Consider the following 461,373-nt stretch of genomic DNA (forward strand, 5'->3'; position numbering starts at 1 on the left):
TGGCGGTCGGTGACGTGGTGAACGCCCCGCTGTCCGTGAATCCGAAGCTTTTGCCGCTCACCACGTCGGTATAGACGCCGCCGGTGCTCGGGATCGTCGATTTCGGCGTCGTCGCCCAGTCGCGCTGGCCGGCGCGGATCATGTCGCGCTGGGTATAGTCGAGCGCGACTACGATATGACCGCCGTCACGCAGCCCGGTGCCGACCATGACCGAACCGCCATATTGCGCGCCGCCATGCTCCGACAGGCGTGCCGCCGTGGAACCACGCACGCCCTCGAAATCGTCGTTGAGGATGAAGTTGACGACACCCGCGACCGCATCGGCGCCGTAAACGGCGGCCGCACCGCCGGTCAGCACGTCGACCCGCTTGATGAGCGAGGCGGGGATCGCGTTGACGTCGATCGAGTTGCGGAAGCCGAACGGGGTGCCGCGCGTGCCGTCGATCAGCACCAGCGTGCGGCTCTGGCCGAAATTGCGGAGTTCGAGCACCTGCGCGCCGAACGCGTCGCTGCCCTGCGAACCCTGGCGCACACCGCCGGAAAGCTGGGGAAGCTTGGTCGAGAAGTCCTCTACGGTCAGTGCCGCCTGCAGCTTGATCTGGTCTTCCGACGTGGAGGCGATCGGGCTGCTGGAGGTGTTGCCCGGAATCGTGATGCGGGTGCCGGTGACGACGATGTCGTCGCCCGTCGCAGTGGCGCCGTCATTCTCCGACGGCGGTGCCGACTGGGCAAACGCGGGCGCACTGGCGAGTGCGAATGCGAGCGCAGCCACGCCCACGGCATTCCTACTGAACTTAACCATCGGCCTTCCCTTCATCTTCTTGGACTTCCCTGAATCCAGCCGCCGTACGACTTACCTCAGCGCGACCCGAAGGATTCGGCGGCATCTTGCTGGACTGTCCATTCTGACCATAGCCGTCACAAAATGTAAATACCGGTATCTTATTGGTCTTGTAACAACCAAGAACCGTTGCGCGGGCGCCACAGCGTCCCGCCGGTCAGGGGCTGCGGCACGCCCGTAGTGCCGGGATAGGTCAGCGGCAGCCCCCGTAGCGACCGCGCGGCGAGGAAGGCCATCGCCTCGGCCTCGACGAAGTCGCTCCGCAGGCCGAAGTCATCGGCGCTCCGGCATTCGCCCAGCCGATCGCGCAGCGCCTGCATCAGCACCGGGTTGTGACATCCGCCGCCACATATCACCCAGAGCCGGGGCGCCTCCGGCAGGCCCGCCGCCGCCAGCGCCACCGAATCCGCCGTGAACGCCGTCAGCGTGGCCGCGGCATCCTCCAGCGAGCAGGCGTCGGCCCAATCCAGCGGAAAATCGTAGCGATCCAGCGAGCGCGGGCCTTCTCCGCGGAAATGCGCATGCGAAAGCAGGTGCGCCAGCACCGCCGCGTCCGCGCGGCCCGCCGCCGCGAAGCGCCCGCCATCGTCGTAGCGGCCAGCCCCGCGCGACTGCACGACCTGGTCGATCAGTCCATTTGCGGGGCCGGTATCGAAGGCGATCAGCGCGCCATCCGAGCCGATGAAGGTCAGGTTCGCGACCCCGCCAAGGTTCAGGAACGCCACTGGAGCGCCCAACCCCAGTTTCGACGCGAGGGCCGCGTGATAGGCGGGAACCAGCGGTGCGCCCTGGCCACCCGCCGCCAGATCGTCCTGCCGCATGCCGGCGACGACCGCGATGCCCAGCGCATCCGCGAGCGCCTGCGCATCGCCGACCTGCACCGACAGTCGCTGTTCGGGCCGATGCAACACCGTCTGTCCATGGAAGCCGATAAGTTCCGGTCGCCGCCCGGCCTGGGCGATGACCGCTTCCGCCGCGCGGAGGTGCGCGGCGTGGACCACTGCTTCGACGGCGCCGAACGATGGACGCGCCGGACCGCGCCCGTTCCAGGCCAGGGCGGCGTCGACGCCGGCCTCGATCACCGCGCGCTCCGAATCGGTGAAGGGCGACAGGAAGCTCGGGCCGAATGCCTCGATCCGCGCGCCGTCCGTCTCGACGAGCGCCGCGTCGACGCCGTCCAGCGACGTCCCGCTCATATATCCAAGCACCAGCATCCGAACCGCCTCCGCCGAGAGGATGCCGAGTTGAGGGCGTGGCATCCTGAATTGAACGCGGCGACGGGTATCACCGGCGCGTGGTTTTACAATACCAATGTAATGCCTATTGTGCAAAAGCTGGCGGATTGGTATCGGTGTCCATCATGACATCCACATTATGCAAGGGCGCCACACAGATGGCGCAGGAGGCGCGCGAGGCGCCTGCGCGCGCGGCTGAACAGCTCCGGCGCAATGCCGGCCTGATGCGCGAGGTGGGGCGCCGCATGCGCGCGCTGTCGCCGCCGTTCGCCGCCACCCTCGCACGCGGCAGTTCGGACCAGGCCGCGGCTTTCGCCAAGTTCCTGTTCGAAATGCACGCGGGCATCCCCACGCTCAGCCACGCGCCTTCGGTCGGATCGCTGTATCACGCCACCTCGCCGCGATTTGACGGCGTGCCGATGATCGCGATCTCGCAGTCCGGCCGCAGCCCGGACCTCATCGCCGCCGCCGAGGATGCGAAGGGGAAGGGCGCGGTAGTGATCGCGCTGGTCAACGACACCGCCTCGCCATTGGCCGAGCTGGCCGAGATCGTCATCCCCGTCCATGCCGGCCCGGAAACCAGCGTAGCGGCGACCAAGAGCTTTGTGTGCACCCTCGTCGCACTGACTCATCTGGTCGCCGAATGGAGCCAGGACGCCGGACTGCTCGCCGCGCTGGAGCGCACCGGCGCGGTGCTCGAAGCGGCGGCGCAGGCCGATTGGACCGGCGCGGTGCCGCTGCTGCGCGACGCGAGCCACATGCTCGTGCTCGGGCGGGGCCCGACATTGCCGATCGCGGGCGAGGCTGCGCTCAAGCTCAAGGAAACCTCCAGCCTTCACGCCGAAGCCTTTTCCAGCGCCGAGGTCGCGCATGGGCCGATGACGCTGGTGGGGCACGGGGACCCGGTGCTGGTACTCGCTCCGCTTGACGCGGCCCGCACCGGCCTGCGCGAACGACTTGAGGACTTTGCCGCGCGCGGCGCGCAGGTGATCGGCGCCGGGCTGCCCGAGGACCTGGCGCCCGCCGCGATGGTGCTTCCCTTCGACGCCTCGGTGCACCCGGTGCTGGGCGCGATCGCCCAGATCCAGAGCTTCTACGCGCTGGCCGAGGCGCTCTCGCTGGCGCGCGGGCGCGATCCGGATAGCCCGCCGCACCTCAACAAGGTAACGCGTACATTATGATGTCCAGCCCTTGCGGACTGACCGCCCTCACCGGCGCCAGCATCGTCTTCGCGAACGAAGTGGCCCATGACAGGGCGCTGGTGCTGGACGGCGCGCGCATCGTGGGCACCGCCGCGCCAGGCGAGCTGCCCGAGGGCTGCACGGTGCGCGACCTCGTCGGCGGCTGGTTGCTGCCGGGCTTCATCGACACACAGGTAAACGGCGGCGGCGACGTGCTGTTCAACGACATGCCGAATGTCGAGGGCATCCGCGCGATTGCCGAGGCGCACCGTCGCTATGGCACCACCGGCCTGTTGCCCACCCTCATCAGCGATTATGCCCCCGTGGTCGAGGCCGCCATCGCGGCAGGCGAGGCGGCGCTGACGGAGGGCGTGCCCGGCGTGCTGGGCATTCATATCGAGGGACCGCACCTCAATCCCGTCAAGAAGGGCATCCACGACGCGGGTCGCTTCAGCACCCTCGACGCGAAGATGATCGCCACGCTGGCGGCGCCGACAAAGGGCCGCCGCATCGTCACCCTCGCTCCCGAACTGGCGCCCCAGGGCGCTGTGCGTGCGATGGCCGAGGCGGGGGTTCTGGTCTGCGCTGGCCATTCGCTGGCCGATTACGACCAGACCCGCGAGGCGCTGGCCGAGGGGCTTTGCGGTTTCACGCACCTGTTCAACGCGATGACGCCGTTGCAGAGCCGCGAGCCCGGCATGGTCGGCGCCGCGCTGGAGGATCGCGCCAGCCTCTTCGGGCTGATCGTGGACGGGCTGCACGTGCATCCCGCGACGCTGCGCGTGGCGCTCCTGGCGCGCGGAATCGAGGGCGCGATGCTGGTGACCGATGCGATGCCCCCGGTCGGCGGGCACCGCGACCGCTTCACCCTGATGGGGCAGGAGATTGTCGTCGCCAACGGCACCTGTCGCGGGCCGGACGGCACGCTTGCCGGGTCGGCGCTGACGATGGCCCAGGCCCTGCGCAACGCGATGGACATGCTGGGCCTCGATATCGTCGCGGCATCGCGCATGGCGAGCGGCAACCCCGCGCGCTTCCTGCGGCTGGAGCAGGAAACCGGCTCGATCGCGCCCGGTTTGCGCGCCGACCTCGTCCATCTCGACGCGGCGTATCACGTCACCGCCACCTGGATCGGCGGCGACCACGCGGAGCACCGCGAATGACGCCCGAACGACTCCCCGAACTGGGCCTTGTCGAAGGCCGTTTCGGGCGCATCTGGGACGAGGCGGAGCGCGGCTATGTCGTGAAGACGCTCGCCAGAGCGGGCTATGGGTTCTACCATTATGGCCCCAAGGCGGACCGCGCGCTGCGGCGGGAATGGCGCACCGCGCACACGCTGCAGCAGAGTGAGATGCTGGCGCGCCTCTCCGCAGAGGTTCGGGCCAGCGGCATGCGTTTCGGCATCGCGCTGACCCCTGTGGGATCGACGCACCCCTTTGACGATGCCGCCCGCGCCGACCTTGCCCGCCGTGTGGCGGACCTCGACGCGATCGGGATCGACGATCTGTGCGTGCTGTTCGACGATCTTCGCGGCGATATGCCCGAACTCGCCGCACGGCAGGCCGATGTGGTGAATTTCTGTGCGCAGGCGACGCGGGCGACGCGGGTCTATGCGTGCCCGACCTATTATTCCGACGACCCGGTGCTCGATCTCGTCTTCGCGCAGCGTCCGGCGGCGTATCTGGGCGAGCTGGGGCGGCGGCTGGATGGCCAGGTGCAGGTCTATTGGACCGGCGAGGAAGTCTGTTCGAAGGCGATCGACGCCGCGCATCTCGAACGCGTCGCCGGCGAACTCGGGCGCCGGGTGTGCCTGTGGGATAACTGGCCGGTAAACGACGGCGCGCGCATGTCGCGCTTCCTGCACCTCCGCGCGTTTACCGGACGCAGCGCCAGGGCGGCGCAGCATCTCACCGGCCATGCGGTGAACCCCGCGATCCAGGCGCATCTGGGCTGTATCCCTGCGCTGACGCTGCCGATGGTCTATCGGTTGGGGGACGGCTATGCCTATGGCGCGGCTTTCGCCGAGGCGGCACGGACGGTGCTCGGCTCGGAATTCGCGACGGCGCTGCAGCAGGATATCGCCGCATTTCAGGACGTGGGACTGGACCGCCTTGGCGTCCGGGCCGACCGGCTGCGAAGCCGCTACGCCCCGATCGACCACCCCGCGGCGCGCGAGATCCTGCGCTGGCTGGATGGCGACGACCTGATGACCGACGACGAGGTGCAGACGCAGTGACGGCGCTTCCTGCCGCCTTGCGCGCCATGCTGCCCGATCACCGCGCCGGCGCTCGCTACCGGACGCGCGGGAGAACCCCCGCATGACCTACTATCTCGGCATCGACGCAGGCGGCAGCAACTGCCGCGCGCGGCTCATCAATGCGGCGGGCGAGGTTATCGGCGAGGGGCGGTCCGGCACCGCCAATGCCCGCATCGGCATCGAGGCGCTGTACGAGACGCTGAAGGAGACCGCTGACCAGGCAGTGGCGCAGGCGGGCCTGAGCGTGGCGCAGCGCGCGACCATCCGCGCCGGCATGGGCATTGCCGGGATCACCCGCCCCGGCGTGTGCGAGGCGCTGGCGGATCTCGACTTCGGCTTCGCCGGCGCGAACTACGCCACAGACGCCCAGATCGCGAACCTCGGCGCGCACGGGGGGCAGGACGGCGCGATCCTCATCATCGGCACCGGCAGCGCCGCGCAGTTGCGCGTGGACGGCCGCGACTTCGCCATCGGCGGCTATGGCTTCCCGATCTCCGACGAGGGCAGCGGCGCGGCGCTCGGGCTGTCGGCGATGCGCCACGCGCTGCGGGCACTTGACGGCCGCAGCCACAACAGCCCGCTCAGTGCCGCCGTCACCGAGCGCTTCGGCCACGATACCGCGCAGGTCATCGCCTGGATGGACCAGGCGACCCCGCGCGACTACGGGACGTTCGCGCCACTCGTGATGCGCTATGCCGAGTCAGGCGACGCCATTGCGCGCTCGATCGTCGAGAACGCCGCCGAGCATATCGAGCGCTTCATCGAGACGATCTTCGAGCGCGGCGCGGCCCGCTGTGCGCTCGTCGGCGGCCTTGCGCCGCGCATGCGCCCGTGGCTGCGCAACCGCACGGTGGAACGGCTGAGCGAGGCGATGGGCGATTCGCTCGAAGGCGCGATCAGGCTGGCCGGCCACGTGCCCCACGACGTCTGAAAACACCTGCGGCGTCCTGAACGGTGCGCGGCGTGGACGGCACGGACTCGGCATCTGCCCGACGGAGATATATTGCTAATATAGCAGTATATAGAGCCTAAATAATCACAGAATGCGCAAATTCGGCCTGTATCGCGGGAGTTTCATTGCTATAAAATGCACATAATGGGTGCAAGGGGAGAGGTGTAATGCCGCGTCTGAACGGTTCCTCACGCAGAGATATGCTGAAGATCACTGCAATTCTGTCGGGCGCCGCGGCCATGCCGCAGGCGCAGGCGCAGGAATCGATTGCGACCGATTTCCGGCGGTACGCGGCAGACATGCGCGAGCCGGATCTTGTCGTCGGGCTCTGGCCGGAGGGCCGAATGCCGGGCGGACCTGTGCCGGACATCCGCGAGACCATCGACGATCAGACCGACAACTCCGGGTTGCGCTATCGCGTCGCCGAGCATGTGACCCGCCCCACTCTCGCCTATTTCGCGCCCGCCAACCCCACCGGCGCTTCGGTGCTGATCCTTCCCGGGGGCGGCTATTCCCGCGTCGGCATCGACCGCGAGGGTTATGAGACCGCCCGCTGGTTCAATGCGCAGGGAGTCGCGGCGTTCATATTGCGGTACCGCCTGCCAGCGGATCGTTGGGGCGGCGGCGCGCTGGTAGCCCTCCAGGATGCGCAGCGGGCGATGCGCCTGATCCGTGCAGGCGGCAAATGGAGCGTCGATCCGAAACGGGTCACCGTGTTGGGAGGATCGGCGGGCGGGCACCTCGCGATCAGCCTTTGCGTCAAGGTCTATGAGCGCACCTATCCCGTGATCGACGCCGTCGATCGGCTGCTTGCCCGGCCCGATGGCGCGATCCTGCTCTATCCCGTGGTGTCGATGGGGGCAGGGGACAGCGCGGCCGTGACCGGATCGAAGCTGGCGCTGCTCGGCGCAAATCCGACGCCGGGCGAAATCGCCGCATGGTCGTTCGACCAGCGCGTGCCCGGGATCACCCCGCCGATCTTTCTGGCGCATGCGGTACACGATCGGGTGGTCCCCGTTGCCCATGCGCTCGCGCTGTTCGGTGCCGTGCGCGGATCGGGTGGGGAGATCGACATGCACCTGTTCGAGGACGGGGCGCACGGCCTTGGGCTGCGCGGCGATCCGGCCTGGCCCATGTCGGACTGGCCAAACCTCGCCCGCCGCTGGCAGGTGCGAAACGGTCTCGCCTAGGCGGGCCGGAGCGTCGAGCGCGGCTGGCTGCGGAGCGCGCCCCAGGCGATCAGCATCGCGAGCGGATGCAGGCATCCCATCAGCAGGAATATCTGCCCATAATTGCCCGTCTGCGCGATTTGGCCGACGAGCTGGGTGGAGAAGATTCCGCCCAGTCCGCTGCCCGCCGCGACGATGCCGAACACCGTCGCGACGACGCGGGTGGGGTAGAGATCGACCACCAGCGTGCTGAGGTTGATCTGGAAGATCAGATGCGCGAACGCCACCAGTGCCGCCAGCGCAAAGGTGATCTCGATCGCAGGCGCGGTGGAGATGAGCATGCCGGCGGGCGCCAGCACCGCAGCGACGATCAGGCCCGCCAGGCGGCTGTTGGGCGGGGTCATGCCGCGTTTGACGAGCTGGCCTGAAAATATTCCGCCAAAGATGCTGCCAAAGTCGGCCGCCAGATAGACGATCCAGGCCGTGGCCGCGATTGCGCCGAGGCTCAGCCCGCGCTGATCGGCCAGATATTTGGGGAACCAGAACAGGTAGAAATACCAGACCGGGTCCGCGAGCATTCTCGAAAGCGCGAATCCCCAGAGCGGTCGTTCGCGCAGGATTGCGCGCCACGGCGTCGGTTCGGCCCGGCTGTCGGCCTTCTCCTTGCGGCGCGGATAGAGGGCGAGCCAGGCGATCAGCCATAGGAAGCCCATCGCGCCGGTCACCATGAACGCCGAGCGCCAGCCATAGCTGAGCGCCAGCCACCCGATCAGCGGCGGGGCGATCGTCGCGCCGACCATCGCACCGGCGGTATAGATGCCGAAGGCGAGCCCCCGTTCGCGCGCCGGGAAATGCTCGGAGATTGCCTTGGGGCCGACAGTGTAATTCCCCGCCTCGCCCAGCCCGAGCATCGCGCGGGCAATCCCAAGTCCCGCGGCGCTGCGTACCAGGCCGGTGGCCATATTGGCGAGCGACCACCAGCCGACGAACAGTGCCAGCGCCATTCGCGTGCCCAACCTGTCGGTCAGCCAGCCCGCGAGCAGATAGGCAATCGTGTAGGCGATCAGGAACAGTTGGACGACATGCGCGTAACCGACGTCGTCCATGCCCAGATCGCGCTGGACCATCGGCGCGAGGATCGACAGCGTCTGCCGGTCGACATAGTTGAGCACGGTCGATGCGAACAGCAGCGCCAGAATCGCCCAGCGCAAAGGGCTCGGCGAGCGAGGCTCGCCGATGGACACGACCGGGTCGGACATTTCAGCCTCCTATTTCGGGCGCAGCCTCGCGCAATGCGGCAACCAGCGGCTCTGTCGCCGCCTCGGGAATCCAGCCGGACAGTGCGATTCCGGCGTGCGCGGGATCGCCGGTCGACACCGCGATGACGTGATGGTCGCGTTCGTCGGCGACGTGGACGCGCGCATATCCCAGCCGTCGCACCTCGGCGAGCTTGGCGAGCAGTTGTTCGATCCCTTCGGGGAACATCGGAATTTCCCGGTCGCGATAGACATCGCGCACTTCGTCGTCGTCGAGTTCAGAGAGCAGGACGACGCCGATTCCGCTGGTGGTGGCGGGAAGCAGGCCGATGCGGCCCAGTCCGCGTGAGGCTTCGATCCCCGGCGGGGCGTGGAACAGATAGCTCACACTGTCTCCCCACAGCACGCCCAAGGCGACCGTGTGGCCGAAACGGCGCAGCCCCTCGAGCACCGGCAGCGCGCGCCGGATCAGCCCCGATGCGAAGAGGCTCTGCGCAGCGAGCACGTGCATGCCCGCGCCGGCGGTATATTTCCGGTTCGCCGTCTGGCGGGCGATGCCGAGATAGGCGAGCGTCTTGAGCAGCCGGTTGATCTTGGTCGGATCGGCATCGAGCCGCCGCGCCAGTTCACGGCAGCCGACCGGCTCCGGTGAGGTTGCCAGCGCCTGGAGCGTGGCGATCCCGTCGATAAGGCTCTGGTTGGGCTGGGCATTGGGTTTAGCGCGCATGGCGCCATCCTATGCACCCGCGCGTGCAGGCCGCCAATCCGCTCACGTCACCAACTCCGCATGGTCCCAGAACCGGGCATTGGGCGCAACGCCCAATCCCGGCGCCGACGGCAGGACATAGCCGCCCTCGCCATGCGCCATGTCGGTGTCGAGCAGCGCCAGATTCCGCTCGAACACCGAATGCTGCCACTCGTGCTTCCACAAGCCGGGGAGGGTCGCCGAGGCCTGGAGGCTGGCGGCAAGGAAGATGCCGGTGCCTATCGTTGCATGCGGCGCCACCGCAACGTGTTTGAGGGCCGCAAGGCGCGCGATCCGGAGGAACTGGGTAATGCCGGTATGGCCCATTTCAGGCTGGATATAGGCCAGCGGCCCCGCAGCGAGGCGGTTGATCGCCTCATATTCGGTGTACCATTCCTCGCCCGCCGCGACCGGTACGGGGCTGGTTGCGGCAAGATGGGCAAGGCCGGCTACGTCTTCGGGCTTGACCGGCGCCTCGACGAAGCCGGGGCGGTAGGGGGCGAGTGCCGCGATAAGTTCGGCTGCCTCGGCGGGGGAGAACTTCCAATGCAGGTCGATCAGGATCTCGGTCGCATCGCCCAGCGCGTCGCGAAGCGCGGCCATCTCGGCGACGATTCCCTCATGGCTGACCACCGCCGCGAATTTGAACGCATCGATCCCGCGCGCCTGCCACTCCTTCGCCAGCGCCACCCGCGCCGCGAGCGTCGCCGCCGGCAATCCGGAGAGGTAGCTCGGGATGATCGCATGCGCCGTCTCCCCGATCAGGTCGCGCACTGGCTTGCCCTCGGCTTTGCCCTTCAAGTCCCACAGCGCAATGTCGATCGCAGCGATCGCATCGACATGGAAGCCGCTCCAGGCCCCGCGCACGCGCATCAACCCGTAGAGCAGGTCCCAGGTCGCCCCGATATCGGTCACCGCCTCGCCGATTAGTACGGGGGCGAGCAGGTCGTTGACGATCTCGCATGTCGCGCGGGGCGCGCAGAGGCCATAGGTTTCGCCCCAGCCGACACTGCCATCCTCCGCGGTGACGCGCACCGCGATCGAGCGGTCGGTGGTCGGATAGAGGGTGCCGTTGCCCGTGCGCACGATATAGCCCCGCGCGTTCACGCGTTCGCCTTTTGCCAGCGGTCCCAGATAGGGTGTTTCGCGCGGAACGGTGACGATGAAGGTGTCGATGGCGGCGATGCGCATGATCAGGCGAGCGCTCCCTGTGGCGCTTCGAGCGGAAGCAAGTCCGCCAGCCGTGCGAGCAACGCGTCCAGTTCGATCCGGTCGTAGCGATCCAGCTCCGGTCCCGGCGCGCGGACATAGGCGCTGTCGATCAACCCGCGGCGCTGGAGCACGGCCTTGGTCAGTCGCCAGCGGAAAATCGCCTGCATGTTGAGAAGGGGGAGAGTGCGTTCGAACAGATCGCGTGCCCTGCCTTCCTCGCCGGCCGCGTGCTCGGCAAGCATATTCACGTGCAGTTCGGTGATTTCGCAGGCCGGCATCGTGCCGCGCGCGCCGCGGGTCAACTCGTCCAGTACGAAGCGCGCACCGGCGCCGCCGAAAACCGCCTCCAGCGAATCGCCCGCCAGTTCGGTGAGGCGCGTGATTCGCTGGCCCGAGGGTGGGGCCTCTTCCTTGACGTATTTGATCCCGGGCTCATGGTGCGCCAGTTCGGCAACCTGCTCGAGCGGCATACCTATGCCCATCGGGGCTGGGGCGTTCTGCAGCATGATCGCGATCCCCGAACCCTCGTGCGCCGCTCTGAAGAAGCGCGCCATCGCGGCCAGGTCGCCGGCAAATGCTTTGGGTGTCAGGATCATCGCGGCGACCGCGCCGGCACGGGTGCCTGCTTCGGCATAGGCGATTGCTTCGTTCGTGTCTCCGGTGCTGCCGCCGACGACGAACGGCACGCGCCCGCCCAGCCATTCGCCGACTCGCGCGGTGAGATGGAGTCGCTCTTCGACGCTCAGCATGTCGTATTCGCTGGCGAGCCCGGGGAACACCACGCCCTGGGCCCCGCTCGCGACGATATAGTCGAGAACCCGGCGCGTGGCGGCTTCGTCCACGGCGCCCGACTGCGTGAAGATTGTCGGTAGGATCGGCATCACGCCGTGCAGTTGGGTCATGGCCCCTCCGGATTAGCATTGTTGCTATATATGTCATACTCTTTGCAGCGGCCTCCGTTGTCAACCGCCGATATCGGGGAAAAATGGCGGAATGACCGTAAAATTGGGTATTGCGAGACTAAAAACGTTGCTTTAGTAGCCACAATACGAACCATAAGGGCGCAAAGCCCGGGTTCGCCAACCGTCGAGTTGCCAAGGGGAGAGGGTATGAAGAATCGCATCGCCCAATATTTGCTGATGTCCACCGCGCTCGCGTCGGCTGGCCTGCTTGCCGCACCCGCTGCGGCGCAGGCCGACTCGGCCATGCCTGCAGCGCAGGAGAGTGATCCCGCGCAGGACCAGCAGGACGACACCGCCATCGTCGTAACCGGCATTCGCCAGAGCCTGGGGGCCGCGCGCGACATCAAGCGTAACGCGGTCCAGTTCGTCGACGCGATCGTCGCCGACGACATCGGCAAGCTGCCCGACCGCAACGTCGCCGAGTCGCTGGCCCGTGTCTCGGGCATCCAGGTCGATCGCGGCATCGCGGAGGGCACCAGCGTTTCGGTGCGGGGCCTTCGACAGAACGTCTATCTGTTCAATGGTCGCGAGATCGTCGACGCAACCGGGCGCGGCGGCGTGGGCCTCGATCAGCTCGGCAGTTCGACCTATGGCATCCTGTCGCTGGTTCCGTCCGAACTGATCGCGCGCCTCGAAGTGACCAAGCTGGCGGGCGCCAACGACATTGCCGGGGCCCTGGGGGGCATCGTCGACATCGAGACGCGCAGGCCATTGGACGGTCCGAGCAGCATCGCCGCGCGCGCCGGAGCCAGTTACGACACGCTGACCGAGAAGCCGAGCTACGAGGTGTTCGGCCTGGTCTCGCAGAAGTTCGCCAACGACACGCTGGGCGTGCTGGCCTCGGGCTCCTATGGTCGCCGCCGCCTGTCGCAGCAGGGGCTGGACACGTTTTCGGGCTATACGCGGTTCACCTCGGGCGGCACGACGCGTTTCGGCCATTCGGACGTCCGTCCAGAAGAGATCTCCGAGACGCGCACCAAGTTCGGCCTGGATGGCGTGATCCAGTGGAAGCCGGCGCCGGGCGTCGAGATCACGCTCGACAGCTTCTATTCCAAGCTGATCTCGGACCGGGAGCGCTACTGGATTTCGTTCAACCCGCAGACCGGCCTGACCAACGCGACCTATTCGCCCAACAATGTGCTGCTTTCGGGTACGTCCACGGCGCCGGTCCTGACCAATAGCGAGTTCGCCTATACAAAGGCCGACACCTGGTCGTCGGCGCTCAACGGCAAGTTCGACGTGACCGACCGGATCAGGGCGAGCGCCGAACTCTCGTACAATCGCTCGACCTCGAGCTATGATCAGAACTATCTCCGTCTCCAGCCGGTGGCCGGGATCACGCCCAGCACGAGCTTTGATTTCACCAAGGGCGAGCTTGGCGCTTATTCGATCAGCGGCATCGACCTGACAGACCCTTCGCAGCTCCGATTGACGATCCTGTTCGATAATCTCTATCGGGCAAAGACCGAGGCGACCGCTGCGCGCACCGACTGGAGCGCCGCACTGGGCGACGGTTTTCTCGACGCGCTGAACGTCGGCGTGCGCTATCAGAGCCTGGATACGCATGTTACGCCGTCGCTGGCCGATATTCGGCCCGCTGGCGGGATCACCGCTTCCAGCCTCTCGCAATATCTGACACTTTATTCGAACCAGGATTTCGCCAAGGGCGATTTCGGAGGGCTGCCCCGCAGCTTCCTGGCTGCGAACGACAGCATCGCTGGCGGATGCGGCGTCTGGACCACGGTCGCGGCGGTCTCTCAGGCGGCTGCCTGCCTCGATCCGACCAGCACCGCCACTGCGCTCGCGGGCACCTATCGGATCAAGGAGAAGTTCACCGAGGGCTATGCCAAGCTCGACTTCAAGGTGGAGGGATCGCTCGATCTCGCCGGCAACATCGGCATACGTTATCTGCATCGCGACATGACGTCGATCGGCAACCTGATCGGTGCCACCGGTGGGGTCACGCCCGCCACCTTCCTGCGCAGCGACGACGAATGGCTGCCCTCGGCCACGGTCAAGATGAACGTTATGGAGGGCCTTATCTTCCGTCTGGGTGCGGCCAAGGTCGTTGCCTTCCCCAACACGGCCGACCTCAACAACGGCGTGACGCTCAACAACACAGCGGTGTTCGTGAACGGCGTGCAGACCACGCCAGGCACCGGCAGCGGCGGCGCGCCGAACCTGAATCCGTTCAAGGCCAACCAGTTCGACGCATCGGTCGAATATTATTTCGGGCGCCAGGCGCTGTTCTCGGTAGGCGCCTTCTACAAGGACGTCTCGACCTTCATCGTTGCGAAGCAGAGTGCCGAGACATTCAACAACGTCAGCTACCTGATCAACCGTAAAATCAACGGCGACGGCGCCAAGGTGAAGGGTGTCGAGGCGCTGCTCCAATTGCCATTCTACTTCCTGCCGGGCGCTCTCGACGGGCTCGGTATCGTCGCCACCTATTCGTACATCGACTCCACGACGCCGATTCGCGACGCGGTGGGCCGGGTGCTCGCCTTTCCCGGCCTGTCGAAGAACAACGCAAATCTGGTCGGCTATTACGAGAAGGGCCCGGTGTCCTTCCGGCTGGCCTATAACTGGCGCGACGACTATCTGGTCAGCCTCTCGGGCGCGAACACCGGCATCTACAATGATGCCTATACCGATCTGTCGGCAACCTTCCGCTATGATCTCTCGCAGAACCTGTCGCTCAATCTCGAGGCGAACAACCTCCTGAACGAACACCAGCGCACCTATGACGGCACCGCCGAGGCGCTGCGGACGAACCTGTTCTTCGGGCGCATGTACAAGGCCAGCGTCAGCGTCAAATTCTGACGCCGGCTAGTGGTCCGATTCTGACATTCGGTACCGTGTGACGCTAGGTCGCGCTCGAATGTCAGAATCTCTTCGGACCACTAGAAGCATTTGATTCTAGTGGATTTTACGATTTTGACATTTGCAGACCCATCCCATCCGCCAGGGGATGCAAATGTCAAAATCAATCCACTAGCAGGCAAGGGGAGCAAGAATGAGCGATAGCGAACTGGCCGGGCGCACCGCACTGGTGAGCGGCGCGGCAAGCGGGATCGGCGCGGCTATCGCCCGGCGGTTCCGCGCCGCCGGGGCACGCGTCTGCGGGCTGGATCTCGCGCCGGCGCAAGGGGTGGACGTGGCGCGCGTCGCCGATCTCCGCTCGGATGGAGATGTCGAGAGCGCCTTGGCGCGGCTGGGGGAGGTGGATATCCTCGTCCATGCCGCCGCCCTCTCCCTCCATGGCGGAACGATCGACACCGCACCCGCGGACTGGGCCGACATCTATGACGTGAACGTGGTCGGCGCAGTGCGGCTGATGCGTGGGGTGGTGCCCGGGATGCGCGCACGCGGCGGCGGATCGATCCTGCTGCTTTCCTCGATCAACGCGCAGTTCGCGGCCCCGACGCTTGCCGCCTATGCTGCGTCCAAGTCGGCAGTCGAGAGCCTGACGCGCACCGCCGCGCTCGAGTTCGCGCCTTATGCGATCCGGGTCAATGCGATCGCCCCGGCGTCGGTCGATACGCCGCTGTTGCGCGAGTCATTCGATCGCACCGGCGACCCGGAAGCGGCGCGGGCGGCGAATATCCTGCGCCATCCGCTTGGCCGTCTGGGCATGCCCGAGGATGTGGCGGAACTCGCGCTATTCCTCGCCTCGGATCGGGCGAGTTGGATCACGGGGGCAATCCACCCGCTGGATGGAGGTGCGCATGTCACACGCCGCTGATGCCGAGATCGTCGGCGTGAATTGGGGAAGCTCGAACTTCCGCGCCTGGCGCATCGCGGGCGACGGCAGCATGGTGGACGAAATCGCCGCGGCAACGGGTGTCGCCGCACTCAGCCGCGACGGCATGGTCGAAACGATCGCCATGCTCGCCGCGCGCTGGCCCGATCACGGGCCGATCTATGCCTCGGGTATGATCGGGTCGAACATCGGCTGGGTCGAGGCGCCCTATGCGATTGCCCCTGCCGGCGTCGCGGACCTGGCCCGCGCGGCGATCCCGGTGGAAATCGCGGGGAGGCGGGTGCGCATCGTTCCCGGCATCGCCTGTCGCCGCGCCTTTGACGACGCACCGGATATTCTGCGCGGCGAGGAGATCGAACTCCTCGGGCTGATGGAACGGGCGCCGGGGGACGGAATCGCGGCGTTGCCCGGCACCCACACCAAATGGGTGCGGCATGAGGCCGGGTGTGTGGGCGAATTCCTCACTGCCATGTCGGGCGAGATATTCGATCGCCTGACCGCCCAGGGCCTGCTCGCCTCGATCGTCGAGGGCGATGCCGCCGAGGGGCCGGCGTTCCAGGACGGCGTTGCGCGCGGGCGTGCCGGCGGTCTTGGCCTGTCGAGCCTGTTGTTCGGCGCCCGTGCCCGCGTGATCCGGGGCGATCTGACGCGTGCCGACGCGGCATCCTATATTCGCGGGCTGCTGATCGGTGCCGAGATCGCCGATGCTCTGACCGCTTTCCCTGAGATGCGGGAGCGAGTGGTGCCGCTGATCGGCAATGGTCCGCTCTCGCGCCTCTACGCCGCCGCGCTCGGGGCCGTCGGCATAGAGGCTATGCTGGTCGAATCGCGCCTCGCCTGCCTGCTCGGTTTCCGCGCGCTGCACCGGGCGAGCCTCGAATGAGTGGCGGCTCGCGCCTGAACGTCGCGCTGGCAGCGATGCCGGTCGTGGCGATCCTGCGCGGATTGCGTGCTGACGAAGCCGTGGCGGTGGTCGGCGCGCTGTACGATGCGGGCATCCGCGTGGCCGAGGTGCCGCTCAACTCGCCGGACCCGTTCAGGACGATTGGGTTGCTCTGCCGCGCATTCGGCGACGCCATGGTCGTCGGGGCGGGGACGGTCACCGCGATCGGGCAGGTCGGCCGCCTCGCGGAATGCGGCGCCGCCCTGTGTGTCTCGCCCAATACGGATGCTGCCGTAATCGGAGAAGCGTTGCGGCTGGGCATGATTCCCCTGCCGGGCTGTGCGACCCCGACCGAGGCCTTTTCAGCGCTCGCCGCCGGAGCGAGACATTTGAAATACTTCCCCGCCGGGGGGCATGAAGGCGACATCGCCGCGTTACGCGCCGTGCTGCCCGACGGCATTGCGGTGTTGGCGGTCGGCGGCGTGAGGCTTTCGAACATCGCGGCGCTGCGGGCCGCCGGGTGCGCCGGGTTCGGCATCGGCGCCGATCTGTACGTGCCGCGGCGCACGGCGGAAGAGGTCGGCGCCTGTGCCCGCGCGCTTGTCCACGCCGCCCGCCATATCCCATGCGCGCGCCTGCTCGCCAATCCGGGGGCGATCATCGGCGAGTCTCCGGTGCTACTGAACGATACACTGGTGTGGACCGACCCAGTTCGCAGCCGACTCTATCGCTTCGCTGGAGGGCGGGTCGCCGAGGCGCCCGTGGATGCCCCGATCTTCGGGCTCGCCGCGCTGGACGACACGCGCATCGCGGGCACGCTGGAAAGCGCGTTCTGCACGCTGGATGGCGGCAGCGGGCCGGCGGCGGCCATTGGAACCGGCTGCCGCTTCAACGACCTGGCCATCGATCCGGCCGGCGGCCTGTGGGGCGGGACGATGCACAAGGCAATCCTCGCCGGTCGGGGTGCGATCTTTCATGCACCCGCTCCCGATGCGCCGCCGCGCCGCGTGGCACAGGGGCTGGGCGTGCCCAACGGGATGGCGTTTTCCGAGGACGGTCGCACGCTGTTCGTCGTCGACACGCTCGCACGGACGCTGGTCGCCTATCCCGCGGATGTCCCCGCCGGCAGTCTCGGCGAGCCGGTGATCCTCAGCGACTTCATGAACGTAGCGGGCAAGCCGGACGGCATGACCCGGGCGTCCGATGGCCGCTTCTTCGTGGCGATGTGGGGCGGCGGCTGCGTCGCCGAACTGGCTCCCGATGGCGCGCTGCTCCGCACGATCTCGGTTCCCGCGCCCAATCCCAGCAGCGTCGCGCTGGACGGCGACACGCTCTACGTCACGAGCTCGCGCATGCGGCTGGCGCCCGCCCAGCTCGGCAGCTTCCCGGCAAGCGGCGGACTCTTCGCGATTGATCTGACGGGCGGGTGAGCTCGACCTGCGCGCAGCACCCGCAATCCTGGAGTCGCCGAGGGCGGCGACCATCCTCATCCCCGAGTCCAGCGCGACCGCAGCCGATGGTGCCGTCGTCCACCGGTGTACGGATCCGGAGTGCTAGCGTCTGATGACGCGGGATTGAGCGCGATCCGATCTATCGGCCGAAGCGCTTGGTGAGCACCAGGCCGATCGTGCGCGGATTTGGCGGATTATTGTAGGGATCGTAACCCAGCACTGCGTCGACGATAGTGGGCGGGCGCTGGTCGAAGACGTTGGCGACCACCAGTTGTACCTCGCTGTTGGCGAGCCAGGACGACGATGTCAGCCGGCCCAGATCGAAGCCAAGAAACAGCGAGGCAGTTGTGTATGCGCTGATCTTCCGGGGCGCCCTGCCAGCACGGTTATCGGTGAAGCCATCGACATAGTTGACGACGGTGCCGCCGGAAAAGCCGCCGCGCCCCCAGATGAAGGTGCCGTTGAGCCGGAGGTCGGCGGCCTGCGCATAGCCGTCGAGACGCGATATGGCGGTCCCGCCCGCAGCCTTGAGGCTGAGGTCGAGGATATATTGGCCGGTGAGGTGAACGCTCGCATCGCCGCCCAGCAGGTTGGTCCGATATGCGAGATCGAGATCGATGCCGTCGGTGGTTTCCACCGCGAAATTCTGCGACCGGATGTCCGCGATTGCCTGGACCTGCGACAGCAGCGCCTCCGGGATTTCGCTGGCGCTGCTGTAGATCGCGTCCACGCCGCCGTTTACGAACGGGATGTCCGAGGTGAACCAGCGGAACACCGTGGGATTGTTGACGATGCTGTCGATCTGGGCGCGGGTTGGATTGCGGGTGTTGAAGACCTGAAGGTCGGGGGACGACACGCTATCGTCCTGCGACGGCGTGACGACCCGGTCGGAAATCTTGATCCGGTAATATCCAGCCTTGATCGAGAGGCCGGGGATGAAGGTCGGCGTGAGATCGACGCCGAGGGTGAAGGTATCGGCCTTTTGCGTCTTCAGATCAGGGTTCGAGCCAGCCCGGAACATCACCAGCGCGTTGCCGGCGGGAAGCGCGGGATTCTGATCGGCCGGGTCCAGGAAGGCATAGGGGTAATTCCAGAACGAGACCTGTTCGGCGATGCCGATCGTGTCGCGAAACCGTGGCACCAGGAAGGAGCGGGCATAGGTGCCGCGCAGCGCGATCGATCGGTCGACCTGCCAGCGCAGCCCGACTTTGGGGGCAAGCGCGTCGTCGAAGCCGAGATCCTCATAACGGGCGGCCGCGGACAAAGTGAGCGATCGCACCAGCGGCACGCCCTGCTCAGGTCCGACGATCGGCACGCTGACTTCGCCGAACGCCGACTTCGCCTTGCGCGTCCCCCCGTTGCGGTTGAAGAAAATCTTCGCATCGGTGCGGAGCGTCTCGACGCGATATTGGAGGCCGCCGGCGACCAGCACCGGCCCTGCGGGAAGTGTCGCAACTTCGGTCTGGCCGCTCAGTTCGGCGACGAACAGCGTGTTGCGATATTCATATTTCGTGCTGGTCGGGCTGTACGGCGGCACGCCGCTGAACAGGCTGCTGTTGGTGCGGTTTTGGCCATAGTCGATGTTCAGATCGATCGAGGTCGCCCCGTTCCCCTGCCAATGGGTATTGCCATTGATCGAATAGCCTGTGGTGCGCGTCTTGTAGAGCCGATTGTACCGCGGGAAATCCGGGTAGTTCCGAATGGCATTTCGGTCGCGCTGAAACCGCGACGCATCGATCGACACGCTGAAGTCTCCGGCCTCCTGGCGCACACCGCCGTAGAAGCCGCTAATCTCTTCGTCGGGAAGCTGGGTGATCTGCAGCTTCGTGTTGCTGGCGACGATCGGATCTTCGATGAATGCGGATCGCTTCTGGTACATCGCCATGCCGTAGACGCTGCCGGTCGCCCAGCTATGCCCGGCAAGCGCGCTGGCTTCCCAGTTCTTCGACCCCGTCGCGGTCGTGGTCGCGCCGCGCACGCGCAGTTCGAGACCGTTTTTCGGCTTGCGGGTGACGATATTGACCACCCCTGCCACTGCGTCGGCACCGTAGGTGGCGGATGCGCCATCGGAAATGATGTCGATCCGCTCGATCAGCGCAGAGGGAATGACGGATACGGTCGGCGATTCGACCATCCCGACCGATGCCATGCGGCGACCGTTCAGCAGCGTCAGCGTGGCGTCCGAGGCAAGGCCGCGCAGGGCAAAGCTGGCGAACCCGTCATATTGATTGTTGGTCGTGCCGCTGCCGAGTGTGCTCCCGATGCTCGACGCCGAGCTGCCGAAATCGCTGAGATCGCCAGTGAAGTTCTGCGGGATCGACAGCATATACTCCGATACCGAGCCGGCGCCCGATCGGACGATGTCGCCCTGGCCATAGGAAAAGACCGGGCTGGCGACGAATTCTCGTGGAAGCCCACGAATCAGCGAGCCGGTGACTACGATATCGTTTGCTGGCGGGGCCGGGGTCGCCCCGGTGGCGCTCTCCTCGACCTTCGTATCGCTCTGTTCGGTTTGCGCCGCGGGCGGCGCTTCCTGCGCCGCGGCGGGAGCGACGGACGCGAAAATGGCGATGTACCCAATGTTAGAAAATCGCAAGACAACCCCCAATTATTATAAGATGATATACCATGTCCTTGGCCGGCGGCTGGTTTGGCCAGCCAGCGTGCGGTCAGCCGGGTCGGCGACGCTGGTCCGGAATCGCCTTAAGCGCGGACCGCGCCAGAGCAGACGCGCGCGATACCGACCGGCCCGAGACCGGGCCGGCCCAGATAAATGTCCGATTCAAGATTCCCCCCTTGAAAAATCGCGATATAATATATCGTCTCTCTTATGCCCGGATTGTGCGCTGCGCAATGCGTTTGAGCGTTGCAATGATGACAAATGTTAACGCGGACCCGGTCCGCACCTCGGACGCTGCCACAGCCCTGCCTTTCCGGCGGCTCGGCGTTCTCGCGCGCGACCTGCAGGTATCGATTCTCGCTGCCGGACTGTTGATGACGCGCGTACGGTGTTTGGCGTGCTCAAGAAATGCAACGACGCCCAATCCTTTATTCGAAGTTGCCGCGCGGGCGTCACAAAGATGAAACGATTGGGTGCGACGCAGCATCACACTCTAATTGGTAGTCGATGCGATGGTGCCTGGGGGGCGGGCCAATGCCGGTTTCGTAACGACTTCGCTCGTCGTGATGGCATTTCTACCTTTCGTGATCGTCCCGCCCGCTTCGGCCCAGGATGGGGCTGCGCGGCCAAGTCTGTCGCAACCTGCAAAGCCTCTGGCGGAAGCGCTCCGGAAATTTGCGCAGGACAGCGGCTATGACGCCGTCTTCCAGGAAACGCTGGTCGAGGGCCGGCGGTCGGCGCCGGTGCACGATGCGCGGAACGCCCATGATGCCTTGAACCAGATGCTGGCGGGTTCGGGGCTTGTGCCGCGGTTCACCCGGCCAAACGCCTTCATCCTCGAAGTCGCGGGCGCCACGGCACCGGCTGCGCTGGCGCTGGAGCGGATCGAAGTCGTCGCTCCGGCTGTGCGCGAACGCGAGGCCGCCTATCGCTGGTATGGCGAGAAATTGCTGGAAGCCAGCCTCGCAACGCTGCGGCGCTCGCCCGAAATGGGCATGCGCGCCTATGATTTCACCATCTATGTCTATCTCTCCGAACGCGGCACGATCATCGATCTGGAGGCGGGGGATGTCTCCGGTCAGAGCGACGTGCTGCAGAGCGCCGCGCAGATGCTGAAGGGCCTCGCGGTGGGGATCGTGCCGCCAGCGGATATGCCCCAGCCCGTTGGCTTGCGGATCAGCGCACAGTGAGTTTCCCCGGCTTCGGCGATCACACTGCACTGTCCGGCGCGCACTATCTCAACGCACCCGACCAGGCGCGCATCCGTGCTGTGTCCCTTTCGATCGTCATGACCCTCTATCTGGCGGCGTTCCTGCTGTTTTTCGGGGGCTGGTTTGATCGTGTCGGCGACGTCGACGGCGCGCCGGCGGGGGCCGGACATATTAACAGCTTCCTCCTCGCTCCGGCGCCGCCGATTGCGGCCCTGCCGGCCAGCGGCGGATCGGGGACTGCGCCCGCGTCGCGAGGCGACACTGAGCGTGCCGTCAAGGAACAGCCGCAGGGTGCCGGGCCGGGCAAGATCGCCTATGGCGGCGATGCCGCGTTGACCCAAGCCCTGGCCGATGCATTGGCCGACGATCCGCTCTCGGGTGGCGGTTCGCCCGGCTATGACGCCGCGCTGCGCCGGCACCTTGCGCGATTTGCCCAGCCGCCGCGTGCGAGCGCAGGGCGGCGTCGCGGCATCGTGGTGATCCGCTTCCGGATCGATCGCGACGGCCGCGTCGTCGATGCGCGCGTGCTGAAATCGCAGGGCTCCCCCTTGGACGAGGCGGCGCTGGCGACGCTTTGGCGGGCAGAGCCCCTGCCCGGGGTGCCCGCCGGATTGCCGGCGCCGCTGGAGGTCGATGTGCCGATCGATTTCAAGGCAAGCGGGTGACGCGGCCGTTCCCGCGAATTCCGGCCTGAAGTCCGATGGATTCGACCTTCCTGCTCCACCGCTTCCTCCAACTGTATCCCGATTTTCGAGAGCGGCTGCGCCGACGCCTGGGTTCCAGCGATCTCGCGGATGAAGCGCTCAACGAAGTATATCTGAAGCTTCGCCACACCGATAAGACCTATTCGGTCAGGAATATCGGCGCCTATCTGTTCCGCCTCACGCTGAATACGGCATCCGATCAGCGCCGCGCGGCTGCTCGGCTGGCGGGCGCCGACGAGATCGAGGCGGCGATGGAATTGGCCGATCCGGCACCCGATCCATTGCGGACCATTGATTCGAAGGACATGCTTGCGATGCTCGCAGAGGCAGTCGAGACCCTCTCCGAACGCCGACGATCGATTTTGATCGCAGTGCGCCTCGAAGGGCGGTCATGCCGGGAAATTGCGCAGGAGATGGGGCTCAATAAACGGACAGTGGAACTTGAATTGCGGCACGCGCTGGATCACTGCGCCGAACGGCTTGCAAAGTCGCACCGATCGAATTTCGCAAATGATCCTGCCCGAACGTCATATCATTAAAGGATGCAGGCACCCCGCATGAAGTCGGACGAATACATGGTTGACGGGCGACTGGTGCCGCAAGCGCAAGCACGCGCTTGGCTGGTGCGTCTCAGGTCGGGCGACGCGACCCGGGGCGACCTTCAGGCGCTGGGCCGCTGGCGTGCGTCGAGTGCAGACCATGAAAAATCCTATCAGGCCGAACTGCGCATGTGGAATGCGCTGGGTCCGGCGCTGGCCGGGGGGGACGCCGTGTTTCCGCGCCCGGCACCTGGTCGCGTGTCGCGCCGTTGGATATTGGGCGGCGCGACCGGCCTGGCCGCGAGCGCGGTGGTGGCGGTCGCCCTGGTCGGCGGCAATCCCGCACCGGCGGGGGCTACGGTGTTCGAGACGAACAAGGGCGAGCGCAGGCGGGTGCGCCTGGCCGCGGGTCTCGATATGGAGATCAACACCGATTCACGCCTGTACTTCTGGCCGGAGGCGACGCCGCGACTGACGCTGGATCGTGGCGAGGCAATGATTTCGGTCGCTTATCGCGAGGGCCGCCAGTTCGTGGCGCGCGCCAACAGCGTGGAGATCACGACGCGCCAGGCGCGCTTCGTCCTGCGCGACGACAATGGCGTTACTCGAATCGCCTGCCTGGACGGCGATCTCTCCGTCCAGTCCGATGGCGCCGCCTATGCGCTGGGCAAGAATATGTCGCTGGTCCTGGGCGAAGGAGCTGCCCACCCGGTCGAGACTGTCGCGAGCGACAGCCAAGTGGCGTGGCAGCGCGGACTGTACCTGTTCCGGGATCGCCCGGCGGGCGAAGTGGTGGCGGAGATCAATCGCTATCGACCGGGCCATGTTTACTTGCCCGAGCATCGCAGCGGGGTTCGTATTACCGGGGTGATTCATCTCGATCGCGTCGATCTGGCGGTCGATCACATCGCCCGGTCGCTCGGCATGAAGGCGGTGCGATTGCCGGGTGGTGTAGTGTTCCTCCGCAATTGAAGGCCGCGTGCGCGCCCGGACCGCGATCACGAAATTAATTTTCGCATTTCCGCCCCTCCATTCGTCCTTGGGATAAGGGGGACGCGGGATGGCGCAGGTGCGCGATAGTGCAGCATGTTTGAACACCACTGCGCTCGCGGCGGCGCCGTTCGCGGCAAACCTGTCGCGTGCGCAGAGCCGCAGACAGGCATTCGAGCTTCTGGCCGCGGAAGTGCGCCGCATGGGGTTCGAAAATCTGTGCCTGAGCATCGAGAATGCCGGCCCGTTCGGGATCGAGCGGTGCGCACGCTGGTCGACGCTGGACAGCGACCGCCAGGCCTGCCTGGATGCGATCGGGTTTGACGGGCATGATCCCATCCGCCGCTTTGCGCGCAAGACAAGCGATCCGTTCCTCTGGTCGCGCGGCGACTGGCCCGGGGAGCGCAGCGCGACCGCACGCGAGATCATGGCGGGGCTGCACAAGGTTTCGATCGGGGCAGGGATGAGCGTCGCGATCTGGGGGCGGGCCGGAAGAGTCGCGATCGCGGATGCGTTCGGCCCGGAGGATTGGGTGCGCACCCTGTCGTCCGATACCGCCGACCTGTTTTTCCTGGCGTGCGCCCAAACGGTCCGTCTGGTCGATCGCTACACCGATGCGCCGGACATGCCGGCGCTGACGCGACGAGAGATCGAGATCCTCGAGCTTGCCGCGCAGGGGCTCAGTTCGCGGTTGATCGCGATACGGCTGGAGATTGTGGAGCCGACGGTGAAATTTCACTTCAAGGGCATTCGCGCGAAGTTGAATGCCGGCAGCAAGGCCGAGGCCGTTGCCCGCTTTGCGTCGCTGGGGCCAGCCCTGGACGTCGCTGGCGCACATCTCGGTGGCGGCCATGTTCCGCAAGAATCCAGGCTATAAGATAGCAATACTAGCCACGGTGTAAGTATGTACTGTGTAGAAATTTACCGTCGATCTTCGGATCGGCGGGAATTTTGCGTGAACAACTCATATCGACAATATTATCCGAACCTATTCCATTGGGATAGTATTTATCGCGTCACACACCCTCCCTATCGGACCTTTCGACGGTCGGCATGAACGACAAACTGATTCGATAACCTTCGGGGGCGGGCAATCGTGATATTACGATTACAAGAAGACTTGGTGCGCAAATCTCGGGCGCGCATCGCCGCACGGTTTCTCTGTGCGGCGAGCATCGCGGCGACCTGTATCGCCGGCCCGGTTCAGGCCCAGCAGGCAGACGCACCTGCTGGCGCGGCGACGGGTGAAGAATCCGAACTCCATTTCGACGTGATGGAATATGTCGTGCGCGGCAACAGCGTGTTGGCCGCCGCGGACATCCAGACCGTCCTCACGCCGTTCGCAGGCTATCGCAAGACCGTAGCTGAAGTAGAGGCTGCGCGCGCGGCGCTGGAGAAAACCTATCGCGACCGCGGCTATGCCACCGTCGTGGTCGAAGTGCCGCAGCAGGCAGTCAGTTCGGGCATCATCGACCTGATCGTGACCGAGGGACGGGTCGGCCAGGTGCGCGTGACCGGCGCCGATTATGTCCTTCCCAGCGAAGTGCGCGGGAGCCTGCCGAGCCTGCGCAAGGGCAATGTGCCCAATGTCCCGGTGCTCCAACAGGAACTGTCCGCCGCCAATGCGCGGACGACGCGGACCATCACGCCGGAATTCAAGGCCGGCCTCGCGCCCGGAACCGTCGATGTCGATCTGGCGGTCAACGACAAGCGCCCCTGGGGCGCGGGCGCCGAGATGAACGACCAGTATAACCGATCGACCGAGCGCCTGCGCGCGAACGTCTCGGCGCATTACGACAATCTCTGGCAGGCGGCCCATAGCGCCAACATCTTCTTTCAGACCGCGCCGCAGGATCTGAACCAGGTCCAGGTCATTTCGGGCTCCTATTATGCCCCCCTGGGCTACGGACGGACCAGCCTGCTGGGCTATGTCGTCCATTCGAATACCGACGTCGCGACGGTAGGCGGGCTGGCGGTCCTGGGCAACGGCCTGACGGTGGGCGGCAGGCTGATGCGCACGCTCGGCAATTCGCCGCCGGGCGTGGTCCAGTCGCTGCTGATTGGAGTCGACTATAAGGATTATCTCGACCAGATCGGGCTCACCGATCCCGAAACCGGCGACCTGCTGACCTTTGATACGCCGGTCAAATATCTGCCCTTCACGGCCCAGTATCGCTGGCTGGGCGGCAATGCCAAGTCGAACGGCGAATTCAGCGTCGGTACGACGTTCGCGTTCGACGGCGTCGTCGGCAAGCAGCGCGAGTTCGGCCTGGTTCCCGATAACCCGCTGACGCCCGGCATCAACGAGCAGAGCGTCGGCAAGCGCGCAGGCGCCGAGGCGAGCTTCATCTACCTCTATGGTAGTGGCGCCTATAACCGGCAATTGCCGGGCGGCTTCGATCTCAAGGCGGCGTTCGACTGGCAGCTTGCCCCGCGCCCGCTGATTTCGAACGAGCAGTTCGTGCTGGGCGGGGTGGGCAGCGTCCGCGGGTATCGCGAAGCCGAGGCGCTGGGCGACAGCGGCGCGCGGCTTTCGCTGGAGCTTGGCTACCACATCCCGATCGGCAAGCCCGGCTCGGCGACCGCCCGGAACATCGACTGGCGCGTCGCCGCCTTTGTCGAGGGCGGCCATTCCTGGAACGAAGATCCGCTTCCCGAAGAACAATCGAAGTTCTCGCTGGTCAGTACGGGCCTGACGACGCGGTTCGATCTCTACCAATATCTCTATGGCCAGTTCGACCTTGCCTACCAGTTCGACGCCGATCCGACGAAATCGGGTCAGGACGTGACCGACGACGTCGGTGGCATGCGCGCGCACTTCAAAGTCGGCATCAAATACTGAGGGTTGCTATGAAAGCTTATTTATTTCGAGGCCTTGCTGCCTCCTTACTGGCCTTGGGAAGCCTGGTCGCGATGCCGGCCAATGCGCAGGACGCGGACTGGCTCGACGACAGCCTTGCGGTTCGCAAGGAGATTGCCGTGAAGCCCGGCGCGGGCGGGGCCGGCCTTGACGCAAAGGTCGCGACATTTCCGTTCGCGTTGCGGCTTTCCACGCAGACGCTGGCGTTCGAGGATGTGAAGCCTGACGGCGCGGACCTGCGGGTTGCGGGACCGGACGGCAAGCGCGTCGATCATTATGTCGAGAATTTCGACCCAAAGGCCGGGCTGGCGACAGTCTGGGTCAAGGGCGTCAATTTCGATCCGGCATCGACGCAGAATTATCATCTTTACTACAAGGGCGACGCTGCCTCGACTGCGAATTCGTCCGCCGTTTTCGACGCCTCTGAAGTCCTGGCGCTCGATTTCAGCGGGACCGGGCCGATCAAGGACCGGACCCGCAACAACAACCAGGCAAGCTCGGTTCCGACCGCGGCAGGCTTTGCCGGCCAGTCCGCGACCTTCAGCGGGGCCGAGATCTTGCGGGTCGCAACCTCGTCGAGCCTTGAGATCGCCGGGCGGCCCTTCACGCTGATGCTCTGGGTAAAGCCGCGCGGGCCCTCGACGGGCGTGCTCGTCGATCGCTCGGGGTCGTTCTCGATCGGATTGAGCGGGCTCAACCCGGTGGCGACGGTCGGCGGCGTCCAGCTTGCGTCCGGCATCGCGCTGGCCGCGGACACGTGGAGCCATGTTGCGCTGGTCGCGCGCGCCGACGGCAAGGTAGAGCTCTATGTCAACGGCAAGCTTGCGGGTACGGCACAGGCGGCGCTGCCGGCGCAGTCGGGCGACATCGTCATCGGCCAGGGCTTTTCCGGCCAGATCGACAATGTCCGCTTCGCCGCGGTCGACCGCACCCCCGGATATATCAACGCCGTCGCGCAATCGGACAATGGCAAGGGACTGGTGACGTTCGGCGCCGAGCAGGAGCGCAGCGGGAAGTTCGAAATCGGATATTTCGTCACGGTCATCAAGAGCGTCACGCTCGAAGGCTGGATCGTGATTGCGATGTGCGCCGTGCTGCTGGTGCTCGCGCTTGCCGTGATGGTCCAGAAATTCGGGCTGCTCGGCAAGATCGAGAAGCAGAATCGGGCGTTCGAAAAGGCCTATGCGGGCGCGGCGGAAATCGATGGGGCCACGCTGGAAAGCGATGCGAAGCGCAACGATGCCTCTACGCTGTCGCAAATCTATCGGGCAGGGCTGCTGGAAATATCGCACCGTTCGAAAAACGGGCCGGCGCGCTTCACGTCCTCCGGCATCGAGGCGCTGAAGGCGCGGATCGACGCGGTCAGTTCCAACCAGGCGTTCGAACTCTCCGACAAGCTCGTCGTTCTGACGTTGTCGATCGCTGGCGGGCCGTTCCTCGGGCTGCTCGGCACGGTGATCGGCGTGATGATCACGTTCGCGGCGATCGCGGCCGAAGGGAATGTCAACGTCAACGCGATTGCACCGGGTGTTGCTGCGGCCTTGCTGGCGACTGCCGCCGGCCTCGCCGTCGCGATCCCTGCACTGTTCGGGTACAATCTGATCGTCACCCGCATCAAGCGCATCAACGCCGCCAATCGATCCTTCGCCGACACGCTGGTCGCGCGGATCGCCGAACAATTCGGCGCGTGAGGGCAGTACGATGGCAAAAGTCCAAGACGAAGACGCGATCTACGACGAGATCAACGTCGTACCGATGCTGGATCTCGCTTATGTGCTGATCGTCATCTTCATCCTGATGGCGACGGCGCAGGTGTCGGGGATCGAACTCGATCTGCCCCAGGCATCCAACCGCAAGACGCTCGAGGCTTCGCAGACGCAGGCGATCAGCATCGCTTCGTCGGGCGACATCTATCTCAACGGCGCGCCGACGTCGGTGCCCGAACTCGACGCCGAGATGCGCCGCAAATTCGCCGAGGACCCCGAGGTTCCCGTGGTGATCCGCGGCGACACGCAGGCGGCCTATGGCAAGGTCGTCGAGATTCTCGACGTCCTGAAGGGGGTGGGGATCACCAAGATCGGCCTGCCCGCCGAAAAGCCGGCGGCTTGAGCGATCATGGCAGCTCAGCGTGCCTTTATAACGGCCCCAGCCTGGGGCCGGGTCGCCCCGGTCGCGATCGGGCTGCTCCTGGCGCTCGCGGGCTGGTGGCTGCTCGGTCTCGACAAGGTCGAAGACCGGGTGCGGGATGAACAGGTCGAGATGTTCGACCTCGCCGTTCCGCCGCCACCCCCGCCACCGCCACCCGAGCCAATGGAGCAGCCCGAAGTAACCCCCGAGACCGTCGCCGCGGAAGCGCAGGCGATCCAGCCCGATCCGCTTTCGCCCCCGCAGCCGGCAAGCGTAAATCCGCCCGCCGGCGACCTTTCGAGCCTGATGCAGGACCCCACGGGCGACAGCGGCGCTTTTGTCGGCGGGGCGCGGGGGCAGGGCGGAACGGGCAAGGGGCCGGTTATCGGCGGCGTCGGCAAGGGCAATTCCAGCGGCGCGTCCCGCGCCTATGCCGAACTCGTCCAGCGCGCGCTGATGCGACATCTGCGCAAGCGGGCCAGCCTCGCCACCGCGCAGTTCCAGTTCCGGGTGCGGGTGCGGGTGTCGGCATCGGGGCAGCTCGAGATACTCGGCCTGTCCAACGTCCGCCCCGCCGCGCTCGAAGGCGAATTGCTGCAAACGCTGCGAAGCCTCTCGCGGGTCGAGACGCCGCCACCGGCGGGCGTGCCCAACCAGATCACCGTTGAACTCAATCAGGCCTGAACAGGGCCGAAGACGAACCTCCAGGGAGCACGATAATGCGAAGCCCGAAATGCATGACGACGTTGTTTTCAACCGCGGGCGGCGCCGCCATCCTGCTGGCGCTGTCTGGCGGCGCGCAGGCGCAGACGCGCGCTACCGATCCCTCCACGCTCGATATTCTCGACGTGCTGGTGGAAAAGGGCGTCCTGAACCGTGCCGATGCGGATGCGGTGCTGGCCGAAGCGCGCAAGCGCAGCGAGGCCGATGCGGGCACGGTTCGCGTGCCCTATGTGCCCGAAGCCGTGCGGGCGCAGGTTCGCGAGGAAGTGAAGCGCGACGTGATCGCCACCGCCAAGAGCGAGGGCTGGGCACAGCCCGGGGCGATTCCCGCCTGGCTGGATCGGTTCACCCTCTCGGGCGACATGCGCGTCCGCGGTGAGCGCCAGGCCTTTGGCGGAAGCAACACGCCGTTGCTGCTCGACGTCAATGCGATCAATGCCGATGGCAGCTACAGCACCGATGACGTGCTGCCGTTGCGCTCCACGACGAAGGACCGGTATCGCGGCCGTATCCGCGCGCGCCTGGCGGTCGACGCCAGGATCTCGGACGGGATCGATGCCGGGGTGCGCTTCACGACCGGAAATCCGAACGACCCGACGCAGAACAACCAGACGCTGACGGGCAATTTCGGCAAGTTCGTCGTCGGGCTGGACCGCGCCTATATCCGCGCCCGCCCCTTCGCGAAGGATGGCACATTCGCGAATACCAACCTGATCCTCGGCAAGTTCGACAATCCGTTCTTCTCGACCGAGCTGCTGTTCGATCGCGATCTGCAGTTCGAAGGCGTGGCCGGGACGCTCAGCGCCCGTCTGGGCGATGGAAACGGTGCGCCCGAAGTCTTCCTGACCGGGGGCGCGTTCCCGCTGGAAGAGTGGGACGTCACCAGCGACGACAAATTCCTCTTCGCCGGCCAGGTCGGCGCCTCGGGCAGCCCGATTGACGGGTTCCGGCTCAAGACCGCCGTGTCGCTCTATGAATATACCAACGTCCAGGGCCAGTATAACACGCTGGGCACCCGCGATAACGAACACACTGCGGTGCAGCAGATCCAGTTCGGCAATTCGGTCTTCAATCTTCGCCGTGACGGTGGTTTCGTCAACACGGTCAAGTTCGGGCTGGCGTCCAAATTCCGGGTGGGTGCGGTAACGGCGCGCGCCGAGTTCGACGTCACGCCGTCGCTGGTCGCTGCGATCGATATCGAGGCGGCGAAAAACTTCGCCTTCGACCGCGCCGCGATCGACGCTCGGGACGTGCCTGCGTCCAGCGGCGACAAGGCCTGGTATGCCAATGTCAGCATCGGCCATCCGGTGATCTCGGCCAAGAACTCGTGGCAACTGGCCGCGGGCTATCGCCGGCTTGAAGGGGATTCCACCTTCGATCTGTTCACCGACTCAGACTTTGGTTTTGGCGGCACCGATCAAGAGGGCTTCGTGGTCGTCGGCTCCTGGGCCGTCGCGCGCAATCTCTGGCTGACCGGTTCGTGGTTCTCGGCCCGGACGATCAACCTTGCCGATCCGACGACCGGGACGCTCGCGCCGCCGATCGATTCGGACACCTTCATGTTCGACCTCAACGTCAAATTCTAAAGGACGCGAAACATGAAACGATCCTTGATCATCGGCAGCGGCGCCGCCGTGCTTCTGCTGTGCTCGACGCAGGCACAGGCACAGGCACAGGCGCAGACGGCGGGTGCCGGCGGCCTGGCGCCCGAGCAGGCGCAACAACTCATCGCCACGCTTACCCAGCGCAACGCGCAGTTGCGCGAGCTGGCGGCGCGCATCCGCGAGATGGAAGCGCAGGTCGCCGCCGGCCGCGAGGCAGTGAAGGAGCGGGAGAACGCCCGCAAGGCGCTCGTGATCGCTGCGCAGAAGAACCGCGAATTGGTCGAAATCGCCGAGGCTATTCTCGACGATTACCAGAAGATGGACCTGGGCAAGCGCGTCGCCGCGCGCGAACCGCTGACGCAGCTCTACCGCGTCAGGCTGGAGAACAAGCTCCAGGCGTTTCACGACGAGATCGCGGCGCAGGGCTTTTATCCGCAGCGCGAGCTGGATGCGCTTCAGGCCCCCGCTGCCGCGCCGGTTGCTCCGCCGGCCCAGTAACCTGGTCCTTTTCGACCCCTTGAGGGGCGGCGGCTGTCCATTTCGCCGCCCCTCGGGGCCGACGCCAGTCAATGCGTTTCCAACCTTTTGATCTCGAGGAGATCACCATGTCCTATCGTCGTCGCCCCAACGTCCTTTTGTCCCAACCGCTGCGCCTTGGCGTTTCGCGCCTGAGCCGGGCCGCGCTGGCCACCTCGGTCAGCATGGCGTCCTTGCTGGCACTGGCGGCGAGCCCGGCTGCCGCGCAGCAGGCGGGCACGCTTCCCGGCGCGCAGGTGCTTCAGGGAGGACGCTGGACGGGGGCGAAGCTCCCGACCGTTGCGCAGGGCAATAACGGGCTGGTGATGACGATCGAGCAGGAGCAGAAAAAGGCACTGCTCGACTGGTCGCGCTTCGACGTCGCCAAGAACGAAGAAGTGGTCTTCAAGCAGCAGGCGACCGACTGGATCGCGCTGAACCGGATCTTCGACGTAAAGCCGAGCGAGATCGCGGGCAAGATCACCGCCAATGGCCAGGTGTGGTTGCAGAACACCAACGGCATCATCTTTCGCAATGGCGCCCAGATCAACGCGCACACCATTTTGGCCACTGCGCTGCCGATCACCGAGGAACAGCTCGACAAGGGGCTGTTGTCGGGCGAGGGGATAATCCGCGGCACCCGCGCGGACACTCTCTTTTCCGACCTCTACCCGGTGCCGACGATCGCCGTCGCGCCGCGCCCGGTCGAAGGGCTGGACCCGACTTCGTGGCTGAATCCGACGGCGCGCCCTGTCGGCGGGGAGAACCCCACCGTCCTCGATCTGATCGCGCGCGCCGCGATCCGCCAGGCGGTTCTGCGCGACCAGAATTATCAGGGCGTGGATGGCGATTATCTCAAAGGTTATACGCTGGGGCTGTTGAACTATTACGATGCCGCCCAGGGCAAGACCGTTTATTATGTCGACTATAACTATGTCTCGAACGGCCTTGGCGATGTCATCGAATCGATCGTTTCGCAGATCGATGTGTCCAAGCTTGGCGATTACAACTACGACAACTTCAAGGACCCGCAGCTCTTCTTCAACGGCATCAGCTACCAGAACAAGCCGGCGACGTCCGCGCTGATCCCGCAGGCGCTGCGCGACGAAGTGGCCGCGCAGATCAAGGCGCAGTTCATCGACGTATATGCGGCGCGCGTCGCCACCGCGCAGCAGACCTACAACAACTATATCGCCAATTCGCGCGTGATCGTCGAGAAGGGCGCCACGCTGCGCGCCGTGTCCTCCGACCCCGCAAGCCCCGGCAAGATCATGTTGTTCGGGCCCAATGTCAGCAACGCCGGACGGCTTGAGGCGCATGACGGGCAGGTGCTGATCGCCGCCGGCGAACAGATCAAGCTGAGCGCCGGGCAGAACTACACCAATTCGGTGCGCGGCGGCCTGACGGCGAACGTTTCGGCGGTCGGCGTGTCCGACAGCCGCGGCTCGATCCCCGGCCTGCCCTATAGTTCGGCGCTGGCCGCGGTGTGGGACGACCTCTATCTGGAGCGCGCCGACGAGGTCGGCATGTACGCGACCAACACCGGCGAAATCGTGGCAGATCGCGGGTCGGTCTCGATGATCGGCGCCAATGTCGAGCAGAAGGGCTCGATCCTGGTCACCAACGGCGTGCGCCAGCGTAGCGGCTCGATCCTGCTCCAGGCCAGCCACGGCCCGCGCAACCGCTTTGGCGGCGCGCTCACGCTGGGCGAAAACAGCATCACCCGGATCACCCCCGATCTTTCGTCGCTGACCGGGCTGGCCGCCGACACGTTCGCGCCGGGCAAGATCCTGCTGGCGGGCAAGGACATCCTGCTCGATCGCAATTCCGAACTGACTTCGCGCAGCGGCGAGATCACGATTCACGCCAATGCCTATGGTTCGGGCGCGAGCGGCGGTACCAGCCCGGACGCGCCCGACGATACGTGGTCCGATAACGGTGAAGACGAAGGCAGCTTCACGATGCGCGCGGGGGCGCGGATCGACGTATCGGGCCTGCGCGATGTCGAGCGCAGCGTTGCGGACAATGTGTTCGCCGTGGAAGTGCGTTCCAACGAAGTCTCGGGGTCGCCCAAGCAGCGCGACGGCATCCTGGTCGGCGAGACGGTCTATGTCGATCGCCGCGTCGGTGCGGGGATCGTCGACTGGACCGGCGCGCTGAGCGGCGAGCAGCGAACGGCATCGCAAATGTCCACCAAGGGCGGCAAGGTGCAGATCCGCGCGACCGAATATGCGGTGGTGGACGATGGCGCGACGATCGACGTATCGGGCGGAAGCACCAAATATCTTGAAGGTCAGGTCAAGACGACCCGGCTGGAAGACAGTTCCGGGCGCTTTCACGACATTTCGACTGCCGACGGAAACATCAAATATGTTGGCCTCACCGAAACGACGCGGATCGAGCAGGGCTATGTCGAAGGGTCGGATGCCGGATCGGTAGAATTGCTGGCGGCCAGCGCACGGCTGTTCGGCAAGCTCAAGGGCGATGTTGTCGTCGGCGAGCGCCAGCAACTTGCGGCGATCGGGCTTATCAAGGCGCCGCGGATGCCCGTCGGTGCGGTAGGCGCGACGCTGGTGACCACCGCGGCCCTGCCCAAGGCGGGCTCGGCGGTGCTGCATCGCGGCGGTCCGGAATATGGCGCCTGGGCATCGCGCCACTCCATCATCATGCGCGATGAGAACGCCTTTACGGGCGATATCTGGGTGGAACTGACCGACGAGGATGCCAAGGATTACTGGGAAAAGCAGACGCTGCGGCTCGACCCGGGGCTGATCGGGCAGGACTGGTCGACCTATGAAGGCGAGCAGGGCGAAGCGATCCAGTTCATCGAGGATGATTTCTTCAGCGGCATGGGGGAGGTGTCGCTAAGCTTCGGCAGCGGTCATCAGTCGGAGACGATCCATTCCGGCGCGTCCATCCGTCTCCAGCCCGGCGGCGGATTCACGATGGCGGGGGAAGGCGGCAAGCTTACCGTCGGCAACAATGTCAGCGTGATCGCGCCGTCGGGCACCATCGCCTTCGGCGGCGGTGACGGCACCGTCATCGGCCGCGGCGTGCTGCTCTCGGTCGCGGCGCCCTGGGTCAATGATGCCGACGCGCCGGCGGGCACTTCGCTCGGCTATGTCGACGGCGGCAGCATCTCGCTGCTCAACGCCGAGCTGACGGGCCCGGTGACGCTCGATGCCGGCGGCGGCGGTTGGTACAAGCGGCTTTCGCCCCCGACCGCGAGCGGACCCGGCGAATTCCAGCTCGTCGCCGGCAAGGGCGGCGGCATCGCGCTGGGCGGTTCCGCAATGTCGCTGACTGCGCTGCTCGACCTTGCCGACATCGATCTCGGCGGTCTTGGCGGCGGTGGCAGCCTGAACCTTGTTGCGGGCGGTGACGTCATGATCGGGGTGGCCGGCGGCACGGGTGCCGAGGGCGTCGAATATCTCAGCGACACGCTGTTCGACGATATTGGCGCTGGCAGCCTGACGCTGACCGCGGGTTCGATCGACATCGCCCAGGGCGCGAAGCTGGCGTTTCAGACGGGGGTCATGAGCTTCGACGGCAGCCCGATCGGGATCGCCACCGGCGCCGATCTGGACGCGGTGACGCTCTCGCGTCAGCGCACCGGCGGGGCATTGGCGCTTCTGGCCGGGCGCATATCGGTCGCGCAGGGCGCATTGGTCCAGGTCAACGCCACGGGCAGCGTGTCGCTGACCGGCGGGGAGATCGATGTCGCCGGGACGATCCGCGCCCAGGGCGGCGCGATCTCGCTGCGGGCGGGCGAAGGTGCCGGGACCGTCCACCTCGCGAGCACCGCGGTGCTCGATGCCACCGGCCTGGTCCAGACCACCAAGGTGCCCGGCGGCGCCGATGGTCGTGGCTTCTGGTATGACGGGCGCATCGTCGCCGGCGGCAGCGTCGTGATCGACGCCAGCAATGCCGCGATCGACAGCGGCGCGCTGATCGACGTTTCGGGCACAAAGGGCCTGCTGACGGTCAATCAGCCCGGCCGCTACACCGTGGTCCGGGTAAACGAGGTGATCGGCAGCGATGCGGGTTCGATCACGCTCGATCTGACGGGCGGCAATGTTCTGGGGACGCTGCGCGGCAATGCCGGGACGATCTATAATTATGCGGGCACGCTCCATGTCACCGGGGGGCGCGACGGCACCCTGCTCGGCTCGCCGGGCATCTACGACGTCGAAAGCATCCTCCAGAACCTGCAATGGTCCGTCGCCGAGCCGACGCCCGAAAACCCGCTGAGCCTGGTCGATTTCTATCGGTCCAATTCCTATTGGCAGCAGGAACTCGGTTTCGGCCCCAATGCGATCGAGGATCTCCAGTTCACCAGCATGGCGGAGTTCCAGGACTTCATGCGTGCGGCGCTCGCGCCGTTGACGCTGACTCGTCCTGAGGATGTCCAGGGCGCGCTGTATCTCGATCCCACCCTGACGGTGTCGCCGGCGCTTCCCGCTGCCGGGGGCGGCAAGTTCGCGGTTCCGGACGGCTATACGCCGGTCGACGCCGCGGAATTCCAGAATTCGATCGAATTCGTGTTGCGCGCCATGGCCTATGGCCCGAATCCGGACAGCCTGTCGCGCGGCAGCAGCCTGCATATCGGCGCTACCCCGCTGAAGGACATGAAGGGCTTCGATACCGTCTCGATCGCCGGCAACATCAAGTCCGAACATGCCGTCGAACTCGCCAGCCAGCGCGTCCTGAACCTCACGGGCGTCATCAGCGGCGCCAGCGACATGCGCTTCACCAGCCGCAACATCAATCTCGGCGGGGTGCTCCAGCAAGGCCAGGTCCTCGACGCGGCAAAGACGGGCACGCTGACCATCTCTGGCGAGACGGTGGAGTTCCAGTCCAAGTTCAACGTCGGCGGGTTCGAGAAGGTCGTCATCGAGGCGCGCGGCGACATGCGCGGCGGCTATGGCCTGAACCAGCAGGTCGTCGCCGATACCGGCCCGTCGACCCCGGGCGTGCTCACCACCGGCGCGCTCGTGCTGCGCGCCGGCCAGATCTATCCGACCACCGACGGCAAGCTCGAATTCGCATCGTCCCAGAGCATCCGCATCGAGCGGGCGGGCGCCAGCATCGCGCCTTTGTCCGCGGGCGGCCTGATGACCTTCACTGCGCCGCTGATCGAGCAGGCCGGCACGCTTCGCGCGCCGTTCGGCGAGATTCGCCTCAACGCCACGCGCGTCGCGCAGACCGACGCGGATGGCTTCCCGATCTACGACGACAATGGCGAACCATTGTTCACCCCGGGCCGAGTGGAACTCCAGTCGGGCAGCATTACCTCGACCGCTGCCGATGGCCGCACCATCCTGTACGGCACCACCTTTGACGGCCAGTCCTGGTACCGTCCGCAGCGCGCGGAAGGCGATGTCGAGCTTGCGACCCCGCCCGAGAAGCGCGTGTCGCTGACCGGCGATCTGATCGATGTCCAGTCGGGCGCCGTGATCGACGTTTCGGGCAGCGGCGACGTGCTCGGCCTGGAATTCGTCGCGGGTCCGCTCGGCCAGTCCAACGTGCTCGAAGGGCAGGGCGTCTACGCGATCGTGCCGACCTATGGCACCGGCGTGATCGCGCCGATCGATCCGCTCTACAATCCCGGCCAGGGCGTTGCCGCGCCCGGCCAGGGCGTCAGCCAGGACCCCAATGCCACCGGCCTGTCGATCGGCGATGCCGTCTGGCTCGCCGCGTTCGACGGCCACCAGGCGGGCTGGTACACGCTGTTGCCGGCGGAATATGCGCTGACCCCCGGCGGCTATCGCATCACGCTGGCCGAAGGCCTGGTCCCGGCCACAGCGACCGCACAGCAGGTGGGCGACGACAGCTTCGCGGTGCTCGGTCGCCGTGGCGTGCTGGGCACGACGATCGCCGATCAGGTCCAGTCGACCTACCGCGTCGAGCGTGGCACCGACGTCCGCAACCGCTCGGAATATTTCGAGACCTATGGCAACAGCTTCTTCTCGAGCGCGCGCTTCCTCGAGGGGCTGCTCCGTTCGGGCAATCCCTATAATGCCGATCCGCGGCTCCCCACCGATGGCGGCTTCCTGACGCTCGCCGCCAACACGTCGCTGACGCTGGACGGGACGATCCTCGCGGCCGGGCAGGGCGGCGTTCAGGGCACGCGCGGCGGCGTGGTCGACATCACGTCGGACAATATCGTCATTGCCGCGCCGGGCACCGATGTCAGCGATCTGCCGGGCTATCTCGTACTCGACCCGAACAAGCTGTCGAACATTGCCGAGAGCCTGTTGATCGGCGGCATCCGTCGCCAGGGCGCGGCCGGGCTGGAGATCGTCACGGGCCAGTTGACGCGCGAAGACCCCGGCGAAATCCGCTCGCCCGAAAAGAGCGTCGGTGCCGAGAATGTCGTCATTCGCACCAATGCGCAAAATGCGCTGACCGGCACCGAATTGCTGTTCGCCGCCAACCAGACGGTGCGCGTCGAAAGCGGCGCGGTGGTGCGCGCCACGGGTAACGGCACCGATGCGGCAAATCTCGCCATCGCGCCGAGCATACCGGTGTACGTCACGCCGTGGAATCAATCGGACATCACGCCCGCCGAGGATCGCGGGGGCGCGTTCCTGCGGGTTTCGAACCTTGGCGACATCACCGTCTCGCGCACCAACGTCATCAGCGACGCGGGCGACATGATCGTCGAAGCGGGCGCGATCCTCGAGGCCACCGATTCGATCCTTCTCGACGCGACCCAGAACACGCTGGTCGGCGACGGGGCCACGATCAAGGCGGGTGCGATCACCGCCGCGTCGGGTCTGATCAGCTTCGGCGCAGTGCCCGAAGGCACCGAAGGGCTGCTGGTCTCGGGCGGTACGCTGGCGGGCCTTGGCCAGGCGAGCAAGTTGACGCTCAAAAGCTATTCGACCTTCGATTTCTATGGCGACGTGGCGCTGAACCTTACCGGCGCCGTGGTGCTGGATGGTGCGGCGCTGGTCGATCGCGGCGACGCGCCCGGCACGGCCAGCATCACCGCCGGCACGCTTGAACTGCGCAACAGCGATGCCGCTGCGCAGGATGCCATCGGCAGCGGCGGCACGCTGGCGCTGAAGGCGCGCAACGTCGTGCTGGGCGAAGGCGATTTCGCGATCGCTTATGGTGCAACGACGATCGATGCCGCGGAACGGCTGATCTTCGCCGGCCAGGGCGACAATCTCCTCGACGGTCCGCTGACGGTGCGCGCAGCGCAGATCACCGGCGACAGCGGCGCTGGCCATGAAGTGCGCGTGGATGGCGCGATCCAGCTGCTCGGCAACGGCGCGACCGCCGCCCTGCCGGCGTTCGTCACCGCCGGTGCGTTGCTCGATTTCATCGGCGACAGCGTCGAAATCGGCGGCACGATCCAGGCTGGCTCGGGCACGGTCCGCGCCACCGCCACCGACGGCGATGTCCGCCTGCTGACCGGGGCGAAGATCGATGTTGCCGGTGCTGACGTGTCGTTCTTCGAAGTGCAGGGCTTCTTGCCGGGCGGCGGGGTGCAACTGACCTCGATCCTTGGCGATGTGTTGGTCGATAGCGGCGCATCGGTGAACATCTCGGGCGGCCAGGCCGGCGGCGATGCCGGTTCGCTGGTGCTTTCGGCGGGTCGCGGCAGCGCGACGCTGGCGGGGGCGCTGGAGGCGAAGGTGGCCAGCGGCTATCGCGGCGGCAGCTTTGCCCTGACCACGTCGACACTGGCGGATTTCGGCAGCCTGAATGCCCTGCTCAACAGCTCGGGCTTCTCCCGCAGCCGCGATTTCGCGATCCTCGACGGCGATGTGACGCTGACCGGGGTGACGCGAGTCGATGCCCTGCGCATCGTCACCGGCACCGGCGACATCCGCGTCGCCAGCGACGCGCGGATCGGCAGCGACAGCGCCAAGGGCGGATCGATCCTGCTGGCGTCGGGCGGCAATCTGGTCATCGCCGATGGCGCGGCGTTCGACGTCAACGCCAAGGGGACCAATTTGCGTGGCGGGTCGGTCGATCTCCAGGTCGCGACCGGGGGCAGCATCGATGTTGGCGCGGCGGCGATCAACGTCGCCGGGACCGGCACCGGCGTGGCGGGTGAAGTCCGCCTGCGCGCGCCGCAGATGGGCGGCGATGTCGGGGTCAGCCGCTGGTCGGCAACGGTCACCGGCGGCGACACCCAGCTCGAGGCGTTCCGCGTCTATGACCTGGCCGATGCCGACGGCAATGCCGCCAACGGCCATCTCGCCGAAATCGATACGGCGCTGCAGACCAGCGTGATCGGCGATGCTTCGGCGTTCATGACCGCCAATGCGGCCAATATCCGGACCCGGCTCAACCAGACGGGCAATGCGTCCTTCGTGATCGTGCCGGGCATCGAACTGCGCTCGGCAGGCGATCTCGACCTGGTCCATAACTGGAACCTCAACGCAGCGCGCTTCGAGGGGCGGGCCGGCGTGCTGACGCTTCGCGCCGGCGGCGATCTGCTGATCAACGCCAATCTGTCGGACGGCTTCATCAGCGCGACGCCCACCACGGATGCCATTGCACCGCCGGCGGGCTATGAACTGGGCCAGCCCTTGCCCGCCGCCCCGGCGGACGATCTCACCAACGATCGGTCGTGGAGCTTCAACCTCGTCGCGGGCGCCGATTTCGGGCAGACCAATGTCCTGTCGACGCTGGCCGGCAGCGACGGCAATATCGAGATCGGCGGCATCGTCCGCACCGGCACCGGCGACATCAATGTCGCGGCGAGCGGCGACCTCAATTACGAAGACGCATCCTATATCCGGTATCAGGGCTCCTGGACCGCGAGCGCGCCGGCGGCACGGATCACCGTCCCCGCAGGCACGCCGATATTCGACGGCACGGTGCTCAAGCCGACCACCTATGCAGTCAAGACCCCCGACAAGATCCTTCAGAACCCGGTATTCCCGGCGGGAACCGTCATCCCCGTGGGCACCATCCTGCCGGCGGGAACCCGGATGCCGGACGGCAGGGTCGTCAACTATACGCAGAGCCTCTCGACTCCGATCACCCTGACTGCGGACTGGAGCGTCCCCGGTCGCGTTACGGTCCCGCAGGCGCCGGGGCGCAACACCATCTATCCCGAGCTTCCTGCCGGCACCGTGCTGCGCAGGGGTACGAAGCTGCCCGCCGGAACGGTGTTGCCCGATGGCACCACGCTGTCCGCCGACACCGTGCTGGCGGCGGACCTGGAACTGATCGCCGATACCAGCTTCCCCGGCGAGGTGGTCATTTCCGGCAAGACCCTGCTTGGCAGCGAGCTGGTATGGGAGATGGCGTCCAACCGGAGCACGGACCCGACCGCGTCGGTCGATCGGGCCATACCGGTCTCGATCCCCGGCCTGGGCGATGTCGTCGTGAACGTCGTCGTCGGGGGAACCGGCAGCTCCGCCATCACGCTGGCCGACGGACGCTTACTCGGATCCGGATTGGTCGAGATGGTCAATGGCGCGATCTATACGGCGGGCGTGGAAGCCGCGCCGGTGGACGGCTTCACGCCGCCGGCGCTGGCTGGTTATGTGAACACCAACACCACCGGCTATGTCCTCAATCCGCTTTATGCAGAAAAGGGCGGCGACGTTTCGGTCAATGTCGGCGGATCGATCAACGGCGCCGGCATGCTGATCGAGAATTTCCGCTGGCTTGCGGATAATGGCGGGACCGCGGCGACGACGCTCTATGGGTACAGCTATTCAGGCAAGGACCCGGACGCGCCGTTCAACAACGTCGTCCAGCCGAACCAGAATAATTTCGTCGGCCAGACCTCGCTGTCGCTGCTTGTCGATCGCTTCGTGCAGGGCATCGGCGCGCTTGGCGGCGGCGACGTCAGCATCGTCAGCGGCGGCGATGTCGACAATCTGCTCGTCGCGCTGCCGACCACGGTGCGCGTGTCGGGTGGCAGGTTTGCGGGCGACGCCAAGGAGGTCCATTATTCGGGTGGCGGCGATCTGGTGATGGATGTCGGCCGCAATCTGCTCGGCGGCATCGTGATGGTGTCCAAGGGCACCGGGACGATCGACGTGGCTGGCAGCGTGACCGGCACCGCCGAGCGGACGAGTTCCTATCTCGTCCGGCCTGCCAACCGGAACCTCGCCAACCTGACTCTGGTCGTCGATGACGGCAGCATCGCGCTTCAAGCCGGCGGCGACGTCGTCCTGCGCGGGATCACCTCGAGCCTGGGCGTGGCCCAGGAACAGCCGCGCTGGCTGGGCTATACCGAGAATACATCGGCGCGGATCACCTCGCTGGGTGGCGACATCACGATCCTGGGCCAGGAATATCAATATGGCGTTGATATCCTGCCGAGCAAAACGGCCTTTATCGCGACGGCCGGATCGGTGAATTTCGGTCGGTCGGACCAGCATATGGCGCGGACGATCGTCGATATGTGGGCCGACACCCGGCTCGACATCCTGGCCCAGCAGAACGTGAATTTCTGGGGAACCGGGGGCGATTATACGGGCGCCGATCTGACCATCGGCTGGGCAGATTCCGAATGGGTGGCGCGCGCCATCAATCCCGGCGGGGGCAATCTGCAGCCCTTGTTCACTTCGACGATCACGCTGGACCCTGTCAGCGGCAAATGGACGTTCAAACAGGCCGGGCCGGGCTTCGGCATCGACGGCGCGAACGTGCACAGCGGATCGTCCAGCTACAGCCGCATCTACGCTGCGCAGGGCGACATTATCGGTCGCAGCGCCGCCTCTTATGACCTGAACGCGCAGCGCGCGCATGGCGGGGCCTTCACCTTTGGCCATGAGACCCGGGTCAAGGCCGGCGGCGATGTCCGCCTGGGCGAGATGATCTTCCTCACCCATGACGGTTCGGACGTGCCGGTGATCGAGGCGGGCGGCGCGATCTATCTGCCCAATGCGACGCTGTACGGTCCGGGCCGTTTGTGGGTCCAGGCCGGGGACGAGATCTTCATGGGCCGCACCGCCGGGGAGGGCATTCGCGCCCGCGAGGCGATCAGCTCGGTCGCGACCGCCGCGCCGCTCAACGGGGGCAGCATCACGATGCTGGCCGGTATCGATCAGGCACCCGAATATGAGGCCTTTTTCGATTATTATCTCGATCCGGAGAGCATCGCCGAAGCACCGGCCTGGCTGCGCCAATATTATGTCAAGGACGAGCGCGGCCTGGCGGTTTCCACCGATGTCGTGCTCAAGGACGGCACCACCCGCGCGACGGTCTATGCGATCGAGCTGATCAACTATATGCGCGGGCTGAACGGCGACGCGCTGATCCCGACCACCGTGGCGGACGAGACGAGCGGCAGCCGCGACGTGACGCGGGGCAAGCTGGCCGCGGCGATCGACCCGGCGGAATATGCCGCCGCGCTGGCTGCGTTCGAGGCGCTCGATCCGGTGCTCAAACAGCCGCTCGCGGTGCGCATCCTCAATGCCGAGCTCAAGACCGCGGGCCGCGAGGCAGTGGGGCGCTCGGACGAGACCGATGGCCGCTTCGAACGCCAGGGCGATCCGACGCGCGGCTATGATGCACTGGGCCGCCTGTTCCCGGGTGCCCAGCGCAAGCCGGGCGAGGCACTGGCCGCGGGCGAGCATAGCTGGACCGGCGACATCAACATGATCGTCAGCCAGGTGCGCGCCGAAAGCGGCGGCGGCATCGATCTGGTGGCGCCCGGCGGTTCGGTGCAGCTTGCCAGCCTGTCGGTGGCGAACACCAATCCCGGCGAGGCGGGCATCGTCACCCAGCGCGGCGGATCGGTCAACGCGATCGTCAAGGGCGACTATATCGTCAACCAAAGCCGCACGATGACCGCCGACGATGGCGACATCATGATCTGGTCTTCGTTCGGCAACATCGATGCCGGGCGCGGGCGCAAATCGTCGCTCTCGGTGCCGCCGGTGGCGTTCCCGATCGACGCTTTCGGCCAGACCCGCGTCCAGCTATCGGGCCTGCCCAACGGCGCCGGTATCGCGACGCTGGATCAGGTCGACGGCAAACAGGGCGGCGATGTCGACCTCTATGCCTTTAACGGCATCGTCAACGCCGGCGATGCGGGCATCCGCGCCTCGCGCGATCTGTTCGTCGGAGCGATCGAAATCCGCGGGCTCGACAACATCACGGTGGGCGGCCTGACCAATATCGACCTGACCACCGACGAAGGGTCGGTCGGCGCGCTCAACCTCGAGAATTTCGCACAATCGGCGGAAGACAACGCGCTCGACCGGGCATTCGACATGGCGACCGTGGTCGAGAAGTTGCGGACGGTGCGTCAGACTATCCTGACCGGTTCGGTGGTCAGCTTCGGAACCGAAGGCTGTGAGGATAGCGATACCGATGGCTGCCGGCGGAATCGCTGAGCGACCAAGGACAAGGCGCGGTCCGAGCCGGGCCGCGCCATCATGCTTTCGCCGCCAGCCGACCCGGGCGGCGAGCGGGCGGGGTTTTTTACTCCCTTTTCTTCCCCGCCCGCGAACTTCCCTGATTGAAGGATCAGACCGTGTCCAACGCCCTGCCATTGCCGCTCTTCTATCGCGCGCCCCAGGCGCTATCGCTCGAACGCCACCGGGATTGGCGCCTGAGAATGGGCGATTATCGCTTCGCGGCCCGGACTCCCTATGTCCCGATGGTCATCGGGGAATTCGTTGCCGCAGCGCGCCACTATCCGATCCTGTTCGCCGATGCCGAATTGCCTTCGCCGGTGGCGCTGCTCGGGCTCGGCGAGGATAATCTGTTCGTGACCGACGGCGCCTGGACCGAGGGGATGCACGTCCCTGCCTATGTCCGGCGCTATCCGTTCGGCTTCGTCGCGACGGGCGACACCGAGCAGTTCGCGCTGATCGCCGACACCGCGTCGGAACGGTTTGCGGATTCGGGTGACGAGGGCGTCGCCCTGTTCGAGGACGGCAAGCCCAGCGCGCTGACGCACCAGGCGCTCGAATTCTGCGAATTCTATCGCCGCGACGCCGCCGCGACTGCGGCATTCTGCAAGGCGTTGAAGGCAAGCGATCTGCTCGTGTCGCGTCGCGCCGACGTCACGCTGCCGGACGGTCGCAAGCTCGGCATCGACGGGTTTCTGGTCGTCGACCCCGCCCGGTTCGCGGCACTCGACGATGCGACGATAGTCGCGTGGCACAAGAGCGGCTGGCTGGCGCTGGTTCATAGCCACCTCGCCTCGCTCGACCATTTCAATACGCTGCTGGCCCGCCAGAGCGCGCGTACCGAGTCTGCGGACTCGTCACAAAGCAGCGCTAATTTGCCCGTCGAACACCCTGTCCATTGCTGAATGAAAGCCTTGCCATGATCCTTCGTACCATTCTGAGTGCCGCCGCCTTGCTGTCGACCAGCGCTTCTGCCTTCGCCCAGACTGCCCCGGCAACGGCGCCCGCGGCGCCCACGCTGGGCGGACCGGTCGTCCCCGGCGTGTGCCTGTTGTCTCGCGAGGCGATCTTCGCCAATGCCCTGATCGGCAAGGCGGCGACGGCCCGCCTCAAAAAGATGGCCGACGACGCCCAGGCCCAGATCGCCGCCGAGCGCGCGCCGCTGGAAGCCGAAGCCAAAGCGCTCCAGGCCGAAGCCGCCAAGCTCACTCCCGACCAGCGCCGCACCCGCGAACAGGCGCTGTCGGCACGGCTCCAGCCGCTCCAGGCCAAGGCGCAGAAGCATTCGAGCGAGATCGAGGCCGCGCGCACCCGGGAAATGCAGCAGATCGCCGACCTTGCCCAGCCGGTGATTGCCGCGGCGTACCAGCAGAAAAAGTGCGGGCTGCTGTTCGATCGGGGATCGGCGCTCGGCGGCAACTTCGCCAACGACCTTACCGCCGATGTCGTGCGCGCGCTCGACGCGAAGAGCGGTAAGAGCGCGGGCTGACCGCCGATCGCCTGGGCCGTTGCTTCGGCCAGCATCGCTGCTGCGGGCTCTTAAAGCGGCACCCGACCGCATAGTGCCTCGATAATGTCACGACATCTCAGATTGATGAAGGAAACTTGAAAAATATGTGTCTTGATCGATGCGGGTTGGGCGCCCGCATTCGTCCTTGTTGGATCGCTACGCTGACACTGGCCTGAGAGCCCGGCGGATGCGGTCGACAGGGGGACATTATAGTGCGTCGGACGTTCCGGGGGGAATTCATCACGACTGGCATGGCGCTGGCGATCGCCGCCGCGGCCTGGGCGGCTTCGCCTCTTGCCGTGGCGCAATCGGTGCCGGGTTCGACCGGGCAATCGGTCGCACCGACACCGCTGCCGATCTCGGCGATCTCGCGCTACGAGCAGATGACCGCGGCCACGATTTCGCCGGACGGCAAGCATCTCGCCGCACTGGTCGCGACCGACAAGTATAAATGGCCCGTCATCGCGATCTACGCGACCGATGACCTGTCAAAGCCTCCGGTGTGGATACCGTCCGAAACGCTGCGGATCGTCGGGGTCGGCTTCTACGGAAACGATCGGATCAGCTTCGTCGTCGAGGCGCCGGTCATCAATCCGTCGGGCCGTCCGACCATCACCCGCAAGCTCGCGTTCAGCGACCTCGACGGCAAGAATGTTATCGATGGATCGGGCGCCGCCGGATCGCGCAACAAGGGCGCGCGCGAAAATCAGGAGCGCTATGGCGGGATGGGGTCGAAGACCTTCGTCCGCGATCTCTACAATCCCGATCTGGTCCTGATCGAACGTTCGGGCGACGCACAGAGCATCGTCGAGCTCAATCTGAAGACCAAGGAATCGCGACTTGTCGCAGAGGCCGGCGCCCGTTCGGTCTTCCTCGCAGGCGGTGTCGATCTCGCCACCGGCGAACCGCGGATCAAGCTCCAGCTCGATCTGCAGGGCGATAGCCTCCATGCCCGCATGTACATTCGCGACGCGAAGACGCGCGCCTGGGTGCGGCACGACCCGCTGAGCTATGCCTTCAAGGACCGGCACAGGATCGAAGTCGCCGGCTATGGCAGCAGTCCGAACGAGCTCCTCGTGCTCACCAACCGCGGGCGCGACAATGTCGCGGTCTATTCCTATGACATCGCCAACCAGAAGATGTCGGCCGAGCCGCTATACCAGGCGGCGGGGTTCGATGTCGCAGGGGTGAGTTTCCGCCTCGATCGCGAAAAGAAAGTGACCGAGGTCTCCGGGATCGCGGTCGAAGGGCCGGCGACGACGCAGGTGATCTTCGATCCGGCCTGGGCGGAGGCGCAGCAAAAGATTCGCGCGCGTTTCCCCGGCAAGAATGTGACGCTGGAGCTCAATCGGGAGAGCCGGACGATGGCCGTGGTGCGGGTCGACGCGCCCGATCTGCCGCCCGAATATTATTTCTACCGCAACGGTGCTCTGGCGTTGCTCGGCAAGCAGCGCCCGTGGATCGATCCCGCCACGCTCGGCCATGCCGAATTCATCACCTACACGGCGCGCGACGGGCTCCGCATCCCCGCCTTCGTGACCTATCCGGCCGGATGGACGCCCGCAAAGGGCCCGGTCCCGCTGGTGGTGATGCCGCATGGCGGCCCGTGGGCGCGTGACGAACTGAGTTGGGACCCGGCGGGCTGGGTACAGTTCCTGGCGACGCGCGGCGTTGCAGTGATCCAGCCGCAATATCGCGGCTCCGATGGCTGGGGGCATCGCCTGTGGACCGCGGGCGACCGCGAATGGGGCCAGAAGATGCAGGACGACAAGGACGACGGCGCCGCCTATCTGGTGGCCAAGGGCGTCGCCGATCCCAAGCGCATGGCGATTTTCGGCTATTCCTATGGCGGGTTCGCAGCGATCGCCGCGAGCGTGCGGCCGAATAGCCCGTATCGCTGCGCGATCGCCGGCGCGGGCGTGGCCAGCATCGAGCGTATCGGTAATTTGTGGGGCGCCGGCCCGATCCAGCAGGAAGTGCAGGGCTGGACCGTGCGCGGCATGGATCCGATGAAAAACGTCGCCAAGGCGAACATACCGATCATGCTTTACCACGGTGACCATGATCGCCAGGCTGATACCGAGCATTCTCGCATGTTCTACCGCGCGATGAAGTCGGCCGGAAAGAAAGTAGAGTACCACGAAATACCGGGGATGTGGCACACATTACCTTGGCATACGGAGTGGCACGAACAAACGCTGACGCTGATTGAGAAGTATCTCAAGAGCGATAACTGCAAAATACTTTAATTTAGCTGATCAGATGCGCGTGGCCGGGGCCGCCGCTTCTGCGCCAACGCGCGCGCCAAAAGTTCAGGGGGACACATTGACGAGCTATATCCGGAATCCGCGCAGCGCCATGCTCCCGTTTCTGATGGGAACAGCCGCGCTCGCGCTCTGTTCGGCGGGCATTGCCCAGGCACAGGACGCGACCGAGAAGGCGCCCGAACCCGTGGCAGACGCGACCGTGCCCGAGGCGCAGGCGGGCGGCGCTGCCGATCAGGGTGCGATCGTGGTCACGGGATCGCGTATCAAGAACACGATCTATACCTCGACGTCGCCGGTAACCGTGATCGATACCGCAAGGGCCGCGGAATCGGGCAGGGTCACTGCCGCAGAGATCCTGCAAAGCACGCCGATCGCCGCCAGCGCGGGGCAGGTCAACAATACCTATACCGGCTATCTCGTCGGCGGTGGCGCGGGGATCAACACGGTGTCGCTGCGCGGATTGGGCGACCAGCGCTCGCTGGTGCTGCTGAACGGCCGCCGCCTGCCGCCTTCGGGTGTCGGCGGGTCGGTCGGCCCGGTCGATCTGAGCGTGATCCCGGCCACGATCGTCCAGCGCTATGAAGTGCTGAAGGACGGGGCATCCTCGGTCTACGGATCGGATGCCGTCGCGGGTGTGATCAACGCGATCACGCGCTCGAACGTGGAGGGTCTCGACCTCAGTGCGCTCGGCACGATCACTCACGGGGGCGGGGCGGGGGCCTATTCGCTCAATGGCGCATGGGGGCGCTCTTTCTCGCAGGGGCGCGTCTCGATCGCCGCGGACTATTACAACCAGGGCCGGCTGACGATGGCGCAGCGCGCGAACTTCGCCTGCCCGGAGCATCGCTACTATAAGCCCGACGGATCGCGCGCCGACCTGATCGATCCCGTGACCAACAGCTACAAATGCTATTTGAACACGTCGGCCGAAGGCTCGGTCTATGCCTATTACCCGATCGAGGCGACCGGCGTGCCGCGGCTGTTCGACGTCTACGCCATCCGCCCGGGCGCGGTGAACCAGAATGTGTCGGGCTTCGCGCCGGTCGGGGGGCTCGCGCAGCTCAGCTATGCCGATTCCCGGCAGCTTCGCCAGACGGTGTTCTCGCCGATGCAGCGCGGCAGCGTTTTCGTACAGGGTGAATATCGGCCCGAATGGATCGATGTCGAACTGTACACCGAACTCCTATATTCCAAGCGCAAGTCCGAACAGGTCGGCTTCTCGGTCTTTCGCCCCTTCTATGCACGGAAATCCACGATCAATCCGCTGCGCGACGCGATCGTGCCGGGGCTGGAGCAGTATGGCGAAGTGGGCCTGATCGCCCGGCCGCAGGTGCTGTACGAACTGACCAGCGAGCAGGATATCGATGTGTATCGTGGCGTGCTGGGCGGGCGCGGCAGCCTGTTCGGCTGGTCCTATGACGCCTATGCCTCGCACTCGCTCAGCAAGGGCCGCTATTCCTCCGATGCGATCTACAATGATCGCGTCGCCTATGGCACGGGCACGAACCAGAGCGATTTCAGTCCGCTCGCGGGGGGCGTGTGCGGCACGGGTGCGCCGGCGGGATGCGTACCGCTCGACCTGTTTTCGCGCGACGTGCTGGAGGACGGCAAGTTCACGCAGCAGATGCGCGATTATTACTTCACGCGCGACGAAGGGCGGACCTCCTATTCGCAGACCATCGCCGAATTCTCCGCGACCGGCGACCTGTTCAAGCTGCCCCACGGCCCGCTGAGCGCCGCTGTCGGCGCAACGGTCCGGCATGACGCGATCGACGATCGTCCGGGTACGCTTTCGACCGACCATAATATCTGGGGCCGCGCCACCGCCGGGCGGACCAAGGGCGACGACACGGTGTTCGAAGTCTATGGCGAGTTCGACGCACCGCTGATCCGCAACGTGCCGCTGATCGAGGATCTGAAGCTCAATGTCTCGGGCCGCTTCAGCCATTATCAGAGCGTGGGCAGCGCCGGGACGTACAAGGTCGGGCTCAACTGGGCGGTGAACAACACCATCCGCTTGCGCGGCACCTATGGCACGTCGTTCCGCGCCCCGACGCTGTACGAACAATATCTCAACGACCAGCGCGGCTTCCTGGAACAGGCGGATGTCGATCCCTGTGTCGGCTTCGACCAGACCGACAGCAGCGGCAATTTCCTGCTTACCAACGACCTTATCCGCCAGAACTGCGCTGCCGCGGGGCTTCCGGCCGCCTTTGTCGGTGGTTTGAACCGCGTGACGATCCAGATGAACGGCGGCGGAGACCAGCTCAAGGCGGAGCGATCGACGGCAAGCACCGTGGGGCTGGCGCTCACCCCGCCCCGCTCGGGGCTCCAGATCGCAGTCGATTACTGGCGGATCGAGATCACGGACCAGATCAGCAATGTGGGCGCGGGCGCAGTCAACGCCTGCTATAATGCCGACGATTTCCCGACGAGCGGCTATTGCAGCCTGTTCCAGCGCGATCCGGTCGATTTCGGTGTCCAGACGATCGATACCCGTTTCGTCAACATCCCGACCGAGCGTTCGTCCGGCATCGATTTTACCGGCGACTATGAGCATGAGTTCAACAGCGGAACCTTGTCCGCAAATCTGCTGGCCTCGTACATTCTGGAGCACAAGATCCAGCCGTTTGCGGGCAACGAGGTGCAGGAATATGTCGGGATGCTCGGCTATCCCCGACTGGTCGGCAATTTCAACACGCGGTTCCATCGCCGAAACTGGCTCGTCGCCTACACGCTCAACTTCACCGGGGCATCGAGCAATATCGGGCGATATGGCGAGACCGGACAGCTGAATGGCGGCTATGCGAACGGCGCGACCTATGAAGCATCGGTCGATGCCTTCGTCACGCACGACCTGTTCTTTTCCTACAGCGCCAAGACCTGGCAGGTCCTGTTCGGCGTGCGCAACCTGACCGGCCAGAAGGCGCCGATCGTCGGGGAGGGGATCAGCTACTCGCGCCTCGGCAACTACCCGTGGAGCAGCCAATATTCCGACGGCTATGTGGGCCGCCGATACATGATGCGCGTGTCGAAGGTGTTTTGATCGTGGGGGTCAAGCACTTGATTGTACCGGGAAACATCTGGGGCGGGGCAGGGATGGACAGGATATTCGACCGAGGACTGGGGGTCTGCATATTGGGAGCGGCCTCGGTCGGATTGATGGCTGCGGCGTCCGGTCAGGCGCGGGCGCAGGACGAGCCGCCGGCACAATCGGCGCCGCAGCCAGAAACACCACCCGAACGGCTGGTCGACGTCTATCGCTATCGCGTGCTGGGCAACAGCACGCTGCCGCGCACGGAGATGGAGCGCGCGGTACTTCCTTATCTGGGGCCGAAGCGCACGATCTCGGACATCGAGGCGGCACGCGCTGCGCTGGAAAAGGCCTATCGCGACCGTGGCTTCGAAACCGTCGCGGTGGAAATCCCGCAGCAGGACGTGCGCGGCGGCGTGGTCGCGTTCCAGGTGGTCGAACTCAGCATCGGGCAGGTCCGGGTGGTCGGGGCGCGGCATTTCTCGCCCCAGGATCTGAGAGACCGGCTGCCGGAGCTGAAGGAAGGCACCGTCCCCAATTATGGCGAGGTGTCGCGGCAGCTTGCCCTGGCCAATCGCTCGGCCCTGCGCTCGATCACGCCGACCCTGCGTCGCGGGGCGGCGCCCGACACGGTGGACGTCGACCTCAATGTCGAGGAAAGCTCGCCGTTCAGCGGGACGATCGAGCTTAACGACCGGACCAGCAGCAGGACCCGCCGGCTGCGCGTCGCAGGATCGCTCAGCTACAATAATCTGTTCCAGCGCGAGCACAGCCTCAACCTTCAGGGGCAGTTCTCGCCCGAGGCGCCTTCCGAATCCTGGGTGGCGTCGGCGTCCTATGTCGTGCCGGTGCTCGGCACGCCCTTGTCCTTCGTCGCCTATGGCGTGCATTCGGACAGCGACGTGACGGCCGTCGGCGGGATCGGCGTGATCGGCACCGGCGACATTGCCGGGCTGCGCGCGCTCTACAGTTTCGCGAGCGGCGATCCGGCCAGCGCGTGGCAGCACCAGCTCACGCTCGGCCTCGACTATAAGAACTTCACCGAAAATCTGGTGGTCGGATCGGATTCGGCCAACACCCCGATCGATTATGTCCCGCTGACTGCGCAATATGCGTTGGCGCGGCACCAGCCCGAATATGATTTCGACATGAGCCTGACGCTCACCGCCGGCTTGCGCGGACTGGACGCAACCGAGCGCGAATTCCGCCTCAAGCGCTACAATGCCAGCGCCAATTGGCTGACGCTCAGGGCCGAGGCCGGCTATCTTCACCGGCTGAGGGGCGATTGGCGCGTCGGCACGCGCTTTGCCGGGCAATTTGCGGGCAGGCCGCTGATCGCCAACGAGCAATTTTCGATCGGCGGCCTCGAATCGGTTCGCGGCTATTATGAAAGCCATGAGCTCGGCGACGACGGCGCATCCGTCCAGTTCCAGGTAGACACGCCCAACATCGCGCCTGCCAAATGGATGGATCAGCTTCGCCTGTTCGCGTTCACCGACGCGGGTCTCGTCCGCATCTATGACCCGCTGAGCGATCAGAACGCCTCGACCGGCCTGGTCAGCGTCGGCGCCGGGCTGACGCTCCGCGCATTCGGGCGAGTCAACCTATCCACTCTGCTGGCCGCGCCGCTGCTGCGACCGGGAAGCACGGTCACGGACGCCGCGGATTCGGTTCGCGCACAGGTTCGGCTGTGGACGCAGTTCTAAAGCAGCGACGAGGGGGAATGAACAAGATGAAACGTGGTTTGATGGCTGTCTTGATGCTGGCTCTGGCGGTTCCCGTGCCGGCACTGGCCTGGTGGAGCCAGGATTGGCAGTATCGCCGCAAGGTGACGTTGGACGCATCCGCCGTCGCCGGGCTGAAGGAGACGTTGCACCGGGTGCCGGTGCTCGTCCGCCTGCACGGCGGAACGGTCGACTTCACGCAGTTCAAACCCGACGGCAGCGACATCCGCTTCGTCGCGGCGGACGACAAGACGCCGCTGAACTTTCACGTCGAACGCTTCGATCCGGCGGCCGAAATCGCGCTGATCTGGGTCGATGTGCCCGAACTGGTGGCCGGCAAGCCCCGCGAGATCTGGATGTATTATGGCGGCAACGGCACCGCCGCCAACAACGCCTCCGCCTCGTTCGACGGCGAGCAGGCGCTGGTCCTTCACTTCGGCGAAGCGAATGGCATCCCGGCAGACCTGACTGCCAATCGCAACAAGGTGTCGGTCGCCGGGGTCGCCCCGGTTGTCGACGGCGTGGTTGCAGGCGGGCTCGCGCTGAAGCCGGGCAGTCAGATCCACATCGATCCGAGCCAGTCGCTCAGCATCCAGCCAGGCGGACAGATGACCTGGTCGGCCTGGCTCAAGTCCGATCTAGAAGCCGGAGCGGCGGATACCGTGATCTACACCAAATTCGGCAGCGGCGACGAAGCGTCGCCGGATCGGTTGACGCTCGGCACCCGCGGCGGCCTGCCCTACATTCGCGTCGGCGCCGCCGAGGCCGCGGCCCGGACTCCGCTTACCCCGGGCACCTGGGCGCATCTGGCGATCACTGCCGATGACAAGCAGGTGATCCTCTATGTCAACGGCAGCGAAATGGCGCGGCTGACGGGCGGCCTTCCGGCGCTTGGAGGGGCCGAGGTGATCGGCGGCTATGGCGAGACTCCGGGCTTTGCCGGGACCGTCGACGAGGTCGGGCGGGCCAATACGGCGCGCTCCGCTTCTTTCCTCGCGGTGCAGGCGCAGTCCCAGGGGCCGTTGTCGCGCTTTTCCACCGTGGCCGCGACGGCGGAGCAGCGGGGAACCGAGTCGGTCGGCTATGCCCGCATTCTGGTAGGCGCGCTGACTCCCGACGCATGGCTGATCATTGCGCTGCTTGCGCTGATGGCCGGCGTCTCCTGGGTCGTGATGGCGTCCAAGGCGCAGTTGATCAGCCGGACTTTGGCGGCGAACCGGAAATTTCTGAAGGCACTCCGCCAGGCGGTCATCGCGCCGGACGGTGCAAAGGCGCTGGCCGAACTGCCGCTTGGCAAGGATGTGCCGGCATCGACGCTGGGGCGCATCTTCACCGCCGCTCAGGAAGAACTCGGCCTGCGCCTCGGCGAAGCGCGCCGGCTTGGCAACGGCGGGCTGCTGGTGCCCGAAGCGGTGGCGATGGTGCGGGCGATGCTCGACGCGACCCGCGTCGAAGAGGAGCAGCGCCTGTCCAGGCGGATGGTGCTGTTGACCATCGCGATCTCCGGCGGGCCGTTCCTGGGGCTGCTGGGCACCGTTATCGGCGTGATGATCACCTTTGCGGGGGTCGCCGCTGCGGGAGAGGTCAACATCACTGCGATCGCGCCAGGCATTGCCGCGGCGCTGGTGGCGACGGTGGCGGGGCTCGCCGTCGCGATCCCGGCGCTGTTCGGGTATAATTATCTCAACAGTCGCCTGGACGAAGTCGCCGATTCCCACGACGTCTTTGCCGAGGAGTTGGAAAAGCGCATCGCAGACAGCTACCGCCCCGGCGGTTCGCTGACCTCGCCGGCCCGATAGGAGGCCGCGATGAAGCGCAGGAATCGGCGGCCCAAGCCGTATGACGACATCAACATCACGCCGATGGTGGACCTCACCTTCGTTCTGCTGGTGATTTTCATCCTGATGACGACGATGTCGGTCCAGGGGATCAAGGTCGCGCTGCCCAAGGCCAGCTCGTCGGTGAGCCTGGAAAAGCCCTCGACGCGCGCGGTGACGATCGATGGCGCGGGGCAGATCTATCTCGACGCTTCGCCCGTCACGATTCCCGAGCTCGAATCGGCGCTGCGCACACTGCGCGCGACCGATGGCGAGTTCCCGGTCGTGGTGCGGGGCGACCGCGTCGCGCAATATGGGCGGCTGATGGAAGTGATGGACGTGTGCGGACGTCTCGGCATCTCGCAGATCGGCCTGGTCAGCGAAAAGCCGAGGACGTGACGATGACACGCGCCGCATCCAGCCGCGTCTTCTGCGGTCCCTGCCTGATCGTGATGATTGCGTTGGCGCCTTCCGCCTGGGTCGTGCTCCTGGGCGCGTGGGCGCTCGTCACCGGCTCTGCCGATGGCGACCCATGCGCCGCGGACCATAGGCGCGGCGGGCAGGTCGGCTCCGCGGAATCGGCGCGGGACGCGCAGATCCGCCGATCCGACGAGGCGCGCCGTTGGGCGTGGACATGCAATTGAGCGGCACCGTCCCTCCCTGCGTCGGCGCGACGCGATGATGCGGTCCGTCCCTGCGCGTCTGCGCGAACATGGCGCCCCGATCGCCGTCGCGGTCCTGACACTCTGCGCCGCCGTGTCGCTGGCGATCCTGTTGTGGCCGCGCCCGGTGCCGGCGCCGAGGACGGACCGTGTGGTTCAGATCGTCCAGGTCGAGCCGCAACCGGCGCCCGAGCGTCCCGAACCGGAGCCGGAACCCGAAGAGGTGAAAGAGGAACCGGTCGTCAAGCCGGACCCTGTCGTCCCGGTGGAACTGAACAAGACGGTTGCGGAAAAGCCCAGCGCCACGCCGGCCACGGTGCCCGATCAACTGCCGCCGTCCCAGAGCACGCAGCAGGGCGGGCTCAACCGTTTGGCGGATGCCGGATCGGACAGCTTCCGCCTGAGCGCCGGGCAGGGCGGGGGGCTGTTCGGACGTGGTGGCGCCGGCGGTGGCGGTGGGGACTGGGAAGCGGCAATCGCGCTGCACATCACCCGCGCGCTTCAGCGCGACCAGCGGACGCGCGCGGCGCGCGGCAGTCTGGCGGTGTCGGTGGCGATCGAAGCGGACGGGCACTTCGGCTCCGCCCGGCTGCGTTCGAGCACCGGCGACGCATCGCTGGATGCCGCGATCCGCGATGTCCTGAACAGACTCTCGCCCATGAACCGGCCCCGGCCGGCGGGCGTCGGCGCCGCGACTAACATGACGATCGATCTGAAACGCAAATAGTTGATCCGAGATCATTAGGGGGTCCAGAAACGTGAACATCTTCAAGCTTTTAATTGGAACGAGCCTCACTGCGCTGGTCCTGACGAGCGCGACGCCCGCGTCCGCCCAGGCGGTCGACGACATCGGCTTCGACTTGCTGCAACTGCTCGTCGATGAAGGGCTGATCTCCCGCGAAAAGGCCCAGGGCCTGCTGGAGCGCGCGCGGGCAAGCGCCGAACTGCGCCAGAAGCGCGAAGTCGCGGCGAACCAGCCTGCGGTCGACATCGCCTATGTGCCCCAGGTCGTCCGCGAGGAGATCAAGGCCGAGGCGAAGGCCGAGATGCTCAAGGAGGCGCGCGAAGGCGGTCTGCTGGCGCCCGATGCGCTTCCGGCATGGGTGAAGGCGGTCAAGCTCTCAGGCGATTTCCGCGTGCGTTTCCAGAGCGAACGGTTCGACCCCGACAATTTCCCGTTCTTCCCCGATGTCGCCGCGATCAACGCTGCCGGTGGAGTCGCCGACGCGGCCGGATTCCCGTTGCTCAACTCGACGGTGAACCGCAAGCGGGCGCAGTTCCGCGGACGCTTCAACGTCGAGGCCACCGTCAGTCCCAATGTGGCGGTAGGGTTCGGCCTGGCGGGCGGGCAGGTGCCCGGCGCGGTGTCGACGGGATCGCTGCTGGGCGACTTCTATGATCCCAAGGGCGTGTGGATCGACAATATCTATGCGCGCTTCACCCCGGCCAAGGGCGTGGACCTGACTGTCGGGCGGATGCCCAATCCCTTCTATTCCACCGACATGGTCTGGGACCCCGACATCCGGCCCGAGGGTGCGGTTTTGTCCGGTCGCTATCAATTCAACAATGGCATTGGCGCCTTCGCAACCGCTGGCGTGCTGCCGCTCCAGGAGCGCGAACGGTTCGCGGACAGCTATCTCTATGCCGGTCAGATCGGGGTCGAAGCGCCGTTGACCGACGGCATCTCGGCAAAGCTGGCGGCCGCTTATTATTATTACGACAATCTCCAGAGCATGAAGAACCCAGCCGATGGTTCGCGCCTCAACGACTGGAGCGCCCCCGCAATCGTCGCAAGGGGCAATTCGGTGTTCAACATGCGCACCGACGGCACCACGACGCTGGCCGGGCTCGCCGCCAACTACGAACTGGTCGCGGGTACGGGGCGCATCCGCTATTCGACCGGGGAGATCGGGGTTGGCCTGACGGGCGAGGTCGTGAAGAATCTCGGCCTCGACACTGCCCAGGTCGCCCGCCTGCGCGGCGAACCCGGCGTGACGCCGGGCAGCCTCGGCTGGCAGGTGCGCCTGGACGCAGGCTATTCGAGCATCACCCGGCCGGGCCAGTGGCGCGCGGCGGCGGCGTATAAGCGGATCGAGACCGATGCCGTGCTCGACCTGTTCACCGATGGCGAGTTCGGCCTGGGGGGCACCGACGTCAAGGGATATGTGCTCGAGGCCGAGTATGGGATCTTTACTAACACTGGGATCGAGCTGCGCTATCTGAGCTCGGATTCGATCAACCGGCCCCCGCTCGCGATCGACGTGCTCCAGATCAACCTGAACACCCGGTTCTGAGGAGGGCGCGATGATCAAGCTTTTCCTGCTTTCCGCCGCGCTTGCCGCGGCAGCCACTCCGGCGACCGCGCAGACCGTATCCGGAACTCCGGCGGTGGTCAGCGACAAGGCGCGGATCACCGAACTCGAGGCGCAGCTTCGCCGCCAGACGCTGATTGCGGAGAATGCCCGCAAGGAGGTCGAAATCGTCCGCGCGAATGCCAGGCTCAAGGACGAGCTGATCCTGCTCGCCCGGCAACGCAACGCCGAACTCTATGCGATCGCCACCGAGATACTCGATCGTGGGATGCATCCGCGATCGGTGGAGCCGTTCCTGCAGACCCGTCGCGTGAAAATGGAAAATCTGAAGCAGGCGTTTGAGGATCGTCTCAACGCTGCTCGCATCTTCGAAACCACGCAGCCTCCCAGCGTTCAGCTTCGGATGGACAGCGAGCTCAAGGCCAAGCGCGCGGCCGATGCAGCCGCACCCCGCAACTGAACTCTCAATCTAAAGGTCCATGCCGATGACCCGTTTCCAGCCCGCCCGCATTCGTGTTTCCGGTATCGCTCGCCTGCGTGGCCTGTTGGGCAGCGCCAGCGTCGCCGCGATCGCGATTACCCTGCCCTTGACCGCCGCAAAGGCGCAGACCCAGCCGTTCGGCTCGATGGTGCGGATGCAGACGGGCACGGTGATCGGGACCAACGGCCAGGTCTCGCAATGGACGGGGGCATCGGCCCCGGTGGTCGGTACGGACGCGGACGGTCGCCCGCTGATGACCATCCAGCAGAACCAGGCCAAGGCGTTGCTGGACTGGGAGCAGTTCCGCCTCCAGACCAACGAGGTGCTGGAATTCCGCCAGCAATCCGCGGACTGGATCGCAGTCAATCGAGTGCATGGGCAGCAGGCGTCGGAGATCCTTGGCGAGATCCGGGCGCCCGGCAAGGTGTTCGTCTTTGACGATAACGGCGTGCTGGTGGGCAACGGCGCGAAGATCAACGTCCGCCAGCTCGTGACGGGCAAGGGCTTTTCCGACGTACTCGTCGACGGCAAGACGACCACGCTCGTCCAGTCCCGGTCCAAGGCGATCCTCGACTGGAGCAACATGAGCCTCCAGGCCGGCGAAGTGCTCAAATATCGGCAGGAGGCTAAGGATTGGGTCGCGCTCAACCGCTCGCATGCGGCAGGCGTCACGACGATCGACGGCAACGTCAGCGCCGATGGCCATGTCTATCTGGTCGCGCCCAAGGGGCTCGCGGTCAACGGCAACGTCAGCGCGCAGCAGGTGGTGCTGTCGTCGCTCGACATCAGCAATGACCAGTTCGAACAGAACGGACTCGTGTCCTCCTATTCGACACGGCTGCTCCCGACCTTCACGAACAGCGTGGTTACCGTCGGGGACTATGACTATTCGGCAGTGCAAGAGTCGATCCTCAACATCGGCGGCACCTGGGCGGAGGCAAGCGACCCCAACGATCCGCTCAAATATAATGTGACGATCGGCAAGAATGCGCGGATCACGACGGGCGCCGGCGGCAAGATCATGCTGTTCGGTCCGCGCGTGGTGAACAAAGGCATATTGAGCGTTTCCGACGAGGGTCAGGTGATCCTGGTCGGCGGCGAGAATATCTTCCTGACCAACGCGCTCGGCAATGGCATGCTTTCGGCCTATAGCGCGCCCTATTCGCCGCTGGCGACGTCGCGGGAGGGGATTCAGTATCTCGTTTCCGATTTCGTCGAGAATGCGGAATGGGCAGTCTTTCTGTCTAAATTGCTCGGTCGCACCGTCGAAGCCGGCGACTCGCTTGGCTATGAAGATTGGACGCTGCTGACCGGGAGCAAGTCCATCAACGGGCTATATGCGCCCGGCGGGCTGATCGCCGAGTATCTTTCGAACAAGCAATATGAGCGCGCGCATGCGATCGGCTATACCGCGCGCAACGAAGGCATCATCTATGCCGCGGGCGGCGGCAATGTGGGGTTCCACGGCCTGAACCTGGAACAGATGGGCTCGATCGAGATGACCTCGACTGCCAAGTTCCGGGGCAGCATCGAGTTTCTGGGCACCGTGCAGGAATATGGCGATTATGCCGACGCCAATGATCTGCGCGGGATTCCCCTCGCCGGGAATGGGACGGTCACCTTCGGCGTAAACAGCCTGACCCAGATCGTGCCCGATCTCGATTCCAAGGATACGATCGCGGTGTCGTCCGGCGCCCAGTCGGTCGGATCGATGACGATCCGCGCGGGCAAAGTCGATATGCAGCAGGATTCGCTGATCAACATGCCGGCGGGCACGATCAACGCCGTGCTGGATGCCACCTGGCATGTCTTCGGCAATCGCGGGAATGGCGGCAATCGCGGCAACGAGGACGGCACGCGCTTCTTCATGGATGCAGGTGCGACGATCGACCTGTCCGGATGGAAGCAGTCGGTGCTCGACATGGGCTATCATCAGGTAACGGGTCGCCTGTTCGCCGCCGAACTCGCCGATTCCCCGGTCCAGCGCGACGGCGCGCTCTATCGCAAGGAAATTTCGGTCGATCGCCGCTTCGGCACCGATTTGGCCAACTGGCAGAATTTCGACAATCTGAGCCTGGGCACGCTGGCGCAGTTCCTGGTCGATGGCGGCACGTTCACGCTCGACGTCGGCGACGACTTCATCATGAAGCCGGGCTCGGTCATCGACGTGTCGGGGGGGATCACCACCTATTCGGCGGGCTATGTCACCACGACATTGCTCCGCCGGCTTGACGGCACGGTGATCGACATCCGCGCAGCCGATCCCGACGAGCTTTATATGGGCCTCGCCAACGAATGGGTTCAGTACGACACCAAATGGGGCAAGCAGCAATCCTATTACATCCCGCTGCTGTCCAGCTACCGGGGCCAGTATGAGACGAGCTACGTCGAAGGCGGCAAGGGCGGCCTGATCGAAGTCCTGGCGCCCGACGCGCTGCTCCAGGGCACGGTCAAGGGCGAGACGGTCGCCGGCCGCTATCAGCGCGGCAACATCCCGGCCGGCGGCGTATTCGCGCTCAATTATATCGACAACGAGAAGGTCACTACCAACGAGAAGGAATATATCAGCAACCTGGTGCTGATCACCGACAGCCTGCCCGGCCTGACGGCAAGCTTCGGATTGCAGACCAGGCTCAGCGATGTCTTTGGTGATGTTTTCGGGGATGAGTTCGATCCCGAGACCGACGCACCCGCCACCGATACTCCGCGCTCGGACAATGCCACCGTTGCGAGCGTCGGCTTCCTCAACAATTCCACGATGGGGAGCTATGCGTTCTACCAGCGCGGTGCGACTTCGTCGGGCGTCCCGCTCAACGGCTTCGCCGCCTATGTCGGCTCCGACGTCCAGATCGACCTTCAGAACGGCGCGAGCTTCACCATCGGTGCGGAGCAGCGGCTGGGCTTTGACGGCAGCATTCGCACAGAAGGCGGCAACGTGTCGCTTTCCGGCATGGCGCTTGCCTTCTCGAACACCAGCCGGATCGATACCCGTGGCTCCTGGTATAGCGATTACGAACTGAGCGATGCGGTGCCGCTCGTCGGCCAGCCGCGGTTCGATGGCGGCACGGTGTCGCTCACCGCGGGCGCGGATGCCGAATGGGCCGGTCTGCCTGGGATGGGCATGAGCCTTCCCAAGGGCATGGTCATCGACACGAGCGGCGGCGGCTGGGTGAATCGCGACGGCATCCTGACGCCTGGCATCGCCGGTGACTTGTTCGTCAGCACGTCGTTCCCCTATCCCGGCGACCCGGTCGATCTTTCGGCGGTGTACGATGCGCGCGCCTTTGGCCTGGCCGGAAACGGCGCACTGGTTCTGCGCTTCAGCGATCCCGTCTACATCGGCAATGCCACTGCGACACCGGTCGAAGGCGAACGTTCGGCCGTCATTCTCAACCCTGAACTCTTCGAAAACAGCGGCTTTTCAACGATCGGAATCCTCGCCCCCGGCGTAGCGCTGCTCGATGGCGAGACGATCAATGCGTCGACCGCCAGCCTGGTGCTGCGCGATGCCACGTTGGTGAACGGCCTTCCGGCCGCCTATGCCGCCACGACGGGCACCGACATTTACGACATCGCAGACGTGCGCACCCTGTCGATCGAGCAGCGCCCGCTCGACACGCTTTCCGGAATGAACATCGCCTTTGTTTCCGGGGACTATCTCAACTATATCGGCAAAGGCAGTTCGATCACGACCCAGCTTGGCGGCAAGATCGAACTGGTCGGCAATAGCTATGTCTTCGGCGCGCTGACCGCGCCTGCGGGCCAGATATGGCTCGGCGGCGCATCGAGGGCCGGCTCCTACAGATTCAATGGCGTCGGTCGCGACGGTGTCATCTGGATTCCGCAGGCTTCCGAGCTGACCTACACCGTCTATGTTGGGCCAAACGGAAAGCTGCTGGCGCCCGGCGCCTCGCTGGTCCTGTCGCAGGGCGTCGACGCGAATGGAGCGCCGACGCGCGACGGCGCGGTCTTCGACGGCGGGCTGATCTCGATCATCGCCGACCAGATTTTGCTGGATCGCGGGTCGTTGCTCAGTGTGGAGGGCGTTGCCGACCAGTTTGATCGACCGGCGTCGGCAACGCCAGGCCAGCTTGTGCCAACCATGGTCGCATCGAACGGCGGCACGGTGATGCTCCAGGGCCTGGAAATGAATATCGACAGCGCCACCTATCGGGCCGCGGCGGGCGGGGCCGGGGCGGTCGGCGGCACATTCAACCTGGCCTGGCGTCCGCGCTATGGCGCGACGGAAGCGGTCGATCCGACCCAGATGGTCGATACGCTGGAGAGCTATTTCACCGCCGGCTATTTCTTCGACGTCGACGGCCAGCAGGTCAGCAGTCTCTATGGCGCCGACCTCAGCAGGATCGACTGGGCAAATGTGCTTGGCGCCAGCTTCGATTTCGCGCCGGGCTTCACGCTGGAGGATCGCGCCGCCCTGGTCGGCATGTTCACCGACTATAGCGCCGCCGCTGCGGGGGCGCCGCCGATGCTGGTGATCGGCGATGCGATCGACCTGAACGGCGTCGTGCCACCCACCGCGGAGTTCTCTCCGGGCCTGGCCCGGGTGTTCGAGACGCTGTTCGGTTATACGCTGCCGACGCTGAATACGGCGGAGCCTGCCGTCACCGTTCTTTCTACGCAGCGGATGGACAATGCAGGATTTTCCAGCCTTGGCATCGACGCCTCGGCGGGAATCGTTTTCAACGGTGACGTCACGTTGGGCGGAAAGCGCGCCGATGGCAGCTATGTGTTCGACACCGTGCGCCTCAACGCGCTGAGTTTCATGGGCACTGCCGGGTCCCACGTCACGATCGAAGCCGGCTACCTCCAACTCATGACCGCCGCCGGCATCGATTCCGCGCTGTACAAGCAGAATATCGCCTCGGCGGGCGTGAGCCCGGTAATGGCCAACACGACGATCACCGCAAAGGCCGGTACGCTGCTCGGCGTGTCGTCTGCGGACTTTTACGGCTTCTCCACGGTGGATCTCGTCAGCGCCGGCGACATTCGTTTCAGCGGCGTCTACGATGGCGTCAGCAATCCAACGGGGCTGCTGCAAGCCACGGGCCTGCTGCGTTTCACCGCGGACCAGGTTTATGCCGGTTCCGGGCGCATCTTCTCGGTTTCGTCGGATACGGGGATTGAAATTCGCCCGCAGAATGATGGCGGTCCGATCAATGCCAGCCCGTATGAGGCTGCGGCGGAACTCAGCTTGAATGCGCCGCATATCCTCCAATCGGGCATTCTTCGCTCGCCGCTCGGCATCCTGAACCTCAATGCCTATCAGAACGGCACCGAGGGATCGGGCACGGTCACTTTTGCGGCGGGCAGCATCACTTCGGTTTCGGGCGAGGGGCGGCTGATCCCCTATGGCTATACGTCCAACGGCGATACGTGGATCAATCCGTTTACCGGCACGGAGATGAAGACGCTGCCGTCGAAGGCAGTCAACATCAACGCCAACCTCGTCGATTTGCGCGAGGGATCAAAGGTCGACATCACCGGCGGCGGCGACATGGTGGCGCGGGAGTTCATCCAGGGGACCGGCGGCACCTATGACTGGCTGCGCGGGTATCGCGATGCCAATAATAGCTGGATTGGAGACGGATCGGGCATTTACGCGGTGATGCCGGGCTATGAAGGCGACATTGCGCCGCTCAGCTTTGGCGGCTCGTCTATCCCCATCGGCGCGAAAGTCTATTTGCCGGGCGGCAGCGGGCTCGCGGCGGGCTATTATGTGCTGTTACCGGCGGAATATGCCCTGCTTCCGGGCGCCTATCGGGTTACGCTGAACCATCGCGAGCAGGATACGGTCGCAATGGCCGCCGGCGAGGTGCGCAACCTTAGCGACGCTTCGTCGATCCAGGCCGGATATCAGGTGAGCGGGATCACCGGCCAGTCGACGTCCGGCACGCTGCCGTTCCTGGTGATGTCGGGAACGACGTTGCGCGCACGCAGCACCTATATCGAGACGTCCGCGAACGGCTATTTCTCGTCCGAGGCCTATCTGAAGAAGGCCGAGCGCATCAACCGCGAGCTGCTGGACCTGCCTCGCCGACCGCTTGACGGGGGAAGCCTGTCGCTGACGGTCGCAAGCGAATTGCGCCTGGATGGATCGCTGCTGTCGGGCGCGGCCAAGGGGGGGCGCGACGGCCTGTTCGACATTTCCTCGTCGCATATCGTCGTCGCGGGAAGCCATACCGATCTCAGCCAATATGCGGGGTATCTGGCGCTCGACAGCGATCAGCTTTCCAGCTTCGGTGCCGAAAGCATCCTGATCGGCGGCACGCGATCGCAAACCGAAAACGTGCTCCAGCTCACCGTCGGCGCAACCGATCTGGTGATCGACAATGCCGGGTCGACGCTGAAGGCGCCGGACATCATCCTGGCCGCATCGGGGCGGCTCGACGTGCTGGGCGGTGCTTCGGTCGAGGCTGCGGGCACCATAACGGGCGCGGTCGGCGACATCCATGTCTCGCAGCTCTACGCCACTGCCTATGATGACGACGGCACCCCCGATTATATCGCGGATGACGCAACCTATCACGGCGCACTCGACGCCGGCGCGCTGGTCCATCTCTCGGTCGCGCGACAAGTGGACATCGTCCGCGATCAGGCGGCGGTGGATGCCTATGCGCAGCTCATGCGCGATCCCGAAGCACTGGCCGCGGCCAATGCCGGTCGCGCGAAGTTGGGGCTCGCACCGCTTGTCGCCTATGCGGGATTGCTCACGATCAACGAAGGGAGCAGCCTGATCGGCGGGCATGCGCTGGCGCTCGATGCCACGGACAATGCCATCGCCGTGCCGGGGGCGACGCTTCGGGCCAGCCAGATCAGCGCCTCGTCGTCGCTGATCAGCATCGGCGCGGTGCCGCAGGGTACCGGCGGGCTGGTGTTCGACGCGTCCTCGCTGCTGGCGCTGGGCAATGCCCAGGAACTGACGCTGAAGAGCTATTCTTCGATCGACATTCACGGTTCGGTCAATGTCCGCGCCGCCGATGCGCTGCGTCTCGACACGCGCGAACTGCGCCTTTTGGGCGATGCCGATCAGGCCGCGACCATTCGCGCCAATAGTTTGACGCTGGCCAACAGCCAGCAAAGCGCTGCGGTCGCAGTGGCGGGCGAGGGAACGCTGACGCTGTCCGGCGCCACGGTCCGGCTGGAGGGTGGGGACAAGGCACTGAGCGGGATTGATCGTCTGGTGATCAATGCCGACCAGCGGTTGATCGGCTCCGGCACGGGCACGCTGCACGTGCCGGGCAGTGTCGCGATCTCTGCGGGGGCAGTGACTGCGGAAAGCGGCCAGCGGCTCGCGATTGACGCGACCGGCGACATCGCCGTGGCATTCAACGGCGCCACCGCGCTTCCGGTCTTTGATGGGGTCGGCGGGGCGGTTACGCTCGCCGGCTCGACCATCGATTTCGATGGCCAGATTCGCATGATCGGCGGTCAGGTGAACCTGACCGCGAGCGACGGCGATCTGCGGCTGCGCGAAAATGCGCGGATCGATGTCACCAGCGGCGTGGCGACATTCTACGACGTGTCGGTGGGCGTTGCGGCGGGCACCGTGAACCTGACTGCGGCACGGGGCGACATCGCGCTGGGCCAGGGCAGCGTCATCGACGTGTCGGGCGCTGGCACCGGCGGCGATGCCGGTACGCTGAACCTTTCCGCCGGGCTGGGGGACGTTCGGTTCGACGGCATCGTCAAGGGTCAGGCGGGCAAGGATGCGCTGGGCGGGACGTTCTCGCTGTTGACCGGCCAGATCGACGATTTCGGCGCGTTCGACGCAAAGATTGCGGCGGCAGGTTTCGATCTTTCGCGGCGCTATGAATTCAATGCCGGCGATGTCGTGATCAATTCGGTGGTGCGCGCGCAGAATTTCACTCTCCTTGCCAATGCGGGCACGGTGACGCTGACCGGCGCGATCGAGACGACCGGCGCCAATGGCGGGCGGGTCCAGCTTGCGGCGGCGGGCGCCGTCACGCTTGCCGGGTCCGGTCGGATCGCGGCCGGCGCAAAGGCGACAGGCGGATCGGGTGGCACTGTCGTCCTGGAAACCGCCGGCGCGAATGGCGGGGTCATCTCGATCGCAGCAGGTGCGGTCATCGATGTCAGCGGCGAAGGCGAGGGCGGACGGACGGTCCGCCTGCGCGCGCCGCAACTGGGCAGTGGCGACGTTGCGATCGGCACCATTGCGGGCAGCTTCACCGGCGCGCGCTCGGTGACTGCCGAGGCCTATCGCGTCTATGATAATGTCTCGACGATCGACCGCGCGCTGATCGATCGGGTATCGGCCGATGCCACGACCTTCTTTGGCGCAAACGGCACCGCGATCCAGGCGCGCCTCGGATCGCAGGTTTCGCTGATCGCCGGGATCGAGCTGCGCAATGCGGGCGACATGCAGCTTGCTACCGATTGGGACCTGTCGGGCCTGCGCTTCAACGGTGCAGCGGGTGCGCTGACGCTGCGCGCCGCCGGCGACCTGCGGATCGATGCCAATCTGAGCGACGGCTTCGTCGGGACCCAGCTTTTGAGCGGCGATAGCTGGTCGTTCAACCTGACCGCCGGCGCCAACATCGCCAGCCCGAATTCGATGGCGGTGCTGCCCACCGATCTGCTCGCCGCCGGGAAGGGATCGCTGATCATCGGCGGTAAGGCGGATACGATCGAATATTATTACGATCCGGCCTATGGGAACGAGAATCGGCTGTACATCCGGAACTCGGCCGGCGGTTTCGCGCGCGATACATCGGCTCAACCCAGCAACTTTTTGCTTGGCTTCATCGAGCTTCAGCGCGACGCGGCGACGGGCAAATATATCGATCCGACCACCGGCGCGCTGATCGAGAAGGACCCGGTGACGGGCGATTACACCGATACTGCGGTATACGGGCGGCGTCCGCTGGCGTGGATTCATTTCGCATCCGGTGGTGCATTTGCCCGGCAGGCGCAGGACGGTTCGATCATTTCGTACTTCGGCGCCGGCATCGACCAGAACGACGTCGCCACCATCCGCCCATTCGCGCAATGGAACAATGCCACCGGCTATTCGGTGCGGACCGGGACCGGCGCGATCGGCCTTTCGGCGGCGCGCGACCTTGTGCTCGAACAGCGCCCATCGGTGGTCTACACGGCGGGCCGCGCGGCGGACGCACTGCCGGGCTTTTATGCGCCGCCAAAGGCCGTCTATGGCACGCAGGGGGGCGACATCCGCGTAGAGGTGGGCCGCGATATCGTCGCCGATCCGCGGACACCGCAATTGCCCAGCGGGTATCTGCGCCAGAGCGTGTCGATGAACGGCGATCTCGGCACCTTCGATGCGGGCACCGATCGCGCGTTCCAGCAATCGACCTGGTGGATCGATCATTCTGCGTTTGAAGGCGGGCTCGGCGCGTTGGGCGGGGGCAATATCGACATCGCGGCGCGCGGCGACGTGCGTAATCTGGGTGTCGCCATTCCGACCAGTGGACGCGTTACCGGCGGCACCTTTGCCGGCGATCCGCTGGAATTGCACACGCTCGGCGGCGGCAATCTGACGCTGCTGGCGGGTGGCGATGTCGCGGGCGGCGCTTTCTATGTCGGTGACGGGCTCGGCACGATCATTGCGGGCGGCGCACTCACTTCGGGATCGCAGGTGCATGAATATACCTACAGCTGCCGAGAGCTGAACGCCAATATCGGCACCTGTAACATGCACTATGACCCGATCGGTCGCGACCTCACCTACGATCTGTACCCGATGCTGTTCACCAGTTCGGGGCAGTTGACCATTCGCGCGGCGGGCGACCTCAACATCGAAGGCGTCTTCGATCCGCTGCTTTTGGGGAGCCTGGCGCAGCTCAACGACGGGACTGTTACCCGACAGGGGCGCCAGGACATGATCTCGTACACGGCAGAGGCTTCGCTTTCGCTGTTCTCGTCGGGTGGCGACGTGACGATGTGGAACAACGACCTCAACGTCCTGATCGCCCATCTTCAGTCGGTGCCGGATCAACTCCAATATCTATCCTCGGATGTCGCCATTCTGGGAAGCGTCGAGGCGAGCGACTTGCAGCCGTCGATCGGATGGCTGCTGCGTCCGTCGACGATCAGCGCTATCGCCGCTGCCGGCGATGTCAGCATCCTCGGCGGCATCGTCATGATGCCTTCGCCTACCGGCAACCTGGATCTGCTGGCCGGCGACAACATAGTCCTGGGCTATGAGACCGAGGCACGGGCCGAGGCGCCGCGTACCGGCGTCGGCAACCACCCGCTGAACTACCGGACCACGTCCTACACGGAACCGGGCATCCTCATGAGCCAGGCGGACATCGCGTTGCTGCCCACGCCCGACAATATCGCACCCACGCGAACCCGCACGCTGATCCGCGAGAATTTCTTGTACGCGGGTCACGGAAATATCTCGCCGGCCGGCACCTATTTCACCGAGGATAACCTGCCCGACCTGCACGTCGGCGATGTGCGACCGGCGCGCATTTATGCTGCGCGGGGCGATATCGTGTCGGACAATCTGGCGATCCTGACCTTGCCCAAGTCAGCCTGGGTGCAGGCGAATGGCAGCATCTATTTCCCGTCGTTCAGCTTCCAGCACAATCAGGCGACCGACCTCAGCCTGCTCCGGGCCGGTGACGGAATTTACTTCAGCCACGTTTTGCGGCGGGACGTGCGCTATCTGCGCGCCTTCGTGGATTATGGCTATGTGAATGTGTTTGGCCCGGGCCGGCTGGAAGTGGAGGCGGGGGGCGACATCTACCTCCCCGACAACAGTCTGGGGATCACCACCGACCGCATTCAACTCTATCCGGTCAACACGGCTGTCCCGGCCTTCACTCCGACGGCGCCCTGGCACCCAGACGAGAACGCCGCCGACATCGCGATCAGCGCCGGGTTCAACCAGGCGCCGTCCTACGCGGCGTTCGAAGCGGCCTATCTCGATCCGCTCAAGGCGGACGGCATGGCCGAGTATGTGATCGACGAAGCCAGCGGCAAATCGCTCTATCTGTTCGATCGCGACTATCCGCGCGCGCAGGGCGCTACGGGCGAGTTTGCGGTGCCCGAGCCGCGGGAGGGGCTGGTGAATTACGTGCGCCGTCTCCAGGGGCTCGCGCCGCTGGAAACGCGGGAGGCTGAGCAGGGCTATCTCGATACCGCCTGGGCTTACTGGCAGACGCTGTCGACCGACTACAAGACGCCCTTCTATCGCAGCATCCTGTTCATGGAGACCCGGTCGAGCGGTCGCGAAGCGAACGATCCCAAGAGCGATCGCTACGGTTCGGCACAGCGCGGCTATGATGCCATCGCCACGCTCTTCCCCGGTGCCCAGAAAGCAGCGGACGAAGCGCTGGCGGAAGGCGAATCGCGCTGGAACGGGGATTTCGAAACCTATGCCAGCCGCGTCGTCAGCTTTGGCGGCGGCAAGGTCGAACTGGTCATCCCGGGGGGCAAGGTCGATCTGGCCAATGTCGCCGCGGCCAACGACCAGACCGGTCAGCCGTCGCTCGAGCAGCCGCGCGGCGATGCCATGCGCGCGGGGATCATCACCGCGGACGGCGGTGAAGTGAACATCCTTGCCCATAACAGCGTGATCCTGAACAACTCGCGCCTGCTGACCACCAAGGGTGGCAATGTGATGATCTGGTCGTCGTTCGGCGACATCGCCGCGGGCCGCGGCGCGAAGACGTCGATCAGCCCGCAATATTACGACTATCTGCTCGATAAATGGGCGGCGATGGAGCGCGAGCCCGCCGGGCTTCCCACCGGCGCGGGTATCGGCACGCTGGCGACCCAGCCGGGTACGCCCCCGGCCGACGTCGATCTGGTCGCGCCGCTGGGCATCGTCGATGCGGGAGACGCCGGCATCCGCGTCTCGGGCAATTTCAACGTCTTCGCATTGCAGGTGCTGGGCCTCGACAATATCGAAGTCGCCGGGATCGCAACCGGCCTGCCGATACCGCCCGCCGCACCGCCGACCTCGCTCGACACCGGTGAACTGGCCGCCAAGGCGGACTTCGCCGACAAGGCACTCGACGATGCGATCGACCGCGTACGGGCCAATAATGCAGTGCTGTCGCCTTCGCTGATCCAGGTTCGTGTCACCGGCTTCGAAATCGATGGCTGCGACGGCTGCGCCGATGACGGCAAGGATCTCGCACCCGGCGCCGCTGCCGCACCGCAGGGCCCGGCACTAGGCCAGCAGCCCCAGTCGCGCCCGATCACTTTCGACCGGCGCGAAGTCGATTTCAACATTCCGTCGCAGCCTCTGGACGACGCGATCCGTGCCATCGCCAAGGCGTCGGGCTTCAACATCCTGTTCGAAGCGACCGAAGTGGTGATCAGGACCGCGCCGCCGATGCAGGGTCGCATGACACCCGAGGATGCACTGCGCCGTCTCCTCGCGGATCAGGGCCTGCGCGTGACTCGTACCGGGCCGCGGACGATCGTTCTGAGCAAGTCCGATCACTGACGCGATCCGGAATCTCTATCCCAAGAAGCGCTTTCACGGAGACTTTTCATGGCCACTTCTCCCGACCGCGGCGCACTGCCGCTCTTCTTCCGCAAGCCGGTCGCATTGTCCTCGGAGCGCCACGCGCATTGGCGTGTGCGGCAGGGCGATGTCGGTTTCGCCGCCGGGTCCGCCGCCGTGCCGATCGTTGTGGGCGAGTTCGCCGCGGCAGCGCGCGACTATCCCATCCTCTTTGCCGATGGCACGGCGGCGCCGGTCGCACTGCTCGGCTTGGAAGCACGCAACCTGTTCATTGCCGATGGCGCATGGGACCCGGCGTCCTATGTCCCGGCCTATGTTCGGCGCTATCCCTTCACGACGGTCGTCGATCCGCAGGGCAATCACGCCTTGGTCGTTGATGCCGAAAGCGACCGGATCGTCGCCGATTCCGACATCAGCGAAGGCGAGGCGCTGTTCGCCGAAGGAAAGCCCGCGGTGCCGCTCAACAACGTCATCGCCTTTTGCCAGCGCTTCCATATCGACGCCGAGGCGACCGAGGCATTCGCCGCCGCGCTGCTGGCAAGCGACATCCTGGTCGAGCGGCGAGCGGACATCACGCTGGCCGCGGGCCAGTCATTGCGCATCGAGGGCTTTCGCATCGTCGATGAAGCCCGGTTTCGGGCCCTGGAGGCAGATAAGGTTCTGGACTGGCACCAGAAAGGCTGGCTAGGATTGGTTAGTTTCCATTTAGCGTCGCTTGCACGGTTCGAATCGCTGGTGTCGCGCCACAGTGCTTTGCCTGCCTGATAGGCCAGGAAGCAGATGTGACGGCGATTCAAAGCACCCGGAGAGGAGGTACGAAGTTCTGGGGGGGCGATGGCGTCCCCGGAAGGGATAGGACTCAATTACCCGCAATGAGCGCCTCGATAAAATCGACAATCCAGCGACTTAAGCTTGTGCTTTACCAACGGGGTGTATCGCCGCAGGACGTCGAAGATATCATCCAGGAGGCATATCAGCGTCTGGAGAAGTATCAGCAGACGCATGAAGTCCGGCACATCGAGGGATTTCTGGTGCGGACCGCGGCAAATATCGTTATCGATCGCAGCAGGGTTCGCAAATGGGAAAAGCTGGCCGACGACCCAGACGCGCTGATCATCGCGGACGACGCGCCCCGACCTGACGAGGTCTATGCGTCGCGCAAGCGGTTCGAGCGGCTGAGCGAGGGGTTGGCGATGCTGGACCCCTTGACGCAGCAGTTTATCCGGCAGAACCGGATCGAAGGTATAACGATGGCGCGCATTGCCGAGCAAAACGGCCTGACCGTGAGCGCGATCGAGAAGCGGATGGCGAAGGGCCTGAAGTTTCTCATGGGATGGATGGACGGGTGGTAATGGCGGGACGAATCCTCTTTCCGTTCGCCCGCGGCGATAGGCTAAGAGCCGAGGCCGCGCAGCTTGTCGTCCAGGGCGACGATGCCAAGCTCGACGAGTGGCTGTCGGCAGACGTGGAGCGAGCGACTGCGTATCTCGAAGGCGCGTTCCTTTGGAACGATCTCAAGGGCGTTCCGGCGGCAACTGCGCCCAGCGTCCCGGCGTTCTCGGCCAATCGCCGGTATTTTGTCGCAGCGGCTGCGGCTGCGGCCGTCGTCGTCGCAGCCATCGGCTTGCCGCTGGTCAGCGGCACCGGTGAAATCGTCCACCGCACGGCGGTCGGCGAACAGCGCGTCGTCACGCTGGCCGACGGCAGCCGGGCAACGCTCAACACCGACACTGTGCTCGAAGTGGCGTATACCGCCGAGCGGCGCGGCATGCGGCTGGTGCGCGGCGAGGCCTTGTTCGAGGTCGCGCACGACCCCAACTATCCTTTCCTGGTCGAAGCCGGCGGCGGAACCGTGCGCGCGCTGGGCACCGCGTTCGTCGTTCGCAGCGAGCGTGACCGGCTCGAAGTGACGTTGATCACCGGTCGAGTCGAAGTGTCGCGGCAAACCGGCGCCGCGCGGCGCGTTGTCGAGCTTTCGCCGGGCGAGCGGTATAGCAGCGATGGTGATGCCGGTCCGGTGAAGCTGGACAAGCCTCGAGTCGAGGCGGTGATCGCCTGGCGCAACGGCCAGCTGATTTTCGACGAAACCCCGCTCGCCGAAGCCGTGGCCGAGGCCAACCGATATGAAATCCAGCCCATTGAATTGCGGGTCACCGGGGACCCCGCCACGCTGAGCGGCGTGTTCCGCACCGGCGAGAACCACAATTTCGCGCGCAGCGTCGCGACGATGTACGGTCTTCAGATCGATGAAGCACCCTCAGGCATTGTGATCAGCGGCCGGATCAACACGCGCTAGCAGGCTGTTGAAGAAGTCCATTTCCGCTGGAAGCTCAATGCGGAGAGGCACCAGGTCGAATGCTTCTTCAACAAACTCAAACGCTTCCGGCGCATCGCCCTACGATGCGAGAAAACCGTCACTGCCTTCATGGGCGTCGTACGTCTCGCATGCGCCATGATCTGGATGACAGCACCTGGGATATTGTACTCGCGGCCTGAGCGCCTGTCAGCCCGGGCGACCTCCTCCGCCTTTCGGCTCACTAAGCATGCCGAGAATCGGGGCGAGGGTGACTAGGGCGAGGGCAGCCACCAAGATGCAAACGATCTCGTCGGCGATCGCAAGGCGAAACGCCATCCACAAAAGCAGGAACGTGCCTGCCCAAACGGCAACGATGCCGAAACCACCAGCGATCGTGGATCGGACCGGGGGTAACGGGGCGGCTTTGTCCGCGTGTCTGGCCATCTGTGGTTCCTTTCAATCCTGATCGGATCCCAGGAAATATCCGGCGAATGCGGGCTGCTGCTATTCTACGGCAGGACGGCATAGCTATGCGGTGGTATAAATGATCGAGGCGCTGCGACGCATCTCCAGCCGGCGCCGGCACGATCGTGCCGCCGCTGAACATACCTCGGTATATCTTTCAACTTCGCTGGAAATGCGTGACGTTGGCCGCATGGAAGACGATGCCATCGTTCACGTGATTGATGACGATCCGTCGATGCGTCGTTCGGTCGAAAGCTTGCTGCGATCCGTCGATATCGTCGCCCGAACCTATGAATCGGCGCGCGCCTTTCTGGCCAGCGAGCAGCCTGACCTTCCTGGCTGCCTGTTGCTCGACGTCCGGCTCCCCGGGCTCAGCGGCCTGGACTTTCAGTCGCAACTCGAACGCCTTGGCATTGGATTGCCGGTGATCATGATGACCGCGCATGGCGACATACCGATGACCGTGCAGGCGATGAAGGCAGGCGCAACCGACTTCCTGCCGAAGCCGTTCCGGGATCAGGATCTTATCGACGCGGTCGCCGTGGCGATCGAGAGGGATCGGGTGCGCCGTATCGATGATCAGGAACTGGCGCTGGTCCGGGAACGCTATGCGTTGCTATCCGATCGCGAGAAGCAGGTGATGGCGTTCGTGACCAATGGCCGGCTGAACAAGCAGGTTGCCTTCGATCTGGGCCTGAGCGAGATCACGATCAAGATTCACCGCGCATCCGGGATGCGCAAGATGGGCGCCAGGACCTTGCCCGATCTCGTCAAGATGGCGCAACTGCTGAAGCTCTAGCAGTGCCGGTCGCCTATTGCCCGGTCGTTGGCAGGGTGAAGCGGAAGCATGCGCCGACCGCGCCGTTAGACGCATTGATAAACCCGCCATGCGCCTCGATGATCGACCGGCAGATCGCCAGGCCCATCCCCATGCCCTGCGGCCTGGTGGTGAAGAACCCCGTGAACAGATGATCCAGATTGTCGGGCGCGATGCCGGGGCCGGTGTCGCTGACCGATACCGCCAGCGTGTCCCCGTCGAGAGAGGTCGATACCGTAATGAGCCGCTTGTCGCGGTCGGTCGTGGACATGGCCTGGGCCGCGTTGAGCGCGAGGTTGACGATGACCTGCTGGAGCTGAATGCGGTCCCCGACGATTGCGGGCAAGCCGGAAGCGAGGCGGGTGGCAATCTTCACGGCGTGCGTTGCAGCTTCGTGCCGCACGATCACCAGCGCTTCTTCGACGACGTCATTGAGGTCGAGAGCGACATAGGCCGGGTCGCGCTTCATCGCCATGCCGCGGATGCGCGCGATGATGTCGCTCGCGCGTTGCGCGTCCTCGATGACCTGCTCCGACAAGGTTTTGAGCTCATCCATGTCGGGCGTCTCGCGCTTCAGCCAGCGCAGGCTGGCCTGCGCATAGGCAGCGATCGCCGCCAGGGGCTGATTGACTTCATGCGCGATCGACGCGGCCAACTCGCCCAGCGTGGACACCCGCGCCGCATGGCTGAAATCGGCCTGGACGCGTTGCAGTCGCTGTTCGGCACGCTTGCGGTCGCCAATGTCGAGGGTGCTGACCACGCTGATCGCCTGATCACCGACCTGTGTGGGATAGGCGACCGAGAAGGCGATGTCGGCGGTGCCGCGATTCGGCGTCTCCATCAGCCCTTCTTCGGCATAGCCGCCATCCCCCCGCCAGCGCGCGAGCAGCGAATTTCGGAAGATCTCGGGATGGTTGCGCCAAAAATCGGCGGTGGTACGACCCGTGAGTTCCTGGGGGTCCTGCACCCCGGCCAGCTTGGCGGCGGCCGCGTTCGCCTCGACGATCGTGACCTGCTCCATGCACCGCACCAGAAGGTCCGGGTTCGCATCGAAGTGCGCGCCAAGATCCTCCACCCCCTGATGCTTCAATGCCGTCAGCAGGTCGGTCATGCCACTGGGATCGAGCCGCCAGAGTGCTACGGGGATCTGCTGGAAGAGTTCACGATACCGACCCTCGCTCAGGCGGAGCGCCTGGCTGGTCCGCGTGCGTTCGCTCAGGTCGACGAACCCGACGATGTTGATGCCGCGCGCGACCAGTTCGGCTGGGTAGGCGATGGTGTACAGCACATCGACCACGTCGCCCTGGAGATTGACGACCTGGGTTTCCTCCGAGAACGCCTTGGCGCCGCGCAGCCTGGCCATGGTCGAGCGCAGGACCGTGTCGGGGCGAAGCGTCCAGAACGGCTCGATGGTTCGGGGAATCACCGCTTCGCCCTGCATTCCGAAGAGCCGTAGCGCTTCGGGGTTGCACGCATCGACCTGCACATGCCGCAGGAGTTGTTCGATCAGCGCGGGCTGTGCCTCAAGATGGGCGGCGAGCGCATCGTTTTCCAACCCGAACCCCTCCAGCCAAAGCTGGAGGTCGCGCATGTCGAGCTGGACGAGCGCGACGGGCATGTGGTCGAATAGATTGCGGAAGCGCGCCTCGCTTGCCTCCAGCGCCTTGAAAGCGTCGACGCGATCGCTGATGTCGAGCGCTGCGACCAGGTTTACACTCTGATCGGCGAAGGCATCCGGGAAGCCTACGGTTACCAAGGCATCGAATTCGGTGCCGTTTGCGCGAAGCAGGCGCGCCTCGGACTGCACATATTTGCTGCCGCGCATGCGTTGGTCGCTGATACGAATGGTGGCTTCATCGGTGGCCCAGAAGCGGCTCAGCGGCCCGATTGCCTGCTCCTTGGTTTCCAGCCCGAACAGTCGCAGTGTGGCTTGGTTTACCTCGATAACGTTCAGCAGGTCTCCCGCGCTGAAATCGGGATTGGCGGCGGCATAGGGCAACAGGCTGGTTTCGCCGGCATCGCGGAGTGCCTGCAGCTTGGCCTTCATGGCGCTGCCGTCCATGCGCCAGACGGCCATGGGCATGAATTCGAAGAGGTTGCGATAGCGCTCTTCGCTTTCGCGCAACTCGCGCTCCATCGCCTTGCGATCCGAAATGTCGATCACGCCGACAAGGACCGTGCCGCGCGCCTTGTGATTCGAGGGCCAGCAGACCGTGAACAGCGCGTCCAGAAGCGAGCCGTCCCAGCGCTGCAATCGCACTTCGGTCATGAAGCGGTCGCGTCGCTCTGCGGCGGCGATCAGGGCTTCGGCGTAGACCGGACGGCTTTCCTGCGGCCATTCCCAGCCGAGCGGAAGTTCCAGAATCGCCTCGCGCGACGGTGCGCGGAAAACCTCTATCGTCGTGTCGTTGACGTCGACGATCCTGGTGGCGGCGATGCACTCGTCGACAAAGCCTGGATGCGCAGCGAAATAGGCGCGGAGGTCGGTGACGCCGGACCCGAAAAGCGCGCCAATCTTCTTGCGAACCTCCGAGAAATCCATCTCCCAGAAGGACGCCGCCATGGCGTGAAACAGATTATTGTAGCGGTGCGCGGTTATCTCGTTTTCGAGGCGTGCCTTCTCCTCGGCAGTCTTGTCGATCCCGCGTTCAAGGATGTCCAGTGTCGCGCCGGTCGCGTCGCGGCGCAGCAGCCAGCGGACATCGATGCACAGCTCGCGACCGTCGGCGGCGGTGCGAAACACTTCGCCCGACCAACTGCCATTGGCCTCCAATTCCCGCTCGATCGCGGCCAGCCCGAAAGGATGCCGCGTGTTCAGGTGCGCATTCAAAGGCTGACCGATCGCTTCCGCCGAGGCGAGGCCATAGAGCGATTGCGAAGCCTGGTTCCACAGCACGATTCGGCCGGATGCGTCGCGGACGACGACGCTCTCCGGCGCAAAGTCGGCAAGCGCACCGATCAGGCTATCGTTCACGCGCGCCAATCCAGTTTGCTGCTCGGTCGCCGCCTTTACCCCCAAGGTCGAAAGTGCGCGCTGTTCGCGTGGCGCGCCGTTCGGGGACAATGCGGGCTGCACTGTCCATGGTCATCCTGCACGATGGTATTAGCGCGAAACGTACGGGCAAGATTGCGACACTTTACAAGGGTCTCGGTCAACCGAAATCGCAGATCGATCGCCCGGCCAACAGTGTCGTGGACTCGCCATACCAAAGCATGATGGAGCGATCCCGGCGAAGACGTGCGCCGCCCGCCGGGTGGGCGCAGGACGGTGTCTCCGATTATCCAGGAGATGCGGTATGACTTCGACCATCCTGTTCGTTCACGGCGCGTGGCTAACGCCGAGTTGCTGGACGCCCTGGCGGGCCCATTTCGAGGCGCTAGGGTACAACACCGTCGCGCCGACCTGGCCCCATATGGACCGGCCGATCGCGGAGCTGCGGCGATCGCCCCGCCCGGAACTCGCGAAGCTGGGCGTCGGCGCTATCGTCGATGGCTATGCGGCCGCCATCGCGCAACTGGACGAACCGCCCGTCATCGTCGGGCACAGTTTCGGCGGTCTGGTGACGCAAATGCTGATCGGTCGGGGGCTGGGCGTGGCGGGCGTGGCGATCGACCCGGCGCCGCCCCGCGGCGTACTGCCCGGGTTGCGATCGGTGGTGAGCGCGCTGCCGGTGCTGACGGCGTTCAATGGCTGGAATCGCATTCTAACCATGTCCGAGAAGGGCTTTCGCGCCGACTTCGCCAATGCGGCGCCTGCAGACTTGCAACGCAGCGCGTTCGAGCGCGAGATCGTGCCGTGCCCCGGGCGTCCTTACTTCCAGGCGGCGATCGGCATTGGCAACGGCGTTCCGTTCGATACGATCACGCAGCCGATGCTGTTCGTCTCGGGCGGTCGGGATCGCACCGCGGATCCCGCGATGGTGCGGCGTATCCAGCGGCGCTACCAGAAGGCGGGCGTGAAGGCCGAACTCGCGCTGTACCCGGATCATTCCCATTTCCTGATCGCGGAGCCTGGTTGGGAGCGTATCGCTAAAGCGGTTGCGGCCTGGCTGGAGCACAACCGCTTAGGGATCGCGAAGCCGGGATCGGACAGGGTCGCGGCCTGACGATCTGCCGTTCTATTATACCAAGGTATGGCGCGATTGAGGGCGAGGCGTGATGCCTCTAGTGAGAGCCTGGCCCGATGCTCCCCCCACCTGCGTCAGTGGGTTGTCTGCGTATTAGGCGCGGCAGCGGAAGTCCTGGCAGTGCGGCCAGCGACGGGGCTGCCGCGCTTGCTGGAGTCAATGCGTGCCCAATGATCCGCTGATCTCCGTGATAGATGATGATGGCTCGTTACGCCGGGCGCTCGTCGCGCTGTTGCGCTCGCTTGGATACGAAGCCAGCGGCCATGCCTCGGCCGAGGAGTTTCTGGCCACCGGTGAGATTGATCGTTCGGCGTGTGTCATCACCGATATCCAGATGCCCGGGATGAGCGGTATCGATCTCAAGATTGCGCTCGATGAACGGGACACCCGCGTCCCCGTGATAATGATCACGGCGCGATCCGAAGAGGCCCTTCTCGCGCGCGCTGCGGCCAGCGGCGCTGCCTGTGTTTTGCAAAAGCCCTTCCCGGCCGACAGCTTCGTCGAGAGCCTGGAGCGCGTGTTGCTCGCTCAGCCATAGAGCGCGGCGCGCCGAGCGAGGAGGGGCCGTCGAAGTTCAGCCACCCTAACAGGGTGGCGAAGCCGATCGAAGCCGGGGCAGTGCCGATCCGCCGGGAGAAGCGCATCCTCCCGGCGGCAGTCGAGCTTAGCTGTTGCTGATGAAGGTGGCGATGATGTCCGCCGCCATTTCGGGATATTGATGCTGGGGGCCATGTCCGCTCTCCGGGAACGTCACGACGAAGAGCGTCGGCCAGAGATCGTTGAGCGCGTACCAATTCTCGACCGGGAAGATGATGTCGTGATCCCCGCACAAAGCGAGCACCGGGATGTCGGTGCCCCGGAAGAATGCGCCGAGCGCGCCGTCGGGGTCCGGGAAAGGGGTGGTCGGATCGCTCGATTCACCGACCGACTTCATGAAAACCTCGGAAGGGGTGATGCGGTCCGTCACGTCGCTGCGCGCGGCGATCCGCGTCAGCGATGCATCGGCAAGCGCCCGGCTCTTCGCCGAGCCCGGTTCGAAGAAGAGGGTATATTCGTCCTGGGTCGAATAATCGGGCTTGCCGGCGGTTTCGAAGAACAGCGGTTCGAACGGCTTCACCATCAACCCCGGCGGCATCGTCCCGATCGCCAGCACGTGGCTGACCTTGTCGGGGTGGGATGCCGCGTAGGTCTGCGCGGCAAAACCGCCCAGCGACCAGCCCCCGATGACGATCTTCTCGAAGCCGAGGGCCTCGACCAGATCGTTGACGTCCTTCGCCATGGCGGGCTTGGCGTAGCTCGGGGTGCCGGTGGAGAGACCGAGCCCCGAATAGTCGAATATGGTCACGGTGAAATTCTCGGCCAGCTTGTCGAGGAAAAGCGGGTCCCACATGTCCATCGTCGCGCGCAGCCGGACGCAGAGGACCATGTTCGGGCCCGAGCCGAAGGTGCGATAGGCGAGGGTCCGGCCATCGACATCGACCGTCTGATTGGGCGCGGTCAGCGCCGTCTTCTCAAGAACGTCAAGCATCAGAATACTCCTTCAGGCGGCGAGCGGCGCGGTCGCGGGGATCGCGGCGAGCAGCTCGTTGGTGGTGAGGATCGCGTGGGCGAAGGTCGGTCCGTTGATCTCGTGCGCGCAGTGCATCGCCGCATGGCTGGCAGCGGCGGTCGCATCGCGGACCAGGGTGACGTGGTAGCCCAGTTCGACGGCGTATTTGCCGGTGCTCTCCAGGCAGGTGTTGGCGATCAGACCGACCAGGATGACATGCGTCAGGCCCTTTTGCTTGAGCAGCGTATCGAGATTGGTATTGGCAAAGCCACTGCTGCCCCAATGCTCGGTGGCGATCAGGTCGCCTTCCTGCGGAGCGAATTCGGGGTACCATTCGCCGCCCCAGTCTCCCTGCGCGAAGATCTGGCGGTCATAGCCGCCCAGCATATAGGAATTGGGGTGATCCCAGCCATCGAGCTCGCCGGGCTTCCAGCGATGGTGCGGCACGATCACGATCTGGATGCCGGCGCCGCGGATGCCCGATACGACCCTGCGGAGATTGTCGTGCAGCCCGGTCTCGTTCGCCACCGCGGCGACCATCGGCCAGAGCTTTCCGTTTTCGGCGAGGAAGTCGTTGTAGGGATCGACGAACAGCAACGCCGTGCGGGCGGGATCATAGGTGGGTGCAGTGCTCATGGCGGTCTCCCTGTCAGTCATGTGCTGACGAGGATGCGTAACCCGACCCGACGGGCCAATCGTGCCCGCGCATGCGGCATGTATACCAATGAATAAGCCCGCCCGCCTGCGGGTGTGATGGCTGCGTGGCGCGCGCTGGTCGATAACGATGCGGCACCGGCCTTGCCCCCGGTCCGGTGCAAGCCGCCGCGGTCTCCCCCGACCTGCGGCGCACCAGAGCGGGCCGGCTCCGTCCCGGCTGGCCCGCTCTCCCCTTTTGAGGAGAGCAGGCGATGTTGCTGGAAAGCACCCGCAGTACCGGAGCCTTGCGGCCTGCGCTGGACGGCTGGCGGCCGATCGCGTTCTATCCGGAGGCGCAGGACCGTACGGGTTCTCGCGACGGCCTGATCACGGCCTTCGATCCCGATTTCCCGCAAACCGCAACGCGAACTCGCTTCACGGCGCTCGAACGAGCCGCGGTGCGATTGGGCGCCCGCGATACCCCAGCTTCGTTGCGGCCACATTCGCGCTGGCAGCGGGTCAAGTTTCTGGTCTTTGGCTTCACTCCCGCCACCACATTGTCCAACCCGCGGCTGGAGGCGATGCGCCGTCTGGTCATTGAACTGCGCCATTCCTGCGGTCGCGGCCTCGCGCCGATCCGTGCACGCGCTGTCGAGGCGGGCATCAGTGAACCGCAGATTGGCGCGTTGATGCGTCGTTTCGCGCGGCGCCGGCGCCAGTGGTGGCAGACGCGATGAGCGCGCCAGCGACCTTCGCGGAATATCGCTTCGGACCAAGCGAGCGACCGCTCCTCCCCGGCTCGCCTCATGCGCCGGTGCATCATCCGGTTTGCAGGGCGGCCTATGTAGCGGTCGCGCTGCTGGCGGACAGCGGCGTTCACGCCATCGGCATCAGCCGGCAAGCCAGAAGTACGCGGCGCTGATGGCGCCGATGGCGCCCAGCATCAGGCCCTTGTGGCGCGGCTTCCAATAGTCGGCCCGGTGCAGCATCAGCGCCGCGTAAACCAGCAGGACCACGCCTAGCATCGGTCGGGCCAGTTCGTCGCCCGCGAGCAGGCGCAGCGGGAAATAGCCAGCGGCGGCGAAGGCCGCCCAGAACACCGGCATGCCCAGATAGGCCAGCTTCGCGGAGCCGCCCGCGGCGGGAATCTCGATATTGCCGATGCCGTTGAAGACCGACAGGCGGATCAGGCCGGCGGCGATGAAGACCGCGAGGATCGCCAGCGCCCATGGGGTGTCGAAACCGCTGGCGTAGAACCAGGCGGCGGGCGTGATCAGGTAGATGAACACGTCGACGAAGCTGTCGAGATAGCGCCCGAAGTCCCGCGCCAGGCCGAAGCGGCGGGCCAGCACGCCGTCGAAGGCGTCGCAGAACACGGCGAGGAACAGCAGGCCCAGGGCCAGAGCAAGCTGGTGCCGGGCAGTGGCGAGCAGCGCGCCCAGGGCCAGCAACAGGCCGCCCAGGGTGACGGCGTCCACCCAGTTTAGGCGGACGATGACGCGGCCAGGCGCTGGCGGCGGCGACAGGTGGTTCATAGTGGCACCGCCCGTAGCTTGCAGAGGTACAGCAGGTAGTTGACCGCCAGGTGCAGCGCAGTGAAGGCCACCACTCCGGTCATCACGAAGGCAAAATCCATGCGGCTGAAGGGATAGAGCAGCAGCAGGCAGCCGAGGACGGAATCGGCCTGGTCCAGCAGGATGTGGGGCAGGGCCCCGGCCTGGCCCGGGCGGATGTCGCGCCGACGCTTGAGGAAGCTGTTGGGCAATTCGAACAGGCTGTAGCCCAGACCGTAGAGCAGGCCGTAAAACGGCGCCCCATGGGTGCTGAAGTCCAGAACATTATAGGGGGCCAGCCCGGGGGCCAGGGCCATCAGGCCGGCAAGCGCATAGCATCCCAGGATGCTGAACAGGATCATGGCGACCAGGCCGCGCCAGGTCTTGTTGTCGCCGAAGATGCGGGCGCCTCGCCAGCAGCGCCCACCGTCCAGCGGACGCGCCAGCCAGGGGCACAGGTCCAGGCGCACCACGGCCATGTGCAGGCAGCCGGCGATCACGGCGGGCAGCGCGCACAAAGCGAGGGCGGGCCACAAGGATGGCTGCGAGATCAGGGGTGCCATAAGGTTTCTCCCATCCGGATGCGGGGGGCGTCCGCGTCGTCGTGTCGGGCTGTCCGCAGGCCGGGGGTGGCGAAGATGACGATGACGGTGGAGCCCATCTCGAAGCAGCCCAGCTCCGCCCCCTTGGCCACCGCCACGGGCGGATCGAACTCTTGCACCGGCCCGGCGGCGTCGCGGTGGTCCGTCAGCAGGACGCCCAGCGCGGCGTCCAGTTCGATGCGCGCCCGGCCGATCACCGTGGCGCCCACGGCGATCAGGTACAGCGGACCGTGGTGGCTGTCGGCGCGCAGCACCAGGCGCTCATTCCGGCAATAGACGCGGTCCGTGGCGGCGATCGCGTCGCGGTTAGTGGCCAGCAGGTCGCCGGGCAGGCGACGCGCGGAATGGATGCGCAGGTCGCATGGCGCATGGAAGCGATGATAATCCGCTGGCGAAAGGTAGATCGTTGCATAGTGCCCGTCCGGCCAGCCCACGGCCTCGCCCAACAGGCTGTCCAGGGCGTAGGTGCGCCCCTTCACCTGCAGCATCAGGCCCTGATCCAGCCGGCCCATGGCGCTGAGATAGCCGTCCGCCGGGGCGACGATGCCGGCGGCCACCGGGCGGGCACCCGGCTTCAGCGCCCGGGTAAAAAAGGCGTTGAAGGTGATGAGCGGGCCGTCGATGTCGAAAACGAAGTCATCGGGCCGAATGGCGAAGCTGCGGCAATAGGCGCGGATGATCCGCCGCAACAGCCATTGCGGCAGCCGGCGACTGTCCGCCAGCCGCCCGAACCACCGCGCCACGCTGCGCTGGTCGGCGAAGCGCTGGAACCAGGGCCGGGTGACCAGATGATTGATGGCGCCGATCATGCGGCGGCCTCGCTCGCCGGAAACGCGGCCGCTTCGGCCAGCCGCTCCACCGTGCCGGCACCGCCGTCCAGCCGCAGACGGGCACCGTCGCGCAGCCAGCTGGTCGCCCCCTTGACGCCGACGACGGTGGGGATGCCCAGCTCGCGCCCGATGATGGCGGTGTGCGACAGCAGCGACCCCTTTTCCGCGATGATGCCGCTGGCCTGGGTGATCAGGAATATCCAGCCCGGATCCGTCATGCGGGTTACCAGGATCTGGCCGTTGACGCGCTGGCTGAGTTCCGGGGCGTCCAGCACCAGGGTCGTAGCCTCCACCACCCCGCGCGACACGCCCAGGCCCAGGCGCAGGACGCCGTCCTCCGCCTGCTCGCCGCCGCCGGCCGCGGCGTAATGGCGCAGATCGGGCTCCTGCCCTGGCGGGAAGATCAGGCGATCGGGCATGTCGCAATAGGCGCGCTGTGCCGCCGCCTCGCGCCGACGCTCCTTCACTAACGCGCGGCGGTCGCTGTGGTCGCCACCGTGGGCGAAGGCGCGCAACTCGTCCAGACGCAGCGTGAACACATCCTCCGCCTGGTCCAGCAATCCCTGCGCCCGCATGCGGCTGCCCAGCGCGTGGAACATCTCCTTCACTGCACCGAAGGCGCGGGCGCGGTTGATCCGCATGGCCTCGCGGTCGCGCACCGCCTGGCGTGCCCCGGCCAGCAGCAACCCGACGATCCGGCGGCGCACGGGGCGATGGCGCAGCGCCCCGGCCAGACGCTGTTCCGCAGCGCTGCGGATTGCGCGCTGGCGCTCGCGCATCGTGTCGGCGTCGTGCGGGCTGGCCAGTTGGTTCTGGACCATGCTGGCCAGCAGATCCGGCCGCATGCGCAGGGTGGGGCGCTCCAGCTTCAGCTCCTCCAGCGTGCGGTCGCCGAATTCCCGCAGATACGCGCTCCAGGCCTGGCGGAAATCATCCGGCACCGCAGCGTCGCCGTCGGCGAGGCGGGCCGCGACCTCCGCCGCGGGCCGCGCGAACAGCTCCTGGAGGACCGTGTCCGCCTCGATGCGCCGCTTCAAGGCCAGCAGGGCGAGGAAAGGTTCCTCGGACGGCAGTCCCTCGATGCCGCACAGCAGGTCGTTGCCCAGCCCGTCGCCGCAGCCGGGCAGGCGACCCAGTTCGCGGCGCAGCAGTTCGTTGAGCTTCATCGTGAAATAGTCGTTGACGATAGTGGGCGCCCAGGCAGCGAACAGGGCAGCCGCCCGGCTCTCGAAAAAGCGCCAGATGGTTGCCGTCTCCTGCCCGTCGATGCCGTCGACAAAGGCGCGCAGGCCGTGCAGCTCGCTCTGGAAGGCGGCTGCCAGGCGGCGGTTGTTGCGCCGGTACCCCAGGGCCAGGCGAGTCAGGCGCCCGAGCGCGCGCACTCGTGCCCCCATTCCCGGCCGCGTGATGGGCCAGGGCAGGCTGGCCAGCCCGAGGAAGTCCTGCCACCCGCGTTGGCTGGCGACGCTGATCAAAACCTTCGACGTGACGCGCCGGGCATTGTCCAGCCGATAGTAGATGCGGCCATTGAGGTGCGCCAGCAGGTGTTCGAATACGGACGCGTTGGCCGCGATCCAGCCGGCGGGGATTCCGAAGGCCCGCGCCGCGCCGGCGAAGACGTGGCGGTACGCCAGGCGCGCGAAGTCGAAGCCCAGCGGCAGCGTCACGCCGGGGTAGGATTCGACGATGTTGGCATTATCCAGAATGACCCAGTCGCGCGCGCCCCCCATGTCCAGGCTGGTGATGGGGCGGGCCTGCAGCAGAAACAGCGCGCCGGCCCCGTCGAACGCGAACTCCAGATCCTGCGGGCAGCCCTGGCGGCGTTCCAGGTCCAGGGCCAGGTCGGCCAGTTGGCGCAACTCGTCATCGCTCAGCACCGCGGCGGCGCGCTGGTCCGCCTGCACCGCGCTGGCGCGCAGTCCCCAGGCACGGTCTGGATCGGGCTCCAGCCGGGTGTCCTTCATCGCCACGGCGCGATGGATGTGACGGCTGTCGCGGGCGATGAAATAATGATCGCTATCGGCCCGGTCGGCGACCACGCCCTCGCCCAGCCCATAGGCGGCGGCCACGACGATCTCGTTGAGGTTGCCGCCGGCGGCCATGCTGAACACCACCCCGGCGCGCGCCGCCGGCACCATCTGCTGCACCACCACGGCGATGCCCTCGCTGCCCGCCGGCAGCCCCCGGTGGTGGCGGTAATGGAGCGTGCGCGCGCCAAGCAGCGACGCGACGCAGGCGCGCATGCGATCCAGCAGGTCGGCCTCGCCGACATGCAGATAGGTGTCGAGCTGCCCGGCGAAGCTGTCCTTGCCGCCGTCCTCGGCGAGGGCGGAACTGCGCACCGCGCAGCGGTAGCCGGCGCCGAACAGCGCCCGGCAGCGGGCCAGTGTGTCCGCCGCCATCGCCGCATCCACCGGGTGGGCCAGGATCCAGCCGCTGATTTCGATCGCGGCATACTGGCACTGCGCCGGGTCGTCCCGATCGGTCGCCGCCAGGCGGGCATCGATGCGGCTGCGCAAGGGGTGCAGCCAGGCGGCTACTGCGTCCGCTGGCAGTATCAGGAAGGGTGGCACAGGCATGCCCCAGTCGACCAGTCTCAGCAGCGAGCTGCCTTTGCCACCGCATTCGGGGGCCTTGGCGCGCAGCGCTTCGCGGTCCTCGAGGCGCCAGGTCATCTACAGGCTCCAGCCGAACAGAATGACGGCGCGTTGGGTGAACAGCTGCAGCAGGAACAGGGCGAATATCGATCCTGCGACGGCCTCGGTGGCCGCACGGATGCGGTTGTTGGCGGCGTCTGGCCGAAGGATGAAGCGGACGCAGACGGCGACATGGCCCAGCGCGGCCAGCCCGATGGCCCAGAACGTCCAGGACGCGAAGCCCAGAATCACCACCAGGCGCATCAGCAGCCCGGCCGTCAGCGCCATGAAGACCAGGGGGAACAGCGCGGCGCGGCGCGGCCCCAGCAGGCTGGAATAGGTTATATAGGCGGTTTCCTGTTCCGGCGCGCGGATCTTGCGCGAAGTTTCCCAGGCGCCGACCGGGAAGAAGAAGGCGAACAGCGGCAGTACCCATTGGCTGTCCAGCGCCTGGGGTGGCCCGCCGTTCAGGGCATGCCAGGCGACGGCGATGACATAGGCATTGACGAACAGGCCCAGCGGCTGGTGAGTGACGAGGGCCAGCAGCAGGCTGTTGCGGTGGAGCCGTTCCAGGAAGAACCATTTGAAGGTCAGCAACGCATAGGCGTGCATGGCCAGATAGGGCCACAGCAGCCAGCCCTCGCGCAGGTTGAGCACCAGGCCCAGCGCCACGGTCCCGACGCACAACGCGACCAGATCGCCGGCGCGGACCGCGCCCCGCGGGAAGGGGCGGTGGGGGAATAGGACGCGGTCCAGTTCCCTGTCCTTGAACTCGTCATAGACCCGCATGGTCAGGCTCATGCCGAAATAGGAGAGGAACCCCACCACCGCTGCCGGGCCGAAGGCCAACGTCGCCGCCCCGGCCTGCGCCTGCAGGCAGCCATACAGGCCCAGGAACGACACCAGCAGCAGCGGCAGGTGCTTTTCGAGCGGGAACATCTCTCGCAGATAGATCCACAGCCGGTGGGGCATGGAATTTGTCGGCAAGTGGACGGGGTCGGCGCTGGGCATCGGCGTCTCCGGTCTGATCAGGACAGCGTGCGTTCGTAGAGGGTGTATTCGCGCCGTGTGCCGGCCCAGGGGCGCGTGAAGGCGATGTTGGGCGAACCGTCGCGCATCAGGGCGACGACGATGCTGCGGTAGCGGGGCTGGCCGAGGATGCGCAGGGTTCCGTGGTGATAGACCGCATGGCCCAGGGAAAGAGGCCGGTCGAGGCGGCGGCGGCCGAGCACCGCCGCCTGCTTCAGCTCGCGATAGGGAATGCCGATCTGGTAGGCCGTGGCCACCGGCCGCCGCGCGCGTGGCGCAGGAAACGCAGGCGGTCCAGCCAGACGCCCAGGCCGCTGCTATGGCCTCGCATGGCCCGCAACGCCGCGCTCAAATCCTTCAGCACGATGCTGAAGCCGACGCGGGCGCCGCTCGGATCCAGGACGAAGCAGCTTGCGGCCCGGTCCACCGCCAACGGCAGCCGGGCATAATGGTCGCGGAAACGCTCCCAGGGCAGGGCCACGAAGCCCGGCATCCCGCCGTAGCTGGCGTTGATCAGGCTCCAGACGTGGTGCAGCGCCTCTTCGGTGGTGCAGTTGTTGTAATCCTCGAAGCGGTATCCCAGCGCCTGGGCGTCGGCATAGTCGCTCGCGGTAGCGGCCAGCGCGGCGGCGGCATGTGCCCGGTCGATGTCATGGCTTTCCCAGCGATGCAGCGGGATAAAACCCAGCGCGTCGAAATGGCTGCCATAATAAGCCGGGTTGCGCGGTTCCCCGATGAAGGGCGGTGCATCGAAGCCCCCGGTCTGGCAGCGATAGCCGTGGAAGATCGAGAAATCGACCGGCGCCAGCACCCGGGACGCGCCGCGCCCGGCCAGCCACCCGACGCCCGCGTCGATCAGCAGGTGGGCGACGCCCGGATCGTCCTCGGCCTCGTACAGCCCCAGGCATGCCTCGCCCTCGGTCTCTTCGGCGGGGCCCATCGCGGCCATGCGCCCCACCACCGGCCCGTCGGCACCATCGCGCACCAGCCAGGCGGCCACGGCACGATCCGCCAGCCATGGGTTGCTGGCCGGGTCCAGCAGCGCCATCTCCTGCGCGATTGGGCGCGGCAGGTGGCGGGGGTTGCGCGCGTTCACGGCGCTGCCGAAGGCGGCGAAGGCCGTGCGCGCCGCGATGTCGCCAAGGTCGACGCGTTTCAGCACGGGGGTCATGCCGCCGCCTCTGTCATATCGACGTCCACCGGGGCGGGGGCTAGGGGGGTGATCATGCCGGTGCCGCCGTCGAGGCGCACGCGCATGCCGGTGCGCAGGTGCTGGCGGGCGCCCTTGACTGCCAGCACGGCGGGAATGCCATATTCCCGCGCCACCACGGCCCCATGCGACAGCACCCCGCCAGTCTCGGTGACAAGCCCGGCGATGCGGGCGAACAATGGCGTCCAGGCCGGGTCGGTATAGGCCGTTACCAATATCTCGCCATCGCGGACCTGGCCCGCCTGCTCGATACTGTCCAGCACGCGCAAGGGCGCCTCCACCACGCCCGGGGAACAGACGATGCCGCGCAGGCCATGCGGGTCTGCCACTCCAGCGGGGGCGATGGCGGCGTGGGGCATGATCTCGTTGGGGCGGGGGTAGCTGCGGAAGCTTTGGTGATAGTCGCGGTTGCAGCGAAGCTGCGCCAGCAGGCTGGCAACACTGTCCTCCTCACGCGCCGCCACCGCCCGGGCCAGGGCGATCACCTCCGGGAAGGCGAGGTGCATGACCGCGTCTGGCGCGTCGGCCAGGCCGGCAGCATGCAGGCGCCGGCCCAGCGCCAGCGCGGTGATGCGGACCAGCCGGTACATGCGCGTCGACCGCTCGCGCATCTGCTCGCGCAAGGCCAGCATGGCGCGGTGGATGGCAAGATCGCGACGTAGATCGGTTTCGGTCACGTCGCCCAGGGCCTCGCGGTAGCGGGCCAGGCTACGCGCTTCCTGCCGTTCGGGCGCCTCGTCATCGTCGCGGGCCAGCAGCAGCAGCAGGTTCTCGAATGCCGGCAGCGGATCTTCGTCCCAGCACGGCACCAGCAGGTCGAGTTCGCGCAGGCTGCGGTGGCGGTGGACATGGATGAAGGGGCGCAGTTCCTCCGCGCCCGGATAGGCCTCGCCGGCCAGATGGCGGCGGCATAGGTCCTCGGCGCCCAGTCTCCGCAAGGCCGCGGCGTCGTCCGCGCGGGCGCGCAGGCGCCGGCTGATCCGCCACAGGTCGCGGAACGGCGCCAGGTGGGGCACATCGGTCAGGCCCCCGGCCAGGACCAGATAGTCGTGCTCCGCCCGCCCGCGCGCCTGCCGGCGGCGGTTGCGCTTGCCCAGCGTCTCGCGAAACAGCGTCGCCATGTTGGCGCTGTCGTATATCGTGGTGAAATAGCGTGCCTCGCACGCATAGTGGTGGCGGGCCAGAACCGCCTCGACGTGGATGGCCAGCGCGCTGTCATCCAGGGCGTCGGGATCGACCGTTTCCAGGCGGGCCAGCAGCGTGTCCAGCTCGGCGAGGGTCGCGCCGGCCGTCTTCAGCCGGCGCCGGACCGAACGACGGATGCCGAACAGGGTGCGCAGGCCCGCCAGCAGCGTGCGGGGAGTCACGGAAGTGCGGACGCCGTCGCCCGGATAGGTGGGGGCGATGCCCAGATCGGCATCGAATTCGCGTTCCACGAAGCCCGGGATGCGCCGCAAGCCGTCCTTGACGGCGCTCAGGTTCCAATAGGGAAAGCCACAGCGGAGCAATGTCCAGGGGCGAGGCCTGGACCGGTCGAGCAGGCCGACGCTGTCGAGATAGGCCGACATGCTGGTCTCGAGCACCAGCTTGTACAGCGACCAGATCAGGGCGCAGGGGACGTGCGCCGCGACGCCGCCATCCTTCAGGTCGGCGTTGGTCCATTGGTCGACCACGTCATGGTGGATGGCGGCGATGGCGCGGCTTTGCAGGACGTGGAATTTGCCCCGATACCAGGCCCATTCGATGTCCTGGGGGCGACCGTAAAGCTTCTGGATGGCGAGCGCCAGGACACCCAGCGCGCGGACCTGGTCGTCCGTCAGGGGGGCGTCACCGGCGGTTCCCTCGCGGCTCAGCCGGTCTGCCATCCAGTCATAGCGCCAGGCGATGGGGTCGCTCTCCCCCTGTACCAGCGCGTCGCCAAGGCCGGGCACGGCCTCGATCAGCATCTCGGTGTCGTGGCCGCGCACCGGGTCGACCGTGAACACTACGCCGGCGCATTCCGCCGGCACCATGCCCTGGACAAGGCAGGCCGGCTGCAGGTCGGCCACCGACAGGCCGCGACGCAGGCAATAGTCGCGCACCCGCGGGGCGAATGCAGAGGCCCAGCAGGTCCGCACCGCGCGGCGCAGGTCGTCCACCCCCCGCACGTTCAGCACCGTCTCGTAGAGGCCGGCGAACGAACTGCCGTCCAGATCCTCCAGCGTCGCGGAGGACCGCACCGCCAGCGCCTCGAAGCCGCGGGAGAGCAGGGCCTCGTGCACGCAATCCAGCGCGGCCACGAGGGTGTCGGGCAGCGGCATGGCCAATATTGCCGCCCGCAAGGCCTCCCCGCCATCGTCGTCGCGATCGGCGACGAAGTCCGCCACCCGACCGGCCAGGTCGCCGCCGGCGGCCTGCACCGCCGCCCGAAAGGTCCAGGTGGGCAGAGCGTAGGCCGCGGGAACGGCGAAACCCGCGCGGGCGAGTTCGGCCAGATGGCGCGTCTTTCCACCCACTGCCGCCGTCTGCGCGGGACCGATTTCGTCGAGGGGCAGGGCGAGCGGCTTGTGCATGGCGCGTCCGATGGCGTTTCAGAAGATACGGGTCTGCTTGTGGTGGCCCACGCGGAAGCCGTGCTTTTCGCCCAGCGCCCCCATGGCATCGACGTCGCAGGGCTGGATGTTCCCGTAGGAACAGCTGGCGTGCCCCTCCTCCAGGCCCAGCAGGATGGTTTCGGACAGGCAGGCATAGGCCATGCCGTCGGCCAGGCGCATGCCCCTGACCGGCATCACCTCGGCGTTGGGCAGGGCAACCTCACCCCCCAGCAGCACGGTGATTCCGCGGTCGTTGTCGAACAGGTCGTCGCGGCAGTTCATCGGGACGGAGATGTCGCAGACGATGGCGCCCGGCTTGCAGTGCTCCGGCCCCAGAAAAGGCTCCGCCGCGTTGGTTGCCACCACCAGGAGGTCGCAGTCGCCGAGCGCGTCCAGCGCGTCCACCACCTGCAGTGCGGGTGGCGATCCAAGGTCCCGCCAATGCTGGTGAAAGCGCGGCCAGGGGCGGGCCGGGGCGCCGTCACCGGCGGCCCCTGCCGCCGCCGCGACCGCGCGTTCGAAGCCGCTGCGTGGCGTGCCCCCGTCTGCCAGTTCGCTCAGCGTATGGCGCAGCACGGAATCGGCAGCGCGCTCCGCCTTGCGCACGCCGCGCGCATGGTCGCCGCCGTACAGCAACAGCCGGCCGGCATGCCGCGTGAAGCATTGGGCATAGGCGCTGCAGATGTTGCCGCCGGCACCGATGATCCCGATGGTCAGGTCGCGCGTGTCCCAGCCGCGCTCGCGCGCCATGGCCAGTACCGCCTGCACCCCGACGTAAACGGTGTAGCTATTGCCGGTGGTGATGATGGTCGCGTCGTCGGGCACGCTCTGGCCATTCTTCGTCAGGATCGAGGTGTACTGGCCCAGTCCGACCACGGCGCAGCCGAATTCGTTGCGCAGGGTGGCGACGCCGCGATGGCACAGGGCCTGCAGACGGCTTTCGTCCTGGTTCAGCAGCGCGCGGCGGATCATGCCCGAGGTCACGGGAATACCAGCGAACACCACGCTGGCCTGCCCCCCGTGCGACGCAGTGATCGTGCGCCGGCCCAGCACGATCGGCTCGGTCACCGGCAGCATGCGCTCCAGCAGATCTTCCAGCGTGTCGGTGTCCAGCAGCGCCAGCGACGGGTCGGCCACGCGCAGGTGCGCGGCGTCGATGTAGTGGGTCAGGAAACCGACGCGGCGCATCCCCGCGGCCGGCGGCTCCAGCGCGATCTCGCCCTGGCGGAAGTCGCCCAGAGGGCGCAGGCCGCGCGTGTCCTCGGGCAGGGCGAATTCGATGAGCTTGTAGATATCCTCGTTGTCCACGATGCGGCACAACTGGTCGAAGGCCGCAAGGACGCGCTCGATCTCCGTGGCCTTGATATAGGCGGAGGGCTGGATGCGGATGACGGTCGAGGCGGCCAGTGCCGGTGCAACGCGGATGCCGTGCTCGTGCAGGAGATGGCCGGCCAGTACGTAGCCCATATATCCGCTGCGGGCGAGCAGCTGCAGGCCATAGCTCTGGCGCAGCTTCATGTCGGCGAAGGCGATGCCCAGCATCAGGCCCTCGCCCCGCACGTCGCGGATCACCTGAGGATAGCGCGTGCGCAGGGCTTCGAAGCCGGCCCTCAACTGGCCGCCCCGCGCCTGCACGGCGTCACCCAGCTGGCGCGCGATCACCAGCGCTTTCCGGGCGATGCCACAGGACGGGTCGTCCTCCACGTTGGTGGAGGTGTGCAGCAGGCCGAAGCGCGGCAGATAGTGTTCCCGCGTGACGGCACAGGCGGCGATCTTGGCCAGGCCCCCGCCCAGCGATTTGCCCAGCAGATAATAGTCGCCGACCAGTCCCATGCGGCTGGACGCCAGCAGCGCCCCGGTGCGGTAGAAGCCGGTCTGGATTTCATCCACCACCACCGGCACGCCGGCGGCGCGGACCGCCGCCACCAGTGCCATGGCGGCTTCGGGCGGGACAGGGATGACGCCGGCCTCGCCCTGGATGGGTTCGAGGAACAGCGCGGCATAGGCGTTGAAGGTTTCGTGCTGGCAGGTGACCCGGCCATCGACGACGGTGCCGGGCAGGATCAGGGTGTACGCGCCGGCGGCGACCAGGGCGTGCGCCGCCGCTGGATCGGCACTGAGGCGCTGCCAGTCGAAGAAATTGGTCTCGGTGCCGCCGCGCAGGAAGGGGTCGCGGAACAGCGGCTTGTGGGTCAGCGCCAGCGCGCCCATGGTCTTGCCGTGGAAGGCGCCCTGCGCCGCCAGGAAACGGGGGGCGGCGGCGACGACGGCCCTTGCGTTGCTTGCCCGCACGGCGGCGGCGAAGGCGTCGAAACTGGTATGGGCGTGGCCGTCCAGGATCAGTTCGAGGGTTCCGCCCAGCCGTTTGGCCGCCGCCTCGGCAGCGCGGATGCGGGCCAGCCGGCGTTCCACCTGTTCGGCAAAGGCGTCCAGCCGCGCCAGCTGGGCCATGCGCGCGTGCTTGGCGGCGGCCTCCACCGCCTCCGCGCCGGAATTGCCCAGGGTTATCACGAAGTGGCGGCCGGTGGCGGCGTGCAGTTCGGCATCCAGGTCGCGGCACAGCAGCCCGGCTTCGCCCCGGATGGACATCTGCGCGTGAGTCGGCATTTCCTGCCGCAGCTGGGAAATCGCCAGGCGGCGCAGCTCCGGATGGTTGTGCCCGAGGATCAGCGAGCCGTAGCCGCCCGCGATATCCAGCACCTCAACCTCGTCGCCCGCTTCATCGCGGTAGCAGAGATAGTCGTCATGGGCCCGGACGTAGGGCTTATCCAGGCTGAGGATGCGCAGCAGCTCGGCCGTTTGGGGGCGGGCAAATTCGGCATAGCCCTGCAAGGCGGCGGCATCGTGGTCGCGAATGTCCGCGATCTCGGCATGCCGCCGGCTCAAATCCGCCGAGGCGGCGATGTCGGCGGACAGCGCGGGCGAAAGCGCCCCGAGGGAATCGTCGTCGAGGGTATCCACGGGGCGTCCACCTCCCTTCTGTCGCGGAAAGGCGTTGGCCGTCATCGGCCGTCCCGCCATTGCTTCAGCAGCCACAGGTAACAGCCGACCAGGGCGATCCCGACCGGCCAGGCCACCGGCACGCCGACCCAGACCGGCAGCGAGCCGGCGCTCAGCAGCACGCTCAGGCCGACAGTGACGATAGCCACGGAGAGTATCCGCACATGGCGGTCGTTGAGGTGCTGGTCGCGGGCGGAGGCGCGGGTTTCGACGTTGAAGACATAGCGCCCGGCGAACAGCTCGCCCAGCAGATGCTCCAGTCGCTCGGGCGCGCGTTTCAGCAACTCGGCGAGGCTGCCGGCGATGCCCTGCACTTCCTGCGGGCTGAGCGGCGCCAGCAGTTCGCGCATCTGCAGGGCGGGGAAGAAATCGGCACCGACCCGACGCAGGTCGGTGCGCGCGCCCAGCATCCCGGTCACGGTCTCGGCGGTCAGCAGCGCGCGGTATAGCGCCAGCGAGTCCGTGGAAACGCGCATGTGCGCGCTGCGGGCGGCGCGAACGATCTGCATCAGCCAGATGTGAGTCTCGCCGCCGCCGGAACCGTCCTCGCTGGCCGCAGGCGCGCGGCGCCTGGCGGTCCATACGCTGGTGGCGGCGTAGAATTCGCGCTTGAAGACTTCGGGGCGCGAGGCGTCGGTGCTTTCCAGCAGCGCGCCCGCCGCCTGATACAGCGCATCGGCATCGTCGCGGACAATGGCACCGAAATAGCGCAGCAGCCGCTGGCGCATGGTGGCTTCAAGGTCGCGGCACAGCCCGAAGTCGATCATGCCCAGGCGACCGTCGGGAAGCAGCATGAGGTTGCCGGGGTGAAGATCGACGGCGAAGAAGCGATGGTCGAAGATCTGGGTCAGGCAGGTGTCGAGCAACCGATAGGCCAGGCGTTCGCGCTCATAGCCCAGTTCCTGCAGGCAGGCGGTGCGCTGCGGGTCGCCGCTTTGTTCGGCGCGGATGATGCGGCTGAGCGCGATACCGTCCAGGAACTCGCAGGTCAGCACGCCCTCGCCGCTCAGCTCCGGATAGGGTTCGGGGATATGGATGCCGTCGGCGCCGACATGGTTGGCGTGCATCCGGGTGAGGTTGTCCAGCTCCCGCTTGAAATCGAGTTCCTGGCGCAGCCAGAGGGCCATTTCCTCCACCGCCTCGCGCGGGGAAGCGATCAGTTGGGCACCGGCGCGTTCCAGCAATGCCGCAAGCCGCGCCGCGCGGCGCAGGTCGCGTTCCACGCGTTCGGCAATGCCGCGCCGACGGATTTTCACGACCACCTCGCGCCCGTCGTGCAGGCGGGCGCGGTGCGCCTGGGCGATCGATCCGCTGCCCACGGGCTGGGGGCGGACATGCGCGAATAGCAGGTCCGGATCCTGGCCCAGCCCCTCCGCCAGCAATGCCCGCGCCTCGTCCCACGGCATGGGGTGGGTGTCGTCCAGCAACCCCAGCAGCGCAGCGCCATATTCCGCCGGGATCAGGTCCGGGCGCAGGGCAAGGAACTGTCCGAGCTTCATGAAGATCGGGCCCAGCCGCTCCAGGCGGGCGCGGAAGGCCTCCGGCGTGCCGATCAGGCTGCGTTCGACGCTGTTCAGGGCGCGTGCCTCGGCCAGGCCCATCATGTCAGGCGGCCCCCGGCAGAGGCTTCAGAAGCCAGAAGACACCGCCCAGCAGGACCAGCAGCAGGACCAGGTGGTACGCGGCCCGATCGCGCTGACGCCGGCTCTGATCGGACCATAGCCGGCGCACGCGCCGGTCCCGCACCGTGGCGCCGCTGGCCAGCCTGGTGGCGATGCGGCGGCGGGCGGTGGAGCGTGCCGGGTCGATCACGGCGTCCGGCGCGCCATAGAGGGCCGGCAGACGCGCCGTGTCCTTCCCCTGCGACCGGAAGAACAGCGCCATCTCCGCGAACAGATCGACATGGGCGCCAAGCTTCAGCGCGCTGGCGTCCAGCATGTACAGCGCGCGCCAGTACAGCAGGGTGCTGCTGCCGCCGCGCAGGCCGTGGCGTCGGGCGGCGTCGATGATCTCGCCGCTGTGGTTGCCCAGGTGGCGCGCCTTGAGGGAGGAGCTGGGGTCCATCGACGCGCGATACCAGGCGCGCAGCCGGTCCTTGGTCTCGCGCTCGAAGGCGCGCCAGTCGGTCCTGTCGGTGGCGGCGACATATTGTTGGCGCACGCAATCATAGCAGCCATCGACGTCGCCGATGCTGATGCGCTGTATCTGGCGCGCCAGGACGCAGCGCTGACGGGGGTGCAGCGCACCGAAGATGCCGAAATCGACAAAGGTCACCTGGTTGTCCAGACCGACGATGACATTGCCCGGATGCGGGTCGCCGTGGAAAAAACCGCGGGAAAACAGCTGGTGCAGCACGGACTGCACCAGGTTATGGCTGAAAAGGGAGAGGTCCAGGCTCGGGAAGGTCCGGCGAAGTTCGGCCTCCGCCTCCGGGCCATCCCCCAGTTGCTCCATCCGCGCCAGTACCTTGCCCAGGGTGGGGCCTTCGATGAATTCGCTGGTCAGGACGCGCCGGCTGGTCAGGTCCCAATGAATGCGCGGGAAGCGTTCCCAGGGGCCGGCCTCGCGGCGCAGGCGTTCCGCGACATGCCCTTCCTGGGTGAAGTCGAGCTCGCCCCGCGTCCACTGCGCGAACTCCTCCACGGTTTCGCGCACGGAGAACACCGACGACAGTCCCAGACGGTCCAGCATGCCGCCATAGGCCGCCAGCAGGCGCATGTCGGCCTCGAAGATCGGCCCGATGCCCGGACGCTGCACCTTGACGGCCACCTTCTCACCGGCGCGCGTCCAGGCGACGTGAACCTGGGCTACCGAAGCCGACGCGATGGGCACCGGATCCAGCCGATCGTAGAGATGTTCGGGTGCGGCCCCCAGCTCCGCCGCGATCACCGCGTGAATGTCGGCGAAAGGGACGGGTTCCACCGCCTCGAACAGGCGCGCCAGTTCCTGGCACAGGGCCGGCGGCAAGATGTCGAAACGCATGGCCATGAACTGGCCGAACTTGAGATAGGTCAGGCCGAGATCCTCGATCGCCCGGCGGATAGCGGGATAGAGCCGGGCGCTGGTCGGTCGCGGCAGCACGGGCGCCAGCCGATGCAGCAGCACCCAAGCCAGGCGCGCGGCCCTGCGCAGGGTGCGCGGCAAGGTTGGGCCAGGGCGCGGTTGAGCCATGGTCTGCATGATGTGCGTCGATCCCAAAGGGCAAATCGGGTACGCAAACAGACGCTCCGGGCCGTCGCGCTACCGCCGCCATCCTGGCGGGGTATGGACGGAAGGAAGACGCGCGGGTCCGGTGCCGCGACCTGGACCCGGGACCGGGAGATCAGGACTTGGCAGCGGTTCGATGGGCTTTGGTGAACCGTTCGGCCATGCGGCCGGGCACCTCCGTCGCGCGGCCCAGCGCCCGCAGATAGCCTTTGTAGATGTCGGGGAGCACGCGGTTCAGGGTCTTTCCCAGATCGTCCTGGTTGGTGCGGCCGTTGGCGGTGGCCTCGTCGTTCAGCTTGACCAGAATGTCGGCTCCCGACTGTAGCAGTTCGGCGCTGGCGGCGTTGACGCCCTGCACGATCCTGTACAACTCATCGAGGGCCGTGTTGTTGGTGTCGTTGGCGACGGAGTTGATCTCGTCCCGCATATCCTCAGCCGTCTGAGTTGCGGACCCCGAAGTTGCGCTTGACCTGGCGCTCAACTCTTCGCGCAGACGCGTAACTTCTGCCTGTAGTTCATCGGTCGTTTGGGCTTTTGGTGTCGCCATGGCGCCATGCTCCTAAATTCGACGGGAACGAACAATTGCTGATATGTTTCAAAGTATCGAAGAACAAAAATATGTAAAGTGACAAAAATGTGAATTCAGTACATTTATTGTTATCGATATTGGCGGATATTTCTATCCATTATGGACTAAAATAAGGTGTTTTGAACACGGCGAATTTCGAAATGACTTGTTGTCACCTAAAGGTCGGTTGCAACGCTGAGGTTGGAACTGGTCGATCACTTCCAGGAGATGGTGGTGGCCAAAGTCGATCTATCGGTATGAATAACGATCAGAGCGTGGCCTTCACCAGCAGGGCAAGGCCGTAGAGGCCGATAAAGGACGTAAAGGCGCGGTCGTAGCCGCGATTGTCGAGCCCGTCGAAGACGCGCCGCCCTACCAGCCAGTGGACACAGAAAGCCACGCCGGCGGCCAGCAGGCTGTGCCAGGATAGCATCGTCGGCTGGAAGGCCGCCAGCACGCCGAGTTGGACGATGCCGAACGCCAGATAATAGTTGGCGACGATGCCACGCACCGCCTTTTTCCCCGACGCGACGGTGGCGGCGTAGAGGGACAACAGGCTGCCGCCCATGTTGGTGAAGCCGTGCAGGGCGCCCATGGCGACGAGATAGCCACGCTCCGATCGCCCGATGGTGGCCTGCACCCGGTCGCGCAGCGGCGGGCTGAGGCGCAATAGAGCGGCGGCGCACATGGCGAGGCCGATGGGCAGATCAAGACGGAAGCGCAATTGCAGGTACAGGGACAGTGCCAGCACCGGCACCAGGATACCGATGCACCACAAGGGCTTAAGCCCGCGCCAAGTCGTGCGCACCTGGCCCGGCGCCTCCATAACCTGGAGCAGCGAAATGGTGGCAGAGGCCGGCAGCAGCCACCCCAGGGTCGCGCCGAACGTCAGCCCGAGCAGCAAAAGCGTCGGCGTCCCAAACACCAGCAGCCCCATGCCGAACACCGACTGCACCACGGCCAGCGCCGCGATCAGGCTGACCGCCAAGATCGGATTTTCCATCCCCGCTTGCCCTCCGAACGCTTGGATCGCAAAATCTAGCGCTCCTCCCCGGGGTATTACGAGTTGGATTGCAGCCTATTTGGTGGATGTTTGCGAGATGGGCACGACGAAATCTCGTTCGCAGCAGGAGACGTACAGAGATCGCCTGGGGAAGTTTTTCATGCGTTTCGGACGCGGCCTACGCCAACGGCACGGCCCTCTGGTAGACCCCCGGCGCCGAAAAGCCGGGCTCCTGCACGCGGGAGGCGCACCGCACTGCCCCAGGAGCGGGCATCGTCCGCCTGCGCTTGGCCGCAGTCGGGGAACCTAAAGCCGCAGCATGATTTGGCAATGCTGGGCCTCCGATCACGGGGGGACTTAGCGCGCTTTGCGCAATGGGCTGGGAAACGAGCCAGAAGGGAGCATCGACATGACGGACGATCAACAGCGACTGCGCGAGCGTGCTTATGCGCTTTGGGAAGCGCAAGGCCGCCCGGACGGCATGGCGCATGCGCATTGGGATCAGGCGAGCCAGGAGATTGCGCGGGAGGATGAGGGCAGGGGCGCAGCGCATGTGCAAACCCGGGCGGTGAAACGGACGAAGCCCAAGGCTGCGGCTCCTTCTCAAAGCGCGACGCCGGACGGATCGACACCAACGGCGGGCAAAGCGAGCGGACGCAAGAAAAGCGCGTTGGCTTCGCCCACCAAGAAGGGCGGACGCGTTACGAACGGATGATGCGCTTCACGCCTTGATCAGCATGGGAGTAACGCGCTCGGACGTCGGGGCGTGATCCGGACCCATAAGCTCCTCCAAAAAAGAATCGCGCCAGGCGTCGAGATCGTCGCGGACGAGGCCGGCGTGGAGCGCGCGCCATCGTGCCACGCGTTCGGTACGCGGCATTTCCAGCCCTCGGCGGATCGCATCGGCAACGTCTTCGCGGCTGTAGGGATTGACCAGCAACGCCTCGCGCATCTGGCTCGCCGCACCGGCGAACCGCGAGAGGATGAGAACGCCGGGGTCGGTGGGGTCCTGGGCGGCGATATATTCCTTGGCGACCAGGTTCATGCCATCGCGCAGGGGAGTGACCAGCGCGACCTGCGCGGCGCGATAGACGCCCGCGAGCACATCGCGCGCCATCGATTGGGCGCGGTAGCGCAGTGGACTCCAGTCGAGAGTGCCGACTTCGCCGTTGATACGCCCCGCCTCGGCGAGCAATTGCTCGTGCAGGTCACGATAATCGTCGACATCGGTGCGGCTGGGTTGGCCGACCTGCAGCAGGAACAGCCGCTCGCGCCATTCGGGGCTGTCGAGCAGGAATTGGCCGTACGCCGCGAACTTCTGCAGCAGGCCCTTGGTATAATCGATCCGATCGACGCCCAGCAGGATCCTTTGTTCGCCGGCGGATTCGCGCATCGCAGCGACGCTTTGCCTGGCCTCGGGTGAGGCAACCAACGCCTGCATCTCGGCCATGTCGAGCCCGATTGGAAAGGCGCGCGCGGTGACGGTCTTGTTGAACGCGCGCACCGTCCCGCCGTCCTGATCGACGCGACCTTCGAGCGCAAATCCTACATAATTCTGGAACGCCCGCAGCCAGTCTTCCGTCTGGAAGCCGATCAGATCATAATCGAACATCGACTGGACGAGGTCGCGGTGCCGCGGCAGCGTCGACAGGATTTCCGCCGCCGGCCAAGGGATGTGGAGGAAGAAGCCGATCTTGTTCCGCACGCCGCGTTCGCGCAGCGCGCGGGCCAGGGGGATCAGATGATAATCATGCACCCACAGCACGTCGTCTTCGCGCAGCAAGGGCGCGAGCGCGGCGGCGAAGCAATCGTTGACGCTTGCATAGGATGTCGTGAAGTCACGCTCATAGGCCGTCAGGTCCATCCGATGATGGCATAGCGGCCAAAGCGTGCGGTTGGCGAAGCCGTTATAATATTGATCGACGGAGTGCTGCTCAAGATCAAGCAACGCGGTCTGGACATTGCCGTGCGTCTCCACCCTTGCCTTGGGCTCGAAGCGTTCGGTTGTCTTCCCGCTCCAGCCGAACCATAGGCCGCCATGTTCGCGCAGCGCGGATGCCATCGCCATCGCGAGCCCGCCCTTGGAAGCCTGTCCGCTGCCGTCAACGTCCGCAACTCTGTTTGAAACTACCACCAGGCGTCGCATGATCCATTCCTCGCTTCGATAGAAGAACGGTTGCGGCCAAAAAAAGAGCCCGGCGCGGGGAAACAAATCGCGCGGATATTTCGCCCGAACTTTTCCCGCTCTGGCGGAACGAGGGCGCCGGCAGGCTGTTGTCAGGGGTAACAATAGTCGGAGCCCATCTTGTCCATTGCCGCCACTGCCGTCTCGATCGTCACCCTCGATCGGCCCGAAATGAGCGCGCCCGTGCGGGAAAAGGCGCTGCGCGACGCCGCCGCGGCTGGCTTCGGGCATCTGCTCTATCGGCATCGGGGGCCGGTGTTCCGCGATGATCCGGGCGCAGCCGATGAAGTGGCTGCAGGGTGCGCGGAGGCGGGCCTTGCGCTGATCGTCGAAGTGGATGTCGCGCGCTTCCCCCTCGAACACGCGCTCGTCGCGTCGCATCCCGCCTTGTTCACGATCCGCCGCACGGGAAGCCCGGATGCGCCGATCGATCCGCGCAAGACGAGCCCGGCGCAGGGCGAGGCGCGCGCACGGCTCCGCCAGCGCGAGGCAGGCGACGCACTGTTTCCCGCGATCGAATCCGCATTGACCACGTGGATCGATGCCGGTGCGAAGGGATTTCGCTTCGTCGAGCTTTCGCGCCTCCCGCCGGCTTTTCTCGAGCGGCTCGTGTCGGCGCTGCGTCGGCGCGACCCCGATCTGATGTTGCTTGCGGGACCGCCGGGCCTGTCGCGCAGCGAGGCTGCGGCGGCGGCGGGGGCCGGGTTCGATCATATCGGTTCTTCCTTCGGCTGGTGGGATTATCGCGCGAGCTGGCTGGTGGAAGAAGCCGAGGCGCTTCGCCCGGTCGCATCGCTGGTGGCGGAGGTGCGCCCCGAGCAGATTCGCAGCGACAATCCGGCCGCGACCAAGCGCGCGCTGCTGGCCGCCGCCGGATCGGCATGCGGGCTGATCGTGCCGCTCGAGATCGTCGCGGCGAACCCGCAGGCAGCGGTCGAGGCAGTGACCATGGCGAAGCGCGCCTGCGGCTATGGCGGCGAGATGCGCCGGCTGTCGGGCAGTGCCGCGCCGGTGACCGTGTTGCTGCGCGCCGATCGCGGCGACGTACGGATTTCGCAAAGCGCGCTGTTGACGCTGATCAACACCACCGACGAGCCCCAGCCGATGCCCGATCCGGCGGCGCTTCTGGAAAGTGCCGGCGCCGCGTTCGTCTTCGACGGTCCGGAATCGCCGCTCAAGCCCTATGAAGTGCGCGCGATCGAGGGCCGGTGCGCCGAGCCGATCCTGCTGCCGCACCCCGGCGTGACCGCGGTCGCGGATTGGCCCCGGCTGGTGGTCGAATCGATCACGCCGAACGTCGTGGGCGGAGACTTCGCCGTGAAGCGCGTCGTCGGCGAACGGATTACCGTGGGCGCCAAGGTTTATGCCGACGGGCATGAGCAGCTCGCAGTCGAATTGCTGTGGCGCACCGGCGATCAGGAGGCGTGGCGGGCGGTGCGAATGGAGCAATTGCCCAACGACAGCTGGCGCGCTGCGTTCGCGCTTGGCCGAATGGGGCAGTATGAATTTTGCGTCGAGGGCTGGCTCGATAGGTTCGGCGGGTTCCGGCGCGATTTCCGCAAGAAGCTCGATGCCGGCGTCGCGCAGTCGGTGGATTTTGCCGAGGGGCGCGTGCTGGTCGAACGGGCGCAGGGAAGGGCGACGGGGAAGCTGAAGACCGCGCTTGGCAAGGCTGCGATGCGGCTGGCAGGCGACAATGACGCCGACGCGCTGCTGTCGACCGAGCTGGCAGAACTGATGGACCGCGCCGACGAACGCCCGCATCGGCTGCGCTCGGCGGTCCAGCGCGTCGATGCCGAGCGGCTGCAGGCGCGCTTTTCGAGCTGGTACGAACTTTTCCCGCGCTCGCAGACAAAGGACAAGGCGCGCCACGGCACCTTCATCGACGTGATCGAGCGGCTGCCGGCGATCCGCGAGATGGGGTTCGACACGCTCTATTTCCCGCCGATCCACCCGATCGGCACCGCCAACCGCAAGGGGCCCAACAATACGCTGACCCCCGCCCCGGGCGATCCCGGCAGCCCCTATGCGATCGGCAGCGAAGCGGGTGGCCACACCGCGCTCCATCCCGAACTCGGCAGCTTCGACGATTTTGCCGCGCTGATCGCGGCGGCGCATGCGCATGGTCTGGAGATCGCGCTCGACTTCGCGATCCAATGTTCGCCCGATCACCCCTGGCTCAAGGCGCATCCGGGCTGGTTCGACTGGCGGCCCGACGGCTCGATCAAATATGCCGAGAATCCGCCGAAGAAATATCAGGACATCGTCAATGTCGATTTCTACGCGGCGGAGGCGATCCCCGATCTGTGGCTGGCGTTGCGCGACGCAGTGCTGTTCTGGATCGACCGCGGGGTAAAGACCTTCCGCGTCGACAATCCGCACACCAAGCCGCTGCCGTTCTGGGAGTGGATGATCGCCGACGTGCGGGCGCGGCATCCCGACGCGATCTTCCTTGCAGAGGCGTTCACGCGCCCGGCGATGATGTACCGGCTCGCAAAGGTCGGGTTCTCGCAGAGCTACACCTATTTCACCTGGCGCGACGAGAAGGCCGAACTCACCGACTACATCACCGAATTGACGACCGAGGCGCCGAAGGAATTCTATCGGCCGCACTTCTTCGTCAACACCCCCGACATCAATCCGATCTTCCTCCAGACCTCCGGCCGCCCGGGCTTTCGCATCCGCGCGGTGCTGGCGGCGACGCTGTCGGGGCTGTTCGGGGTCTATTCGGGGTTCGAGCTGTGCGAAGCGGCGGCGATGCCCGGCAAGGAGGAATATCTCGACTCGGAGAAGTACGAGATTCGGCTGCGTGACTGGAACATGCCGGGCAATATCGTCGCCGACATCACGCTGCTCAATCGCCTGCGCCGCGCGCATCCGGCGCTCCAGACGCATCTCAATACCCGCTTCCTCGTCGCGCACGACGATGCCGTGCTGTATTATGCCAAGCCGTCGCCCGACGGGACCGACATGATCCTGGTGATGGTGAGCCTCGATCCGCACCAGCCGCGCGCGTGCGACTTCGAAGTGCCGCTGTGGGAATTCGGGATCGGCGACGATGGCAGCATCGGCGTCGAGGATCTCGCCTCGGGCGACCGCTTCCGCTGGCACGGCAAGATCCAGCACATCCGCCTCGATCCCCAGGACAGCCCTTACCGAATTTGGCGCATCGCGCCCGGAGCAGACGCATGAACGCCCCCGCGACGATCACCCATATCCCTGACACGGCGCAGGCCGATCCGCTCTGGTACAAGGATGCGGTCATCTATCAGCTGCACGTCAAGTCCTTCTTCGATGCCAATGACGATGGGATCGGCGACTTTGCCGGCCTGATGCAAAAGCTCGATTATATCGCCGAGTTGGGCGTGACCGCGATCTGGCTGCTTCCTTTCTACCCCAGTCCTCGCCGCGACGACGGCTATGACATCGCCGAATATCGCGACGTCAGCGCCGATTATGGTTCGATGGACGACGTTCGCGCGCTGATCGACGCGGCGCATGCGCGCGGCATCCGCGTGATCACCGAGCTGGTGATCAACCACACTTCGGACCAGCACCCCTGGTTCCAGGCGGCGCGCAACGCCCCGGCGGGGTCGCCCGAGCGCGATTTCTATGTCTGGTCCGACGACGACAAGCTCTATTCGGGCACGCGGATCATCTTTTGCGATACCGAGAAATCCAACTGGACCTGGGACGAGGAAGCCGGCGCCTATTTCTGGCATCGCTTCTACAGCCACCAGCCCGATCTCAATTTCGACAATCCCCGCGTGCTCGCCGAAGTGCTGTCGGTGATGCATTTCTGGCTCGATGCCGGGATTGACGGGCTGCGGCTCGACGCCATTCCCTATCTGATCGAGCGCGACGGCACCTCGAACGAGAATCTCGGCGAGACCCACGACGTGCTGAAGGCGATCCGCGCCGATCTGGACATTCATTACCCCGACCGGATGCTGCTGGCCGAGGCCAATATGTGGCCCGAGGATACCCAGCAATATTTCGGCGGGACGCCCGAAGGGGTCAGCGACGAATGCCACATGGCGTTCCATTTCCCGCTGATGCCGCGGATGTACATGGCGGTGGCGCAAGAGGATCGCTTCCCGATCACCGACATCATGCGCCAGACCCCCGCGATCCCCACCGACGCGCAATGGGCGATCTTCCTGCGCAACCATGACGAGCTGACGCTCGAAATGGTCACCGATGCCGAGCGCGATTACTTGTGGGACACTTATGCCGCCGACAAGCGCGCGCGGATCAACCTGGGCATCCGTCGCCGCCTCGCGCCGCTGATGGAGCGCGACCGCCGCCGGATCGAGCTGATGCAGGCGCTGCTCCTGACCATGCCGGGCACGCCGGTGCTCTATTATGGCGACGAGATCGGCATGGGGGACAATGTGTTCCTGGGCGATCGCGACGGCGTGCGCACGCCCATGCAATGGTCGATCGATCGCAACGGCGGCTTTTCGCGCGCCGATCCGCCCGCGCTGGCGCTGCCGCCGATCATGGACCCGCTGTACGGTTATCAGGCGGTCAACGTCGAAGCGCAGCAGCGCGATCGCCATTCGATGCTCAACTGGCTCAAGCGGATGCTCGCGGTCCGCCGCGAGTTCCGCGCTTTCGGCCGCGGCGAGTTGCGCTTCCTGCGGCCGGCCAACCGCAAGGTGCTTGCCTATCTGCGCGAGCATGACGGCGAGACCATATTGTGCGTCGCCAATCTCGGTCGCACCGCGCAGGCCGTCGAGCTCGACCTCCATGACTATGAGGGGCGCACCCCGGTCGAACTGTCGGGCGGCACGTCCTTCCCCCGGCTGGGCCAGCTTCCCTATCTGCTCACCCTGCCACCCTATGGCTTCCTGTGGTTCCGGCTGTCTGAGAATGAAGCGGCGCCCGACTGGTCGACCGGCGCGCCGGGCGTCGAGATCGAACGCCACACCTTCGTGCTGCGTCCCGACCTCGCCGACGTCAGCCGCGGTGCGAATGCGCAACTGCTCGAGGACATGCTGCCGGCCTATGTCGCCCAGCGCCGCTGGTTCGGCGCTAAGGACGAGACGGTTCGCCACGTGCGGATCGTGCGCTCGATCGCGATGCCGGGCGTAGAGGATCTGACGCTTACTCAGATCGAAGTTGGCACCGATCGCGGCACCGCCCTCTACAACCTGCCGCTCGGCATCGCCTGGGAGGGCGAGGTCCAGGGGCCTTTCGCCACTAATCTGGCGCTCGCCCGGGTGCGGCGCGGCCGGCATGTCGGGCTGTTGACCGACGGCTTCGCGGTGCCGGGCTTCCGCGCCTCTGTACTCGGCGCGCTGGCGGCGGGCGAGACTGTGGAACTCGACGGCGGCACGCTTCGCTTCGTGGGGACGCCGGCGCTCGATATAGGCCCTGATGCCGCGCCCGAATGGCTGTCGGCCGAGCAGTCGAACAGCTCGATCGCCTTGGGCGAGCGCGCCGTCCTGAAACTGCTGCGCAAGGTTCAGGCCGGGGTGCATCCCGATGCCGAGATGGTCGGCTATCTCACGCGACACGGCTTCGCCAACACGCCCGAGATATTGGGCGAAGTCTGGCTCGACGATGAGAAGGGCTCGAGCCTGCTGATGCTCGTCCAGCGCTTCGTCTACAACCAGGGCGACGGCTGGGCCTGGACGCTGGCGATGCTCGAGCGCATGGCGACCGACGCCGAATGGAGTATCTCCAACTACGAGAATTTCGCGCAGAAATTCGGCGAGCGCTTGGCCGAGGCGCATGCCATCCTGGGCCAGCCGAGCGACGATCCGGCGTTCGCGCCCGAAACGCTCGATCTGGCGGCTGCGGACGGGGTGTCCGGGCGGATCGAAGGACAATTTGACAAGGCGCTGGGCCTGCTTCGCGCGACCGACTGGGCGAGCGAGACGGCGCGCGATGATGCGGCGTTTCTCGTCGGCCAGCGCGACGCGATCATGGCAAGGATCAAGGCGGTCGCGCGGCGCGCCGAGGGGCGTATGCGCTCGCGTATCCATGGCGACCTGCATCTCGGCCAGGTGCTGGTGACCGGCAGCGACGTGATGCTGATCGACTTCGAAGGCGAGCCCGCCAAGTCGCTCGATGCGCGCCGCAGCAAGGACCTGCCCCAGCGCGACGTCGCCGGCGTGCTTCGCTCGTTCGACTATGCCGCGGCGGTGGCCGAACGCAATCTGCCGGGAAGGGCGACAAGCGACGAACAGCGTGGCCTCGATCGGTACGCGCGCTTCCGCGACGCCGCCGCCGCCGCATTCTTGCGCGGTTATCGCGGAGAAGAAGAAGCCGGCGACGCCGATCCGCTTCTCGATCTCTTCCTGCTCGAAAAGGCGGCGTATGAAGTGGCCTATGAGGCTGCCAATCGCCCCGATTGGATCGAGGTGCCACTGGGGGGCCTGGCGCGTGTAGCCCGGCACATGATCGCGGGAAGCGCGGCATGAGCGCGACGCAGGACATGCACATCGCCGCCGCGGCATTGCTCGAGGGCCGTCTCGACGATCCCTTTGCGTGGCTGGGCCTGCACGGCGATGGAACCGAGCGGGTCGTCCGCACCTTCCAGCCCGGCGCCGAAGGGGTGACCCTGCTGGGCGCAAACGGGAACGAGATCGCGCAAATGGACGAGCAGGCGCCGGGGATTTTCGTCGGGGCGGCACCGGAGGGGGCAGGCTATCGGTTTCGCATCGCCTGGCCCGGGGGCGAAACCCAGGAGACCGAGGATCCGTACAGCTTCGGTCCGGTGATCGGCGATCTCGACCTGCATCTGTTCAGCGAGGGGCGGCACTGGAATCTGGCCCGTGCGATGGGTGCGCAGCCGCGGACGATCGAAGGCATCGAGGGCGTAGCCTTCTCGGTATGGGCACCGAATGCGCGCCGCGTCTCGGTGGTCGGCGATTTCAACAATTGGGACGGTCGCCGGCATCCGATGCGGCTGCGCCACGATGCCGGCGTCTGGGAATTGTTCGTGCCGCGCGTCGGACCCGGGACGCATTACAAGTTCGAGGTCGCAGGCGCCGACGGAAGCGTGATCCAGAAGGCCGATCCGCTCGCACGCCAGACCGAAAAGCCGCCGGCGACGGCATCGATCGTCTCCGCCGCGCCCGATTTCGCGTGGACCGACGAAGACTGGATGGAGGAGCGCGCCGCGCGTCATGCGCCGACCGCGCCGATTTCGATCTACGAAGTCCATGCCAGCTCGTGGCTGCGGCCCGAAGGCGATCCCAACGGCCATTTCGGCTGGCGCGCGCTGGCCGATCGGCTGATCCCCTATGTCTCGGAAATGGGCTTCACCCATGTCGAGCTGCTGCCCATCATGGAGCATCCCTTTGGCGGCTCCTGGGGCTATCAGCCGCTGTCGCAGTTCGCCCCCTCGGCACGCTACGGCTCGCCCGAGGGCTTCGCCGCCTTCGTCGATGCCTGCCATCGCGAAGGCATCGGCGTGATCCTCGATTGGGTGCCCGCGCATTTCCCCACCGATGCGCACGGCCTTGCCCGCTTCGACGGCACCCCGCTGTACGAACATGCCGATCCGCGCGAGGGGTTTCACCAGGATTGGAACACGCTGATCTACAATCTCGGGCGGCGCGAAGTGGCGGGTTTCCTGCTCGCCTCCGCGATGTGGTGGCTCGAAACCTTCCATATCGACGGCCTGCGCGTCGATGCCGTCGCGTCGATGCTCTACCGCGATTACAGCCGCAACGCCGGCGAATGGGTGCCCAATGTCCATGGCGGGCGCGAGAATCTCGAATCGGTCGAGTTCCTCAAGCGGATGAACAGCATCATCGCCGATCGCTGCCCCGGCGCGATCACGCTGGCCGAGGAATCGACTGCATGGCCCGGCGTGTCGGCGCCCGTTGCCCAGGGCGGGCTCGGCTTCAATTACAAATGGAACATGGGCTGGATGCACGACACGCTCCAGTATGTGGAGCGCGATCCGCTGTACCGCAGCTGGCACCATGACGAGCTCACCTTCGGGCTGGTCTATGCCTTTTCGGAACGCTTCGTGCTGCCGATCAGCCATGACGAAGTCGTCCATGGCAAGGGCTCGCTGATCGGCAAGATGCCGGGGGATCGCTGGCGCAAGTTCGCCAATCTGCGCGCCTATCTCAGCCTGATGTGGACGCATCCGGGCAAGAAGCTGCTCTTCATGGGGTGCGAGCTGGCGCAGGAGGCCGAGTGGAACCACGACACCCAGATCGGCTGGGAACTGCTCGATCGCCCCGAGCACGCCGCGATCCAGCGGCTCGTGCGCGATCTCAATCGCCTCTATGCGTCCGAACCCGCGCTCCACGCCCGCGATGCCGATCCCTCCGGGTTCGACTGGATCGTCGGCGGCGATGCCCAGAACAGCGCGTTCGTCTTCGCCCGCTACGCGCCCGATGCGCCGCCGGTGGTGGTGCTGCTCAACATGAGCGCCAATCCGCTGCACGGCTATGAGATCGGCCTGCCGCGCGCCGGCACGTGGCAAGAGATCCTCAACAGCGACGCCGACATCTACGGCGGCGCCAACATCGGCAATGGCGGACGGGTGCACGCATCGCCCGCGCCCGCTTATGGCCAGCCTGCCTCGGCGCGCGTGACGCTCCCGCCGCTCGCCGCCGTCCTCCTCCGCCACGAAGGAACCAACCACCTGTGACGCCACTTCCCGACCGGCTTGCGCCGGGTAGCCCCTATCCGCTCGGATCGACGTTCGACGGATTGGGCGTGAATTTCGCGGTCTTCTCGGCGCACGCGGAAACGATGGAGCTGTGCATCTTCGAACCGACCGGGCGGCGCGAGATCCGACGCTACGAACTGCCCGAGGTCACCGACGAGGTCTTCCACGGCTATCTGCCGGAGGCGCGGCCGGGATTGCTCTACGGCTTCCGCGCGCACGGCCCCTATCGGCCGGAGGAGGGGCATCGCTTCAATCCCAACAAGCTGCTGCTCGATCCCTATGCCAAGAAGATCCACGGCCAGGTGCGCTGGACCGACGCGCTCCACAGCTATCGCGTCGGGTCGCGCCGCGGCGACCTGAGCTTCGATCGCCGCGACAGCGCGCCCGCCATGCCCAAGGCGGTGGTCACCACCGGCGCCTTTGACTGGCGCGGCGATCGCCGGCCCAACACGCCCTGGTCCGAAACCGTGATCTATGAGGCGCACCCCAAGGGGCTGACCCAGCTTCTCGAAGAGGCGCCGGTCAACGAACGCGGCACCTTCGCCGCGCTCTCGCACCCCAAGGTAATCGCGCACCTCCAGCGCATCGGCGTCACCGCGCTGGAGCTGTTGCCGGTCCATGCCTTCGTCCAGGACCGCCGGCTCCAGGAAATGGGGCTCGCCAATTACTGGGGCTATAACACGCTGGCTTTCTTTGCGCCGGAGGGGCGCTACCTTGCCTATGGCTCGGGCGAGGAAATCCGCATCGCTGTTCGCCGCCTCCACGCCGCCGGGATCGAAGTGATCCTCGACGTGGTCTATAACCACACCGCCGAAGGCAGCGAACTCGGCCCCACCTTCAACTTCCGCGGTCTCGACAACCGCACCTACTACCGCGCCGTCGAAGACAATCCGCGCTACTGCGTGAACGACACCGGCACCGGCAACACCCTTGATCTCAGCCACCCGCGCGTGCTGCAGATGGTAGCGGATTCGCTGCGTCACTGGGCGGAAAGCTATCATATCGACGGTTTCCGCTTCGATCTCGGCGTGACGCTCGGCCGCGACGGCAACAACGGCTTCGATCCGCGCTCGGGCTTCTTCGACGTGTTGCGGCAGGATCCGGTGCTCAACCAACTCAAGCTGATCTCCGAGCCCTGGGACATCGGTCCCGGCGGCTATCAGCTCGGCCATCATCCCCCCGGCTTCGCCGAATGGAACGACAAGTTCCGCGATTCCACGCGGCGCAACTGGCGCGGCGACGACGGTCAGCGCCCCGAATTCGCCTCGCGGATCGCCGGCTCGGCCGATCTGTTCGATCGCCGCGCGCGGCGGCCCTGGGCCAGCGTGAACTTCATCACCGCGCACGACGGCCAGCCGCTCGCCGACGTAGTCAGCTATGAAGGCAAGCACAACGAAGCCAATGGCGAGGACAATCGCGACGGGCACAGCGACAACAACAGCTGCAACTGGGGCGCGGAGGGGCCGACCGACGATCCCAAGATCCAGGAAATCCGCGATCGCGTCGCCCGTTCGATGCTGGCCACGCTGCTGCTGTCGCTCGGCACGCCTATGCTGCTCGGCGGCGACGAGTTTGGCCGCACGCAGCACGGCAACAACAATGCCTATGCCCAGGACAACGCGCTCAGCTGGTTCGACTGGAGCCAGATCGAAAGCGATCGCGGCCATGCGCTCAGCGACTTCGTCCGCCGCCTCACCGCAATCCGGCGCTATTACCCGCTCGTCCGCGCGGGTCATTTCCTCCACGGCGAGGTCGAGGTCGAGCCGGGCCTGCTTGACATCGACTGGTTCGACGAGCGCGGCGAGCATTTGAGCGACGCGGATTGGGAGAACGCCCAGGGCAAGGCGCTGGTGATGCGGCGCGTGCGGCGCTGCGAGGACGGCCGCATCGAAGCGGTGACGATGATGATGAATGCGTCGCACGAGCCGTTGGTGTTCCGCTTCCCGCCGCCGGGTTTCGCCCGCAGGCTCGTGATCGACAGCGCCGATCCCCAGGCGCCCGAGCGCGATGTTGGCGACGAGATCGAAGTCAAGGACCGGGCCGTCGTGCTCGTCGTCGGCACCGAGGCGCGGGCGTGACGCGCTGGGGGCCCCGGCTGCTCGGCGACGGCTGCGTGCGCTTCCGGCTGTGGGCGCCCGGCACCGACGCCGTCTCGGTGGAGCTTGCCGGGGCGGAACCGCTCGCGATGACGCCGCAGGACGACGGCTGGTTCGCAGTCGATGCGCCGGCTGCGCCGGGCGCGCGCTATCGCTTCGTGCTCCCCGACGGCATGACCGTGCCCGACCCCGCGTCGCGCGCGCAGGCGGGGGGCGTCCACGGCTGGAGCCTGCTGGTCGACTCCGAATCCTATCGCTGGCGCACCGACTGGCGCGGGCGGCCCTGGCACGAAACCGTGCTGATCGAAGTCCATGCCGGCGTGCTCGGCGGCTTTCGCGGGGTGCGCGATCGGCTGCCGGCGCTCGCCGAGCTGGGGGTCACCGCGGTCGAGCTGATGCCGGTCGGCGCGTTCGGCGGGACGCGCAATTGGGGCTATGACGGGGTGCTGCCGTTCGCGCCGGCGGAAAGCTATGGCACCCCCGACGACCTCAAGGCGCTGGTCGACGGTGCCCATGCGCTGGGGATGATGATCTTCCTCGACGTGGTCTATAATCACTTCGGTCCCGACGGAAACTATCTCGGCGCCTATGCCGGCGACTTCTTCGACGCCGAAGTCGATACGCCCTGGGGCGGCGCAGTGGCGGTCGCCCGGCCGGCCGTCGCGGCTTTCTTCATCGAGAATGCCCGGATGTGGATCGAGGAATATCGCTTCGACGGGCTGCGCTTCGATGCGGTCCACGCGATCGGCGACGATCGCTTCCTCGACGCGCTTGCCGCCGAGCTGCGCGCGGCGGTGCCCGACCGACGTGTTCATCTCGTCCTCGAAAATGAGGGGAACGATGCGGATCGGCTCGCGCCGGACCGTTTCGATGCGCAATGGAATGACGATTTCCACAATGTTCTGCACGTCCTGCTGACCGGCGAGACCGCGGCATATTATTCGGGGTTTGCTGAAGATCCGACCGAGAAGCTCGCACGCTGCCTTGGCGAAGGGTTCATCTATCAGGGCGAGACCCCGCCCGGCGCCGAGCACGCGCGCGGGAAGGCGAGTGGGCACCTCCCGGCGACCGCCTTCGTGGCCTTTCTCCAAAACCATGACCAGATCGGCAATCGAGCGATGGGCGAGCGGCTCACTTCGCTCGCCGATCACGACAAGTTGCGCGCGGCGACGGCGCTCCTGCTGTTGTGCCCGCAAATCCCACTGCTGTTCATGGGCGACGAGGACGGCAGCGAAAGCCCCTTCCTGTTCTTCACCGACTTCCACGACGAACTAGCCGATGCGGTGCGCGAGGGGCGCCGCCGCGAATTTTCAAACTTCTCCGCCTTTGCCGACCCCGCAGCGCGCGAAACCATCCCCGATCCCAACGCCCGCGAGACATTCGATCACTCACGCCCCGAACCGGGGCCGGCAGCAGGCGAATGGCGAACATTCTATCGGGAACTGCTTGCGCTGCGGCACGCGCACATCATCCCGCGGTTGAAGGGCGCGCGACCGCTCGGCGCTCGCGTGATCGGCACGGGGGCAGTGGAGGCGCGCTGGAAGATGGCCGACGGCGCGACGCTGGCGATCGCGCTGAACCTCGGCGATGGTCCGGTCGCCTTTCCCGCCGGGACGGGACAAACCCTCTTCGCGCTCGGTGCACCCGGCGCTCCGGCAAGCATCGTCGTGGAACGCATCCCATGAGCGCGCTGCACGATCTCGCCGCCGCCGTCGGCCTGCCGCGCGACTGGGAAGATGCCGCCGGCACCGCGCAACAGGTTAGCGACGCGGTGCTCGCCACGGTGCTTGCCCGGCTCGACTTTCCGGCGGCCAGCAGCGCCGAGATCGCCGAAAGCCGTGATCGCCTGGCGCAGGAGAGCGATGGCGCCCTTGTCACCGCTGATGTCGGGCGCCCGATCCGCCTGCCGGACAGCATTGCAGCTGCCGCCCGCGGCGAGTTGCTGCTCGAAGACGGCACGCGCCGCACGGTTTCGATCACTTCTTCCCTCGCCGGGCCGATGCTCGCGCCGATCGACCAGCCGGGCTACCACCGCCTCGACCTGGGCGCGCGCGTGATCGAACTCGCGGTCGCGCCCGCGCGATGCTTCGGCATCGCCGACGCGGTCGGACCGCGCCGCATCTGGGGTCCGGCGGTGCAGATCCCCGGGCTCCGCGACGATCGCGGCACGGCGTTCGGGGATTTCGGGACTCTCGCCGACAGCGCGCGTGCCTTTGCAGCCGGTGGCGCAGATGCGGTCGCGATCAGCCCGGTGCATGCGCTGTTCCCCGCCGATCCGGGACGATTCAGCCCCTATGCGCCCTCGAGCCGTGAATTTCTGAACGTGCTTCTCGGCGATCCGGCGCTGGCGGGCGTGGCGGCGGGCGCGGAGGCCTCGCCCGATCTGATCGACTGGGAGCACGCCATCCCGCAGCGGATACAGCTGCTGCGTCGCGCTTACGCGATGCGAAGCGACTCGGTCCGCGAACAAGTTGCGGCCTATCGCGCCGTGGCGGGCGATGCGCTCGAGCGCCATGCGCGGTTCGACGCGCTGCACGCGCATTTCCGCGCGGAGACCGGCGCCCACGGATGGCAGGGCTGGCCCACCGCCTATCAGAATCCCGATTCCGCCGAAGTGGCACGCTTTGCAGGCGAGCAGGCCGACGAGGTCGATTTTCATGTCTTTCTCCAATGGCTCGCCCGGCACAGCCTGGAGGCGGCGCAACGCAGCGCGGTCGATGCCGGGATGGGGATCGGCCTGATCGCGGATCTGGCGGTGGGGATGGACGCCGGCGGCAGTCATGGCTGGAGTCGCCGCGACGAACTGCTCGCGGGGCTTTCGATCGGCGCACCGCCCGATCTGCTCGGTCCGAGCGGGCAGAATTGGGGCATCACCGGCTTCTCGCCGCATGCCCTGCGCCGCACCGGCTTCGCGCCTTTTATCGCGACGCTGCGCGCTGCGCTCGAGAGCGCCGGCGGCATCCGCATCGATCATGCGCTCGGGCTTCGCCGGCTTTGGGTCGTGCCGGAGGGCGCGACGTCCGCCGAAGGGGCCTATCTGACGATGCCGATGCAGGATCTTTTCCGCCTCCTCGCGCTCGAATCGCATCGCGCGCGCGCGGTCGTGATCGGCGAGGATCTGGGCACAGTGCCCGAAGGATTCCGCCCGGCGATGGACGCTCGCGGCATATTGGGCATGCGGGTCCTGTGGTTCGAACGCGATGCCGCGGGGAGCTTCCTGCCTGCCCGCGACTGGTCCGCCGACGCAGTGGCGATGACCGGCACGCACGACCTCTCCACGATCGCGGGTTGGTGGACCGAACGCGATATCGACTGGAACTGGCAGATCGAGCGCGCCGCGCCGACCGCCGATGAAGCGGACGACCGCGCGCACCGAACCGAAGAGCGCGCGGCGCTATGGCGGGCATGCACCGCTGCCGGCACCGCCGAGGGTTCCCCGCCTGCGATCGATAATCCCGCGCCGGCCGTCGATGCCGCGGTGGCGTTTGTCGGCGCTACGCCCTGCACGCTCGCGCTGGTGCCGATGGAGGACATTGTCGGGCTGGTGGAGCAGCCCAATCTGCCCGGCACGGTCGACGAGCATCCCAATTGGCGCCGCCGCATGCCCGATACGACCGAGGCGCTGCTGGCGCGCACGCCCGTCGCGCGCCGGATCGAGCGGCTCAATACCGAAAGAAGCCAATGACCCCTCGCGCCACCTACCGCTTCCAGTTCCACAAGGGTTTCACCTTCGCCGCCGCAGAGGCATTGGTGCCCTATCTCGATCGGCTCGGGATCAGCCACGTCTATGCCTCGCCCATCACAACGGCGCGTAGCGGCTCGATGCATGGCTATGACGTCGCCGACCCGACCCGGATCAACCCCGAACTCGGCGGCGAGCCGGCGTTCCGCAGCCTCGTCGCCGCGCTCCGGGCGCGCGGCATGGGAATCATCATCGACATCGTGCCCAATCACATGGGCGTGGCAGGCGGTGAAAATGGCTGGTGGAACGACGTCCTCGCGAAGGGCAGGGCGAGCCGCTACGCGCATTTCTTCGATATCGACTGGCGCGAGAAGCTCATGCTGCCGGTTCTCGGCGACACGCTGCCCGAAGTGCTGGCCGCGGGCGACCTGGCGCTGCGCGAGGAGGATGGCCGCTTCATACTGGTCGCCTATGGCGAACATCGCTTCCCGATCCGCGACGAGGATCAGGCCGGGCTGAGTGCCGGCGCGGACGCCGATACGATCGTCGCGCTGCTCGATCGCCAGCACTACCGGCTCGCCTCGTGGCGCACCGCCGACGCCGATCTCAACTGGCGCCGTTTCTTCACGATCAACGATCTGGCCGGGCTGCGCGCAGAGGACCCCGCGGTGTTCGAGGCGAGCCATGCGCTGTTCTTCCGCCTCTATGGCGAAGGACTGATCGACGGGCTGCGCGTCGACCATGTCGACGGCTTGACCGACCCGGCCGGCTATTGCCGCCGCCTGCGCGCGCGGCTCGACGGCATCGCACGGCCCGAGGCTGCGCCGCCGGGGCCCGCTTATCTGGTCGTCGAAAAGATACTCGGCCCCGGCGAGCCGCGGGCGCAGGACTGGGGCGTCGCCGGCACGAGCGGCTATGACTTCATGGAGCAGGTCTCGGCGGTGCTGCACGATCCGGCGGGCGTGCCGCCGCTCACCGAGCTATGGACGCGGATCAGCGGGCGCAGCGGCGATTTCGCCGACGAGGAGCTTGTCGCGCGGCAGGAGATGCTCGCCACGGCGTTCCGCGGCCAGCTCGATCGCTGCGTCGAAGCTTTCGCCGCGCTCGCAACGTCTGCGAACGACACCGGAGATTGCACACCGCAAGCGCTTCGCGATGCGATCGAGCGGATGCTGTGGGTGTTCCCGGTCTATCGCACCTATGGGACCGGCGGCGGCGCCCCCGCGCGTGATGCCGCGATCCGCGCCACGGTGCGCGAGCGCGTCCGCCCGTTCCTCCGGACGGGCGAGGCTGCCGTTGTCGATGCGGTGCTGTCCTGGCTTGCCGGCGAAGGACCGGGCGATGCGGCGCTCGCCGCGGAGGCAGTGCGGCGCTTCCAGCAGCTCTCGTCGCCGATCGCAGCCAAGGCGGTCGAGGACACCGCTTTCTATCGCTATGGCCGCTTGCTCTCGCGCAACGATGTCGGGTTCGATCCTGCGCACCTCGCCTCGTCCGTCGCCACGTTCCATGCCCAGCAGACCGCGCGCGCGGACCATTTCCCGCACGCGATGCTCGCCACCGCCACGCACGACCATAAGCGTGGCGAAGATGTGCGGGCGCGGCTGGCGGTGCTCAGCGCGCTCCCTGGGGCCTGGGCGGAGCGCGTGGCGCAATGGGAAAGCATGGCGGCGCCATTCGCCGAAGGGACCGATCCCGCCGACCGCTACATGCTGTACCAGACGCTGTTCGGCGCATGGCCCGCGGGGCTCTCCGCGCACGATGGCGGTGGCCTGTCGCGCTTTGCCGAGCGGGTAAAGGCGTGGCAGGAGAAATCGCTGCGCGAGGCGCGGCTGCGCTCGTCGTGGGAAAGGCCCGACGAGGCAACAGAGGGGCGACTGAAGCGGCTGATCGATGCCCTGCTCGATCCGGCTCGATCCGGCGCGTTTCTGGCCGACCTTTCGGGCTTCGTCGCGTGGACGGCGCCCGCCGCGCTCGCCAATTCGCTGGCGCAAACGGCGTTGCATCTCGCCGTCCCGGGAATGCCCGATCTCTATCAGGGTTGCGAACTCGCCGACTTGAGCCTGGTGGACCCCGACAATCGCACGCCGGTCGATTATGCGGTGCGCGAGCGGCTGGTTGCAGCAAGCGCCGACGCCCAGCCGGCCAAGCTCGCGCTGATCCGGCAATTGCTGGACATGCGCCGCAGCGCACCGGCGCTGTTTTCCGATGGTGCCTATCGGCCGCTACACTGCCGCGGCGCGCGATCGGGGAATGTCATCGCATTCGAGCGAAGCCATGCCGGCGTGACGCTGACCTGCGCGGTTGCAATCCGTTGCGCCGCAGCCCTGGTGGGCGGTCCACGCCCGACGCCCGAGGCTGACTGGTGGGCAGACACGGAAATCTGTGCAGACGGCGGCAGCGTCCGTGCCGCCGAGCTATTTCGCGATGCTGCCGTTTACGTGCGGCTCGCTTGAGTGAAGGCGCGCTTGAGGCCGAGCGGTCCGCACGAACGGATTTCGACCCGCTGTTCGAGGACAGTGGCCAGTTTGCGATCGGCGGGCTGGAGGTGGAGGTGCTCCACGTCCCCGGCCACACGCCCGCCTACGTTGCCTACCGGATCGGCGATATGCGAAACTGTATCGGTCGCGCTGATGCGCGAATGCGCGGCCGATTGACGCTCAATGGCCGCAGCACCAGCGAGAATGCCAGCATTGCCGCTCTGGCGCAGCGACTGACGCGCGACGCCCACTGGGAAGCGACTGCGCTAACCGTCTGCGAGCATGTCCACGGTCTCCTCAAGGCGCAGACCGTCGTGTTTAGGGAAGTCGCCGGCACGCTGGCACCCGCCGCCGCAGACGGCGCCACGAGCAGGTAGAGCCCGTCGCTATCGCTCAGCTTGTACGCCTTGTCGCGACTCTCGGCCACTTTGATCGCCACGACCGACAACGCCATGATGGTATCTCCATCCAAGCGACCGGCGTGGTGCCATCAGAAATACCATCAGATTGCTGGTATGGAGTGGTATTTCACCGATCCGACTGGGATGCTTATACCACAAAAAAACCGCAGAAAACAGCCACTTATGGCACATTCTCGGACGCCCTGGGATGGCGTTTTGGTGACCCCTACGAGAATCGAACTCGTGCTTACGCCGTGAGAGGGCGTCGTCCTAACCGCTAGACGAAGGGGCCATGCGTGGTTGAAGGCGCGCACTTAAGGGCGCTTGCGCTGGCCGTCAAGCCGCGATGGACGATAGCCCAAGCCATTTGCGCGCCGCAGGCCATCCCCGCAGCACGAAGCCCTCGACGAGCAACGCGAGAATTAGGGTCAAGCCGAACAACGGCATCGCCACCGCAAGCGTCGCGATGGTCCCCAGCAGCAGCGCTCCGGCCCGCGGCGCGGAGCGGGCGGGTGGGGCGCCGAGCACCCCGCTGGGGCGTCTGCGCCACCACATCACCGCGCCGGACACCGACAGCGTCGCAAGCAGCAGTGCAGTCAGCGTGCCGAGTAGCTGATTGACGAGCCCGAACAGCGCGCCTTCGTGGAGCGCGATGCCATAGCCGACGACGCGATCGACCCAGTGGCGCTGGGCGAAGTCGCGGCGGGAGGTGACTGCGCCGCTGTCGCCGTCGATCGTCAGGCTGGCGGCGAGCGGGCGGTTGGCGGGTTGCGCCAGCACCGACCAGGGTGCGCCCGGCGCGGCGGGGGGCAGGATCATCACGGGTGCGGCGAGCCCCAGCGGGTAGGTGCGCGCGACCACCCGGTCGATCGCCGGGCCGCTCGGTACGGGTGGCGGCATCGACGCCATGCCGCCGTGCCCGGCATGTTCGTCGAGCACGACCTTTTTGCCGCCAATCGTCCAGTCGGGCGGGCCGTCGAGCGTGCCGGTGACCTTGCGCACCTCCAGGAAATAGCTGCCCCAGAACTTCGCCCAGGGCAGCCCGGTCGAAATCAGCACGAGTGCCGCCGCCGCGACCCAGATGCCGCTTACGGCATGAAGATCGCGCCAGAACACCCGCTTGCCCCGCCGCCGCCGCGGATAGAGCGTGCCCGCCAGTCCCGCGCCGCCGCGCGGCCACCACAGGAAAAGGCCGGTGAGCAGCATCACCACCGCCCAGCAAGCGGCGATCTCGACCAGATAGCTGCCCGGCGCTCCCGCGAGCAATGTGCCGTGGAGCAGGAACACCGTGCGCATCAGCCGGCTATCCTCGCGCTCGATGTGGAGCACGCGCAGCCGATACGGATCGACATAGACCCGCCGGTCGACGCCCGCCGAGGTGACGGTAATGCGCGTCGACTGGCTGGCATCCTCCGGCAACTGGAAGCGCCGCAGCGTCGATCCGGGCACTGCCGCCACCGCCGCCGCGACCTGTGCCGCAGCGGAGGCGCGGGGGCCGTCCGCTGCGAGCCCGTCATAGGGGCGCTCGATCAGCGCTTCGATCTGCGGCTTCCACAAATAGAGGGTCCCGGTGGTCGCGAGCCACAGGATGAACGGCATGCAGAGCAGCCCGGCATAGAAATGCCAGCGCCATACCGTGTTGTACCACCGGGCGCCCATCAGAACGCGGCCCGAACGCCCGCGAACACGCTGCGGCGCTCGACGGGGTAGAAGATCGCGCTGGCGGGGGTGTATTTCACCACCGCCGATATGTCGCCGACCGCCTTGTTGCCGGTCAGGTTGCGCGCATCGGCAAAGACGGTGAAGCGCTCGTCGAGCTTTGCCTGCGCGCTCAGCCCGAGCAGGACATAGCCGTCGGGTCGGAAGCTGTTGCTGTAGTCCACCCATGCCCCCTGCGGCACATATTCGAGGTTGGGGGAGAGGCGCAGCGCCTCGCTGCCAATCTGGAGTTCGGTGCGGAACATATGTTCGGGGATCACCGGCAGGCGGTTGTCGCCGAACTGGGCATCGTCGCGGAAGCGGAAGTCGCTCCACTGATAGACCTGGCGCAGCTTCGCCCATTGCGCGAGTGCCAAATCGAGCCCCAGTTCGACGCCCTGATGCCGGGTCTTGCCCGCGTTGAAGGTCGATGCGGGGATGCTGAACGACACGGTATATTGTAGCAATTCGCCCTTCAGCTCGGCGCGATAGGCGCTGAGATCGAAGTGCAGCGGGCCAAGCGTGCCGCGCGTGCCGATCTCCGCCGTCCAGGCGCGCTGCGCGTCGAGGGGGACGAAGCTCGCGACCTGCGCCAGCTCGATAAAGCCGGGAAGTTCATGGCTGCGGCTGAAATTGGCGTAGAACTGCACGTTCTTCGCGGGTTCGTACAGCACGCCCAGCTTGGGCGAGAGCTGGTCGAAGGTCTCGCGCCCGCTGACCACCGCCGGATAGCTTTGGTCCTGTCGCCGCAGCCCTGCGGTGTAAATGCCGCCTGCGATCAGCGTGAGGCCCTCTACCGGTTTCACGCGACCCTCCGCATAGGCGTCGATCGTGCGGGCGACCTGATGCGCGCGGAACGTCGGCGCGCCGCGATTGCCGTCGACATTGACGAAGCGCTTCGAATCGACGTCGCCGAACCGCGCGGTCACGCCCGCTGTGAACCCCAGCACGCCGAAATCCTGGTCGAGCCGGGCATAGCTGCCCCAGTCGGTCGAGTTCTGGTCGACCGCCTGATAGATCGGATGGTAAAGCTTCTTGGCGTTGAGGAACACGCCGACATCGAGCCCGCCATTGCCCAGTTCGAAGCTGGTGCGGTTTTGGACGCGGATCGAATCGATGTTGCGCTGCTGGTTGCCGACGCGGTTGCCGGTTTCGGGCTTGGTGGTGGCGACGGCATAGGTTAGCGCGCCCGACAAATCCTGCGCGATCGACTGGGCGCTGGCGTAGAAGCGCGTCTCGATGCTGTCGGTCAGCCGGATGCCGGCATTGCCGTTGAAGCGGAACGCCTTGCGCTCGCCATGGTCGCGGCCGCCGTTGGAGGTGTCGCCCGCGACCGCCAGGAACAGGTCGCCGCGTTCATCGGCATAGCCCATGCTGGCCAGCGCGCGCACCGTTTCGAAGCTGCCGCCGTCGATGCGCAGCCGCACGCCGTTCGCGGAGCGGCCCGTGGGGGTGACGCCGTTGATCGCGCCGCCCAGCGTCGACGCGCCGAAACGCAGCGCGTTGGCACCGCGGAACACCTCGATATGCTGAAGGACGCTGGGGTCGAGTTCCTGGAAGTCGCCATTGTCGTCGGCGAGGTTGATCGGCACCCCGTCCTGCAACAGCGTCAGCCCGCGCATGTGATAGCCCCGGCTGATCCCGGAGCCCCGGATCGAGATGCGGACTTCCTGCCCGAAACGCGGCTGGAGATAGACGCCGGGGGAGAAGGCGAGCGCGTCGCGCAGCGATACCGCTGCCTTGTCGGCATAGTCATCGGCGGCGACGACATTGGCCCCGCCGGGGGTCTCGTTGACCTTCTGGATGGCCTGCTCGACGAGTTGGCGCGCGGTTACGACGATTTCGTCGCGGTCCTCGACCGGGGCCTGCTGGGCGAAAGCGGGAAGGGCGGCGAACAGGAAGGGCGCGCTATACAGCGCGCGGACGAACGGATTCATTTGGGAGTAGTTCCTCGGCAAGACAAACGAACGGCGCGCGCGGAGGCGCGCCAGTGGCGTCAGGCGAGGAGCGGGGGCCAGTGGAAAGCGGGGCGGGGCGGCGAGGCCGCGACCGGGGACGGCGGTGAGACGCGGCAATGCGGCGACGCGATCGGGCGCAGGCGGCGGTGCGAGTTCGGCTGCCGCGACGCCGGTGACGGGCTGGGCAGCGGCGGCGAAGGCGCAGGGTTGGTGATCGGATGCGGGCGCTGGATCGGGCGCTTGCTCCTTGCCCACCGCCTTGGACAGCAAAGCCGCCGCGCGGAGCTGTACCGCGCTGCCGCTGCTGTCGCTGCACCAGTTGAACGCGATCCCGCCGGCATTCGCGACCGGCATCCACCCGGCGGGGACGAGGATGCGCAGGAGCAGCGCACACGCGACGAGCATCAGCGCGACGCGCTGCATGGCCCTGCCGCTGGTGTGAACGCCCCGAATCATCGCCGCGCCTGTCTCACCCTTTTTGGCGCCCGGCAAGACGACAAAACGCCTCAACCGGCGACGGGCAACCGCAGCGCACCATCGGCTTCATAGTGTAGCCCGCTATAGGCGATCACTGCGTCGAGCGGCAGCGGGCCATGGATATGCGGGAAAAGCTGTCCCCCGCGCGAGGGCTCCCACCGCACCGTATCGCCCAGCGCGTCGAGATCGACCGCGGCAAGCCACAGGTCGTTCTGGCCCGCGAAATGCTTGTCCAGCGTTTCCTGAAGCTGGGCTGCGGTGGACAAATGGATATAGCCATCGGCCAGATCCACGGGTGCGCCCCCGAACACCGCATCCGCCTCCAGCGCCGCCATCTGGTCGGCGGTGAGGATCTTGTACGCGGTGTTCGGGGTGTCGCTCACTGGCCGTCCTCCGGCCCTTCGGCCAGGTCGTCCTGCGTGTCCGCATCGGGAGTCGGCGCGGCGGCGGTCGGGCCATCGGCCAGATTGACCTCGGCCTCTTCCTCGCTCTCCTCGATCCGCGCCGCGGAGACGACGAACTCGCCCGATGCAACGCGGAAGATCGTCACGCCCTGGGTATTGCGGCCCGCGACGCGGATGTCGCCGACGGTGGTGCGGATCAGCTTGGCCTGGTTGGTCACCAGCATCAGCTCCTGCCCGCGGCTTGCGGGGAAGCTCGCGACGACCGCGCCGTTGCGGTCCGAGGTCACGATGTTGGTGATGCCCTGACCGCCGCGATTGGTCTGGCGATATTCGAACGCGGAGGTGCGCTTGCCATAGCCATTGGCCGTCACGGTGAGGATGAACTCCTCCGCCGCTTCGAATTCCGCCATGCGCTCGGGCTCGAGCGTCACTTCGCGCTCGCCTTCCTTCCACGGCGCGGCCTTCAGATAGGCTTCGCGCTCGGCAGGCGTTGCGTCGAAGCCGCGCAGCACCGACATCGAGATGACCTCGTCGCCCTCGGCCAGCCGCGCGCCGCGCACGCCGGTCGAATCGCGGCTCTGGAACTCGCGGACGTCGGTGCCGGCGAAGCGGATCGCCTTGCCCTGCTTGGTCGCGAGCAGCACGTCGTCGCCTTCGCTCAGCAGCGACACGCCGATCAGCCGGTCCTCCGACCCCTCCTCGAACCGCATCGCGATCTTGCCCGAGCTGCGGATATTGGCAAACGCATCCATCGAGTTGCGGCGCACCGAACCCTTGGCCGTCGCGAACATCACGTGCAGATTGCCCCAGCTTTCCTCATCCTCGGGCAGCGGCAGCACGGTCGAGATCGTCTCGCCATTCGCCAGCGGCAACAGGTTGATCATCGGCCGCCCGCGCGTGGCGGGGCCACCCTCTGGCAGGCGCCAGACCTTCATCCGATAGACCTTGCCCTCGGTCGAGAAGAACAGCACCGGGGTATGCGTCGACGTGACGAAGAGGTGCGTGACCGCATCCTCTTCCTTGGTCGCCATGCCCGCGCGGCCCTTGCCGCCGCGCTTCTGCGCGCGGAACGTGTCGAGCGGCGTGCGCTTGATATAGCCTTCCATGGTCACGGTGACGACCATGTCCTCGCGCTCGATCAGGTCCTCGTCCTCGATCCCGTCGGCGGCGGCGGCGATTTCGGTGCGGCGCGGCGTCGCATAGGCGGCGCGGACCGTAGTGAGTTCCTCGCGCAGCACTTCGTACAGCTTGGCGCGATTGCCGAGGATTTCGAGCAGTTCGGCGATCGTCTCGGCGAGCTTGGCCAGTTCCTCGCCGATCTCGTCGCGGCCCAGCGCGGTGAGGCGGTGGAGGCGCAGGTCGAGGATCGCGCGGACCTGGAGGTCCGAAAGCCGATAGGTGTCGCCGGTGACTTCGGTGTCGATCGCTTCGACCAGCCGGATATAGGGCGCGATCTCGGCGATCGGCCATTCGCGCGTCAGCAACCGGTCGCGCGCGACCGCGGGGCTGGGCGACGAGCGGATGATCTTCACAACTTCGTCGAGGTTGGTCACCGCGATGACCAGGCCGAGCAAGATGTGCGCCCGGTCGCGCGCCTTCGCCAGCTCGAATTTCGAGCGCCGCGTGATGACCTCTTCGCGGAACTTGACGAACGCCTCGATGATGTCGCGTAGGTTGAGCAGTTCGGGGCGACCGCCGCGGATCGCGAGCATGTTCGCCGGGAAGCTCGATTGCGCCGGCGTGTTCCGCCAGAGCTGGTTGAGCACCACTTCTGGGGTCGCGTCGCGCTTCAGGTCGATGACGATGCGCACGCCTTCGCGGCTCGATTCGTCGCGAATGTCGCTGACGCCCTCGATCCGCTTTTCCTTGGCGGCCTCGGCGATCTTCTCGACGAGTGCGTTCTTGCCCTGCTGGTACGGGATTTCGGTGAGCACGATCGAACGGCGCTCGCCGCGCTGCTCGGTGATGTAGCGGCTGCGGACCATGATCGATCCGCGCCCGGTCTGGTACGCCGAGCGGCAGCCCGAGCGACCGAGGATGATCGCGCCGGTCGGGAAGTCGGGGCCGGGGACGATCTCCATCAGCTCTTCGAGCGTGACAGCGCCGTTGTCGATATACGCCAGGCAAGCGTCGATCACTTCGCCCAAATTGTGCGGCGGAATGTTGGTCGCCATGCCGACCGCGATGCCGCCGGCGCCGTTGACCAGCAGATTGGGGAAGCGCGCGGGCAGGACGGTGGGCTCGCTTTCGGAGCCGTCATAATTGTCCTGGAAGTCGACCGTGTCCTTGTCGATATCGTCGAGCAGCGCCGATGCGACGCGCGCCAGGCGCGCTTCGGTATAGCGCATCGCGGCGGGCGGATCGGGGTCCATCGAACCGAAGTTCCCCTGACCGTCGATCAGCGGCACGCGCATCGCCCAATCCTGGGCCATGCGCGCCATCGCGTCATAGATCGAGCTGTCGCCGTGCGGATGGTATTTACCCATCACGTCACCGACGAGGCGGGCCGATTTGCGATAGGCGCGACCGGCGACATAGCCGCCTTCCTGCGCGGCATAGAGGATGCGGCGATGGACCGGCTTCAAGCCATCGCGAACGTCAGGGAGCGCGCGCGCCACGATCACGCTCATCGCGTAATCGAGGTACGAGGTCTTCATCTCGTCGACGATCGAGACGGGCGTAATGTCGGATCGGTCCGCGAGGACGGTCTCGTCGGTCAAAGGTTCATGTTTCCAGAATTGTTACGAGTGGGAGACTGCTCTAGCGACCCCGATAGCACCTGCCAACCCCGCGCGCCCGCGCGTGCGTGGGCGCGCGTGCGAGGACAAACAGAGCCGCGATGCCAAAGCCCCGTCGCGCCGCAGGCTGTGGCGAGGGCGATCGCGGCATGGGTCCGCCGCGGGCGCTCAGCATCGAATTATTTCTCCCCCGTTTTGCCGTAGCTTTAGCCCGCCGCATCCGGCAAATGCCAGCGGCTTGCGCACGCAACCAAATCGGGCCCGAACCATTCAAACGGCGTTCATTTGGCGGTTGGCATGCGCTCGACGATACGTCCGCTTGTATGGCACGAGAGGGCCAATTAGAGGGGCGACCGATCCGTCCGCCGTTCCCACGAGGAGAGTAGTACATGACGTTCGTTTCGAAGCTCGCGATGGCCGCCGTGCTGACGCTGGGGACCGGCGCGCTGAGCACGGTGCCCGCCAGCGCGCAGAAAGCCGATAAAAAGGCTGCCAACGCGACCCCCGAGTTGAAGGTGAGCGAGGAGTTCCGCAAGGCTGCCGCCGCTGCCGAGACTGCGATCAAGGCGAAGGACGTCGCGACTGCCGAGCCGCAGATCGTCGCCGCGGAGGCCGCATCCAAGAATGACGACGAGCGCTATTATGCGGCGTGGCTCCGGTTGCAGCTCGAACTGCAGCGCAAGGACGAAGCCGGCCAGATGAAGGCGCTCCAGGCGCTGTGGACCAATCCCAAGACCCCGGCCGATCGCGCGCCGCTCTATGGCTCGGTGTATAACTTCATGGCCGGTTCGCGCGCAGCGGCCGACAAGAAGCATGCCGAAGCGATCGCGTTCCTGCTCAAGGCCCGCGAACTGGGTTCGAAGGAAGCCGATCTTCCGGTGATGCTCGCCAATTCCTATTCGGCAAGCGGCAACCAGCCCGCGGCGATCGCCGAAGTCGAGACGGCGATCGCGCAGAGCAAGGCAGCCGGTCGCAAGCCTCCGGTCGATTGGTACAAGTTCGCGATCCCGCGGGTGAACCAGTCCGGCGATCGCGCCAAGATGGCCGATTGGCTGACGCGCTTCATCCAGGAATATCCGACCGTGCCGAACTGGCGCTGGGCGATCCAGGTGTTCCGCCAGGGCACGCCGGCGGGTGGCAGCGAGAAGGTCGAGAAGCTCGACCTGTATCGCCTGATGCGCGCGACCAACGCGCTGGCCGATCGCGGCGACTATGCGGACTATGCGTTCCAGGCGCAGCAGTCCGGGCTTCCCTGGGAAGCCGTGGCGGCGATCGACGAGGGTCGCAAGAGCGGCAAGATTCCGGCGGGCGACGCCGATACCGGGCGCACCTACACTGCGTCGCAGGCCGCAGTGAAGGCCGAAGGGTCGCTCGACACGCTCGCCAAGCAGGCGGCGGCGGCCAAGACCGGCGCGCCCGCGTCGCAGACGGCGGACGCGTTCCTCGCGGCGGGCAATTATGCCCGCGCGCTTGAACTCTACGACCTGTCGCTGACCAAGGGCGGCGTCAATGCGGACGAAGTCAATCTGCATCGCGGCATCGCGCTCCACGCGCTGACCCGCAAGGACGAGGCGCGCACGGCGTTCCAGCAGGTCAAGAGCGGCCCCTATTCGAACCTGTCGCTGCTGTGGCTGGCTTCGATCGACTTCCCGCCGCTCGCTTGAGCCGGCGGTCGATCCTGAACGACTATGGGGAGGGGCGGTCCCGCGGGGCCGCCCCTTCTCACATCTCCGGAACGGGCACGCCAGGAAGCGCCTTCGACGTGCGAATCGTCAGCGACGTCTTGACGTGCTCGACATTCGGCGCGGTGGTCAGCTTCGTCGTCAGGATCTGCTGGAAGCTCTGGAGGTCGGGGGCGACGATCTTGAGGATGAAGTCGATCTCGCCGTTGAGCATATGGCATTCGCGCACTTCCGGAATCGTCGCGACCAGCGCCTCGAACGCGCGCAGGTCGCTTTCGGCCTGGCTCTTGAGGCTGACCATCGCAAAGACCGTCAGGTTATACCCCAGCGCGCCCGGATCGAGCGCGGCGTGATAGCCGTTGATCGCCCCCTGCAGTTCCAGCGCGCGCACGCGCCGCAGGCAGGGCGGTGCCGTCAATCCCACGCGTTCCGCCAGTTCGACATTGGTCATCCGGCCATTGTCCTGGAGGAGCCCCAGGATTCGCACGTCGATGTCGTCGAAGCGCATTTTTTCCATATCTCCGCGTTGCGTTCGTTGCTTGGACCCCCGCGTAACTATAAGATTATTACATCGCAACGCAATTGTCCCACATTGCGACGTATCGAAATGAACGGTTCCCTGACCATGACCCCGCGCGTTAAGAAATCCTTGCGGCGCAGCTTCCTGTGCCGGTTGGACGGGTAGGCAGCGTTTGCGTTTCGACGACACTCTGGAGACGGTTCTCGCTGCCGATATGGACACGCCCTATGGCGTCCAGTCGCTGTGGCGGCAGCTCGTCGACCTGATCGGTCGCCGCCGCGTCGCCCCCGACGCACGCGCCATGGCGAAGCTCCAGGCGATTCGCGATCAGGTTCCGGCGCCGATTCGCGCCGCGAGCGCCCGCGCGCTCGAATTCGCGCAGCCGCCGGCGCCGCTCGTTCGGCTGTTCGCGCTCGACACGCTGGCGATTGCGATTCCGGTGCTGCGGAGCGCGGTGCTGACCTCGTCCGAATGGATCCACCTGCTTCCCGAATTGTCGCCGCCGGCGCGCACCGTGTTGCGCAACCGCCGCGACCTGGGCCCGGTGGTGAAGCGCGCGCTCGAAAGCTTCGGCAAATATGATTTCGTGCTCCCCGACGCGACGGGGGGCGAGGCGGAGCAACGCGTCGAGGCGCCGGTCGCGAGCGACCTGGCAGAGGCCGTGCAGTCCGAACCGGTCGCTGCGTCGGCGCCCCTGGCCGATGTTGCGGAGGATGGCGCGGACGTCCCCGAGCCGGAAGTCGTTGCGCACGAACAACCGCTGGAAACTCCGGCGCCCGCGGTGCAGGCTCCCGAAAACGAGCCCGAGATGTTGCCGGTCGCAGACGAGGAGCCCGGGGTGCCGCCGGACGCCGTATTGGCCGATGCGAGCGCCGCTAGCGAGCCGGAGGCCGATGCCGTAGCGGTCGCCCCCGACGAGGATTATTCCTTCGTCGCGCTCGCAACGGGCGTCCCCACGCCGCTGCCGGCCAAGGTGCCGGCGGAGGACGAAATCATGGCCGCCCCGGTCCAATCCGGGACAGTCGGGGCAGAGGCCGTTGGCGAGCCCGTTGCGGAGGGTCCGGTCGAGCCGCAGACCGAACCCATGAGCGAGTTCGAGACCCTTGTCGCCCAGACGCCGGCCGAGGCTGCCGAGGATGCCGAATTAGACGTCGGACCCCTGCAGTTCGATTCGATGCCCGAAGCCAATGCAGAGGGCACGTTCGAGATTGCCGAGGTCGTGGCGCGGATCGACGCGTTCTGGCGCCACCGCGAAGAGAAGGGGCCGCCGCCGCCCCGTCCGCCGCGCGCCGGCGATGCCTTCCGGTTCGAAACCGATGCGAAGGGGGTGATCCGCTGGGTCGAGGGCGTGAGCCGCGCGCCAGTCGTCGGGCTCAGCCTCGACGTCCAGGGGCCACCTGCCGGCTCGCGCGTCGATGGCGCCGCAACCGGCGCATTCCGACGCCGTGCCGCGTTCGCCACGGCGCGGCTGGTGATCGAAGGCGAGTCGGACGCCTCGGGCGACTGGCTGATTTCGGGCGTACCGGCATTCGATCCCGCAAATGGTCGCTTCACCGGCTATCGCGGCACGGCGCGGCGCCCGCGCGTCGATGAGCGTGCCGAGCCGCTGCGCGCGGCGCCCGACGAATCCTCCGCCGATTCGCTGCGCCAGCTCGTCCACGAACTGCGCACCCCGACCAATGCGATCGCCGGCTTTGCCGAGATGATCGAGACGCAGATGCTGGGGCCGGTATCCGATCCCTATCGCGAGCGCGCCAACGTGATCCGCGCCCAGGCGCGCGACTTGCTCGGCGCGATCGACGACCTCGATCTCGCGGCGCGGATCGACAGCGCGGCGCTTTCGCTGGTGCCCGGCCTGCTGACGCTCCGGCCGCTGCTCGCGGGGATCGCCGACGACCTCGCGCCGCTCAGCGAGATTCGCGGCTCGGTGATCGCGCTGCCGATCGACGATCTCGCGGTGATCGGCGATCGCCGTGCCGTCGAGCGGCTGCTCGCCCGGCTGCTGGCGACGCTGGTGTCGGCAAGCGGGGCCGGCGAGCGGATCGGCATCCATGTCGCGCCGGAGGCGGACGACATCGTCGCGATCACGATCGACCGGCCCAAGGCGCTGGCCGATTATCCGGGCGATTCGGTGCTCGGGATCGACGACGAGCATGAGGATGCGACGTTGCTGGGCACCGGCTTTGCCTTGCGGCTGGCGCGCAACCTGGCACGCGAACTGGGCGGGAGCCTGGCGATCGCCGCCGACAGCTTGACTTTGCGCCTTCCCGCCGCCGTAAACAGGGCCATGGGACAGGCCAATCTGAGCTGAGGCATGGAAGCGGGGGCGCCTTCCGTATCCGGTGGCGGCTTTCGCGTGCCGGCGCCGGAGCCCGGCTCTGCGGTGGCGTGGCCCGATGCGTTTGGCACCCGGTTCGCGGTGTTCGTCGACACCGAGGAGGAGTTCGACTGGACCGCGCCGTTCAGTCGCGATGCCCATGATACGCGGCATATCGCGGCGCTCCCCGCGGCGCATGCCCGGTTCGCGGCACTGGGCATTCCGCTGACCTATATGGTCGATTTCCCGATTGCGGCGTGCCCGCGCGCGGGCGAGATTTTTCGCGGCCTGCTCGCCGATGGCCGGTCGGCGGTGGGGACCCAGCTCCACCCCTGGGTGAACCCGCCCTTCGAAGAGCCGCTGTCGCGCACCAACAGCTTCGGCGGCAATCTCCCGCCCGCGCTGGAACGCGCCAAGCTTGAGGCGCTGACCGCCGCGATCGAGCGCGCGACGGGGCGGCGGCCGATCGCCTATCGCGCCGGGCGCTATGGCATCGGACCGCACACTGTCACGACGCTGGCGGCGCTGGGCTATCGCATCGAAAGCTCGATGCGCTCGGGCTATCGCTATGCCGAGGAGGGCGGGCCCGATTTCTCCGCGGTCCCGAACCACGCATTCCGCGTCGGCGGGCTGGTCGAGCTGCCCCTGACCACGGTCTATACCGGGCGGCTCCGGCGGGGTGGGGCGGGGCTGTACCACCGGCTGGCGAAGCTGCCGCGCGGCCCGGGCATCGCGTCGCGGCTGGGGCTGTTGTCGCGCGTGGCGCTCACCCCGGAGGACATGCCGCTCGCCGACGCGCTGGAGGCGGTACGCGTTGCAGTGGGCGAGGGTGTGCGGCTGCTCAATTTCGGCTTTCACTCGCCATCGCTGGAACCGGGCCATACCCCCTATGTCCGCGATGCTGCGGATCTTGCGGATTTTTATCGCTGGTGGGACGCCGTCGCGGGGCTGCTCGCGCGGTTGGGGGTTGCCAGCGCGACGCTCGCCGAAATCGTCGAGGCAGCCGACGCGACTTGCAGCACCGGCCCAACCTCCGCTAGTGGCGGCGTTGCTGGGGGCCTGTAGCTCAACTGGTTAGAGCTGCCCGCTCATAACGGGTAGGTTGCGGGTTCAAGTCCTGCCGGGCCCACCAGCGCCGTCGCTTCAAGCCTTGTGCCCGCGGCATCAAGCCTCTAAGCGCGCAACTGTCGGGGAGTGGCGCAGTCCGGTAGCGCGCCTGCTTTGGGAGCAGGATGTCGCAGGTTCGAATCCTGTCTCCCCGACCATAAGGTTCCAGAACGTCCGGCAATGCCTCTCGGCGGCGCATGTGCTCTGACGAATTCGACGAGCGTTCAGGGCAAGATTTGGAACGGCTTTCGCGGTATTCCGAAGTGACGCGCCGGTCGCGTCAACGCGCGGTCACGTGGTTGATGGGCAATCCCGCCACGATCTTGCTCACGTGCTAACCGCAGCGGAGTGGGCGTAGGGCCCGCGCGCGGCACTCGATCCACGCAGTTTCTCGCCGATGCCGCATAGCATCGCAATCGGCACCACGAACAAGGTGAGGCTGACCAGCGTGGAAACTGAAAGATCGGGCCTGTTGCTCATGCTGCCGAGCCAGAGGGCGGCTAGATAACCCGAGACGCCCAGACCGACCTTCGTCGTCGCGGTGAGTAGCCCATAATGCAGTGCCGCGCTGCTCAGCCGCTGCGTACCCGCGGTCTGCCCCAGCAATTGCGAGAAAGCGGACCAGATCAACAGCACGACGCCGCTGATACCAGCCCCGAACAGGGCAAAGGCCAGCGCGATCGCGAGCGTGCCCTGCGCCATCGCCGCCGGCATTGCGAGCATTACGAGCGCGCACATGCCATAGCCGATCGCCAGCGCCGTGCTGATGCCGATACCCCGCGCGATTGCGGACCAGATCGGAATCGCCCCCAGGCGTGCGACTGCGAGGATCAGCGGCACCGCGAGCAGGATGGCGGCGCCTGCCCGGTCGAGGTGGAGGATTGCCTTGCCGACCGCGGCGAGCGCGCCAACCCCGATCATGTGGATCAGGCAGAACAACAGCACGGGTGTGGCGATCCGCGGCCGCGGGCCTTCTGAAGGCGTCGGCAGCACCTCGGTCGCCGTCGCGAGCAGCGCAGGGAGCGGCAACAGCAGCAACCCCGCGACGAGGCCCAGCGCCGCGAGCGCGGCGGACGACAGCGCGCCGCTTCCCGCCATCAGCAGCGGTATTGCGGCAAGCGCGACGACCAGCCCCGCTCCCGCACTCGCCAGCGTGCGCAGCCGCATGATGCGCAGATGCCCATGGATTTCGGCGAATCGCGTGGTGACTGCATTATGCGGGACGTCGAACAGCGCGAACGCGGTGCGGAACAGCACCAGCAACAGCCCGGCGGTCACCGTCGCGCCGCGCGGTGCCAGCGGCAGCGCGACAAAGCTCGCGCACGCAACCATCGCCGCGACGCTGCCGATCGGCCCAACATGGCGGCGCAGCGTCTGCGACCGCGCCAGTGCCAGCCCCCAGATCGCATCGAGTCCGGCATTCCAGATCGACCCGGCGAGGAAAAGCATTCCCGCCTCCGCTGCGGGGAGCTTGAGCACCACGATCATGGTGTAGAGTGCGAAAGCGTCGCCCGCGGTCCATAACAGGCTCTTGCCGAAATGCGTTGCCGCAAAAGCCGGGAGCGCGGGACGATCGGCGCGAGTCATGCGCGCCTCTTAGGTGCCGGCTGTGACTGTTTCAGGTCGGCCCCCGGCGCACTGGACGGATCGCGTCGCGCAGCTATCAACGGCGTTGCATGTCCAGACGATCCCCTTTGTTCGCCGCGCCCGAAGGCGACGCCAACACGCTGATTCTCGACGCCGCGCGGGATGTCGTGGCCGAGCGCGGGCTGAGCCAGCTCAGCCTGCGCGGAGTGGCCGAGCGCGCCGGCGTATCGGTAGGATCGATCAGCTACCGCATCGGCGATCGGGCCGCGCTGGTCACGGCGATCGCCCGGCGCGAAGGGGAGCGCGCCGAGGCGCATTGCCGCGCATGGGAACTGCGGATCGGGGCCGTGGCCGCAGGCGATCGGGATTGCCTGGCGGATGTCGTCGCCGCATGGCTCCGGCACGGGGCGGGGGAGGGGCGGCGGTCCGCAGTGGTGCAGGCCGAACTGGTCTCTGCGGGATACCGCGACGGCGCGCTGCTCCCGGCGGTGCGTGCCATCACCGCACGGCACACCGCGATGTGGCGACAGATCGTGGCGGATTGGGCGGAGCCGGAGCGGCTGGCCCGGCGCATCGCAAGCTATTGCGTGGACGAACGCCCCTTCTCTATCCTGCTGCAGGATAGCGTCGACTATGCACTGCTGCGCGCCTCGACGGTGCGGGGGCTGCTGCGCACCCCCGATGCGATGGCGGCGCAGGCGCATTCGGATTGGCATATGCGGGTGGTCACGTTGCTGGAGGCGTTGGCCCGGGCTGCTTTCGACGCCGGCGACCCGCCGCGCGGAGCCAAGGCGGCGATCGCCGAGCGGATTGCCGACCTGATCATGGCGAATGGGTTGGAATTGTTGTCGCACCGCATGATCGCGCAGGCGATCGGGATGCCCCTGTCCAGCGTCGCGCATCATTTCCCTACCCAACGCGACATCCTGATCGGTGGAGTAGAGGCGCTGTACCTGCGCCTGCAGGCAGAGGTCCGCGACCCGCAGCGCGAGGCGCCAGGCGTGCGGACGGCGGGTTCCGCGGTGGTCGCACTGGGGCACGAGATGGCGCTGGGGGCGCTGCGCGAGCCCGCGTTCCTGCCCTTTGCGGTCGATATGCGGCGGCGGCGGGCGGAGAATGTCTACGCGATGATGGGCCCCATGCTGGGCTGCGGCGAGGTCATTGATCGTGCCCTTACCCAGGGCTGTGTCATGGCGCTGATCGGCATGCGGTTGGGCGGGCTGACCCTTGATTGGCACGGGTCCGACTTGCAGGCGCTCCTGCAGACCATTTGAGGGCGCCGCACGTTCGTTTTTATTTACGGATATGTGACTAAGAAAATTCCCGTACATGTGTCTTAATCCGGTAACGTCACGCGCCTAGTCGCTCCCCGAACCGTTGTTCTGGGGAAATGCAATGCCACGTTTTGAATCGCTTTCGCCGCTCCGCGCCGTTGCGGTGCTGCTGCTTACCGGCGCGGCGGCGCTGCCGTTGTCGGCCCATGCACAGGTGGCTGAGGAGCCCGTTGCGACGACGACCGAGAACGGCCTGGAGGAAATCGTCGTCACGGCGCAGCGGCGGCGGGAACGTGCGCAGGAAGTGCCGCTGTCGATCCAGAGCGTCAGCGGCGATGCGATCACGCAATCGGGCTATACCGATTTCACCGACATCCAGTATCTGGTCCCCGGCGTGCAATATGATCCGACGCAGGGCGCCGCGTTCCAGATCCGCGGCGTCGGCAGCACGTCATTCGACTTTTCGAACGCCAAGTCGGTCAGCGTCGTCGTCGACGATGTGGTGATGGACGGGCAGCGCGCGAACGGGCTGATCGGCATGGTCGATCTGGCGCGCGCCGATGTGCTGAAGGGGCCGCAGGGGACGCTGTTCGGCAAGAATGCGACGTCGGGGGTGATCGCGGTGAGCACCAACCGCCCGGTGCTCGGCGCCACCACGCTGCGCGCCAGCGGCAGCTATGGCGAGCATAACGAACGCATCCTCAACGCCACCGTCAACGTGCCGCTGGGCACGATCGCGGCGCTGCGCGTCTCGGGCTTCGATCAGGCGCAGGACGGGTTCGGGCGCAACGTTACGCTCGATCGTCTGGTCGGCTCGACGCACGAATATGGCGGCCGTGCCCGCCTGCTGATCGAGCCGTCGGACAGCCTGAGCATGCTCGTCTCGGCGGACTATGCCCATCACTGGGACAGCAGCGTCCGCACCCCGGTTTCGGGCCAGCCTGCCGCCGTCACGACGATGCTCAACCAGCTTGGCGTCTATCCCGGGCCGGAAAGCGCGGACACCGCCGATGGCAGCTTCGGCCAGATCGTCACCGAAGAATGGGGCGCGTCGTTCAACCTGACGGCCCGGCTGGGCGACCATGAGCTGAAGTCGATCACCGCGCTGCGCTTCACCGGCTATGACAATTCCACGCCGGTCAACCTGCTTCCGCTCGATCGTTACGCCTATATCCCGTTCAACCAGGGTGAGCTGGACACCGACAAGGTCAGCCAGGAGTTCCACCTTGCCTCGGCCACGGGCGGCTTCGTCGAATATGTCGTCGGTGCGTTCTACAATCGCCTGCACGCGCGCCAGACGCAGCTGCAATGGGCGACGCTCGGTGCACCGCTCTATGGCGCCGGCGGCACGCCGATCGCGACGCTCTATGCGCTGACCGGGGCGATCGGCGTCAATGCCAATGCCTCGCTGTTCGACTCGGTGAACGAAACCGCGGCGGCGTTCGGACAGGCCAAGTTCAACGTCACCCCGCGGCTGAGCCTGACGCTGGGCGGGCGCTACACCCATGACTGGAACTCCCAGCGGCTGACATTCATCACCATCGATCCGGTGCCGGTCGCGGGCTATCAGCCCAATTTCGTCGGCACCAGCGCGGCGCCGGCTTTCCCCTATGGCAAGGTGACGGGCGGAAACTTCTCGTACCGCGTCTCGCCCGAATGGCGGATCAGCGACACTGCGATGGTCTATTTCACCTATTCGACCGGGTATAAGCCGGCGGGGGTCGCGTTCGTCGGCAACAAATATAATCCCTATCGCGCCGAAACGGTCGAGGCGCTGGAATTCGGGATCAAGTCCGAATGGCTCGATCGCCGGCTGCGGGTGAACCTGAACGCGTTCCGTTCGGATTTCACCGATTTCCAGACGACGATCCTGACCACCATTCCCGACGGTGCGGGTGGCCAGCTCCAGACGACCGCGATCGGCAATGCCGGCGGCCTGCGGTCGCAGGGCGTCGAGGGCGAAGTGGCGGTTGCGCCGGTGCGCGGCGTCTCGCTGACCGGCAACTTCACCTACACCGACGGTGTGTTTACCGACTATGTCTACAACAAGACCACCGACTATACCGGCACGCGGCTGACCAACTCGCCCGATTGGTCGGCGAGCGTCGCGGCCGATATCAGCCATGATTTCGCCTCCGGCTTCGGCGCGCGCGTGCATGCCGATTATGCGTGGCGCGCGGATTACTGGACCGTGGTGGGCCAGCCCGCCTATTCGCGCGTCCCCAGCTATGGCATCGCCAATGCGCGACTGACCTTCACCCTGCCGCGCCAGGACCTGGAGTTCGGCGTCTATGCCCGCAATCTGTTCGACACCTATTATTCGACCGGCTGGCAGGTCTATGGTGCGATGGGGCTATTGCACTATACCTCGCCCAGTGCGCGCCGCACCGCCGGCGGCTTCGTCAACGTGCGGTTCTAAGGGCGGAGGCGAGACCATGGCTTTGCACAAGCGCATCCTGTGCGGCCTGGCGCTGGTGGTACTGGCATTTGCCGGCACCGCCACCGCCGGGCGTGACGGCCCCGCGCCGCGCACGCCCGAAGCGGCGGACCTGCCCGGCAGCCTGCCGATCAACCAGATCCAGGTGCTCGGCACGCACAACAGCTATTCGCTGCCGATCGACCCGCAGCTCCGCGCGCTGCTCCGCCCGATCTTTGCCGGCTTCGACAAGATGATCGAGGCAATGCCCGATCCGCAGAAGGCGCTGTTCCGCGAGGAGCACCCCAACGCGATCTCGATCGAAGAGGGGCTGAACTATACGCATGACGCCCTCACCGCCCAGCTCGATCTGGGGCTGCGCAGCCTGGAGCTGGACCTCAACCCCGATCCGCAGGGCGGCCAGTATCTCGATCCCGCCGGCTACCGCGCGCTGCGGGCGCAGGGAAAGGGCGGGCTTCTGCCCATCGATTCCGCCGCGCTCGCCAAGCCGGGGTTCAAGGTCCATCACATCACCGATGCCGACTTTCGCAGCCATTGCCCGCTGTTCACCGACTGTCTGCGCGAGATCCGCGCCTGGTCTGATCGGAACCCCGGCCATGTGCCGCTGTTCATCCTGATCGAGGCCAAGAGCCAGTCGCTGCCGTTGTTCCGCGACTCGAAACCGGCGCTGCCCTTCACGCCCGAACGCTTTGACGAGATCGATCGCGAAATCCTCTCCGTGTTCCCCCGCGAGCGGCTGGTGACGCCCGATGACGTGCGCGGGACGCATCCCACGCTCAATGCTGCGGTACGGGCGGGCGGCTGGCCCACGCTGGCGCAGGCGCGGGGCAAGGTCCTGTTCCTGATGATCACGGCCAATGGTCCGCAGGGGGCGGCGGGCTATCTGGCCGGCCACCCCTCGCTCCAGGGTCGCGTGGCGTTTCTGCGCGCGCAGCCGGGGGAGGATCACGCCGCCTTCCTGATGTATGACAATGCACTGACCCGCACGCGCGAAATTCGCGACGCCGTGGCCCAGGGCTATCTGGTGCGCACGCGCTCCGACATCGAAACCTTTGAGGCAAAGGTGAATGATCACCGTCGCGCGGACGCGGCATTCGCCAGCGGCGCGCAGATCGTCTCGACCGATTTTGAGAAGCCCGGCAACGCGTATGGCACCCCCTATGTCGTCACCTTGCCCGGCGGCGGCGCCGCCCGGCGCAACCCGGTGGCGCGACGGTAAGCGCGCGGTCGACCGAATGGCCCGATTGCGCTCTATGGAGCAGAGCCTGCGCCGAGACAGAGCAGGGTGATGGGCGTTTCAGCTTTTCGACTTTGCCGCCGATGCGCGAGGCGCTGGACCGCCGCCGACCAGCGCACCCTGCGCGGCGCGCAGGCCCAGCAGGCGTTCGGAGCTGTCGGCGGTGAGTTCGCCCCAGGCGAAAGCCGAACGCGTGCCCCGAACCTCGGTCCAGATATGATCCGCGACGCGCAGCAGTTCGTCGACGCTGGGATCGCGTCCCTCGGCGATGCAGGCGATGACCTCGGGCGCGATGGTCGCAGGACAGGGTTTCACGGCTCTCTCCCCTTTCGACCGGAGGTAGGCGCTCCGGTCTCCGATGAAAGGTCCGCCCCGCCGCGAATGCGATGAACTGCGTGCCGAGCGCGCCTCCGCGCGACGAAGCGTTCGCACTGCGCAAGCACGTGCCGGGCTTGGGTCTCGGCCAAGTTTAGCATCTCTCCGACAGGCGATCATCTTCAGACACCGTTGTCTCATTTTCTCTGGACACCGATGTCTGATCCTGCCTAGACATCGGTGTCTCGATGAGCCGGAAACCCGGACGCGAGTCGATAACGGGCAAAAAAGGGGAGGATTATGAGGGATTCCGCACGCGCGATTCGTGTTGGCGCAAGCGTCGCCGCGATCACGATCGCATTGCTGATGGGCGGCCAGGCGATGGCGCAGAGCAACGCTGCCGGTACGGCCGCACAGGATATACAGACGGACGCGCCGCTGCCCGAAACGCAGGAGGCGCCGTCGGAGGGCGATACCGCGGATAACGACGCGATCGTCGTGACCGGCTCCAATATCGCAGGCGTCAAGCAGGTCGGTAGCCAGGCCGTCACCGTCGGGCGCGAAGAGATTCTGGCCAGCGGCAAGAACTCGGTCGCCGATGTGCTGCGCACGCTGCCGCAGGTGCAGAATGTGAGCGGTTCGTTCGATTCGTCCAGCAACGGCGCGAGCGGCAATGCCCAGACCGGGGGCAACACCACCCGCGGCACCGCGATCAACCTGCGCGGCGTGGGGCAGGGCGGCACGCTGACGCTGGTCGACGGCCACCGCATCACCCCTTCGGGCACGGCGAGTGCGTTTACCGAGGCCAATCAGGTGCCGATCGCGGCGGTCGAGCGGATCGAAGTCATCCTCGACGGCGCCTCGGCAGTCTATGGATCGGATGCGATCGCGGGCGTCATCAATTATGTGCTGCGCAAGAACTTCAACGGCGTCGAGCTGAGCGGGCGCTATACCAGTGCCGAGAACGGCAACGACGAATATGCGCTAAGCGGCGTCGGCGGGCTGAGCTGGACCGCGGGGATGGGCGCAGGCAACATCATCGCGACGTTCGAATATTCGCACCGCGATCCGTTTCGGCGCTACAACAACGCCCGCCTGCGCGAAGATCAGCGCGAATATGGCGGCAACGACAATCGGCTGACCACCGGCGGCACCGCCACCGTGCCGCTGAACGGCAACATCGTCGTTCCCACGGTCGATCCCACCAATCCGTTCGGCGCGGCGCCTGTGAACAGCGCGTTCACGCTGGGCGGCACCAACACCTATTACGCGCTGCCGCTGAATCCCACCGGGCGCATCCTGGGCGTGGCCGATCTGCAGGAGGTGCGCAGCGGATCGTGCGCGGGGGCCGCGACGGCGACCTGCGCCAGCTATCCCAATGTCGTCGATCGCGCGCTGTACGAGGATTATCTCAGCCGCCAGACGCGCAAGCAGGCCGCGATCATCCTGAACCAGGATGTCGGCCCGATCAGCTTCTACGACGAATTCTTCTGGGGCCGCACCGATCAGTTCACGCGCACGTACAACGGCAGCAACGGCGTTTCCAACCCGACGCTGACGATCGATCCGACCAGCCAATATTATGCGCCGCTGGCCAGCCTGCCCAATCTGTTCCGGTTCAGCACCACCAACTTCACCTATGGCTATCAGCCGATCACGGTGCAGTACAATCTCGCCAGCCGGCTGCCGGGCGTCGCGATAGGCAACGAGAATTTCGACGAGACGTTCAACAACACGTTCGGCGCGCGCGCCAATCTGTTCGGGGACGTAAAGGGCGAGATCTATTATAATTTCGGCCAGAACCACACTTGTGGCGTCTGCTATCTCGGCAACTTCGTCTCGTTCGAAGCCAATGATCTCGCCGGCCTCGCCGCGACCAGCGCGATCCAGCAGCTCGTCAACCTGCCGTCGAGCAACGCGCTGGCGCTCAACCCGCTCTCCACTGCGCCGCTCACCCAGGCGCAGCTCGATTATGTGCTGGGCAGCAACAAGCAATATTCGCAGAACTGGAGCCACGACGTCGTCGCGAAAATCGACGGCACGCTGATCGACTGGGCGCCCGGGCGGTGGAAGTTCGCAGTCGGCGGCGAATATTATTCGGGTATCCAGAAGCTGCAGAACGGCGCCAACCGTCCGCCCGACCAGGGCAGCGTGACGACCTGGGACGCCAATGCCCGCACCACCCGCAAGCAATATGCGGCGTTCGGCGAGCTGTACATGCCGCTCATCAATGCCGAGATGGGCATTCCGCTGGTCCGCGACTTCACGGTGAGCACGGCTGCACGCTACGATCACTATTCGGACTTTGGCGACACCAAGAACAGCAAGGTCAGCGCAACCTGGGAGCTGGTCGAGGGGCTCAAGCTGCGCGGGTCGTGGGGCACGTCGTTCCGGGCACCGGGGCTGCCCGAGCTGAATTCGGGCGCCTTCTCGTTCGCACTCGGCGGCAACATCGCCGCCGATCCGGCGGTCAACGCGGCGCTGGGCGGCACGCGCCAGCCCAATGGCTCGATCAACGTCATCAATATCATCGGCGGCAATCCGAACCTGAAGGCCGAAACCGGCACCAACTGGCAGTTCGGCGCCGATTTCACCCCAAGCTTTGCGCCGGGGCTGCGGCTGTCGGGCACCTATTACAACCTCAGTTATGCCAACAAGCTGGGCACGGCGGGCGTGCCGTTCACGATCAACGCCTTCGTCCCCGGCGCGCTGGCGAACCTGACCCAGCTCAATCGCTACAGCGCCTATGTGATCCCGCTCAACAATGTCCGGACCGCTTCGGGCTGCACCTCGATCGATCCGAAGGCGCAGCAATATTCGGGTTTTCTCTACACTGCGATCGCCGGGTTCAACCCGCGCGACCTCTGCGCCGCCGATCTCATCATCGACGGCCGCAGCATCAGCGCGGCCAAGACGTTGCAGGAAGGCGTCGACGCCTCGGTCAACTATACCCGGATGACCGATATCGGCACCTTCTCCGCCAATGTCTCGGTCTCGCACATCCTGAAGAATGCCGAGGCGACGGTGGCGGGATCGCCGCTGGTCAGCCGGCTGGATACCGTGGGCGACCCGATCAGTTGGCGCGGACGCAGCAGCCTGACCTATAATCGCGGGGCGTTCACGACCTCGCTGTTCGGCAATTATGTGGGCAGCTATACCAACGACTTGCCGATCACGCTCAGCGGGGCATCCGCGCCGCTGCCGCAATCGCGCGTGCCCTCCTGGACCACGTTCGATCTCAACCTGACCTTTGCCTATCCGCGTGGCGAAGAGCGGTGGAGTTTCATGCGCGGCGTGCGGCTGAGTTTTGCAGTGACCAACGTGTTCGGCAGCGAGCCGCCGATCGTGTTGTCCACGGCGAACGGGAACTCGTCGATCGATCTGTACGCGCACAATGCCTATGGGCGGTCGATGCAATTCTCGTTGACCAAGGCGTTCTGACGGCGGCGCACCAAGGGGAGGGCCCCTTCCCGGTGCGGGGAGGGGCCTGGATGTTCGAAGGAGAGAATGGCGTGAACAGATTCGGGAAAATCGGCGCGATGGCGCTGGCGCTGGCGCTGCCGATGGCGGCGGGCGCGCAGCAGGCGCCGGCGGGGCAGGGGGCGGGGCCGGCGGCATCGTGCCGCGGCCAGGGGTTCTTTGCCGGGCCCGCGCGCTACCAGTCGGTCGAGCAACTGCCCGACGGGCGCGTCACCTTCCGCGTCTGCGCGCCGGACGCGCGCGAAGTGAAGGTCGTCAGCACCGATATCGCCGACGTCATCCCGATGGGCTTCCCTCCCGGATCGCCCGTGGGGCTGGCGATGACGCGCGACGCGACCGGGCTGTGGAGCGCCACCACCGCCGTTCCCGTGGCCGCCGACACCTATCGCTTCAATTTCCAGGTCGATGGCGCGCGCGTGCCCAATCCGATGGGGACGACCTGGTCCGAGGAGCGCGTCGGGATCAACTCCACTTTCGAGACGACCGGCCCGGAGGGCGCGTTCCAGACCTATCGCAAGGACGTGCCCCATGGCGCCGTCAGCACAGTCGAATATTGGTCGGAGACGCTGGGCGCCAAGCGCCGCGCGCATGTCTATACGCCGCCGGGCTATATGAACGGCACCACCCGATATCCGGTGCTCTATCTCGTCCACGGCGCCGGCGACAGCGACGACAGCTGGACCAGCGTCGGCCATGCCCACTACATCCTCGACAACCTGATCGCCGCGGGCAAGGCGAAGCCGATGATCGTGGTCATGCCGTTCGGGCATACGCCGGACCGGCCCGGCGCGGACATGCTGAACAACAATGATTTCGGCAACGACCTGCTCAAGGACCTGATGCCGACGATCGAAAAGGACTTCCGCACGATCAATGCCCCCGCTTCGCGCGCGATGGCGGGGCTGTCGATGGGCGGGGCGCACACGATCCGCAACGGGCTGACCCATTCGGATCTGTTCCGCTATATCGGCATCTTCTCGATGGGGCTGGGCTTTGGCCAGGATGCCGAGAAGCAGCTTGCCGAGTATCAGGCCGCCAACGATGCGGCGCTGAAGCGCGGCGCGAAAGAATTCCGGCTCGTCTATTACGCGATGGGCAAGGACGATTTCCTCCACGCGACCGTCGCGCCCACGCGCGGCATCCTGAACAAATACGGGATCGCGCATGTCTATAACGAGAGCGCGGGCGGCCACACCTGGATCAACTGGCGCCGCTATCTCGCCGATTTCGCGCCGCGCCTGTTCCAATGATCCTCGCACCCCAAGGGACCATCCCGATGACACGCATGCCCATCGTCCTTGCCGCCACCGCGCTTGCGCTGCTCGCGCCGGTCGCCGCGGCGCAGGAGGTGAAGACCGACACCGGATCGCTCGCCGGCACCACCGAGCAGGGCGTGGCAAGCTGGAAAGGCATTCCCTTTGCGGCGGCGCCGATCGGCCCGCTGCGCTGGCGCGCGCCGCAGCCTGCCGCGAAGTGGAGCGGCGTTCGCGCCGCGCGGGATTATGGCAATGATTGCATGCAGGTGCCGTTCCCCAGCGATGCCGCGCCGCTGGGCACGCCGCCTGCCGAGGATTGCCTCTACGCCAATGTCTGGAAGCCCACAGGCGCCACGGGCAAGCTTCCGGTGATCTTCTGGATCTATGGCGGCGGCTTCGTCAACGGCGGCGCCTCGCCCCCCACTTATTCGGGCGCGGAGATGGCCAAAAAGGGCGTGGTCTTCGTCAGCGCGAATTACCGGGTGGGCCGTTTCGGCACCTTCGCGCACCCCCAATTGACGCGCGAGGACCCCGACAAGGGGCTGCTCGGCAATTACGGCTTCCTCGATCAGATCGCGGCGCTGCACTGGGTACAGCGCAACATCGCGGCGTTCGGCGGCGATCCCGACAATGTGACGATCATCGGCGAAAGCGCGGGCGGCATGTCGGTCCACACGCTGGTCACCTCGCCGCTCGCCAAGGGGCTGTTCCACCGCGCGGTCGCGATGTCGGGCGGCAATGCCGACACCTCGACGAGCGCGAAGCTGGCGGATGTCGAGCGCATCTATCTCGACTTCGCCGCGTCGAAGGGCATCGCCGCGGACGATCCGCAGGCGCTGGCGAAGCTGCGCGCGCTGTCTGCCGAGGACGTGACCGACGGGCTGAGCATGATGCAGATGTTCCAGCCAAAGCCCGGCCCCAAGACGTTCAGCGGCCCCTTTGTCGATGGCCGGATCGAAGTCGATCAGGGCACCGCCTATGGCTCGGGAGCGTTTGCGCGCGTGCCGATGCTGATCGGAGCGACCAGCGCCGACATGGGCGGCAAGTCGGGCTTCATGATCGCGGGCGCGCGCAGCGCCTCGGCCAGGATCGCGCAACAGGGGGTGCCGGTGTGGCACTATCGCTTCTCCTATGTCGCGGATTCGGTCGGTCAGCCGGGCGCACAGCACGCGACCGACATCCCGTTCTTCTTCGACACGCAGGTCGCGAAATATGGCGACAAGACCAGCGCGCGCGACAACCAGGTCGGCAAGACGGTCAGCGCCTATATCGTCAACTTCGCAAGGACCGGCGATCCCAACGGCGCCGGGCTGCACGCATGGCCGCGTTATGATCCCGCCGCCGACGTGCTGATGGACTTCAGCGCACAGGGCACGCCGGTCGTCGGCAGGGACCCCTGGGGTGCGGAGATCGACGAGGGGCAGAAGCGCCTCGCCGCCGCCACCGCATCGGGCCGCTACAACAGCCTGACGACGCCGCTGGGCACGATGCTCGACGATCCGGCGGCGAAGGCGGTGCTCCAGCGGCATATCCCGCAGGTGATCGCGAGCGAACGGATCGCGATGGCGCGCGGCGTCACGCTCACGGCGCTTCAGTCCTACATGCCCCAGCTGCTGACCGACGCCTTGCTCAAGACGATCGACGGCGATCTGGCGAGCGTGCCCGTAAAGCCCTGAATCCCGCGAAGACCCCTCCTGGGCTGGGCTCGCGCCCGGCTCCCTTTTCTCTCGGAGTAGCTATGAAATCCCTCTCCCTCGTGACTGCCCTTTTGCTCGCTGGCGGGTCGGTGCTCGTCGCGCCCGCGCTGATCGCGCAGGAGCGCCCGGCGCCCGTTTCGGAAAAGCCCTGGGCGGACAAGACCCTGACGCCCGATCGCCGCGCCGAGCTGTTGCTGGCGGCGATGACGTTGGAGGAGAAGGTGGCGCTGCTCCACGGCCCGATGGCGATCCCGTTCGGGCCCCAGCGTCCGATGCCGAAGGGCGCGGTGGGATCGGCCGGCTATATTGCGGGCAACGAGCGACTGGGCATCCCCGCGCTGCAGGAAAGCGATGCCAGCCTGGGCGTGACCAATCCCGGGCTGGTGCGCGGCGCGGCGGACATGTCGACGGCGCTGCCCGCCAGCCTGTTGCTGGCCGCGACCTTCGATCCGGAGATCGCCCGCGCGGGCGGGGTGCTCGTCGGCACCGAGGCGCGCGCCAAGGGGATGAACGTCCAGCTTGCGGGCGGCGCCAATCTGCTGCGCGATCCGCGCGGCGGGCGCAATTTCGAGTATGCCGGCGAAGACCCGTTGCTCGCGGGCACGATCGCAGGCGCGGCGATCCGCGGCATTCAGTCGACCGGCATGGTCTCGACGATGAAGCATTTCTCGATCAACGGTCAGGAGCATAAGCGCATGACCGCGGATTCGGTGATCGGCGAGGCCAATCATCGCGAAAGCGACCTGCTCGCCTTCCAGATCGCGCTGGAGGCGGGCGATCCCGGATCGGTGATGTGCGCGTACAACCTCGTCAACGGCGTCTATGCCTGCGAGAACGACCCGCTGCTCAACCGCACGCTGAAGCGCGACTGGGGCTATAAGGGCTGGGTGATGTCCGATTGGGGCGCCGTGCATTCGCTGGGCGCGCTCACCGCGGGGCTCGACCAGCAATCGGGCGAGCAGCTCGACAAGCAGGTGTTCTTCGACAAGCCGCTGAAAGACGCCGTCGCCGCCGGGTCGATCCCCGAGGCGCGCGTCACCGATGCCGCCCGGCGCATCCTGCGCGCGATGTTCGCCAACGGCCTGTTCGACACGCCCCCCGCAAAGGCCGAAATCGATTTCCCCGCGCACGCCCGGATCGTCCAGAACCAGGCGGAGCAGGGCATCGTGCTGCTCAAGAACGACAGCGGCGTGCTGCCGCTGGCGCGCGGCGCGAAGAAAATCGCGGTGATCGGCCAGCATGTCGAGGCAGGCGTGCCCTCGGGCAGCGGATCGTCGCAAGTCACCAACCCGTGGCGCGCGAGCCCGATGACGCAGGTGCGCAGCGTCCCGATCGGGGGCGAGGGGATGATGGCGTCGTGGTCCAACGTCGTCTTCCACCCCTCATCGCCGCTCGCCGCGATCCGTGCGCGGTTCCGCAGCCCGGGGGCAGCGGACGCTTCACCGTTCGCGGGGCCCGCGCCGTCGCCGGTGGTGTTCAACAACGGCATCTATCCTGAATCCGCCGCCGCCGATGCCAAGGGCGCCGATGTTGCGATCGTGTTCGTCTATCAACCCTCGGGCGAGGGCGATGACGTGCCGAACCTCACGCTGCCCTTCGGCCAGGACGCGCTGGTCGAGGCAGTGGCCGCGGCCAATCCCAACACCATCGTCGTGCTCCAGACCGGCAATGCCGTGGCGTTGCCCTGGGCGGACAAGGTGAAGGGGATCGTCCAGGCCTGGTATTCGGGCGGCATGGGCGGCGAGGCGATCGCGCGGGTGTTGTTCGGCGAAGTCAATCCGTCGGGCAGGCTGCCGCTGACCTGGCCCGTCGACGAAAGCCAGCTGCCGCGCCCGGCCATCCCCGGCTGGGGCGAGCCCGCCGATGCCCGGGTGCAGGTGAACTACGATATCGAGGGTTCGGACATCGGCTATCGCTGGTTCGCGCGCGAGAACAAGGTGCCGCGCTATTGGTTCGGCCATGGGCTGAGCTACACCAGCTTCGCCCGATCGGGCCTGACGCTGAAGGGCGGCCAGACGGTGACCGCCAGCGTCGACGTCGCCAATACCGGCAAGGTCGCGGGCAGCGACGTGGTCCAGCTCTATCTGGTCGAAAAGCCCGGCGGTCCGGCGCGCCGGCTGCTGGGCTATCAGAAGGTCGCGTTGCAGCCCGGCGAGACCAAGCGGGTGACATTGAACGTCGATCCGCGGCTCCTCGCCGAATATGACGAGAAGGCGCATGGCTGGCGCATCGATGCGGGCGAGTATCGGATCGGCGTCGGCGCGGATGCCGGCGCGGTCGAGGGCGTGACCGCAGTGCGGCTCGCCGCGCGGCGCATCAAGCCCTGATCGCGGGGCGGGGGCGGGGGCGCTGCGGCACCCGATTGCCCCCGCCGCCGGGTCCCGGCGTCGCGGGACGATCGGGAAAGAGTTTGACGCAATAATAGGGTGGCTGCGCCGATTGCGTCGCGGTAGTTTGTTGCGCATGTGGTAGCGTTACCAATGGCGGTAGCTGCATGCGCAACAGGGTGACGGACGTCCATGACGAAGCGCGGCGGGTCGCTTACCATCTACGATATTGCCCGATCCGCGAATGTCTCTCCAAAGACGGTGTCGCGGGTCATTAATCGCAATCCGCAGGTCGGTGCGGAACTGCGCGCTCGAGTCGACAAGGCGATTGCCGAGCTGGGCTATGAGCCCAATCACGCCGCACGCACGCTGAAGGGGCCGCGCGGCTATACGCTGGCGATGCTGGCCGACCCCGCTCTGATCGCGCTGCCGCTCGACGACGAATGGTTCCTGATCCCCTATATCGGCACGCTGGAGGCAGTGGCGCTGCGGACGGCGCAGCAATATGGCTATCGCTTCCTCGCCGAGGGCATCCATCGCGATGCCGAGGGGATTGCGGCGGACATCGCGCGGCTCCAGCGGCGCCAGATCGACGGTGTCGTCGTGCTCCCGCCGCATTGCGACGATCCGCTGCTGCTCGACGCGCTCGCGGCGGCGCAGCTGCCATTCGTGCGCATGGCACCGGGCACCGATTTCGATCGCGGCGCGACGATCTCGATCGACGAGCGCAGCGCGGCACGCGAGGCGACCGAGCATCTGATCGGGCTGGGGCACCGCCGCATCGCGATGATCGCGGGCCCCGAAGCGCATGCGGCGGCGGCGCAGCGGATCGACGGCTTTCGCGATGCGATGGCGACGCTGCCCGATGGCTGGACCCCGCCTGTCGCGCGCGGGAATTTCATACCCGAATCGGCCTATCGCATCGCGACCGAATGGCTGCAGGGCGCCGAGCGGCCCAGCGCGATCTTCGCCGCCAACGACGGCATGGCGGCGGGGGTGATCGCCGCGGCGATCGACCTCGGGCTGCGCCTGCCGCGCGACTTGTCGGTGGTGGGGTTCGACGATGTCGACGGCGCCAAGTTCACCTGGCCGCCGCTCACCACCGTTCGCCAGCCCTTTGGGATGATGGCGCGGCATTCGATCGAATTGCTGACCGGGCTGGTCGACGGCACTGTGGGGGCCGACGCCCACATCCAGCTCTCCTGCCGGCTCGTCATCCGCCGTTCGACCGCCGCGCCGGGGGGCGAGCCGCCGGTCGGCTGAGCCGGGCGGGCAGCGGCTATGGTTTCTACTGGACCGCAGGCTCCAAGGGGCGCGGTCATGATCGCCGGGATTACGCATTTGCGGGCGGGGTTGTAGGAAGGACCCGACCTCGCGTCGCGGATCGCTGTCAGGACATGCCATGATCACGTCATTTGCGGACTTGCTCCACCCCCATGATCCCGCCGCGCTGCGCGCCGCCGCCGCGAGCGGAACGCGGTTGCTGCTCCGCACCGATCGCGCCCGTCAGTTTGCCGGGCTCATGCCGTGGGAGCGTTTCAACGACCTCGTCACGGCGGACAGGGTGCTCGCCGGGGACATCGAATTCGCGCGCAACAACGCCATCCTCCCTGCCGAAATGACCATCCTGCGCCCCAAGCGGCAAAAGCCGCCGACGCGGATGCGGGCGGCGGCGCTGCATCACTATGCGCAACAGGGCGTGAGCACGGTGATCAACGGTGTCGAGCGGTTCGACTCCGAGACCCGGAGACTGAATGCGATTTTCGAGCGGGCCTTTCGCGCGCCGGTCAAGACCAACCTCTATGCCAGCTTCGGTCGGGACAGCGCGTTCAAGCCGCATTGGGATGGCCACAATGTGCTGGTCCTGCATCTCCATGGCCGCAAGCACTGGCGTAGTTGGGGGCAGCCATGGCGCGCGCCGCTGTCGCATGCGACGTGCAAGGTGCCGGACGTGCTGGGCGAGCCCGAATGGGAAGCCGTGCTGGAGCCCGGGGACATCCTCTATCTGCCGCGCGGCGAGGTCCATGCCGCGGCGCTCGCGCCCGGCGAGGACGCGATGCACCTGACGATCGGGATCGCGACGCCCGGTTTCGAAGCGCTTACGGCGGCGCTGGCGGAGGCGTGCCAGGCGGAGGAGATCGGGCGCCAGGACCTGCCGATCCTGGCCGACGCCGCGCAGAAACAGGCGTGGCTGACCGCCGCCAAGCAGCTGTTGCATCGCGCCGTCGACGCGTTGGACCTCGATGCCGTGCTCACGCTGCTGGATCAGCGCGTGGAACCGCTACAGGCCGGGTTCCTGGGTGTCGACCGGCGCGTCCATCCCGATACGCGCGTGGTTCCGACGCTGCGCCGCCCGCTGGGGCAGGCGGGGGCGCACGGCGAACCCGGCCGCACCGTCCAGGCGGGGACGCAGAGCTGGACGCTGGAAGGCATCGAATGCCATATTCTGGCGCTGGTGATGGCGGACGCCGGCCACACGGTCGCGAGCCTATCCGCCGCGCTGCCCGAGATCGACGCGACAAGCGTCAGAGACGGCGTGATCACATTGGCCCGCAAAGGGCTGGTTACTGTCCGAAATTAAGTCCCGGACGAAGCCAAAGGAATGCGATCAGGAGCCCGTCTTCATGACGGGAGTGCCCTCCATCCCCGAGTTTCCGCCGCCATGGGTGACCGCGGAAATATCTGCATCCTCGATCACCGGAGGATGCCACGGCTTGCGCAGGTTGCCGCCAGTAAGCTCTGGGGCGGAAGCGCTTGGTAAATCACCGCTCATCATTTGAAATTCCCGGCTCAGCTATGGCACTATGTAGATAAGGATAAGCCTAACCCGGCCGTTTGGCAATACAAGTGCATCGTGTCTGTCGCCCGATTTGACGCGGACTCGCCCGCTTGGACAAAATGCTTGTGTTTCCCACGTGCTGCTTTCAAATCGCGCCATGTCCGCGCGTCCCTCGTCGCCTTACCGTTATCGCTTGTCCGGGCTGTCGGTGGCGTCCGAATTCGCGCTCCCGATGCGGTTGGCGGACGATCCGGCAAAGGCCGCGCCGCCCGACGTCACCATCCATCTCGGCGAGGTCGCGGAGAGCCTTGCGACCCCCGCGCACCGCGGGGCCAATTGGACCGCCGACGACCGCAGCTTCCTGCTCAACCTGCCCCAGATCGGCCGCTTCCTCGCCGAAGACGGTCGCAAGATCACGGTGTGCCCGGCGCCGGAGACTCCGCTCGACGATATTCTCGTGTTCGTCACGGGCACGGCCTTTGCGGCGATCCTCTATCAGCGGGGCGCGATGCTGCTCCACGGCTCCGCGGTCGTCCGGGAAGGCCGCGCCTTCGTGTTCTGCGGCGCAAGCGGTGCCGGAAAGTCGACGCTTGCCGGCGCGCTGGTGCGCGACGGCGCGACCTTGCTGGCCGATGACGTCTGCGCGATCGAGCAGCCTCCGCACGGCGGGCCGCTGGTGCACGCGGACGGGCGCGCGCTGCGCCTCTATCCCGACAGCATCGCGACGATCGGGCTGGGCGACGGCGTCGGCGCGCGCGTGCGGCGCCGGATCGAGAAATTTCATGTGAGGGTGGGGGACGCATCGGACGCGCCCGTCGCCGCGCCGCTGGCCGCAATCTACATGCTCGCCCACGCCAATGCCGCCGCCCCCGCCGGCATCACGCCGTTTCCCTTGCTGGACGCGGCGCAGGCGCTGCTCCACCAGACCTATCGCCGGCGGCTGGCACTCGCCTATTCGGACCGGGCGCAGCCGGCCAGACGGGCGGCGGCGCTGCTCGGCCATGTCCCCGTGTTTCGCCTGCACCGCGCCTTTGAGTTCGGTCGCCTCGACGAAGGCGTGGCGATGCTCAACGCGCACTGGGCCGGGTTGCGCTGAGGAGGCGGGGCGGTGACCGACATCCCTCCCGGGCTCGTCTGGCTCGCCTCCTATCCGAAATCGGGCAATACCTGGATGCGCGTCCTGCTCGCGAACCTCCTGTCCGGCGCCGACCGCCCCGCCGACATCAACAACCTGTCCGAGCCCGAGACGCTCGTGAGCCGGTGGCGCTTCGCCGACGATATGCTGGTCGATCCGGACATGCTCGACCGCGACGAGTTGGACGCATTGCGCCCGCTGCACTGCGATTTCGTGGCGCAGGACCGGCGCCAGGCGTTTTTCTGCAAGACGCATGATCGCTTCTGGCGGCACGCGGGCGAGCCCACGCTCGGCACCGCGGCTCGGCGCGCGCTGTACATCGTCCGCGATCCCCGCGACGTCGCGGTATCGCTCAGCCACCATGCCAGCCTCTCGATCGACGCGGCAATCGCGCAGATGATCGATCCCCGGGCGCATTCGGCGGGCTCGCTTCTGCTGCCCTATGTCGTCGGCGACTGGGGGGCGCACGTCGCCGGATGGTCTTTGCAGCGCGTGGTCCCGACGAAGGTCGTGCGGTACGAGGCGATGCACGGCGATACGCCCGCTACGCTGCGCGGCATCATCGACTTTCTGGGCGGGCACGCCAGCGACGCCGATATTCGCCGCGCGGTCGACCATTCCCGGTTCGAAGAACTTCAGCGCCAGGAAGCCCGCAAGGGGTTCCGCGAAAGCCGCCCGGGGCAGGCGCGCTTCTTTCGCTCGGGCCGCGTCGGCGGCTGGCGCGACGTGCTGACCCGCGCCCAGGCCGGCGTGCTCGAACGGCATTTCGCCGCGGTAATGGCAGATCACGGCTATCGGATCGACGCGTGACTCGGCCTGCGAGGGGCCTTGGTCAGCCGAGAAAGCCCTGGTTGATCCGGCTCGCCGCCTTCAGCAATTCGGGGACGAGCTGCTGCTCCATGTCCTTCACGGTGAAGCGCACCGACGGGCAACAGGCATTCAGCGCGGCGATCACGCGCTGCCGCGCGTCGCGGATCGGCACCGATAGCGATCGCACGCCCAGCTCCAGTTCCTCGTCGACCAGCGAATAGCCGCAGCGCCGCGTCTCCAGGATCGCCTCGCGCAATTTCGCCTTCGACGTCACCGTGCGGGCCGTGTGATGCGTGAGGTCGACTCGGTCGAGATAGCGCTCCAGCGCCTCGTCGCTCTCCCCCGCGAGCAGCACCCGCCCGGTCGATGCCGCATAAGCGGGCAGGCGATTGCCGATATTGATGCTGACCGCCATCACGCGATCGGGAGTCGACCGCGCCAGATAGGTGACGTCGTCGCCGGTCAGCACCGCGGTGAAGATCGATTCCTGCGTGCGCTGGGTCAGCTCGTTCATGATCGGCTGGACCACGTCGAGGATTCCGACCGACGACAGCGCCGAATAGCCGAGCTGGAGGACCTTGGGCCGCAGCGAGAAGAGCCGGTCGTTCTTCTCGGCATAGCCCTCGCGGACCAGCGTCAGCAGCAGCCGCCGGGTCGTCGCGCGCGACATGTTCACCGACTTGGCGACTTCGCTCAGCGTCATGCGCGGCGTGAAGCGGGTGAAGGCGCAGATCACGTCGAGACCCCGGGCCAGCGACGCCACGTAATCGCGGTCGCTGTCGTCCGGTTCGTGCCCGTCGCTTTCGACCCCATCGCGTTCAATAGGCGCCAGATCTTCCAGAATGTCGGAATCGTCCACTTTTCAGTCCTCTTCGCCGCGAAGGGCGCGTCTCTATCTGCTCGGGGGATCGGCTAAATTTTGAACCTTCTCCATAAACCGCCCGGACATGTTCGCCAGGCGAACGCCCCGACGACTCGGTTCAGCCCGCCAGTGTACGCAATTATCCTCGGAAATCCGCTGAAATCGGTGAATGTCGTAGATTCCCGGAGGTTCGCGCAGTTCACTGGCAAAACATTTGTGCGCTATGCGCTCAAACCCTATTGACAGACGGCGTAACCAAAATCACACATTTGTTCACGGTCAGACCCGAAAAGGGGCGCCGGAACAGGGGAAACGGACATGCGAAAGATATTCGCGGTCGGTGTCGCGATGGCGACGCTGACGCTGGGCACGCACGCGCTTCATGCGGAGGAATTCCGAGTCGAACTGGCCGCGCCGGTTTCGGCGACGACCTATGAAGGCCGGCTGATCCTGATCCTGACCCGGGACGACAAGACCGAGCCCCGGTTCCAGGTCGGCCCCGCGTTCGACGCGCCGCAGATTTTCGGGCTGCAGGTCGAAAAATTCGGCAAGGGCCAGTTCCGCGTGATCGGCGCGACCGTCCCCGGATATCCCGGCCGCACGCTGGCCGACATCCCGGCGGGCACCTACACGGTGCAGGCCGTTCTCCACAAATATGACAGTTTTACCCTGGGCAACGGCAAGACCGTAAAGCTCCCCGCCGCGCGCGGCGCAGGGCAGAATTGGCGCAAAGAACCCGGCAACATCATCAGCAAGCCGGTCAAGGTCGATTTCGACCCCAAGCGGGCAGGGGCGATCACGATCGCGCTCACCGATATCCTGCCCCCGGTGGTCGAGCCCAAGGACAGCGAGTTCATCCGCCACTTCAAGTTCAAGTCGGAGCGGCTGTCCAAATTCTGGGGCCGCGACGTCTTCCTCAACGGCCATGTCCTCGTCCCGAAGGATTTCGACAAGCATCCCGAGGCGAAATATCCGCTGGCGATCTTCCACGGGCATTTCCCCGACGATTTCGGCGGCTTCCGCACCACGCCGCCCGATCCGAACGTCAAATGCGTCCAGAGCGAACGCTTCCGCAACGAGCCTTGCTATGCCCGCACCGAGCAGCAGGAAGCCTATGACTTCTACAAGAAATGGACGTCGCCCGATTTCCCCCGGATGCTGATCGTCGAGATCGACCATAGCAATCCCTATTATGACGACAGCTATGCGGTGAACTCGGCCAATCTTGGGCCGTATGGCGACGCCATCACCTATGATTTCATCCCCGCGCTCGAGAAGAAGTTCCGCGGGTTGGGGCAGGGTTGGTCGCGCTTCCTCTACGGCGGATCGACCGGCGGCTGGGAAGCGCTGGCGGTGCAGGTCTTCTATCCGGACGACTATAACGGCGCGTTCGCGGCCTGCCCGGACCCGATCGACTTCCGCCAGACGATGGTCACCAACCTCTATGAGGACAAGAACGCCTATTGGCGCGAAGGCCCGTTCGGGCGCGTCGCCAAGCCCGGCAAGCGCGATTATCTCGGCCATGTCTCCTACACTGCCGAGGACGAGAATCGCTGGGAAGCGGTGCTCGGCGACAAGACGCGCTCGGGCGGCCAATGGGATATCTGGGAGGCGGTCTATTCGCCGATGGGCGCGGACGGCTATCCGCAGCGGATCTGGGACAAGGCGACCGGCGTCATCGACAAGAAGGTCGCCGACTATTGGCGCGAGAATTACGATCTTCGCTACATCATGGAACGTGACTGGAAGACTTTGGGGCCAAAGCTCCAGGGAAAGATCCATATCTATGTCGGCGACATGGACAATTTCTACCTGAACAACGCCGTCTACCTGATGGAGGATTTCCTCAAAAAGGCGACGCCGGCCTATCAGGGCGAGCTCACCTATGGCGACCGCGACGAGCATTGCTGGAACGGCGATCCCAGCGTGCCCAATTCGGTCGGGCGGCTGCGCTACAACAGCATGTACGTGCCCAAGATCCTCAAGCGGATCGAGGCGGCGGCCCCGCCGGGCGCCGACCTGACGAGCTGGCGCTACCGCTGATCGCGGCCCGGGCCGCCCAATCACCAAGACATAAACCAAAAACGGGGAAATATATCATGATCCAACGCAACGGAATTCGCGCGACTTTGCTCGGCTCGGTCTTCGCGCTCGGCACGCTTTCGGCGCTGCCCGCGATGGCGCAGGTCGCCGAAGACGCGCCGGTAAGCGAGGAAGGCGAAGCCATCGTCGTCACCGGCTCGCGCATCAGCTCGGCCAATGTCGTCAGCGTCAGCCCGATTACGACGATCTCGTCCGAAGAGTTCGCCCAGCGCGGCACGGTGCGCACCGAGGATCTGGTGAACCAGTTGCCACAGGTGTTCGCGGCGCAGGGGGCCGCCAATTCGAACGAAGCGACCGGCACGGCACAGGTCGATCTTCGTGGGCTCACGCCGTCGCGCACGCTGGTCCTCGTGAACGGTCGGCGGCTGCCCTATGGCTCGCCCAAGAACATCCCGTCGGATCTCAACCAGGTGCCGACGCCGCTGATCCAGTCGGTCGAAGTGCTCACCGGCGGCGCATCCGCGGTCTATGGCTCGGACGCGATCGCCGGCGTGGTCAATTTCAAGCTGATGGACAATTTCAACGGCTTCCGCATGACGGGCAGCGTCGGCGGCTATCAGCACAATAACGATCGCGGCGAACTGCGCGACTTGCTGGACAGCCGGAACGCGGCGGTCCCGGGTGCCTATCCCAAGCCCGACGGCAGCGTGTGGAACGGCTTCACGACCGAGATTTCGGCGGTCGCGGGCGGCAATCTTGCCGATGGTCGCGGCAACGTCACGGCCTATGCCACCTATCGCAAGGTCAATGCGATCCTCCAGGCCGATTATGATTACAGCGCGTGCGCGCTGGGCACCACCGGCACCGGCGGCAACACCTATTCGTGCAGCGGATCGGGCACCAATGCCCCCGCCAACCTGACCAATGCGGGCGGTATCGCCGGGCTGCCGACCTCGTTCCGCGTATCGGACGGCCAGTTCGTCGCGGGCACCCAGACCTATAATTTCGCGCCCTATAACTATTACCAGCGCCCCGATGAGCGCTATTCGTTCGGCGCGACGGCGCATTACGAAGTGAACGACCATTTCAAGCCGTATCTCGAACTGGCGTTCATGGATGATCGCTCGGTGGCGCAGATCGCGCCGGGCGTGAACAGCGCCGGCATCAACATCAATGCCAACGGCATCAACGGGATCAATTGCGACAACCCGTTCCTGAGCACGCAGCAGGCCAATTTCCTGTGCACCAGCCGCGGCCTGTCGACCGCCAGCACCTATGACGCGCAGGGCAATTATGCCGGCCCGGCTTCGGTCGCAGAGGGCGTGCTGGTCGCGCGCCGCAACGTCGAAGGCGGCAACCGCCAGGACGACATCCAGCACCAGACCTATCGCGTCGTCGCGGGGACCAAGGGTTCGGTTTTCGGCCCGTTCAACTATGATTTGTACGGCATCTATTCGAAGGTCAGCTATCGCAGCCGCTTCTCGGGCGACTCCAATCGCCAGCGCACGGCCAATGCGTTCAACGCGGTGCGCAACTCGACCGGCCAGATCGTCTGCGCGATCAATGCCGATGCCAATCCGAACAACAACGACGCCAATTGCGCGCCGCTCGACTATTTCGGCGCCTCGGCCAGCCAGGCTGCGACGGACTATGTCGCCGAAGTGAAGAGCATCACCGGCGACACCAGCCTGATCAACATCGTCGGCGTGATCGAGGGCAATCTGGGCACCTATGGCATCCAGTCGCCCTTTGCGGACAATGGCATCGGCATCGCCTTCGGCCTCGAATATCGCAAGAACAGCGTCGATTACCAGCCGGACGAAATCTATCAGGCTTCCGCCAGCCCCGAGCTGCCGATCAGCGGTTCGACCGCGGCGAAGGAGTTTTTCGGCGAGCTGATCGTGCCGCTGGTCGAAAGCCGCCCGTTCTTCGACACGCTCTCGTTCGAAGGCGCCTATCGCTATTCGGACTATGACACCGGCTTCAAGACCGACACCTACAAGCTGGGGCTGAACTGGGCGCCGGTGCGCGACGTGCGCTTCCGCGGTTCGTACCAGCGCGCGGTGCGTGCGCCGAACGTGATCGAGCTGTTCTCGAGCCAGACGCTGTTCGAAGTCGAGCTGACCGAGAATGCCGATGGGTCCTACGATCCCTGCTCGGGCGCGACCCCGATCGCGACCTTCGCGCAATGCGCACGCACGGGCGTGACGGCGGCGCAATATGGGAATATCGTCGACAATCCGGCGGGCCAGTTCAACTCGCTGATCGGTGGTAACCCGGACCTCCAGCCGGAGACGGCGAAGACGCTGTCGCTCGGCGCGGTGTTCGAGCCGAGCTTCGTCCGCGGGCTGACCATCTCGGTCGATTATTTCGACATCAAGGTCGAGAACCTCGTCGGCAGCGTCAACCCGAACCTCTCGCTGGCGAACTGCCTGTCGAGCGGGGATGCGTATTTCTGCAACCAGATCCAACGCAGCCCGGCGGGGTCGCTGTGGCAGGGCGAGGCGGGGTATTTCCGCCGCTTCAACGTCAACACCGGCTCGCTCCAGACCAAGGGCGTCGACGTCGCCGTCGATTACCGGATGAACCTCGACGATCTCGGCATCGGCGGCGGGCGGCTGAGCTTCAACCTCGCGGGCACCTATCTCGACTCGTACAAGACGGTGCCGCTGCCCAATTCGCCGAGCGCCGACGTGTATGAATGCGCGGGGCTCTATGCCGGGCTGTGCGGGCGTCCGCGTCCCGAATGGCGCCACAAGCTGACGACGATCTGGGCGCCGAGCAGCGCGTTCAACGTGGCGCTCGGCTGGCGCTTCGTGTCGTCGGTCAAGATCGCGCAGACGAGCGATCAGCCCGCGCTCACCGGCAGCTATGCCGCGCTCAACGAGCAACTCAACGCGCGCAGCTATTTCGATCTGTCGACGGCGCTCACCGTGCGCAAGGACTTCACGCTCCGCCTGGGCGTGAACAACATCCTCGACAAGGACCCCCCCCTCACCACGACTTCGGCGATCGAGGATGGCGGCAACGGCAACACCTACCCGCAATTCTATGACGCGACCGGCCGCTATCTCTTCCTGAGCGCGTCGATCGGCTTCTGATTGGTACCAGCCCCGGGGACGCACTATCGTCCCCGGGGATTTTTCGTTTTCGAGAGGGTGTTTGCATGAATCACGGATTTGCTCGGCGCGTCGCGGCGCTGGTGCTGGTGTCTGTCGGCGGAGCGGCTCTGCCTGCCGCGGCGCAGAAGGCGGCGGCGGTGACCGACACAGATCGCGCCATGGCCCGGGCAATCCTGGAGGAAGCCATTGCCACGCCGACCGCCAAGGGGCGGGGGCAGGTGCCGGTGCTGGCGGAGAAATTCGCCAAGCGCCTGCGCGAAGCGGGCTTTCGCGACGAGGATATCCAGATGCTGCCCGTCGAGATCGACGGCGAGAAGACCGTGGGGCTGGTGGTGCGCTATGCCGGCCGCAACCCGGCGGCGAAGCCCATCGCGTTCCTCGGCCATATGGACGTGGTCGACGCGCTCAAGGAGAATTGGGCGACCGATCCCTATGTGCCGACCGAGAAGGACGGCTATATCTATGGCCGCGGCTCGACCGACAACAAGGCGGGGGTCACCGCGCTGGTCGCCACGTTCATCCGGCTGAAGAAAGCGGGCTTCGTGCCCGAGCGCGATCTGCTCCTCGCCTTTTCGGGAGACGAGGAGACCGGCATGCTGACCACGCGCAAGCTGATCGAGCATCCCTGGGTGGCGCGCGCCGAATATGCGCTCAATTCGGATGCCGGCGGCGGTTCGGTGACCGCCGACGGCAAATATGATTTCAATATCCAGGCAGCGGAAAAGACCAACGCCAGCTTCGCGATCTCGGCGAGCAACCCGGGCGGCCACAGCTCGGTGCCGCGCCCCGAGAACGCGATCTACGAACTCGCCGACGCGATCAAGAAGGTCCAGTCGGTGCGCTTCCCGGTCGAGTTCAACGAGATCACGCGCATCATGGTCACCGACCTCGCGGCGGAGAAGGGCGGGGCGCTCGGCGCTGCGCTGACGACGCTGCTGGCCAACCCGACCGACGCCGCGGCGCGCGCCGAGGTGGAGAAATATCCGCAATATTCGAACCTGCTCCAAACCACCTGTGTCGGCACGATGCTCCAGGCGGGCAACGCCCCCAACGCGCTGCCACAGAATGCGACGCTCACCGTCAATTGCCGCATCTTCCCCGGCACCCCGGTCGCGGCGGTGCAGGCGAAGCTGGTCGAGGCGATTGGCAACGACAAGATCCGCTTCGCGCTGATCGGCGAGGCGGTCGAGAGCCCGGTATCGCCGGTGAACCCCGCGCTGTTCGCGACGCTGCAACGGTCGGTACGCAAGGTCTATCCCGGGGTCGAGCTCAAGCCGAGCATGTCGTCGGGCGGCACCGATGGGCGCGAGTTCCGCAAGCGCGGCATCCCCACCTATGGCGCCGGTGCGTTGCCGCTGCGGATGCCCGAGGACAGCCGTGCGCACGGCACCGACGAGCGCGTGCCGATCGCCGCCTATCTGCGTCAGCTCGATTATTGGGATGCGCTGCTGCGCGACCTGGGGAGCCGCGCGAAGTGAGCCTCGGCCGTCGCGGAGTGCTGGGGCTCGCCGCTGCGGGCACTGCGCTCGGGGCGGCACCGCGCGCGTTGGCCAAGCCGCAATCCCCGGCGATCGCCACCGCCCTGCCGATCACGCGCGCCGAGCGCGAGGCGCGGCTGGCGCGGGTTCAGGCCGAGCTGCGACGCCGCAACCTCTCTGCATTGCTCGTCGAGGCGGGATCGTCGCTCGTTTATTTTACCGGAGTCGACTGGTGGCGCAGCGAACGCACCACCGCCGCGGTGATCCCCGCGGAAGGCCCGGTGCTGATCGTCACGCCCTTCTTCGAAGAACCGTCGATCCGCGAGATGCTCGACGTCCCCGGCGACGTGCGGGTGTGGCAGGAGGATGAAAGTCCGTTCGCGCTGATCGCGGACTGGCTCAAGGCGAAGAAGCTGGCCGGCGGCACGCTGGCGATCGAGGAGACTGCGCGCTTCTTCATCGTCGACGGCATCCGCGCGCTGCTGCCCGATCTGCGCACCGTGTCGGGGGCGGACGTGGTCAACGCGCTGCGGCTGATCAAGAGCCCCGCCGAAATTGCGCTGGTGCAGCGTGCGAACGATATCCTCAACGCGGCGTACCGCGCGACGCACCCGCAGGTGCAGCGCGGCATGACCGCGACCGAGATCAACGCGATCATGACCGCCGAGATCGCACGGCTGGGCGGCCAGCGCGGATCGAGCAGTGCCCAGATCGGTCCCGGCAGCGCGCTGCCGCATGGTTCGAAGGAGCGGCTGAAGCTGAGCGAGGGCTTGATCGTGCTGATGGACTGCGTCTGCACGATCGAGGGCTATCACGCCGACATTTCGCGCACCTTCGTCCACGGCGCGCCCTCGGCGGAGCAGCGCAAGGCCTTTAGCGATGCCCGGCGCGGGCAGGACATCGCGATGCAGGCGGCGCGGATCGGCGCGGCTGCGGGCAGCGTCGACGATGCGGTGCGCGGCTATTACGAAAAGCTCGGTTACGGCCCGCGCTACCGGCTGCCCGGGCTGTCGCATCGCACGGGACATGGCATAGGGCTCGACGTCCATGAGCCGGTCAATCTCGTCCATGGCGAGGCCACGCCGCTGGCCGCGGGCATGTGCTTCTCGAACGAGCCGGGCCTCTATTTCCCCGGCAGCTTCGGCGTCCGCGTCGAGGATTGCTTCTACATGACCGATCGCGGCCCGCGCTATTTCACGCAGCCGCCCCCCTCGCTCGACCAGCCCTTTGGCTAGGCTCCACGAAAGGACACGTATGTCTCCCCTCAAGGCCCTGACCATGGGCAGCGCCGCCGCGCTCGCCCTGCCGATCCCGCATGCCTCGGCGGCGCCGTGCACGCCGACCCAGAGCGAGGCGTCGATGTCGCCCGCCATGCCCGCGATTCTGCCGCTGCGCGAGCAGGCGGTGCTGCGCGACCGGTGGCTGCAACAGCGGTTCGAAACCGTCCTGCCCGCGCTGATGCGCGAGAACGGGATCGACATGTGGATCCTCGTCGCCCGCGAATATCTCGAAGACCCGGTGATGACGACGATGCTCAACGCCACCAATTTGCGCGCGCGGCGCCGCACGATCCTGATCTTCTTCGATCCGGGTCAGGGCAAGCCGATCGAGCGGCTGGTGGTGAGCAAGCACGGCATGGGCGACCTGTACGAACCCGTATGGGACATGGACAAACAGCCCGACCAATGGGCGCGCGTCCGCGAACTCGTTGCCGCGCGCAATCCCAGGAAGATCGCGCTCAACACGTCGTCGCTGACGGCGTTCGCGGACGGCATCACCCACAGCCAATATACCGACCTGATGGCTGCGCTGACGCCGGCGATGCGCGAACGGATCGTGCCCGGCTATCCGCTGGCGATCGGCTGGCTCGAGACGCGTACGCCGCAGGAAATGGTGCGTTATGCCGAGGCGGTGCGCGCGGCGCATGCGATCATCGGCGAGGGCTTTTCGGCGAAGGTCGTCAAGCCCGGCGTGACCACCAACGAGGATCTGGTGTGGTGGTATCGCCAACGCGTCAACGACCTGGGCTTCGGTTCGTGGTTCCATCCCTCGGTAGAGGTCACGCGCAAAGGCACGCCGGGCGTACTGCGCGAACAGGCCGGCGTGATCCAGAAGGGCGACATGCTGCGCGTCGATTTCGGGATCGTCTATCTGGGCTTCAACACCGATACCCAGCATGTCGCCTATGTGCTGCGCGACGGCGAGAGCGATGCCCCGGCGGGGCTGAGGGCCGGGCTGCTCGACAGCAACTGTGTTCAGGATGCGGTGACGTCCGAATTCCGCGTCGGCGTGACGGGCAACGAAGTGCTCAACCGCGCCCGCGGCAAGGCGATCGCGCAGGGGCTGAAGCCGACCATCTATTCGCACCCGATCGGCTATCACGGTCACGCCGCGGGCAGCAGTATCGGCCTGTCGGAGGAGCAGAAGTTCGTTCCCACCGGCGAATATAAGCTGCGCCCGAACATCGCCTGGTCGATCGAACTCAAGGCGACCCGCACGGTGCCCGAATGGGGCAATCAGGAAGTCGACTTCAAGAGCGAGGAAGACGCGTTCTTCGACGGCCAGACCGTGCGCTACATCGACGGTCGCCAGACCAGGTTCCACCTGATCGGCGCGGAATAAGCCGGCTGCCGCTCCCGCGCGCTGGCGGGAGCGGAAATCGTAGACGCATTCGGGCAAGCATATATTCCGTCATCCCAGCGCAGGCTGGGACCCATTCTCCACTCCGTTGGGTCAAGAAGCGTAGGCGGAGCACCGAATGGATCCTGACTTTCGTCAGGATGACGGCGTGTTGTTCATATGCGATTGCGCTCCCGCGCGCTGGCGGGAGCGGCAGTCGCGATCAGGGCCTGGGCACCAGGATGAAGCTCTCCTGCCCGCCATCGAGGAAGCGGAAGCTGCCATCGGGTGACAGGAAGCCGTCTTCCTCATGCATGAACCGCACCTTCTGGCCGCCCCATTCGGGCACCTTCGCTTCGGCGTTGAGTTCGATCGACCAGGCGGTGTTGGGGTCGATGCGATACTCGCCGCGTCCCGGCGCGGGCTTCTGGCTCTCCCACGCGCCGATCCAGGTTCCCGCGCCATGGCCGTGATAGCCGATCGGGTGCGAATAGATCGTGCCCTCGATCCCCTCGCGCTCGATCTGCCGGCGCGCGGTGGCGAGGACTTCGTTGCCGGTGCTGCCGGGTTTGAGTGCGGCGATGGTGGCGGCACGGACGCGGTTCATCGCCGCCATCCCGTCGCGCAGCCCCTTGGGCGCCTGTATCTCGCCAGGCTTGAGCACATAGGCGAGCCGCTGGATATCGGTGTTCAGCCCCAGATAGGTGATGCCGAAATCGACGTGGAGCATGTCGCCGGGCATGATGATCGCGTCGCCGCGATGCCCCATTTCCTGCACGCTGAACTTGCCTCCATCGGCGCGCTGGATCGCGACGCTGGGCTGGAACCAGGTGTCGAGCTTCAACTCGGCGATGCGATTGCGGAAGTACCAGACGACATCGTCCGACGTGGTAACCCCCGGCGTGATCACCAGTTCGGAAAATCCCTCTTCGATGATCGCGTGCGATATGCGCGAGATTATGGGGTAGGTCGCCATCTCGTTGGGGATGCGCGTCTCCAGCCAGCCCAGCCCCAGCCGCTCATGTGCCACCAGCCGCTTCGACAGGTCCGGGCCCAGCGCGCGCACGATCGCCTCATAATGCGTCGAGCTGAGCCCGTCGGCGAGCGGGAAGCCCTCGGACCTGTTGAGCGCAATGGTCGACGGATTGCGCGCCGCGATGATCTTGGCGAGTTCGGCCCATTGATCGGGCTGTTCGTCGGGGTTCCAAGCCGGGGCGAAATCCCCGACCGGATAGCGCGCCAGCGCCAGCTTCTCGATCGGCTTGCCCGCGCCCGGATCGAAGAACACCAGGATCGTGCGGCGCCGCGCGTGCAGCCAGGTGGCGGGCAGCATCGTCTCGACGATCGGGTCCTCGTTATATTCGCCGGCGACAAGGACCCACATCTGCACCTTGTCGCGCCGCATCAGCATCGGCAGCACTGTCTCGAACCGCTGCTTGAGCCAGCGATCCTCGGTCTCGGCCCGGCGTTCCAGCGGCAGGATGGCGGGCATCTGCAGCACCGCGGAGCGCGCAGGAACGTCCTGTTCCGTCGGCGCGAGCGCCGCCGCGGTAACTGCCAGCATCAACGAAAACATACTATCCCCCAGATTGTTCGCATACCGTACATATGTTCGCAGGATGGTATGCCGCGCAGCCGGGCAAAGGCAATCCCTGTTTAGGTGGCCGCGCGCAATCTCCCGACGCCCTTGTTCGATCCGGCATCACCATCGATGCGGGGAGGAGGCGGCCTTTAGTCACCAAGTGGATTGTGGTGGCGGCGCTGTTGGTCGCTGACCGGAGCACCATCGGCCGCGCGATATCCCTTGCGCAGTGAAGTTCGTGCTTGGAGAGCTTATAGCTGGCTTCCGCTCTGTAGGCAGTCGGAGTCGGCCATGCGAATATCACTTAATATCGAGTTGAGTAGTTTATTGTTTGCCCGTGCCGTATTTTTTACGATGTATTGCAGTCGAATCGGACGTATCCGGATCGGCGCAGGTTGTGCGTATAAAAGATGCGAAGCTGAGATAGACAGGTGAAGTCGAAGGGGTGGGTGGACGATGGCGGGTTCTCTGCGAGCAATCATATTGCCTGTGCTTGAATCGGTATCATCCACGCGCATCCGAGATGAACTGATACGGTGCTTTTCAGAAAACTCCCGATATTTCCGTACGATCGAAGATGGATTTATCACCCTGACCGGCCAACGGCAGGATCCCGAGGCGCTGTCCAGCTTCTTCCATAGCTGGTCGCAGACCAACAACAGCGCGGCTACGGTTGCGGGGATCGGGAATCGATTGACGCTCCTGCTCCATCGCGGGCAGCCAGTCGGCGACGAGGGCGCGTTGCTGCGCGCGCTCACCAGCCTCGACCGGATCATCGATGAGGACCTCGCGGTCACGCATCGGGTGCTCCACGCGGACATGTTCTATCGCATGGCGACCGACATCGTCGGCGACGATCGCTGGTTGTCGCGGCGTTACCTGCATCCGGCGGCGAAGGCGTTCAAGGACTGGAAGGACCATAATTCGCTGCGAGACCGCGACCCCGTCATCGCGCTGCTCACCACCTTGACGCACGAAATCTACACGCATGGCGAGGTCGAGTTCATCCTCCCGCTGTTCCGGCGCTGGCTGGCCGAAGACTATGGTTTTTCCGACGCATCGATCCGCCAGACCCTCGGCTGGATCAGCGTCCATACCGGGCCGACCGAGAAGAACCATTTCTTCCACGCGCTGAGCGCGCTGGAGCATTTCGCCGATGCCATGGACGTCGCCATCGCAGACTATGCGCTCGACGAGATTGTGGGGCAGTATCTCGAGAAAAAGGCGGCCGTGCTCGAGCATATCTGTCTGCAGGACGCGGTCGAGGTCGAGGCGGTGCATTGAGCGACACAGGCGGCGATGCGCCCTTGCTGCGCATCGCCGAGCGCCGCTTCGCCGACGACCAGCGCGCGGCGCTGGCGGCGCGGATGGGCGCTCCGCCGATCATCGACAGCAAACAGCTCGCGGCGATGCCGGTGCTGGTCACCCCCGACTATCTGGCGCGGCTCACGCGGCTGAACCAGCTGCTCGACAGGGCGTTGCGCGCGATCGTCGCGCAATATTTCGACGATCCGCGCATCCGCTCGGTCTATGCCTTGCCCGACCCGATCGAAGCGATCCTGCGGCTGGCGCACGGACAGCCCTATCGCGTCGGCTGGCACCGCCCCGACTTCGTTCACGACAGCAATGGCCAGCCACGGGTCTGCGAGATCGGCGCACGCTATCCGCTCAACGGGTGGATGGTGAGCGAACGTGCAGCCGAGGCACTCGCGCCGCACGCGGCTGCCGCAGGGCTGGGCGACGTGACCGGGCATGGTTTTGTCGACGCGCTGTGCGCGCCCTATAGCCCCGGCGATACCGTGGCGATGCTCCATGCGGGCGAGGCGGGAACCGAAATCTTCCTTCTCGCCGAGATGCTTGGCGAACGCGGCATCGACTTCCTGTCGGTCTCGCCGACCGCGCTCGAACGGGTGGGCGGCACGTTGCGCGCGGGCGGGCGGACGATCGACCATGTCATCCTCGAGATGGACCGAAGCGAGTTGCCGTCGATCCCCGGCGCGGTGCTGCGGCACCTGATCGCCACCGGGCGTTATTTCAACGATGTCCGCACGCTGATCCTGGTCCATGACAAGCGCGTACTCGCGGTGCTGTGGGACGATGCGATCCGCCGGAGCCTTTTGCCGGCGGACGAGGCGGAGGAACTGCGCGGCTTCCTGATCCCCTCCTGGACGATCGGCTGTGCCGATGGCTGCAAAGCATTGCTCGCGCGCGACGAGGACATGATCGCCAAGCGCAGCAGCGGCGGGCGCGGAATCGACGCGCTGGTGCGCCGCGAGTGCGGGGAGGCGGCGTGGCGCGCGCGCGTGGAGCGCGACTGGTCCCGGGACATGTACCAGCAGTATCTGGCGCAGCGAAACTACGGCGCGCCCGGCGATGCCCGCGCGACGCATCTGGTCGGGTTGCAGCTGTGCCGCGACGCGACGAGCTATGGCCCCGGCATCTTCCGCGGTTCCAGCGCGTCGGTGATCAACCTCCACGGCGATCGCGGCCTGATCTACGTACCCCTGGTCGCGCGATGACCAGCCTTGCGGTCGTGATCCCGCTGTTCGACAAACGGGCGTTCGTCGCGGAAACCATCGCCTCGCTTGCGGGACAGGAGGTCCCGCCCGACGCGCTGATCCTCGTCGACGACGCGAGCATCGATGGCAGCGCGGAGGTCGCGGAGCAGGCGCTTGCCCACCATGCCGCCGCGCTCGCGGGTACGCGCGTCGAGTGGGTGCGGCGGGCGGAGAATGGTGGCCCGGGGGCGGCGCGCAACAGCGGCATCGAACGCGCCGACTGCGAGCTTCTCCTCTGCCTCGACGCCGACGACAGGCTGCGCCCCGATGCACTGCGCTACATGCGCGACATCATGGACCGTCATGCGCTCGCAATGGCGGTGATCGGCTATGCGAGCGACCCCGCTGGCGAAGTGTTTCCGGAGCTTGCCCTGCTCGCCGCCGAGCTTGCGCCGATCGAGGAGGGGCTGTTCGGTCTCGCCGACCCGCTGCGCGCGGTCGCACACCCCGAATTCATGATGGGCCGCGCCAGCAACGTCGTCGTGCGGCGCCGCTGGATAGGCGCGCACCGCTATGAACGCGCCCGTCTCAACGAGGGCGTCGATTTCTGGTATCGCGTTCTGAAGGACGTCGTTGCCGCCGATGCGCCGGTGGGGTTGGTCGCGGAGCCCCTGATCCGTTTTCGCGTCTCCCCCGACAGCCTGTCGCACCGCCGCTGCGGCGACTGGCGCGCGTTAGAGGTCCCGCCGACCGTACTGCGCTATCGCACCAGCGCCGACCGCCGCGACCGGCGGATGGCGGCAATGCTCCTCGCGCGCTGGCACGACCACGCGCTGGGCATCTTGCCCGAGGACCAGCGGGCGCCGTTCCTGGCGCAGTATCGCGACTTGTTCGAGACGCCCGACGCATGACCGGCCCCGGCGATGCGGCGCTGCTGCGCGACGGTTTCGCCCGCGCACGCGCGCATCGTTTCTACCGCGACCATTTCGCCGGGATCGACGACTATGGCGCCGCGCCGCCGGTCGACAAGGCGGTGCTGAAGCCGCACCTCGACGGTTTCGCGCCCGGCGCCGAACCGCGCGGCGTCTATCTGGTCCGTTCGGGCGGGAGCACGCAGACCCCGCTCGTGTTTCCGGTCGACATCGACGAAAACCATGCCCAGCGCCATGCGCTCGCCACCGCGTTGATGGCCGGCGGGATGTTCGATGCGGCGACGGTCGCGCTCAACCTGTTCGGCTATGCCGACATGTACCGGACCGCGGCGATCATCGACGACCTGCTCGAACGCTGTAGCGCGACCTCGCTGCCGATGAGCGCGCATGCCCGGTACGAGGATGTCGTGGCGACGGCGCGGCGGTTCGCGCCGACGCATCTGCTCGCCACACCCTCGAAGCTTCAGCTGTTCGCAGAATTTCTCCGCACCGGCGGCGTGCGCCTGGATATTCCCCAGTTGCTCTATGCGGGCGAACCGCTCCCCGCGAGCGCCGCGGAAGCCTTTGCCGAAAGCTTCGGCACCCGGCGATTCTGGTCGCTCTACGGCGGCGCGGAGACCGGCATCTGGGCATGGTCCGACGCGAGCCGCCAGCCCGGGCTGTTCCGCATCCTGCCGCAGATCGTCGTCGAAGTGATGGCGCCCGACCCCGACGGGTTCGGCGAGCTCGCCGTCACCAACGGCTATCGCAAGCGCTTTCCCGTGTTCCGCTACCTCGTCGGCGATGTCGGCCGGCTGGTCGAGCGCGACGGCGTGCGCCTGCTCGAACTGCTCGGGCGTAACGCGCGCTCGTTCCTGCTTGCCGAGCAGCATTTCGAGGTCGCGCTGTTTGCACCCCTCGCAGCAGGGGCAGAGGCATTCCAGATTGAGTTGCGGCGCGGGGAGCAGGGCTGGGACCGCCTCGCGCTTCTGCTGGTCGATCCGGGCGGGAAATGCGCAGTCGATGCTGCGGCGGCGGGACTTGCCCGGCTATTGCACGAGGCGCCACGCGTCGGCATCGACGTGCGGCGCGTCACGATGGCGGCGCTGCACCACGACCCGGTTACGGCGAAGAGGCCGGTGATCGCCGATTTCCGGCGCTGATCATTGGCCGGCGTGGCGCGGAGGTCGGCGGCCTAAAGGCTAGAGGGCTCAAAAATTGCACCTACAGAATTGATATTGAACGGTAGTTATGAGAGCGATGTGATCTATACCACTAAAAATACCATCGCGTGTCCTCGTTATATTGACGGCGCTTTGGATAATAGTGCGAGTCACATTTGCGGCATGAAGCGATCTGGTCGAAGGAGGGCCGGCGCCCTTGCCAATAGGGCGGCCCATGATCGTCGGACCATATACAGACTACTTGTTCTATCGCATCGATAGCCCATTGCCCGGCATACATAACTTCGATATTCCAATAGTGTTATTGGCGCGACTCAGAGCCTTGGGCTGGAGTTTTCTCTGATTGGCGAAGTGGATTGCCTGATGTCGGCACCAAGTCTTCCAAATCCGTGGACATTGAACCAGAATATATCGCCGCTGAGTATCGCGACTGCGATGTCGGGGGGCGTATCGGTCGAACTGGTCGGCGATCCTGCGAATCCCGTGACGACCCAGATGGGCGTGACGATGCGCATGGCGAACATGCCGGACTTCTCGCTGGACGATATCTTCCGGCTGATGCGCAGACGCATCCGCATGCCGGTCAACCTCCATTTCGGGCTCTCGATATTTCCGTTCAACCTGTACGGCGTCGATGTCGTGCAATTCTCGATTTGCGGTGAGCCTCAGGTGATCCTCGACGACTATGTGCCCAACGCCTATGAACGCTGCGCCGTCGAGTGCGAGCCCTGCGAGACATGAGCGAGGCCGCAGCCGAGCCGGCCGAGGCGCTGGACGCGTTGCGGCGTCCCATGGCGGTCCATGACGACGTCATCCGGCTGCGCGGGCGGCCCGGCGACCTTGCCGGCGTGCTGTCGGTCACGCGCGCGCCGGAGCCGATCGGGCAGTTCCGCGCTGCCACTCGGAACTTCCACGAGACGCGCGTGGGCTATCTCCATCGGCTGAACCACGCGCAGATGCTTACTTCCTCGGCCCCGGTCGATCAGGACGTGCCGCGGCATCTGGTGTTTTCGAACCGCCTCGCCCCCGGATCCAGCGGCAAGGTGCCCGTGCGCTTCTCGCTTCCCGATACGACGCCGCCGGGTAGGTACCGCGCGGTCTTCGACGTCGCAGGAGAGCCGCGCGAGGCCGAGATCGAAGTGCTCCCGGACGAACGCGCTGAGATTCGCCCCGGCTCGATCACGATCGCGGGCGTACCCGGAGATATCGTCACTCAGGAATTGCTGCTGGTCAACCATGGCAATGTGCCGATCGTGATCGACGTGCTGGGGATGCTGGTCCTCCAGGAGGAGAACCAGACGTGCCTGGGGTTGCAGGAAGCGATGGCCATGGTGCAGGGCATGGAGGGGACCGAAGGAGCCCACCGCGTTTTCCTCGACACGCTGGCAAGCAGCATCGCCGCGCGGCGCACCGATTTCGCGCGCGTCCGCGCCGAAAGCGGACCGGTGATCCTGGCCGCCGGCGACGCCGAGATGGTGCCGGTGGCGTTCCACTTGCCGACCAACATGCGGGGAGGAAGGCGCTACGACGCCGAACTGCAATTCGGCGCCGCATCGCTCCAGGTCCGGATTCTCGCGCTTGGAACAGGCGCGAAAAGGCAGGGGCGGCGCGGCGGCATACTGACTGACTGACGATCCACAGGGAGGCGCAGTGTGACTACGACCTATTATGCCTCGTACGACAGCCGTCCCTCGGCCGCAGCGCTCACGCGCGGCGCGAAGGACCTGTTCGCGCAGGTCCAGACGGTGGCGCGCGCGGTGGGCGAGATCGCGACGATCGCGAGCGCCGCGCAGGGCGCGGCGCTGCGGCGCACGATGCGCGCGAGCGGGCTGGAGGGCCTGCCGATGCCGTCGCTCGCGCGCGCGCGCGGATGCCGACTGCCCGCATGCGACTGCAAATCCTCCGATCTCGGCGAAATTCGCAAGGTGATCGACAGCGCCCGCGATGTCCGTATCGTCTTCAAGCTGCGCAACACCACCAGCCAGCGGCGGATCTTCGCGCTGAACCCGAAGCCGATGACGGGCGACGACGGCAGCAATGGTGGCCGGATCCTGCTCGTTCCCGACAGGGTCGACCTCGAACCGGGGGAGACCAAGGTGATCGAGGCGGTGATCGACGCGAGCGACCACCAGTCCGGAGTCGAATATGGCGCCGCCGTGACCATCGCTTCGGAAACATGCGACGCCATGCGGCTGCGGCTCACCGTGCTTGTCGAGCGCGAGATCGATCATGCCCCCACGCTCGATCTGCACTGCTGCTGCCATCCGCGCCCGCGGCCGCTGCACTGGTATCATCACTATTACTGCGATCCGCGCGAGACAAAGGGCGCGCGGGAACTCCGTGCCGACACGGCGGACGTCGAAGCGGGGGGCGAACAGGTGTTCAAGACCGACCAGGACGAGACCGGATGATCGGACTCCAGAGCATCGGCGCAGTACTTTCCGACCCGGATCTGAGGAAGCAGCTAACCGATCTGGCCTCGCGCAAGATCAAGGCCGATCTCAAGACGCTCGAGGCCCATGCCGAACTCTCGCGGCGGCTTGCCGACAATCGGCAGGGCCAGCGGTTGGCCGAGGGCGGTGCGCTCAAGCAGATCGTCCGCGAGCATCTCGAATATTATTCGACGTTGGTCGATCTGAGCTACAGCTTCCACGAGCGCTTTCTGAACGTGTTGCGGGATTTGTCCGAGCGCCCCGAGTTCGCCGGGACGGGGGACAGTCTGACGCTCAACCTCACCGCCGCCCCGGGCTCGACCGTGCGCGCGCCGTTCAAGGTCACGAACAACCGCGCCGACACCATAGCGGTCACCTGCCGCGTCTCGCCCTTCATCAGCGAGGACGGAAGCCAGCTCATCGGAAGCCCCGTTGCCTTCGAGCCGCCCGGCGCCGAGATCGCGCCGGGTACGGAGCAGCTGTTCGAGGCGATCATCGCAGTCGGGCCCGATTTCCGGATCGGCCGCACCTATCTCGCCACGCTTTCGGCCGAGGGGCTCGACGCGATGCAGATTGTCACGCGGCTGACGATCGCGGAGCCGCGCCCCATGCAGTCCGCGGAGGTCGACGCCCCACCGGCGACGCCGGCTGCCCAACCCGCGGCGGCGCCCAAGCGCGCGGCAGCAAAGGCGGGCGGCAAGCAAGCGGTGCGGAGATCCGGCGCATGACCGCAGCGGTTTCGCGGATCGATGTCGAAACCGAATCCGCGCAGCCGTCCCTCGACGCCAACGGCGACGTGCTCGCATTTCTCGTGGCGCTGGCGGAGCGGCAGCGTGGTGTGCCGGAGGCGCTGTTGGGCAGGATGCTGGGTGGCCTGATCGCCGAAGGGCGCCGCTTCGCCGCCACCCCGGGCGGCGCGCGCTGGCGGGCGCTGATCGCTCGCAGCGAGCTCGGTTCCAAGGGCTGGATGCTTTGGAACCTGCTCGAAATCGACAGCCTGGTGTCCGCAGCGCCCGAAGACGGCGACACGCCGGCCGCGTTGCTGGAGGCGGTGCTGCGCACCCTGCATGCTGCCCAGCTCGAGGAAATCGCGCGCGGTATCAGCGCTTCGTCGCTCGAAGCCTGGATCGCCGATGCCTGACCCCCGCAACCTGCTCGAGGACGAGCTATACGACGATCGCAATCCATTCGTCGATCTGCTGCTCGGGCTGATCAGCCTTTCGGAGCGGACGCTTTCGACCGTGACCGAGTTGGCGCCGCCGCTTCCGCCCGCGGAGCCCGGTGAGAATCCGGCGGCTCCGCAGGCATCGATCCTGCGCTAGGCAATGCGGCCGCTTGTAGAGGCGCTCCAGGTCGCCGATCGGCCGCATATTCCCGGACGAGGGGACCCCAGGCTTCCAGACTATAAGGAATGGTGGCATTTCAACGTGATCGAAGACGCGAGCGGCGCCGACGTCATCGTCAATCTCAGCCTGGGCGGCGATCTGTTCACGCCCGACAAGGGGCAGGCGAACCTGATTTTGCTCGTCCACGAACGCGGTCGGGGCTGGAGCGGGGGCCTGAAGCTGTTCGACGGCGTCGCCGCGTGCGTCGACCCGCGCAGAGTCGATATCGCACTGGGATCCTCGGCGTTGCGCTGCGCGGATCGCGGCTACGCGCTCGCGCTGGCCGATACTGGCGGAACGGTCGCGGTCGATCTGTTGCTCGAGCCGCTCGCCGAACCCTTCATGGTGTGGAAGGACACGCCGATCGGCGAGGGACACGTCAACTGGCTGATCGTTCCGAACCTCGCCGCATCGGGCGAGATCCGCGTCGGGGGGCGCAGGATCGCGGTTTCGGGCGCACGGGCCTATCACGATCACAATTGGGGACGCTGGCGCTGGGGAGACAATTTCGGCTGGGACTGGGGATTCTGCGCGGCGGCGGCGGATATCGGGGGAGAGCCGCTCAGCCTCGTCTACGACAAGACCGTCGATCGGGCCCGCAGCGGCGTGATGGAGCATAGCCTCGCGCTGTGGCGCGGCCCCCGGCTCGCGAAACTCTTCAGCCGCCGCATGGTCACCGCGGGCCGATCGGATCGCTTCGCCGGCGAGGTGCGGCGGATCCCCGGGGTGTCGGCGCTGATCGACCAGTCGCGTGTCACCAGCGTTCCGCAGCAGCTGCGCTTCGCGGCGCGCGACGGCGTGGACTGGATTGACGCCCGCTACGAGCCGGACGCGGCGATCCAAATCGCGATTCCCCGCGAGACGGGGTTCGGGCTGGTCGAGCTCAACGAAACCATGGGCTGGCTCACGGCGGCCGGAAGCCTTGGCGGCGAGCCGCTCACCTTCCGCCGACGCGCCTGTTTCGAGTTCGTGCGCTGATGGCCGGTTCCTGCGCGGCGCAGACCTTGGCCCAGGCCTTCGACATCCTCGAACGCGACGAGCCTGCGGCGTTCGCCGCGATGGCGCTGCAGCTGGCAGGGCTGATCGTGTCCTGCACGGTGGATGGAGAACGGTTTTTCGTTTCGGGCGCCGGACGCCCGCAGGTTTCCGGCGCAGCGGGGGCGGCGGTTACGGTGTGGGTGGAATCCAACCGACGGGCGATCATTCGGCTGATCGACGGCGACATCGACGTGCTCGGCGCGGTCCGCGCGCGCCAGCTCCGCCTGACCGCCGACATCGCCTTGATGGTACGCATTTCGCGCGCGCAGCGGGCCTTTGCCGAGGGCGCCGCGCGCGCGCGCCGCATCCGGCCGCTACTAGAAGCACTCCGCGACGCCAGCTAGAGCGGGCGCGTGATCATGTAGTCGATCATCTCGTCGATGAAGCGCCGGTGCGGGCTTGGCGGAATCCAGCCGAAGCGCTCGTCCCATGCGCGCCGCGCCGAAGCCGTCAGCCGCTGCGCGATCTGCCGCGCATAGTCGATCGAGCCAGCCCGCCCGATCGCCTCGACGACAAAGCCGATGTCCTCCACAGTCTTCTCGACGCGCGGCTTGGCGTAAATGGCCTCGAGTCGAGCGCGTGTCGACGGATCCGCGTGCGCCATCGCATGGATGATCATCAGCGTGCGCTTTCCTTCCTCCAGGTCGCCGTTGGTCTCCTTTCCGTAGAGCGCCTCGTCCCCCACCAGGTTCAGCACATCGTCCTGGATCTGGAAGGCGGCGCCGATGCGGAAGCCGAACGGGATGAAGGCGCCGAGCCGATCGGGCGGCGCATCTGCGATCAGTGCGCCGAGCCGCATCGGCGCGATGCAGGTATACCAGGTCGTCTTCTTGTAGGTCATCAGCAGATAGTCGCGCGCACCCGCGGGTGCCTTCCTGCCCGCCACCCAATCGAGCTCGATCGACTGACCCTCGGTCGATTCGCGCGCCATCCGGCTGATCTCCTCGATCACGGTGAGCGCGCGTTCGAGGCCGAGATGGCCGGTGTTGGCAAGCAGCGTGCCGAGCGCGAGCATGTTGAGCGCATCGCCGACGTTGGTGGCGAGCGCGATACCGTGCTGGGCATGAAGCGTGGGCTGGCCGCGCCGCGAATGCGAGCAATCGGCGATATCGTCGTGGACCAAGAAAGCGTTGTGGAACATCTCGAGCGCGGTCGCGGTCTCGAACGCGTCCTCTAGCGTGCCGCCGCAGGCCTGGCACAGCGCCAGGCATAAGGCGGGGCGAAAGCACTTGCCCTCCCGCATGGGATAGTCGAGCATCGGCTGGTAAAGTGTCTCGGCGTAGCGGCCCCGGCTGGGGATATGCTCCCGCATGCGCTGCAGGACGAGCGCCCGATACTCGGCAAGCGTGTCGAGAAACAAGTTGCCCGGACCGGACTCCATGCCGCTAGCGGGCCTCCGCCGCGGCGGCGGCCTCGATGTCGCGCGCGGCGACGAGTCGATCGAGCGCACGCTGCATCTGCGCCTGCACATGTTCGTGACAGAGTTCGAGCATGGCGGGATCGCGCGCGGAAGCCGGCGAGAATCCGTCGAGGCTGATCGGCGGGCAAAAGGCGATGTCGATCCGCGCCGGGAAGGGCAGGCTGTGACGGACCCCATAGGCAAGCCCATGGGGCCAGGAATAGGTCAGCGGCAGGCGATCGATACCCAGCCGATCGAGCCCAAGCGCGTCGGCGAGGCCGCGTCCGTCGTCGAGCACGATCAGCGTCTCGTGCCCCCCCAGGCAGACGACCGGCACCACCGGCACATGGTGGCGGATGGCGAGCCTGAGATAGGCGCTGCGGCCGTGCAGCGCGACGATATTGCGATCGGCGTAGCTGCGATACGCCTCGTCGCCGGCCCCGGGATAGATTAGCAGCGACGCACCCGATGCAAGCGCGCGCTGCGCCATCCGCGGCGTGGCGGCGATGCCGCCAACGCGGGTCAGGTGCTTTGCCAGCGGCTCGAAGCCGAACATCGCCTCATCTATCAGCGCATAGACCGGCCGCTCGGGGCCGCATTGCGACCAGAAGACATAGGTGGTCATCGCCGTATCGGGAGTCGAGAGGCCTCCGCTGTGATTGCCGATGAAGATGGCCGGCCCGCGCGGGATGTTCTCCAGCCCGGAGACGCGCGTGCGGAAATAATAGCGGAAGAAGAATTCGGCGACGGGCATCCAGCCCCGGATATAGGCGAGGTCGCGCCCGCCCAGGCTGCGCCCGTCATATTCGGCGCCGTCTTCCACTAATGCCGTTGCGTGGGCGCAGCGTCGGCGCTTGCGCGGCTGCCTGGCGTCTTGACAGGATCGCGGTGGACCTTGGTGACCAGCGGGCATTTCGCATCGACCGTGCGAACCACGCCCGCGCAAAATCCCGTGGGGTGCGCCATCAACACGGTGAGGCCCGTTCTACCACCAATGTCCCCGCAGATATATCCGAGGCGCGCAATTTCCTGACAATGAACGCCGGGGAGTATTTGATCCAGTTATCGCCGCTCCACACGACAGGGTCAACACGAAGTTCCGCTCGGATCGATCACTCGGTGAAAGGTTGCCGCGCTCGTCGAGAGATATTTTACTGTGCTTGTACGTGAATAATTACTATGGAACCCTAAGTCGATGAAGTGTTTAGAATAATGCCGAATACAAGCGCGGAAGCTGTGTCATCGCGTTACCAGAAGTCCTGTACTTATTGGCGAATCCGCCGAATCGGCGGCGTTTGTGACCCACGGAAATCGCAAGGGGGATCAACGCACCGTCATCTGTGGGGCATGCCCCCTCAGATGACGATTCCCAGAATGGCGGCACAACAGCATCGGGGATTAGCTTAACTTCGCCGCCAACCTGTCCAGACATCCGGGGCCACTCACTCCACCCCATTGGGCCGGACCGCCGTCAGTAAGACACGCCGAGGGTAAGCGTCGCGATCCGGGGATTGCCGGTCACGACGAAATAGGTGCCGCTGGAGCTGGAGGCGTAGCGTTTGTCGAAGATGTTGTTTACGTTCAGGCGCGCCGAGAAGGGGCCGGTACGGTAGGTGACGTTGCCGTTGACCACGGTGTAGGCGGGGAGGAAATAGGTGTTGGGCACCGCCCCCGCCTGTTTCGAGAAATGGCTTCCCCCGAGGCTGAACGCCAGCCCGCGCAAATTGCCGTCGCGCAGTTCGTATCGTGACCACAGCCCGGCTTGGTGCCGGGGCACGCCCAGCACCCAGTCGCCGACGGGCAGGGTGTTGTCCGCCACCACCTTGGCTTCGGTAAGGGCATAGTTGGCGATGACCTGCCACCCCGGCATGACTTCGAACTGGCCGTCGAATTCAAAGCCCTTGCTGCGCTGCTTCCCCGTCACCGCATAACGCCCCGGCGCGGTCGGGATCGCTGTCGCGACATTGCTCCGCGTCAGTTCATAGATCGCGACGGTGGCGGTCAGGCGGCGGCCCCCAGGTGCGAACTTCAGCCCCGCCTCATATTGCGTCCCGCGCTCGGGATCGATCTGGTTGCCGTCGATGTCGAGCAGGCCGGCCTGCGGCGCAAACGACCGGGCGAAGCTGCCGTACAGGTTCAGCCCGTTCGCGATCGCGAAGCTGGCGCCGATATTGGGCGTGAACGCGTCCTGCGTATCATCGCCCAGGTCGACGGTCTCGTAGCGGCCGCCCACGCGCACGTTCAGCCTGCCCAGCTTGATATCGTCCTGGGCATAGAAGCCGAAGGCGTCGGATCGCGAGGTCGAATGCGTTATGCTGGTTCGGGCCTGATACTGGAACACGCTGTAATCGGGATTGTAGAGGTCCAGTTGCACCGTCGGCGAAAAGCCCAGCCTGCTTTCGCTCTTGGCGCGTCGCCCGTTATATTCGGCGCCCAACAGGAGCCGGTGGACCAGCGGCCCGGTGTCGGCGGTGATCTCGAGCCCGCTATCCACGCCGTATATCTGCCGGTCTTCGTAATAATCCTGGGAATATTCGGTCTGCAGCCCCGTGGCGGGATCATAGACCAACGGCTGTTGCAGGTTGGTCCAGGCAAGATCGAGATCGGTGATCCGCGCCCGCTGGTACAGCGAGACGGCGTCGCTGAACCGGTGCGCGATCTCATATCCTCCGGTCGTGACCGTCTGGTCGATCTGCCCCATATTCTTGGGGTCGCCGATATAGCGGTGCCGGTCATAATAGCCGAGCGGCCCGGCATAGACGAGGCCCTCGGCCGGCTGCCCCGGTATCAGTTCGCTCCAGTCCTTCGACACCGATGCCAGCAGCGTGATCTTCGTCCGGTCGCTCGGCTCGAAGGTGAGCGAGGGCGCGACATAGAGACGTTCGGTGCCAGGGTTGAAATCGATGAAACTCTTGTCGTCGCGATAATTCACGACGAGCCGGGCATAGAGGTTCCCCGCCGCATTGAGCGTGCCGCCGCCGTCAATCAGTCCGTTGGTCGAACTGAAGCTGCCATAGCTGCCCTCGATCGTGACGAACGCGTCCTTGCGCGGCTTCTTGGAGACGAGGTTGACCAGGCCGCCGGCGGACCCCCGGCCATACATGCCCGAGGAAGGCCCCTTGACCACCTCGACCTGCTCGATCCCGGCAAGCTCGGCGTTGATCGCCAGGCCGCGCGGCAGGCCGTCGACATAGGTATAGCTGCTCGCGTCGAAGCCGCGGATGCGGTAGAAGTCATAGGCGCGCGCGACCCCGCCGGGGGAAACGCCCGACACGTTGCGCAGCGCATCGTCGAGCAGGCTGATGCCCTGGTCCTTCAACAGCGTCGTCGACAGGACCTGGATATTCTGCGGCGTTTCCAGCAGCGGGACGCTGCTCTTCCCCGCGGTCTGTGCCCGTGCGCCCGTCACAACGATATCATTTGTCGGCGGCGTTTCCTCTTCCTGTGCCAACGCCGGCGAAATACATAGTGTCGCGTACAATAATGTCGTGGTTTTGAGCCATGCGCCCTTGCTGATAGCCATTGTCGATGCCCCTTGAAGATTCCTCACCAGGTCGCCTTGAGACCGGCATCGTCATCAGATGGTCACATCCGCCTTCGTTCTTTGCCGATCGGTCCTGCGAATTGGCGAGTCCGCGCCGCCCCGCGCGACGACCGGCGCAACCGCATTTCTCAGCTAACCGGGCGCTTTGATCGGTTAAGACGGCCCCCTTGGCCAGCGGCGTATCTGTGCGCCGTACAGCGAAGACGCGCGGAAAGGGACCCTATCATCGCACGGCATCAGGCGGACACGCTTTTTCGGAATGTAGAACTGGTCGACGGCACCGGGGAGGCCGGGTTTCAAGGCGATCTGGCGGTTCGCGGCGATCGCATCGCCGCGATCGGCGCGCTTTCGTCCTGGTACGGTATCCGCGAGATCGACGGCACGGGCCTGACGCTCAGCCCCGGCTTTATCGATGCGCATACCCATGACGATCGCGCGGTCGTCGGCGAGCCCGCGGACATGCTGTGCAAGGTATCGCAGGGCGTCACCACCGTCATCGTGGGCAATTGCGGGGTCAGCCTGGCGCCGCTGGTCTGCACCGAACGCCCGATGGCGCCGCTCGACCTGCTGGGCGATGCGCAGTGGTGGACGCATGCCAGCTTCGCCTCCTACGCCGATCGCCTGACGTCGGCCCCGCCGCCCGTCAACGTCCTGGCGTTCGTCGGCCATATGAGCCTGCGCGCGGCGGTGATGGGCCGCGACGCGGTGCAGCCCGCGTCGGAGAGCGAGGTCGCCCGCATGCGCGACCTGCTCGCCCGGTCGCTGGCGGAGGGTGCGGCGGGATTTTCGACCGGGCTCGCCTATCCGGCATCCCGCCAGGCGACGACCGAGGAAGTCATCGCGATCGGCCAGCCGCTCGCCGCCGCCAACGGGCTGTACGTCACGCATCTTCGCGACGAGGGCGGCAAGGTCGTGGAATCGATCGAGGAAGCGCTGGCGATCGGGCGCGCGATCGGGTGCCCGGTCGTGGTCAGCCACCTTAAATGCACGCTGCACGAGAATTTCGGCCGGTCGGTCGAAACGCTGGCATGCATCGACGCGGCGGTCGACCGGCAGCCGGTGGATTTCGACGTCTATCCCTATGCTGCGTCGTCGACGGCCCTGCTGGTGGAGCTGCTGCGCGATGACCTGCCGGTGCAGGTGACATGGTCGCTTGCCGAACCCGCGATGGCGGGGCGCATGCTGGCCGATATCGCGCGCGAATGGGGCGTGGACCAGCGCATCGCGGCCGGGCGCCTGCTGCCTGCCGGCGCCGTCTATTATTCGATGGACGAGCAGGACGTGCGCCGCATCCTGGCCCATCCGCGATCGATGATCGGCAGCGACGGGTTGCCGCACGACGTGCGCCCGCACCCCCGGCTCTGGGGCACGTTCCCCCGCGTGCTGGGCCATTACGCCCGCGACGCCGGGCTGTTCACGCTTGAGGCGGCGGTCGCGAAAATGACCGGGTTGCCCGCGCAGGTCTTTGGCCTGGTCGACCGGGGGGTGTTGCGAGTGGGAGCGTTCGCCGACCTCGCGCTGTTCGATCGGGCGCGGATCATCGATCGCGCCACCTTCGCCGACCCGATCCGCAAGGCGGACGGAGTCGTCGAAGTGTGGGTCAACGGGCACAGCACCTATGCGGGGGAGCAGGACGGCGTGCACGCATCGGCAGGGCGGCTGCTGCGCCGCGACCGCGATCAGGCCTCGCGCGCATAGCGTTCTGAGCGCGCGACATCGGCGATCAGCGTCCGTGACGCCCGCCAATAGGCGAACATCGCGCACATGCTGGCCGCCACTCCGGCCAGCAGCGCATAGCGCAGCGAATCCTTGCCGAAGACCGGCGCCAGCGCGTCGCTCAGCAGCCCGATGACCTGTGGCCCCAGGCCAAGGCCGATCAGGTTGCCCAGGAACAATTGCACCGCGGCGGCGCGCGCGCGCATCCGGGGCGGGGCGAGCATCTGGATCGTGGTGATGCACGGCCCGATATAGACTGCGCTGACCGACAGCGGGACGATCGCGGCGAGGACGGCAGTGGTGATGTCGGGCGCGAGCAGGAAACCCGGCCAGAAGGGCAGCGCCACCACGCCCCCCCAGGCGGGGACCCACATATACCATCGCGCATCGCGCCGGCTGAGGCGGTCGATAAGCACCCCGGACCCGAAGGTGCAGATACCGCCGCCAATGCCCAGGATGATCGCGAAGACCATCCCCACCTGCTGCGGATCGAGCCCGTGCGACCGCATCAGGAAGGCGGGGACGAAGGTGGCGACGCCATAGCCCGAAAAGGCACTGAACCCGCTGCCAATGACGAGCCATCGATAGGATTTCTGATCGCGCAGGAAGCGGAGGCATTCGGCCATCGACGGCGCGGGCGTCGCATTGCCCACGCTTCGCTGCGGTTCCCGCCCGCGCAGGAAGAAATAGGGGGCGAGCAACAGGCCAGGCATCCCGAGCACGAAAAAGGTCGTCCGCCAGCCGAAGCGGTGCGCCAGCCATCCCCCGAACAGAAAGGCGATCATCGTCCCGACATTGACGCCGACTGCGTACAGCGCCTGCGCGCGGCCACGGGCATGGGGGGGGTAAAGGTCGCTGATGATCGATTGCGATGCCGGTCCGGTGCCCGCCTCGCCGACGCCGGTCAGCATCCGCGCGCCGAGCAACTGCCAGAAGTGCGTCACCAGCCCGCAGGCTGCGGTCGCGGCGCTGAAACAGACCAGCGCCAGCCCGATGATGTGCGTCCGCGTCCGGCGATCGGCCAGAATCGCGATGGGAACGCCCATCGTGGCATAGAAGAGCGCGAAGGCGGGACCCGCCAGGAGCCCGAGCATCGCGTCGCTGAGCCCGAACTCCGCCTTGATCGGCTCCAGCAGGATGGCGAGGATCTGCCGGTCGACATAGTTTACCGCATAGGTTGCGCTGAGCATGAACAGAAGCACCGCACGCTGGCGCGGTCTTCCGGCGATGCCGGCCAAAGGACTCATGTCACTATCCTTGATGGTTCCTGGCGCTGATGCCAATTTTTGGGAATGGCCGCAGAATAGGGCGGCGGCGCCCGCCATCCGCACGGGAATGGGCGGCGGCTTGTCCCAAAAGGCCTGACCCCGCGGCGGCGCTGCCCCAAATCGCACAGCGCGCGCATCGCATCGCAAAGAGCGGCCGGGGAAATCCCGCCATTGGAGGTGCCCTCATCGTCATCGAAGGACGCCTCCTATGCAAAGCCCGTATCTGATCTTTCTCGGTGACGCCAATCTGACGGGCATGGACAAGATGGGTGCGGGCATCCGGCAATGGCGGGGCGAATTGTGCCTTGCCCAGCACCGGCTTCCCGGTTGCGCATTCGACCTGGACCTGCCGGAAATGGCGCCGGCCCAGGCGCAGGCCGCCGGGTGCAGGACGATGATCGTCGGCGTGGTGAATGTCGGCGGCTTCATCCCCGAAAACTGGATCGCCACCATTGTCGATGCGCTGGAATCGGGGCTGGACGTCGCGGCGGGCATGCATACGCGCCTGATCGACATTCCCGCGATCGCCGAGGCCGCCGCGCGGACCGGGCGGAGCGTTCATGACGTGCGTGCGCCGACCCGCAGTTTCGCGCCGGGCACCGGTCGCAAACGTTCGGGGAAGCGGGTGCTGACCATGGGCACGGATTGCGCGGTGGGCAAGAAATACACCGCGCTCGCGATCGAGCGCGAGCTGCGCGCGCGCGGCGTGGACGCCGATTTCCGGGCAACGGGCCAGACCGGTCTTCTGATCGCGGGGCGGGGCGTGGTGATCGACGCCGTCATCGCCGATTTCGTGTCGGGCGCCGCGGAGTGGCTTTCGCCCGATGCCGATCCCGCGCATTGGGACGTGATCGAAGGGCAGGGCTCGCTTGCGCACCCCGCTTATGCCGCGGTCACGCTGGGGCTCGCCCATGGCAGCCAGCCCGACGCCATCGTCCTGTGTCACGAGCCGGGCCGCGCGAAGATGCTGGGGCTCGACTATCCGGTGCCGACCGTTTCGGCGCTTGCCGAAATGGCGCTGCAGGCGACGCGCCTCACCAATCCCGCCGCGCAGGTGGTGGGCGTCAGCATCAACGGCAGCAACCTGGACCGGGGAAGCATCGACGCGGTGATCGCCGGGATCGAGGCGGAAACGGGCCTGCCGTGCTGCGACCCGCTGTTGCACGGGCCGGGCAGGATCGTCGACAGGCTGCTGGGCTGAGACCGGGCGCGTCCGGGTTTCAGCGGCGCGTGGCGGCGGTGCGGCGGCGCTTCACGACGCGCCCGGCCTGCGCCGCGTTGCGGACGGCGATCGGCGATGCGGCGAACGACGCCTTGAACGCGCGGGTGAAGCTCGCGGGGTGCTCATAGCCGCTCTCCATCGCGATCTCGATCATCGACATGGTCGAATCGACGACGAGATCGAAGGCCAGTTCCATGCGGAACTTGTCCCGGACGTTGCACACCGTATCGCCGTACAGGTGCCGGAATCCCTGTTGCAGGCGGCGGCGCGAAAGGCCGACCTGCGCGGCGAGATGATCCACGCGGATCGGGTGCTGGGGCGTCGCCCGGACGACCTGCAGCGCGCGTTCCAGCTTGCGCAGGTCCAGCGCGGACAGGCGTTCTCCCAGCGTCGCATTGCCCGGATCGGACATGGCGCTGAGCACATGGCAGCTCAGTTCGATCGCCTTGGCGCGCAGGAATGCGGTTCGTGCCGTCCCCTCGAACGGGCATTCGAGCACGTCATGCGCCGCAAGCGCCACCGAGGGATGCGAGACGGGGATGTGGCGGGCGGCTAAATCCGTCGTTCCCGCGAAGAAGCCCTGCAACTCGGGCGACAGTTCCGAAGGGTCGATGCCCAAAGCGTCGCGAAACCGGTCGGCCTCGATAACGATGGTGATCCAGCGCAGATGCTTGCCCGGCTCATAGACGGTCTCGACCGTGGAGCCTTCGCGCAGCCCGTAGAGCGTGCAATAGCCGCGCCGCATCGGCTCGCCCAGGCCCGTCTCGCGCGCGTCGGCGAACGGGATGACGCCGCTCACCACGAGCGACATCACCAGATGGCCGGTCATGTTGTGGCGCCGGGGGGTCGGGATCGCCGCGACCATGTCCGTCACGACCAGGCTGAGCCCCGAGCCCAGCTCGTAAAACTCCCAGCCGCCGCGCGCGATATTGATGTCATAGTCATAGCGGAAGCCGAGCGTGCCGACGGGCTTGAGCCACCCGTCCTCCTCGCCCGTCCTGCTTCCAGGCTCTTCGTGCAGCCGGCGCGACATGCGCTTTATGTCGTGGATGCTGCGTTCGGCGGGTACGCGCGACAGGAGTTTATGGCCGTTCATGCTCATGTTCCCCACGGACTGCGCCCCTGGTCGACTGCGGGAAGGTTCCCCGGATCGCAGCGTGCCGGCAGCCTCAAGCGTCGCAGCCTATCCCCGGAACGCGCCGGGGCGTTAGCGCAAAAGGCACGCGGCTTAGCGAATCCGGTCGCCGGGCGTGCGCCTATGCGGCGCCGCGGCCCCAAATCGTGTCGGGGCAGAAGATATACCCGTCGGCATAACGCACCGCCGGCGACCGATCGCTCGCCAGGAAGGTCGGCCCGTCAAGGTCGACATAGTCGCACCGCTGGCCGAGCACGAAGCCGGGCGCCTGCGACCAGGACGTCCCCGTCATGTTGCCGACCATGACCTGGAACCCCAGCTTTCGAGCGTCGGCCTCCATGCGCAATGCGTGGGTCAGCCCGCCGCACTTATCGAGCTTGATGTTGACGATGTCGAACAGCCCGACCAGCGGCGCGAGGTCGTCGATGTCCTGGACGCTTTCGTCCGCGGCCAGCGGTATCCGGCGGTCGATGCCGCGCATGTCCTGCTCGCGCCCGATCGCCAGCGGCTGTTCGATCAGCGCGATCCCGACCTCGTGGAACACCGGCAGGATGTCGACGAAGCCCGCGCGGTCGAACCCGCGATTGGCGTCGACCGCCAGCCACGCATCGGGTCGCGCGGCGCGCACGGCACGCACGCGATCGGCATCGACGCCGTCCCCGGCGAGCTTGAGCTTGATCGCCGGGGCGTGCGTCATCGCGCGCGCCGACGCCGCCATCGCATCCGGCGCGTCGATGCCGATCGTGAATACCGTCTTCAGCGGGCGAACCGAGGAGAGCCCCGCGAGTTGCCAAACGCTTTTGCCGGATTGCGCGGCCTCCAACTCCCATAATGCGCAGTCGAGCGCGTTGCGCGCACCCCCCGCCGGCAGGAGCGTCTGCACCGCTTCGCGGTCGAGCCGGTCGGCGTGCGCGCGCACCTGTTCGAGCTGGGCGACGATCCGGTCGGCGGTGTCGTTGGTGTAATAGACGCCGCATGCCTCGCCCCGGCCGCGGTGGGTGCCCTCGGTGACTTCGACCGTGACGATCTGGGCATCGACAAAGCTCTTTCCGGCGATGTGGAACGGCGCGCGCATCGGCCAGCGCTCAAGGGCTATTTCGATCTGCATATACGCTTCCTGTCGGTAACCATGGTCGCAGCGAACGACGAAAGCGGCGGCACGGCTTCGCCGGTCAGGTCCGGGGCTTAGCCGTTCGGCAGCGCGCATTTGCGCGGGTCGGCACGCGCGCGTCCGGCCCGATCGTTCACCCCGAGTATCGCATCGGCGACCAGGTCGGGATCGTCGACCGGCACGACATGCCCGCTTCTTGCTGCATGGATCAGCGTGCCGCCCGTTGTCGCTGCCAGCGCGGCATGCCCGTCGCGCCAGCGTTGCAGCAGCGGGTCGGTGATCGCCATGTCGCGCGGACCGCGGGTGATGACCGCGACGGGGATGCCGCAGGGCGGGGGATTGCGCATCAGCGTCTTCATCGTCCTGACATAGCCCTCCGCCAGCCGCGGATCGGAAAACTGGTTGGTGCCCGCCCGGATCGCGTCGGAGATCGCGTTTCGGAACAGCGTCGCCCCCGCCACGCCGCCCAGCCCCGAAACGGTGACTGCCTCGACATAGACCATCCCGGCCACTTCGCGCGGGTAGAGATTGGCGTAGAGCTGGATCAGGAAGCCGCCATAGCTGTGCCCGACCAGCACCATCTCCCTGGCCAGGCCCAGTTGGCGCAGCGCATCGTGCAGCCGGGACACCTCCTGCCGGACGTCGTAGCGCGTGCGCAGCGGCGCGCTGCGCCCCATGCCGGCCCGGTCATAGGCGATGATCGTCGCGTTGGTCCTGCTCCGAAGGCGGCGCATCACCTCGGTCCATTCGGTCGAGGAGAGCGTGGCGCCGGCCTCCAGCAGGATGACCCGGTCGGGATTGGACCCGCGCGACAGTTCGAAATGCATAAGGTGGCCCTGGACCAGCACGTCCCTGTGCTCGCTGCCCGGCGGGTCCTTGGCTGCAGCCGCCGCCTGTCCCGCCATGCCGCAGCCCAGCAGGATCGCCCAGGCCATTCCCCTGATCCATGCGAAATAGTGCGTCCGAGCCCTGGTCATGCTGCCCCCTGTGTCGGCGACGATACGATCGTTCGCGCGCCGGATTTGGCGGCGACGGGCCGGCGCTTAGCATGCCGGGTCCCGCCGGTGCATCGCGCGGCTAAGTCCCGTGGCGGATTTGGCAAGAGCGCGCGCCCCCGCCTCGATACTCCGCCCGATCGGAATGGATGATCGACGGGGCCGATATGCTGGATGCTGGAACGGGTTTGAACGCGGCGGATGCGTTTGCGATCGGGCGGCTTGATGCCCATGATCAGGCGGCGCTGGTCAAAACGGGCGAACTGACCCCGGCGGACCTGGTCGACGCCGCGATCCTGCGGATCGAGCATCTCGATGCCGCGCTGAACGTCATGACCTTCAAGGATTACGATCGTGCCCGTGCCCGTGCGCGCGCAACCGATATGCGCGGGGCGATGGCCGGGGTGCCCTGGCTGCTGAAGGACGGGCTGGACTATCCCGGCATGCCCAATCGAAGCGGCTCGCGTTCGAAGCGGGACGCTGCGCCGGGGACGATCGAATTCCCCTTCACAAGGGCGTTTGACGATGCCGGGCTGATCCCGCTGGGCAAGACCAACGCCCCCGAATTCGGACTTTTGCCGACGACCGAGCCCTTGCTCTATGGCGCGGCCCGCAATCCCTGGTCGCTCGATCGCTCGCCGGGCGGTTCGTCCGGTGGCGCCGCCGCGGCAGTCGCGTCGGGGATGGTGCCCGTCGCGCATGCGGCGGACGGCGGCGGCTCGATCCGCATTCCGGCGAGCTGCTGCGGACTGGTCGGGCTGAAGCCGGGGCGGGGGGCGAATGTGCGGGCGCGCGACCCGCATGTCCTGGAGGACCTGCTCGCCTGCGACGTCCTGCTGTCGCGCAGCGTGCGCGACGTGTCCTGGGCCTATGCCACCGCCGCAGGAGGCATCGACATGCCGGTCGCGCCGGTCGCGCGCCGGCTGCGCGTGGCGGTGATCGCGGACACTCTCGACGGCGCGGCGCCGTCGCCGCAGGTTGCTGCGGTGCTCCGCCAGGCGGCCGATCTCTGCGCGTCGCTGGGGCATGATGTCGTCGCGGCGCCACTGCCCGCGGACGGGCCGGGCGTTGCCGCCTGTTTCCGGACGCTGTGGCGCTATCTGGCCCGCGATGCGGTGGCGCATGTCGTCAGCCGGATGGGCGAGGCGGCGGCCGAGGCGGCGCTCGAGCCCTGGACCCGCGACCTGGCACGGCATGGCGAAACGCTGGGCACCGCCGATCTCGAAGGCGCGCTGGGCCAGATCTGCGCGGCGTCCGACGCCTTTGCCCGCTTCTTCACGCAATACGACATCGTCCTCTCTCCCGTCCTGCGCCATCCCGCGCTGGCAATCGGCGATCTGGCGCCGGACCGCTCGTTCGAGCACATCATGGAGCGGATGTTCGACTATGTTTCCTATACGCCGCTCCAGAACCTGACGGGCCTGCCCGCCCTTTCGCTGCCGCTCTATCTCGGTGCCGATGGGGTTCCGATCGGGAGCATGTTCACGGCGGCGCGCGGTCAGGAGGCCCTTCTGCTCGAACTCGCATTCGAGCTGGAGGCGGCGCTGCCGTGGAAGCATCGCTGGCCGGCCCATTCCATCGGCACGGAGGTTCCCCGGTGAGCGTCGCGAATGACCGGAGGCAGGTCGAGGAGCGCAACGGGGCGCATTTCGACCCCGCGATGATGGTCGAGGCGGCGAAGCACACGCGCGCGGCGATCCATGCGATCGCCGCCGCCATCCATCCCGGCATGGTCGAGGAGGACGCGGTGGCCATGGCGCGCCGCATGCTCAAGGCGCGCGAGATGCTGCGCGGCTGGCACGGCATCCATGTGCGGTTTGGGCCGAACACGATGAAGAATTTCGGCGAACGATCGGATCCGGGCGTGTTGCTGCGCGAGGACGACATCTTTTTCATCGACATCGGGCCGGTCTGGCGCGGGTATGAAGGCGATGGCGGGGATACGTTCGTGGTGGGGAACGACCCCGACATGGCCCGCGCGGCCCGGGACGTGCGCGCGGTGTTCGACGCCACCAGCGCGGCATGGCGGGAGGAGGGGCTGACCGGCGCCGCGCTGTATCGCCGCGCGGCGCTGGAGGCGGAGGCGCGGGGCTGGCAGCTCAACCTGGACATGTCGGGCCATCGCCTGTCGGACTTTCCGCACGCCGTGAAATTCGACGGACCGCTGCGCGATATCGACTATACGCCATCGTCCGGCCTGTGGGTTCTGGAAATCCAGATTCGGCACCCCGAACGGCGATTCAGTGCGTTTTACGAGTCCCTGCTCGTGTGACCCGCCTTCAGCCTACGTCCCGCGCCTCTTCCGCCAGCCAGGTGCAGAATGCCGATAGCGCGGGATGCTTCTCCCACCCGTTGCGGCGGCGGATTATTGCGCGTTTCCCACCGCGAGCGCGCAGTCGCCCATGCTGGAGCGGCTGGCGATTGCAGGGATGGATTGAGCGTGATGGCCGGGTGGCCAAAGGTGAGGCGCGCAGCATCGACCTTTCCATCACAACACTTTTCGCCAAGGGCCGGTGATCGCCAGCGTCTTGGCAGGACTATAGGCGTTGACATAGAGGGTGCCGCCATCGGGCGAGAAGCAGGCGCCGGCAAGCTCGGTCTGCGCGGTGAGGGCGCCCAGCACATAGGTGGCACCCGCCGGCGTCACGCCGATCAGGCGGTTGGCGACGACCTCGGTATATTGGTCCTCGCAGACGACCAGATGGCCGGTCGGGGCGACGGTCAGATTATCGCCGAAGTCGAGCATCGCCTTGCCGTGCGATTCGACGAAGAGCTGGAGGCGGTCGGTTGCGCGCCCGCCGTCCGGCTTGCCCGGTCGCAGCCGCATGATCTGACCCAGCTTCGCCGCGCCGCCCGAGGTGCAGCAGAAGAACAGCTCGCCATCGCCCCAATGGATGCCTTCGCCCCGCGCGAAGCGCAGCGCGCCGGCGCGATGGCCGCGCAGGCGCAGATCGTCGTCGGGCGCGTCGGTGCCGTCGAGATCGACCCAGCGGACGGCCAGCCATTCGCCTTCGGCCACGTCGGCGCCCGTCCAGTTGCGGCTGTCGGTGCGCGCGGGATCGGGCAGCGCCAGGGCCTGGAGCCGTCCGCCCGCAGCGAGTTGCCCGCGCCGTTCGGGCAGATAGCGATAGAGCAGGCCATCGTCGCGATCTTCGGTCAGATAGACGATGCCGGTGCGCGGATCGACCGCCGCCGCTTCATGATTGAACCGCCCCATCGCGCGGAGGGGCTGCGGATCGACGAGGCCGCGCGCGGCGGCGGGGACTTCAAAGACCCAGCCATGATCCTGGCCGACGCCCTTGCCTGCGCGCGTGACATCCTCTTCGCAGGTCAGCCAGCTTCCCCATGGCGTGATGCCACCTGCGCAATTGCGGATCGTCCCGGCGAGGCTCAGATGCTGCGACAGGACGCGACCGCTCGCATCGTCGAGGACGATAGTCGTCGTGCCGCCGGGCAGTGCGCGACCGTCGGGCAACCGGTCGAAAGCGGCAATGTCAGCCTTGGCCCCGCGCAGCGCGCCGTCCGCGATCCGGCTTACCGGCAGTTCGTGGTTGCGCACCAGCGCGTGACGGCCGCCGGGCAGGGCGAGGCAGCCCATGCCGTCGGCGCGGTCGGGTACGACATGGCCGTCGCTCATCGCGTCGCCGAATTGAGAGACGACGCGGTAGGAAAAGCCGGCGGGCAGATCGAGCAGACCCGCCGGGTCGGGCACAATGGGGCCGTAGCCGGGGGCTGCGCCACCCGCTGCGATCAGCGCGCCAGTCCGCCGGGCGCAACCCGCCACCGCCAGCCCGCCCAGCGCCGCCGCCATGCCGATCCCGAAGCGGCGGCGGTTCATTGGCGTTCCGTTGGTCGTCGCAGATAAGTCGATCGTCATTTCAGTCCCCGGTTGCGAAGGAGGGCATCGGCGGTAGGCATGCATTGAGCGTCGCCCGGCTCGACCATATCGCGGGCTGCGACAATCGTCATGCGCCTGCCTGGTTCGGCGCCAGGGCTGGCGCACCTTCGTTGAGCAGTCCCTCCACGAAGCCCGCGAGGCCGTAGCGCTGGATGCCGCTCGTCAACAGCATCAGCGTTTCCCGCAGCTCTTCGGCGCTAATATCGCGAGTGATGAAGACCAGCCGGGTGCGCCGATCCTCGGAAGGCCAGGCGTCGAGCAGCACCGGCGGGTGGAATATATGTTGCACCCCGTGAATGACGACGGGCTTCGGTTGGCCGGCGAGATTGACGATCCCCTTCACGCGCAGGATGTCCGGGCCCTTGAACAGAGTGAGAATGTCGAGCCAGCGCTCGAACCCGTCGGCGTCGAGCGGTTCGTCGAAGGTCAGGCAGGTCGCGTGGATATGGTCATCGTGCCGGTTCACGTCATGATGGTGTGGATGGGTGTGACCATGGTCATGCCCGTGCCCGTGCCCATGCCCGCCTTGATAAGCCTCGGCCTGAAGCCAGCGCCGGACGTCGTTGGTCTTCGACGCGGGGTCATAAAGACCGGCATCGAAGAGCGAGGCCGGGTCGACCGCACCCTGCAGGACCGGAAGGGTCGGCGCGGCGGGATTGATCGCGCGCAGCCGCCGCTCGATCGCGGCCCGCTCCTCCGGGGCAGCGAGATCGGTCTTGGTAAGCAGGATGCGGTCCGCCATCGCCGCCTGCTTGATCGCTTCCTCCTGCGCATCGAGCGTCGCCATGCCCGTGGCGGCATCGACCGTCGCGATCACACCGTCGAGCCGGTAGAGCGTGGCCAGATGCGCGTCGGTCATCAGCGTGTGCAGGATCGGCGCGGGATCGGCGAGGCCGGTGGTTTCGATCACCACCCGGTCGAACCAGCATGTCCCGTCGCGCGCGAAACGCCAGGGCGCGTCGCGCAAGGTCCGCAGCAGGTCGCCGCGGATCGTGCAGCACAGACAGCCGCCCATCATTTCCACGACCAGATCGTCGGTCGATCGGGCAATGAGGTCATGGTCGAGGCTGATCGCGCCGAATTCGTTGATGACGACCAGCGCGCGCCGCATCTCGGGCGCATGGACCAGATGGTTGAGCAGGGTGGTCTTGCCGCTGCCAAGGAACCCGGTGAGCACCGATACCGGGATCAGCGATTGCGGCCCGGCGAACACTTTGCTCATGCTGCGGCTCCGGTTGCCCGGTCCTGATGGAACCATGCGCGCACGCGGCCCAGAGGTTCTTCGTCACAGGTCTGGAGAAAGCGCGGGGTCATAGCGCATGCTCTCCCGCAGACGACCCCGCATGGCGCAGGGCGCGCCAATTGACGGCATGGCCGACCCTGTCTTCTTGCAGTTACAGCCATCTGAACTCCGTTGGGCTCTGGACAGGGGCTATCCGAGCATCTATCGCGAGATGATATACCATAACGTTTGAGTCAAGGAGCCTTTATGCTGGCTGAAGATCGCCGCCTCCCTGTGACCGTGCTCTCGGGCTTTCTGGGCGCGGGTAAGACCACCACGCTCAATCACATCCTTGCCAACCGCGAGGGGCGGCGCGTTGCGGTCATCGTCAACGACATGTCGGAAGTGAATATCGATGCAGACCTCGTTCGCGGCGGCGATGCGGCGCTGGCGCGTAGCGAGGAGAGCCTGGTCGAGATGACCAATGGCTGCATCTGCTGCACGCTGCGCGACGATTTGCTGAAAGAGGTGCGCGCGCTGGCGGAGGCGGGCCGGTTCGACAGTCTGGTGATCGAAAGCACCGGCATTTCCGAGCCGCTGCCGGTCGCGACGACCTTTTCCTTCCGCGACGAAGCGGGCAATTGCCTCGGCGACGTCGCGCGACTGGATACGATGGTGACGGTCGTCGACGCGGTCAATCTGCTCGCCGACTATTCGAGCCAGGATTTCCTCGCCGATCGCGGCGAGAGCCTGGGCGAGGACGATAGGCGCAGCCTGGTCGGGCTGCTGGTCGAACAGATCGAATTCGCCGATGTCGTCCTCATCAACAAGGCGAGCGCGGTGTCGCCCGAGCACCTCGCGATCGTCAAGAAGCTGGTCGCCTCGCTCAACGCCGACGCGCGGATCATTCCCTGCGATCAGGGCAGGGCGCCGCTTGCGGCGATGCTCGATACCGGGCTTTTCGACGAGGAGAAGGCCGCGCAGCATCCGCTCTGGGCGAAGGAGCTCTATGGCTATGCCAGCCATCAGCCCGAGACGGAGGAATATGGCATTGAGAGCTTCGTCTATCGGGCGCGGGCACCGTTTGATCCCGCCAAGCTCTACGCCTTCCTGACCGATGGCGGGCTCGACCATGTCGTGCGCGCCAAGGGGCATTTCTGGCTGGCGACACGGCCGGACTGGGTGGGGGAACTGGCCGTCGCCGGGGCGCAGACGATGACGTCGCGGATGGGGCGCTGGTGGGGGTCTATCCCGAAGCGCGATTGGCCCAACGACGACCGGTTCGAACGCTTCGTGGCGCAGCATTGGGACTCGGTCTGGGGCGATCGCCGGCAGGAACTGGTGTTCATCGGCATCGGCATGGACGAGGCGCATATCCGCCATCGTCTCGACGCCTGTCTGTTGCCGGTAAAGGCGCTGACGCCCGAGAGGTGGATGGGCCTGCGCGATCCCTTCCCGCGCTGGGAGCCGGAACTGGAGGCGGCGGAATGACCGTGGCTGCGATCGTGCGCGACGACAGTGTTGTTACGAGCGAAAGCCCCGAAATACTGCGCCGAATCGTCGAGCCCGACGTGCATCTTGCCGTGTGGGCGCGCCCGCTGCCGCACGCATTGACGGACTTGCAGGCGATCGATTGGGACACCATCGACGATATCGATGCGATCGTTGCGGTCGATGCGCTGACGGTCGACGTTCCGGCGCTTGTCGCAGCGGCCGGATATGCCGAGGCAGCGGGCGCGGCTCTCACCGAGGAACTGGTAGCGCTCTGCACGGACTTCGGCGCGATCATGGGCTGCACGCTATTGAAACTGCGGCTCGAAGTCGTGGAGACCGACGCCTGCCGCCGCTTTCACACCGACAATGTGACCGCCCGGCTCCTGATGCCGCTGGTCGGTCCGGGTACCCAGTGGATCCATGCCGGTGCCGACGAAGATATCCGGGCGCTACGGGCCGGGGAGGTGGGGGTGTTCAAGGGGCGGCTATGGGCGGAGAAACCGATGATCCTGCACCGCTCCCCACCCATCGCGGCAACCGGGGAGACTCGCTTGCTGTTCGCGCTCAATCCGTGGGTCAGGGGCGAAAACGGGTGATGTCGACCGTGCGATGCGCAGCGATACCGGGCGGGCGTGCGATAGCGCGTCTGGCGCCCGCCAACTCAGCGCGCCAGGGAGAACATGGACATAGGCCGCGCGCGAATTGTTTCGCCGGTGGAGCGGAGCGGCGCCGCTCACGCACCGCTCAGCTCGCGGGCGAGGTCCAGAAAGGCCCTGAACGCGGCGGAAGGGTTTCGGCGCCCGGGATAATAGAGGCACAGGCTGCCGAAGGGCGGCGTCCAGTCCTCCAGCACACGGATCAGGCGACCGGCCTCGATGTCTTCGCGCACATCCTGATCCATGAAGAAGCCGAGGCCCAGGCCCTCGATCACGGCCATGCGGGCAATGCTCGCCTCATCGAGGGTGACGGGGCCGCGAACATCGACCTGCGCCGTCTCCTCGCCCCTGCGAAACTGCCATCGGTAGAGCGCGCCATCGGGCAGGCGCACGCGGATACAGGGGTGCTGCAACAGGTCGGCGGGGTTGTTCGGACGATCCCGCGCCTCGAAATAAGCGGGGGCGCCGACGACCGCGAATCGCTGCGGGTGGCGTAGCGAAAGCGCGACCATGTCGCTGGGCACGAGATCGAACTCCCGCACCCCCAGGTCGAAGCCGTCGGCGACGATGTCGACCAGCCGCGCCTCGGTGACGATATCGACATGCACCTGCGGATAGCGGCGGACGAATTCGACGACCAGCGGCGCCATGATCGCGCGCGCGGCGGTGGGGAATGCGTTGATCCGGATCGTGCCCGAGGGCACCGACTGTTGCGACCGGGCGTTCTCCATCGCGTCGTCGATATCCTGCAGGGCAGGGCTTACCTGCGCCACGAATTGCCGTCCGGCCTCGGTGAGCGATACGCTCCGCGTGGTGCGGTTGAACAGACGGACGCCGAGATTGGCTTCGAGCCTGCCGACGGCGTTGCTCAGCGCGGTCGTCGACATCCCCAGATCGAGCGCGGCGGCGCGGAACGAGCCGCGCTTTGCGATGGCGACGACCGCCGCGAGTTCCTTCAACCCCTCACGATACATGACGCTGTTTGTCAGGGCTTTGGCGTGCAGATCAACCCCTCGACGGCTTCGTCCAGTTTGCGGCGCGGATTATCCCGCCCTGCGTGACGTCTCGTCCACTTCTGTCCCGCTTATCGCAACGCCGGGCGGCGGCTATTTCCCACGGGCACGAACCCCCAGCGGAAAGGAAGCGCACATGATCTTGCCTGCACCCCTCCAGAGCTATTTCAATGCCAATGCGACGCTGGACCTCGAGGCGATGGTCGCGCCGTTCGCGGCGGCGGCAATCGCACGCGACGAAAGCCAGACGCATGCAGGCAAAGACGCGATCCGCGCCTGGATCCAGCAGTCGACGATTGCCGTCTCGGCGATCGCAACGCCGCAGGCGATCCTGTCGCACGGGGCGACCCACAAGGTGACGGCCGAGGTTTCGGGCGCGTTCCCCGGCAGCCCGGTCACGCTCACATTCCGCTTCGTCCTCGACGGCGACAGCATCACCGATCTGGAGATCAAATGATGGCTAGGATCGACCCCGAGGAGTTTCGCGGCAAGCGCGTGGTCCTCACCGCCGGAACCAAGGGCGCGGGCGCCGCGACCTTTCAACGCTTTGCCGCCGGTGGTGCGCGCGTCATCACCACCGCGCGCTCGGGGCCGCCCGACTTCATGGCAGCCGAAGCGTTTGTGGCAGCCGATCTGAGCACGGCGGAGGGCGCGTCGAGCTTTGCCGCCGCCGCGATCGATCGGCTCGGCGGCGTCGATATCCTGGTGCATGTCGTCGGCGGCTCGTCTTCGCCCGGGGGTGGCTTTGCGGCGCTCGAGGATCGGCATTGGCAGCAGGAACTCGACATCAACCTGATGAGCGCAGTGCGGCTCGATCGTCTCCTGATCCCGCACATGCTGGCCGGCGGATCGGGCGTGGTGGTGCATACCGGATCGATCCAGCGCAAGCTGCCGCTGCCCGACTCCACCACGGCCTATGCCGCGGCAAAGGCGGCATTGGTAACCTATAGCAAGGCGCTGTCGAAAGAGGTCGGGCCAAAGGGTGTGCGGGTCAACGTCGTTTCCCCCGGCTGGATCTACACCAGTGCGTCGGACGCGCTGGTAAAGCGGATCGCGGCGGCAGCGAGGATAGGGCGCGGCAGAGCATCGTCGATGCGCTGGGCGGCATCCCGCTGGGTCGCGCGGCGCAGCCTGAGGAAGTGGCCGAGCTTATCGTCTTTCTGGCATCGGACCGCGCCGCGGCGATCCATGGCGCCGAATTCACCATCGACGGGGGCACGGTGCCAACGGTGTAGGGTGCTGGCCAGACAAGCGGGCGCGCGCGTCAGGGGCCGAACCTATACCTGGGGATAGCGTGACGGGGATTTCGGGCTGTATCTACGCCCGTCCTCCTCCACCTATTGGGCTGTAACCCACACTCCCGCCACGATTGTTCGCCGGAGCGGCCCTCGTCAGATTCCACACGTCCCGAGGCCGCCGGTCTCCCAAGGAGTGTAGAGATGTCGAGCGTAACGGATCAGGCGGAGTTTCAGGAAAGGGCCAATGCCAACCAGGCGCGTCTGGCGGCTGCGTTGAAGCCCACTTATGACGTCATCGTCTGCGGCGCCGGCGCATCCGGCTCGGTCGTCGCCGCACGTCTGGCGGAAAATCCCGACGTCCAGGTCCTGCTGATTGAGGCCGGCGGCAGCGACGACGTCGAGGCCGTGCTCGATCCTGGGCAATGGCCGGTCAACCTCGCCAGCGAGCGGGTCTGGCCGTTTCAGGCGATCACCAACCCCCATCTGAACGGGCGCGCAATCCCCATGCCGATGGGCAAGGTGCTGGGCGGCGGATCGAGCGTCAACGTGATGCTATGGGCGCGCGGCCATCGCAGCGACTGGGATTTCTTCGCCGCCGAGGCCGGCGATGATGAATGGGGGTATGAGAATGTCCTCGGCATCTATCGCCGGATCGAAAACTGGCAGGGTGCGCCGAATACCCAGTATCGCGGCGATTCCGGCCCGGTCTGGGTCGAGCCGGCCTCTGATCCCAGCCCGGTCGCGCAGGCGATGCTGGGCGCCGCCGCGGAGCTTGGCATCCCGACCTTCGACAGCCCCAATGGACGCATGATGGAAGGGCCCGGCGGGGCCGCGATCACCGACCTGCTCATTCGCGACGGCCGCCGCCATTCGCTGTTCCGTGCCTATGTGCAACCGATCCTGGGCAAACCCAATCTGACGGTGCTGACCGACACAATGGTGCGACGGGTGATCCTGGACGGCAAACGCGCGACGGGGGTGGAGTTCGAACGGGGTGGCGAACGCCTGACGATCGGTGCGCGAATGGAAGTGGTGCTTTCGCTGGGCGCGATTCAGACTCCGAAGCTATTGATGCACTCTGGAATTGGCGACCAGGCCGAACTCAACCGCGTCGGGATTCCTGTCGTGCAGCACCTGCCGGGGGTGGGGCAGAATTTTCAGGACCATGTGTCGTTCGGCTGCACCTGGGAATATAACGAACCGATCGCGCCCCGGAACGGAGGAAGCGAAGCATCGCTATATTGGAAGAGCCGGCCCGATCTGGATGCTCCGGACATCCTGTTCTGCCAGGTCGAGTTTCCGGTTCCGAGCGAGCGTACCGCCGCGCTGGGCGTGCCGGAGCATGGCTGGACGATGTTCGCCGGTCTGGCGCAGCCGAAGAGCCGAGGCCGACTGCTGCTGCGTGATTCCGACGCTCTGGCGCCCCTGGAGATCGACGCGAACATGCTGTCCGACCCCGAGGACGTGCGCGCCGCCGCGCGCTGTGTCGAGTTGTGCCGCGAGCTGGGCAATGCGCAGGCGTTTCGACCTTTCGTGAAACGCGAAGCGATGCCCGGCGACCTCAAGGGGGAAGCGATGGCCGACTATATCCGAGATGCGGCGGTGACTTATTGGCATCAGACCTGCACGGCGAAGATGGGGCGCGATGCCATGTCCGTCGTCGATGGTTCGCTCAGAGTTTATGGTGTCGAGGGTCTGCGCATCGTAGACGGCTCGATCATGCCGCGTGTCACGACGGGTAACACGCAGGCACCGTGCGCGGTCATCGGCGAACGTGCTGCGGAAATGATCCGCGCGACCCACCGATTTTGAGGTCCGACCCATCGATCGTCCTTCCGCTTCGGGTTCAATGGATGGGAACTCCGGCATCGGCGGACAGACTCCGTACTTCAGAGAAGGAAACCGTCATGAAGTTTCGAAACGCCGTTCTCGCCGCTGTAGCGACGGTTGCAGTCAGCCTTCCGAATGTCGCGCAGGCGCAGACCGTCACGAATATCGTGCTCGTCCACGGCGCCTTCGCGGACGGATCGGGGTGGAAAGGGGTGTATGACGAGCTCACGTCTCGCGGCTACCGCGTCAGCATCGTGCAGAACCCGCTGACCTCGTTCGAGGACGACGTGGCGGCAACCAACCGGGTGCTCGCGCGACAGGACGGCCCGACAATTCTCGTCGGGCACAGCTATGGCGGCAGTGTCATTACCCAGGCCGGCGGCAACGAGAAGGTGGTCGGCCTTGTCTATGTGGCCGCCTTTGCGCCCGACGTCGGCAAATCCACGCTCGACCAATATGCCGAGGTCGCGCCCCCGCCCAATTTCCTGCCCGAGGAAACCGCCGACGGTTTCGCGACGCTCAGCAAGGAGAAATTCAAGGCAGGCTTCGCGGGCGACACCAGCGACGCGGTCGCGGCTTTCCTGCGCGATAGCCAGGTGCCGGTGGCGATGGCGGCGCTTGGCGCCAGGGTCACGGTTGCAGCGTGGAAGACCAAGCCCAGCTGGGCGGTGGTGGCGACCGAGGATGGAGCGATCGACCCAAAATTGTTGCGCAGCACGGCGCGTCGCATCGGCGCCATCGCCACCGAAGTGCGGGGAAGCCATGTCGTGTTCCTCACCCAGCCCAAGGCAGTGGCGGACGTCATCGAACAGGCGGCAAAGGGCGCACGGAGCGCGAAGGCGCCCGCACGCAACTGAATAGCACCGGAAGGCCCTGTCCGGCGATCGGTCGGGCAGGGCAATCGCTGGCGCGGCGCGATTTTGGAGTTCGTGATGTTCGGCAGACCCATTCTTTCGGCGATCCCCGTACTTATCGCCGGTGCTTTCAGTGCGCAGGCACAGGAAATCCAACGTCACGAGCGGCACGCCACGCTCCCGATCGTGGCAGCGGTCACAGTGCCGGCAACGGCTGAAACCCTGTATCTCAGCGGCGAAGTGGCGTCGCTGCCCAGCGGAGCCGCGCACGCCGACACGCCGCAAGCATATGGCGATACCGAGGCCCAGACCATGATCGTGCTCCGCAAGATCGAGCAGACGCTTGCCCGCCACGGCTATGGTCTCGGCGATGTGGTGAAGCTGCCCGTGTTCCTCGTCGGCGTGCCTGAACGGCAGGGCCGGCTTGATATGGCGGGGTTCACGCGCGGCTATCTCCGCTTCTTCGGGACGGCAGAACAGCCCAATCTGGTAGCTCGAACGACGGTGCAGGTCGCTGCATTGGGCAATCCGGGTTACCTGGTCGAGATCGAGGCGGTCGCGGCCAAGAGCCGCCGCAACGGGGAGCGCTCGCCCCCTAATTAGGCGAGGCCGCGCCGCTCAGGATACCGCGGCGCATCGCGGTAGTCACCGCGAGGGTGCGATCCGATACGCCCAGCTTGGCAAAGATGTTCTTGAGGTGCGTCTTGATCGTGTCCTCCGCCACGCCGAGTTCCCACGCGACTTCCTTGTTGGCGAGACCCTCGGCTACGAGCGCCAGCACCGCCTGCTCGCGCGCGCTCAGCGACTCGTCACCGGCATGGAGCGCGATTTGCTGGGCGATCGCCGCCGGGACGTGCCGGCGCCCGGCATGGATGACCCGGATCGTGTCGAGCAATTCCCGACGCAGCGTGGTCTTGAGCAGGAAGCCCGCCGCGCCCGCGCGCAGCGCCTCCGCCGCCTGGGCATCGCCGTCATAGGTGGTAAGCACCAGGATACGCGCGCGTGGATAGTCCTCGCGGATCGCGCGGATTGCGGCCACCCCGCCCATTCCGGGCATCTGCAGATCCATCAGCGTCACATCCGGACGCAGCGCGGCATAGCGGCGGACGGCATCGGCACCATCACTCGCTTCGCCGACGAGGAGCATGTCTGGCTGGCTCTCCAGCAACACTGCCACGCCATCTCGCAATATCGGATGATCATCGGCGATCATAATCCGGATCGGCTTCGTCGCCACCATTCTCCCAGTCCCATTCGATGCGATCGGCGCGGACGCGCCCGCGCCATAATGCGTGGCGCCGCAACCATCGTACACCCCCGAACGGGTGAGTGTTTGAAAGCAGGTTCGGGGGTTTGACAGGGGGGCGCCAGGCACCATGAATCGGCATGGATTCAGACCCTTCGTCCTTTCCCCCCGGGCGCGCCGGCCAAGGACTGCTTATTCTGCGGGGCGTCGTCGCTCTGCTCCTGCTGCTTTGCACTGCCAGCGGGGGCAATGGCGCGACGGTGCATGGCATTGCCATTGGCGCCGCGGCGCTGATCGTGGTCGGGTTTTGCACCCGGTGTTCGGCTTGGGCCGCGCTGGCGCTGATTATTGCGTCGGCCGAGTGGACACCGGGTCCTTTGCTGGTGGCCAGCCTGGCCCTCGCCTTGGCTTTGACCGGCCCCGGATCGCTGTCGCTGGACGCCCGGCTATACGGGCGGCGCACTATCCGACTGCTCCCGCGCGATCGGGACGATGCATGAGGGCAGGCATGGCGTCGCGTCACGATCACGCCGCCGCGATCGAAACAACGGCGATGCACGAGATGCTGGCCGATCGTCCGCCGCGCGTATATCCCGTTCGGCGTCGGTCATTCGAGGGTTGGAGCGGGATGCGTTCGTACGCGCGGATGGCGATGCTGGCGATCGTCGCATGGGCGTCGCTGACCGCTGCCGCGCCGAGCTTGCCCGTGATGCCTGGATATAAGCGCACCAGCTTCACCGTTGAGGAAGGCGCCCCGAGCAGCGTCACTTCGATCGCCCAGACGACCGATGGCTTCCTGTGGATCGGGACCGCCCAGGGCCTGTGGCGCTTCGACGGGGTCCGTTTCGAGCGGATGCCGGCGCTGGAGAAGACCGGCGGCTCGGGCGTACGCACGCTGCTCGACACCCGACGGGGCGAGCTGTGGATCGGTTATGGCTTTGGCGGCCTCGCCCGCAGCAGAGGCGGCCGTGTGCTTCCTGCCTCTCCGGGCGAGGCGCCCAGGCGCTGGACCGACAGCCTGTCTGAAGCGCCCGACGGCGCAATCTGGGCGGTGAGTTCGGGCTCCCTGTATCGCCATGCCGGCGAACGCTGGATCAGGCGCACCTATCCCGAACTTGGGCAGCCGATCCAGGCGCTTGCCGCGCGCGACGGCTCGGTCTGGGCTTGCCTTCGCAACGACGACACACACCGCCTGATACGCATTGATCCGGTCACCTTTGCGCCGACGCTTGTCGCCCAGCTGGACGAGGTCTGCGCGCTTAGCCGCGATAGCGGGGCCGGCGTCCTGGTCGGGGATCGGAAGCAAATCCGCCGGTTCGAGGCGGGCCGTCCTACGGGCCGCACGGTCGCGCTTCTCCCAGAGGGCCTGCCGGATCCTGCAATCGGCGTCGGGCGGAATGGCGATGCTTGGGTGGCAAGCCTTTCACGCCGGATCTTCAAATTTACCTTGCCCGGCAGCGCCCCGAGAGCCGCAAGTGAGGCGGCGGTTTTCGAGAGTGCGCCCGGCGATGCCCATTATGCCACTGCGCCGTTCCAGGACCGCGAGGGCAATTGGTGGGTAGGCACCGATCGCGGGATCGACCGCTTCCACCCGGTGGACGTGGTCCATAACAGCGCGGTCGACACGCAATTGCGGGCAGTCGGTCCTACAGAGTCGCGAGCGTACCAGGTCTTTGCCGATGGGCGCAAAACCATATTCCTGCGGGTCGATCGCCGCTTTTTCCGAATCGCTGGCGATGGCAAGGCTGTGCCGCTGGCGACCGCAAGCCTGGGTCCGGACGATATCGCCTGCGCGGCGCGGGACGCGGGGTTGTGGGTCCGCACGGCGCCCGATGGGGTGCGTCTTTTCGGCGGCGAGCGCCCCCGAAGCGTTCGGATACCGCCGGCAGACCGACCGCTCGCAACCTCGTCGCGGTGTTTCGAGGATCGCGACGGGCGGCTGTGGCTGGGGATGCCGTCGCACGGCCTTATTCGATACGATCGGAACGATCGAAACCCGCAGGCGATGGCGTTCGACGATCGTCCGAATGCCTTTCCCTATATGGTGGCGCAGGGCCGCAACGGCGTGATCACCTATATTGGCTATGGCTATACCGCGGCGTTCGACGGACGCCGGTTCCGCACGCTGATCGGGTATGAGCGCAACCCGTTCACCTTTATCGGCGCGATCCTGCAGCGTCCCGACGGATTGCTGATTGGCGGCGAAAGCGGGCTGGGCATTCTGCGCGACGGTCGTATCCGGATGGTGCCGGCGGGGGAGAACGGCGTCTTCGGCGACGTATCGGGGCTGGTGCAGAACGCGGCGGGCGAGACCTGGCTGCAATCGCAGGCCGGGCTGGTGCGGGTGCCCTCCGCCGACTTGTCCGCGCGGATCGAGGGGCGGTCGGGCGCGTTCAAACCGCGCATCTTCGACCAGGATGACGGAGTGATCGGCCTTAGCAGCGTCCGCGGTTTCACCGATCTGGTCGAGGCCGTCGATGGACGCCTGTGGTTCGCCAACCGGACCGGCATCTATTCGCTCGACCCACGCCGCATCGCGCGCAACGCGCTGCCGCCGCCGGTCCTGATACGGGCAATCGCGGTGGACGGCAGACCCATAACCCCGGCGCCGTCGCTGGACTTGCCCGCCGGCACCCGCAGCCTCCAGATCGATTTCACCGCGACCAGCCTCGGCGTGCCGCGGCGCGTATCGTTCCGCTACCGCCTGGCCGGGGTCGATGCCGGCTGGGTCGATCCGGGGGCTCGGCGGCAGGCAATCTATACCGGGCTTGGCCCCGGCCGCTATCGCTTTCAGGTTATCGCCAGCAACGATGACGGCGTCTGGAACCCGACGGGCGCAATCCTGGAGATCGTCATCCCGCCGACCTTCATCGAATCGCGCCGGTTCATTCTGCTGTGCGTGGTCGCTGCGCTCGCGATCGGCTGGCTGGTCTATGCGCTGCGCATTCGCCGCCTGAACCAGCGTTTCGACGCGCTGCTGCGCGAACGGCTCAACGAACGTGAACGGATCGCGCGCGATCTGCACGACACCTTGTTGCAGGGTCTTCAGGGGCTCATGCTGCGCTTTCAAGCGGTGGCCAATCGGTTGCCGGCCGATAACACGCTGCGCGGCGCGGTCGACGATGCACTCGATCGCGCCGAGGCCGTGATCGTGGAAGGCCGCAACAAGGTGCGCGATCTGCGCAGCGAGACCAGCGACCTCCCGCTGGAGCGCCGGATAAGCGAGATGCTTGAAGCCGCGGCGCAGGACAGCGCCGTGCGAACCACGCTCACGGTTGAGGGAACCACCCGACCGCTCTCCCGCCGCGCGGCGGGAGAGGCGTCTGCGATCGCCGCGGAGGCGCTGCGCAATGCCCATCGCCACGCTGCGGCACAGCATGTCGAAGTGGTCGTTACCTATGGCCTCGCCGCGCTGACCCTGACAATTCGCGACGATGGTCGCGGCATCGATCCGGACGAAGTGGCTGCGAAGCGACGCGACGGGCATTTTGGTCTTATCGGCATGGAAGAGCGCGCGGTGCGCGCCGGCGGGACGCTGCGCATCTCCACGCGCCGCGGACGGGGCACCGAGATCGTGCTGACGATACCTGCTCTGGCCGCATATGGGCGGGGGCGCACCGCCCGCACGGTTGCCACGCACGAAGCGGACTGAAATCCTAAGCCACGGGCAGATGCGCGGCGATCTCCCTCCAGGCGCTGATCAATTCCCCGATCGTGGTCACCGCCATCTTGCGCATCACATTGCCGCGATGAAGCTTGACCGTGACTTCGCTGATCGAAAGATCATAGGCTACCTGCTTGTTGAGCCTGCCCTGCGCGACCAACTCCATTACCTCGCGCTCGCGCGGCGTCAGCGATGCGTGGCGCTCGAGCAGGCGATCGGTGATGCGCATTTCGGCGCGGCGCGTGCGGTCGCGGGCGATCCCGACCGATACCGCGTCGAGCAGAGTCTGATCCCGCACCGGCTTGGTGAGAAAATCGACCGCCCCGGCCTTCATAGCATCCACCGACATCGGAATGTCGCCATATCCGGTAAGAAATATGATCGGCTTGGCATCGCGCTCCGTCAGCAGCCGATGCTGGAGTTCGAGACCGCTGCCTCCCGGCATCCGGACGTCGAGGATCAAACAACCCGGCCGGTCCTCGCGGTCTGCCGCCAGCAACTCGCGCGGCGAGGCATAGCTGACCGCGTCGATCCCGACCGATTCGAGTAGTTCCTGAAGCGCGGCGCGCACCGCGCCGTCGTCGTCGACGATCAGCACCAGCGGTTGCGGATGGGGCATGGCGGCTTCCTTCATGCGGGGAGGGGGAGCGAGAACAGCATGCGCGTACCCTGCGGCGCCGCTGGCTCGGCCTGGAGGTCGCCGCCATGGGCACGCGCGATCGAGCGGCAGATCGCCAGGCCCATGCCCATGCCCTGCGCCTTGGTGGTGACGAAGGGCTCGAAGGCAGCGTCGGCGTCGTCGAAGCCACTGCCGAAATCGCGGACCTCGAGGCACATATGCGTGTCGGTGCGGCGCGTCGCGAGCTCCAGGCGGCGGACCGCGCTTTCCTCCATGGCCTCCGCGCCGTTGCGCATCAGATTGACCAGCAGCTGCTGGATCTGGACCCGATCGACGGCAAGGGGCGGGAGGTCGGGATCCAGCGACATCGACACCTCCACCCCATGCGCACGCATCTCATCGTCGAGCAGCGCGTGCGCTTCGGCGACGATATGGTTGAGCTGGCCGGGTATACGCTGCTCGCCGGTCTGGCAGAACAGCGCGCGAATCCGATCGACCACCTGCGCGCCGGCAAAGCCGTCGCGGACGATACGGGCGATGATCTGGCGCGCCCGGTCGAGATTGGGCGGGTCTGCCGCCAGCCAGCGCTGGCACGCCTGGGCATTGGTGACGACCGCGGCGAGCGGCTGGCTGACCTCGTGCGCGATCGACGCCGAAAGCGCTGACAGGTTAGCCGCCTGCGAGGCACGCGCCAGCCGCTCGCGCGCGGTGCGTAGCGCCTCGCGATCACGAAGTTCGTCCTCGATGTCGCGTGATACGCCGTACCAGCGAACGATCCGCCCCACATCGTCGCAGAGCGGCTCAGCCTTGCCCTCCACCCAGCGATAGCTGCCATCCGCGCAACGATGGCGATAGCGCATCGCGAAGGGCGCGCCGGTGGCGAACGCATTGCCCAGCGCCGCGCCCACCGCAACTGCGTCCTCGGGATGCACGGTCTGCGCGACTGCCGCTGCAAGCCGCGACCGGTCGGGGTCGTCGAGATCGGCCAGTTCGATCCCGGCCCATTCGGACAGCCGGCGATTGATGAACACGGGCTCACCGGTGGCGGTGGTGCTCCAGATCAGCACCGGCACCGTGTCCGCCAGCCGAACGAGCTCGTGCTCGCGCTCGCGCAATATGGTCTCGAGGCGCTTGAATTCGTCGATATCGATGATCGTGCCATACCAGTCGGTGATCGCGCCGCTGGCATCGCGCACCGGAACGCCGTCGCATTGGCACCAGCGATAGGATCCGTCGGCGCCACGCATGCGCTGCTGCGAGAAATAGGGCTTTCCCGTGCGCAGGCTCTCGGCCCAGGCGCCCAGCGCAGCGACGGCGTCGTCGGGGTGCACCGCATCGACATAGTTGAAGCTGCCATCGGCATTGACGCGATGGTCCTCGATCCGCGCGCCCTGCCATTCGAGGAAGCGCGGATCGAGATGCAGGAAGTTGCCTGCAAAATCGGCGCGCCAGGCGAAGGCGGGCAGGTGCTCGGCGGAAGCGCGGGTGATGGGGCGTCCGGTTAGCATGTTCCGTCGCGATCAGCCCGCCATGCGGGGCCGCAGCGGTCTACTATCGGATCCATAATTTCCCTTCCTCCCATCGCTCGACAGCGCACATCATCGCACGCACTGCACAGCGCGACATACCGCACTCCGCTAGTTTGCGATCCCCCGTTCGGGGGATGCCAACGGCGATCCGCACGGCATCAGGCGCGGGAACGGGCGGGCCCGTCTGACGTGCCTCCCGCTTTTCCTCCAGTTGACGCCGGAGTCCTGCCCCGGAGAAGGGACGGACAGAGGAAGCGGGAGCGGTTTTCGGAAGAGCAGAGTATCCGCACCCGGAAGGGGGCTGAGGCTGGCGCGGCGGTGACCGATCCGTGCCGTCGGCACGGGATGTCGAGCGCGACCTATTGCGCGTGGAAGGCCAAGTTCGGCGCCATCGAGGTGTCCGACGCGAAGGGGCTGCGCGCGCTCTAGGAGGAGAACGCTCGGTCGCGCCCTGTCCGCGAGGATGCGATCCTCACGGGATGCGTCCCGCCGGCGCGCGGGGCTCGCCCATCGCGAACACCGCCTCGATCGGGCGCGTCTCCGGCAGGATATAGACGATGCCGACCGTTCCCTTGAAAAGGGGCATGATGACGCTGTCGTAGAATCGCGCGGGGACGTTGATGCAGCCATAGCTGATCCGATTGTCGAGCGGCGTCGGCGATGCGAGGCGGGCGTGGCGCCGATCCGATGGCTTCCCCGCAATGACGCGATGCATCGACAGCGCGGCGTCATAGTCGATCCAGAGAAGATCCTGTTTGAGATCGTGGCCAAGCGCCGCTTCGAACCGGCCCGCCGGCGTGGTGCGCTCTGCCGGCTTTATCGTCGCCAGCGCGCGCGCACCGATTCCCGCCACCTCGTCATCCGCGCGCGCCAGACCCAGCAGTGCGGGCGCGGCGCCCCGGATCTTGGCCTGCGCATCGAAGACGAACACCATTGCGCCGGCCTTGTCGATGATCACGAACGGCAGCCCGCGATGGTCCCCCGACGCGGCTACCCAGTTCGCCAGCCGCTGTGTGTCGTTCGACGCGACTTGCCCGGAAAACTCGACCTGTGCCCGTGGGGCGGCCTGCGTCTCGGGCGGCCACGGTTGCGCGACCGCAGGTTGGACGCAGGTAAGCGCTGCCATCCAACCCCATCGCAGACCGCAAAGCGCCCGCATTTTGGCCGTCACGGACCCCATCGCTCAGTTCCGTGAGGGTTTGCGCGGATAGACCGGAACAGGCGGCGGCGTGGGCACCGGCGGCGGTGCCGGCGGCGTCTCGTACAGGGGTGGGGTGACCGGAGGCGGCGGGGGCGGCGGGATCACGGTCAATGGCGGACCCGGGGGCGGGGGGACGACAATCACGAGACCAGGCGGCGGCGACGGGAATTCTTCAACCGGCGGCAGCCCGGTGAGAGGCTGCGGCGGCGTGGGTGGCGGGGGTATCGGCGTCGGGGTCGGTGTTGGGGTCGGAGTTGGAGTTGGGGTCGGAGTTGGGGTCGGGGTTGGGGTCGGAGTTGGGGTCGGGGTTGGGGTCGGAGTTGGGGTCGGGGTTGGGGTCGGAGTTGGGGTCGGGGTTGGGGTCGGAGTTGGGGTCGGGGTTGGGGTCGGAGTTGGGGTCGGGGTTGGGGTTGGAGTTGGCGTCGGAGTTGGGGTTGGGGTCGGAGTTGGGGTTGGGGTCGGAGTTGGGGTTGGGGTCGGAGTTGGAGTTGGGGTTGGGGTCGGAGTTGGGGTTGGAGTTGGGGTTGGGGTCGGCGTCGGGGTCGGGGTCGGCGTTGGAGTTGGAGTTGGGGTTGGGGTCGGCGTCGGGGTCGGGGTCGGCGTTGGGGTCGGAGTTGGGGTCGGCGTCGGCGTCGGCGTCGGGGTTGGCGTCGGAGTAGGGACCGCAGTGATGTTGCCCGTCGTCCTCGCGCCGGGCGTGCAGCAGGAGTCGGCGAGCGCGTATTGCTCGGCATTGGCACCAGCAAGCGTATATCCGGAATAGGTGATCCCCACGCCTTCGCCGACAGTCGATGTGTCGAACTCCGCACTGGCCGAAGGACCCGCCACCAGGGTAACGCCAGCCGGAAGACCGGACTCCGCCGTGGTGTTGAACCCGGACAGGATGGCGGTGTTCGTGCCGTCGAAAACCTTGTCGCCCTTGGGGAAGAGCAGCATCTTCTGCGTCACGGTCGCGCCCTCGGTCAGCACGAAATGGGTCGAGAAGTCGGTCGGGGCCGCATAGGAGGGCGGATTGTAATAGATGTTGACCGGCGCGACCGTGACGGTCGTCGGCGGTGCGGCCGCGGCGAACAGGATCGTTCCGCCGGCGGTTCCCGGTCCGCTGCCGTCGGCGCCGGCGATCAGCGTCAATCCGACCGGCAGGCCAAGGCTTTGCGCGGGGATGACCGTGCCGCGGGTCAGCGTGATCGCCGCGGCGATTTCGACGTCATGGCCTGCGCACAGCCGGATATTGCCGTCGGTGGTGGTGATGGGGTGAAAGACGCGGATCGTCTGCCCGGCGTTCAGCGAGATGCTGCCATTGACCGTGGTCAGCGGCGCGTTGACGATGACGTCGCGACCGCAGCAGGCCAGGATGTTGCCGTTGGTGGCGCTGATCGGCGCATTGATCAGGAGATCGCGAAAGGCATTCATCGTCAGCGTGGTCGGCGTCCCGGATGCGGTCCAGGCGATCGCGTCGTTGATGATGATGTCGCCATTGCCGGCGGTGGTGTCGCCCGCCGCCGGAATCGTGCTGATCACGACGTTGTTGGTCACCAACTGCACCGACAGCGTCGCGCCCGAGATGTTGCCGCCCGCACCGACGATGAAGTCCGCAGGATCGATCAGCCAGGTGCCGGTCGTGCCGAGTGTGGCAGCGGTGGTGATCCGGGCATCCGCCGCGACGGTCACGGTTGCCGCCGACGTTTCAATGAAGCCGCCGTCGCCGCCCCCGGGGGCGCTGGCGTCCAGCGTGCCGTCGACCGTCACCGTACCGCTCTGCATGTCGCCGAGCAGCACGATCCTGCCCTCCCGCGTACCCAGCGTGCGCGCCTCGATGATCCCGCTGTTGTTGACCACCGTGCCGAGCAGGTCGCCGGCCGCCTGCGCGGTCAGTGTCACTTGCCCGCCATCGGCCTGGAGCAGACCGCCATTCTGGACGAGCGCTTTGACCGCGCCCTTGTCGATCGTCACGTTGAGCAGTCCGTCGCCCGCCACGTCGAGTGTGATCGCCTCGCCCGCTGCGAGTGCGACGGTGCCCAGCGTGGCGCGGATCACGCCGCGGTTGTCGACGCGCGCGCCGAGCAAAGCGACATAGCCGCCATCGGCGGTGATCGTGCCCTCGTTCCGCACCACGCCGCCGCTTCCGGAAAAGGCATAATTTCCCGCCATGAAATCGGCGTCCGAAATATCGAGCGTCGACGCGACAAGACCGCCGACATTGACGCTGGCACCCTTGCCGAACACCACGCCATTGGGGTTGACCAGGAACACCTTGCCGTTCGCGCTGAGCGACCCGAGGATGCTCGACACATCGGGACCGAGCACGCGATTGAGCGCCACCGCGCTGCTATTGGGCTGGACGAACACGACCTTGCCGGTCTCGCCGATCGAGAAGTTCTGCCAGTTGAGCGCCGCGCTCTGGCTGGTCTGTTGCACAGTCACGGTGTCGGCGCCCGTCGTGACCGTGGCGGCGCCCGCGACGACCTCTCCGCCCGTGGGGAGGACCGGGGCCTGCTGGGCCCTGGCCGGCGCCATAAGCGCGATCGGCGTGACGAGTCCGATCGTCGCCAGGCCGGCGAGTCTTACGAGGGCGCTCGATCCGAAGAGAGCGCGCCTGGAGCGGCCGATGCTGTTCATGCTGTTATCCTTCACGCGGAATCGGAGACGATTGCCCCCGGGCACTGTCGTTGGTGGTCAGAACTGCTTCACGACCTGAAACCAGAAGCGTCCGTCCTTGTCGGGAGCGGAAGTGGCGGGGCCGGTGCCCAGTTTTCGCGCGTAGCTGGTGCGGATCAGCAGGCCCTGCGGTCCGGCCCAGTTGATGCCGGCACCATAGCCGCTGCGGCGCGCATGGTTCGATCCGGTGAACCAGGGGTCCTGCGCGTAGCGTACCTCGCCGGTGTCGATGAAGGCGGCCAGCTCGAACTGGCCGGGCAGCCGGTTCGAGTCTCCGCCAAGCTGGAGGCGTGCCTCGATCGTCGCGATATAGCCGGAATCGCCAAAGGCCTCGCCCTCGGGATAGGCGCGGACGCCGTAAGCGCCGCCCAGTTCCATCTTTTCCGAGCTGTCGAGATTGTCGAAGGCGATTTGCGCGCGCGCCGCTGCATAGAGCGAAAACGGGCCGACGACCGATTGCAGACGCGCGACGCTGGATTGCAGCTTGTTGAACGTGCCCGCGCTGCGGGCCGTGCTCGCATCGATCGCGCGTTCGGGCGCGCTGCGAATATCGAGGGTGCCGATCGTCCAGCCGAGCGAATAGACCGTCGATCCGCCACCGGCCCAATCGTCGCGCCAGTCACCAGCCAGGCCCAGCGTGACTTCGCCGATGTGCTTGTTGGAATCGGTCGACACGACCCTTATCCGGTCGCGCAGCACTTTATAATCGATAGCGGCCAGTGCGTAGAGGTTCGCGCGTCGCGATCGGATGACGGGATAACGACCATAAGCGCTGACGATGTCGGCGGTGCCGGTGCCGTCGAGCGCTTCGAATTCCCGGCCGAGCGAATAGCGCAGATGGGCATAGGACACCCCCAGCGTCAAATTGCCGACCGGCGCCTGGTAGAAAGCGCGACCATAGGCCAGTCCGGCATCGGATGCGAGCAGGCGGACGCCGAGCTGATCGCCGATCCCGAACGGATTATTGAGGTTGATCGATCCGCCGAAGCGATAGATGCCGGTGTAGCGGCTCCCGCCATTGTCGGCCTCTACCGTGCCGCTGATGAGCGGTCCCGGCGTGACATCGACGATCAGGTCGGACGTTCCGGCCGCCGTCCCGGGGCTCAGCGTCGCGCGTGTACGAATTCCGGGGATGTCGGAAAGCAGCAGCAGCCGCCGTTCGAGCGGAGCATTGGTGACCAGCGCGCCGGGCGAAAGGCCGCGCAGCACGGCATTCGGGACGCGATCGGCGATCCGGGCCTCGTTGCGCAGCTGGATCGACCCGTAGCGCCCTTCGATGATTTCGATCGTGACGGCACCGTCCTGCACGTCCTGCGCCGGCAGATAGGCCTGCGCCAGGATGAAGCCGCGCCGATGATAATAATCGGCGATCCGCGCCGCGAACCCACGAAGTTCGGGCAAGGTGAGGTCGGTCCCGGCCGCGAACCCGGTCGCGCCGCGCAGGTCTGTCTCGGCAAAGGCGGTGTTGCCGGTGATGTGGAGCGCGGTGACGCGAACCGACTGACCTGCCGGCGCGGAATCGGGCTGGGCCGCTAGCTTCCCGACGTCAAGGATGGGGGGCGATTTGGGCGGCGCCGGCGGCTGGGGGAGCTGCTGGAGTTGGGTCCCTGCGCTCGGTCGCTGCTGGGCATGCGCAACCATCGGCAGGAACACTGCCAGCGCAAGATATCGGGACTTTAGCATGATCATTTCGCCAGCTGACAGATACGCAGCCGTGAACCGCTCCACGCAGCAGGGAAGCAGTCACGTAACCAGAATTTCGGCTTAGAAACTCGCCAAATAATTCGAAAAACTGCGCGTATAACGGGAGTATACGAAAAATTTTTTCCATCAGGCGGGAGTGGAACCCTTTAATATTGCAAAGGTTCCAGAACAAAAGTTATCTTATGATTTCACAAAATTATAACGACTGGAAACGAGTATATTACCTGCATAGTCTTGAATAATTGAGAAAATGTCGGTGTAAACTCGCGTATTTCCAGATTTAATTTCAGAGACTCTTAAAATAGAATAATATGCTATTTATTCAAAATAACTGTCTATATTCAAAATGATAATGCAATATGTGGGGATAATGCGCCGCGTAAAACTACCTAGGTAAAAGTGGCGCAGATTGACGAAGATCTAGGCGTTATTTTTGTCTCTACGGTGGTGTCGGGTTCGCATAATTTATGCGCGCCGGGTCCTTCAACTCTGTCAGGGTGCGCCGGCGCCCGGACCCTGCGTGGCATCGCGCGCTGGGCGCATCGCTCGCGATACGCGGGCCCGTAAGGCCCAGGGCTGGCCTAACAAGGGAGAGATCGATGGAATTGTCATGCTTCCTGTATCCGGGCTGGGAACCTCGAATCCGCCCCGCCGTCGCGCAGCGCGGCTGGATGGACGACGCGCCGGAATCCTTCCCGTATCGCTGCCTCCCGCTGGGCATCGCCAACAGCCATGGCTGGGAAATCCTGAGCCCTTGCGGGTTTGAAGCGGTCTGGAACGGTGGCAATGCCGCGGATGACGTCGTGCTGTGCGTCGATGACGGCGCGCGGCCCGACAAGGTGCCCGTCGCGCTGTTCGGCCAGGGGATCGTCACCCTCCACATCGAAGGTCTGTTCCGGACCGCGCCGGGCTGGAACCTGTATGTGTCGGGGCCGCCGAACGTCTTCAAGGATGGCGCCGCGCCCTTGACCGCGATCATCGAGACCGATTGGTCGCCCTATAGCTTCACGATGAACTGGCGGCTGACGCGCCCGCATCAGCGGGTACGGTTTGAGGAGAACGAGCCGATCGCGCATGTTTTCCCGGTGCAGCGCGGGCTGGTCGAGAGCGTCATGCCATCGTTCGTCGCGATCGAAGACGACCCCGAACTCAAGGCGAGGTTCGAGCAATGGTCGACGGCGCGCGACGCATTTCACGCCGAGGTGCTGGCGAACCCACCCCAGCGACCCGCCGATCGGTGGCAGAAATTCTATTTTCGCGGGCACAATCCCGACGGTATTTGTCCGATCACAGACCATGGGACCAAGCTTCAGCCCCGCGCCTTCGCGCATCCCGAACTTACCGGGGGGGCGGTGGAGGCGATGCGTCCGCCGGTGCGCGAAAGTCCGCCTCCCGCCGCGGCGGCGGGTTCCGAAACAGAGGGTCCGTGCGCCAAATATGCGTGGCTGCTCGATACGCTTGAGCAACAACGCGCGCTATCCGCCGCGGCAAGCGGGATCGCCCGTCGTGCAAATCTGACCGGCGAGAATTTTCTCGACGCTTATTATGCGCCCGGACGGCCTGTCGTGATTTCCGGTGAAATCGAGGATTGGCCGGCGCGGCGGCTATGGAGCGCGGCATATTTGCGCAACCAGATCGGCGATGCACCGATCGAGTATCAAGGCGGGCGGTCGGCGAGCGGCGATTTCGAGCGCTATAAGGACGATCACAAGCGGCAGATGCCGTTCGGCCGCTTCATCGAGGCGATCGAGGCGGATCCGGGCAACGATGCCTATATCACTGCCTACAACTCGGCGAGCAACGCCGCTGCCCTATCCCCGCTGCATGCCGATATCGGCCGGCTGGACAAGTTTCTGGCGGAGAGCGTCGAGAATCCAGGCGGCATGCTGTGGATCGGCCCGCAAGGAACCTTCACGGCGCTCCATCACGATCTGACCAATAACCTGTTGGTCCAGGTGCTGGGACGCAAGCGCGTCATCCTCGCCGCCGCGACGGAGATTCCCAAACTTTACAACGACACCCACGTTTTCAGCAGGGTTCGGGACGTGACCGATCCCAACCTTGATCTTGTCGAGTTCGCCAGTTTGCGCGGCGTGCGCTTTCACGACGTGACGCTGATGCCGGGCGACGCACTGTTCATTCCCATTGGCTGGTGGCACCAGGTGCAATCGCTCGATTTTTCGGTATCCATCACCTTCACCAACTTTCATTGGCGCAATGATTTCTACAAGGACTATCCGGCGGAATCCTGAAGGCGTTCGCCGTGCTGCACTGAACCTTAGAGGCCGTTTGGAAATGCGCTGAGGCGCATTTCGCGGCACCGGCTCGCTACTTGTTTTGCGGCTTTCGGTCAGAGCGGACGCTCCGCTTTGCATGGACAGGTCGTCGATTGACCGAGCTAATGCCTGCTCCTGAGCAACATTGCCTACCAGGCGCACCGGGGACGCCGCCTCAAAGGGGCGGGACGACATAGTCGTGTGTTCCGATTTGGCGATGCAGCTTGAGCGCGCCATCGCCCTGGCGCTGCCACAGCCGGATGCCGCCGCCCTTGACGATGCCCGACTGGCCGCCCGCGGTCCAATCGACGCGGAATTTTGGATATTCGATCAGCCATGCACCGTGATTTTCGAACGCCAGGGTCCACACCCGCACGTCGCGGAAGGTCGCGCCGCTTCCTGCTGCGGTATAGGCGGTCAGATAGGGGCGGATCTCGGCCATGCCGCGTTTGGGCGTATCGGCGAAGGGCATGAAGATGGCGTCGTCGGTGTAATCCACGAGCTTTGCCTCGACATCCTTGGTCCGCACCGCCTCGGCGTCGCGGTCGTTTCGCGCTCGCAGAAATTCGCTAAGTGCCCGGTCGGCCACGGCTGGCGGGATAGCCGACGACTCCGGTATCGCAGTGTAGAAGCCCGCGGGGTCGGCCAGCGGGCGGAAATAGCCCCAAATGTCGGCCTTGAGCCTGAGGCTGCCGTCCCGCTCGACGCCCCAGACATAAGCGTATTTTCCCCGCTCCTCGTCGGCGCGGTCGGACCAGCGGATCGTGAAGGTTCCGATCTCGACCAATGTGTCGCCCAGGTCGAAGACTTCGCTTGCGACGGGCACATAATCGGTCACCTGCCGCCGTTCGCGCATGGCGCGGTGATAGGCGGCAATCTGGCGGGTGCCCTGCAGCACCGGCTGATATTCGGGCATGCTCAACGCGTCGGCGCGGTAGAGGCGGGCACGCGCATCGGCATCGTTGGAGAGCATCGTCTCGCGCAGCTTTGCATGTGCGGCGTTGATGCGTTCGCCAGGCGTTACGGGCGGCTCGAACAGCAGGGTTCGCGCGAAGAACGGGAGAAGATCGGTGTAGAAGCGACCCTGTTCGCCCCAATGCCGGTCGCGAAAGCCGCCGCCATGCTCCTCGGCTTCGTGCGGTACGCCATATTCGGCGAGGAGATTGGAGAAGGCCTGCGCGCCATAGACGTGATCGACCAGCGTGTCCTGACGCCCCCAGTCGAACTTGAGGCCCCGCAGCGATTTGAGATTGTCGGCATAAGCGGGGAGCAAGGCCGTGAGCGCGAACCCCTGTTGAAAGCGCGCCATTTTGTCGCTGTCGACCACGATGCGCCCGTCCACGCGCCGCGCCGGTGGATCGAAGAACAGCGGCGGCCGGTTCGGGTTGGGCGCGAAGGCCTGATAGATCGACGTGAAGATCAGCGAGAAGCCGTCGTCCTTCAGATCATCGAGCGACGTCGCGCGCGCCATGCGCTCGAAGTTCGGGCGGCTGTGCGTCGGCTGGATATTGGGGCCGGTCGCCACCGGCTGCATGCCATAGACCGCCCCGAACACTTCCGGATGGCGCATGCCGAAGCGGATCGCGCCATACGCCCCCGGGCCGTCCCCCGCGATCCCGCGCGAATCCCGGGTGGCGAGCGTGCGGTAGGTGGCATCCACGTGCGGCACCAGCTCGCGCACCATGAAGTCTTCCCAATTGCCCGTCGCGGGCGAGTTCACGTACCACGCGCTGCCCGCGGGGGTCGTGAAGTCGGCGGTCACGACGATGACGTCGCCGATCAAACCCTGCGCGATAGCCTTGTCCAGCAACGTCTTGGCACCGTGGCTGGCGAACGGCTCGCGCTGATCCTCGAAGAAATAGTTGAGGAAATAGACGACCGGGAAACGCTTGCCCGGCTCGGCGTAGCGCGGCGGCAGGTAGATCGTGATATTGCGTACCGGCGAGATGCCGATCTTGCTGCCGGCGAAGCTCGCGGACCGGATCTGCCCGGTCTCCAGCCTGCCTTGTGCCTGTGCTGGCGCGCCGAGCATGATGGCGAGCAACATCGCCATCAGCCTGTAACCCCATTTCATCGGCCAGCCCTCCCTCATGGTGCAGGGGAGAGAGGCCCGCCCCGCGGTGCGAGGCAACGGCGTTTCGCCGGGCGGGACCGGCGCGTCGCCGAACGGGATCAGCGCGCGAGGAACAGGCCGATCGGCTTGCGATATCGCCGGCTGAACCGCAGTTCCGCACCGCACGTCAGCCGCACCATGCCGTCGCCGTGCGTGCCGGGGACAATCTCGGCGAGCCGATCAAGCCGGACGATGACCGAGCGATGGATGCGCGCGAATTCCGTACCGGGCAGCCGCGCCCCCAGCGACGCCAGCGATTCATCGAGCAGCATCGCGCGTCCCCGGCTATGGACCTCGGCATAGTCGCCCGCTGCACCGATCCAGTCGATCTCATCCAGCCGGATCAGCCGGGCGGTGCCGTTGCCCCGCACCACCAGCCGGGGCTGCGCGCCGAGCAGGCGGCGATGCTGATCGCCCGTGCCGATCTGCCGCCGCACCCGCTCGATCACGCGGGCAAAGCGCTGGTCGTCGAACGGCTTGAGCAAATAGTCGAGCGCCTCCGCCTCGAACGCGCGCACCGCATAGGCATCGAACGCCGTCACGAACACGACCAGCGGCATCGCATCCACGCCGATGGCGTCGATCACGCCGAAGCCGTCCATCGCGGGCATCTGGACGTCGAGGAATAGCAGATCGGGTCGCAACGTGCCGATTGCAGCCACCGCTTCCGCCCCGTGCCCCGCCTCGCCGACCAGTTCGAAATCGCCGAACCCGGCCAGCGACTGGCGCACAGCGCGGCGTGCCAGCGGCTCGTCATCGACGATCAGTGTCCGGATCATCGCGGCACCAGTATGGTGACGCGAAACCCTTCGCCCGGCGCGGTGTCGATCGCAAGCGACTGGCGCTCGCCGTAGAGCTGGCGCAACCGCAGCCGTGCGTTGCCGAGCCCGACACCTTCACGGATCGCAGCCGCGCCAATGCCGTCGTCGGCGACGCTGATGCCCAGCATGTCGCCGACCGGCATCGCCTCGATCGTCAGCGTGCCGCCCGCGACGGAGGGTGCGATCCCGTGGCGCACCGCATTCTCCACCAACGGCTGGAGCAGCAGCGCGGGCACCTGGACGGTCAGCATTTCGGGCGCGATGGCGCGGACGATCCGCAGCCGCTCGCCCAACCGCGCTTCCTCGATCGCCAGATAGGTGTCGGTAAAGTCGAGCTCGTCGGCGAGCGCGCTCTGCTGCGACCTGCGCTGGTCGATCGACAGCCGCAGCAGATCGCCCAGCCGCGCGATCAACCGCTGGGCCACGATCGGATCGTCGGGCACCAGCGCAGAAATGGCGTTGAGCGTGTTGAACAGGAAGTGCGGCTGCACCTGCGCGCGCAGTGCCGCGGTTTCCGCTTCTGCGAGCTGCGCCTCCAACCGCGCCTCCGCGACTTCGCGATCGCGCATCGTCCGATAGGCACGCGCGCCGAGCACGATCGCGACAAGGATCGCGTAGATCATCAGATGGACATGGATGCTGGTCGCCAGCTTCGTGATGAGCAGCGCACTGCTCCACGGCGCCCAGGGCGCGCGGAAATAGAGCATCGCGTTTATCGCGCTGTAGAGCGCCGCGTGCAGTACCGCGAAGACCAGCCCGAAGGCCAGATGGATGGCAAGCAGCCTGCCCAGCCGCCGTTCGTCGGCGAACGCGCGCGCCACCGCCACGACACCGGGCGTCAGTGCTGCCCAGGCCGAATACCAGATCAGCCCATTGACCAATGCCTGCCCCAGCGCGAGCCTGGGGCCACCCGCGAAACCCGCAGCATAGGTCTGGAACGCCGTCACCACCGCGACCGCCAGCCACACGGCCCAGATGCCCAGAGTGCGTAGGACGCCTTTCCGATGCGCTGCGGTCATGGCCAATCATGCACAATCGCCCGACATTGAACAGTCGTGTGGTTATGTACGGCAAGTCCTGCAAATTGCGGCCGGGCACGCTGGCTAGGCGGCTTGTCGTAGATCAGCTTTCGTCATCAGCGACGGCGGCTGCGCACCGGCAGATGCCCAATTTGCATTGGAGCTGTGCCGGTTTCAGATTTGTCCTTCGCGGAACCTCTCCTACAACCCGTTCAAACTAAAAAAAACCGGGAGAGGGAATCTTGACCATGCGGAGCACGCGCGCGCCTGGACGGCGCCACGGCATAGTATTGCTTTCGTCGGCGGCCGTCGTCGGATTGGCGACGATGCCGGCCATGGCGCAGGAGCGGAGCGCCGCCGCGACGCAGCAGGCGGCTGATCCCGGACCCGATCTCGACCAGGGCCAGATCGAGGACATCATCGTCACGGCGCGGCGGCGTGCGGAAAGCGCGCAGGATACGCCGCTGTCGATCAGCGCGATCTCCAGCGATCAGCTTCAGCAGCTCAACATCGTTCGTATCGAAGGCATTACCCAGCTCGCCCCCAGCCTGCGCGTCACCCAGGCGAGCGGCAGCGGCAATGCGCCCGCAATCTATATCCGCGGCATCGGCACGCTATCGACGGCGCTCTATGTCGAGCCTGCAGTCGGGATCTATGTCGATGGCGTGTACACGCCGCGTCCCAGCGGCAATACCTTCGACCTTCCCGACATCTCCAGTGTCGAGGTGCTGCGCGGGCCGCAGGGCACGTTGTTCGGTCGCAATACGACGGGCGGCGCGATCCTGCTGTCGACGCGCAACCCGACGCCCGAATTCGGGATGAAGGCGGATTTCTCCTATGGTTCGTATAATGAGCTTATCGCTTCGTCGGTCGTTCAGCTTGGCCGCCTGGGCAACTCGCCGTTCATGGCGAAGGTGTCGGCCCAGGTCCATTCGCGCGACGGCTGGGTGGAAGCGCCGGGCTATTCTCCGGCGAAATGGGGCGGGGCGCTCGACAGCTTCGGCGTCGGCGGTGCAATCCGGGGCGAGATGGGCGATTTCACGCTCGACCTGCGCGGTCGCTACAATGACCTGATTTCCTATACCGGCTGGGAAGCACTGGCGGGTACGGCGGTCGGCAAGGCCTATTTCGGCAATGCGGGCGTCGCCAATAACCGGCCCTTCCCGATCGGCGTGGGACCGCGCGATTATAGCTATCGCGACCCTCGCAGCGACGCGAAGTCGCAGGTCAAGACCTGGGGCGGCGTGCTGACCGCGCAATATGATTTCAGCGCAGCGTTCCAGGTCAAATCGATCACCGGCTACAACAATATCGACCAGAATCTGCGCGGCAACATCGGCGGCGGATCGACGCTGGGCATTGTCGCAAATCCGGCGGTTCCGGGACAGTTCGTCGAATCGGTGACGCCGCACGTGACCCCGAACAACCCCGGCACGCAGAAGCAGTTTACCCAGGAGCTTCAGTTGCTCGGCGACGTCGGCGACTTCAACTATCTGCTTGGCCTGTATTATTATGACGAGAAGGTCGACGAGACGATCACCACGATCCTCAATTCGCCGCTCTCGGCCACTACGGCGATCCGGCTCAATCGCAGCACCAGCTATTCGATCGATTCGACCTCGCTCGCCGGCTTCGCCCAGATCGGATGGAAGCCATCCTTCGCCGGTGGCCGGCTCGAACTCGTCGGCGGGATCCGCTATACCGAGGACAAGAAGACGCTGAGTTCTCGCTCGGTATCGACCACCACCACCACCACGATCCTCACCCAGGCGCGCAAAGACAAATGGGACAATGTCGGCTGGATGGGGTCGATCAGCTACCAACTGGTGCCGGGGGTCCTGGTCTATGGCCGCGGCGCTTCTGCCTATCGATCGGGCGGATACAACGCACCGACAGTGGGTGCGCCGCCGTTCGGCCCGGAAACCGCGCGCAGCTACGAACTGGGCGTCAAGAGCGACTTGTTCGATCGCCACGTGCGCTTCAACGCCGCGGTCTATCAGACCGATTATGACGATCTCCAGGTCAACGGCTACAACATCGCGACCAACACCAACCAGCTCACCAATGCGGGCAAGGCGCGCTATCGCGGCTTCGAAGTAGAGGCGCAGGCCGGGCTCGGCGGGTTTCGGATCGACGGCAATGTCGGCTATGTCGATCCGCAGTATAGCGAATATATCATCGCCGTGGCGGGCAAGCCGACCAACGTCGCGGATCAGGCGGCGTTCGCGAACGTGCCCAACTGGACCTATCATGCCGGCGCGCAATATGCGTTGGAGACGGCGTCGGCCGGCAAGTTCACGCTGCGCGGCGATTTCACCGGAAAGGGCAATGCGCCGACCTATTCGCTGATCTCGCAGGCGCCCAATACTGCGCAGGTCCCGCTGTATGGCGTCGAATCCAACGTCAGCCTGCGCCTCCTCTGGAATGGCACGATCCAGGGCCGCAAGATGCGCGCCCAGATTTTCGCCGAGAACCTGACCGACAATCGCTTTCTGACCTTCGCAACCGATTTCGGCGCGATCATGTCGGGCGTGTACAACCGTCCGCGCTATTACGGCGCCTCGATCGGGATCGATTTCTGATCGAGTTGCCAAAGCCCAGGGGCGCTCCCGGCGATCAGTCGCTGGGCGCGCTCTGGCGTCTCGATGGCAAGGTGGCGGTGGTGACTGGCGCGGCGTCGGGGATCGGCCGTGCCGTGGCCCGGCACCTCGCCGATGCGGGCGCACGGACGATCCCGATCGATCGCCAGCCGATCGAGAGCGCGGGCGCGTTGGCGATAACCGCCGATGTTTCGGATTGGGAGGGACTGGAACGCGCAGTGGCCGCGACCTTCGCCAGCACGCCCCCTGATATTCTGGTCAATGCGGCGGGTCTGTTTCCCTCGCGCGGCGTGCTCGATCTGGACGAAGCGCATTGGGACCTGCTGCTCGATGTCAATCTGAAGGGCGCAGTGCGCATGTCGCAACTGGCCGCCCGGGCGATGGTCAAGGCGGGCAAGGGCGGCGCGATCGTCAACATCGGATCGGTCCAGGCCAGCCGCCCCACGGCGGGCAAGGCGGCCTATGCCGCGTCGAAGGCCGGGCTGGAGGCGATCACCCGCGTGCTGGCGCGTGAGCTGGCGGATGCGGCGATCCGCGTCAACGCGGTGGCGCCGGGGCCAGTGCTCACCGAAGCGGCGCTCGTGCGCATCGCCGAAATCGAAGCTTCGGGAGGTGCCTTTCCCCCGCGCGAGGGGCGTAGCCCGCCGGGACGCCCCGACGAAATTGCGCGCGTCGTTCATTTCCTCGCCAGCCCCGCCGCATCGTTCGTGACCGGCGCGGTGTGGGTGGCGGATGGCGGCTCGACGCTGGATTGAGCGTCCCATCCGACCCGCCGATGCAGCTTCGGCACCGGAGAAATGCCCGATTGGAAACGGCCATTGCACAAGGGTGATGCTAGCCTTCAGTATAGCCGAATAATAAAGATAGAGAGGATTGCACGCATGGCCACGATCTCGGTCCTCGCCCAGGATCCGCCGGTTACGTCGCCGGCTGCGGAACTGCCTGCGTGGCGCCGCATCCTGATCATCGTCATCCTGCTGACCGGCGGCATAAAATCGGCGCTGGCCTTCACCACGGTCGTTCCCGCGCTCCAGCTTATCGCGCAGGAATATAGCGGGACCGGCGATTCGGTGCTGAGCGCCCAGTTTGTCGTCACGCTCGCGCCGATCGGCATGGCGTTGGCCGGGCTGCTCGCCGGGGCCATCGTCTCCTCGTCCAATCTGCGCGGCATGATGTTCGGCAGCCTGGCCGTCTGCACGATGGCGGGCCTGCTGCAACTCGTGCCGATGAACTATTACGCACTGCTGGCCAGCCGCTTCGTGCTCGGCTTCAGCGCGGTGCTGGCCGATGTCGCGATGACCAGCATTCTCGCCGCGCAGTTCGGCGGGGCGTTCCGATCCAAGCTGATCGGCTATCGCCAGGCGATTTCGTCGATCGGCACCGTGTCCACCATGCTGCTGGCCGGCTGGCTGGCCCAAACCTATGGCTGGCGCGCGCCGGGCATCATGTTCCTGCTGCCGGGCGTGATGCTCGCGGCGGCGATTTTCGCGTTCAACAAGCCGATCACGCTGGAGCGCCAGGCCGCCGCTGCGGGCGAGCGTTTCTCGATCTGGCAGCTCTGGCCGCTGCTGCTGCTTTCGCTGGTCATGTCGATCGGTCACACCATGCCGTCGTTCCAGATGCCCTTCCTGCTGCGGGAGAATGGCATCACCAGCGCGGTGCTGGTGTCGCGCGTACCCGCGCTCAGTTCGGCGATCTCCATTCTGGCGGCATTCGCCTTCGGCTTCGTCTATGCCCGGCTCGGCGCCTGGACGCTGGTGATTTCCGCCACGCTGATGGGGATCGGCTTCATCGGCGCGGGGCTCGTGCCCAGCTATGAACTGGTGCTGCTCTGCGTGGTGATCGAGGGAGTCGGGGCGGGGTGGACGATGCCGTTCTTCCTCAACCGGGTTCTCGACAAGGCCAGTCCGGCCCAGCGCAATTACGGGATCGGCATCGTCCAGTCGTCGCTGTTCCTGGGCCATTTCCTCAACCCGATCCTGACCGCGCCGATCCGGCTCAACTTCGGCATCCATGGCACGTTCGTCGCGGTCGGCTCTGCGCTGGTGACCGTCGCGGTGTTGATCGCGGCATGGACGATGGCGACGCGCGGGGGGCGGCGCGGGATCTAGAATCGCCGGTTTTTTAGGGCGCTGCGGCACGTCCGCCGCATTGACCCTCGCTGGACCCAACGCTAACATATAAAAGATAGCAATGTAGGAGTTTGGATATGCCTTTGGGAAGTTCGCGGCTGATCTCTGCCGACAGCCATTTCAACGAGCCGGGTGACCTGTTCACCAAGCGCGTTGCCGAGAAGTTCAAGCGCCGTGCGCCCCGGATGGAGAGCTTTCCGGAAGGCGATGGCTGGATTTTCGAAGGGCTCGACGGTCCGCGCAATTTCGGCTGGAACGCCTGTGCCGGACTACCGCCCGAAGAGACCAAGGCATGGATGCGTTTCGACGATATGCGCAAAGGAGGCTGGGACCCCGCCGAGCGGCTGAAGGAGCAGGATCGCGACGGCGTCACCGCCGAAGTCATGTATCCCACACCGTCGATCCAGGCGGCGATCGCCCTGGTCGAGGATGAGGAGCTCCACCTCGCGCTGGTGCGGGCGTATAATGACTGGGTCTCGGAATATGTCGCTTACGACCCGGCGCGCTTCTGCGGCCTGGTGTTCCTCCCCAATCGCGGCGGCGTGAAGGTCGCGGTCGACGAGATGAACCGCGTGCTCGGCCGCCCCGGCATGCGCGCGGTGATGGCCCAGGCCTATCCGACCGGCACGACGGTGATGACCGACGAGCATGATTATCTGTGGGCGGCGATCCACGAGCGCGACGTCAGCTTCAACATCCACGTCGCGCTCGGCATCTACAAGCCGAGCCCGCACAAGGCGAAGCTCCCCGGCTATGGCCGGTTCTTCGACGCGCCCAACCGCTGCATCGAATTCATCTTCAACGGCGTGTTCGATCGCTATCCGAACCTGAAGGTCGCCTTTGCCGAAGTCGATTTCGGCTGGGTGCCCTATGTGAAGGAGCAGATCGACAACAATTATCAGCGGCTTGAGAAGGTCAACCAGTTCGGCCTTGAGCGGCTGCCGTCCGAATATATCGATGAGCATTTCTATTTCGGCTACATGACCGACAGCTTCGGGCTCAACAACCTCAACTATATGAACCCCGAACGGGTGCTGTGGTCGACCGACTATCCGCACATAAGCGCCGATTATCCCTATAGCTGGCGCACGATCCAGGCGTCGATGTCCGGCGTGCCCGGCCCGGTAAAGGCCGCGATCCTCCACGAGAATGCGGCGAAGCTCTATGGCTTCCCCGATGTCGCGGCCAAGGTGGAGAGCCGCCCGGCGCTCGCCGCCGAGTAAGCCAAGTCCCGTTCCTCCGTGCAGGCCGCGAGTCCGGCCTGCACGGATCGTTTTCGCGCGCCCGGCGTCGCTGAAGGAAAAGCATGTTTGACAAGAGGATGACGGTCGACGCGATCGTCGATCAGCTGTGCGATGGCATGACCATCGCCATTGGCGGCTGGGCGACGCGGCGAAAGCCGATGGCGCTGGTCCGGGCAATTGCCCGCTCCAATCTCAAGGACCTGACGGTGATCGCCTATGGCGGCCCCGATGTCGGCATCCTCGCCGCCTGTGGCAAGCTGCGCCTGCTCGTCTTCGCATTCGTCTCGATGGACCAGATTCCTATCGAGCCGCACTTCAGGGCCGCGCGCCAGGCGGGCCTGGAGGTGTGGGAAATGGACGAGGGGATGCTCCATTGGGGCCTGCGCGCGGCGGCGATGGGGCTGCCGTTCCTGCCGACCCGTGTGGGCATCGGGACCGCGATTGCTGACGACCCGCGGTTCAAGACGGTAACCAGCCCTTACGGCGATGGCGAGACGCTGATCGCGATGCCCGCGATCAAGCCCGACGTCGCGCTGCTCCACGTTCATCGCAGCGACGAGAAGGGCAATGTCCTGACGCTCTCGCCCGATCCGTTCTTCGACGAACTGATGGCGCGCGCTGCCGAACAGACCTTCGTGACGACCGAGCAGGTCGTCTCGACCGCAGAGCTGGATCTGCCGGCCAATGCGCGCTTCCATCTGGTCGAGCGGGCGTTGATCGCGGGCGTCGCGGAGGTGCCCTTCGGCGCTCACCCGACCAGCGCCGCGCCGGACTATCACCTCGATCTCGCCCATCTGCGCAGCTACGCCGCCGCCGAGGGGGAGGCGTGGGACGCCTATCGCGCGCGCTATATCGGCGTGGATGCCCCCTCCTATCTGGCGGCGGTCGGCGGGGCGGATGCGATCCGCGCCATTCCCGCACCGAACTATTGAGGAGCGGCGCATGACCGACACCCAAGCCACGCTCGCCGACCTGCTGATCGCCGCCTGCGCCGAAGTGTGGCGCGACGATCCCGAATGGCTGGCGACCGGCATCACCCCGATCCCACGCCTGGGGGCGAGCCTGGCCAAGCTGAGCTTCAACCCGCGGCTGATGATCACCGATGCGGAGAACATGTTCCTGGAGGAACCGGCGCCGATCGGCCCGCGCGATGCCTCGCCGACCGCCGAAGGATGGGCGCCCTATGCCCGCACCTTCGACAATCTGTGGGGCGGGCGGCGGCACGCATTGGTCGCGCCGGTGCAGATCGACCGTTTCGGCCAGACCAACATCAGCGTGATCGGCGATCATGCCGCACCCAAGGCGGCGCTGCTGGGCGCGCGGGGCTTTCCGGGCAACAGCATCTCGCACCCGAACAGCTTCTTCGTACCGCAGCATAGCCGCCGGTCGCTGGTCGCGGGCGAAGTCGATTATGTCTGTTCGGCGGGCTATAATCCGGCGCGCTGGCCCGATGGCCGCCCGCCGCATCGGCTGGAGCTTCGACGGATCGTCACCAATCTGTGCGTGATGGATTTTGGTGGGCCGGATCATGCCATCCGGCTGGTGTCGCTGCATCCCGGCGTCGGCGTCGAGGAGGTGCGCGACAATAGCGGGTTCGATGTGGTCGTGGAGGGCGATGTGCCCGCTACGCCGGTGCCCGACGCGGCGGCGCTGGCGATCATCCGGCGCCTCGATCCCCACGGCATTCGCGCCAGCTTGTTGAAGGGCAACCCGCCCGCCGTTCGCGCCACGTGATCGCCGGCGGGCTTGCGATGTTTTCAAAGCACCACTGACTTGCCGCGACGCTATCGAGCGGGCGGTTGACGGCCCCAACATTATAATGATTGATAGTCGAAAGAGCGGAGAGGGTCAGGAATGAGCGCGGGCACGCCCGGGGCGGCGGACATTGTCTATGAGACCGACGCGCCGGTCCTCTATGAGGTTCGCAGCGGCGTCGCCTGGGTGACCATGTCGCGCGAGCGCTACAACAACGCCCAGAACAGCCAGATGACCTATGCGCTGGACGACGCCTTCCGCCGCGCGGTCGACGATCCGGAGGTCAAGGCGATCGTGCTGGCCGGGGCGGGGAAGCATTTCTCCGCCGGGCACGACATCGGCACGCCGGGTCGCGATCTGGCGCGCAGCTTCCCCCGCGCGCACCTGCTGCCCGACCATGTCGGGCGGCCCGGCGCAGAACTGCTCTATACCCGCGAGCAGGAAGTCTATCTCGGTATGTGCCGCCGCTGGCGCGACATCCCCAAGCCGACGATCGCGATGGTGCATGGCGCCTGCATCGCGGGCGGGCTGATGCTGGCCTGGGTCTGCGATCTGATCATCGCGTCCGATGACGCGTTTTTCCAGGACCCCGTCTCGCGGATGATGGGGATTCCCGGCGTCGAATATTTCGCGCACGGCTTCGAACTGCCGCCGCGCGTGGCGAAGGAATTCCTGCTGCTCGGCGAACGGATGCCCGCCGAGCGCGCCTATGGCTTCGGGATGGTCAACAAGGTGGTCTCCCGCGCCGAACTGGCGGAGGCGACTGCGGAGATAGCGGCCAAGCTGGCGGCGCAAGCGTCGCTCGGCATGTGGCTGACCAAGCAGGCGATCCATCAGGTCGAGGAACTGCGCGGCAAGCGTAGCGCGATGGATGCCGTGTTCCACATGCACCATTTCGCCCATGCCCAGAACGACCTGACCACCGGCAATGCGCTGGGCGGCGTCACCGGCAAAAGCGCTGCCGCCGACAACAAACAGGCGGAGGGATGAGCGACGAGCTCGCCACGCCGCTGACCGCCATGCTGGGGTGCCGCCTGCCGGTGATCCAGACCGCAATGGGCTGGGTCGCCGAGCCGGTGCTGGTCGCGGCGACCGCAGAGGCGGGCGGTTTCGGGTTCCTCGGGGCGGCGGTGATGACTCCGGTCGAGGCGGCGGCGAAGATTGCCGAGGTGCGGCGGCGGACCCCGCTGCGCTTCGGCGTGAACTTCCACATGTTTCAGCCGGGGGCGGCGGAACTGGTCGATGTCATCCTCGCCAATCGCGAACAGGTGGCGGCGGTCAGCTTCGGGCGGGGGCCGGACGGGCGGATGATCGCGCGATTTCGCGACGCCGGCATCCGCTGCGTGCCGACCGTGGGCGCGGTCAAACATGCGCGGAAGATGGCGGCGCTGGGCGCCGACATGCTGGTGGTGCAGGGCGGCGAGGGCGGTGGGCATACCGGATCGGTGGCGACCACGGTGCTGCTGCCGCAGGTGCTCGATGCCGTCGATCTGCCGGTGGTTGCGGCGGGCGGCTTTGCCGACGGGCGCGGGCTCGCGGCGGCGCTGGCCTATGGGGCCGTTGGCATCGCGATGGGCACGCGCTTCCTGATGACGCGCGAGAGCCCGGTGCCGGCGCAGGTGAAGCACTATTATATCGGTGCGCGGACCGATGACATCCTCGTCACCGACAAGGTGGACGGAATCCCGCAGCGGATGATCCGCAACCCCGCGCTCACGCGGGTCACCGGAGGCGGGCGGATCGGTTCGTGGACATCGGCGCTGTCTGCCGGGCTGGCGATGAAGCGCGCCACGGGTGCGTCCTGGCCGCAGTTGTTGCGGATGGCGCAGGGAATGCGCCGCCATGGCGGGCTGAGCCTGTCGCAGGCGCTGCGCGCCGCCGCCGCGCCCGCGTTGCTTCAGCGTGCAGTGGTAGGCGGCGATGCCGAGGGCGGGCTGATGGCGACGGGCCAGGTCGCGGGCCGGATCGAGGACCTCCCCAGCGTCGCGGACTTGCTTGGCGGGATCGAGCGCGAGGCGCGGGCCCGGATCGCCGCGCTCACCGCCGCGCCGCCGCTAAAGAGAAAGCACGCCTGATGCCGATACGCACCCGCGTCGCCGACCGTATCGGCGAGATCATCCTCGATCATCCGCCGGTCAACGCGCTCGACAGCGCGGGCTGGAACGCGGTGCCCGGGATTGTCACGGCGATGGGTCGCGATCCCGAGGTCCGCTGCGTGCTGATCCGTGGCGAGGGACGCGGCTTTTGCGGCGGGGTCGACATCAAGGAGATGCAGGCCCATCCGGAGCGGATCGTCCAGCTCAATCGCGGCAATTACCGCAGCTTCCAGGCGGTGCGCGCCTGCGAAGTGCCGGTGGTAAGCGCGGTACACGGCTTCATCATCGGATCGGGCATCGGCATTTGCGGCGCCTCCGACGTGGTGATCGCGGCGGAGGATGCCTATTTTTCTCTGCCCGAGGTCGATCGCGGCGCGATGGGCGGGGCCAGCCACCTGATGCGGATGTTCCCGCTGCAAAAGGTTCGGGCGGCGTTCTTCACAGGCGGGCGGATCGACGCCGCCGAGGCCTATCGGCTCGGCGCGGTGGAGAAGGTGGTCCCGCGCGAACACCTCGTCGAGGAGGCGCGGGCGTTCTGCGCGGTGATCGCGTCGAAGAGCCGCAAGGCGCTGACCACCGCAAAGGAAGCGCTCAACGGCATCGAGCCGCGCGACGTCGATCATGGCTATCGCTTCGAACAGGGCTTCACGCTGGAGATGTACCTCCACGAGGACAGCCAGCGTGCCCGCGATGCCTTTGTCCAGACCGGCAAGACGGCGGATTATTGACCATGGACCTGCGCTACAGCCCCGCCGAACAGGTCTTCCGCGCCGAAGTGCGCCAATGGCTCGCCGAGCATGTGCCCGCCGCGCCGCTGCCCGACTTCGACTCCTCAGTCGAAGGGTTCGAGGCGCACCGTGCGTGGGAACGCACGCTCCATGCCGGGGGCTGGGGTATGGTCACCTGGCCGGTCGACTATGGCGGGCGGGGGCTCGACTTGATCCGCTGGCTGATCTTCGAGGAAGAATATTACCGCGCCGGTGCGCCGCTGCGCGTCAACCAGAACGGCATCTTCCTGCTCGGTCCCACCCTGATCGAATATGGAACGCCCGAGCAGAAAGCCCGCTTCCTGCCCGCAATGGCGGCGGGGGACGAGATCTGGGCGCAGGCATGGTCCGAACCGAGCGCCGGCAGCGACCTTGCCGGTGTGCGCTCGACTTTGGTGCGGGATGGCGACGAGTATGTGCTGTCGGGCCACAAGATCTGGTCCTCCCGCGCGGTCCATGCCGATTGGGCGTTCGGGCTGTTCCGCACGCCGGGCAGCGAGCGGCACAAGGGCCTGTCGCTCGTCTTCTTCCCGCTGGACGCGGCGGGGGTGACGGTGAAGCCGATCGCGCGGCTCGACGGCAAGCCGGTGTTCGCCGAGCTGTTCCTCGACGAGGTGCGCGTGCCCGCGTTCAATCGGCTGGGCGCGGAAGGCCAGGGTTGGTCGGTGTGCATGTCGACTGCCGGCTTCGAACGCGGGCTGATGCTGCGCAGCCCGGCGCGCTTCCAGATGGCGGCGGCAAGGCTGGTCGAACTCCATCGCGGTCGCGCCGACAGCGTCGAGCCCGAGGTACGGGCGCGGGTGCTACAGGCGTGGATGGACGCCGACGCCTATGCGCTGTCGATCTATTCCACCGCCAGCCGATTGATGGCGGGCGGCGCGATCGGGCCGGAAACGAGCACCAACAAGATTTTCTGGTCCGAGCTGGATCTCGATCTGCACAGGACCGCGCTGGCGCTTCTCGGTGCCGAGGCCGAGCTGACCGGCGCCGCGCCCGATGCCTCGGCGGATATAGGCGACTGGCTCGACGGCTACGTCTTTTCGCTGGCTGGCCCGATCTATGCGGGCGCGAACGAGATCCAGCGCAACATCATCGCCGAGCGTATGCTCGGACTGCCGAGGTAGCGCGCATGGATTTTCGCCTTACCGATGAGCAGCAGATGCTGGCCGACATGGTCGCCCAGCTTCTGGCCGAGACCTGCACCGGCGCGGATTTGCGGCGGCTGCTGGAAAGCGGCGAACCGCGCGATGCTGCGCGCTGGGAACAGATTGTGGGACTGGGCCTGCCGGGCACGATGGCGCCCGAAAGCGCTGGCGGCAGCGGGCTCGGGCGGGTGGAGATGGCGCTGATCGCCACCGCCTGCGGCTATGCCGTCCTGCCCGAGCCTTTGGTGGAGCACGCCGGGATCGCGGTGCCGCTGCTTGCCGCTGCGGGGGTGGAGCTTGGCGCGGCGCTGTCGGGCGGGACGATCGCGGTTGGCCATCCGATCAACCCCTTCGTCGCCGACGCCGATGCGGCGAAGTCGCTGTTGCTCGCCGAGGGCGACGCCGTGCATCTGGTGCCCCGCGACCGGGTGACGCTGGTGCGGCAGCCAAGCATCGATCCCTTCCGCCGCCTGTTCCGGGTCGATTGGCAACCTTCGGCCCAAACACGGATCGGGGGCGGGGCATTGTGGGCGGATGCGCTGGATCGTGGCGCCTTGCTCGCGGCGGCGCAGCTTCTCGGCCTTGCTCAGCGGGCCGTTGATCTCTCGGTCGCCTATGCGGCCGAGCGGCAGCAATTCGGCAAGCCGATCGGGGCGTTTCAGGCCATCAAGCACCACCTCGCCAACGCGCAGGTCAGGATCGAGTTCGCGCGGCCCGTGATCCTCGCCGCCGCCGCGATGCCGCCCTCGCCGCTGGCGCAGGCGCGGATCAGCCATGCCAAGCTTGCTGCCACCGCCGCTGCCGAGGCCGCAACCCATGCGGTGGTGCAGGTCCATGGCGCGATGGGCTATTCGTGGGAAGTCGACGTGCATTTCCTGCTAAAGCGCAGCCTTGCGCTCGGTCAGGCCTGGGGGACGCCGGGCTTCCACCGCTCCCGCGTCGCCGATCATGTGCTGTCCGCCCCGCTCGGTGCCGACCGCACCTTTGACACCGGCCAGATCGAGGAGATCCGCAGTGAAGCCGCTTGAGGTCGCACGCAGCCTGCGGGCCGACCCGGAGGTCGCCGCGCGCTATCACGCCGCTGGCTGGTGGAGCGAACGCACTTTGTCCGGTCGCGTGGCCGCGCTTGCCGCGACCCGTCCCGAGCAGACCGCCTGGATCACGCCACAGGGCCGCTTCAGCTGGGGCGCCTATGATCGCGCTGCGACCCGCATCGCCGCGCTGCTTTCCGCCAAGGGGCTATTGCCCGGCGCGCGGGTTGCGGTGCTGCTGCCCGATGGACCGGCGGTTCATGCCGCATTGCTGGGGATCGAGCGGGCGGGCATGGTCGCGGTGGGCATCGGCGCGCGCGCAGGCGTGGCGGAGGTCGCGCATCTGCTCAGGCGCACCGGCGCCACGATCATCCTTGCGCACGACAGGATGCGCGATGGTACGCTGCCCGAACTGGTCGAGGCGGCACGCGCGCAGGGCGCGCCGCTGGAGGACTGGCTGATCGTTCCCGACCTGATGGCGTTTCGCAACTGGAGCGCGGGGGAGACGCCGGACCATCCCCCGTTTCCGGCGGGCGATCCCGACACATTGTTTCTGATCAACTCGACTTCGGGCACCACGGGAATGCCCAAATGCGTGATGCACACGCAGAATCGCTGGTTCTATTTCCACCAGCTCGCCGCCGAGGCGGGCCGTTTCGGCGCGGACGAGATCTTCATGGGCGCGGTTCCGGCGCCGTTCGGCTTCGGGCTGTGGACCTCGCATTTCTCGCCGACGATCCTGGGCTGCCCGACCGTGGTGCTGCCCAAATTCGATGCGGGCACCGCATTGGACATGATCGAGCGCGAGCGGGTGACGGTGCTGTGCTGCGTCTCGACTCAGTTCATCATGCTGCTCAACGAACAGGCCGAGCGCCCGCGCGATCTCTCGTCGCTGCGGTCGATGTTCACCGGCGGCGAAGCCGTGCCCTATCGCCGCGCCGCCGAGTTCGAGGAAGTGACCGGCGCGGCGGTGCTGCAATTCTATGGCTCGAACGAAACCGGCGCGCTCAGCCGTACCACCGCCGCCGATACACGCGACCGGCGGCTGAACACGGCGGGGCGCGTCATCCCCGAAATGGAGGTCCGGCTGTTCGACCCCGTCAGCGGCGCCGAGGTCGCGGGCAGGGGACAGCCCGGCTGTCGGGGTCCTGCGACCTGCCTCGGCTATTGGGACGATGACGCGGCGAATGCGAAGCTCTTCACGCCCGATGGCTGGATGCTGATGGGCGACATCGTCGAGGTCGATGACGAAGCCTATCTGCGCGTCGTCGGTCGCACCTCCGAATTCATCATTCGTGGCGGCAAGAACCTCTCGGCGCCGGCGATCGAGGCCGAGGTCGCGACGCACCCGGCGGTGGCGCTGGTCGCGGCGGTCCCGGCGCCCGATGCGGTGTTCGGCGAGCGCGTCTGCATCTATGTCACGCCGCGCCCGCACCAGCAGGTGACGCTCGAAGGCATCACCGCCCATCTCCACGCGCGCGGTGTCTCGCGCGAATGGTTTCCCGAATATCTCGTCCTGATGGACGACCTGCCGCGCTCGTCGGGCGGCAAGGTCGCCAAGGGCGAACTCACTGCGGACGCGAAGAGGCGTTGGGCGGTGCCAGCATGACCTACCAGAACCTCAAGCTCGAACTCGACGGCCGCATTGCGCGCGTCACCCTGGCGCGCGGCGACAAGCTCAACCCGCTCGACTGGTCGACGGTCAAGGAACTGAAGGCCGTCGTCGCCCGGATCGAGGCCGCGCCCGGCATCGATTTCGTGCTGCTGACGGGGGAGGGGCGCAGCTTCTCCGCCGGGGGCGACCTCGATGGCTATATCCGGCTCTATCGCGATCCCGCCGCCTTCCAGGCCTTTCTCGACGATTTCTTCGCGATGCTGACCGGCATCGAAAAGGCGCGGGCGATCTGGATCGCGGCGGTGAACGGCGTGTGCGTGGCGGGCGGGATCGAATTGCTGCTCGCGTGCGACATGGGCGTAGCCGCCGAGAGCGCGAAGATCGGCGATGGCCATCTCAATTTCGGCCAGCTCCCCGGCGCGGGCGGATCGCAGCGTCTGCCACGGGCGATCGGGCTGCTGCGCGCCAAGCATCTGATGCTCACCGGCGAACTGCTCGATGCCCGGACGGCGGAACGCTGGGGGCTGGTGACAAAGGTCGTGCCCGATGCCGATCTGATGGCGGCTGCGGGCGCCTGGATCGCGGGCATGTCCGCCAAGAGCGCCGTCGGGCTGGCCGGGGCCAAGCGGCTCGCCAACCTGACGCTCGACACGCCCTACGAGGAGGGGCTCCGGCGGGAGATCGCCTTCGTCCACCGCTACGCCACCACCGAGCCCGACGCCACCGAGGGCCTTGTCGCCTTCAAGGAAAAGCGCGCCCCGCGTTTCGGCACGCCCAGGAAAGACTGACCATGTTCAAACTGCGTGACAAATATGCGATCGCCGGGATCGGCAACACCGATTACACCAAGGCATCGGGCCGGACGGTGCGGAGTCTCGCCACCGAAGCATGCCTGAAGGCGATCGAGGATGCGGGGCTGACCGTCGCCGATATCGACGGCATCGTCAGCTTCAATTTCAACGACAGCGCGCCGGCCATCGGCGTTGCGACCGAGATGGGCATCGAGAATGCCGGCTATGCGGTTGATTATGCCGCCGGGGGCAATGGCGCCAATCTGATCACGCTGGCGGCGACCGCCGCGATCGAGGCCGGGCTGGCGAAGAACGTCGTCTGCTTTCGCGCGATGAACGGACGCTCGGGCTTCCGCCTCGGCGGGGGGCGCGATCTGTCGGCCTATGGCGTCACCCAATACACCGCGCCGCTCGGCTGGATAACCTATCCGCAGGCGATGGCGATGTGGGCGCGGCGCCATATGATCGACTACGGCACCACCGAGGAACATTGGGCCGAGATCGCCACGACCTTCCGCGACAATGCCGTGATCAACGAACGCGCGATGCAGCGTACGCCGATGACCAGGGACGATTATTACAACTCGCGCTTCATCGTCGATCCGTTCCGCATGTACGACATCTGCCTGGAGAGCGACGGCGCCTGCGCAGTGGTCATCACCTCGGCCGAGCATGCCCGCGATCTAAAGCAGAAGCCGGTCTATATCATGGGTGGCGCCTATGGCGGCGGGCCCAGCCAGGGCGACGACCTGTTCGACGCGATCCGCTGGCCGAGCCATTCGCATAATTGCTTCAAATACCTGGCCGACGATCTGTGGGGCAGCGCGGGCATCGGTCCGCAGGATATCGACGTCGCCGAAATCTATGACTGCTTCACCTACAGCGTGCTGATGGCGCTGGAGGGGCTGGGCTTCTGCAAGGAGGGGGAGGGTGGCCCCTTCGTCATGGGCGGGCGGATTGCCCGCGACGGCGCACTGCCGCTCAACACCCATGGCGGGCTGTTGTCCGAGGCGTATATCCACGGCTTCAACCATGTGATCGAGGCGGTCGAGCAACTGCGCGGCACCTCTGGCGCGCGCCAGATTGAGGGCGCGGAGATCGCGCTTACCACCGCGGGCGCGATGACCTGCGGCAGCGCCATGATCCTGAGGAACTGACGTGCAACAGACCGCCTACACCAAGCCGCTGCCCGTTCCCGATTCGGAGAGCACGCCGTTCTGGGACGGGATGCGCGAGGGCAAATTGATGCTCCAGCGCTGTGCGTCGAGCGGGGCGTATCTCTTCCCGCCGGTGACCTTTTGCCCCGGTTCGCTCGAACGCCCCGAATGGGTGGAGGCGAGCGGCAAGGGGACGGTGTTTAGCTGGATCACGGTGCGCCACCCGGTGCCGCGCGACATCTATGCGGAGGACGTGCCCTATGTCGTCGCGATCGTCGCGCTCGACAATGGCTGCCGCATGACCGGCAACCTGGTCGGCTGCACGCCCGAGGAGGTGCGCGCCGGGATGCCGGTCGAGCTCGTGTTCAACCGCGTCACGCCGGAGATCACCCTGCCGGCCTTCCGCCCTGTCGGAGGCTGAGCGATGGCGTCGCCCCCGATCGCCGATCCCTTCGCCGCATCGCCGCTGCTGCGCCGATTCAGCGCGGCCACGCGCGAAGCGTTGGAGGCGCATCAGCTCCGCAAGGTGCAGGCGCTGTGCGGGCGGCTCTACGCCAGGAGCGATTATTACCGCGCCCGGATGGACGAAGGCGGACTGACGGACGGCGAGGTCGACAGCCTCGATCGCTTCGCCAAGGCCTTCGCCCCCTCGGCCAAGGCCGACTTTCTCACGGACCAGCAGGTCGCTCCGCCGTTCGGCACGCGACTGGGCGTCGATCGCGGGGAGGTTGTGCATATCAGCATGACCAGCGGCACTTCGGGGCAGGGCCAGGAGATTTACGGCCGCACCCAGCGCGACGTCCACATGCTCGGCTATCTCCACGCGCTGCCCTGGTACATGGCCGGGCTGCGCAAGGGCGATACCGCGATCAACTGCGTCCCCGCCGGGGGCATGACCACCGGTGGCTGGGGTCCGGGCGAGGCGATCCGCATCCTCGGCGCTACCGGCTTCCATGTCGGCGGCGCGACGTCGACCGAGTCCAAGATCGACCTGATGCTCAGGCTCGGCGGCATCCACTTCATCTATGCATCGACCAATTATCTCCACACGCTGACCGAGGCGCTGCTGGCGCGCGGCATCACCCCGCGTGAGGCGTTTCCGGACATGCACGGGCTGTTCATCGCGGCGGAAGGCTATCCGCTCGAATGGGCGGCCAAGATCGAGGAACATTGGGGCTGCAGGTTGCAGGAGGGCTATGGCAGCACCCAGCTCAACGGCTTCGGCGCCTCGACCGGCGCTTTGGGCGTCTTCGGCGAGAAGGGCGAACGCGGCCTGCTCCGGCTGTTCGAATGGGAGCATCTGGTCGAGATCGTCGATCCCGCGACCGGCGCCCCCGTGCTCCCCGGCGAGGTGGGGGAGATGGTGGTGACCAATCTCTCGGTCGAGGGCAGCCCGGCGGTGCGTTTCCGCACCGGCGACGCGGCGCGTTTCGTGCCGTGGCAGGAATGCGACGGCGGCGCGTGGAACGCGATCGAGTGCGGCACGATCGGTCGCTTCGACGACATGATGAAGATCCGCGGCAACAATATCTGGCCGTCGATGTTCGACGCCGCCGTCTTCGCCCACCCCCAGGTCGGCGAGTATAAGGGCCGCGTCTATACCCGCGACGGCAAGACCGAGGTCGAGGTGAAGATCGCGGTTGCCGAGCACCAGTCGGCGCTGTCGGCAGAAGAACGCGCGCGGCTGGTCCAGTCGGTACGCGCGGCGATCAAGGAGCGCAGCAATTTGTGGGTCGATGTGTGCGAAGTGCCGCGCGCCGAGTTCCAGGGCTTTGCCTATAAGGCGCGGCGCTGGAGCGACGAGCGGCAGGACGGGTACCGGCTGTGAGCGAACCCGATATGCCCCGCGACGAAGCCGCGATGCTGCGCGACATGCTGGCGATCGCCGATCGGCTGGCCGCTAGCGAGGACGCGCTGATGGCCGGGCAATATGCGCATCTGCGCGCGCGCGTCGCCGCTCTGGTCGAGTTGCGGTCGTTCGCCGATGGGGCGGAAGCGGCGTGAGCGGCATCCGGCGTTTCGCGCTCGACGGGCAGGTCGCGGTGGTCACCGGCGGTGGCGGGGGCTGGGCTCGGCAGGCGCGCGGGCGCTGGCCGAGGCGGGGGCGGACGTGGCGTTGATCGCGCGCAACCGCGCCAGGCTGGAAGAGGCTGCGCGCTCGGTCGAGGAGACGGGACGGCGCGCGCTGATCGTCGAGGCCGATGTCTCGGATGCCCCCGGCCTGGTCGCCGCCGCGGATCAGGTCGCGGCGGCGTTTGGCCGCGTGGATATCCTGTTCAACAACGCCGGGATCACCAATCCGCAAACCGTGCTCGACGTGGCGCCGGAGGCGTTCCTGCGCGTCCTCGAAGTCAACGTCGCGGGCGCCTTCCACGTCATTCGCGCCTTCGCGCCGAAGATGATCGAGCGCGGCTATGGCCGGATCATCAACATGGGATCGATCCTGTCGGGCCGCGGCATGGCGAACCGGGCCGCCTATTGCGCGTCCAAGGCCGGGCTCGCCAATCTGGGCGCCGCCTGCGCGTTCGAATTCGGCGCCGACGGCATCACCGTCAACACCTTGGGCGCCACCGTGATCGTCACCGATCTCAACCGCGAACTCGTCCGCACCCAGCCGCACCTTTATGAGCGGATCGTGCAGCGCACGCCGCTCGGCCGCCTGGGCGAGACCGAGGACCTGATGGGTGCCCTGTTGTTCCTCGCTTCCCCCGCGTCCGGTTTCATCACCGGACAGACCCTGTTCGTGGACGGCGGCTACACCGCCGGCTGAAGAAAGAGAGTCATGACGACCACCTCCCTCAAGACGCTGTTCGATCTCACCGGCCGCACCGCATTGATAACCGGCGGCTCGCGCGGGCTGGGCCTGACCATGGCCGAGGCGCTGGGCGAGTTCGGCGCGAAGATCATCGTTACCGCACGCAAACAGGCCGAGCTGGACGACGCCGTCGCGCATCTCCGGACCCTCGGCATCGAAGCCACCGCCATCGCCGCCGATGTCGGCAAGCAAGAGGAAGCCGCGCGCATCGTCGAGACGGTGAAGGCGGCGGGTGGCCGCATCGACATCCTGGTCAACAATGCCGGCACCTCCTGGGGCTCCAAGACCGAGGAGATGCCGCTCGACGGCTGGAACAAGCTGATGGCGGTCAATTTGACCGGCCCGTTCCTGATGGCCCAGGCGATTGCGCGCGAATTCATGATCCCCGCGGGCTGGGGGAAGATCATCAACATCGCCTCGGTCGAGGGGCTGCTGGGGCACCATCCCCGGATGGTCGGCACGATCGCCTATAACGCCAGCAAGGGCGGACTGATCAACTTCACTCGCGCGCTGGCGGCGGAATGGGGCGGGCTGGGGATCACCGTCAATGCGCTTGCGCCCGGCTATTTCCCGTCGAAATTGACCGGCTACGTCATCGACAAGCATGGCGACCAGCTCCGCGACGACACGCCGCGCGGGCAATTGGGCACCGACGATGACCTGAAGGGCGCGGTGCTGCTGCTCGCCTCCGACGCCGGCGCGCATATCACCGGACAGGTGCTGGCGGTCGACGGCGGCGCGTCGATCATCTGAACTCGTCGGCAGGCCGACCGTCAGCCGCCGGCGAGTTGGTCCGTCACCCGCTCGAACCGGGTGCGGGCAATGTCGGTAAAGCTCGGATGGGTCAGGATCTTTGACAGCCCGGCGGCGGCGCCGGCGAAGGCGATCTCGGCGGCGCGCTGCGGCAGGATCGAATCCGCCGGGGCAGCGCGATCAGGATCGGTCGCGGCGAAAATGCCGGTGGCGACCGCCCCGGGCATCAGCAAGGATGCGCCGACGGGGGTGCCGGCCAGTTCGGCCTCCAATGCTTCGACGATCGCCCATAAGGCATATTTGGTCGCGCAATAGGCGGCGAGACCCGGGGCGGTTGCCATTGATGCGGTGGAGCCGGTGACGACGGCGCGTGCGGGCTCGCCAAGCTCGACCATTGCCGGAACGAAGGCCCGGAGCGTGACCACCGAGCCGATCACGTTGACGTCGAACACGCTGTGCCACTGGTCGAGCGGCGTTGCCAGCACTGATCCCATGCGCAGCAGCCCGGCATTGGCAAAGAGCAGCGTCACGGGCGCAAGCTGCTGCGCCGCCTCGGCAAAGCCGGCCATCGCCGATGGGTCGGTCACATCCAGCAGGTGCAGCGCGTGCGGCACGCTCGCGGCGACCAAATCGCCGCGCAGCCGCTCCAGGCCGGCGGCGTCGCGGTCGCACGCCGCAACCGCCATGCCCTGGCGCGCGGCGTGACGCGCGAGCGCGGCGCCGATGCCAGAGGCTGCGCCTGTGATAACCGCCGTCCGCCCCGCGCGCACCGGGCTTGCCGCCGCGCTCACCGGAAGTGCGGGATCACATGCGTGCCGATCTTGCGCAGCGTCTCGAGCTGCGCCCATTGCGGCACCGTGCCCATATTGGTCATGAACAATATCTCGTCGGCCCCGGCGGCGGCGAGCTGTTCGACATAATCGATGCAGTCGGCGACGGTGCCATAGGCATTCTTGGCACTTAATATGCCCGAGCTGGGGCGCCGCCCGCCTTCGTCCGGGCGGAGGTCCATCGTGATCGTCTCGGACGCCAGCTTGGTCGTGATGATGGTGTCGGTGCCTTCCTCGATCAGGTCCTCGCTCCAGGTCTCCGGGTCGGGGCGTGGCCCGCCGCCGTACCAATAATTGAGCGATTCGTAGAAATAGCGCTGCCCACGGATGCCAATCCGGCGGGCCTGCTCGACATCGTCGAGCACGATCGTCGGGCACAGCGCGGCGAGATGCTGGATCGGACGATAGCCGACCTGATCGGCAACGTCGCGCGTCGCCCAGGCGTCGCGATAGATCTTGTTCTTCTTGGCCACTTCCTCAGGGCCACCAAAGCCCAGCACCAACGCACCCAGCCCGCGCTGGCCGGCGCGCGCCAGCGTATCGAGATTGGTACACGCCATATACATTGGCGGATGCGGATCCTGATAGGGCTTGGGATGGATCGGCCGCAGCGGAACGGTGATGTGCGGGCCGTTATGCTCGACCTCGTCGTTCACGAACATCTTGGGGATCAGGTACATCGCCTCGTCGATGATCGGCTGCAACTCCTTCAGGTCATAGCCATAGGCGCCGGCCTCCTGCTGGCTGCCGCCCTTGCCGACGCCGAAATGGACGCGGCCCTTCGATAATATGTCCAGCGTCGCAACGCGCTCGGCCACTTTGATCGGATGGTTCATCGCCGGCATCAGGCAGACGACGCCATGGCCGATTCCGATCCGACTGGTCTTGCCCGCGATATAGGCGAGGAAGGTCTCGGGCGCGCTCATATGGGCATAATGAGTCAGCGAAGTGTGCTCGACGCTCCACACAACGTCGAAGCCGAGTTGCTCGGCGAGCAGCGCCTGCTCTACCAGTTCGTCGAATACCTGGCGTTCACCACGCGGCGACGCATCGACGATCTGGGCCTCGAAAATCAGGGAAAAACGCATTTTGGAGACTCTCTAGCCGGGGATCGTGTTCGCCACTGACCCTCGACGTGGGCACCTCCTGTTTCAAATGCCGTTTGGCGGCGCGACCGTTTGCCTACCGGCATCGCTGGGGCCGTTTGTTGCCTAAATGCGATCGCTGGCATCGGGAGCGGGCACTCGACCGTCGCGCCTCGCACGACCTAACCCGACGTCACAGATTGGACAGGAGTGGATCATGGGCGAGGCGATCAAGATCGTCGGCATCGGCGGAACGGCGCGGCTAAATTCGAGCAGCGAGCGCGTGGTGCGCTGCGCGCTTGCCGCCGCAGCGGCGGAAGGGGCCGAGATCGAGTTGTTCGACGGCCCGTTCCTGGCGAGCCTCCCGCTCTATATCCCCGACCGCGTCGAACGCACCGAAAACGAACGGCGCTTCGTCGAGGCGGTGCGGGGATGCGACGGCGTCATTGTCGGCTCGCCCGGCTATCACGGCAGCCTGTCCGGTCCGATCAAGAACGTGCTCGACCTGCTCGAAGACCTGGCCCGTGACGAGCGGCCCTATCTTGAGGGGCGCGCCTTCGGGTCGATCGTCACGGCCTATGGCTGGCAGGCATGTGGCACCACGCTGGTCGCGATGCGATCGATCGCCCATGCTCTGCGCGCCTGGCCGACGCCCTTTGGCGCGGCGGTGAACGCATCGGCGCCGCTGTTCGACGAAAAGGGCGATTGCCTGGACCCCAAGACCGCCGAGCAACTCGCCATCGTCGGCCGGCAGGTGACCGAATTCGCCCAGTGGCGCCGGGCCGGTCTCGCCGCCTGATGCTGCCCGGCGACGTGGCTGATCGCCCATCGGCAATAGAGGGCGCGCGGACACGCCGATAGACGATCGCAAACGGCGGCGCTCCCGCCGACAACCAGGAACAACCGATGCGCGAAGCCCTTATCGTTTCCACCGCCCGCACCCCGATCGGCAAGGCCTATCGCGGTGCCTATAACGATGCCGAGGCGCCCTTGCTCTCCGGCCACGCCGTCGCCGAAGCCGTGCGCCGCGCGGGCATCGACCCGGCGCGGGTCGAGGACGTCATCATCGGCTGCGCGGCGCAACAGGGGACGCAGGGCTATAATATCGGGCGGCTGACCGCCGCTGCGGCGGGGCTGCCGGCCAGCGTCGCGGGCATGTCGGTCGATCGGCAATGCGCATCGGGGCTGATGGCGATCGCGACCGCCGCCAGGCAGATCGTCCATGACGGGATGGAGGTCGCTATGGGCGGCGGCGTCGAATCGATCAGCCTCACCCAGAACGCCCATAAGAACGGCTATCGCGCCCAGTCGCGGGCGGTGACCGCGCACAGTCCGCATATGTATGTCGCGATGCTCGAGACCGCCGAGTTGGTCGCCGAGCGCTACGGCGTCAGCCGCGAGGCGCAGGACGCCTATGCGCTGCAGAGTCAGCAGCGCACCGCCGCCGCCTATGCCGCCGGCCGCTACGCCGCCGAGCTGGCGCCGCTGACCACCCGGATGCGCGTCACCGACAAGGCCACGGGCGAGACCAGCGAGCGCGAGGTTACGCTGGACCGCGACGAGGGCTTCCGCGCCGACACCACGATCGAGGGGCTGTCGAGCCTCAAGCCGGTCTGGCCCGGCGGCGATCTGGCCGGGCAGGGGCGCTATGTCACCGCCGGCAATGCCAGCCAGCTTTCGGACGGCGCCGCCGCCTGTCTGCTCGTCGAGGCCGGCGTCGCCGCGCGCGAAGGGCTGACGCCGCTCGGCGCCTATCGCGGCATCGCGGTCGTCGGCTGCCCGCCCGAGGAAATGGGCATCGGCCCGATCTACGCGGTACCGCGCCTGCTCGAGCGCCATGGCCTCACCGTCGATGACATTGGCCTGTGGGAGTTGAACGAAGCCTTTGCCGCGCAGGTGCTGCCGTGCCGCGACCGGCTGGGTATCCCCGACGATCGCCTCAACGTCGATGGCGGCGCCATCGCGATCGGGCATCCGTTCGGCATGTCGGGCGCGCGGATGGTCGGTCACGCGCTGATCGAGGGCAAAAGGCGCGGGGTGAAGCATGTCGTCGTCACGATGTGCGTCGGCGGCGGCATGGGCGCCGCCGGCCTGTTCGAGGTGCTGTGATGGCAAGTCTTCCCAAAATCCCACTGCAGCGTGCGTTTCTGTCCAGCCCTGAGGAGATTATCGACGAGGCGCGCAACGGCCGCATGTTCATCCTGGTCGACGACGAAGACCGGGAGAATGAAGGAGACCTGATCATCCCGGCGCAGATGGCGACGCCCGACGCGGTCAACTTCATGGCGCGGTTCGGCTGCGGTCTGATCTGCCTGGCATTGTCAAAGGCGCGAGTCGACGAATTGGGCCTCGCGCCGATGACCCCGAACAACGGCACCCAATTCGGAACCGCGTTCACCGTGTCGATCGAGGCGCGCGACGGCGTGACTACGGGGATCTCGGCCGCGGATCGGGCGCGGACGATTGCCGTGGCGATCGATTCGGGGAACGGTCCCGAGCATATCGTGACGCCGGGCCATGTATTTCCGCTGATCGCGCGCGAGGGCGGCGTGCTCGTTCGCGCCGGGCATACCGAGGCGGCGGTCGACGTGTCGCGACTGGCCGGGCTCAATCCATCGGCGGTCATCTGCGAAGTGTTGAACGACGATGGGACGATGGCGCGACTGGACGATCTCGTCGCGTTCTCCCAGCTTCACAACCTTAAGATCGGCACGATCCGCGATCTGATCGCCTATCGCCGTCGCTACGACCATCTGGTCGAGAAGCGCGCGGAGATGCAATTCCGCAGCCGTTGGGGCGCCGATTGGCGGATCATGAGCTATCGCAACAAGGTCACCGGCAGCGAAGTCGTCGCGCTGGTAAAGGGGGACATCGATCCTGCCGGGCCGGTGCTGGTGCGCATGCACGTCCATTCGCCGCTCGCCGACTTGTTCGCCGAAGAGGATAGTCGGTCGGGGATGCTCGACCGCGCGATGATGGCGATCGCCGAGGCGGGCAGCGGTGTCGTCGTGGTCCTCAGCTCGCCGGCGCCGGATCTGGTCGGCTGCGTCATCCGCGCGCGGCAGGAAGGGCGCGAGGAGAGCGGTGGACGCATGGTGGCGGTGCGCGAATATGGCATCGGGGCGCAGGTCCTGACCGATCTCGGCATTCATCGCATCACGCTGCTGAGCAACAGCAACACCAATTATGTCGGTCTCGACGGCCATGGAATTGAGATCGTCGGCCAGCAGCCCCTGGCGCGCGATAACTAACCTTGCAATCTTAGATATGATATGACGTAATCGCCAAAAGCAAAATCAAGGAGAGGCTATGAGCGACATTCTCATTCAGGGGGGCACCGTTGTCGATGGTACCGGCGCCGCTTCCTATCCTGCCGATGTCCGCGTCCGGGACGGCGTGATCGCCGAGATCGCGCCCGGGCTCAGCCCCGCCGCCGGCGAGCGGGTGGTGGATGCCGCCGGGTGCATCGTCTCGCCGGGCTTTATCGAGCCGCACACGCATATGGATGCCGTGATGTGGTGGCAGCCCAGCCTCGATCCGCTTCCCGGCTACGGGGTCAGCACGGTGGTCATCGGCAATTGCGGCTTCACCGCCGCGCCCGTCCACAAGGACCCGGAGGTGCGGATGGAGATGGTCAAGATCTTCTCCTTCTTCGAGGAAGTGGCCGAGACGCCGTTCCTCGAAATGCTGCCCTGGGACTGGGAGACCTGGTCAGAATATCGCGCGTCGATGGTGGCCAAGTGCAAGACCTCGACCAACATCGCGGGCTATGCCGGCCATATCGCGATCCGCCTCGCGGTGATGGGCATGGCCGCATGGGAGCGCGCCGCCACCCCTGACGAAATCCGCAAGATGTGTGCGTTGCTGGAGGATGCGATCGATGCCGGTGCGCTCGGCATGTCGTCCAACCTGATGGACCATGACAGCAAGGACCGCCCGGTCCCCAGCCTGGTCGCCGACGACGCCGAATGGTCGGCGCTGATCGGCGTGCTCGCCAGCCGTCCGGGCAGCCAGCTCCAGGTTATCCTGGATACTTTCTTCAAGCTCCGCGCGCCCGAACAGATGGAGCGTCTGGGCAACCTTTGTCACGATCGGGGCGTCCGCGTCCAGATGGCGGGAGCGGGCGGACTGCTGCGCTTCCAGGATTCGATCCGCGAAAAGATGTGGGAAATCACCGCCAGGCAGAAGGCAGAGGGCCTGGATTTCTGGCCGAGCTTCGCGCATGTGCCGCCGACGACGGCGCTGAACTTCTTCAGCAGCTCGTCTTTCGCCCAGGCCAATGAATATGTCTGGCACGAAGTCGTCCAGGCGCCGACCGAGGCGGAGAAGCTGGCTTTGCTGCGCGATCCCGACTTCCGCGCCCGTGCCCGCGATAGCTGGGACAACAAGGCGTTCAAGCAGTCGCTCGTCGCCAATCCGCACATGATGTTGCTGATGGATTCCGAAACCGGCGTCGGACCGCTCGACCTGAACCTCAAGGAACTGGCCGAGCAGCGCGGCGTGCATCCCTCGGATGCGCTGGCAGACTGGGTGATCGCCAACGGCGTGCAGTCGATCATCAGCCGCGTGCCGCACCCGATGGCCTATGAACAGACCATCGAGATGCTCAAGGACAGCCAGACCGTCGCCAATATCTCCGACGCGGGCGCGCACGGCCAGATGCTGTGCGGCGGTGGCGAAAACATCCTGTTGCTTACTCAGTTCGTCAAGAACAACGATCTCACGCTGGAAGAGGCGATCCACGTCCAGACTGGCAAGCAGGCCGAACATTTCAACTTCGGCGATCGCGGGGTGTTGAAGCCCGGCTATCGCGCCGACATCGCCGTGTTCAACCTCGACGAGATCGAACCGCGCCCGCTGCGGCGCTCGTTCGACGTGCCGGATGGCAAGGGCGGCTTCACCTGGCGCTTCACCCGCGACGCCGCGCCGATGCGGCTGACGCTCGTCAACGGCGTGCCGACGTTCGACAATGGCGCGTTCACCGGCGAACTGCCCGGCGAGTTCGTCAGTCCGGTGATCACCCGGGCCGAAGCCGTGGCAGCCTGAAGGAAGATGGTATGAACGAAGACGATCTGCCCTACCTTCAGCGTGGACGCCAGAAGGTCGAGACGACGAGCAGCGTGCTCATCAGCTCCTCCAAATATCTCAACGATTATCGCATCCGCGAATGGGTCACGACCCAGTCGCTAAAGCGCAACGGGCGGGATTATCCGCCGACCTATGGCATCCCGATGCTGATCGAGGCAGTGCGCGAGGTGCAGGATCACGAGCGCATCGAAACGCTGTTCAACGAAGCGCGCAAGGATTGGCCCGCATTCGATAAATGGCTGGACGATCGCTGGCTGGCCCGGCTCAGCCGCGAGGACATGAAGTCCTGCCCCGAAGGATCGGTCGGCGGCATCTGGTACAAGCAGCTTGTCGGTGCCGGGATGCAGGTCGACATCATCCCCACTTTCGAGCCACGATCGAGCTTCGAATATTTCTTCCTGCGCGGCGTGCAGATCCACGACATCATGCATATTTTGAGCGGCGGCGGGTTCGATGCACTGGGTGAGATCATGCCCGCGTTCCTGAAATACGGGAACTTGTTCCGGTACTTCACGCCGGAACTGGCCGGTCTGCTCAACGTGCAGAACACGCTGCTGACCATCCCGATGTTCATGCGCGGCCCGCTTCATTATCCTGAGCTGTTCGTGCGGATGTGGGATCTGGCGCATTATGCGATGAAGCTCGGCCAGGATTCGGACGCGCTGTTCCTGCCGCGCTATGAGGAATGGCTCGATCTGCCGCTGGAGGAGGCGCGCGCGAAGTTCGGCGTGCGCGGCGCGAGGACGATCGACACGTCGCGCGAATCCGATTTCTTCGACCAGCGGATCGCCTCGCTGGACCCGCAGCCAGAGGCGGTGGCTGCGGAATAGCCATACCCTCGGGCGCACCACCGGGAATGGGAAGGCGAGGGGGTTCGACTCCCTCGCCTTTTCCTTTCACCAGCCCTCGATCTCGGCGAGCCCGATTTCCTCGACTACCGCGAGCGCCTTGGCCAGCGAGTCCGGTTCCGCCGGCAGCCGCGGCGGGCGCGGAAAGCCGCCGGCTTGGCCGAAATGGTTCAGCAGCGCCTTGGTGACGCGGATGCCGCCATTGCCGTACAACGCCATGAACAGCCGCATCAGCTTGCCCCAGCGCTCCAGGAACAGCGCATTGTCACCCGTTCTGGCGGCTTCGATCACGCTGACGCATAGTCGCGGCGCGATATTGCCTTCGGAAGAGAGGAAGCCCTGCGCGCCGAACGCCAGCGCCATCGGCGCCTGGTGCGGACCGCCGACGCAGATATCGACTCGGTCGCCCAGCGCATCGGCGAGCGTGCGGAGATAGCCGGGGTCCTGATGGCTGACGTTCAGCCCGATCAACTGTTTGTGGCGTTCGAACAGTTCGATGATGACCTGCGGCGGGATGACATAGCCGACCGACTGGTGCGTCGAGAGCACCGAAGGCATGTCGGTGTTCGATAGAACCGCATCGAAATAGGCATCTAGCTCGCGCGGCGTGGGCGCATGGCCGTGGCCGACATCGAGCGAATAGACCTGTGCCGCATCGACGCCCGCCTGTGACGCTGCCTCGATGAATTCGATCATCTGCCTTGCGGTGCGCGGCTCGACACCCATTGCCCGCACCGGCACGCGCCCTTTCAGTTCCTCCACCGCGATCGCCAGCAACCGGGCGGTCTCCTCGCGCGTCAGCGTATAGCCTTCGCCGCTGCCGCCGCCGCCGACATAGACGCCAACCCCGGCCTCGCCCAGCTTGCGCAGATGGCGGCGCAATCCCGCCTCGTCGATCGCACCGTCTTCCGCGAAGGGCGTGATGCTGATGGTAAAGGTCTGGTAACGCGAAACATCGGGTTTCATCCGTCTCTCCTGGATATTTCTATTGGGGTGGCTGGACTTGCAAAGAGGTCGTGTGCGCTTATTGCAAAGGGGCGAGTGGCGATGATGCCGAGAGGATGATGTGAGCGAAGGCACCAAGAAACGGCGATTGCGCCAGCCCAGGGTTGCGGAAATCGTCGCCTCCAGCCTCCGCTCGCGCATCCTGTCGGGCGCGTTGGCCGATGGCGACTTGCTGCCCAAGCAGGAGGAACTGCTCGCCGAGTTTGGTGTCAGCCCGCCGTGCATCCGCGAGGCGTTCCGCATTCTTGAGACCGAGGGGCTGGTGACCGTGATCCGCGGCAATATCGGCGGCGCGGTGGTGCACGTGCCGCACCCGGGCACGGCGGCCTATATGCTTGGCCTGGTGCTGGAGGCGCGCGCGGTTTCGCTCTACGACCTGCTCAACGGGATGCGCCTGCTCGAACCTGCCTGCGCCGCCGAGGCCGCGCTCCGTCCGGACCGCGAAACGACAGTGCTGCCCAGGCTTCGCGCCAATATCGAGGCGAGCATGGCCGCGATCGACGATCCCAAGGCCTTTATTGGACTGGCGCGGGACTTTCACACCGAACTGGTCAGCAATTGCGGCAACCAGACGATGAGCCTGGTCGTCGGCGCGCTGGAGCGGCTGTGGTCGGCACAGGTCGAGGTACTGGCGATCGACCGATCGGAGCATGGCAGCTTCTCCGACCGCGCGGTGCGGATGTCGCTCCAGCGCGAACATGAGCGGATCTATCGCGCGATCGAGGAGGGCGATGCGCCCAGCGCCGAACGTGCGATCCGCGAGCATTTCTCCGGCGGCGTCGGCGAGCGGCGGCATGGCTTTGACACCGGCGTCACGATCAAGGCGGACATGCTCCGAGCCTGAGAGCGCACGATCCAGGCCGATCAGAGCGTCAGCCAGCGCACGACATCTTCGGCCCTGGCGCGCGGACGCGGCGGCGCCGCTTCCGCGACGCTTCCGATCAGCACGACGCCCGCGACCTTTTGCCCCTCCTCCAGTCCGAGCAGCGCGGTCGCTCGGGCATCATAAGCGTGCCAGCCGGTCAGCCAGTTGGCGCCATAGCCCAGGGCGTGCGCCCCATTGAGCAGGTTCATGCACACCGCGCCCGCCGACAGCGTTTGCTCCCATTCGGGCACCTTGTGACCCGGGATGGTCGCCGAAACCACGATAACCGCCAGCGGCGCCGACGCCAGTTTGCGCGTGCTGACCCGAACCTTGGCGGCATCCTCGCGCGTCTCCGCCAGCGCAAGGAGTTGTTCGACCCAACGGTGCTTGGCCTCGCCTGCGACCAGCACCAGCCGCCAGGGGCTTAGCCGGCCATGGTCCGGCACGCGCAGCGCGATTTCGACCAGACGGTCGACATCGGTACGATCAGGCCCCGGTGCCACCAGCGCGTCGGGCATCGGCGAACGGCGCGCCGCCAGGAGGTCCGCAGCCGATAGCTCGGGGAAATGGGTCGCTGTCGATGCCATCACTGTCTCTCCATGCTGTGCGGCCTGTCGCCGCATCGATTGTTTGACGCTCATAGCCGAATCGGCTATCCTTTAAAAGATAGCACATATAACAAGCGTGCAATCCACCGGAGAAACGTCCGGCCCGGTCTAGGAGAGGTTATGAAAGCTGCCATCCGGTTCACCGATGTCTCGCTGGGGCAACCCGTCGAACTTGACGAGCGCATGGAAAGCGACTCGCCGATAGCGGAGCGTGCCTGCGCGATGGTCCGCCAATGGGCCGGCGCTGCCACAGCGTCGCTGGTCTCGATGCACCTCTGGGACGACCGTCTGGCGCCGGAGCAAGTCGCGGGCAGGGTCATGGCGCGGCATCTGGACGGCAGCAATCGCGCCGATGTAGAAATACTGATGCGCGCGCAGGACCGTTGCGCAAGGGCCGTCGTCCGTGTGGCGCTCGGGTGACGCGGCCGCGCCGGGCAGCCGGCTCGCGGCCTCAGAACATAGCATAGCAACGGGCATGTCCGCCTCGCTTTCCCCCACGGTTCCGCGTGAAGTGGCGACGTTGCGCACGCTGCGCATCGCCAAGCACTTCCCCTTCTTCCTCGCGGTGGCGGAAGAGCAGAACCTCCATCGCGCCGCCGAGCGCCTGAACATCGCACAATCCGCATTGTCGCGCCGCATCGCCGATCTGGAGCGCGAACTGGGCGGCATCGAGCTGTTCGAGCGTCAGGCGCGCGGCGTGGCGATCACGCCCGCTGGAGAGACGCTGGCCTATGATGTGCGGCGCATCCTGTTGTCGATCGAGGAGGCGCGCCGCAACGTCCGGCGCATTGCCGAAGGCGATACCGGGACGCTGCGTGTGGCCTTTTCCGAGGCGATGTTGCGACGACCAGTGCTGCCGGCGGTGCTGCGCGAGTTCCGTTCGGTGCATCCCGAGGTTGAACTGCGCGCCTATCCGCTGACGTCAGATGCGCAGCGGAGCCGATTACTGGCCGACGAGATCGACGTCGCCTTCGTCATCGACGAGGTTACCGACCGCGATCAGTTCGAGACGCTGAATGTCGGTTGGGACAAGTTCGTGCTGGTATTGCCCGCCGACCATCCGCTCGCGGAGAAGCAGGTGGTGTCGCTTCAGGACATTTCGGGCGAGCCACTGTTATGGCCTGCGCGGCACACCTCGCCACGGCTGTTCGATCGCATGATCGCCGCGTTCGATGCGCAGGGGATTTCGCCCAATATCGCCGTGGAGGTGTCCGCTGTCGACATTGGCTATGAGCTGACGGCGGCGGGCATCGGACTGGGTATCGTGACGGCGGCGCGCGCGGATCGCACGCCGCCCGGCGTCGTCCTGCGCGACCTTGCCGATCTCGATCTGCCGCTGCCACTCAGCATGTTGTGGTCCAAAAACGGCACCTCGCCGCTGGTCCGGCGGTTCGTGGAACTTGTCCAGCAGCGTCTGGACGAGACCGAGGCCTAAATCCGCGCGAAGGCGGTTGCGATCAGGCCGCCGACCGCTTCGACTTCGCGATTGGCGGCACCAAGCAGGTCGACCAGAGTGAAAAAGCCGTGCGCCATCCCGGGATGGTCCCGAACCGTCACCGCCACCCCGGCGCGGCGTAGCGCGGCGGCATAAGCGAGACCCTCGTCATGCAGGGGGTCGCAGCCTGCGAGAACGACGAACGCCTCGGGCAGGCCCGCCAGATCGGCGGCGAGCGGAACCGCCTCCGGGTGGGCGCGGTCGGCGACAGAGACATAGTGATCCCAGAACCAGCGCATATCGTCAGCGGAGAGCAGATAGTCGCCCCGACCAAATTTGACATAGGAAGGCCGCTCGAAATCGGGCGAGACCACCGGATAGAGCAGCACCTGGAGATCGATATGCGGGCCGCCGCGATCGCGGGCGCGGATCGCCAGTGCGGCGGCGAGGTTCCCCCCGGCGCTGTCGCCCATCACTGCGACTGGGCCTGTGTCGGCAAGTGCTTGCAACGCCGCCCAGGCATCATCGAGCGGGCCGGGAAAGCGGTGTTCGGGGGCGAGGCGATAGTCGACGCTGACCACCGCCGCGCCGGTGACCTGCGCAAGCTGACGACAGACCGGATCGAAGCCGTCGAGCGTCCCGAACGTCCAGCCACCGCCATGCAGATAGAGGATCAGGCCATGCGACGTCGCCCCCGCTACGTATCGGCGCATTCGGACCGGGCCGTCGGGACCATCGATCGAGAAGTCCTCCATCGTCGCGACGGCTGCGCCCCTGTTCGGCGGCAGTGCAGCCTGCGATTCCGCGAAGATGCGGCGCACGTCCGCGACGGTGCCCGTGCTGAAGCCGGGAAGCCCCAGTGCGTTGCGGCGGTCGAGCATCGCTTGCATCTCGGGATCGAGCGGTCCCATTCGGCTCTCCTGAACTCGCCCGACGATGGTCGCAGCCACGCCCGGCACGCAATTGCCCAATTGCGATGCCTTTGATGAGGCTTCGGTATTCGACGGTTCGCAACCCCAGGGCCTATGGCCCCGGCTCTGGGAACGGAGCCGAATGAGCGAGTATCTGATTGCGCGTGAGGAACTGGATTTCCTCCTCTGGGATTGGCTGGACCTCGCCGGGGATTGCGGTGACGCAGTCGATCGCGAGAGCGCCGACGCGATTCTCGATCTGTCCGCGCGGCTCGCCGCCGACGCCTTCCTTCCGCATTACAAGACCGCTGATCGCGTCGAGCCTTTTCAGGACGGGACCGGAGTACATGCGCTGCCGGAGATCGGAGCGGCGCTGCGCGAATATGCTGAACTAGGCCTGTTCGCAGCGAGCTTTCCGCCCGAACTGGGCGGGCTTGGGTTGCCCAGCCTGCTGGCCAATGCCTCCTTTGCGCAGTTCCTGGCGGCCAATGTCTCGACCGCTGCCTATGTGATGTTGACCACTGCCAATGCACGGTTGCTCGCGACCTTCGGGAGCCCGGCGCAGATCACCCAATTCGCGCTGCCACAGATCGAGGGGCGATGGTTCGGCACCATGTGTCTTTCCGAACCGCAGGCGGGATCTAACCTGGGCGATGTCGCGACGCGCGCGGTTGCCGATGGCGCTGACGCCTTGGGGGATCGCTATCGTCTTACCGGCAACAAGATGTGGATTTCCGGCGGCGACCACGATCTGAGCGAGAATATCGTCCATCTGGTGCTCGCCAAGGTGGCGGAGCCGGGCCGCGCGACCGAGGAGGGGACAAAGGGCCTCTCGCTGTTCGTCGTCCCCAAATTCCTGCCCACGGGCGCGCGCAACGACGTGGCCGTGGCGGGGCTCAACCACAAGATGGGGTATCGGGGAACCACCAACTGCCTGCTCAACTTCGGCGAAGGCGAGGGCGCGCTCGGCTGGATCATCGGCACGCCGGGCCAGGGGCTGCCCCAGATGTTCAAGATGATGAACGAGGCGCGGATCGGCGTCGCGCTGGGAGCGGCGGCCCTGGGCTATCGCGGCTATCGCCACGCCTTGGCCTATGCGCGTGAGCGCAGGCAGGGGCGGCCATCCGGCGCGGGTGCGGGGCCGTCACGACCGATCCTCGCGCACCCCGACGTGCGCGACATGCTGTTGACGGCCAAATGCTATGCCGAGGGCGCGCTTGCGTTGGTGCTCTATTGCGCGAAGCTGGTCGATCGGGCCGAGCAGGACGCGGAAGCAGCGACGTTGCTGGCGCTGCTGACCCCGATCGCCAAGACCTGGGCCTCGGAATATGGCCTTGCGGTGAACGACATCGCGATCCAGGTCCATGGCGGCTATGGCTATACCCGCGACTTCGACGTGGAACAGCTATGGCGAGACAATCGCCTCAATCCGATCCACGAAGGCACTACGGGCATCCAGGCGCTCGACCTGGCCGGGCGCAAGCTGCGTGACGGCGCCGGGCTGGCGATCCTGCGCACGCGGATCGCGGAAACCATCGCCAGGGCAGAAGCGGGTGCGGCGCTGACCGGCCATGCGGAGGCGCTGGACCTATGCTGGCGGCGGATTGCGGATGCCGTCGGCACGCTTCGCGACGCCGGGTCGCAGGGCATGGCCTCCAACGCGACGGCGCTGCTTCGCGCCTTCGGGCACGGGGTGGTCGGGTGGCAATGGCTCGACCGTGCGTTGCTGTGCACCGACGCCCCCGAGGACCCGTTTCGCGGCGGCAAGCTATGGGCGTGTCGCTATTTCTTCGAGCGCGAGATGCCCAGGATCGACGCCTGGCTGCGCCCGATCGAGGCCGGCAGCGATATCGGTGCCGCCGTGCCGGCTGAATTTCTTTGAACAAACAGGGGGAGCAGAAGATGCGGATCGATCTGAGCGGTCGCGTGGCCATCGTGACCGGCGCGGGCGGAGGGCTGGGCCGTGCCCATGCGCTGCTGCTGGCAAAGCGGGGCGCCAAAGTGGTGGTCAACGATCTGGGCGGTGCGCGCGACGGCAGCGGCGGCAGCGCGACCATGGCCGAGCAGGTGGTCGAGGAGATTCGCCGGGCAGGCGGCGAGGCGATCGCCAATGGCGCGAGCGTCACCGATTTCGATCAGGTCGGCGCGATGGTCGATCAGGCGATGGCGATTTGGGGCCGGATCGACATATTGGTGAACAATGCGGGCATCCTGCGCGACCGCACCTTCGCCAAACAGGATCTGAGCGATTTCCGCACGGTGATCGACGTGCATCTGATGGGATCGGTCCATTGCACCAAGGCAGTGTGGGACATCATGATCGCGCAGCAATTCGGGCGAGTCCTGATGACCACCTCCTCCTCCGGGCTCTACGGCAATTTCGGCCAGTCGCAGTACGGCGCCGCCAAAATGGGCCTGGTGGGCCTGATGAAGACGCTGAGCCAGGAGGGACGGAAACACGACATTCGCGTCAATTGCCTGGCACCGTCGGCGGCGACGCGGATGACCGAGGACATCATGTCTGCGGACGAACTGATGGCGCTCGCGCCCGCGTCGGTATCGCCCGCCATGCTCGCGCTGGTCAGCGACGATGCGCCGACCGGCACGATATTGTGCGCGGGGGCGGGGAGCTTCGAATGCGCACACATCACGCTGACCAAGGGGCTGTATGTCGGCGTCGGCGAAGATGCGGCGGAGCAGGTGCTTGCCGGACTGGGGCAAATCGTGGACCGCAACGGGGAGGTGGTGCCTGCGACCGGGCTGGAGCAGCCGCGCTACGAACTGTCGCGCGTGCCGGGGCTGATGCCCGCCGCCGCGCATGGTTGAGGCTTTGGCGCCGGTCCGCGCTGCGCATCGTTTCGACGAGACGGGGTTGCTGCGCTGGATGGAGCAGCATGTCGCGGGCTTTGACGGTCCGCTGACGGTCGAGCAGTTTTCGGGCGGCCAGTCCAATCCGACCTATCGTCTGCGCACGTCGGGGCGAGACTATGTGCTGCGCCGCAAGCCACCCGGCATCCTGCTGAAGGGGGCCCATGCGGTGGACCGCGAGTTTCGCGTGATCTCGGCGCTCCATGCCGCCGGCTTCCCGGTGCCCCAGGCGTTTGGGCTATGCCTCGACGAGAGCGTGATCGGCACGGTCTTCTACGTCATGGAAATGGTGGCAGGGCGCAATTTCTGGAACACCGCCTTCCCGGAGGTGCCGCGCGAGGAGCGCCCTGCCTATCTGGACGCGATGAACGCTACGATCGCGCGACTGCATTCCATCGATCCAGCGGCGATCGGGCTCGAGGATTTCGGGCGGCCCGGCAATTACTTCGAACGTCAGGTGGGCCGTTGGTCACGGCAATATCTGGAGGACTCGGAGGCGGGTCGGGTGCCGGCGATGGATGCGCTGATCGAGTGGCTGCCGGCAAACATCCCGCCCGGCGACGAGACCAGCATCGTGCACGGCGATTTCCGCTGCGACAATATGCTGTTCCACCCGAGCCAACCGCGCGTGATCGCGGTTCTGGACTGGGAGCTGTCGACGCTGGGGCATCCGCTGGCGGACTTGGCCTATCATCTGATGATGTATCGGATGCCGCCGGGCTTTTCGACCGGGCTGGCGGGGCTCGATCTTCCGGCGCTGAACATCCCGAGCGAGGCCAGCTATATCGCGGACTATTGCCGAAGGACCGGGCGCGACGGGATCGAACGGCTCGATTTCCACCTGGCATTCAGCCTGTTTCGATTGGCGGCGATCATCCACGGTATCAAGGGGCGGATGCTGCGCGGCACGGCGTCGTCGCCCCAGGCCGCAGCGGCGGTCGAGCAGCTCGAACGGGTTGCCGAGCTGGCGCTCCAGCAGACGCATGCGAATTTCGGGGGCTGACGATGGACTTCACTTATTCCGAGCGCCAGACTCACTGGCTGGAGCGCGTGCGGGCGTTCATGGCGGCGCATGTGGCGCCAGCCGAGGCGCGCTATCATGCCGAAATCGACTCGGGGCCAACACGGTGGCGCGTGCTGCCGGTGATCGAGGAACTGAAGGCCAAGGCCAGGGCGGAGGGGCTGTGGAACCTGTTCCTGCCGCCCGCCGCGCATGATGCGGGGAGCTATCGCGGTGCGGGGCTCACCAACCTCGATTATGCGCCCTGCGCCGAGGAAATGGGGCGAATCCCCTGGGCTTCAGAGATATTCAACTGCTCCGCGCCCGATACCGGCAATATGGAGGTGCTCCACCGCTATGGCACTGCCGAGCAGAAGCAACGCTGGCTCAAACCGCTGATGGCGGGCGAGATCCGGTCCGCCTTCGCGATGACCGAGCCGGATGTGGCGAGCTCGGACGCGACCAACATCGCAACACGGATCGAGCGGCATGGCGACGACTATGTGCTGAACGGGCGCAAATGGTGGATATCCGGTGCCGGCGACCCGCGCTGCAAGCTGCTGATCGTGTTGGGGGTCAGCGATGCCGATGCCGAGCGCCATGCGCGGCACAGCCAGATCTTCGTGCCGGTGGATACGCCGGGCGTCACGATCGGGCGGGCGCTCCCGGTGTTCGGCTATGACGATGCGCCGCATGGCCATTGCGAGGTGACCTTCGACAATGCCCGCGTGCCCGCCGCGAATATCGTGCTGGGCGAGGGGCGCGGGTTCGAAGTCGCGCAGGGTCGGCTGGGGCCGGGGCGCATCCACCATTGTATGCGCGCGATCGGCCTGGCCGAAATGGCGCTGGACGCGATGGTCCAGCGCCTGCTGCGCCGCGAGGCATTCGGCAAGCGCATCGCCGACCAGTCGATCTGGGAGCAGCGCGTGGCCGAGGCACGGACCGAGATCGAGATGACCCGGCTGTTGTGCCTCAAGGCCGCCGACATGATGGACAAGGTCGGCAACAAGGTCGCGCAGCGCGAGATCGCCATGATCAAGGTCGCCGGGCCGAAACTGGCGCTGAAGGTTATCGACGACGCGATCCAGGCGCATGGCGGGGCGGGGGTGTGCAGCGACTTCCCGCTGGCGGCGGCCTATGCACTGGCGCGCACGCTCCGCCTGGCCGACGGGCCGGACGAGGTCCACAACCGGGCGATCGCACGGATCGAATATCGCCGCTTCAAGGAGACCGTGAATGGCTGAAATCCGGCGGCTCCAGAGCAATCCGCGGATGAGCGGCGCGGTCGTTCATAATGGCGTGGTTTCGCTGTCCGGGCAGGTCGCGATCGACCATCGCGGCGGCGTCGTGGCGGATCAGGTGCGCGAGGTGCTGGAGCGTATCGACCTGCTGCTGGCGGAGGCGGGGGCCGACAAATCGCGCCTGCTCACGGCCAATCTGTATTTGGCCGACATCGCTTCGCTGGGGGTGCTCAACGCCGCCTGGGATCGCTGGGTCGTGCCCGGTTGCACCCCGACGCGCACCACGATCCAGGCGGTGCTGGCCTCCCCCGATTATGCGGTGGAAATCGCCGTCACGGCGGCGCTCGACTGAAGCATCTCGCGGGTGAGTGCGCCCAGACGGTAGACGCCCTCTCGCGCGGGCTCGGTCGGGATCATCGAGAAGCTGAGGCGCAACGTGTTGCGTTCGGCGGCTATTCCGCGTGGGTAGAAGGCGGCGCCCGCGATCGCGGAGACCCCCTGTTCCTCCAATGCGCGCTGGGTCAGGACCGTGGCGTCGATCTGCTCGGGTAGTTCGATCCAGATGTAGAGCCCGCCCTCGGGCCGGCTCCAGCGAACGCCGTGCGGCATATGTTCGGCGAGCGCGGCCAGCATCGAATCGCGGCGTTCGCGATAGACGGCGCAGGCGGTTGCGATCGTCTCCTCCAAATGCGCCTCAACTACATCGAGCAGCAGCATCTGGCTCAGCGCGCTGGTGGCAAGGTCGCTCGCCTGCTTGATCAGCACCAGCTTGCGGATGACGGCGGCAGGCCCGGCGATCCAGCCGATGCGCAGCGATGGCGCCACCATCTTGGAGAAGGTGCCGGTGTACAGGACCGGCGCAGCCTCGACGCTGCCACGGCGGGCGCAGGCCAGCGCGATCAGCGAGGGTAGCGGCGCGCCATCATAGCGGAGCCGCTCGTAGCAGCCATCCTCCAGGATCGCCATGCCGCTGGCATCGGCCATGTCGAGCAACGCCTCGCGCTCCGCCAGCGTCATCGTGGTGCCGGTGGGGTTGCGGAAATCGGGACCGGCATAGCAGAACTTCACGTCCGTAGGGTTACCCCCCGGCAGCCCGACATAGGTGGGCTGATAGGCGTCAAACGCCCGGAGCGCTCCGATGAAGCTCGGTATCTCCACCATTGCCCGGTCGCCTGGCGACAGGAGCAGCTTGGCGACGAAATCCAGGCCCTGCTGCGATCCGTTGGTGATCAGGATATTGTCGACCGCGCAGGGCGCGCCCAGCCCGGTCATATACGCGGCAATCCACGCGCGCAGCGGCCCGTACCCTTCGCTCGGCGCATATTGCAGCGCGGTGCGCGCGACGGCGCGGTCGGCCCAGATGCGGTTCGACGCAGCGGCAATTGCTTCATAGGGAAAGATGTCGGGATCGGGCAGGCCGCCGCCGAGATGGATGAGCTGCTTTGCGGCGAGCAGCTTCATCCTTTCGCGGATGTCTGAAGCCACGACATCGCGCATCCGCGAGGCATAGAGTCTGTCCCAATCCATCCTTCCGAACCTCCCAAATCGTCTGTTTGCTGAACGCTCGGGGTCAGGGCGCCAGCACCACCGGCATATGCTTGATGCCGCCAACGAAGTTGGAGCGCAGCCGGTCGACCGGGCCGGCCAGTTCCATGCCGGGAAAGCGCGCGAGCAATTCGGTCAGCACCGCGCGCAGTTCGATGCGGGCAAGGTCGTTGCCGAGGCAGCTATGACGACCAAAGCCGAAGGTCAGATGGCGGTTGGGGCGCCGCGCCAGATCGAGCGTGCTGGGCGCCTCGAACACGCTCTCGTCGCGATTGGCGGAGGGGTAGAACAGCACGACCTTTTCTCCCGCGCGCACCGTCTGCCCGCCGATCTCGACATCGCGCGTGGCCGTGCGCGCCATATAGACGATCGGCGTCACCCAACGCAGCAATTCCTCCACCGCCGTCGGCATCAGCGCGGGATCGGCAGTGAGCGCAGCGCGCGCGGCGGGGTTCTCGATCAGCGCGAGCATCGCGCCGCTGGTGGCGTTGCGCGTCGTCTCGTTGCCGGCGATGGCGAGCAGGAAGCAGAAGCCGAGGATTTCGCGATCGTTGAGCGGCGCCCCGTCGATGCGAGCCTCGACCAGCAGGCTCACCAGATCCTCACGCGGGGAGGCCCGTCGCGCGGCGATGAAGCGGGCGAAGTAGGCGAACATCGCCTGCTGCGCCGCCACGATCGCCTCGCGCGGCAGGTCGACGCTGCCATATTCGGGGTCCTCGCTGCCGATCACCGCATTGCTCCACAGATACATCTGGTCGCGGTCCTCGCCGGGCACCCCCAGCAGCTCGAGGATCACGTCGAGCGGCAGGCGCATCGCGATTGCCTCGACGAAGTCGATCCGGCCATCGCCTTCGGCGGTGCGCACCCGCGCGGCGGCGACTTCGTCGGCGATCTCGCGGCAGCGGGCGATGATATGCTCCTCCAGCGCGCGCATCACGCTGGGCTTGAACCGCTCGCGCAGGACCATGCGGCTCTTGTGATGTTCGGGCGGGTCCATGGTGAGCAGGAGCGGCACGCGCGGCGCATCCGCAGCGATCATCTGATCCTTGCGCAGGATGGTGACGCCAGGCGCATTGATGAAGCTGTCACTGTCTTTGCCGACATCGGTGACGTGCCCGTAGCGGGTGATCGCCCAGAATGGCTGGCGAATGCCGTCGTCGTGCCAGGCGACCGGCGTGTCGCGCCGCATCCGGGCCCAGATGTCGTGCGGATAGCCATGGCTTGCGAAGCGATCGGGATCGAAACAGGCGTGGTCGGCCAGCGGACGCGCGGTTGCCATGCAAGGGCTCCTTAAGTGAACGATCGTTCACTAGCATCGCGACCCGTACTCTGCTAGCCGCAATTGCGATGAGCAAATCGCGAACGCGCATGGCGCCCGACGAGCGGCGAGCGGTGATCCTGTTGGCGGCTGCGGCGATGTTTCAGGAGCGCGGCTTTGCGGCGTCGAGCATCGATGCGATCGCCGCCGCCGCCGGGATCAGCGGCCCCGCGATCTACCGCTATTTCGCGCGCAAGACCGAATTGCTGGTGGCCTTGCTGGAGGGCGCGACTCGTACCGCGATGGTGGAGGTTGCGGATGCGGTGGCGCGGACCGGCGAGGGGGAGCGGTTGGCGGCAATGGCCGACGCGCTCGCCCGCCATGCGCAACGCGAAGGCGCGGTGATCGGGCTATTGCAGTCGACCGTGGCGGAGATGGAACCGGCCGATCGCGCGCGGCTGGACGAAATCCGCTCGCGACTTGTCGCCGAACTCGCCGGGCTGCTCCTTGCCGAGCGGTCTGACCTGGACACTGTGGAAGCGCATATTCATGTCGAAGCGGCGCTGGGCGTCATCGGGCAGCTGGCACGACGGCCTCAACCGCAGCATTCGGAACGGTTTCGTCGGTTGTTGCTGGCAATCCTTGAAGCGTGAAGCTGGTACCGACAGCCTTTTCATAGTGGAAACCGATTTTCACAGGCGCAGTCGGACGCTGGAGAGAGGTCGGCAAAGGCATTTGATTTGCTGCGTGCGCTTGCGGAGCTTTCCGCCATGATGCTGTCGATTGCCGGGGCGGGGGTGCTGCTTGCGAAGGATGTCCCCCGTTGCGGCAACCCCCGCCGGGCGAGCCCGCGATGGCTGGTATCGGAAAAGCTTCGTCACAGTTTCGCAGTTTGCTGTCGATCGGCAGATCGAACTGCCTCGGTCCTGCAGTCGGCGGCGTTGATTGCGGTAAAACCGATTCCCCAAATTTGCTTCGGCTTCAGCGTGCGCTGCGCGGGATCGATATTGCGCGCGGCGTTCCGCAGGATCGCGAGCCGTTCGTGGCGCGGGGTCGTTCAGAACGGGAAAAAATAGGGAATGACGAGCACGCCTGCGGCCCAGGTCAGGAAGTTGAGCGGCACGCCGACCCGCACGAAATCCATATATTTGTATTTGCCGAGCTGGAAGACGAGGACGTTGGTCTGATAGCCGAAGGGCGTTGCGAACGCCGCGCTGGCAGCCATCATCACCGCCACCAGGAATGGTCGCGGATCGACCCCCAGGCTCTCGGCCAGTGCCACCGCGACCGGCGTGATCAACACGGCCACAGCCGCGTTGGAAAGAAATTCGGTGGCGAACAGCGTCACGCCGTAGAGCATGGCGAGCGCGACCCAGGGTCCAAAGGGCCGGATGAAGTCGATCAGCAGCGCAGTCCCCGCTGAAGCCAGTCCGGTCACCTCGATCGAAAGCCCGACGACGACCATGCCGGCGATAAGCAGCAGCACTTCGGGCCGCAGCCCGGCATAGGCTTCCTCGGGGCTGATCACCCGCAGCAGGATCAGCGTGACCGCACCGGCAAAGGCAGTGGCCGCGATCGGCGCGAAGCCGGTCGCTGCCCCGGCAATCACCGCCACGAATACCGCCAGCGAGATCAATGCACGCTTCGGCTGAAACGGCCGGTCGACTGCGAACAGCTCGGCGTCGCCCATCGTGCCGTCGCCGGTCTGTTCGTGCGGCTCGCGCACGGGCTGGGTGCTGCCGTGGCTTCTGGCCAGTTGCGGGCCGCCGACGAAGAACAGGTAGAGCCCACCGACTGCCGCGATCACCAGAGCGACCGGCGTGATCTCGAATATGCCGAACACCGGCTGCCCGGCGTTTCGCGCCATGTCGTTGACCAGGAGGTTGGTCGAGGTGCCGATCAGGGTACAGGCGCCCCCCATGATGGTGATGTAGCTGAGCGGGATAAGGAAGCGCTTCGGCGACAGCCCGAGCGAATTGGCGACATCCTTGACGACCGGCGCGGCGAGCACGACGATCGGAGTATTGTTGAGGAAGGCCGACGCACCCCCGCACGCTGCCATCATCAGCCATATTCCAACCGCGCCGAGCCGCGCGCAGAGCTTCGTGGCCTGGCGGATCAGCAGCCCGAGCAGGCCGGAAAGCTCAATCGCATAGGCGATCACGAACAGGCAGGCGAGGGCGATGACCGCCGGGCTGGCGAACGCGCCCTGCACCTCGACCGGCCGGATCACGCCGAGGACGAGCAACGCTGCCGCCGCCGACAGCGCGGCAACGTCCGAACGCAGCCTGCCATCGATCAGCACGCCGACCACGGCGACCAGAACGACCAGCGCCGCGATCTGATTGAACTCCATCCGCCCTGCAGAGCCGCGCAGGACCGGTTCGTCAAGCGATCAGCGCGACCTCCCATTATCGTGAGGACCTGCTATCGTCGCTGCATGTCGTTACAGCCACATACGCCGGCACCAAGGCCGGGCCTGCATCTGGCGGCGCTGATATTGTTCGGTTTGATGCTGGCCGGTTGCGATCGCACAGCGCCCGAGCAAGCCGCCAATGCCCAGGCCGAGACGCCGGCCCCGACGATGCCGAAGCTGCCGGCGCCGGTCCCGGCGCTGTCGCGGGGCGATCTCATCGCTGCCGCCGCTCGGGCGGCATCGGCCTTCGCCGAGGGCAAGCCCTCCGAGGGGACGGATCCGCTGGTCGGGCGTACCTTCTCGGTGCGCATCGCCTTTGGCTGCACCGGCCCCGCGTCTGGCGGGCCGCAGGATGAGGATTTGCGGGGCGTGGCGAGCTGGACGCCGGGGCCCGACGGCAAGACTATCGAGCTCAGGATGACGCCGGGCGACTGGGCGGGTTCGGCGTTGATCGCCGCCGGCACCGACGCTCCGGCCTGGGAAGCCGTCGAGGGTTTCTGGATTCCGCGGCCGTGGCTCGACTCGGAATCGTGTCCCGTCGTAAAGGGCGATCCGCTCCAGACCGGAGAATTGGCCGCCGCGCCGCAGACTTTGGGGCTCGCCGCCATATTCGAAGAAGGCGGATCGCGGATCGGGCGCCGGAATGGACGGGCCTATACGTTCACGGTCCGCGCGACGGGGGACACGCCGCTGCCGGCGCCCAACCAGGGCTATCGGATGGTGCTCCAAGGCAGGATCGCCTCGTTCCCGGATGGCCGGGCGATCCGTTGCCGCGCGCCGGGCGTCGATCAGCGCCCGGTCTGCGTCGTCGCCACCAAACTCGACCGCGTCGCCTTCGAGGATTCGGACGGGGCGATGCTGAGCGAATGGCGGCCCGGCTGAGGCGCGCTTAGTACAGACTTGGGTTCGTCCGTCCGGCCATGGCGACAGCTACAGATACCTCGTCTCCCGGAATCCCGACTCCGCGCAGCGACTGACCGGCGGTCTCGGGCGTAAACCGCAAGGCGACGGCGCCGACCGCGCAGGCCGCCATCATCACGAAAGCGGGCATGAGCTCGTTTCCCGTCGCGCCGATCAGCCAGCTGTTGAAGGCGGGCGCGGTGCCGCCGAACAGCGAGGTCGAGACGTTATAGGCGATCGCGAACCCGGCGAAGCGGACATGGGTCGGGAACATCGCCGGGAAGGTGGCCGAGATCGTCGCGAGCTGCGGTACGTAGAGCAGGCCGAGAAGCGCGAACCCGACGATGGCGCCGACCAGTCCGGTGGCCATCAGCAGATAGAGCGGCACGACCAGCACGAAGAGGCCGGTGAGCGAGAACCACCACAGCGGCTTGCGCCCGACGCGGTCGGACAGGGCGCCGGCGAACGGCACCACCAGCGCCTCGTCGCCGCTGAGGCCCAGGCGCCGCTGGAGGTAGGTCGGCATATAGCTGAGTAGCGTATAGTTGACGACGTTGAGCGCGACGACGAGCCCACTCATCTCGAGCAATGGCCGCCAGTATCGCGTCAGGAGATGCCTGAGCTCGGTCGATGCCGCCGGCTCGCGCGCGCCCTGCGCCTCGATCTCGCGGAAGATCGGCGTGTCCTCCATCCGCGAGCGCAGATACATGCCGACCAGCCCCATCGGCCCGGCCACCAGGAACGGGATCCGCCACGCCCAGTCGTGCATCGCCGCCTCGCCGAGCAGCAGCGAGAAGCCGAGCATGAGCAGCGCGCCGAGCGAGAAGCCCGCCAGCGTGCCGAATTCGAGGAAGCTGCCGCACAGGCCGCGTTTATCGTCGGGCGCATATTCGGCCATGAAGGTCGCGGCGCCGCCATATTCGCCGCCGGTCGAGAAGCCCTGAATCATCCGCAGCGCGACCAGCAGCACTGGTGCCCAGACCCCGATCGTCGCGTAGGACGGGATCAGCCCGACGCCGACCGTCGCCGCCGACATCATCAGGATGGTGATCGCGAGCACCGACTTGCGGCCGTAACGGTCGCCGAGCGGGCCCCAGAACAGCCCGCCGAGCGGACGCACGAGGAACGAGATCGCGAACGTCGCCAGCGCGAACAGGGTTGCCTGTTCGGTCTCCCCGGGAAACAGCGCCGCGGCAATATAGGTGACGCCATAGGCATAGATGCCGTAATCGAACCATTCGGTGGCATTGCCCATCGCCGAAGCCGCGATCGCCTTGCGCAACACGCCGGGGGGCACTGCGTCGGTGTTGCCGAGCGGGACATTGGCGCCGATGTCCGGCGCTGCATCTAGATCGCTGATCATGTCTTATCCCTCCGGTCTGGTTCCTCGCCTGCGAGCGGATCGAGTGCAGCCGACATCGGCGTCGTGCGCGGCAGCACCTGATAGCTTCCCTGCCGCTCGGCCGGCACCGGCAGCGCGCGGAGCTGCCGCCAGACGCCGAAGGCAAGCGCGGTTCCGGCGCACAGGCCGATGAACAGGAACAGGCCCGGCGCGCCGAGCAGCGTCATCGCCGCGGCGCCGGCGAGCGGGCCCACCGCCGCGCCGATCGAATAGAGCAGCACCAGCCCACCGCTGGCGGCGACGCGCTGATCCGGGGCGAGATGGTCGTTGGTGTGCGCCACGCACAGCGGATAGAGCGCGAAGCTGAGCCCGCCGAACAGCGCGCCGAAGAGCAGCAGCGGCAGCCCGGGACCGTCGATCAGCGCGATGGCGAGACAGGCGGCGAGCGCGCCCCCGAACGCGGCGACGATGACTCGGCGGCGATCGAAGCGGTCGGACAGCCGGCCCAGCGGCCATTGCAGCGCGACGCCGCCGAGGATGACGATGCTCATGAACCACGCGGTTGCCGAGAGGTCCATGCCGAGCCGCCGCACATAGACGGCTCCGAGCGAATAGAATGCGCCGAGCATCACCCCGGTCGCGGTCGCGCCGACGATGCCGAGCGGGGAAATCGCATAAAGCTGGCGCACCGACAGCGGTGTGCCCTCGTCGGGCGGGGGCGCGGAGATGCGCGTCAGCACCACCGGGATCGCGGCGAGCGAGATGAGGATCGAGGCGACCAGGAATGGCATGGACGGCTTGGCCTCGCTCAGATTGAGCAGGAACTGGCCGATCGCCTGGCCGGCATAGAGCGCGATCATGTAGCTGGCGAGTATTGACCCGCGCGTCTCGGCCTCGGCGCGTTCGTTGAGCCAACTCTCGAGGCAGACGAAGACCCCGGCGACGCACAATCCGTCGATGAAGCGCAGCCCGGCCCAGAGCAAAGGGTCCTGGTGCACTGCATAGGTCAGCGTGCTGGCCGAGAATAGCGAGACGAACGCCGCGAAGGCGCGGATATGGCCGACGCGGCGGATGATCCGCGACACGCGCAGCGATCCGATCACCAGCCCTAGGAAATAGGCGGTGCCGACCGCGCCGATATACAGCGCGCTGCTCCCGGCGCGCTCAAGCCGGACGCTCGTGAGCGTCGCCAGGAAGCCGCTGCCCGCCATCAGCATGAAGATAGCGAGCAACAGGCTCCGCACCGGGAGCATCGCACTCAGCATGAGAGGATATCGCGGCGGAAGCTGAAAGGTTGCATGTGCCCGGCCGACCTAGGCGGCCACGCGCTTGCTCCGGGTTGCCCCGGCGTCGTCGATCAGCGCCGAATGCAGCGCACAGACCGCCGGTTCGAAGGCGTCGCATTCGACGATGAACTGGACATCGACGTTGCGGATCTGGTGCTGCATCGCGATCATCGTGATCCCGGCCTTGTCGAGCGCGAGCAGCGCCCGCGGCACCAGGCCGGGCTCGGAGATATCGCTTCCGATCACCGACACCATCGCCACCGGGCGCGACGAGACCGCCGCGCCGGGATGATCCCGTTCGAGATCGGCGATCACCCGTGCCACCGCCGCAGCGTCGCTCGACAGATAATGGGTGATCGTGTTGGCGTTCGACGACTTGCTCACGATCCAGATGCCGTGGCGGGTCAGCGCATCGAGGATAGCGGCGTCGAAACCCTTTTCGCCGACCATGTCCTGCTCGAAAAACTGGAGCGCTTGCACGGTGCGCAGCCCGGTGACGATCTCGACCCGCGGCTTGTGCGAGACATAGTCGCCGCTGATCAGCGTACCGGCATCGAGCCGGTCGAAGGTGTTGCGCACCCTGAGCGGGATTTTCGCCTGTCGCAGGCCGCGCCCGGCGCGCGGATGGATCGCCTCCATGCCGAGATTGGCGAGCTGGTCGGCGACGTCGTAGTTGGTGCGGCCGATCTTGCGCGCGCGATCCTCGCCGACCAGCCTGGGATCGGCGCTGGAGAGGTGGAATTCCTTGTGGATGATCGCCTCGCGCGCCCGCGTCAGCACGGCGATGCGCGAGAAGGTCATCTCCGAATAGCCGCGCGCATAGCGGCGGACCATGCCGCCCTCGCACCCGGCATAGCCGGTGACGATCGGCATCTGCGTGGCGAGATCGATCGGCGCCAGCGCATCGCGGATGCGCGTGTCGAGCGGATCGAGGCCGTCCTGCGTCCAGACGGTGAGGTCGACGAACACCGCATTCACCCCGCGATCGCGCAGCAGCAACGCCGTGCTGTGCGCGCTATGCGCCTCGCCCAGCCCGGCGAGCATCTCGCGGACAGTGGTCAACTGATTCTTGAGGCAGAAGCGGCCGTGCGCGCGCAGCCGATCGAGGTCGGCGAGGCATTCGCGCAAGCCTTCGATGCGTTGCTCGACGAAAGCGTCGCATTCGGCGCGGCTGCGTGCGCGGACGAACATCGCCGCGTTGCGCGCGAGCATCGCGGCCCGGACTTTCTCCAGCGCGTCGCGCCAGCAGGCGGCGCCATCGTTCAGCGCGAAGCAGGCATAGACGCCCGGCTCGCCGCTCTTCTTATGTTCGAGCAGCAGGTCGGTCATTCCGGCATAGGCCGAGACGACGAAGATCCGGTTGTAGAGAGCCGCGCCGCTGCGCCCGGCGATCAGCACGTTGTCGAACAAGGTGGCGGTGGCGGCCATCGACGTGCCGCCGATCTTTTCGACGCTATGCCCGCTCATGCCGCCTGCTCGGTCAGTGCGCCTGAGACAGGCGCCAGCGGCGTCGCATCGCGCGCCGCGATAAAATCGGGCCGCGGGGTCGCGGCGGCGAACGGCGCCTGCAGCCGGTTCGACACCGCGTTATAGACCAGGAAGGCGTTGGCGCGCGGGAAGGGGGTGATATTGCCGTTCGAGCCATGCATCATGTTGCAGTCGAACAGGATCACCGTCCCCGGCTGGCCGATCGGCGCGACGATGCCTTTGTCATGCGCCAGGTCGGCGAGGCTGATCTCGTCGGGAACCCCGACTTCCTGCTTCTTGAGCGACCTCTTGTAGTTATCGTCGGGCGTCTCGCCCACGCAGGTGACGAACACGCGGTGCGATCCGGGGATCAGCATCAGCGGCCCGTTATTGGGGGTATTCTCGGCGAGCAGCACCGACATCGATAGCGCGCGCATCCGGGGCATGCCGTCCTCGGCGTGCCAGGTCTCGAAATCGGAATGCCAGTAGAATTCCTTGCCCTCGAATCCCGGCTTATAGTTGAGCCGCGACTGGTGCAGGTAGACGTGGTCGCCGAGCAGGAAGCGGGCGACGCCGGCAAGCCGATCGTCGGCGGCGAGCCGTGCCATCATCGCGCTTTGCGCGTGGATTTCGAAGATCGAGCGGATCTCGCTCCCGCCCGGCTCGGTGATGATCGTATCGCGGTCGAGCGCGGAGGGATTGCCGAGCAGCCGGCCGGTTTCGCTCTGGAGCGCGGCGACTTCCGCGGCGGTGAAGACTTGCTCCAGCACCAGATAGCCCTGGCGGTCGAACTGCTCGACCTGTTCGCGGCTCAGCGGCGCGCCCGGGTGCCAATCGGCATGGACGACGGGATCGTGGCGCGGCAGCAGTTCGGGCTGCGCCGCGCGGCGGGATGGATAAATATCGCTCATGGTTTCCCCTGTTTAGGCTTCAGCTCGTGAGAGCGGGCTCGGCGGCGGGATAGGCGCCGTTCTCGTCATGCACCTCGCCGCCGGTGACGGGCGGGTTGAACACGCAGGCGGTCAGGAGGTCGGTTTCGGGCCGGACGATGTGACGGTCATTCTCGTTGAGCGCGTAGAGCACGCCGGCCTTGAGCTCGTGGGTCTGGCCGCTGTCGAGATCCTCGATCGTGCCGGTACCCTTCAGCACCAGCACTGCCTCGAGATGGTTCTGATAGTGCATCTTGAGTTCCGAGCCTGCGAACATCGTGGTCAGGTGGAACGAGAACCCCATCTTGTCGTCGTCGAGCAGCAGGCGCGCGCTGGCCCAGCCGTCGGACTTCACGTTGCGGTCGCTGGCGCGGATGTCTTTGAGATTGCGGATGATCATGTTGGTTTCTCCTGGTTCAGGCGGCGACGCCGAGGGCGGGGGTAAGCGCCGCGCGGACGCTGCGCTCGAGGATGTCGAGCCCGGCGCCGAGCACCGCATCGTCGATGACGAGCGGGGCGAGCACCTTGACGATCTCGTCATGCGGACCACTGGTCTCGATGATGAGGCCCTGCTCGAAACAGGCCCCGGTGATGGCGGAGGCGATCTCGCCCGATCCGACGTTGATCCCGCGCATCATGCCGCGACCGCGCGTGGCGAGCCCATGTTCGGCGGCGATACGATCGAGCCGCCGTTCGAGCAGGCGCCCGCGCCGGGTGATGTCGGCGGCGAACTCGCGGCCGCTCCAGAAATGGCGCAACGCCGCGGTCGCGGTGACGAAGGCGTGGTTGTTGCCCCGGAACGTGCCGTTGTGCTCGCCCGGCGACCAGATATCGAGTTCGGGTCGGAACAAAGTCAGCGCGAACGGCAGGCCCATGCCCGAAAGCGACTTGGCCAGCGTGACGATATCGGGCGTGAACCCCATCCCCTCAAAGCTGAAAAAGCCGCCGGTGCGGCCGCAGCCGGCCTGGATGTCGTCGACGATCAGCAGCGCGCCGTGCGCCTTGGCGATCTTCGCGACCCTGCGCAGCCATTCGGGCGACGCGGCGTTGAGCCCACCCTCGCCCTGCACCGTCTCGACCAGGATCGCGGCGGGCGCGTCGAGCCCGCTCGACGGATCGGCCAGTCGCTGTTCGAGCAAAGCGGCGGTATCGACGTCGGGCCCGTAATAGCCGTCATAGGGTTCGTGCGCGACATGGCTCAGCGGAACGCCCGCGCCGCTGCGCTTCCCGGCATTGCCGGTACAGGCGAGCGCGCCCAGCGTCATGCCGTGAAAGCCGTTGGTGAAGGCGATCACCATCTCGCGCCCGGTTACCTTGCGCGCCAGCTTGATCGCGGCCTCGACCGCGTTGGTGCCGGTCGGGCCGGTGAACATCGCGCGATAATCGAGCCCGCGGGGACGAAGGACCACGTCCTCGAGCGCGGTGAGGAAGTCGGCCTTGGCGTCGGTGTGGAGGTCGAGGCCGTGCGTGATCCCGTCGCCCGCGATATAGTCGAGCAGCGCCTGTTTCAGCACGGGATGGTTGTGGCCATAGTTGAGCGTCGAGCAGCCCGACAGGAAGTCGAGATACTTGCCGCCGTTGCTGTCGTGCATCCACACGCCCCGGGCGCGATTGAACTGGCGCGGGATCGCGCGCGAATAGCTACGCACGATCGATTCGCGGCGCTCGTAAATTTGCGTGTCGGGAGCCGTGTGGCTGGGTTCCGCGGTTGCGGTCATGATAGTCTTCCTGTCGCTATTTCAGTGGGTCGGAAGCGGCGCGATGCGTGCTTCCCATTCGGTGTCGTGGGCGCCGCCGAAATGCGCCTCGCGCTCGAAGCGCGGGGCCTTGGTCAGCTCGGCGTTGCAGCGGCGCGCAAAGGCTCCGAAGAGCCCCCAGGAGGCCGCATTGCCCTCGGTGATCGTCGTGGTCAGGCTCGTCGCCCCGGCCACAGCGGGGCGGGCGATTAGTGCGTCGAGCATGCGCAGCGCGAGACCCTCGCCGCGGGCCGATGCATCGACGGCGACTTGCCATACGAAGATCCGGTCCGGCGCCGAGGGCGGGCGATAGGCCGAGACCCAGCCGATGACGCGCCCCTGGCGCTCGGCGACGACGCAGGTTTCCGCAAAATCGGTGCACTGGAGCAGGTTGCAATAGGCCGAGTTGCGATCGAGCGGGGCCGAAGCGGCAACCAGCGCGGTGACTGCAGCGCCATCCTCCGCGTGCGGGCTTCGCAATTCGATCGCAGCCGGGTTGGTCTTGTCGCTGGCGGCCGGCGCCGGTCGTGCTGATTCAGCCCCAAAAATGCTTCATACTCCAAATTATATTGATCCTCGCCAATCGCCTTGGCGCCATCGATTGGACCAGGTATCTAAGGAGTTTACGGCGAAAGTTCAACCTTTTTGCTCCTATGGCGCGGTTCTGCCGCGCAAATGCTTCATTTAGTAAAGCATATTTTTGTTAGTGATCCAAAGGAATCTGCAATAAGGGGAGGCAATGGAAACAGAGTTGACCGCCCCGACACTCAAGGCGCTCCGACGCATCCTGCGTGCGGCGGATCTCGGCAGTCGCAACCTCGCCGCAGCGACCGGGCTGACCCCGTCGCAGTTGCTCGCCCTGCGCGAAATCGAGCAGCGCGTTGAAACCACCGCAAGCGTGCTGGCCGCGGCGCTGCAATTCAGCCAGGCGACCATCACCAACATCGTCGATCGCCTCGAGGCGGCGGGGCTCGTCACGCGTGAGCGGAGCGCGCGCGACAAGCGCCAGATCATCCTCCACGCCACCGACGCGGGCCGGGCCGCGATCGATCGGGCGCCCGATCTGCTTCAGACCCGTTTCAACGAACGCTTCGCCATATTGCCGGGCTGGGAGCAGGCGATGATATTGGCCGCGCTGGACCGGTTGGCCGGGATACTCGGCGCGGACGGAGTCGATGCAGCGCCGCTGTTGGATGCGGGGGTGATCGATCGACCGGAGCCGCTTTGACGCCGGCCTCGCCCTGGCGGATATACCACCGACGAGTCCGCCCGGTGCGTCAGGTTGCGCGACAGGTGAACGGGGGAGGGCCGATGCCCGCTCACTCGATCGACGCTTTTGCGATACTCCCGGCGATACCGCCGCTTCGCGCCCGGAAGCGCGCGAAGGCGCCAGCCAGTCCTGACGTGCAGGTGCGGCGCACCGCTCAGTTGCGCGTCCGGATCACCGCGCGAACCACATTCGCCATCAGTCGCTGGCGGACCGGGATGGAAACGCGCGTGCTCGCGATCATCACCGCAACGGCATAACGATGGCCATCGGGCGCGGTCAGTATCCCGACATCGTTATAGCCGGTGGTCATGTTCCCGAGATCCTGACCGGTTCCGGTCTTGTGCGCGAGCGCCCAGCCCGGTTTGAGGCCGGCCCGCATGCGCGCCGGTCCCGTTCTGCTCGCGCGCATCAGCCCGATCAGATGGGCGCTGGATGCCGGGCTCAGCAGCGTACCGCGTGCCAGCAGCGACAGGCCGAGCGTGACCCCCTGGGCGGAGGCGCCGTCATAGGGTGCGGCGAGATAGCGGCGCAACGCTTTGTCCCGCGCCTCGAAGCTGAGCTTCGCGCGCGCCTGGAGGAAGCCCCAGCCGCCGGCCCATTCCGGGCGCCAGGTCAGCCCGGCGGTCCTGGCCTGGAGCTCTCGCTCGCCCGGGCCAAAGGTAACGCCCTCTATGTGCTTTCGCGCGAGCATGGCACGGATCGCAGTGGGGCCACCGACCTTCCACAGCAGGACATCGTTGCAGGTGTTATCGCTGCGGGTCATCGCGCCCTCGAGCAATGCGCGGACATTGGTCTTGTAGCCGTCCGGCCCGACAAGCGCCCGGATCGGCTGATGGAAGACGGTGAGGTCCGATCGGCGGACGGTGACCGGGTCGGACAGCGACAGGGCTCCTCGGTCCACGGCGTCCATCACCGCGATCGCCACCCACAATTTGCTGACGCTCTGCTGCGGCAGCGCCGCGGCGCCGTTGAACGAGATCAACCAGCCTTCGTCAATGTCGCGCACCGCAATCCCGACCGATCCCGCAAATCCCCCGCCCAGACCCTGGACGGCGTTGAGCAACGCGGCGGGTGCCTCCGGTGCGGCCACCGCCGGGGGCGCTTCGATTTTGCGGGGGAGCGGTCGGGGCGGAGCTGCCATTGACGGGGCGGGGGGCTGCCTGGAAACCGATGGGACGCAGGCGCCGAGCAGCGCGCCGGCTGCGAGATACGCGACGGCGCCGCGCGCCCGATACAAACAAAACAAGCAACTATCCCAGGTACTTCGCAATTGGGCCTTCTATCGTCGGCGCGACTCGTTACCTACCGCCGGGCGCTCGGCCCGTCGTATTCTGGGCATCGTCGGTCCCACTGGCCAAGCGACACTGGTGCAGGAGCGGCTTGTGCTGGACGACAGGATGCGGGCGAACCTGGGGTAGTCCGCGGGTGCGGCGGGCCCAATTTTCGGACCGAATGCAGTGCGGTAAGGTCGCCCTCGCCCTGGCGCGCGATCACGCTCATGCTGCCGTCGGTCTCCAGAACGACTGCGGCAATGGTCTCGAGCCGCCCGTGGCCGGCATTGCGCACTGCCGCATCCACCTCCGCCGCGGTCACCCTTTCCTGTGCCATTGCGCCGCGCCGGTATCCGTCCAATGCGACCGATACGCCGCACGCACGCTTTCGAGGTCGGCTTTCGAGGCCATCGCCGCCTCGCAGCGGGCCAGCGCATCGGCGGCGCGAACCGCGATCAGGCCATGCGCCATCGGCGCCACCGCGGCGATTTCCGCGAGCGAACGCTGAAGCTTGATCGCGACTTCGACGATCGCCGCGCCGTCGCGCGCGATCGGGCGAAACAGGTCGTCGAGTAGGTCGCCAATGCTAAGGTCGGGAAGCCGGACGCGCCCGCTGCCCGAATCGCCCGGCCTGCCGTCGTCCAGCAAGGCGATCATCACCCTGACGCCGGATCCCAGCACGGCGATGCCGGTTCCCGGATCGTTGACCGCAGGCGACAATGCCCGAGACGCGATCTCGGAGAGCACGACCAGCCCAAGCCGCGGATCATGATCGAACTGGCGATGATGATCGAAGGTGAACGCACCGCGTATCTCGGCATCGCTCTCGGCGTCGCACCGGTCGAGCCATGCGATTTCGCGGCTCGTCGTCACGAACGCGCCGGGCATCACCCGCACGTCGATCGCGCAGCCAAGCCGGCAGGCGACCTCGTCGAGCGCCTGGAGGTCGATGTGCGTGATATAGCCGATCTTTTCGGCGAACACGGGGTGCCTGCCCGCGATGGGCATGTCGGCTTGTGGCGTTACGGCGACTGTGTAACCGGATCGCTCGATGGCGTCCGTCGCCACCTTTTCCACGCGGTCGATGGTGTTGCCGACCCGCCCGAAGTTCGACAGATGCCCGATCCAGCGCAGCAGCGTCACGACAATGATCGCGATGACCAGGATGGTGCCGACGAACAGGATGACACGGCCCGACTTGCCGTAGATGCCGGTCGACAGCGCGCAGATCCCGACGATCGAGAAAAGGAACGCGCCGAGAAAGGTCGATAGCGCGTTCTGCGCGGTCGAATCCTCAACGAGCAGCTGAGTTGCGCGCGGGGTGATTGCACCGCTGGCGGCGGAGAAAGCGGAGACCATCGCGGTGAGCGAGAAGGTCGTTACCGCCAGCATCGACGAAGCAAGAATCCCGAGGATGTTGTCGACCGCGTCCGAGCCGATCTTGGTACTGATGTCATAGGGGATGTACGGCGCCACGAACGCCGCGAGCAGCGCCAGCGCGACCGAAGACAATGAGAACAGCGCCGCGCGAAACCAGATGCGGCGGAACAGAAGGCGCACCACCCAGCGCCAGCGCGAGGTCATGCCCCGGCCTCGTTCCGCGGCGCCGCTCATGGACCGATATCGGCGTCTTCGCTGCGCAGTCGAGCCTTGCCGGGATACGAAAAGCCGAGCGCCTTGGCGATCGGGGTATTCCACCCATAAGGATCGGTGCGAAAGGCGACCTTGCCGTCCTGATCGACGAACACATTGCGGTAGAGCAGGCGGACCGGAATTGGCGTTTTCAAAGGGACGAACTGCTGCTCGCCACCGGCCTGCGCCGCTTGCCATGCTTCGGATATCTTTTGGTCGTCAGCCAAGAGTTGCGCAAAGCCAAGCGCGTCCTCCACACGCACGCAGCCATGGCTGCGATGACGATGGCTGCGCTCGAACAGCTCCGGCGCGGCGGTGTCGTGCAGATAGATGGCATGTTCATTCTGCATGTCGAACTTGACCAGCCCCAGCGCATTGTCCGGCCCCGATCGCTGGACGATCCAGCCGTCCCTCAGTTCCATGTTGTGGCGTTGCAGATAGTCCGCGCCGACATGGGCCAGCTCGCCGTTCTGGATCGATTTTGGGACCGTCCAGGTCGGGTTGGCGACGAGGCGATAGATCGGCGATTGGAGCGGCGGCGTCTCGGTGCCGGGCTTGCCGACGACCACGCGCCGCGTATCGACAAGGACGCCGTCGCGATAATAGGACAGCTGCGCTGCGGCAGTGTTGACGTCGATCCGTGTCGCCGGGGGCGTGCGCTCGAGCCACCGCCTGCGCTCCAGCGCGACCGCAACCGCCCGCGCACGGTCGCCGGCCCCGAGATTGAGGACACCCAGCGTATCCGGACCGATTATGCCATCGGCGGCGATCCCGTAGTCCCGCTGAAGCGCCTTGACCGCAGCGGCGATCTGCTGGGTATAGATCGGGAGTGCGCCTTCGGGGGAAGCGTTGTCCGCCAACGCGGCATCGGCTGGAAGATACTCGCCCATGATGAGCTGCTCGACGATGGCCGACACGCGCGCGTCGGCATCGCCGACAGTGAGCAACCCCGCGCCGATCTGCGCTGCGCCGCTGTCCTGCGGTTGCGCGCGAAGATCGAGATAGGCTTGGGAAAGCCGGGCATATTCGTCGTCCTGCGGCGCCAGACTTGCCAGCCATTCGCCCAGCTTGCCGCTGGCTAATGCTTCGGCCAATGCCGGCTCGAGATCGGGCTTGCCCTGCGGCAGCGTGAACGGATCATGCAATGTCGTCGGATCGACCATCCCTTGCGCCAGCGCCCGGGCATAGCGAAGCGCGGCCGCGCGAAGCACCTCGCCGGATGCTCCGTCCTGGATTTTCGCGAAGCTGACGCGATCGAGCCCGTGGCGCGCGCGATCGGCAAGCGCCGAGGCGAGGGCCGACCTTGACGCGCCGTCCCAACCACCTGCTTCCGCCCGCCCGCCTGTTTGCTGTGTCGTAGCGAGCGCCAGCGCTGCGGTAGGCCAGATGGCCGCCGGCGAAACCAGCGCCGCCAACTGAAGCGCCAGGATCGGAAAACGAAAGGCGGGGATAGATTTGCGCAAACCCTGAGCGATCGGCACCCGCGCTTACCGGACCGCCGGTGCTTCGTTCGCCACCACCGCGTCGCGGCGCTCTTCGGTCATCGTTGCCGCGACGTTGCGATCGGCGGCGGTGATCGCGTCGGCGCGTTCTTCGCCCGTTTCGCGAACCTGTTCGGCACCATCCTTGAGGGCTTCGGCCTGGTTCTCCATGGCGTCCGCGCGCGTATCGGCGGCATCCTCGACCCGATCGGCAAGATTTTCCGCAGGCGTCTGGTTGCAGCCAGCAAGCGCCAGCGCGCAGAATGCAGCGCCAAGGGTGAGGGTCGTCTTCATGGCAATTCCTTCTATTGGGCAGAACGGCGCTCGCCCGCCGCCGCATGAGCGGCGGCGGGCGCGCAGTGTTTGTTCGGCGCCTCAGATGGCGCCGTAATAGCCCGTCAGCTGACTCTCATACGCGCGATCCCAGCTCGGCTCCTCGTCGCGCCGGTAGCGCGGACCCTCTTTGAGCTGCGCGACGTCGCGATTGACGACATAGCCGCCGCGACTTTCGTCATAGGTGAGCTCGTTCCACGGCAGCGGGAAATAATCCTCGCCCATGCCGAGGAAACCACCATAGCTGACCACGGCGTGACGCACCTTGCCGTCGCGCTTGCCGATCATGAGATGGTGCACCGAGCCGATCTGCTCGCCGTCACGACCATAGACGGCGGTGCCGTCGACCTTTTCGGACGAGATCGTCTCACGGGTTTCGTTGCGGTCGATGGTTTGGGTGTTTTCCATTTGCTTGCTCCTTTGGCTTGCAATGTGCCCTGGCGCGGCCCGAATGGCCTTCCCGGCGCATGGCCGGTGCGTGACGTGCTCAGGCATCAGCAGCGCAGCGTCGCGATGCCAGCGATGAGGGCCCGGTACGGCGCTTTGATGAAACAGCGTCTAGGGCAGTATCAAATCAACGGACCGCCCTGAGGATGGTTCCGACCAAATTGATGTCCGACCGGAAACATCCGGGGTCTCGAATCGGTTTGCATTGGTATCTGATTGCCCAGGTTGGCGTGAGCGTGAGATACAGCGAACTGACGGCTAGAATGTACCCTCTGGCAATCGGTTCGGACGTACCGGCGCATTTCCACCTTCGCAGCATCCCCAATCAACAATGGGCGGGAATTGGCCGCGCTCGATCGAAGCGATCCGGTGCAGTCTGCTGGCTACGATAAACCCTTATAATCGAACCGCGCGCAACCGGCGTAGCCGGCGGTTGCTGATCGTCAACCCATTTACTTCGCCCGACGCCGTTCGAGTGAAGGTCACGGTGCCTCGGGGCCCGACGAACCGGTCACCGCCGACCGGCGCCAAAGCCAGATCATATGCCCGCGGCCAGGAGAGCCTCAGACGACCGTCAATGACGCGCACCGTGTAGGTCATGTCGGTCTCTTCGCTACGATATTGCCCAGTGAGCGCGTTCAGGGCGGCGAGGTCGGGCAACGGTGAGGTAACGCGGACGAACACGCGGTGCGTCGGCCATGCATCGCGGATATGCAGTTCGGTCGGCGCGCCCGCGGCCGATGGAACGAAGCGCCATTCGTGCGGCAAGTCGATGGGTCGGAACACCCCCGGGCCGATGGGGTCGAGAGAGGTTGGACTGCCGGCCTGCCGCAATACGCCATCAGTCCATTCGAGCTGCACCACTTCATCGGTGGTGGGGCTCCAATAGACGCCGGCCAGTGCCGATTGCTCGGCGTCCGAAACCTCGATGGATGGGACGAGCGCCGGCAACTGCATCTGATCGCCCAGATAGACATCCGCGACCCTGCGAGTGAGACTGGTCGGGTCGATCGCGGCACCGTTGCACAAGGCGATGATCGCCAGTTGCTGATCCGGGAAGAGAATCGCTTCGGCGCGGTAGCCAGCATCGGCACCGTCGTGGCGCACCATATGCAGGCCGCGATAGCGGCCCAGCGTCAATCCGCCGCCATAGCCGATGTCGGTGCCGTCGTTCAGCGTGCCCGAGGTCCGCATCCACGCCGCCAGCGCCGCGCCGCCGACGCGTCCGTCGAGCAGGTTCCGTTGCCATTTCAGCAGGTCGACGACGGTGGTGAGCAAGCCGGTCGAGCCATAGTGATTGACGTTGGGAACATTCTCGCTCCAACCGCCATCCGCGCGGGGGCTGTACGCCGAAGCGCGCCGCGGCACGACTTCGCTGCGGTCGTCGCGGAAATGGCTGTCGGTCATGCCGAGCGGCTTGAATATGCGGCTCTCGGCGAACGCCCTGAGCGATTGGCCGGAGACGCGGCGCACGATTAGGCCGAGCAAGGTATATGCGGCATTGCCGTAGACGATCTCGGAACCGGGCGCGAAGTTCAACTGGCGCTGGCGGCTCAATGCCCAGAGTATGTCTTCTTCGGTGTACATATCCTCGCCGCGCCAGCCCGCAAGGTTCAGCAACTGGCCCTGTTCGCGCAGGCCGTCGGTATGGTGGATTAGCTGGGCGATGGTGATCGGTCGGCCGTAATCGGGCATTTCCGGCACATATTTACGGATGTCGTCATCGAGCGACAGCTTGCCGTCCTGCGCCAACAAGCCGATCGAGAACGCAGTGAATTGCTTGGAAATCGAGGCGGCAAGGAAGATCGATTGCGGCGTGATGGGGATATCGTGCTCGAGGTTCGCCAAACCGTACCCCCGCGCATAGTCGAGAGAACCTGCTCGGGATATCGCGACGGCACATCCCGGAGTCTTGCCGTCCGTTTTGAAGATCGCATCGACCTGTTGATGCCGACCACCGGTTGCGTCGGCGGCGCGTGACCGGGCGGGGTGGAAGGCACACGTCACGGCGATTATCGCCGCCATCAGAGTATAGCGCTTCACACGGATCGAAAATCTCCCGCATCCAGCCAAAACGGATTTTGCAGAACCTCCCGCACTCTACCGGTCATCGATTTCGCGGTGGGGGCGCGGTGCTGCTCCGCACGACCAGTTCGTGGCCCAGCGTCACCTGCCGCACCGGGCTTTCGGCGCCGCGCAAGATCTGGGCGAGCAGTTCGACCGCGCGCCGCCCGATCAGCCCCTTTGGCTGGGCGATGGTGGTCAGGGCGGGGTGGAAATAGCGTGCGATCGGCAGGTCGTCGAAGCCGATGACCGATATGTCGCCCGGACAGGACAGTCCGGCTTCGCCGATCGCGCTGATCGCGCCGAGCGCCATTTCGTCGCTGAAGCAGAAGAGCGCGGTCACGTTGCCGTCGAGCAGGTGGCGCGCCTCTTCAAAGGCGGAGCGCGCCGAATAATCGCCGGCCCGCACGTGCAGCCGCCGCTCCAGCCCGCCGCGCTCCGCCGCGCGGATGGCGCCGGCCAGTCGATCGCGGCTGATCGGGCTGATCGGCGGCCCGGTGATGATCCCGATGTCGCGATGGCCGAGCGCGATCAGATGTTCCATCGCGTCGCTGCTCGCGGTCGCGTTGTCGATATGGACGCTCGGCACGCCGATGTCGGGGCTGTATTCGCATCCGTTGACGATCGGTGCGGCCGCGCCCAGGCGCGCTAACAATGGCGTCAGGCTGACGGGCAGCCGGTGGCCGAGAAAGACCAGCCCGTCCACTTCGCGGCGCGACAGCATCTCGGCATATTGTTCTTCGACTTGCGTATCGTGGCGGGTGTCGCCGACGACCACGGCATAACCCGCGTCGCGTGCCGCCTCCTCCGCGCCGCGAATCACGCTCGCGAAAAAGGGGTTGGAGATATCGGGCACGGTCAGCAGGATCTTGCCCGCGCGCGCCGTGCGCAGGCTCCGCGCCGCGACATTGGGGCGATAGCCCAGCGCCGCGACCACCTCCAGCACGCGGCGGCGCGTGCGCTCCGCCACCCGATCCGGCTGGCTCAGCACGCGCGAAACAGTGGCGGTGGACACCCCGGCTGCCGCCGCGACTTCGATGATCGTCGTCATGGCACTGTCATGTCGCTTGCGGTGAACCGTGTCGATAGGGGAGGATGTAATCCTTTACATCATCGTTTCCGCTGCATAGTCTGTGCACCAAGGGCGGGAAAACTGCGTCTGGGGAGGATTTGCGCATGGTCGCTGCGGATGGGGCGTTGTCGGGTAGCGCGCGCCCGGTTTCTGGAATGCTCACGGGGCGCCTGAGCGCGCTCATGTTCATGCAGTTCTTCGTGTGGGGCGCGTGGAACGTCACGCTCGGGCTGGTCATGCAGACCGTGGGCATCGGCAGCCTGATCGCCAATGCCTTTTCGGTCGGCCCGATCGCCTCGATCGTCGGCTCGTTCCTGCTCGGCATGGCGGCTGCGCGCTTCCTCAGCCCCAAGATGCTGATGGTCACGCTGCATCTGGTGGGCGGCGCGCTGCTGTTCGTGCTGCCCCGGTTTCTCACGCCCGAACAGGGCGGGACCTTCGTCTGGCTGCTGCTCGGCTACATGATCCTGTACATGCCCACGGTGGGCCTTGCGAACACGATCGCGCTCAAGAGCTTTGGCGAGCGCGTGGACCGGTTCCCGTTCGTGCGCGCGTTCGGCACGCTGGGGTGGATCGTCGCCGGGCTGATCGTCGGCTGGGCCGGGCTTTCCGCCAGCCCGCATATCTTTGAAGTCGCGGGCGTCGTCTCGCTCGCGCTGGGGCTCTACAGCATCACGCTGCCCAACGTCGAACCCGATGCGCCGCAAGGCAAGAGCCTGGTGGCCGACGTGTTCTGCACCGAGGCGTTCGGGCTGCTGCGCCAGCGGTCGTTCCTGGTCTTCATCGCCTGCGCCACGCTGATCTCGATCCCGCTGGCGATGTATTATGCCTATGCCTCGGCCTATGTCGGCGCGGCAGGCATCCAGAATGTCGGCGGCACGCTGGCGATCGGGCAGATGTCCGAACTGGTGTTCATGTTCTCGATGCCGTGGCTGTATCGCCGCTTTGGCGTGAAGCCGCTGCTGCTGGTCGGCATGGCCGCCTGGGCGCTGCGCTATGCGCTGTTCGCGATCGGCGATGGCGGCACGTCGCTCTGGGCGATCTATCTCGGCGTGGCGCTGCACGGTGTGTGCTATGACTTCTTCTTTGTCGCGGGCGCGATCTACACCGGCAACATCGCGACGCCAAAGGGCGTGAACGCACAGGCGCAGGGCATGCTCACGCTGTTCACCTACGGCGTGGGGATGCTGCTCGGGTCGCAGATCGGCGGGCTGCTCTATGCGCAATTGCCCGCGAACCCCTCGATCGCCGACTGGCAACAGATGTGGTGGTATCCGGCGATCGCGGCGGCGGTCATCGCACTGCTGTTCCAGCTCACGTTCAAGAACGATCGCAAGACGGAGGCGGTGGCATGACCGCGATGCAGGGCCCGGCCATTTTCCTCGCGCAGTTCCTGGGCGATGCTGCGCCGTTCGATACGCTGGACCATATGGCGGAATGGGCGGCGGGCCTCGGCTATGTCGGTGTGCAGATTCCGTGCGACTCGCGGCTGATCGACCTGACACAGGCTGCCGAGAGCCAGTCCTATTGCGACGATCTGCGCGCGCGGCTGGACAAGTTCGGGATTCAGCCGACCGAATTGTCGACGCATCTTCAGGGCCAGCTGGTCGCGGTGCACCCGGCGTATGACACGCTGTTCGACGGCTTCGCGCCGGCCGAACTCCATGGGAAACCCGCCGAGCGGCAGGCCTGGGCCGTCGAGCAAGTGAAGCTCGCCGCCCGCGCCAGCGCCCGGCTGGGCCTGAAGGCGCACGCTACCTTCTCCGGCGCGCTGGCTTGGCCCTATGTCTATCCCTGGCCGCAGCGTCCCGCCGGGCTGGTCGAAGAGGCCTTTGCCGAACTGGCGCGGCGCTGGACCCCGATCCTCGACGTGTTCGAGGAAGCGGGAGTCAATTGCGCGTTCGAAATCCATCCGGGCGAAGACATCCATGATGGCGCGACCTGGGAACGGTTCCTGGCCGCCGTGAACAACCATCCCCGCGCGCGCATCCTGTTCGATCCATCGCATTATGTGCTGCAACAGCTCGACTATCTCGACTTCATCGATCGCTATCACGACCGGATTTCGTGCTTCCATGTGAAGGACGCCGAGTTCAACCCGACCGGGCGCAGCGGCGTTTATGGCGGCTATGAAAGCTGGGCGAACCGGGCGGGGCGGTTCCGCTCCACCGGCGACGGGCAAGTCGATTTCGTCGGCATCTTCAGCAAGCTGGCGCAATATGGCTATCGCGGCTGGGCTGTGATCGAATGGGAATGCGCGCTCAAGAACAGCGAGGACGGCGCCCGCGAGGGCGCGCCGTTCATCCGCGACCATATCATCCGCGTCACGGGCCGCGCGTTCGACGACTTCGCCTCGAGCGGCGTCGACAAGGCTGCGATCCGCACGCTGCTCGGGCTGGACGGAGCGGCGAAATGATCCGGCACCCGCTCAAGCTCGGCATGGTGGGCGGCGGCGAGGGCGCGTTCATCGGCGCAGTGCACCGCATGGCGGCGGCGCTCGACGGCGAGTGGCGGCTGGCGGCGGGCGCGTTCAGCACCGATGCGGGCAGGAATGCGCGCACCGGCGACCTGCTCGGGCTCGATCCGGCGCGGGTCTATGCGACCTATGACGCGCTGCTTACCGGTGAAGCGGCGCTGCCGGCGAACGAGCGCATCGACGCGGTCGCGATCGTCACGCCCAACCATCTGCACGCGCCGGTCGCCATCGCCGCGCTGCATGCCGGCTTCCACGTCTTGTGCGAAAAGCCGATGGCGATGAACAGCGACGAGGCCCGCGCCATCGCTGCGGCGGCGGAGGCCAGCGGCAAGCAGTTCGGGCTCGCCTTCACCTATAGCGGCTATCCGCTGGTCGAGGAGGCGCGCGCCCGCGTCGCCCGTGGCGATTTCGGCGCGATCCGGCTGGTGCAGGTCGAATATATCCAGGGTTGGCTGAGCGCGCCGCTCGACACCGAGGGCAACAAGCAGGCCGAATGGCGTACCGACCCGGCGCGCGCCGGGCTGGGCGGGTGCCTGGGCGATATCGGCACCCATGCCTTTCAACTGGCCGAGCATGTATCGGGCGAGCGTGTGGACGCGGTCTCCGCCGATCTCACCATCCATGTGCCGGGGCGCCGCCTGGACGACGATGTCAGCGCGCTGCTGCGCTTCGCGGGCGGCGCACGCGGCACGTTGAAAGCGACTCAGGTCGCGGCGGGCGAGGAAAACGGGCTGCGGCTGCGCATCCATGGCGAGCGCGGCGGGCTGGAATGGGCGCAGATGGAGCCGAACACGCTGACGCTGCGCTGGCTCGATCGCCCGGCGGAAATCGTGCGCGCGGGTGGTCCGGGGCTGGTGCCGAGTACATCCATGTTGTTGCGCACGCCGGCCGGCCACCCCGAAGGGTATGTCGAGGCGTTCGGGAACCTGTACCGTGCTTTTGCCGCGTCGATTCGGGGTGAAGGCGACCGCTGGTTTCCGGGCGTGGCGGACGGATTGCGCACGATGCAGTTCGTCGAGGCGGCGATCGCGAATGCGGCGTCGGATGAAAAATGGACCAGCATCGAACCTGGAGAGACTGCATGAAGCTTTTGATGAGCGCGGGCGCGGGGATGGCCGCAATGGTTGCGGTTGTGGCGACGAGCGCGCCCACGGTCGCCCAGACGACGGCGGCACCGCCAGCCTTCGCCGCGTGCAAGGCCTGCCATACCGTCGAGAAGGGCGGCCCGAACCGTATCGGGCCTAACCTCTATGGCGTCGTCGGTCGGCTCGCCGCGTCGGTCCCCGGTTTCAGCTATTCCTCCGCGATGAAGGCGTCGAAGCTGCGCTGGGACGCGGCGACGCTGGACCAGTTCATCGCCGCCCCGACCAAGAAGGTGCCGGGCTCGCGGATGCCGATCGGCATGGCCGACCCGGCAAAGCGCGCCGCGATCATCGCCTATCTGAATGCGGAAAGCGCGAAGAAATGAGCGAAACGGGGGGGAAGGGGGTCTCGCGACGGACCATGCTGGCGGCAGGCGCTGCACTGCCCCTGGCCGCAGGCGTGGCGCGGGCGCAGGGGGGCGGCAGCAACGCCGCCCGCTTCTCGCTCGGCTATGCCCCGCATGAAGGGAGCTTTGCCAGCCGGGGCAACCGGATCGAACAGATCGCCTTCGCCGCCGACCAGGGCTTTACCGCCTGGGAAGACAATGAGGCTGCCGGCCGCACGATCGACGAGCAGGTGGCGATGGCCAAGGCGCTGTCCAGCCGGGGCATGACGATGGGCGTGTTCGTCGCCAGCATGCCCAAATGGGGCCAGTCGCGACCGATCCTCGGCGCGAACGACGGCGCCGAGCGCGAGGCGTTCCTGGCCGATGTCCGCGCTTCGATCGACGTCGCCAAGCGGCTGAACGCGAAGCACATGACGGTCGTGACCGGCTTTCTCGACTCCCGCGTGCCGCTCGATATCCAGACCGCGCGGGTGATCGACGTGATGCGCCGCGCGGGCGACATTGTCGCGCCGCACGGGCTGGTGCTGGTGATGGAGCCGCTGAACACGCGGACGAACCATCCTGGCGTGTACATGCAGAGCATCCCCCAGGGCTATGCCGTCGCGCGCGGCGTGAACAGTCCGGGCGTGAAGATCCTGGCCGACCTGTACCATGAGCAGATTCAGTCGGGGAACCTGATCCCGACGATGGAGCTGTGCTGGAGTGAGATCGGCTATCTCCAGTTCGGCGACAATCCGGGGCGCAACGAGCCCGGCACCGGCGAGATCAACTATGCCGGCGTCACGCGCTGGCTGCGGGCGCGGCGCTATGCCGGGGTGATCGGGATGGAACATGGAAATTCGGTGCGCGGCCGTGCGGGCGAAGATCGGCTGATCGCCGCCTATCGCGCGATCGACGCGCTGTGAGGAGAGGGGGGAACATGGTTTCGCGTACGATGGCAGTCGTGGTGGCCGGGCTTGCGGTGATGTCCGCGCTGCCGGCGGCGGCGCAGGAAAAGCCGGGTTTCAAGGACACGCCGGTCCTGCCGGGCGGCACGTGGCACGTGCATGATTCGGACCGGCCGGCTCCATCGGTTGTGGCTCCCTCCATGCAAGCCGGCGGCGCGCCGTCCGATGCGATCATCCTGTTCGACGGACGCTCCTTGGATGCCTGGCAGCCGGAACGGGCACCCTGGCCGATCAAGGATGGCGCCATGACCGTGCCGGCCCGCGTGGCTGGCGCGCGCGAGAGCAATCTCGTGTCGAAGCAGAGCTTCGGCGACGTGCAACTGCACCTTGAGTTCCGCTCGCCCAATCCGCCGACCAAGACGTCGCAGGATCGCGGCAACAGCGGCATCTGGTTCATGCAGCGCTATGAGTTGCAGATCCTCGATAGCCACCAGAACCCCACCTATGCCGACGGCACCGTTGGAGCGATCTATGGCTGGAAGCCGCCGCTCGCCAACGCCGCGCGGATTCCCGGCGAATGGCAGAGCTATGACGTGGTGTTCGAGCGGCCCCGCTTCGCGGCGGACGGCAAGCTGCTGCGTCCCGCCTACATCACCGCGTTCCTGAACGGTGTGCTGGTGCAGAACCATCAGGCGATGCTGGGCACGACGGTGTGGCGCCAGATCGCGAAGTATGAAGCGCATCCGGACGCGGCGCCGCTGCAACTGCAGGATCATGATTCGCCGGTGTCGTTCCGCAACATCTGGGTCCGTCCGCTACCGGAAGCGGCGATCGCGCAGAATATGGGAGGAGAAGCCCAGTGATCATCGATCGTAGAACTGCGCTGGCCGGCGTAGTGGCCATGTTCGGTGCAGGGGTGTTCGCGCCGATCGCCCGCGCCGCGCAGGCATCGGCCGCCCCGGCGATCAGCGAAGGGCCGCCCAGCGTGGCGGTGTTCACCCCGGCCCAGCGCGCCCTGGTGACTGCGCTCAGCGAGCGGGTGATCCCCACCACCGACACGCCGGGCGCGATCGCCGCCGGTGTCCCGGCCTATATCGAGAAGCTGCTGGCAGATTGGGCGACGCCCGGGGACCGCGTGCCGATCGTCGCGGGGCTCGACACGGTCGAGGCGCGCAGTGTCCTGGACTATAAGGTCCCCGGCGTGCAGGCCACGCCGGAGCAGCAGGATGCGCTGCTGACGCTGGCGATGAATGACGCGCTGCCAGGCGGAAAGATCTTCTTCGAAGCGTTTCGCCAGATGGTCATCACCGGCTATTACACGTCGGAAATCGGCATCACGCAGGAGCGCGAATACCTGCCGGTGCCCGGCGAATATAACGGTGCCTTTCCCTATTCTCAGGTCAACAAGGTCTATAGCGCATGATCAGCCGTCGCACTCTGCTCGCAGGCGCCAGCGGCGCCGCGGCTATCGCTCTTTCCGATCGCATCGTCGCGCCGGCGCACGCCGCGCGGATCCAGGCGATCGGCCTTCAACTCTACACCGTCCGGGACATCTTCCAGAAGGACCCGGTCGCCACGCTCGAGCAGGTCGCCAGGATCGGTTACCGCGAAGTCGAGTATGGCGGCGGCGGCTATGAGGGGATGGATCCCGCGCTGCTGCGCCGGACGATGGATCGGGTGGGGCTGCGCGCGCCGTCGATCCATGTCGGCTATGACGCGCTGCTGGGCGATTTCGACAAGTCGGTCGCGCGCGCCAAGGCGCTCGGCGCCGACATCGTCGTGCTGCCATACATGACGAACGAGCACCGCACCGAACAGGGCTGGCAGTTGGCGCTGCCCAACTTCAACCGCTTTGGCGCGGCGCTGAAAGAGGCCGGGCTCGGCTTTGCCTATCACAACCATGATTTCGAGTTCACCACGAAGCCCGGCGGCGTCAGCCTGTACGATCGCTTCCTGAAGGAAACCGATGCCGCGCTCGTGAAGATCGAACTCGACCTGTATTGGGCGGCATATGCGGGCGAGAGCGCGGCGGCGCTGATCGAGCGCCTGGGCAGCCGCATCTATTCCTATCACGTCAAGGATATGCGCGCCGATCGCAGCATGGCGGCGGTTGGCGCCGGCGTCACTGATTTCGCCGCGCTGTTCAAGCTGAAGGGCAGCGCGGGCGTGAAGCACTTCTATGTCGAGAACGACCAGGCGCCCGCGCCCTATCTTCCCGACATCACGACCAGCTTCACCACGCTCCGCGCGCTGCGTTTCTGAATCCGGATCGGGAGGGGATAGATCGTGGCACCGACCAACAGGTTCGACGCAATTGTCATCGGCTCGGGCGTGAGCGGCGGTTTTGCCGCCAAGGAACTCACCGAGAAGGGGCTGCGCGTCCTCATGCTCGACCGCGGCAAGATGGTGGAGCATGGCGAAGGCTATCCGTATGACGGCAAGCCCGCCTATGAGGTTCCCGCGCGGAACATCATGCCCAAGCCGCTGATGGACAGCGATTATTTCATCGCCAAGTACGGCTATGTCGCGCCCAGCAGCCAGGGCTTCTACAACAACGACCGTCTCAATCCCTATGCCCATGACGAAGGCAGCAAATTCTATTGGATCCGCCCCGGTGCGGTCGGCGGCAAGTCGCTGATCTGGGGGCGGTGGAGCTTCCGCTGGAGCCCGGAGGATTTCGAAGCGAACAAGCGCGACGGCATCGATGGCGTCTGGCCGATCGGCTATGACGACGTTGCGCCGTGGTACAGCTATGTCGAGAAATACATCGGCGTATCGGGCTCGCGCGAGAACCTGCCCTATCTGCCCGACAGCGAATTCCAGCCGCCGATGCCGATGAACATCGCGGAGAAATGGCTGAAGGAGCGGCTCGAAAACGAGTTTCCGGGCCGCAAGCTGATCAACAGCCGCCTGTCCAACATGACCGAGGACAAGCCCGACCAGAACCGCACCAAATGCCAGTTCCGCAACCAGTGCGGCAATGGCTGTTCGTTCGGCGCCTATTTCTCGACTCAGGCCGTGACGCTTCCCGCCGCGCGGGCGACCGGGCGGCTGACGCTGACGTCGGATGCGGTGGTCACCAACCTGGAATATGACCCCGCAAAAAAGCGCGTGACCGGCGTGCGCTATATCGATGCGAAGACGGGGCAGGCGCAGGTGGTGCATGCCGACCTGGTGTTCCTGTGCGCGTCGGCGATGGCATCGACTCAGATTCTGATGAACTCGCGCGCGCCCGGCAGCGACCGCAGCCATTTCGACGCGAGCGGCACGCTGGGCCGCTATGTCATGGATCACATCTTCCGCGTCGGCGTGGAAGGGCAGATCCCCGGCATGAGCGAGTATATCGAATATGGCCGGCGCCCCGGCGGCGTCTATGTCCCCCGCTTCCGCAACATTGGCGGCGAGGAAGGCGTCGGGTTCAAGCGTGGCTATGGCTATCAGGGGAGCGCACGCCGCGATCCCGCCGGCCCGGTCGGCTTCGGCGCTTCGATGAAGCAGGGGATGCGCGGCTATGCGCCGTGGCGGTTCAGCATGGGCGCGTTCGGCGAATGCCTCCCGTACCGCGACAACCATGTCTCGCTCCACCCGAGCAAGGTCGATCGTTTCGGGGTGCCGCTGATGCGGTTCGACGTACAGTTCCGCGAGAACGAACTGCGGATGATGGCCGACGCCAAGGTGCAGGGCGAGGCGATGCTAAGGGCGGCGGGCCTCACCAATGTCACCAGCTATGAAGGCGAGCACGTCCCCGGCGACGCGATCCACGAAATGGGGGGGGCGCGCATGGGCGCCGATCCGCGCGCGTCGGTGCTCAATGGCTGGAGCCAGGCGCATGACGCGCCCAATCTGTACGTCACCGATGGCGCACAGATGGCCTCCGTCTCGTGCGTGAATCCGTCGCTGACCTTCATGGCGCTGACCGCGCGTGCGGCTGACCACGCCGTGCGCCAGTTGAAGCACGCCTGAATTCTAACCCCGGTCCTGCCCCGCGACGGGCGGGGCCGGGCTTCAGAACGCCATTTCGAACCCGATCCGGGCACTGCGCGGCTGGAGCGGCGTGATCTGGTTGCGATCGCGCACCAGAAAGGGCGAACCCAGCGCAAAGCGGTTGCCGCGGGCGTCCAGCAGATTGGTAAGCGACAGCGTCACTGCGCGTCGCTTGCTGCCCACCCGGAATTCGAGCCCCGTGTCGAGATAATCGCCCTGCAGCTGGCCGAGGATATCGCCGATGCCGAGCGTGGATTTGCCGACATATCGGGCAAAGCCGTTGATGCCCAGATCCAGTCGCGACGACAGCGGCGTCGCATAGTCGAACCCCAGCCGCCCGGTCGCATCGGCGACATTGGGCAGCCGATCGAAATTCGCCTGCGTCACGTCCGAAGACAGGGCGGCCAACGCCGTGCGCGACGTGACCTGGCTGTCGTTGAGATACAGCGCGGCGTCGAGCGACAGGCCGGGCGCGACGTGCCAGCGCGAGGACAGCCCGACCGACAGGACGCGGCCATCGCCGACATTTGCCGTGGTCGGAAACCCGAACCCGTCGATCAGATCTGCCTGGATGTCGCGCCACTCCGTCCATGATCCGCTGAGCGACAGGTTGAAATTGCGGCTGGTATAGCGCGCGCCGGCCTCGGTCGTGGCGACCCGATCGCCCTTGAAACGCTGGACGAAATCGAGCCGCACGGCAATCCCGCCGGGGCGGAACCCCTGTTGGTAGCGGCCGAACAGCGTCAGGCGATCGGTCGCGCGATAGGCGAGTGCGGCAGAGGGCAGCATCCGGGTTTCCGATCGCGTTGCGTTCGCGGTCGGGTCCTTGCGGAACGCCACCACGCGCAGAACGTCCTGCGAGTCCCCCGCAAGGCGCGAGTGCGTCAGGCGTCCTCCGAGCGTAAGCATCAGCCGGTCGAGCGGGGCGATCGATCCCTCGCCATACAGCGTCTGCTCGTCGACCTGGTTGCGCACGCCGGTCAACGCGATGCTGGCGTTGCGCGCGACGCCCAGCGGGCCGACGTCCATCCGCCGGTTCACGCGCGCCTGGTTGTGCAGCACGCTCAGCCCCACCACCCATCCACTCCCGTGCGGGCCCCGGCGGGCCAGCCGGGTTTCGGCGGTCAGCATCGATATCCGGTCGGTCTGCACGAACGCCGAAGACGCAGTGGCCGCGACTGGTATCGCATCCGGGGCGGCATTGGGCAGTTCCTTTCCCAGGAACTGCTCGAACACATATTGGCCGGTATAGCCCAGCGACGTCGCAAGCTCGAGCGTGCCCCAGCGCTTGCGTGCGACCAGATCGGCGAGCCAGTAATCGTTGCGGAAGGGCTGGGCGATGCTGCTCGCCCGGCTCAGCCCGTCGCCGCCATCGCGTTCGGCATATTGGCTGTCGTCGCCGTCGATGCGCTGGCCGACGCCGCTCAGGTCGATCGTCCAGTCGTTGCCCGGTGCATAGCGGAGTGCGGCGCGGCCTCCATAGGTGCGCACCGTGTTGACGTCCTTCAGCCCGCGCTCGGTATCGTCGATATAGCCGCCATCGCCGGAGCCGAAGGCGAGCGCGCGCAAGGCGAGCGTGCCCTCCACGATGGGCAGGTTGAGAATCCCGCCGCCGTCGACGCCGGGCCGGCCATGCTGCACCGCCTGCGCGCCGCCCCATGCCGCCCCCGCGACGCTATCGAGATCAGGCGCGTTGGGCACGACGCGGACGACCCCGCCCAGCGAGCCTGCGCCATATAGCGTCCCCTGCGGCCCTTCGAGGACTTCGATGCTGCGGATGTCGTACAGGCGCAGGCTGGGGTCGGGCGCGCTGTAGGTGATGCGGCTGCTGCCCCAATATTGGCCCACCGTGGCCTGGGTGGGGCCGACGAAGCTCGAATCGGCGATGCCGCGAATGAACAGCTTGTTGCGACCGGGGCCGAGATGCGTCGAGACGACACTGGCGGCGCGCGTGCTGATCGTGTCGCTGCCATGGCCGGCTGCTGCTGCGGAGAGGGTGCTGCCGTCGATCACCTGGACGCCCCCGGGATAGACGCTGAGCGGAACGTCGCGCTTGGTGCCTGTGACCACGATCTCGTCGGTGGCGAGCTCGGAGGGTGCAGGTTCCGTCGGGCGCGGGGCGCGAGCGGGCGCGGCTGCGCGGCGCGTTTGGGCGCGGGTTCGATCAGATAGGTGTTCGGCGCCACACGTCGCGCCTGCAGCCGGGTGCCGAGCAGCAGCCGCTCCAGCGCCTGCCCCGCCGTGAACCGGCCGCGCACCGCCGGCACGCGCTGTGCCGAGAGCCGGGCGTCGCGAAAGCCGATGCTCGCGCCGCTCTGCGCGCTGAGCAGGCGGATCGCCGCGTCGAGGCGCGACGGGGGGATATCGATCGGCGCCACGCGAGCGCGCCCTTCGCTCTGGGCATAGGCAGGGGCACCGATCAGCAGGGCTGCGGCGGAAAGGGAAGCGAGGGCGGTGAGTCTATCGCCGAGGGGCACTAGCCGGAACCATCGTCCAGTTATCGCCTTCCTCGATAAATCGCACGCCCAGCAAGGGGCCGGCACGCGCGAAGACCTGTTGGGGGGAGCCCTCCAGCATGAGGGTCCCGGTGAACCGCATCCGTTCCGCGCCGCGCCGGGCCTGGATCGTCTGGCCGGTGTTGCGGCCCAGATCGCCCGCGACCTGATCGAGCGGCGCGTCGTCATATTGGAGCTGGCCGGTCTGCCAGCTGCCGATCGTCTGCGGGCTTGCCTTGCGCAGCGCCGGTGGCGACACCGCGTCGGAACGCGAGAGGGCGTCGCCCGGATTTAGGCGGATGCGCTGGCGGCCGGCGCTGTAGTCGACTGCGCCCTCCGCTACCGCGACGTCGATCGCCGTGCCGTCATGCACGACATTGAACACCGTCCCGACATCGATCAGCCGCGTGCCATGGGCGGTGACGACGAACGGACGTTCGGCATCATGCCTAATCTGGAACAGCGCCTCGCCGCTGGCCAGCGCGACTTCGCGCGGCGCCTTGGGATCCAGGGTGATCCGCGTATTGCCGTTCAGGATCACGCGCGATCCGTCGCCAAGTTCGACGGTGCGGTGCTCGCCCGCCGCCGTCGCGATTTCGCGCGGGCCGCTCGCGGGTGCCAGCACCGTCCAGCCTCCGGCTGCGACGAGTGCGGCGGCCATCGCGCCACCTGCGGCAAACCAGCGCCTGCGCGATGGCGCGCGCGCGGGGGCGATCGGCCTCGGGGGACGCTTCTGCGTCAGAAGCTCTACGGCCCAGGCATCGACGTCCAGGGCGGTTTCATACGCGGCCAGATGCGCGGGATCGCTTTCGAGCCACGCGGTCAGGCCGTCCCAATCGTCGAACGCCGCGTCCTGGACGCGCAGCGCCCAGCGGCGCGCCGTCTCGTCGATCGTATCAGGGAAAGGTCGCGTCATGCCCATTTCCCTGACAGGACGGAGCCGGTGCCGCTATTCCGCATCGAAACGTGCTTTTAGTTCGGCGAGCGCGCGATACGCCTTTTGCAGGTCTTTTTCGACCGAGCTGAGGCTGACGCCCAGGTCGCGCGCGATCGCCGCCTGTCCCACGCCGTCCAGCCGATGGCGGCGGAACGCCTGGTCCACGCGCGGGCCCAGCGCCGCCAGCGTCGCCTCCGCCTCGCGCACGCGCTGGCGCGCGATCAGCGTGCGTTCGCCCTGCGGCGCCTCTTCGGTGCCCAGGCTGATATCGTGCCATTCGGACTGGCGGCGCTCACGGCTCAGCATCGAGCGGCGGCGGTCGCGCATCAGGTTCTCTGCGGCGTGGAACAGATAGGAGAGGGGGTCGGAAACGGGCTCGCCCGGCACCGATGCGACGCGCTGCCACAGGTCGTGCAGCACATCCTCGGCATCGTCGCCCGCACCGCGCGCGGCGAGGAAGCGCAGCAGCCGCGTCCGCTCGCTGAGGAGGACGCGCTGGAGCCCGTCGACGGCCTCAACCGGCATGACGTGCCGTGGCGGTTGCGCCGTGCGGTCCGGTTCGGTCCGCGCGGGCACTGCGACAGGGCTGCACGCCGGCATCACAGCCCCGCATCGGATGCGGACCTCGCGCCGTCGCGCGCCTTGGCGAATGCCGATATATGGGGTGCGGTTGGAGCATCGGAGGTGCGCGCAATCTCGGCATCGCCGGACAGATAGGCAAGGGGCTCCGTCGCGCGGCCGTGAAGGCGCACTTCGAAATGGAGGTGGCTTCCGGTCGAACGCCCGGTCGACCCCATCAGCGCGATCGTTTGCCCCGTGGTCACCGGCGTGCCGGCGGCGACCAGAAGCCGCGACAGATGCGCATAGCGTGTCGTCATTCCGCCGCCATGATCGATCTCGACCAGATTGCCATAGCCGCCCGCAGCGCCCGCGCGACGGACGATACCGTCGGCCGATGCCTGGACCGGGGTGCCCGGCGCGCCGGGTATGTCGATGCCCGCGTGCATGCGGTGCCCACCGCGCAGCGGATCGCGGCGATCGCCGAACCCGGAGGAGAGCGGGGGCAGCGCCGGTGCGGCCTGCCGCTGGCGCGCGACCGGCTGGGATCGTGTCGGCGCGGGGGCGGGCGTCATCCGTTCGCGAAACGCGGTGCTGTTGCCCCCCGGCAATGCCTCGGGCGCACCCGCGTTTGCCAGCAGCAGCGCGCAGGGAAGGTGAAGGGCGGACAGCAAGGGCATCGGCCCAAAGACGGAGACGTCGCGGCGATCCCGCAGGGCCGGGGCAAAAGATTTTTTCCCGTGCGATTTTCTTGCGGAAACGCCGCGTGCGCTCCGTCCCATCTTCCAGTCGCACAGGTCGATGACATCCGGGAGGTAAAGGTGAATTCCACGGAACGCCGCATGCTGGACATGCTCAAAAAGGGCCGCGACCGCTTTGGCGTGGTCGCCGTAAAGGCCGAGTTCGAAGCCGAGGGCACGCGCCCCGACGAGTTGCTGCGGCTGCTCGAACTGGCCTATCGCGCCGACTTGAAGGTCGCGCTCAAGATCGGCGGTTGCGAGGCGCTGTCGGACCTCCATGCCTCCAGGCTCTATGGCGCCGACTATATCATCGCGCCGATGGTCGAGACGCCATACGCGCTCTCGAAGTTCATCGAGGTGCGCGAAAAGGCCTATCGCGGCACGCACGACACGCAGTTCCTGTTCAACCTCGAAACCGAAACGACCCTCCGGAACCTGGACGCGATGCTGCCGCTCGCCAAGGCGGGGCTGGACGGCATCGTGTTCGGGCGGGTCGATTTCACGCTGTCGCGCGGGATGCCGCGCGGCGCGATCAACGAGCGGGTGATCACCGATGCGGTGCTCACCGTGGCCCAGGCCTGCGCGGCGCACGATCTGGAGCTGGTGGTCGGCGGATCGGTGGCGGTCGAGGCGGGGTCGGCGCTGCGCGAAATCCGCAGCGTGCGGCTGGATCGGTTCGAGACGCGCAAGGTGATCTTCGACGGTGCGGCGGCGGACTCCGCGCAGTTCGAGGCGGGGATCGCCAATGCGGTCGCGTTCGAGCTGGCCTGGCTGGAGAACAAGCGCGACTATTACCGCGAGATCGCCGACGAAGACGCGCCGCGCATCCGCATGATGCAGGAGCGCAGCGCCGCCGCCGTGCGGAGCCGGCTCGCGAGCGTGGCTGCCTGAACATATGCCGCTGCGCGAGGCCGTGACGACATTGATGCAGGGTATCGCCGCACGCGTGGTGATGCCGCGCTTCCGCATGCTTGCGGACGGGGACGTCGCGGAGAAAAGCCCCGGCGAAGTCGTCACGATCGCCGATCGCGAGGCGGAGCTGCGGCTGCACGAAGGGCTGGCGGCGCTGGGCCTGGGCGCGCGGATCGTGGGCGAGGAGGCGGCGGAGGTAGAGCCCGCGCTGCTCGACGATGTCGGGCAGGGGCTGGTGTGGCTGATCGACCCGCTGGACGGCACCGCCAATTTCGCGCGCGGCGACGCCCCGTTCGGGATGATGATCGCGCTGGTTGAGGATGGCGTGCCGATCGAGGGATGGCTGCTCGATCCGCTGACCGGGCGGCTGTGCCATGCGGCGCGGGGCAAGGGGGCTACGTGCGACGGCGTGCGGCTGCGCGCGCGGGGCACCGGACGGGCGGTGCCGGTCGCGGCGCTGGGCACGCAGTTTCTCGCCCCCCATCGCTGCGCGCGGGTGCATGCCCATGCCGAGCGCGAGCTGGACCTGCTCCCGATCCCGCGTTGCGCGGCGGAGAGCTACCCGCGCGTCGCGCTGGGCGTGAACGACCTGACGCTGTTCCAGCGCACCTTGCCCTGGGACCATGCCGCCGGGGTGCTGGTGCTGACCGAGGCGGGGGGCGTCGTCACTGACTGGCACCGCCAGCCCTATCGCGTCGGCAGCGGCACCGGCGTGCTCGCCGCTGCCGATGACCGCCTGTGGCGCATCGGCGCCGACCTGTTGCTCGGCCACGAGGCCGGGTTGATCGCATTAGAAGATTGCCTGTCATGAAAAACATTTGGACGTCGTTGCTCGCCGGGTCCGCGCTCGCGCTGGTGCCGGGGGGCGCGCAGGCGCAGCTCGCCGCGCCCGTATCGGGTGGCGGGCAGCAGCAGACCGATGGGACGGCGCGCAGCGCGGCGGCTGGGCAGGTCGCGGTTCCGCAGGCGACGCCGCGCCCCTTCGCCCCAGCCGTGCTGGAGGCGCCCGCGCCCGATATGCGGGCGGCCCCCGAGGACAAGCCGGTGCCGCCGTCCCGGCCCGCTCCCGCCGCGCCGAACGAGTTCGAAGCCTTTGTCTCCGGCGTGGTCGGCAAGCCGCTGCGCCGCTTTGGCGCCGACCTGCTCGTCCCCGGTGCGCGCGACTTCACGGCGCCGCCGACGACGACGGTGCCCCCCGATTACGCCCTCAACCCCGGCGACGAGCTGCTGCTCGACCTGACCGGATCGGTGCAGGCGACCAATTTGCGGCTGACGATCGACAGCGAAGGGCGGATCTTCGTGCCCCGCGTCGGCGCGGTCGCGGTGGGCGGGGTGCGCTATGGCGACGTCCGCGCCCTGATCGCGCGGCAGGTGTCGCGCCAGTATCGCGGGTTCGATCTTCAGGTCCGGCTGGGGCGGCTGCACGGCATCACCGTCTATGTCACCGGCTTCGCGCAGGCCCCCGGCTCGTACACGGTCAGCAGCCTGTCGACGCTGGTGAACGCAGTGCTGGCGGCGGGCGGCCCCGCCTCGGGCGGGAGCTTCCGCTCGATCCAGCTGCGCCGGGGTGGCCGGCTGATCTCGGACTTCGACCTGTATGACCTGCTGCTCAAGGGCGATAAGAGCGGCGACGCTGCGCTCCAGAACGGCGACGTGCTGTATATCGCCCCCGCCGGCGAGCAGGTGGCGGTGATCGGCAGCGTCAACCATGAGGCGGTTTTCGAAGTCGCGCCGGGCGAGACGCTGGAACAGGCGATCTTGTACGCGGGGGGCGTCAACACCGTGGCCGACAGCAGCCGGCTGATGGTGCTGGATTCGCTGGGCCGGGCCGATGCCGGGTGGCAGCAGTTCAGCGCCGCCGAGGCGGGGACGCGCAAGGCGATGCGCGGCGACATCATCCGGGTGCTGTCCAATGTCGGCATCGCGCGCCCGCTGGAGCAGCAATCGGTGCTGGTCACCGTCAGCGGCGAAGTGGCGAAGCCCGGACGCTATTATTTCCGCCCCGGCACGCGCATGGCCGACGTCATCGCCGCGGCGGGCGGCCTGACGCGCGATGCCTTTCCCTATGCCAGCGTCATCACGCGCGAGAGCGTGAAGGCGCAGCAGAAGATCAGTTTCGACCGCGCGGTAAGCGACATGGAGTTGCAGCTTACCGCCCAGCCGGTAACCTCGGTCAACCGCGCGCAGCTCGCGCAGGCGGGCAATGCAGCGCTCATCAAATCGGTGGTCGAGCAACTCCGCGCGCGGGAGCCGAGCGGGCGGCTGGTGTTCGACCTGCCGGTCTCGGCGCAGACGCTGCCCGGCGAACTGGTGGTCGAGAACAACGACACGGTGTTCGTCCCCTCGCGCCCCGTGACGGTGGGCGTGTTCGGCGCGGTGCCGAGCCCCGCCTCCTTCGCCTATCGTCAGGGCGACACGATCGGCGATTTCGTGCGCGTCGCGGGCGGCGTCCAGAAGCTGGGTGACAGGAAACAGATCTTCGTCGTGCGCGCCAACGGCACCGTGTTGACCGATGGCAAGCGCGTGCTGAAGGCGCCGGCCTTGCCGGGCGACCTGATCTATGTTCCGATCGACGCCAATCGCGGCGAATTCTGGGCGCGCTTCCGCGACATTTCGGGCAGCCTGTTCGGCGGGCTGGTCGGCGCCGCCTCGATCTCCAATCTGGTGAATTGAGCATGGTCGCGCACCTCGCCGCCGTGATCGGCAATCCGCGGCATCGGCGCCTTGGCTATGCGCTGGTGGCGCTGGTGCTGGCGCTGCTGTGCGTCGTTCCACGGCCCTATGTCGCGCGCGCCAAGCTGGTGCCGCAGGACAGCAGCAGCATCGGGCTCAGCTCGATGATGAACGCGCTGGGGGGGCAGCTTCAGGGGTTTGCCGCGCTGCTCGGCGGGGCCAAGCAGCCGATCGACATGTACCTCGCCATCGCGCGCGGCACCGAAGTCACCGACGCGGTCATCGCCCGGCTGAAGCTGGTCGGGCCGGGCGGCTATGGCGATGCGAACGCCGCGCGGGTCGCGCTGGCCAAGCGGGTGGACATCCATTCGCTGACCGGCGGGATCGTCGAGGTCGAGGTGCGCACGCACGATCCGGCACAGGCACAGGCGCTGACCGGCGCCTATGTTCAGGCGATCAGCGGCCGGATCAAGGCGCTGGGTCGCGACCGGGTGCTGCGCAAGCGGCAGGTGGTGCTCGATCGCTTCAAGGAAGCGGGTACGCGCGTCGCCACCGCCGAGGCCGCGCTCAATGCCTTTCGCCGTCGCAACAACCTGGCCGAGCCCGAGGCGCAGCTTGGGTCGGCGCTGTCGCTGCGCGCGGGGTTGCAGGCGCAGTTGCAGGCGAAGCAGGTCGAAGTGCAGACGCTGCTCCAGTTCCAGGGGCCGGAGAACCCGCAGCTCCAGTCGGTCCAGTCCGAGATCGCGTCGCTGCGCGCCCAGATCGATCGTACCGCCCAGCCGAGCGGCGGCGCCGCAGGGCCCAACGTTGCCGGGCTGTCCGAAGTGTCGGGCGAGTATCTGAACCTGTACCGCGACTATCGCTTCGCGCAGGCGCTGTACGAAGTCTATGCCCGCTCGTCGGAGGAAGTGGCGGTCGAGACGCTCGCTTCCGAAACCGCATCGGACGTGCAGTTGATCGAGGCGCCCCGGCTGGACGCGGATCGCAAGTTCAACGTATCGGCGGTCGCGCTGCTGCTGCTGGTGCTGCTGGCGGCGGCGTTCACCGAAATCTATGCGCCCGCGACCGGCATCGACCTGGGGCTGGGCCGGCGCCGGGATGCCGGACAGTGAGCTGGGACGACGTGGCGATCGAGCTGTCGATCGTCATCCCATGCTTCAACGAGGAAGCGAATGTCCGCGCGATCTGTATCGCGGTCAGCGCGGCGGCGAGCGCGCATGTGGGCAGCCATGAGATCATCCTGATCGACAATGGCTCCACCGACGGCACCCGCGCCGAAATGCGCGCGCTGTGCGCAGAGGACCCGCGCATCCGCGTGATCCTGAACAACCGCGACTATGGCCAGATGCGCTCACCCACTTATGGGATTTACCAGGCCGAGGGCGCGGCAGTGATCGGCATGTGCGCCGATTTCCAGGACCCGCCCGCGCTGATCGGCGAGTTCGTCCGGCAATGGCGCGCGGGGGCGCAGGTCGTGCTGGGCCAGCGGCGTTCGGAGCGGGCATCGCCGCTGCTGGGGGCGACGCGGCGGCTGGGCTATGCCTTTCTGCGGCGGTTCGGCGATTATCCGGTCATCCCGGGCGTCACCGGCTTCGGGCTTTTCGATCGCGTCGTGGTGGACACGCTGGCGGCATGGAACGAACCCGAGCCGTTCTTTCGCGGGATGGTGGTGGAAAGCGGCTTCCGGCTGGCGGTGGTCCCGTTCGATCGCCCGGAACGCGCGGCGGGCGAAACCAAGAATGGTTTCGCCTCGCTCTATTCCTTTGCGCTCTCCGGGCTGGCCGGGTCGGCGAAATCGCTGTTGCGGATGCCGATCGCGCTGGCGTTGCTCGCGGGCGCCGCCGTCGTACCGTTGGCGGGGGCGACCGTTGCGGCGATCATTCTGGGCGGCCCGCTGTCGCCGTTGCTCGAACTGACGATCGCCTTTGCGATGTTCGCGGTGCTGCTGCTGTTCCTCGGGCTGATCGGCGAACAGGTGCGGATGCTGTCGGAGCGCAGCCGTAACGTTCCGCTGGTGATCGAGGAGGAGCGGCTGAACTTCCCCGCCGGTCGCGCGCGCCCGGCGGCGCGGACGCTGGTGCAGCGCCCGTGAAGGCCCGGCTGGCGCGCCTGTCCGAGCTGCTGCTGATGTTCGCAGTGTTGGCGAGCGCGCTGTGGACGCTCGGCCAGTTCCGCGACACCGGATTCCTGCCCCAGCCCTTCGTGTTCGACACCAACGACACGTTCATGGACTGGTTCAACACCGCCTATTGGGCGAACCATCCCGGCGCGTTTTCGGTGTGGCGGACGGTGTATCCGCCGCTGTCCTTCGCGTTTCTCGATCTCGTCACGCTGCCGGGCTGTTATCTCCAGTCGCCGTTCCACGCGCGCGATTGCGATTGGCTGTCGCAGGCGATGATCCTGGGCTTTTACCTGCTCGACATGGGGCTGGTGTGGTGGAGCTTTCACCGCGCGGATCCGCGCACGGCGGCGATGCGCGGGCTGGCGTTCGGCTTCGGGCTGCCGCTGTTGTTCACGCTGGAGCGCGGCAATCTAATTTTGGTCGCGCTGCCGTGTTTCGTGCTCGCGCACGGGCCGCTGGTGCGGTCGCGGGCGTGGCGCGCGGCGGCCGCCGCCGCGACGATCAATTTCAAGCCCTATCTGCTGCTGCCCGTGCTCGCCCACATGGTGAAGCGCGACTGGCGCGCGCTGGAACTGGCCGGGATCGCCACGATCGCGCTGTACCTGGTGACGCTGGCGATCGTCGGCGGGGGGACGCCGGGCGAGATCGCGGCCAACACGGCCAATTGGGTCGTATTCCTGGGCGGGCAGGTGTGGAACGAGATCCATTATTCGACCAGCTATGCGCCGCTGCTCCAGGTCCGCAACGCGCAGATCCCGGTGCTGGATTTCGTGCCCTCGCGCACTGTCGAGGGGATTGAATGGCTGGTGCCGATCGTGATCCGCGCGAGCCAGGGGATCGCACTGGCCGCGCTCGCCGCCGCCTGGCTCCAGCCGCGCGCGCTGCCGACACACCGGGTGGCGGCGATCCTGCTGGGCGCGTTCCTCGTCACCCAGTCGCCGGGCGGCTATACCCAGACGTTCCTGCTGTTCCTCGTCCTGCTCGAACCGTGGCGCGGCGCCGGGCCAGTCACGGCGATCGTCTGCGCCTATCTGTTGTGCCTCGTGGCGGATTGGCCGCTGTCGACCGTGCTCGACCTGTCGCTCGAGAGTTGGCTGAGCGGACGGCCGGTCAGCCCCAGCTTCGGGCTTGCCGTGGGGCATTTCGTGCGGCCGGGGCTGGTCGTCGCGATCCTGTGGGCGCTGTCGCTGGACAGCATCGCGCGGGTGATCCGTGCCCATGTCCAGCACCGACCCACGCTGGGGCTCGTCGCCGCATGATCCTGGAGCAGGACCTGTGCGCGGTGCACGCCGCGCTGGCGGCGCATTGGCATCGGCTGGACGGCGCGCGCATCTTCATGACCGGCGGGACGGGGTTGATCGGGCGCTGGATGCTGGAGGCACTCGCGCGTGCCGATGTGGACGTCGCGGTGACGCTGCTCAGCCGCGATCCGGCGGGATTTGCCGCGCGGGCGCCGCATCTGGCGCAGCGATTCCACGTCGTGCGTGGCGATGTGACTGCGTTCGACCCGCCCGAGGGCCGTTTCACGCATGTCATCCACGCTGCGACCGACGCCAGCGCCGCGCTCAACGCCCATGATCCGCGCCGGATGTTCGACACGATCGTCACCGGCACGCGCAACGCGCTGGATGTCGCCGTCGCGTGCGGGGCGGCGCGGTTCTTCTTCCTCAGTTCGGGCGCAGTCTATGGCGTCCAACCGCCGGACACGGCGCACGTGCCCGAAAGCTGGCTGGGCGGTCCCGACCCGCGCGATCCGCGATCGGCCTATGGCGCGGGCAAGCGCGCCGCCGAGATGCTGTGCACGATATATGGCAGGCAATTCGGGCTGGACGTGGTCAACGCCCGCATCTTTGCGCTGCTCGGCCCGTTGCTGTCGCTCGACACCCATTTCGCGGCGGGGAATTTCATTCGCGACGCGATGGCGGGGCGGACGATCCGCGTCGAAGGGGCCGGGCAGGCCGTGCGCTCTTACCTGTACGCCGCCGACCTGACGGTGTGGCTGTGGACGCTGATGCTGCGCGGCGAGCCCGGCGCGGTGTTCAACGTCGGTTCCGAAGAGGCGGTGTCGATCGCCGATCTCGCGCGGCGCACCGCCACGGTGCTGAACGGCCCCGGCGTCGAGATACTCGGGCGGCCCGATCCCGGCTGGAATGCCGGGCGCTATGTGCCCGCGACCAACGCGATCCGCAGCGCGCTGGGCGTGTCTCCCACTATCGGCCTCGACGAGGCGATCCGGCGCACTGCGCTGTCGAACGGATGGAAATCATGACCAAGATCAAGCTTGCGGCCTGGGTGGCCGATCAACTCGCCGCGCGCGGCATCCGCGACGTGTTCATGCTCACCGGCGGCGGCGCGATGCACCTGAACCACGCGCTGGGCACGCATCCGGGGCTGCGCACGACGTTCACGCACCACGAACAGGCGCTGGCGATGGCGGCGGAGGCCTATTACCGCTTTTCCAACCGGCTGGCGGTGGTCAACGTCACCTCGGGGCCGGGGGGCACCAATGCGATCACCGGCGTCTATGGCGCCTGGGTGGATTCGGTGGGGATGCTGGTCCTGTCGGGCCAGGTGAAGCGCGAGACGACGGTGCGCGCCACCGGGCTGCCGCTGCGCCAGTTCGGCGACCAGGAACTCGACATCGAGGAACTGGTGCGCCCGATCACCAAATATGCCGTGATGGTCAACGATCCCCGGATGATCCGCCACCATCTGGAAAAGGCGCTGCACCTTGCCACCAGCGGGCGGCCGGGGCCGGTATGGGTCGACATCCCGCTCGACGTTCAGGCGGCGATGATCGACCCGGACGACCTGCCGGGCTTCGACCCCGCCGAGTTGAAAGAGCCCTGGCGCGCGACCGACCTGTCGGCGGCGGCAGCGGCGATCCTGGAGCGGTTGCAGGCGGCACAGCGCCCCGTGGTGTTCGCGGGCGGCGGCGTGCGGCTGTCGGGCGCGTATGACGATTTCCTGCGCCTGATCGAGAGGCTCGGCGTGCCGGTGGTGACCGGCTGGAACGCGCATGACGTGCTGTGGAACGATCACCCGCTCTATGCCGGGCGTCCGGGCACGGTGGGCGATCGCGGCGGCAACATGGTGACGCAGAGCGCGGACCTGTTGCTGGTGCTGGGCAGCCGGCTGAACATCCGCCAGGTCAGCTATAACTGGCAGAGCTTCGCGCGCGAGGCGTACAAGATCTGGGTCGATATCGACCCCGTCGAACTGCGCAAGCCGACAGTGGTGCCCGACATGCCCGTGGTCGCCGATCTGGCCGAGCTGATCCCCGCGCTGCTGGCACAGCCCTATGCCGGGCCGAGCGCGGCGCAGGGCGAGTGGCTGGATTGGGCGCGCGAACGCGTGCGGCGTTTCCCGGCGGTGCTGCCCGAATATCACGCGCATCCGACGCGAATACACCCCTATGTCGCGATGGACACGCTGTTCGATCAGCTGGGCGCGGACGATGTGGTCGTCACCGGCAATGGCAGCGCGTGCGTGGTCAGCTTCCAGGCGGCGGAGATCCAGCGCGGCCAGCGGCTGTGGACCAATTCGGGCAGCGCGACGATGGGCTATGACCTGCCCGCCGCGATCGGCGTCTGCGCCGCGACCGGCGGGCAGCGGCGCGTGATCGCCATCGCCGGCGACGGCAGCATCATGATGAACCTGCAGGAGATGCAGACCATCGCCGGCAACAAGCTGCCGGTGAAGGTCTTCCTGATCAACAACAGCGGCTATGTTTCCGTATTCCAGACGCAGCGCAACTTCTTCGACGGCGTCGAAGTGGGCGGGGGCCCCAAGAGCAACGTGACCTTCCCCGATTTCGGCAAAGTCGCGGCGGCATTCGGCTTCAGCTATTTCCGGGCCGCCAACCACGCCGACCTGCCCGGCGCGATCGCGGCGGCGCTGGCGGCGGACGGCCCGGTGCTGTGCGAACTGATGATCGACGACGCGGTCGGCTTTGCGCCCAAATTAGGGGCAAAGGCGCATCCCGATGGACGGATCACGTCGCCGGCGCTGGAGGACCTGTCGCCGTTCCTGCCGCGCGAAGTGCTGCGCGAGAATATGCGGATTGCGCTGTGGGAGGAGGAATGACCGCGATGGCCAAGGGGCGCCGCGCCCGGTCGCTGCGCTTCCTGATCGCGGGGGCGGCGAATACCGGGTTCGGCATCGCGATCTATCCGCTGCTGTTGTGGAGTTCGCAGACGCTGCACAGCCACTATCTGCTGGCGCTGGCTATCGCGCAGGCGCTGAGCCTGTGCTTCGCCTTTACGACGTACAAGCTGGGCGTGTTCCGCACGCATGGCAATCTGGCGCGCGAGTTCGGCAGCTTCTCCAGCTTCTATCTGCTCAACTATGCGGCGAACTGGGCCGCGCTGCCGCTGCTGGTCGAGCTGGGCGGGGTGCCGCCGGTGCTGGCCCAGCTTGCGTTCACTGCCGTCCTGATCGTCGGCAGCTATTTCTGGCACAGCCAAATCACCTTTCGGTCGAGTGGGGAACGGCGATGAAGACTAGTGAATTCCTGCACCGCGCCTGTCCGATGTGCGGCGCCACCGACGCGCGCGAAGAAGTCCATAGCCGGCGAAGGGCCGAGGGCATCACGCTGGAATCGCTGCGCCCCTATTGGTCGGGGCTGTTCAAGGAGAAGCTGTTCTTCTCCTATCATCGCTGTGCCGCGTGCGGGCTGTTGTACAATCCCGTGTTCTTTGGGCCCGGCCAGTTGGCGGATCTCTATTCGGATATGGCGCCCAACATGGATCTGGTGCCGAGCGCCGCGATCGCGGCCACCCAGCGCGGCTATTTCCAGGCGGCGGCGCGGCGCGGCGGGCTGGCGGGCGGCTATCTCGAGGTCGGCCCCGACATCGGCCATATCGTCTCGGCGGCGGCGGCGCAGGGGGCGTTCGACCATTTCTGGCTGTTCGAACCCAATCGCGCGATCCACGACCCGTTGCGCGCGGCAACCGGGGGCCGACCGGCCACGCTGTCGGCGGACATGGACGATTTCAGCGCGGTGCCCGACGGATCGGTCGGGCTGGCGGTGATGGTGCATGTGCTCGACCATTTGCTCGATCCGCGCGCGACGCTGGCCCAGATTCGGGCGAAGCTGCGCCCCGGCGGCACGCTGATGATCGTCACGCATGACGAAAGCTCGCTGCTGCGCCGGCTGATGGGCGAGCGGTGGCCGCCCTTCTGCCTGCAGCATCCCGAACTGTATAACCCGGCCACGATCCGCAGCCTGCTCACCCGCACCGGCTTTGGCGCCATCGCCGTGGAGCGTAGCCGCAACCATTTCCCGATCGATTTCCTCGCGCGGCAGACGGCGTGGAGCATCGGGTTGAAGGTCGATCGCGTGCCGTTGCCGAGTGTGTCGATCGGCCTGCGGCTGGGCAACATGCTGACGCTTGCCAGCGCCTCGCCTCAAGCGGCGGAGCGCGTGACCAGGCGGCTGGAAAGCGTGCGGTAGTCGGCGATCTGGGCGAGAGTGACGGCGCGGGCGTCGGCGCCGTCCCCGATCGCGCGGTGCCATGCCACGATCCAGTCCAGCGCCTGTTCCAGCGAGAGCGCAGCACGCCAGCCGAGCGCCGCGCGCACTTTCGAACAGTCGAGCCGCAACAGCCCGGCCTCATGCGGACGCGGGCCGGTATCCGCCACAGCGTCGGCAGCGTTGCCGCCCCAGGCCGCGCGCATCCGCGCGACGATCCACGAGACGGGGCGGGCATCCTCGTCCGAGGGGCCGAAATTCCACGCATCGGCGAAGCGCGCGTCGCCGGCCAGCATCTGCTCGGCAATCTGGATATAGCCGCCCAGCGCTTCCAGCACATGCTGCCACGGGCGCACCGCATCGGGCGCGCGGACCAGCGGGGCGACACCCGCTTCAAAGGCGCGGATCAGGTCGGGAAGCAGCCGGTCGCTCGCCCAGTCGCCGCCGCCGATCACGTTGCCGGCGCGCACCGACGCGAGCAGCGGGCCCCCGTCCGCGAAGAACGAACGCCGCCATGCGGAGACGACCAGTTCAGCCGCGCCCTTGCTGCTGCTGTACGGATCATGGCCGCCCATCGGATCGCCCTCGCGATAGGGCCACACCCATTCGCGGTTCTCATAGCATTTGTCGCTGGTGACACAGACAATCGCCCGCACGCCGGGCACGAGCCGCGCGGCGTCGAGCAGGTGCACCGTGCCCATCACATTGGTGGCATAGGTCTCGACCGGCTCGGCATAGGACAGGCGGACCAGCGGCTGTGCGGCGAGGTGGAAGATCACTTCGGGCCGGCTGGCCGCCACCACCGTGCGCACCGCGTCGAGATCGCGGACGTCACCCTGGACATGCGTGACAACGTCGCCGATCCGCGCCGCGTCGAACAGGCTCGGGTCGCTCGGCGGGGCGAGCGCGAAGCCGGTGACGTCGGCGCCCATCGCGTGCAGCCACAGGCTCATCCAGCTGCCCTTGAACCCGGTATGCCCAGTCACGAGCACCCGGCGCCCGGCCCAGCCGCCGCTCACCAGCGCTTCCACGGCGCGGCGCCCGATCGCCAGAGTTCGTCGAGGTGCACCTTGTCGCGCAGCGTATCCATCGGCTGCCAGAAGCCGTCATGGCGATAGCTCATCAGTTCGCCGCCGCGCGCCAGCTGTTCCAGCGGGCCGGTCTCCCACACGGTTTCCGGGCCGTCGACCAGGTCGAGCACGCTGGGATCGGCGACGAAGAACCCGCCATTGATCCGCCCGCCGTCCCCGGCGGGCTTTTCGCGGAAATCGGTCACCCGGTCGCCGTCGAACTCCAGCGCGCCGAAGCGGCCCGGCGGCGTGACCGATGTGATCGTGGCGCGCGCGCCATGGCTGTTGTGGAACCCGACCAGCGCGCCGACATCGATATCGGCAACACCGTCGCCATAGGTGAAGCAGAACGGCTTGTCGGGATCGAGATATTGCCGGATCGCCGCCAGCCGGCCGCCGGTCATCGTCTGCGCGCCGGTTTCGACCAGCGTGATCCGCCACGGCTCGCTGCGGGCGAAATGCACCTCCATCCCGTTGCCGCCGCGCAGGTCGATGGTCACGTCCGACGTGTGGAGGAAATAGTTCGCGAAGAACTCCTTGATCAGATAGCCCTTATAGCCGAGGCAGATCACGAAGTCGTTGAATTCGAACGACGAATAGATCTTCATGATATGCCACAGGATCGGCATGCCGCCGATCTCGACCATCGGCTTCGGTCGCACGTTCGTCTCTTCGCCGAGCCGCGTGCCCAATCCGCCAGCCAGGATTACGGTTTTCATCGTCGCTCCACGTCATGCATTCGACACCATGACGAAATCGATCACCCCTGCCCGTAATCGCGGCTTCGCCCGCTGGGGCGAGAGGCTGCTCCTGATGCTGATCCTGGCGGCTGCCACGGGTCTGCGGCTGGACGGCGTGGGCTTTGGGCTGCCCGCGCTCAACGATCCGGACGAGCCGCTGTTCATGATGACCGCGCTCGACATGCTGCGGAACCACAGCCTGAATCCGGGCTGGTTCGGGCATCCCGCAACGATCACTTTCTACAGCCTCGCGCTGGTGCTGCTGGCGGTGGGGGGCGGGGGCGTGCTGACCGGGCGGTTCGCCGATGCCGATGCGTTTGTCGCGGCAGTGTATCGCGATCCCGGCATCCTGTTCCTGCCGGCGCGGTGGTTGATCGTGGCGTGCGGCGTCGCCTGTGTGTGGCTGGTCTATCGGCTTGGCAAGCGGCTGGGCGGGACCCGGCTGGGGCTGGTCGGGGCGGGGTTCCTCGCGGTCAACGCCGTGCATATCCATTATTCGCAGATCATCCGCACCGATGTGCAGGCGAGCGTGTTCATGCTGTTGTGCACGCTGTCGGCGCTGGGCATCGTGCGCGAGGGGCGTGCGCGCGACTATTTGTTCGCGGGGATATGGGCGGGGCTTGCCTGCGCGACCAAGTGGCCGGCGGCGATCATCGTGCTCAACCCGCTGTGCGCCACGCTATACCGGAGCTGGTGGGATCGCGGCGCGGCGCGGCGCGCGGTGCTGATCCCGGTGGCGGCAGTAGCGGCGCTGTGCATCGCGTCGCCCTATCTGCTGCTCGATTACCCGACGGTGTTGCGCAACCTGGCGGGTGAGGCGCGGACGGCGCATCCGGGTGCTAATGGGGGCGGGTTTCTGGCCAATCTCGGCTGGTACGCGGCGAATCCGCTGTTGCAGTCGTTCGGGGCGGCGGGGCTGGCGCTGGCAGCGGTGGGGCTGGTCGGCGCGATTGCGCGCCGGCGCGCGGACGTCGTGGCGGTGGCGCCCGGCGCGCTGGCTTTCCTGATCGTCATCGGCGCGCAGGCGCTGCTGTGGGAGCGGTGGGTCGTGCCGCTGCTGCCCTTCGTCGCGCTGGCGGCGGCGGCGGGGCTGTGCGGAGTGGCGGACGCGGTCCGCGCCCGGCTGGGCCTTCGGCTGTCCGGGGTCGAGGCGCTTGCCGCGATCGCGCTGCTGCTACCGATGCTCACCGCCGCGCGGAGTGCCGCTGTCGAGCGGGCAGTGGATACGCGGCAGGTGGCCAGCGCCTGGGTGCGGGCGCATGTGCCGCCGGGGCGCAGCATCCTGGTGGAGCATGGAGCGTTCGACCTGCTCGGCGGGCCGTGGCGGTTCCGCTTCCCGCTGGGCGCGGCGGGGTGCGTCGATGCGCGCGATATCCTGTCGACGCAAATACGCTATTCGCGGGTGGAGACGCTGCGGTCGGGGCGGTCGGTGGTCGATGTCGCGCATGTCGATGCGGCGCAGTTGCCCGGGTGCCGCGCCGATTTCGCGGTCCTCACCCATATCGACGGCTATGCCGACGATCCGGCGCGCTTTCCGGGCGAGCTGGATCGCTACAGCGCGCTGATCGGCGCGGGGCGTCAGGTCGCCGTTATTCGCCCTGTGCCAGGCGCGCGGACCGGCCCCGTGGTGCGGATATTCCAGTTCACGCGATGAAGGCGCAGGTTCCGCATTGCGTATTCCGCGCCCAGCTGGTTCGCTGATCAGGTCCGGGCAGCCTCCACCGTTTGCATTGCGATGGAGCGCACTAGTGGAATCTCGGTCAGAGGGCGCTCCGAAATCATTTCGCGAGCGACGAGCGCCATTTCGATCCAGTCCGAATCGTGGCCGTCACCGCGCTGTGCGAATGCACTCCAGGCGATGACGCTGGCCCAATAGGCCCGGTTCGGTTCCAGTACCTTGTCGATAATCGCGGCGATCCGGTCTTCGATCTTGCGCCTGCCTTTGATCGCGGCGGCAACGTCGTCGCCATTCTCAAACCAGGAATCGAGCTGAGGGTTGGTCGCAAGCCACCGGCCCGAGGCGCGCACCGCCTTTTCCACCGCCTTGGCATCGGTTGCCGCAGCGTCGGCGTCCGAGAGCATCAAGGCAACGAGATCCTCCACCGACACAGACTTGGCCGCGACATCCGAGAGCCCGAGAAGCGTGATAGCCTGAACGAGGCCAAACGGCGGTGGCGAATTGGGCGAGCCATCCGCCAGGGCGCTGCTCAGGATAAAGGCCGTGTCTTCGGCCGTCGTTTCATGGACCGACATCTCGGACGCAATATGGTCCAGCATGTCTTCGATCTCGGGCCTGCTTAGCGAGGGCGCTACCCAGGCGTCCCGCACGCCATGGCCCTGTTTGATCAGGATCGATACCAGCCCGTTCTTTCTGCCCTGCTTGATCGATGCGAATATGCTTTGGGCTCCCGCCCCGTCGCGCTCGGATATCAGAAGTTCCCTGACCTGAATTGCGCGGCGCTTCTCCGGCACCGACCCGACAACGCGCGCGGCTCTGATGATCGCGTCGATCGCAGCGCGCCGATCCTCCGACACCCAGTTGCGGATCAGCATGAGGTTCGTAACCGACGCTGCGGATACAAGCCCTTGTCTGGCGGTCTCTTCGATCATGGACGCCAAGGGCGTAGCGATCGCGGGTTCTGCAAGAAGCCAACCGATAGCGGCCTCGCGCAGGCTGGAATCGTCGGCGAGGACGAGTCCTTCCAACAGGCTGAGTTGCAGCCCGACAGGCATGGCTGCCGTCAATTCGGCGAACTGGCTCTGGATCAGGAATGGGTCGCCCTCACAGGCTTTCACCAAGTCCTTCAGCATCTCGGCGGCATCTGGCGGCGGGAGATTCTGGTGATCAGCGCCGGTCTGGATCATCGCGTGATCCATTGCGCTGCGGATATCTTCGCCCACCTCAATCCCAGCCCGTGAAAATGCCGAGACAAGCGCCATCGCTGCCGTCGCCGCGAGCTTGCCCGACCGCATCTGCTGAGCGATCGCGGCCCTGACATTCTCCATGGCCCTGGTCGCGTGGCCGTTGCCGGATTCGCTTCGCTGACGCAGCCGGTCGAGAGCCTGGCCAAGCATGAACGAATATGCGTGATGCATCGCTGCGTCGGGCCGCTTCTTGCGCCCTTCGGCACCGGTGAGATCGACGATCAGCAACAAGGCTTCGGGTTGCGCCGCCAGCATCTCTCCGACGCTGTGGGCCCCAGGCGACAATTCGCCCGAGCGGATATCGTCCCGAACCATGCGTGCAATCTGCTGGATGGCGGCACGTGGCGTCACGATCGATGTCCCCTTTCTCGCACGGCGATTATGTGGCCGATACAACTGGCGGGCGCGCGTCGACAATCCCCCCAGCTAGCCGTCTCGGCTATTGGAACGCGCATTGCACGAACGCCAAAGACCACCGAGGCGGTCACCTTTCGCATAAGGCATCGTCAAACCTTCCGCGCGTTCACCAGACGATAGAAAATCCCGCTCTCGTCCTGGCCGGTCAACTGCAAGGTGCCCGCGATCACCAGCGGGTCGCGCTCATTGAGCGGCACCCCGGCGGGTGCGAGCACTTCGATGAACTGGTTGGGCATCGCATGGAAGTGGAAGGGGCATCCAGGGGGATAGGCAAGCAGGACGAAGCGCTTTTGGCGTGCTGCCTTGTCGAGTGGCATCATCCAGCCGGCGACTCTGATTTCCTTCCCCGCGAGCGCCTTCACCGCGACCGGAAATACGGGCTTTGAATAGATCACGCCTGCAGCTACGCGCTGGGTCTCGGTCGTGCTTTCCAGAAGGCGCCAGGGGGTGCCGCCCGTCGGGGTAGCGGCGGGCTTCCACACATCCTTCAGGCTCTGTTTGGGCCCGCCCCCGATCAGCTGGGCGTTCGCCGGCAGGGCGAGCATCGGGCCGAGAAGGAGAGCGGCAGCGACCATATGCTTCATGTTGCGCACCTCTTATTGCGCCCGTGCGAGCGTTCGGGCGAGATCGGCCCCGAATACGCGGAGCCCGGGAATCAGCGCCGCGACGACACCGATCGCCAGCACGCCGCCGGCAATCACGGCCTCCCCGGGATGGAGCAGCCAGGGATCGAGCCCGATCTCTGCCAGCGGCGGGAATAAGGCGCGTGCCGCAGCGAGAAGGGCATGCGCCGAAACCAGCCCGAGCACCGTGCCGGCCGCAGCTGTCAGCAGCCCTTCCAGCAAGATCGTGCCGAACACCGCCTGACGCGTGGCGCCCATGACACGAAGCAGCGCCAGATCGGCTTCGCGGGCCTGGGCGGCATTGAGGAGCGCGACGAAGATCGCAAGACCCCCGGTCGCCGCGAGCAGCCACGCGAACAGCCGTGCACCCTCGATCCCCGCGCCGAACAATTGAAGCAACCGCGCGGTCTCCTGCGCCGGCACTGCAGCCTGCATGTTGGTCTGACGGTTGACGAAACTGGGAACGCGCACGGCGCCAAGTGCCGAGCGATAGGTAACGAGGAGCGCGGTGACTTCCGGCTCGAGCGTCCCTGCAGCACCGATCAACTCGGGTTCCTGACCATGCTCGTCCCGGTCCGCCTCGTCCCCGTGATGCTCGGTGCCTTCCTCGCGCTGATCGTGGCCGATGCCATGAACATCCCAGACGCTTTCGATCGGCGTCAGAATGAGGCGATCGATCACGGTTCCTGTGGGGGCGAGGATCCCGACAGTGGTGAAGGGATGCTCGTCGTGGCCGGTGACGCCTTCGCCTTCGCCAAAGCCATGACTGCCGACGAATTTCTGACCGATCCCCGCGCCGAGCGCGCGCGCGACCGTGGCGCCGAGAACTGCGTCACCCGACGCCTCGAAGCTCCTGCCCTGTGTTAGCCTGGCGCCGTAGAGGTCGATATAGGACGGTTCGGTCCCGAGGATCCGATAGCCGCGAAAGCTGTCGCCCATCGCCAGCGGAACCACGCGCGCCACCGTGGGATCGCGGCGCAGAAGCGCGACGCTGTCGAGCGGGATGTTCCCGGTGGGCGCGTCGATCTGATAGATGCTCGACAGGATCAGCTGGAGCGGCGATCCCTTCGCACCCACCACCAGATCGATGCCTTGCGAATCGCGTTCCAGCCGATCGGTCAGCTGAGTGGAGAAGAGCAGCAGGATCGCAAGCGTCGCTACCGCAAGGCCGAGGAGCACGACGTTGAGCGTGGTCGTGAGCGCCCGGTCGCGCAGATAGGCAAGCGCCAGGCCGAACATCATGCCGCCTCAGCCGCCGGCGCGAGCGTCACCGCGCCGGGAATGAACGCCTTGATCCGCGCGTCGTGCGTCGCGACGAGCAGCGTCGAGCCCTGCGCGTTGGCGGTATCGATCAGCAGGCGGGCGACGCGCTCGGCATTGGCGTCATCGAGCGCGGACGTGGGCTCGTCGGCGATAAGGAGTTTGGGCCGGGTCACGAGACTGCGCGCGATCGCCGCGCGCTGGGCTTCGCCTTGGCTCAACTCGCGCGGCCGGGCGTGGGCGCGGTGCAAAAGACCGAGTTCGCCAAGCAGTGCCTTCACCTCGCCCTGATCCCGCCTCTGGCCGGCGAGGCGCTGGGCGAGCAGCAGGTTCTGCGTGACATCCAGCGCTGCGACGAGGCGCAATGTCTGGAACACCACGCCGATCGTGCGGCGGCGAAGCGCGTCGCGCTCGACGGGGGGCAGGTCGCTGATCATCTCGCCGTCGACGAGGATCGAACCGCGGCGAGGGCTCAGCAGCCCCGCGATCAGATGGATCAGCGTTGTCTTGCCGGATCCGGAGGGGCCCAGCAGGACGCGGTGCTCGCCGGCCCGCTGCGCGAAATCAAACCCGTCAAGGACAGATCGAGCATCGTAGCCGTATTCGAGCCCGCATATTTCCAGGACATATGCCATCAAATGACGTGCGGGTCTGGTCTCACAGGAACATCGGCTCCGCGACCGCGAACGTATTGAATCGCTGGAACCCGCCCAACAAATGGCGGTCGCAGGCCGATGCCGGCACCGACATACCCAAGCGTGCCGTCCCGGCGGGCAGAATGAGGTTCCGCATCGGTGTCTTTGCTGATGACATGGTACATCATATCCTGATCGTGCCACTTGAAGCAAGGGCCGGTAGCCGCAGCGGCCACACCCAGTGGCCGCTTGCCTTCGGCAGGCGATGGCGTCAATGGATATGGTATATCGTGTCGTGCGGCGGGGACTTTGTGGTCGCTGGATTTTTGTGGAGATGAAGATGGAGCAATCTCAGCCAGCTATCCTGCTCAAGGACGTCGCTTTGGCCTATGGCGCACAGCAGGTCCTGCGTGGGCTTAGCCTGTCGGTACCGGAAGGCAGCATCACGGCATTGCTGGGTGGTAACGGCGCAGGCAAGTCGACGACTTTGGCCGCGCTACTCGGATTCGTCAAACCGCAGTCTGGGACTGTCTCGGTTTGCGGGATTGATCCCGGCGCCGATCCCGATACAGTGCGTCGGCGGATCGCCTATCTCCCTGAAAACGTCGCGCTCTATGAGCATCTGAGCGCCGTAGAGAATGCCGAGTATCTCCTCGCACTTTCCGACGAAAGACAGGATCGCGGCGGCATCAGCGACGCTCTTGGCGCTGCCGGCCTGCAGGAGCGGGCCTGGAATCAACGCCTGAGCGGATTCTCGAAGGGCATGCGGCAGAAGGTAGCGATCGCAGTTGCTCTTCTACGCAAGGTGCCGGTGCTGCTGCTGGACGAGCCGACCTCGGGCCTTGATCCGCGTGCAACCGCGGATTTCAACGCACTGGTCGCGCAGGTTCGGGATCGCGGCACAGCGGTGCTGATGGTTACGCACGATCTTCTCTCTGCGGCCGACGTCGCTGACCGTATCGCCTTCCTTGAGGCCGGACGTGTGACCGATGACGTGGCGGCAAGCGGCCCTGAGCGGTTCGATGTTCGCGCGCTCCATGCCCGTTTCCAGGCCGAGAGCGGGGTGGTAGCGGCATGAGTGCCACCAGCCTGATCGCACGCGACGAGCTAAGGCTGATGATGCGCAACCGCGTCGCGGTGATCGCGTTCATCCTGCTCGTGCTGCTCACGCTCGTCGCGGTCGCGAGCTCCTGGTCGCACCAGCGCGGCATTGCCGAGTTGCGCGCCCGACACGCGCACGCGGCGGAGGCTGCGTTCAAGGCGCAGCCCGACCGGCACCCGCACCGGGTTGTCCATTATGGCCATTTCATCTTTCGCCCGCTGGGTCCGCTCGCTGCATTCGATCCAGGGGTCGATGCTTTCACCGGCAACAGCATGTTCCTTGAGGGCCACCGCCAGAATACCGCCAATTTTGGCGATGTACGCCAAAGCTCGCTGTTGGTGCGCTTCGGCCAGCTTACCCCAGCCTTTGTCCTGCAGATCGTGGCGCCATTGCTGCTGATCTTCCTCGGCTATGGCGCCCTGGCGCGCGAAACCGAGCGTGGCACGCTTCGCGTGTTGATGCTGCAGGGCGCGACCCGGGGGCAGGTGGTGCGCGGCAAGCTCATGGCACTCGGCATTGTGGCGATATTTGCCGGATTGCCGGCGATGATCGGCTTCCTTCTGATCGCAGGGCAGCCGGGCGCGCTCGCGCTACCGATGCTGACGATAGCGCTGGGCTATTTCGCCTATCTCGCCTTGTGGGTCGTCGTCATCCTGCTCGTGTCTGCAATGGTGGGACGCAGCCGCGACGCGCTGCTCGCACTCGTCGCGCTCTGGGCGGTGACAGTGATCCTGCTGCCACGTGTGGCGCCGGACGTCGCGAGCGCATCGGTGCCGCTGCGCAATCGCCTCCAGACCGATGTCGCGATCGCGCGCGACCTGCGCCAGCTTGGCGACAGCCATAATCCGGACGATCCGCACTTCGCCAAGTTCAAGCAGTCGGTGCTCGACCGCTATGGCGTGAAGACGATCGAGGCGCTGCCGGTCAACTATAAGGGCGTGCTGGCGCTGGAAGGGGAGCGGCTGAGCACGACCCTTTTCGACCGCTATACGGGCGAGAGCTATGCTGCGCAGGCGCGCCAGAACCGACTGGTCGACGCGGCGGGGGTTCTTAGTCCTGCCATTGCCATACGCTCGCTGTCGATGGCGGCCGCGGGCACGGACATGGCCGGACATCGCCGGTTTCTGGATCAGGCGGAAGCCTATCGCTACGCGCTCGTGCAGCGGCTGAATGCGCTGGAACAAGATGCCGTGAGCTATGCCGACGACACCGCCGAGGACGCAGACGCGGACCGGCGCTCGCGCGTAACCGCGGGGAACTGGAAGGCGATACCGGACTTCGCGTTCGAGCCGCCAAGTGGCGCAAGCCTTGCTCGAGGTGCGCTGCCCGGGCTGATAATGGTGATGGGGTGGCTTGCGATTGCCAGCCTGCTCCTGGCCTTCGCCACCCGCCGGCTGGGAGCGCGTCGATGAACCTCTTCGCACATGAGTTCCGCCTGCTGCTTCGCCAGCGGCTGACCGTTTTTGCCCTCGTCCTGTTAGGGCTTCTTACGATCGCCGCACTGACCGCCGGCATGGCGGAGGTCGGTCGTCAGCGCGCCGCCATCGCCGCGATTCCAGCGGCACAAGCGCAGGACATCGGCGCCATCGCTGCTTGGGTGGACAAGGAAAAGGACGCGGGCAGCGCCGCCTATTACAGCTTCCACCCGACCTGGGACGCGCCATCCCCGCTGGCCTTCGCAGCGCTCGGGATGCGCGACGTCGCGCCCTATATCCTGCGCGTCCGCGCCTTGGGGCTCGAGGCTCAGATTTACGACGGCGACACCTTCAACCCCGAACTGGCGCTGCCGGGACGGTTCGACTTCGCCTTCGTGCTGGTGTTTCTCGCACCGTTATTCGTCATCGCGCTCTTCCATGATCTGGTCGCCGGCGAACGCGAAGCAGGACGGCAGCGAATGCTTGAAGCGCTTCCGCAAGGTGGTCGGACGCTATGGCGCCGCCGTACCGGGGTGCGGCTGGGCCTGTTGTGGCTCGTGCTCGGCGTGCCGTTCCTTGTCGCGGCAGCGCTCGAGGGCGTTTCCGCCGGCGCGATCCTGATCATACTCGCGCTCATTGCTGCGTACCTGCTGTTCTGGATCGGGCTTGCCGCCCTTGTGGATCGCCTGCGCTGGAGCTCTGTCGCGAATGCGGCCAGCCTCGCAGCGGCATGGCTGGTGCTGGTGCTGATCGTGCCGACGCTGGCCAACGTCGCCATCAACACCGCCGTTCCCGTCAATCAGGGCGCGGAAATCGCGCTGGCGCAGCGCGAGGCGGTAAACCACGCATGGGATATCCCGCACGAGGATACGATGCGTCGCTTCTATGCCAACCATCCGGAATGGTCGGACTCGCCGCCACTGGGCTCCGAGTTCCACTATAAATGGTATCTCGCCTTTCATCAGAATGGCGACGACAGCGTGGCGCAGCGTGTCCGTGCCTATCGCACCGGTCTGGAACGCCGCGATGCCGCGGGGCGGGCGCTTGGCTGGGTGCTGCCATCGGTCGGCGCACAGGCGCTGTTGACCAGACTGGCGCGTACCGATCTAAGCGCACAACTCGCCTACCAGGACCGGATCCGTGCCTTCCACCAGCGGCTGCGTGTCTTCTACTATGGCTATCTCTTCCATGATCGTCCGTTCGGGAAAGCGGACTTCGCCCGGGCGCCCCGCTTTGAAGATGTCCCACACAAATGAGCAGGCCGGCGCGCTTCGACCGGCTGCGCGCCGGCATGGTCAACGTCGATGCGGGATCTCGCAGGTGGCCATCGGCCGGTCGCCAATCCCGGGCCCGCTGATGCGTAGCGGCGAGATCTCAGTCAACTGACCCGAGGGCGCCGGAATCTCGCTCCCCAATTGGCTCAAATTACGGGTCCTGTGCGAAGCGCCCCCGTTTCGAAATGCGCCCAACCGCGATGCGATCTCAAAGCGCCGTTGACTCGCGCCGCACTCGCAACATAATGAGTTGCATGAAACGAGACAGTAGATTGTCGGGTGTGCTGCATGTCATGCTCCACCTAGCCGAAGCCGACGGGCCGGTAACATCGGAGACGATGGCCAAGGCGATGCAGACCAACCCGGTCGTCATTCGCCGAATCATGGCAGGTTTGCGTGATGCCGGTTTTGTCCGGTCGGAAAAGGGCCATGGCGGTGGCTGGACGATCGCCTGCGACCTTGGCTCGGTCACGCTCTTCGACGTGTATTCGGCACTCGGGGAACCGGCATTGTTCGCGCTGGGCCACCGAACCGAGGCGCCGGGCTGTCTTGTCGAGCAGGCGGTCAACTGCGCGCTCGACGCCGCCTTCCGGGAGGCAGAGGCGCTGCTGATTGGCCGACTCAAGGCGGTGACGCTCGCCGAGCTCAGCGCTGACTTCCACGCTCGCATGGTGGCCACCGGGAAATCGGTTGATTTCAAAGCTGCCCATGCTGCGTGACGCGACCGACATCGCGTTTCGCCTTCACCCTCTCCGACGTCAAAGGTGACCGTCATGCCCGACAGCAACAAGATGTTCCTCGACATGTTCTCCGATCGCGAGCGCATCGCCCATTATGCGGACGGACCGCGGCGATTCACGCCCGGTCTCGACGCGGTGCATCGCATGACGATGCTCCTTCTGGCCGAGCACGCCCCGGCCGATGCCCATGTGCTGGTGCTTGGCGCCGGTGGGGGGCTCGAGCTGAAAGCACTTGCCCAAATGCAGGCCGGCTGGCGCTTCACCGGCGTTGATCCCGCCGGGCCGATGCTCGATCTGGCGCGTGAGACGATGGGTGAGGACGCTGATCGTGCCGAGCTGATCGAGGGGTATATCGATGCCGCGCCCGCTGGCCCTTTCGATGCCGCGACCTGCTTGCTCACGCTTCACTTCCTCGATCGCGATGAACGCGTCCGCACCTTGAGCGAAATGCACCGGCGCATGAAGCCGGGCGCCCCGCTGGTCGTCGTCCATTCGAGCTTTCCGCAGGACGAACCGGCTCGCGGGCGCTGGCTCGCACGCTACGCCGCCTATGCCGTTGCGTCCGGCGCAGATCCGGCCCAAACCGAGCAGGCGCGCGCTGCGGTAGCCGCCAGCCTGGCGCTGCTGACGCCCGAGCAAGACGAGGCCTGCTTGCGCGATGCAGGCTTTGTCGAGGTGGAGCAGTTCTACGCTGCCTTCACCTGGCGGGGCTGGGTGTCTCGCGCTTGACGCATCGCGCAGGGCGCAGGCGGCCGCTTATCTCCTGAGTTTCGTGACCGTGAGCATCCTGCCGGCCCCCTCATATGCGCGCCTTGTCATGACTGGCGCTGGTTGTTCGAACCCATTGCTGAAAGGCTGGATGCGCAGAAGCCGGCACATTCTTCTGCCCAGCGACCGGACGCGATGCCGGACTGGACGCCTCCCCACGCGGAGGGCCGGCGGGCTTCGTGCAGGTGCTGGGCGCGAAGATCCCCAGGACGGCCCTCGTCGCGGCGATCGGACTGAAAGCGATGATGTGGGTTCCCTTCGGTGCCGCCGACCGCTGCGATCTCGCACGTGCACAATGGCTTGCCTCGGCCAATATTCGGCAGTATTTGCGAATCGCTCGCAGGAGGCGCGGGCACGTACCCTCCCATGCAGGCGAGCGGGGGCAACACATGGCGGTAAGGCGTGTCCCAGCAGTCCGAGACCCTGCAGCTCTTTCTGTCCCACCGACCCGAACTTCTGCGGCAAGCGAATCGTATCACGCGCGATCGCGCGCAGGCAGAGGATGTGCTTCAGGAAGCATGGCTGCGTTTTCGCGCAGTGCTTGCCGAGCGCCAGATGGACGAACCGCTCGGCTATCTTTCCCGGATCGTGCGCAACCTCGCGCTCGACAGCGCACGCCGCAGCGGCCTGGAGAACCGGCTGTTCCAGAATGAAGGCGACGCGGATCTGCTGCAGGTGCCGAGCGAAGCCCCCTCGCAAGAGGCCGCCGTCATCTCCGAATCCGAGTTGCGCGTCGTGGAGCACGCGCTGGCGCTGATGCCCGAACGCATGCGGGTCGCGGTCCGGATGCATCGGATCGAGGGCTTCAAGCTCAAGGACATCGCCGAGCACCTCGCGATCTCGGTGACCAGCGCCCATGGCCTGGTCGCGGAGGGGGTTGCGCGTTGCCGCACAGCGCTCCGCGACAGGCTGTAGGCGGTCGCCCCTGTCACCGATTCGAAAAAAACTACATCCCGTTCGTCTAGCAGTTAAGGCCCCTTCGAACGTGCAACGGGGCGATCGGTCGCGGGCAATGAGGACGCATCCATGAGCAGCCGCGAGGGCGAACCAAGAGAGGGCGACGCCATCGCGCAGGCGCGCGCTGACCGCGAGGCGACCGATTGGCTGATCCGCCTCGAGGAGGAACCGGACGCGCCCGCGTTGCGGATCGCCTTCGCAGCGTGGCTCGCAGCCAGTCCCGCCAACGCGCACGCCTGGAGCGACACCGCGCACGCGTCGGATGCCATCGCGCTCGCCCTCGCGCCGCCTGCCACGGTCGTGCCATTCGAGCAGGCTCTCGCCCGGCGACGGCAGCGGCATAGTCTCGCCCGACGCCTGTTCGTGGGCAGCGCGGCTGCCGCCGCCGCGTGCGTCGCGCTCTGGGCCGGACCGAATCTCCTCGACGATTTGCGCGCCGACCATGTCGCGCCGACCGGCGAAGTCCGGGCATTCCACCTCGCCGACGGTACGCAGGTCAAGCTGGCGCCGGGCGGCGCGCTGGCGGTCGACTATTCGGACGGGCAGCGCCATGTGCGGCTGCTGCACGGCAATGCCTATTTCGACGTCGTGCATGACCCGTCGCGGCCTTTCCGGATCGGCGCGTCGGGAACCACCACCACGGTCCTCGGGACTGCCTTCGAGGTGCAGGCGCGAGGCGATGCGGTGGGCGTGGCGGTGCGGCGAGGACGGGTTCGTGTGGCGTGCGATACCGCGGCACCGGTCGCGATCCTGTCGGTCGGCCAAACGGTCGACCTGGCGTGCGCCGCGGGCACGGAACTACACGCCGCCACGCCGCCCGAGCGCATCGCAAGCTGGGTCGACGGCCAGTATGTGGCAACCGACCGTCCGATCCGCGACGTCGTCGACGCGCTGCGGCCCTGGTATCGCGGGATCATCGTCGCGCGGGGAGGGGGGCTGGAAACGCGGCGCGTCACCGGCGTCTATGATCTCCGCCATCCCCAGGATGCGCTCTCGGCGCTTGCTACCGCCCATAATGCGCGGGTGATGCGGGTCACGCCGTGGGTAACCATCATTAGCTCCGACTGAGCCGCCAGGGCCCCCGAAAAAATCTCCGAAAAAACGCGAAGCCTGTCCGTTGAGTCAGTAGAGGGAGTGCGAATGATTCGCATTCGCATTTTCTGGTAGGCGAGTGGAAAAGGGGGCAGCTTGGTGGTTTCGGGGGTTTCGCGGGCGCGGTCGAGGCGGCGGTCGATGTTGGGGAGCGTTCTTCTGGCTGGGGCGGCGACGACCCTGTCGCCGGCTGCGGCCATCGGCCAGACGCAGGCCGACGCGCAGTCGCGCAGCTTCGACATTCCGGCGAAGGCGTTGACCGAAGTGCTCGCCGATTTCGGGCGGCAGTCGGGTCTCCAGGTCAGTGTCGATGCCGCCATCGTGCGCGGCCTCAGCTCGCCTGGGGTGCGCGGCCGGCTTTCGATCGCCGAAGCGCTGCAGCGGCTGCTCGCGGGCACCGGGTTCACCTGGCATCTGTCGGGCAATCTCGTCACGCTCGAGCGCGTCCGGGCCGCGGACCGCGGCGATGGACAGCAGGCCCCGATCGTCACCGAAGCGCTCAGGATCGAAGGCGCCGCCGGCGCGCAGGAAACGGGCGCCGAGCGCGATGCCCGGCGGCACGACGCGGTGTTCGACCGCGACCTCTCTTCGACGTTCGCCGGCAAGGACGAAGTCGAGCGCTACAAGGGCGTCAATCCGGCCGACGTCCTCAAGGGCATGGTCAACGTGTTCAGCGGCGACTCCCGCAACAGCGGCGCGCTCGACCCGAGCATCCGCGGCATCCAGGGCCCCGGCCGCGTGCCGGTCATTATCGACGGTACCGAGCAGGCGCTGACGGTGTGGCGCGGCTATAACGGCGCCAGCAACCGCAACTATATCGATCCCAGCCTGATCGCCGGTGTCGAGGTGCTGAAGGGGCCGGTCTCGGCGCGCGGGGTGAACGCCTCGACCGGCGGTGCGGTGGTGATCAACACGCTCGACGTCAGCGACATCCTCAAGCCGGGGCAGAAATTCGGCGTCGAGCTGCATCTCGAAGGCGGCAATAATTCCGTGTCGCCGCAGTTGCCGACCCTGCTTACCGGACAGGACTATCGGACCATTGCGGGCTTCCCCGGCAGCCCGGGCACCCCCGGCCTGCCGAACTTTCCCTATGACGATCCCACCGTCCGCGTGTCCGTCCACAAGGCGGGCGACAACGATCTCTTCTCGATGGGGGACAAGGCGGTGCGGGTCGCGGCGGCCGGGCGTCTCGGCGACTTCGACCTGATCGCCGCTTATGCCTATCGCCAGCGCGGCAATTATTATTCGGGGGAAAACGGCGCCGGCTATTATCAGCAATCCGGGCTCACGCTCGCGCCGGACACCTATGTCCGGCTGCTGGGGCTGAACTACAAGCCCGGTGAAGAGGTGCCCAATACCTCCAGCGAGATGGAATCCTGGCTCGCCAAGGGCACCTGGCACATCGCCGACGACCAATATCTCCAGTTCGGCTTCCGCGACAGCAAGTCGACCTATGGCGAGATCATCCCCTCGCGGATCATGTCCACCTCGAGCGGGACCTTCGGCAACGTCCAATGGCCGCTGAGCAAGGTCCACGCCCAGGCCTATAATGCCGAGTATAAATGGCAGCCGGACAGTACATGGATCGACCTGAAGGCGAGCCTGTGGGGCACGCATACCGTCAGCGACACCTATAGCGCGGGCGGCTTCCCCAATGCCGCTTCCACGGTCGATCCCATCCTCATCAACACGGCGCTCGGCAACAGCCACAACGACCGCATCGGCTTCACCGCCAGCAATCAGGTGAAGCTCACCCGCCGGCTCGACCTGATGCTCGAGGGGAGCTGGCAGCACGAGAAGCTCAGCTCCGAGGACCAGTATAGCGACGCGATCGCCAATGGCTGGCGCCAATATCCGCGGGCCGGGCGGCGCGAGGAATATCGCATCAACCTGCGCGGCGAGTGGCGCCCGACCAGCTTCCTGAAACTCAATGCCGGCGTGACCTATTCGGGCTATTGGGCGCATGACGATTTCCTCGACGACCTGCTGCATATCCGCGGCGGGTCCATCGCGCAGTCGGTTGTTTCGAGCTACAACGAGACGTATCGGACGACCGAGACGGGTGCGGTGGCGTACGAGGCCTGGCTGCGGACCCAGTTTACCAACGAGAACATCATCCAGCGTCGCCTGGCGACCTATATCGCCAATCCGGTGCCGTTCACCGTCACCCACAACGCCGTCTGGTCGCCCGACGCGCAGGGCAGCTTCCGTCGTGCCGATAATCTGTGCGTCAACGGCTCGCTGACGGCGATGAGCAACTATGTCGCCGGTTCGTGCGGGATGACGGCCGTCACGACGAACGTCGCGGTGACGCAGTCCACCGACAAGCGCGCGCACGGCTGGGCGCCGAACGCCTCGGCCACCGTCTATTTCAGCGGCGCGAGCAGGGCCTATCTCCGCTACGCCGAGGCCTATCGGTTCCCCAGCATATTCGAGAGCACGATCGGCTTCTCGGCGTCGATCAACCCGACCCAGGCGCTGAAGCCCGAGCATATGTACGCGATCGAGGCGGCGTTCGTGCAGGACCTGAAGGGGCTCTTCGGCCTGAACGGCGCCGACCAGCACGCCGATATCAAGCTCACCTGGTACCGCAACCTTACCAAGGACGTGATCGAACGCTCGACGCAGCTCCAGTTCTTCAACCTCGACCGGCAGGAGATACAGGGTCTCGAACTGCAGGCCCGCTACGACAATGGCGGGTTCTTCACCGAGCTGGGCGCGGCCCATATGACGAAGAACAAGGTGTGCGACGAGAGCTTCGCCATCCAGCAGGACCCGGTGCAGGGCCGCGTCCCAAATTGCGTCAAATATGGTTTCGTCTCGAGCTACCTGCTCACCCAGGCGACGCCCGAAGACCAGATCAACTGGAGCGTAGGCGGGCGCTTCTTCGAGAAACGACTGGAGGTCGGCAGCCGGCTCACCTGGTATAGCGGCTATGATAATCCGCAGCTCGACGCGTTCATCAGCGGCCCGGTCGCCGATCGCATCAGCGGCTACGGTCTCAACGTGCCCTATACCTGGGGCGAGATCCTGACCGTCGACGCCTATGTGAAGGTCAAGCTCGGTGATGCCTACTCCGCCGAACTGGTCGCGACCAACCTCAACGATCGCTATTATCTCGACCCGCTGACGCGGTCGCTCATGCCGGCCCCTGGCCGGACGGTCCGGCTCAGCCTCACGGGCCGGTTCTGATGAGGGAGATTCAGGGGCGCCGCCATATGTCGACTGGCTCTACTCGTACAAGCGGACCATTGCCGCGATGAGGCTCGAATATGCCTTCTGACGCGCGCCTGTCCCGGCGTGGCGCCGTGCCGCTGTTGCCCGGCCTGCAGCGCCCCCGCCCACCACTGGCGACGGTCGGGGTGGCGTGGGAGCGGTCCCGCTACGAACCGCCTGCCGCCTGCCGCCGGCTCGGCATATCCGGCACGACTCTCCTCTTCGGCGGCGCGGTGGCGATCCTGGTCTGGGTGCCGCAATCGCCCCTGGTTCGGATCGCGCCATCGTCGCGGACGGCCATCACGTTCGAACTGGCCCAGACACCTGCTGCGCCACCTGCGCCGCCGGCCGAAGTACCTCCAGGCCCGCTCCAGCAGGAACAGGAAGCCGCCAGCACGAGCCAGTCGGTAACGCCGCCCGAGCCGCAGGTCGTGCCGCCACCGGTGCCCACCCAGCCGGCGGCGGCTGCGTCGGCCGCGGTCCAGGCAGAGGAAGCATCGACCGCGACCCGACGTATCGACCAGACCAGCGCCCCGCCCGCGATTGCGGCCCATGCGTCGACCGTCGCCGCGCGCACCAACAGCGCATCGACCGCACAGGCCGCGCTCGCCAATTGGGAGAGCGAATTGCTCGGGCATCTCAAGCGGTTCCTGCGCTATCCGCGCGCCTCGCAGAATACCCGTGAGGAAGGCATCGCGCAGGTGACGATCACCGTCGACCGCCAGGGCCATGTGCTCGGCGCCCGCCTCGCGCGCGGCAGCGGCTATCCAATGCTCGATGGCGAGGCCGTGGCGATGATGCGCCGCGGATCGCCGGTGCCGCCGCCCAGCGCCGACATCCCCGGCGATCCGGTGATCGCTACGATCCCCATCCTGTTCTCGCTCCGGCGCTGACATCCCCCCGACCAGAAAGGGCCTTGCATGACCACCACCATTCTCAACGACCCCGCAACCGCCGCGTTGAGCCGCGCCAGGCGGCTGAAGGCAGCGACTTATGCGGTCCATGACACGCTGGACCAGCGGATCATGGCGGCCGAGCCGTTTCGCGATCGCGACCGCTACGGACGCTTTCTGCAGATGCAGTATCGGTTCCACCGCGACGTCGATGCGCTCTACCGGCATCCGGCGCTGGATGCCGTGCTGCCCGATCTCGCGGGCCGCCGCCGGCTCGATGCCATCGCCAAGGACCTTGACGATCTGGCGCTGCCGATCCCCGATGACGGCGAAGCCCCGGCCTTTGAATCCGGGCCGATCGACCTGCCGACGGCGTTCGGCTGGCTCTACGTGGCCGAAGGGTCAAACCTGGGCGCGGCTTTTCTCTACAAGGCGGCAGCGGCATTGGGGCTGGACGCCAGCCACGGCGCACGGCACCTTGCCGGCCATCCGGACGGCCGCGCGCAGCATTGGCGGGAATTCACGTCCGCCCTCGACACGCTCGATCTTTCGGAAGAAGAGGATGCGCGCGTGATCGCTGGCGCCCGAGCCGCATTCTCTCGCGTCCACGCGCTTGCCGGAGCCACTCTTGACTGAACCACGTCATCGCCGTGTTGCCGCCCATCTTTCGCGGGGGGCCTGGGCGGCGCTCGGCATCGTGTTCGTGGCGCTCGGCTTCCTCGGCGCGCTGCTGCCGCTGGTGCCGACCACCATTTTCCTGATCCTGGCGGCGGGCTGCTTCGCACGCTCCTCGCCACGGCTGGAGGCATGGTTGCTCGATCATCCGAAATTCGGGCCGACGCTGCGCGCGTGGCGCGAAGACGGCGCGATCGGTCCGCGGGCAAAGATGATGGCCTGCTCGGGCATGACGCTCGGCTATGCGCTGTTCTGGTGGTCCGCGCGGCCGACATTGCTGCTCGAACTCACCGTCGGGCTGATGATGGCGGGCTGTGCCGCCTTCATCCTCAGCCGACCGGCGCCGCGTTCGCAAAAGGGTCAATGAGTAGTCGGGGCGTGGGCCCGAGGGGCGCAGTTGACTTGCGAAATCGGCGACTTCCGTTTCTGCGCAATCCTGCGGTACTTTATCGTCGCGCCCATCCGATCAACGCAGTGGACGGGATCGGAAGCTGTGGCCGGTCGCCCGCCATCAGGCGCAACTCAGAGAGGATCAGGTGCTTTTCTGCAGGGAGCAGCTTCGTCCAGTCGGGCGATGCTCCGAACAGCGCGTCGAGGTCGCCCAGCAGCGCCATATCCAGGCCGAAATCACGGGTGACGTGCGCGATCCGCGGATCGCGGTAGCCTGCGGTGACCAATTCGTGGGTCAGGCCTTCGGCGGTGCTGAGTATCGTCATCGCCTCCGGCATCGCCGCAAGCGCACGATCGGGGAGCAGCCTTCGGATGAGCCGGCCGAGCAACATAAAGGCACCAGCCCCTCGATCCTCCCAGACCGCGACGACGCCATAGCCACCCGGGCGGGTGACTCGTGCCATCTCGCTCAATCCCTTGCGCCAGTCGGGGAACATGAAAACGCCGAAGATCGAGAACACCGCGTCGAACCCCGCATCGGGGAGGTCAAGCGCTTGGCCGTCCATCACGCATGTGTCGACGTTGGGCAGCGCCTTTGCGGCGATGCGTGCGACCATGCCGGGCGAGAAGTCGGTAGCGAGGACGTGCGCCCCCGTGGCCGCTGCCGCGAAGGTTAACGCCCCTGTCCCCGCCGCGACGTCAAGGACGCGGGAGGCCGGGGTCAGAGGCACGCCAGCGAGCGCAGCATCAACGTAGCGTGTGGTATAGGGATGCGCGGTCTTCTCGTACCGCTCGGCCGCACTGTCCCAATGATCTGCCTTGTTGAACGCTTGCACAGGCTACCTCCCAAATCATGCAACTTCATAGGTATCGTGATATCCATCGCTTGCCAAGTCGGTGCCGGGAACAAGGAGGGTATAGTTGCGCCACGTCTCGTGGCTGAACCGGCGCATCGTCATGTCGTCGATCAGCCGCTGGCGAAGCGGGCTGGCGGCATAACGGGTATCAGGTCGTTCATCGGTCGACTCCTCGTGTTGAACCCGCTTCGACCGTTCGACGCCACCCTTGTCGGGGTAGCTCGAGCGTTGGGTGACCCATGAGTCGCGGGATGCCGAGTTCGCGATCGCCCGCAGCCGGCGAGCCCTGAAAGGCCAGTTCCGCGCGACGCGCAGCGTGGTTTGATGGGCAAAATTGTATTCAAAGTCGTATAGCTATTGTGCCTTTGGATTATATCCAATAAGGGATGCGGAGAATTGCCGACAAACCGCAATCGATTACAGGGAGGATATACAATGCGCTTTAGTCCCAGGTCCCATGTCGCGCTCGGAATGGCTTCGTTCTTCGCGCTTGCCGTTGCCCAGCAGGCTGCGGCGCAGGAGTCGACCACCGTGCCGACGGATGCTGGCGCGACCGCTGCAGACGAGCAGAGAGACGCCGAGATCGTCGTCACGGGCACCAACCTGCGCGGTGTCGCACCGGTCGGGTCGTCTGTGATTACGATCGGACAGCAGGCGATGCAGCAGACGGGCCTGGCCACGACTTCCGATATTCTGAAGACCATACCGCAAGTCACTTCGCTCGGGCCGGGCGAAGCGACGATCGGGACGAACGTCAACAGCGCCTCGATCAACTCGACGCGCGCGAACGGCGTCAATCTGCGCGGGCTTGGCGTGCAGGCGACACTGACGTTGCTGGACGGCCGCCGCGTGCCGCCGGGAGGCATTTCAGGACAGTTGTTTGACGCGTCGGTGATTCCCGCGATCGCGCTGGAGCGCATCGATATCGTCGCCGACGGCGCCTCTGCGACCTATGGATCGGACGCCGTTGCCGGCGTCGCCAACCTGATCCTGCGGCGCAACTTCGACGGGCTCGAAACCAGCGGGCGCTATGCGACTGCGAACGGCTATAACGAGTGGCAGGTCAGCGGCGTGCTGGGCCGTAAATGGGCGACCGGCTCGATCACCGTGGCGGGCGAATATTATTATCACAGCCGCCTGCGCCAGGAAGATCGCGCATCGCTGTTTCCCTGCAACCAGACCTCGTTTGGCGGCACCAACAACTGTTCGTTCAACAACGCGCCGGGTAACGTCACCGACCCGGTGACGGGCATTCGCTACGGCCTGCCGGGCGGTTCGGGCGTGGGCTTGACGCCGGCGCAGCTTTCCACAACGCCGAATTATTCCGAAGCCTATGAGGGCCAGGACCTGTTGCCGGAGACCAGGCGATGGGGCGCGGTTGCGCGGCTTGACCAGGAACTTGCCCCGAACCTGAGGGCATGGGCCAGCGGCTTCTATTCCAAGCGGACGCTGGAGCAGCGGGGGGGGCGCATCGATGTGACGGCGTTCGTGCCGAGCAGCAATCCGTTTTATATTTCCTTCGCGCCCGGCCAGACCGCGCCGCAGCAGGTGGAATATTCCTTTATCGATGATGCCGGCCCGGCGCGGATCACCGGGCTGGAGAGCAGCTATCAGATCGCCGGCGGCCTGGATTGGGATGTGGGCGGCAGCTGGCGGGTGTCTGTACAGGCATCGCACAGCCGGACCGAGGGCGAGACGTTTACGAACCAGAACCCGAACTTTACCCTGCTCTATGCCGCGCTCGCCGATCCCAACCCGGCGACGTCGCTCAACCTTTATGGCTCGGGCGGGGTCAATACCGCCGAGCGCATCCGCAGCATCCTGGGCTCGTTCCGGCCAACCGGCAGCTATAACATGGATCTGGTGAACCTGAAGCTGGACGGCGAGCTGTTCCAGATCCCGGGCGGACCGGTCCGCGTCGCCGTGGGCGGCGAGTTCCATCGGGATTTCTATGTCAACGCGTCGTATGAAAGCATCTCCACGACGTCGTTATCGCAGGTGAACACGCTGGGATACGCCGCCAATGGCCGCGACGTGCGGTCTGCGTTTGCCGAAGTGAATTTCCCGCTTGTGGGGGCAGCGAATGGAGGCCCGGGTCTTGAGCGGCTCGAGTTCAACGCGGCGGCGCGCGTCGATGATTATAGCGATAGCGGCAGCACCACCAATCCCAAGTTCGGAATCCGGTACGATCCGTTCGAAGGCCTGTCGCTGCACGGCAGCTATGGCACGTCGTTTCGTGCCCCGCTGCTGTCGGACGTCAATCCGGCGAGTTCGGCGGTGGTGTTCTACATCCCCAATTTCGGTCCGTTCGGCAATGTGGTCCAATATGCGGGGGGCAACGCCAACCTGAAGCCGGAGACCGCGACGACCTGGTCGCTGGGCGCCAAGTTCACGCCAAAAGCCAGCGGGTTCTCCGCATCGCTCGATTATTTCAACATCCGCTACAATAATATCGTCGAGACGGCGCCGTTCTACAGCCCACAGGTGTTTTCCGACCCGGCTTATGCACCCTTCGTGATCCTGAATCCGACATTGGCGCAGGTGCAGGCGATCTACGCGCTGCCATGGGCGGGCACGCCGACGATCGCGGCGGCGGACGTCGATGCGCTGGTCGATGTCCGGCGCAACAACGCGGCCGGCATCAAGATGCAGGGCCTGGATTTCGTGGTGAACTATCAGTCCGCCTTGGGGGACGGTACGCTCGTGACGGGCGTGTCCGGCACCTATCTGCTGTCGTTCAAGAAGGCGCTGTCGCCGAACGCACCGTTCGTCGATCGGCTGAACGAAGCGAATTATCCGCTGCGCTTCCGCGCGCGCGGGAACATCGGCTGGGGTAACGAGGCCGTTAACGCGACGCTATTCGTCAACTATAGCAACGCGTATGACAATACGATCGGCACGATCCAGCCGGTCCAGCGGGTCTCGGCCTATACCACGGTCGATTTGACCTTGGGCTATGACCTGAGCAGGTTGGACGGCGTGTTCAACGGTCTCAGCGTGTCGGTGAGCGCAATCAACCTGTTCGACAAGGACCCGCCCTTCGCGGCGGTGGGCCTGACGCAGGTGTTCGATTCGACCGTCTCCAATCCGATCGGGCGGCTGGTCGCCTTCTCAGTGCGCAAGAGGTTCTGAACGTTGCCGGCGCGCGCGCTTGCTGCGCGCGCGCTTGGCGGAATCGACCGCAAAAAGGCCGCCGGTGCGTATCCACCGGCGGCCTTTTTGTCTCAGGTCAGGCGCAGCCGGGAGTCGCTCAGCGCCCCAGATTTTCGTCAAAGAAACGAATGACGGTTCGATAGAAGTCACGCGACTCCGGCATGTCGGGATTGTAGATGAAGCCGTGCGGCAGTCCCTCCCACATGTGCAGCTGTGCGTGGACGCCCGCGTTGACTAACTGCCGATGCAGAAACATGGCTGAACTATAGTCGAAGGCGCGCGAGCTTGTGGCCACCATGATCGGCGGAAACTTGGCCAGCACGTCGGGGTGCCACGCGGGCGCCGCCAATGGCCCCTTCATATCCGCGCCTTCGAAATAGGGCAGTACGGGGGGCGTTTGCCCCGGCTTCAATGGCGGCATCGGCATCGCCGCGTCACCCAGCAGGAAACCGACATAGCTTCCGTCGCCACCATAGACGGCATCGCCGAACGAGAGCCCCGAGCAATAGATTCCGACGGCGCCGGGGCGGGGCAGCCCTTCCTTCTGTATCCAGGCCAGGAACTGCCCGGCGAGCATGCCGCCAGCGGAACAGCCATATACACCGATCTGGTCGGGACGGTGCGTCTTCAGCAGTTCGCGATAGACCGCGGCGGCATCTTCGCTGGCCGCGGGAAAGCGGTGCTTGGGTCCTTGACGGTAATCGGGACTGACGACCTTGATCGCGCCAAGTGCGGCGATCGGGAGCGATTCGAGATCGGAGCAGCCGGGGAAGCACCCGCCGAAACCGCCACCGTGCAGGTTGATCAGCACTCGTCCGCGATTCCGCGGCGCCACCCCGCTGTGGGGCGTATAGACGAAGCTATGTACACCCCCGACGGTCGTGTCCTGCTTGTCGACCGCGAACTGCGCGTTGGCCGAAGCGAGATAGGTCTTCATCCACCGTGGGACACCCTGATCGTCGATCGCGCCGATGCCCTTGACGAAAGCCTGGAGATGCTCGGCAAGGAATGCCTTCGCCTCCGGGGAAAGATAGGGCGAAACCGGGACCGCCAAAGGAGGCGTGTACACCGTCCCGGCCTCGTCGACGCGCAACTGCTGCTGTTGCTGAGCGATCGCCGGCACACCTGCAAGCAGCGCGGCTCCAGCGATGAAGAACGACGTCAGTTGAACGCGATGGTCTACCGATCGTGAAGACATGGATTGGGTCATCAGGCGATACTTTCTGCAAAATAGCGACGCGATTGGCTTGAGAGCGACGTTGCAAACCACACTCGAACGATGTCTGCAACCGATTGCGTGACAATTTTGCATACAATCGGGAGGAGGGTGAAGTTTGACCCATTTTATCTCCGTTGGCATGGCAAGCCTGATCGCCAATTCGGCGCCGGCGCAGACTCAGGGGAAACGATCCGAGGGGGGCAATGACAGGGTGTCGCGCTTGTCGAATGAGCACCTCACCGTGGGATCCCCCCAGAGTCCGCTTTCAGGTCCTCCACGCAACGCGTTCCGACGTCCCAGCTGGGGGCGCATCTCCGCCGGTTCGATTTATGGCCGGCACCCCCACGCACAGAAAGCAAAATGGGCACGTCCCAGTTGCGGCCGTTCAGGCCTGCCCTCGACCATTTTGAAAAGCGGCCAGTCGTGGGACGTCCGTCGGTTGGCATTCATTTTATGGAAGGCTGAGGTAGCGGCCTTGATTGCGCTTCGCACTGGAAGCTGCTGGCGGTGCGCGTCGATCCACTCCCGCGATACACCGCTCGCTGCGGATAGGGACAGAGCGGCCGCTGCATGTCGATCCGACCGTGCTTTTCGCTGGAGAATTTGGTTGCGACGATGCGGTCGGGTGCCTTGCCCCGCTCGGACCAGGCGATCAGCGCAGAGAACAGGTCGTGTTGTGCGTCGTCCGAAGGGGGGCGCGGCGGAATTCCGAGCGTGGCGTTGAAGGCATCCGGGCCCGTGCCGCCGCCGCAATGCATCATGCCGGGAGCCATGAACAGCCGTGCGCTGTCCGCGAGTTTGTCGGCGCCGCCCATCTTCGCGGCATGCCGGTCAAAGAAGGCAACCGACTGGCCCGGCGCAACGAGGGTGTCGGCAAGCCCATGGAACATGATCAGCCTGCCGCCGCGCGCTGCGAACGCGGCCAGACTGCCGCGCGTCGCATCGTTGACGCTCGAATCCAGTCGCGCGTTGACGATCGGCATGTCGCGATCGAAATCGAAGCGCTGCCATCCCCAGTCCGCGCCGAACACCCATTTGAACAGCGCGCTGAAAGGTGGCTGTCCGCTGATCGGCTTTTGCAGGAAGGACCAGCCGAACGTGTCGGGCATCTCGCTGCCCGGCAGCCAGCCGTAATAGGTGGGCGTGCCGTTCCGATCGGTCGGCCCGGAATAAAAGGCACGCGCTGTCGCAACCTCGCCTTCAGTAAGGCAGCTGTCCGATGCCGCGCCCGTGCATTGCAGGCTGGCGGGATCGAATTTGCAGCGCATCGGGTCCGCGATGAACCGGTCGCCGGCCAGTCCATGGCCTTGTCGCCAACAACTGGCGATCGCGGCCGCGTTGAGCAGCTTCAGCTTCGCGTCGGAGAGGAGCCGGCCCGGTGTGCGGTTCGCCGCCGCATAGTCCCACAGCACTGCGGCATGGCCCCAGGTTCGATCGATTACCGGCGCGCCGACCAGGATGGCGTGATAATCTTCCGGATAATGCAGGGCTTCGATCAGGCCCATCTGGCCACCGGTGGAGCAGCCGGTATAATAAGATTGTCGGGCGTCCCGCCCGTAAAAGGCCTTGGTGATCGCCTTGCCGGTCATCGTCATGACATGCGTCGATAGGCGCCCCCAATCGCGCCACTTGCGCGGCTGGCCGATCAAGGCGTCGCCCTCCAGCGGCGAGGCCGGCGCAGTTCCCGCATCGGTCGTCGCGGTCGCGAAGCCGCGGCGCAGTCCTTCGACCATGCCCGAATAGCCAAGCGCGAACGTGCCTGCGAAGCCGCCGCTGCCATTGCCATGGAACACGCCGGTCCACCCCTGCGCAGGCAGCCAGACCTCAACACCGATGTCAGAGCCGGGTTCGGATCGCACCTGGGCGACAATGCGGCAGAAGCTGCGATAACCCGGAACATCGCCGGCGATCGTCTTCTCCGCGGGTTTGGCCGGGACCAGCACCGCGCTGGCGATCGTCGTATCCGGCAGCTTGAGGCCCGCAAGTGCCGTGCAGCGCGCGGCAGCTTCCTTGCCGGACATCCTGCCCTGTGCCAGCGCCAGGCCAGGCGCCGCCAAGCCGATCGCGATCGCCGCGAGAATGGCGACGTGGTGCTTGCGCTTCATGATGCTCTCCAACCGTTGCGCCACTATCATTTCAGTCGCGCGCCTGCGGCGCTGGAAGGCGACGATCGCCGGATCAGGCGGGCGAGCCACAGGAACAGCGATGCGGCGATGAGGTACATCGGCGCCAGCGCGTAGAATGCCATCTGCAGCGAATGCTCGTGATAATCGGGGCGGAAGAAATCGCTCGCGATGCCGACGAAGGTCGGGCCGAGGCCGAGACCGACGAGGTTCATGACCAGCAGCAGCAACGCGCCCGAAATCACCCGCACGCTTGGCGCCACCTCGCTCTGAATGAAGGTGACGGTCGCGGGGAGGAAGAAGGAATTGAGGAACAGCGGCACGAAGAGCAGTGCGAGCGCGACCTCCCATCGGTCGGCTGCGACGAAGGCGAGGAAAAAGGGCAGCGCGAGCACGAGCGACAACGCCGGTATCGTGGCATAGGCTGCCGTGCTCCGGACGGCGTAGCGATCGATCAGCTTGCCCGAGACGAAGATGCCGGTACCCATTCCCAGCCCGACGGCAAGCGCATACCAGATCGCCACCTCATCGAGCGTCATGCCCTTTTCGCGCATCAGGAAGAGAGTCGCGAAGTTGGCCATCCCATAGGTAATGAAATTGGCGGCGCCGCTCGCGAGCGCCGCGACCGCCAGCATTTTGTTGGTGAAGAAACCGATTATCGCCTGACCGAAGCTCGGTTCGGGCCGTGCGCCGGCGATCGGTGCGGGATCGAAACGCCCGCGGACCGGCTCTGGCACGAAGAAATAGACCAGAAGCGCTGTGAGCACGCCGATCGCGCCGACCGCATAGAAGGGCACGCGCCAGTCATAGGTGGCCGCCAGCGACGCGCCGAAAGCGACACCCAACGCGGAACCGAGCGGCGGGCCGAGATTGAAGATGCCCATGGCGGTGCCCCGCTGCTCGCGGGGGAAGGTATCGGAGATGATTGCATAGGAGGGCGGCACGCCGCCCGCTTCGCCGATACCGACCGCCATCCGGGCGCCGGCGAGTTGGCTGTAATTGCCCGCCATGCCGCACGCTATGGTGGCGCCACTCCACAAACCGCAGGCCAGCGACAGGATCTTCACGCGGTTCGAGCGGTCGGCCAGCCAGCCGACGGGGATCGCGATGAAGCAGTAGAACAGTGCGAAGTAGAAGCCGGTGACATAGCCGAGTTGGCTGTCCGTGATCTGCAGCCCGTCCTGGATCGGCTTGGCCAGGATCGAGACCAGCTGGCGATCGAGGAAGTTGAGCACATAGACGAAGCACAGCATGCCCAGCACCCAGCCGCGATTGCCGTGTCGGACAGCGACTGAATCCGCCTGGTGATGCGGCGCTTGGTGGATCGCCATCGGCTTCGCTACCTTCCTATCCATCTCGATTTGTCTCGATCCAGCCGGCGCGGCCCTTGCCGCCGCCCAGCCCGGCGGCGACGCGTTGCTTCAGCAGCGCCGGCGGGCGGAAGCGCTCGCCATAGGCATCGTGCAGGATATCCTGCACCTGCAGGCACAGATCCGACGTCACGATATCCATCATCGCGAACGGGCCGATCGGGTGGCCAAGGCCGAGCCGGCACGCCACATCGAGATCGGCGGGCGTCGCGACGCCTTCCTCGACCAGCTTGACCGCTTCGATCAGCAAGGCGTGCAGCATCCGGTTGACCGCGAAACCTGCCACGTCCTTGATGCGCACCGGCTGCTTGCCGATGCCGCCCAGCACGCCGATCATCTCGTCCACCACGGCATGGTCCGTCGCAAAGCCGGGGATCACTTCGACCAGCGTCATGCGCGAGACCGGCGAGAAATAGTGGGTGCCGAGGAAGCGTGCCCGGCGCTCTGGTCTCAGGGGCGCCGCGAGTGTCGAAATGGGCAGAGTCGATGTGTTCGAGGCAAGGATGCATGCGGGCTGACACACTCGGTCGAGCGCGCGCAACACGGCTCCTTTCGCGTCGATCGATTCATAGACCGCTTCGGTCACTAGCGCGCACTCGGCCATCGCGGCGAGCGCCGAGACTGGCTGGACGCGGGCCAGCGCCGCCTCTGCTGCTTCCGGTGCGTAGAATTGCCGTGCGATCCCCTTGTCCAGGATGCCGCGCAATCTCTCCATCGCCGCCGCCAGCGCGTCGTCGCTGCGGTCGTGCAGCAAGACCTCATGACCGCCCAGGGCGAAGACCAAAGCGATCTCCGCGCCCATCAGTCCGGCGCCTACAACCCCCGCCTTCATGGTGCCTCTCCCGCGCGCCGGTTTGATTCCGCCTGAGCCTCGCGCTGCCAGCGCTGTGCCTGCTCGATATACCAGGGCAAGGCTTCCGGCGTTGCCGTCGTATCCGCACTGACCACCTTCGCGACGGGCCATCCGGCGAACAGCCGCTTAATCGGCAATTCCTGCTTTTTCCCGGACAGGGTGCGCGGAATCACTGGCGCAGCGATCAGCCGATCCGGCACGAAACGGGGCGACAGGCTGGTGCGAATGGCCGCGGCTATCGCTGCTTCCAGCGCGGCATCCACGCCCTGGCCTTCGGCTGGCACGACGAACAGGATCAGATGGCTGTCGCCACCGTCGCTATCGACGTCGATGATCATCGTGTCGGCGATCTGCGGCAGCCGTTCGACGGCGGCATAGATTTCGGCGGTGCCCATGCGCACACCATGTCGGTTGATCGTCGCGTCGCTGCGACCGGCAATCGTGCAGCTGCCATCGCCGCCGATGGTCACCCAGTCGCCATGCCGCCAGACGCCTGGCCATTCGCCGAAATAGGAGTCGCGGTAGCGGCTGCCATCCGCATCGTTCCAGAAATAGAGCGGCATGCTGGGGAAGGGGCGCGTGCAGACCAATTCGCCGACCGTGTCGACCACCGGCTTGCCCTGCGCATCCCATGCCTCGATCGCGGCGCCCAAATGGCGGCATTGCAGCCGGCCCGGCGTATCGGGGAGTTCGGGATTGCCGGCCATGAAGGCGGCGGCGATCTCGGTCCCGCCGCTGACATTGCACCACCAGATAGCGGGCCGGCCCAGCGCGGCGAATTGCGCCGTGCCCCAGCGTTGCACATCGGGCGGCAGCGGCGATCCGGTGCTGCCGAGCGCGCGGATGCGTTCGGTCCCGGCAATTGCTCCGATCTCGATCCGCGCCTTGCGGCAACTGGCGAAGAACGCCGCGCCGGCCCCGAACCAGGTGACACCGGCGCGCCCCGCGAAATCCCATAGCCGGGTCCAATCCGGATCGGCTCTGGTGCCGCTCGGTGAGCCGTCGAACAGACAGATGGTTGTGCCGCTGAGCAGCCCGCCGACCTGGATGTTCCACATCACCCAGCCGCTGGCGCTATACCAATGGAAGCGATCGCCCCGATTGTTGGCGGAATAGCTGGGCCCGAGATCGAAATGGAGCCGCCCGGCCGCGGTGGCGAGGACGATGCCGCCATGGCCGTGGACGATCGCCTTGGGAAGCCCGGTGGTGCCGCTGGAATAGAGGATCCACAGCGGATGATCGAACGGTAGCCATTCGGGCTCGAACGCCGCGACTGCCGCGTCATCGCGGGCGATGGTTGCGGTAAAGTCTGTGCTGTCGACGATCTCCCCCTCGCCACAGCCACTTGTGATCAGAAACAGCGCTTCGATACAGGGCAGCTGTTGTCGGATTTCCCCAACGGCCACGCTCCGGTCCATCGCCTTGCCGGCATAGAAGATGCCGTCGACGGCGATCAGCGCCTTGGGCTCGGTCTGCCGCCAGCGGTCCAGCACGGCGTTCGTCCCCATATCCGGCGAGCAGAGCGTCCAGATCGCACCAAGGCTGGCGCAGGCAAGCAGGCCGACCACCGCCGCCGGGATGTTGGGCAGATAGGCGGCGACGCGATCGCCCCGTCCGATCCCGCGGTCGCGGAGCGCCAGCGCGAGCGCAGCCGTCTGGCGCCTCAGTTCGCCCCAGCCGAGTGTGACCTGCCCGCCGCGTTCGTCCATTGCGACGATCGCGGGCTGGCCGGCGGCATCCGCCGCCGATGCGTGCCGGAAAACATGGCGCGCGTAATTGACCTGCGCCCCGACGAACCAGCGTGTCCCGGGCATGGCCTCGTCGCCCAGCACCGTCGTGAACGGCGTGGGCGATTCGATCCCGTCATAGTCCCATATGCTGCGCCAGAAACCGTCCAGGTCCTCCACCGACCAGCGGCGCAGATCCTCATAGGTCGCGAAGTCGCGGCCGTGCACCGCTTTCAGCCACTCCGAATACAGGCGGATCTGCGGGACGGGAGTCGAGAGGTCCACGCTCGTACTGGCAGGGGTCATCGAAGGGCGAACCTCGCTCGTTTGTCTGTCATCATCGCAATCGCAGATGCCCGGTGGCGGCGGACCCTGTCGGGGCGCCGCCACCGGGGCTCAGAAGGACTTGCGCAGGCTCATGGCCGCGTAGCGACCGATCGGGTTATAGGCTCCGCCGATACCGTCGGTGCCAGGGAAGAAGGGCGGCGTCGCATCGAACAGGTCGTTCACCTGCAACCCGAGCTCGATCCCCTTGGCCCGGCCGATATCGGGCAGGCGCACCGACAGGCGCAGATCGACCGTGGTATAGCCTTTGGCGCCATAAAGGCTGCTTCCGGTCGGGGTCGCATAGGAGGCGGTGACACCGGTGCGATGGTTCACGAAGTTGACGAAGGTCACCGGGCCCGCCGTGAACCCCAGCGTCGTCCGCGCCGTTGCGCGCGGAATTCCCGCGTCGAGCGAATTGCTCTCGGCGGAGGTTGGGGACAGCCGGTTGCGGTAGTTCAGGATGTAATTGCCCGCGATGCCGCCAAAGAGCGAGCCAAAGCCCATGGGCTGCCGGTAGCGTATGTCGAAGTCGATCCCGTTGGTCTTGCGAACGCCGAAATTGCCCTGCCGGAGATCCAGTATGTTGCCGATCGTCGGCACGGCTGAGAAGGTGAAGTAGAACGGCACGGTATTGGCGATCGCCGCGCTCAACTGCGCCGCCGTCGGATTGCGGATGACGCGCGCGGCGAAGGTGGGATCGCTGAACAACAGCGCGCCGAGCCCGGATGGCGTGCCGATCACATTGTCGTACTTGATGTCGTAGAGCGTGACGCTCGCGCTCAGGTTCGGTGCGAATTTCGGCCGCAGATCCGCGCCGACCGACCAGGTGCGCGCCGTTTCGGGCGTCAGCGCCTGATTGCCGCCATAGAGCAGGATCGTGTTGACCTGTGCTGCCCCCCGCGACGGATCGCGGGCGCCAAAGGCATCGACGAGCGCGGCGGCGGAGTAATAGGAACCCACGGTCGAGCCTAGGTCACGAAGCCCCGGCGCGCGGAACGAATGCCCGTAGCTGCCGCGCAGATTGATGCCTTCGACCGGTTCCCAGGTGAGGCCGACCTTCGGGTTACTGGTCGAACCGAAGTCGCTATAGTGATCGTAGCGGCCCGACAGCGACAGCGCGAGGCTGTGGGCCATCGGCGCGGCATTGCCCTCGCCGAATATCGGCACGAACAATTCGCCATAGAGCGACTGCACGTTGCGCTCCAGGTCTTCGGGGAAGCCCACCCCGCCGCTCTGGCCGCGCTGCATATAGGTTTCGCGGCGATATTCGGCGCCTACCGCGATCTTCACCGCGCCACCCGGAAGACCGGCCAGCGGTCCATCCACCTTCAATGCGCCGATCCGGGTGCGCTGGCGATTGACGAAGTCGGTGGGGTTGTCGAGGATCGCCGCCACGACCGCCGGGCTGGTGCCGTAGCCGAATGGGTCGAGCGCGGTTGCCATGGTCGTTCCGGCAGCAGCAGCGGTCAGTGCGGTGGTGTTGATGCCCGGCTGGAAGGTGTCGTTGCGCGACCAGTTGAACGAGCCAAAGATGTTGGCCTTGAATGCGCCCGGCAGGCCGATATCGACCCCGGCCGTCGCGTTGCCGGTACGCACGCGGAAAGTCTGGTCGAAATGATCCGCGCCGACCAGCCGGTCGGGTCGGAAATCGAAATAGCCGAAGAGCGACCCTGTTCCCGGCGGCGCGCGGAAGAAGGGGTTGGCGGCGGTGATCAGGACGAATGTCTGGCCCGGCAGGGCCGCCTGAACGACGTCCCTGCGATCCGAATAGAGAATATCGGCCCACAACGTCACTGCGCCCGATACTTGCTGACGCGCCGACACGAGCGCACTGTGCGTGCGGTTCTCCGGCATGAGATCGACCGGGCCGCGCGGATCGCAGGTGTTGAGGCCCGGCGCCAGGCCCGGCGCCGCGTAGATCGTCCCGGCGAACAGGTTCACGTTCGCATCGGGGCAGACGGCGGAGCGGGTATCGATGCCGCCGACCGCGCGGAAATCGAGCGTGCGATAGCCGCGGTCTGCCCCGGTGATGTTGCTGTTTTCCTGATATTGATAGGCGGCGACGAACGATCCGCTGCCCCAGTCCTGGCCGAAGATGGCACCCGCATTGAACGCGTGAAAATCGTCCGCCATGCCATAGCGGACATTGGCCTCCAGCCCGGACACGCGCGTGCGGGTGATGAAGTTGACGACGCCGGCGACCGCCTCCGATCCATAGATCGCCGACGCGCCGTCGGCGACGATCTCGACGCGCTCTATCGCCAGCTCGGGAATGAACGGATAGTCGGGATTGGTCTGCTGGGTGCTGCCGGAAATCAGGCGATGGCCGTTCATCAGCGGCAGCGTGGCGGCAGTGGGCAGCCCGCGCAGGCCCGGCGCGAACGATCCGAGCCCGCCATTGCTGACGCGCGGGGCGGTGTTGAAGCTGTTGAGCTGCGGTACCGTGGCGAGCAATTCGGCCGTGCTCGCCGCGCCGATCAGCCTGGCGTCCTCGCGCGAAACGCTGATCAGCCCCGATCCCGTAGGCGGGATGCCGCGGATGCTGGTGCCGGTGACGACAATCTCAGGGTCGGCCTCTGCGCTGCCGCTCTCGGCTTGATCGGGTGTTGCGGCGCTTTGCGCATGCGCCGCTGCGGGAAGACCCAACGCCGCAACCGCGAGCGCGGTGCGGCACAGCAGGCGGGCACGATGCCCCATACGAACGGTTAGGATCGACATAGCTTCTCTCCCCTCCTTGATCTGTCTTGGTTGCGGACAGGGCCGCTGCCGCGCTTTTGGCGGCTTGATGCCCTGTCTATGGTCTGACAAACCTCCCCGTAAGCGCATTTGCGGACATCGCTGTGTCTTTACCGGACACTCGAGAACGGGAGGATGGCGGCATGGCCCTATTGACGGAGGACGGGAGCGGACTTGCGAGCCGAAACCCCCGCGCCGGGTTTCCGTCGCTCAACCAGCGGATATTCGCACCGTTCAAGATTGCTACGGTGATCGACACCGTCGCCAACCGCGGGATCCTGCCGGAGGCGGTATTGGACCGAACCGGGCTGACGCTGGCGGAGGTGCGCGATCCGCACACGCTGACCTCGATCGGGCAATATCTGATCGCATGCGAAAATATCGTCGCCGCCGGCGCCGAGTTCGCCGATGCCTTCGCGATCGGTTCGCATCTGCATCTCTCGGCTTATGGGATGTATGGCTATGCGCTGATGTGCTCACCGACGATGCGCGACTTTTTCGACTTCGCGGTGCGATACCAGCCGCTCGCGACGCCTACGGTGCGACTGGAATGGCGCATGGGGGGCGATGTCGCGATCTGGCAGTTTCGCGAAATCTACCGCGACATGATGAGCAGCGACGTCCGCACCTTCCTGGTGCGGCAACAGATGAAGATGACCTTCACCCACATCCGCGACACGGCCGGCGCCGACAATTTGCCGGTATGCGCGCTGTTCGCCTTGCCGGAAGACGCGCACGCGGCGGGGGACGCAGAGGCGCTGTCCTGCCCCTGCCTGTACGGTCAGCCGGCAAACGAACTCCATTATCCGATCGGCATCCTCGACCAGACGCCGGAATTGGGCAACCGGCTGACTCGGACGATGCTAGAGGAGACGTGCGAGCGCCTCATCGGCCAGTCGCGCATTTCATCAGGCTTGTCGGGCGAGGTGTATCAATTGCTGCTGAACGCACCCAGCGAGCTTCCATCGATGACGGCTGTCGCGGGACAGCTTGGCTTGCAAGAGCGCACGCTTCGCCGCCGCCTGGCCGCGGAAAACACTAGCTACGGGGCCATTGTCGACGATGTGCGACGCAAGCTGGCCATCGAGTATCTGCAGACTACGCGCATGAGCGTGGACGACGTGGCGTGGAAAGTCGGCTTCAGCGACAGTGCCAACCTGCGCCGGGCGATACGGCGCTGGACCGGCAAGACAATCAGCGAAATCCGCGCGAGCAAATAGGCATGCGGGAGGTGGCCGACCCGATGTCGACGGTCGGCCGCGCTTTTGCTAGGAGTCTCGCATCGAACGCTGCATTTGAACGACAATGCAAGCGCCGGCAGGCACAATATTGGCCGTCACCGTCGCGCCGGTCGCACTCGCCAATGAACGAGCGATAGCAAGGCCGAGCCCGGTCCCGCCACGGTCACGACGGCCCGTGAAGAAGGGCTCGAAAATCTTTTCGGTGTCGGCTGTCGGTATGCCGGGGCCGTCATCCTGGACGGCGATCTCGATGCGGTCCCCGATCATCCGCGCCGTCATCGTGACGGTGTCGGCACCCATCCGCGCGCTGTTGTCGATCAGCGTCTCCAATATGGTCGTCAATGTTCCGGGCGCGATATTGGCCGGCGCCAGGGGCAGGGGCGAGTCTATGCGGATCGCAAGCCGTTCGCCGGTCAGCCGGTCCGCGACATGGTGCAGGACCGCAAGCACATCGGCGACTGCGCTCGAGTCGCCGAGCGTCATGTCCGCTTTTGCCAGTTCGAGCAGGCGATCGGTCAGTTGCTGCAAGCGCTCGGTATCCGCCGCGGCATTGGCGATGAAACGCGTGCGATCGGTATCGTCCATCGTCGACCAATGTTCGCCCAGCAGTTCCAGCGCGCCGCGTATGCCGGAGATCGGGGTCTTGAATTCGTGGCTGACCGCGGTTGCGAAATCCCGCAGGTAGCGCGAGCGGGCGTCGATCCGCCCAGCCATGAGGCGGAAATTGTCGAATAGCTCGCGTATCTCGATCGCCGCGGTAGAGGGGGTCTCGGGTATGTCGGCGGAGCCTTGCGCGACGCGCTGCGACGCCTCGGTAAGCATGGTGATCGGTCGGGCAATGCCGCGCGACAACAGGCCGACGAGCACCACCAGCATGCCGAATATTACTGCGATCCCGAGCGCGATCTTGCCGCGATCCTGGTAGATGCCCAGCATCAGGCCGCGGGGGGAGCGCGACAGCATCACTACCCCGACGACCCGCCCATCGACGATCACGGGGCGGGCGTGGTGGACTCGTATCGTCGAAGCTCGGCTGATGGCTTCCCATATATGGCCATGGGGATATTCCTGGCGCCGCCGCAACACGGTATCGCTGCGTCCGGCAATTGCTTTGCGGACCTCCGGATGCGAGGCATAGCTGGCGCCCAGATCGTTTCGCCCCAGCACCACCGTGCCATTGCGATCGAGCAGCCGGACCGCGGCGAGTGTGACTGCTGCAGAATCACTAGCAATCGACGCCAGCTGGCGGGCAACGGCGACCGCTTCAGAATCCGCGGGCAAGCGCGCCGGTGCCGCGGTGCTGGGCGGGAGAACCGTCATCGTGCGCAGGTCGATCTGCGGCGGTTCTGGAGCGATTGCCTGCCCGCGGCCACCGGCGCGACCGCCGGTCCAGGCCGATTTGTAGGCGGCAGACAACACCGCGCCCTGCGCGATCAACTCGGCCTCGGTCTGCTGGACGATAGTGTTCTCGTACACCCGCAGGAACACCGCACCGAACCCCGGCAGCGCCGCCACGAACAACAAGGTGCCGAACAGGATCGTGCGCAGCGACAGCGCCGGCCAATGGCGTTTCGCCCAGTCCTTCGCCGCGCGGATCAGGCGCAGGCACCAATGCGGTAGCCGATGCCCGCACGGGTCTCGATCAGATCGTCTCCGCCAAGGGGCGCGAACTTGGCCCGCAGATTACGCACATGGCTGTCGATCGTGCGGTCGGTCACGGCAAAGCCGGGCCCGTGCAGCCGATCGATGATGGCGTCGCGCGAGAATACCTTGGAGGGCATCGACGCAAGCAGCAGCAGCAATTGGAACTCGGTCGCGGTCGTCGCCACCGACGTCCCATCCCACCGCGCCTCCCATGCTTCCGGATCGAGCGACAGGCGGTGGTGCGCCAGCGGCGCGCGCTGGCTGGGCGCGGCCATGCCGCTGCCCTGGCGTTTGAGGATCGCGCCGACGCGGGCGACGACTTCGCGCGGGGAGAAGGGCTTCACGACATAATCGTCGCCGCCCACCTCGATGCCGACGATGCGATCGATCTCGTCGTCGCGCGACGACAGGAACAGGATCGGCAGATCGGCATGCGGCAGCGCCGAGCCGCGCAGTTTTCGGCACAGATCGAGGCCGTTGAGGCGCGGCATGTTGATGTCGAGCACCATCAGATCGGGGGCCTGCAAGCTGATTGCCGCCAGTGCAGCCTCTCCATCTGCGGCTTCCGACACCTGCATGCCCGCCTTCGCCAGCGCGAAGGTGAGGAGGTCGCGGATATGCGGGTCATCGTCGACGACTAGGATGTGGTGGCTCATCGCGTACATACCTGTCACCCCCTCGCGGCGCCGGTCAACGGGCTTCCTCCGCCATCAGCGCCGCGGTCCACGGGCCCTGCGACGGTCCGAGCAGCGCCGACCAATACCAGGACGAGATATCGGGCCAGCTTTGGCCGCCGGTGTCGCGTACCTGTTCGCACGCCGTCAGCGTCCGCCCGTCGCGCGTGGCGGTGAAGCATGAGGCCGGCTTTCCATCGGGGGCGAGCCGCATCGGCGCGGGCGTGACGGTGTAGCCGATCGCGCGGAAGCAGTCGCTGGCCGGGTGCAGCGCGCGGGTGGCGGCGACGACGCGGCGGAGCACGATCTGGCGGCGGCCATCGCTGAACCGCGCGACTTGTCCGGGAAACTGGCGGGCGAGGAAGCGATCCTCGGGAGCAGGGGCGATGCGCGTCAACGGTCGGCCCTCATAGCTATCGGACCAGGCTGAGGCGGCGGCGGGTGGAGGAGAGGCGCCATCGGGCAGAAACGGCACTGCCGCCGCTGCCAGCGATAACCCGACGGCAACCTTTGACCAGATCATGCGAACCGCGCCTTTTTGCTTGGCATCACCATCGCCGCCAGCGCTGCCGCGACCATCGCGAAGGCGGCGATACCCACCGCTTCGTGCGCAACCATGCCGCTGAGGCGCGGCACGAAGCCGTTCTCGAGATAGAAGAGGCTGGCGGCGCGCAGGGCGTTGGCGAAGATCGTGAGGGCGACGGCCAGCATCAGCGCGCGGGCATAGTGGAGCGGAGCCAATCGCGCGGCGAGCGCGATGGCGCTGACCAGCAGCAGCGCTGCCCATAGCATCTTCACCCCGGCGCAGGCGGCGTCGAACAGCAGGCGCTCGCCATTCCACGCCAGCGCAACACCGTCGACGCCGACATTGATCCCGTTCATCCGCAGCAGCCCGGCGGTGAGCGTGGCCGACACCAGCCGCAGCGGGTAAGCGAGGAAGAATTCGAGGCTGGGGAGCACCGGCAGCGCCAGCAGGCCGAGGCCGATCGCGGGTGCGGCAGGCAAATCATCCCGTGCCGCCGCGCGCAGGATCAGCACCAGTCCCGCCACTGCCACCGCCATCCGCACCAGCGGCGGTGTAGCCAGCGCCACGAGCAGATAGGCGGCGAGGATCGCGCACAGCAATTTGGGCGAAACCGGCACGGCGGTGCCGCGGCGAAGCCGGCGCAGCGCCGGCCAGGCGAGCGCCGCCAGCACTGCGGCGAGGGGCACGGCTGCCATCCCGTCGCCCAGCCGCCCGGCAAGCAGCCGCACCGCATCCCAGAAAGCGAGAGCCGCCAGCGCAACGGCGATGCCGGGATGCATCAGGCGAACGCCAGGCCCGAGGCTGTAGCCGGTGCGTCGCGACGGCGGCGGCGCCACAGCCACAGCAGCATGCCCGCGACGATCGCCAGCAGTGCCCATTCGTGCGGCTCGGGGATCGTCGGCACCTCGTCCGCGCCGGGCGCGACCAGGCCGTTCTCCTTATACTCGCGATCGGTCGCCAGGACGACGGCGCCGCTCACCGGCGTGACCACGTTCAGGCGCCGCGCCAGCGTGATCGCGGCAGTGCGATCGGCGGGCTTGCCGCGGAGTGCTCCCACTGCTCCGCCGGCGGCCCATAGCCGGGCGATGTGGATCGACCCCCGGTCCGCACCCTGCACCGGCGCGGTGCTCCGCTCGATGCGCCAGACGGGGCCGGCCTGCGTCAGGTCGCGCAGCAACAGGGGCAAGTCGGTCGCCGGGGATGCGCCCGGAGCGACGAAGCGCGCGGTTTCGAACCAGGGCTGGCCGCTGCCGCTGAGCGCCGGGCCGGGCTGGGCCTGATAGCGCACCAGCCGCGGCAGCATGGCCGAGCGGTCGAGCATTTGATGGAGCTGCGCATGACTGCCGGCGGAGACGACCGGCTGGGCACCATGGACCCACAGCAACACCGCATCGCTACGCGCGGCATCGCCTGCCGCATCGGCGACGGCGGGCACATTGTCCTGCCCGCCGACGAACCTGGCATCGGCCAGCGCCCGCTCGACGCGCGCGCGCTGCTCAGAACTCCACGGCGCCAGCGCGACGACGACCGGCGTCTCCGCCGCAATGCGCAGCGACACGGGCAGCCCCGCCGGCAGCGCGTCGAGGGCCTTGACCAGTGCGCCTGCGACGGCTTCGTTGCCCTTCGAGCCATCGACGACGATCGCCAGCGCCGCGGGCCGGGCGGCGTCTTCACGAAGGATGCGCTGGATGACGGTCAGCGCCGGCTGCTCGCCCTGGCGCGGCACCACGGCGCTGCGGTTGGTTGCCGCCAAGATCGGGGCGACGCCCAGTTGCGGATGGAGGCTGGCATAGGTCGCGTCGGGGATCGTGCCGCGGACGCCCACCTTGCCGTTCGCGCGGGTCGCCGCCAGCCCGGCTGGCCCGCTAATCCCGGTGTCGCTTTCGATCCAGACATGGTGCGGCTGTTCACGCGCAATATCGAAATTGCGGTCGGCGATCATCGGCAGCGCCAGGCTGCGCGTGCCGTCGCGTGCGATCCTGAGCGGCGCCGTGATACCGACGCGGAACTGGATCGACGACCCCGCCTCGATCGGAAAGGCCTGGACCAGCAGGCGGTTGGCGCCGTCGGTCGTGACCAGCAGCGGATCGCGCTGGCGGCGGACCACCGATTCATACGCCGCACGCACTTCGCCGCGCCCGCCGATGCTCGCCTCGCGCGGCTCGCCATTGACCCACAATGTCGCGCGCGACGCCACCGCGCCCTCGGGCAACGCCAGCGTCAGCCGCGCCTCGCCTTGCTGGGCGCCGGCATTGGCCACGACCGCGGTCCATTCGAGATAGGCCAGATTGTCTTCGCCGCTGACCGATCCGTCGATGCGCGACTGCGTCAGTGCCAGCCCGTGGACCCGCCCGCCGACCGCCGCGCCGCCCTGGTCCTCGTCCCAGTCGAATTGCCAGCGCCGTGCGCCGCGTCCGGCGTCGGCGCGCGCGACGGCGTTGAAGGGCGTGCCGGTGACGCGGTAATAGAGTTCGCGCGCGGCGGTGGGCGAAATGCGCTCGGGTCGGAAGAAACCACTTTCCCAGCCAGTCGCGAGGAAGCTGAACAGCCCGGTCGCACGCCCGTCATCGCCATAGCTGAGGCGCAGCAGGATGTCCGGGTCGCCGACCGTGCGCATCGTCGTCACCGCGCGGCGTGCGCTGGCGGCGTCGCCTTGCCACCAGCCGATCGCCAGATAGGTGGCAGTCGCCGGCACGTCGAATGCAATCAAGGCGGTGAGGCCGAGGGTAACGCCCAGCGCGATCTTGCGACCGGCGCGCTGCACCCATGCCGACAATTCGGCGGTCAACCGCACCGACTGCCACAATGCCCCGACCGGCGCGAAGGGCAGCAGGCCCAGCCCCATGAACAGGATGCCGACCAAAGCGACGGGGAGCAAAGGCAGGAATACCAGCGCATAGCCTGCGCCGATCGCGATCGCCACGCCGCCCAGCACCATCAGTATCGGCGCTGGCGCGTTCTCGCGCTGCGCGGCGCGCCAGAGGAGAAAGTTGATAACCGGCACCGCGGCGACCAGCACGACATGCCCCCAGGTCGGCAGCGGATCGAAGAAGGTGCCGGCACACATGCCAGTCACGAGTTCAAGGATCAGCACCCCCGCCGGAAAGACGCTCCCGATCAACAACGCCAATCTGCCGCTGGACGGCTTGTATCGATCTGCCATGCGAACGCTCCCCTGATTGCGCCGCCGGTTTGGCAGGCGGCAATGGCGAAGCGATGCGCGCGCTGTCGGGATTGCTAGCGTTTAGTGTGCAGAAACTGTGCAGGGCGGGGCCGCGGGGTCGACCATTGCAGGGGCGCAGGAGGGCGCGTTTCGGGGCTCCGACGGAGCATCCCGGACCGGTAAACCGCGAAGATCGCGGCGCGGCGCTCAACCGCGGATCATCCTTCCGGTGCGCTCGACGCCTCCACGGCGCCGTCGCATCCGCCGGAGGTTCAGGGCGTCTCGGGCGGCGGCCTCTTCTCGAGGACGATCGAATAGGTGATCCGGTCCGGAAGCGCCTCGCGGATCGTGATGGCAAGGTCGCCAATCCTGGCCTTGGCCTCGCCGACGCGCACCGTCTCGATCTGGCCCGAGCCGGGGTGGGCCAGGTCGTCTATCGAATAGCCGCGAATCTCGAACCGTATCTCGCCGTCCTTTATCCCCTGATAGGCGACGTCGTAGATGCGTCCGACCTCATTGGCGGGATAGTCCCTGGGATCGGGCACCTGCGCGCCCTTGCCATAGTCGCGCGGGGGGACAAGCGGCTGGCCGAGCGCGACGGTCTGCACCGTCCCGAACGTCGCGGGGGAGGGGGCGGTCGAGCGGATCACCGCGGTCGCCGGCGAGGCCGCCAGGCGATCGTGAAGCGCGCGGGGCGAAAGGCCGTCGGCATCCTCGCCCAGCAGGGCTTCGGTAAAGGTCGCGTCGTCGATGCCCAGCGGGAAAAAGCCCGCCGCCTCGCGCTCGCGCGTATCGGCGCACACGAAATCCAGTTGGGCGCGGTCGATCGGAGTCGATGCCGGCGCCATCTCCGCTTTGGGGCGAGTCGAGGTATCGATCACTGCGTCGTCCGCGCCAAAGCGCTGGATGCCGCCCCATCCGATCAGCGCCCGCGCGCAATCCGCCTGCAGGAAGCTGACCGTCATCGCGACCGGATCGCCGGCGCGGCGGATGACCTGTTTGGCGGAGAAGCGGACGATCGCGTGGTCGCGCTCGATCGAGCCGACATCGACGAACACCGCCCGATCGACGTCGTGCCCGGCATACCACCACGGCGCGGCGGCAGCCGGCGCGCTCACCGCCAGTCCGGCGAGTGCCAGGGGGAGCCGCCATCCGGTGCGCGGCTGGATCATTGCTCCGACCGGAAAAGCGTGGGCCAGTCGCCAGGCTCGATCCCGCCACAGGCTTGTTGCAGCGCCATCTCCGACAGGCGAAACGCCCTGCCGTCCCAGATCCAGCTCGCGGACACGCCGCAATCGGCATGCGCGCGTCCGCGTGCGGCCATGCTCAGGGTGCCGCTCTCGGGATCGAAGCTGCCCTCGGTGAAATAGTCGGCGTCGGCGCGGTCCGGATCGTTGCCGCGATAGGGCATCGGCGCGACCAGCCGCTGCGCCCGCCCGCTTCCTCGCTGGGCGATGAACGCGAGCGAGGATCCCTGATAGGCGCCCATGATGCAGGGGATCAGGACGAGCGCCTGCGCCCCGTCGAGCGCGTGCGCTTCGGGCTGCTGCGGCGTGTCCTGACATTCCTCCTTGGCGAACAACGCCTTCTGGTCCGCGCGGACCAGCGCGATCAGCCGCGCTTCCTCCCCGGGGTCTAGGCGCGCCACGACGGGATGGCGCGCGATGCGGGGCAGCGGCGGGGCAGGGGGAACGACCGAGGCCGGCCGCGAGCCGCGGTTGAGCAGTGCAGTCACGCCGCCGATCCGCCCCTGCCGATCGTCGAGGCGCAGCATCGCCGCGCTGAACCCGGCGAGCGGGATCGCCGCGTCGTCCTCCGCAATCCCTCCCAAGGTAACCCTTTTCGCGCCGCGCAGCTTCTGGACCAATGCGTGGATCGCGGCGAGGTCGCTGCTGGTGACCGAGCTTCCGTCCTCTGACCGTGTGTATGCCCAGGCCGCGCCGGTCAGGCCCGCCGGCGCGCCGTCGATCCGGATATCGGAGGGCGCAAAGACAGTGGCGCTGCTGATCGTCGCCACAACCGCGCCCGACCCACCGGCATCGCGCTCGATGCGAATCTCCGCGCCATCGCTCGCGTCGGCGAACCCCTTGGCGACACAGCGCAGCGTGTTGTCACAGGCGACGAGCCAGCTTTGATAGCTGTCATAGGACTGGACAGGATCGGATTGCGCCACGGCAGCGGAGGCGCCCGTTACCGCGAGGGCAAGCGCCGCGGCCCTTGCGAAATTCGACACGCTCACTTCTGCCATTGGTCCTGCCGTTGAATCCCGCGTCAGATAACAAGCGCTTGTAATCCCTTCCCGTTCCTACGCAACGTCGCGGCGCGAGGACGCCGTCGCCCTCTTCGATGCCGGCAGTACGGGCGCCAGCGTGCGTCCCGCGAAAAGCAATTCGGCACGTGTCGGCAAGTCGTTCGCGGACTCGCGTGATAGGCAAGGTGACACAATGGATTGGACGGAGACGAATATGGCGACCCTCATCAGCGTGCCCGAGGTGGTCGGGGCTGCGGCCTGGCGCGGGGATCGGCTGGGGGCGGGGGACGCGTGGATCTATCGCCTGTCGGACGCCCAGGTGGCGGAGCTGGAGGCGCTGGGCACGCGTTTCGTCGCCGAAAGCCCCGATCTGCGGACGGTGCAGGCCGACGACTACCCGCTGGTCGCCTGTGCGGATGCGGTTGCCGCATGGCGGCAGGACGTGGATTTCGGGCGCGGCTTCGTGCTGGTGCGCGGGCTGCGCACCCAGCTCTATTCCGACATATTGTCGTCCGCGATCTATTATGTGCTCGGGCTGCACATGGGCGATCCCATCCGCCAGAACGAGATGGGCGACCTGATCGACCATGTCTATGCCACGTCGGACAAGACGATGGACGATCCGACCGCCTTGTCGTCCAAGGTGCGCGACAAGCTGGTCTATCATTCCGACAGTTCGGACATCGTCGCGCTGATGTGTCTGCGCCCGGCCAAGAGCGGGGGCGCATCGTGCCTCGTCTCGGGCGCGGAAATCTATAACGAGATCCTGCGCCGCCGCCCCGATCTGGCGCCGCTGCTGCTCGAACCGTTTCACTGGGACTGGCGGCGGCAGGATCACAGCGCGCCGGCGGATACCTATACCTCGCCCGTCATCTCGATGGTGGACGGCGTGTTCAGCATGTATGCGGGCTCGCTGTATATCCTGACTGCACAGGACTATCCGGGCGTTCCCAAGCTGACCGAAGACCAGATCGAAGTGCTGCGGCTGTTCGACGAGATCACCTATGAGCCGGGCATGGCGATCGAGATGGATTTCCGCCCCGGCGACATCCAGTGGCTGTCCAACTATGCCGCGCTCCATGCGCGCACGTCGTTCGACGACTGGCCCGAGGCGCAGCGGCGGCGCCATCTGCTGCGGCTGTGGCTGAGCAGCAAGACCGATCGCCCGGTGGTGCCCGATTTCGGCAAGAACGGCGTGGTCCAGGTCCGCGCCGCGCCGCGCGACGGCAAGCCCGAGCATCCCGACGCGCATTTCGATATCGCATCGGTATCGGTGCCGCGCCTGATTTCCTGAAGCTTCCCCCCGTGGGGGCGGCCAGTCCTAAAAAGGACGGTCGCCCTTCACGGTGACGCGGTAGCCCGACCGCGTTTGCGGGAAATAGTCCCAGATCGCCGAGTGCTGGACCGAGCGATTGTCCCAGAACGCGATCGAGTGCGGGCGCCAGCGAAAGCGGCACTGGAATTCGGGGCGCTGGACATGCTGCGCCAGGAACGCGAGCAGCGCCGCGCTTTCATCCTTGGGAACACCATCGATCTTCGCCGTGAACTGCTTGTTCACGAACAGGGCCTTGCGGCCGGAGACGGGATGCGTGCGCACCACCGGATGCGACGACATGTTGAACCGGGTGCCGGCGGGCGCGATCGCGCCGAACACGCGGGCGGCGTCGTGCGTGGCGGTCAGCCCGTCCAGATACGCCTTCATCCGGTCCGACAGCGCGGCATAGGCGGCGAACATGTTCGAAAAGGCGGTGTCGCCGCCGGTTTCGGGCACGGTGTGCAGGTACAGGATCGATCCCAGCGGCGGCTCGGGATCGCAGGTCATGTCCGAATGCCAGTCCTCGCCCGGGACATAGGTGGAGCCGGCGTCGGTGTGCATCCGCGTCACTTCGGGGTGGCCCGGCACGGCCCAGGCCGCGGTGGCGGCGGCGACGTGGATGTCGCCAAACACGCGGGCCAGCGCCTTGTGCTGGTCGTGGCCGATCGGCTGGTCGCGGAAGAACAGCACCAGATGCTCGGCCAGCGCCGCGCGCAACGCAGCGCCCTGCGCTTCGGACAGGGGCGCGGTAAGGTCGATCCCGTCGATCTCGGCGCCCATATGCGGGGTGAGGGGGTGGATCGCGATCACAGCGCGTAGGCCGTCGACAGCGACAGCGCCTCCCAGCGCTGCATTTCGCCCTCCAGCATTTCGAAATGTTCGCGGGCGTGGCGCAGCGCGTCCTCGCCCAGGAACAGGTGGCGCGGGGGGGCGGGTTCGTCGAGCGCGGCGAGGATCGCCTGCGCCGCCTTGGCCGGATCGCCATGTTCGTTGCCGCGCCCGGCGAGCAGGCTCAACTTCGACTGGCGGGCGCCGTCGTCATAATCGGGGATATGGCGTTCCGCCTCGACCAGCGCGGTGCCGGCAAAGCCGGTGCGGAAGCCGCCGGGGGCGACATTGGTGACGGCGATACCCAGCGGTTGCAGTTCCTGCGCCAGCGTCTGGCCGATGCACTCGAACGCATATTTGCTCGCGCCATAGATGCCGGTGCCCCACCAGGGCGCAAAGCCGCTCAGCGACGTGATGTTGACGATATGCCCCGCGCGGCGGGCGCGCATTGCGGGCAGCACCGCCTGGATCATCGCCATCGGGCCGAACACATTGACGTCGAACAGCGCGCGGGCCTGGTCGATCGCCGTCTCCTCGATCGCGCCGACCATGCCGTACCCGGCATTGTTGACCAGCCGATCGATCTGCGGAACCATCGCCTCCGCCCGCGCAACGGCAGCCGCTGCGGAGCCCGGCACCGCCAGGTCGAGCTGAATCCCCAACGCGCGGCCCGGGGCCTGCGATTCGAACGCCACAAGGTCGGCGTCGCGCCGTGCCGTGCCGATCACCATATCCCCGCGCGCCAGCGCCGCAGCGGCAAGCGCCTTGCCCAGTCCGCTGCTCACGCCCGTTATCAGCCACGTCGTCACCGGCACACTCCCCCAAATTCGAGCCGCAGCTTAGGGGCGTTGCGTCGTGCCGCTCTTTGCGTGCGTCGCCGCAAAACTTGGCGACCGGCGCATCGCGCCGAAAGGCAGTTGCCACCGGCGGAGCGGCCATGCTCCGTGTCGGCCAAGGACGAGCGGAGCGGATGACATGGCGGTGTGCGTAGTGGGGTCGATCAACGTCGATGTGATCGCGCGGGTCGAGCAGTTGCCGCTGCCGGGCGAGACGGTGATGGCGCATCAGACGCTGCGACTGCCGGGCGGCAAGGGCGCGAACCAGGCGGTGGCGGCGGCGCGGATGGGCGCGGCGGTGCGGATGGTCGGCGCGGTCGGCGACGATGAGGCAGGGCGCTGGATGCTCGAGGCGCTGGGCGCGGCGGGGGTGGACGTGGGTGCGGTCGCGCGGCTGGCGGAGGTATCGACCGGCACGGCCTATATCGCCGTCGATGCGCGCGCGGAGAACCAGATCATCGTCGCGTCGGGCGCCAATGCCCGGCTGACGCCGGGGATGGCGCCGCCGGGCGAGGCGGGCGATGTTGTGCTGGCGCAGATGGAGGTGCCGGCGGAGACGCTCGCCGCCGCCTTTTCCGCGCCCGCCCGGCTGCGCATCCTGAACGCCGCTCCCGCGCTGGCCAGTGCAGTGGCTTTGTTCCCGCTGGTGGATGTGCTGATCGTCAACGAACACGAACTGGCCTGGTATGCCGGGTGCGCCGCCGCCGAAACGCTGGCGGCGACGGTGGAAACCGCGCGGATGCTGCGCGCGCGGGCGGACCAGGTGGTGATCGTGACGCTGGGCGCGGCGGGCGCCGTGGCAGTGTGGGCGGATCGGCATTTCCATGCCCCCGCATTGCCGGTGCGGCCTGTCGATACGGTGGGCGCCGGCGATTGCTTCTGCGGCGCGCTGGCGGCGTTGCTGGAGGAGGGGCACGCGATCGATGCCGCGCTGGGCATCGCCAACGCCGCTGCCGGATTGTGCACGCTGGCGTCCGGTGCAGTGCCCGCGATGCCGCTCCGCGCGGCCGTGCTGGCGGCGTGCGGGGCTGCTGCAACTTAATATGCGCGGCGGATCAAGAACCCGGCGGCAGCCGCTCTAAGCTGGGGCCACATTCCTGGGGGTGGCGATATGACGACCGACTTTGAGCCGACACCGTTCGGCATTCCCTCCGACAGCGGCGGCAAGGATCTGGGCGTGTTCATGCCCATGGCCAATGGCGGGTGGATCCTGTCGAAGAACGCGCCGCCGCTCGACGGTTCGTACGCATATAACCGCAAGGTTGCGGTGCTCGCCGAGCAGGCGGGGCTGGATTTCATCATGTCGATGTCGAAGTTCCGCGGCTATGGCGGCGAGACCGGGCATTGGAACCGCACGCTCGATCCGGTCGTGCTGATGGCGGCACTGGCGGAAGTCACCTCCAAGGTGAAGGTGTGGACGACGATCCACACGATCCTCCAGAACCCTGCGGTTGCCGCCAAGATGATCGCGACGCTCGACCAGGTCAGCGGCGGGCGTGCGGGGCTCAACGTCGTGACCGGCGCGTACAAGGGCGAGTTCTCGCAAATGGGTGCCTGGCCCGAAGGGGTCGACCATGACGGGCGCTACGATCTGGCCAAGGAGTGGATCACGGCGATCAAGCGGCTGTGGACCGAGGATTCGGTGACCATGGACGGCAAATATTTCCAGCTCGACGATTGCCAGTCCTGGCCCAAGCCCGAAAAGCGCCCGTTCCTGGTATGCGCGGGCTCGTCGAAAAAGGGGATGCGCTTCACGTCCGAAGAAATGGATGCGATCTTCCTGACCGGCGGCAATGCGCAGGAACTGGCCGTCGCGAGCCGGTTGGCGAAGGAGGACGCTGCCGAACTGGGCCGCTATGTCCGCACCTATTCGATGATGACGGTGGTGTTCGCCGACAGCGACGCCGACGCCGAAAAGACCGCCGCCCGGTATCGCGAAGGGCTGGACGAGGAAGCGCTGTGGGGGATGATGCGCGCCTATGGCTTCCTCGATGCCGAGATCGGCAAGGAAAACGCCTTTGTCGCCAAGAGCCGCTCGACATTCATGACCCCGCATGTGCTGGGGACGCCGGAGACGGTGATCGAGCGGCTGAGCGAGATTTTCGAAGTGTCCGACACCGACGGGCTGATGCTGATCTTCCCCGATTACCTGACCGGGATTCCGACCTTCGGCACCCATGTCCTGCCTGCGCTGCGCGAACGCTTTCCCGGCAAGATCAAGGTGCCGGTGCATGGTTGAGCCAGTCGGGTTGCCGCATCTCGACGCGGCGGCGGTAAAGGATATGCTGCCCCCGGCGCGCACCGCGCTGGTGGTGGTGGACATCCAGACCGATTTCGCCGCGCCCCATGGCCTGATCGCGCGCTATGGCGTGGACATGGCGCCGGCGGAGGCGGCGATCGACCGGATCGAGGCGCTGATCGCCGCCGCGCGCGCCGCGGGCGCGACCGTGGCGTTCATGCGCGTGGTGACGCGGCCGGAGACCGATTCGGACGCGCTCAGGACGCTGTACGCGCGCCGGGGAACGCCCGGGGGGCAGGCGATCTGCCGCGTGGCGGATGGCGGCGCCGATTATTACCGCGTCGCGCCGCAACCGGGCGATATCGAGATCGAAAAGCTGATGTTCGACAGCTTTCACGGCACCGATCTGGACGCGCAGTTGCGCGCGCGCGGGATCGAGACGGTGGTGATGACCGGGCTCAGCACCGATTGCTGCGTCGATCAGACTGCGCGCGCGGCGTTCCACCATGGCTATCATGTCTTCGTCGCGTCGGATGCCTGTGCGGCGTACGAGCCCGATCTGCACAGTGGCACGCTCAACGTGCTGCAAAAGAACTGCGCGCTGCTGACCACCAGCGACGCCGTGATCGCGGCATGGGCAGCATGACGCCCCCCGATCCGGTTCCCACGCCGGTCGACCTGCTGATCCGCAATGCGTGGATCGTGACGATGGACGCCGAACGGCGAATCTATCGCGACGGCGCGATTGCGATCGCCGGGGACCGGATCGTCGCGGTCGGGCCTTCGGCAGCGGTCGAGCGCCAGGTTGCGCCGCGCGAGACGATCGACGCGCGCGACCGCTTCGTCGTCACGCCGGGGCTGGTCAATTGCCATATCCATATCACCGGCGAGCCGATCACCCGCGGCAGCGTGCCCGACGATGCCGATTGGCGCACCAACGTCTTCGAATGGCTGGTCCCCACCTATATGGCGCAGACGCCCGCCGACGAGCAGCTTTCCGCCACGCTCGCCGCGCTGGAGATGCTGCGCACCGGCACGACGTGTTTCGTCGAGGCGGGGACGATCCTGAACCTCGACCCAGTGATGGAGGCGCTGGCCGGCACCGGCATTCGCGGGCGGCTGGGCCAATGGGTGCAGGACCGCGCCTTTGCGCCCGAGGACGACCAGGCCGCGCTGACCGCGCGCGCCGTGGCGGCGATGGAGGCGCAGGCGGCACGCTATCCGCTGCGCGGCGATCCGTTGCTCGCGACATGGCCGTGCCTGGTGGGGCACAATACCGCGACCGACGATCTGTGGCGCGAGGCGACCGCGCTGGCGGCGGAAACCGGCGCGGGCATCACGGCGCATATGAGCGCGGACCCGGCGGACCCCGAATTCTATCTGGAAACCGCCGGCTGCCGCGCGATCACCCATCTGGCGCGGATCGGCGCGCTCGGGCCGCATCTGTCGCTGACCCACGCCATCCATCTGGACGACGAGGAAGTCGCGCTGCTCGCGGCGAGCGGCACCAACGTCACGCACTGCCCGATGACGGCAATGAAGGGCGCCTATGGCGCGACCGCGATGGGCAAGTTCCCGGAAATGGCGGCGCTGGGCGTCAACCTCCAGCTCGGCACCGATGGCAACAACAATGGCAATGCGGCGGACCTGATGCGCGCGATGTTCGTGACGGCGGGGCTGTTCAAGGATTCGCGGCGCGATGGAACGCTGTTTTCTGCCTATCGTGTGCTGGAAATGGGCACGATCAACGGCGCGCGCGGGGCGCAGATGGCGAACAGCATCGGATCGCTGGAGCCGGGCAAAAAGGCCGATTTCGTGCTGCACGACCGCGACCGGCCCGAATGGCGGCCGCTGCTGAACGTCGTGAACCAGCTGATCTACTCCGCCGACGGGCGCGGGGTGCACAGCGTGTGGGTGGAGGGGCGCCGCGTGGTGGACAGCTATCGATCGACGCTGATCGACGAGGAAAAACTCTATGCCGAGGTCGAGGTGGCGGGGCCGGCGGTGCTGGCCCGTGCGGGCATGACCGTACCCAGCGCATGGCCCGTGCTGTGAGCGGGGATGCCGCCCGCTACCGGGTGCTCGCGGCCTGTACGCTGGGCACGATCGTCAGCATGACGCCCGCAGTGCATTCGGTGTTCGGGCTGTTCCTGCTGCCCTTGTCCGAGACGTTTCAATGGCCCCGCGCGCAGATTTCGGTGGTGCTGGGGATGATGGCTGTGGTGGGGGCAGTGGTCTATCCGCTCGCCGGGCGCTTTGCCGACGGGCACGGGGCGCGGCGGATGCTGATCGTCGCCAACCTGGTGTTCGGCGTAGCGATCGCCGCACTCGCGCTGACGACGCGGCATATCGGGCAATTCTACCTCACCTTCTTCATCGTCAGCCTTGCGGGCAGCGTGGCGGGCACGCCGCTATTCTCCAAGGTGATCGCAGAATGGTTCGACAAGGGCCGCGGCATGGCGCTGGGCATCAGCGCGGGGATGGGCAGCGGCGTCGGCTCGATTGCAATTCCGGTGATCGCGGCGATGGTGGTCGGCCAATATGGCTGGCGTGCGGGCTATCTGGCGATCGGTGCGATCGTGTTGATCGTCGGGTTTCCCGCGCTGTTCCTGATGCTCCGCGATGCCCCGCGCAGTGTCGTCGCCGCCGACGCTGATACCGCCCCGTCGACCGAGGGTCTCTCGCTGGCCGAGGCGGCGCGGATGCCGCGCTTCTGGGTGCTGCTGGTGTCGATCGCAGTGGGGGCCGGGACCACCACCGCGATCTTCAGCCATGTCGTGCCGATCGTCGTCGATCGCGGCTTCAGCATCAGCGCCGGCACCGCCGCTGTGAGCATGTTCGCGCTGGTCGGCTCGACCTGGCAGATCGCGACGGGGCGCGTGCTGGACCGCAGCCGCAGCCCCAAGGTGGTGATCCCGATGTATGCGATGGCGGTGGTCGGGCTGGCGCTTCTCGAACTGGGCATGGGCACGCCCGCGCTGATGCTGGGCGGGGCGTTGCTGGGCGTGGGGCTGGGCGCGCAATATGGCACCATGCCCTATCTGATCGCGCGCTATTTCGGGCTGCGCGCGTTCGGGACGATCATCGGCGTGATGTATTCGGCAGTGATCGTGGCGCAGGGCGTCACCCCGGTGCTGCTCGACGCCGCCTATGATGCGCAGGGCAATTACCGGATGGGCGTGCTGGTGTGCGCGCTGTGCCTGTCGGCCGGCGCTGCGCTGATGCTGCTGTTGCCGCGCTATCAGGCGGACGAGGCTGCGTCGCCGTCGCCGCTCGCGCTTGCCTGATCGGACATAGATAGGGCGCGCAGGATCAAGACAGCGGCGGCGGGACGCGGGACGAGGGGGCATGAACACAGCATCCTCGCGCGCCCGTGGCTGACGGACCGGAACCCGCCGGCGCCTTTGCGGATCCGGCGCATGCGCCCTATGCGGTCACCCCTGCCGAGCGCGACGCGATTGCTGCCGCGATCGATACCGATGAACTGGTCGAACTCGCGCTGACGCTGGGCAATATCCCGGCCCCGTCGCGCAGCGAGGCGGCGGCGGCGGACTATGTCTACCAGTGGATGCAGCGCGAGGGGTTCTGCCCACGCAAGGTGGGGGCCACCCCCGATCGCCCCAATGTGATCGGCGAGACCGGCGGCACCGGCACCGGCGCGAATCTGCTCTTCACTGCGCATCTGGATACCGAAAGCCCCAGCGGCATCCGCGAACAGGACAAGTTCCGCTATCGCGAATCGACGCTGGCCGACCCCGAATGGCAGCAATGCTGGATCGAGGACGGCGCGCTGCGCGGCTATCCGATCTCGAACGATCGCGGGCCGATGGCGTGCTTCCTGATCGCCGCCAAGGCGCTCCGCAAGGCGGGGATCACGCTGGCGGGCAAGACCTGGCTCACCGCCTGTCCCGGCGAGATCGGGCCCGAGCCGATCGAGGAATTTTCGGGCATCGACTATATGGGCAAGGATATCGGCGCCCATTACCTGTTCCACCATGGCGGCGTCGCGCCCGATTACGCGATCGCGGCGGAGGGCACCGATTTCGGGGCGACCTGGGTCGGGTGCGGCTATGCGCTGTTTCGCATCCGAATCTTCGGCAGCGGGGTGTTCACGCCGATCCTCGACGCACCCGCCGATCCGGCGCAGCATCCCAACCCCATCTACCGGCTGGGCCCGGTGATCGACGCGCTCCACCGCTGGAGCCAGCAATGGGAGCGCGACTCGGTACTCGATCTGCCCGGCGGGCGCGTGGTGCCCAAGGTGCAGTTTTCGTCGGTGCGCGGCGGAATGCCGTTCGATTTCGGCGCCGGTACGGAAGTGTGCGCGCTGTACCTCGATGTGACGCTCAACCCCCGGCAAAAGGCGGCGGACGCGATGCATGGCATCGTTGCGGCGATGCGGGGCGTGGATGTCGCGGGCTTCGATGTCGAGCCGATGGTGGTGCGGCACGGATTCGAGGCACCCGACGCCGCCGTCGCGCCGCTGGCGGGGGCCGTGGATGCCGCTACCCGACTGGCCCGCACCGCCCCGCTCGAACGCGCGCACCCGGTCTATTCGAGCATGTGGCGCGACCACAATGTCTTCAACATGCACCGAGTCCCAGCCCTCACCACGGGCATGCCGCGCTGGCGTCCCCGGCCCGAAGATATGGCGTCGAGCGCGCTGGTCTATGCGCTTACGATGCTCGCGATATGCGGGCGGGGGCCGGACAGCGCCGGCCCGTCGGGTCCCACATCGGTGTACGGGTCCGGGACCTCGCCCTTCTGATCGCGACCGTAACGGGATTGACGTGATACTGCGCTGCACCATAGGCTGCCCTCATGGTCGGCAATCCCCGACCGAGAGGAGCCGGATGATCTCCGAAGGCGCTGGTTGCTGTCGTGCGATTTACCACTAACGCCTATCCCAAGGAGCAGCGCCGCGAAGCGTGGCGTTTTGCGTTGCAGCGCGTGTCGCTCCAGCTCGATGCGGCAGAGGAGGGGCTGTACGGCGAGATTATCCATTTCCGGGGCAGCCTGGGCATCGATTTCTTCCGGCTGACCGGCACCGCCCAGGCCTGGACGATCGACTTCAGCGACCAGCAGGGCAGCTTCTGGCTGTCGCTGCTGCTCGACGGCACCGCGCATCTGGTGAGCGGCCCGGAACGATTGTTGCTGAGCGACGGCGACATCGTGTGCGGGCGCGGCGACTCCGTGGGGCGGCATGTGTTCAGCAGCGACAATCGCACGCTGATCGTTCGCGTGCCCCAATCGCTGCTGACTTCCCGGCTGAAAGCGCCGCTGCCCGAAGTGCCGCGCCGGATCGGGACCGATGCGGGCACCGCGCGCGTCTTTTCCGGGATGCTCCGCGCGCTGGCCGATGCGATCGGCGAGATTACGACCGATCAGGCGCGTCCGGTGGAGATGGCGCTGCCCGAATTCCTCCTCGCCAGCCTGCTCGACAATGCCCCGCCCAAGGCGCTGGGCGGCGCGGCGGGGATGCGCGCGGCGCTGCTCGAGCGCATTTTCCAGACGATCGAGATCCGGCTGGGCGACCCCGACCTCAATTACCAGCAGGTCGCCGCCGAACACGGCATCTCGCCGCGCTATCTGCAAAAACTGTTCGAATCGATCGAGGACAGCTTCGGCCATTATGTGAAGGTGCGCCGGCTGGAACGGTGTCGGCTGGACCTGCGCAGCCCGCTGCACGTCCAGAAATCGATTTCCGACATCCTGTTCCAATGGGGCTTCAACGATTCCGCGTCCTTCAGCCGGGCGTTCCGCGAGCAATATGGCATCTCGCCGCGCGAATATCGCAAGGCGCCCGTGGCGGACGAGGAAGCCTTTGCCAAGCTGCATCGCGGCCGTCCGGCGCGGCGCGAGCGATTGGCCGCCGAAGTCGATGTCGAGGACTTGTCCGAAGACGACGTCGCGCCGACCGCACCGACGCTCGACGCGGTGCCCCGCGGCGACACGGTGCGCCACCATCACCTGCCGGTCAGCCCCAGGACCATTCACTGGGGGTTCCTCAGCCGCGCGCTCAAGCCGGTACTCCACGTCCGCTCGGGCGATTTCGTGACGATCGAAACGCTGACGCATCACGCCAATGACGATCCGGAGCGGATGGTGCAGGGCGATCCGGGCGCAGAGAGCGTCTATCACTGGGACCATCACCACAAAGCAGTCGACAGGCGCGGGGCAGGCCCAATGGACGCCAGTGCGCTGGGGCGCGGGCCGGGCGAGGGGTTCGGCGTCCACATCTGCACCGGTCCCATCGCGGTGCAGGATGCGATGCCGGGCGACCTGATCGAAGTGCGCATCCTGGACCTGAAGCCGCGCCCCAGCGGCAACCCGCGCTTCGCCGGCAAGGCATTCGGCAGCAACGCCGCGACCTATTGGGGCTTTCACTATCAGGACCTGCTGACCGAGCCCAAGCAGCGTGAAGTCATCACCATCTACGAAGTCGAGGCCGAAAGCGGGCGTCCGGCCAGTGCGCACGCGGTGTACAGCTATCGCTGGACCCCGCAGACCGATCCGTCAGGCCATCTCCACCCGCGCTACGACTATCCCGGCGTGCCGGTCGATCCCGCGACGATCGAGCGCAATTACGATGTGCTGCGCAACGTCGAAATCCCGATCCGCCCGCATTTTGGCTTCATCGCAGTGGCGCCGGCCTATTCGGGGCTGGTCGATTCGGTGCCGCCGAACAGCTTTGGCGGCAATCTGGACAATTGGCGCACCGGGCCGGGGGCGCGGGTGTTCCTGCCGGTGCAGGTGCCGGGCGCGCTGTTGTCGCTGGGCGATCCGCACGCGTCGCAGGGCGATTCGGAGCTGTGCGGCACGGCGATCGAATGTTCGATGACCGCGCTGATCCAGGTGATCCGCCACCCGGCGGGCGAGTTGCGCGACCAGTTGCGCGACCTGGACTATCCGCTGATCGAAACCGAGCAGGAATGGGTGATCGTCGGCTTCAGCCACCCCGATTACCTGAAGGAACTGGGGGAGGATGCGCAGAGCGAAGTGTACAAGAAATCCTCGATCGACGCGGCGATGCGCGACGCCTTTCGCAAGGCGCGTCGGTTCCTGATGACGACCAAGGGGCTGACCGAGGATGAGGCGATCTCGCTGCTGTCGGTCGGCGTCGATTTCGGGGTGTCGCAGGTCGTGAACGGCAATTGGGGCGTCCATGCGGTGATCCGCAAGGCGCTGTTCACCGGGTAAGGCGCCACGCCTTATCCGCCGCCCTGCGGTTCAAAACGGCTTGTCGCCCGCGATCGTCACGCGGAAGCCCGAGCGGACGTCGGGGAAATAGTCCCAGGTCGCGAAATGCTGGGTGCAGCGATTGTCCCAGAACGCCACCGAATCCTTCTGCCAGCGGAAGCGGACCTGGAAATTGGGGTCCTTCACATGCTCGAACAGGAATTCGAGGATTGCGGTGCTTTCGGGCTTCGACAATTCGTTGATGCGGATCGTCTTCGACTGGCTGACGAACAGGCATTTGCGCTTGGTCACCGGATGGGTGCGGACCACCGGATGGGTGTTGCGCGGGTATTTCTTGTCCACGTCGGGAAAGAGCTCGCGGTAGATGTGATTGGAATCATGCACTGCGGTGAGCGGCTCCAGGAACGCCTTCATCGCCGGGGATAGTGCGTCGTACGCGGCGTACATGCTCGACCACAAAGTATCGCCGCCATCGGCGGGCAGCGTGTGCATGTGCAGGATGCTGCCCATCGGCGGCTCGGCATCTTCGCTCAGGTCCGAATGCCAGTTTTCGCCGGCGATGAACGTGCTGTTCGCATCGGCATGGATCGCGACGATTTCAGGGTGATCGGCGAGCCCCGACACCCCGCTGTGATACGCCAGGTCGCCGAAATAACGGCCCAGCCGCTTGTGGCTCTCATGCGTGAGCGGCTGATCGCGAAAGAAGATCACCTGATGCGCCATCAGCGCGTCGTGCAACTCGCTCACTTCCTGGTTGCCCAGCGGCTGGTTCAGGTCGACGCCGAACACTTCGGCGCCGATGCGCCGCGTCATCGGCCGGACGTCCAGCACCTGATAGGTCACGATCTTTCCTCCATCCTGAAGCGGCGCGCAGGCCGGCACGATGCGCGGCCCGCGCGCGGCTGTCATCCCACGTCCTTGACGATGCCCTTGCCGCCGAAGATCTGGCGATCGATCCGGCAATGGATGCCCTGGGTGCCGTCCACCACCTGGGTCACACCGAAATCGGCCGCGACGCTCATCAGCGAATAGGCATCGACCTTCGACAGCCCCTGATGCTCGTGGAGCAAATGGAGCATGTCCATCGATGCGCTCTTCATCGCCTGGTCCAGATCGTCGCCAAAGCCGTGGACGATCCAGCAATCGGGCGTCTCGAGCAGCGGCGAGGGGAATTTGAAATCCTTGCGCAGGATGATCTGGAACAGCACGTCGAGCGAGGCCTCGATCGCAGTGCCGCTGATCTCGCCGTCACCCTGGCTGACATGGGGGTCGCCGATCGAAAACAGCCCGCCCTTGACCTGGACGGGGTAGAACATCGTCGCCCCCGCGCCGATCCGCCAATTGTCGATATTGCCGCCGTGCAGCCCCGGCGGGATCGTGCTGACCGGATCGTTGACCGCCGGCGCCACGCCCGCGGTGCCCAGATGCGGGCGCGCGGGGATGGTGATGCCGGGCAGCGCGGGCTGGCGATCGCACACCGGGCAATTGGTGATCCGCCCCGGTGTCACATATTTGTCCGGCACGTCATAGGCATAGAGCGCGCTGGCGGTGTTGGCGTTGGGATCGAGGCGATAGATGGTCACGCGCTCGGTCTCGCCGAATTCCTGGTAGAGATGGCCCCAGTTCGCCTGAAGGTTCGATCCATAGGCGAAGCGTGGCGTCATCTGGAAATAGCGGACCTCGAGCATGTCGCCCGGCTCCGCGCCCTCGACATAGATCGGGCCGGTCATGATGTGGCAGCCCGGCGCGCGCGTCTCGGGCTCGATCTCGGTGAAGATCCGGCGGATTTCGTCGTCGAACATCAGCACGGGATCGTCGCCGGCGTGATGCGTGACTGCCTGCGCCTGGATCAGGTCGCCGCTCTTCACCGTGAGCGCCGGCGGTATCTCGGGCGAGAAATAGCCCCAGTGCACCGTATCGGGCGTGGCGCGCAGGAAATGCAGCGCGCCGGGCCGAACCTGTTCGCGAACGGCTTGATTCTCGCCGACCAAAGACATCAACATTTCCCCCGTGGTGAAAGCGTACCGGGCGCGTCGTTCATGCGCCGATCACGATGCTCGTCATGCCGAGCGACTTGTGGTGGATGAAATCCGGCCCGAACGCCGCGGGCTCGCCGGGATGGCGCGCGCCGAGGACATAGAGCAGCGGCAGGAAATGGTCGGGCGACGGCACCGACAGCGCGGCATCCTCGCCCAGAGCCGCATATTCCATCACGCGCTGCGGCTGGTCGGTCGCGACGGCGTCCAACATCGCGGCGTTGAAGCGCGCGGCCCAGGGGTAGGGCGGGGCGTCGGGATTGCCCCAGTCCATCGCCGGCAGGTTGTGGACGATGTTGCCGGTGCCCATGATGAGCACCCCTTCGTCGCGCAGGGGGCGCAGCGCCTGGCCGACCGCCCAATGCTGTTCCGGCGTTTTGGCCAGGTCCATGCCGAGCTGGACGACGGGGATGTCCGCGTCGGGATAGGCATGGACCAGCACCGTCCAGGTGCCATGATCCAGCCCCCAGCCGGTATCGAGCGACACCGGCATCGGCGCCAGCAGGTCGCGGACGCGGTGGGCCAGTTCGGGATCGCCCGGCGCGGGATATTGCATGGCGAACAGCGCGGGCGGGAAGGCGCCGAAATCGTGGATCGTGCGCGGCTGGGGCATCGCGGTGACGGCGGTGCCGCGCGTCTGCCAATGCGCGGAAATGCACAGGATCGCTTTTGGCCGGGGCATTTGGTCGGCGATGCCGCGCCATGCGCGCGTGGTATCGCTGATCTCCAGCGCGACCATCGGGCTGCCATGACCGAAAAAGACGAGCGGCAGGCGGGGCATTATCAGTTGCTCCTGCGGGCGTGGGGGGATGCGGTCATGGTTCTCGTCATCTTGCGGGCGGTGCCCGTGCTGGCTTGGGTAAAGGCTAGGGATGCGGGCGGGGGCGGGTCTTGTGCCGATGCGCACAAGTTGTTGGCCCAGCCCCCGCAGCGGCGGCTATTCGCGGGTATAGTCCGCTGGGATCTGGGGGTTTTCACCCGCCTTGCCCCACAGCAGGATCTCGTTGCCCCACGGATCGGCAAAGGCGTGGTTGTACCCGTTGAACTCCGCCCAATAGTGATTGCGCCACAGGATCGTCGCGCCGCGTTCTTCGGCGGCGGAGAGGATGCGTTCGGCGCTGTCGTCATCGCCGATCAGGATCCAGATGCGCGGCTTGCGCCCCGGCGCGGCGATGGTGCGCGGCTCGACGCCCGCCGGATCGGGATGCGGGCGGGCGTTGGCGGCGTCGAAAATGCCCAGGTGCAGATTGCCGATCTGGCTGTCGCTGCCGTCCTTGTGCTGGAAGAAGCCGCCGGGGACCATGCGGTGGTAAATGCCCTCCGGCCGGGCGTCGTTCTCCCAGCCGAACACCTCGGCATAGAAGCGGCCGGCGGCGGCGGGATCGTCGGAAGCCAGGTCGACGAAGATCAGCGTGTTGGTCATGCAGGGGGCCTTTTCGAGTGGGCGCAGTGCTCCTGCGGCCAGCATGGGCTGGCCGTGGGGAGCGCGGCGGGGGTGGGATTTCGGGGTTGGGAGGGGAGCACCCCCACCGTTTGCCCTGAGCTTGTCGAAGGGCTGTGAGACTCACCGTGCTTCGACAAGCTCAGCACGAACGGGGAGGGGCCTATGCCATCCTACGACGCGCGCTTGATCTGGCTGACCGGTGCCGAGGGGCCCCGGCGGCGGTCCCATTCGCTCCAATAGCGGTCGACCAGCCACTGGTTGAACTGGCGCTGCGCATCCTCCTGCCAGCTATAGCGGCCGCGCGGCGCGAATTTCGAGCCGAGCCCCTGCTGGACCAGCAGATCGACATGCAGGTCCTGCGCGACGATGTGCGCGGTATATTCGTCGTTGATCGCGCGCTTTTCCTCGAACGCCGGATCGGCCATCGCCTCGGGCAGATAGAGGCTGCCGAAGGTGAGCCCGTGCGTGCCGGCGGACCGCGCATCCATGATGAGGTAGATCACCACGTCGTTGAGCACGACCAGCGACAGCGACGGCGGCAGGTTTACGAACAATAGGCGGTTCTGCTCCTCGTCGGTCAGCTTCGGAAAGACCGGGAACAGCGCCTTTTCGGTCGGGTTGAAGCTGGCATTGGGATGCAGCGACCCGTTGAGCCGGTAATAGCCCGCAGTCTCGCGCGGGACTTCGGGGAAGCTGGCGAGCGCACTCGGTATATAATCGTGCAGCCCGTGGTGCAGGCGGTTGGCGTGATAGCCGTCGTTATTGTTCTCGAACTGGACTTTCCAGTTCCACGCGAATTCGTGCTTTGCAGGCGCGGGGCCGCGCAGCCGGGCGAATTCGTAATTGGCGACCACCGGCTCGATCGCGGCGAGGCGTGGCGCCAGCGGCGCGGCTTCGGCATCGAAATTGACGAAGACGAAACCGTGCCACAGCTCGACCTTGAGCTTGGGCAGGCCGTTGGCCTTGCGATCGAAATTGCACGTCTTGCCCATTGCCGGGGCGTTCACCAGCGCGCCGTCGAGGTCATAGGTCCAGTGGTGATAGGGGCAGACGAACGCGCGGGTGTTGCCCTGACCCTCGGCCACCAGCATCGCGCGGTGCTGGCACACCGACGACATCGCCTGGATCGCCCCGGCGCGGTCGCGCGCGATCACCAGCGGTTCGTTGGCGTGGGTGCAGGTGAAATAATCGCCCGGCTTCTCGATCCATTCCTCGCGCCCGACGCACAGCCACTCGCGGTAGAACAGCGCTTCCTTTTCAAAGCGGTAAAAGGCTTCGTCGGTGTAGCATTCGGGCGGCAGCGTCTCTGCCTCCTCGGTGGCCTTCACCGACGTGGCGAAACTGTCGAAGAACTGGTCGGTCAGGATCGTCATCGCATTTCCTCTTGGCCTGCGCGCCCTGTTGGGGTTCGGCGGGCGATCTTCGGGGGGCGTGCGTGCCCGCTTATTCGGCGGGGACGGCAGCGCCTTCGGGGATGGCGTCGTCGAGGTCGGCATCTGCCGCGCCCGGCGCGCGTAGCGCCATGGTGGAGACGACGCCCGCCAGCGCCAGCATCCCGGCGAAGACAATGAACATCGGCGCATAGCTGCCCGTCTGGTCCGCCACCCAGCCCGCGGTCAGCGGCCCGAGCACGGCGAAGGTCGTCGCGGCAGTCGCCATCGCGGTCAGGTCCGCCGCCAGGCTCGCCCCGAAATAGCGCAGCAGCAGGATGTGGGCGCTAAGCCAGCTCAGCCCCCAGCCGATGCCAAAGATCAGCGCCGCGCCGATCGCGAGCATCGGCGTGCCGACCACCGCCAGCAGCGTCATCGACACGAACTGGAACGCCAGCCCGGCGATCAGCAGCATGCGCGGCGATATCTTTTCGGTGAGGGCGCCGGTCGCGCCCTTGGCCAGCGTGCCGGCAAAGGCGAGCACGCTCATCGCGATCGCCCCGGGTGCGCTGCCCGCACCCATGCTGGCGACGTGCATCACCAATACCGAATGCATCGTCGTCACCACGGTCTGCACGACGATCATCGCAAAGGCGATCAGCAGGAAGGCGGGGCTGGCCAGTGCGGCGCGCACGGTCCAGGGCGACGGGGCAACCACGGGGTCCGGGGCGATGCCGGCGTGCTTGATCTGATCGACCGATTCGACCTTCACCGCGTCGCGGATCGTGACGAGCATCAGCACGGCCAGCGCGGCGGCGGCGGCGGCCATGACCATCCAGTGCACCCGCCAGCTTCCGCTAAGCCCGACGACCGTGCCGACGATCAGCGGCCCGGCGACACCGCCCAGCGCGCCCGCCATGAAATAGAATCCGATCATCCGCGCCGAGGTTTTGGGAAACCAGGTGGCGATCAGGAACACCGCCGGCGACGGCGCGATCAGCGAGAAACCGGCACCCATCAGCGACGTCGCGACGAAGAAGGCGCCGATGCCATGGACCATCGATGCGAGCGCGAAGCCCGCCGCCAGCACCATGCCGCCCGCGAACATCGTCATCCGCGTGCCGATCCGCTTCATCAGGACCGGCGGCAAGGGGCTGCTCAATCCGCACGCGAGGCCGAGGAACGAGAAGCTCAACCCCGCCGCCGCCTGTGACCAGCCCAGTTCCGCGACCATCGTGTAGAGGACATAGCCCAGCGAGGTGAACGTCGTCGCCGTTACGAAGAAGAAGCCTAGCGAGGCGGCGATCATGATTTGGAGGTTGCGCGGCATGGCTGGACCTGTTCCTTCACGCGAATAATGCGGCAGAGCCTATCCCGCGCCAGTGGGCGCGGCTTGACCCGTAGCGCCCGAAGAGTTGCGCGCCTCGGCATGTCGTTCGAAACCGCACACAAAAAGGGGGGCAGCGTGTCGCCACGCCGCCCCCTGGAGTTGCCGCAGAACGTCGAGATGGCGTTTTAGAATCGGTAGCCGATGGTCCCGAACACCTGGCGCGGCGGGATATAGGTGTCGTAGGTCTGGGCGCTGCCATAGGGGTCCGAGAAGCGCGAGTTGACGCCCGCCTTGTCGAACAGGTTCGTGACCGTCAGCGAACCCCACAAATTGGTGCTGTCGGGCGCGTATTTCAGGAACAGGTTGACCTGCGCATAGCTGGGCGTCTTGTCGAACCCGGGGTCGTTGAACAGGCGATATTGATATTCGCCGCGATAGATGATCTGCGCCTTGGCGGTCAGCTTGCCGGGGCCGACCTGGTTGGCATAGGTGATCGCCGCCGTGCCCTGGAACTTGGGCAGCTTGGGCACGTCGTTGCCGTTGATATTGGCGCGCGCGCCCTCGCGGGCGACCGACGCGGCGTAGAAGTTCGTCCAGAACAGATAGTCGGGATAGCCCGCCGCATTCTGGGCCCGGCTCGCATTGACCGGATCGAGCGCGTAATAATCCTTGTTGAACGTTCCGCGCAGCAGCGAGAACGACCCGTCCAGCGTCACGGTCGGCGTGGCCAGCCAGCTGCCTTCCACTTCGGCGCCATAGATGCGTGCGCTGGGGGCGTTGCTGATCCCTTCGCCGAACAGGATCGGGTCTTCCTCGAGGAACTGCATGTTCTTGTAATTGTAGATGAAGGCCGACAGGTTGAGCTGGGCGCGGTTGTTCAGGAACCGGTTCTTGAGGCCGACTTCGAACGAATCGAGCTGTTCGGGCTGGTAGGTCGGCTTGACGCCGTTCTCCCATCCGAGCGCGAGGTACGAACTGTTGCCGCCCGCCGCGGACGAGTTGATCCCGCCGGGCTTGAACCCGCGCGTGAAGCTGAAATACGCCATGTTGGCGGGGGTCAGCTTGTACTGGATCGCCGCCTTGCCGGTCCAGCGTCCGGTCGACAGCCCCTCGGTCGCCGCAGGTTGCAGATACGCGCCGGAAGTCTGCTCGCTGGCGCCGCCGGACATGCTGTCCGATGTGCCGCTGAACCGATCGTCGTTATAGCGCACTCCGCCAGTCACCTTCAGGGCATCGGTGAAGTCATAGGACGCCTCGACATATCCCGCCCATGCCTTGCGCGTGATCGACGAGAGTTCCGCATAGGTGACATTGTCCACCGCCGGGCTGTCATACGGAGTATTCTCGGATATTGCAGGCTGGAGGATGTCCTGGTTGGCGCCGCTGCGGTACTCGACGATGTATTGCGAGTTTTTCGAATGCAGATACACGCCGCCGACGATCCACTTGAACGGACCGGAACTGTTGGACGAAAGGTTGAACTCCTGCGTCCAGCTTTTGGTGTTGGTGCGCCACAACGGGGTGTGATCGTAATAGACGCCCGTGAAGCTTTTCGGGTTATAGGTGGCGTCGTAGAAAAGATCGGTGGTGAGGCCGTCCGAATCCCACGCCTGGGTGCTGAACAGGGTCTGATAGCTCGTGATCGATTTCAGCGTGGCGAACCCGGCGTCGTATTTGACTACGCCATAATATAGCTCGGTATTGACGATCGATTTCCCCGCATAGTCCTGCGTCAGGATGCGCGGATCGGTGCTGGGGTCGAGCACGTTTTTCTGGGCGGGGCCATTATTGTTGCTGCGGTACTGCACCGTATTGAGCGTGATCGAGAAATTGCTGGCCGGTTCCCACAGCAATGCGGCCTTCCACCCGGTCTCGTCCTGGTTGTCGAGCTGGTATTTGGAGAAGCCGGGCACACCGGTGGCATAGGCATAGCCGTCGTGCGAATTGTGCTGGACCGCGCCGCGCACCGCGAGGGTCGAACTGATCGGCACGTTGAGCGCCGCGCCCGCCTTGATGAAATCATAATTGCCCGCGCTCAGGTCCATCGATCCGGTGAGCGCGTCCAGCGATGGCCGGTTGGTCACGACGTTGATCGTGCCCCCGGTCGATCCCTGGCCGAAGGTGGTGCCCTGCGGCCCGCGCAGCACTTCGACCTGGGCGACGTCGATAAAGGCCGCATTCGCCGCAATCGAGTTGAAGATATAGACGCCGTCGATGTGATAGGACACGCCCGGCTGGGTATTGGTGTTCTCTGGCGTCTCCGAGCCGACGCCGCGGATCGAGATCATCCGCTCGCCGCCGCCGCTGCGCGCGACGACCAGGCCGGGGACCAGCCCGTTCAGCCCGGTGATTTCGGTTACGTTCGCCTCGGTCAGCGCCTGCGCGGGCACTGCCGATACCGATAGCGAGGCGTCCTGGAGCGAAACGTCGCGCTTTTCTGCCGTGACCACGATCTCGGCGAGCTGCGCTTCCGCCTCGGTCGGCGTTGGAGTTGCCTGGGCCGCCGTCACGCCTGCGGCGGCGGCAGCGGTCCCGGCGGTCTGCGCAAACGCGCCAGCCGGGAGCATCGCGCCGACGGCGGATGTCGCCGCCAGAAGGACCGTCTTTGTACGAAGCCTGTTCATCGTTTCTTCCCCCGACCCGGTTGTTCGCCTCTCCAAAGGCTTGCGTCCCACTTGCGGAGACTTTTGCGTGGCGGAGTGAACCATCCCGGGGGCAGGGGGGTCTTGTTGTCCGGCGAATAACTAATTGACAGACTCGTTACGGTGCAGCGCGCGGCGCGGGCGACACAGGCGCCGCCGGCCTGACGCTTGGTGCAGGAAAATCGCCACTTGCCCGGACCATAGCGGCGCCAGCGCGCTCCAAGGGCGGAAACGACGCTGGAAAAAGGGGCGCGAAAGCCGCGGGCAGCGCGGCGCATCCTGCAACGGATCGGGACGACGCTCGCGACGTAGGGCATCGCCGCTGACACCGCGGCGTAATGTTCGCCGTGCCGGGTGCATCCTTTATCTTGCAGGCTGAAGCGCCGGACGAAGCCTCGCCAAACCTCGAACGGCATAGTCGTTGGCCGGATCGAGCGTCAGCGAATGTTCGAAATAGTCGATTGCCGCGCCCCGGTCGTCACGCGCAGCGGCGCTGTCGGCCAGTCCGTCCCAGGCATAGGTGAGATCGGGGAACCGTTGCAGGCCGAAGCGGAAGATCGCGTCCGCCTCCGTCAGCTTGCGCGCATCGATCAGGTCGTAGCCAAGCTCCAGCAACGTTTCGCCATTGGCATCCGCGCGCGGCGGCGTGGCCTTTCGCGCCAGATCGAACTGCTGCGTGGCGGCGGCGACGCCGCCCTGCGCCACGGCGTCCCACAACGCGTTGCGGAGTTGCGGCACCGGCATCTTGTAGGGCGCGTCGAACAGGATTGCGGAGAGGTCGATTGCCGCCCTTGCGGCAGACATGCGGTCGCCGTTGCCAAGGATGATGACGGTCAGCCGATCATCGGGGAAGCGCAGGATGTAGGAGGAGAAGCCGCCGTCGCTGCCCGAATGGGCGACGGTCTTCCGCCCGAACCGTGTGCCAATTTCCCAGCCATAGCCATAGCCGTTCCGGTGGGGCGTGAACATCTCGTCGAGCGTCCGGCGCGACACCAGCCGATCGGTGTAGAGCGCCTGATCCCACTTCAGCAGGTCGCCGGTGGTCGAGACGATGCCGGTGTCGCCGAGCCGCGTCGAGGGATCGACATAGGTCGCGGTGATGAATGCCGAACCCCGCGAGTAATAGCCCGATGCCGCGCCGGGCACGACCGCCCGATTGTCATCATAGCCGCTGCTGTTCATGCCCAGCGGCGAGAAGATGTTGGCCTTAAGGTACGCGCCGAAGCTGGAACCTGAGGCGCGTTCGACGATGAGGCCGAGGAGAAAATAGCCGGAGTTGGAATATTCGTATTTCTCGCCCGGAACGAACCGCAGCGGAAGGGCGCGAAACAGATCGACAAAGGCCCCCCGGCTATAGTGTTTGAGGCTCAGCTCCTCATCCCAGGCGGGCAGGCTCGACACGTTCGCGATGCCCGAGCTGTGGGTCAGTAGCTGGCGGATCGTGATCGGCTGCCAAGCCGGCGGGCAGTTTGCGAGATACGTGCAGATCGGATCGCCGACATTGAGCTTTCCGCGATCGCGCAACTGCAGGATCGCCATCGCCGTGAACTGCTTGGTGATGGAAGCGATGTGGAACACGGTGCGGGGCGTGTTCGGCACGCCTAGCTCGTAGCTTGCCATGCCATAGGCCGTATCGATCAGCGGCACGCCATCGCGCGCGACGAGGACTGCGCCGGTGAACTGGCCATTGGCGACGGCGGCCCGCATATATGCATCCACCTGCGCCCGCAGATCCTTCTGTGCCGGTACGCTTTTCGGGACGGAGTCGGTCCTCTTCGCCTGCACGGGCAGGGCGGTGCAGGTCAGCAAAGCTGCAGCCATTGCGGCGACAGAGTGTGACCAAGGTTTCGGTACCCGCAAGAATGTCATGCCGCCGCCTCCTTGATCGCGCGCGCCGCATCGGTGCCGCGTACCCGCACGCCGCTGAAATGCGCCAGCGTATCCGGGCCGATCCATAGGGCCACGGCGCCCTTTGCCTCGGCGCCGTGCTTGAGGTCGCCGACGATCAGGGTCGGCTGTTCGGCGCCATCGACATGCAGCCGGGCTTGGGAGCCTGCCACCACAATGCGTACGTGGGTCCATCGACCGGATTCGAGATCGACATAGGTCTCGTACTTGCCGGGGGTCTCGGCGCGTAGGCGCTCCCAGGGGTGGTCGGGGTGGGAGACGTACTGGACCGCATGATTACGGCGCAGCTGGTCATCGGCTCGGCCGTTGGTCGGGCGCAGATAGATGGCCTCCAGCCTGGTTTCGTCCTCCACCCGGAAGGCCACGCCCACAAAGCCCCGCGCCGTAGCGCTTGCCGTTGCGGTTGGGGCGCCGCTGATCCAGCCTTCGATGACGCCGTCGCCAAAGGCAGGCGTGTTCAGCAGTACCAGCCGGTCAGGCCCCGGGACATTTTCCAAGGCTGTGGCTTGCAGGGCGGGGCGGCCCCGATAGTCCGTCCGCGCCGTTGCGACGCCGATGGCCCGGATCGCTCCACGCTCCAATCCCGTCCCACCAGCGATGCGAGGTGCGGCGCGCGCCGCCCGGGGGCTGGCAGCGACCAGCGTCATTGCGGCGCCTCCGATCACTGCCCGACGGGTTTGAGGATTGTCGTACATCATCGCCCCTTGGTGGTCGGAATATGGCACTTGCACAATATCGCTCGGCCGGGAGAAGCCCAGGCTTGGTGCGCTTCGGCCTTACGTGTATTAGTATCATAACGCACGTCGAATGGGAGACATGGGTCGGGGCACATGCGTTGCAACATTTCGCGCTGCTCATCGATCAGCGATCCAGGCGGATAGCGTTGTGTCCGTGGCGATGCGGTCGGATCAATTTATCCGCTTCCGCATTCCATGAAACGCTCGGACGCGAACGCCGAGAAGGCATATCGAACAGGACGGGGAGTATTTCAGGCCATGAGGAAGTTTTCGTATATTTTGGCAGTCGCATCCTGTGCTGTGAGCAGCCCGCTGCTTGCGCAAGACAGCGACGGGGAGGATCATCCCCTCCTTCCGCGCTACCCGCAATCCGTCATCGACGGGTATCGCGCGCCCTCGCTGGACGAGGTCGTCATCCCGACCGGCCCGATCGCCAACGCCGAGGCGCAAACCAACCGCGTGGTGGTCGAAGGCAAAGTCACCCATATCGATTATCGCGTGAAGCCGGCGATGTCGCCGTTGCAGATCGAACGCTATTATGACGATCTGCTGAAGAAGGCCGGCTTTTCGATCGCCTATTCCTGCGTAGGTCCGGCATGTGGACGCGATATGGGCGCGCTGGTCCTCAATTCGGGCAAGGTTGCTCCGGTGGGGCTCGCGGATGGCTTGTTCAACGACAGGATACGGGTGGTGGTCGCACGGCGCGGGGATAGCTGGGTCGTGCTGCATATCGCCGAAGGTCCGGATCGGTCGCAGATATTCCAGGCCGTCGTCGAGGACGCGTCGGCCCGATAGTCGTCGACGCCTCGTGATGAACGAGGCGACCCCACAGAATATGCTTCGGCACAAGATGATCAGTCGATACGCGAAAGGCTGATCTAAAATCGTCGCAGCTGCCAATCCATCAGCAGTCCTGCGTCGAATGCTGGCTCAGGCCTTTTCCGTCAAACTCAACATCGCTTATAACGAGGTTATTCCCCATGAAGCCCACGCGACGCGTTTTTTCGCTCGGTTTGCCTGCGCTGGCTTGCTGGCCTGGGCTCGCGCGATCGGCTGTCTCCGACCCGATCGCACACTATGAACGGGTGACGGGCGGCCGGATTGGCGTCTATGCTGTCAACGTAAAGACGGGCGCGACGCTGGCATGGCGCGCCGACGAACGCTTCATCATGTGCAGCTCCTACAAAGCCTCCCTGGCGGCCTTCGTGCTGTCGCGCGTTGATCGTGGAGAGGAGACGCTGGACGCCGCGATACGCTATGGGGTTCAAGATACGAGGGATCTGTGGGGCCCCGTCTCCAAGGCCAACCTGACAATGGGAGTGTAAGCCTATTCGCCGGCATTCGCCCTCATTCGAAAATTCATTGATGTCATATAGGTTACGACGCGACGGTGTTCGCGTCGGAGCTTGATTGTTCGTATCCTGTTCGCCTGCGGTCGGGAGATGCCGGCCGATGCGCCGGAGGCTTGGGCAAGGATGACAGGTGGCCACAAAAAGCCCGGCCGTGCGAACACGACCGGGCCGGAAAGGTGCGGGCGGCGACGCTCAGAATTTCAAGCGAACCGATCCACCAAAACGATAGCTGGCGTTGGCGCCCGCACCGGCATTCAGATTGACCTGCACTTGCTGAGACACACTCAGCTTCATGCCGCCACCCACGCTGAAGCGATCGCGCGAGAGCCCGGTGTTGGCCACCGTGAAGCTGGTGTCCTCCACACTGACACGCGCGGTGATGTCGGTCAGCTGGCGACCGAACTCGTGGTCATAGGTACCAGCGGCATAGATTTCGACCACGGGCGAGAGCGTATAGCCCACCGTCGTGGCCAAACGACCGACATAGGCGTCCTGTGTCATGCGCTCGACGGTCATCAGGTCAAGCATCTCCGCCCGACCGCCGCCGGCACCATATTCGGCAAAGCCGCTCATGCGTTCATGCATGCCCAGCAGCTCGACGCTGGTGTTCCAGCGCAGCGGGCCGCTTTGCTTCCTGTATTCCACCCCCGCGCCATAGGTGAAGATATTGCTCTTCACGCCGGAGAAGCTGGCCGCGCCGCTGTTGGTGCCGCGCGTGCCCTTCGAGGTGTAGCCGCCGTATATCACCCGGCCCGTCAGGCGCAGCGCCTGATCGAACGCCACCGGTGCGGAAACGCCCAAGCCGACCTGATCGCCGCGCGTCCGCGCCGACATGTTGGTGCCATAGAAGCTTCCGTCCGAATGGCCGTAGGACAGAGTCGCCTGGGCAAAGCTGAACTGATGCGCGACGCCGAGGTTGAACCCATTGTCACGGAACGTGTTCTGGGCATAGCCGGGCTGGTCAGCCCCGTCGATCTGGCTGCGATTGAAGGCGCCCGTGGCAAAGGTGCGACCTGGTGTCAGTGTGTCATACCCGCCGAGTTCGGGCAGGTTGTCGAGCACCGAGAGCTTCATCTGGTCCGTGATCCCGGCATACGCTTCCGGCGACCAGCGGGCGAAGACCGCACCCACCTTGGCCGGATTGCTGGCCAACGCGCTGGTGACAACGGGCATCAGATTGCCGCCATAATATTGCGGAACCCCGCCCGCATCACTGACCATCAGCGCCTTGACGATCGCAGCCTGATTGGCCGACGTGGAGATGGCGGCGGTGAAGCTGCTGGGCGTATAGCTGCCAAGGCCGATCAACGTCCCGGTCGCCAGGTTGAAAATGCCGCTCTGCGTATAACCGGTCATCGACACCGCGCCGAAGTGGCCCGACACCTGGCCGGGGGCAAAGCTGAACAGCTGTACCTGCTGGCCTAGCGCCAGAGTGAAGTCGGTGGCAACCGACTTGGTAATCGCCAGCGTGGCGCTCCCCGAGAGGGCCAGTGCACCGGTCACCACGATCAGGTCGTTACCGCCGGTGTTGCCGGCACCCGCGGATCCATCGATCTGCATCGCGACGGTCGCGTTGTTCTCCAGCACGAGGTTGGTGAAGGATAGGATACCCGGCGAATTGCCGGGGGCGATGGTGCCCGCGCTGGCCCCGCCCACATAGACCGTCCCGGAAACCGCGCCGTTGCCGGTGATCGAGGAACCGCCGGTGACGTAAGTGTTGGTGCTGGTCAGCGTGCCGGTGTCGGCGCCCGTCGTGCCCAGATCGGTGCCATTGCCCAGATGCAGCGTCGCGCCGTTTGACACCGTGGTGGTGGTGGCCGTCGCCGTGCCCAACAGGTTCAGTGTGCCACCGGTGATTTCTAGATCGGTGGTGGTCAGGCTGCCGCTGTCGCCCACGGTCACGACGCTGCCGCTGCCGGCCGTGAAGGTCCCGCCGGTGTTGTTGACCGCACTGTTCAGCGTCAACGCGCCAGCGCTGACGCCGATGGTGCCGGTGCCGGCGATCGTTCCGTCGAACGCACCGCCATCGGCCAGCGTCAGATTCGACGTGCCGATATCGAGTGTGCCGGTACCGGTCAGGTTACGGATTGCCTGGTCAGCGGCCAGCGTCAGCGTGCCGGCACTCCCGATCTCCACTTCGAGCGCCGCATCGAGCAGGTCTTCCGTGGTGACGGTGACGCCGCCAGCATAGATGGTCAGGCTGGACGCGGCAAAGCTGTCTGCCGCGCCGTTCAGGGTCAAGGTGCCGGTGCCGTATTTGGTAACCGCGCCGCCCCCCACGACGCTGCCCGAATAGGTGCCGTTGGCGGTCTGGTTCAGGGTGTAGGTGCTGCCTGCCAGATTGATCTCGCCCCCCGTGCCCGACAGCGTTCCGGTGGCCAGACCACCGCTCGCCGTCACGGTCCCGGCATTTTGCGTGTAGCTGCCGACCACGGTCAGCAGATCGCTGGCGGTGACGGTGCCGCTGTTGATCAGGCTGCCCAGCACCGGCGTGCTGCCCGTGTCGAGGGTCATCGTGCCGCTATTGTCGACCGCGCCCACCACCGTCAGGCTGCCCCGTGCGGTCAAGGAACCACTGTTGGTGAGGCTGGCCAGCGTCGTGCTGCTCCCGCTCGACAGGGTCACGGTTCCGGTGTTGGCGGTGGCGCCGGCTGCGGACAGTTCGCCCGCGTTGGTCAGCGTGCCGCCATTGGTCAGGCTACCGGCGATCCGCGTGGTGGCGGTCGGCGCCAGGGTAATGGTCGCGTCGGCGGTATTGGTCACATCGCCCGAAACGGCCAGCAGTTGGTTGATCGCTGCCGTGCCGGAATTGACCAGCGTGGTCAGCCCCAGATCCGCCGTTGCGGTCAAGGTGCCGGCATTGGCGATGGATCCCACCAGATCGTTCGTGCCCATGACGAGGGACGCGCCCTGGGCAACCGTGATGGCCAGCGTGTCGGCCAGCGTGCCGCCCCCCGTCGTATCGACCGTACCCGCCGTAACGCTGAGCCCGCCGGCAAAGGTGCTGGCACCGGTCAGCGACAGCGTGCCTGCGCCGGCCTTGACCAGCGAACCGGCCCCGGTGAAGATGCCGGCATACATGCTGTCGCCCGACTGATCGATCGTCAATGTGTTGGCGACGGTGCCGTCGAGCCCGCCCAGCGCCACCACGCCGGTGCCGGCCCCACCAAAGCCGGCGGTGGTGATGGTGTGCGCGGCCGCCGACGAACCATCGCCCACAACGACCAGCGTGCCATCATTGGTCACCACGCCAGCACTCGTCAGGTCCGCGCCCAAATTCCACTGCGCGCCGCTGGTGTTCGCAACGGTATCGCTGCTGGTGAGCGCGGCAGCCTGCACCAACAGGCCGCTGTTGACGACCCTGGCCGAGCTGGTCGTGCCATTGAGATAGGCGGTGCCGGCATTGGTCAGCGTGCCGATCTGTGCCGTGCTGGCAAGGGTCAGCGTACCGGTGTTGGCGATGGCGCCGGTGCTGGCATTGCCGCCGACCGACATCGTTCCGGCGTTGGTCACCGAATTGCCGGCGGTCGCCAGCGTGCTATCGATTGCCAGCATGGCGCCGGTGGCATTGGCAATGGCCGCCGTGGTGGCATTGCCGGTGACGCCCAGCGTGCCGCTGTTGGTTATTGTCCCCGCCGTTACATCGGCACCGAACGCCAATGTTCCCGTGTTGACGATCGCGCCGGTCGTCGCTGCCTTTTGGACCGACATCTGTCCGGAATTGGTCACGATATCGGTGGCCGCGGTGCCCGCCACAGTCAGCGTCCCCTGGTTGGACACGGTTCCCGAAAGCAGATTGCCGCCGACCGACATCGTTCCGGCGTTGGTCACCGAATTGCCGGCGGTGGCCAGCGTGCCATCGATTGCCAGCATGGCGCCGGTGGCATTGGCAATCGCCGCCGTGGTGGCATTGCCGGTGACGCCCAGCGTGCCGCTGTTGGTTATTGTCCCCGCCGTTACATCGGCACCGAACGCCAATGTTCCCGTGTTGACGATCGCGCCGGTCGTCGCTGCCTTTTGAACCGACATCTGTCCGGAATTGGTCACGATATCGGTGGCCGCGGTGCCAGCCACCGTCAGCGTCCCCTGGTTGGACACGGTTCCCGAAAGCAGATTGCCGCCGATCGCCAACAGGGCAGTGCTGCTGTTGTCGATCGCCGCGCCGGCGGTGGACAGCGTTCCCGTAACAGCAAAGCTGCCACTGTTGGTGATCGCGCCGGTGGTCGCGTCGCTACCCAAAGCGATCGTTCCGAGATTGTCGATGGTGCCGCTGGTCACCGCACCGGTCACGCTCAGGCTGCCACTGTTGCGGATTGCACCAGCGTTCAGCGTGCTCTTGGCGAGGATCGTTCCGGCATTGGTAATGTCGTTTGTGGTCAGCGCGCCATAGGCCGTCAACCCGGTGCCCGAGAAGAGGTTGACGCTGGTCAGTTTTTCCGCGCCGCCCAGAATGACCTGGCCGCCGGTCACGGTCAGAAAGCCACCCTCGGCGCTGTTCATCATCTGCCCGACCGTGCCGCCCAGCAGCGTCGAGACGGTGCCGTTCTGCACGGTAAGGCCGGTCAGTGTGTTCTGGCCGGTCAGGTAGAGCGTACCCGAATAGTCCGTGTCGCCGACCAGCAGCGTGCCATTGGTGACGTTGCCCGAAATATTGGCGTAATCGCCCGCGGCGACATTGTCATAGACCGCGATCTGACCCTGATTGCCGTTCAGGTTGATCGTGTTCTTGAACGTCACCACGCCGGTCGCATCCACAGCGTCCGACCCGAAGATCAGCGTGCTGCCCACCGGAACGAAGCTGCCCGAACCCCAGGTCAGGTTCTGCCCCAGGCCGCCGTTGATCGATCCGAAGTTGAGCGTCAGCCCGCTTTCGGTCGCGGCAAAGCCGCCGCTGCCGCCCCAGGAAATCTGGGTGTCTAGCGTGCCGATGCGGCGCGTCAGCGTGCCGCTGGTCAGCCACACGCCCGCGTTCAGCGTGGAAAGGGCGTTGTTGATGCTGCCCGTGCCGTCGAAGGCGACGTGGCTTGCGGTGTTGACGCCCACGCCGTGATCGGCCTGAAGCGTAGCGCCGTTGATATAGGTCGTGCCGCTATAGGTGTTGGCGCCGAAGAACTGCACCGTGCCGCCGCCGGTGACGACGAGGCTCGCCCCATCGCCTGCCGCATAGGCGGCGTCGGCGATGCTCGACGCGCTGTCGTCGGCAATCGTGCCGAAGAAGGTGATCGTGTTGCCCACGCCCGGCGCCAGCGTGACGGTCGAGCCCTTCATCATGAAGATGTCGCTGCCGGCCGTATCGCCCGCCACGCCGCCATTCTCGCTGCTGCCCGCCAGGGTGGCATTGTCGACGAAAGTCGAATTGCCGGTAATGCTCAGCGAGGCACCGGTATTGACGAAGATCGCGCCACCATAGCCCGAGCCGCCGCCGCCGCCCGCACCATATGTACCGTCGCCATTGTCCTGGGTGCCGCTAGACCCGACGCCGCCGCCGAAGCCGCCGGTGCCACCCTCGCCATCGGCACCGTCAGCGCCGGAGCGATTGCTGCCCGAGGCCGAGGTTCCACCCTCGGCACCCGTGCCGCCAGAGCCGCCCCCCGCGCCAAAGCCGCCCGCACCACCCGCGCCGCCATCGCCGCCATCGCCGCCGACCGCGCCGCCGCTGCCAGCGGCATCGCCGCCCAGGCCGCCAGCCCCGCCGGTGCCGCCGCCAAAGAAGTCGGTGCCTTCAGCGCCGTCGCCGCCGCTGCCGCCACCACCGCCATTGCCCGCGCTGCCAACAACATAGGCGTCGATGGTGACCGCCAAGGTCCAGGCGGTCTGGGCGGCAAGCCATGAGGCGTCGATCAGTTCCTTCGCGCCTTCGGCGGCCGCCATTTCGGTAAACAACGCGGCCAGGGCCGTGAACTGCGTCGCCAATCCGGCCGTTATCGGGTTTGGGGCGGCCGCGGCGGCCAGCGCCGTGAAGGAGGCCGCTGCTACGGTGTAATCGCTGGCGTCGTGAATGTCCTTGGCAACCCAGGCCGCATCCCACACCGTCTGTGCAGCGGCCATGACCGTATCGTTGGTGACGGTCGAGCCATCCGACCCGTTGCCGCCTTTGCCGCCGTTGCCGCCCACCGCATTGGTGGTGGCGCCCCCGTCATGGCCGGTGTAGCCGTCGCCACCATCGCCGCCGCTCAGATAGGCAAAGGTGGAGTCGGCATCCGCGCCAGCGTTGCCAGGCGAGGCGAGCGAGGTGGCGACCAGACCGTTCAGCGATCCGCCCGTTGTGGTTACGCCGCCGGTGCCGCCCGTGGTGGTGTTGCTGCTGAACGAGACGTTGTTGAGCACGAGGTTCATGCCCGTATCGACATAGAATACGCCGCCCAGGCCGGCGCCGCCGCCGCTGCCTGCGCCGCCGACGGTGCTGAAATTCGTCAGGAGCGTGTCGGTCGCGCTCGACCCCACGGTTACGGTCGTGCCGCTGACGCTGATGCCCGGATTGGAAGAGGAGGTGTTGACCACATCGGGATTTGCCGGCGATTGAGCAATCTGCGTGGTCAGAACATAACCACCGCCGCCATTGCCATCAACGATCGTCGGACCATCTGCCGTCTGGGCAGCCGCTCCCAATGGGATCAAGCCGATGGCAAAAATTGATGCTGACTGTAGAAATGTTATGTATTTCTTCATAATATAACCCCCAATTTTCTTTGAAAATGGAATAGTTTTCAGATTTATCTCATGGTCATGGAGATGATCATGAGCGCTGCGGGGAGCGGTATTTCGCAATTGCGAAGACCAAGGACGTCGATCGACACGCCTTGACGATCCCGCAGCCCTCAAACCTGCTGGGCGGCGGCATGTGACAACCGCGCTATTAAGCGACCAGACGTTTCTCTCCTTGCCAGGAGTGAAACGCCCGTCACGTCAGACCATGATGGTTTGCACAAAGGCGGCCTGCCTCATGTCATCCGGTACCCCCTCCACCACCAGCCGCATGAAATTTTCGATTGACGGGGCGATACCCGTGGGTAGTTCGCCCGGGCCAGATCGGGTTGGCTCATTTTGGAAAAATGCGTGCGATATAGCTTTTGATTACCGAACCTGCGTTTGCTAACGCGCGCGCGAACTGCGTTAACGACTCAGTGAAATGGATATTAAGATATTGAATTCATTAATCTTTCCATTGTCGTTGGCAGGGATATCCAATCTGCCCCATTCACATATCGGGCTGATCGCCGACGAATTCCTCAATCAGCACTATGATCCCGACAAGCGAGCTGCGAAGGATGAAATCCTGACGCGAAATAAGACGCTGGAAACATATCGATTAGTAATACGGCTTCTGACGGAAATTCAGTTGAGTTACGCTGTCGCGTTATCACGATTGTTCGATCGCGATTATTTGGCCGCCAGTGCCTTCGTCGCGCTGTTAGCGGAAACGGAGCGTATGTTCCCACATTCACTATTGCCGGGATCGCGCCAAGTGGGAAGGCCCATCACGATTCGGGCCATGGCGCGCTCATTCCATCGGCCTTACGAAACAATGCGCCGCGCACTTCATCGCCTGTCTCAACTCGAACTGGTTGATCTGCGCGATGACGGGGTGGTTCTCAGGGGTGGGGTTGTCGACCGACCGGAGGTGCGCAAATTGCTGATCGAAATGCATGACATTACGATCACCCTGCTTGAGGATATTTTCGTATTCGCAAAAATATCCCGACCGATTTCCGTAAAAGAGAATTATAGCGAGGATCTAGTTTTTCTCGCATCTCTTGATCTTCATTTGCTTTCCGTAGAAGGTATGCAAGGTATATTCAGCGACTGGACCGGACTCATGCTGGTCTCCGCAATAAGCGCAGGAAACATTCGCGGCGTCACGTACGATGATGAACTGGCCTTCGCTTATGCCGCGGTCGATCAGGTTCCGCCGATGAGCTTACGCAAGCCGGTCTATTTTAAAGTGCTATGCGAGACGCTTCCCATTTGCCCGACCACCGCATGGCGACGAATCATAGCCATGAAGATATTTGGCTCCGTTACCAGTTCAGAGGGCGGCTTGATCATAGACAGCAAATGGTTTCAAAATGCTACGCTTATTGCCAATGGGTGCAAGCGCATTGCGCGCATGCACTCGATCATCAACAAAATGGTGTCTAGCGGGGTATCGCTTTCGAATATCGAGAAGCTGTACATCAACGGAAAGGTCGATCGTCTGGTTCTATAATGATTCCATTTCAGCGTCTCCGGGGCGCGATGCGGCTCTCGGCATAAACGGTGCGCGCGGCATCCAGCCTGTCGAGATAGAACACCGCTGAGTAATGAGACCTGTGCGTGTGTGGGTGTAGAGTTTTGAAACGCACGGTATTACTAAGTCGCGGAGGCGATTGCCGTATTTTGCGATCGCGCTGATCAAAGCGGTTGCAGGCTTCGTGCCTGAGCCGTGAGAATGTTCATGGTGCGCTTGAGGTTGTAGGCGATGGCGGTGAGGTGGACCTGGACGGCGGCTTTGGCGAGACCTCGCCATCGCATTCGGCGCAGGTCATAGCAGCGTTTCCATGTTCCGAAGATTTTCTCGATCCGGCCGCGCACCCGGTGGATCGGCTGGTTCCATGCATGGAGCTTGTGCAGCGCCTCCTGCTCATCGCGGCCCCACATGCCGGTAGCGACGATCCGGGGTATGCGGCCCTTTGCCCGCACGGCATCGCGAAAATGATTGCCGCGATAGGCGCTGTCGGCAAACACCTCGCCGGGATTGTCGGGTAATGCTTCGGGGCCTGCCTTGCTATAAGTCGTTGGCCCGATAAAACATGGGGTTAGCGAGCCATGCGGCGATGGCTGACGCTCGCCAGCCGATGCAGCGGGTGCTGATCCGGGTGTTTGGAGGAAAGGTGCCTTCGCCCATCTTCCGATAAAGCGTGGAGCGGCTGAGGCCAGTGCGTTCGAGGACGGTCCTGATGCGGAGTATGCGGTCGGGGGTGTCGGGTTGCATAGCTATCACCTTGAACTGAGTACGCGTGGGTGGTGCGCCCTCGGCGACGTTGAGACCGAAATTGGCGTGTGAAAAGACCCCCTTCGGGCACGTCGGAGCATCGGCGGTATTTGGCTGCACAAAGATATTCTGGCGTAGATTGAACTTTTTAGACGCGAGGTCTCAAGGCGTCTCACGCCTCCGGCATGACTGCGCTCTCACGCCGCGAATCGCGGCGCCGAGTCGCTCTGCGGCGTCTCGGCCCGTCGGGTTTTGATCGCTGACGCGGGCCGATCCTGCGGATCGTTGGCCGGCGGATGCCGGCAGCGGAACGCGGGGGCGGTGCGCGCACTGGCGCACGCCTGCGGCGACACCAGGGCACGCGTTTTGTTGGTGCCCGCGTGGCACACTTGCCCGGGCGGGAGGCACGGGCAGCGGCTGGCGCACGGACTGGCGCGCGCACGCCGCCCGCGCAGGCCCGCATGGCTGCAAGGGTGCGGTTTTGGTCCGGCCGCTGGCGGCGCCCGGCAGCGCGGTTGCGCTGACAGGATGGTCGCCGCGCTGAGGCGCGGCGGCGTTGGTGCGCCGGCACGCGGAAAGGGCGGGGGAAGCGTCGCTCGCCTCTAGTCCTGCCGCGGCATGCCGCAAGCCGGGCGCTGCCCGGCTCCTTCACTCCGTTACGGCCCTGCGGGTGCGGCCTGCCTCCGACGGCAGGACTGCCGGTTCGCTCCTGCCGCTCCCCCCGCCCTTCCGGCGCCGGTTGCGGTGTTTTGGAAGGAGGGTGGACTATGGGTGTCAGGAGTGAGAATCGTGCAAGCCTCTATGCCGAGGTGACGGGGCGCGTGATTGCCGAGCTGGAGCAGGGGCGGCTGCCCTGGGTGCAGCCTTGGGATGCTGCGGCGTGCGGCTGCAAAATGCCGGCGAATGCCGTGACTGGGCGGCGCTATTCGGGGATTAATGTGCTGATTCTCTGGGCTGCGGTGATCGAGGGGCGGTATGCCTCGCAGCGCTGGCTGACCTTTCGGCAGGCGCAGGCGGTCGGGGGCAGCGTGCGACGCGGCGAGCGGGGGGACGACGATTTGCTATGCCGATCGCTTCACGCCGAGGGATGCCTGATGGCCTGATGGCCGCCCCCTCGACGGCCTTCACAGCTCGCTACGCGGCCGATTATCTCGGCGTCGACATCGAGGTCGTCGAGGAACTTGCCACGCAAATGGAGCCCGAGGACGGCTGCCTCAGCGTCATCGACAGCCTCGATGAAGCCGCAGACCCCATCACCGCGTTCACCTCAAGCGGGCTACACTGCCTCGAAGAGCTTCTCGACGATCGCCGCTCAGCATTCATGAAGGATCTCTGACCTCGTCGCGGCCTTCACCGGATGGATACTCCTTCGCAACATCAGCAGCAGTTCCTGCGCCGAGATCGAGGCGACGGGGCGCTTTCCGATCGAGGCATTGATGAAGGTTAGCAGCCAGCGCAGCTTTTTCATCGTGACTGCCGAGCGGCCTTCCTTTTCGACCTTGAGCAGCCATTCGTCCGCCACTGCTTTGAAGCTGTTCGACGCGGCTACCGTCGCCGCGATCCGGTCGAGCTTGGTTCGTTCGGCAGGGTCATCACCAAGTGCCAGCACTTTGCGCGCGGTGTCACGGGCAGCGCGAGCCTCGGCCAACCCGGTGTCCGGCCATACGCCGAAGGCCAGGGTCTTTTGTTTGCCAAGATGACGGTAATTCATCCGCCAGTAGCGAGCGCCAGACGGTGCCACGAGGAGGTAGAGCCCGTCGCTATCGCTCAGCTTGTACGTCTTCTCGCGACTCTTGGCCGCTTTGATCGCCACGACCGACAACGCCATGATGGTGTCTCCATCCAAGCGACCGGCGTGATGCCATCAAAAATACCATCAGATTGCTGGTATGGAGTGGTATTTCGCCGATCCGACTGGGATGCTTATACCACAAAAAAATCGCAGAAAACAGCCACTTATGGCACATTCTCGGACGCCCTGGGATGGCGTTTTGGTGACCCCTACGGGTACCTCTCTGAAATCTCAGTAACCTTCATTTCGTCTCAACCTATTGATCTGAAAGCGGATTAGCGGAAATGTCGGGATCAGTAGGTCCCACAGGTTATCGCCAAATGTCGCTCGAAGTGTGGGACGAAATGTGGGACTTCAGAACGAGGTCACAATGCCGCTTACGACCCTCAAGGTCCGACATGCCGGACCAGGCAGACATGCCGATATGCATGGACTTTACCTCCTTGTCCGCGACAGCGGCACCCGCTCTTGGGTGCTGCGCATTCAACACGCAGGCACGCGTCGAGACTTTGGCTTGGGAGCCGCGCACGATGTACCACTGTCGGATGCGCGCATCCTTGCTGCCAATCTTCGACAGGCAGTGCGCTCCGGCGCTGATCCGTCTGCCGAGCGGCGTGCGGGGCGCAAGTCGGCGCCGAACTTCGAGCGCGTGACGCGGGAGTGCTACGACGCGATGAAGGGGGGCTGGAAGGATCAGCGCCACGCCTCCTGGATCTCAAGCTTCGAGCGACATGTGTTCCCTACGATTGGTGCGAAGCCTGTGACGGCTGTCGACAGTGTGGCAGTTCTCGCCGTGTTGGAGCCGATCTGGCTCACCGTCCCCGATACCGCCAAGCGGGTGCTCCAGCGGATTGGCACGGTGATGGACTATGCTCACATCAAGGGACTGGTGCCGGAGGAGGTTTCGCTACGCTCGGTAACGCGCGGGTTACCGCGCCAAACTCGACAGGTAACCCACCGCGCTGCGATGCCGTATGCCGATGCGCCGGCCTTCATGAAGATGCTTTTGGGTCTACCTTCAACCTTGGGACGCGATGCGCTCAAGCTGACGATGCTGACAGCGGTCCGGTCGAATGAGATGCGATGCGCAACCTGGGGCGAGTTCGACTTGGAAAAGGCGGTCTGGTCGATCCCAGCCTCGCGGATGAAGATGAAGGAAGCGCATGTCGTGCCGCTCGCGCCGGCGGCTGTCAGCATTTTGAAGACCTTGCGGGCTCGGCATTTCGAACTGCGTGGAGAGGTAGGGCAGGGGTCCTTGTTGTTCAGCAGCTACCGCGCAAAGGCGATCAGCGACATGACGATGCTCAAGGTGCTGCGCGATTTGAAGATCGACAATGCAACGGTGCACGGTTTCCGGAGCACTTTTGCCGATTGGGCGGCCGAGAGCACGAATGTGCCCAAGGAAGTGGTTGAGAAGGCGCTGGCCCATCAGATTCCAAACGCCGTGGAGGCAGCGTATCGCCGAACCGACTTCTTCGACAAAAGGCGCGATCTGATGAACGCGTGGGCGCGCTTTCTAATTGCTGAATCAGCCAAATGAATGACGGCAGCTGGGCCGTCACCAGCCTGTCTGCTTTCGGGAGCGGCGGTGGGCCAAGCCGACGCACGTCAACCGATCGCCCCAGAAGTTCGTCATTTTCTGAACACGACCGTCTGCCGCCCGTTCTCTACCACGCGGTGCGCCACATGCCATCGGACCGCATGGCCGAGCACGTGGTTCTCGATCTCGCGCCGCTTGTAGACCAGGTCATTGGCGAATCCTTGCGCGTCACGCCCTCGACCGCCCGTGTCCGCCCATCATACGCCAAGCCTGGTTCCCCACAACCGCCACTACCGAGAAACTTCATGTCATAACGATATAAAGATATCTTTATATTAGTATTGACATCGCTGTTTCGATGGTGTTGAAGCGATGCGTCGAGGTTCCTCGCCTCAGGCATGACGGCGGGGCTAAGACGGGAAGTCGGTGGTGTCCTTCGGGACAGAATCCGGCGCTGCCCCCGCAACTGTAAGCGGCGAGTGGCGGTTCCATTTTGTGTCACTGAGCGTCCGCAAGACGCTCGGGAAGGCCGGAGCCACTGCGATGACCCGTGAGCCAGGAGACCTGCCTCCGACGCGATAACGTTCCTCGGACGGGGGTTCCTCCGGTGGATCGCGCTTGACGCAGGGCTGACGGCGATCCGCCGTCTCCCGTCCATCGTGCGCGTTCTTCCTTCGGCCCCTGCACGACACATGCAGTTAGGGTACCGACGATGACCGACAGCGCTTTCACGTTCACGCTCAAGAGCATCCCGTTCGATGAGGATTATCGACCGGCCGATAACACCCGGATTACGACCAACTTCGCCAATCTGGCGCGCGGCGAGAGCCGCCAGGAGAATCTGCGCAACACACTGCGCATGATCGACAACCGCTTCAATTCCCTGGCGCATTGGGACAATCCGGCTGGCGACCGCTATTCGCTCGAGCTCACCATCGTCACCGCCGAGATGCATGTCGCCGCCAACGGCGCTCAGGACGCGTTCCCGCTGATCGAGATCCTCAAGACCACGATCATCGACAAAAGGACGGGTGCCCGGATCGATGGCATCGTCGGGAACAACTTCTCCTCCTACATCCGCGATTATGACTTCAGCGTGGTGCTGCCCGAGCATAGCAAGGCGCACCCCGATTCAAGTACGCCGGACGGGTTTGGCGACCTTCACGGCAATCTGTTCAAGCAGTTCGTGAAGTCGGACGCATATCGTGCGGAGTTCACCAAGCCGCCGGTGATCTGCCTCAGCGTGTCGAGCAGCAAGACCTATTGCCGCACGGGCAACGAGCACCCGATCCTGGGCTTCGAATATGAGAATGACGAATTCTCGGCGACCGACGACTATTTCGCGAAGATGGGGATGAAGGTTCGCTACTTCATGCCGCGCAACAGCGCTGCGCCCTTCGCCTTCTACCATATCGGCGACCTGCTGGGCGACTATACCAATCTCGAGCTGGTCAGCACGATCGCGACGATGGACACGTTCCAGCGCATCTATCGCCCCGAGATCTACAACGCCAATTCGGTAGCGGCGGAACAGTATAGCCCGAGCCTCAAATATCAGGACTATTCGCTGACCCGCATCGTCTACGACCGCGAGGAGCGCAGCCGGCTGGCGTTCGAACAGGGCCGGTTCGCCGAGGAGCGGTTCATCAGGCCGTATCGCGCAGTGCTTGAACAATGGTCGGCCAATTTCGCCGCCTGATCCCCCTGATTTCAAAGGTATGTCCGAACATGACGATGTTGTTGCCCACCTCGACCGCCGGCAGCCTACCCAAACCCGCCTGGCTTGCGCAGCCCGAGACTCTGTGGTCGCCGTGGAAGCTGGAAGGCGATGAACTGGCCACCGGTAAGCAGGACGCGTTGCGTCTGGCGCTGGATGACCAGCGGCGCGCGGGGATCACGATCGTCGGCGATGGCGAGCAGACCCGGCAGCATTTCGTGACAACCTTTGTCGAGCATCTGAGCGGCGTCGATTTCGAGAAGCGCGAGACGGTCCGCATCCGCAACCGCTATGACGCCAGCGTGCCGACGGTGGTGGGTGCCGTTTCGCGTCCGAAGCCGGTGTTCGTCGAGGACGCCGCCTATCTGCGCGCGCAGACCGATCAGCCGATCAAATGGACGCTGCCCGGGCCGATGACGATGATCGATACGCTGTACGACGCGCACTATAAGAGCCGGGAGAAGCTGGCCTGGGAGTTTGCGTGCATCCTCAACGAGGAGGCGAAGGAGCTGGAGGCGGCGGGTGTAGACATTATCCAGTTCGACGAACCGGCATTCAACGTGTTCTTCGACGAGGCGAACGACTGGGGGATCGCCACGCTGGAGCGCGCGGCCGAAGGGCTCAAGGCGGAGACGGCGGTCCACATCTGCTATGGATATGGCATCAAGGCGAACACCGACTGGAAGAAGACTCTGGGTTCCGAATGGCGGCAATATGAGCAGACCTTCCCCAATCTGCAGAAGTCGAAGATCGATATCGTCAGCCTCGAATGTCACCACTCGCACGTGCCGATGGACCTGATCGAGTTGATCCGCGGCAAGAAGGTGATGATCGGCGCGATCGACGTGGCGAGCGACGCGATCGAGACGCCCGAAGAAGTCGCCGATACGCTGCGCAAGGCGCTAGCCTTCGTTGATGCCGACAAACTCTATCCGTCGACCAATTGCGGCATGGCCCCGCTCTCGCGCCGCGTGGCGCAGGGCAAGCTGCATGCGCTGGGTACGGGGGCAGAGATCGTCCGCAAGGAACTGACGGCGTAGGCGAAAGTCGCCCGGCGATGCGTCCATCGGGTCGCCGGGTGGCGCATCCGGTCGCGGTGGCGCGGCCAATACAGGAAATAGCCGATGAATGCTGTTCTGCGCCGCCTGCGGCTCGATCCCTATATCTTCGCGATCATGGCAATGGTCCTAGTGGCCGCGATCATCCCGGTGCGGGGCGTCGGGAAAGAGGTGCTCGATCAGGTCGTGCATGCCGTGATCGCGCTGCTGTTCTTTATCTATGGCGCGAAGATTTCGCGGCAGGCGATCTGGCAAGGCATCACCCATTGGCGGCTGCAGAGCCTGGTCTTCGCCACCACCTTCATCGTCTTCCCGGTCATCGGGTTCGCACTGATTGCAATGACGGGCGGCTTTCTGGACAGCGGCCTCGTCACGGGACTCATGTTCCTCTGCCTATTGCCCTCCACGGTGCAATCGTCGATCGCGCTGACCTCGATCGCGCGCGGCAATGTTCCCGCCGCGCTGTGCTGCGCGTCGCTGTCGAACTTGGCCGGGGTGGCGATCACGCCGGTGCTCGCAGCGCTGCTGCTGACCACCAGCAGTGGCGGCATCTCGCCGGACGCGGTGCGCGATATCGCGCTGCAGATTTTGTTGCCTTTCGTCATCGGCCAGCTTGCCCGGCCGCTGGTCGGGGCCTGGCTGAGCCGCCAGAAGACACTGACGATGATGGTCGATCGCGGGTCGATCCTGCTGGTCGTCTATTCGGCGTTCAGCGCCGGCGTCGTTGCCGGCATCTGGAGCAAAGTGACGCCGCAGAGCTTTGCGCTGGTCATCCTTCTCGATCTCGTGCTGCTGGTGGTGGCGCTCAGCTTCACCACCTTGGTCAGCCGTCTGGTGCGCCTGCCGGTGGAGGACGAGATCACCATCGCCTTTTGCGGTTCGCAAAAGAGCATGGCGAGCGGCCTGCCGATGGCGAACATCGTCTTTCCGGCCAGCACGGTGGGCCTGATCGTCCTCCCGTTGATGCTGTATCACCAGATGCAACTGATGGTCTGCGCGGCGCTCGCCCGACGCTATGCTCTGCGGCCAGAGCCTCGCGCCGCGATGGCGACCGTGCCGGCATGACTTCCCTCCAGTCAGTCGCCATTCAAGGATCGAACCCTATGACCATCCTCCGCGATATCGACGACGACAGCGATCTGCGGCAGCTGTTCGGCCGGTTCCCGACCGGTGTCACGGCATTGTGCGCGATGAATGGGGACCAGCCGATCGGCATGACCGCAAGCGCCTTCGTGGCGATCTCGCTCAACCCCGCTTTGGTCTCGGTGTGCATCAAGCACGAGTCGTGGACCTGGCAGCAATTGCGCGGGTGCGACCGGATCGGAATCTCATTTCTGGGCCACGGGCACGCCGCAGTCGCGCGTCAGTTAGCGCAGCGCAGCGACGACCGGTTTCGGGGGCTGGATTATGACGTGACCACCAACGGCGCGCTGTTCCTCGCCGGTGCAACAGCCTGGCTCGAGTGCGCGCTCGAGCAGGAGATACCTGCCGGAGACCACGACATCGTCCTGTTTCGCCTTCATCGCGCATCGTTGGCCAACTCGGTCATGCCGCTCGTCTTCCACTGCAGCGACTTTCACACTCTGACGCCCGTCAATCAGATGCGCTGTCCAGCGCCATCTTCAGGGCTCAAGGTCGGAACCCATGTTTCGGTAGCGTGCGCAGATCGATGAGCAGCGACTTCGCCGCCGTTGCGCCCGGTACCGTCCAGTTGATCGACATGATCTTCCCTGGCGATGCTAACCATCACGGCACGCTGTTCGGCGGTGTGGCGCTCGCGCATATGGACAAAGTGGCGTTCATCTCCGCCACACGTCATGGCCGCGCACCGTTCGTTACCGCAGCATCGGACAAGATCGATTTCAGGGCACCGGTACGCATCGGCGAAATGGTCGAGGCCACCGGTCGCGTCGTTCGCGTCGGCAAGAGTTCGCTCGATGTGGAGGTCGAACTCGTTGCCGAAGCCCTGGTTACCGGTCAGCGACGCATCTGCGCGAGCGGGCGCTTTGCGATGGTCGCGGTGAAGGCGGCCGAAACGGTCCTGCCGCTCCCGCCGCTCGACCTGACGGCTTCCGCGCCAAACGACGATTTCCTGCGGATGATCGAGATCGTATTCCCACCACAGACCAACCATTATGGTACGCTCTACGGCGGCGACGCGCTCAAGATGATGGGCAAGGCGGCGTTTATCGCCGCGACCCGACACGCGCGCGCGGTGATGGTGATGGTGATGGTGATGGTGATGGTGATGGTGGCGTCGGACAAGATCGAATTCAAGTCCGCGATCCGTGAAGGTGAGTTGGTCGAACTTGCAGCCAGGCCGGTTGGTACCGGCCGAACGTCGGTGCAGATCGCTGTCGACCTTTGGGCGGAAGGACTTGTGACAGGCGAACGCCGCCTGGCCGGGTCTGCGCGCTTTACGATGGTTGCAGTCGACCGCGAAGGACGGCCCACCGCCTTTGGGTGACACGTGCCGCTCACTGCCGTTCTTCTACGCGGCCTGCGTCTCATATCCAAGCGAACCAAAAAAGCAAAAGAACGACGACCGCTTTCGGGAATTCGAGCGGGGATGCTGAACGGCTTATATTGGGGCGCTTTGCAGTCGCGCAGCTTCCGACCCAAAGTCGGCCGTTCCTGGATTGGCGCTTGAATGTCTGCAACTGACAGAAGCTGCCATATGCTGGGCATCAATCGGCCAGTCGGAAATGCGGGTGATTGAGGCGGAGTATGGCATCCTCGCCTACGACGATGGCCAGAATCACCGACAACGCCAACTCGCCCCGCGCAAACACAGGGCGCGCCGTCCCCGAGCACGAAGATCCTCAAACGACGGTGTGGACGCCCTTGATGGCGCGAAGTGTCGCGCGCAACCTCATAGAAAAGCCGGCCATCACGTCTCGATCACGGCGGCGGCGGGCCGGCGCGGCGACCAGGGCAGCGACAGCCCATAGCCGAAGCGCATGACGATGTCGGGACGTCGGCCCTTTAAACCGACAAGTGCTGCCAGATCGGGACGCAGGCTGGCGACTTCTACAGGCTGATTGATAAAGGCGTGCTTGAGCCCAAGCGCCGTCGCCTGCAACGCAAAGCGTTGGCAGGCCTGGCCGACCGCCACCCAGTTCGCCGGCGATTCCCCGGCACCCACGAAGATTGCGATGCCCGCGGACGAACGGATCTGGCGCGCATAGGCGTCGTTCTGCGATGCCGCCGTCGACAGCCAGTCGAACGCTGGTGGTCCCAGCCAGTCCGGAAGCGCAGGGTTGCCGCTCGCCACGCTATAAAGGCCGTCGCCCGTTCGCAGCGCCTGACGCGGGTTGAAGCGCAGCCAGGACTTCAATTCGCGCACGAAAGCCGCATCGGCCATCTGCGCAGTGTTGCCCGTCACCACCAGATCGCGCAAACGGTCGATCCGCGCGCGATCCGTAAGCAGCGCCAGATCGACGCCGGGAACGGTCGCCGCCTTAGCGAGCAGATCGAGATCGATCGAACTGACCGTGCGACCGTCATAGTCGGCACGCGTGGACTGGCGCTTCGGGATCGCGTCGAAGAGGGCCGACGTTCGCACCGGCCCATTCGCAAAATCGAGAGCGACCGATCCAGCGGCGGATGGATCGAAGCGGACGCTTCCGGGGCGACCACGCGCTGCGGATGCCAATGACAGGTTTTCGGCGGCGCAGCCGAGACTGACGAACAGATGGTGATCGTCATGATCGACGACCGGTGTTCGGCGAGAAAAATCCGGTAAGATTTGGATCCGCTTCTCTCTGAGCCCAAACCGCCAAGGCTGCGTGTTGTGACCATTGGGCGCGAGCGTGGCGTAGCGGATGAGATCGCGGAACGACGCAGGATCGTCCAGCGGCTTGCGGAGCGGGGCAATGTCGGCCGCATAGTCCACAGAGGACCCCATGCCCGACAGGGTGAGCAGAGTCGCGCTTCCGCCAAGCGCGACAGTCGTGCCGGCGCCGATAAGCAGTTGCCGCCTGTTCATGGACTTTTCCTCACCGGTGGCGTCGGGAGGATCGCCAAGGCAGGCGGTTGCGTGCTTCCGAAGATTTCCCAGACGGCCATGAACAGTGCCGCAATCACCGGCCCTACGACGAAGCCGTTGAACCCCATGAGTTCGAACCCGCCGAGCGTGGCGATGAGCACGACGTAATCGGGCATGCGCGCGTCGCGCCCGACCAGGATCGGGCGGACGATATTGTCGACGCTGCTAATGATGAAAAAGCCGCACGCGCCCAGCACGGCCGCCTGCCAGATCGCGCCGGTCGCCAGCAGGTAGAGCGTCACCGGCACCCAGACGAGCCCGGTGCCGACGGCGGGGAACAGCGAGAAAGCGCCCATTGCGACACCCCAGAGCAACGCACCCGGGATGCCGATCGCCCAGAACACGAGGCCGCCGGTCGCCCCCTGCAGGACAGCGACGATCAGGCTGCCTTTGATGGTCGCGCGGATCACCGCGACGAACTTCGCGATGAGGACCACGCGCTGGTCGGGGGGCAGCGGAATGGCGCGCTCGATCCGCGCAGCCAGCGCGTGCCCGTCGCGCAGCAGGAAGAAGGTCAGGTACAGCATCACGCCGAGGGCGAGGAAGAAGGCGAATGTCCCCTGGCCAATATTGAGAAGCTGTCCGGCCACACTTTGGAAGCTGCTGGCAAAGCCCTGGCCGAGTTTGGTGCGTACGCCGCCCATGTCGCCGAGGCCGATATCGGCGAGCCAACTTCGGGCCCAACTGGGCAGGTGTCCCTGCGTATCCACGAACAAGCGCCCGAGATCGATGTCTCCACTGCGGATGCGCGCGTAAAAGGCGGTGGCCTCGCGTAGAAGGGCCGCCGCCAACAGCATCGCCGGCACCACCACCACGATGACGATGACAAGCAGCGTGATGATCGCAGCGCTGCCCCGCCGCCGTGGCATCCCGCGAAGCACGCGCGTGTTGAAGGGTTCGAAGAGCACGGCTGCGATCACGGCCCAGAGAATCGCGCCCGAGAAGGGCGCGATCAGCCAAAGGAAGGCGAGCGTGGCAACGGCGACCAGCGCCACGAGCGTGATACGTGCGAGTCCCGTGGTGGCGGGTACGCCCTCGCTCACGGTGCCACCATGCGTTTGCGGACGGAGACCCGCGCCGCCAGCCGCCGGACCAGCGGCTTGCAGCTTTCGAGCAGCACCAGCAGGACAATGCCCAGGCCGACCGCGAGCGCCATATCGCTCCAGGCGATGGCCCCGAACTTCAGCAACAGCTGCGCCTGCGGCAGGAACAGGATCAGCGCGGTCACGCCGCTGATCGCAACCGCGACATAGCGCAGCGCCGCATTGTGCCGGACCAGCGCTTGCCCAAGCGACGCGCTGAACGAGCGGTTGACCAGGATCAGCGCGACGATCTCGGCGATTAAGGCGAAGAATATCAGCGCACGCAGTTCGATCTCCGGCATTCCGCCCCAGGTCTCGACCAGAAAGACCGTCGCCAGCATCGCGAAAGCGAGGCCCCCCTGGAACACGCTCCAGACGATCATCGGCAGCGAGAACAGCGGCTCAGAGGGATCGCGTGGCGAACGTGCTATGATATCGTCTTCGTCGCGCTCGGCCTCGAACACGAGGGCACAGACGGGGTCGATCACCATTTCGAGCAGCGCGATATGGATAGGACCGAACAGGATCGGCAGGCCGAAGAACAAGGGCAGCAATGCCAGGCCAGCGATCGGGACATGGACCGCGAAGATGAATGCCATCGCCTTGCGGATATTGTCGTAGATTCGCCGCCCGAGCCGGACCGATTGGACGATCGATCCGAAATCATCCTCGAGCAGCACCATGGCGGAGGCTTCGCGCGCGACGTCGGTGCCGCGCTTGCCCATCGCGATGCCGATATGTGCCGCTTTCAGTGACGGCGCGTCATTGACGCCGTCCCCGGTCATCGCGACGATCTCGCCATCGGCCTTGAACGCTTGCACGATCCGCAGCTTCTGTTCGGGCATGATCCGGGCGAAGACCGTGACGGTCTTCAGGCGCTCGGCGAGTTGTGCGTCGTCGAGCGCTTCGAGGTCGGAACCGGTCAGCACCTCGCCGTCGGCGATCCCCGCCTGCGTCGCGATCGAGCGGGCGGTTGCGGCATAGTCGCCGGTGATCATGACGACGCGGATGCCGGCGCTGCGGCATTCGGCGACCGCAGCCGGCACGCTCGCGCGGATCGGATCGGCGAGGCCGACAAGACCGGTCAGCGTGTAGGTATAGGCGCGCTGGGTTTCGGCCCAGTCGCGATTTGGTGGCGTGGCTGTCGCGACGGCAAGCACGCGGATTCCGCGGATCGCCATCGCTTCGACGGCGGCTGTCATGGCTGCGAGCGCGTCCCCGGTAAGGTGGCAAAGGCCGGCGATCGCTTCCGGGGCGCCCTTGGCCGCGATCGACAGCGTATCGGCATCCTCCCAGATATTCGACATCGCCAGCAGGTCGGGGCGCAGCGCATAGGCGTGCACCGGTCCCCGGTTCGGCAACGCGATCGACGGGATTGCGGCGCGAGCGCCATGCAGGGCGATATCCATCGGATCGGTCGGATCGGCCGCGCTCGCCAGCGCCGCGGTCGCGATCAGGGCGTGATAGGCGTCCGGGACCGTAACCTCAGGCCCGACCATGAAGGCGTTGCCCGTTGGCAGCCACAATTCCGCGAGCGACATGCGGTTTTCGGTCAATGTGCCGGTCTTGTCGGTGCACAGCACGGTCGCCGACCCCAGCGTTTCGATCGCCGCCGCACGGCGCGTGAGCACCCCGACCTTGCCGATCCGCCAGGCGCCCATCGCGAGAAACACCGTCAGGACGACGGGAAACTCCTCGGGCAGCATCGACATGCCAATGGCGATGCCCGCCAGCACCGCCTCGATCCAGCCGCCGCGCAGCAGGCCGTAGAGCGCTACCACCAGTAATGCGACCGTGCCGCCGCCGATGGCGCACCACGTGACGATTCGCGTCGTCTCGCGGCGCAGGCGAGGGGCTTCCGTATCGAGGGTTGCCAGCGACTGCCCGATCCGGCCGATCTCGCTGCGGGGTCCGGTGGCCAGCACGCGCGCGGTGCCGCTGCCGCGCGCTACCAGCGAGCCGGAATAGACATAGGGCTGCCCGTCGCCACCGGGGCGGCGCGTTTCGTGCTCGGCCTCTTCGGTCGCGACGACCTTGCCGACCGGAAGGGATTCGCCGGTCAGCAGCGACTCGTCGGTTTGGAGATCGCTCGCCTCGATAAGCACCGCATCTGCGGCGATGCGATCGCCCTGTTCCAGCACGATCAGGTCGTCTCGAACCACCTCGCGCCCCGCGATGTGCACGCGCACGCCGTCGCGGATGACGCGCGCGCGCGGCGCGGACAGGTCACGCAATGCCTCCAGCACATGCTCGGTGCGGGTTTCCTGGATGACGGTCACGCCGACCGAAAAGGTCGCAAAGCCGAGCAGGATCAACGCCTCCGTCAGATCACCGAGCAACAGATAGGCGACACCGCCCGCCAGCAGGAGCGCCAGCATCGGTTCGCGCAGGACCTCGAACGCGATCCGCAGGACCGATCGCCGCCTCGCCCGGGCAAGCTCATTCGGGCCGTCCGCTGCAAGCCGCGCAGTCGCTTCTGCCGAGGACAGTCCGTTGGCGCGGAGGCCGGTCACCACGCAAGCTGGAGCGGCAGGCGGGCTTTGTCCAACAGGTTGCGGGTGACGGCGCCAAATATCACCTCGCGTAGCCGCTCCGCCATCATGTCGGCGGAGCGAATGACCGGATGGGCGGGCGGCGAATTTTCGACGACAAGCAGAATGTCCTGGATCATGATGGCGTTCCTTTTGGCGTTCGGTTGATCTCTGAAGGGGGGGCGGGTTCAGTCATCGCCCCCGCCGCCGCGGTGCTCTTCACCTTCGCGACCTTCGCCGGAGGCGCTGCGATGGCAGCGCGCACAGTTCTCGATGTTCCGGATCCCTTCCTCGGCGTGCTTGGCACGGATCTGGTCGGGCTGGTGCTCGTGGCAGCTGAAACAGGTGTAGCGGCGGGTATCGCCACCGGTGTGGCAGGTCGCGCAGGACGCTTTGTGCGGGCCCGTCAGCGCAAAGAAGCGGGCATGGTCGAAGGTCGCGGGCTTCCACCCGGATTGGGTGTGACACGCCGCACAGTTTTTCCCGGCCTGCGCATGCAGCGGCGTTTGCGGTGCGCGGTGGCAGGTCGCGCACTGGCCACGCACGTCGGGCCGCAGCAGGACGTGGGCGAAGCTTTTCCGCGACGCCTTCACCAGATGGGGCGCGCTATGGTCGGTGTGGCAGGCCATGCAGTTGGGCGTCGTCAGCGACTGATGGAAGGCGACCGCATTGCCGCGCGCTTTGACCGCCGCGCCCGTCGTGGTCCGGATGCCGATCTCGGCGACCTTGTGGCAATTGGTGCAGCGATCGACCGACGCGCCCTTGAACGGCGCATGGCACGCGAAGCAGTTCGTCGTGATGCTCGCGTGCGCCGGGATCAGCGGCTCCGGCGCAACCATCAGGTGCGGCAGAGCGAAGACAAGCGCGATCAGCCCGCACAGGTTGATGACGATCAGCCAGAGACCCCAACGGCGCATCATCTCCACCCCCAGAACAGGCAGATCGCGATGATATGCGCCAGCGCCAGCACGCCGAACGCCAGCGTGATCGGCAGGTGGACGACGCGCCATGCCTTGACGACATCGAAGGTGAGGCTGTCCCAATAGGTCTGCTCTTCAAGCGCTTCCGCCGACAGCCCCTGCGCGCGCAACCGCGTGCGGGTCGCTTCCAGTCGTTTGCGCGATCGTCCCAGCAGATATTTGCCGGTCAGGCCGCTGGCGATGTTGATGAGCATCGCCCAAGCCGCGAGCCAGGCGAGGATCGCGTTGAAATGGATGCCGGCATGGACGAGGACCAGCAGCGATCCTGCCCAGGCGAGCCGCTCATGCCAGCGGAGCAGGTTGGCCGGCTTGCCCGACTTGATCAGCTTGCGCTTGCGCATCGAATAGCCTGACGACGCAAGAATCAGCAGGACCCCGGGAATGCCGAGATAGCGACCGATCCAGACGGCATTGGCAAGGTGCAATGCCGCGTCGAGTGCCAGTGCAGCACCCCCGAGCGCGGCGAGCGACAGGTAGAACGGGATGACCTCGCGGCTCAACAGGCTGGTGCGCAGGCCGCTCATGCCTGGAGCACCAGATCGCCGGTCGGCACAGCGACACAGAGCAGGCAATGGCCCTTGGCAACCTCGAAGGACGACGGTTGCGCGTAGCCGACTTCACCCGCCGTCAGCGCCGTCTCGCAGGTGCCGCAGCTTCCCGATCGGCAGCCGGAGTCGACCGCGATGCCGTGGCGTTCGGCGAAGTCGAGCAGGTTCGTGTCAGCGCCTGTCCAACTCAGCGTCCGGGCCGAGGTCACGAACTGTATCTCGATCGGCGTTTCGAGCGGGGCTGCGATCCCCTGTTCGGGGGACTCGATCGAGGCCGGACCGAACGCTTCATAATGGACAGCGTCGCCTGCCACGCCCCATTCGCGCAAAGCGGGAACGAGGCTCGCCATCATCGGTGGTGGCCCGCACACATAAAAGCTGTGCCGACCGTGCGGCAGAACGCGGCGCAGCAGCGCGACATCGATGAAGCCTGTGGCGTGAAAGCTGTCCCCTTCGGCCTTCCCCGGAAGCGGGCAACTTTGGACGATCGTCACGTGGAAATTAGGATGCTGCTGCTGCATCGCCAGCAGGTCGGCCTCGAACACCAGTTCGCGACGGTCTTGGACGCCGTAGAACAGATGGAGCGCGCGGTCAGGCTGCGTCGCGAGCGCAGCGCGCGCCATTGCGAATAGCGGCGTGATGCCGATACCGCCCGCGATCAGGACTGCGGGGACGCTGGGATCGTCTCCAAGCACAAATGCCCCGGCAGGCGCGCGTAGCTGAAGGATGGCACCCGGTGCGACCCTGTCGAGGAAGTGATTCGAAACGAGCCCAGGCGACAGATCGGGCCGATCGCGCGGCGCTGGGACCCGCTTCACCGTGATCCGAAACGCTTGCGGGTCATGCCGGTCGGACAGCGAATAGCAGCGGGTGACCCGTCTAACCTGGCCCTGGGCATCGGGCAGCTCGAGCTGGAACGTCAGGAACTGGCCGGCGCGATATGGGGCAAGCGGCTGCTGATCGACGGGCTCAAGGTAGAAGGAAGTCTGGCTGGTCGCGTCATCTTCATCCTCGCGCGATCGGACGCGAAAGGCGCGTAAGCCCGTCCAGGCCGCGTTTGGGAGCGAGCGGCCCTGGACAGGGTCCACCAAGGACGGTCGGGGGCGAAGTGCCGTGACGAGGATCGCAACGATGACCTGGGCCAGCAGCGCGGCGGAAATATAGCCGAGGAGCGCGAGCGCCGTCACCCGTACCAGCATTTGGGCGAAGTGGGGGCGCGGTGTTTCATACCGCGGTTCCTACCAGCAAGCCGATCCCGGCTGTCAGCGCCATTGCCAGCGCGCCCCAGAAGGTGACGCGGATTGTCGCGACCCAGACCGGCGCGCCACCCGCCCGCGCTCCAACAGCACCCAGCACCGCGAGGAATAAAAGCGATGCGATGGCTTCGATGACGACCAGCCAGGGCGCTGGCGCAAAGATGACGATCGCCAATGGCAGCGCGGCACCGGCGGTGAAGGTCGCCGCGGAAGTGAGCGCAGCCTGGATCGGCCGGGCCGTCGTCATCTCGGAGATGCCGAGTTCGTCATGGGCATGGGCGGCGAGCGCGTCCTTGGCCATCAACTGCCGCGCTACGATGTCGGCGGTTGTCGAATCGACGCCGCGCTTCACGTAAATGCCGGCGAGTTCCCGGATTTCGGCATCGACGTCGCCGGACAGTTCGGCGCGCTCGCGCGCAAGATCGGCCTGTTCGGTGTCGGACTGCGAGCTGACCGAGACATATTCGCCGGCCGCCATCGACATGGCCCCAGCGACCAGTCCCGCGACACCAGCGATGAGGATATCGCCCGGCTTCGCTGCGGCGGCTGCTACGCCGATGATCAGGCTGGCGGTCGAGACGATGCCATCATTGGCCCCAAGCACTGCGGCACGCAGCCAGCCGATGCGCGACACCAGATGGCGTTCAGGGTGAAGGCGCAGCCTAGTCATCGCCGTGTTCGCCTTTTTCGGGACCGCCGCCGCGTTCGCCCGCCTCGGCATGAGCACCGGGGGTGAACGCTAGGGGGTCGATCACCGTCGCTCCATACGTAGTTCCCGCGAACACGATCGCCGCGACGGGCAGCGCCAGGGGCGCCGGAGGATGGGTAGCGCGCTGATCGAAGTCCTGGGCCCGTTGCTCGGCACCGACATGGCGCAGGTCTGGACCGGCGACGACACGCTGCTCGACATGATCCGGGACCGCGAGGTGCTGGGGGCGGTGCTGCGCGACGTGGCGGGCGACACGGTGGCGAAGGCGAACGAGGGTGCGACCGGCAAGGTCATGCGCCGGATTATGCGCGACTGCCTGACCGGCAATGGCCGCGCCAAGGTCGAGGGCTGGGTGCCCCGGTGGATGGCATTCCCGCCCGCCGCCTACACCGAGCGGGGAGGCGTGCCGACCGTCACCCGGGCCGCGCAGGTCGCTGGCCTTTCCGCCACCTCGGAACCGCTGCGTCAGGCGGCCTGAGCCTCATGCTGGCGGCATCGCCAAGGTGATGGGGTGGCAGCGGCACGGGGTGCACGGCAGCGAGATGGCAGGGCCGGGCTCTGCGTCTGCTACCCGGTACGCTATGCCGACGACTTTGTGGTGATGGTGTCAGGCACAAGAGAGGATGCCATCGCGGAGAAATCCGCGCTGGCCGAATATCTCCGCCGAACCACCGGCCTCGAATTGTCACCGGAAAAGACAAGGGTCACGGCGGTGACGGAGGGGTTCGAGTTCCTCGGCTTCCACGTCACCATGCGATGGGACAAGCGCTACGGCTACGGCCCGCGCGTCGAAATCCCCAAAGCCAAAGCCGCCGACCTGCGTCGAAAGGTCAAACTGCGTACCACGCTCAATACGGCGCGCAGTCTTGGCGAAACGCTTCAGGAGATCAACCCTATCCTGCGCGGATGGGCGAACTACTACCGCTACTGCGCCCGGGCCGGACGCGTGTTTACCGGTCTCGACTGGTATATCGGCAAAAGGCTCTGGCTATGGTTGCGGAGGAAACGCCCAAAGGCGCACGGGCGCGACATTTTGCGGGATCACCATCTCCGCAGTCTTCGTCGCCCGACGCGGCGGCTCTGGCGCGAGGGCCATGTCGAGCAGCACCTGCTCGCGTGGACCCCGGTCTGCCGGTACCGCTATAGTTGGATGGGCACGCCTGACTTTGCCATGTCTTCTGGAGAGCCGGATGCGTAACGAAAGGCGCACGTCCGGTTCGGAAAGAGGCGATCAGAGACCGACCGCCGAAATGCGGCACGGCGCTGGTCGCCTATTTTACCGCGCGGCGGCTGGGTCGATGAGCCGCACACCGCCAAGGGCTATCAGTCGGATTTCGACCTGTTGGTCATCGTCAACAACGACAAGCTGACCGACCGCATCGAGTTCTGGGCGACGGCCGAGGATCGGCTCAACCGCGAATTGGCGATCACCAAGACGCTGCGCACACCGGTAAACTTCATCGTGCACACGATGCATGAGGTGAACGATGGGCTAGCGCACGGTCGCTACTTCTTCATGGACATCGCGCGGGACGGGATCGCCCTTTATCAAAGCGAGGACACCGAATTTCATCAGCCCAAAGCGCGAGGTGCACGCTCTCTTCGCGGATGGCTGCGAGAATGGATTGGCAACTGGTGATGGCGGCCGGATTGCTGTCCCCCTCCGGAATGCCCTTTGCCGACTTCAACACAGCATTCCCGATCATCAATAGAGATTCCTTGGAAGGGGCGTCCTGTTCAAGGAAGCTCCGGGTTGACGACCGCAGTAACCGCCGCCATGGCAGGATACAAGATATCATATCATTGAATCAAAGCGGGGAGCTATTTGTGAAGCATGTGATTTGGGGATTGGGTCTGGCAGTCATCAGCGGAACGCCGGTATCGGCACAGAGCGCCGCGGACGGCGTTCCGGGCGCGCAACCGGAAGATGCGCTCGTCGTTACCGCGAACCGCACGCGCGAGAAGCGCGAGAATGTCGCGTCCTCGATGGAGGTGGTGACCGAGGCCCAACTCGATCAGACGGTCGGCGTCACCTTCCTCGACCAGCTCAAGAAGAATGCCGGGCTGGACGTGATCCAGTATCCGAACGGGCTGGCGGGTATCGGTCTGCGCGGTCTGCGGCCCGATTTCGAATTCACCATTAACCCCCGCACGCTCGTCCTGGTCGATGGCCGCCCGGCAGGTTCTACCAGCTTCACCACGATCGCGCCCGAGAGCATTGCGCGGGTGGAAGTGCTGAAGGGGCCGGCCTCGGCGCTCTATGGCGCATCGGCGGTCGGCGGCGTGGTCAACATCATCACCCGTCGCTCGTCCGGGCCGCTTGCCGGCTCCTTCAATGTCGGCGGTGGCAGCTTCGAGACGATCCGTTCGGGCATGCGCCTGGGCGGCGCTCTGCTTGGCGGCACCGATTTCGATCTCGAACTCGGCTACGTCAACCAGATGGGCAATTTCCGCCTGGGCGGCGGCGAGAAGCGCCCGAACAGCGACTTCCGCCGCGCCTCGGGACGCCTGCGCGTCGGCAGCGACCTGAGCCGGATCGTGCGGATCGACGGCAGCATCGACTTTGCGGACCTCGATAACAATGCGCCGGGACCGCGCTCCTTCAACCCGCAGAGCCGCTCGGCGACGGGCACAAATCGGGTCAGCGGCGATGTCCGCGTGGAAATCACGCCGCAGGATCACGCCATCCGCCTGGTCGCTTATGCCTCGCGCGAGGATTACAATTATTTCGAGGTGCCGGCGGCTGCCACAGGCTACCAGTCGAACAGCACCGTCACCACCTATCGCGGTGCCCAGCTGCAGGACAGCTGGCAGGTCTTCGCGCCGCTGCGCCTGACCTATGGCTTCGACTGGCAGAAGGTCTGGGCAGACCGGCTGTCCTACAATGCCAATGGCACCGGCAAGGCGCCGTCCTCCCCGAACGAAAGCCGCGAGACCAAGGCGGTGTTCGCCGAGGCCGGGCTCAACCTGTTCGGCGAGCGGGTGATCCTGACGGCCGGCGGCCGCTATGACTGGCTCACCGTGATGACCCGGGCGACGCCGTTCCGGACCAACTTCACCCCGGGCAAGGCCGATTTCGGCGTGTTCAATCCGCGCGGTGGCGCCGTAGTCAAGCTGGGCGCGGGCTTCCGCGCGCACGGCACGATCGGTCGCGCTTTCGTCCCCGCCCAGGCGATCCAGCTTGCCGGCGAGAGCGAGGAGTTCGCCGGCGTCCAGCGGCGCGTGACCTTCGGCAATCCCGATCTCCAGCCCGAACGCAACACCACCTGGGATGCCGGTCTTGGCTTCGCGCGCGGTCTGCTGAGCGCGGACGTCACTTATTTCGACGCCCGTACGCGCAACCGCATCACCACGGCGATCGTCTCCGAAACCCCGACGCTGCGCCAGACCAGCTATATCAATTCGGACAAGTCGCGCATGCGCGGCATCGAGGGCCAGTTCGCGCTTGATGCCGGCGCGGCGATCGGCCTGGCGCCGAGACTGTTTAGCTTGAATGGCAGTGTCACCCGCATCCTCAAGGCCGAGGACGTGCTGCCCTCCGGCGCCGTTACCCCGATCCGCAACGTCGCGGACTGGAAGGCCATGGGCTCGGCTACGGTCAATGCCGGGCCGGTCTCGGGCACGGTGACCGTGCGCTACAATGGCGATCGGCTCGATACCGACAACAGCCAGGGCAAGATCTTCACCAACGGGGTGGGCGGGCTGTTCACCTATGACCGGTTCACCACGGTCGATTTCAGCAGCCGCTGGCGGGTGACACCCAAGGACACGCTACGCCTCGAAGTCGCGAACGCCTTCGACATCAACTATTATGAGAAGGCGGACTACGCCATGCCTGGGCGCACGATCTATGCCCGCTATGTGCGGAGCCTCTGAGCATGTGGGCGAAGGACGCGCTGGCGGCGATCTCCGATCTGCTGTTCCTCCCGGTCGTTATCGGCCTGCTCGGCGTCGTCGCCTGGACGGCGCTGGCGACCGGCCTGTTCGTGCGCAGTTATGTCGGGCGATTGCGCGGGCGGCGGCCGGCGCGGGATCGCTATCGCGCGGCGATCGATTCCGGGCTGACGGGCAATGCCCATGACGACGAGCTCGCGATCGAGGAAGTCGTCGCACGGGCCGAAAGTGATGCCGCCCGCTCGCTCAACACGGTCCGCTTCGCCATCCGGGTGGGGCCGTCGCTGGGTCTGATGGGCACGTTGATCCCGATGGCGACGGCATTGTCGGGGCTGGCCAAGGGTGATCTCCAGATGCTTGCCTCGAACATGGTGATCGCCTTTTCGAGCACCGTCGTCGGCCTGGCGGTGGGCGTGGTGGCCTATCTGATCGCGATGGTGCGCGAGGGCTGGGCACGCAGCGATCTCGATGCGGTGCGTTTCCATGCCGAGCGGGCACTGCGCCGCGAGGAGGACAAGGCGTGACCCGCCGGCGCGCCCTGCGCTTCGCCCGCCGCCGCGACGAGGGTAGCTGGCAGGAAGACCCGCTGTCCGGCGTCGCCAACCTGTTCGACATCAGCCTGGCTTTCATCGTGGCGATGGTGGTCGCGCTCTATTCGATGATGGGCACGCCCTCGATGCTTGATCCGCAATCGTCCTGGACGATGACGCGGACGACTGCGGACGGACGGATGGAGATCGTCCGCAAGGACGGCAAGACGATCAAGGTCGAGCGGGTGAGCGACAAGAAGCTCTCCGGCGATGGCGACCGGCTGGGCGTCGCCTATCAGCTGCCCGACGGCAAGGTCGTCTATGTCCCCGAAAGCAAGGCTGGAGCCACGAAGTGAGAGCAATCGCCGCACTGCTGCTGTTGCTGTCGGGGCTGATCCTGCCGGCCTCTGTGCAGGCACAGGCCACGCGGTCGCGTATCGCCTTTGTATCGATCCATATTGCCGAGATGCCGACGATCGCCCGCGCCGCGGCGAAGCGGGTGGAAGGCAGTATGGCGATCGACTTCTTCGGTCTTGGCGGCGGGCTGCTGCCGAGCATCGAAGGCGTCGATCTCGGCACCTATGACCTTGTCCTGATCGACGCCGCCGGGCCGCGCCTGCTCAACTTCTCCGCGCAGATCGAAGCGGCCAAGAAACGGACCAAAGTGCTGGTTGTTGGCGCAGGCACGCCGATCACCGGCACCGTCGATCCCGCTTCGCATCCCGATGTCGCTCGCTATTGGGACAATGCGACCGAGGACAATTATGGGGGTCTCTTCGCCTATGCCGGCTCGCGCCTGCTGGGCCTTCCGATTCCGGTCCCCGCACCAAAGGTCTTCCCTGAACTCGCCCTGTGGCATCCAGAAGCCAAAGCGCCGTTCGCGAGGCTTTCCGATTATCTGGCGTGGGAAACCGGCCGCCTGCCTGATGCCGCCACTCGGCCGCGCGTCGGCATCCTGTTCTATCGTAGCCTGGTATTGGCGAACAACGCGGCGGTGGTCTCGGCGCTGATCCTCGAGATCGAGAAGCAGGGCGGCATGCCGGTGCCGATCTGGCGCGAAGGCGGACGCGACCTGGCATCCTCGCTGCTCGGTGGCGAGCGTCTCGATGCGCTCATCCTGTGCGCGAACCGGATAGACTATGCCGATGCCAGGGCAGGGGTGGCGGAGGCTGCGCGGCTCGGTGTCCCGCCGCTGATGTGTGCCACCGACTATCGCCGCACGCCCGAGGCGTGGCGCGATAGCCTGGGCGGGTTCGCGCCCGAACAGACCGGCGAACTCGCGCTGAGCGAGCTGGAGGGCATTGTCGAGCCGATGGTGGTGGGTGCCCGCGCGGTCGCGCCCGATGGCGCGGTCGGCTATGCCGCGCTGCCGGATCAGGTGCGCTGGCGCGTCGCCCGCGCAATGGCCTGGGCCCGGCTCCACCGCTTGCCTAACGCCGAAAAGCGCATCGTCATCCCCTATCACAATGAAGAGCCGGGTGAGGCCGATGTCGGCAGCGATCCCGACAGCTATATGGACGCGCAGGGGAGCATCGCCGCGCTGCTCACCCGCCTGCGTGCCGAGGGCTATGATGTTGGGCCCGATCCGATCCCCGATGTCGCGACCCTGTCGAAGCGGATGGCGGAGACGGGGTCGAGCACCCGGACGGGCGACAGGACGGCGCTGCGCGCACGGATCGCGCAGGGTGCGATCACGATCCCGCTTGCAACCTATCTCGACTGGTATGCCACGCTGCCAGATGAGGTCCGCCGCGCGACCGAGGCGCGCTGGGGGCTGCCGCCAGGCAGGATCATGACCGTGGATGGCCAAATCGTCATTCCGGCGCTGCGCTTCGGCAAGGTGACGCTGGTCGCGCATCCGATCTGGGGCATTCAGGCCGATGCCGGTGCGCTTGCGGCCAAGGGCGCACTGCCGCCGCATCACCAATATCTCGCCTTCCATCTCTGGATGCAGAAGGGCGAGCATGCCGATGCCTATCTGCCGATGTTCACCCAGCTCTCGCTGATGCCGGGCAAGCAGGAAGGCCCGGCGGCTGACGATGCGGTTGCTGTGCTGATCGGCGCGCTGCCGCATATCCAGCCGCTGCCGCTCCAGGCCAATGGCGGGGTGGGCAACAAGCGGCGCACCCATGCGGTCACCATCGGCTTCATGCCGGAGATCGTCCGTGCCGGGCTCAATCCGGATCTGGCGGCGATTGCGAAACTGCTCGGTGGCCAGCCTCTAGACCAACAGGCCATTCGCGATGCCGCCAACCGCGCGGGGATAGGGGAGGCGCTCGACTTCGATCCGGCAAGCGCGCCCTGGACGGCGATCGAGCCGGCGCTTCGCCGCTATCTCCGGGAAGCTGCCGCTGCGCCGATGCCGGTGGGTGGCCATATCCTGGGTCAGGCGCCTGATCCGGTAACCACAGCAAGGCTCGTCCAGGCGATGCTGGCCGGGAACGGAGGCGCCGCGCCCGACCTCGTCGCGGTGACCCGCTTGCTCGCCGGTGACGACGCGGCGCTCGCCCCGGCGCGGGCAACGCAGGCGCGCGACTATGCCGCACGCCTCGCCCAGGCACCGCGCGAGATAGATGCGATCATCGCGGCCCTGTCCGGCGGTTATGTCGCGCCGGGGCCGATGCAGGACGCGATCCGCAATCCCGATGCGCTGCCTGCCGGGCGCAATCCCTATACGCTCGATGTCCGCGCGATCCCGACACCGGCGGCTTGGCAGGCGGGGGCAAGGCTCGCCGACGACATGATCGCCCAGCACCGCGCCCGAACCGGCAAGCCGCCGCGCAAGGTCGCTTTTGTGCTGTGGTCGGGCGAGACCGCGCAGAATGGTGGCACCAGCGAAGCCCAGATCTTCCGCCTGCTGGGCGTGCGCCCTGTCTGGAATTCGCGCGGCCAGGTAGTGGATGTCGCACTCGAACCGCGCGCGGCGCTTGGCCGTTCGCGCGTCGATGTGCTGGTCACCACTTCGGGCACCTATCGCGATCATTTCGGCGACAAGCTTGGTCTGATTGCGCGCGCGATCGCGCTGGTCTCCGCCGCCGAAGAGCCGGACAATCCCATTCGCGCCGAGACCCGGGCGCGGATCGCCGCGCTACGCCGGGCCGGGGTGCCGGCAGATGTCGCCGAGCGCCGCGCCCTGCGCCGGATTTTCTCGACCGCGCCGGGTGCCTATTCTCCCTCGACCCAGTTCGCCAACCGCGAGGGCTGGAGCCCCGAGCGGCTGAACCGGCTCTACGAGGCGCGGCTGGGCCATGCTTATGGGGACGGGATTGACGGGGAAGCGGACAGCACCGCCTTCGCGGCCAATCTGGAGCGGGTCGATGCCGCGATATTCAGCCGCTCCTCCAGCGCCTATGGCCTGCTCGATACACCGATGCCCGCCGCTTATCTTGGTGGCCTGGCGATGGCGGTGCGCCAGCGCACCGGGCGCAACATCGAAACCTATGTCGCCAATGGCCAGGTCGCCGGCGACGTGCGGATCGAGACGCTCAGCCGTTTCTATGCGCGGGAGCGCGACAGCCGCTATCTCAACCCGGAATGGATCAAGGGCATGCAGGCGAGCGGTTATAACGGCGCGCGCTACATGGCGGACCTGACCGATTCCATGTCGCTCTGGGAAGCGACGAAGCCCGATCTGGTGACCGATCGCGACTGGGAGGCCGTGCGCGACGTCTATTTGCGCGATCGCTATAATCTCGGGCTGGACCGCTTCTTTGCGGAGGCTAATCCGGCGGCGCGCGCGAAGCTCGTTGCCGCGATGCGTGACGCTGTCGAACGGGGCGACTGGCATGCCGATACCGCCACACGCCTCGAACTGGGGATGGGCACGGTGGCTGCTGCGCCTGTGCCGGGGACCGCCTCGGTTGCCCGGGCGTCGCGTATGAGTGGTGCCAACGCGGGCAGTCGCAAGGCGCGGGCGCGGGCAGGCCGCGCCTCGCCGTCGAAATCGGTGTCCGGTTTCGAGCTGGTCCCGCAGCCGCGCGTCTCCACTCAACAGCCCGTCAGAGGTTCCTCGACGGGGTTGTGGATGGCATTGGCCGGGTTGCTGGTTCTTTGCTGCATGGGCCTCTCTACGAGGCCTCGATGGTAGACTTGGTTAGTAATCTTGCCCTCAGCGCCCGAAGTCCTCCCGCTACGATAGTAGCGCTCGAGGAAGCGCGATCTCAAACTCAGACCTTGAAGTCGATCACGTCTGCATTCGGGTTGGCTGGCTGGCCAGGTTGAGCGGCTGGAAAGGGGTCGGTGCTGCGTTTGGCATGGACCTGCGGCGAATGCCAGCTATCGAGATTATCGGGCCAAGAGCGGACTGGCCGCTAGCGTTCAGAGTTTCGGACGCCGTGAGGCGTCGGAAAGTCGGCGGTGCCCGAACCCGCGGGCGCCCGGCGGTGCGCTATGGGGATTTCGACTTTCGGCGGGTCTGGGCGCTGGTGGGCGCTGCCGATATGCGGACGTATTTGAGAGCGGATCGTCCGCTTTTTGGACGGCGATGAGGGTGCGTAAATGCAGACCGTCCGATTTTGGCGGGTCTGCGTCTGCTTTTGGGCGGGGTCGGTGCAGGCGCTCTCGTTCCCCGAAGCATGGTTGCTGCGGGAGCGATCCGTGGTGGGCCGTGCCGGGTCACGACGCCGATCTCCCGGTTGCGGTTACGAAGGGCGGCGGCGCGCGCGGTTGATATCTACGTTCGAGGATCTCGATGATGATCATCTGGCCGCCGCAGCACGGGCATGGCGGTCGGACGTCGGGCGGCTCCTCCATTGCATCGTCGGTCGGCGGCGCGACGTTCAGCAGGGCACGGGCGCGTTCGAGGTTGCCCTTGCGCGTGCCGCTGGCGAGCAGACCATAATGGCGGATGCGGTGGAACCCGCGCGGCAGAGCATGCAGCAAGAAGCGGCGGATGAACTCGTCGTGGCTGAGCGTCATGACCTGCTGGCGGTCGGTGCCGCTGCGGCGATAATCCTTGTAGCGGAACGTGACGCCCGCCTCGTCGAAGCCGATGAGGCGGCTGCTCGAGATGGCGACGCGGTGGGTGTAGCGCGACAGATAGGCGAGCACCGCTTCGGGGCCGGCGAACGGGGGCTTAGCATAGACCACCCATCGCTTTTTGCGGACGGGCGACAGGTGGCGCAGGAATGCGCGGCGTTCGGCGAGAGGTGCCATGCTGCCATAAAAACGGAGCCGACCGTCCTGGTGGAGCGCGATCAGCCGCGTCAGGAAAAGGCGGCGGAACAGCGCGCCCAGCACCCGCACGGGTAGGAGGAACGCCGGTCGCGCGGAGACCCAGCGCTCTCCGCCCTGCGAGATGCCCCCACCCGGCACGATCATGTGGATATGCGGGTGATGCGTCAGCGCCGATCCCCATGTGTGCAGCACGGCGGTGATGCCGATCCTGGCACCGAGATGCTTGGGATCGGCGGCGATGATCTGCATCGTGTCGGCCGCCGCGCGGAACAGCAGGTCGTACACCAGCGCCTTGTTGTGAAAGGCGATGGCGCCGACCTCGGCCGGAAGCGTGAACACGACATGGAAGTAGCCGACCGGCAACAGGTCGGCCTCGCGCTCGGCCAGCCAGGTGCGCGCGGCAGCGCCCTGGCACTTGGGACAGTGCCGGTTGCGACAGCTATTATAGGAGATCCGCCAATGGCCGCAGTCGGTGCAGGCCTCGACATGACCACCCATCGCAGCGGTGCGGCAATGCTCGACCGCCGACATGATCTTGAGCTGGTGCAGGCTCAGGTGCCCGGCATGGGTCGCGCGATACGCAGGCCCTGCCGCCCGGAAGATGTCGGCGACCTCGATGGAGGCGCGCATCGGGCCTAAACCGTCAGGCGGTCCCCCGGGAAGCAGCAGCCGGTCGAGCGGACTGGTCACCGCGCGCATCGTCTTGGTCGCCACCTGGGTATAGAAAGCGGTGGTGTTGAGCTTGGCGTGACCGAGCAGCGCCTGAATGACGCGGATATCGACCCCGTCCTCAAGCAGGTGGGTGGCGAAGCTGTGCCGCAAGGTGTGTGGCCCGACGCGCTTGGCGATGTCGGCCGCTTCGGCTGCCTCGACGACGACCCGGTACAGCTGGCGCGTGCTGATCGGCACCATCGCTCTCCGTCCCGGAAAGAGCCAGCCATCGGCGTATAACACGCCCTGCTGTCGCCCGGCGCGCCACCAGTCCCGCAGCAGCACGAGCAGGCCTTCGGGCAGCATGGCGTTGCGGTATCGTCCGCCCTTGCCCTGCTCGATACGGAGCAGCATGCGCTCGCTGTCGATATCGCGTACCTTGAGATGCGAGACTTCGGCGACGCGCAAGCCTGCGCCATAGGCGACCGACAGTGCGGCCTGGTGCTTGAGGCAAGTGGTCGCCTCGAGCAGCCGCGTCATCTCCTCAAGGGTCAGCACCACCGGGATCTTGCGGGCATGCGCGGTGCGGATCAGCTTGCGCGCGAGGTCGGGCCGGTCGAGCGTGTGCGTGAAGAAGAACCGCAGCGCCGCGACGATACTGTTCATCGTCGGCGCGGGCACGCCGGCATCCTGCTGCTCGATCTGGAACCGGCGAAGATCCTCCGCCGTCGCGGTATGCGGCGAGCGCCCCAGCCACGTCGCGAACCGCCCGACGTCGCGGATATAGTTGCGCTGCGTCTCGTGGCTGAACCGGCGCATGGTCATGTCGTCGATCAGCCGCTGGCGAAGCGGGCTGGCGGCAATAACGGGTATCAGGTCGTTCATCGGTCGACTCCTCGTGTTGAAGGAGTCGAAATGTTCTGCCCGGGGCGGGCACCGCTCAATCCAGGTGAAGCGCTCGGAGTCCTGGGCTTACCTCACCGCAAGCGCCAATCCCGCGCAGCGGGTCGTCTAATCGCTCGCGCGTCAAGGGTTGTGCATGTCGCTCATACGTCCTGACCGATGTGGTTTGCCGGGTACAGGGTCGTCTACGCGGTCGATGCGAAACTGATCGCCGCAGGATGGGTTCCGTCGGCGAGACCTTCCTATGTTCGTGACGCAATCTGCCAGTGGGCAGTTGCTTCCCGCTACGCGGAATGATCTCAGCCGCGTCCCGGCAGGGACGGCTCGGTGCGTCCGGGTGACGCTATGGGGTTGAACAAAGGATCAAGGATCAGCCTGCGGTGCTTGGCCCGGCTTGTGGATCGAACAACTCGCCCGTCTTCAGCATCGCGTGCATGATCACCGCCAGCTTCCGCGCAAGGGCTACTGCGGCCCGCTTGAAGCCGAGCCTTTCCTTTAGCGCCAGCGCCCAGGTTCGTAACACGCTGGCATCCGTCGATCGGTTCAGGATGACCGCGGCCGCTTCGTATAGAAGGCTGCGCAACTGGTTGTCGCCACGACGGGAGATATGCCCGTCGTGATCGACTTCGCCGGATTGGAAGCGTCGGGTGGTCAGCCCTACCCAGGCGCCGACAGCGCGCGAGTTCTTGAAGTTGGCCGGATCTTCCACGGCAGCGACGAAGGCAGTAGCGGTAACGGTGCCGACGCCGGGCACCGAGGTGAGCAGGCGGCAGCGCTGATCCTCGCCTGCCGTGGCGACAAGCTGCTTGCTCAGTTCCGCCACCCGCAGCCTAATATCACGCCAGGCTTGAAGCATCGGCAGGACGATGCGCGCCAGCTTGTCCTCACCCTGCAAGAGAGTCCGGACGTTGCGTTCGAACACGCTGCCGGCGCCCTTGGGCACGACTAAGCCGAACGTCTTCATGAGGCCGCGTATCTGGTTGGATATCTGCAACCGCATCTTCAGCAGCTGGCGTCGTGCCGTGACCAGCGTGCGGATCAGCATGCTGTCGAAGCCCTTCACCCGGACCTCCCGATAAAAGCCGACCTCGGCCAGATGGGCCAGGCCGTCGGCATCGTTCGCGTCGGTCTTGTTCGCCGCCATGTCGAGCGCTGCCTTGGCATGCCGTGCGTCGATGCAGATCACCGGTAAACCTTCGGCTGTAAGGGCATGGTAGAACCACACCGACAGCGGCCCCGTCTCGAACACCACCCGCCGGGCATGCGGCGCGCGCTTGCGGATCATCGCCGCAAGCAGTTGCGGGTCTGAGGCGCACTTGCCGCGCCAAATCCTCTTGCCATCCTGGCGGATCGAAACCGCAGTCTCTTTCATGGACACGTCGAGGCCGATATACTGCTCCATGGCTGTTCTCCGTTCGATGCTTGGGCCCGGTCATCATCGTGAGCCCGTTCTTCATCATATCGGGGGACAGCCAACCGCCACATATCCGAACATCTCCGGCACGCGTCACATCGCCGTCGCTCCCGCGATTACGTCATGTTCGTGCTTCGGCCCATCAGTTGCATGGGAAGGGAAAAGCGTGTTCAGGCCCCGCCCAAATTCAGGTGCTACGGGTCCCCGGTGGGCTAGCTGGAACAATTCCAAGACTCAGACCTGGCGGTAGATTTTCGACGGCAATCAGCTTGGCGTTGTCGGACACGAGGCGACCGTCACTGAGTTCGGCGAAAGACGGATACCAAAGGTCATCACGGGGGTGAAATTCATAGACGAGCCGAACCGGGCTCAGCCCTCCCGCTTTAATCCGCGCGACGAGATGGGCAGCGCGAGCGGCTGCGTTGGGTAGAGTGTCATGCGCCTTATAATGGCGTGCGACATTTCCACCCCGGAACATGAACGAGATACAACATTCGCCTTGGAATGACTGGATCTCAACTACGGGATCTTGGCGTTCCCCGATACGCGCGGTCAACTCTCTGAGCCACTTTCGGATGGCCGCGTAGGCATCTTTGCTGGCTTCGTTGGCGAGCGTCGTGACGAAGGGGTTCCAGACCAATGCCATGAACAGCACCGACACGGTGACAAAAGCATGTAGCGGATCCGCAGCGTTGTTCGACCGCGCTTGAACATCGATGGGGACCGGAGCTGCGCGGGCAAGGTCGTCCAATGATTCAAGGTCAACCTCCCGCGGATCGGCGGCGAGTTGGAACCGAAGCTCTGCCGGAAGCGCCGGCAAGATTGGCGGCGATGGCGCACTAGCGGCTCCATCTATGCCCAGGTCGCCAAAGCCCAGCGCTGGAGGGTTGTCATAGAAGCCGAGCACCGCGGCGACGAAAACTTCGCCGGTCGGATTCTCGAAGACTTTAGCGCTGATCACTTTCCCCAACGGCCGTCCTGGGTCGTGACCCAGAAGCAACGGAAAGGGGTTGGTATTGATTTTAGATGCGAGTTGGACGGGATCGAGCGGGATCAGCAAAGCCCCATTTGTGTCTGTGGCATTCGACCAAATTACCGAACTGGCGACCCGCCCGAACACTGCCCGGTCGGCATGAGCGGCGAGGGCTTCTGTCATCCATGCAGTAGCCTCAGGGCTCTTTTTAATCAGATCCGGCATCGTCACCCCTAGATAGTGGAACTAAAAAGCTCTCCCGAAGCCATCACGGCGCTACCATATGGCATGTGGGGCTTTTTCCAAGGAACGCCGATATGGGTGTTGGCCGGGGGCCAGTCCGGGAGGGAGCGCGAAGCCAAGGACATCAGCTATCGAGATTGCCGGACCAGAATCGGACTGGCCGCTAGGCCCAGAAGCAGCCGGTAGAGGAGAGGGGGCGAAGCGCATCATCCCGGCGCAAAAAGGTCTCGCGGCGTCGCATGGCATCCGCTACCTAAAATGCTACCTTGGAAAGTGACCGCAGCTCGCGATGGGCGCTAAGTCATTGAAAAGGTGGTGGACGCACTTGGGCTCGAACCAAGGACCCGCTGATTAAGAGTCTTCTATTTGCGCGCAGCCCCGCATCTGCCCTTTCTGCTATAGTTTTACCGCTTTTGACGATGCCGTTGATCCGCGAAGGGAGCAAGCACGACCGTTGCGTCGTCGAACCTCTTGAAGGAAGCGGCCGCCGCGAACGGCGGCCCGAATCCGGTAAGGCGGTGATGGCCCGCAACCAAGGTGTGTTGGCCTCGGATGACTACAGCGCTTGCCAAAGACACGGTCGGACAAGTCGCGTTGCAGGTCCCCTGCGCCTACATGTAGGCGCGATCGCCCGAGCATCAGAGAATAGGCGGGCAGAGCGGCCTCACCAGCCCAGCTCGTCCGCGACCCCTGGCTTGGTTTCCCGAACATGGGCCATGATTGCCGATATTTTGACAGCTTTGTTCACTCTGTCCGCAGGGCACATGGCGGAAGCGACCTTCTGGTGCCCCAGGTGATGTATCGCGATCAGTCGGCCTTTCGCATCGAATATTGGCCCGCCAGACGCGCCCGGCTCTGAATCGCAATCATGCGTTAGTTCGGGATATTTTCCCGAGGTCCCCTGCGGATCGGTCCAGGCGTGCCGCATGGTGCTCTGCACCCGACATTTGTCCGAGATCAGCTTTGGTCGACAGCTGGCGTGGTGGATCAGCGACACTGGTTCGAATTCTATCAGCGGGTCCCTCGATATCCGGGCAGGAAATATGGTTCGACCGCCCTTGAGGCCAATTGCCTGGCGCACTCTCAAGATGGCGTAATCGAGTTCAACATCCTTGGCGACAACGTCGGTGGCGCTGAACTGCCGTCGGACCGAGCTCTTCTCCCAGGCGAGATCGATGACCGCATTCTGCAGCACCTCGCCGTCCCAGCGTTGCTTGGGCCCGGCACAATGCCAATTGGTCAGGAATAAGTCGGAGCCGACCATTACGCCGGAGCAGCACCAAGACGCGCGACTGTCTGGAGAGGATTCCGGCGGTTCCGCATAGGTGTTGTCCACCAATATACCGACCGTTTCCGCGGTTTCGCGCTCCAATATCGAGGTCGTAGGATAGACGCTTCGCCAAGTCGCCTCCTTGCCCTGCAACGAGAAAGCTTCGGACCCGTCTGCCGATCCCGCATCAGCGATGGCCGCGCGGATCTCGAGTTCCGTTTGCGCATCCCCCCGGCGCAAGCTCAGCGTGATCGAAGAAGCTTCAAGACGCCCCGTCCACACCGTTGCCCCGGCGGTGGCGAAGTCTGAGCGCTCGATCTGAGCGATCAGATGGCCGGCCTGATCGCGTATCATGAGCACCCAAGGGGAACTTCCCAATGCGGTCGCGGCAATCAAGACGCGCATTGTTTCGGCGTTCTTGCCGTCCGCCTTAGGGGCAAGAACGCGAGTCGGACTCGCCGGGCTGAGCGGGACCGAGTAGCTCGTCCAGGTTCCAAATCGCGTGAGGAGTTCGGCTGGCCGGCATACGCCGCCCTCCTGCTGTGCCAAAGGCGGGCTCGAAGCAGTAACGAGCGCCGCGGCGAGCGATGCGCAGGCAGAAAGCAGTCTATTCACAGACGGTCGGTCCGCGGGTGATGGTTGGCAGGATCACCTCTTCGATATCCGCGACCAGTACGCTTCCATCGCAAAGCAGCAGTTTCGCCTGGCCATCCATCAGGGACATCGGACCCCAGCGGCGAACATAGCCGCGCTTCCGCGGCGTCTTCTCTGACGCCAGGTAAAGCGCAAAGCTGGCTTCCGGCTTTCCTGGGCTGACGTTGAGGACCCGAAGTACCCTGTCGGAGTCGAAAACCTCGATATTGCCCTCAGCGTCGATAAATCGCAGCGACCCGGACCAGCCCTTTAGCTTCACGTCGCGCCATCCGCCGGCATCCTTGAGCCAGGTTTGCGAGGGGTCGAGCATGGCTCGTTGATAATCGACGACGCCGGACGCGACCTTGGTCCAGGCGGTGTCCATGGGATCGCTGGTCGGCAGGATCGGCCACGCCGTCAATTGCAGGCGTCGCTTCACCTGCTCGGCCTGCAGGTAGAGCGCCGGATACCGCGCGATCATGTCCGCCGCCACGCCCGAAACATAGGCCGCGGCCGGGCTCGTTCCCTGCGAGGCGCTGACTTCGGCGCTGCTCACCCAGCCGGGAAGGGGTTTTCCGCCAGGGGCTGCTAGGTGCACGATCGGGTCTGGCCAGACGCCAAAAAAAGCAGACGGCTGCAACACCACCTTGCCTCTCGTACATATCTCGCACGCCGTGACCACGACCACGTTTTCGAGGTCGCCGAGCCCTTGGGGGGCATGCGCTGATGTGGTTGTGAGCCGCACGGGCGGGCTTCCGTTCTCGGACTGGCCCGCCGCCGCTATCAGTAGCGGCCGCGCCTCGAACACAGCCTTATGGGCAAGCGTGAAGTTTTGACGCGTCGCGGCACTCCGCAACTGACCTTCCTTGTCCAGTTCCGTCTCGGTGTATTGCTTGAACTCGCTGGCGATCAGAAAGACGTCCAGTCCGGGCTGACCGGTCACCTGGTCTATGACCGTCGCAAGCCGATATTCCCTGTCGCTCGTCTGGACCAGCTTCGGTGGCGTTCCTTGGTCGGCACGATGCCATTCGATTGATCCGATCAAGGCGGTAGAGGCGAGTCCGATGAAACCCTGGTTGTTCCTGCTGGCGATGATGCCCGCCATGTGATTTCCATGATGCAGAGCTTCGACGAAATCGACCCACCGGCAATTCCATGGCGAAATCGAAGCAGCGGCTGGGCTGTCGAGCAACGCCCCCGACAAGGCGGGGTTGGGCTGCACCTTGGTGTCGATGATATAGACGACCGGCTTCCCGTTTGGTGGCGGCAATTTTGCCAGCTGGGGCCCCAAGTCCTTGTCGGCGTCAACGAAGAACTCATAGCCAAGTGTCGAGGGCGGCGGCGCCGGCTTTCCGCCTTCAGCCTGTGGCGGCCCACACATCGACTTGTAGTCCTGGTCGGTCGAGAATGCCTTTGCCGGCCGGGATTGCGTGAGCTGCGTGTCGATGATGACGTTTTGCGAGCGCAGGGACTTCGCCTCGGGCACCGTAAGCCGCAGAAGCGCCGCGACGACCTGGACATCGCTGTCGAGCGGTATGGTTGCGTCATATGCGTTGAACTCGACGCGGTCGAAGCCATTGACGGATTGCAGGATAGTCGACTTGCTTTGCCAACCGTTGAGAATCGCTCTTTTCTCGGCCTGCTCGGCCCGGTCGCGCGGTATGAACACACGCGCGGTGCGCCGCGTGGTGACGCGAAGGCTGGGAAGGACGATAGTCTCTCCGGCCTTCACCTTCCGGCTGTCGAAGCCGGGACCATTCAAGGTTCGCAGCAGCTGCTCGATGCCGGCATTAGATATCGGCACACCGAGCGTCTTAAGGAGGCTTTCCGGTGTCTGCCCCCTGGTGACTTGCATGGTCTCGGTCCGCAATATCCGCGGCGCGGCTGCAAGCCGGTTCAGCGTGGCGGCCATGTCGGTCATCACGGTGCCGCCGAGGAATGATATTCGCAACGCAGGTTGATCGGGACGCTGCTGTCCCGGAACGGCGTCCTGCAGCGAGGTCGCCCTGTCCTGCGAAGCGACTGGAACCGTCTGAACCAGGCCGGCCGAACCTTCCCCGGGAGTTCCATGTTCGATGGGGCCCTTTGGCGGGCCCGCGCCCGAATACACCGCCGTATGACTTGTCCTGTCCGTTTCCGTCAGCGCGAGCTTGAGCCCGGCGGGATCCTTGCAAAAATAATGCATGACGGATCGCGGGTCATAATCGCTCAGCGGCATCCAGCTGCCGGACTCGGCTTGCCAGCAACCCGCGTCCTTCTGAATATTCTCGTGCCTGTATCCTAGGATGTGACCGAGCTCGTGCCTGAACACTCCGACGTAATCATATGAGGTGTCGGCATATCCTGGGAACACATGCAGATATCTCTTCTCCGACGCATCTCCCGGGAAGAATGCCAACGCCAAATAGGGGCTGGGGACCTTGTTGTAGCGAACGATAAAGGTCGATTGCCCTTCTTTCGGTGCCAAATCCTGCTCTGTCAGGTGCCGGATCGACAAACCGCAGGTGATGCAGACATTCATCCACTCCTTGGCGGCCGCCCCGAGCGATTTTACGACGAGATCGTAGGTTGCGGTGTCCGGGAAACTGTTGCGGTCCACAGCATAGGTGAGGGCGCGCGCTCCCTTCGGCCAGAATTGCGGCTTGCCGGCGACCACATGTATGGTCAGTTCTGGCGTGACCTGGGTGAGATCCTGCTTTCCCTTGCCCCGCAGTACTTCGCGCCTGACTTCGTCTCGCCTAAGGAGGAGATCGCCTTCGTAGACATAGTAGCGCTGCACTGACGCGCCTTCCTCCAGCGTTATCGTCGGAAGTTTCGACAGGAACGCGGAGAACAAGGCCTCGTCTTCGGGATTTGCGCGGACTGCGGCATAGTCTGCCGGCGTGAGCCGCTCGTCCGCTTGGCCCTGCGAGACGGAGGGTGCCGCGCCAGCAAGCAAGGCGCTTCCGAACAGGAACGCCAGCCACCTTAGACCAAGCCTCATTCAGCCCCCCGACGGACGTGTGCGCTCCAACATCACTTGCAGTTTGCCGGGTCCGTCTTGCAGACGATAAGCCGCTGTTGCTGCACGATCAGGTCGGATTCCGCCTTGAGCTCGGCGGCCTTTTGAGCGGCGGTGTCACCAGCCGCGAACTTGAGACCGGCATCGACGGCGTTGAGCGCCGCGGCACTGCCGTTCGTGGATGCAAATTGCATCGATTTGACAGCACCTGACTCCGCGAAAGTAATTGCGAGCGCCTTCTTCCCGAAGGCGGCAGGTGCGGGCAGGGGAATCTCGTAGGCCGCGCCGAACTCTGTCGAGAGCACCTTTCCTCGATAGACAACCGCATTGCCGCTACTGACCTCGATCGAAACGTAACCGGGTTGCTTGGCCTTGACTCGACGTTCGCCCAGCCCTCCCTGGGTGACGAACGGCGGCTCGACTGCGTCATGGCCGAGCACTATGGCGGTGACACCGCCTATTAGTATGTCGATGGGGTCCGCATAGGCCGCATCTTCGGCACGAGGCGGTACCACCTGCGCTTGGCTGCTGGCCAAGTTAAGCTTGCCTTCGTAGATGAGCGTCAGCGGCTTATCGCCACCGAACTGCTTGATTTTCTTGCAGGCGTCCGGCGCCACCGAGAGACCAGCGGCACCGGTCAGCTTCAGGAGGGTTGCGCCGGTGGTGAAGGCTGCCTTGAGGATTGCCTCGCCTTGACCAGTGCTTGTAGCATTGATTGCCGTCAGCCGGCCGTCTTCCGTAAGCTCAATTTTGATGTCAGCGTCCGACAAGGCGCCGTTCAAGCTGCTCAGATCGATTGAGTGAACCGTGTTCTCGGCGAAGTAACGCGTCGATGGCTGGACCGTGTTCGAGGCAAATATCTCGAAACTGACGTTGCAGCCGAGAACTCTCGTTACCTTTACCGCAACCTCGCTGTCGGCAAGGTGGTATTGAAGCTTCCCCTTGGGAAGGCTGGCGCAGCTGCATAGCCCCAGGCTGACGATCACTATCGCGATATGTCGTGCGAGCTTCCCCATCTTCACCCCCAGCCAATGGTCAGCAAGGTAGATGATTCTAATATTGTTCGCAATGGGCGCATCGTCGCGGGTGAATGGCGAGATTTCTATCGATGCGCTTTAGTCCATTATGGAGAGACAGGCTTCGGATCGCGGAGCGCGGGTGATCATCTATCTGTCCAATCCGATGGATGTGGCGATTGTCAGAGATCGCGGAGGTGCATAAGCGAGACGGCGCGAGCGGACCTTTCGAGTGTCGGTCCTAATCTTTCGCTCCCTTTGCAGGTTGAGAGGCTGGAGTGGCCGGAGCCGCTGGAGCGGCTGATCGGTGCGGTCCAGGACAATTATCAGAAGCCCAACCACTCGCCGTTCCCGCTCTCGAGCGTCGGGCAGAGCAACAAGGAGTTGCTCGCCGAGCTCAAGGAAGTATTCGGCTCGATCAAGGCAGCGGTCCGCGCGGCCGGCGAGAATCATATCCGCTTTGTGGGCACCACGGTCGGCCGGGAAGCGGTCGCCAGCCGAGATTAGTGCTGCGCTGGACGTGCAGATTCAGGAGGAGACCGCGAGCCGACGCCAGGCGGCCGCGAGATCATCAGAAACGAAAAAATCTTCGGTGGGTTGGCGCTCGCAGATTTCTCAAGGCCTGCTTTCAGCATCGCTCATGCAACCTAAAGCGCACTACTGAGCTTGCAATGTAGGAAATCATGGCAGCATATCGCCTCCCCCAAACGCGAAGGAGCCAATCATGGGTATAGACAGAGACGACGGAATGCCCGCTGATGTCTGTGATGAATGCGGTAACCCAATGGAAGACAATGGCGACAATGAGGGCAAGCTCGTCTGTTCAAACGACCAATGCCCAGCATCCTCAGAAGACTTCTAGAGCTTAACGGGGGAGGGTAAAATGGGCGGCGTCGATTACGATTGGCTCGAAGGCATGCAGCGCGTAATGCGTGCTGAAGTCAAACTGGACGAGCATTGGGTGGAAATCATATCCCTTCACGCTGCGCTCGAAACTGAGATCGACGCGATGTTAGTGCTTAGCCTTCCGTGCGGCGAAGCTGTCACCAGTAATAGGCCACGCATAACGTTCGGCCACAAGGTGGCGATTCTGAAGGCGGCATGGAAGGGCGAGCGAGAGGAGGCGGAAAAGCTTTGCGCCATCCTGCTGACGTTTAACGAGCTTCGCAACGCGGTAGCTCACCCTGAAATGAAGAAGACCGCAGCTGAGGTCGCCAAGTTGACGGCTGCATACAAGGCGCTCGTGCCGGACATGGGCCATGAGCCCACAGTGGCTGAGATCGCTCAAGGTGCCGTGGCATTCATGGGCGATGGCATTCTTCCGCATGAGCTTGAGGAGATCGTTGGGAAGCTTGATCATCTGGTGCACGACGAGATGCCTGCGGCGCTCGGGAGAAGACCGACCGCTACAGAGGTTGGCGACGCGTCAAAAAAATGAGCGGCAAGGAGTCAAAAGAACACCATTGGTGGCCGGTAGGCCTCCAGAGCTATTGGGCAGACCGGAATGGCGATGTCTCTTGGATTATGCCGGACGGCTCGATTGAAAAAAAGCGCTTCCGCAACGGCAAGATTGGTCAAAAGCGTCGCGGTCACACCCTTCTCAGAGGGAGCGCTTGGAAGACGAATTTCGAAGGCGAGTTCTCGATCGACAACAAGGTTCATGATATTGTCGAGGTGCTAATCGCACTTGTGCCCGATGGTATCCATCCATTGGAAATGAGGCAAGGTTTCCTTGAGGATCAGCTTAACCGCGATCTCAGAGATGGCTCGGTTCATTTGAACAGCTCGGCGCGATTGCTAAGTGGAGCGTTTGCCGGTTTCATGCCGCTGCGAGAAGCGGCCGGTCGAAATAAACCTGATCGGGTGTCCTGCGGTCAAGCGACGAGTGCGGGCGTCGTCCATTGTAGAATGCCAGATAACGGCCGATCGAGCCGCGGGCCTCGCTGACCGAGCCATATGCCCGCAGGTAGACCTCCTCGTATTTCACAGAACGCCATAGCCGCTCTACGAACACGTTGTCGCGCCAGGCGCCGCGACCGTCCATGCTGATCGCGATTCTCTCGCGCTGCAGGACGGCGATGAACGCCATGCTGGTAAATTGGCTGCCCTGATCGGTGTTGAAGATTTCCGGCGCCCCGAAGCGCGTAAGCGCTTCCTCCAAAGCCTCGATGCAAAAATCGGTCTCTAGCGTGATCGACAGCCTCCAGCTGAGCACCCGCCGGCTGAACCAGTCGACGATGGCGATAAGGTAGACGAAGCCGCGCGCCATCGGGATGTACGTGATGTCGGTCGCCCAGACTTGATTGGGCCGCGTTACCGCCACCTTGCGAAGCAGATACGGATAGATCTTGTGCCCCGGTGCCGGCTTCGAGGTGTTTGGCCGCCGATAGATTGCCTCGATCGCCATCTTCTTCATCAGCGTCGATACGTGCAGCCGGCCGACCTTTATGCCTTCGGCGGCAAGCAGGTCGCGCAGCATCCGGCTACCCGCGAATGGGAAATCCATGTGCAATGCGTCGATCCGCCGCATGAGGGCAAGGTCGGCAGCCGAGGTCGGCCTTGGCAGATAATAGACGCTGCCGCGGCTGATCCCCAACTCGCGCACTTGCCGCGTCACTGGCAACGCGTGCGAACGGTCGATCATCGTTTTGCGCTCGGCAACAGTCCTGCTTTGCCGAGCGCCCCGGACAAAAAATCGTTCACCAGCGTCAACTCGCCGATCTTGGCGTGAAGCGTCTTCACGTCGATCGCAGGCTCGGCCGGCTCGCTATGGCCCTCCGATCCGAAAACTCCCGCCGCCCCTTCCAGCAACTGGCCGCGCCACGTCGTGATCTGGTTCGGGTGAACGTCAAACTGCTGCGCCAACTCGGCCAGCGTCTTCTCGCCCTTCACAGCAGCCAAGGCCACCTTCGCCTTGAAGGCCGGGCTGTGGTTCCGGCGTGTTCGTTTCGTCATCTGATCTCCTGTTCGACGCCATGCTGGCCGCCTTCAGGCAGAAACTCCACTTAACAGCCTGTGCAAATTTGCCGAGCCACCTCTTTCTGGCGTAGATTGAATTTTTTAGACGCGAGCTCTCAAGGCGTCTCACGCCTCCGGCATGACTGCGCTCTCACGCCGCGAATCGCGGCGCCGAGTCGCTCTGCGGCGTCTCGGCCCATCGGGTTTTGATCGCTGACGCGGGCCGATCCTGCGGATCGTTGGCCGGCGGATGCCGGCAGCGGAACGCGGGGGCGGTGCGCGCACTCGCGCACGCCTACGGCGACACCAGGGCGCGCATGTTGTTGGTGCCCGCGTAGCACACTTGCCCGGGCGGGAGGCACGGGCGGCGGCTGGCGCACGGGCTGGCGCGCGCACGCCGCCCGCGCGGTCCGCCCGGTTGCAAGGGCGCGGTTTTGGTCCGGGCGCCGGTGGCGCCCGGCAGCGCGGTTGCGCTGACAGGATGGTCGCCGCGCTGAGGCGCGGCGGCGTTGGTGCGCCGGCACGCGGAAAGGGCGGGGGGAGCGTCGCTCGCCTCTAGTCCTGCCGCGGCATGCCGCAAGCCGGGCGGTGCCCGGCTCCTCCTCTGATGAGGTGGGACGGCTGCGGGATACCATCAGTTGCTGATTCGCAGCATGACAGGAGGAACGGAGATGGAGATCGCAACGATCGGTTTGGATATCGCGAAGCACGTGTTCCAAGTGCACGCGGTGGATGCGGCGGGCACGGTAGTGCTCCGCAAGCGCTATTCTCGAGCGCAGCTCGTTCGGCTATTCGAAGAGATCCCGCCATGCCTCGTTGGGATCGAAGCGTGCGGCACGGCGCATTACTGGGGTCGCCATCTCCAGTCGCTCGGCCACGATGTTCGCCTCATGCCGGCGCACTACGTGAAGCCCTATGTGAAGCGCGGCAAGAACGATGCGGCCGACGCGGAGGGTATCTGCGAAGCGGTGACCAGACCGACCATGCGCTTTGTGCCGATCAAGGCGCCGGACACACAGGCGCTGGCCTTGATGCATCGGCTGCGGACCCAGTTTGTCGGTCAGCGCACCGCCATGTTGAACGCCCTTCGCGCCGGGATGGCCGAGTTTGGCATTGTGACCAACCAGGGGCTTGGCGGCGCGACCGAGATTCTGCGCATCGCGAGCGCGGGCGACGATCGCCTCCCGGAGTTGATCCGCGAGCCCTATCGATTGCTCGCTGATGCTATTCGAGCGGTGGAAGCCCGGTTGGTGACCCTCGATCACCAGATCGCGGCCAGCACGCAGTTCGACGATACCTGCAAGCGGCTGAGTACGATTCCGGGCGTGGGACCGGTGACCTCGACAACGATCATTGCGCTTGCCGGGGATGTTTCTAGATTTCCAACGGGCCGCGACTTCGCAGCCTGGCTTGGCCTGACACCGCGCCAGAACTCGACCGGCGGCAAGGCCCGGCTCGGGCGAATCACCAAGGCGGGTGATCAGACCCTGCGAACGCTGTTGGTGCTTGGTGCCTTCTCGGTAATCAAGCGCGCCCGCGTCGCGCCAGAGAAGGCCTCGCCCTGGTTGATGGCGCTGATGGAACGTCGGCCACCGCTGGTCGCGGCCGTCGCGCTGGCGAACAAGATGGCGCGGATCATCTGGGCGATCCTCACGCGCGGCGGCAGTTTTCGCGCGCCGGCGAGGACATCATGACGCATTTGTAGAGTTTCCCGCGGAGCCTGGCTCCGAAGGAAGCGAGGTGGTGCCCAAGCCATGATGACGAACCGGTTGAGCCGGGGATTGCTCAGTTCGGAAAACGAAGGGAGCCTTCGAGCCCGTTTCTCTGATGGAACGTGCGATCCGCGGATTTCATCAGGGCCAGCGGTCGTCGACCGCACCAACAGGCCGGACACATGACCGCACCCGACCGATCGAAGTCATGCTCGGTGTCACCTCGCATAATTTATCGAAGAGCTCAGTGGACGCCGCGCTGTCGCGCGGCGGCGTGTCTGTTGGCCTGACCCCCGAAGCGGGATGGCCGGCTCTCCCTGCTAGGCCCGCCTCGGCGAGCCGCAACCGGCGCTGCGCGCCGGTCCTCCACGGTGTTGCGGCCCTTCGGGTGCAGCCCGCCTTTGCGGCGTGCCTTTCCGGTCGATTTTCGCCGCCCACCCCACTCCGGGGTTCCGGTGCGGGAGGAGGGAAGTAGGGTTTGCAGAAGCCGACTTGCAGGGGCCGTCCACACATTCGTTCCGGCCCTGCGGGTGCTGCCTGCCTCTGACGGCAGGACTGCCGGTTCGCTCCTGCCGCTCCCCCCGCCCTTCCGGCGCCGGTTGCGGTGTTTTGGAAGGAGAGTGGACCATGGGTGTCAGGAACGAGAATCGTGCAAACCTCTATGCCGAGGTGACGGGGCGCGTGATTGCCGAGCTGGAGCAGGGACGGCTGCCCTGGGTGCAGCCTTGGGATGCTGCGGCGTGTGGCTGTGCGATGCCGGCCAATGCCGTGACCGGGCGGCGCTATTCGGGGATCAATATTCTGATCCTCTGGGCGGCGGTCATCGAGGGGCGGTATGCCTCGCAGCGCTGGCTGACCTTTCGGCAGGCCCAGGCGGCGGGTGGCAATGTGCGACGCGGCGAGCGGGGGACGACGATCTGCTATGCGGATCGCTTCACGCCGAAGGATGAGGCCGAGCGGGCACGCGACGAGGATCGCGAGGCGCGGCAACTGGCGTTTCTCAAGCGGTTCACGGTCTTCAATGTCGACCAGTGCGAGGGATTGCCCGAGCGTCTGACGGCGGTGGAGCAGGGCGCGCCGGTGGCCGAAGCCGACCGCATTCCCGCCGCGCATGCGCTGATGGAAGCGTGCGGCGCCGATATCCGGATCGGGGGCGGGGAGGCCTATTACAGCTCGGCGGGTGACTATGTCGCGGTGCCGCCGCAGCTGGCCTTCTACAATCGCATCAACTGGTATCGTACCGTGTTGCACGAGCTGGGGCACTGGACCGGGCATAGCTCGCGACTGGCTCGCGAGCAGTCGGGCGCGTTTGGCAGCGCCGCCTATGCGCGAGAGGAGCTGATTGCCGAGATGGCTAGCGCGTTCACCTGCGCGTCGCTGGCGATCCGGCCGACCGTCCGGCACGCGGATTATGTCGGCAGCTGGCTGGTGGTGCTGCGCGAGGATGAGAAGGCCATCTTCCGGGCGGCGAGCGCTGCCAGCAAGGCGGCGGATTTTCTTCTGGCCTTCGTCTCTGAAGGGGAGGCGGGGCAATGAGGCGCTGGCTTCGTCTGCGGCGGATGCGCCGCGCCTTTCGCGCAATGCCTGAGCGCGATCGGGCTATCTTCGGATCGGTGCGGTTCGATGACCGGGATTACGTCGAAACGGCCGAGTTGCATGGCTGCACGGTGGCGGAGGTCGAGCAGACCGTCGCCCGCGTGCTCATCGCGCTCGGTCGGGCGGAGCGGGGCGAACAGCCATGAGCGATGCCACTCCTCGCCCGGTCAAACCGGGCGAGGTGTACGCCGCCGCATCAGCGCGTTAGGATCGGAATATGAGGACCAGCCTCGATCATCTGCCCCCGGCAAAACAGCGCGAGCTGGAGCGTGTCGTCCAGATCCTGTTTGAGGAGTTTGGCGACGCGATCGCCATCGCGACCTCGGACTGGAAGAAGCAGGCGCGCATCCTCAAGGTCTTGCTCTACGGTTCATATGCGCGCGGCGGCTGGGTTGACGAACCCCATACCGCCAAGGGTTATCAGTCGGACTTTGACCTGCTGGTCATCGTCAACAACCCGAAACTGACCGACCGCATCGAGTTCTGGGGGACCGCCGAGGACCGGCTCAACCGCGAACTGGCGATCACGAGGACGCTGCGTACGCCGGTCAATTTCATCGTGCACACGTTCCAGGAAGTGAACGACGGGCTGGCGCATGGGCGCTATTTCTTCATGGACATCGCGCGGGACGGCATCGCGCTCTACCAGAGCGAGGACACCGGGTTTCACGAGCCCAAGCCGAAGACGCCGGAGCAGGCGCTGGCCATGGCGCGGGAGTATTTCGAGGAGTGGTACCCGAGTGCGAGCAAGCGCTTCGACGGAGCAAAGTTCCATCTAGAACGAGGCAACCTGAAGGACGCGGCGTTTGACTTTCACCAGACGACAGAGCGGCTCTATCACTGCGTACTTCTAGTCTGCACGTTCTATACCCCTCACATCCACAATCTGGGCTTCTTGCGCACGCAGGCAGAGCGGATCGATTCGCGTCTGGTCGACGCATGGCCACGGGACAGTCGCGCCGACCGATCTCGCTTCGAGAAGCTGAAAGAAGCCTATGTGAAGGCCCGATACTCCAAGCATTTCCGGATCAGCGAAGACGAGCTGGCGTGGCTCAGCGAGCGCGTCGAGGTCCTCGGTCAGGCCGTGCAGGTTGTCTGCGAAGAGCGCATCTCGGCGCTGGAGCAGAGCGTAGCCGCCTAGCACACGGCGCGCCGGACGCAGTGCGTCCGGCGCGTTGAGTTCAGGCTTTCGCGGGCGCCTTGGCCCTAGGCTTGCGCGAGGGCTTCGCAGCGGGCGCTGTGGTGGTGCTGCTGCCGCGCGCGGCCCGGCCCTTGGCGCCGAGGCCGATCTTGTGGGCCATCGCGCGGCGCGCTTCCGAATAGGTCGGGGCAACCATCGGATAGTCGGATTTGAGATTGTAGCGGGCGCGATACTCTTCCGGCGTCAAGCCGTGTGTAGAGAGGTGGCGACGCAGCGTTTTGTACGGCTTTCCGTCGATCAGCGAAATGATGTGATCCTTCGACGCCAGCGATTTCCGCACCGTTACCGCCGGCGTGAATTCCTGCTCGGGAGCGACTTCTTGTGCGTCGTCGCCGGCAGTCGACGAACCGCCTGCCAATTCGGTGACCGTTGCGTGCATGGTACGCAAAAAGGCCGGAACGTCTTCGGCGGAGACGCGGTTGTTCTGATTGCCGAGCCAGGCGATCGTGAGTTCGGTCGCGAGCTCGACCGCGTTCAGAGAGTTTTCATCGGACATCAGGGTTCCTATTCAGTTGTGTGGCGACCACATTGGCGCCTTCGCGAACCGTCTCCCCCGGTTGCATTGTTCCATGTCGAACGTCCGTTTCGAATTCAACTGCCGAGATGCTTAATCGTCGGGAGAGTGTTCAAATGCGCGCTTGCCGCGACGCCGCCACAAGGTCAGCGCTTGCTGGCGATGTTCGCCGCGCAGCGTTGCCGCACCTTCGATCATCAGGCCTAGGATCACCGCGCGATCGTCGTCGGTCAGTTCGGGCAGCCCGGCTTTTGCAACAAGCCCGCCCAACTCGATCAACTGGCGGGTGCGTTCGCGCCGCTTCATCACCCAGCCTCGCTTGTCGTCACGCGCCATCCTGGCTTGTAGCCGATGACGTGCGGCTGTCGCCCGCCGGGTCGCTGCGCGCGTAACCGCGAGCGCGGCCGCCAGATTTGCGCGCGCCTTGAAAGAACGCAGCGCCGCGTTTGCGCCAGCCCTCCTTCGCGGCGGCATCGTTGCTGTCGACGGCACTCAACAATGCGCCGGCAAGCAGCTCAATTGGCAGCGCGTCGGCGCCGGTTGCGGCGACAACTTCGCCGAGCTGCTGAACCTTGCGTTCCTTGAGCAGCTTCGCCTTGTCGTTGAGTGCGTGCAGTTCCGAATCGTAATCTCTGGGTTTGCGCATCGTGCTGTCCTCAATTGCTGTTGAAGGACGCTTCAGTTAGGAACTAAATCGATCAGCGTAAATAGCATGAAACATTGTGGGACGAACGGGTCCCGAGAAAGATGAATTCTTTCGAGTGCGCGCTTATACGTCGTGCCGACGTGCTCGTTTAGTAGTAGATGGACGATCGCTATGGCGATCTATCACTTCTCCGCGAAAGTCATCTCCCGCGCTTCAGGATCGAGCGCGGTTGCTTCCGCCGCCTATCGTTCCGCGTCGCGGCTTCACGATCAGCGGCTCGACCGGCACCATGGCTTTTCCAACAAGGCGGGCGTCGTTCATTCCGAGGTGATGCTGCCGGATGGCGCGCCCGAGCATCTGTCCGATCGCGAAAAGCTGTGGAACGAGGTCGAAGCCGCCGAGAACCGTATCGACGCGCAACTCGCCCGCGAGATCGAGTTCGCGATCCCCCGCGAACTTGACCATGCCGAGGGCATCCGACTTGCCCGTGAGTTCGTGAAGGCCGAATTCGTCGATCGCGGCATGATCGCCGATCTCAACGTGCATTGGGATGTCGGCGCGGATGGGATGCCGAAGCCCCACGCGCATGTGATGCTGACCATGCGGGAGGTTGGCGAGGACGGGTTCGGCAAGAAGAACCGCGACTGGAACCGCACCGATCTTTTGGAGAAGTGGCGCGAGCGCTGGAGCGAACACGTCAACCAACGGCTAGCCGAACTCGATATCGACGCACGCGTCGATCACCGGTCGTTTGAGGCGCAGGGCATCGACCTGGAGCCACAGCACAAGATCGGCCCAGCTGCATCGCGGATGGCGGCGCAGGGTCTGGCATCGGAACGGCTCGCCGAGCATCACGAAATCGCCCGCGCGAACGGCGAAAAGATCATCGCGCAGCCAGGCATCGCGCTCGATGCGATCACCCGCACGCAAGCGACCTTCACCAACCGCGATCTCGCGATGTTCGTGCACCGGCACAGCGACGACAAGGACCAGTTCGACCGCGTGATGGCAGCGGTCAAGGCCCCGCCTGAGCTTGTCGCGCTCGGCAAGGACGGGCGCGGCGAAGCTCGCTTCACGTCACGTGCGATGATCGAGACCGAGCAGCGCCTTGAGCGTGCGACAAGCGTGCTGGCCAATCGTGAGCGGCATGGAGTGTCGGAGCGCCAACGCGATGTTGCGCTCGCGCGCGCTGCGGCGCGCGGCATGTTCCTGTCGCCAGAGCAACGCAGCGCGTTCGATCACGTCACCGAGGCAAAAGGACTTGGGGTCGTTATCGGCTACGCCGGTACCGGCAAGTCCGCGATGTTGGGTGTGGCCCGTGAGGCGTGGGAAGGTGCGGGCTATTCAGTCCGCGGCATCGCGCTGTCTGGCATCGCTGCGGAAAATCTTGAAAGCGGATCGGGCATTGCGTCCCGCACGATCGCGAGTCTCGAACATCAATGGGAACAGGGGAGGGAACTCCTCACCAATCACGATGTGCTCGTGATCGACGAGGCCGGGATGATCGGCACGCGTCAGATGGAGCGTGTGCTCTCCGAAGCCGAAAAGCGCGGCGCCAAAGTGGTGCTGGTCGGCGATCCCGAACAACTGCAGGCGATCGAGGCAGGTGCGGCGTTCCGGTCGATTGCGGAACGCCACGGCGGCGTCGAGATCACCGCCATTCGCCGCCAGCGTGAAGACTGGCAGCGTGACGCAACCCGCCAACTCGCCACCGGTCGGACCGCAGAAGCTGTCCGTGCCTATGGCGACGCCGGACATGTGCACGCGGCCCAAACGCGAGAGCAGGCCAGCGCCGGTCTGATCGACCGCTGGGACCGGGACCGCCAGGCGCATCCTGATGCGAGCAGGATCATCCTCACCCACACGAACGACGCCGTGCATGAGCTCAACCTTGCAGCGCGCGACCGGCTGCGCGCGGCCGATGAACTGGGCCAAGACATCACGATCGCCGCCGAACGCGGGCGTCGCGCCTTCGCGCCCGGCGACCGGATCATGTTCCTGAAGAACGAACGCAGCATGGGCGTTAAGAACGGGTCGCTCGGCACCGTCCAGAACCTCACGCAAACGCGTATGGCGGTGATGCTCGACGATGGACGATCGATCGCTTTCGATATCAAGGACTATAACCAGATCGATCACGGCTACGCCGCCACGATCCACAAGGCGCAGGGGGTGACGGTTGACCGCGTGCATGTCCTCGCTACGCCGGGGCTCGATCGCCATGCTGCCTATGTCGCGCTGTCACGGCACCGCGACCAGGTCGACCTTCACTATGGTCGCGATGACTTCGCCGATCAGGGCAAGCTGGTCCGCACGCTCAGTCGAGAGCGTGGTAAGGATATGGCTTCGGATTATGCACGAGCGCCCGCTCACGAACCCGCGCAGCCAACGCCACCCCGCAGTCGGTTCGCCGGGCTGAAGCTCAAGCCGATGGCCGTCGAGCCACAGGCGACGCCGCTCGAAAAGGCGGTCGAGCGCTATGGGCGCGCCGCCGCCGACATCGTCCGAATGCGCCGGATGGACCTCGGGCCGCTGGAGCACCAGAAGATCGCGTTTGCCGAAGCCGGCAAGGCGCTCAATGCGCTGCGACCGGACGCCGCACGCGATTTGCGGAGTGCCATGAACGCCGACCCGGCGCTGATCGACCAGGCGGCCAATGGCAAGCCCGCCGCCGCAATCCGCGCGATGACACTGGAGAGGGAGATTCGGATCGACACAGCGCAGCGCGCCGACCGCTTCGTCGCCGAATGGCAGCAGAAGAGCAGGCAGCTTCAGTCGCTCAATCGCACCGGCGATTACGACGCGATCCACCGCGTCCAGGACAGGATGGTCGGGATGGCCAAGAGCCTTCACCGCGACCCGCAGCTCGAGTCGCTGCTTCGAAACAGGATCAAAGACCTCGGAATCGGCAGTTCGAACGGAGCATCATTGTCTCATGACCTCCAGCAACTACCCAGCCTCTGGCGGGGTCGTGGATTGGGGCGATAGGCTCGATTTATGACAGACAATCTCAACCCAACTGCTCCAGCAGATGACATCGATCAGGCATTCGAAGCGCTGCGCGGCGAGGTTAGTCTCACACGTCGCGCGGTCGAGGGGCTGACTGCGGCACGCGAGCGGGTGCCCGACTATAGCGCAACGCTTGGCCAGATGGCGGAGGCGTTGAAGCGAGCAGCCGAAGGCATCGCTCGTGTCGAGCGAAGTCCGGCCGTCCGCCTGACGCCAGCGGCGCTCACCGATGAAATTGTCAAGGCGAGCGCAGAAACTCGGGCTGAGGATCGGGCGCTGTTGCGGGAAGCGCGCGACGCGTTGACGCGATCGATTGGGCGCGTCGACGGGATTGTCGAGCGCGGGCAGGCGGCGGATGTCCAGATCCGGTGGCTTATCTGGACCGGCGCTGGCGGCGCACTCGGCGGGATGTTGCTGATGGCAATCTTGCCTGGCGCCGTTGCACGGTCGCTTCCTGCCAGCTGGCATGTGCCCGAGTGGATGGCTGCCCGTACAATCGGGTTGGATCAGCGCGCGGCGGGCGAGCGTATGATCGCGACTGCTGCCCCAAAGCCACCATCTGACGCCGAATAAACGATCCAATTTCTGCCGTTCCCGGTCATCCTGCCGACGCCGTACCTGCCGTCCGTTCGATCATCGCATATCGAAGAGCGGAACGTCTTATTTTGGGGACTTTGCTGCCCGACTGCTTAGCGCCTCCAGACCGCGAAAGCGGACACTGATGCAGCAGAATGAGAATAGGGTTGCGGGTACAAATTCTCGATCATGGCCGTAACCTAAGTTGGGTATCTGGGGAAAGTCGGCTATCGGCACATGAAACACAGTGGAACGCCATTCAGATGAAATCACGAATACTGATAACACGGGCATCTACCGAACGCAGACCACAATTGCGCCGTGATATTTTACTTCAAGTATCCTATATTTTTGATCGGCATACTGGCACGTGATTTCGGAATACCTAATTATTATAGTAGACGCACGCAGAAGTACTATCGATGAGTTTTTTGCTGACTTTCCCTATTTCGGAGACCAGTTTCCTTCGGCGTCTCTGCACCAGACTTGGTTGCCGGACTCACTTCCATCACCTACCGCTCGACACTCCCGATCAGCCTTCAGTCTAACAGCGGTCAGCCTGAGAGCCGTCGCTTCCATCCTCGTCTTAGGTTTGCGCCCCTCGTCCAGCCAATGCAGCAGGATGCCTCCGTCCGACTTGTCGATCACCAGGCGTCCCCAGACCGGGCATTTGACGCTGCGGCCGGATTTGTAGTTCAGCGTTTCGCGAAAGACGAGCTGGCCGCCCGTACTGGAAACCAGGTCCAGCTGGCTCCTGCAGAGGCTCGACGGTCGCCGAGCATCGCCGGCGAAATAGGCAATCAATGCCTCCGGCAGGCCATCGTCGGCACCATTGAACTTGATCTCGATATTGTAGCTGTCCTTGAGCTTGAAGGCCTTCCCGTCGACTTGAACCTGCCAAGCGCCAAGGAGATCAGAAGGCATTTCGGGTCCCGGATTTGCGCGGGGCGCGAATCCGGGCGCCCCGGTCGGCACGGTCTGTGCGAAGCCCGGACTTTGCGGGGGCAGGACCAGGAGACAGCACAGCGCAATGACGGCCTGCCCCTCGCTAACCCGCTTGCCGCTCATCCCGGTCTCCTTGTCCGATCAGCGACTCACGGGGTGAGACCAACGGTCCATGCGATTCAGCCTTAGCGCGTCCGCCGACTCGCGTGCATCGCCAATTGCTGCTCTGCCTTCCGGCGCCGAGCGAGGCGTTCCAAGGATTCCGTGGCATAGCGTTCGCTTCGGTCGAGTTCCGCGGTGCGGCGGTACAGTTGCTCCGCCTTGTCATAGTCTCGATCGGATTCGGCGCACAGGCCGAGATTGAACAGCGTCGGAGCATGATTGGGGACGAGATAATCCACTTCGGTCCACAGTTTGCAGGCGGACGCCACATTGCGCTTGGTCGCCGCAATGCCGTTCTTGAAGGTCTTCTTGGCTGCGCCCTGCAGGCCGGATGTGCCTTCCTTGACGCGGATATCGGTTCGCACCTGCGCCGGGGCAAATTCGAAGCGCAATTCGCGGGCGGCATTCGATATCAGGCTGGCGATGACAACCTCGACCGGCGCGACATTGTAGGTCTGCGGACAGATCAGATTCGACGTCACCGAGGGCTTGCTCATCGAATAGAGCCGCTCTCCCCGCGGGCTGACGACGGACAATGTATAGGTGAGCGTGACGGATCGACGCGTGCAGCGGATATTGACGACTCGCTTCTCGATGCACTTTCCCTTGTCGTTCTTCGCTACGCACTCGGTCTCCTGAACAATTTCGACATTGTTTTCGACCGAACTATAGGCGCTGCCGGTCACCGTACCGTCCGCCCTGGGTCCGCCGCCGCCGACGAAGATCTGGTAATAGGCTTCGCCGCGCACCGAGACGTTGCGCAACTGCTGCTCGAGTTCGAGCGCCAGCGACGAACCGTCTCGTCCGTTGAACGATCCCATCCGGAGCGTGTTCAATATGGCCAGATTGTCGCTGCCGGCCGGATAGACCGCTTCGATCGGCAGTGTTTCCGCGTGCGCGGGAACAGCCGCCGCCATCGCAGCGAAGAGCACAACTGGAAGTCCGGACTTTCGCACGAGAACCCCCTCTGTAATATCCGTTGGCATATTGCCCGTTGCTACGAGCGAGACAGTCTTCAACTCGACGGTTACCTTAGCGCCATCCTGTTTGTCCGCAATCCCCGGCGCAACAGTTCCCTGCCGCAAGAGAAGCTTTCGACGAACGCAGTACACTATTGCTGGGTCGCCGATACCGACAGGGCCGGCTTGGCAGGATCGGACGAAAGCTGCACCTCTTCGTCCTTGACTTCCCCCTTCAGCGTCTCGCCCTTGATGGTGAATTCGAAATCCCGCGCGCCGGCCAGGGGCATTTCGGGTTTGAACTCCTTGGCTGCGTCGGAGCTCGATTTCCACTGCTGCGCGAAGCCCGACTTGTCGGAGATGATCTTGCAGTCTTCGTCGGTCTCGCAAATCATCGTGCCGGACATCGGCGTGACGCTGGCATTGCTGCCGAGCAAGGCAAAGAAGGAATAGACGAGGTTGTTCCGGTCGTCCCTGGCGACGACCATCTGCACCGACTCGGGTCCTGCGTCATATTCGACGCGCCCGGCAAATTCGAGCGACTGGACCGGCGGACGGGTCGCCACGGTGGGCACGCTCGAGCCGAAATAGGCCAGCTTCGCGCCCTGGCCGAGGATGAAGCCGCCCAGATACTCCTTTTCCTTCAAGGCCGACCCTGGCGGCTGGACCAGGTAGACCTCGGAGAATCTGAGCACTTGACCGACCTGCTTGGCGGACGCGATCCCCCTGAATTTGGGGCTTTCATTGGCCTCCGGGCCCTTTTTGCCGGCCTCCGGGCTCATTTTGCTCGCCTCCGCCCCTTCTTGACCGGCCTCCGGGCCATCGTACCGGAACCGCGACAGGTCTGACACCAGGAAGATCCGCCGCGCGGATCCCTCGGCTGGCTCGAGCAGCTGCTGCGACGCCGCGAGCGACTGGACAAGCGCCGAGCTCGCGAATGGGCCGCCTGTGGATTTTCCGGCACCGTCCAGCTCACCAGCGGATGCGAAGATCGCGGCGAGGAGCGACTCCGTGAACTTGCCGCCGGCGTTGGTGACTTCGGCCAGGGGATCGCCCGAGGTCCATTTCTCCCAGCCGCTGGTGCCCGCAAGCACCTTCGCCTGCTCGTCGATGGTCAGGCCGGGGACGCAGCCGGTGAAAATCAATCGCCCGGCGGACCCGTCGGCCGGCAGGACGATCAGCGAGACTCGCTCGCGCGGCGCGATCATTCCGCTTGGAAGCCCGCGGTCGGGGCCGACGACGGACAGCAACAGCTCGCGAATGAAGCCGTTCTGCTCCCGAAATTCCTCGGGAGAGCTGGAGGGCTTCATCGCGACGGCATCGATGACCACGAAGCTGTGGCGCTTCGAAGGCGGCAGGTCGTCGATGTTGCAATAGGCTTCTTCCCGGTCGGTACCGGAAACGGCGCGGCTCTTCTTGTCCTTCTCGGGTCCGCACGACGCGAGCACTGCCGCTGCTGCGAGCGCGACGATCATCCGGAGTCTCAACATCATGCCTCCGCCTTGTAGAGATACAACCGCGCCGCGGCGAATTCCGCTAGGCTGAGATCTTCGGAATCGTCGTCCGGAAACGATTGTGCCGTGTTCTTCTTAAAGCGCAAATCACCGCTTTTGGGCCTGATCGCCTGCCGAAGCCGATTGCGATACTCAGTCAAGAGGCCAATTACCCGGTTATCCTGCTCTTCCAGTTTATTCAGCTCTCCCAGCAGCTCTGCGAAACCATCCATTCCATCCATTTGCCGGGCTTTATCCTTGATCCTACGATTGTCCAAGTCACGCTTTTCGATCAGTTTCTCCCTGGGATCGTATACATTCTTCTTCTTTAGTTTCGCCAGCCGCTCCTCGGCTTCATTCAGTTTTTCAGCCAGCTCTGCGAATTCGGGGTTAGGGTCATATTGTTTCGCGGTGGTCAGGACGCCGATAAGGTATATGGCAAGATTGAATCCAACCAGCTGAATAACGATCAAAAATATATTCGGAGCATCCTTGCCAATTAGCTCCGCTCGTTGCACATCTTCCTGTAGACCAATGTATCTTATAGCAAAAACTATCGCCAAGATGATGAACAGCGCAATAAAGCCGCCGGCGGTAATCATAATGTTCTTTTGTCGTTCCTGGCGGCCGGCTTCCATCCAATATCCACGCTCGGCCAGCCCCTTTCCGAGAAAATGAACACCAAAAGCTACAACCAGTACTATCACCAGTGTAACGCCTAGAGATATCAACCCGCTAGGAAGTACTTCGATTAGATTTGAATAATTGAAAATTCCTTCGATGATGCCGGCAAGAGCGGGCGGCGCGGATTTTATGAAGAAGCTTCTGTTGATCGCGTCTCGCCCTATTTCCGCTTTCATCTTACTATATTCTGATCGCAACTGTCTCTTGCTGCTCAAGTCCGAACCGTACTGCTGCTTGAAGTCAGTATAGAGTTTGCTGATATCCCAGTTCAGTTTTCGTTCGAGGCGATCCTGCTCGATCGAATATACGATCCCCGTGATGTCGCCTCCCCGGTCGCCCAAGCGAAACTTCCTCGCTTGCTGTTCGATCTCGCCCAGCATCTTTTGCCGGGCGGGGACGACGTTGAAGGCCATCCAGCTGTTCATCTCCGGCGTAAGGTTCTCGCTCCACGAACCCGGGTCGCCATCGCCGGTAAGGACGATGTCTTCTTCGTGCATCGCCTCACCAGCGATCTTCCCGAACAGGTCGGCAGCGATCTTGCCTTCCTTGCTCAAGTCGAGATTAAGATATTCGTCACCAGTCATGAAGTTCCCCCCCCCGAATATTCATTTGCTAGCGCTTGCAAGTTCAACCTGTCGATTCACGGGATTGATAACAAGCCTCGGTGCATTGCGCGGAATGACCACCACCCTGGTCGGTGCCTCTGGCGCCGTTTCCCGAGTGCTGTTCGATTGGCCGATCGGTTCGCGTCCACGGCCGGAAGGAGCGGTTGGCGGCCTGGTCGGCGAGCGTGCAGTCACCCGCTGGCGTTTCGCTCGCACAGTGACTTGGCGCGTCGGTCCGGGGTCCGGACTGACCACTCGCGTCGCTACATAGCCGGGCAGCATCAGGAGGCTGGCCAGGCACTTGGCGCTTTCCGCGGTGCTTCTCGAGTGGCAAAGATCCGGGTCCGCCAGCCATACCGCGATGGGTTCGGGCTTGGCGGAGAAGAGAAATTCGATGCGACGATTTTGCCCCCAGGCGACTTCGTCTTCCCCGGCCACCAACGGCAGGTCCTCGCCGAAGCCGATCCGCCAGACCATGCTCTGATTGATGCCGTAGCGGAAGATCGTCGTTGCCACTGCGTCTGCCCGATTGATCGACAAGGCCTCGTTGTAGTCGGGATCGCCGCGGCGATCGGCGTGCCCCGCAACGAACAACGTCACGTCCGGGGGCTCGCGCCGCAGCGACTCGGCGATGATGCTGGCGATCTCCCGCGCTTCGGGCCGCAACTCGCTCCTCGCCGTGTCGAAGAAGACGCGGTCCGGGAATACGACCCGCAGCACAGGGATATCGACTCCATAGCCTTCAGGCAGCCGGAAGCGCGGAATTACGGTTTCGAAGAACTGCGGCCGCTCGTCCGGCGGCAAGTAGGATGACAGGCGCTGCAAGCGCTTGATACGGTCGCAATGCTCGAGCGCGACGGTCCCCTGCCACGGGGCGACGCGTCCCCGATGTTTCGCGTCGAGCAATGATCGGCAGTCATCTGGCAAGGCGCCAACAGGTCTGGAGGATTGCGCCAGCAGGGGCGTGGACAAAACCATTGCGATTGCGAAGAACAGGGCCGCCGTGATTTTCCGCATAGCCTGAAGATTCCACCTCAGTTTTTTGACCGGCCAGCTTTCTTATTTAGATGTAGCCGATCCGAGTCAACGACGGTGGTGGTTCAGTTAGTTTAGCGGAAATCAGTATGCTGCGGCGCCCGCATCTTTGTAAGGTCGCCTCGCGGAATATCCCACACTGAATGTTCGGAGAATTCGGGGATGTGATATGCAGAACGCCCGGCCTTGGGCTCGTGCTCAAAGTCGATCAAGGCTTGAGCTGTTACCCAGAGCTGACATTGCTCACGGACTAAGCCACTGAATAAACAATTCAATGTACAACAAAATCGCTCTTTTTTTATGGCAGCTTTCGGGCCTGAGCGGCCCGAGGCTGAATGACGAGGATTTGGGTCGGGAGCCGCCGGGCGGCTTCGCGCCCCAATTACAGTCGTCTAGCTGCAGCAACGAAGACGCCGAAAGCGGACATTCGATCACGCCGGACAGAATCGAGACTGGGTGTCGATATGCAGCTGCGGATATGCGAAGAGACACTGAACGCACCGCCCGCCTATGGAGATCGTGTGGACTCACTCCTAACGGATTTGGAGCGCTATGGCTGGTGCCGGTTTGCTACAAGCTTGGAGTGTGAGGCGGAGATCGCTCTCGCCGCCGACCGAGCAGCCGAGCTTCTAGGCCGCCCCACCTCCGGGCGAGCTGGCGCAACTCAAGAGGCGATTGTTCCCCGCGTTCGGACAGAAGCGCATCCCCGCTCTCAAAGCGCCACGCATGGTCTTGACGCGCTTCCGCTCCATGTCGAGCTGAGTCACAGGTCGGTGCCTTGCAGATACGTTGTTCTGGGCTGTGCCGATCCCGGGCACCCCGGCAGCGCTACGACGACTTTGGAATGGCGGACACTTGGATTTACGGCTGATGAGATCGCTCTGCTGAAGGGCGCACCGCTGCTAATCCGGAACGGGCGAAGGTCATTCTACTCAACGGCCCTCCCCCGTGATGGACGCTTCCTTCGCTACGATGGCGAATGCGTAGAAGCGGTCGATGCGAGGGGCCACGCTGCCCTTGAGGCGATCCGAGCTCGTCTCTCGTCGGTGACACCCACTGCGCACTGCCTGCAGCGAGGTGAGGTTTTGGTAATCGACAACTGGCGGATGCTGCACGGGCGTGAAGTCGTCGCCGAACACAGCGGACGAAGGCTTACGAGGAGACTGGTGGATGCCTGACGACGTTTTCATCGCGATCAGCGGAGAGGCGCTTCATGCCAAGTCCAAGGTCTACATCGGTCGCGCAATGGCACGAAAGGCGGCTGAGGATCTCGACGAATACCAGTTGTGGGCGTCGCTGGCGCTGGAACTGCTTGGCAAGGCAGCGCTGGCTTACCGACATCCCAGCCTAGTAGTGGACCCGACGAACTGGAAGTCACTGTTCGTGGCGGCAGGCGTTAACGTGACCACCGACGTGAAGACGATCACTGCCAAGACCTTGTTTGAACGGTTGGCACATCTCGTACCGAGGTTCGATCCGTTGATGCACAAGTTTTGCATGGATATCTCGGAACGGCGAAATGCTGAGCTGCACTCTGCCGACATTCCGTTTCGCGCCATGCGCCTTGGGGCGTGGGAGGCAAGATACTGGCATGCCTGCGATGCGATACTCCGTGCCATCGAGTCGTCGCTTGAGGATTGGCTGGGCGCTGATGCGGAAGCACCGAGGCAGATCGTTGCAGAGGCGGCCGCAGCGAGTGATGCCGCCGTGAAGCTCAGGGTGGAAACGGCAAAAGCTTGGTTCGCCGGGTTGAAAAAGGCGGAGCGGGAAACGCTCGCACAAGAGGCGGACGGTATGATGCCTATCGATCAGGTCGCCAGCTTCGCAGTTGCCTTCGACCAGATATGGATCGAGACCTGCCCCGGATGCGGCTGTCGCGCCTTCTTGGCCGGCGATCAGACGGGCGAGGACATCAAACAGGAGAACGACGAATACGCGATGTGGGAGATCGTGGAGCGTGAGTTCGTCGGCGACGAATTTAGGTGCCCGACCTGCAAACTCGTCCTTCTAGGCGGCGATGAACTCGATTCAGCGGGCATAGACTATATCCACACCGACGAGGTCGAGCGCGAGATGGAATACGAGCCAGACTATGGAAACGATTAGCGGCGGACCGATTTAACCAAATCGCCTCTTTTTGACGTCAGATTTGCCTCCGACATTCGGTCGTTCGGTGCTGACAGCGTCCATTCCAAAGGCCGCCATTTGGGCAGCCACGCCGCTTGACCTGTTCGTAGGCGCCGGTCAAAACGGCTGCAGAATACGGCCCCTTGGTGAACAGCACACGAACATGACACTCGATATCCGGGGCAGCATCAAAAATACGAGGCTCAGCAAGAACCGCTATGTCGTGTTCGAAGAGCTGATCTCGAACGCGATCGACTCCTTCCTTATCCGCAAGAAGGCCGAAGGAGCGGTGGCGCCGCTATCGATCCTGATCGACGTCGATTTCACGGCGGCCGACCTGCTCGGCGAGCGCGAAGCGATGGCGGTCGCGTGCGCGGACAATGGCTGCGGGCTCGGCGACGAACAGCTGAAAGCCTTCCTTACCAAGGACACCTCCTACAAAGATGACCTCGGCATCGTCGGCATCGGCAAGTGCAAGGGTGCAGGGCGCATCCAGTTCTTCCACCATTTCGCCGAGATGGCGATCGACACCCGGTATCGCGATGGCGACGATGTCTGCCGCCGCACGATGCATTTCGCCGAGCCGCGCAAACAGATCGAGTTCGATGATTTCACTACGGTCGCGGCGCCGGGCGCCGATCTCGGCACGACAATCCGCCTCGAGCAGCTCAAGGAGCTCGTGCGCGAGCGCGTTTTCCAGAATGAGCGGCTGAGCGAGATTTTCGCCGCGCCGACCCTCCGCCGCGTCACACTCGTTGCCTTCCTGCAGCGCCTCGTCGGACTTGCCGATGAGCTGGGCGATTTCGAGATGCGGTTCCGTACGCACCACTGGACGCAGGGGGAGAAGATCGAGTGGCTGCGCCGCGCGGATCTGCCGGCGATCACGCGCGAAGTTCCGGTCCAGGTCGAGGAGCACGATCCTCGGAGCGGAGAAGCGCTCGGATCGCACCAGCTTTTCACGCTGTCGCACTACCAACTCGACGCGGCAGACTATGATCTGCCGCGCAACGCTATCGCGTTCTGCGCGAAATCATCACCGGTCAAAGACATCACGGCTTACTATCTGCGGACCAAAACCGAGCAGCGCAGTCCGGTCGGCGGCTTCCATCACATCGTGCTGATCGAAGGCGAATATCTTGACGGCCATGTGAACGAGCAACGCGACGATTTCGACGACATTCCCGAAGAGGTCGGCACAGGCGGCCTCTTCGGGGGTGAGAAGCTCTCTTACGCGGCTATTCACGAGGCGATCGACCCGGTGATCGAGGAGATGGTCGCGCCTGCGGACTGGAAGAAGGAGGAGGTCCTCAAGGATATCCTCGAACAGTTCGGTGTCGGTGTGGGCATGCTCGCCGATACCGAAACGCGAATCCGACATGGCGACAGCGCGCAGCAGGTCGTCGAGCGGGTGCTACGCAAATATCAGGAGCGCGTGATCAACGCGACGGCGGAGATCTTCGACCTCAAGGAGGACATCATCAACACCCAGCCGGATACCGACGAATTCCGGACGAAGATCAATGAGCTGTCGTGGAAATATACCGCATCGCTCAAGGATTTCGACATGGCGAACCTATCGCAGCTGATCGTCCGGCGCGCTGCGATCGTCGAGATCCTTGATCTCGCGTGCCGCAAGCAACTCGCAATGCAGGCGAGCACGGCGACCGGCAAGCGCCGCGACGAGCGCATCATTCACAGCATCTTCTTTCCGATGCGCAAGGACAGCACTGAATTCGCCGACCATGACATTTGGCTGCTTAGCGAGGAGTATCAGTATTTCGACCATATCGCGTCGGATAAGCCGCTCGCGCAGATACCTTGGTCAGAAACGGAGAAAATCTTTGACAGCGATATCGACGCGGAGTTTCGAAAGCTCCTGCAGAAGCGCGCCGATGACAATGCCGGTAAGCGGCCCGATATCGCGCTTTTTAACAAGGAGGGATCGGCGATCATCGTCGAGTTCAAAGCACCCGATGTGTCGCTCGATGATCATATCGGCGATCTTTTCGAATATGCGCATCTTCTAGCCGCCAAATCGCATGGCAAGCTGCGCAAATTCTATTGCTATCTGATCGGCGACACGGTCAATCCGCTCAGGCTCAACAACTGGATTCCGTTTCCGGACGGGAAGGGGTATTTCCAAGCGAGCACAATGCTCGATCCGGTAACCCGCGCACCGCTTGGCGAGATCTACTCCGAGATGCTTTACTATGACGATGTCGTCGCGCGCGCGAAGAAGCGGATCGCGGTCTACCAGCAGAAACTGAAGATCGATTTGCGCAGCGGGCGCTGATAGGGCGAATCTCGGAAAGCAGTACAAAGCCAGAATTGAACCCGCGATTGCGCCCTGTGATGGTGCCCAAGTCAGCAAGTCAGCTTCTTCCAGAACATGTCAAAAAGCTGTCTGCAGTTGATGCTGTGGACGGCTCTCCACCCCTCCTGCGGTAGTATCGCGGGGTTGAGCTGGAAGGAGAGTCGCCATGGAGAAGGTTACAACGATCGGTCTGGATATCGCGAAGTCGGTTTTTCAGGTGCATGGGGTGAATGCGGATGGTGAGGTGGTAGTCCGCCGCCAGTTGACGCGAGCCAGGATGCTGCCGTTCTTCGCGAAGCTGCCGCGCTGTCTCGTGGGCATCGAGGCGTGCAACAACTCGCATTACTGGGCGCGCGAACTGACCGCGCTGGGTCATGATGTGAAACTGATGCCGGCGCAGTACGTGAAGCCCTATGTCAAGCGAGGGAAGAACGATGCTGCCGATGCCGAGGCGATCTGCGAAGCGGTGACACGCCCGACGATGCGCTTCGTTGCGGTGAAGAGCCCGGAGCAGCAGAGCCTGATGATGTTGCACCGGGTGCGGCTGATGCTGAACCGGCAGCGCACGCAGCTCTCCAACGCGATCCGTGCCACATCTCGGAGTTTGGCATCGTGGCGCCAGTTGGCAGGCTCGGCGTTGATCGGCTGCTCGAGGTGGTCGCCGATGCTAGCGACGATCGCGTTCCAGAGGATGCGCGTCTCTGTCTGCAGATGCTGGCAGCGCAGCTCGAAGTCGTGAAGCAGCAGATCCTCGAGAACGATCGGCGCGTGCTTGCCAGCGCGCGGCGAACCGAGCTCGGGCGCAGGCTGATGGATATCCCCGGTGTCGGGCCGCTCCTGGCGAGCGCGTTCGTCGCCTCGGTTGCCGACCCCACCATGTTCAGGACAGGTCGCGACCTGGCCGCCTGGATCGGCCTCGTGCCCAAGCAGAACTCATCTGGCGGGAAGGATCGGCTCGGCAGCATAACGCGTGCCGGCAACCGTTATCTCCGGCAGATGCTCGTCGTCGGCGCCATGGCGGTAATCCGCTACGCGCAGCGACACGGCACAAAGCGGGCTTGGCTAGTGCGACTGCTCGCACGCCGGCCGACCAAGGTTGCCGCAGTGGCACTCGCCAACAAGAACGCCCGGATGGTCTGGGCGCTGATGACCAGCGGCGAGCGCTATCGCGAGCCGATGCCGATAGCGGCGTAGAACTTTAGCGCGAGGCTCGCGCATACGAGGTTGGGAAGGGCAAAGAGGAGTTGATGCACAAAGCCGGTTGAAACCGCCGGATCGGGAAAACCCATTTTGGGCCTGGCGCTTCAAGCGCGAGCAATAGGTCGGGACCCGGTTCGCGCGAAAGGCATCATGGCCAGCGGCGCATGTCAAAGCCGCATCGAAAGGCCGGACACATGGCAGCCTCGACCAGCGGAATGCACATCCTCAGAAAACCCTTTGCCAACGGAGGGCCGTCCACACACGGCCCATTTCCTATGCGCTGCCCGACTCGCCGTCAGGGTCCAGCGGTCCCTCAATCTGTCTGCGCCCCGCGGCGATGCGCGCATCCATCGCGGCCTTGTGGCGCGCGCGGCGGATAGGTTCGCGGGCATCATTGACCTGATTGCAATGCAGGCAAGTGCCCCATTTGTAATCGTCCTCGGCCAGCACATCGCAGCGGCAGCCATCGACCCCGCAGGACTCGCGCAGGACGGTTCTGGTAACGGCGCACACCGCGCAGAACAGCTGATCCTCGCTTCCGTCGAGAAGCTGGGCGAAGCGCGAGCCGGCTTCCCAGTCGAGCTGATCGCTCGAGCAACTCAGGCACATGAACGCCCGTCGCCGCTTGTCGAACCCGAAATGCTGGCGGATATAACGCGGCGCGACCACCTTCTGCAGAAGCTCAAAATCGTTAAGGAGCCCGGTCTCGACATCGGCGCCGCCCGCGATCGCATAGCCGTCGTTGAGTTCGTGATCCATGCGCGCCGCGGCCCATCTCACCTCGGGAAACAGCGCAGCATGGGTATCGAGGATCAGTATCAGGATGTCGCGTGCGTCCGATACGATCCGATGACCGCCAAGGTGGACGATTTTGTTACGCGCGCGCCGGCCCTCCTCGAAAAGCCTTGTGAAATTGGCATCGAGCGGTGTGTCGCAAACCGTATTGTGGACGCGCACCAGATCGGCGGCATCGAGGGTGCGGAACTCCTCGAACGAGGTCGGTCGCCGATCAGCGCCGGAGGGCCATAGCCGCGGTTCGCCGACCAGCAGCAGATAGGGGCTGACGGCTGCTACGCGCGCCTTTAGCCCCAGTTCCTGCGCTTGGTGGACCATGACCAGAGCGTGGCGCAGCGCCGGCTGGCGAGAGGCATGGTATTCCTCGCGGACACTGCCGTCATCGTCCCAAGTCTCAACCTGGGTCCGCTCAAGCAGCCGGAACACTCCGAGCGCGGTCTCCCAAGCCATGTTCAGCAGCGCTCGTGCCGAGCCATTGAGATCGTCGGACGTTGGAAGGTCGGTGATCATTGGATTGATCTGTCCGTTAGCGTTCAACGACTGCTATAGCTACCCGCGAATTTTAAAGCTGCCAGTCCGGAACCGGCCCACAACCGGTCATTTTCCCATTCAATTTCTCGTTAAGTGGGAGACGGTCGATTGTTCGCCCCTGATCTAAAACGGCAATTAATGGCCCAGATAGGTCCAAGACCGCCCATTAAAGCCGACAGAAAGTGTGGGACCGAATGTGGGCACAGAATTCGCGATACCACCAAAAAGCACCGAATCCCGTCGATTCTGGCTTGACGATGGTGACCCCTACGGGAATCGAACCCGTGCTTCAGCCGTGAAAGGGCCGCGTCCTAACCGCTAGACGAAGGGGCCGTTTAGCGTGGAGCGGGCAACTAGGCAAAGCGGGGCCGCTGGTCAAGCCGTCAATCGGCCCATGCTGCATCTTCCACATGTAATTCGGCGGCGGGGCGGCTGCCCCAGTCGTCGATGCGGGCGCGGCCGGCGAGCCACAGCTTGCGGTGGCGGGGGGCGGAGAGCAACGCCTGGCCCAGTTCGCTGTCGGCCTGGCGGAACGCCATCGCCTTCAGGCTGCCGCCGTCGCCGCCGGTGACGATCGCGCGGACATGGCCGTTGCCGACGACATCGGCCTTGATCACGCTCACCGGTCCTGCCGCCACGCGCGGGGCGGGCCAGCCCATGCCGTAAGGGCCGCCGGCCTCCATCGCGGTCACCAGCCCGGGCGACACCCCGCCGGGCGCCAGCACGGCGTCGAGCAGCAGCGCGCGCTCGCCCATCGCCTCGGCGATCCGAGTCGCTAGGCGCTCGTCGAGGAAATCTGCGAACGCATCGATCGCGTCCTCGGCGATCGTCACGCCGCATGCCATCGCGTGCCCGCCGCCGGCCTGGAGCAGCCCGGCCTCCTTCGCGGCCAGCACCGCGGCGCCCAGGTCGACGCCGGGGATCGAGCGCCCCGAACCCTTGCCCACGCCGTGTTCGTCCACCGCGATGACGATCGCCGGGCGCCCGAGCTTTTCCTTGAGCCGCCCCGCGACGATCCCGATCACCCCGGCATGCCATCCGCGCGCGGCCACGATCGCGACGCTGCGATTGCCCTTGGCGCCGGTCAGCGCCTCGGCGGCAAGCTGGACCTCGCCTTCGATCGCGCGCCGCTCTTCGTTGAGGATATTGAGCTCCTCGGCGATCGCCCGCGCCTCGTCGGGATCGCGCGTCGTCAACAGCCGCACCCCCAGGTCGGAGCGGCCCACGCGCCCGCCGGCATTGATCCGCGGCCCCAGCGCAAAGCCCAGATCGGTGCAGCCCGGCGCCTTGGTCAGCCGCGCCGCCTCGATCAGCGCGTTCATCCCGATATTGCGGCGCTGGCCCATCACCTTGAGCCCCTGCGCGACAAAGGCGCGGTTGAGCCCTTTCAGCGACGCCACGTCGGCCACCGTGCCCAGCGCGACCAGATCGAGCAGATCGAGCAGCCGCGGCTCCGGGCGGCTGCCGAAATACCCCCGCGCGCGCAGAGTCCGCACCAAAGCCGCGCCGAGCAGGAACGCCATCCCCACTGCGGCAAGGTGCCCGAACGCCGCGCCCGCATCCTCGTCGAGCCGGTTGGGGTTCACCAGCGCAAAGGCGGCGGGCAGTTCGGGCGTGCATTTATGATGGTCGCACACGATCACCTCGGCGCCCGCGTCGCGCGCCATCGCCAGCGCCTCGAACGCCTGCGCGCCGCAATCGACCGTGACGATCAGGCTCGCGCCCTCGGCCTTGAGCCGCACCAGCGCCTCGCCCGACGGGCCATAGCCCTCCATCAGCCGGTCGGGGATATAGGGCCGCGCCTCGATCCCCAGGTCGCGCAGCAACAGGATCAGCAGCGCCGCAGAGGTCGCCCCGTCGACATCGTAATCGCCGAAGATCGCGACCTGCTCGCCCGCCTGCACCGCATCGGCGAGCCGCTCGGCGGCCTTGTCCATGTCGCGGAAGATCGAGGGGTCGGGCATGAACGCGCGGATGCTGGGCGCGCGGTGGTCGTCCAGCGCCTCGCGCGGGCAGCCGCGGGCGAGGAGCAGCTGGGTGACGAGGTCGTCGGGGGCGAAACCGGGGTCGCGCGCATCCGCCGCCAGCCCGCGCCAGCGCCAGGGCTGGCCGAGGATCGACCGGTGGATATTCAATACGGAGGACATGGCGGCGTTCTGGACGCGGCAGGAAGCGATGTCGAGGGCAGGCGGGGCCGCTACTCCTCGGTGCGCAACAACACCGCCTCGCCGATCATCAGGAACAGCAGGAACGGCGCCCATGCGGCGAGGAAGGGCGGGTAGGCGCCGAGATTGCCCATCGCCAGCGCGAAATTGTCCGCGACGAAATAGAGGAAGCCCAGCGCCATCCCCATCACCGCGCGCACGAACAGCTTGCCCGATCGCGCCAGCCCGAACGCCGCGACGGCGCCCAGCAGCGGCATCAGCACCGAAGAGAGCGGCCCGGACAGCTTGTGCCACAGCGACCCCTCCAGCGCCTTGGTGGGGCGTCCGGCGGTCTTCAGCTCGTCGATCGCTTCCTTCAGCCCGCCGAACGACATGCTGTCGGCATCGACATGCGCCAGCGTGAACTGGTCGGGGCGCACCCCGCCGGCGATCTGCACCGTGCCTTCGTTGAAGATCGTCCCGCTGGCGACGTCGAAGCGTTTGGCATTTGCGATCCGCCAGCCATTGCCATGGCGCCAGCCCTGGGTGCTGGTGATGATCGAATCGAGCGTGCCGCCCTTGCGCTGATAGGCGGTGATGCCGAACAACTGCACCTGCTCGCCGCGCCCCCTGATCTGGTCGACCGCGATCAGATGGTCGCCGTCGCGCACCCACACATTCGCCCGGTCACCGCGGTCGATCGGCAGCGGGCCGTAATCGACCTTTTTCCACTGCGCGAGCGTGGCGGTCGCGCGGGTGACGACTCGGTCGTTGAATGCGAACGAAATCACCGCGACAACAAACCCGCTCAGGATCAGCGGCACCAGCACCTGATGCGCCGACAGGCCTGACGCCTTCATCGCGATCACTTCGCTGTTCTGGTTGAGCTGCGACAGCGTCAGGATGGTGCCGAGCAGCACCGAAAAGGGCAGGAAGTTCGACACGATCTGCGGAATGCGCAGCGACAGATAGCGCCAGATCTGCGCGTCGCCATTGCCCGCATAGGCCAGGATCTTGCCCGATTCGCTCAACAGGTCGAGCGCCTGGAGAACCAGCACCAGCGCCATCAATATGGCGAAGGTGCGGACCAGGAACATCCGCGCCATGTAGAGCGCGACCGCCGGCGACGGGAACAGGTTGAACAGGTTCATGCGGCGGCACTCGATCCGGGCGCCCGGCGGCGGCGGAAGGGAAGATAGCGGCCCAGCGCCTTGCCCAGCTTGGAGAATGCCTTTTCAAGCGCGCCGATCGGCTGCCCGCCGGGGACATAGGCCAAAGTATAGTACATCCAGAAGGTCAGCCCCGCGAAGATCGCAAAGGGCACCCACAGCGCGATCAGCGGGTCGATCCGCCCCAGGCTGCCGATCGCCTGCGCATATTCGTTGACCTTGTGATAGGTCACGATGATCACGATCGACAGGAACACGCCCAGCGCCGAGGTCGATCGCTTGGGCGGCACGCCGAGCGAGGCGGCGAGCATCGGCAGCAGGAACATCGACATCACTTCGGCCATCCGGAAATGGAAGGCCGCGCGGCTGGTCTCGCGCTCGACCGGATCCGCGTTGCGATCGCGCCCGATCACGGCGAGTTCGGGCAGGGTGCGCTCGATATTCTTGTCGCCGCGGCGGCGGAACTGCTCATATTTGGGCAGCGGGATCGGCAGATTATGCGTGGTGAAGGTCAGCACGCGCGGCACCGGCGAGCTTTTGTCCGAATGCACCAGCGTGCCGTTGGTCAGCCGCAGGATGATCGTGTCGGGATCGTCCGATCGCAGGAACTGGCCCTTTTCGGCGGTCACCGCCAGCGGGCTGCCTTCGTTGGTCATCATCTGGACGAAGATGCCCGAAAGGTCGCGGCCCGAATTGGCGCTGCCTTCGATGCGCAGCGTCATCTTCGCGCCGAACTGGGTGAATTCGCCGACCTTGATCGACGCGCCGAGCGCGCCCGAGCGCAGTTCGAAGCGGAGCTGCTCGTAATTATAGCGCGCGCGCGGCTGGATATAGCCGACGATCGCGAGGTTGAGCAGCGCCAGCGCGACCGCGTACATATAGGGGACGCGCAGCATCCGCGTGTAGCTGATCCCCACGCCGCGCAGCACGTCGAGCTCGGACGATGTCGCCAGCCGCCGGAACGCGAGCAGGCAGCCGAGCATCAGCCCGATCGGAATGCCCAGCCCCAGATATTCGGGGAGCAGATTGGCCAGCATCCGCCAGATCACATTGACCGGCCCGCCCTCCGCCGCGACGAAATCGAGCAGGATGCGCATCCGGTCGAGGATCAGCAGCATCGCCGCGATGAGCAGCGTGGAGATCAGCGGCATGGCCATCAGCCGCGCCATATAGCGATCGATCAGGTGCATGGGCGTCGCGCGCTAGCCTTGTGCTCATGGAACGACGGCCAGGCGCCATTCGGTACAATGTGGACAGCCTATACCGGCGCTTCGGGCAGGCGCCACCCCGAAAGTGGCGAACTGCCCACGCCATGGGGTGACGGACGGGCGCACTTCTCTATATGACGCGACATGCATTTTCTCGATCAAGCAAAGATTTTCGTCCGTTCGGGCGCCGGTGGACCCGGTGCCGTCAGTTTCCGGCGTGAAAAGTTCATCGAATATGGCGGCCCCGATGGCGGCAATGGCGGCAAGGGCGGCGATATCATCTTCGAAGCCGTGCCGGGGCTGAACACGCTGATCGACTTCCGTTATACCCAGCATTTCCGGGCGCCGCGCGGGCATGGCGGCTCGGGTTCGAACCGGACCGGCGCGGGCGGCGACGATCTGCTGATCAAGGTGCCGATCGGCACCCAGATCCTGGCCGATGACGATGATCGCACGTTGCTCGCCGACCTGACCCAGGCCGGCCAGCGCATCGTGTTCCTGCGCGGCGGCGATGGCGGGCGCGGCAATGCGAGCTACAAGACCTCGACCAACCGCGCGCCCCGCCAGCACGGCACCGGCTGGCCCTATGAAGAGGCCTGGGTGTGGCTGCGGCTCAAGCTGCTCGCCGATGCCGGGCTGGTCGGGCTGCCCAATGCGGGCAAGTCGACCTTCATCAACCAGGTGACCAATGCCCAGGCCAAGGTCGGCGCCTATGCCTTCACCACCACCCGGCCCCAGCTCGGCGTGGTGCGGCACAAGATGCGCGAATTCGTCGTGGCCGATATCCCCGGCCTGATCGAGGGCGCGGCGGACGGGGCGGGGATCGGCGACCGCTTCCTCGGGCATATCGAGCGGTGCCGCGTGCTGCTCCATCTGGTCGACGCCAACGACGCCAGCGTCGCGGAAAGCTATCGCATCGTCCAGGACGAGCTGGAAAATTACGGCGCCGGCCTCACCGACAAGCGCGTGATCGTCGCGCTCAACAAGATCGACATGCTCGACGACGAACTCATCGCCGCGCTTTCGGCGGAGCTGGAGGAGGCGAGCGGCGCCGAAGTCATCCCGATCTCGGCCGCTGCGGGCACCGGAGTCGACTGGGTGCTCGACAAGCTGCTCGAGGCGATCGGCGACAGCGCCAGCCCGGTGAGCGCCGACGACGAGGGCGAGGACGAGATCACCTGGTCGCCGGTGTGAGGGCCTCGGGCGCTTGGCGGCGGCGGGGCGGAGGCGTATAACCGCCTTATGGCGACGCGAACCGAATATCCGCTGCTGACCGCCGAGGAGTTCCTCCAGATCGATTTCGGCGACCGCAAGGCCGAACTCGACAATGGCGTCATTCGGATGATGGCGGGCGGGACCGCCCGCCATGCACAGGTGCAGACGAACATACTCGTCGCGCTCGCCCCGCGTTTGCGCGGCACCGGCTGCGCGCCGTATAATTCGGACATGGGCGCCCGCACGCGCGATCATTCGGTGCGCTATCCCGATGTCAGCGTCTATTGCGGTCGCGGCGACGCCTCCAACGACGACGCGCTCACATTCGACGATCCGCGCGTGATCTTCGAAGTCCTGTCCGCGGGGACCGCGCGTACCGATCTGCGCGTGAAGCTGGACGAGTATAAGGAAATGCCCAGCGTCGATACGATCGTGTTCGTCGACATCGCCAGCGAACGCCTGCGCGTCGTGCAGCGCACCGGGCCGAAAGGCTGGAACGAAGTGGTGCATGACATGCCGTTCGACGTGCCGCTGCCGTCGTTGGGCCTCACCATCCCCCACGCCGAGATTTTCGCCCGCGATTGATTGGCGCCGCGCCGCGCAGCCGCTAAGCGACCCCGCATGCTGCTCTTCCCCCCCGCCGCCTGTCCCCGCCTGATCGTCAAGATCGGCTCGGCGTTGCTCGTCGCGCCCGATGGCAGCGTGCGCCGCGCCTGGCTGGAGGGGATCGCCGCCGACATCGCCGCGCGCGCGCAGGCGGGGCAGCAGGTTGCGGTGGTCTCCTCCGGCGCGATCGCGCTCGGCGCCCGGCGGCTGGGGCTGCCCAAGGGCGGGCGCGCCAGCCTGGAGGACGCACAGGCCGCCGCCGCCACCGGCCAGATCGCGCTCAGCCAGGTCTGGGCCGAAGTGCTGGGCGCCGAGGGCCTCACCGCCGCGCAGATGCTCGTGACGCTCGACGATCTCGAGGACCGCCGCCGCTATCTCAACGCCTCGGCCACGCTCGACCGGCTGCTCGGCCTCGGCGTCGTCCCGATCCTCAACGAGAATGACAGCGTCGCGACCGAGGAGATCCGCTTCGGCGACAATGATCGCCTCGCCGCGCGCGTGGCACAGGCGGCGGGGGCGGCGGGGGTGATCCTGCTCTCCGACATCGATGGGCTCTATGATCGCAACCCCGCGCTCCTTGGCGCGGTGCACATTGCGCGAGTCGAGCGGATCGACGCGGGGATCGAGGCCATGGCCGATCGCGGCTCGGCTTCGGGCATGGGATCGGGGGGCATGGTGTCGAAGATCGCCGCCGCGCGCATCGCCAACGCCGCGGGCGCGCATCTCGCCATCGCCTCGGGCCGCATCGATCGCCCGCTCTCCGCCGAGGCCCGCCACACGCTCTTCGTCGCCGAGAAATCGGCCCCTGCGCGCAAGGCGTGGCTGGCCGGGGGGATCACCGCGCGCGGCACGATCCATGTCGATGCCGGCGCCGCCACTGCGCTCGCGGCGGGCAAGAGCCTGCTCGCGGCGGGCGCCACCCGCGTCGAGGGCGATTTCGCGCGCGGCGACCTGATCGTCATCGCCGCCCCCGACGGCCGCCCGCTGGCGCGCGGCCTCTCCGAATATCCCAGCGACGACGCCGCCCGCATCGCCGGCACGCGCAGCGACGAACATGCCGCCCTGCTCGGCTACACCCCGCGCTCGACATTGGTCCATCGCAGCCACATGGCGCTGCTGTGAGGGGCGGGAGCCGTTCGCCTCTGCCCGCCCTTCTGCGGGCGGGGCAAGGCCGCGCCGACACCTTTCTTCTTCCGTCATGCTGAACTTGTTTCAGCATCCAACCCTCAACCCGCGTCGCCGCTGCTGTGGCGCCGTGGGTGCTGAAACAAGTTCAGCATGACGGTGAAGAGAGGGCGACCGCTGGCTTCGCATCCGATCTCCCCGTGCGAACAGCATGCGCCACCCCCCGCGCCCCCAAGGAGCAGCTGACATGGCCACCCTCTCGATCACCGGCGGCACCGGGTTCGTCGGCACCCGGCTGATCGCGCTCGCGCTCGAGGCGGGGCACGGCGTCCGCGCGCTCACCCGCCGCGACCAGCCCGCGCGCGCGGGGCTCGTCTGGGTCCGCGGCGACCTGACCGACACCGCCGCGCTGGCCGAACTCGCGACCGGCGCCGACGCGGTGATCCATGTCGCGGGGGTGGTCAACGCGCCCGACCGCGCCGGGTTCGCGGCGGGCAATATCGACGGCACGCGCGCGATGCTCGCCGCCGCGCAGGGGGCAGGGGTCGCGCGCTTCGTCCATGTCTCGTCGCTCGCCGCGCGCGAGCCCGGCCTCTCGGCCTATGGCTGGTCCAAGGCGGAGGGCGACGCGCTCGTCATGGCCTCGGGGCTCGACTGGAGCATCGTCCGTCCGCCCGCAATCTATGGCCCCGGCGACATGGAGATGCTCGAGCTGTTCCGCCTCGCCCAGCGCCGCCTCGCGCTGCTCCCCCCCGGCGGGCGGCTGTCGGTGATCGAAGTCGGCGACCTCGGGCGCCTCCTCCTCGCGCTCGCGCTGACCGATCGCTGCCCGCAGATCCTCGACCCCGATGACGGCGTCGCGGGCGGATGGAGCCACAAGGACTTCGCCCGCGCGATCGGCACCGCGGTGGGCCAGCGCGTCGCCGCCTTCGCCCTGCCGCGCCCGGTGCTGATGGCGGGCGCGCATCTCGACCGGCTGGCGCGCGGCAAGGCGGCCAAGCTCACCCCCGATCGCGTCGCCTATTTCTGCCACCAGGATTGGGTCGCGGACGCCGCGCACCGGCCGCCGGAAAATCTCTGGACGCCGCAGGTGGCGACTCCCGAGGGGCTGGCGGCGACCGCTGCCTGGTATCGCGCGCAGGGGCTGCTCGCCGGCGCGGCGCGGCGGTAAGGGCGGGGCCACACGGCGCGCCCGCCGGCGCAACGCCACGGCGCCCCTTTCGCCGCGCCTGCGAGAAGTAGCAAACAACAATTAACGCGAAATTATACTGGCGATGGTACAGCTCGACGCTGGTATTCGTTGCTTGTTTTGGATCTCGCCATGCGTCTGGCTTCATGGCTCACCTTTCGGGACGCACCGGATGACGTTGCGGTAGCGCAACTACGCGAACTGCGTCGTCAGGTTCCGCTGCTATACCTTCTGCTGACCATGAACGCGCTTGCGGTCGCCTATACGCATTATCCGCTCGCGCCTGCGCTTCTCACGATCGCGGTCCCGGCGGCGCTCAGTACGCTGTGCATCGCGCGCACCGTGAGTTGGCTGCGGGCGCGAACCGCCGGTGATGCCACCCCCGAATATGCGGTGATGCGGCTTCGGCGCACCACGGCGCACGCGGCGATCCTCGGGCTTGCCTATGTCATATGGTCGCTCTCGCTCGACCAGTTCGGGGGGCCCTTTGAGCGCGCGCACATCGCCGTCTTCATCCCGGTCACGGTGATCGGCTGCATCTTCTGCCTGATGCACGTGCCCCAGGCCGCGCTGGTGCTCACCGGCGTGGTGATGGTGCCCTACCTCCTCCACTATGTCAGTGTCGGCAACGCCGTGTTCACGGCGATCGCGTTCAACGTCGCGCTGGTCACGATGGTGATCATCCGCGTGCTGTTCAACAGCTTTGCCGGGTTCAACAGCCTGGTTCGATCGAAGGACAAGCTCGCCGCCAAGCAGCGCGAGGCCGAGCAGCTCAGCCACGAAAACGCCATCGTCGCGCTGACCGACAGCCTCACCGGGCTGCCCAACCGCCGCTTCTTCTTCGCCAAGCTCGACGAAGTGCTCCGCGCCAAGGCCGTTGCCCAGGCGCGGTTCGCAGTCGGGGTGCTCGACCTCGACCGGTTCAAGCCGCTCAACGACACCTATGGCCATGCCGTCGGCGATCGCCTCCTGGCGCAGGTCGGGATGCGGCTGCAATCGGCCGCCGCGGACGGCGTCATCGTCGCGCGGCTGGGCGGCGACGAGTTCGGCCTGCTCATCCTCGAAGACGTCGATCGCGCCGCCGAGATTGGCCAGGAATTCTGCGATCTCCTCGCCAGACCGTTCAAATTCGACGATATCCAGGTGTCGCTCGGCGCCTCGTGCGGGCTGTCCATCTATCCCGAGGCGGGGGCGACCGCGCACGCGCTGTTCGACCGATCCGACTATGCGCTGTATCACGTCAAGGCCGAGCGGCGCGGCGGCAGCGGCGTATTCTCGCTCGCGCACGAGACGACGATCCGGTCGGAGCGGCTGCTCGAAAACGCCCTGCGCGAAGCCGATCTCGAAGCCGAACTCGATGTCCAGTTCCAGCCGATCGTCAATATCGACGCGATGACCGTGGTCGGGGTCGAGGCGCTGGCCCGCTGGACCAGCCCCAAGCTGGGGCGGGTGCCGACCGACAGCTTCATCGCGATGGCCGAACGCACCGGGCTGATCCACTCGATCACCCTCACGCTGTTCCGCAAGGCGCTGGAGCGCGCATTGTGCCTGCCGGGGCATATCGGGCTGTCGTTCAATCTCTCGGCGAACGACATCACGTCGCCCGCGACGATCAAGTCGCTGCTCCAGGCCATCCATCACGGCGCGATCGCCCCCGACCGGATCACCTTCGAACTGACCGAGACCGCGCTGCTGCGCGACGTCGACGCCGCCGAGCGCGCGCTGCGCGAATTGCGCAGGCTCCGGGTAAAGGTCGCGCTCGACGATTTCGGCACCGGCTATTCAAGCCTCAGCTATCTCCGCCGCCTCGCCCCCGACAAGATCAAGATCGACAAGAGCTTCGCCGCCGACCTCGACAGCATCTCCGGCCGCAACATCGTCACCGCGATTGCCGGGCTGTGCAACAATATGGGGCTGGAATGCGTGTTCGAGGGGATCGAAAGCTATGACCAGCTCGCGAAAATCCACGCCTTCGGCTACCACTTCGCCCAGGGCTATCTCTTCGCCCGCCCGATGCTGATGCCCGCGTTCCTGACCTGGCTGGAACGCGACGCACTGCGCGACTTGCGGCTGTCGGCGCGGGTGCCGGGCGGGGCGGGGGTTCGGGTGCGGTCGGTTTGAGGGGGGCAATCGCAATTGGACGCGAGCGCTCAATTTTCTCGTCATGCTGAACTTGTTTCAGCATCCAACGCGCCGCAAGCTGTGGATTCCCGCGTTGCGCGTTGGGCCCTGAAACAAGTTCAGGGCGACGAGAAGTAAAAGAAGAAAGGTCCATTTCATATGCGATTCCCTGGGTTTAGGGGGGGTGGCTGTGGGACTGGGGCTAGATTCGGGCGGGCTGCGGACCACGCGATTTAGGGCGGTATATCAAGGAAATCAGACATCGGGCACTTCCCGCCGGATGTTTCATTCGGAAGTTGGCGGGCGTACAGCTTTGGCGGTCGGACTATTTTCATCCTTGTGGCGGAACTAAGATTACGATTAACTCGCATGATTAAGATCGGGGCGGGAATAGCGTGGCAGAAGAGCTCGAGGCGAAGCCAGTGCGGAGAAGGCGGGCCAAATCCAAGATCCAACCTCCCGAGCCGGCAGCTACAGCAGCGGCGGCTGCTACGGAACCTAAAGCGCGACGGACGAGGACTAATCGACCGTTTCCAGCAGGTCCATTCGAGGAGGCTCTCACCTTTGCGAAGGACATCTACAATCTCGGCAGCGGTACTCCAGTGCGGCGGCTAACCCTATTCGATCACCTGCAGAGGACGCCAGACAGCAGCACGAGTAGAATGCTGATTACGAACGCGAACAAGTATGGGTTGATCAAGGGAAGCTATATAAGCGAACAGCTTGAGCTGACGGCGGACGGAAAGAAAGTTTGTGACGATAATGTCAGTCCTCGCGAATCTGCGAGATTGAAAGCAAAGCTGGCCATTACCGATATTGGCCCGTTCAGCGCGTTGTACGAAAAATTCATAAATACGAAGCTCCCGCCTCGAGCAACTTTGATTGATTCTATGAAGGAGGCCGGCACAGAAAAGGATCATCTTGAAGAGGGCGTAGACACCTTCATTGTAAACCTCAAGGCTGTGGGACTACTCCAGAATCTTTCTGGCGCAGATCGTGTTGTAACAATCGAGCATTTGTTGGACACATTACCGGGCGCCCCATCTTCAACTGCGTCTACTGTGCCCCCCGTAGTGATAGGGGGGCACGACGCTCATCACGCAGGAACAAGCAAGTTTCGAGACAACCTGCTTCTATATCACTGCGATAGGCGAGCAGGATTCAGATGCGCGAAAGCACTCGGATCTTTTTCTTGAGAATATTGTAGAGCCAGCCATTCAAACAGTGGGCTTAAAAGTGGTTCGAGCTGATCAGATAGATCGTCCTGGGTTAATTACGCGACAGATCATGGAATATCTATTCAGGTCAAGGTTGGTGGTTGCTGATTTGTCATTTTCCAACGCGAATGTTTTCTATGAACTTGCACTAAGGCATGCTATTCGACTTCCAATTGTTCAAATTGTTCGTCATGGTGATCCGATACCATTCGATGTCAATCAGATGCGTACAATCGCGATCGATAACCGGAACATCTATACCCTTTTGCCAAATGTTGAGCTTTACAAGTCTGAAATCGCTAGTCAGGCGCGGAGAGCTTTGGAGGCCGGAGTCGAAGTGGATACCCCAGTTTCGATGTACTTTCCGGAAGCTCGTCTTGTTGTTTAATGAAGGTGGCTAACCGGAGCGTCGGACCGAAGGCTGCGCAAAGATCCGGCACTCTCTCCGCAAGCGTACCCGAAAGAATCCCGCGCCCACCACCTTGCAATGTAGGATTTCAACTGCTTCTCTCTCCCCAGCAGCCCACAAGCCGCCACGCTCTTTGACATCGCCGCAACCCCCACCGCGCGCGCCCGGCCCCAAAGCCCGCGCCCGTCGCGCGCGCCCAACCCCCGTTCACCCCGCCTGTGCGCGAGGATCGTAAACTTCGCGCCCCGCACCCCTTCCGAACCCTAAACTTCGTAAACTTCGCCTCCGCGTCCCACACCCCCGCCGCACCCGCGCCGCATTCGCTTGGCACTGGCGGGGGATGCCATTAAGGACCGGCCCCATGACTGATCGCTCCGAAATCTTCGCCACCGTCGCCGCGCAAATCGAGCCTTTCAACAAGAAGGGCGTGCCCCTGACCGAGACCACCAGCTTCGCCGGCGACCTCGAATGGGACAGCCTTACCGTCATGGATTTCGTCGCGGCGATCGAGGATGAATTCGACATCCTGATCACGATGAACATGCAGGCGGAGATCGAGAATGTCGGCCAGCTGGTCGACGCCGTCCAGAAGCTGAAGGGCTGAGCCGTGAGCGAGAGCCTCCAGACCGCCGACGCGCTCCCCGAATTCCCCGCCGAGGTGGCGCCCGAGCGCGACCTGATGTCGAAATTCGACGGGCTGATCGCCGAACGCCGCGCGCTGCTCGACAGCGGCGTCACCGATCCGTTCGCGATCGTGATGGAACAGGTCAAGTCGCCGACCGAGGCGGTGATCGCCGGCCGCGAGACGATCCTGCTCGGCACCTATAATTACATGGGCATGACCTTCGACCCCGACGTGATCCAGGCGGGCAAGGACGCGCTCGACCGCTTCGGCTCGGGCACCAATGGCAGCCGGATGCTCAACGGCACCTTCCGCGACCATATGGACGTCGAACAGGCGCTGCGCGACTTTTACGGCGTGTCGGGCGCGATCGTGTTCTCGACCGGCTATATGGCCAATCTGGGGATGATCTCGACGCTGGCGGGGAAGGGTGAATATGTCATCCTCGACGCCGACAGCCACGCCTCGATCTATGACGGCTGCCAGCAGGGCAATGCCGAGATCGTGCGTTTCCGCCACAATTCGGTCGAGGACCTCGACAAGCGCCTGGGCCGGTTGCCGGCGGGCGTGGGCAAGCTGGTCGTGCTGGAGGGCGTCTATTCGATGCTCGGCGACGTCGCCCCGCTGAAGGAAATGGTCGCGGTCGCCAAGAAGCATGGTGCAATGGTGCTGAGCGACGAGGCGCATTCGATGGGCTTTTACGGCCCCAACGGCCGCGGCGTGTACGAGGCGCAGGGGTGCGAGGCGGACGTGGATTTCGTCGTCGGCACCTTCTCGAAGTCGGTCGGGACGGTCGGCGGCTTCTGTGTGTCGAACCACCCGAAGTTCGAGGCGATCCGGCTGGCGTGCCGGCCCTATATCTTCACCGCGTCGCTGCCCCCCTCGGTGGTCGCGACCGCGGCGGTGTCGATCCGCAAGCTGATGACCGCGCATGCCAAGCGCGCGCAGCTCTGGGACAATGCCCGCACGCTGCACGGCGGGCTGAAGGACATGGGCTTCCGGCTGGGGACCGAAAACCCGGACAGCGCGATCATCGCGATCATCCTGGAGGATCAGGTCCAGGCGGTGACGATGTGGCAGGCGCTGCTCGACGGCGGGCTGTACGTCAACATGGCGCGCCCCCCGGCGACGCCCGCGGGCACCTTCCTGCTGCGCTGCTCGCTGTGCGCCGAACACACGCCCGAGCAGATCCAGCGCGTGCTGGCGATGTTCCGCGCCGCCGGGCAGGCCGTCGGAGTGATCGGCTGACCCCGACGCGGCTGCTTTCCTCGCACCGTGCTTGTGCCTAGGTTCGAGGCGGAATGAACGACGCGGTTCTTTTTGTGGAGCGCCCGGCGCGCACGGCGGGCTGGCGCATCTGGATATTGGGCGCGCTGGCCGTGCTCGGGATCGCCGTGCTCGTCGCGCTGATCGTGATCCAGCAGCGCGCCGATGTCGAGCGCGACAAGGCGATCACGCTCCAGCAGCACACGTTCGAAGTCATCATCCGCGCCAACCAGCTTTCGGCGGCGGTGGCCTCGGCGGAGGCGGCGCTGGGCCGCTATGTGGTGAGCGCGGACAAGACGCTGGGCCAGCAATATGCCGGCTATTGGCAGCGCGCCGGCGAACAGCTCGCCCGGCTCCAGCATCTCACCGCGGACAATCCTGAGCAGCAGAAGCGGCTGGCGGCCCTGCGCCGCGCCTTCGACGCCCGCGGCAAGGAGCTGAACGAGACCGCGCTCTATTCGTCGTACAAGCGCCATCGCGACGCCTGGGGCGCCTATTACCAGGTCCGCCAGGGCCCGGCGCGGCAGGATGTGGAGATGCTGCTCCAGCATGTCGTCGATTCGGAGCGGGGGCTGCTGCGCGAGCGCACCCAGGCGGCGTCGGACCTGATCGCCAGCTCCAGCCTCGCGTCGCGGGTGCTGACCGCGTTCGGCATCGTCATCGTCCTCGCCGCGGTGCTGCTCGGCTGGCTCGCGGTACAGGCCGAGGGCGAGCGCGCCGCCGCCGATGCCGAGGCGCATTCGCAGCGCGAGCGCGCCGCCGAACTGCGCCAGGCAGTCGACTCGGCGACCGCGCAGCTCCTCGCCGAGGCGCGCGAACGCGAGGCGGCGGAGGCCCAGCTCCGCCAGGTCCAGAAGATGGAGGCAGTGGGCCAGCTGACCGGCGGGATCGCGCACGATTTCAACAACATGCTCGCGGTCGTCGTGGGCGGGCTCGAACTGGCGAAGCGCCACGTCCAGACCGGCGGCGGCGCCGCGCTGCGGCATATCGACAACGCGATGGAGGGCGCAAACCGCGCCGCCGCGCTCACCCGCCGGCTGCTCGCCTTCGCGCGCTCGGAGACGCTGATGCCCGAGGCCGTCGATCCCGACGCGCTGATCGCGGGCATGTCCGACCTGCTCGATCGCACGCTTGGGGATACGGTCAGCGTCCATACCGAGGGGGGTAGCGCGGGCTGGCGGATCTGGGTCGACCGGCACCAGCTCGAAAACGCGCTGCTCAACCTCGCGGTCAACGCCCGCGACGCGATGGAGGGCAGGGGCGCCCTGACGATCTCGACCGGCCAGGCGACGCTGGCCGAGGGTGAGCGGAGCGAATGCGCGGCCGGGGATTATATGCGGATTACCGTGGCGGACACCGGCTGCGGGATGACGCCCGAGGTGCTCGATCGCGTGTTCGAGCCGTTTTTCACCACCAAGCCGGTGGGCAAGGGCACCGGCCTGGGTCTCAGCCAGATCTTCGGCTTCGTCCGCCAGTCGGGCGGCGAGATCGCGATTCAGACCGCGCCGGGCGCGGGGACGCGAGTCACGCTGTACCTGCCGCGCCACCACGGCGAAGCGGTGCAGCCGGGGGTAGAGGCGGCGGTGGCGCCCGCATCCCCCGCCGCGCCGTCGCACGCCATCCTGGTGGTGGAGGACGATCCCCGCGTGCTCGCGGCGACGGTCTCGGCGCTCGAGGAACTGGGGCACCGCCCGACCCCTTGCGCCGATCCGCTGCTGGCGCCGTCGCTGCTCGCCGCGATCGGCCCCGTCGACCTGATCCTGTCCGACGTGCTGATGCCGGGGCAGACCGGCCCGGAGATGATCGCCGGGCTGGGCGACCGCATCGCGGATGTCGCGGTGCTGTTCGTCACCGGCTTTGCGGGCGATGCCGATGCGGAGATGCTGGTGGGCTTCCCGGTGCTGCGCAAGCCCTACACGCTCGCCGGGCTGGCCCGCGCCATCGACGGCGCGCTCGCCCAGGCAGGGGCGCGCGCCCTCGGCTAGGCGTCAATACGGGTCGAGGACCACCGACGCCCGCAATTGCGCCGTCGCCATCTCGCGCGCCTTGTCGCGCGGCAGCCCCAGCGCCCGCGCCATCGGCGCACCGAGCAGCGCGTCGCCCAGCGCCATCAGCACCAGCTGGAGCGTCTGTTCGTGCAGCGGCACGGTCTGGTCGTCATGCCCCTCCGCAATCTCGTCGAGCAGCCGGTGGATCGCCTCCAGGATCGGGTCGAGCGCGTCCTGGTTGCCTGTCAGGATCATCCAGCTCGCCAGCGCCCCCGCACCCTCGGTATCGAACGCGTCGAAGGTCAGGTCGACGACTTCGCGCGGATCATGGTCCTGCGACCGCGAGCGGATCACCGCTGCGCTGATCTTGGCGCTCACCCGCCCGGCGATGCTCGCCGCCAGTGCCTTTTGCAGCCCCGCCGCCGATCCGAAATGGTGGAGCAGATTGGCATGCGTCCGCCCGATCGCCGCCGCGACCGCCTTCAACGTCACCGCCTGCGGCCCCGATTCGAGCAACAGCGTGCGGGCAGCGTCCAGCGCGGCATCGCGGGATTGTTCGGGGGACAGGCGTTTGCGTGGGGGTGTCGACATCGATGGAAGCGCGCTCTTTATCCGTGAGCGCCCCGCTTAGGGGATATCGCCGCCCCAACGCAAAGACTCCCGCCGATTTGGGGGCGGCGGCGTGGGGCGTTCGCCTCACGCCGCCATGCGATTGTCCGGATCATCGCTGCGGCAGCCATCGTCGGACAGAGTGCGCTCGAACAGCGCCGTCGCCACCTCGCAACCGCGGCCGCGCGAATACATCGTGCCGACCCGGCCCGTTGCACGGAATCCCAGCTTTCGTAACACCGCCCCGGATGCCGGATTGTCGATGAAATGCCCGGCGGTCACGCGGCGGATTCCCAGCGCGCGGGCCGCCTCCAGCACGGCGCGTCCGGCTTCGGTCGCATAGCCTCGGCCCCACGCGGCGGGCGTGAGCCAATAGCCCAGCTCATGCGGCTCGTCCCTGTGGGCGCCGATCGACATCACCCCGATCAGGCCGAGCTGTCCCGCCTGATGCTCGAACATCAGGAACTTCAATTCGGTCGGGTCGCCGAACTGCGCCAGGAACGCCTCGGCAGCCTCGATCGGATAGGGCCAGGGCGCGAGGGCGAGGTTGCGCACAACCGCCTCATGCCCGATCGCCCGGGCCAGTTCGGGGGCGTCCTCGGGCCAGCCGGGCCGCAATGTCAGTCTAGGCGTACGCGCGAACATGACCATTCTCCTCGGTCCTGCGGTGCCCCCAAGCCATGTCACTGTGACGTGGTTGTTGCGCCGCGATTGCGGGGGAGAAATGAAAAAGGGAGCCGGGGCGACCCGTCTCCCTTTTGGTCTGTCGATACAGACCGGGTCGCCCTGGTGGGCAACCCGGCTGGTTACCCGCTGTTACTCTGCGGCTTCCGCCACTGCGTCTACCGAACAGAATTTACGGCCAAGACGGCCTTCCTTGAACGACACGCGGCCGTCGGTAAGCGCGAAGAGGGTATGGTCCTTGCCCATGCCGACGTTCACGCCCGGATAAATCTTGGTGCCGCGCTGGCGCACGATGATGTTGCCCGCGATCACGGCTTCGCTGCCGAACTTCTTGACGCCGAGACGACGACCAGCCGAATCGCGACCGTTGCGCGAAGAGCCGCCTGCTTTCTTATGTGCCATGGTCTATACTCCTCTTATGCTCGCTTACGCTTCCGCGGCCGGGGCTTCTGCCTCGGCGGGAGCTGCGGTCTTGGCGTTCTCTGCCTTGTGATCCCCGATCGCAGTGATGCGCAGGATCGTGTGGTTCTGGCGATGGCCGTTCTTGCGGCGATAATTGTGGCGGCGGCGCTTCTTGAAGACGATGACCTTCTCGCCCTTCGCCTGCGCGATGATCTCTGCCGAGACGGTCAGCCCGTCGGTCGGCGTCAGCTCGCTACCTTCGCCGGCGAGCAGAACGTCGCCCAGCGTGACCGACGATCCGGCCTCGCCGTCGAGCTTCTCGACGACGATCTTGTCTCCTGCGGCAACGCGATACTGCTTGCCGCCCGTGCGCACGATAGCGAACATGGCTCTGTCTCAACCCAAAAAGCTTGTGCCCGCACAGACATTGTCCGTGCAGGAAGGAAGGGCGCAGCTAGGATAAGGAGGCCGCGCTGTCAAGCGTCGGCGTGCCGTTTTGCCGGCCAGGCGAAACCGTTGCACGAATGCAATGGTCGCCGGAAAATCCCATGCGCGGTTCGGTCCCTAGGGTCAGTGGGTGAAGAAAATGTTGCAACGCAGAAAGAATCGTGACCTCTTTGTGTCTCCGCAGTTACCAGCCGAGGTCAAAGACCCGGCGTCCCAGGAATATCCATGCCACGTCGGCCTTTAGGTCGCGTCTGGCTTAGCAAGTGCTTCCCCATTCGCGTGGGGGGCGCAATGGAGCGTTGTATTTGTTCTACGGGCAGACGCCACGAGTTCCGCCTATGACGAAGCCGCTAGCCGCTGGCGTGATGCTGCACTTGCGAACGGCGCAAGCCGGCGATGTCCCGGCGCTCGAAGCGCTGATCGAGCGGTCGGCGCGCGGGTTGAGCCGCGGCCATTATGACGGGGCGCAGGTCGATGCCGCGATTGCGCACATCTTCGGCGTCGACTCAGAGCTGATCGCCGACGGCACCTATTATCTTGTCGAAGGCGAGGGGGGCGAGCCGGTCGCCTGTGGCGGCTGGAGCGCGCGGGGTACGTTGTTCGGTGGCGATCGCTTTGCCGTGCGCGACGATCGCCCGATCGATCCGGCGCGCGATCCCGCCCGGATTCGCGCGTTCTTCGTCGATCCGGCGTTCGCCCGCCAGGGGCTCGCCGCGAGGCTGCTCGACCGGTGCGAGGAGGCTGCCGCCGCAGCCGGGTTTTCGCGGCTCGAGCTGATGGCGACGCTGCCCGGTCTGGCTTTCTATCGCCGCGCCGGATTCGAGACGCACGAAGAGTTTCATTGCCGCGCGGGGGCGGAGACGATCCCGTTCGTGCGGATGAGCAAGGCCCTCCGATCGGCCCCCGGCCGAGAGGGCGCCACTAAAATGGGGGATTCAGAAGGGGAGACCTGAGAGCGCCTCACTATCCGGGGGAATCTCACATGTTACGCACCACCACCGTCTCTGCCTTTGCGCTCGCCGTTGCGTGCCTTTCCGCGAACAGCGCTTATGCCCAGACCGACCCGTCGGCGGATACCGACCAGTCTGATATTATCGTAACGGGTACCCGCGTAACTGGAATCACCGTCGCCGAGAGTGCGACGCCGATCAAAGTGTTGAGTTCCGAACAGCTTTCAAGTGTTGGCCAACCCAATCTCAATCAGGTGCTGACGCAGCTGGTGCCGTCGTTCACTGCCCAGGCGTTCGGTGGCGACACCGCCAACCTGACGCTGTCGGCGCGCCTGCGCGGGCTGAGCCCCAACCACACGCTGGTGCTGGTCAACGGCAAGCGGCGGCATGGCACGTCGAACCTTGCCGTCCTCGGCGGACCCTTTCAGGGCGCGGCGACCGCCGATCTCGACCTGATCACGCCGCAGTCGATCGACCATATCGAAGTGCTCGAGGACGGTGCCGCCGCGCAATATGGCTCCGATGCGATCGCGGGTGTCATCAACATCATCCTGAAGAAGACCTCCGAAGGCGGCGAGGCGATGTTTACCGCCGGCGAGAATTACGAGACCGGCGGCGAAACCTATGCCGGGTCGCTCCATCTGGGCACCAAGATCGGCGAGGACGGCTTCATCAACGCGACGGTGTTCCACCGTTTCCATGATTTCACGCAGGTGGGCGGGCTCGATCGGCGTGTGACCGATGCCAATGGTGTGCTGCTAAGCAGCCTGTCGGCGGCGCAAAAGGCGCTCTATGCCAACATTCCCGGTTTTCCGTACGTCAACAAGATCAACGGCGACGCGAAGTCGCACCTCACCAATGTCCAGGCCAATGCCGGCTATGATTTCGGCGATGTCGAGCTCTATGCGAACGCGACCTATTCGAAGCGAATCGCCAGCGCCTATGAGAATCTGCGCGTGCCCGATCGCGTCAT

General features: G+C 65.8%; 357 protein-coding genes, 4 tRNA genes, 7 pseudogenes and 1 riboswitch (2 of these 369 only partly in view). Of the genes and pseudogenes, 216 read left to right on the top strand and 152 right to left on the bottom strand.

Annotated elements, in window-relative coordinates:
• On the bottom strand, positions 1–802 hold the beginning of the coding sequence (locus TS85_RS03710) for a TonB-dependent receptor domain-containing protein (protein WP_052507712.1). The gene continues 1,916 nt to the left of window position 1, outside the view; the window shows 802 of its 2,718 coding nt (coding positions 1–802); the start codon lies at positions 800–802; the stop codon falls past the left edge of the window.
• 140 nt (positions 803–942) lie between these two features.
• A complete protein-coding gene (locus tag TS85_RS03715; protein WP_227698652.1) occupies positions 943–2,100 on the bottom strand; it encodes an anhydro-N-acetylmuramic acid kinase in 1,158 nt (385 codons plus the stop codon).
• Between the two features lie 101 nt (positions 2,101–2,201).
• On the opposite strand from TS85_RS03715, the gene TS85_RS03720 reads away from it, so the two are divergent.
• From TS85_RS03720 to TS85_RS03740, 5 genes are all read left to right on the top strand, one after another.
• On the top strand, positions 2,202–3,257 hold the full coding sequence (locus TS85_RS03720; RefSeq protein WP_044330501.1) for an SIS domain-containing protein: 1,056 nt from the start codon (positions 2,202–2,204) through the stop codon (positions 3,255–3,257).
• Positions 3,254–4,420: an N-acetylglucosamine-6-phosphate deacetylase gene (gene nagA / locus TS85_RS03725; protein ID WP_155006284.1), complete on the top strand. Its 1,167-nt coding sequence runs from the start codon at positions 3,254–3,256 to the stop codon at positions 4,418–4,420. The genes TS85_RS03720 and nagA overlap by 4 nt, the downstream gene beginning before the upstream one ends.
• Positions 4,417–5,493, top strand: a complete 1,077-nt coding sequence (locus TS85_RS03730; RefSeq protein ID WP_044330503.1) for a beta-N-acetylglucosaminidase domain-containing protein — start codon at positions 4,417–4,419, stop codon at positions 5,491–5,493. The genes nagA and TS85_RS03730 overlap by 4 nt, the downstream gene beginning before the upstream one ends.
• 82 nt (positions 5,494–5,575) lie before the next feature.
• Positions 5,576–6,445, top strand: coding sequence for a BadF/BadG/BcrA/BcrD ATPase family protein (locus TS85_RS03735; RefSeq protein ID WP_044330505.1), 870 nt, complete (start codon positions 5,576–5,578; stop codon positions 6,443–6,445).
• A gap of 221 nt (positions 6,446–6,666) precedes the next feature.
• Positions 6,667–7,656, top strand: coding sequence for an alpha/beta hydrolase (locus TS85_RS03740; protein ID WP_227698653.1), 990 nt, complete (start codon positions 6,667–6,669; stop codon positions 7,654–7,656).
• Here the strand turns inward: TS85_RS03740 and TS85_RS03745 are convergent.
• Genes TS85_RS03745 through TS85_RS03760 form a run of 4 tightly spaced genes read right to left on the bottom strand, consistent with a single transcriptional unit; the run spans position 7,653 to position 11,750 of the window.
• Complete coding sequence (locus TS85_RS03745) at positions 7,653–8,894, bottom strand: MFS transporter (protein WP_044330507.1); 1,242 nt, start codon at positions 8,892–8,894, stop codon at positions 7,653–7,655. The genes TS85_RS03740 and TS85_RS03745 overlap by 4 nt on opposite strands.
• A gap of 1 nt (position 8,895) precedes the next feature.
• Positions 8,896–9,618: an IclR family transcriptional regulator gene (locus TS85_RS03750; protein WP_044330508.1), complete on the bottom strand. Its 723-nt coding sequence runs from the start codon at positions 9,616–9,618 to the stop codon at positions 8,896–8,898.
• 42 nt (positions 9,619–9,660) lie between these two features.
• Positions 9,661–10,827, bottom strand: a complete 1,167-nt coding sequence (locus tag TS85_RS03755; protein WP_044330510.1) for a mandelate racemase/muconate lactonizing enzyme family protein — start codon at positions 10,825–10,827, stop codon at positions 9,661–9,663.
• Positions 10,828–10,829: 2 nt separating this feature from the next.
• The gene (locus TS85_RS03760; protein ID WP_044330512.1) at positions 10,830–11,750 is read right to left on the bottom strand and encodes a dihydrodipicolinate synthase family protein; all 921 of its coding nucleotides are present in this window, start codon (positions 11,748–11,750) and stop codon (positions 10,830–10,832) included.
• Between the two features lie 207 nt (positions 11,751–11,957).
• Between TS85_RS03760 and TS85_RS03765 the strand changes: the two genes are divergently transcribed.
• The 4 genes from TS85_RS03765 (at position 11,958) to TS85_RS25740 (ending at position 17,886) form a co-directional block, all read left to right on the top strand.
• On the top strand, positions 11,958–14,633 hold the full coding sequence (locus TS85_RS03765) for a TonB-dependent receptor (RefSeq protein WP_044330514.1): 2,676 nt from the start codon (positions 11,958–11,960) through the stop codon (positions 14,631–14,633).
• Positions 14,634–14,826: 193 nt separating this feature from the next.
• The gene (locus TS85_RS03770; protein WP_044330516.1) at positions 14,827–15,555 is read left to right on the top strand and encodes an SDR family NAD(P)-dependent oxidoreductase; all 729 of its coding nucleotides are present in this window, start codon (positions 14,827–14,829) and stop codon (positions 15,553–15,555) included.
• Positions 15,539–16,456: a 2-dehydro-3-deoxygalactonokinase gene (locus TS85_RS03775; protein ID WP_162184686.1), complete on the top strand. Its 918-nt coding sequence runs from the start codon at positions 15,539–15,541 to the stop codon at positions 16,454–16,456. Before TS85_RS03770 ends, TS85_RS03775 begins: the two co-directional genes overlap by 17 nt.
• Entirely contained in the window at positions 16,453–17,886 is a 1,434-nt protein-coding gene (locus TS85_RS25740; RefSeq protein ID WP_162184687.1) for a 2-dehydro-3-deoxy-6-phosphogalactonate aldolase, read from the top strand. Before TS85_RS03775 ends, TS85_RS25740 begins: the two co-directional genes overlap by 4 nt.
• A gap of 160 nt (positions 17,887–18,046) precedes the next feature.
• Here the strand turns inward: TS85_RS25740 and TS85_RS03785 are convergent, their stop codons facing one another.
• Positions 18,047–20,503 carry a TonB-dependent receptor plug domain-containing protein gene (locus tag TS85_RS03785; protein WP_044330520.1) on the bottom strand — a complete coding sequence of 819 codons (2,457 nt, stop codon included), beginning with the start codon at positions 20,501–20,503 and terminating at the stop codon, positions 18,047–18,049.
• Positions 20,504–21,093: 590 nt separating this feature from the next.
• On the opposite strand from TS85_RS03785, the gene TS85_RS23935 reads away from it, so the two are divergent.
• The 28 genes and pseudogenes from TS85_RS23935 (at position 21,094) to TS85_RS03935 (ending at position 73,999) form a co-directional block, all read left to right on the top strand.
• Complete coding sequence (locus TS85_RS23935) at positions 21,094–21,717, top strand: STN domain-containing protein (RefSeq protein WP_155006286.1); 624 nt, start codon at positions 21,094–21,096, stop codon at positions 21,715–21,717.
• Positions 21,714–22,403 (top strand): energy transducer TonB family protein, encoded by a 690-nt coding sequence (locus tag TS85_RS23940; RefSeq protein WP_052507714.1) that lies wholly within the window; start codon positions 21,714–21,716, stop codon positions 22,401–22,403. The genes TS85_RS23935 and TS85_RS23940 overlap by 4 nt, the downstream gene beginning before the upstream one ends.
• 35 nt (positions 22,404–22,438) lie before the next feature.
• Positions 22,439–22,981, top strand: a complete 543-nt coding sequence (locus TS85_RS03805) for an RNA polymerase sigma factor (RefSeq protein WP_044330524.1) — start codon at positions 22,439–22,441, stop codon at positions 22,979–22,981.
• An 18-nt stretch (positions 22,982–22,999) separates the two neighbouring features.
• On the top strand, positions 23,000–23,953 hold the full coding sequence (locus tag TS85_RS03810; protein ID WP_044330525.1) for a FecR family protein: 954 nt from the start codon (positions 23,000–23,002) through the stop codon (positions 23,951–23,953).
• A gap of 88 nt (positions 23,954–24,041) precedes the next feature.
• Positions 24,042–24,848: a helix-turn-helix transcriptional regulator gene (locus tag TS85_RS26025; protein WP_052507715.1), complete on the top strand. Its 807-nt coding sequence runs from the start codon at positions 24,042–24,044 to the stop codon at positions 24,846–24,848.
• Positions 24,849–25,094: 246 nt separating this feature from the next.
• The gene (locus tag TS85_RS03820) at positions 25,095–26,813 is read left to right on the top strand and encodes a ShlB/FhaC/HecB family hemolysin secretion/activation protein (RefSeq protein ID WP_155006287.1); all 1,719 of its coding nucleotides are present in this window, start codon (positions 25,095–25,097) and stop codon (positions 26,811–26,813) included.
• Between the two features lie 53 nt (positions 26,814–26,866).
• The gene (locus TS85_RS03825; RefSeq protein WP_044330527.1) at positions 26,867–28,522 is read left to right on the top strand and encodes a DUF2341 domain-containing protein; all 1,656 of its coding nucleotides are present in this window, start codon (positions 26,867–26,869) and stop codon (positions 28,520–28,522) included.
• A 10-nt stretch (positions 28,523–28,532) separates the two neighbouring features.
• Entirely contained in the window at positions 28,533–28,940 is a 408-nt protein-coding gene (locus tag TS85_RS03830) for an ExbD/TolR family protein (protein ID WP_044330528.1), read from the top strand.
• Between the two features lie 6 nt (positions 28,941–28,946).
• Positions 28,947–29,642 (top strand): hypothetical protein, encoded by a 696-nt coding sequence (locus tag TS85_RS23950; RefSeq protein ID WP_052507716.1) that lies wholly within the window; start codon positions 28,947–28,949, stop codon positions 29,640–29,642.
• A 53-nt stretch (positions 29,643–29,695) separates the two neighbouring features.
• Positions 29,696–31,267, top strand: coding sequence for a putative porin (locus TS85_RS03840; RefSeq protein WP_044330529.1), 1,572 nt, complete (start codon positions 29,696–29,698; stop codon positions 31,265–31,267).
• Between the two features lie 12 nt (positions 31,268–31,279).
• Entirely contained in the window at positions 31,280–31,783 is a 504-nt protein-coding gene (locus TS85_RS03845) for a hypothetical protein (RefSeq protein WP_044330530.1), read from the top strand.
• Positions 31,784–31,890: 107 nt separating this feature from the next.
• Positions 31,891–44,124 carry a filamentous haemagglutinin family protein gene (locus tag TS85_RS03850; RefSeq protein ID WP_162184688.1) on the top strand — a complete coding sequence of 4,078 codons (12,234 nt, stop codon included), beginning with the start codon at positions 31,891–31,893 and terminating at the stop codon, positions 44,122–44,124.
• A 140-nt stretch (positions 44,125–44,264) separates the two neighbouring features.
• Positions 44,265–45,050: a SapC family protein gene (locus tag TS85_RS03855; RefSeq protein WP_227698654.1), complete on the top strand. Its 786-nt coding sequence runs from the start codon at positions 44,265–44,267 to the stop codon at positions 45,048–45,050.
• A gap of 14 nt (positions 45,051–45,064) precedes the next feature.
• A complete protein-coding gene (locus TS85_RS03860) occupies positions 45,065–45,634 on the top strand; it encodes an OmpH family outer membrane protein (protein ID WP_044330534.1) in 570 nt (189 codons plus the stop codon).
• 233 nt (positions 45,635–45,867) lie between these two features.
• Positions 45,868–47,904 (top strand): alpha/beta hydrolase family protein, encoded by a 2,037-nt coding sequence (locus tag TS85_RS03865; RefSeq protein WP_227698655.1) that lies wholly within the window; start codon positions 45,868–45,870, stop codon positions 47,902–47,904.
• Between the two features lie 124 nt (positions 47,905–48,028).
• Positions 48,029–50,968 (top strand): TonB-dependent receptor plug domain-containing protein, encoded by a 2,940-nt coding sequence (locus tag TS85_RS03870; RefSeq protein WP_162184689.1) that lies wholly within the window; start codon positions 48,029–48,031, stop codon positions 50,966–50,968.
• A gap of 116 nt (positions 50,969–51,084) precedes the next feature.
• On the top strand, positions 51,085–52,662 hold the full coding sequence (locus tag TS85_RS03875) for a ShlB/FhaC/HecB family hemolysin secretion/activation protein (protein WP_052507718.1): 1,578 nt from the start codon (positions 51,085–51,087) through the stop codon (positions 52,660–52,662).
• Positions 52,663–52,703: 41 nt separating this feature from the next.
• On the top strand, positions 52,704–54,479 hold the full coding sequence (locus TS85_RS03880; protein ID WP_162184690.1) for a DUF2341 domain-containing protein: 1,776 nt from the start codon (positions 52,704–52,706) through the stop codon (positions 54,477–54,479).
• Positions 54,480–54,488: 9 nt separating this feature from the next.
• Positions 54,489–54,896 (top strand): ExbD/TolR family protein, encoded by a 408-nt coding sequence (locus TS85_RS03885; protein WP_044330537.1) that lies wholly within the window; start codon positions 54,489–54,491, stop codon positions 54,894–54,896.
• Positions 54,897–55,175: 279 nt separating this feature from the next.
• Positions 55,176–55,886 (top strand): hypothetical protein, encoded by a 711-nt coding sequence (locus TS85_RS03895; RefSeq protein WP_044330540.1) that lies wholly within the window; start codon positions 55,176–55,178, stop codon positions 55,884–55,886.
• A 31-nt stretch (positions 55,887–55,917) separates the two neighbouring features.
• Complete coding sequence (locus TS85_RS03900; RefSeq protein WP_044330541.1) at positions 55,918–57,453, top strand: putative porin; 1,536 nt, start codon at positions 55,918–55,920, stop codon at positions 57,451–57,453.
• A gap of 10 nt (positions 57,454–57,463) precedes the next feature.
• The gene (locus TS85_RS03905; protein WP_044330542.1) at positions 57,464–57,931 is read left to right on the top strand and encodes a hypothetical protein; all 468 of its coding nucleotides are present in this window, start codon (positions 57,464–57,466) and stop codon (positions 57,929–57,931) included.
• 19 nt (positions 57,932–57,950) lie between these two features.
• The gene (locus TS85_RS03910; RefSeq protein WP_077228431.1) at positions 57,951–70,418 is read left to right on the top strand and encodes a filamentous haemagglutinin family protein; all 12,468 of its coding nucleotides are present in this window, start codon (positions 57,951–57,953) and stop codon (positions 70,416–70,418) included.
• Positions 70,419–70,466: 48 nt separating this feature from the next.
• Positions 70,467–71,204, top strand: coding sequence for a SapC family protein (locus TS85_RS03915; protein ID WP_044330544.1), 738 nt, complete (start codon positions 70,467–70,469; stop codon positions 71,202–71,204).
• A gap of 107 nt (positions 71,205–71,311) precedes the next feature.
• A complete protein-coding gene (locus TS85_RS03920; RefSeq protein ID WP_077228432.1) occupies positions 71,312–71,791 on the top strand; it encodes an RNA polymerase sigma factor in 480 nt (159 codons plus the stop codon).
• Positions 71,791–72,735 (top strand): FecR family protein, encoded by a 945-nt coding sequence (locus tag TS85_RS03925; protein ID WP_044330545.1) that lies wholly within the window; start codon positions 71,791–71,793, stop codon positions 72,733–72,735. Before TS85_RS03920 ends, TS85_RS03925 begins: the two co-directional genes overlap by 1 nt.
• A gap of 27 nt (positions 72,736–72,762) precedes the next feature.
• Positions 72,763–72,903: pseudogene (locus TS85_RS24495) on the top strand (IS5-like element IS711 family transposase); the annotation flags it as partial.
• A 376-nt stretch (positions 72,904–73,279) separates the two neighbouring features.
• On the top strand, positions 73,280–73,999 hold the full coding sequence (locus TS85_RS03935) for a response regulator transcription factor (RefSeq protein ID WP_320407142.1): 720 nt from the start codon (positions 73,280–73,282) through the stop codon (positions 73,997–73,999).
• Between the two features lie 13 nt (positions 74,000–74,012).
• On the opposite strand, the gene TS85_RS23955 is transcribed toward TS85_RS03935, so the two are convergent.
• Both TS85_RS23955 and TS85_RS26390 read right to left on the bottom strand, forming a co-directional pair.
• A complete protein-coding gene (locus tag TS85_RS23955) occupies positions 74,013–76,580 on the bottom strand; it encodes a PAS domain-containing sensor histidine kinase (protein WP_227698772.1) in 2,568 nt (855 codons plus the stop codon).
• Positions 76,581–76,700: 120 nt separating this feature from the next.
• Positions 76,701–77,093 (bottom strand): annotated as a pseudogene (locus tag TS85_RS26390) (PAS domain-containing protein); the annotation flags it as partial.
• 220 nt (positions 77,094–77,313) lie between these two features.
• Between TS85_RS26390 and TS85_RS03945 the strand changes: the two are divergent.
• On the top strand, positions 77,314–78,123 hold the full coding sequence (locus tag TS85_RS03945; protein ID WP_044330550.1) for an alpha/beta hydrolase: 810 nt from the start codon (positions 77,314–77,316) through the stop codon (positions 78,121–78,123).
• 184 nt (positions 78,124–78,307) lie between these two features.
• Positions 78,308–78,682 carry a response regulator transcription factor gene (locus TS85_RS03950; RefSeq protein ID WP_044330552.1) on the top strand — a complete coding sequence of 125 codons (375 nt, stop codon included), beginning with the start codon at positions 78,308–78,310 and terminating at the stop codon, positions 78,680–78,682.
• Between the two features lie 126 nt (positions 78,683–78,808).
• On the opposite strand, the gene TS85_RS03955 is transcribed toward TS85_RS03950, so the two are convergent.
• The gene (locus TS85_RS03955) at positions 78,809–79,672 is read right to left on the bottom strand and encodes an alpha/beta fold hydrolase (RefSeq protein WP_044330554.1); all 864 of its coding nucleotides are present in this window, start codon (positions 79,670–79,672) and stop codon (positions 78,809–78,811) included.
• A 12-nt stretch (positions 79,673–79,684) separates the two neighbouring features.
• Positions 79,685–80,329: an isochorismatase family cysteine hydrolase gene (locus TS85_RS03960; protein WP_044335794.1), complete on the bottom strand. Its 645-nt coding sequence runs from the start codon at positions 80,327–80,329 to the stop codon at positions 79,685–79,687.
• Positions 80,330–80,601: 272 nt separating this feature from the next.
• Here TS85_RS03960 and TS85_RS03965 point away from each other — a divergent pair, with 272 nt between their 5' ends.
• The gene (locus TS85_RS03965) at positions 80,602–81,066 is read left to right on the top strand and encodes a hypothetical protein (protein WP_044330555.1); all 465 of its coding nucleotides are present in this window, start codon (positions 80,602–80,604) and stop codon (positions 81,064–81,066) included.
• 153 nt (positions 81,067–81,219) lie between these two features.
• Here the strand turns inward: TS85_RS03965 and TS85_RS03970 are convergent, their stop codons facing one another.
• The 13 genes from TS85_RS03970 to TS85_RS04030 all read right to left on the bottom strand — a co-directional run bounded on the left by TS85_RS03970 (position 81,220) and on the right by TS85_RS04030 (position 98,540).
• On the bottom strand, positions 81,220–81,864 hold the full coding sequence (locus TS85_RS03970; protein ID WP_077228435.1) for a CDP-alcohol phosphatidyltransferase family protein: 645 nt from the start codon (positions 81,862–81,864) through the stop codon (positions 81,220–81,222).
• The gene (locus tag TS85_RS03975; RefSeq protein WP_077228436.1) at positions 81,861–82,445 is read right to left on the bottom strand and encodes a CDP-archaeol synthase; all 585 of its coding nucleotides are present in this window, start codon (positions 82,443–82,445) and stop codon (positions 81,861–81,863) included. Before TS85_RS03975 ends, TS85_RS03970 begins: the two co-directional genes overlap by 4 nt.
• Positions 82,433–83,293 (bottom strand): archaetidylserine decarboxylase, encoded by an 861-nt coding sequence (gene asd, locus TS85_RS03980; protein ID WP_052507725.1) that lies wholly within the window; start codon positions 83,291–83,293, stop codon positions 82,433–82,435. The genes TS85_RS03975 and asd overlap by 13 nt, the downstream gene beginning before the upstream one ends.
• Positions 83,290–85,989, bottom strand: coding sequence for a PEP/pyruvate-binding domain-containing protein (locus TS85_RS03985; protein ID WP_044330556.1), 2,700 nt, complete (start codon positions 85,987–85,989; stop codon positions 83,290–83,292). Before TS85_RS03985 ends, asd begins: the two co-directional genes overlap by 4 nt.
• On the bottom strand, positions 85,990–86,889 hold the full coding sequence (locus TS85_RS03990; RefSeq protein WP_155006288.1) for a UbiA family prenyltransferase: 900 nt from the start codon (positions 86,887–86,889) through the stop codon (positions 85,990–85,992). It abuts the gene before it with no gap.
• An 89-nt stretch (positions 86,890–86,978) separates the two neighbouring features.
• The gene (locus TS85_RS03995; protein WP_044330558.1) at positions 86,979–87,236 is read right to left on the bottom strand and encodes a hypothetical protein; all 258 of its coding nucleotides are present in this window, start codon (positions 87,234–87,236) and stop codon (positions 86,979–86,981) included.
• A complete protein-coding gene (locus TS85_RS04000; protein WP_044330559.1) occupies positions 87,194–88,150 on the bottom strand; it encodes a hypothetical protein in 957 nt (318 codons plus the stop codon). Before TS85_RS04000 ends, TS85_RS03995 begins: the two co-directional genes overlap by 43 nt.
• Positions 88,147–90,741 (bottom strand): PEP/pyruvate-binding domain-containing protein, encoded by a 2,595-nt coding sequence (locus tag TS85_RS04005; protein ID WP_044330560.1) that lies wholly within the window; start codon positions 90,739–90,741, stop codon positions 88,147–88,149. Before TS85_RS04005 ends, TS85_RS04000 begins: the two co-directional genes overlap by 4 nt.
• A gap of 18 nt (positions 90,742–90,759) precedes the next feature.
• On the bottom strand, positions 90,760–93,723 hold the full coding sequence (locus TS85_RS04010; protein WP_162184692.1) for an aminotransferase class III-fold pyridoxal phosphate-dependent enzyme: 2,964 nt from the start codon (positions 93,721–93,723) through the stop codon (positions 90,760–90,762).
• Between the two features lie 41 nt (positions 93,724–93,764).
• Positions 93,765–95,366 carry an ABC1 kinase family protein gene (locus tag TS85_RS23960; protein WP_052507726.1) on the bottom strand — a complete coding sequence of 534 codons (1,602 nt, stop codon included), beginning with the start codon at positions 95,364–95,366 and terminating at the stop codon, positions 93,765–93,767.
• 1 nt (position 95,367) lies between these two features.
• Entirely contained in the window at positions 95,368–96,942 is a 1,575-nt protein-coding gene (locus TS85_RS04020; RefSeq protein WP_077228438.1) for an ABC1 kinase family protein, read from the bottom strand.
• A 142-nt stretch (positions 96,943–97,084) separates the two neighbouring features.
• Positions 97,085–97,516 carry a hypothetical protein gene (locus TS85_RS04025; protein ID WP_155006289.1) on the bottom strand — a complete coding sequence of 144 codons (432 nt, stop codon included), beginning with the start codon at positions 97,514–97,516 and terminating at the stop codon, positions 97,085–97,087.
• 289 nt (positions 97,517–97,805) lie between these two features.
• Complete coding sequence (locus TS85_RS04030; protein WP_044330566.1) at positions 97,806–98,540, bottom strand: TSUP family transporter; 735 nt, start codon at positions 98,538–98,540, stop codon at positions 97,806–97,808.
• 409 nt (positions 98,541–98,949) lie between these two features.
• Between TS85_RS04030 and TS85_RS24500 the strand changes: the two genes are divergently transcribed.
• Positions 98,950–99,255: a DUF2934 domain-containing protein gene (locus TS85_RS24500; RefSeq protein ID WP_077228439.1), complete on the top strand. Its 306-nt coding sequence runs from the start codon at positions 98,950–98,952 to the stop codon at positions 99,253–99,255.
• 6 nt (positions 99,256–99,261) lie between these two features.
• Here TS85_RS24500 and TS85_RS04035 read toward each other — a convergent pair whose 3' ends face one another.
• The gene (locus tag TS85_RS04035; protein WP_227698656.1) at positions 99,262–101,106 is read right to left on the bottom strand and encodes an alpha,alpha-trehalose-phosphate synthase (UDP-forming); all 1,845 of its coding nucleotides are present in this window, start codon (positions 101,104–101,106) and stop codon (positions 99,262–99,264) included.
• Here TS85_RS04035 and TS85_RS04040 point away from each other — a divergent pair.
• The 8 genes and pseudogenes from TS85_RS04040 to TS85_RS25195 form a co-directional block, all read left to right on the top strand.
• Positions 101,014–103,917, top strand: coding sequence for an alpha-1,4-glucan--maltose-1-phosphate maltosyltransferase (locus tag TS85_RS04040; protein ID WP_162184693.1), 2,904 nt, complete (start codon positions 101,014–101,016; stop codon positions 103,915–103,917). The genes TS85_RS04035 and TS85_RS04040 overlap by 93 nt on opposite strands.
• Entirely contained in the window at positions 103,914–107,156 is a 3,243-nt protein-coding gene (treS, locus tag TS85_RS04045; RefSeq protein WP_044330567.1) for a maltose alpha-D-glucosyltransferase, read from the top strand. Before TS85_RS04040 ends, treS begins: the two co-directional genes overlap by 4 nt.
• Complete coding sequence (glgB, locus tag TS85_RS04050) at positions 107,153–109,348, top strand: 1,4-alpha-glucan branching protein GlgB (RefSeq protein WP_044330568.1); 2,196 nt, start codon at positions 107,153–107,155, stop codon at positions 109,346–109,348. Before treS ends, glgB begins: the two co-directional genes overlap by 4 nt.
• Positions 109,345–111,447: a glycogen debranching protein GlgX gene (glgX, locus tag TS85_RS04055; RefSeq protein ID WP_044330569.1), complete on the top strand. Its 2,103-nt coding sequence runs from the start codon at positions 109,345–109,347 to the stop codon at positions 111,445–111,447. The genes glgB and glgX overlap by 4 nt, the downstream gene beginning before the upstream one ends.
• Complete coding sequence (gene treZ / locus TS85_RS04060) at positions 111,444–113,150, top strand: malto-oligosyltrehalose trehalohydrolase (RefSeq protein ID WP_044330570.1); 1,707 nt, start codon at positions 111,444–111,446, stop codon at positions 113,148–113,150. Before glgX ends, treZ begins: the two co-directional genes overlap by 4 nt.
• Positions 113,147–115,150, top strand: coding sequence for a 4-alpha-glucanotransferase (gene malQ / locus TS85_RS04065; RefSeq protein WP_044330571.1), 2,004 nt, complete (start codon positions 113,147–113,149; stop codon positions 115,148–115,150). The genes treZ and malQ overlap by 4 nt, the downstream gene beginning before the upstream one ends.
• Positions 115,147–117,600, top strand: coding sequence for a malto-oligosyltrehalose synthase (gene treY, locus TS85_RS04070; RefSeq protein WP_044330572.1), 2,454 nt, complete (start codon positions 115,147–115,149; stop codon positions 117,598–117,600). Before malQ ends, treY begins: the two co-directional genes overlap by 4 nt.
• 35 nt (positions 117,601–117,635) lie before the next feature.
• Positions 117,636–117,752: pseudogene (locus TS85_RS25195) on the top strand (MBL fold metallo-hydrolase); the annotation flags it as partial.
• Between the two features lie 490 nt (positions 117,753–118,242).
• On the opposite strand, the gene TS85_RS04080 reads toward TS85_RS25195, so the two are convergent.
• From TS85_RS04080 to gyrA, 5 genes are all read right to left on the bottom strand, one after another.
• Positions 118,243–118,317, bottom strand: a tRNA-Glu gene (locus tag TS85_RS04080).
• 44 nt (positions 118,318–118,361) lie between these two features.
• Positions 118,362–119,684, bottom strand: a complete 1,323-nt coding sequence (locus tag TS85_RS04085) for a PepSY-associated TM helix domain-containing protein (protein WP_044330575.1) — start codon at positions 119,682–119,684, stop codon at positions 118,362–118,364.
• Positions 119,684–121,660: a TonB-dependent receptor family protein gene (locus TS85_RS04090; protein WP_044335808.1), complete on the bottom strand. Its 1,977-nt coding sequence runs from the start codon at positions 121,658–121,660 to the stop codon at positions 119,684–119,686. Before TS85_RS04090 ends, TS85_RS04085 begins: the two co-directional genes overlap by 1 nt.
• 527 nt (positions 121,661–122,187) lie before the next feature.
• Positions 122,188–122,541 carry a DUF952 domain-containing protein gene (locus tag TS85_RS04095; RefSeq protein WP_044330576.1) on the bottom strand — a complete coding sequence of 118 codons (354 nt, stop codon included), beginning with the start codon at positions 122,539–122,541 and terminating at the stop codon, positions 122,188–122,190.
• Entirely contained in the window at positions 122,538–125,282 is a 2,745-nt protein-coding gene (gene gyrA / locus TS85_RS04100) for a DNA gyrase subunit A (protein ID WP_044330577.1), read from the bottom strand. The genes TS85_RS04095 and gyrA overlap by 4 nt, the downstream gene beginning before the upstream one ends.
• 407 nt (positions 125,283–125,689) lie before the next feature.
• Here gyrA and TS85_RS04105 point away from each other — a divergent pair, with 407 nt between their 5' ends.
• A complete protein-coding gene (locus TS85_RS04105) occupies positions 125,690–126,964 on the top strand; it encodes a hypothetical protein (protein WP_044330578.1) in 1,275 nt (424 codons plus the stop codon).
• 58 nt (positions 126,965–127,022) lie between these two features.
• Here TS85_RS04105 and TS85_RS04110 read toward each other — a convergent pair whose 3' ends face one another.
• Positions 127,023–127,490, bottom strand: a complete 468-nt coding sequence (locus TS85_RS04110; RefSeq protein ID WP_155006290.1) for an Lrp/AsnC family transcriptional regulator — start codon at positions 127,488–127,490, stop codon at positions 127,023–127,025.
• A 184-nt stretch (positions 127,491–127,674) separates the two neighbouring features.
• Here TS85_RS04110 and TS85_RS23965 point away from each other — a divergent pair, with 184 nt between their 5' ends.
• The 4 genes from TS85_RS23965 to TS85_RS04125 all read left to right on the top strand — a co-directional run bounded on the left by TS85_RS23965 (position 127,675) and on the right by TS85_RS04125 (position 131,084).
• Positions 127,675–129,813, top strand: a complete 2,139-nt coding sequence (locus TS85_RS23965; protein ID WP_320407143.1) for a sensor histidine kinase — start codon at positions 127,675–127,677, stop codon at positions 129,811–129,813.
• A 45-nt stretch (positions 129,814–129,858) separates the two neighbouring features.
• Positions 129,859–130,884, top strand: coding sequence for a polysaccharide deacetylase family protein (locus tag TS85_RS23970; protein WP_227698657.1), 1,026 nt, complete (start codon positions 129,859–129,861; stop codon positions 130,882–130,884).
• Positions 130,875–130,951 (top strand) — tRNA-Ile (locus tag TS85_RS04120). Before TS85_RS23970 ends, TS85_RS04120 begins: the two co-directional genes overlap by 10 nt.
• Before the next feature lie 56 nt (positions 130,952–131,007).
• Positions 131,008–131,084: transfer RNA gene (locus TS85_RS04125), tRNA-Pro, on the top strand.
• Positions 131,085–131,253: 169 nt separating this feature from the next.
• Here the strand turns inward: TS85_RS04125 and TS85_RS04130 are convergent.
• Positions 131,254–132,513 carry an MFS transporter gene (locus TS85_RS04130; RefSeq protein ID WP_044330583.1) on the bottom strand — a complete coding sequence of 420 codons (1,260 nt, stop codon included), beginning with the start codon at positions 132,511–132,513 and terminating at the stop codon, positions 131,254–131,256.
• Positions 132,514–132,602: 89 nt separating this feature from the next.
• On the opposite strand from TS85_RS04130, the gene TS85_RS04135 reads away from it, so the two are divergent.
• From TS85_RS04135 to TS85_RS04145, 3 genes are all read left to right on the top strand, one after another.
• Positions 132,603–133,787: a TetR/AcrR family transcriptional regulator gene (locus TS85_RS04135; protein ID WP_044330585.1), complete on the top strand. Its 1,185-nt coding sequence runs from the start codon at positions 132,603–132,605 to the stop codon at positions 133,785–133,787.
• Positions 133,788–133,908: 121 nt separating this feature from the next.
• Positions 133,909–136,206, top strand: a complete 2,298-nt coding sequence (locus TS85_RS04140; RefSeq protein WP_044330587.1) for a TonB-dependent receptor — start codon at positions 133,909–133,911, stop codon at positions 136,204–136,206.
• Between the two features lie 16 nt (positions 136,207–136,222).
• Entirely contained in the window at positions 136,223–137,443 is a 1,221-nt protein-coding gene (locus tag TS85_RS04145) for a phosphatidylinositol-specific phospholipase C1-like protein (protein ID WP_052507729.1), read from the top strand.
• 78 nt (positions 137,444–137,521) lie between these two features.
• Here TS85_RS04145 and TS85_RS04150 read toward each other — a convergent pair whose 3' ends face one another.
• The gene (locus TS85_RS04150) at positions 137,522–137,776 is read right to left on the bottom strand and encodes a hypothetical protein (protein ID WP_044330589.1); all 255 of its coding nucleotides are present in this window, start codon (positions 137,774–137,776) and stop codon (positions 137,522–137,524) included.
• A 300-nt stretch (positions 137,777–138,076) separates the two neighbouring features.
• On the opposite strand from TS85_RS04150, the gene TS85_RS04155 reads away from it, so the two are divergent.
• The 6 genes from TS85_RS04155 (at position 138,077) to TS85_RS04180 (ending at position 149,117) form a co-directional block, all read left to right on the top strand.
• Positions 138,077–141,217, top strand: a complete 3,141-nt coding sequence (locus TS85_RS04155; protein ID WP_044330592.1) for a TonB-dependent receptor domain-containing protein — start codon at positions 138,077–138,079, stop codon at positions 141,215–141,217.
• Positions 141,218–141,288: 71 nt separating this feature from the next.
• The gene (locus TS85_RS04160) at positions 141,289–142,506 is read left to right on the top strand and encodes an alpha/beta hydrolase-fold protein (RefSeq protein WP_227698658.1); all 1,218 of its coding nucleotides are present in this window, start codon (positions 141,289–141,291) and stop codon (positions 142,504–142,506) included.
• A 26-nt stretch (positions 142,507–142,532) separates the two neighbouring features.
• Positions 142,533–144,188 (top strand): carboxylesterase/lipase family protein, encoded by a 1,656-nt coding sequence (locus tag TS85_RS04165; protein WP_044335814.1) that lies wholly within the window; start codon positions 142,533–142,535, stop codon positions 144,186–144,188.
• A 62-nt stretch (positions 144,189–144,250) separates the two neighbouring features.
• Positions 144,251–146,536: a beta-glucosidase family protein gene (locus TS85_RS04170; protein ID WP_044330595.1), complete on the top strand. Its 2,286-nt coding sequence runs from the start codon at positions 144,251–144,253 to the stop codon at positions 146,534–146,536.
• Positions 146,537–146,728: 192 nt separating this feature from the next.
• On the top strand, positions 146,729–147,799 hold the full coding sequence (locus TS85_RS04175) for a LacI family DNA-binding transcriptional regulator (RefSeq protein ID WP_044330597.1): 1,071 nt from the start codon (positions 146,729–146,731) through the stop codon (positions 147,797–147,799).
• Between the two features lie 139 nt (positions 147,800–147,938).
• Entirely contained in the window at positions 147,939–149,117 is a 1,179-nt protein-coding gene (locus TS85_RS04180; RefSeq protein ID WP_044330599.1) for a JmjC domain-containing protein, read from the top strand.
• 27 nt (positions 149,118–149,144) lie between these two features.
• On the opposite strand, the gene TS85_RS25200 is transcribed toward TS85_RS04180, so the two are convergent.
• Positions 149,145–149,312 carry a hypothetical protein gene (locus TS85_RS25200; protein WP_155006291.1) on the bottom strand — a complete coding sequence of 56 codons (168 nt, stop codon included), beginning with the start codon at positions 149,310–149,312 and terminating at the stop codon, positions 149,145–149,147.
• A 160-nt stretch (positions 149,313–149,472) separates the two neighbouring features.
• On the opposite strand from TS85_RS25200, the gene TS85_RS23975 reads away from it, so the two are divergent.
• Both TS85_RS23975 and TS85_RS04190 read left to right on the top strand, forming a co-directional pair.
• Positions 149,473–150,411, top strand: a complete 939-nt coding sequence (locus TS85_RS23975) for a phosphoenolpyruvate carboxykinase (ATP) (protein ID WP_155006292.1) — start codon at positions 149,473–149,475, stop codon at positions 150,409–150,411.
• Between the two features lie 12 nt (positions 150,412–150,423).
• Positions 150,424–151,260: a sulfotransferase domain-containing protein gene (locus tag TS85_RS04190; RefSeq protein ID WP_052507732.1), complete on the top strand. Its 837-nt coding sequence runs from the start codon at positions 150,424–150,426 to the stop codon at positions 151,258–151,260.
• Between the two features lie 22 nt (positions 151,261–151,282).
• Here TS85_RS04190 and TS85_RS04195 read toward each other — a convergent pair whose 3' ends face one another.
• On the bottom strand, positions 151,283–152,119 hold the full coding sequence (locus TS85_RS04195; RefSeq protein ID WP_227698659.1) for an IclR family transcriptional regulator domain-containing protein: 837 nt from the start codon (positions 152,117–152,119) through the stop codon (positions 151,283–151,285).
• Positions 152,120–152,440: 321 nt separating this feature from the next.
• Here TS85_RS04195 and TS85_RS04200 point away from each other — a divergent pair, with 321 nt between their 5' ends.
• The 5 genes from TS85_RS04200 to TS85_RS04220 all read left to right on the top strand — a co-directional run bounded on the left by TS85_RS04200 (position 152,441) and on the right by TS85_RS04220 (position 161,387).
• On the top strand, positions 152,441–154,165 hold the full coding sequence (locus TS85_RS04200; RefSeq protein WP_052507733.1) for a hypothetical protein: 1,725 nt from the start codon (positions 152,441–152,443) through the stop codon (positions 154,163–154,165).
• Between the two features lie 56 nt (positions 154,166–154,221).
• Positions 154,222–157,266 carry a TonB-dependent receptor plug domain-containing protein gene (locus tag TS85_RS04205; RefSeq protein WP_052507734.1) on the top strand — a complete coding sequence of 1,015 codons (3,045 nt, stop codon included), beginning with the start codon at positions 154,222–154,224 and terminating at the stop codon, positions 157,264–157,266.
• Positions 157,267–157,331: 65 nt separating this feature from the next.
• The gene (locus TS85_RS04210) at positions 157,332–158,765 is read left to right on the top strand and encodes a M20/M25/M40 family metallo-hydrolase (protein ID WP_044330601.1); all 1,434 of its coding nucleotides are present in this window, start codon (positions 157,332–157,334) and stop codon (positions 158,763–158,765) included.
• The gene (locus TS85_RS04215; RefSeq protein WP_044330603.1) at positions 158,762–160,000 is read left to right on the top strand and encodes a M24 family metallopeptidase; all 1,239 of its coding nucleotides are present in this window, start codon (positions 158,762–158,764) and stop codon (positions 159,998–160,000) included. The genes TS85_RS04210 and TS85_RS04215 overlap by 4 nt, the downstream gene beginning before the upstream one ends.
• 19 nt (positions 160,001–160,019) lie before the next feature.
• A complete protein-coding gene (locus TS85_RS04220) occupies positions 160,020–161,387 on the top strand; it encodes a M24 family metallopeptidase (RefSeq protein ID WP_044330606.1) in 1,368 nt (455 codons plus the stop codon).
• Positions 161,388–161,607: 220 nt separating this feature from the next.
• On the opposite strand, the gene TS85_RS04225 is transcribed toward TS85_RS04220, so the two are convergent.
• Entirely contained in the window at positions 161,608–162,948 is a 1,341-nt protein-coding gene (locus TS85_RS04225) for a M24 family metallopeptidase (RefSeq protein ID WP_044335823.1), read from the bottom strand.
• A gap of 711 nt (positions 162,949–163,659) precedes the next feature.
• Between TS85_RS04225 and TS85_RS04230 the strand changes: the two genes are divergently transcribed.
• The 12 genes from TS85_RS04230 to TS85_RS04285 all read left to right on the top strand — a co-directional run bounded on the left by TS85_RS04230 (position 163,660) and on the right by TS85_RS04285 (position 172,758).
• Positions 163,660–164,250: a hypothetical protein gene (locus TS85_RS04230; RefSeq protein WP_155006294.1), complete on the top strand. Its 591-nt coding sequence runs from the start codon at positions 163,660–163,662 to the stop codon at positions 164,248–164,250.
• Entirely contained in the window at positions 164,247–165,485 is a 1,239-nt protein-coding gene (locus tag TS85_RS04235) for a hypothetical protein (RefSeq protein ID WP_044330608.1), read from the top strand. The genes TS85_RS04230 and TS85_RS04235 overlap by 4 nt, the downstream gene beginning before the upstream one ends.
• The gene (locus tag TS85_RS04240; RefSeq protein WP_044330609.1) at positions 165,482–166,375 is read left to right on the top strand and encodes a glycosyltransferase family 2 protein; all 894 of its coding nucleotides are present in this window, start codon (positions 165,482–165,484) and stop codon (positions 166,373–166,375) included. The genes TS85_RS04235 and TS85_RS04240 overlap by 4 nt, the downstream gene beginning before the upstream one ends.
• Positions 166,372–167,538: a phenylacetate--CoA ligase family protein gene (locus tag TS85_RS04245; protein ID WP_044330610.1), complete on the top strand. Its 1,167-nt coding sequence runs from the start codon at positions 166,372–166,374 to the stop codon at positions 167,536–167,538. The genes TS85_RS04240 and TS85_RS04245 overlap by 4 nt, the downstream gene beginning before the upstream one ends.
• A 417-nt stretch (positions 167,539–167,955) precedes the next feature.
• A complete protein-coding gene (locus TS85_RS04250; RefSeq protein WP_155006295.1) occupies positions 167,956–168,300 on the top strand; it encodes a hypothetical protein in 345 nt (114 codons plus the stop codon).
• Positions 168,297–169,190, top strand: coding sequence for a COG1470 family protein (locus TS85_RS04255; RefSeq protein ID WP_044330613.1), 894 nt, complete (start codon positions 168,297–168,299; stop codon positions 169,188–169,190). The genes TS85_RS04250 and TS85_RS04255 overlap by 4 nt, the downstream gene beginning before the upstream one ends.
• 21 nt (positions 169,191–169,211) lie before the next feature.
• Complete coding sequence (locus tag TS85_RS04260; RefSeq protein WP_044330615.1) at positions 169,212–169,970, top strand: hypothetical protein; 759 nt, start codon at positions 169,212–169,214, stop codon at positions 169,968–169,970.
• The gene (locus TS85_RS04265) at positions 169,967–170,719 is read left to right on the top strand and encodes a COG1470 family protein (RefSeq protein ID WP_044330617.1); all 753 of its coding nucleotides are present in this window, start codon (positions 169,967–169,969) and stop codon (positions 170,717–170,719) included. The genes TS85_RS04260 and TS85_RS04265 overlap by 4 nt, the downstream gene beginning before the upstream one ends.
• Complete coding sequence (locus TS85_RS23980; protein ID WP_052507736.1) at positions 170,716–171,132, top strand: hypothetical protein; 417 nt, start codon at positions 170,716–170,718, stop codon at positions 171,130–171,132. The genes TS85_RS04265 and TS85_RS23980 overlap by 4 nt, the downstream gene beginning before the upstream one ends.
• Positions 171,125–171,313 carry a hypothetical protein gene (locus TS85_RS04275; RefSeq protein ID WP_044330618.1) on the top strand — a complete coding sequence of 63 codons (189 nt, stop codon included), beginning with the start codon at positions 171,125–171,127 and terminating at the stop codon, positions 171,311–171,313. Before TS85_RS23980 ends, TS85_RS04275 begins: the two co-directional genes overlap by 8 nt.
• A gap of 3 nt (positions 171,314–171,316) precedes the next feature.
• Positions 171,317–172,354 carry a hypothetical protein gene (locus TS85_RS04280; RefSeq protein WP_044330620.1) on the top strand — a complete coding sequence of 346 codons (1,038 nt, stop codon included), beginning with the start codon at positions 171,317–171,319 and terminating at the stop codon, positions 172,352–172,354.
• Positions 172,354–172,758: a hypothetical protein gene (locus TS85_RS04285; protein WP_044330622.1), complete on the top strand. Its 405-nt coding sequence runs from the start codon at positions 172,354–172,356 to the stop codon at positions 172,756–172,758. The genes TS85_RS04280 and TS85_RS04285 overlap by 1 nt, the downstream gene beginning before the upstream one ends.
• On the opposite strand, the gene TS85_RS04290 is transcribed toward TS85_RS04285, so the two are convergent.
• The 4 genes from TS85_RS04290 to TS85_RS26040 form a co-directional block, all read right to left on the bottom strand.
• Positions 172,755–173,864, bottom strand: a complete 1,110-nt coding sequence (locus TS85_RS04290; protein WP_162184694.1) for a polyprenyl synthetase family protein — start codon at positions 173,862–173,864, stop codon at positions 172,755–172,757. The genes TS85_RS04285 and TS85_RS04290 overlap by 4 nt on opposite strands.
• The gene (locus TS85_RS04295; protein WP_044330626.1) at positions 173,800–174,636 is read right to left on the bottom strand and encodes a 1-acyl-sn-glycerol-3-phosphate acyltransferase; all 837 of its coding nucleotides are present in this window, start codon (positions 174,634–174,636) and stop codon (positions 173,800–173,802) included. Before TS85_RS04295 ends, TS85_RS04290 begins: the two co-directional genes overlap by 65 nt.
• A gap of 648 nt (positions 174,637–175,284) precedes the next feature.
• Positions 175,285–177,222 (bottom strand): TonB-dependent siderophore receptor, encoded by a 1,938-nt coding sequence (locus TS85_RS04300; RefSeq protein WP_162184695.1) that lies wholly within the window; start codon positions 177,220–177,222, stop codon positions 175,285–175,287.
• 288 nt (positions 177,223–177,510) lie between these two features.
• On the bottom strand, positions 177,511–177,777 hold the full coding sequence (locus tag TS85_RS26040) for a hypothetical protein (protein WP_227698816.1): 267 nt from the start codon (positions 177,775–177,777) through the stop codon (positions 177,511–177,513).
• Between TS85_RS26040 and TS85_RS04305 the strand changes: the two genes are divergently transcribed.
• Positions 177,766–179,055 (top strand): N-acyl-D-amino-acid deacylase family protein, encoded by a 1,290-nt coding sequence (locus TS85_RS04305; protein ID WP_265102112.1) that lies wholly within the window; start codon positions 177,766–177,768, stop codon positions 179,053–179,055. The genes TS85_RS26040 and TS85_RS04305 overlap by 12 nt on opposite strands.
• Here the strand turns inward: TS85_RS04305 and TS85_RS04310 are convergent.
• Positions 179,037–180,320 carry a spinster family MFS transporter gene (locus TS85_RS04310; protein ID WP_044330628.1) on the bottom strand — a complete coding sequence of 428 codons (1,284 nt, stop codon included), beginning with the start codon at positions 180,318–180,320 and terminating at the stop codon, positions 179,037–179,039. The genes TS85_RS04305 and TS85_RS04310 overlap by 19 nt on opposite strands.
• A gap of 229 nt (positions 180,321–180,549) precedes the next feature.
• Between TS85_RS04310 and TS85_RS04315 the strand changes: the two genes are divergently transcribed.
• Complete coding sequence (locus tag TS85_RS04315) at positions 180,550–181,542, top strand: DUF1611 domain-containing protein (RefSeq protein ID WP_044330629.1); 993 nt, start codon at positions 180,550–180,552, stop codon at positions 181,540–181,542.
• A gap of 19 nt (positions 181,543–181,561) precedes the next feature.
• On the opposite strand, the gene TS85_RS04320 is transcribed toward TS85_RS04315, so the two are convergent.
• From TS85_RS04320 to TS85_RS04330, 3 genes are all read right to left on the bottom strand, one after another.
• Entirely contained in the window at positions 181,562–182,659 is a 1,098-nt protein-coding gene (locus TS85_RS04320; protein WP_162184696.1) for a helix-turn-helix domain-containing protein, read from the bottom strand.
• A gap of 160 nt (positions 182,660–182,819) precedes the next feature.
• Complete coding sequence (locus tag TS85_RS04325) at positions 182,820–183,806, bottom strand: dipeptide epimerase (RefSeq protein WP_044330631.1); 987 nt, start codon at positions 183,804–183,806, stop codon at positions 182,820–182,822.
• A 77-nt stretch (positions 183,807–183,883) separates the two neighbouring features.
• Complete coding sequence (locus TS85_RS04330) at positions 183,884–184,744, bottom strand: alpha/beta fold hydrolase (RefSeq protein ID WP_044330632.1); 861 nt, start codon at positions 184,742–184,744, stop codon at positions 183,884–183,886.
• 209 nt (positions 184,745–184,953) lie between these two features.
• Between TS85_RS04330 and TS85_RS04335 the strand changes: the two genes are divergently transcribed.
• Together TS85_RS04335 and TS85_RS04340 are read left to right on the top strand one after the other, a co-directional pair.
• Positions 184,954–186,405, top strand: coding sequence for an amidase family protein (locus TS85_RS04335; RefSeq protein ID WP_052507738.1), 1,452 nt, complete (start codon positions 184,954–184,956; stop codon positions 186,403–186,405).
• Positions 186,402–187,076, top strand: a complete 675-nt coding sequence (locus tag TS85_RS04340) for a M24 family metallopeptidase (RefSeq protein ID WP_227698660.1) — start codon at positions 186,402–186,404, stop codon at positions 187,074–187,076. The genes TS85_RS04335 and TS85_RS04340 overlap by 4 nt, the downstream gene beginning before the upstream one ends.
• Before the next feature lie 216 nt (positions 187,077–187,292).
• Here the strand turns inward: TS85_RS04340 and TS85_RS04345 are convergent, their stop codons facing one another.
• Positions 187,293–188,642, bottom strand: coding sequence for an alkaline phosphatase PhoX (locus tag TS85_RS04345; protein WP_044330633.1), 1,350 nt, complete (start codon positions 188,640–188,642; stop codon positions 187,293–187,295).
• 127 nt (positions 188,643–188,769) lie between these two features.
• Entirely contained in the window at positions 188,770–189,924 is a 1,155-nt protein-coding gene (locus TS85_RS04350; protein ID WP_044330635.1) for a CobW family GTP-binding protein, read from the bottom strand.
• Positions 189,925–190,191: 267 nt separating this feature from the next.
• On the opposite strand from TS85_RS04350, the gene TS85_RS04355 reads away from it, so the two are divergent.
• Positions 190,192–191,415 (top strand): GTP-binding protein, encoded by a 1,224-nt coding sequence (locus TS85_RS04355; protein WP_173426215.1) that lies wholly within the window; start codon positions 190,192–190,194, stop codon positions 191,413–191,415.
• Positions 191,412–192,014, top strand: a complete 603-nt coding sequence (locus TS85_RS04360; RefSeq protein WP_052507739.1) for a DUF1826 domain-containing protein — start codon at positions 191,412–191,414, stop codon at positions 192,012–192,014. The genes TS85_RS04355 and TS85_RS04360 overlap by 4 nt, the downstream gene beginning before the upstream one ends.
• 137 nt (positions 192,015–192,151) lie before the next feature.
• Here the strand turns inward: TS85_RS04360 and TS85_RS04365 are convergent, their stop codons facing one another.
• Complete coding sequence (locus tag TS85_RS04365; RefSeq protein ID WP_044330639.1) at positions 192,152–193,048, bottom strand: LysR family transcriptional regulator; 897 nt, start codon at positions 193,046–193,048, stop codon at positions 192,152–192,154.
• 175 nt (positions 193,049–193,223) lie between these two features.
• Here TS85_RS04365 and TS85_RS04370 point away from each other — a divergent pair, with 175 nt between their 5' ends.
• The 5 genes from TS85_RS04370 (at position 193,224) to TS85_RS04390 (ending at position 197,612) form a co-directional block, all read left to right on the top strand.
• Positions 193,224–193,544 carry a hypothetical protein gene (locus TS85_RS04370; RefSeq protein WP_044330641.1) on the top strand — a complete coding sequence of 107 codons (321 nt, stop codon included), beginning with the start codon at positions 193,224–193,226 and terminating at the stop codon, positions 193,542–193,544.
• Positions 193,541–194,380: an oxidoreductase gene (locus TS85_RS04375; RefSeq protein WP_455430885.1), complete on the top strand. Its 840-nt coding sequence runs from the start codon at positions 193,541–193,543 to the stop codon at positions 194,378–194,380. The genes TS85_RS04370 and TS85_RS04375 overlap by 4 nt, the downstream gene beginning before the upstream one ends.
• Before the next feature lie 47 nt (positions 194,381–194,427).
• Positions 194,428–196,137 (top strand): GMC family oxidoreductase, encoded by a 1,710-nt coding sequence (locus TS85_RS04380; RefSeq protein ID WP_227698661.1) that lies wholly within the window; start codon positions 194,428–194,430, stop codon positions 196,135–196,137.
• Positions 196,138–196,232: 95 nt separating this feature from the next.
• Positions 196,233–197,012, top strand: coding sequence for an alpha/beta fold hydrolase (locus TS85_RS04385; RefSeq protein ID WP_044330645.1), 780 nt, complete (start codon positions 196,233–196,235; stop codon positions 197,010–197,012).
• Positions 197,013–197,087: 75 nt separating this feature from the next.
• The gene (locus TS85_RS04390) at positions 197,088–197,612 is read left to right on the top strand and encodes a RidA family protein (RefSeq protein ID WP_044335832.1); all 525 of its coding nucleotides are present in this window, start codon (positions 197,088–197,090) and stop codon (positions 197,610–197,612) included.
• On the opposite strand, the gene TS85_RS04395 is transcribed toward TS85_RS04390, so the two are convergent.
• Entirely contained in the window at positions 197,605–198,186 is a 582-nt protein-coding gene (locus tag TS85_RS04395) for a response regulator transcription factor (RefSeq protein ID WP_320407144.1), read from the bottom strand. The genes TS85_RS04390 and TS85_RS04395 overlap by 8 nt on opposite strands.
• Positions 198,187–198,395: 209 nt before the next feature.
• Here TS85_RS04395 and TS85_RS25210 point away from each other — a divergent pair, with 209 nt between their 5' ends.
• Together TS85_RS25210 and TS85_RS04405 are read left to right on the top strand one after the other, a co-directional pair.
• Positions 198,396–198,755 (top strand): hypothetical protein, encoded by a 360-nt coding sequence (locus TS85_RS25210; protein WP_044330647.1) that lies wholly within the window; start codon positions 198,396–198,398, stop codon positions 198,753–198,755.
• Between the two features lie 8 nt (positions 198,756–198,763).
• Positions 198,764–201,907 (top strand): sensor histidine kinase, encoded by a 3,144-nt coding sequence (locus tag TS85_RS04405; RefSeq protein ID WP_044330648.1) that lies wholly within the window; start codon positions 198,764–198,766, stop codon positions 201,905–201,907.
• Between the two features lie 4 nt (positions 201,908–201,911).
• Here TS85_RS04405 and TS85_RS04410 read toward each other — a convergent pair whose 3' ends face one another.
• A complete protein-coding gene (locus tag TS85_RS04410; protein WP_052508099.1) occupies positions 201,912–202,538 on the bottom strand; it encodes a response regulator transcription factor in 627 nt (208 codons plus the stop codon).
• An 11-nt stretch (positions 202,539–202,549) separates the two neighbouring features.
• Entirely contained in the window at positions 202,550–204,046 is a 1,497-nt protein-coding gene (locus TS85_RS04415) for a PAS domain-containing sensor histidine kinase (RefSeq protein ID WP_044330650.1), read from the bottom strand.
• Positions 204,047–204,256: 210 nt separating this feature from the next.
• On the opposite strand from TS85_RS04415, the gene TS85_RS25750 reads away from it, so the two are divergent.
• Positions 204,257–204,496, top strand: a complete 240-nt coding sequence (locus TS85_RS25750; protein WP_162184697.1) for a transposase — start codon at positions 204,257–204,259, stop codon at positions 204,494–204,496.
• Between the two features lie 43 nt (positions 204,497–204,539).
• Here TS85_RS25750 and TS85_RS04425 read toward each other — a convergent pair whose 3' ends face one another.
• From TS85_RS04425 to TS85_RS04435, 3 genes are read right to left on the bottom strand one after another with little or no spacing between them, the layout of a single operon-like run.
• On the bottom strand, positions 204,540–205,193 hold the full coding sequence (locus TS85_RS04425; protein ID WP_052507740.1) for a hypothetical protein: 654 nt from the start codon (positions 205,191–205,193) through the stop codon (positions 204,540–204,542).
• 57 nt (positions 205,194–205,250) lie between these two features.
• On the bottom strand, positions 205,251–207,887 hold the full coding sequence (locus TS85_RS26320; RefSeq protein WP_052507741.1) for a two-partner secretion domain-containing protein: 2,637 nt from the start codon (positions 207,885–207,887) through the stop codon (positions 205,251–205,253).
• Positions 207,888–207,944: 57 nt separating this feature from the next.
• The gene (locus tag TS85_RS04435) at positions 207,945–209,609 is read right to left on the bottom strand and encodes a ShlB/FhaC/HecB family hemolysin secretion/activation protein (protein ID WP_044335839.1); all 1,665 of its coding nucleotides are present in this window, start codon (positions 209,607–209,609) and stop codon (positions 207,945–207,947) included.
• A gap of 620 nt (positions 209,610–210,229) precedes the next feature.
• Here TS85_RS04435 and TS85_RS23985 point away from each other — a divergent pair.
• Positions 210,230–211,882, top strand: coding sequence for a DUF6065 family protein (locus TS85_RS23985; protein ID WP_155006299.1), 1,653 nt, complete (start codon positions 210,230–210,232; stop codon positions 211,880–211,882).
• 199 nt (positions 211,883–212,081) lie between these two features.
• Here the strand turns inward: TS85_RS23985 and TS85_RS24505 are convergent, their stop codons facing one another.
• From TS85_RS24505 to TS85_RS04460, 3 genes are all read right to left on the bottom strand, one after another.
• On the bottom strand, positions 212,082–213,980 hold the full coding sequence (locus tag TS85_RS24505; protein WP_077228448.1) for an alpha/beta hydrolase-fold protein: 1,899 nt from the start codon (positions 213,978–213,980) through the stop codon (positions 212,082–212,084).
• Positions 213,981–214,078: 98 nt separating this feature from the next.
• Complete coding sequence (locus tag TS85_RS04455; protein ID WP_044330651.1) at positions 214,079–214,798, bottom strand: LytR/AlgR family response regulator transcription factor; 720 nt, start codon at positions 214,796–214,798, stop codon at positions 214,079–214,081.
• On the bottom strand, positions 214,795–215,859 hold the full coding sequence (locus TS85_RS04460; protein ID WP_044330652.1) for a sensor histidine kinase: 1,065 nt from the start codon (positions 215,857–215,859) through the stop codon (positions 214,795–214,797). The genes TS85_RS04455 and TS85_RS04460 overlap by 4 nt, the downstream gene beginning before the upstream one ends.
• Before the next feature lie 248 nt (positions 215,860–216,107).
• On the opposite strand from TS85_RS04460, the gene TS85_RS04465 reads away from it, so the two are divergent.
• The 19 genes from TS85_RS04465 (at position 216,108) to TS85_RS04555 (ending at position 235,760) form a co-directional block, all read left to right on the top strand.
• A complete protein-coding gene (locus TS85_RS04465; protein WP_077228449.1) occupies positions 216,108–218,441 on the top strand; it encodes a TonB-dependent receptor in 2,334 nt (777 codons plus the stop codon).
• A 5-nt stretch (positions 218,442–218,446) separates the two neighbouring features.
• Positions 218,447–219,214, top strand: coding sequence for an SDR family NAD(P)-dependent oxidoreductase (locus TS85_RS04470; protein ID WP_044330655.1), 768 nt, complete (start codon positions 218,447–218,449; stop codon positions 219,212–219,214).
• Positions 219,215–219,340: 126 nt separating this feature from the next.
• On the top strand, positions 219,341–220,570 hold the full coding sequence (locus TS85_RS04475) for an MFS transporter (RefSeq protein ID WP_044330656.1): 1,230 nt from the start codon (positions 219,341–219,343) through the stop codon (positions 220,568–220,570).
• A 98-nt stretch (positions 220,571–220,668) separates the two neighbouring features.
• Positions 220,669–221,814 (top strand): amidohydrolase family protein, encoded by a 1,146-nt coding sequence (locus TS85_RS04480; protein WP_044330658.1) that lies wholly within the window; start codon positions 220,669–220,671, stop codon positions 221,812–221,814.
• An 83-nt stretch (positions 221,815–221,897) separates the two neighbouring features.
• Positions 221,898–222,767: a CoA transferase subunit A gene (locus tag TS85_RS04485; protein WP_044330659.1), complete on the top strand. Its 870-nt coding sequence runs from the start codon at positions 221,898–221,900 to the stop codon at positions 222,765–222,767.
• Positions 222,768–222,777: 10 nt separating this feature from the next.
• Positions 222,778–223,569 carry a CoA-transferase subunit beta gene (locus TS85_RS04490; RefSeq protein WP_044330660.1) on the top strand — a complete coding sequence of 264 codons (792 nt, stop codon included), beginning with the start codon at positions 222,778–222,780 and terminating at the stop codon, positions 223,567–223,569.
• Positions 223,570–223,689: 120 nt separating this feature from the next.
• Positions 223,690–224,580, top strand: coding sequence for an enoyl-CoA hydratase (locus TS85_RS04495; RefSeq protein ID WP_044330663.1), 891 nt, complete (start codon positions 223,690–223,692; stop codon positions 224,578–224,580).
• Positions 224,577–225,665 (top strand): NAD(P)H-dependent flavin oxidoreductase, encoded by a 1,089-nt coding sequence (locus TS85_RS04500; RefSeq protein WP_044330666.1) that lies wholly within the window; start codon positions 224,577–224,579, stop codon positions 225,663–225,665. Before TS85_RS04495 ends, TS85_RS04500 begins: the two co-directional genes overlap by 4 nt.
• On the top strand, positions 225,665–226,414 hold the full coding sequence (locus TS85_RS04505) for an enoyl-CoA hydratase family protein (protein ID WP_044330668.1): 750 nt from the start codon (positions 225,665–225,667) through the stop codon (positions 226,412–226,414). The genes TS85_RS04500 and TS85_RS04505 overlap by 1 nt, the downstream gene beginning before the upstream one ends.
• Positions 226,415–226,416: 2 nt before the next feature.
• A complete protein-coding gene (locus tag TS85_RS04510; RefSeq protein ID WP_044330669.1) occupies positions 226,417–227,577 on the top strand; it encodes an acyl-CoA dehydrogenase family protein in 1,161 nt (386 codons plus the stop codon).
• Between the two features lie 5 nt (positions 227,578–227,582).
• Complete coding sequence (locus TS85_RS04515) at positions 227,583–228,626, top strand: acyl-CoA dehydrogenase (RefSeq protein ID WP_044330670.1); 1,044 nt, start codon at positions 227,583–227,585, stop codon at positions 228,624–228,626.
• On the top strand, positions 228,613–230,238 hold the full coding sequence (locus tag TS85_RS04520; RefSeq protein ID WP_044330671.1) for a class I adenylate-forming enzyme family protein: 1,626 nt from the start codon (positions 228,613–228,615) through the stop codon (positions 230,236–230,238). Before TS85_RS04515 ends, TS85_RS04520 begins: the two co-directional genes overlap by 14 nt.
• The gene (locus TS85_RS04525) at positions 230,235–231,032 is read left to right on the top strand and encodes an enoyl-CoA hydratase/isomerase family protein (RefSeq protein WP_044330673.1); all 798 of its coding nucleotides are present in this window, start codon (positions 230,235–230,237) and stop codon (positions 231,030–231,032) included. The genes TS85_RS04520 and TS85_RS04525 overlap by 4 nt, the downstream gene beginning before the upstream one ends.
• A 2-nt stretch (positions 231,033–231,034) precedes the next feature.
• Positions 231,035–232,192 (top strand): thiolase C-terminal domain-containing protein, encoded by a 1,158-nt coding sequence (locus tag TS85_RS04530; RefSeq protein ID WP_044330676.1) that lies wholly within the window; start codon positions 231,035–231,037, stop codon positions 232,190–232,192.
• Between the two features lies 1 nt (position 232,193).
• On the top strand, positions 232,194–232,613 hold the full coding sequence (locus TS85_RS04535) for a Zn-ribbon domain-containing OB-fold protein (RefSeq protein ID WP_044330679.1): 420 nt from the start codon (positions 232,194–232,196) through the stop codon (positions 232,611–232,613).
• Positions 232,614–232,616: 3 nt separating this feature from the next.
• Complete coding sequence (locus TS85_RS04540; RefSeq protein ID WP_044330680.1) at positions 232,617–234,020, top strand: phenylacetate--CoA ligase family protein; 1,404 nt, start codon at positions 232,617–232,619, stop codon at positions 234,018–234,020.
• Positions 234,017–234,196, top strand: a complete 180-nt coding sequence (locus tag TS85_RS04545) for a hypothetical protein (protein ID WP_044330683.1) — start codon at positions 234,017–234,019, stop codon at positions 234,194–234,196. Before TS85_RS04540 ends, TS85_RS04545 begins: the two co-directional genes overlap by 4 nt.
• Positions 234,177–234,962, top strand: coding sequence for an SDR family NAD(P)-dependent oxidoreductase (locus tag TS85_RS04550; protein ID WP_162184698.1), 786 nt, complete (start codon positions 234,177–234,179; stop codon positions 234,960–234,962). Before TS85_RS04545 ends, TS85_RS04550 begins: the two co-directional genes overlap by 20 nt.
• A gap of 12 nt (positions 234,963–234,974) precedes the next feature.
• The gene (locus TS85_RS04555) at positions 234,975–235,760 is read left to right on the top strand and encodes an SDR family oxidoreductase (protein ID WP_044330684.1); all 786 of its coding nucleotides are present in this window, start codon (positions 234,975–234,977) and stop codon (positions 235,758–235,760) included.
• A 20-nt stretch (positions 235,761–235,780) separates the two neighbouring features.
• On the opposite strand, the gene TS85_RS04560 is transcribed toward TS85_RS04555, so the two are convergent.
• A complete protein-coding gene (locus TS85_RS04560; protein WP_052507744.1) occupies positions 235,781–236,551 on the bottom strand; it encodes an SDR family oxidoreductase in 771 nt (256 codons plus the stop codon).
• Positions 236,548–237,678: an LLM class flavin-dependent oxidoreductase gene (locus TS85_RS04565; protein ID WP_044330685.1), complete on the bottom strand. Its 1,131-nt coding sequence runs from the start codon at positions 237,676–237,678 to the stop codon at positions 236,548–236,550. The genes TS85_RS04560 and TS85_RS04565 overlap by 4 nt, the downstream gene beginning before the upstream one ends.
• A 214-nt stretch (positions 237,679–237,892) precedes the next feature.
• Between TS85_RS04565 and TS85_RS04570 the strand changes: the two genes are divergently transcribed.
• From TS85_RS04570 to TS85_RS04590, 5 genes are all read left to right on the top strand, one after another.
• The gene (locus TS85_RS04570; protein ID WP_044330687.1) at positions 237,893–238,474 is read left to right on the top strand and encodes an NADPH-dependent FMN reductase; all 582 of its coding nucleotides are present in this window, start codon (positions 237,893–237,895) and stop codon (positions 238,472–238,474) included.
• Positions 238,475–238,581: 107 nt separating this feature from the next.
• Positions 238,582–239,784: an acetyl-CoA C-acyltransferase gene (locus TS85_RS04575; RefSeq protein ID WP_044330688.1), complete on the top strand. Its 1,203-nt coding sequence runs from the start codon at positions 238,582–238,584 to the stop codon at positions 239,782–239,784.
• Positions 239,784–240,926 (top strand): 3,4-dihydroxy-2-butanone-4-phosphate synthase, encoded by a 1,143-nt coding sequence (gene ribB / locus TS85_RS04580; protein ID WP_044330690.1) that lies wholly within the window; start codon positions 239,784–239,786, stop codon positions 240,924–240,926. Before TS85_RS04575 ends, ribB begins: the two co-directional genes overlap by 1 nt.
• 58 nt (positions 240,927–240,984) lie before the next feature.
• Positions 240,985–242,721 carry an N-acyl-D-amino-acid deacylase family protein gene (locus TS85_RS04585; RefSeq protein WP_044330692.1) on the top strand — a complete coding sequence of 579 codons (1,737 nt, stop codon included), beginning with the start codon at positions 240,985–240,987 and terminating at the stop codon, positions 242,719–242,721.
• A gap of 11 nt (positions 242,722–242,732) precedes the next feature.
• Positions 242,733–243,593 carry a hypothetical protein gene (locus tag TS85_RS04590; RefSeq protein WP_044330694.1) on the top strand — a complete coding sequence of 287 codons (861 nt, stop codon included), beginning with the start codon at positions 242,733–242,735 and terminating at the stop codon, positions 243,591–243,593.
• A 66-nt stretch (positions 243,594–243,659) separates the two neighbouring features.
• Here the strand turns inward: TS85_RS04590 and TS85_RS04595 are convergent, their stop codons facing one another.
• A complete protein-coding gene (locus tag TS85_RS04595; protein WP_044330696.1) occupies positions 243,660–244,577 on the bottom strand; it encodes a dihydrodipicolinate synthase family protein in 918 nt (305 codons plus the stop codon).
• A 100-nt stretch (positions 244,578–244,677) separates the two neighbouring features.
• Between TS85_RS04595 and TS85_RS04600 the strand changes: the two genes are divergently transcribed.
• Entirely contained in the window at positions 244,678–245,460 is a 783-nt protein-coding gene (locus TS85_RS04600) for a FadR/GntR family transcriptional regulator (RefSeq protein ID WP_044330697.1), read from the top strand.
• A 20-nt stretch (positions 245,461–245,480) separates the two neighbouring features.
• Here the strand turns inward: TS85_RS04600 and TS85_RS04605 are convergent, their stop codons facing one another.
• Positions 245,481–246,068 (bottom strand): nitroreductase family protein, encoded by a 588-nt coding sequence (locus TS85_RS04605; RefSeq protein WP_044335849.1) that lies wholly within the window; start codon positions 246,066–246,068, stop codon positions 245,481–245,483.
• A 141-nt stretch (positions 246,069–246,209) separates the two neighbouring features.
• On the opposite strand from TS85_RS04605, the gene TS85_RS04610 reads away from it, so the two are divergent.
• On the top strand, positions 246,210–246,509 hold the full coding sequence (locus tag TS85_RS04610) for a hypothetical protein (RefSeq protein WP_044330698.1): 300 nt from the start codon (positions 246,210–246,212) through the stop codon (positions 246,507–246,509).
• Between the two features lie 55 nt (positions 246,510–246,564).
• Positions 246,565–247,524, top strand: a complete 960-nt coding sequence (locus TS85_RS04615; protein WP_077228456.1) for a LysR family transcriptional regulator — start codon at positions 246,565–246,567, stop codon at positions 247,522–247,524.
• Here TS85_RS04615 and TS85_RS04620 read toward each other — a convergent pair.
• Positions 247,521–248,435, bottom strand: a complete 915-nt coding sequence (locus TS85_RS04620; RefSeq protein ID WP_044330705.1) for an alpha/beta hydrolase — start codon at positions 248,433–248,435, stop codon at positions 247,521–247,523. The two genes, TS85_RS04615 and TS85_RS04620, sit on opposite strands and share 4 nt — an antisense overlap.
• A 142-nt stretch (positions 248,436–248,577) precedes the next feature.
• Between TS85_RS04620 and TS85_RS04625 the strand changes: the two genes are divergently transcribed.
• Genes TS85_RS04625 through TS85_RS04645 form a run of 5 tightly spaced genes read left to right on the top strand, consistent with a single transcriptional unit; the run spans position 248,578 to position 253,896 of the window.
• Positions 248,578–250,317: an acyl-CoA dehydrogenase gene (locus TS85_RS04625; protein ID WP_044330708.1), complete on the top strand. Its 1,740-nt coding sequence runs from the start codon at positions 248,578–248,580 to the stop codon at positions 250,315–250,317.
• A 20-nt stretch (positions 250,318–250,337) separates the two neighbouring features.
• Complete coding sequence (locus TS85_RS04630; RefSeq protein WP_044335850.1) at positions 250,338–251,261, top strand: SDR family NAD(P)-dependent oxidoreductase; 924 nt, start codon at positions 250,338–250,340, stop codon at positions 251,259–251,261.
• Positions 251,254–252,306, top strand: a complete 1,053-nt coding sequence (locus tag TS85_RS04635; RefSeq protein ID WP_044330711.1) for a phosphotransferase family protein — start codon at positions 251,254–251,256, stop codon at positions 252,304–252,306. The genes TS85_RS04630 and TS85_RS04635 overlap by 8 nt, the downstream gene beginning before the upstream one ends.
• A gap of 2 nt (positions 252,307–252,308) precedes the next feature.
• On the top strand, positions 252,309–253,547 hold the full coding sequence (locus TS85_RS04640) for an acyl-CoA dehydrogenase family protein (RefSeq protein WP_044330714.1): 1,239 nt from the start codon (positions 252,309–252,311) through the stop codon (positions 253,545–253,547).
• Positions 253,540–253,896, top strand: coding sequence for a RidA family protein (locus TS85_RS04645; RefSeq protein ID WP_044330717.1), 357 nt, complete (start codon positions 253,540–253,542; stop codon positions 253,894–253,896). The genes TS85_RS04640 and TS85_RS04645 overlap by 8 nt, the downstream gene beginning before the upstream one ends.
• Here the strand turns inward: TS85_RS04645 and TS85_RS04650 are convergent.
• Together TS85_RS04650 and TS85_RS04655 are read right to left on the bottom strand one after the other, a co-directional pair.
• Complete coding sequence (locus TS85_RS04650; RefSeq protein ID WP_044330720.1) at positions 253,857–255,071, bottom strand: aminotransferase-like domain-containing protein; 1,215 nt, start codon at positions 255,069–255,071, stop codon at positions 253,857–253,859. The two genes, TS85_RS04645 and TS85_RS04650, sit on opposite strands and share 40 nt — an antisense overlap.
• Positions 255,072–255,114: 43 nt before the next feature.
• Complete coding sequence (locus TS85_RS04655) at positions 255,115–256,368, bottom strand: cytochrome P450 (protein WP_044330723.1); 1,254 nt, start codon at positions 256,366–256,368, stop codon at positions 255,115–255,117.
• Between the two features lie 89 nt (positions 256,369–256,457).
• Between TS85_RS04655 and TS85_RS04660 the strand changes: the two genes are divergently transcribed.
• Both TS85_RS04660 and TS85_RS25220 read left to right on the top strand, forming a co-directional pair.
• Positions 256,458–257,000, top strand: coding sequence for a TetR/AcrR family transcriptional regulator (locus TS85_RS04660; protein WP_162184699.1), 543 nt, complete (start codon positions 256,458–256,460; stop codon positions 256,998–257,000).
• Between the two features lie 87 nt (positions 257,001–257,087).
• A complete protein-coding gene (locus tag TS85_RS25220; protein ID WP_155006301.1) occupies positions 257,088–257,423 on the top strand; it encodes a hypothetical protein in 336 nt (111 codons plus the stop codon).
• On the opposite strand, the gene TS85_RS04665 is transcribed toward TS85_RS25220, so the two are convergent.
• Positions 257,405–258,703: an SLC13 family permease gene (locus TS85_RS04665; protein WP_044330729.1), complete on the bottom strand. Its 1,299-nt coding sequence runs from the start codon at positions 258,701–258,703 to the stop codon at positions 257,405–257,407. The genes TS85_RS25220 and TS85_RS04665 overlap by 19 nt on opposite strands.
• Positions 258,704–258,787: 84 nt before the next feature.
• Between TS85_RS04665 and TS85_RS04670 the strand changes: the two genes are divergently transcribed.
• Positions 258,788–259,645, top strand: coding sequence for a hypothetical protein (locus TS85_RS04670; RefSeq protein WP_044330732.1), 858 nt, complete (start codon positions 258,788–258,790; stop codon positions 259,643–259,645).
• A 7-nt stretch (positions 259,646–259,652) separates the two neighbouring features.
• Here the strand turns inward: TS85_RS04670 and TS85_RS04675 are convergent, their stop codons facing one another.
• The 7 genes from TS85_RS04675 to ectA all read right to left on the bottom strand — a co-directional run bounded on the left by TS85_RS04675 (position 259,653) and on the right by ectA (position 266,903).
• A complete protein-coding gene (locus tag TS85_RS04675; RefSeq protein ID WP_044335852.1) occupies positions 259,653–260,918 on the bottom strand; it encodes an MFS transporter in 1,266 nt (421 codons plus the stop codon).
• Between the two features lie 104 nt (positions 260,919–261,022).
• Positions 261,023–262,270, bottom strand: coding sequence for an MFS transporter (locus tag TS85_RS04680; protein WP_044330735.1), 1,248 nt, complete (start codon positions 262,268–262,270; stop codon positions 261,023–261,025).
• A gap of 48 nt (positions 262,271–262,318) precedes the next feature.
• A complete protein-coding gene (locus TS85_RS04685) occupies positions 262,319–263,758 on the bottom strand; it encodes an aspartate kinase (protein ID WP_044330737.1) in 1,440 nt (479 codons plus the stop codon).
• Entirely contained in the window at positions 263,755–264,669 is a 915-nt protein-coding gene (gene thpD, locus TS85_RS04690) for an ectoine hydroxylase (RefSeq protein WP_044330738.1), read from the bottom strand. Before thpD ends, TS85_RS04685 begins: the two co-directional genes overlap by 4 nt.
• A 19-nt stretch (positions 264,670–264,688) precedes the next feature.
• Positions 264,689–265,087 (bottom strand): ectoine synthase, encoded by a 399-nt coding sequence (locus TS85_RS04695; RefSeq protein ID WP_044330739.1) that lies wholly within the window; start codon positions 265,085–265,087, stop codon positions 264,689–264,691.
• 16 nt (positions 265,088–265,103) lie between these two features.
• The gene (gene ectB / locus TS85_RS04700) at positions 265,104–266,405 is read right to left on the bottom strand and encodes a diaminobutyrate--2-oxoglutarate transaminase (protein ID WP_044330740.1); all 1,302 of its coding nucleotides are present in this window, start codon (positions 266,403–266,405) and stop codon (positions 265,104–265,106) included.
• 21 nt (positions 266,406–266,426) lie between these two features.
• A complete protein-coding gene (gene ectA / locus TS85_RS04705) occupies positions 266,427–266,903 on the bottom strand; it encodes a diaminobutyrate acetyltransferase (RefSeq protein ID WP_227698662.1) in 477 nt (158 codons plus the stop codon).
• Between the two features lie 259 nt (positions 266,904–267,162).
• Here ectA and TS85_RS04710 point away from each other — a divergent pair, with 259 nt between their 5' ends.
• Positions 267,163–267,651, top strand: coding sequence for a MarR family winged helix-turn-helix transcriptional regulator (locus TS85_RS04710; protein ID WP_044330741.1), 489 nt, complete (start codon positions 267,163–267,165; stop codon positions 267,649–267,651).
• A 196-nt stretch (positions 267,652–267,847) separates the two neighbouring features.
• Here the strand turns inward: TS85_RS04710 and TS85_RS04715 are convergent, their stop codons facing one another.
• From TS85_RS04715 to TS85_RS04745, 7 genes are all read right to left on the bottom strand, one after another.
• Complete coding sequence (locus TS85_RS04715) at positions 267,848–268,783, bottom strand: serine hydrolase (RefSeq protein WP_227698663.1); 936 nt, start codon at positions 268,781–268,783, stop codon at positions 267,848–267,850.
• 499 nt (positions 268,784–269,282) lie between these two features.
• Positions 269,283–270,662 carry a DUF2254 domain-containing protein gene (locus tag TS85_RS04720; RefSeq protein ID WP_227698664.1) on the bottom strand — a complete coding sequence of 460 codons (1,380 nt, stop codon included), beginning with the start codon at positions 270,660–270,662 and terminating at the stop codon, positions 269,283–269,285.
• Complete coding sequence (locus tag TS85_RS04725; protein ID WP_227698665.1) at positions 270,575–272,077, bottom strand: L,D-transpeptidase family protein; 1,503 nt, start codon at positions 272,075–272,077, stop codon at positions 270,575–270,577. The genes TS85_RS04720 and TS85_RS04725 overlap by 88 nt, the downstream gene beginning before the upstream one ends.
• 6 nt (positions 272,078–272,083) lie before the next feature.
• Positions 272,084–272,371, bottom strand: coding sequence for a hypothetical protein (locus TS85_RS04730; RefSeq protein ID WP_044330743.1), 288 nt, complete (start codon positions 272,369–272,371; stop codon positions 272,084–272,086).
• A gap of 81 nt (positions 272,372–272,452) precedes the next feature.
• Positions 272,453–272,818, bottom strand: coding sequence for a PRC-barrel domain-containing protein (locus TS85_RS04735; RefSeq protein WP_044330744.1), 366 nt, complete (start codon positions 272,816–272,818; stop codon positions 272,453–272,455).
• Positions 272,819–273,253: 435 nt separating this feature from the next.
• On the bottom strand, positions 273,254–274,882 hold the full coding sequence (locus TS85_RS04740) for a serine hydrolase domain-containing protein (RefSeq protein ID WP_077228798.1): 1,629 nt from the start codon (positions 274,880–274,882) through the stop codon (positions 273,254–273,256).
• 82 nt (positions 274,883–274,964) lie between these two features.
• Positions 274,965–275,972 carry a LacI family DNA-binding transcriptional regulator gene (locus TS85_RS04745; RefSeq protein ID WP_044330745.1) on the bottom strand — a complete coding sequence of 336 codons (1,008 nt, stop codon included), beginning with the start codon at positions 275,970–275,972 and terminating at the stop codon, positions 274,965–274,967.
• Positions 275,973–276,097: 125 nt separating this feature from the next.
• Here TS85_RS04745 and TS85_RS04750 point away from each other — a divergent pair, with 125 nt between their 5' ends.
• The 9 genes from TS85_RS04750 to TS85_RS04790 are packed head-to-tail and all read left to right on the top strand — an operon-like array spanning position 276,098 to position 284,808.
• Positions 276,098–277,348, top strand: coding sequence for an MFS transporter (locus TS85_RS04750; RefSeq protein WP_044330746.1), 1,251 nt, complete (start codon positions 276,098–276,100; stop codon positions 277,346–277,348).
• Entirely contained in the window at positions 277,345–278,409 is a 1,065-nt protein-coding gene (locus TS85_RS04755) for a sugar phosphate isomerase/epimerase family protein (protein ID WP_044330747.1), read from the top strand. Before TS85_RS04750 ends, TS85_RS04755 begins: the two co-directional genes overlap by 4 nt.
• Entirely contained in the window at positions 278,406–279,554 is a 1,149-nt protein-coding gene (locus TS85_RS04760; protein WP_044330749.1) for a Gfo/Idh/MocA family protein, read from the top strand. The genes TS85_RS04755 and TS85_RS04760 overlap by 4 nt, the downstream gene beginning before the upstream one ends.
• On the top strand, positions 279,551–279,937 hold the full coding sequence (locus TS85_RS04765; RefSeq protein WP_227698666.1) for a c-type cytochrome: 387 nt from the start codon (positions 279,551–279,553) through the stop codon (positions 279,935–279,937). Before TS85_RS04760 ends, TS85_RS04765 begins: the two co-directional genes overlap by 4 nt.
• A gap of 35 nt (positions 279,938–279,972) precedes the next feature.
• Positions 279,973–280,863, top strand: coding sequence for a hydroxypyruvate isomerase family protein (locus tag TS85_RS04770; RefSeq protein WP_227698667.1), 891 nt, complete (start codon positions 279,973–279,975; stop codon positions 280,861–280,863).
• Positions 280,864–280,892: 29 nt separating this feature from the next.
• Positions 280,893–281,708, top strand: coding sequence for a 3-keto-disaccharide hydrolase (locus TS85_RS04775; RefSeq protein ID WP_044335862.1), 816 nt, complete (start codon positions 280,893–280,895; stop codon positions 281,706–281,708).
• Positions 281,708–282,268, top strand: coding sequence for a gluconate 2-dehydrogenase subunit 3 family protein (locus TS85_RS04780; RefSeq protein WP_044335864.1), 561 nt, complete (start codon positions 281,708–281,710; stop codon positions 282,266–282,268). The genes TS85_RS04775 and TS85_RS04780 overlap by 1 nt, the downstream gene beginning before the upstream one ends.
• Positions 282,265–283,107: a sugar phosphate isomerase/epimerase family protein gene (locus TS85_RS04785; RefSeq protein ID WP_044330752.1), complete on the top strand. Its 843-nt coding sequence runs from the start codon at positions 282,265–282,267 to the stop codon at positions 283,105–283,107. The genes TS85_RS04780 and TS85_RS04785 overlap by 4 nt, the downstream gene beginning before the upstream one ends.
• 24 nt (positions 283,108–283,131) lie before the next feature.
• The gene (locus TS85_RS04790; RefSeq protein ID WP_044330753.1) at positions 283,132–284,808 is read left to right on the top strand and encodes a GMC family oxidoreductase; all 1,677 of its coding nucleotides are present in this window, start codon (positions 283,132–283,134) and stop codon (positions 284,806–284,808) included.
• A 42-nt stretch (positions 284,809–284,850) separates the two neighbouring features.
• Here TS85_RS04790 and TS85_RS04795 read toward each other — a convergent pair whose 3' ends face one another.
• From TS85_RS04795 to TS85_RS04810, 5 genes are all read right to left on the bottom strand, one after another.
• Positions 284,851–286,899, bottom strand: a complete 2,049-nt coding sequence (locus TS85_RS04795; RefSeq protein WP_227698668.1) for a TonB-dependent receptor — start codon at positions 286,897–286,899, stop codon at positions 284,851–284,853.
• On the bottom strand, positions 286,839–287,207 hold the full coding sequence (locus tag TS85_RS26055) for an STN domain-containing protein (protein ID WP_227698669.1): 369 nt from the start codon (positions 287,205–287,207) through the stop codon (positions 286,839–286,841). Before TS85_RS26055 ends, TS85_RS04795 begins: the two co-directional genes overlap by 61 nt.
• Before the next feature lie 82 nt (positions 287,208–287,289).
• Entirely contained in the window at positions 287,290–288,240 is a 951-nt protein-coding gene (locus tag TS85_RS26060; RefSeq protein ID WP_044335865.1) for a FecR family protein, read from the bottom strand.
• Positions 288,241–288,273: 33 nt separating this feature from the next.
• On the bottom strand, positions 288,274–288,786 hold the full coding sequence (locus TS85_RS04805; RefSeq protein WP_044330754.1) for an RNA polymerase sigma factor: 513 nt from the start codon (positions 288,784–288,786) through the stop codon (positions 288,274–288,276).
• A 74-nt stretch (positions 288,787–288,860) separates the two neighbouring features.
• Positions 288,861–289,499 carry a M23 family metallopeptidase gene (locus TS85_RS04810; protein ID WP_044330756.1) on the bottom strand — a complete coding sequence of 213 codons (639 nt, stop codon included), beginning with the start codon at positions 289,497–289,499 and terminating at the stop codon, positions 288,861–288,863.
• Positions 289,500–289,640: 141 nt separating this feature from the next.
• On the opposite strand from TS85_RS04810, the gene TS85_RS04815 reads away from it, so the two are divergent.
• The 10 genes from TS85_RS04815 to TS85_RS04860 are packed head-to-tail and all read left to right on the top strand — an operon-like array spanning position 289,641 to position 300,721.
• Positions 289,641–290,450, top strand: coding sequence for an aldolase/citrate lyase family protein (locus TS85_RS04815; RefSeq protein ID WP_227698670.1), 810 nt, complete (start codon positions 289,641–289,643; stop codon positions 290,448–290,450).
• Between the two features lie 22 nt (positions 290,451–290,472).
• Positions 290,473–291,282: an inositol monophosphatase family protein gene (locus tag TS85_RS04820; RefSeq protein WP_320407145.1), complete on the top strand. Its 810-nt coding sequence runs from the start codon at positions 290,473–290,475 to the stop codon at positions 291,280–291,282.
• The gene (locus TS85_RS04825; protein ID WP_044330764.1) at positions 291,279–293,144 is read left to right on the top strand and encodes a polysaccharide biosynthesis/export family protein; all 1,866 of its coding nucleotides are present in this window, start codon (positions 291,279–291,281) and stop codon (positions 293,142–293,144) included. The genes TS85_RS04820 and TS85_RS04825 overlap by 4 nt, the downstream gene beginning before the upstream one ends.
• Before the next feature lie 2 nt (positions 293,145–293,146).
• On the top strand, positions 293,147–294,256 hold the full coding sequence (locus tag TS85_RS04830; RefSeq protein ID WP_052507749.1) for a capsule biosynthesis protein: 1,110 nt from the start codon (positions 293,147–293,149) through the stop codon (positions 294,254–294,256).
• Positions 294,253–295,236 carry a glycosyltransferase family 2 protein gene (locus TS85_RS04835; protein WP_044330766.1) on the top strand — a complete coding sequence of 328 codons (984 nt, stop codon included), beginning with the start codon at positions 294,253–294,255 and terminating at the stop codon, positions 295,234–295,236. Before TS85_RS04830 ends, TS85_RS04835 begins: the two co-directional genes overlap by 4 nt.
• Positions 295,233–296,525 carry a hypothetical protein gene (locus TS85_RS04840; protein WP_227698671.1) on the top strand — a complete coding sequence of 431 codons (1,293 nt, stop codon included), beginning with the start codon at positions 295,233–295,235 and terminating at the stop codon, positions 296,523–296,525. Before TS85_RS04835 ends, TS85_RS04840 begins: the two co-directional genes overlap by 4 nt.
• Entirely contained in the window at positions 296,522–297,535 is a 1,014-nt protein-coding gene (locus TS85_RS04845) for an NAD-dependent epimerase/dehydratase family protein (RefSeq protein WP_044330768.1), read from the top strand. The genes TS85_RS04840 and TS85_RS04845 overlap by 4 nt, the downstream gene beginning before the upstream one ends.
• The gene (locus tag TS85_RS04850; RefSeq protein ID WP_227698672.1) at positions 297,532–299,352 is read left to right on the top strand and encodes a thiamine pyrophosphate-binding protein; all 1,821 of its coding nucleotides are present in this window, start codon (positions 297,532–297,534) and stop codon (positions 299,350–299,352) included. Before TS85_RS04845 ends, TS85_RS04850 begins: the two co-directional genes overlap by 4 nt.
• Entirely contained in the window at positions 299,349–299,765 is a 417-nt protein-coding gene (locus TS85_RS04855) for a GtrA family protein (protein WP_044330772.1), read from the top strand. The genes TS85_RS04850 and TS85_RS04855 overlap by 4 nt, the downstream gene beginning before the upstream one ends.
• Positions 299,762–300,721, top strand: a complete 960-nt coding sequence (locus TS85_RS04860) for a class I SAM-dependent methyltransferase (protein WP_077228461.1) — start codon at positions 299,762–299,764, stop codon at positions 300,719–300,721. Before TS85_RS04855 ends, TS85_RS04860 begins: the two co-directional genes overlap by 4 nt.
• Here TS85_RS04860 and rfbG read toward each other — a convergent pair.
• On the bottom strand, positions 300,676–301,770 hold the full coding sequence (gene rfbG / locus TS85_RS04865) for a CDP-glucose 4,6-dehydratase (protein ID WP_227698673.1): 1,095 nt from the start codon (positions 301,768–301,770) through the stop codon (positions 300,676–300,678). The genes TS85_RS04860 and rfbG overlap by 46 nt on opposite strands.
• The gene (gene rfbF, locus TS85_RS04870; RefSeq protein WP_044330778.1) at positions 301,755–302,528 is read right to left on the bottom strand and encodes a glucose-1-phosphate cytidylyltransferase; all 774 of its coding nucleotides are present in this window, start codon (positions 302,526–302,528) and stop codon (positions 301,755–301,757) included. The genes rfbG and rfbF overlap by 16 nt, the downstream gene beginning before the upstream one ends.
• 28 nt (positions 302,529–302,556) lie before the next feature.
• Between rfbF and TS85_RS04875 the strand changes: the two genes are divergently transcribed.
• A complete protein-coding gene (locus tag TS85_RS04875) occupies positions 302,557–304,203 on the top strand; it encodes an ArnT family glycosyltransferase (RefSeq protein ID WP_044330781.1) in 1,647 nt (548 codons plus the stop codon).
• A 47-nt stretch (positions 304,204–304,250) separates the two neighbouring features.
• Here the strand turns inward: TS85_RS04875 and TS85_RS04880 are convergent, their stop codons facing one another.
• The 4 genes from TS85_RS04880 to TS85_RS04895 all read right to left on the bottom strand — a co-directional run bounded on the left by TS85_RS04880 (position 304,251) and on the right by TS85_RS04895 (position 308,409).
• Complete coding sequence (locus TS85_RS04880; RefSeq protein WP_044330783.1) at positions 304,251–305,825, bottom strand: hypothetical protein; 1,575 nt, start codon at positions 305,823–305,825, stop codon at positions 304,251–304,253.
• 155 nt (positions 305,826–305,980) lie between these two features.
• Positions 305,981–306,475, bottom strand: coding sequence for a DUF3299 domain-containing protein (locus TS85_RS04885; protein WP_044335870.1), 495 nt, complete (start codon positions 306,473–306,475; stop codon positions 305,981–305,983).
• 12 nt (positions 306,476–306,487) lie between these two features.
• Positions 306,488–307,756, bottom strand: coding sequence for an ABC transporter permease (locus tag TS85_RS04890; protein WP_227698674.1), 1,269 nt, complete (start codon positions 307,754–307,756; stop codon positions 306,488–306,490).
• Positions 307,753–308,409, bottom strand: coding sequence for an ABC transporter ATP-binding protein (locus TS85_RS04895; protein WP_044330785.1), 657 nt, complete (start codon positions 308,407–308,409; stop codon positions 307,753–307,755). The genes TS85_RS04890 and TS85_RS04895 overlap by 4 nt, the downstream gene beginning before the upstream one ends.
• 334 nt (positions 308,410–308,743) lie before the next feature.
• On the opposite strand from TS85_RS04895, the gene TS85_RS04900 reads away from it, so the two are divergent.
• The 11 genes from TS85_RS04900 (at position 308,744) to TS85_RS04950 (ending at position 320,908) form a co-directional block, all read left to right on the top strand.
• Complete coding sequence (locus TS85_RS04900; protein ID WP_407082119.1) at positions 308,744–309,487, top strand: ABC transporter ATP-binding protein; 744 nt, start codon at positions 308,744–308,746, stop codon at positions 309,485–309,487.
• On the top strand, positions 309,484–310,923 hold the full coding sequence (locus tag TS85_RS04905; RefSeq protein ID WP_044330786.1) for an ABC transporter permease: 1,440 nt from the start codon (positions 309,484–309,486) through the stop codon (positions 310,921–310,923). Before TS85_RS04900 ends, TS85_RS04905 begins: the two co-directional genes overlap by 4 nt.
• A complete protein-coding gene (locus tag TS85_RS04910; RefSeq protein WP_044330787.1) occupies positions 310,920–312,182 on the top strand; it encodes a DUF3526 domain-containing protein in 1,263 nt (420 codons plus the stop codon). Before TS85_RS04905 ends, TS85_RS04910 begins: the two co-directional genes overlap by 4 nt.
• A 272-nt stretch (positions 312,183–312,454) precedes the next feature.
• Positions 312,455–312,919, top strand: a complete 465-nt coding sequence (locus tag TS85_RS04915; protein WP_044330789.1) for an Rrf2 family transcriptional regulator — start codon at positions 312,455–312,457, stop codon at positions 312,917–312,919.
• A 54-nt stretch (positions 312,920–312,973) separates the two neighbouring features.
• Positions 312,974–313,669: a class I SAM-dependent methyltransferase gene (locus tag TS85_RS04920; protein ID WP_044330791.1), complete on the top strand. Its 696-nt coding sequence runs from the start codon at positions 312,974–312,976 to the stop codon at positions 313,667–313,669.
• A gap of 441 nt (positions 313,670–314,110) precedes the next feature.
• Positions 314,111–314,623, top strand: coding sequence for a sigma-70 family RNA polymerase sigma factor (locus TS85_RS04925; RefSeq protein WP_044330793.1), 513 nt, complete (start codon positions 314,111–314,113; stop codon positions 314,621–314,623).
• 111 nt (positions 314,624–314,734) lie between these two features.
• On the top strand, positions 314,735–315,733 hold the full coding sequence (locus tag TS85_RS04930; protein ID WP_044330795.1) for a FecR family protein: 999 nt from the start codon (positions 314,735–314,737) through the stop codon (positions 315,731–315,733).
• A gap of 165 nt (positions 315,734–315,898) precedes the next feature.
• Positions 315,899–318,949 carry a TonB-dependent receptor gene (locus TS85_RS04935; protein ID WP_052507750.1) on the top strand — a complete coding sequence of 1,017 codons (3,051 nt, stop codon included), beginning with the start codon at positions 315,899–315,901 and terminating at the stop codon, positions 318,947–318,949.
• Between the two features lie 80 nt (positions 318,950–319,029).
• Positions 319,030–319,866 carry an energy transducer TonB family protein gene (locus TS85_RS04940; RefSeq protein WP_077228462.1) on the top strand — a complete coding sequence of 279 codons (837 nt, stop codon included), beginning with the start codon at positions 319,030–319,032 and terminating at the stop codon, positions 319,864–319,866.
• Between the two features lie 27 nt (positions 319,867–319,893).
• Positions 319,894–320,502 (top strand): biliverdin-producing heme oxygenase, encoded by a 609-nt coding sequence (locus TS85_RS04945; protein WP_044330799.1) that lies wholly within the window; start codon positions 319,894–319,896, stop codon positions 320,500–320,502.
• On the top strand, positions 320,495–320,908 hold the full coding sequence (locus TS85_RS04950; protein ID WP_044330802.1) for a YbaN family protein: 414 nt from the start codon (positions 320,495–320,497) through the stop codon (positions 320,906–320,908). The genes TS85_RS04945 and TS85_RS04950 overlap by 8 nt, the downstream gene beginning before the upstream one ends.
• Positions 320,909–320,987: 79 nt before the next feature.
• Here TS85_RS04950 and TS85_RS04955 read toward each other — a convergent pair whose 3' ends face one another.
• Positions 320,988–321,767: a class I SAM-dependent methyltransferase gene (locus tag TS85_RS04955; protein WP_044330805.1), complete on the bottom strand. Its 780-nt coding sequence runs from the start codon at positions 321,765–321,767 to the stop codon at positions 320,988–320,990.
• Positions 321,768–322,184: 417 nt separating this feature from the next.
• Here TS85_RS04955 and TS85_RS04960 point away from each other — a divergent pair, with 417 nt between their 5' ends.
• Entirely contained in the window at positions 322,185–324,920 is a 2,736-nt protein-coding gene (locus TS85_RS04960; protein ID WP_155006304.1) for a TonB-dependent receptor plug domain-containing protein, read from the top strand.
• Between the two features lie 118 nt (positions 324,921–325,038).
• Here the strand turns inward: TS85_RS04960 and TS85_RS04965 are convergent, their stop codons facing one another.
• From TS85_RS04965 to TS85_RS04990, 6 genes are all read right to left on the bottom strand, one after another.
• Entirely contained in the window at positions 325,039–326,151 is a 1,113-nt protein-coding gene (locus TS85_RS04965; RefSeq protein ID WP_227698675.1) for an alpha/beta hydrolase fold domain-containing protein, read from the bottom strand.
• A gap of 455 nt (positions 326,152–326,606) precedes the next feature.
• Positions 326,607–328,265: a tannase/feruloyl esterase family alpha/beta hydrolase gene (locus tag TS85_RS04970; RefSeq protein ID WP_044330808.1), complete on the bottom strand. Its 1,659-nt coding sequence runs from the start codon at positions 328,263–328,265 to the stop codon at positions 326,607–326,609.
• Between the two features lie 26 nt (positions 328,266–328,291).
• A complete protein-coding gene (locus TS85_RS04975; protein ID WP_077228464.1) occupies positions 328,292–329,638 on the bottom strand; it encodes a spinster family MFS transporter in 1,347 nt (448 codons plus the stop codon).
• Positions 329,631–330,485 (bottom strand): 3-hydroxyacyl-CoA dehydrogenase family protein, encoded by an 855-nt coding sequence (locus tag TS85_RS04980; RefSeq protein WP_044330812.1) that lies wholly within the window; start codon positions 330,483–330,485, stop codon positions 329,631–329,633. Before TS85_RS04980 ends, TS85_RS04975 begins: the two co-directional genes overlap by 8 nt.
• Positions 330,482–332,539, bottom strand: a complete 2,058-nt coding sequence (locus TS85_RS04985; RefSeq protein WP_044330813.1) for an acetoacetate--CoA ligase — start codon at positions 332,537–332,539, stop codon at positions 330,482–330,484. Before TS85_RS04985 ends, TS85_RS04980 begins: the two co-directional genes overlap by 4 nt.
• Positions 332,540–332,629: 90 nt before the next feature.
• Positions 332,630–335,278 carry a TonB-dependent receptor plug domain-containing protein gene (locus tag TS85_RS04990; RefSeq protein ID WP_077228465.1) on the bottom strand — a complete coding sequence of 883 codons (2,649 nt, stop codon included), beginning with the start codon at positions 335,276–335,278 and terminating at the stop codon, positions 332,630–332,632.
• Positions 335,279–335,544: 266 nt separating this feature from the next.
• Between TS85_RS04990 and TS85_RS04995 the strand changes: the two genes are divergently transcribed.
• A complete protein-coding gene (locus tag TS85_RS04995; protein ID WP_227698676.1) occupies positions 335,545–336,516 on the top strand; it encodes an AraC family transcriptional regulator in 972 nt (323 codons plus the stop codon).
• Between the two features lie 48 nt (positions 336,517–336,564).
• On the opposite strand, the gene TS85_RS05000 is transcribed toward TS85_RS04995, so the two are convergent.
• From TS85_RS05000 to TS85_RS05030, 7 genes are all read right to left on the bottom strand, one after another.
• Positions 336,565–338,052: a sensor histidine kinase gene (locus tag TS85_RS05000; protein WP_227698776.1), complete on the bottom strand. Its 1,488-nt coding sequence runs from the start codon at positions 338,050–338,052 to the stop codon at positions 336,565–336,567.
• An 80-nt stretch (positions 338,053–338,132) separates the two neighbouring features.
• Positions 338,133–338,837, bottom strand: a complete 705-nt coding sequence (locus TS85_RS05005; RefSeq protein WP_044335874.1) for a response regulator transcription factor — start codon at positions 338,835–338,837, stop codon at positions 338,133–338,135.
• Positions 338,838–338,871: 34 nt separating this feature from the next.
• The gene (locus TS85_RS05010; RefSeq protein WP_155006305.1) at positions 338,872–339,378 is read right to left on the bottom strand and encodes a hypothetical protein; all 507 of its coding nucleotides are present in this window, start codon (positions 339,376–339,378) and stop codon (positions 338,872–338,874) included.
• Positions 339,375–340,160: an archaeosortase/exosortase family protein gene (locus TS85_RS23990; protein WP_162184700.1), complete on the bottom strand. Its 786-nt coding sequence runs from the start codon at positions 340,158–340,160 to the stop codon at positions 339,375–339,377. Before TS85_RS23990 ends, TS85_RS05010 begins: the two co-directional genes overlap by 4 nt.
• On the bottom strand, positions 340,160–342,544 hold the full coding sequence (locus TS85_RS05020; protein WP_077228468.1) for a VIT domain-containing protein: 2,385 nt from the start codon (positions 342,542–342,544) through the stop codon (positions 340,160–340,162). Before TS85_RS05020 ends, TS85_RS23990 begins: the two co-directional genes overlap by 1 nt.
• 272 nt (positions 342,545–342,816) lie before the next feature.
• Entirely contained in the window at positions 342,817–343,716 is a 900-nt protein-coding gene (locus tag TS85_RS23995; protein WP_052507754.1) for a hypothetical protein, read from the bottom strand.
• Positions 343,713–344,792, bottom strand: coding sequence for a DUF1176 domain-containing protein (locus tag TS85_RS05030; protein ID WP_044330824.1), 1,080 nt, complete (start codon positions 344,790–344,792; stop codon positions 343,713–343,715). The genes TS85_RS23995 and TS85_RS05030 overlap by 4 nt, the downstream gene beginning before the upstream one ends.
• Positions 344,793–345,009: 217 nt before the next feature.
• On the opposite strand from TS85_RS05030, the gene TS85_RS05035 reads away from it, so the two are divergent.
• On the top strand, positions 345,010–346,089 hold the full coding sequence (locus tag TS85_RS05035) for a TauD/TfdA family dioxygenase (RefSeq protein ID WP_044335878.1): 1,080 nt from the start codon (positions 345,010–345,012) through the stop codon (positions 346,087–346,089).
• 27 nt (positions 346,090–346,116) lie between these two features.
• On the opposite strand, the gene TS85_RS05040 is transcribed toward TS85_RS05035, so the two are convergent.
• Positions 346,117–346,920: a TauD/TfdA dioxygenase family protein gene (locus TS85_RS05040; protein WP_227698677.1), complete on the bottom strand. Its 804-nt coding sequence runs from the start codon at positions 346,918–346,920 to the stop codon at positions 346,117–346,119.
• Positions 346,917–347,747, bottom strand: a complete 831-nt coding sequence (locus TS85_RS05045; protein WP_044335879.1) for an oxidoreductase — start codon at positions 347,745–347,747, stop codon at positions 346,917–346,919. The genes TS85_RS05040 and TS85_RS05045 overlap by 4 nt, the downstream gene beginning before the upstream one ends.
• A 166-nt stretch (positions 347,748–347,913) precedes the next feature.
• Here TS85_RS05045 and TS85_RS05050 point away from each other — a divergent pair, with 166 nt between their 5' ends.
• From TS85_RS05050 to TS85_RS05080, 7 genes are all read left to right on the top strand, one after another.
• Positions 347,914–348,816: a ribokinase gene (locus TS85_RS05050; RefSeq protein WP_044330826.1), complete on the top strand. Its 903-nt coding sequence runs from the start codon at positions 347,914–347,916 to the stop codon at positions 348,814–348,816.
• Between the two features lie 69 nt (positions 348,817–348,885).
• Positions 348,886–350,013: an LLM class flavin-dependent oxidoreductase gene (locus tag TS85_RS05055; protein ID WP_044330827.1), complete on the top strand. Its 1,128-nt coding sequence runs from the start codon at positions 348,886–348,888 to the stop codon at positions 350,011–350,013.
• Positions 350,006–350,659 carry a cysteine hydrolase family protein gene (locus tag TS85_RS05060; protein ID WP_044330828.1) on the top strand — a complete coding sequence of 218 codons (654 nt, stop codon included), beginning with the start codon at positions 350,006–350,008 and terminating at the stop codon, positions 350,657–350,659. The genes TS85_RS05055 and TS85_RS05060 overlap by 8 nt, the downstream gene beginning before the upstream one ends.
• On the top strand, positions 350,656–352,068 hold the full coding sequence (locus TS85_RS05065) for an amidohydrolase family protein (RefSeq protein ID WP_044335880.1): 1,413 nt from the start codon (positions 350,656–350,658) through the stop codon (positions 352,066–352,068). Before TS85_RS05060 ends, TS85_RS05065 begins: the two co-directional genes overlap by 4 nt.
• Positions 352,053–353,300 carry an MFS transporter gene (locus tag TS85_RS05070; protein ID WP_044330829.1) on the top strand — a complete coding sequence of 416 codons (1,248 nt, stop codon included), beginning with the start codon at positions 352,053–352,055 and terminating at the stop codon, positions 353,298–353,300. The genes TS85_RS05065 and TS85_RS05070 overlap by 16 nt, the downstream gene beginning before the upstream one ends.
• Before the next feature lie 86 nt (positions 353,301–353,386).
• Positions 353,387–354,781, top strand: coding sequence for a zinc-binding metallopeptidase family protein (locus tag TS85_RS05075; RefSeq protein WP_044330830.1), 1,395 nt, complete (start codon positions 353,387–353,389; stop codon positions 354,779–354,781).
• 113 nt (positions 354,782–354,894) lie between these two features.
• A complete protein-coding gene (locus TS85_RS05080; protein ID WP_227698678.1) occupies positions 354,895–357,213 on the top strand; it encodes an acetamidase/formamidase family protein in 2,319 nt (772 codons plus the stop codon).
• Positions 357,214–357,243: 30 nt separating this feature from the next.
• Here the strand turns inward: TS85_RS05080 and TS85_RS05085 are convergent, their stop codons facing one another.
• From TS85_RS05085 to TS85_RS05125, 9 genes are all read right to left on the bottom strand, one after another.
• The gene (locus tag TS85_RS05085; protein ID WP_320407146.1) at positions 357,244–358,122 is read right to left on the bottom strand and encodes a TauD/TfdA dioxygenase family protein; all 879 of its coding nucleotides are present in this window, start codon (positions 358,120–358,122) and stop codon (positions 357,244–357,246) included.
• Positions 358,119–359,210 carry an acetamidase/formamidase family protein gene (locus TS85_RS05090; RefSeq protein ID WP_044335882.1) on the bottom strand — a complete coding sequence of 364 codons (1,092 nt, stop codon included), beginning with the start codon at positions 359,208–359,210 and terminating at the stop codon, positions 358,119–358,121. The genes TS85_RS05085 and TS85_RS05090 overlap by 4 nt, the downstream gene beginning before the upstream one ends.
• 40 nt (positions 359,211–359,250) lie before the next feature.
• Positions 359,251–360,030, bottom strand: coding sequence for a 4,5-DOPA-extradiol-dioxygenase (gene ygiD, locus TS85_RS05095; RefSeq protein WP_044330833.1), 780 nt, complete (start codon positions 360,028–360,030; stop codon positions 359,251–359,253).
• Between the two features lie 156 nt (positions 360,031–360,186).
• A complete protein-coding gene (locus TS85_RS05100) occupies positions 360,187–360,672 on the bottom strand; it encodes a VOC family protein (protein ID WP_044330834.1) in 486 nt (161 codons plus the stop codon).
• A gap of 191 nt (positions 360,673–360,863) precedes the next feature.
• Complete coding sequence (locus TS85_RS05105) at positions 360,864–362,066, bottom strand: aromatic ring-hydroxylating oxygenase subunit alpha (RefSeq protein ID WP_044330835.1); 1,203 nt, start codon at positions 362,064–362,066, stop codon at positions 360,864–360,866.
• Between the two features lie 70 nt (positions 362,067–362,136).
• Positions 362,137–363,393 carry an MFS transporter gene (locus tag TS85_RS05110; protein WP_052507755.1) on the bottom strand — a complete coding sequence of 419 codons (1,257 nt, stop codon included), beginning with the start codon at positions 363,391–363,393 and terminating at the stop codon, positions 362,137–362,139.
• A gap of 185 nt (positions 363,394–363,578) precedes the next feature.
• On the bottom strand, positions 363,579–366,017 hold the full coding sequence (locus tag TS85_RS05115) for a TonB-dependent receptor (protein ID WP_227698679.1): 2,439 nt from the start codon (positions 366,015–366,017) through the stop codon (positions 363,579–363,581).
• 381 nt (positions 366,018–366,398) lie between these two features.
• Positions 366,399–367,742 carry a serine hydrolase domain-containing protein gene (locus TS85_RS05120; RefSeq protein ID WP_162184701.1) on the bottom strand — a complete coding sequence of 448 codons (1,344 nt, stop codon included), beginning with the start codon at positions 367,740–367,742 and terminating at the stop codon, positions 366,399–366,401.
• 158 nt (positions 367,743–367,900) lie between these two features.
• Positions 367,901–368,590, bottom strand: a complete 690-nt coding sequence (locus TS85_RS05125) for a LamG domain-containing protein (protein ID WP_227698681.1) — start codon at positions 368,588–368,590, stop codon at positions 367,901–367,903.
• 285 nt (positions 368,591–368,875) lie between these two features.
• Here TS85_RS05125 and TS85_RS25755 point away from each other — a divergent pair, with 285 nt between their 5' ends.
• The gene (locus tag TS85_RS25755; RefSeq protein WP_162184669.1) at positions 368,876–369,475 is read left to right on the top strand and encodes a hypothetical protein; all 600 of its coding nucleotides are present in this window, start codon (positions 368,876–368,878) and stop codon (positions 369,473–369,475) included.
• A gap of 185 nt (positions 369,476–369,660) precedes the next feature.
• Entirely contained in the window at positions 369,661–370,005 is a 345-nt protein-coding gene (locus TS85_RS05135; protein WP_077228470.1) for a serine hydrolase, read from the top strand.
• A gap of 219 nt (positions 370,006–370,224) precedes the next feature.
• Here the strand turns inward: TS85_RS05135 and TS85_RS05140 are convergent, their stop codons facing one another.
• Complete coding sequence (locus TS85_RS05140) at positions 370,225–376,650, bottom strand: autotransporter-associated beta strand repeat-containing protein (RefSeq protein WP_155006309.1); 6,426 nt, start codon at positions 376,648–376,650, stop codon at positions 370,225–370,227.
• Between the two features lie 511 nt (positions 376,651–377,161).
• On the opposite strand from TS85_RS05140, the gene TS85_RS25240 reads away from it, so the two are divergent.
• The gene (locus TS85_RS25240; RefSeq protein WP_155006310.1) at positions 377,162–378,238 is read left to right on the top strand and encodes a hypothetical protein; all 1,077 of its coding nucleotides are present in this window, start codon (positions 377,162–377,164) and stop codon (positions 378,236–378,238) included.
• Positions 378,239–378,423: 185 nt separating this feature from the next.
• On the opposite strand, the gene TS85_RS05150 is transcribed toward TS85_RS25240, so the two are convergent.
• Both TS85_RS05150 and TS85_RS24510 read right to left on the bottom strand, forming a co-directional pair.
• Positions 378,424–378,756, bottom strand: coding sequence for a transposase (locus TS85_RS05150; protein ID WP_227698682.1), 333 nt, complete (start codon positions 378,754–378,756; stop codon positions 378,424–378,426).
• Positions 378,757–378,796: 40 nt separating this feature from the next.
• Positions 378,797–379,003, bottom strand: a complete 207-nt coding sequence (locus tag TS85_RS24510) for a helix-turn-helix transcriptional regulator (RefSeq protein ID WP_077228471.1) — start codon at positions 379,001–379,003, stop codon at positions 378,797–378,799.
• Between the two features lie 767 nt (positions 379,004–379,770).
• Here TS85_RS24510 and TS85_RS05155 point away from each other — a divergent pair.
• Positions 379,771–380,092: pseudogene (locus TS85_RS05155) on the top strand (ArdC-like ssDNA-binding domain-containing protein); the annotation flags it as partial.
• Positions 380,091–380,339: a hypothetical protein gene (locus tag TS85_RS05160; RefSeq protein WP_077228472.1), complete on the top strand. Its 249-nt coding sequence runs from the start codon at positions 380,091–380,093 to the stop codon at positions 380,337–380,339. The pseudogene TS85_RS05155 and the gene TS85_RS05160, both read left to right, overlap by 2 nt.
• Here TS85_RS05160 and TS85_RS05165 read toward each other — a convergent pair.
• Positions 380,316–380,831 carry a tyrosine-type recombinase/integrase gene (locus tag TS85_RS05165; protein ID WP_227698683.1) on the bottom strand — a complete coding sequence of 172 codons (516 nt, stop codon included), beginning with the start codon at positions 380,829–380,831 and terminating at the stop codon, positions 380,316–380,318. The two genes, TS85_RS05160 and TS85_RS05165, sit on opposite strands and share 24 nt — an antisense overlap.
• A 334-nt stretch (positions 380,832–381,165) precedes the next feature.
• Between TS85_RS05165 and TS85_RS05170 the strand changes: the two genes are divergently transcribed.
• From TS85_RS05170 to TS85_RS05195, 6 genes are all read left to right on the top strand, one after another.
• Entirely contained in the window at positions 381,166–382,335 is a 1,170-nt protein-coding gene (locus TS85_RS05170) for a tyrosine-type recombinase/integrase (protein WP_044335897.1), read from the top strand.
• 364 nt (positions 382,336–382,699) lie between these two features.
• Positions 382,700–382,921: riboswitch (cobalamin riboswitch) on the top strand.
• A gap of 126 nt (positions 382,922–383,047) precedes the next feature.
• Positions 383,048–384,034 carry a DUF1852 domain-containing protein gene (locus tag TS85_RS05175; protein WP_044330839.1) on the top strand — a complete coding sequence of 329 codons (987 nt, stop codon included), beginning with the start codon at positions 383,048–383,050 and terminating at the stop codon, positions 384,032–384,034.
• 29 nt (positions 384,035–384,063) lie between these two features.
• A complete protein-coding gene (locus TS85_RS05180; protein ID WP_044335899.1) occupies positions 384,064–385,092 on the top strand; it encodes a methionine synthase in 1,029 nt (342 codons plus the stop codon).
• 84 nt (positions 385,093–385,176) lie between these two features.
• Positions 385,177–386,175, top strand: a complete 999-nt coding sequence (locus TS85_RS05185; protein WP_044330840.1) for a bile acid:sodium symporter family protein — start codon at positions 385,177–385,179, stop codon at positions 386,173–386,175.
• Positions 386,176–386,213: 38 nt separating this feature from the next.
• Positions 386,214–386,783, top strand: a complete 570-nt coding sequence (locus TS85_RS05190; RefSeq protein WP_077228473.1) for a flavin reductase family protein — start codon at positions 386,214–386,216, stop codon at positions 386,781–386,783.
• On the top strand, positions 386,780–387,577 hold the full coding sequence (locus TS85_RS05195) for an acyl-CoA thioesterase (RefSeq protein ID WP_044330841.1): 798 nt from the start codon (positions 386,780–386,782) through the stop codon (positions 387,575–387,577). The genes TS85_RS05190 and TS85_RS05195 overlap by 4 nt, the downstream gene beginning before the upstream one ends.
• A gap of 423 nt (positions 387,578–388,000) precedes the next feature.
• Here TS85_RS05195 and TS85_RS05200 read toward each other — a convergent pair whose 3' ends face one another.
• Genes TS85_RS05200 through TS85_RS05230 form a run of 8 tightly spaced genes read right to left on the bottom strand, consistent with a single transcriptional unit; the run spans position 388,001 to position 396,225 of the window.
• Positions 388,001–389,098 carry an Acg family FMN-binding oxidoreductase gene (locus TS85_RS05200; protein WP_044330842.1) on the bottom strand — a complete coding sequence of 366 codons (1,098 nt, stop codon included), beginning with the start codon at positions 389,096–389,098 and terminating at the stop codon, positions 388,001–388,003.
• Positions 389,095–390,201, bottom strand: coding sequence for an AI-2E family transporter (locus TS85_RS05205; RefSeq protein ID WP_044330843.1), 1,107 nt, complete (start codon positions 390,199–390,201; stop codon positions 389,095–389,097). Before TS85_RS05205 ends, TS85_RS05200 begins: the two co-directional genes overlap by 4 nt.
• On the bottom strand, positions 390,198–392,753 hold the full coding sequence (locus TS85_RS05210) for a cation-translocating P-type ATPase (protein ID WP_227698684.1): 2,556 nt from the start codon (positions 392,751–392,753) through the stop codon (positions 390,198–390,200). Before TS85_RS05210 ends, TS85_RS05205 begins: the two co-directional genes overlap by 4 nt.
• A complete protein-coding gene (locus TS85_RS25245; protein ID WP_155006311.1) occupies positions 392,750–392,911 on the bottom strand; it encodes a hypothetical protein in 162 nt (53 codons plus the stop codon). Before TS85_RS25245 ends, TS85_RS05210 begins: the two co-directional genes overlap by 4 nt.
• A gap of 48 nt (positions 392,912–392,959) precedes the next feature.
• The gene (locus TS85_RS05215) at positions 392,960–393,691 is read right to left on the bottom strand and encodes a cytochrome c3 family protein (protein ID WP_044330846.1); all 732 of its coding nucleotides are present in this window, start codon (positions 393,689–393,691) and stop codon (positions 392,960–392,962) included.
• Entirely contained in the window at positions 393,688–394,275 is a 588-nt protein-coding gene (locus TS85_RS05220) for a hypothetical protein (protein WP_227698685.1), read from the bottom strand. Before TS85_RS05220 ends, TS85_RS05215 begins: the two co-directional genes overlap by 4 nt.
• Positions 394,272–395,498 (bottom strand): 2Fe-2S iron-sulfur cluster-binding protein, encoded by a 1,227-nt coding sequence (locus TS85_RS05225; protein ID WP_077228475.1) that lies wholly within the window; start codon positions 395,496–395,498, stop codon positions 394,272–394,274. The genes TS85_RS05220 and TS85_RS05225 overlap by 4 nt, the downstream gene beginning before the upstream one ends.
• 25 nt (positions 395,499–395,523) lie before the next feature.
• Positions 395,524–396,225 carry a VIT1/CCC1 transporter family protein gene (locus tag TS85_RS05230; protein ID WP_044335909.1) on the bottom strand — a complete coding sequence of 234 codons (702 nt, stop codon included), beginning with the start codon at positions 396,223–396,225 and terminating at the stop codon, positions 395,524–395,526.
• Positions 396,226–396,376: 151 nt separating this feature from the next.
• Here TS85_RS05230 and TS85_RS05235 point away from each other — a divergent pair, with 151 nt between their 5' ends.
• The 7 genes and pseudogenes from TS85_RS05235 to TS85_RS05265 all read left to right on the top strand — a co-directional run bounded on the left by TS85_RS05235 (position 396,377) and on the right by TS85_RS05265 (position 404,775).
• Positions 396,377–396,742 carry a hypothetical protein gene (locus TS85_RS05235; RefSeq protein WP_044330847.1) on the top strand — a complete coding sequence of 122 codons (366 nt, stop codon included), beginning with the start codon at positions 396,377–396,379 and terminating at the stop codon, positions 396,740–396,742.
• 33 nt (positions 396,743–396,775) lie between these two features.
• Positions 396,776–397,462, top strand: coding sequence for a group II intron maturase-specific domain-containing protein (locus TS85_RS05240; RefSeq protein ID WP_077228476.1), 687 nt, complete (start codon positions 396,776–396,778; stop codon positions 397,460–397,462).
• Between the two features lie 84 nt (positions 397,463–397,546).
• Positions 397,547–397,900: pseudogene (locus TS85_RS05245) on the top strand (nucleotidyltransferase domain-containing protein); the annotation flags it as partial.
• Positions 397,901–398,091: 191 nt separating this feature from the next.
• The gene (locus TS85_RS05250) at positions 398,092–400,140 is read left to right on the top strand and encodes a TonB-dependent receptor plug domain-containing protein (RefSeq protein ID WP_227698686.1); all 2,049 of its coding nucleotides are present in this window, start codon (positions 398,092–398,094) and stop codon (positions 400,138–400,140) included.
• Positions 400,141–400,142: 2 nt separating this feature from the next.
• Positions 400,143–400,682, top strand: coding sequence for a MotA/TolQ/ExbB proton channel family protein (locus tag TS85_RS05255; RefSeq protein ID WP_044330848.1), 540 nt, complete (start codon positions 400,143–400,145; stop codon positions 400,680–400,682).
• Complete coding sequence (locus tag TS85_RS05260) at positions 400,679–401,044, top strand: DUF2149 domain-containing protein (RefSeq protein ID WP_044330849.1); 366 nt, start codon at positions 400,679–400,681, stop codon at positions 401,042–401,044. Before TS85_RS05255 ends, TS85_RS05260 begins: the two co-directional genes overlap by 4 nt.
• Positions 401,041–404,775 carry a cobaltochelatase subunit CobN gene (locus TS85_RS05265; protein WP_044330850.1) on the top strand — a complete coding sequence of 1,245 codons (3,735 nt, stop codon included), beginning with the start codon at positions 401,041–401,043 and terminating at the stop codon, positions 404,773–404,775. Before TS85_RS05260 ends, TS85_RS05265 begins: the two co-directional genes overlap by 4 nt.
• A gap of 527 nt (positions 404,776–405,302) precedes the next feature.
• Here the strand turns inward: TS85_RS05265 and TS85_RS05270 are convergent.
• From TS85_RS05270 to TS85_RS05290, 7 genes and pseudogenes are all read right to left on the bottom strand, one after another.
• Positions 405,303–406,493: an IS91 family transposase gene (locus TS85_RS05270; RefSeq protein ID WP_044335915.1), complete on the bottom strand. Its 1,191-nt coding sequence runs from the start codon at positions 406,491–406,493 to the stop codon at positions 405,303–405,305.
• Positions 406,494–406,502: 9 nt separating this feature from the next.
• A pseudogene (locus TS85_RS24515) lies at positions 406,503–407,399 on the bottom strand (tyrosine-type recombinase/integrase); the annotation flags it as partial.
• 388 nt (positions 407,400–407,787) lie between these two features.
• Complete coding sequence (locus TS85_RS05275) at positions 407,788–408,819, bottom strand: IS110 family RNA-guided transposase (RefSeq protein WP_044330851.1); 1,032 nt, start codon at positions 408,817–408,819, stop codon at positions 407,788–407,790.
• A gap of 199 nt (positions 408,820–409,018) precedes the next feature.
• Positions 409,019–410,029: a hypothetical protein gene (locus TS85_RS25250; RefSeq protein WP_155006312.1), complete on the bottom strand. Its 1,011-nt coding sequence runs from the start codon at positions 410,027–410,029 to the stop codon at positions 409,019–409,021.
• A 682-nt stretch (positions 410,030–410,711) separates the two neighbouring features.
• Positions 410,712–411,722 (bottom strand): trypsin-like serine peptidase, encoded by a 1,011-nt coding sequence (locus TS85_RS05280; RefSeq protein WP_077228478.1) that lies wholly within the window; start codon positions 411,720–411,722, stop codon positions 410,712–410,714.
• Positions 411,723–411,924: 202 nt separating this feature from the next.
• Positions 411,925–414,933 (bottom strand): S8 family serine peptidase, encoded by a 3,009-nt coding sequence (locus tag TS85_RS05285; RefSeq protein ID WP_077228479.1) that lies wholly within the window; start codon positions 414,931–414,933, stop codon positions 411,925–411,927.
• A 32-nt stretch (positions 414,934–414,965) separates the two neighbouring features.
• Entirely contained in the window at positions 414,966–415,937 is a 972-nt protein-coding gene (locus tag TS85_RS05290; protein WP_155006313.1) for a hypothetical protein, read from the bottom strand.
• A 288-nt stretch (positions 415,938–416,225) separates the two neighbouring features.
• Between TS85_RS05290 and TS85_RS05295 the strand changes: the two genes are divergently transcribed.
• The gene (locus tag TS85_RS05295) at positions 416,226–416,474 is read left to right on the top strand and encodes a hypothetical protein (RefSeq protein WP_044330855.1); all 249 of its coding nucleotides are present in this window, start codon (positions 416,226–416,228) and stop codon (positions 416,472–416,474) included.
• 376 nt (positions 416,475–416,850) lie between these two features.
• Entirely contained in the window at positions 416,851–417,405 is a 555-nt protein-coding gene (locus TS85_RS05300) for a hypothetical protein (RefSeq protein ID WP_044330856.1), read from the top strand.
• Positions 417,406–417,416: 11 nt separating this feature from the next.
• Here TS85_RS05300 and TS85_RS25255 read toward each other — a convergent pair whose 3' ends face one another.
• Both TS85_RS25255 and TS85_RS05305 read right to left on the bottom strand, forming a co-directional pair.
• Positions 417,417–417,629 carry a hypothetical protein gene (locus TS85_RS25255; RefSeq protein ID WP_155006314.1) on the bottom strand — a complete coding sequence of 71 codons (213 nt, stop codon included), beginning with the start codon at positions 417,627–417,629 and terminating at the stop codon, positions 417,417–417,419.
• Positions 417,630–417,786: 157 nt separating this feature from the next.
• A protein-coding gene (locus TS85_RS05305) for an IS3 family transposase (RefSeq protein WP_407082111.1) occupies positions 417,787–418,922 on the bottom strand; the annotation gives its coding sequence in 2 pieces (ribosomal slippage) (positions 417,787–418,655 and positions 418,655–418,922; 1,137 coding nt in all).
• Positions 418,923–419,596: 674 nt separating this feature from the next.
• Between TS85_RS05305 and TS85_RS05315 the strand changes: the two genes are divergently transcribed.
• From TS85_RS05315 to TS85_RS05330, 4 genes are all read left to right on the top strand, one after another.
• Positions 419,597–420,619, top strand: a complete 1,023-nt coding sequence (locus TS85_RS05315) for an IS110 family RNA-guided transposase (protein ID WP_044330860.1) — start codon at positions 419,597–419,599, stop codon at positions 420,617–420,619.
• 645 nt (positions 420,620–421,264) lie between these two features.
• Positions 421,265–422,173, top strand: a complete 909-nt coding sequence (locus TS85_RS05320; protein ID WP_044330862.1) for an ArdC family protein — start codon at positions 421,265–421,267, stop codon at positions 422,171–422,173.
• The gene (locus TS85_RS05325; protein ID WP_044330863.1) at positions 422,170–422,379 is read left to right on the top strand and encodes a sigma factor-like helix-turn-helix DNA-binding protein; all 210 of its coding nucleotides are present in this window, start codon (positions 422,170–422,172) and stop codon (positions 422,377–422,379) included. The genes TS85_RS05320 and TS85_RS05325 overlap by 4 nt, the downstream gene beginning before the upstream one ends.
• 71 nt (positions 422,380–422,450) lie before the next feature.
• Positions 422,451–423,374 carry a nucleotidyltransferase and HEPN domain-containing protein gene (locus TS85_RS05330; protein WP_044330864.1) on the top strand — a complete coding sequence of 308 codons (924 nt, stop codon included), beginning with the start codon at positions 422,451–422,453 and terminating at the stop codon, positions 423,372–423,374.
• A gap of 40 nt (positions 423,375–423,414) precedes the next feature.
• Here TS85_RS05330 and TS85_RS05335 read toward each other — a convergent pair whose 3' ends face one another.
• The 3 genes from TS85_RS05335 to TS85_RS05345 form a co-directional block, all read right to left on the bottom strand.
• Complete coding sequence (locus TS85_RS05335; RefSeq protein ID WP_044330865.1) at positions 423,415–423,930, bottom strand: MucR family transcriptional regulator; 516 nt, start codon at positions 423,928–423,930, stop codon at positions 423,415–423,417.
• A 111-nt stretch (positions 423,931–424,041) separates the two neighbouring features.
• Positions 424,042–424,284: a conjugal transfer protein TraD gene (locus TS85_RS05340; RefSeq protein WP_407082112.1), complete on the bottom strand. Its 243-nt coding sequence runs from the start codon at positions 424,282–424,284 to the stop codon at positions 424,042–424,044.
• Entirely contained in the window at positions 424,274–424,594 is a 321-nt protein-coding gene (locus TS85_RS05345) for a conjugal transfer protein TraD (RefSeq protein WP_044330866.1), read from the bottom strand. The genes TS85_RS05340 and TS85_RS05345 overlap by 11 nt, the downstream gene beginning before the upstream one ends.
• 171 nt (positions 424,595–424,765) lie before the next feature.
• Between TS85_RS05345 and traA the strand changes: the two genes are divergently transcribed.
• Together traA and TS85_RS05355 are read left to right on the top strand one after the other, a co-directional pair.
• A complete protein-coding gene (gene traA, locus TS85_RS05350) occupies positions 424,766–427,582 on the top strand; it encodes a Ti-type conjugative transfer relaxase TraA (protein WP_044330867.1) in 2,817 nt (938 codons plus the stop codon).
• Positions 427,583–427,591: 9 nt separating this feature from the next.
• Positions 427,592–428,176 (top strand): DUF6118 family protein, encoded by a 585-nt coding sequence (locus TS85_RS05355; RefSeq protein ID WP_052507761.1) that lies wholly within the window; start codon positions 427,592–427,594, stop codon positions 428,174–428,176.
• A gap of 447 nt (positions 428,177–428,623) precedes the next feature.
• On the opposite strand, the gene TS85_RS05360 is transcribed toward TS85_RS05355, so the two are convergent.
• The 5 genes from TS85_RS05360 to TS85_RS24000 all read right to left on the bottom strand — a co-directional run bounded on the left by TS85_RS05360 (position 428,624) and on the right by TS85_RS24000 (position 434,044).
• Positions 428,624–429,247, bottom strand: coding sequence for a hypothetical protein (locus TS85_RS05360; RefSeq protein WP_044330868.1), 624 nt, complete (start codon positions 429,245–429,247; stop codon positions 428,624–428,626).
• A 62-nt stretch (positions 429,248–429,309) separates the two neighbouring features.
• Positions 429,310–430,305 carry a tetratricopeptide repeat protein gene (locus tag TS85_RS05365; protein ID WP_155006316.1) on the bottom strand — a complete coding sequence of 332 codons (996 nt, stop codon included), beginning with the start codon at positions 430,303–430,305 and terminating at the stop codon, positions 429,310–429,312.
• 92 nt (positions 430,306–430,397) lie between these two features.
• Positions 430,398–431,720: a hypothetical protein gene (locus TS85_RS05370; RefSeq protein WP_044330871.1), complete on the bottom strand. Its 1,323-nt coding sequence runs from the start codon at positions 431,718–431,720 to the stop codon at positions 430,398–430,400.
• Between the two features lie 14 nt (positions 431,721–431,734).
• Positions 431,735–433,006: a hypothetical protein gene (locus tag TS85_RS05375; protein WP_044330873.1), complete on the bottom strand. Its 1,272-nt coding sequence runs from the start codon at positions 433,004–433,006 to the stop codon at positions 431,735–431,737.
• Between the two features lie 21 nt (positions 433,007–433,027).
• Positions 433,028–434,044 carry an OmpA family protein gene (locus tag TS85_RS24000; protein ID WP_077228480.1) on the bottom strand — a complete coding sequence of 339 codons (1,017 nt, stop codon included), beginning with the start codon at positions 434,042–434,044 and terminating at the stop codon, positions 433,028–433,030.
• Between the two features lie 482 nt (positions 434,045–434,526).
• Between TS85_RS24000 and TS85_RS26395 the strand changes: the two genes are divergently transcribed.
• From TS85_RS26395 to TS85_RS05395, 4 genes and pseudogenes are all read left to right on the top strand, one after another.
• Positions 434,527–435,240 (top strand): TauD/TfdA family dioxygenase, encoded by a 714-nt coding sequence (locus TS85_RS26395; RefSeq protein WP_077228481.1) that lies wholly within the window; start codon positions 434,527–434,529, stop codon positions 435,238–435,240.
• The gene (locus TS85_RS05385; protein ID WP_044330875.1) at positions 435,233–436,168 is read left to right on the top strand and encodes a hypothetical protein; all 936 of its coding nucleotides are present in this window, start codon (positions 435,233–435,235) and stop codon (positions 436,166–436,168) included. The genes TS85_RS26395 and TS85_RS05385 overlap by 8 nt, the downstream gene beginning before the upstream one ends.
• A gap of 31 nt (positions 436,169–436,199) precedes the next feature.
• Positions 436,200–438,482 (top strand): hypothetical protein, encoded by a 2,283-nt coding sequence (locus TS85_RS05390; protein WP_227698687.1) that lies wholly within the window; start codon positions 436,200–436,202, stop codon positions 438,480–438,482.
• Positions 438,483–438,669: 187 nt separating this feature from the next.
• A pseudogene (locus tag TS85_RS05395) lies at positions 438,670–439,697 on the top strand (IS110 family RNA-guided transposase).
• A gap of 279 nt (positions 439,698–439,976) precedes the next feature.
• Here the strand turns inward: TS85_RS05395 and TS85_RS05400 are convergent.
• The 5 genes from TS85_RS05400 to lptF form a co-directional block, all read right to left on the bottom strand.
• Positions 439,977–441,008 carry a hypothetical protein gene (locus TS85_RS05400; RefSeq protein ID WP_044330877.1) on the bottom strand — a complete coding sequence of 344 codons (1,032 nt, stop codon included), beginning with the start codon at positions 441,006–441,008 and terminating at the stop codon, positions 439,977–439,979.
• Between the two features lie 279 nt (positions 441,009–441,287).
• A tRNA-Glu gene (locus TS85_RS05405) sits at positions 441,288–441,362 on the bottom strand.
• A 50-nt stretch (positions 441,363–441,412) separates the two neighbouring features.
• On the bottom strand, positions 441,413–443,176 hold the full coding sequence (recJ, locus tag TS85_RS05410; RefSeq protein WP_044330878.1) for a single-stranded-DNA-specific exonuclease RecJ: 1,764 nt from the start codon (positions 443,174–443,176) through the stop codon (positions 441,413–441,415).
• 50 nt (positions 443,177–443,226) lie between these two features.
• On the bottom strand, positions 443,227–444,324 hold the full coding sequence (gene lptG / locus TS85_RS05415) for an LPS export ABC transporter permease LptG (protein ID WP_044330879.1): 1,098 nt from the start codon (positions 444,322–444,324) through the stop codon (positions 443,227–443,229).
• Positions 444,321–445,532, bottom strand: coding sequence for an LPS export ABC transporter permease LptF (lptF, locus tag TS85_RS05420; protein ID WP_173426216.1), 1,212 nt, complete (start codon positions 445,530–445,532; stop codon positions 444,321–444,323). Before lptF ends, lptG begins: the two co-directional genes overlap by 4 nt.
• A gap of 162 nt (positions 445,533–445,694) precedes the next feature.
• Here lptF and obgE point away from each other — a divergent pair, with 162 nt between their 5' ends.
• From obgE to TS85_RS05460, 10 genes are all read left to right on the top strand, one after another.
• A complete protein-coding gene (obgE, locus tag TS85_RS05425) occupies positions 445,695–446,744 on the top strand; it encodes a GTPase ObgE (RefSeq protein WP_044330880.1) in 1,050 nt (349 codons plus the stop codon).
• 48 nt (positions 446,745–446,792) lie between these two features.
• The gene (locus TS85_RS05430; RefSeq protein ID WP_044330881.1) at positions 446,793–447,350 is read left to right on the top strand and encodes a Uma2 family endonuclease; all 558 of its coding nucleotides are present in this window, start codon (positions 446,793–446,795) and stop codon (positions 447,348–447,350) included.
• A 36-nt stretch (positions 447,351–447,386) separates the two neighbouring features.
• Complete coding sequence (proB, locus tag TS85_RS05435; RefSeq protein ID WP_044330882.1) at positions 447,387–448,493, top strand: glutamate 5-kinase; 1,107 nt, start codon at positions 447,387–447,389, stop codon at positions 448,491–448,493.
• Between the two features lie 250 nt (positions 448,494–448,743).
• Entirely contained in the window at positions 448,744–449,667 is a 924-nt protein-coding gene (locus TS85_RS05440) for an NAD-dependent epimerase/dehydratase family protein (RefSeq protein WP_044330883.1), read from the top strand.
• A gap of 258 nt (positions 449,668–449,925) precedes the next feature.
• Positions 449,926–451,806, top strand: a complete 1,881-nt coding sequence (locus TS85_RS05445; protein ID WP_052507763.1) for a putative bifunctional diguanylate cyclase/phosphodiesterase — start codon at positions 449,926–449,928, stop codon at positions 451,804–451,806.
• A gap of 395 nt (positions 451,807–452,201) precedes the next feature.
• Positions 452,202–453,002 carry a hypothetical protein gene (locus tag TS85_RS25260; protein WP_155006317.1) on the top strand — a complete coding sequence of 267 codons (801 nt, stop codon included), beginning with the start codon at positions 452,202–452,204 and terminating at the stop codon, positions 453,000–453,002.
• Positions 453,003–453,093: 91 nt separating this feature from the next.
• Positions 453,094–453,411 carry a hypothetical protein gene (locus TS85_RS25265; protein WP_155006318.1) on the top strand — a complete coding sequence of 106 codons (318 nt, stop codon included), beginning with the start codon at positions 453,094–453,096 and terminating at the stop codon, positions 453,409–453,411.
• A gap of 382 nt (positions 453,412–453,793) precedes the next feature.
• Entirely contained in the window at positions 453,794–454,036 is a 243-nt protein-coding gene (locus TS85_RS05450; RefSeq protein WP_044330885.1) for an acyl carrier protein, read from the top strand.
• A 75-nt stretch (positions 454,037–454,111) separates the two neighbouring features.
• A complete protein-coding gene (gene spt / locus TS85_RS05455) occupies positions 454,112–455,302 on the top strand; it encodes a serine palmitoyltransferase (RefSeq protein WP_173426265.1) in 1,191 nt (396 codons plus the stop codon).
• A 53-nt stretch (positions 455,303–455,355) separates the two neighbouring features.
• A complete protein-coding gene (locus TS85_RS05460) occupies positions 455,356–457,305 on the top strand; it encodes an ATP-binding protein (protein ID WP_044330888.1) in 1,950 nt (649 codons plus the stop codon).
• A 3-nt stretch (positions 457,306–457,308) separates the two neighbouring features.
• On the opposite strand, the gene TS85_RS05465 is transcribed toward TS85_RS05460, so the two are convergent.
• The 4 genes from TS85_RS05465 to rplU all read right to left on the bottom strand — a co-directional run bounded on the left by TS85_RS05465 (position 457,309) and on the right by rplU (position 459,390).
• Positions 457,309–457,899: a TetR/AcrR family transcriptional regulator gene (locus TS85_RS05465; protein WP_044330889.1), complete on the bottom strand. Its 591-nt coding sequence runs from the start codon at positions 457,897–457,899 to the stop codon at positions 457,309–457,311.
• Positions 457,900–458,004: 105 nt separating this feature from the next.
• Positions 458,005–458,562, bottom strand: coding sequence for a GNAT family N-acetyltransferase (locus TS85_RS05470; RefSeq protein ID WP_155006319.1), 558 nt, complete (start codon positions 458,560–458,562; stop codon positions 458,005–458,007).
• A 171-nt stretch (positions 458,563–458,733) separates the two neighbouring features.
• Complete coding sequence (gene rpmA / locus TS85_RS05475) at positions 458,734–459,003, bottom strand: 50S ribosomal protein L27 (protein ID WP_044330890.1); 270 nt, start codon at positions 459,001–459,003, stop codon at positions 458,734–458,736.
• Positions 459,004–459,027: 24 nt separating this feature from the next.
• Positions 459,028–459,390 carry a 50S ribosomal protein L21 gene (gene rplU / locus TS85_RS05480; protein WP_044330891.1) on the bottom strand — a complete coding sequence of 121 codons (363 nt, stop codon included), beginning with the start codon at positions 459,388–459,390 and terminating at the stop codon, positions 459,028–459,030.
• A gap of 398 nt (positions 459,391–459,788) precedes the next feature.
• Between rplU and TS85_RS05485 the strand changes: the two genes are divergently transcribed.
• Positions 459,789–460,403, top strand: coding sequence for a GNAT family N-acetyltransferase (locus TS85_RS05485; RefSeq protein WP_227698688.1), 615 nt, complete (start codon positions 459,789–459,791; stop codon positions 460,401–460,403).
• A 29-nt stretch (positions 460,404–460,432) separates the two neighbouring features.
• On the top strand, positions 460,433–461,373 hold the 5' end (the start) of the coding sequence (locus tag TS85_RS05490) for a TonB-dependent receptor plug domain-containing protein (protein ID WP_044330892.1). 1,597 nt of this gene lie beyond the right edge of the window; only the first 941 of its 2,538 coding nucleotides appear in the window; it begins with the start codon at positions 460,433–460,435; the stop codon falls past the right edge of the window.

Source organism: Sphingomonas hengshuiensis (assembly GCF_000935025.1).
Classification (GTDB): domain Bacteria; phylum Pseudomonadota; class Alphaproteobacteria; order Sphingomonadales; family Sphingomonadaceae; genus Sphingomonas; species Sphingomonas hengshuiensis.

What these genes read in the sequence shown, in the direction of transcription:
- TS85_RS03715 (WP_227698652.1), bottom strand. Translation starts at nt 2,100, where the DNA reads ATGCCACGCCCTCAACTCGGCATCCTCTCGGCGGAGGCGGTTCGGATG.
- TS85_RS03720 (WP_044330501.1), top strand. Translation starts at nt 2,202, where the DNA reads ATGACATCCACATTATGCAAGGGCGCCACACAGATGGCGCAGGAGGCG.
- nagA (WP_155006284.1), top strand. Translation starts at nt 3,254, where the DNA reads ATGATGTCCAGCCCTTGCGGACTGACCGCCCTCACCGGCGCCAGCATC.
- TS85_RS03730 (WP_044330503.1), top strand. Translation starts at nt 4,417, where the DNA reads ATGACGCCCGAACGACTCCCCGAACTGGGCCTTGTCGAAGGCCGTTTC.
- TS85_RS03735 (WP_044330505.1), top strand. Translation starts at nt 5,576, where the DNA reads ATGACCTACTATCTCGGCATCGACGCAGGCGGCAGCAACTGCCGCGCG.
- TS85_RS03740 (WP_227698653.1), top strand. Translation starts at nt 6,667, where the DNA reads ATGCTGAAGATCACTGCAATTCTGTCGGGCGCCGCGGCCATGCCGCAG.
- TS85_RS03745 (WP_044330507.1), bottom strand. Translation starts at nt 8,894, where the DNA reads ATGTCCGACCCGGTCGTGTCCATCGGCGAGCCTCGCTCGCCGAGCCCT.
- TS85_RS03750 (WP_044330508.1), bottom strand. Translation starts at nt 9,618, where the DNA reads ATGCGCGCTAAACCCAATGCCCAGCCCAACCAGAGCCTTATCGACGGG.
- TS85_RS03755 (WP_044330510.1), bottom strand. Translation starts at nt 10,827, where the DNA reads ATGCGCATCGCCGCCATCGACACCTTCATCGTCACCGTTCCGCGCGAA.
- TS85_RS03760 (WP_044330512.1), bottom strand. Translation starts at nt 11,750, where the DNA reads ATGACCCAACTGCACGGCGTGATGCCGATCCTACCGACAATCTTCACG.
- TS85_RS03765 (WP_044330514.1), top strand. Translation starts at nt 11,958, where the DNA reads ATGAAGAATCGCATCGCCCAATATTTGCTGATGTCCACCGCGCTCGCG.
- TS85_RS03770 (WP_044330516.1), top strand. Translation starts at nt 14,827, where the DNA reads ATGAGCGATAGCGAACTGGCCGGGCGCACCGCACTGGTGAGCGGCGCG.
- TS85_RS03775 (WP_162184686.1), top strand. Translation starts at nt 15,539, where the DNA reads ATGTCACACGCCGCTGATGCCGAGATCGTCGGCGTGAATTGGGGAAGC.
- TS85_RS25740 (WP_162184687.1), top strand. Translation starts at nt 16,453, where the DNA reads ATGAGTGGCGGCTCGCGCCTGAACGTCGCGCTGGCAGCGATGCCGGTC.
- TS85_RS23935 (WP_155006286.1), top strand. Translation starts at nt 21,094, where the DNA reads ATGGCATTTCTACCTTTCGTGATCGTCCCGCCCGCTTCGGCCCAGGAT.
- TS85_RS03805 (WP_044330524.1), top strand. Translation starts at nt 22,439, where the DNA reads ATGGATTCGACCTTCCTGCTCCACCGCTTCCTCCAACTGTATCCCGAT.
- TS85_RS03810 (WP_044330525.1), top strand. Translation starts at nt 23,000, where the DNA reads ATGAAGTCGGACGAATACATGGTTGACGGGCGACTGGTGCCGCAAGCG.
- TS85_RS26025 (WP_052507715.1), top strand. Translation starts at nt 24,042, where the DNA reads ATGGCGCAGGTGCGCGATAGTGCAGCATGTTTGAACACCACTGCGCTC.
- TS85_RS03830 (WP_044330528.1), top strand. Translation starts at nt 28,533, where the DNA reads ATGGCAAAAGTCCAAGACGAAGACGCGATCTACGACGAGATCAACGTC.
- TS85_RS23950 (WP_052507716.1), top strand. Translation starts at nt 28,947, where the DNA reads ATGGCAGCTCAGCGTGCCTTTATAACGGCCCCAGCCTGGGGCCGGGTC.
- TS85_RS03840 (WP_044330529.1), top strand. Translation starts at nt 29,696, where the DNA reads ATGACGACGTTGTTTTCAACCGCGGGCGGCGCCGCCATCCTGCTGGCG.
- TS85_RS03845 (WP_044330530.1), top strand. Translation starts at nt 31,280, where the DNA reads ATGAAACGATCCTTGATCATCGGCAGCGGCGCCGCCGTGCTTCTGCTG.
- TS85_RS03850 (WP_162184688.1), top strand. Translation starts at nt 31,891, where the DNA reads ATGTCCTATCGTCGTCGCCCCAACGTCCTTTTGTCCCAACCGCTGCGC.
- TS85_RS03860 (WP_044330534.1), top strand. Translation starts at nt 45,065, where the DNA reads ATGATCCTTCGTACCATTCTGAGTGCCGCCGCCTTGCTGTCGACCAGC.
- TS85_RS03870 (WP_162184689.1), top strand. Translation starts at nt 48,029, where the DNA reads ATGGGAACAGCCGCGCTCGCGCTCTGTTCGGCGGGCATTGCCCAGGCA.
- TS85_RS03875 (WP_052507718.1), top strand. Translation starts at nt 51,085, where the DNA reads ATGGCTGCGGCGTCCGGTCAGGCGCGGGCGCAGGACGAGCCGCCGGCA.
- TS85_RS03880 (WP_162184690.1), top strand. Translation starts at nt 52,704, where the DNA reads ATGGCTGTCTTGATGCTGGCTCTGGCGGTTCCCGTGCCGGCACTGGCC.
- TS85_RS03885 (WP_044330537.1), top strand. Translation starts at nt 54,489, where the DNA reads ATGAAGCGCAGGAATCGGCGGCCCAAGCCGTATGACGACATCAACATC.
- TS85_RS03895 (WP_044330540.1), top strand. Translation starts at nt 55,176, where the DNA reads ATGATGCGGTCCGTCCCTGCGCGTCTGCGCGAACATGGCGCCCCGATC.
- TS85_RS03905 (WP_044330542.1), top strand. Translation starts at nt 57,464, where the DNA reads ATGATCAAGCTTTTCCTGCTTTCCGCCGCGCTTGCCGCGGCAGCCACT.
- TS85_RS03910 (WP_077228431.1), top strand. Translation starts at nt 57,951, where the DNA reads ATGCCGATGACCCGTTTCCAGCCCGCCCGCATTCGTGTTTCCGGTATC.
- TS85_RS03915 (WP_044330544.1), top strand. Translation starts at nt 70,467, where the DNA reads ATGGCCACTTCTCCCGACCGCGGCGCACTGCCGCTCTTCTTCCGCAAG.
- TS85_RS03920 (WP_077228432.1), top strand. Translation starts at nt 71,312, where the DNA reads ATGAGCGCCTCGATAAAATCGACAATCCAGCGACTTAAGCTTGTGCTT.
- TS85_RS03925 (WP_044330545.1), top strand. Translation starts at nt 71,791, where the DNA reads ATGGCGGGACGAATCCTCTTTCCGTTCGCCCGCGGCGATAGGCTAAGA.
- TS85_RS03935 (WP_320407142.1), top strand. Translation starts at nt 73,280, where the DNA reads ATGATCGAGGCGCTGCGACGCATCTCCAGCCGGCGCCGGCACGATCGT.
- TS85_RS23955 (WP_227698772.1), bottom strand. Translation starts at nt 76,580, where the DNA reads ATGGCGGCGTCCTTCTGGGAGATGGATTTCTCGGAGGTTCGCAAGAAG.
- TS85_RS03945 (WP_044330550.1), top strand. Translation starts at nt 77,314, where the DNA reads ATGACTTCGACCATCCTGTTCGTTCACGGCGCGTGGCTAACGCCGAGT.
- TS85_RS03955 (WP_044330554.1), bottom strand. Translation starts at nt 79,672, where the DNA reads ATGCTTGACGTTCTTGAGAAGACGGCGCTGACCGCGCCCAATCAGACG.
- TS85_RS03960 (WP_044335794.1), bottom strand. Translation starts at nt 80,329, where the DNA reads ATGAGCACTGCACCCACCTATGATCCCGCCCGCACGGCGTTGCTGTTC.
- TS85_RS03965 (WP_044330555.1), top strand. Translation starts at nt 80,602, where the DNA reads ATGTTGCTGGAAAGCACCCGCAGTACCGGAGCCTTGCGGCCTGCGCTG.
- TS85_RS03970 (WP_077228435.1), bottom strand. Translation starts at nt 81,864, where the DNA reads ATGAACCACCTGTCGCCGCCGCCAGCGCCTGGCCGCGTCATCGTCCGC.
- TS85_RS03975 (WP_077228436.1), bottom strand. Translation starts at nt 82,445, where the DNA reads ATGGCACCCCTGATCTCGCAGCCATCCTTGTGGCCCGCCCTCGCTTTG.
- asd (WP_052507725.1), bottom strand. Translation starts at nt 83,293, where the DNA reads ATGATCGGCGCCATCAATCATCTGGTCACCCGGCCCTGGTTCCAGCGC.
- TS85_RS03985 (WP_044330556.1), bottom strand. Translation starts at nt 85,989, where the DNA reads ATGACCTGGCGCCTCGAGGACCGCGAAGCGCTGCGCGCCAAGGCCCCC.
- TS85_RS03990 (WP_155006288.1), bottom strand. Translation starts at nt 86,889, where the DNA reads ATGTTCCCGCTCGAAAAGCACCTGCCGCTGCTGCTGGTGTCGTTCCTG.
- TS85_RS04000 (WP_044330559.1), bottom strand. Translation starts at nt 88,150, where the DNA reads ATGACCCCCGTGCTGAAACGCGTCGACCTTGGCGACATCGCGGCGCGC.
- TS85_RS04005 (WP_044330560.1), bottom strand. Translation starts at nt 90,741, where the DNA reads ATGCACAAGCCGCTCGCCCTGCCCCTCGACGAAATCGGTCCCGCGCAG.
- TS85_RS23960 (WP_052507726.1), bottom strand. Translation starts at nt 95,366, where the DNA reads ATGATGGGCCTGGCCGAGGCACGCGCCCTGAACAGCGTCGAACGCAGC.
- TS85_RS04020 (WP_077228438.1), bottom strand. Translation starts at nt 96,942, where the DNA reads ATGCAGACCATGGCTCAACCGCGCCCTGGCCCAACCTTGCCGCGCACC.
- TS85_RS04025 (WP_155006289.1), bottom strand. Translation starts at nt 97,516, where the DNA reads ATGGCGACACCAAAAGCCCAAACGACCGATGAACTACAGGCAGAAGTT.
- TS85_RS04030 (WP_044330566.1), bottom strand. Translation starts at nt 98,540, where the DNA reads ATGGAAAATCCGATCTTGGCGGTCAGCCTGATCGCGGCGCTGGCCGTG.
- TS85_RS24500 (WP_077228439.1), top strand. Translation starts at nt 98,950, where the DNA reads ATGACGGACGATCAACAGCGACTGCGCGAGCGTGCTTATGCGCTTTGG.
- TS85_RS04035 (WP_227698656.1), bottom strand. Translation starts at nt 101,106, where the DNA reads ATGCGACGCGACGAGCGCGTGTTCGAGGGGGAAGCGCGCGACATCCAC.
- treS (WP_044330567.1), top strand. Translation starts at nt 103,914, where the DNA reads ATGAACGCCCCCGCGACGATCACCCATATCCCTGACACGGCGCAGGCC.
- glgB (WP_044330568.1), top strand. Translation starts at nt 107,153, where the DNA reads ATGAGCGCGACGCAGGACATGCACATCGCCGCCGCGGCATTGCTCGAG.
- malQ (WP_044330571.1), top strand. Translation starts at nt 113,147, where the DNA reads ATGAGCGCGCTGCACGATCTCGCCGCCGCCGTCGGCCTGCCGCGCGAC.
- treY (WP_044330572.1), top strand. Translation starts at nt 115,147, where the DNA reads ATGACCCCTCGCGCCACCTACCGCTTCCAGTTCCACAAGGGTTTCACC.
- TS85_RS04085 (WP_044330575.1), bottom strand. Translation starts at nt 119,684, where the DNA reads ATGGGCGCCCGGTGGTACAACACGGTATGGCGCTGGCATTTCTATGCC.
- TS85_RS04090 (WP_044335808.1), bottom strand. Translation starts at nt 121,660, where the DNA reads ATGAATCCGTTCGTCCGCGCGCTGTATAGCGCGCCCTTCCTGTTCGCC.
- TS85_RS04105 (WP_044330578.1), top strand. Translation starts at nt 125,690, where the DNA reads ATGACGTTCGTTTCGAAGCTCGCGATGGCCGCCGTGCTGACGCTGGGG.
- TS85_RS04110 (WP_155006290.1), bottom strand. Translation starts at nt 127,490, where the DNA reads ATGCGCTTCGACGACATCGACGTGCGAATCCTGGGGCTCCTCCAGGAC.
- TS85_RS04130 (WP_044330583.1), bottom strand. Translation starts at nt 132,513, where the DNA reads ATGACTCGCGCCGATCGTCCCGCGCTCCCGGCTTTTGCGGCAACGCAT.
- TS85_RS04135 (WP_044330585.1), top strand. Translation starts at nt 132,603, where the DNA reads ATGTCCAGACGATCCCCTTTGTTCGCCGCGCCCGAAGGCGACGCCAAC.
- TS85_RS04140 (WP_044330587.1), top strand. Translation starts at nt 133,909, where the DNA reads ATGCCACGTTTTGAATCGCTTTCGCCGCTCCGCGCCGTTGCGGTGCTG.
- TS85_RS04145 (WP_052507729.1), top strand. Translation starts at nt 136,223, where the DNA reads ATGGCTTTGCACAAGCGCATCCTGTGCGGCCTGGCGCTGGTGGTACTG.
- TS85_RS04155 (WP_044330592.1), top strand. Translation starts at nt 138,077, where the DNA reads ATGAGGGATTCCGCACGCGCGATTCGTGTTGGCGCAAGCGTCGCCGCG.
- TS85_RS04165 (WP_044335814.1), top strand. Translation starts at nt 142,533, where the DNA reads ATGACACGCATGCCCATCGTCCTTGCCGCCACCGCGCTTGCGCTGCTC.
- TS85_RS04170 (WP_044330595.1), top strand. Translation starts at nt 144,251, where the DNA reads ATGAAATCCCTCTCCCTCGTGACTGCCCTTTTGCTCGCTGGCGGGTCG.
- TS85_RS04175 (WP_044330597.1), top strand. Translation starts at nt 146,729, where the DNA reads ATGACGAAGCGCGGCGGGTCGCTTACCATCTACGATATTGCCCGATCC.
- TS85_RS04180 (WP_044330599.1), top strand. Translation starts at nt 147,939, where the DNA reads ATGATCACGTCATTTGCGGACTTGCTCCACCCCCATGATCCCGCCGCG.
- TS85_RS25200 (WP_155006291.1), bottom strand. Translation starts at nt 149,312, where the DNA reads ATGATGAGCGGTGATTTACCAAGCGCTTCCGCCCCAGAGCTTACTGGC.
- TS85_RS23975 (WP_155006292.1), top strand. Translation starts at nt 149,473, where the DNA reads ATGTCCGCGCGTCCCTCGTCGCCTTACCGTTATCGCTTGTCCGGGCTG.
- TS85_RS04200 (WP_052507733.1), top strand. Translation starts at nt 152,441, where the DNA reads ATGCGAAAGATATTCGCGGTCGGTGTCGCGATGGCGACGCTGACGCTG.
- TS85_RS04205 (WP_052507734.1), top strand. Translation starts at nt 154,222, where the DNA reads ATGATCCAACGCAACGGAATTCGCGCGACTTTGCTCGGCTCGGTCTTC.
- TS85_RS04210 (WP_044330601.1), top strand. Translation starts at nt 157,332, where the DNA reads ATGAATCACGGATTTGCTCGGCGCGTCGCGGCGCTGGTGCTGGTGTCT.
- TS85_RS04220 (WP_044330606.1), top strand. Translation starts at nt 160,020, where the DNA reads ATGTCTCCCCTCAAGGCCCTGACCATGGGCAGCGCCGCCGCGCTCGCC.
- TS85_RS04225 (WP_044335823.1), bottom strand. Translation starts at nt 162,948, where the DNA reads ATGCTGGCAGTTACCGCGGCGGCGCTCGCGCCGACGGAACAGGACGTT.
- TS85_RS04240 (WP_044330609.1), top strand. Translation starts at nt 165,482, where the DNA reads ATGACCAGCCTTGCGGTCGTGATCCCGCTGTTCGACAAACGGGCGTTC.
- TS85_RS04245 (WP_044330610.1), top strand. Translation starts at nt 166,372, where the DNA reads ATGACCGGCCCCGGCGATGCGGCGCTGCTGCGCGACGGTTTCGCCCGC.
- TS85_RS04255 (WP_044330613.1), top strand. Translation starts at nt 168,297, where the DNA reads ATGAGCGAGGCCGCAGCCGAGCCGGCCGAGGCGCTGGACGCGTTGCGG.
- TS85_RS04265 (WP_044330617.1), top strand. Translation starts at nt 169,967, where the DNA reads ATGATCGGACTCCAGAGCATCGGCGCAGTACTTTCCGACCCGGATCTG.
- TS85_RS23980 (WP_052507736.1), top strand. Translation starts at nt 170,716, where the DNA reads ATGACCGCAGCGGTTTCGCGGATCGATGTCGAAACCGAATCCGCGCAG.
- TS85_RS04275 (WP_044330618.1), top strand. Translation starts at nt 171,125, where the DNA reads ATGCCTGACCCCCGCAACCTGCTCGAGGACGAGCTATACGACGATCGC.
- TS85_RS04280 (WP_044330620.1), top strand. Translation starts at nt 171,317, where the DNA reads ATGCGGCCGCTTGTAGAGGCGCTCCAGGTCGCCGATCGGCCGCATATT.
- TS85_RS04285 (WP_044330622.1), top strand. Translation starts at nt 172,354, where the DNA reads ATGGCCGGTTCCTGCGCGGCGCAGACCTTGGCCCAGGCCTTCGACATC.
- TS85_RS26040 (WP_227698816.1), bottom strand. Translation starts at nt 177,777, where the DNA reads ATGCGCATCGATAAAGCCGGGGCTGAGCGTCAGGCCCGTGCCGTCGAT.
- TS85_RS04310 (WP_044330628.1), bottom strand. Translation starts at nt 180,320, where the DNA reads ATGAGTCCTTTGGCCGGCATCGCCGGAAGACCGCGCCAGCGTGCGGTG.
- TS85_RS04315 (WP_044330629.1), top strand. Translation starts at nt 180,550, where the DNA reads ATGCAAAGCCCGTATCTGATCTTTCTCGGTGACGCCAATCTGACGGGC.
- TS85_RS04320 (WP_162184696.1), bottom strand. Translation starts at nt 182,659, where the DNA reads ATGAACGGCCATAAACTCCTGTCGCGCGTACCCGCCGAACGCAGCATC.
- TS85_RS04325 (WP_044330631.1), bottom strand. Translation starts at nt 183,806, where the DNA reads ATGCAGATCGAAATAGCCCTTGAGCGCTGGCCGATGCGCGCGCCGTTC.
- TS85_RS04330 (WP_044330632.1), bottom strand. Translation starts at nt 184,744, where the DNA reads ATGGCCTGGGCGATCCTGCTGGGCTGCGGCATGGCGGGACAGGCGGCG.
- TS85_RS04335 (WP_052507738.1), top strand. Translation starts at nt 184,954, where the DNA reads ATGATCGACGGGGCCGATATGCTGGATGCTGGAACGGGTTTGAACGCG.
- TS85_RS04345 (WP_044330633.1), bottom strand. Translation starts at nt 188,642, where the DNA reads ATGAACCGCCGCCGCTTCGGGATCGGCATGGCGGCGGCGCTGGGCGGG.
- TS85_RS04350 (WP_044330635.1), bottom strand. Translation starts at nt 189,924, where the DNA reads ATGAGCAAAGTGTTCGCCGGGCCGCAATCGCTGATCCCGGTATCGGTG.
- TS85_RS04355 (WP_173426215.1), top strand. Translation starts at nt 190,192, where the DNA reads ATGCTGGCTGAAGATCGCCGCCTCCCTGTGACCGTGCTCTCGGGCTTT.
- TS85_RS04360 (WP_052507739.1), top strand. Translation starts at nt 191,412, where the DNA reads ATGACCGTGGCTGCGATCGTGCGCGACGACAGTGTTGTTACGAGCGAA.
- TS85_RS04365 (WP_044330639.1), bottom strand. Translation starts at nt 193,048, where the DNA reads ATGTATCGTGAGGGGTTGAAGGAACTCGCGGCGGTCGTCGCCATCGCA.
- TS85_RS04370 (WP_044330641.1), top strand. Translation starts at nt 193,224, where the DNA reads ATGATCTTGCCTGCACCCCTCCAGAGCTATTTCAATGCCAATGCGACG.
- TS85_RS04375 (WP_455430885.1), top strand. Translation starts at nt 193,541, where the DNA reads ATGATGGCTAGGATCGACCCCGAGGAGTTTCGCGGCAAGCGCGTGGTC.
- TS85_RS04385 (WP_044330645.1), top strand. Translation starts at nt 196,233, where the DNA reads ATGAAGTTTCGAAACGCCGTTCTCGCCGCTGTAGCGACGGTTGCAGTC.
- TS85_RS04390 (WP_044335832.1), top strand. Translation starts at nt 197,088, where the DNA reads ATGTTCGGCAGACCCATTCTTTCGGCGATCCCCGTACTTATCGCCGGT.
- TS85_RS25210 (WP_044330647.1), top strand. Translation starts at nt 198,396, where the DNA reads ATGGATTCAGACCCTTCGTCCTTTCCCCCCGGGCGCGCCGGCCAAGGA.
- TS85_RS04405 (WP_044330648.1), top strand. Translation starts at nt 198,764, where the DNA reads ATGGCGTCGCGTCACGATCACGCCGCCGCGATCGAAACAACGGCGATG.
- TS85_RS04410 (WP_052508099.1), bottom strand. Translation starts at nt 202,538, where the DNA reads ATGCCCCATCCGCAACCGCTGGTGCTGATCGTCGACGACGACGGCGCG.
- TS85_RS04415 (WP_044330650.1), bottom strand. Translation starts at nt 204,046, where the DNA reads ATGCTAACCGGACGCCCCATCACCCGCGCTTCCGCCGAGCACCTGCCC.
- TS85_RS04425 (WP_052507740.1), bottom strand. Translation starts at nt 205,193, where the DNA reads ATGGCAGCGCTTACCTGCGTCCAACCTGCGGTCGCGCAACCGTGGCCG.
- TS85_RS26320 (WP_052507741.1), bottom strand. Translation starts at nt 207,887, where the DNA reads ATGAACAGCATCGGCCGCTCCAGGCGCGCTCTCTTCGGATCGAGCGCC.
- TS85_RS04435 (WP_044335839.1), bottom strand. Translation starts at nt 209,609, where the DNA reads ATGCTAAAGTCCCGATATCTTGCGCTGGCAGTGTTCCTGCCGATGGTT.
- TS85_RS23985 (WP_155006299.1), top strand. Translation starts at nt 210,230, where the DNA reads ATGGAATTGTCATGCTTCCTGTATCCGGGCTGGGAACCTCGAATCCGC.
- TS85_RS24505 (WP_077228448.1), bottom strand. Translation starts at nt 213,980, where the DNA reads ATGAAATGGGGTTACAGGCTGATGGCGATGTTGCTCGCCATCATGCTC.
- TS85_RS04455 (WP_044330651.1), bottom strand. Translation starts at nt 214,798, where the DNA reads ATGATCCGGACACTGATCGTCGATGACGAGCCGCTGGCACGCCGCGCT.
- TS85_RS04460 (WP_044330652.1), bottom strand. Translation starts at nt 215,859, where the DNA reads ATGACCGCAGCGCATCGGAAAGGCGTCCTACGCACTCTGGGCATCTGG.
- TS85_RS04465 (WP_077228449.1), top strand. Translation starts at nt 216,108, where the DNA reads ATGCGGAGCACGCGCGCGCCTGGACGGCGCCACGGCATAGTATTGCTT.
- TS85_RS04475 (WP_044330656.1), top strand. Translation starts at nt 219,341, where the DNA reads ATGGCCACGATCTCGGTCCTCGCCCAGGATCCGCCGGTTACGTCGCCG.
- TS85_RS04480 (WP_044330658.1), top strand. Translation starts at nt 220,669, where the DNA reads ATGCCTTTGGGAAGTTCGCGGCTGATCTCTGCCGACAGCCATTTCAAC.
- TS85_RS04485 (WP_044330659.1), top strand. Translation starts at nt 221,898, where the DNA reads ATGTTTGACAAGAGGATGACGGTCGACGCGATCGTCGATCAGCTGTGC.
- TS85_RS04490 (WP_044330660.1), top strand. Translation starts at nt 222,778, where the DNA reads ATGACCGACACCCAAGCCACGCTCGCCGACCTGCTGATCGCCGCCTGC.
- TS85_RS04495 (WP_044330663.1), top strand. Translation starts at nt 223,690, where the DNA reads ATGAGCGCGGGCACGCCCGGGGCGGCGGACATTGTCTATGAGACCGAC.
- TS85_RS04500 (WP_044330666.1), top strand. Translation starts at nt 224,577, where the DNA reads ATGAGCGACGAGCTCGCCACGCCGCTGACCGCCATGCTGGGGTGCCGC.
- TS85_RS04505 (WP_044330668.1), top strand. Translation starts at nt 225,665, where the DNA reads ATGCCGATACGCACCCGCGTCGCCGACCGTATCGGCGAGATCATCCTC.
- TS85_RS04510 (WP_044330669.1), top strand. Translation starts at nt 226,417, where the DNA reads ATGGACCTGCGCTACAGCCCCGCCGAACAGGTCTTCCGCGCCGAAGTG.
- TS85_RS04515 (WP_044330670.1), top strand. Translation starts at nt 227,583, where the DNA reads ATGGATTTTCGCCTTACCGATGAGCAGCAGATGCTGGCCGACATGGTC.
- TS85_RS04525 (WP_044330673.1), top strand. Translation starts at nt 230,235, where the DNA reads ATGACCTACCAGAACCTCAAGCTCGAACTCGACGGCCGCATTGCGCGC.
- TS85_RS04530 (WP_044330676.1), top strand. Translation starts at nt 231,035, where the DNA reads ATGTTCAAACTGCGTGACAAATATGCGATCGCCGGGATCGGCAACACC.
- TS85_RS04540 (WP_044330680.1), top strand. Translation starts at nt 232,617, where the DNA reads ATGGCGTCGCCCCCGATCGCCGATCCCTTCGCCGCATCGCCGCTGCTG.
- TS85_RS04550 (WP_162184698.1), top strand. Translation starts at nt 234,177, where the DNA reads ATGGGGCGGAAGCGGCGTGAGCGGCATCCGGCGTTTCGCGCTCGACGG.
- TS85_RS04555 (WP_044330684.1), top strand. Translation starts at nt 234,975, where the DNA reads ATGACGACCACCTCCCTCAAGACGCTGTTCGATCTCACCGGCCGCACC.
- TS85_RS04565 (WP_044330685.1), bottom strand. Translation starts at nt 237,678, where the DNA reads ATGCGTTTTTCCCTGATTTTCGAGGCCCAGATCGTCGATGCGTCGCCG.
- TS85_RS04570 (WP_044330687.1), top strand. Translation starts at nt 237,893, where the DNA reads ATGGGCGAGGCGATCAAGATCGTCGGCATCGGCGGAACGGCGCGGCTA.
- TS85_RS04575 (WP_044330688.1), top strand. Translation starts at nt 238,582, where the DNA reads ATGCGCGAAGCCCTTATCGTTTCCACCGCCCGCACCCCGATCGGCAAG.
- ribB (WP_044330690.1), top strand. Translation starts at nt 239,784, where the DNA reads ATGGCAAGTCTTCCCAAAATCCCACTGCAGCGTGCGTTTCTGTCCAGC.
- TS85_RS04585 (WP_044330692.1), top strand. Translation starts at nt 240,985, where the DNA reads ATGAGCGACATTCTCATTCAGGGGGGCACCGTTGTCGATGGTACCGGC.
- TS85_RS04590 (WP_044330694.1), top strand. Translation starts at nt 242,733, where the DNA reads ATGAACGAAGACGATCTGCCCTACCTTCAGCGTGGACGCCAGAAGGTC.
- TS85_RS04595 (WP_044330696.1), bottom strand. Translation starts at nt 244,577, where the DNA reads ATGAAACCCGATGTTTCGCGTTACCAGACCTTTACCATCAGCATCACG.
- TS85_RS04605 (WP_044335849.1), bottom strand. Translation starts at nt 246,068, where the DNA reads ATGGCATCGACAGCGACCCATTTCCCCGAGCTATCGGCTGCGGACCTC.
- TS85_RS04610 (WP_044330698.1), top strand. Translation starts at nt 246,210, where the DNA reads ATGAAAGCTGCCATCCGGTTCACCGATGTCTCGCTGGGGCAACCCGTC.
- TS85_RS04615 (WP_077228456.1), top strand. Translation starts at nt 246,565, where the DNA reads ATGTCCGCCTCGCTTTCCCCCACGGTTCCGCGTGAAGTGGCGACGTTG.
- TS85_RS04620 (WP_044330705.1), bottom strand. Translation starts at nt 248,435, where the DNA reads ATGGGACCGCTCGATCCCGAGATGCAAGCGATGCTCGACCGCCGCAAC.
- TS85_RS04625 (WP_044330708.1), top strand. Translation starts at nt 248,578, where the DNA reads ATGAGCGAGTATCTGATTGCGCGTGAGGAACTGGATTTCCTCCTCTGG.
- TS85_RS04630 (WP_044335850.1), top strand. Translation starts at nt 250,338, where the DNA reads ATGCGGATCGATCTGAGCGGTCGCGTGGCCATCGTGACCGGCGCGGGC.
- TS85_RS04635 (WP_044330711.1), top strand. Translation starts at nt 251,254, where the DNA reads ATGGTTGAGGCTTTGGCGCCGGTCCGCGCTGCGCATCGTTTCGACGAG.
- TS85_RS04640 (WP_044330714.1), top strand. Translation starts at nt 252,309, where the DNA reads ATGGACTTCACTTATTCCGAGCGCCAGACTCACTGGCTGGAGCGCGTG.
- TS85_RS04645 (WP_044330717.1), top strand. Translation starts at nt 253,540, where the DNA reads ATGGCTGAAATCCGGCGGCTCCAGAGCAATCCGCGGATGAGCGGCGCG.
- TS85_RS04650 (WP_044330720.1), bottom strand. Translation starts at nt 255,071, where the DNA reads ATGGATTGGGACAGACTCTATGCCTCGCGGATGCGCGATGTCGTGGCT.
- TS85_RS04655 (WP_044330723.1), bottom strand. Translation starts at nt 256,368, where the DNA reads ATGGCAACCGCGCGTCCGCTGGCCGACCACGCCTGTTTCGATCCCGAT.
- TS85_RS04660 (WP_162184699.1), top strand. Translation starts at nt 256,458, where the DNA reads ATGGCGCCCGACGAGCGGCGAGCGGTGATCCTGTTGGCGGCTGCGGCG.
- TS85_RS04665 (WP_044330729.1), bottom strand. Translation starts at nt 258,703, where the DNA reads ATGGAGTTCAATCAGATCGCGGCGCTGGTCGTTCTGGTCGCCGTGGTC.
- TS85_RS04670 (WP_044330732.1), top strand. Translation starts at nt 258,788, where the DNA reads ATGTCGTTACAGCCACATACGCCGGCACCAAGGCCGGGCCTGCATCTG.
- TS85_RS04675 (WP_044335852.1), bottom strand. Translation starts at nt 260,918, where the DNA reads ATGGGCAATGCCACCGAATGGTTCGATTACGGCATCTATGCCTATGGC.
- TS85_RS04680 (WP_044330735.1), bottom strand. Translation starts at nt 262,270, where the DNA reads ATGCTGAGTGCGATGCTCCCGGTGCGGAGCCTGTTGCTCGCTATCTTC.
- TS85_RS04685 (WP_044330737.1), bottom strand. Translation starts at nt 263,758, where the DNA reads ATGAGCGGGCATAGCGTCGAAAAGATCGGCGGCACGTCGATGGCCGCC.
- thpD (WP_044330738.1), bottom strand. Translation starts at nt 264,669, where the DNA reads ATGAGCGATATTTATCCATCCCGCCGCGCGGCGCAGCCCGAACTGCTG.
- TS85_RS04695 (WP_044330739.1), bottom strand. Translation starts at nt 265,087, where the DNA reads ATGATCATCCGCAATCTCAAAGACATCCGCGCCAGCGACCGCAACGTG.
- ectB (WP_044330740.1), bottom strand. Translation starts at nt 266,405, where the DNA reads ATGACCGCAACCGCGGAACCCAGCCACACGGCTCCCGACACGCAAATT.
- TS85_RS04710 (WP_044330741.1), top strand. Translation starts at nt 267,163, where the DNA reads ATGGAAACAGAGTTGACCGCCCCGACACTCAAGGCGCTCCGACGCATC.
- TS85_RS04730 (WP_044330743.1), bottom strand. Translation starts at nt 272,371, where the DNA reads ATGAAGACGACCCTCACCCTTGGCGCTGCATTCTGCGCGCTGGCGCTT.
- TS85_RS04735 (WP_044330744.1), bottom strand. Translation starts at nt 272,818, where the DNA reads ATGGAAAACACCCAAACCATCGACCGCAACGAAACCCGTGAGACGATC.
- TS85_RS04740 (WP_077228798.1), bottom strand. Translation starts at nt 274,882, where the DNA reads ATGGCGGCGATAATCGCCGTGACGTGTGCCTTCCACCCCGCCCGGTCA.
- TS85_RS04745 (WP_044330745.1), bottom strand. Translation starts at nt 275,972, where the DNA reads ATGACGACGATCATCGAAGTCGCGGCGGCAGCCGGGGTGTCCACCGCC.
- TS85_RS04750 (WP_044330746.1), top strand. Translation starts at nt 276,098, where the DNA reads ATGGTCGCTGCGGATGGGGCGTTGTCGGGTAGCGCGCGCCCGGTTTCT.
- TS85_RS04755 (WP_044330747.1), top strand. Translation starts at nt 277,345, where the DNA reads ATGACCGCGATGCAGGGCCCGGCCATTTTCCTCGCGCAGTTCCTGGGC.
- TS85_RS04760 (WP_044330749.1), top strand. Translation starts at nt 278,406, where the DNA reads ATGATCCGGCACCCGCTCAAGCTCGGCATGGTGGGCGGCGGCGAGGGC.
- TS85_RS04765 (WP_227698666.1), top strand. Translation starts at nt 279,551, where the DNA reads ATGAAGCTTTTGATGAGCGCGGGCGCGGGGATGGCCGCAATGGTTGCG.
- TS85_RS04770 (WP_227698667.1), top strand. Translation starts at nt 279,973, where the DNA reads ATGCTGGCGGCAGGCGCTGCACTGCCCCTGGCCGCAGGCGTGGCGCGG.
- TS85_RS04775 (WP_044335862.1), top strand. Translation starts at nt 280,893, where the DNA reads ATGGCAGTCGTGGTGGCCGGGCTTGCGGTGATGTCCGCGCTGCCGGCG.
- TS85_RS04785 (WP_044330752.1), top strand. Translation starts at nt 282,265, where the DNA reads ATGATCAGCCGTCGCACTCTGCTCGCAGGCGCCAGCGGCGCCGCGGCT.
- TS85_RS26060 (WP_044335865.1), bottom strand. Translation starts at nt 288,240, where the DNA reads ATGACGCGACCTTTCCCTGATACGATCGACGAGACGGCGCGCCGCTGG.
- TS85_RS04805 (WP_044330754.1), bottom strand. Translation starts at nt 288,786, where the DNA reads ATGCCGGTTGAGGCCGTCGACGGGCTCCAGCGCGTCCTCCTCAGCGAG.
- TS85_RS04810 (WP_044330756.1), bottom strand. Translation starts at nt 289,499, where the DNA reads ATGCCCTTGCTGTCCGCCCTTCACCTTCCCTGCGCGCTGCTGCTGGCA.
- TS85_RS04825 (WP_044330764.1), top strand. Translation starts at nt 291,279, where the DNA reads ATGAAAAACATTTGGACGTCGTTGCTCGCCGGGTCCGCGCTCGCGCTG.
- TS85_RS04830 (WP_052507749.1), top strand. Translation starts at nt 293,147, where the DNA reads ATGGTCGCGCACCTCGCCGCCGTGATCGGCAATCCGCGGCATCGGCGC.
- TS85_RS04845 (WP_044330768.1), top strand. Translation starts at nt 296,522, where the DNA reads ATGATCCTGGAGCAGGACCTGTGCGCGGTGCACGCCGCGCTGGCGGCG.
- TS85_RS04850 (WP_227698672.1), top strand. Translation starts at nt 297,532, where the DNA reads ATGACCAAGATCAAGCTTGCGGCCTGGGTGGCCGATCAACTCGCCGCG.
- TS85_RS04855 (WP_044330772.1), top strand. Translation starts at nt 299,349, where the DNA reads ATGACCGCGATGGCCAAGGGGCGCCGCGCCCGGTCGCTGCGCTTCCTG.
- TS85_RS04860 (WP_077228461.1), top strand. Translation starts at nt 299,762, where the DNA reads ATGAAGACTAGTGAATTCCTGCACCGCGCCTGTCCGATGTGCGGCGCC.
- rfbF (WP_044330778.1), bottom strand. Translation starts at nt 302,528, where the DNA reads ATGAAAACCGTAATCCTGGCTGGCGGATTGGGCACGCGGCTCGGCGAA.
- TS85_RS04875 (WP_044330781.1), top strand. Translation starts at nt 302,557, where the DNA reads ATGACGAAATCGATCACCCCTGCCCGTAATCGCGGCTTCGCCCGCTGG.
- TS85_RS04885 (WP_044335870.1), bottom strand. Translation starts at nt 306,475, where the DNA reads ATGAAGCATATGGTCGCTGCCGCTCTCCTTCTCGGCCCGATGCTCGCC.
- TS85_RS04890 (WP_227698674.1), bottom strand. Translation starts at nt 307,756, where the DNA reads ATGATGTTCGGCCTGGCGCTTGCCTATCTGCGCGACCGGGCGCTCACG.
- TS85_RS04895 (WP_044330785.1), bottom strand. Translation starts at nt 308,409, where the DNA reads ATGGCATATGTCCTGGAAATATGCGGGCTCGAATACGGCTACGATGCT.
- TS85_RS04900 (WP_407082119.1), top strand. Translation starts at nt 308,744, where the DNA reads ATGAAGATGGAGCAATCTCAGCCAGCTATCCTGCTCAAGGACGTCGCT.
- TS85_RS04905 (WP_044330786.1), top strand. Translation starts at nt 309,484, where the DNA reads ATGAGTGCCACCAGCCTGATCGCACGCGACGAGCTAAGGCTGATGATG.
- TS85_RS04910 (WP_044330787.1), top strand. Translation starts at nt 310,920, where the DNA reads ATGAACCTCTTCGCACATGAGTTCCGCCTGCTGCTTCGCCAGCGGCTG.
- TS85_RS04915 (WP_044330789.1), top strand. Translation starts at nt 312,455, where the DNA reads ATGAAACGAGACAGTAGATTGTCGGGTGTGCTGCATGTCATGCTCCAC.
- TS85_RS04920 (WP_044330791.1), top strand. Translation starts at nt 312,974, where the DNA reads ATGCCCGACAGCAACAAGATGTTCCTCGACATGTTCTCCGATCGCGAG.
- TS85_RS04930 (WP_044330795.1), top strand. Translation starts at nt 314,735, where the DNA reads ATGAGCAGCCGCGAGGGCGAACCAAGAGAGGGCGACGCCATCGCGCAG.
- TS85_RS04935 (WP_052507750.1), top strand. Translation starts at nt 315,899, where the DNA reads ATGTTGGGGAGCGTTCTTCTGGCTGGGGCGGCGACGACCCTGTCGCCG.
- TS85_RS04940 (WP_077228462.1), top strand. Translation starts at nt 319,030, where the DNA reads ATGCCTTCTGACGCGCGCCTGTCCCGGCGTGGCGCCGTGCCGCTGTTG.
- TS85_RS04945 (WP_044330799.1), top strand. Translation starts at nt 319,894, where the DNA reads ATGACCACCACCATTCTCAACGACCCCGCAACCGCCGCGTTGAGCCGC.
- TS85_RS04965 (WP_227698675.1), bottom strand. Translation starts at nt 326,151, where the DNA reads ATGACCCAATCCATGTCTTCACGATCGGTAGACCATCGCGTTCAACTG.
- TS85_RS04970 (WP_044330808.1), bottom strand. Translation starts at nt 328,265, where the DNA reads ATGAAGCGCAAGCACCACGTCGCCATTCTCGCGGCGATCGCGATCGGC.
- TS85_RS04975 (WP_077228464.1), bottom strand. Translation starts at nt 329,638, where the DNA reads ATGGATAGGAAGGTAGCGAAGCCGATGGCGATCCACCAAGCGCCGCAT.
- TS85_RS04980 (WP_044330812.1), bottom strand. Translation starts at nt 330,485, where the DNA reads ATGAAGGCGGGGGTTGTAGGCGCCGGACTGATGGGCGCGGAGATCGCT.
- TS85_RS04985 (WP_044330813.1), bottom strand. Translation starts at nt 332,539, where the DNA reads ATGACCCCTGCCAGTACGAGCGTGGACCTCTCGACTCCCGTCCCGCAG.
- TS85_RS04990 (WP_077228465.1), bottom strand. Translation starts at nt 335,278, where the DNA reads ATGTCGATCCTAACCGTTCGTATGGGGCATCGTGCCCGCCTGCTGTGC.
- TS85_RS05005 (WP_044335874.1), bottom strand. Translation starts at nt 338,837, where the DNA reads ATGAGCCACCACATCCTAGTCGTCGACGATGACCCGCATATCCGCGAC.
- TS85_RS05010 (WP_155006305.1), bottom strand. Translation starts at nt 339,378, where the DNA reads ATGATCTGGTCAAAGGTTGCCGTCGGGTTATCGCTGGCAGCGGCGGCA.
- TS85_RS23990 (WP_162184700.1), bottom strand. Translation starts at nt 340,160, where the DNA reads ATGCATCCCGGCATCGCCGTTGCGCTGGCGGCTCTCGCTTTCTGGGAT.
- TS85_RS05020 (WP_077228468.1), bottom strand. Translation starts at nt 342,544, where the DNA reads ATGGCAGATCGATACAAGCCGTCCAGCGGCAGATTGGCGTTGTTGATC.
- TS85_RS23995 (WP_052507754.1), bottom strand. Translation starts at nt 343,716, where the DNA reads ATGATCCAGCCGCGCACCGGATGGCGGCTCCCCCTGGCACTCGCCGGA.
- TS85_RS05030 (WP_044330824.1), bottom strand. Translation starts at nt 344,792, where the DNA reads ATGGCAGAAGTGAGCGTGTCGAATTTCGCAAGGGCCGCGGCGCTTGCC.
- TS85_RS05035 (WP_044335878.1), top strand. Translation starts at nt 345,010, where the DNA reads ATGGCGACCCTCATCAGCGTGCCCGAGGTGGTCGGGGCTGCGGCCTGG.
- TS85_RS05050 (WP_044330826.1), top strand. Translation starts at nt 347,914, where the DNA reads ATGGCGGTGTGCGTAGTGGGGTCGATCAACGTCGATGTGATCGCGCGG.
- TS85_RS05055 (WP_044330827.1), top strand. Translation starts at nt 348,886, where the DNA reads ATGACGACCGACTTTGAGCCGACACCGTTCGGCATTCCCTCCGACAGC.
- TS85_RS05060 (WP_044330828.1), top strand. Translation starts at nt 350,006, where the DNA reads ATGGTTGAGCCAGTCGGGTTGCCGCATCTCGACGCGGCGGCGGTAAAG.
- TS85_RS05065 (WP_044335880.1), top strand. Translation starts at nt 350,656, where the DNA reads ATGACGCCCCCCGATCCGGTTCCCACGCCGGTCGACCTGCTGATCCGC.
- TS85_RS05070 (WP_044330829.1), top strand. Translation starts at nt 352,053, where the DNA reads ATGGCCCGTGCTGTGAGCGGGGATGCCGCCCGCTACCGGGTGCTCGCG.
- TS85_RS05085 (WP_320407146.1), bottom strand. Translation starts at nt 358,122, where the DNA reads ATGACAGCCGCGCGCGGGCCGCGCATCGTGCCGGCCTGCGCGCCGCTT.
- TS85_RS05090 (WP_044335882.1), bottom strand. Translation starts at nt 359,210, where the DNA reads ATGTCTTTGGTCGGCGAGAATCAAGCCGTTCGCGAACAGGTTCGGCCC.
- ygiD (WP_044330833.1), bottom strand. Translation starts at nt 360,030, where the DNA reads ATGCCCCGCCTGCCGCTCGTCTTTTTCGGTCATGGCAGCCCGATGGTC.
- TS85_RS05100 (WP_044330834.1), bottom strand. Translation starts at nt 360,672, where the DNA reads ATGACCAACACGCTGATCTTCGTCGACCTGGCTTCCGACGATCCCGCC.
- TS85_RS05105 (WP_044330835.1), bottom strand. Translation starts at nt 362,066, where the DNA reads ATGACGATCCTGACCGACCAGTTCTTCGACAGTTTCGCCACGTCGGTG.
- TS85_RS05110 (WP_052507755.1), bottom strand. Translation starts at nt 363,393, where the DNA reads ATGCCGCGCAACCTCCAAATCATGATCGCCGCCTCGCTAGGCTTCTTC.
- TS85_RS05115 (WP_227698679.1), bottom strand. Translation starts at nt 366,017, where the DNA reads ATGAACAGGCTTCGTACAAAGACGGTCCTTCTGGCGGCGACATCCGCC.
- TS85_RS05120 (WP_162184701.1), bottom strand. Translation starts at nt 367,742, where the DNA reads ATGCGGGCCGCCGTCGCCAATGGCCAGTTCACCGGCGCAGTCCTCGTC.
- TS85_RS05125 (WP_227698681.1), bottom strand. Translation starts at nt 368,590, where the DNA reads ATGACGCTGGTCGCTGCCAGCCCCCGGGCGGCGCGCGCCGCACCTCGC.
- TS85_RS25755 (WP_162184669.1), top strand. Translation starts at nt 368,876, where the DNA reads ATGAAACGCTCGGACGCGAACGCCGAGAAGGCATATCGAACAGGACGG.
- TS85_RS05135 (WP_077228470.1), top strand. Translation starts at nt 369,661, where the DNA reads ATGAAGCCCACGCGACGCGTTTTTTCGCTCGGTTTGCCTGCGCTGGCT.
- TS85_RS25240 (WP_155006310.1), top strand. Translation starts at nt 377,162, where the DNA reads ATGGATATTAAGATATTGAATTCATTAATCTTTCCATTGTCGTTGGCA.
- TS85_RS24510 (WP_077228471.1), bottom strand. Translation starts at nt 379,003, where the DNA reads ATGCAACCCGACACCCCCGACCGCATACTCCGCATCAGGACCGTCCTC.
- TS85_RS05160 (WP_077228472.1), top strand. Translation starts at nt 380,091, where the DNA reads ATGCCTGATGGCCTGATGGCCGCCCCCTCGACGGCCTTCACAGCTCGC.
- TS85_RS05165 (WP_227698683.1), bottom strand. Translation starts at nt 380,831, where the DNA reads ATGGCGTTGTCGGTCGTGGCGATCAAAGCGGCCAAGAGTCGCGAGAAG.
- TS85_RS05170 (WP_044335897.1), top strand. Translation starts at nt 381,166, where the DNA reads ATGCCGCTTACGACCCTCAAGGTCCGACATGCCGGACCAGGCAGACAT.
- TS85_RS05175 (WP_044330839.1), top strand. Translation starts at nt 383,048, where the DNA reads ATGACCGACAGCGCTTTCACGTTCACGCTCAAGAGCATCCCGTTCGAT.
- TS85_RS05180 (WP_044335899.1), top strand. Translation starts at nt 384,064, where the DNA reads ATGACGATGTTGTTGCCCACCTCGACCGCCGGCAGCCTACCCAAACCC.
- TS85_RS05185 (WP_044330840.1), top strand. Translation starts at nt 385,177, where the DNA reads ATGAATGCTGTTCTGCGCCGCCTGCGGCTCGATCCCTATATCTTCGCG.
- TS85_RS05190 (WP_077228473.1), top strand. Translation starts at nt 386,214, where the DNA reads ATGACCATCCTCCGCGATATCGACGACGACAGCGATCTGCGGCAGCTG.
- TS85_RS05195 (WP_044330841.1), top strand. Translation starts at nt 386,780, where the DNA reads ATGAGCAGCGACTTCGCCGCCGTTGCGCCCGGTACCGTCCAGTTGATC.
- TS85_RS05200 (WP_044330842.1), bottom strand. Translation starts at nt 389,098, where the DNA reads ATGAACAGGCGGCAACTGCTTATCGGCGCCGGCACGACTGTCGCGCTT.
- TS85_RS25245 (WP_155006311.1), bottom strand. Translation starts at nt 392,911, where the DNA reads ATGATCCAGGACATTCTGCTTGTCGTCGAAAATTCGCCGCCCGCCCAT.
- TS85_RS05215 (WP_044330846.1), bottom strand. Translation starts at nt 393,691, where the DNA reads ATGATGCGCCGTTGGGGTCTCTGGCTGATCGTCATCAACCTGTGCGGG.
- TS85_RS05220 (WP_227698685.1), bottom strand. Translation starts at nt 394,275, where the DNA reads ATGAGCGGCCTGCGCACCAGCCTGTTGAGCCGCGAGGTCATCCCGTTC.
- TS85_RS05225 (WP_077228475.1), bottom strand. Translation starts at nt 395,498, where the DNA reads ATGCTGGTACGGGTGACGGCGCTCGCGCTCCTCGGCTATATTTCCGCC.
- TS85_RS05230 (WP_044335909.1), bottom strand. Translation starts at nt 396,225, where the DNA reads ATGACTAGGCTGCGCCTTCACCCTGAACGCCATCTGGTGTCGCGCATC.
- TS85_RS05235 (WP_044330847.1), top strand. Translation starts at nt 396,377, where the DNA reads ATGGGTAGCGCGCTGATCGAAGTCCTGGGCCCGTTGCTCGGCACCGAC.
- TS85_RS05255 (WP_044330848.1), top strand. Translation starts at nt 400,143, where the DNA reads ATGTGGGCGAAGGACGCGCTGGCGGCGATCTCCGATCTGCTGTTCCTC.
- TS85_RS05270 (WP_044335915.1), bottom strand. Translation starts at nt 406,493, where the DNA reads ATGCGCGCCTCCATCGAGGTCGCCGACATCTTCCGGGCGGCAGGGCCT.
- TS85_RS05275 (WP_044330851.1), bottom strand. Translation starts at nt 408,819, where the DNA reads ATGGAGCAGTATATCGGCCTCGACGTGTCCATGAAAGAGACTGCGGTT.
- TS85_RS25250 (WP_155006312.1), bottom strand. Translation starts at nt 410,029, where the DNA reads ATGCCGGATCTGATTAAAAAGAGCCCTGAGGCTACTGCATGGATGACA.
- TS85_RS05280 (WP_077228478.1), bottom strand. Translation starts at nt 411,722, where the DNA reads ATGCGCGTCTTGATTGCCGCGACCGCATTGGGAAGTTCCCCTTGGGTG.
- TS85_RS05285 (WP_077228479.1), bottom strand. Translation starts at nt 414,933, where the DNA reads ATGAGGCTTGGTCTAAGGTGGCTGGCGTTCCTGTTCGGAAGCGCCTTG.
- TS85_RS05300 (WP_044330856.1), top strand. Translation starts at nt 416,851, where the DNA reads ATGGGCGGCGTCGATTACGATTGGCTCGAAGGCATGCAGCGCGTAATG.
- TS85_RS25255 (WP_155006314.1), bottom strand. Translation starts at nt 417,629, where the DNA reads ATGAACCTTGTTGTCGATCGAGAACTCGCCTTCGAAATTCGTCTTCCA.
- TS85_RS05315 (WP_044330860.1), top strand. Translation starts at nt 419,597, where the DNA reads ATGGAGATCGCAACGATCGGTTTGGATATCGCGAAGCACGTGTTCCAA.
- TS85_RS05320 (WP_044330862.1), top strand. Translation starts at nt 421,265, where the DNA reads ATGGGTGTCAGGAACGAGAATCGTGCAAACCTCTATGCCGAGGTGACG.
- TS85_RS05325 (WP_044330863.1), top strand. Translation starts at nt 422,170, where the DNA reads ATGAGGCGCTGGCTTCGTCTGCGGCGGATGCGCCGCGCCTTTCGCGCA.
- TS85_RS05330 (WP_044330864.1), top strand. Translation starts at nt 422,451, where the DNA reads ATGAGGACCAGCCTCGATCATCTGCCCCCGGCAAAACAGCGCGAGCTG.
- TS85_RS05335 (WP_044330865.1), bottom strand. Translation starts at nt 423,930, where the DNA reads ATGTCCGATGAAAACTCTCTGAACGCGGTCGAGCTCGCGACCGAACTC.
- TS85_RS05340 (WP_407082112.1), bottom strand. Translation starts at nt 424,284, where the DNA reads ATGGCGCGTGACGACAAGCGAGGCTGGGTGATGAAGCGGCGCGAACGC.
- TS85_RS05345 (WP_044330866.1), bottom strand. Translation starts at nt 424,594, where the DNA reads ATGCGCAAACCCAGAGATTACGATTCGGAACTGCACGCACTCAACGAC.
- traA (WP_044330867.1), top strand. Translation starts at nt 424,766, where the DNA reads ATGGCGATCTATCACTTCTCCGCGAAAGTCATCTCCCGCGCTTCAGGA.
- TS85_RS05355 (WP_052507761.1), top strand. Translation starts at nt 427,592, where the DNA reads ATGACAGACAATCTCAACCCAACTGCTCCAGCAGATGACATCGATCAG.
- TS85_RS05360 (WP_044330868.1), bottom strand. Translation starts at nt 429,247, where the DNA reads ATGAGCGGCAAGCGGGTTAGCGAGGGGCAGGCCGTCATTGCGCTGTGC.
- TS85_RS05370 (WP_044330871.1), bottom strand. Translation starts at nt 431,720, where the DNA reads ATGATCGTCGCGCTCGCAGCAGCGGCAGTGCTCGCGTCGTGCGGACCC.
- TS85_RS05375 (WP_044330873.1), bottom strand. Translation starts at nt 433,006, where the DNA reads ATGACTGGTGACGAATATCTTAATCTCGACTTGAGCAAGGAAGGCAAG.
- TS85_RS24000 (WP_077228480.1), bottom strand. Translation starts at nt 434,044, where the DNA reads ATGCGGAAAATCACGGCGGCCCTGTTCTTCGCAATCGCAATGGTTTTG.
- TS85_RS26395 (WP_077228481.1), top strand. Translation starts at nt 434,527, where the DNA reads ATGCAGCTGCGGATATGCGAAGAGACACTGAACGCACCGCCCGCCTAT.
- TS85_RS05385 (WP_044330875.1), top strand. Translation starts at nt 435,233, where the DNA reads ATGCCTGACGACGTTTTCATCGCGATCAGCGGAGAGGCGCTTCATGCC.
- TS85_RS05400 (WP_044330877.1), bottom strand. Translation starts at nt 441,008, where the DNA reads ATGATCACCGACCTTCCAACGTCCGACGATCTCAATGGCTCGGCACGA.
- recJ (WP_044330878.1), bottom strand. Translation starts at nt 443,176, where the DNA reads ATGTCCTCCGTATTGAATATCCACCGGTCGATCCTCGGCCAGCCCTGG.
- lptG (WP_044330879.1), bottom strand. Translation starts at nt 444,324, where the DNA reads ATGAACCTGTTCAACCTGTTCCCGTCGCCGGCGGTCGCGCTCTACATG.
- lptF (WP_173426216.1), bottom strand. Translation starts at nt 445,532, where the DNA reads ATGCACCTGATCGATCGCTATATGGCGCGGCTGATGGCCATGCCGCTG.
- obgE (WP_044330880.1), top strand. Translation starts at nt 445,695, where the DNA reads ATGCATTTTCTCGATCAAGCAAAGATTTTCGTCCGTTCGGGCGCCGGT.
- TS85_RS05430 (WP_044330881.1), top strand. Translation starts at nt 446,793, where the DNA reads ATGGCGACGCGAACCGAATATCCGCTGCTGACCGCCGAGGAGTTCCTC.
- proB (WP_044330882.1), top strand. Translation starts at nt 447,387, where the DNA reads ATGCTGCTCTTCCCCCCCGCCGCCTGTCCCCGCCTGATCGTCAAGATC.
- TS85_RS05440 (WP_044330883.1), top strand. Translation starts at nt 448,744, where the DNA reads ATGGCCACCCTCTCGATCACCGGCGGCACCGGGTTCGTCGGCACCCGG.
- TS85_RS05445 (WP_052507763.1), top strand. Translation starts at nt 449,926, where the DNA reads ATGAACGCGCTTGCGGTCGCCTATACGCATTATCCGCTCGCGCCTGCG.
- TS85_RS25265 (WP_155006318.1), top strand. Translation starts at nt 453,094, where the DNA reads ATGGAATATCTATTCAGGTCAAGGTTGGTGGTTGCTGATTTGTCATTT.
- TS85_RS05450 (WP_044330885.1), top strand. Translation starts at nt 453,794, where the DNA reads ATGACTGATCGCTCCGAAATCTTCGCCACCGTCGCCGCGCAAATCGAG.
- spt (WP_173426265.1), top strand. Translation starts at nt 454,112, where the DNA reads ATGTCGAAATTCGACGGGCTGATCGCCGAACGCCGCGCGCTGCTCGAC.
- TS85_RS05460 (WP_044330888.1), top strand. Translation starts at nt 455,356, where the DNA reads ATGAACGACGCGGTTCTTTTTGTGGAGCGCCCGGCGCGCACGGCGGGC.
- TS85_RS05465 (WP_044330889.1), bottom strand. Translation starts at nt 457,899, where the DNA reads ATGTCGACACCCCCACGCAAACGCCTGTCCCCCGAACAATCCCGCGAT.
- TS85_RS05470 (WP_155006319.1), bottom strand. Translation starts at nt 458,562, where the DNA reads ATGTTCGCGCGTACGCCTAGACTGACATTGCGGCCCGGCTGGCCCGAG.
- rpmA (WP_044330890.1), bottom strand. Translation starts at nt 459,003, where the DNA reads ATGGCACATAAGAAAGCAGGCGGCTCTTCGCGCAACGGTCGCGATTCG.
- rplU (WP_044330891.1), bottom strand. Translation starts at nt 459,390, where the DNA reads ATGTTCGCTATCGTGCGCACGGGCGGCAAGCAGTATCGCGTTGCCGCA.
- TS85_RS05485 (WP_227698688.1), top strand. Translation starts at nt 459,789, where the DNA reads ATGACGAAGCCGCTAGCCGCTGGCGTGATGCTGCACTTGCGAACGGCG.